The following is a 360692-nucleotide window of genomic DNA, read 5'->3' as shown; positions in this document are numbered from 1 at the left end:
AAGGGTCTCACACCCTATGAGTTCATCTGCAAAATTTGGGCAAAAGAGCCCGAACGGTTCCGACTCGATCCCACCCATCAAACGCCGGGACTAAACACCTAGGCACACCTAACCCAAAAGAAAACCCAGCGTGATCGCCAGCTGGCCGGCATAATACAGCGCCCAGACTGCGTGGCGCATCCAGACGCGGTACGGCGAGATGGCGGGCAGCAGGAACTTTTCCGAAGCAAGCAACCCGTCGGACAGCATGAGCAGGACGACGCCGCCGACGGCCCAGGCACTGTTCAGGGTGAGCGCGGCAATGCCCATGGCGAGGATTGCCGCGGCATGCACACTGATCGGCAAACGCAAAGCGGGGCCAACGCGGCGCCAGAGCGCGAAAAGCATGGCCAGCGCGAATACGGTCAGCGCCAGCACGATCACTGCTCGCCACGGTTCGGCCAAAAGCTGCCCGAGGCCGCCGCCGGAGCGCAGGAACAGCGCGACGTAAAGCACATGCGCGGCAAGAAAACTGGCCGTGCCGCCAAGAAAAGCCTTCTCGCCGTCGCGCGACAGGAAAGCGTCGCCAATGGCACTGAAGGCCAGCGCGGCGACGAGCAGCCATGGCCCGCCCTGCTGCACGACCAGCACCGCCAGCATCGCCGCCGCCAATGTCCTTGCTGCCGACCGCGAAAGGCGCGGCGGCATGCCGAGGCTGAACGCGTAGATCACCGCTGCCGCCAGCGAAAACACCAGCGTCGCATTGGCATTGGCGTCGATGCCGCCGGGAAACGGCATCATGCGTTTGCCTCGCTCGCAGCCGGCTTGCGCAGGAACAGCGATTTCGCCGCCAGTGCCGCGCCGCCGGTGATCAGCACGCAGGCGGCGAGGATGCGCCATGACGGCTCGGCGAAGCCGGCGGCGATCAGCACCAGCGTCGACAGCAGCGGCGCGGCGTAGCTCGCCGCCCCCAGCACCTGGATGTTGCCGCGCTTGACGCCGATGTCCCAGGCATAGAACGCCGCCCCCACCGGCATCAGACCGAGGCCGAGCACGGCCAGCCACTGGCCGGCGCCGTCGGGCAGTACCGTCCGCTCCAGCAAGAGATGGCAGACGAGCGAAAGTGCCGCGGTGGCGGCACAGAACCAGGTGACGATGCTGGTCGGCACCGACGGGAAGCGCCGCGACAACAGCGAATAGGACGACCACAGCACCGCACAGACGCCCGCCATCGCATAGCCGAAGGCATAACGCGCATCGAAGGCAAGTCCGCCGCCGCCCTTGGTGACGATCAGGAACGTGCCGGCAAGACCGAGCAGCGCGCCGACGACATGGTTCCAGGCCAGCCGCTCGCCCGGCATCAGCGCCGACCCCAGCACGATCAGCAGCGGCCACAGATAGGCGATCAGGCTGGCCTCGACGGCCGGCGCATTGCGCAGCGCCGTGAAGTAGAAGAAATGGTAGCCGAACAGGCCGGCAATGCCGATCACCCAGACTTGGCGCGGTATCTTGCCGGCGCTGTCGGCCGCCGGCGTGAACAGCCGGGCGACCAGTCCGACGCAGGTGCCGACCGTGAAGGTGAGTGCCGAAAGCAGGAACGGCGGCACCGCGCCCGAAGCATCCGTAAGCAGCGCCAGCAGCGCCCACATGGCGACCGCGGAGAAGCCGATCAGTGTTGCGCGCGCCATACCCGTCGCCCCCGTGCCCATCTGCGGCGGCGCACGATCACGCCTATTCGTTTGCTTCGAACCGCTCCGCGCTGATCGTCAACGGGCCGATTTGCGTGCTGACCGTGGCGCGGATCGGCGCATATACGCCGCTTTGGCCGACCGGTGCAAACGTCACCATGATGCGGCTGTGGTTCTTCAGGTATTTCAGCGCCTTGCGGTTTTTGCGGTAGCCGGCCACCGGCTCGAAGCCCATCCTGCAGGTAACCGTGTCGCCCTTGTAGCCGGCCACCGAGATCGACCCTTTCGCCTCGTAGGTCAGTTTCAGATCGGCACGCATTTCGCCGTCATAGAGCTTCACCGTGCGCCCGCAGACCTGGTCGAGGTTGTCGGCATGGATGACGGTCGCGGCCATCGGATCGAGGACCGATACGAGATCGCTGCCGACCAGCGGTATCCAATTGTTGGGATTGCGCTTTTTCGGCTCAGGCACGACCTTGGTCGAGGTCACGACGCCGTTGGCAAACTGGATGTCGATCATCGATGTCTTCTTGCCGGACGTGTAGTCGGCGCGAAACGCCTGCGGCTGCATTTGCTTGCCCGAAATCTTGCCCTTCGACGAAATCGTGCCCCGCGTATCGTCGAACAATGTGGCGAGCCCGGCGCTGGAGACGCTGCCCTCGATCGAATAGGTGTCGCCTTCGTAATGGCTGGAGAATTTCGCTTTGGCCACGGAAAGGCCGAGGAACGACACCGAATACTCGCCCGTGAAGGATTGCGGCTCAGCGGCCGAAACCGTCGTCGACAGCGCGACGGCGAACAGCGCGATCAGGGCATGGAAAACGTGTAAAGAACGAGGCATGGGCGGGTCCTTGGTTCTCGACCGGAGATGGGCAGCTCTGGTCTGGCATGTCCCTGTGTGACCGCTTATAGGCTGAATTCCGGCCTTAATGTGAAGGGGCGCTGTCGTCTTGAGCGACGAGGCTGGTCGACGGCCAAAATAAAAAACCCGCCTCGGCGGCGGGTCATCGGCGCGAATTAGCACGATGGACAAATTAGTAGCATAGCTGCCGGCACAAAGCAAGAACAAAATGTGGCGTCCTCGACGAGGCTGCCGGTCCCCCTTGCGAGGGAGACCCCCGGCCGGGGCAGAGGGGAGGGTTGCGGCCTTCATTCGAAGCTTGGGTTCCTCGCCCCACGAAAGTGGGGAGAGGTGACTCGGCGAAGCCGAGACGGAGAGGGGAACTGCGCCCTACGAAAGACCCCTCTCCGGCCGCTTCGCGGCCACCTCTCCCCCGCTTCGCGGTAGGCGAGGAAGCCAAGTCTTGACAGGTCGAGGAAAACACCCCTCGTTGCCACCACTTGGCCATCTCCCCCCGCAAGGGGATCGGCAGCTCCGCTGGTCGCGCCTTCTCCGAAAGTGCGATTCCCCTGTCGCGACCAGCCCGCGCTTGACGCATCGGCGAAATGCAACTATGGAACGCCAACTTTTTCCATAAGGCGGCCTGACCGAAACCGCGCCCCACCGGCGCGCGTCGAATGTTTGGCCAGGACCGAGAACCGAAGGTTAGAACCATGTCCCGCACCTGCGAACTCACTGCCAAGGCAGTCATGTCCGGCAACAATGTGAGCCACGCCAACAACAAGACCAAGCGTCGCTTCCTGCCCAATCTCGTCAATGTGACGCTGATCTCGGAAGTGCTGAACCAGAATGTGCGCCTGCGCATTTCGGCCAATGCGCTGCGTTCGGTCGAGCATCGCGGCGGCCTCGATGCCTTCCTGGCCAAGGCCGATGCCAAGGAATTATCGCAGCGCGCCCGTCTGTTGAAGAAGCAGATCGCCAAGAAGCTCGCCGACCAGCCGGCCGCCTGAGTTTTTCGGCGGGCAGCCGCCTTCTAGGGCGTGATCCGGACTCCGGATCGCGTTCCGCTGGTTCCATTACCCAGGATAAAAAAATGACTTTCTTCTCGCGATACCTGCCCTTCGTGGCCGCCATGGCGCTCGTCGTCGTGGCGTCGAACATCCTCGTGCAGTTCCCGATGCAGGGTGCAATCGGCGGGCTGTCGCTGGCCGACATCCTAACCTGGGGCGCCTTTACCTATCCGTTCTCGTTCCTGGTCACCGATCTCGCCAATCGCCGCTATGGGCCGGCGGTGGCGCGCAGGATCGTCTTTGTCGGCTTCATGACAGCGGTGGTCTGCTCGATCCTCATCCCGCCCTTCCTGTTTCGCCACGGCCTGATCGAATTCGAGACCGCCGCCGACCGACTGGTGCGCATTGCCGCGGCGTCGGGTGCGGCCTTCCTCACCGCGCAATTGCTCGACGTCACCGTGTTCAACCGGCTGCGCCGGCAGAGCTGGTGGCGCGCGCCGATCGTCGGCACGCTGGTCGGCTCCGTCTTCGATACGGTGGTGTTTTTCACCGTCGCCTTTGCGGCGGCTTTCGCCTTCGCCGGGCCGAACGACGCCTTTGCGCTGGAAACCGCACCACTGATGGGCGTGCTGCCGGTCGAGACGATGCGCTGGGTCTCCTGGGCGCTCGGCGATCTCAGCGTCAAGCTGATCATCGCGGTGGTGGCGCTGATCCCCTACCGACTGCTTGCCACCCGCTGGAGCCAGCCGGCAGTGGCGGCATAGTCTTTGATCCCCTGGCTTCAACTGGACTCGGCAAAAACGCCTGACGGCGGACAAGAGCTTCGCCTGAAGCGGCGCGGCGGCGAATTCTCGATCATGCTTGGCGCGAACGAGCTGATGAACAGCCGGCTCAGCGGTTCCGAAGAAGCTCTGGCCAAGCTGTCCTGTCAAAGGATTGCCGGCCGTCGGCAGCCAAGCATCCTGATCGGCGGCCTCGGCATGGGCTTTACCTTGCGCGCGGCGCTGACCGAGCTTGGCGGCGATGCGCAGGTCACTGTTGCCGAATTGGTGCCGGCAGTCGTGACCTGGGCGCGCGGCCCGATGGCCGAGGTTTTCGACGGTTGCCTTGACGACCGGCGCGTCAGCATTCGCGAGACCGATGTCGGGCAGCTCATTCGATCGCAAGCATCGGCTTGGGACGCGATCCTGCTCGATGTCGACAACGGCCCGGAAGGCTTCGTCTACAAGGCCAACGATGCGCTCTACGGCGCAGCCGGCCTGAACAGCGCGAGAGCAGCTCTCAGGCCCGGCGGTGTGCTGGCGTTCTGGTCGCAGGGCCCTGATGCAGGTTTCACCCGGCGGCTCAAGCAGGCGGGCTTCACGGTGGAGGAGGTCAAGGCGCGGGCTAACGGCAAGCGTGGCGCCCGGCACGTCATCTGGATCGCGAGCAAAGGGCAATAGGCCACCTCGCAATCGAGCGGGTCCGTGTTGGACGCCGCCCGGGTCTGCCGACGAACCTCTACTTCGTTTTCTGAAGCTCGGCGGCGAGTGCCTGCAGCAGCCCGCGCGTGCCCTCCTCGCGTCCTTGCGCCGAATCGACGCCATCGAAGAAGGCACCCTGTTCGGTATAGGTCAGGCGGGTGCCGTCGCCGGAAGGTGCAAGCTCGACCGTGGTGAGCGACGCCGACAGCGGCTGCGGCCCAACCGCCATCCGGTAGGAAAATACGATGCGTCGGTCAGGAACGATGTCCTGGAACTGCGCATCGAGCCTGATTTCCGGGCCGCCCTGATAGCTGAACCGCGAAACCTCGCCGCCGCCGACACGGAAATCGAAGGTGAATTCGGCGATCGTGAAGCCGTCGCCTTCGACGCGCCAACGCCGCACTGTCGGCTTGTCGGCAAAGGCGAAGAAGACGCGTTCGGGCGATTGAGGGTAGGTCCGCTCGATCGTGAAGGTCGAATGGATGACGGAGTGCTGGTCGTTCACGGGGGCAATCTGGCTCATTTCTTTTCGTCCTTTTCCTGGTCGTGGATCGTTGCGTTCGATTGGTCCGTCTCCGCCAGAATCTGGCCGAGACGGTCGAGGTGGCGTTCGGCCGGCGTGCGGCGTGCGGCGATCCAGTCGGCGAGCGGGGCGAGCCCGCCGGGCTCGATCCGGCAGGTGCGCACGCGTCCGACCTTCTCGCTGCGGATCAGCCCGCACGCTTCCAGCGCCTGGAGGTGCTGGAGCACGGCGGCGAAGGTCATGCCGAACGGCTCCGCCAACTGGCTGACGGTGGCCGGCCCGCGACTCAGTCTTTCCAGGATTGCCCGTCGCGTCGGCTCGGCAAGAGCCCGCAGGATGCTATCGATCTCGGAATGCTTAAGCATGGACTTGAGTATTCCGCCAATGGTGCCAATTGTCAAGTCGCTACTAAAGTGTTTTTACAGGTGGCGAAGCTGGCTGAAAAACCCGCGACGCGGGTCATTGCCAAGGGAAATTGCATGAGCTGCGAAACGGCGCTGAGACGCCAGCATCGCCGTCAGCCAGCCAACGGCCGATCACGCGTCAATCCTCGTGCAGCACAAATTCCAGATAGAGGTTGCGCTGCAGGATCGAGTGATTGTCGTCGGACATCAGCGACACGATCAGCGCGCCGTCGTCGCGGGTCCAGACGTCGAGCGCTTCCATGTTGTCGATCTGGTAGCCCATGTCGGCTTCAAGCAGCACCGGCCCGCCGGCGACGGCGCCCTTCTCGACGCTTTCGCCATAGATGCGCCGCAGCCGCATCTTGACGCCGCCGGCCATTGAAAAACTGCGCTCCAAAAGCACCAGGTCGCCATCGGGCAGGAAGGCGCCGTCGGTGATGTCGAAATCACCATTGCGCTCGACGGTGAAGACGCCCTTGTGCGGCCCTTCGATGATCGCCGCATAGATGTTGCCGGCCTTGTCGAGGCTCTTTTCCGACACCACGACCAGTCCGCCCTCGTGCTGCCCGTTGGGATTGGCGCGAGTGACGGTCTCGAAGCCGCGATTGCGACGAAGTTCCCAGGCCGGGATCAGGAAGTCCAATTGCCTGAACGGCGCCTTCATGTCGTCCGGGTCGATCTTGAACTGGGCGATACGGTGATCGCGCTCGAAACCGACCGTGGCAATGCCGTCCTTGACCGCAAGGCCTTCGGCATCGACCGCCCATTTCTGGTCGATCAGCTGGCCAGCCGCATCGACCATCTGCTGCATGCGGAAAGTCTGGATGCCGGAAGGACGTTTGTCGGCATCGTGGACGAGGGTGCCGAAGAACCAGAAGCCGGTGTCGGAGACGCCGATGAAATCACTGCCGGGCTTGAGGAACCGAAGCGCCGACAGCGCGCCGAAATCGCGTGTCGCCGAGGTCATTTCGAGCCCGCCGACGAATTCCAGCGGCCCGAACTGTTTGTCCGGCCGGCCGATATGGAATTCACTGATCGGCCGGGCCGAGATTTCGGCCGGCTCGACCGAGGCCGGGCCGGCGGCGATAGCCGGCGCCAAAGTGATGCCGAACAACGCGACGGCGGCCAAAAGCGTCTGCCAAAAGCCGCCGCGCGAAAAAATCATCCGGCGCGCCGCATGCCGCCGCGCCGCGTGTCGCGCACGGTTTCCTCGGCGAACAGCGAGGCCAACTGCTCCGTCATGGCGCCGGCCAATTCTTCGGCATCGACGATGGTGACGGCGCGGCGATAGTAGCGGGTGACGTCGTGGCCGATGCCGATGGCCAAAAGCTCGACCGGCGAGCGCGTCTCGATGAGCTCGATGATGGCACGCAAATGCCGCTCGAGATAATTGCCCGGATTGACCGACAGCGTCGAATCGTCGACCGGCGCGCCGTCCGAGATCATCATCAGGATCTTGCGCTGCTCCGGCCGCGCGATCAGGCGGTTGTGCGCCCACAGCAGCGCCTCGCCGTCGATGTTTTCCTTGAGCAGGCCCTCGCGCATCATCAGGCCGAGATTGCGGCGCGCCCGCCGCCACGGATGGTCGGCGGATTTGTAGATGATGTGGCGCAGATCGTTGAGCCGGCCGGGGTTCGGCGGCTTGCCTTCCTTCAGCCATTTCTCGCGCGCCTGCCCGCCCTTCCAGGCGCGGGTGGTGAAGCCGAGGATTTCGACCGAGACGCCGCAGCGTTCCAGCGTGCGCGCCAGGATGTCGGCGCAGGTGGCGGCGACCGTGATCGGCCGGCCGCGCATCGAGCCCGAATTGTCGAGCACCAGCGACACCACCGTGTCGCGGAATTTGGTGTCGCGCTCCTGCTTGAAGGACAGCGGCTGCATCGGGTCGATGACGACGCGCACCAGCCGCGCCGGATCGAGATAGCCCTCTTCGAGGTCGAAATCCCAGGAACGGTTCTGCTGCGCCATCAGGCGGCGCTGCAGCCGGTTGGCCAGCCGCCCGACGACGCCGGAAAGGTTGGCTAGCTGCTTGTCGAGGAAGGCGCGCAGCCGGTCCAGCTCCTCCTCCTCGCACAATTCCTCGGCGCCAACGGTCTCGTCGAAGGCCGTGGTGAAGACCTTGTAGTCAATCTCCTTCGGCAGATTGGTGAAGGGGTTGTCGTTGCGGCGCGCCTCGCCGGGCGTCTCGGCATCGGCATCGTCATCATCGGACAAATCGTCGGCGGTGGCGTCGGATGCCTCCGTCTCGGCCGATTGCTCATCATCGGACGATGCCTCGGTATCCTCGGACTGCGACTGCTCGGAGCCGGAATCGTCCTCGCCGCCCTCCTCGCTCTGCTCCTCGCCTTGCGGCTGGTTTTCGTCGTTGTCCTCCGAGTCTTCCGTCTCCTGGTCGTCGCCGAGTTCCTCGGCCATTTCCATGGAGGCGAGCATCTCGCGCACGACGCGGGCGAAAGCCTGCTGGTCTTCGAGCTTTGCCGACAGCCCGTCAAGATCGGCACTGGCCTTTTCCTCGACCCAGGGGCGCCAGAGATCGACCAGCCGCTCGCCGCTCTTCGGGACAGTGCGGCCGGTCAGCTTTTCGCGCACCATCAGCGCCAGCGCTTCCTCGATCGGCGCGTCGGCCTTGTCCTTGACGTCGACGAGGTTGGCCCTGGCGTATTTGTCCTCGAGCATCGAGCCGATATTGTCGGCAACGCCCTGCATGGCGCGACTGCCGATCGCCTCGACGCGCGCCTGCTCGACTGCGTCATAGATGGCGCGGGCCTGCTTGCCTTCCGGCGCCAGCCTGGTGTGGATGCGCGCATCGTGGCAGGCGCGCTTCAGCGCCATTGAATCGCCGAGCCCGCGGGTGATGGCGATATCGGCTTTCGATGCCTTCTTCGGCAGTTCGGGCAGCCGGGCGCGGCTGCCGGCCAGCGCCGGCCGATCCTTGGCGAAACCGACCTCGAGTTCCTTGTCGCCGGCAATTGCACGCATGCAGACGGTGACGGCGCGCTTGAAGCTGTCGGCTTCAGACCCCGTCTTCGACTTGTTGCGCGTGTTATCGCCCGGACCCGCCATCAGTTCTTCTGACCTGCCAGTTCATCAAGCGTGATGCGCTTCACCTGCTTTGCTGCGACTTCAGCATCTGGCACCGGCGTCAGTCCAACAATCCCACGTTCCTCGAGTGACACCCGGTAGAATCCATCGGCATAGAACGTGCCGAGGGATTTGCTAAATCCGTCGGGAAAGCCGAGCACCCTCTGGGATTTGCCTTCCCTTGAAACGATACCAAAGACCCCATGGATCGACATCGCCGCAAAACTGGCAGTTTCGCTGTCATGCTCACGGCAGGAAATCTTCAGCCCGATGATTTGATTCATCGACCTTTCTGCGAAACGCCATAGCGCGTCAAAATTCGCCGCCGTGACCTCGCCGACGATCTGCTGAAGTGTAGCTTCGTCGGCTATCGCCACACCTTTTGCCAACACCAAAGGCGCCGCAAGGACGAGGAACGCGCGCCGATCGAGCACGCCTTACCCCAGCACAACGTTGGCCGCGCTCTCCGGCAGATCTTCGCCGAAGGCGCGCTGGTAGAATTCGGCGACCACCGAGCGTTCCAGCTCGTCGCATTTGTTGAGGAAGGTCAGCCGGAACGCCATGCCGATATTGCCGAAGATCTCGGCATTCTCGGCCCAGGTGATGACCGTACGCGGGCTCATGACGGTCGACAGGTCGCCGTTGATGAAGGCCGAGCGCGTCATGTCGGCGACGCGGACCATCTTGTTGACGATCTCCTTGCCCTTGCCGTCGCGATAATGCTTGGCCTTGGCCAGCACGATATTCACCTCATTGTCGTGCGGCAGATAGTTCAGCGTGGTGACGATCGACCAGCGGTCCATCTGCGCCTGGTTGATCTGCTGGGTGCCGTGATAGAGGCCGGTGGTGTCGCCGAGGCCGACCGTATTGGCGGTCGAAAACAGCCGGAACGCCGGGTGCGGGCGGATGACCCGGCTCTGGTCGAGCAGCGTCAGCCGGCCCGATGATTCCAGCACGCGCTGGATGACGAACATCACGTCCGGGCGGCCGGCATCGTACTCGTCGAAGCACAGCGCGACATTGTGCTGATAGGCCCAGGGCAGGATGCCGTCGCGGAATTCGGTGATCTGCAGCCCGTCCTTGACGACGATGGCGTCCTTGCCGACGAGGTCGATACGGCTGACATGGCTGTCGAGATTGACGCGCACGCAAGGCCAGTTGAGGCGCGCGGCGACCTGCTCGATATGCGTCGACTTGCCGGTGCCGTGATAGCCCGACACCATGACCCGGCGGTTGTAGGCAAAGCCGGCGAGGATCGCCATGGTCGTGTTCTTGTCGAACAGATAGTCCGGATCGATGTCGGGCACATGCTCGCTGGTCACCGAATAGGCCGGCACCACCATCTTGGATTCAAAGCCGAATGTCTCCTTCACCGACACCGTGGTGTCGGGCAAGTTGGCGATGTCGCGATCGACCTTGTTCATCTCTATCAACGTCTCCACAAGCGAAACGCCGCGTTTCGCCGGCAATCGATTTTGTTCGGGGGCGGTCTTAAAGCCTTTTCCAACCTTATGAAAGTTGGAAAACGACACGAACCGTAAGGTCGCTCAGCACAAACCTGCCTGCTTGAGCACGCGATAGGCCTGGAGCACATCGCGGAACCGGTCTTCCGAACCTCTGTCGCCGCCATTCGCATCCGGATGGTGGCGTTTCACAAGTTCCTTATAGCGCGCCTTGATATCCTTGCCAGTCGCCTTTGTATCAAGGCCAAGCGTTTCCAGTGCCTTGGCCTCAAGCGGCTTGGCCTTGCGCTCGCGTGCTTCGCGCGGATCCTTCGGGCCTTTGAACAGGTCGAACGGATCGCGCATGCGGTTGTAGTAGCCGGCGCGGCCGGAGCGCGCCTGGGCAAAGTCCGGCGAGGAGCGTGTCGAAGCACCGTTGACACCCATTTTCCAGGTCGGCCGGTGGCCGGTCATGGCCTCCTTCTGGAAGCGGGCGATCTCGGTGTCGGGAACGCCCGAGAAATAATTGAAGCCCTTGTTGTACTCGCGCACGTGATCGAAGCAGAACTGGAAGTACTCGCCTTCCTTCATGCGCCCGACCGGAGCGCGGTGGGTGCCGGCTTCCTTGCAGCCATCCCACTGGCAGATCGGCGAGCGCGACTTCAGTTCCGCGTCCTTCTCCGGGCGGATGCGAATCTTTTCGAAATATTTTGGGTACGGCTTCATCTCACCCATTTATGGGCTGTTCGCTGATGCGAAACAAGAATTGACATTTTCGCGATGATCGCCCTAACCGCTGAATCGCGGCATAAAACCGGCGAATGGCGAATTTTGTGCGATGACATAGATGTGGTGAAGGGAAGCGGCGATGTCCATACAGGCGACGATGGAAGATAAGCTGAAAAAGGCGTTTTCGCCGGAACGGCTGGCTGTCATCAATGAAAGCCATCTCCATGCCGGTCATCATCATCTGGATTCCGGCCATCACGCCACCTTCGACGGCACCGGCGAGACGCATTTCCGCGTCCGCATCGTCGCCCCCGCCTTTGCCGGCATGAGCCGCGTCGAGCGCCATCGCGCCGTCAACGATCTGCTGGCCGAGGAATTGAAGTCCGGCGTCCACGCCCTGGCGATCGAGCCGGCAGCGCCCGGCGAAAAGACCCGCTGGTAGATCAGCCGAGCGTCGCCTGCAGGAAAGCCATCACCGCGACGGTCAATGCATCGCCCTCGGTGCCGAAGTCGCGATTGATCGACATGTGCGAATAGGCGCTGCCGTCGAACAGCGTGACCTTGGTTCCGGTAGCCTTCAGACGCTCGGCGAAAGCCTGCGCGTCCGCCGCGCGGCCTTTCGCCCGCGAATAGGCGATGAAGGTCGGCGGATGCTTGCGGCCCTCGACATAGGTGATCGGCGACAGCGCGCGCCACTGCGCCGGATCGGGAAAGGCGCGGGCATAGACCCCTGCCATGTCGCCGCTCCTGGCCAACGCCTCCAGGTCGTAGGCCCTGGTATCATCGAGGACCAGCGCCGCGACGCCGGGCAGGCCGCCGCGCAGGCCGGTCAACGCGACGAGATGGCAGCCGGCCGAATGGCCCATCGCGACAATCCGGTTCGGATCGCCGCCATGCTTGGCAATGTTGGCGCGCACGTAACGATACGCCAGTTCGACATCCGCCGCCTGGGTGGCGACATCGGCCTTGGGCAGCATCCGGTAGTCGATCGAGACGAAGCAGAAGCCGTTGTCGAGCAGGAAACCCGGCTTCGAATTGACGTTGTTGCGGTTGCCGATGCGCCAGGCGCCGCCATGAACGAAAAAGACGACCGGCAGGCCGTTTGCGCCATCGCGGGAATAGATGTCGAGCTTGGCCGGCCCATAGTCGAGGGTCTCGCGCGACGGCGAACGCAGCCGCAATGCTGCCGCAGCCTGCCCCGGCAGCAGCGCCGCCATTGACGCCAAAAGCAGGGTTCGCCGATCGATTGTCATCAACTGCTGACTGCCCACAGGTGCCACAAGATGCGCGCTGTCATTCGCCAAGCATCACCGGCTTGATCCTCAGCCGCGCGATACGGTTCTTGTCGCGTTTCATGACGACGAAGCGCTTGCCGTGAAACGTAAAGGCCTGCTTTTCGTCCGGGATCGACTGCGCCTCGTGGATGACGAGGCCGGCAATGGTGGTGGCTTCCTCGTCCGGCAGGTTCCAGTCGAGCGCCCGGTTCAGGTCGCGGATCGGCACCGTGCCGTCGACCACGACAGAGCCGTCCGCCTCCTGCTTGACGCCTTGGATGTCGATATCGTGCTCGTCGGCGATCTCGCCGACGATCTCCTCGATGATGTCCTCCAGCGTCACCAGCCCTTCGACCTCGCCATATTCGTCGACGACGATGGCGAAATGCGCCTTGCGGCGCAGAAAGGCGTTGAGCTGCTCCTGTAGCGTCGTGGTGTCGGGCACGAACCATGGTCGCGATGCGATCTTCATCACGTCGATCCTGGAAAAATCGTTGCCGACTTCGTTCAGCGCGCGCAGCAGATCCTTGGCATGCAGCACGCCGACAATGTTGTCGAGCGAGCCCTTCCAGAGCGGCATGCGGGTGTGCGGGCTCTGCAGGATCTCGCGCACCACCGCTTCCGGCGGATTGTCGGCATTGACCGAGCGCATATTGGTGCGGTGGACCATGACGTCGGAGACTTCGAGCTCCTCGAGGTCGAACAGGCCGCCGATACGGGCACGATCCTCGCGCACCACCTGGCCGTCGCGGCGGAAATCGTTGACCGCGCCGCGCAATTCCTCATGCGCCGAACGCTGCGGCTCGATGCGCTGCAGCTCGTAGCCGAAGGCGGCGAGCAGGCGCATGCGCAAGACGAAGCCCAGCAGGCCGAGGCCGGCAAGCACGGCAGCCGCGATCCAGCCGGCTTGGCTCATCCCGGGCGGCTTTCCTGCCGACCCGGATGGTTCTCCCTGAGGAACGACAACACTTCCGAGGCGGGCACATCCCTGGCGATGAAGGCTTGGCCGATGCCGCGCGTCAGGATGAAGGTCAGCGCGCCGCGCGACACCTTCTTGTCCTGGGTGATGAAGGAGAACAGCTTATTGGCATCAGGCAATTCGCCGGGAATGTCGGCCATGCGCCAAGGCAGGCCGACTGCGCGAAGATGCGCCTCGACACGCGTCGCATCGTCGGGGCTGGCCAGGTTGAGCCTTGACGAAAAGCGGTGCGCCAGCGCCATGCCGATGGCGACGCCTTCGCCATGCACGAGCCTTGTGCCGTCATAGCCGGTCGCCGCCTCCAGCGCGTGACCGAAGGTGTGGCCGAGATTGAGCAGCGCGCGGTCGCCGGTCTCGAACTCGTCACGGGCAACGACATCGGCCTTGGCGCGGCAGGCCTCAGCAATGGCCCGCGCCCGCTCCGGCCCGCCGGCAAACACTTGGCGCCAGTTTTCCTCCAGCCAGGCGAAGAACTCCGGCCGGTCGATCAGCCCGTATTTGGCCAGTTCGGCATAGCCGGCGCGAAACTCGCGGATCGGCAGCGTGTCGAGCACTTCGGTGTCGGCCAGCACCAGCTTGGGCTGGTGAAACACCCCGACCAGGTTCTTGCCGCGAGGGCTGTTGATGCCGGTCTTGCCGCCGACGGAGGAATCGACCTGCGCCAGCAGCGAGGTCGGGATCTGCACGAAATTCATGCCGCGACGCGCGACGCCGGCGGCAAAGCCGGCCAGGTCGCCGATGACGCCGCCACCGAGCGCGATGACGACGTCGCCGCGCTCCAGCTTCGCCGCCAGCACGCCGTCGACCACCTCTTCCAGATGAGCAAAGCTCTTGGTCTTTTCGCCTGGCGGCAGCGTGATCACGGCATGTTGGATGCCACCGCTGGCAAGACCGGCCGCAAGCGTTGCGAGATGCGCGGCGGCGACGTTTTCGTCGGTGACGACCGCCGCCCGCGTGCCGGGCAGACGGCGCGAAATCTCGGCGCCGGCGCGTGACAGCAGGCCGGGGCCGATCAAAATGTCGTAGGCACGGTCGCCAAGCCCGACTTCGACGGAGACCGTTGCATCAGCGCTCACGACCGCACCTCGTCAATGTCGGCAACGCCGAGATGGCCGCGCAGCGCATCCACCACTTCGGCCGCGATGATTTCCTTGCGATCGTCGCGGGTCGGCACGGTGACGTCGGCCGCCGCGTAGACCGGATAGCGTTCCGCCATCAGCCGTTCGAGCACGGCGCGCGGATCGGAGCTCTTCAGCAGCGGCCGGTTCTGCTTCTTGGAAACGCGCTCCATCAACAAATCGATCTCGGCCTTCAGCCAAACCGAAACGCCATGGCTGGCGATCGCCTCGCGCGTCTGCGCGTTCATGAAGGCGCCGCCGCCGGTCGACAGCACCTGGGGCCCGTGCTCCAGCACGCGCAGGATGACGCGCTGCTCCAGCGCCCGGAACTCCGCCTCGCCATAGCGTTCGAACAGGTCCGGGACGCTCATGCGCGAAACGCTTTCGATCTCCTGGTCGCTGTCGATGAAGGGCAGCGCCAGCATCGCCGCCACCTTGCGGCCGATCGCCGTCTTGCCGGCGCCCATCAGCCCGACAAAGACGATGGAACGGTCGCCCAGCCGGCCGAGCAGCGCGGCATGGCTCTCGCCCGGAGGATTTGCTGGTAGCGCGTTCATGACACCATGATGTTTCTAATGCATGTCGCGCAAAAGTGCGCAGCGGTTTTGCGATAACGACATTGCATAAAATCAAAACTTAAAGCGCGTCGCATGAATTCGTTTCAAACGCGACGCGCCTCTTTGCCGGCGTATCGACATCAAAAGCCTGTTTGCGTCAAGCGCGGCGCGGCCAGGGCCTGTTATGGGCTTCGTCCTTGAATTCAACGGATTGGCGCCTCATAAGGGCACAGGGTTGGAAACACAGAACAAGAAGACGAGCGAAAATTAATGCCGACACTGTTTCGCTTTGTCGTGACGCTCGTGATTCTGGCTGGCATTGTCTATGGCGCGATGTTCGCCTTGGTCATGTTCGTCGAGCCGAGAAAGGCGGAAATGAGCGTGCGCATTCCTCCGGAAAAGCTCAATCCCAAAAAATGAACAGCGCCGCCCGCATCGAAGCCTTCCTGGAGATGATGAGCGCCGAGCGCGGCGCCGCCGAGAACACGCTGTCCTCCTATCGCCGCGACCTCGAGGACGCTTCCGCCGGGATCGCCGGCGGGCTTGCCGGTGCCACCAGCGCCGATATCCGTGCCTATCTCGACGACATCGCCGCGCACGGTTTTGCTGCCACCTCGCAGGCACGCAAATTGTCGGCGATCCGTCAGTTCTTCAAGTTCCTCTACGCCGAGGGCCTGCGCGGCGACGATCCGACCGGCACGCTGGACAGTCCGAAGAAAGGCCGGCCGCTGCCAAAGACGATGAGCGAGGCCGATACCGGCCGGCTGCTCGATCGCGCCGCGCAGGAGGCGATGGATGCCTCGCTGCATGACGGCGACGGGCTGGCGGCGCTGCGCCTCCACGCACTGGTCGAGGTGCTCTACGCCACCGGCTTGCGCGTTTCCGAGCTGGTCGGCCTGCCGGTGACGGTGGCGCAGCGCGACGACCGCTTCTTCATGGTGCGCGGCAAGGGCAACAAGGAGCGCATGGTGCCGCTGTCGGCCAAGGCGCGCACGGCGATGCGGACCTGGCTTGCCGAACGGGCAACGGTGCCGGCTTTTGCCGACAGCCCGTTCCTGTTTCCGGCCGCCTCCGATAGCGGCTATCTCTCCAGGCAGGTCTTTGCCCGCGAACTGAAGGGGCTTGCCGCGCGGGCCGGCATTGCCACGGCGAAGATATCGCCGCATGTGCTGCGCCACGCTTTCGCCAGCCATCTGCTGCAGAACGGCGCCGATCTCAGGGCCGTGCAGCAGCTGCTCGGCCACGCCGATATTTCAACGACGCAGATCTACACGCATGTGTTGGAGGAGCGGCTGGTGCGTCTGGTCAACGATCATCATCCGCTTGCCGACTAGGCGTCATGTCGCTATGTGAGAACGACGTTCCACCGCGCCCAGCCTGCATTTTCAGGCTTGCGTCAGCCATTGCCTTCCGACTTGCCGGTTCGCCCAAGAATGTACAATTACCTCGATTTCGAAAAGCCTGTGCAGGATCTCGAAGGCAAGATCCTTGAGCTGAAGAAGCTTGCCGAGAACGGCGAGGCGGTCGATGTCGGCGATGAGATCGCCCGTCTCGAGAAGCGCTCGCGCGATGCGCTGCGCGACGCCTACAAGGCGCTGACCCCATGGCAGAAGGTGCAGGTGGCGCGCCATCCGGACAGGCCGCATTGCATCGATTACATCAAGGGTCTGCTTACCGATTTCACGCCGCTCGCCGGCGACCGCAATTTCGGCGAGGACCAGGCGATCGTCGGCGGCTTCGCCCGCTTCCGTGGCGAGCCGGTGGCAATTATCGGCCAGGAGAAGGGTTCCGATACGACAAGCCGGCTGAAGCATAATTTCGGCTCGGTGCGGCCGGAGGGCTACCGCAAGGCGGTGCGGCTGATGGAACTCGCCGACCGCTTCCAAATCCCGCTGCTGACGCTGGTCGACACTGCCGGCGCCTACCCCGGCGTCAACGCCGAAGAGCGCGGCCAGGCGGAAGCCATCGCCCGCTCGACCTCGGCCTGCCTCGGCCTGAAGGTGCCGTCGATCTCGGTGGTGATCGGCGAAGGCGGCTCGGGCGGCGCCATAGCAATCGCCACCGCCAACCGCGTCTACATGCTCGAACACGCCATCTATTCGGTGATCTCGCCGGAGGGCGCCGCCTCGATCCTGTGGCGCGATACCACGCGGTCCAAGGATGCTGCGACCAATATGAAGATCACGGCGCAGGACTTGCTGGAGCTGAAGATCATCGACGCCATCGTCGCTGAGCCGCTCGGCGGCGCTCACCGCGCCCCCGAAACGGTGATCGCCGCCACCGGCGATCTCATCGCCAGGACGATGAAGGAATTTTCCGGCGCCAACACCGACTTTCGCGAGCATCGCCGCGAGAAATACCTGGCGATGGGCCGCAATCTGTAACATCCGGCAGGCACGGCGGCCCAAATGTGGCGGCGTGAACCAGTTTCGCCACAAAAATGCCGCTGCATTCGGCTCAGTGAGCTTGCCGTAAGGGGACGCGCCAGCATGATTGCGGTAAGGAATTTTCGAGGTTAACGGGCTTAGGGTCCGTCAGTGGTCAGTTTAGCAGCCGCGATCTCCGCGGCGCAGAGATGAAGACGATAGCCATATCCATGTTTGCCAAGCTTGCCCGCACCGGAGTTCTGATCGCTGCGATCGGCGTCGCCGGCTGCAATGATGCTTCGATGAAGGATTTTGCGCCGCAAGCCAACAGGCCGCTGCCGGACAAGATCCTGGCCGAGATGAAGGCCAAGGGCATGGTCCGCACCTCCTCGGTGATGGCCCGCATCTTCAAGGAAGAGGGCAAGCTCGAAATCTGGAAGGCCAAGACCAACGGCCGCTACGATCTGGTCGCCAGCTACGACATCTGCAAATGGTCGGGCAAGCTCGGGCCCAAGTTCACCGAAGGTGACCGCCAGGCGCCGGAAGGCTTTTACACGGTCCGCCCGGCACAGATGAATCCGCGGTCGAATTATCACCTGTCCTTCAACATCGGCTACCCGAACGCCTATGACCGCGCCAATGGGCGCACTGGTTCCAACCTGATGGTCCATGGCGCCTGCTCATCGTCGGGCTGCTATTCGATGACCGACGCGCAGATCGAGCAGATCTACGCCTTCGGCCGCGACGCCTTCCAGGGCGGCCAGACCGAGTTCCAGATCCAGGCCTTTCCGTTCCGCATGACCGCAGCCAACATGGCGCGCTACCGCAACGACCCGAATTATGAATTCTGGAAGATGCTGAAGGTCGGCTATGACAATTTCGAGGTCACCAAGGTGCCGCCGAAAGTCGACGTCTGCGAGAAGCGCTATGTCTTCAACCAGGTTGCGGCCGACGGCTCGACCTTCAATCCGACCGGCGCTTGCCCTCCGACCACCCAGCCCGATTCGCTGAAAAGCGCCATCAACGCCTATCAAAGCACCTATGAGGCGGCCTTCAACGGCGCCGTCAAGGCCAGCGTGGCGGCACCCAAGCCGACCATCGCCGGGATCAAGGAAGCCAGCATCGTTTCCGACTGGTCGAAACGGCGTGCCCGCGGCGAACGCGTGCCGATCGAGCCGCCCTCGCTCAACCCGGACGGCACGGTGACCGAAACGGCGCGCATGGGCCGCGTCGATTCGCCGGCGGGCCGCAAGATGGCGGCGCTCGACGCAGAAAAGGCTGCCAAGCAGAAGGCCGAGGAACAGCGGCTTGCCGCCATAGAAGCGGCGAAGGCCGCGAAAGAGGCGGCCAGAGCGCAGGCCCTGGCCGAGAAGGAAGCTGCCAAGGCCCAGTCGCTGGCGGAAAAGGAAGCGACCAAAGCAGCAGCCGAAGCGCCTGTCGCGACAGCGACCGTCGCACCATCCGCGGAGGCCGTCCCGGTCGCCGAAACGCAGGCGGCGGAGGCCGAGGAAAGCAGGGCGACAAGGCTGAAGAACAAGCTGCTCGGCATGTTTGGCGGCTGAGGTTCATGGTTCAACAAGGAGATGGGACCCAAGAAGACAGGGCCTCAACCAGCCCCGCCGCCGTCTACGACCTCAAAGGCCTGAACTGCCCGTTGCCCGTGCTCAAGGCAAAAAAGCGCCTGGCCGCAATGCAGCCGGGCCGCCGCCTCTGGCTCGAAACCACCGATCCGCTCGCCGTCATCGACATTCCCGCCTTCTGCGCCGAGAGCGGACATCAGCTGATCGAAACGGCAGCGATATCAGGTGGCCATCGCTTCCTGGTCGAGCGCGGGATCGGCTGAGTCTCGACTTAGCTCGTTCTGGCGAAAGCGGCTGAGCGGGATAATCTCCCCCTTGAGGGGGAGATGGCCGGCAGGCCAGAGGGGGTCGCCGCGCGTGAAGCGCCAACCTTTTCTTTCGTCCCACAGGGCGTCGCGCCAGCCGAGGCGACCCCCTCTGTCGCCTTCGGCGACATCTCCCCCTCAAGGGGGGAGATCGGCAGCTTCACCGACGCCGCCGGCTCCGGAATGTTTGCGATCAGCGTAGAGCGGCGCCGCGTCCGGAAATTGAAGCTACCGCCCAGCGATGGCCAGCGGATTGTTCTCCAGTGCCGCCCGGTCCGGCGTGTCGATCGACGGCCGGTTGGTGAAGGCGGCGAAAAGCCGGCGGACATAGTCTTCCGGCATGTCGAGCGTGATCAGTACCAGCCTGGTGCGGCGCTGGCTGTCCGGCCAGGCCGGCAGTTGCACTGGCGGATGCAGGATCTTCTGCACGCCATGGATGACGAGCGGCCGCGACGGATCTTCTGCAAGCTCAATGACGCCCTTCATCCGCAAAAGGCGCTCGCCATGCGCCGAGCGCAGCAGATCGAGGAACATCTCGATTGCCGAAAACGGCACCGGCCCGTCATGAACCAGCGAATAGGAGCGGACGCGGGAATCGTGCCTGTGGCCGTGACCATGGTGATCGTGGTCGCCATGGTCATGCCCGTCGTGGTCATGCCCGCCGTGATCATGCTCATGACCGGCTTCCTCGCCCAGCCAGCGCCGCACGTCGGCGGATTTGGTGGCCGGATTGTAGAGCCCGCAATCGAACAGGGTCGCGGTGCTTGCCTCGCTCGCGTCGAGCACCACGGCGCCCGGGTTGAGCTGCCTGAGCCGCGCCCGCAACGTCTTGGCATCGCCCGCATCCGTGGTTAGATCGGCCTTGCTGAGCACGATGCGATCGGCGACCGCCACCTGCTTCACCGCCTCGACATGGGCATCGAGCGTCGCATTGCCATTGACGGCGTCGACCAGGGTGATGACGCCGTCGAGCCGGAACGCCTGGACCAGGGCCGGATGCGCCATGATCGATTGCAGCACGGGTGCTGGATCGGCGAGGCCGGTGGTCTCGACGACGACGCGGGCAAGCCGGTCGATGCGGCCGGTCTGCAGCCTGTCGACGAGGTCGGCCAGCGTGTCGACCAGCTCGCCGCGCACCGTGCAGCAGAGGCAGCCATCGGAGAGCTGGATGATGCCGTCGGAAGCCTGCTCGACCAGGAGATGGTCGATCGCCACCTCGCCGAACTCGTTGATGATGACTGCGGTGTCGGCGAGCGCCGGATCCCTGAGCAGCCGGTTGAGCACCGTCGTCTTGCCGGCGCCGAGAAAGCCGGTGAGCACCGAAACGGGGATCGGGAAGCCGGCCATGCGGCTAGTTCAGCGCCTTGGCCGGCTGTTGGACCTGCGCGGCGGTGGTCGACCCGGCCACGGCCGGCTCGGCGCCGGCCGGCGGCGCCCGGTCCGGTCGCCATGTCGGCAGCGGCACGTCGGCATATTCCTGCCCGGAGGCATCGAGCATCGCCTTCGGCCTCGGCCCCGTGGCGCCGCCGAGGCCGACGGCGATCAGCGTCGGTACATGGTCGAGCTTTTCCTGATACGGCGATTTCGGCACGTCCTTGCCCTTGTCACCGACCGCGGGTGCGGCTTCCGACTGCTCTTCGACCGGCTTCTTCTTGCAAATCTCGTCATGCATGTCGTTGGCCGACATGGTGTCGCCGTAGGCCGGCAGGGCCGCGACCGTCAGCCAGCTCGGCGCCGGTGTTGCAAAGCCCTGGTCGAGCAGCTTTGCCGCCGCTTCGGCGCGGGTGACGGCCGATTGCTCGCCAAGGACCACGGCGACAAGGGTGCGGCCGTTGCGGGTCGCCGAGCCGACCATGTTGAAGCCGGACGAGCAGACGAAGCCCGTTTTCATGCCGTCGGCACCCGGATAGCGGCCGATCAGGAGGTTGTAGTTGGAGATCTCCTTGTTGCCGACGGCGAGCCCTTCGATCGAGAACCACGGGGCATATTGCGGGAATTCCTTGCGGATCGCCATGACCAGCAGAGCGAGATCGCGCGCTGTCGTATACTGGTCCGGCGAATAGAGCCCGTTCGGATTGACGAAATGAGACCCGCTCATGCCGAGCCGGAGCGCCTCGGCGTTCATGCGCTCGGCGAAAGCCGCTTGCGAACCGCCGATATTCTCGCCGACCGCCATGGCGATGTCGTTGGCCGATTTGACAAGCATCATCTTCAGCGCATTGTCGAGCCGCATCACCGAGCCCGGCTTGAAGCCCATCTTGCTCGGCGGCTCGCCGGCCGAATGTTTCGTCATCTTGATCGGCGAATCGAGCTGGACCTCGCCCGCGGCAATCGCACGAAACGCCACATAGGCGGTCATCAGCTTGGTCAGCGATGCCGGATACCAGCGCCTGAACGCCTCCTGATGCTGCAGGATCTTGCCGCTGTTCAGGTCGAACAGGATGGTCGGATTGGGCAAGGCAGGCCCGGCCAGCGCCGGAAGCACAGCTGCGCCCGCCACCAACAGTTTGAGGAAATGCCTGTAGCGCATCATGGAACCCGAAATAGCCTCTTGCCGCAGTCGCCCCTGGCTCCGTAAGATTTCGTTACACGATCGCCAGGATAATAGTCCGGCTCTCTGTTCCCGGACCACAGTCGCGGTGCTATTTACTCTATGTGACGTCAACATGGCAAAGTGCTGCCGATCACAATGTGGAAGCAGCAGCACAATGCAAAGCAGCGTGCATGGTTGCAAGGCAGCAGGCACAATTGCAAAGCAGCAGGTCAAGACCGCCTGCTCCAACAGCGAGATGGAACCATCATGCCGATCCTGAACCGAGCCGCCGAAATGCAGGACGAGGTGGCCGGCTGGCGCCGCCATTTGCACCAGACGCCGGAGCTGAATTTCGACGTCTTCAAGACCGCCGCCTTCGTCACCGAGAAGCTGAAGGCGTTCGGCTGCGACGACATCGTGACGGGTTTGGGCAAGACCGGCGTCGTCGGCATCATCCGCGGCCGCCAGGGCGAAGGCTCGACCATCGGCCTGCGCGCCGACATGGACGCCCTGCCGCTCAATGAGATCACCGGCAAATCCTATGCCTCGACCGTCCCGGGCAAGATGCACGCCTGCGGCCATGACGGCCACACCGCGATGCTTTTGGGTGCCGCCAAATACCTCGCCGAAACACGCAATTTCGCTGGTTCCGTCGCGGTGATCTTCCAGCCGGCCGAAGAGGGCGGCGGCGGCGGCAACGAAATGGTCAAGGACGGCATGATGGAGCGCTTCGGCATCTCCAAGGTGTTCGGCATGCACAATATGCCGGGCCTGCCGGTCGGCCAGTTCGCCATCAGGCCGGGCGCGATCATGGCGGCGACCGCCGAATTCACCATCACCGTCAAGGGCCGGGGCGGCCACGCGGCGATGCCGCACGGCACCATCGACCCGATCGTCATCACCAGCCAGCTTGTCGGCGCGTTGCAGACGATCGCCTCGCGCAGCACCGATCCTGTCGAGGCGGTGGTCGTCTCGGTGACGAAATTCCACGCCGGCGACGCCTATAACATCATTCCCGAGGTCGCCGAGATCGCCGGCACCGTGCGCACGCTGAAGAAGGAGGTCGCCAAGAAGGCCGAAGAGCGCATCCGCGCGCTTTGCGAAGGCCTGGGCGCTGCCTTCGGCGCGACAATCGAGGTCGATTACAATGCCAACTACCCCGTCACCTTCAACCATCCGGAAGAGACGGTCTTTGCCAGCGACATCGCGGCCAACGTCGCCGGCGACAGCCACGTGCACCGCGCCATCCAGCCGGTGATGGGCGGCGAGGATTTCTCCTACATGCTGGAAGCGCGGCCGGGCGCCTTCATCTTCATCGGCAATGGCGATACCGCCGGCCTGCACAACCCGGCCTACGACTTCAACGACGAGGTCATTCCGCACGGCATGAGCTATTGGGTGAAGCTTGCGGAGACGGCACTGGCGGCGTAGCCGTTCGGCATCGGCGGGCGGCAGCCGCCGCACCTCTGGGCGGCAAAATCGGGCAGGACAATGCTCTGATAGTCAATTTCGGCCGGATGACTTCCGGGCAAGGCCGAAGGCAATGCCCAGAGCAATGCCGATTCCAATACCCGCAACAATGTTGTCCAACACGACGCCGATGGCCACGCCGATCACGACGCCGAGTGTGATGTGTTTGGCATCTATCATGCCCGGTCATGTAGCGTCGAAGGGGAGAGCCGCAACCGCTACGGCCCACTCTTCGGATCCTCGACTTCCAGCGCCTCCATGACCGGCGCCAGGTCGCTCTCTTCAGCAGGGGCGGCAGTTTGTGGCTGTTCGCCTGTCCTCGCCTTTTTCAGGGCTGCCTCGATAGCTTCCTGGATATTGCCGAGCTCGTCTTCGCGAACCTCGTGACCATAGCCGGCAGCGTCGGCATCCTGCTCGAATTGCTGAGCCAGGACGGCGACGCTCACTTCGCTCTCGGCCGGCAAATTGCCGACATTCTCCTGCAGCCAGGTTTCAAAGAACTCTTTCGTGGCGCTCATGCGGGTCTCTCCTTCGGGACACTAAAGCGCGACGGCATCCCGAAAGTTCCGCTATCTCGATCCCATCTTTGCGTCCCTTGCTGGCAACGGTGGGATGACCGAAAGCATCTGAGCCCTGCTCCCGCAATTCCGCGAGGCCAGGCGGCATTGGCGCCGCCTGGCTCGGTTGCCTACTGGCTAGCGGCAGTCGTCGGTTCGCATGAGACGTCCGGGTTCATGTCGGCGAAGGCGCCGGTGGGGTTGCCTTTCCAGGCCCAGACATGCAGCTCGTAGAACGGGCCGAGGCCATAGCGATTGGGCGCGCTGTTGAAGTTGAACAGATGCCCATCGAGCGATGCCGGGCCTTTCGAGGTGATGTATTCGACCGCGATCAGCTTCAGCGTCCCGTCGGCCATCGGCTCGTACATGACGGCTTCGGGTTTGGTGACGTCGACCGCGTCATCCTTGAGGTAGCCGGGATTGACGTAGTGGATGCCCATGGCGCCGCCGGTGATGCCGCTGGCGCAGGGGATTGGCGCATAGCCCTCGGCGGTCGCCGCCGCCACGTTCTCGAAGCGGCTGTTGACGGCCCGCACCTTGTCGGCCAGCGGATTGGTGCCCGGAGCAGCCGCCGTCTGATGGGCCTGCGCCAACGCCGTGCATGCCGACAGCAGCGCAGCAGCAGCGACAAATCTATTGCGAAAGTTGATTGTCATATTCATTCCATTCTTCTTGAAGAGCCCAACCTGGCCGGCCGCCGGAAATAGGGAGGTCCGGCAGGTGGGCGCTGTGGCTGTTGTTGCTCGGAGATCCCTGTCCCGATGCGACGAACGCCGAGGAGGATCATCCCTTCGGCAGATAGGGGATGGTTCCGGCCAGATCGGAATTGTCGATCAGCTGAAAACGGCTGTCGCTGCCGCCCTGACGGGCCGAAACGAAGGGCGCGTAAGCAGGATCGTCGGTGAAGGCGCGGGCCGCTGCCTCGGTCGGGAACGCCATCAGGGCAATCAGCGTCGTGTCGAGCGGCTTGCCTTCGAGCGTCTTCACATTGCCGCTGCGCGACAGATATCTGCCGCCGTGCTTGTGAACGAGGTCGTGGACCGACGCGGCATAGGCCGGCATCCACTGCGGGTCCCTCACCTTGATGTCTGCGATAACGTAAGCGGTCATGGGTTATGTCTCCTGGTCGTGCACAGGGGTATCCCGTGCAGCGGCCAAGGGGTCGCATGGCAAGGGTCGCGCCAGCCAGTCCGCGATCTGTACTGGTGTGGCGAATCCGAAATTCGCCTTCACTTTGGAGCGGCGCAGCGAGCGAATTTCGGATTCAAAAGCCACACCAGCAAGTGCTTGGATTCCAGTGTGGTTTTGGATTTGAAGTTCCTGAACGCTGATGCCACCCAGAAAGCAGGAACGTCAAATCCACCACACTGGCCGGTACAGTTTCTGTACTCGCCGTGCCGCGGGGAAAGCGTTATGATCCGGGCTAAGTTTGAGGGGAAGACAACATCATGACCCAGTCCGGATACAAGCAGTTCTGCCCGTTATCGATGGCCGCCGAGGTGCTGTGCACCCGCTGGACCATGGTTCTGCTTCGCGAGCTGGTGGCGGGCTCGACCCGTTTCAACGATCTGCGCCGCGGCGTCCCCAAAATGTCGCCGACCCTTCTGTCGCAACGCCTCAAGGAGCTCGAGCTGGCGGGGATCGTCGAGCGCAAGGAGGTGCGCGGCGAGAAAGGCATCTTCGAATATCGGATGACCGAGGCAGGCAGGGATCTGCGTTCCGTCGTCGAGGCGATGGGTTTTTGGGGGCAGAAATGGGTCGAGTCCCGGCTGTCCCTGAAGAACCTCGATCCGTCGCTGCTGATGTGGGACATGCGGCGCAACCTGAACGCGTCACCGCTGCCCGACGGCCGCACGGTGATACAATTTCTGTACCAGGAGCTCCCCGCCTCCAAACGGTCGTGGTGGCTGATCGTCGAAAAGCACGGCGAGGTCGATCTCTGCTGGTATGACCCGGGCTTCGATGTCGATCTCTACGTCTCGACCGACCTGCACACCATGACCGAAATCTGGATGGGACTCATTACGGTCGAGAAGGCCGGAGCGAAAGTCGTTCTGACGGGAGACCAGGACATCGCCCGCAAAATGCAGACCTGGCTGGGCCTGAGCCCGTTTGCGGTCGAACCCAAGCGAGCGGCCTAGCTGCCTCTTGGCGAAACGTCCCGAAGCGGTTATGTGTCGGGCGTGATGGTCCCGTAGCTCAGTAGGATAGAGCGGCAGATTCCTAATCTGTAGGTCACAGGTTCGATTCCTGTCGGGATCACCACGTTGTCAATAGGTTACCTGACGGGTAGCATCACTTAGGCTCAGGATAGGCTCACAGATTTTTTCGAGCGTTATCGGCTTATCAGCTTCCCAAGCAAGTCTATCCCGCAGTACTTCATCTTGACCTCCATGGGCTAAAGCCGATTCGGCTTTGCAGAACCCACGCTAACCCCTGCGCCTCCTCCGCGCAGGAAGCCGGCTAGATGATCTTCAGTGCACTTTTTGCCTTGTTCGCGCCGCGTCGCTTCCTGTACCGCTCGGCCAGTCCCGGCATGAGTTCGGGCCGCGTGGTCCCGACACCGGCTACGCCAATTCACGTCCATTGCAACGTTCGACCGATCCGATCATTTGCTGGAATTCTCTCATCGACGGATAGGACTCCTGTGCGCCTTTCTTCCCGACGGCAATGGTCGATGCCGCCACGCCCCAACAGGCGGCGTCATAGGGCGATTTGCCGTCGAGCAAGGCGACCGCCATCGCCGCGATAAAGGCATCGCCGGCACCCGTCTTGTCGACCACCTCTACCGGCGGGGCGAGGATTTGCATTACGTCCTGATCCAGGGCCAGAAAGCAGCCACCCTGTTCGAGCTTGACGCATGCTATCTCGACCCCAAGCGCATTGAGCTGGAGCGCGGCTCGGGCTGCGTCCTCATTGCTGGCAATCCGTACACCAAGCAGATCCGAAGCCTCTTGCTGGTTAGGGGTGACGGCATAGAAGCGGTCAAGCTGCGATCGATCGATTTGGTCGGCAAAGGTGGGATCGGCAAGGATTCGCAAGCCACGCTCTCGCGCCGTCGCGAACGCGGCATTCAGGACTGGCAAGGAAATTTCAAAGTCGGCAACCAGTATCGATCGATCAGGAGCATTCCTGATGGCCGCCACGACGTTCTCAACGGTCGCATCATCCCAGGACATGTTGGCGTTCGATGCGGACAGAATCGATTTCGTGCCGTCCTTCGGAACCGCCACCATGGCAACGCCGGTCGGGATTCCATGTGCGACGCCGACATGCTCCAGACCGAGCCCGGCCTCCTTTAGCGGACCCACTGCGTTCTCGGCGAAATGGTCGTCGCCGACGCGCCCGACAAGCCTCGTCGGAACGCCGAGGCGGTGGGTGAAATAGGCGACGTTGGCGGCCTTGCCGCCGGCGCGTTGGGCGAAGCCGCTGGCCCGCATGTTGCCGCCGTCGCCAAGCGAGCCCTGAACGTCGAATTGCAAGTCGGCGTTGATGCTACCCAGGGAGAGCACGATCGGACGCGACAACGAAACCTCCTCCGTGCGGAAGTGAGCGGCTGGACCCGAAACTCATGATCAGGCGGAGGGTTCCCGGGTCGGGCCGGCGGAAACGGCCAAGGAACCCGCCGCCGATCAGATCGTTTCGCCATATCTGGCCAGATCAACCGGAGCGGAGGAAAGACATGCTCGATATGCCGCATGCTCATAGTCGCATGGGACCGGACATCGGCCAGCTCTGTCATGAGTTCGGCTTCAGTGAGTTCGGGCTTTGGCGCGATGCTGCGTGATGTTGACTACGTCCTGCGGAAACTCGACTGGATGCGCGCGGAAGGCATCTGGCCCAACGGCTTGCGTTATCTCTGGACGGACGCCTTCGGGGTCGTGCTCTACGTCTCGCTTTATACGGAACTTGGCGAAGAGCGCTGGCTGGACGAGGCCGAGCGGCTGGTGGCGGATGTCGAGCGTGTGCTTGGCCGCCGGCGCGGACTGAGGATCGGCGAAGCGGCGGATCGCGACGGACAGTATTTCCACTATCTGGCGATGTGGCTGTTCGCCTTGGCGCGCCTCGGCGATCTGAAGGCGCAATACCGCAAGCGCGGCATTGCGCTGGCGCGGGACATTCATCCGGCTTTTGTGATCCCCGGCCGCGGCGTGATCTGGAAGATGCAGGAGGATTTGAGCAGCCCATATCCCGGCTACGGTCTCGGCAGCATGGACGCCTATGATGGTTATGTCTCTTACCGGATGCTCGATGAGGACGCGCTGGCGCCCGAGATCGCCCAGATGCGTGACCTGATGGAGCGCGACTGGCGCACCCTCGACATCGAGCAGGATCTCGGCCTCGGCATGATGCTGTGGCTCGCCCACTTCTTTCCCGCAGAGCCATGGGCCGAGGACCAGACGAGGCGTTCGCTGCGAACCTTGGAAACGATGTGGGTCGACCCGCCGGGCCATTTCAGCCGCGCCCCATGGCTGCGCGATACCAAGTTCGCCTTCACCAATTACGGCGTGTCGCTCGGCCTGCAAGCCGCTGGTATCTGGCCGGAGCGTGTCGATAGGCTGAACGCCTTCTTCGAGGACTGGCGCTCCGGCGACGAATACGACCGCGAGGCGATCACCTGGGTCATGGCCTGCACCTCGCACCTTCCCGGTGCTTTTCTGACCCGGGGTGGCGAGAGAACGATTGAAAGCGCCGAATCGTCGGAACGTTCCTCTGCCGGCGCGGTTGTCGATGGAAGTGCATCGAGACGCAAGGAACGCGGTTGAAATGGCCACTCTCTTGGGAAAACCGGGAAGCTGTTGGGCGGCGGCCGCCAGCTCTACGAACTATCCCTCGCTCGAGGGCTCGATCCATGCGGACGCCGTGATCGTGGGGGCAGGAATTGTCGGATTGACGACGGCGCTTCGCCTTTGCGAGGCCGGCCGGTCGGTGGTCGTCATCGAAGCCCTGCGCACAGGCGGCCAGGTGACCGGCCGCTCGACGGCCAAGATCACCACGCAGCACGCGCTGATCTATCGCCATCTCATCGACACCTTCGGCCGGGACCTGGCGCAGACCTATGCCGATGCGAATTCCGCCGGCGCCAAACAGATCCGCGATTGGGTTCGCGAGTACGCCATCGCCTGCGATCTTGAGAGCAAGGACGCCTATACCTACACCCGCGACGAAAGCCGGCGCGACAAGATTGCGGCCGAGGCAGAGGCCGCGCGCCAGGTCGGGCTGGAGGCCGAGGTCCTCGACCGCGCGCCTCTGCCTTTCGAAACGGCCGCCGCACTACGGTTTCCCGACCAGGCGCAGTTCAATCCAACGATGTATCTGGTTGGCCTGGCGGAAGCGGTGACAGCCCGTGGCGGTCGGATTTTCGAAAACAGCCGCGCCACCTCGATCGACGAGGCAGACCGCTGGCGCGTCGCCACCGATGGCGGCGCCGTTGATGCCGAGCACGTCGTCGTCGCCACCAACATGACGGTGAAGAGCCCGATCGGCATGGCGAACCGGACCCAGCCGCGCTGCCACACCGCCATGGCATTTCGGATCGATGATCCCCTCACTGTCGACGGCATGTTCATCGGCATCGACGATCCAACGCATTCCATCCGCACAGGCCGCGATGCCGAGGGTCCGCTGCTGGTCGCGCTTGGCCCCAAATTCGACACGGGCTGGGATGGCGACGTGGCGAAGCGGTTTGTCGAACTGGGAAAATGGGCAAGAAAGAACCTTCCGGTCGGCGACCTTGCGTGGCACTGGTGTAATGAGGACTACGATACGTCCGACAGGGTACCGTACGCTGGCGAACCCGATCCCTCCAAGGCCGCTGGCTTCCACATTGCCACGGGCTTCAACGCCTGGGGCATCACCAACGCAACTGCGGTGGGCAGCATGATCGCGGATTTGATCTGCGCCCGCCCAAGCCCATGGCAAAAGCTCTACGATCCGGCGCGGCCCTATCCCAAGGACTTCCACAAGAACGGCCGCAGTCAATCGATAGTCTCGAGCGTCCACGACATTGCGCCCGGCATGGGTGGCGTGATCGTCAGGGGTGACGAAAAGATCGCTGCGTGGAGAGACACCGAAGGCGCACTCCACACGGTTTCGGCGACCTGCACCCACAAGGGCTGCACCGTAACCTGGAACAACGCGGACCACACTTGGGATTGTCCCTGCCACGGCTCGATCTTCGCCGCCGACGGTTCGGTCATCCACGGCCCCGCCCGAAAACCGCTTGCCCAGATTACATTGTGAAGGCGGGCACTGTGAAGGCGGCGACCGATGCCGCCGGCGTCATCCTGGCCGTTCGTAGGTTCCGACCAGCTCCGTCTCCTCCAATGCGTGTTTCTGGGCTTGCTTCCAGACCTGATGCACGCCCGCCTGTCCCGGTACACTGAGGCTCGGCACATCGAGCGCGGCCAGCCGGAAATGGTAATGATGGACGCCATGCCCTACGGGCGGCTGCGGACCATCGTAATAGGCATTGCCGAAATCGTTGGTGCCTTGCCTGAGTGCCGACGGGCCGGGCTTGCCGTCTTCGGCCTCGGCGAGTCCGCCAGCATCCGGCGGGATGTTGAACACCGCCCAGTGCCCGAAAATCCCGCTTGGCGCGTCGGGATCCTGCACGACAAGAACAAGGCTCTTGGCACCATCCGGGACACCGGACCACTTCAGCGGCGGCGAGACGTTCTGGCCGTCACGCGTATACCTTTCGGGAATTTTTCCGCCTGCCGGGAACGCCGGGCTGATAAGGGTGAGTGGCATCTCTATTTCCCCAAGGAGAATTACGATCGAGAACCCGCTTCGAGGACGGGCGCCATTCACGCCGCTTGCTGAGCTTCCGCGACACGTCTGATTTCTCCTGGCAGGGATTCCCAGATCTTGTGCATCTGTCCCTCTCCGACATGACGGGCAAGCACCTTTGACACGACCCTGAACGCATCCTTGGAATCGACCGGACGGGTGAATTCCAGCTCCGCCTTGATCTTGGCCAGAAACTCATCGAGCGACCGCATCTTCTCGGGAGCTTTGGAAGGCTGATATCGGTCGTAGTAGGCGCCGCGCACGAGAAGCGGCAGCTGCGAGCCGAGGTGGGCTGCAACATCCGGCTGCATGCGGTCCCGCAGGGCGTGGAGCACCGCTCCGAGAACGTGCCAGGCGATCTGCCGATCCGGCCCAATCTCGTCCATGATCTCGTCGAGCCAGATGTTCGTGGTCTGCAGTGTCTTGTCGAATACGTCGAGTCCGGTGGCGCTCATCGAAATCCTCCTTCCGTTCAAATCCGATTACGGCGGATGTGACCAAACAGTCCTGCCTGCCGGTTGTTCCCCGATGCGCATTCCGCGGTGCACATTCCCTGTCGTCGGCGGCTCCGTTCTGACGGGATTCGAGCTGGCTTTTGCCGCCGGTTTTCGACCCGCCTTTCTCGGCCGGCGCTCGGAACATCCTCATGGGTGGACGAGTTTTATTTGCTGTCGCCGATCGCATGGCGGCGAGCGATGCAAACAGGAAAAACAGGAGAAGAACCATGGCAAACCGTGACTTGGCGTCCTGGACGCCATCCCGAAGTCTCTATCCATCCGGACGAGATCCGCTTACGTCATTCCACCGGCAGATCGATCGCCTGTTCGACGACTTCTTTGCGCCAATGGCCGAAGCGACTACGGCCGGCGATCTTTGGCCGAGCGTCGACGTATATGAAACAGACCAAGCCTATAAGATTACCGCCGAATTACCGGGGCTCGAGCAGAAGGACGTTGAGCTCAAGCTGCGCGACAACACCCTCTCCATAACGGGCGAGAAGCGTTCCGAGCACAAGGAAGGCGTTGGCGGCCGCACCTATAGCGAACGCAGTTATGGCCGGTTTCAGCGGACCATCCCCCTGGATGTGGAGGTCGATGCCGACAAGGTACAGGCCACTTTCAAGAACGGCGTTTTGGCCGTCGAGCTTCCGAAGAACCCCGCTGCAAAGGACAAGACGCGCCGCATAGAAGTGAAAGCGCGATAGATGCCAAACTGAAGGCTGCCTGAGCAGGCGGCGTTCAGCCCGATGGAGAAACGGCCAGCACGGCGGCAACCGCGCGGGCGAGTGTCTAGCGCCGGGGATCGTCCGTCGCCTCGGAAACGCCTTCGAGTGCGATCTTGGCGGCTTCCTCATCGGTCCGACCGAGGTCGGCCAGGGCAATGACGCCGACGAGGCGCTTGTCATGGTTGATCACCGGAAGGCGCCGCACCTGATGCTTGGCCATGATCTTCGCCGCATCGGTGATATCGGCATCGTCGAAACACCAATAGACATGCTCGGACATGACCTCGCGGACGGTCGTGTTGCCGGCTGAGCGCTCCTCGGCGACGCCGCGCATCACGATGTCGCGGTCCGTCACCATGCCGACCAGCCTGTCATTCTCGCCGACCGGAAGAGCCCCGAGATTGTCGGCCCGCATTTTCCGGGCGGCATCCCTGATTGTCGTGTTCGGGCCGACCAGTTCGGTCCGACGGCTCATGATCTCCTGAACTTGCATGGGATATTCCTCTCTCTGATTGCCGAGGCAACAAGTCGCCAAAACGCGGCCGTTGCTGCGGATCGCGAGATTGCCGGGTGGCCGGACGAGGCTTGTACGGATCACTATCTGCAGTCTTCTTCTCGATCCGCGCCAATGCGTGTGCCGGCACCTCGCGATCGAAACTATTCTTGGAACGTCCAAGCAGCGAGCGAGTTCCAAAATAGTGCCGGCGCAGCAGGCTTGCTCACGGGAGTAGCCGCAGGCTTGCTAACGGGAGTAGCCGCAGGCTAGCCGTACTGGTTGACTTGGCCAAGGCTCAAGCAGGCTGGTGAAAAACATCCACTGGGAAAAACAGATGCACGCGGATTGAAGATCATGGCTATCATCTTTTCAGATCGCCGCGAGGCCGGGCGGCGACTCGCCGGGGAGCTCGTTCGCTTTGCCGGGCGCGACGACGTCATCGTGTTGGCGCTGCCCCGAGGCGGCGTGCCGGTCGGCTACGAGGTCGCGCAGACACTCAAGGCACCGCTCGACGTCTTCATCGTGCGCAAGCTCGGCGTTCCCGGTCACGAGGAGCTGGCCATGGGGGCGATCGCGCCCTCCGGCGTACGTGTCCTGAACGACGAAATCGTCAGCGGTCTCGCGATCCCGCCACATGTCGTCGATGCGGTCGCCGCAAAGGAGGAAAAAGAGCTTCTGCGCCGCGAGCACCTCTATAGGGGCGGGCGGCCCCCACCGCAGTTGAACGGACAAACCATTATCCTCGTGGATGACGGGCTTGCGACCGGATCGACCATGCGGGCGGGGATCAAGGCGCTTCGAAAAAGCCACGCCGCCCGTATCGTCGCGGCCGTTCCCGTCGGCAGCCCCGACACTTGCGACGCGATGCGGGCAGACGCCGACGAGGTCGTTTGCGCGACGACGCCGGAGCCGCTCCTCGGTGTCGGCCGGTGGTACGTGGATTTCTCACAGACAAGCGATGAAGAGGTCCGCGTGCTCCTCGCCAAATCCGTGCCCAAGCCCGCTGCTTCCAAAGAGGTCTCGCTATCCGAAGAGGCCCCGCTATCCGAAGAGGCATCAGCCGGGCACGCGGCCGCCGGCTCGGTGCGCAGCAAAAGATCAACGTAGCGGAGGTGGGAATGGACCGGGTTTCACTCAGCGAGCAGGTCGTGCGTGTTCCCGCGGGTCGCGTAACGCTTGAGGGCAATCTGTCGTTGCCCCCGGATGGCCACGGCCTTGTGCTCTTCGCCCATGGCAGCGGAAGCAGCCGCCACAGCCCGCGCAATCGCTACGTGGCCGAACGGCTAAACGAGGCGAACCTCGCCACGTTCCTCGTCGACCTGTTGACGGCCGAAGAGGAGCGGATCGACCAAGTCACGGCCGAGTTGCGCTTCGATATCGGGCTGCTCGCGGACCGGCTGGTCGGCGTCACGGACTGGCGCGGCGCCTCGCCGGACACGTCGGTGCTGCGTCTTGGCTATTTCGGCGCGAGTACGGGCGCCGGTGCCGCCCTGGTGGCGGCGGCCGAGCGGCCCGACCAGGCCGCGGCCGTGGTTTCGCGTGGTGGCCGGCCCGATCTTGCAGCGCTCGCCCTGCCGCACGTCCGGGCGCCGACCTTGCTCGTCGTCGGAGGCGCGGACACGCAGGTGATCGCGCTCAACCGCTCGGCGCTGGCGGCGCTCCACTGCGAGAAGGAGCTCGCCATCGTCCCTGGCGCGACGCATCTGTTCGAAGAGCCTGGCGCCCTGGACGAAGTCGCGGACCTCGCGAGCCGATGGTTCTTGCGCCATCTGATTTCGGAGAGATCGGCGTCGACGTCCTGACGGCTGGGTCTTGGATCACCAGCTCTGGGATCATTTGCGTCGTCAACGCGTTAGGGCCTCCGATAGGACAGAGACAGCGCGCACTCGCAACCCGAATGGCTGCCGCAACCTGTATGGGAGAAGGGCAATGCCGGACAAGAAAACCATCGAGAAGGCCCGAAAGGACAAGCGCGAGGGCAAATCGCCGAGCACGCAGGCTGGCGAGTTCGTGCACGAGGAGATCGACAAAATCCGCCACGGTGAGCACGGCGCACGCTCAACCCAGCAGGCCATCGCCATCGGGCTTTCCGAGGCGAGACGCGCAGGCGTAGACCTGCCCCCGCCCAAAAAGGGCAAGGTGAAGGAGAGCACGCGCAAAAGCGCCGAATACGCCTATGAGGCCGGCCAGGGCGAACGCAGGCCGAAACGCCGCCCGCGGGTCTCGAAAGCCGTCTCCAAGGTGCTCGAGCACGAGCCGAAGAGCACGGCGTCGCACGAGGCGCTCTCGCAGCAGGCCAAGCGTGCGGCCTCGCGCCGGACGGCTGAGGAGCGCTCGGCCGCCGCGAAGAAGGCCGCCGAAACGAAAGGCGCTCGCGGAAGGAAGCAGGCAGCGCAGAAGGCCGCCAGAACGCGGGCACGCCACGCATAGTTCACGACGGCAGTTCGCCTCCAGGAAACCCGATATGGCCCGAACGACCGATATCGAGCTCCGTTCCGGCAACATGATGCCCTGCATGGGCCTTGGAACGTGGCAGCTCACGCAGGACATGAACGTCGCGGCCTTGGTATCGGCAATAGTCGGCAGGAGACCGGTCAAGGCAATCGAGTGTGCCTCGAGATGACCGGCAAAACCCGTCCCACCGTCCTGATCACAGGCAGCAGCGGGTTTCTGGGCCAGGCGATCGCTCGCGGCCTGATGGAGCGCTACGACATCATCGGCCTTGATGTTGCCAGGCGGCCCTTGCCCGGCGTCGAGACGATCGAGATCGACATTACCTCGGACGCGAGCGTGGCGAAGGCGCTGGCCGAGGTGCGCGAGCGGAGCGGCGGCCGCATCGCGTCGGTGATCCATCTCGCGGCTTATTACGACACGACCGGCGAGGACAATCCGAAGTATGGCGCGGTGACCGTCGAGGGGACGCGCCGGCTGCTGAACGCGCTGAGGGGGCTCGAGACGGAGCAGTTCGTGTTTTCGAGCACGTTGCTGGTGCATGCGCCGAGCCCGGCGAAGGGCGCCAAGATCGACGAGGAGTCGCCAATCGATCCGGCCTGGGCCTATCCGAGATCGAAGGCCGAGACCGAGACGCTGATCCTGAAGGAGCACGGCGACATCAACATTGCGATCCTGCGACTGGCGGGTGTCTATGACGAGGATTGCCACGCGGCCTTCATCGCTCAGCAGATCGCCCGCATTTTCGAGCGCATGCCGACCGCCTATCTCTTCACCGGCGACATCACCACCGGCCAGCCCTACCTGCACCTGGACGATCTCGTCGACGCCGTGGTGCGCACCGTCGACCGCCGCGACGAGCTTCCCGACGAGACCGTACTGCTGATCGGCGAAGAGCGGACGCCGTCTTACGACGAGATGCAGAAGCAGATCGGGCGACTCTTGCATGGCGAGACCTGGCGGACCCTGTCCCTGCCAAAAGAGGTGACGAAGCTCGGCGCCTGGATGCAGGAGAAGATCCTCGACCAGGAGACCGACATCAAGCCATGGATGATCGAGAACGCCGACGACCACTATGAGATCGACATCTCCCGCGCCGGGCGCCTGCTTGGCTGGAAGCCGCGGCACAGCCTGACCGCTACCTTGCCGCAAATGATCCGGCGGCTGAAGGCGGACCCCACCGACTGGTACAAGAAGAACAAGCTCGAACCGTCGGCGGGCGCCGCTTCCGCGCCCGAACTCGACCAGGCCGCCGAAAGGCTGCGGCGCCCGCTCGAGCGCTCGGACGACGAGGTCGAGGCGGAAACCGAACGCCACCGGGCCGCAACCCTCTGGGCGCCGCTGACCAACATTGCGATCGGGCTGTGGCTCGTGGCATCGCCCTTCACGCTCGGCCTGTTCGATCCCGCCGCGGCGCCGATTCCGCCGGCGCTCGGGCATGAGATCGCCTCGCCGGAGATGCGAGACGGCAGGCTCGGCATCAGCGAGATCGTATCCGGCCTCGCCATCCTGTCGCTGACGCTTCTCGGCATGCGCCGGCGCTGGCACGGCCTGCAATGGATCACGGCCACGATCGGCGTTTGGGTGATGTTCGCGCTGCTCCTGTTCTGGACCACCAGCGCCGGGGCCTACGCGACCGACACGCTGGCCGGCATGCTGATCGTCGCGTTCGCGGTGATGATCCCGCCGACGCCGGGCATCAGCCGGCGTGCCCCTGCCGCCGATGACGACCGGCCGCTCGGCTGGAGCTATTCGCCCTCCCTCTTCACCCAGCGCATCCCCATAATCGGCCTCGCCTTTGTCGGCCTGTTCGTCTCGCGTTATCTCGCTGCCTATCAGCTTGGCCACATCGATGGCCTTTGGGATCCGTTCTTCGATCCGGGCGAAGCGCCGGCCGGCAATGGCAGCGAGGCGGTGGTCACCTCCTGGGTCTCCAAGGGCTTTCCGATCGCCGATGCCGGGCTGGGCGCCTTCGCCTATGCGCTGGACATCCTCGCCGGCGCGATCGGCGATCGCCGTCGCTGGCGCACCATGCCGTGGATGGTGCTGCTGTTCGGCTTGCTGGTCATCCCGCTCAGTGTGGTCAGCGTCGGCTTCATCATCATCCAGCCGCCGCTCATCGGAGCGCTGTGCACGCTCTGCATCGTCCAGGCCGCCGTCACGGTCGTGCTCATCCCCTATTCGGTCGACGAGGTGCTGGCGAGCTGTCAGTATCTTTGGCGTGCGAAACAGGCGGGAGAGCCGTTCTGGCGCACATTCTGGTGCGGCGGTCCGGCACTTTCGGAGGACCAGACGCCGACGCCGGATCTCGACCGGCCGCTATCGGCTGTGGCGCGGGACTTCGTCACCGGCGGTGTGAACTTCCCGTGGACCCTTGTCGCGAGCACGCTCGCCGGCGCCCTGCTGATGATCACGCCGCTTGTCTTCGGCACAAACCCGCCGCTCTACTTCAGCGACCATGTCACCGGCTGCCTGATCATTATGGTCGCCGTTACGGCGATGGGCGAAGTGGCGCGCGCCGTTCGCTTTCTGAACATCGCGCTTGGAGCCTGGGTTGCCTTCTCTCCCTTCATCCTCGCCGGCGGCGCGGCTGCGAGCCTCGCCAATCTGGCGATCGGAGCGCTGCTGGTCGGGCTCAGCCTGCCGCGCGGCACGCGCAGCGCTGCCCATTATGGCGGCTGGGACCGGGCCATCGTCTGAGGACATTCGGCAGCGCCGGACGTGTCGAGATGAGAGATCGCCGAGGCTAGTCAAAGTAGGGTCGGCGGCTTGACCAGCAGGCCGAGCTGTGGCAATGCGCGTCGATCCCGCTCGGCACCTCGATACCGCCTCGCTTATGACCCCGAGGCTCTGCTGGCGATGGCCGACTTAATAATTTTTCGAGCAGCAATGCGGCCGGCGACGATGGCGCCCTCGACATAGCCCGGAAATGATGGCGACAGCTCCGACGAGGCGAAATGGATCGGCGACGCGCCGGCGCGGATAATGCGTTCGGCATCGGTTGCCGTCGCATCGACAATCAGATCGCTGTAACCGCCGCCGCTCCAGCGATCCCCAGTCCAGTCGCGATAACTGAGATCGATAATGCCAGCCGCCTCGATACCAAGCGCCTCTTCCAGCTTTGACGTCACCTTTGCGCGTAATGCCGCGTCGTCCAGATCCCGCCAGCGCTGCGCCAGCGGCCCGCCGATGAAGACGACAAGTGCTGCATGATCCTCGTCCCTACTGGCATCGCAGGCAAAAAGCCCGTGCGGGTCGCGCCACATCACCATGCCGCTCAAGCCCCTGTCGCGCCAGAAAGCCCTGGGGTAGCGCACCAGCATTTTGATCACCGCGCCGCTTTGCCAGAAGCCGAGGGCTCTCTTCAGCACAGCCGGCAGCGGCGGCACGAAATCCACTCTCGAGGCCATCATCGGCGGTACGGCGACCAGTACCGCTCGTGCCTCGATCGCGCCGGCAGGCGAAACGACGCGAACCCCTCCCGGCCCGTGCTCAATGGCCTCGACAGCTGTATTCAGCCGCAGTCGATCGCCGAGATCCCGCGCAAGATCATCCGCCAGCGAATGCATGGTTTCGCCCACGAAATACTGCAGCTCCGACACCTCGTTGGTGATGCGGCGATCATTGTCGATCAAGTACCACAGCGGCAGCCTTTCCATTGCCAGGCACCACAGGCCCTCGATCATCGACCGAAAGGCGGCCTTCGCATCATCGGGATCGGCCTGGCGATCGAGCCATGCCGCGACCGTCAAGCCGGCAATGGTCGGGTCGTTCGGTGCGATCGCATTCATCCGCTCGCGCATTCGCATCGCGGTGCCGTAAGTGCGCCCGGCTTGCGCCTCGCTCATTCGCGGCTGCGTGACGAATTCGCCTGCGACATGGGTCTCGACCAATGTCTTGCCGCGCGTTCGCACCAGCGCCATCAATTCCGGCATGTCTTCGCACAGGAACTGGCCGCCGCTGTCGATCCGCTCGCCGAGCCCGTTCTGCACGGCTTCGACGCGGCCGCCGACACGGTCGCGGGCTTCGAGCAGCACGACATCGATCCCGGCGTGGTTCAATTCACGCGCGGCCGACAGGCCGGTGAAGCCGGCGCCGACAATGGCCACATCGGCTCGTTCGATCTTGAACTTCATTAGCCGGCCTTGATCTTCTCGAATGTCAGGGGCCGGATCATTGTCTTCATTGCTGGTCCACCCTCTTTTTGATGGTTCACGCCGGCCTGGCACCGCGGGCTGCAGAGTTCGGATAGTGCTTGGGGAATGCCGCAGACAGGAACTCGTTCGCGGCCCGCAGCGCCACCTCGCGTGTGCTGCCTTCGGTGCCCATCATCAAACGCAGCCACAGACCATCCAGCATGGCGCTGAGCGCCAGCGCCATGACTTGCGGCTCATAGGCATAGAAGCCGCTCTGCTTGAGCGCCGCGCAAAGATCGATGAAGATGTTCTGGTAGACGGCATCGCGTGCGCTGCTCAGCGCCTGATATTTCGGTCGCGATTTGGCCTCGCCCCAGAAGGCACACCAGGCAGCCAGCTTGCGCTTGTTGCAGATCGAGCGGTCGAAATCGGCCGCCACCAATGCCTGCAGCTGGCGGGCGGGATCATCGCCGGCCTTTTGCAAGGCGCTGCGCCAATGCGCCGAATACTCGTCATGCATGTATTGCAAAGTGGCGACGAGCAGCTTCTCCTTGCTCTCGAAATGGAAATTGACGATGCCGCGCGACAGGCCGGCGCCGTCGGCGACGTCGGCCATAGTCGTTTCCGAATAGCCGCGCTTGGCCAATGAATCGATAGTCGCTTCGATCAGTTGAACCTGCCTTGTCTCTTTCGCCGCTTTGCGGCCGCGCTTATCGGAATCGCTTTTTCGCGCCGGTTCGAGGAGGGCTTTGCGCGCCTCTGTTGTCTTCATCGGGGTGATGGTCTCCAGCATCGCCGGCTAGCCGACTGGCTTCGGCCGCGAAGATCAGTGGGACGGTGTTTGGCACTGTCAAGCACCTTCTGCATGGCAGCCCATATTCGAATGTTCTCGTCGAGATTGCATCCTTGGAGAAAACGACGTCGAAGGCACCGTCGGCGAAAGGCAGCGATCCCGGCGATGCAGACCAGATCAGCGCCGCCGAGCCCGCCTGCAGCGGACCTTGGGTCGAGATCTACGCCAGGCGCGAGCTGCAATATCAAAAGCTGCTTAAGCGTGCCAAACTGGTGCCGCGGCTGGTCGTCAGGCTCGACCGCCGCACTGCCAATCCGCCTGCGGATTTCTGAATATGGCCGACGACACCGACAGTCACGAAATCGATGCCGAGGCCGCCGAGCAGTGGCAGCTGGTCAACACGCCGCTCGGCGAAAAATGGTCGGGACGCACCCGCTACGCCGCGGCCATGTTCTTCTACAAGCGCGGCGAGATGAACGCTGAAACGCTGGAGGTCTATCGGATCTGCGCGCGGCTGGATTCGACCGATCCGCTGCCGATCATCCGCGACCGCGGGGTCGGCCAGGACTGGCTGAAGCGCATGGCTTCGAATAGCCCAGGGCATGTTGAAAATCACGTCAGGCCTGCATCACTGAATATCGACATGCCCTAGCCGATGGTCTTTTCCAGCATGCCGAGCCAGTTGCGATAGGCGATCTTCTCGATCAGCGCGCGCCCGAAGCCGCGGGCTGCGAACGCGTCGAGCAGCCTTGGGAGGCCGGCGACATCGCCGATCGCGGCCGGGATCATGGCGCCGTCGAAATCAGAGCCGAGACCGACGCCGTCTTCGCCCAGCGCCTGCAGCAGCGAATCGACATGGCGCACCATGATATCGAGGCTGGTGTCGGCGTTCATCCTGCCATCCTCGCGCAGGAACCCGGTGGCGAAGTTCAGCCCGACCATGCCGCCCGTCTCGCGGATCGCGCCGAGCTGCCATTCGGTGAGGTTGCGGGAATGTCCGCAGATCGCGTGCACGTTGGAATGGGTCGCAACCAGTGGCGCATCGCTGATCTCAGCTACATCGCGAAAACCTTTTTCATTGAGATGCGAAAGATCGATCATGATCTTCAGCTGGTTGCAGGCTTTCACCAGCGCCTTGCCGGCATCGGTCAGCCCGGGCCCAGTATCGGGCGACGACGGGAAACGGAACGGCACGCCGTGGCCAAACGCATTGGGACGGCTCCAGACGATGCCGAGCGAGCGCAGGCCGGCTGCATGCAGGACGTCGAGCATGGTGAGCTCGGGGTCGATCGCCTCGACCCCTTCAATATGGAAAACCGCCGCGATCGAGCCTTGCGCCATCGCCTTCCTCACGTCGCCGGCGCTGCGGCAGACGGTGAGCGCCGAAGTCCGCTCCAGCCTGAACAGGATCGAGGCCATTGCCACGGTGGAGTTGAGCGCATCGGCGCGCGGAACCTCAGGCGGCAGCGGCTCGCTGTCGCTCGGCGCCAGCGGCACCGCGCCGCGTTTGGATTTCTCGACAGGCGGCGGGAAGATCGCGAACATGCCGCCGGCAAATCCACCTTTCTTCGCGCGCGGCAAGTCGATATGGCCACCCGGCGTTCCCTCGATGAACAGCTTTTCGACGTCCGCATCCTTGGACTGGTAGAGCCTGAGCAGCGTATCGTTGTGGCCGTCGAAGACGGGAACGAGATCGGATTCGGTCATGGAGGGCCATTCGGTTGAAGTGGTCGGGCCGCGCTCGGCGAGCCGGTTTGCTGGCAATACTTAGGCAAGACGGGCGCTGTGCGCAAATCCCGCATATTTGCGGTCGTGTTTGTACGCCTCCAATGGCCGAAGGGGCACGCGGTAAAGCCGCGCACCCTTTCTTCCGTCATTCGTCGAGGGCTGTCCTTACCGTTTCAGCACGTCCGCCCATTCCGGATGGCGGCGAAACTGGGCGTTGGCGAACGGGCAAAGCGGGATGATCTTCTTGCCCGCCGCGCGCGCGTCCTCGACGGCGCGGGTGACCAGGCGAAGCCCCGCGCCCTGGCCCCGAAATGCATCCGGCACTTCGGTATGGTCGATGATGATCTGGTGCTCGCCGATCTTGGTGAAGGTCATCTCCGCCTCGGCGCCGTCCGGCCCACACAGGAGGTAGCGGCCCTTCGAGCCGCGGTCCTCCAGCTCGATCTCCGGCAATAGGTCAGACATGGCTTACGGTCCTTTCGTCCGGCGCAACGGCGAACAACCGCCGCGCCGCCTCGATCTCATTCGGCCGCACCTCATGGCCGCCGTCATGCCACTCGACTGTGACATCGGCGCCATCGGCGCGCAAATAGGCTTCGAGCCGCGCCGTCAAATTAGGCGGGCAGATCGGGTCCCGCCTGCCGGCGGTGACCAGGATGCGGCTGCCGCCAAGGCTGCCCTCGACCTCCGGCTCGAACGGGATCAGCGGATGCATCAGCACTGCCGCGTCGAACAGCGACGGTTCGGCAAACAGCACCGAAGCCAGGATGTTGGCGCCGTTGGAGTAACCGAGGCCGAGCACCGAAGATGGTTTTGCCGCCTCGACATGCGCCTTGACGAAGCCGGCCATCTTGTCCGTCGCTCGCGTGAGGTCGCCCATGTCGTAGACGCCCTCGCCGGCGCGGCGGAAGAAACGCGCAGCGCCTTGTTCCGAGACATCGCCGCGCGGCGAAACGACCGTCGCTTGCGGCGCAAGATCGCGCCCAAGCGACAGAAGCTGGGTCTCGTCGGCTCCGGTGCCATGGAAGACGAAGAGCAGCGGTCCGCCCGGCGAACCGGGCAGCACCTTGTGAATATACGAATCCTTGCTCATGACTTGGCCCTCAGTCTTCCAGTTTCTGCAGATGCTGCTCGAGATAGGGCCGCAAATGCTGGTGTTGCGACGGCAGCTTCAGCGCCTCGCCGAGATGGGCGGTATCCTCGTCACGGTCGAAGCCGGGCTCGTTGGTGGCAACTTCGAACAGCACGCCGCCCGGCGTGCGGAAATAGATCGCCCAGAAATAGTCGCGGTCGATCACCGGCGTCACCTGGTAACCGGTGTCCATCAGTGCCTTGCGCACTTCGAGCTGCTTGGCGCGGTTCTCGACGGCGAAGGCGACATGGTGGACCGAGCCGGCCCCGAGATTGGCGACGCCGGCCCCCGGCAGCGATTCGATGTCGACGACATCCGCGCCATTGCCGTTCTTCACCGCCAGCCGCCTGACATTGCCGGATTTGTCGACCTCCTCATAGCCCATGAACTTCAGCAGCTCTTCGGTGGCGCCGCCGTCTTTCAGCCTGAGCGATACGGAATGAAAGCCGCGGATCGCGTCGTCGGTCGGAATGCCACCCTTCGCCCATGGCGCACGGCTGTCCACTCTGTCCTCGACCAGCGCAAAGGCGTCGCCGTCGGGGCCGGCAAAGGCAAGACGCTTCTCGCCGAACGTCTCCTCGCGAGAGAGCCCATTGACGCCTTGCTCGGCAAACCGCTTTTCCCAGTAGCCAAGCGTGCCCTCAGGCACCGAGTAGGCGGTGGTGCCGACTTCGCCGACGCCATGGCGGCCCTTGCCGATGTTGGGGAACGGGAAATAGGTCATCACCGAGCCGGGCGTGCCAACCTCGTCGCCGTAGTAGAGGTGATAGACGTCCGGCGCGTCGAAGTTGACTGTTTTCTTGACCCGGCGCAGGCCGAGCTTGCCGGTGAAGAATTCGTTGTTCTGGCGCGCATCGCTGGCCATCGAGGTGACGTGATGCAGGCCCTTGATCTGCTCGAGCATGTTTCTGCTCCTTCCCTTGTGCTGGTGCGGCCCTTGCCGCTGTCCACGCCAATATGAGCATCCGCCTCCTGGCCGCAAAGGCGACAAACACAGAATGGACTGTGCTGTTAAAGTGAACGATCAAGCGCGTTTTGTTCACATTCGGCAAACCGGACCGGCTTGCATGCTCGCCGAAATTGGGCTCCATGAGCGAGGCATGTAGCCAGCGTGAGGATACCGCGGTTGACTGGAAAACGCCCCAACATTCTCCTGATCACATGCGACCAGTGGCGCGGCGACTGCCTGTCGGCTGCTGGCCACAAGGTGGTAAGGACGCCGAATGCCGACGCGCTGGCTGCCGAGGGCGTTCTGTTCAAAAAGCACTATGGCGGCGCCGCACCTTGCTCGCCGGCGCGCGCCTGCCTCTACACCGGCCTCTACCAGATGAACAATCGTGTCTGCCGCAATGGCACGCCGCTCGACGCCCGCCACGGCAACATAGCGCTCTGGGCGCGCGTCCTCGGCTATGATCCTACTCTGTTCGGCTATACCGACATGTCGCGCGATCCGCGCACGCTGTCGCCTGGCGACTCGCAGCTGAAGAGCTATGAAAGCGTGCTGCCGGGCTTCACAGTGCGCCAGGTTCTGCCCGAGCACCAGAAGCCCTGGCTGTCATGGCTCAAGGCGCGCGGCGTCGATGCCAGCGCCGGCTCTCCCGACATCCACCGCTCGGCGGGCGAAATCCTGGAAAACGACGGCGGGGTTAGCAATGCCCCGCCAATCTATTCGAAGGACGAGACGCCGTCGGCTTTCCTAGCCGGCGAATTCATCCGCTGGCTCGGCGAGCAGGAGCCCGATGCCCCGTGGTTCGCGCACCTTTCCTTCATCAGTCCGCACCCGCCCTTCATCGTACCGGCGCCTTACAACGCCATATACGATCCGGCCAGCGGTCCGGCTTTCCATCGCGCCGAAAGCTGGCAAGCCGAAGCAACAAGCCACCCCTATCTCGCCTATGAATTTGAACGGCAGGAACGGTCGAAATTCCGTCCCGGCGCCACAGGCAGGGTGCGCGACTGGGGCGACGATAATTTTCGCCGCATCCGAGCGCTCTATTACGGCATGATCTCGGAGGTCGATGCGCAGCTTGGCCGTGTCTGGCAAGCGGTCAAGGCAGCCGACGCATGGGACGACACCGTCATCGTGCTGACCTCCGATCATGCCGAGCTGATGGGCGACCATTTCATGCTGGGCAAGGGCGGCTTCTTCGACGGCAGCTTCCATATTCCGCTGATCATTCGCGATCCGCGCCGCCGCAAGGCTGCCGGCACCAGCGTCGAGCGCTTCACCGAGGCGGTGGATTTGGCGCCGACCTTGCTCGAGCTCACTGGCGGCGAAGTGCCGCCGCATCTCGACGGCCGCCCGCTGGCGCCCTTCCTGGACGCAGCGGAGCCGGACAATTGGCGCGACGCGGCGCATTGGGAGTTCGATTTCCGCTCGATCGCGGATGGCGATGCCGAACGGTATTTCGGCATCGGTCCGCGCCAGTGCAATCTCGCCGTCATCCGCACGCAAAAGTTCAAATACGTGCATTTCGGCGGTGGCCTGCCGCCCTTGCTCTTCGACCTGGAGAAAGATGCCGGCGAGCTGACCAACGTCGCTGACGACCCAGCCTATCTGCCGGCCCGGCTGGAACTTGCCGAAGGGCTGCTTGCCTGGCGGGCGGAGCATCTCGACCAGTCGCTGGCGCTCGCCGAATTAACGCAGGGTGGCATTGCCGGCGATGTCGCCGGCCTGCCTTTTCCCTCGACATGAGGAAACCCGCGCCGTTGCCGGCGCGGGCTTATCTGTTCGACCAATATGCAGCTTAGCGCATAAGCATGCGCTGTTTGTCGCGGTTTTGCGCATAGGTGCCCTTGTCATAGGCGGCCTGCGCCTCGAGCTGCTCCTTGGTGAAGTTCGTGTAGAGATAGCGCTTGCCGTTCTTGTCGGTCATGAATTTGAGGTTGTCCATGCCGACCGCCACCTCCTTCTCGCCGATGCCGAGGAAGCCGCCGACGTCGATGATGACTGCATCGACCTTCTTGTCGCCGCTCAGCACGACGTCGCCGATCTCGCCGACATTGGCGTCGTTGGCGCCGTAGACGGTGGTTCCGACCAGATCCTCGGCCCGGATTTCGCCGATCGGCATTTCAGTCAGCGTCGACTTGTCGATCGACCCGGTCTTGGTCTGGTCTGCCGTCGTTGCGGGCGCTGGGGCATTTTGAGCCGTCTTACTGGCCTGGTCAGTGTTGTTGGTCGTCGCAGTGTTATCGGTCGTGGTAGTGTTGTTGGCCGTCACGGTAGGCGTGACGATGGCCGGCGCATTAGCCGCGGCATCGTTCGACGCTGTGGTCGCCGGGGCCGGATCATAGGGCTTGCGGTTGAAATCCGGCTGCGCCGTCAGCTCTTCCCTGGTTGTTTGGGCAACCAGCCAGCGATCGCCGTTCCTCTCGGCCCACTGGGCCTTGTCGAAATCATAGGCGACGTTCTTTTCGCCTAGACCGAGGAAGCCGCCCACGCCGATGACCAGCGATTGCGCCTTGCCTTCCTTGTTGAGCACGATGTCGTTCACGTCGCCGATATTCTGGGCGTCGTCGCTGGTGCCGTTATAGACGCTCTCGCCGATGATATTGGTGGCAAGATTGCCCTCGGCTCGCTTCACCGGCTCGGCTGGTGCTGCGGGCGCAGGCGCTGTGTTTTGCGCGCTGGTCGTAGTCGAAGGCGCGGCCGGCACCGCATTATCGGTCGAAGCTGCTGCCGGAGCCGGATCATAGGGCTTGCGGTCGAAATCCGGATGAGCCGTCAGCTCATCCTTCGTCGTTTGCGCTATCAGCCAACGGTCGCCATTTCTTTCGGCCCATTGCAGCTTGCTGTAGTCGAAGGCGACGTTCTTGGTCCCTATGCCAAGAAAACCGCCGACGCCGATGACGACGGATTTTGCCTGGCCGCGCTCGTCGAAGACGACATCGGTGACCTTGCCGATATTCTCTGCATTGTCGCCGGTGCCGTTATAGACCGATTCGCCGATGATGTTGGTGGCAAGGCTGCCCTCGGCACGTATTGCCGAAGCAGAGTCTTGGACGGCGGGCGCTTGCGCCGGCGCCGGGGTCGTCGCCGATTGCGCAAATGCACCCGTCGCAATCAATGTTGCGACTGCTGTCGTGGTTAAAAGGGTGCGGATCATCTTAGTGTCTCCTCGTCGGTGATTTCGTGCACGCTATTCCCGCTTGGCGTCGCTGCGGGCGCAGCGTCTTCTGCATGTTCACAACGTTGTGACCACACTGTTGTTCCGAAAAAAGCCGTGGCGCACCCGGTGCGATGTCGGCGGTTCTCGGATTCGCCGCGCTGGTCGAAAGGAACATTTTCTCGGCCGCCCCGTTCCACTCCCGGCTGGGGCCCCGTCCCGGCCGAATAGGTGCTGGAAAAATGGAGCGGGCATGCGCTTTGCAGCGGTGCTGAACAAGGACGGCGGCACCCTGCGCAGCATCGATCTTGAGGCCTTCGCCGGCCGGATGCGCGGAACGCTTGAGACTGCCGGTCACTCGATCGATATCGAAATCGTCGCCGGCAAGGATATCGTCGCCACGCTGGACGGCGTAGCTTCCAGGCGCGGCATCGACGTCGTGCTGGCGGGAGGCGGCGACGGCACCATCTCGGCCGCGGCAGCTCGTTTGATGAATGGGGAGAAGGCGCTGGCAATCCTGCCGGCTGGCACAATGAACCTTTTTGCGCGCGGCCTCGGCATTCCGCAGACCCTCGATGCGGCACTGAAATCGTTTGCCGACGGCGAGGTGATGGCGATTGACATTGCAACAGCCAACGGCCGGCCTTTCGTGCATCAATTCTCGATCGGCATGCACGCCAGGATGGTGCAACTGCGCCAGAAGATGGAATTCGGCTCGCGGCTGGGGAAGATGCGTGCCTCGGTGCGGGCTGCTTGGGCCACGATCAACAACCCACCGGCGATGAGCGTAACGCTGACGATCGGTGAGGCCGAGATCAGAACGCGGATCACCGGCATCGGCATCACCAACAATCTGTTCGGCGAGGGCCATCTACCCTATGCCGATAATCCGGCAGGCGGCGTGCTGGGCATCTATGTCACCGTGGCACGGCGGCGCGGCGAGTTGATCAGGTTCCTCTTTGACGTCGCCCGTGGCAAATGGCGCGGCAACGAGCATGTCGAAATTCATCAGGCAAACCGGGCCGTTTTGAAAATCCATTCCACGAACAGGAAAATTCAGGCCGTGATGGACGGCGAACTGGTAAAGCTCGATCGCGAAACGACCGTCGAAATCCATCCGCGCGCGTTGAATGTTCTCGTCCCGGCGCGCGCCGCTGAGGCAAAGGTTGCGTGATGTGGGGTTGCGTGATGCGAGCTGGCACGACCGATGGGGAGAGCTTAGCCGCTGGGCGTGTTGCCCTGCTCGGTCTTCGGCGTCTCGATCATCCAGCCGTAGATTTCGGCGACGCCCCAGGCGATGAAAACCAGCAACAGCGCTGCGATGAGAATACGAAGGACATGACGACCCCGCCGCCCTTGACGGGCTTTGTTTTCAGGAATGGTTTTTGGCATGGTCTGGCTCCATATTTGGCGCCGGCAGGCGTAGCTAGCGAGGCATTGGCTGGTAACGGCTCCCCGCTGCGAAAGTTCCGGCTCGGCAAGATAGCAAACGGGCCGGTTGGCCTGCCTAATCAGCGGGGCGGGCCGTCGGGGGTGTAGTGGACGACAATAGCCAGAAAACGCCAGGCCTGCCGGTCGATATTCGCAGTGTGGTGGGCGCCGCGGACCGTCTTGCCGTGCTGCACGGCCTCAACGCGCTGGATACGGCTGCCGACCCCGATTTCGATCGCATCAGCGGTCTTGCCGCTTCGGCGATGCAAACGCCTGTCGCACTGATCGCGCTGGTCGATGCCGAGCGGCAGTGGTTCAAATCCTGTATCGGCCTCGACGCGACCGAAACCGCAACCGAGACATCGTTCTGCGCTCATGCCATCGCAGCCGGCGACGAGCCGTTGGTGGTGGCCGACGCCGCGGCGGATCCGCGGTTCAAAGCCAATCCGCTAGTCACCGGCGAGCATCACATCCGCTTTTACGCAGGCGTGCCGATCATGGTCGACGGCGCACTGATCGGCACGCTCTGCGTGCTCGACCGGAAGCCGCACGCACGTCCCTCTTCTGTCCAGCTCGACCAGCTGTCGGCGCTGGCTGGCCTCGCCGCCAGCCTGTTCACGCTGAAGGATGCCACCCGGAGCGCGGCGATTGCCGAGGCCGCACTGGTTCGAGAGGAAAAGCGGCGCGCTATCGCGCTCGACGCGGCTTCGCTCGCCAGTTGGGCATGGGATATCCGTAGCGACATGATCGACTGCGATGTGCTGCTGCCCGAATTGTTCAATCTGCCCAAGTCGAACAGGCTGAGGGCGCGCGACATCTTGACCGCCATCGACCCGCGCGACGTTCACCAGACCGAAACACGCTTTCGCGACGCGCTGACCGGCAGCGATGATTATTTTGGCGAATACCGTGTCAAAGGCCTCGATCCGCCACGATGGATCGCAACGCGCGGCCGCGTCATAGAGCGCGACGGCGAGGGCAAGCCGACGCTGATCTTCGGCGTCAATTACGACATCACCGAACGCAAGCTTGGCGACGAACGTCAACGGCTGTTGTTGCGCGAGCTCAATCACCGGGTCAAGAACACCTTGGCAACCGTTCAGGCGCTGGCGACGCAGACCGTTCGCCATGCCCGTCAGCCAAGCGAATTTCTCGAGGCATTCGGCGCCCGGCTGCAGGCGCTGGGCGTCGCGCACAGCCTGCTATCGGACCGCGAATGGCGCGGCATCGGCATCCACGAGCTGGTGGAGATCGAGGTAAAGCCGTTCCAAACCGTCGGACAATCGCGTGTAGCTATCTCCGGCGCCGACGTCCTGCTCTCCCCCGACCAGGCAGTAGGGCTCGGCCTGATCCTGCACGAACTGGCCAGTAACGCGCTGCAATACGGGTCGCTGTCGGCTGCTTTCGGAAAGGTCGATCTCGATTGGAAGGTACAAGGCAAGAAGGGTGCACGGCGTCTGGTGCTGGCCTGGCGTGAAAGCGGCGGCCCGCGGGTTGCGCCGCCCGAACGCCATGGCTTCGGCTCGATCCTGATCCGCCGCAGCCTGGCCAAGGTCATTTCCAGCGAGGTGACCCATGAATTCCGGCCGGACGGCGTAGTCGCCGAAATATCGATGCCGCTCGAAGATTTGTGACGCGAAGATTTTACGACCGGGCGCCAGAATCGTTCGCCCAGAACTATCCCCCTCCGAACTATTCCCCTTTGCCGGTATCCGGATCGTCGGAGCCGGGCTTCATGTTCTCGCGGTAGATGGCGTAGGCTGCGAGTGCTATCGCCGGGACGAGAATGGCGCCCAGTCCGGCCTTCCCCGAGCCACCTTTGCCCTTGAGCAGCGCCGGCAGTACGGCGAGTGCTGCGGCGATGCCGACCGCCTTCATGTCGGCGTTGCGTCGCTTCGCCCGGCGCCTGGCGCGCGAGCCGGCCGACATCCGGTAGACGAGCAGGATGAGACCGGCGATTGCCAAAAAGGCGATCCCGAAGCTCAGCGAGGCTGCCATCGGCCCATAGCGGCCCGCCGTCCAGATATAGGCCGCCCCGACCAGGAAGCCGAGGCCGCACAGCGCCGCGAGCGCTGCAACCGTATAGACCATCGCAGCGACGCGCGCGCGTTGCACCGCCGCAATGGTTTCGCCCGAGGCGAGGCCCGAGATCAGCGATGCAAGCATTCGCATGCGTGCAGAACTAGCGGCGCGCGAGGAGCGCGAAGAGGAATCCGACGCCTGCGGCGATCGCCAGCGAAGTCACCGGCTTTTCGCGCATATGGGCTATCATCTGCGCTTCGATGTCCTTAGCGTTGCTGCGCAGGCTGTCGAAGGCTGCTTCGCCCTGGGCGCGCAGTTGCTCGACCCCTTCGGTGGCGGCGCGCCGCGCCGTTCCGTAGCCGTGTTCACCGGTCTTGGCCAACTGCTTGGTGAGTTGTTCGATATCGGCCTTCAGTTGTGCAATGTCAGCCTCAAGATCCGAATTCGTACGGGCTTCGTTCGCGGCCTTTCCTGCGGCAGTCGCCATTGCTTCGCTCTCCTTGTTTTGCTCGGTCGAAACGCTCGACAGACCCCAAGGTTCCGGCGCGAACCTCTTTGAACCTTATCTCCGGCAGCGCTCGTTGCAAATGCCTTGCAAGGGCCGAGGCCAACGTATCCGCGCCAGCACGTCTTTTTAAATGACAGCATGCCAATTAGCGATCATGACTTCCCCGGTTTCAAGATCCCCCGTTTCAAGATAGAGACGCATTTAAAGGAGATATTGCTGCGTGCGCCCATCGCTTGACGGTTTGCGGATTCTTATCCTGGAAGATGAGTTCCTGATTGCCATGGATATCGAGCAGCTTTGCCGCGACTACGGCGCGCTCGATGTGGTCGTCGCCCGGGATCTGGCTGATATCGAACAGCAAGACGTTGCCACTCAGTTCGATGCGGCCATCGTCGACCTCATGCTGAGCGGCGTTTCGACGCTCCAATTTGCTTCGCGGTTGCGTGAAGCGGGCATCCCGTTCGTCTTCGCGTCGGGCTATTCGGATATCGACGAGATCAAGAAATCCTTTCCCGGAGTCAGACTGGTCACCAAGCCCTATTCGGGAGACGATCTCGTCGAGGCAGTGGCAGTGGCCTGCGAGCGAAGGCCTCTCCCCTGAGGCGCGGGAGCGGTTCGAACACCTCCACGCTTCACGCAGCCGTCGACCCCGTCACCTGAGCCGAAATTGCGTCCGGGCCATACTCGTCTTCACCGGAGATTTTCAGGATTTCCTGCAGCCGCGTGCGGGCGCGGCTGACGCGGCTCTTGATCGTTCCGACGGCGCAGCCGCAGATCTCGGCCGCCTCCTCGTAGGAAAAGCCCGATGCACCGATGAGGATAATGGCTTCGCGCTGGTCTTCGGGCAGCAACTCGAGCGCGCCGCGAAAGTCCTCGAGATCAAGCTGGCCGTGCTGGGCCGGATGAACGGCAAGCCTGGCCGTCATGACGCCATCGCTGTCCTGCACCTCGCGGCCGCGCTTGCGCATCTGCGAATAGAATTCGTTGCGCAAGATCGTGAACAGCCATGCCTTAAGATTAGTGCCGGGCTGGAAGCTTTCATGCTTGTCCCAGGCCTTGACCAATGTTTCCTGCACCAGATCGTCGGCCTTGTCGGCGTTTTGCGTCAGCGACACGGCGAAAGCCCGCAGGCTCGGGATCGAGCCGAGCAAATCGGTCTTGAAGCCCTGGGAGACGGCCGCCATGCCTCAGTCCTTCTTCTGTACAGGTTCGGCCTTTTCCAACTGGCTGAGCAGTTGGGCGAAGCGATCCGGCACATTGTCGGAGACCAGCTCGTCGTAGTATTGTTTGAGTTTGCGGCCGATTTCCGAGTTCGGCCCAAGCGGGTCGCGGGAAGCAGCCCGGCGCCCGTTGCCAACGCCAGCCGTGGTAGCTTTCGTCATGTTCTTCATTTCGCCCTTCGTCCCAGCCTTAAGCCGCCCTTCAACACATAACGCAAGGCAAGCGGCAGCCTCGTCTGGTTGCCCAACCCGCCCTTAAACGCCAGCCCCACATATTAGTTCCGCACGATTGGAACCTTTTTCAAGGAGCCAGCGTTTTATCTATTAGGCTTGCAAACCGCATTTAGCTGTAACATGCAATCACGTCATATGAGGGAGACGTCCAATATGAGCCTATCAGCAACCATCGCTCCGCACCTGCCGTTCCTGCGCCGCTTCTCGCGCGCCGTATCCGGATCGCAAGAGAGCGGCGACGCGCTGGTCGCCGCAATGCTCGAGGCCATCATTGCCGATGTCGACATCTTTCCGGACGCATCGAACGACCGCATCGCGCTTTACAAGGTCTTTGCCAAGCTCTTCACCTCGGTGGCCATTCGCGTTCCGCAAGAGCATGCCCAGTCGGCATGGGAGCAGCGCGCCGCGGCCAATCTGAATGCAATCGCGCCGCGTCCCCGCCAAGCCTTCCTGCTGGTCGCCGTCGAAGGCTTCAGCGAAGACGAGGCGGCGGAGATTCTCGACGTCGACGAACAGCAATTCTCCGAACTTCTCGCTCAGGCGAGCAACGAGATCTCCCGTCAGGTGGCGACCGACGTGCTGATCATCGAGGATGAGCCGCTGATTGCCATGGATATCGAGGAAATGGTCGAAAGCCTCGGCCACCGCGTCGTCGGAACGGCGCGCACCCACGCCGAGGCGGTGGCGATGTTCGGCAAGGCGCGGCCAAAGATGGTGCTTGCCGATATTCAGCTTGCCGACGGCAGTTCGGGCATTGCGGCCGTGAATGAGATCCTGTCGTCCACCTCGGTGCCGGTGATCTTCATCACCGCCTTTCCCGAGCGCCTGCTCACCGGCGAGCGGCCGGAACCGGCTTTCCTCGTCACCAAGCCGTTCAATCCGGACATGGTCAAGGCTCTTATCAGTCAGGCCCTGTTCTTTGACCGGCACGCGAAGGCCGCGGCATAAAACAGCTAGCGGTCGCGCTGCGGCCGCCAGGGTGTGGGATAGCCACTCCTCTTGGATCAGAGGGGGCGTAATTCACTGGCAACCAACTGGTGCCGAACCTGAGAACCTGACAAGAAGCTTTTCGCACACCGCAACAATTCGGGCCGTAAAGATTTTCAGCATCGTCTTTTTCGGGAAATGGTGGAACAAACGGAGGCGAATCACGTTTTCACCGCAGCATTGGAAGGAGATGGATCATGCTTTACTGGGCGCTCGTATTTCTCGTCGTGGCGATCATCGCCGGTGCGCTTGGTTTCGGCGGCATCGCTGGCACCTCGGCCGGCATAGCGCAGATATTGTTCTTCGTCTTTCTCGCTTTCCTGATCATATCGCTTATTGCCGGCCTGATCAGACGAGCGTGAATGCCAAGCGGCCATTTAAGCGAACACTGGAAGCCGCACCCCTCAAACGGTTTCCAGCCACCGCCGGGCAGTGTCCTCCAACGGGACGCCGCTCGGCGGACCGCTTTTTAAGGCTTTATACGAAGCGCCTCCTTTTGGAACCCATTTCTCCGCGAGCCGTTCAGCCCGACATGGGTTGAGCAAGATGACCGATGCGTTCCAGAGTCGGAAAGATGAAAGACCGCGGCCAGAGTGATGAGATCATCGCTTTGCATCCCGCCGAAAGCGGAATGCAGCTTGGCCGAGCCCTTCTCCACGCCCTGCACAATGCCGGGATTTCCGTTCTATACCAGGATCGCGAGATGAAGACGGTGTGGGCGCGCAACATGCGCGCACCATGGACCTCCGATGCCTCCGATAATAACGGCATCTTGCCGCCTGCGCAGGCAGCGCGTATCGGCGCCGCCAAGCACGACGTCATCGTCTCCGGCAATCCCCAACACCTCGAACTCAGCGTGCCGGCCGATGATGGCGCCCGCTGGTTTCAGGTGTGGATAGACGCCGACCGCAACGAGACCGGCGCAGTGCAGGGCGTCGTGACCACCATGGTCGAAACGACCGAGCAGAAACGCCGGGAGCAGACGCTGAAGGCGCTGCTGCGCGAGGTCAGCCACCGCTCCAAGAACCTCTTGGCCATCATCCAGAGCATCGCCACCCAGACGGGCCGCTATTCGGGCAGCATTGACGATTTCCTGACGCGTTTCCGGGGCCGATTGCAGTCGCTGGCCTCCTCGCAGGATCTGGTTACGTCATCCAACTGGCGGGGAGCAGCGCTGCGTGAGCTGGTTTCCGGTCAGGTCGGCAGGTACGGCGCGGACCCCATGCACAGCCTGCGTTTCCGCGGCGCAAATCCGTATCTCAATCCCAATGCTGCCTTGCACATCGGCTTGGCCATGCATGAGCTCGCCGTCAATTCGGTCAGCTATGGCGCACTGTCGCGCACCGATGGCTTCGTCGAGGTCACGGCTGATCTGACGGCCGCTTCCGCTGGCGAGCCTGCTCTGTCACTGACATGGGCCGAAGTGATCGGAGCCAACGACAATCAGCGCAGCGAGAAGCGTTTTGGCAGCGTCGCGCTTGAACGCGTCGTGCCCACATCGTTGAATGGAACGGCGACACTCGAAATCACCGGCAACCGCCTCGAATATCGCCTTGTCGTTCCTCACGGCAATTTCGAGACGGATTGAACGAACGGCGGCCGCCCGGAAGAAGGCTTGCTGCGCATCGCCCCACCTTAACCGACTGTTCACCATAAAGTCCGATCCTGTCTGAACGTGCCGATCCGCCGGATCTCGATCGCAGTTTGGCGCAATATGAAAGGAATAGGCCTTGACGGCTGCAGACTTGAACAGAATGGAACAGGCCGCTCGCATTTCGATGGGCGGGTTTCAGGACCCCGACGCGTTCGCAGCGCCCGTGCCTCGCGCTTCGCCGCTCCGCTTTGCCGTTTACGCGCTCATAGCCGCGCTCGTCCTGGCGGCCGCGTCCCAGTTGATTTGATCGAGCTCGCCAAGATTGCCGGCAGCTTCTGCCTGCTCACGTCGGCTTGATCGCACTGTCCAGGAACTTTGAGGGATTTGGACCGTTTCCGTGGCGAGAGGTCCCTTGCCATGGAGCACATTGCCGCTTTGCTGTTGGTTGTCGGCTGTTCGAACGGCATGACCGCGTGTCGTGAATTGCCTACGCCGGTAAGCGTTTTCGAAACCGAGGCGGAGTGCATGGCCGCGCGCCCGCTTGCGGTGACCAACCTCCGCGATCAAGCCCAGCATATCGTCGCCAAATGCCTTGCCGTCGATCCGGCGCTCGAGGACGATTATGACCGGATCGTCTGGAGCGTGCGTCCGGACGGCACGCTCGATGCCTCCTTGGAGATTTCCAACTTCATGGTAGCATCGAACGCCGCGCGCCCCGAAAAAGACTATCTTAATCAACAATGAAATCGTGCGGGCAAAGGCCGTGCTTTCATGCTAAATGGCGGCTGGAGCTTACTAAAGTGAGGACAAAGTGAGGAGTGACTTCATGCGGAAGATGATTATTGCCATGGTTGCCGTGGTTGCGGTCAGCGGCTGCACCACCACGGAGGAGAACGTGGGTATCGGCACTGTGGGCGGCGCGCTCATCGGTGGCGCCGTCGGCGGCGGCAAGGGCGCTTTGATCGGTGCTGGCGCTGGTGCGATTGGCGGCCTGCTCGTTCGCCGTCTGCAGAATGGCTATTGCCAATACAGAGATCGTCACGGCCGGATCTACACAGCCCGCTGCAACTAGTTTCGAAAAACAGGCCAACGTCAAACGCGGAGGCAGATATGTCTCCGCGTTTGCGCGCGCAAAGCGCTCTCGTGATGCGGCTCATGGAATGAAGTTTCAGGCCGGCAGCGGAATCCTGATCTCCACGTTCAGACCGTCCTCACGAAAGTCGCGCCTGATCGTACCGCGTAATTCGCGCGTGACGTTGAGATCGATCAGTCTGGTTCCAAAACCGCTCTTTGCCGGTGTCTTGAGCTTTTTCTGCCCGGCCTCACGCCAGTTGAGGACCAGTGTGCGGACGCGTCCGCGGCCTTCGAGCGACCAGTCGACCTTGAGCGCCCAGCCGCCCTTGAGGGTGTTGGCCGAATTGCCGGCTTCGCCATATTTTAACGCGTTCGTCGCCAGTTCGTGAAAGACGAGGCCGAGCGCCTGCGTCGTCTTCTCGTCGAGAAGAACCTCCGGTCCCGACAACAGCTCTTCGGGAAGCTCATTGCCGAACACTTGGCCGAGCTCGATGCGCAGCAGGTCGCCAAGATCGGCTTTCTGCCAGCGTGAGCGCGTCAGCATGTCCTGGGAAGCCGCCATTGCCTGCAGCCGGGCCGAGAAAGACGTCGAGAATTCCTGGACGTCGGCGGCGTGCGATGCTGTCTGGCGCGCGATTGCCAGCACCCGCGTGATCGAGTTCTTGATGCGATGCTTCATCTCCTGCAGCATCAGGTCTTTTTCCAGTAGGCTCTTCTCGGTCGTTTCGTGAAGCAGCGAGACCGCCTCATAGGCCCGCTCCTGATAGCGGGCCACCAGCGCGATGGCGCCGGCAAGCAGCAGGCCGAACAATCCCAGCATCACCGGAATGGCGCGCGAGGAAGGTTGCGAAAAAGCACTTGTCGGCCTGAACAGGACAGTCCACGGCCGGCCGGCAACAGTGATTTTGCGGGTGACCAGCAGCCTGTCGCCGAGGGCCGAAACAGGCGGCGTTTCCGACTGGAACAGCAGATTGTCGCTGTTCACCACGCCGTCGTAGACCTCGGTATTGACCGGCAACAGTGGCGCCCGGCTGAGCGCGGCCTGGAACAGGTCCCGGGAGCGGAAGGCCGCATAGAGGAAACCGGCAGTTGAGGATCTCGACGCGTTGACGGCGTCCGGCGCGGTTTCGACATTAAGCCGGACGAAGACGAAGAACCCGGTGAAGGTCTGCGCGGCACCCGTTTCCTTGCCGAGCTGCGCAAGCCCGCTGGCATGCTGCTGGTCGTCGGCCAACGCTTTTTCGATCGCCTCGCGCCGCACCGGCTGGGTGAACATGTCGTAGCCGATGCTGGATTTGTTGGACGGATCCAGCGGCTCGAACAGCACGATGGGCGTACGCCAGGGCAAGTTCGTGTCGGGATAGATCGCATGGCTTGCGCCGTGGTCGTGCAGGATGTCGCGCTCGACCGCCGCGTCGTTTTCAGTTTTCGCCAGGCGGAGGAAGCCGATGCCGCGCAGGCCGGCGAAATTATTGTCGATGTCGAGTGCGTTGAAGAAAGCCTTGAACTCGCCTTGCGAGATACCGCCATTGCGCGCATCGAACAGCGCCTGGGTCGAGCGCAGCAGCGACAGGTCCAGGTCGATGCGGCTTTCGATCCGGTTGAGCGCGTCGTCTGCCGTCGCCTCGAATTTTATGCGGGCCGCTTCCTGGGTGGCAAAATAGGCAAAACCCGCCATCGTCAGGCTGATCAGCGCGACGGCGATGAAAGCGACGGTCGGAAAGAGCTTTTTCAATTGCTGATACGGGCCATGGAAGGTTCTTTATGGGCAAGTCCCGGCGTCAACACAATGGCGAGGCCAAAGCATGGTGACGACTGGCACATTACGCCGCATTTGATTAGCCGGCTAATTCTTGTTCAAGCGGCGATCTTCAGGGCCCCCGGGCCCGGTATGGCGCCGGGCGGGCATTTGCCGAGAATGATCATGCCGAGCACCTCGTCCTGGGTGACGTCGGTTGTGCGCGCCGTGCCGACAACCCGACCGTTCTTCATGACGCAGACGCGGTCGGCAAGCTCGAACACGTCGTGAATGTCGTGGCTGATCAGGAAGATGCCGATGCCGTCGGCCTTGAGCTGCTTGACCAGTTCGCCGACCTGCGCAGTTTCTTGCGGCCCCAGTGCCGCCGTCGGCTCGTCCATGATCAGGATGCGGGCGTTGAACAGGATGGCGCGGGCGATCGCAACCGACTGCCGCTGGCCGCCCGAAAGCCTTATTACCGGCTCCTTGAAGCGTTGGAAACGCGGATTGAGCCTGCCCATCACCTTGCGCGCCTCGGCCTCCATGGCGACGTCGTCGAGCGTACCCCAGCCGGTCATCAGCTCGCGGCCGAGAAACAGGTTGGCGGCCGCGTCGACATTGTCGGCCAGCGCCAGCGTCTGGTAGATCGTCTCGATGCCGTACTTTTTGGCGTCGCGCGGGTTGGAGATCGAAGCCTCCTCGCCGTTGACGAAAATCTGGCCCGCATCGCGCTTGTAGGCGCCAGACAAGATTTTTATCAACGTCGATTTGCCGGCACCGTTATGGCCGAGCAAAGCCATCACCTCGCCCGGGAAAAGATCGACCGAGGCATCGTCGACGGCGCGAATGCCGCCGAAGGCGATGGAAATGTTGCGCATCTCGATCAGCGGCGTGCCCGTGGGAGCGGTCTTGTCTGCCATGCTCGTTCCTCCTCCCTATAGATCTTGCTTGAGCATGATCTTGTCCGAACCGAAGGTCAGCGGCAGCAAAAACCGGTTTCCACTTTTCGCTGACGCGGATCTTCGGTTCGGGATCATGCTCAGACCCGTTTGCGATAGACGGTATCGAGCCACACCGCGACCACCAGCACGGCGCCGACAACGATGCTCTGCAGCGGCGAATCGATGCCGAGCAGCACCATGCCGGATTGCAGCGACTGCATCAGAAGCGCGCCGAGCATGGCGCCGAGCACCGTGCCGGAGCCGCCGGCGAGCGACGTGCCGCCGATCACGGCCGCCGCGATGACCAGGAGCTCGTCCAGGGTCCCCAGCGCATTGGTCGACGCGTTGAGGCGGGCCGATGCGATCGCCGCACTGATCGCGGCCAGCACGCCCATGATCATGAACACCTTCATGGTCACCCAGCGTGTGTTGATGCCGGCGAGATTGGCAGCCTCCGGATTGCCGCCGATGGCGAAGACATAGCGGCCGAAACGGGTGCGCCTGGTGATGAAGGTCATGACAATGCCCGCGGCCACGGCCATCAGCACCGGTATGGCGATGCCGTGGGCGATGAACAACCCGCCCTCGGGAATGGTGATGCCGTTCTGCTGGGCATATTGGCGTACGATGCCGACCGGCCAAGGATAGGAATTGGCGATCCAGACGGCGCCAAGGATGGCGGCGCAGGCTATCACGCCGAGCAAGGTTTCCGCCCAGACAGGGCGCAGCGGGAACTTGAACCGCTTGCGCTGCGAGCGGCCGTTGAAGAGCACGAAGGCAACGGCCGCGCAGGCGACGACACCGACGATCCAGCTCCAGGTGGCGCCGATCGAGCCGCGTGGTCCGCCGCCCATCAGCTGGAAGGTCCTGTCCAGCGGCGCAACGGTGCGCCCGCTGGTAATCAGCCATGCCATGCCGCGCCAGATCAGCAATCCGCCGAGCGTCACGATGAAGGCAGGAACCTCGAGATAGGCGATGATGAAACCCTGAAACGCTCCGATAGCCAGGCCGAGCACCAGGCCGGCGGCCAGTGCAATGACCCACAGCCAGGGGCTGCCAAGCTGAAACCCCATGACGCGGACGAGGAATTCGGCCTGCGCCACGCCCATCACCATGCCGATCACGCCTTCCACCGAACCGACGGAAAGATCGATGTTGCGCATCACGATGACCAGCACCATGCCTGTCGCCATGATCGCCACCGAGGAGGTCTGCACGGAAAGGTTCCAGAGATTGCGCGGCGTCAGGAAGAGCCCGCCTGACAATATGTGGATCCCGACCCAGATGACCAGCAGCGCGCCGACCATGCCGAGCATGCGCGTGTCGAGTTCGGTTGCCTTGAGAAATCGGGCAACGACGCCGAGCTCGGATTCACGCGCCCGGTCTGCGGTCGAGCTGTCGACCGGCGTGTTGGAAGTCGTGTCGGTCATGATGTTTCTCCCGCCGGGTTGCCGTCTGCCGCGGATGCCGGAAGCAGCCTAGAAGTTATCCGCCGGAAGCGGAAAAACAATTCTTCTTGAAAAAACGCCGCGGCGAGCAGCCGCGGCGTTCGGACTTCTCGGAAACGTCGGATCAGTTGCAGACCGGAACAGTGCCCGCCGCCACGCCGGCGCAGACTTCTTCTTTCTTGATCCAGCCGGCGTCGATGACGACGTTGAGGTTGTCCTTGGTGATGGCGACCGGGGTCAGGAACAGCGACTTGACGGTGTTGCCGCCGGGCGTGGTGAAATCCTTAACGCCCGCAACGTCGGTCATCTGCTTGCCGTCGGCCAGTTGCGAGGCGATCTCGGCGGCGTTCTTGCCGAGCTCGCGCGCGTCCTTCCACACCGACACGGTCTGTGTGCCGAGCGCGATGCGGTTCAGCGCGGCGTGGTCGCCGTCCTGGCCCGAGACCGGAACGGATCCGGCCAGCCCTTGCGCCGTCAGCGCGGCGACGACGCCGCCGGCGGTGCCGTCATTGGCGGCGACTACGGCATCGACCTTGTTGTCGTTCGCGGTCAGGAACTGTTCCATGTTCTTCTGGGCGTTGGCCGGCAGCCAGCCGTCGGTATAGGCCTCGCCGACATTCTTGATCTTGCCGCTGTCGATGGCGTCCTTCAGCACTTCCATCGAACCGGCAAACAGGAAATCGGCATTCGGATCGGCGCCCGAGCCCTTGATGAAGACGTAGTTGCCTTCCGGCTTCACCTTGAACACTTCGCGGGCCTGCATGCGGCCGACCTCCTTGTTGTCGAAGGTCAGGTAAAAGACGTCTTTGTTCTCGATCAGCCGGTCGTAGCCGACGACCGGAATACCTTCGTCCAGCGCCTTCTGCACAGCCGGCCCGATCGCCGAGGCGTCCTGCGCCAGGATGATCAGTGCGTTGGCACCCTGCGAGATCAGGCTCTCGACGTCGGTGAGCTGCTTGCCCGGGTTGGACTGTGCATCGGCGGAAATATACTTGTCGCCGGCGGCCTCGATGGCGGCCTTCATTGCGGCTTCGTCGGTCTTCCAGCGCTCCTCCTGGAAATTCGACCACGAAACGCCGATGACCTTGTCCTTAGCCTGCGCCACCGACGCGAGCGTCAGCGTCATGGCGACACCCGCCAGAATGGCGGTCGTGAATTTCTTCATCATATCCTCCCTGCGCCGCGTACGGCGTGACCAATTGGCCCAAAGACCAGCTAGAGGCGTTAATTTTTTCGAGCCTCGAAAAAATACTGACCCGATCTCCGGCTGCTGTCAACATCGATTCTGATGGATTTTGATGACTCTCCGAGTTTTTTCGAGTGTCGGAATAAACGATGACAGCGCCGCCGGCATCTGACACTATTTGCCTGTATCTGACACTATTTGTCGGACATTACCGACGGCTTCCGGTTCATGAGCGGCCGCGGCAACCGGGAGGAAAGCAAAACGATGTCGGTCGGAATCCGCCATGACGATTTGCGCCGGCGCAACCGGGCGATGGTGATCTCGGCGGTGCGCCGGGCCAGCCAGCCGTCGCGTACGGAGATCGCTGCAACCACCGGCCTCAGCCATTCGACCATATCGGCGATCTCCTCCGACCTGATACGGGAAGGCATCCTCGCCGAGAGCAAGGCAAACGAGCCCGTTTCGTTGAAACGCGGTCGTCCGCAGGTCGGCCTCGCCCTCAACCCGGAAGCGGCGGCGGTGCTGACCGTGGTGTTGTCGCTGAATTTCCTGTCGGCCGCCATCATCGACTATGCGGGACAGGTGGTCGTCGAGGAACAGCGCCGGCTGGACACGCTGACCATGCCGCGCGACGAGCTGATCCGCGAATGCATGGCCATCGTCCGGCGCCGGCTGGAAGATCCAGACCTTGACGTCCGCAGTGTCGCCCGCATCGCCCTGGCGATTCAGGGAATTACCGACTCCCCTGCACGCGCCATGCTGTGGTCGCCGATCACGCCGCAGACGGACATCGCCTTTGCCGACATGCTGGAAGACGAATTCGGCATCCCGGCCACGGTGGAGAACGATTGCAATATGATGGCGGTGGCTTTGCGCTGGCGCGATCCGGATCGCTATCGCGACGACTTCATCGCCATCCTGCTTTCGCACGGCATCGGCATGGGGCTGGTGCTGAAGGGCGAGCTGTTCACCGGCACGCATTCCTCGGGCGGCGAGTTTGGCCACATGATCCATCGTCCAGGCGGCGCGCTCTGCCGTTGCGGGCGGCGCGGCTGCATCGAGGCCTATGCAGGCAATTACGCCATCTGGCGCAACGCTACGGGGATGAGCGAAGACAGCAAACCGGTCGCCGACGTCAGCGACGCCGACATGCGCGCGTTGGCGGCCCGGGCCCGCGAGAAGGATGGGCCGGAACGCGAGGCCTACCGCAGGGCCGGCGAAGCGCTGGGTTTCGGTCTCGGCTCGTTGTTCGCGCTGATCGATCCAGCACCGGTCGCGATGGTCGGCGTCAGTGCCGCCGCCTTCGATCTGATCGAGCCGGCCTTGCGCAAGGCCATCGCCCAGACCGCCGGTGGCCAGCATTCGAGCTCGATCTCCTTCGACACCGAGCCGAACGAATTGCCGCTGATCCGCGAAGGCTGCGCGATGCGGGCGTTAAGCTTCGTCGACCAGGAGATTTTCGCGCCGGGCGCGCAAATGAGGCCCGGCATCAGAAAGAACGTAGCCTGACCAGGCAGGTCAATCTTCCCTGATCGCATAGCCGGCACCGCGGATGGTGCGGATGACATCCGGCATGCGGCCGTTATTGACGGCTTTGCGCAGCCGCCCGACATGCACGTCGACGGTGCGTTCGTCGATGTAGATCGTCTCGCCCCAGACATTATCGAGCAACTGGCTGCGCGAGAAGACGCGGCCGGGATGCCGCATCATGAATTCGAGCAGCCGGAATTCGGTCGGCCCGAGCCGGATTTCGCTCTTCTTGCGATAGACCCTGTGCGATTCGCGATCGAGCACGATGTCGCCGACCTTCAGCACGCTGGACAGCACTTCCGGCTTGGCGCGGCGCAGCAGCGCCTTGACCCTGGCCATGAATTCCGGTGTCGAAAACGGTTTGACCAGATAGTCGTCGGCGCCGGTCGAAAGACCGCGCACCCGGTCGCTCTCCTCGCCGCGCGCGGTCAGCATGATGATCGGCAGCCGCTCGGTTTCGGGGCGCACCCGCAACCGTCGGCAGAGCTCGATGCCGGAAACCGCTGGTATCATCCAGTCGAGCACCAGAAGATCGGGCACATTCTCCTGCAAACGGATCTCGGCTTCGTCGCCGCGTGTCACCACCTCGACCTGGTAGCCTTCGGATTCGAGATTGTAGCGGAGCAGCACACCCAACGGCTCCTCGTCCTCCACCACCATTATGCGTGGTGCGATCATCGGCTGGGCACCCCCATCATGTCACCGGTGCGGACATTGTCGTTTCGTCCTGCTTCGGACGATTGACAGGCAATTGCTCGCCGGTCAGCACATAATACGCATTTTCGGCGATGTTGGTGACATGGTCGCCGATCCGCTCCAGATTCTTGGCGCAGAACAGCAGATGCGTGCAAGCGGTGATGTTGCGCGGGTCTTCCATCATGTACGTCAACAGCTCGCGGAACACGGACGTGTATTTGACGTCGATGCGCTCGTCGGCGGCGCGTAGCTTGGCCAGCGCGGCCGCATCGCCGGCAGCATACTCCTCGATGACGCCCTGCACCTGGATGAGCACCAGCTGCGCCATCGCATCGATGGAATGCGATAGGTCGCGCGGCGTGACGCTGAGGCCGACCGCACTCACACGCTTGGCGATATTCTTGGCAAGGTCGCCGATGCGTTCGAGGTCGCCGGCCATGCGGATCGCCCCGACGACATGGCGCAGATCGTGGGCCATCGGCTGGCGCTTGGCGATCAGGGTGATGGCGCGGTCGTCCAGTTCGCGTTGACGCGCATCCATGATGGCGTCGTCCGAAACAACGCGCTGCGCCAGCGCATTGTCGGAATTCAACAGGGCCTTGGTCGCCCCGCCGACCATCGAACCGGCGAGGTCGGCCATGTCGCGGATCAGCTTGCTGATCTGCTCGAGATCCTCGTCGAAAGACGCGACTGTATGTTCGGCCATGATATTGTCCTCGTCTGCGTGATCGGCACCGCTCAGCCGAAGCGGCCGGTGATGTAGTCCTGCGTGCGCTTCTCGCGGGGCGACGTGAAGATCTTCTCGGTCCGGTCGAACTCGACCAGCTCACCCAGATACATGAAGGCAGTCTGGCGCGACACGCGCGCCGCCTGCTGCATGTTGTGAGTGACGATGACGATCGTGTAGTCGGCTTGCAATTCGTCGATCAGTTCCTCGATCTTGGCGGTCGACAGCGGGTCGAGGGCCGAGGCCGGTTCGTCGAGCAGAATGACTTCCGGCTTCACTGCCACGGTGCGGGCAATGCAGAGCCGCTGCTGCTGGCCGCCGGAGAGGCTCAAGCCGCTGGCGTTGAGCTTGTCCCTGACCTCGCCCCAAAGCGCGGCACGCTTCAACGCCTGTTCGACGCGGCCGTCCATCTCGGACTTGCCGAGATTCTCGTAGAGCCTGACGCCGAAGGCGATGTTCTCGTAGATCGACATGGGGAACGGCGTCGGCTTCTGGAACACCATGCCGATCTTGGTCCTGAGCAGGTTGAGATCCTGCGACCGGTCGAGAATGTTCTTGCCGTCGAGCAGGACCTGGCCCTCGGCTGTCTGTTTCGGGTAGAGCTCGTAGATGCGGTTGAAGACGCGCAGCAGCGTCGACTTCCCGCAGCCCGAAGGCCCGATGAAGGCCGTGACACTGCGCTCGGGCAGCGACAGGCTGATGTCCTTCAGCGCCTTGCTCTGGCCGTAGTAGAAGTTGAGGTTCTTGACCTCGATCTTCGTCTTCTCGGCGACCGTTTCGGTCATCGTCATGTCCGGGGACAACATCTGTGTCATCTGTCCTCTCTGCGTCCGGTAAGGCTGCGGGCGAGGATGCTCAAGCCCAGAACCGTCAGGGTGATTATGAGTGCGCCGGTCCACGCCAGCTGCTGCCATTCCTCGTAAGGGCTGAGAGCGAACTGGAAGATGGTCACCGGCAGGCTGGCCATCGGCGCGTTGATATTGCTGCTCCAGAACTGGTTGTTGAGCGCGGTGAAGAGCAGCGGCGCCGTCTCGCCGGAAATGCGTGCTATCGACAGCAATATGCCGGTGACGATGCCGGACAATGCGGCGCGGTAGGCGACCGAACGGATCACCACCCAGCGCGGCGCGCCGATCGCGGCGCCGGCTTCACGCAACGCGTTCGGCACCAGGTTGAGCATGTCTTCAGTAGTGCGCACGACCACCGGAATGACCAGGATGGCAAGCGCAACGGCGCCGGCAATCGCCGAGAAATGCCCCATTGGCCGCACCATCAATTCATAGACGAACAAGCCGATGATGATCGACGGCGCCGACAACAGGATGTCGTTGATGAAGCGGACGACGGTGGTGATGCGCGAAAAGCGTCCATACTCGGCCATGTAGGTGCCGGCCAGAACGCCGATTGGCGTGCCAACGATAACGGCGATGACCGTCATGACCAGGCTGCCGGCGATGGCGTTGAGCAGGCCGCCAGCTTCGCCCGGTGGTGGCGTCATCTCGGTGAAGACCGCGAGCGAAAGCCCGGCTGTGCCCTTATAGACCAACGCGCCGAGAATGAGCGCCAGCCAGGCAAGCCCGATGCCGGCGGCGACGACGCAAAGCGTCATCATCACCGAATTCCTGGCTTTGCGGCGGCTGTGGAGCGATGAGGATGTCGACATCGGTCAGGCTCCCGTACGGGCGTCGATCCGCATCAGCATATAGCGGGCGGCGGCAAGGATCAGGAAGGTGATGACAAACAGGATCAGGCCGAGCGAAACCAGCGAAGAGGTGTAGAGGTCGCCGTCGGCCTCGGTGAATTCGTTGGCGATGGTCGCCGAGATGGTCGTGCCCGGAGCGAACAGGGAGGCGCTGATGCGGTGGGCGTTGCCGATAACGAAGGTCACCGCCATGGTTTCGCCGAGCGCGCGGCCGAGGCCAAGCATGACGCCGCCCATGATGCCGATGCGGGTATAGGGAATGACCACGCGCCGGGTCACTTCCCATGTCGTGCAGCCGATGCCATAGGCCGATTCCTTCAACACCGCCGGCACCGTATCGAAGACGTCCTTGGTGATCGAGGTGATGAAGGGCAGCACCATGATGGCAAGGATCAGCGCGGAGGTCAGAAGGCCGATGCCGTAGGGAGGGCCGGCGAAAAGGCTGGATAGTCCCGGCACACCATGGAAGAGGTTGATGACGAAGGGCTGTATCGTCGTCTGCAGGAACGGCGCGAACACGAACAGGCCCCAGATGCCATAGATGATCGAGGGAATGCCGGCCAAGAGCTCGACCGCTATGCCGATGGGGCGCCTCAGCGGACGCGGGCAGAGTTCGGTGAGAAAGACCGCAATGCCGATGCCGATCGGCACCGCGATCAGGATGGCGATGGCCGCCGTGACGATGGTGCCGTAGATCGGCGCCAGCGCGCCAAATTTTTCCGTGACCGGATTCCAGCTTTCGGTCGTCAGGAAAGAGAAGCCGAAGGCCGACAGCGCCTGCCACGAGCCGGCAAACAGCGACATCGCGACACCGCCGAGGATGACCAGCACAAGAATTGCAGAAGCGCGGGTGAGTCCGCGGAATATGGCATCTGTGAGCGCGAAGCGCCGCACCGTAGCTTCCCTGGCCCGGGCTGCTGCAGATGATGGCATGGCATCGGAAGCGATGGTCATTGGGTCCTCGCGATTGAAGGCAACAGGGAGGGCGCCGTCGACGCCCTCCCTGGAGGAGATTACATAGCCGAGTAGAGCGGCTTGCCGTCGCTGCCGACGACTTCCTTGGCCCACATGGCCTTGACGCTCTCGACCACCTTGTCAGGCATCGGAACGTAGTCCAGCTCGCCGGCCATCTCATCGCCCTTGTCATATGCCCAGGCGAAGAATTTGAGCGCTTCGCCGGTGGTCGCGGCATCGTCCGGCTTTTTGTACAGGAGGATCCACGTCGCCGCCGTCATCGGCCAGGACTCGGCGCCCGACTGGTTGGCGAGGATCACGCCATAGCCTGGCTTCGAGCTCCAGTCGGCGTTGGCTGCGGCCGCCGAGAACGCCACTGCGGTCGGCTCAACCTTCTTGCCGTCCTTGTTGATCAGATCGGTGTAGGTGAGCTTGTTCTGCTTGGCGTAGGCGTATTCGACATAACCGATCGCGCCGCCGGTCTGGGAGACGTTGTTGGCAACGCCCTCATTGCCCTTGGCGCCGATACCGACGGGCCATTCCACTGCCTTGTCGACGCCGACCTTGTCCTTCCAGTCCGCACTGACGTCGCCAAGATAGTATGTGAAGTTGAACGTGGTGCCCGAACCGTCGGAACGGTGAACGACCGCGATCGCCTGCGAAGGCAGCTTGACGTCGGGATTGAGCTTCTTGATCGCCTCGTCGTCCCACTGCGTGATCTTGCCGAGGAAGATGTCGGCCAGCGTCGCTCCGTCGAAAACCAGCTCGCCCGGCTTGACGCCTTCCAGATTGACGACGGGAACGATGCCGCCCATCACCATCGGAAACTGGGCCAGTCCGGACGATTCAAGCTCGTCGCCGCTGAGCGGCGCATCCGAAGCGCCGAAGGTAACCGTCTTGGCTTTGATCTGCTTGATGCCGCCGCCGGAACCGATCGACTGGTAGTTAAGGCCAATGCCGGTGTCTTTCTTGTAGGTGTCGGCCCACTTCGCATAGATCGGGTAGGGGAAGGTGGCGCCGGCGCCGGAGATGTCCGCGGCGAGCGCGGCGGACAGGGTGAGGGTGGTCGTCGCCGCAGCCATTGCAATCGCAACGGCCGCCGAGCGGATGAAATGTCTCATGTGGCCTGCTCCTGTTCGGAATATGGTCTCTCGGCGCCATTCCTCCGGCGCCCGCTGAGGCCAATAGCCCCCGATTATTACAGTCGCATGACAGTTTCATGTCGCTCCGGTAACGTTGTCCAGCCGGGGTAAGAAGGAGCGGCCGCGGGCTTTGTCGGAATGGCCGCGGTTTGCCGCTGGAATCAGCAGCTTGCGTGAATTCCGGCCAACATTATCCCCTCGGAGATCGCAGCAATCGGCCTCGAAAAGAAAAACCGGGCGAGAGCGCGTTGCATGCAGCCAGAAGGTGTCATGGCCGCGCCATCGCCGAAACAGGTCCGTTGGGGTAAATCTGACCCTGTTTCTTGCCGGCGGTCGCTGCTCCCGCCCGTAACTGGAGGAGCGGAACTTCGAATATCCTATTGTCGCGACTGAGCGCGGCATTGGTATGGTGCGATCGCACCATGGCCTTACGCTGGAAGCGTTGACGAATCGCAAGGTTTAACTCGCCTCGCGCTGGATCTCGCCATCCGCGCCCGACCCGGTGCTCGATCTTTCGAGCAGAGCCTTCGACTGGAAGTGCGACGATTTCTACTTCACCGTACCTACTCCCTCTGCACTATTCCGCCGGTTGTCGGTTAGGCCGAAGCGGCGTTATAAGCTTGCAGGGGTGTTGCTGATGTCTCGACGGATTCCGCCTGTCTTCCTGTGCCTGGTGCTGCTTTTGGGAAGCGGCTGCGCGCGCAGCTATGATGGTACCGTGATCATTCCCAAGCCGCTCGACGTTCGCCGTTTCTGGGACCGGCCTTCTTCGCAGGCGCAAGCCGATCAGTCGCAGTTGGAGACCGACGTCTTTCCCGTGGCGCCGCAATCGCCGAAAAGGCCGGCGGTGCGCAGGAGCGCAGCTTCCGTTGCAGCGCCACGGAGGGGGGTCGCCAACAACCCGCCCATGCTGTCGTCGGAGCCGGCAAAGCCGCTCACCTGCAGGAATGTCAGCGAACCCGGCAAACGGGCCCGTATGGTCTGCGAATAACCAACCGGCCGTCCGTCGATGCGTGGGGCTTTACGCCTTGAAGCGGCTATCCGGCCACCCGTTCGCCGTCTCGGAACATCGCCCGCCTTGGTCAGTCCGCCGGGAAAAAGGCCGGCCCGACCACTCTCACCGGCCGCGCGCTAATCGCTCTTTCGACCGACTGATGCTGGGCAGCCCCTTGCACCTCGGCAACCGGCGTTTTTGCCTCTGCGAGAGCGGCACCGGCAGTTTCGATCCCGGATTCAGGAATTTCCGCGACGATGCCAAAATCCGGCTTTGCCGTCGGCAACGGAATGAGGGCGTTGGTCATGTTGGCCGGTGTCACGGTTCGTGCCCTGAGTTCGGCGACGCGCTGGTAATAGCGCTTGACGTCGCAGGCCTTGAAGTTCGCGTCGTCGCGGTAGCTGAAGGCTGTCGCAAGCTCCACATAGGGCCTTTGGGTCTCGAGCGCGATCATCTCTTCAGTTTCGCGGGTGGCATCGCTCAGCGTATAGAGTTCGATGCCGGCATCGTCGCAGATGTAGCGGCACTGATCGACCGTTTCCTTCAGATCGTCGTTCTTGGCGAACTGCGATTTTGGCGCGGGGAAGAAATATCCGTCCGACAAGCGAACGCAAAACAGCATCCGATTGCCACCCATTGTTGCGCCTGCGGACTGGGGTTTGGGTGCTGTGCGCGGCTGTGCCTGCCGTTGGTCTTGCGGCGCTTGCTGCTGCTTCTTGGCAGCGGGTGCGGCGCAGCCCAGCGCGACGAACCTGGCCTTCAGGCCGGACGTGTCCCTTCCCGAATTCGACAGTCTGGCGATCTGCCGTTGCACCTCCGCCTTGCTGCTGACCAGGTCGGCGCAGGGATTGAAGAAGAACCCGGCCGTTTTCGCCGTGCATCGACGCTGTCTCTCCAGCCTTTGAATCGCGGCGAGTTGACGGCGCAGTTGGGCAAGCTCGGGGCTGGTCCCGCCGCTGCGCCCCGCCGAAAGCAATTGGCTCTTGATGGCGCCGCAGCTATCCGCGTAGGAGGAGGACGTGCCGAGCGCAACGGCTATTGCCGCCACCAGCATCAGAATCGTGAGAGGCCAGAGGCGTGTCATTGGAGCGACCATTGTGCTTGTTGCGCCGAGAACAGGATTTCTTTGTCGACTATGAATAAGAACTAGCTAAATCAGTTTTATCTAATTGAAGAGGGCCACATCGCCGCCAGAGACTTTGGTTCTAGTGTATTATATCTACTCGCGTAAATTCAATATTACATTTTTATTTCAAGATTGAGACGAACCGGCAACAACGCCGCGACTGCCGCCACGGCGAAGTTTGAAGCGCCCGGCGGATTCCGCACCACGATCAATCCGGCGTTACCGGCCGCCCCCTGCTGAAACCTTAGTCCCAAGTTCGACGTTGAGCGGTCAAAGGAGGAGACCGCAAATGTCGATCCACTTCACTGTCTCGGAGCTGACCAAAAATCTGTTCCATTCACTTGGGCTGGACCGTGAGCGCGCACCGAGGCCACTTGACCACGAGCAAAGGCTTTTGCTGGAGTGCTATCTCGCCGGCCAGATTCCGGAATCGGCCTGGAGCGACTATGTCTTCGAAATGCCGGAACTAGCACGACATGTCGAGGCCAGACGAAGCCGCCACTAGAGCATGATCCCGAACCGAAGGTCCGCGTCAGCGAAAAGTGGAATCCGGTTTTCGGAAAAGATCATGCTCAAACAAACAGCTATTCTAGAGCTCCATCCCGAATCTATCGCGGCTCTGAGATCCCTCGAACGCATCTGGCCCGCTCTTCAAGGCGAAGTCTGCACTCGCGGTGCAGGCTGTTTTTGTTTGGGCGAGTTGAATTGCAGAGTGAACACCTTGCCCGGGATGCCTTGAGCCAGCGCTGGTGAAAAGCTCAACGGCAGGCAATGTTCCACGGCTGCGGTCGCCGCGTCGACAAAAGCTTGCCGCGCCTTCTCGTCGCCGGCAACGCGGATGGCGGTCGGCTTGGGCCGGCCGATCAATGTACCATTGCGCCTGAAGCTGAAGCTCAGGGTGACGGTGGAATTCCCGGCATTCGCCGGCGGTGTCCAGCACGCCTGGATGGCAGCCCCGACCTCGGGCATGGTGTTGAGCGTCGCTGCGTTCGATTGACTGGTTGCGTCCACCAGCATGGCGCCTGCAATCACAATCATTCCAGCAATGCTTTTCATGGCAGGGCCTCTGTCCTTGAACCGCCCTCGAGGACGGGACTAACTTCGATGGTAGGGCCAACATCGGCGATGACAAGATGGCGACGCGGTTCATCAGCCATGCAGGCGTCGTGAAGCGCCGTCAGGCGCAACTTCGGCAGGGGCTGGAACAAGCAAAAGGCCGGCGCGCAGCCGACCTTTGCTTCCCATCCGCGCCAGTACATCCGTGGTCGCGGGCTGGAGGTGGATTCAGTAGAAGGGGTTTAGGTTAACGAAACCTTAAGCTCCCCACATCGTGCAAACAGGGGAGATTAAAAAAAGTTCATTACCGGCTCCTGCAGACGTGCGGACGACCGCTATTGGCATGTGCCTCAGGCGTTGGCCTGCGACCTCACATAGGCGATATAGCCGCGCACGTCGCCGGCCGGCTCCGCATAGGCCTTGCCGAGCTTCTTCTCGATCGCCGCCATATAGTCTTTTGCCCATTGGGGCAGCGCGTAGTCGATGACGGCCAGGAATTCGAGCGTCGCCGCCAGGCGGATGTCGGCGATCGACGGGTTCTTGCCGCCGATGAACGGCTTGCCGTTCCTGAAGAAGCTGTGGAAGACCTCCAGCGGCTCGGCAATTGCGGCCGCCGCGGCTTTCTGGGCTTCCGATTTCCTGTCGGGGTGGGCATCGCTGTGGCCAACCTCGCCGGCATATTGCGGAAAATTCAGTGCAGGATAGGTGGCGCGCGCCACATAGGGGTAGAGCGTGCCGATCAGGTAGAACATGGCGCTGTCGATCATTGCCCGCTTGGCGGGCGCCTTAGGATATAAGTTCTCCAGCCCGTGCTTGTTGGCGAGGTACTGCATGATGGCGCAGCTTTCCCACAGGACACCTCTCGGCAGACCCTTGTCCTCGATCATCGGCGTCAGATGGGCCGGGTTCCGCCCCATATATTCGGGCGAGCGCGTTTGGCCCCATACGTCGGTCTCGGAATGGTCGAGCCCGGCGGCGCGTGCAAACACCCGAACGCTCATATTGTTGACGCTCGGCTTCAGCATGCTGAGCGTGAGCGCGGGCTTTTTCGCCGGTTTCGCCTTGGCCTTCGGCGCCAGCTTCTTGGCGGAGACCTTGGCCGCCGGCTTTGCCACTTTCGCCGCTGACTTGGCGGCGGCTTTGGCCGCAGGTTTCGCTCGGGGCGTGGCTGTCTTGGCCACGGGCTTCTTCGCGCTCTTCGTTGCTGTCTTTGCCATTATATCCTCCCTTTGTTTGGCGTGCCGTCAGTACGGATTTTTCGGTGCGCGATCCTCCGACAAGGTCGCGCGGGAGCGCTCGACGAGCGCCTGGATCGCATCGGCAAGGTGCACTTCGGCGATGTTGTAATCGCCGCGCGCGACGCGGACCTTGTGCGCCTGCATCAGAACGTCGGCATGGGTGAAGCCCGCCGGCGGCTCGAAACGGTAGGAGGCGAGTTCGATCAGCAGGCCGAGCGGATCCTCGAAGTAGATCGAGTCCATAAAGCCGCGATCCTTGACGCCGCTGTGCTTGATTTCACGCTCGTCGAGCCGGGCGACCGCCTGCAGAAAGGTGACGCGCGACACCGCGAAAGCAATGTGATGGACGCAGCCCGTATCGGTCGGCGTGCGCCGCTTGACCGGCGTCCGGCTCTCGTCGGTGAAGACCGTGATCAGCCGGCCGTCGCCCGGATCGAAATAGAGATGGCTTTCGCTGGCCTTGTCGAGGTTGGGCTGCTCGAAGGTGAAAGGCATGCCAAGCACGCCCTCCCAGAAATCGATCGAGGTCTGGCGCCCGGCGCCGACCAGCGTGATGTGATGAACGCCCTGCGACTGCAGTTTCTGCATTGGCCCTCTCCTCCCTGCGATCTCGTCATATGACACGGGCGACATCGATCCGTGCCGATCAAGTTGCGGCAGCGCTCCACACGATCGGCAATCCGCATTGCGGATACGGGTGATCGCCTATCCGGCCTCTCGAGCCGTTCCCTGCCCGGCGTTCTGTGCGCCGGTTTGAGCCTCCCGGCTCATAGTTCATGACGTGATGCTAATTCAATTGCGGGCGCTGCGCCAGAAGCGTCGCCCGGCATGGCCAAGCCGATGCCGGCGCATATGAATATTGTGAGATCTTGGTACGCCCAAGGGGAATCGAACCCCTGTTCCCGCCGTGAGAGGGCGGTGTCCTGACCGCTAGACGATGGGCGCGTTCAAGAACCGGCGATATAGGCTGACGGCCGGGAAAAAGCAACTAGCCTTCGGGCTGCCGATCGCACCGGCGAAATATCTGCTGCAAGCCTAGCGTTTTGGCTCGATCAGGTCCCAGAGATTTCCATAGAGATCGGCGAAGACCGCTACAGTGCCATAGGCTTCATGGCGTGGCGCCTCGCGGAATTCGACGTCCTTTTCGAGCATCAGCGCATGGTCGCGGGCAAAATTGTCGGTTTCGAGGAACAAAAAGACCCGGCCGCCGGTCTGGTTGCCGACGACGCCCCCTTGCGCATCGCCGGATGCTTCTGCCAGAAGCAACCGCGCACCCTGCCCGTTGCCCGGCGTGATCGTGACCCAGCGTTTGCCGCCGCCGAGGTCGACATCTTCGGCGATGACAAAACCCAGCCGGTCGACATACCACGAGATCGCCTCGTCATAGTTTGCGACGACGAGCGCGACCGTGGCAATGCTGCGGTTTTCGGCAAAACCGGTCATCTGTTCCTGATCGAAAAACGGCCGACGATGCGGCGTTCGGTAATATCATAAACGAAAATGGCACGGCTGCCGTCGGCAAGCTCGGCATCGATCGAGAGGCGATTGCCGGAAAGCGACTGACTGATCACCTTGGCGCCGACCGGCAGCACGATGTCGCCGCTGACCGGCTCGCCGGCCGGGACCTGGACGTCGCTCGTCAGCGGCGGGGCGACAGGCGGCGCGTTGCGCGCTTTGTAGACAAGCGCCGCGATCACCACCATAAGGGCGAGGAACAGCAGGCCGAGATTGATGGCGACGAAGCGGACGAGCTTCCTCCGCACCTTTTCGACCTCGGGGTCGAGCGGCTTTTCCTCGTCTTCGTCGGCAAGCGGCCGGGCCATGGCAGCAGATTCCGGAACTGTTTTCGATGAGCGCTCATAGCGAAGAGGTCAGACAATTAATAGGGGCCGGACCGATCGTGCTGGAGGCGGGCGCCGATGCCGCCGGCCAGCGGCTCGACCAATGGCTGGCGGCCAAGCTCGGCCCCGACATGTCGCGCAGCCGGGTGCAGATGCTGATAAAGCAGGGCGCGGTCAGGATCGGCGGCAGGCAGGTCGAAGAGACGAAGCGCAAGATGGCACAAGGTGACAGCGTGTCGGTCGACATGCCGGAGCCTGAACCGGCGGCGCCGCAAGGCGAAGATATTGCGCTGGACGTCCTCTACGAGGACAACGCGCTGATCGTCATCAACAAGCCGGCCGGGCTGGTCGTACATCCCGGGGCCGGCAACTGGACCGGTACGCTGGTCAACGCGCTGATCCATCATTGCGGCGACAGCCTGTCCGGCATCGGCGGCGTGAGACGGCCGGGCATCGTCCACCGCCTCGACAAGGAGACCAGCGGCGTCATGGTCGTCGCCAAGACCGACCGCGCCCACAAGGCGTTGTCGGAGGCCTTTGCCGACCACGGCCTGACCGGCAATCTCGAGCGCGCCTATCTGGCGTTGGTCTGGGGCATACCGGCAAGGCCGACCGGGACGGTCGACGCGCCGCTCGGCCGCGCCGCCGACCGGGTACGCCGTGCCGTAGTGCCGCAAGGCCGCGACGATGCGCGCCATGCCATAACGCATTTCACCGTCGTCGAGCGCTTTGGCGAGCAGCAGCAGGAATTCGCCACGGCGAGCCTGGTCGAATGCCGGCTGGAGACCGGTCGCACCCACCAGATACGCGTCCACATGGCCCATGTCGGCCATCCGGTGATCGGCGACCCCGAATACGGCCAGGCTTTCCGCACCAAGGCCAATCGGTTGCCCGAGCCGCTAAGGAGCAAGGTAAAGGCGTTTCCGCGACAAGCTTTGCACGCCCGCCTCCTTGCATTTCGCCATCCCGATACCCATCTAACGATGAGGTTCGAAGCACCGATACCGTGGGACATGGAGGAACTCGTCGACGGCTTCCGCAAGCTCTGAACCAACCACCTGAAAACCTGACCGGCGTTGTTCACTTCAGCGTGACACACTGTTTCGTGTTGAACAAATGCCTGTCTTTCTGGTTTTGTTCCTATATATGTCGGTTGGCGCGAATGTGCCTTTGGCATTCGTGCCACATGCCCGCCGCGTTTCGGGGGCATCACTCCAGTAGAGAGGGGGCGCTGTCATGGCCCAGTCATTACCCAGTATCGTTTCCGGCGAAGGCGGTCTCAGCCGCTACCTGGAAGAAATCCGCCGCTTTCCGATGCTTCAGCCGCAGGAAGAGTACATGCTCGCCAAGCGCTACGCCGAGCATGAGGACACCACGGCTGCGCACAAGCTCGTCACCAGCCACCTTCGGCTCGTCGCCAAGATCGCCATGGGCTATCGCGGCTACGGCCTGCCGATCGGCGAGGTGATCTCGGAAGGCAATGTCGGCCTGATGCAGGCCGTCAAGAAATTCGAACCGGAGCGCGGCTTCCGTCTGGCCACCTATGCCATGTGGTGGATCAAGGCCTCGATCCAGGAATACATCCTGCGCTCGTGGAGCCTGGTCAAGATGGGCACCACCGCCAACCAGAAGCGGCTGTTCTTCAACCTGCGCAAGGTGAAGGGCAAGATCCAGGCGCTCGACGAAGGCGATTTGAAGCCCGACCAGATCACCGAGATCGCCACCCGGCTGAACGTCTCGGAAGCGGAAGTCGTGTCGATGAACCGCCGCCTGTCGGGCGACGCCTCGCTCAATGCGCCCATCCGGGCCAGTGAAGGCGAGTCCGGCGAATGGCAGGACTGGCTGGTCGACGACCACGAAAGCCAGGAAGAGATGCTGATCGAGCAGGACGAGCTGGAAAACCGGCGCGGCATGCTGTCCGGCGCTCTTGCCGTGCTCAACGACCGCGAACGCCGCATCTTCGAGGCGCGCCGCCTCGCCGATGAGCCGTTGACGCTGGAAGAGCTGTCGGCCGAATTCGATATCAGCCGCGAGCGCGTGCGCCAGATCGAGGTGCGCGCCTTCGAGAAGGTGCAGGACGCGGTCAAGGCCGCGGCCAAGCGCCAGATGCAGGCGCTGCGCACCATTGAGGCGCAGCCGGCGGCGTAAGGCCTTCCGATAGAAACAAATAACGGCGGCGTCAGGTAACTGGCGCCGCCGTTTTTAATGGGTCCTCCGACTGCCGGGAGAACTGTCCCTTGGTGCCATATCTAGCTGGGGTTGCCGGTTCCGCCGCGCCTTCACGAACGCCCGATCCGTCGCCATAAACCGCTCAATCATCGGTGTGACCAGCTGGCCGGCTCTGGGGCGACAGGAAGCCGGCGAATACTCTCATACCTGTGTCTGCGTTGGCCCTCGAAGGCATGCTGGTTGAGATCGACGTGATCGCTGCGGTTCCACGGTCAAAGGCTTTGATAGACTGGGCGGCAGTGTCGGTTATTTGCCCGCTCCATGGGACGCGCTACCGCTTCACCAAAGATGCCGGCGGGTCCGCTCGCTATCGCGTTCGCAAACGATCTCATTCACAGCGGCATTATAGCAATTTTCCCCAAGCCCTGGAAACCGCAACGCTGCAAGTTGTGGCGGCAATGTTCCGGCGCCGACACGGGCTGCCGTCGCAAAATTCCACGACGCGGCGCTTGCGGCGGGCGGGCGCGACAATGGGCCGCCGGGCTGCGCTGGGCAGTTGAGCTCGTCTGTTTGGAAACGAAAGGCGGTATGACGATGACGATTTCTCCGTTTCTCACCGCTCTCGGATCCGAAGGTCCCCCAGCCGACCGAGCGAAAGACATGGACCTGTATGGATGGCTAATCGGAAGTTGGGAAATGGACTCGGTCCACTACCTCGACGACGGCACAATCCAGAAATGGAATGGAGAATGCCATTTTGGCTGGGTGCTCGAAGGCCGCGCGATTCAGGACGTTTGGTTCAGGCCCAAGCGCCCTGCGCCGTCCACGATGTATGGCACGACTTTGCGCATCTTCGATCCTGGGATCGATGGCTGGCACATCATATGGAACGACCCGCTCAACCGAGATCACTCGCGCCAGATCGGCCGGGCCGAGGGCAAGGATATTGTCCAGCTCGGCAATGACTCGCGCGGTCTGAAAACTCGATGGCGTTTCACGGAGATCACTGACAACAGCTTCCATTGGATCGGCGAGGAAAGATCTTCCGAGAGCGAGCCTTGGCAAATCACGTATGAACATCTAGCCCGCCGAACAAAACCCTGACGCTGGACTGGCTGGCGTCTGCGCCGCTCCTCATCCGGCTGCCGCCACCGTCTTCCCGTACGGGACCTATCGGATTCAAACGTCGCAAAAATCGATCAGGATCAATACTTAGGTGACCATCGCAGGGCGATGAGCGGCGGCGCCGAGTTTGCAATAGAGTTGTGGCGCCAGCGATCCATCTCATCACAGGCAATCCAACGGAAACTTCAAATACCGGCGCCCGTTGGATTCCGGTTCCGGCAAACGTCCGCCGTCCATGTTGACCTGGAGCGCGTGCAGGATCAGCCGCGGCATTGGCAATGTTCTGTCGCGGGCCTCGCGGAGCGCGACGAAGTCGGCTTCCATCTTGCAGGCGGCAAAATGGATGTTGCCAGCTTTCTGCTCCGCGACCGTGCTTTCCCACCGCGCTTCGCGGCCGCCCGGCTGGTAGTCGTGACCGACGAACAGACGTGTCTCGTCCGGCAGGGCGAGGATGTCCTGGATCGAGCGCCAAAGCCGCTGGGCGCTGCCGCCGGGAAAATCCGTCCTTGCTGTACCGCTGTCCGGCATGAACAGCGTGTCGTGGATGAAGGCGGCGTCGCCGATGACGTAAGTGATCGAGGCCAGCGTGTGGCCCGGCGAAAACAACACCCGTGCCGGAAGGCCGCCGACCGAAAATGTAGCGCCGTCGGCGAACAGCCTGTCCCATTGCGAACCGTCGGCGGGGAATTCCGGCCAGTTGTAGATCACCTTCCACAATTTCTGGACGTCGACGACCTTTTCGCCGATTGCCGTCGGCGCTCCGGTTCTCCCCCTCAGATAGTGGGCGGCGGAGAAATGGTCGGCATGCGGATGTGTGTCGAGGATCCACTCGACCTCCAGTCCGCTTTCCCTGACGAAGTCGAGCAGGGCGTCGGCGTTTTTCGTCGACGTTGCACCGGACCTTTCGTCGAAGTCGAGCACCGGATCGACGATGGCGCATCGGCGCGTCGCCATGTCGGCGACCACATACTGGACGGACCCGCTCAGCTTGTCATAGAAGCCGGTGACCTGCGACCTGGCCGATAATGCGTCCAATCCCAGCCCCCTTGATCCTCACCGTGGCAGGAATGACTTTCTCTGCCACGGCAAATGAAAGGCATGGTTGTCCGTCAACCAGGCGCCGTCAAGCATCCCATGCTCATACGGCCAAGAAAACCGAAAATTCTCCGTGCCGCCTCTGCCTGCTCAGGAAGGCTGCTTGGTTTTCCTGAGATATGGCAGGATTGTCTCGTAGGCGCCGAAGCGCTTGATGGCATCCTCATTCGAGACGGCAGCGGTGATGATGACGTCCTCGCCCTGCTTCCAGTTCGCCGGCGTCGCCACCTGGTGCTTGGCGGTCAGCTGCATGGAATCGATGGCGCGCAGAATTTCGTCGAAGTTGCGGCCCGTCGTCATCGGGTAGGTGAGAACCAGCTTGATCTTCTTGTCGGGTCCGATGACGTAGACCGAACGCACCGTGGCATTGTCGGCGGGCGTGCGGCCTTCCGAGCTCTCGCCGGCACCCGCCGGCAGCATCTCGTAAAGCTTGGCGACCTTGAGATCCTTGTCGCCGATCAGCGGGTAGTTCACCGAATGGCCGGTCGCGGTCTTGATGTCGTTCTGCCACTTTCCATGGCTTTCGACGGGATCGACCGAGATGCCGATGATCTTGACGTTGCGCTTCCTGAACTCGCCTTCGAGCCCGGCCATTGTGCCGAGTTCGGTCGTGCAAACCGGCGTAAAGTTCTTCGGATGGCTGAACAATACCGCCCAGCCGTCGCCGATCCATTCATGGAAGCTGATTGGTCCTTGCGTGGTCTCAGCGGTGAAGTCCGGTGCGATATCGTTGATACGAAGGCTCATGGCGTGTCCCTACCCTGTGAGTGCAGATCGCAGCCGGCGTTGACCGGCGCTGCTTTTGCCTTTCTATCACTCCGGCGTCATCCTTCAAACGCCTGTTGCGCCGGCATCAAGGCCGGCGGCGAAATATTTTCATTGCTTCTCGGCAAATGCAGCAGGAATTTTTGCTGCGCTGGCTCAGGCCTTGTTCACTGCCAGCGTCGTCGCCAGGTCTTCCATGCGCTGGGCCAGCGCGCCGAGCGCCCCGGTCAGCACGGAATCGTTCTTGTCGGCCTTGGTCAGTGCGTCGTCGCGCGTCTTGCGCAGCGTCAGCACTTCGCTTTCCATGCCCTTGACCCGCTTTTGCAGTTCCGAAAGCTCGTCCATGACCATGATGCCGGCCATCACGGTCAGCCGCTGGTCGCCGATCTCGCCAAAAGAATCTTTCAGATGCGAGACATAGCGGTCGAAGCGCTCGGCGAGGTCGATCAGATGCTCTTCCTGGCCCTCGTCGCAGGCCATCCGATACTGCTTGCCGTCGATGGAAACCGTGACTTGTGCCATTTGCCTACCTGTCCAGTACCGCGCGGATGGTTTCCATGGCTGTCACCAGCCTTCGCGACACTTCCTTGTTGGCATCTTCCAGCCGTTCGGCGCGGGCCTCGGAATTGTCGAGTTCCTGCGCCAGCCGCGAGCGGTCGGCGTTCATCCGCTGCACTTCGGCCTCGGCTTCCGAATAGTCTCGCTCATGCTCGAGCTTGGCCGCGACGGCGTTTTCCAGCCCTTCGATAGCCTTACCCAGCCTGGCAATGACTTCCTTGAGGGTCGTTTCCCCGGTCATGGCTTTCGTCCTGCGCCCTGCCCATCACCGAATCATTCACGTTCAGAACGCGTTATCCCTGAAACATTACGCGCCGTGTGAACCGCACGTCAATAAAGCTGTCGCGACTGTCCCCTGCTAACGCTAATGTACTGGCGCATGGCCATCACAAGACCGGCAAAAGCACACCGATTTGTTGACTAAAAGGCCGCGCCTGCTATGTGTCGCGCACCCTTTTCAAGGGCTCTCCCAAGGCCCCAAACCCCCATTTTGGAGGAAGCATGACCTCGCGCGAACAACATGACCGGATGGCCAATGCGATCCGTTTTCTCGCCATGGACGCCGTCGAGAAGGCAAATTCCGGCCACCCCGGGCTGCCCATGGGCTGCGCCGACATCGCCACTGTGCTGTTCACGCGCTTTCTGAAATACGATCCGAAGAACCCGCATTGGCCGGACCGCGACCGCTTCATCCTGTCGGCCGGCCACGGCTCGATGCTGCTTTACTCGCTACTCTATCTGACCGGCTACGAAGACATCACCATCGACCAGATCAAGCAGTTCCGCCAATTGGGATCGAGGACCGCGGGCCACCCGGAATATGGCCATGCCGCCGGCATCGAGACGACGACCGGCCCACTCGGCCAGGGTCTCGCCAATTCGGTCGGCTTCGCGCTCGGCGAGCGCATCATGAATGCCGCTTTCGGCAACGACCTCGTCGACCACTACACCTATGTGCTGGCCGGTGACGGCTGCCTGATGGAAGGCGTGTCCCAGGAAGCTATCGCGCTTGCCGGGCATCTGAAGCTGAACAAGCTGATCGTCTTCTGGGACAACAACAACATCTCGATCGACGGCCCGGTATCGCTGGCCGACAACACCGATCAGGTCGCCCGCTTCCAGGCATCCGGCTGGAATGCCAGCCATATCGACGGCCAGGACCCGGAAGCGATCGCTTACGCCATCGAAGCGGCCCGCCACTCCGACAAGCCGACGATGATCGCCTGCAAGACGACCATCGGCTTCGGCGCGCCGACCAAGGCCGGCACCAACAAGGCGCACGGCTCGCCGCTCGGCGCCGAGGAAATCGCCGGCGCCAGAAAATTCTTCGGCTGGGATTATCCTCCCTTCGAGGTTCCGGCCGATATCCTCGACGCATGGCGTACCGCCGGCCAGACCGGCGTCAAGGCACGCACCGACTGGGAAAGCCGCCTTGCCAAGGCCGATGCCAAATTGCGCGGCGAGTTCGAACGCCGCACCAGTGGCATGCTGCCGGCCAACTTCGACGCTGTCATTGGCGATTACAAGAAGAAGCTCGCCGCCGACAAGCCAAAGGTCGCCACCCGCAAATCGTCGGAAATGGCGTTGGAGGTCATCAATGGCGCCGTGCCCGAAACCATCGGAGGCTCGGCCGATTTGACCGGCTCCAACAACACCAAGACCAGCCAGACCAAGAACATCACTGCCGACGATTATGGCCAGCGCTATGTCCACTACGGCATTCGTGAGCACGGCATGGCGGCCGCGCTCAACGGGCTGACGCTGCATGGCGGCATTATCGCCTATGGCGGCACTTTCATGTGCTTTTCCGATTATGCCCGTCCGGCGATGCGGCTTGCCTCGTTGATGGGCATCCGCTCGATCTTCGTCATGACCCATGATTCGATCGGCCTTGGCGAAGACGGCCCGACCCATCAGCCGGTCGAGCATCTGGCAGCACTTCGCGCCATCCCGAACCACAATGTCTTCCGCCCGGCCGACGCGGTCGAAACCGCGGAATGCTGGCAGTTGGCCATTGAGTCGGAAAAGACGCCTTCGACATTGGCGCTGACCCGGCAGAACCTGCCGACGGTACGCAACGACTTCGTTGCGGAAAACCTCAGCAGCCGCGGCGCCTATGAACTTGCCGCCGCCAGCGGTGAAGCCGCGGTGACGATCTTCGCTTCGGGCTCCGAGGTCGAGATCGCGCTGGCCGCCCGCGAGGCGTTGGAAAAGCACGGCCATGCGACCCGCGTCGTCTCGGTGCCGTGCTTCGAATTGTTCGATAAGCAGAGCGCCGACTATCGCAGCAGAACGATCGGCAATGCGCCGCTCAAGATTGCCATCGAAGCCGGCATCCGCCAGGGCTGGGATCACTTCATCGGCACCGACGGCATCTTCATCGGCATGACCGGCTTCGGCGCCTCCGGCACCATCGAACAGCTCTATCCGCATTTCGGCATTACCGCCGAAGCAACGGTGCAGGCGGCGGAAGCCCGCCTGCACCGCAAATGAAAGTGAGCCCCGACCGGCAAAGGCTGGCATAGCGGTTTTGCCGGCCGGTGGAGCACTAATCGATTTAAATCCGAGCCTCGGCGGCTGGATTCTTTGCCCGTCCGCCGTTATGAAGCTGCGGACTTGATCTTCGGCCTCCAACTCCCAGGGAGAGAACAATGACCGTCAGAGTTGCCATCAACGGATTCGGCCGCATCGGCCGCAATATCCTGCGCGCCATCCACGAATCTGGCCGCAAGGATATCGACGTCGTCGCCGTCAACGATCTCGGCCCGGTCGAAACCAATGCGCATCTGCTGCGCTTCGACAGCGTGCATGGCCGCTTTCCGCATGAGGTGACGGTGGACGGCGACCAGATCATCGTCGGCAAGGAAAAATTCAAGGTCACCGCGATCAAGGATCCGACGCAACTGCCGTGGAAGGAACTCGGCATCGACATCGCGCTCGAATGCACCGGCATCTTCACCGCCCGCGACAAGGCCGCCGCCCATCTCACGGCCGGCGCTAAACGCGTTCTCGTCTCCGCCCCAGCGGAGGGTGCCGATCTGACCGTCGTCTATGGCATCAATCACGACAAGCTGACCAAGGACCACATCGTCATTTCGAACGCCTCCTGCACCACCAACTGTCTGGCGCCGCTGGCGGCCGTGCTGAATGAGGCCGTCGGCATCGAGAAGGGCATAATGACGACGATCCATTCCTACACTGGCGACCAGCCGACGCTGGACACCATGCACAAGGACCTCTACCGCGCCCGCGCCGCGGCGCTGTCGCAGATCCCGACCTCGACTGGCGCCGCCAAGGCCATCGGCCTGGTACTGCCCGAGCTCAAGGGCAAGCTCGACGGCATCTCCATCCGCGTGCCGACCCCGAACGTCTCGCTCGTCGATTTCAAGTTCATCGCCAAGCGGCCGACCACCGTCCAGGAAATCAACGACGCGGTAATCGCCGCTTCGAACGGCAAACTGAAGGGCATCCTCGCCGTCACCCGTCACCCCAATGTTTCGATCGACTTCAACCACGATCCGCATTCCTCGATCGTGGCGCTCGACCAGACCAAGGTCATGGACGGCAACTTCGTTTCGGTGCTGTCCTGGTACGACAATGAGTGGGGCTTCTCCAACCGCATGGGGGATACCGCCGTCGCCTTCGGCAAGACCATCGCCTGATCGCAGAATCGTCTTCTCGATTTTGAAACGCCCGGCTCCGTCCGGGCGTTTTTCGTTGTAACGCGATCGTCGGAAGCAGGCTCCCGTGCCAGGAGCGCGAGATGCGCCAACCGTCCGCAAATCAGCGGCATAGGGCAAAAAACCACGTCGCCGCCTTGCAGCGGCCATGTCTTCGCCCCACTCTCCCGTGATGCCGGAGGCATACCGATTAGAGGGGGCGATCAACGAATGGAGCATGGGATCTATCTCGTGACGCTGGTTGGCGCAGCGCTTGTCGTTGCCGCCGCGTTTTCGAGCCTGATCGCCTTCCGCTTCGGCGCCCCTCTCCTGCTGCTGTTTCTCTGCATCGGCCTCGCCACCGGAACCGACGGTCTCGGCATCCACTTCGACAATGCCCGGTTTGCTTATTTTGCCGGCTCATTGGCACTGGCGGTCATCCTCTTCGATTCCGGCTTCGGCACGCCGCTCAACGCCTTGCGACAGGCGGCCGGGCCGGCGCTGTCGCTGGCGACCTTCGGTGTCCTTTTGACCACTGGCCTGTTCGGCGCCGCCGCCTATTATTTGCTCGACCTGACATGGCTGGAATCCTTCCTGCTCGGTGCCGCCGTCGCCTCGACCGACGCCGCGGCGGTGTTCTTCCTGCTGCGCGCCGGCGAGATCAATTTGCGCGAGCGCGTACGTTCCACCCTCGAGGTGGAATCCGGCACCAATGACCCGATCGCCATCTTCCTGACCATCACGCTGGTCGAGGTCATCGCCGCCAACACCCACCCCGAGGCCAAGGTGCTGGTCACCGATCTTGCCGTCGGTTTCCTTGTCAACATGGGGCTCGGCGCTGTCATCGGCATTCTCGGCGGCATGGCCATCGTGCGCCTTGTCGATCGCCTCAATCTCGATCACGGCCTGCTGCCGATCTTCGTGCTGACGCTGTCGCTGATGGTGTTCGCTGCCGCCGGCGCCGTCGGCGGCTCCGGCTTCCTGGCAGTTTATCTCGCAGGCCTGATTGCCGGCAATTCCGATATCCGCGCCGTCACTATTCTCAAGCGCTTCCAGGACGGCATGTCGTGGCTGGCGCAGATCATCATGTTCCTGATCCTCGGCCTGTTCGCGACGCCTTCGCAATTTCCGGCGATCCTGGTGCCGGCGGTGCTGCTCGGCCTGTTCCTGATATTTGTGGCACGGCCAATCGCCGTCTGGCTCTGCCTGATGCCGTTCCGTCTGCCGCGCCCGGAAGTCGCCTTTGTCTCCTGGGTGGGCCTGCGTGGCGCCGTGTCGATCCTGCTTGCCATCACGCCGCTGCTCGGCGGCCTGGAGAACGGCCGCCTCATCTTCAACACCGCCTTCATCATCGTGCTGGTCTCGCTGGTCATCCAGGGATGGACCGTCGGACCGCTGGCGCGCCGCCTCGGCCTGATCGTGCCGGCCCGCCTGGGACCGCTCGACAAGGTCGAATTGGAACTCCCGGGCTCCGCCCATCACGAGCTTCTCGCCTACCGCGTGGCACCCGGCAGCCCGGTGGCGCGCGGCGAACGCATTCCGCGCTGGGCGCGGCCGTCGCTGGTGCTGCGCGACGGACGCTCGATGCGCTTCCAGGACATGGGCCGGCTGGCGGCCGGCGACCACGTCTACATCTTCGTGCCGGACCGCTATCCGCGCTTGCTCGACAAGCTGTTCGCCAGCCGTGCCGTGGTCGATCCCGAGGACGCGGATTTCTTCGGCGCCTTCGCCGTCGATCCGTCACGCTCCGCCGAGGAACTGGAGACCGCCTACGCGCCGGGCCTGACCGAGGCGGAACGCAAGCTCACCATTGGCGATCTGGTCACGGCGCGACTCGGCCGCCACGCCGAATATGCCGACCGCGTGCTGCTCGGCCCGATCGAGCTGATCGTCCGCGACGTCGACGACAAGGGCAGGATCACCGGCCTTGGCCTGTCCTTCGAGCCGACCGCGCCGGTGGCGCGCGTTCCGGTGTTCCTCAGCGCCGGCGAAATCCGCGACCGCATCGCCGCCTTCATCCGCAACCGGCGCAAGCCGGCCGAAGCGCAGGCGGACGAGGCGGCGGCCGAGCCGGAACCGGTTCCGCAGCCGGTGGTGGAAAAGACAACTGGCGAAGGCTGACCGCTGTCGACCCGAGCCGCGGAACCCTGCCGCCGAAGAATGGCTCGAGTGGATGCCGGAACGGTCCGAACGGGAGCTGAGGCATCCCGAGCTGGGTACGATAAGAGCGTGGAATGATTTCCGGCGCGATCCCGCTGCCGGCGTCATCACTTACTCGACTGGCGTGGCGAGCCATATGGTCCGACATCGCCGGAAATCATCCCGATCGGCCGGCTGCGCTAAGGCATTTGGCCTAACAGTCGCCAATTCTCCGTGGCTCACGGCGCGCCACAGGGAGCAGCTCTAATTGTTGCGGGCCGCCACGAATTTCGCTGCTTGCTTCAGAAGCGCGGCGTGTTCGCCATAGGGCTCGAGCAGCGCATGAGCCTGGTCGACGAGGCCCTGGAGTTGGTCCCGCGCCCAGTCCGGTCCGTGCAGCGCGACCAGCGTCGCCTTGCCGGCCGCGGCATCCTTGCCGGTTGCCTTGCCCATCTGATGCGCGTCGGCGGTCAGGTCGAGCAGATCGTCGGCAAGCTGAAAGGCAAGCCCGATCGCAGAGCCGAACTCGGCCAGCCTTTCGCGGTCGCCCGACGGCGCGCCGGCAAGGATGGCGCCCGCTTCGCAGGCAAAGCGGATCAGCGCACCGGTCTTCATCGCCTGAAGCCGGATGATGCCAGCCTCGTCCGGCCGGCTTTGTTCGGCCTCAAGATCGAGCATCTGGCCGCCGACCATGCTGCCCGCCCCTGCGGCGCGGGCCAGTGCCAGCACCAGCGCTGCCCTGCGCTCGGCCGGCAGCATTGTCGCCTCGTCGGCAAGGATGTCGAAGGCAAGCGTCAGCAAGGCGTCGCCGGCAAGAATGGCGGTCGCCTCATCGAAAGCCCTGTGCACCGTCGGCTGGCCACGGCGCAAATCATCGTCGTCCATGGCCGGCAGATCGTCATGGATCAGCGAATAGCAATGCACGCATTCGAGCGCCGCCGCGACGCGCAGCGCCGGCTCGCCGTCGGCTGAAAACAGTGCAGCACTTTCCATAACCAGGAAGGGACGCAGTCGTTTGCCGCCGTTCAGCACGCCATGTCGCATTGCCGTCATCAGGCGTTCGGGCCGCGCGATCTCGCCTGAAAGCGTGCGTCCGTCGAGCAGCTGTCTCAGCAGCACCTCGAGCGGAGCTGCCCGGGCAATAAGTGCGGCCTCGAACGCCATTTGGTCGTCTTTCGTCATGGCCGGGAGCGGTAGCCGACACTCAGACGTTGCGCAAGAAGCCAAGCGCCATTATGCCGGGGCAGGGAGTAGCGCGGATTGGGTAGTTTGGCGGAACCGATCGTCGATCACGAAACCGAAGGGTTGGACATGGCGAGACCGAGACGCGGCAGCCGCATCGGTCTTCAACGCTGGGTCCGGCGCGGCATCGCCGTCGCCACCGTGCTGGCGCTGGTGCCGGTGGTGCTGACCTTCCTGTACCTGCCGTCATTCGTGCATCCGGTGTCGACATTGATGCTGAAGGACCTGGCGACGTTTTCGGGCTACGATCGGCGCTGGGTTTCTATCGACGATGTCGCGCCGGTGCTGGCATATTCGGTCATCATGTCGGAGGACGGGCAGTTCTGTTTCCATCGCGGCGTCGATCTAGGCGAGTTGCGCGGCGTCGTCGACGATGCGCTCGCCGGCGAGATGACGCGTGGCGCCTCGACCATCACCATGCAGACGGTAAAGAACCTTTATCTATGGTCGCGGCCCCTGGGCTCGGTCCGTAAGGTCGTCGAACTGCCGCTGGCCGTCTATTTCGATGCGGTGCTGTCGAAACGGCGGATCATGGAGATCTACCTCAACATCGCCGAATGGGGGCCGGGCATCTACGGCATCGAGGCCGCCGCCCAGCACCATTTCGGCGTCTCAGCAAAACAGCTGTCGCGCCGGCAGGCAGCACTGCTTGCAGTCGCCTTGCCGAACCCGATCGCGCGCAATCCGGCGAAGCCCGGGCCGGGACTGAGGCGGCTTGCCGCGTTGATCGAACGGCGCGCGGGCCGGGCCGGCGCCTATGTCGGTTGCCTGCGATAGTGTCAAAAAAAATCACGGCGACGCTGGCCAAAACGCCGTCAGGCGTGTATAGGCACCCGACTTTCTCAGATTCCGGCCCCTGATGTGGCCCTTTCACGAGGGCAGCGGGGGCGTTTTGACCATGTAGTGGAGCATATCCATGGCCGTTCCGAAACGAAAAACCTCTCCGTCGAAGCGTGGCATGCGCCGTTCGGCCGACGCACTGAAGGCCCCGACATATGTCGAGGACAAGAACTCCGGCGAGATGCGCCGTCCGCACCATATCGACCTGAAGACCGGTATGTATCGCGGTCGCCAGGTTCTGGAGCCGAAGGAAAGCTGAGAGAGCTTTCGACGGTTTATGATTGCAAAGACCGGCCACTGGCCGGGCTTTTTGCGTTTGTGACCACTGATCATATCGGCCGGGGGCTGACATTGTTGTTTCACGCCGTCTTTGTCCGTGTTTGCGGGCCGCACGAAAATTCTTGACGGCGAACGCCGCGGGCATTCTACAAAGATCAGTCCAACCGGAGCCGCCACATGTTCGGTGCCATTCCGCTGCTGATCGTGCCTTTCATCCTCTACAATCTCGGGCTTCTGGGAATATTCGGCAGCGGCGACGATCCGTGGGCGACCGAAATGTTTTCGGTCCGGATGATGTCGGGCGGGGTGTTCTCGATGACCCTCGGCGATCTCATCGTGTTGATCGCACTGATCTTCTTGTTCGTCGAAGTGGTGAAGTCGACGCGAACAACGAACGCCTCGATCATGGACCACCTTTTGTCGACCTTCGTTTTCGTGGCGTATCTGGTCGAGTTCCTGCTGGTGAAGGGCGCCGCCCATACCGTCTTCTTCACGCTGATGGTTATAGCACTGATCGACGTGCTGGCCGGCTTTTCGGTGTCGATGCGGTCGGCCAGCCGCGACATCAACATGAATTAAAAGCCTTGGCTCAGCCTGGATCGGCGCTGAAGCCGGCCGCCTCAATGCCGGCGATGGCAGCTGCCTCGTCATTGTCCGACGTGTCGCCGGAAATCCCGACGGCGCCGATGACAGCGCCGGCTTTGTCGCGGATCAGCACGCCACCGACGACCGGCAGGACGCGCCCGCCCGACACGTCGGAAACGCCGGCGATCAGATGGGGGCGCTCCTTGGCGAAGGCTTCCACCCGGCGCGAGCCCATGCCGATAGCGAGCGCGCCATAGGCCTTGCCGGCCGACATTTGCGGACGCAGGAACGAGGCGCCGTCCTGACGCTGGAACGCGACCAGATGGGCGCCGGCATCGAGCACCGAGACGCCCAGCGGCCTGAGCTTGAGCTCAGCACCCCTGGCGAAGGCAGCATCGATGATCTCAATGGCTTTATCGAGCGTCAGTTCGGTCATGGCAGTCTCCTAAACGCATCAGTCATCGACCGGCAGAACAGATCCCAGTGAAACTGTTTCGCGTACGAAAGGAAGCTATGCGTTCTGGGGAGCGCCGGGCCTACTTCTTCTTGGCGCGAGGCTTCTTCACCGGGGCCGGAGGCGCATTGGCCAGGTCTTCCGCTTCCTTGGCGAGGCGCAGCGCCCGCAGCTTGTTGGTTTTGGCCTGGCGAGCGTCGCTCTCGGCGACATATTCCGCCATCGCCTTCTGGCGAACCGTAGCTGCCTCTTCCTGTTTCTTGAAACGCAAATCGGCCCGCGCACGGGCAGTATCCTTAGAGTTCTCGACCAAGAGCGTTATCCAATCCCGTGAATTATTTTCAGCCCCCTTGATAGCAGAGCCAGCCCTTAATTGGGAAAATAAGTTGATCACGGCGCCGGATCGCAGCCAACTCGCTGCGCCTTGCGGGCGATCACCGCATCGTATCCGGCCTGCAAGGTCGCACGGACGGTGGGTCCAGATGGCGCGGGAGACGTGCCCAGATGCTCGTGGCGCAGCTCGTTCATGAACTGCTCCCACATCGGCGGGCCGCCTTTTTCCAGAAGCTCGGCACGGATCGAGAGCTCGTCGCTAACCGGCAGCCAGACGCGGCCCCAGGCGCCGAGATGCGCCAGGATCGGCACCAGCGTGATCGCCATTTCAGTCAGGCTGTAGATCGCCTTCTGCTTGTGGGAGGGATCGTCCGCCTTGGTCAGCATACCGAGCTCCATCAGCCGCTTCAGCCGGTCGGCGAGGATGTTGGAGGCAATGCCCTCCACCGAGCCGTTGAGCAACTCGCGAAAGTGGCGTCTGCCGCCGAAGATGATGTCGCGAAGGATGATCAGGCTCCACCGGTCGCCGAACACTTCGAGCGACAGGTTGATCGGGCATCCGGACCGGCGATCGATGTTCATGCGAATCTCCAAAAACCGGTTGCATTATCGTATCGGTTTTAATATCGTGCAACTGATTGCAAAATGCAATCGGATTCGGAGCGCAAGGAGGAAAGCCGTGAGAAATGCGAAACAACCCGAAATCGTGTCCCAGACATTCGGCGATCCGGCACATCCGGCGGTACTGTTGATCATGGGCGCCATGGCTTCCATGCTTTGGTGGCCGGAAGCGTTTTGCCGGAAGCTGGCCGGCGAAGGTCGCTTCGTGATCCGCTACGACAATCGCGATACCGGCCGTTCGACCAAATACGCACCGGGCGAGCCGCCTTATACATTCGACGACATGGCAGGCGATGCCATCCGCGTCCTTGACGACCATGGAATCCGAAAGGCGCATGTGGTCGGCATGTCGATGGGCGGCATGATCGCGCAGCTCGCTGCGTTGAAATACCCGTCGCGTGTCATTTCGCTTACGGTGATCAGCAGCTCGCCCTTAGGCATCGATACGTCGCATCTGCCCGGAACCACCGAGGCCTATAGGATGCATTCGGCCGAGGGCGCGAAGGTCGACTGGTCGGACCGCCGCCAGGCGATCGATTTCATCGTCAAAGACGCGCGTGCGCTCGCCGGCACCGCGCATACCTTCGACGAGCAGCGAACGCGGGCTTTCGTCGAACAGGATTACGACCGGTCCGGTGGTTTTCTAAGCGCGACCAATCATTTCATGCTCAAGGGCGGCGGGCAGGACTGGAAGGGGCGGCTGCGCGATATGAAGACCCCGCTCCTCGTTGTCCACGGCACCGACGATCCGATCTTTCCGGTCGAGCATGGCGCTGCTCTGGCCGACGCGGTCGCCGGCGCAAGGCTGGTCCGGATCGAGGGCGGCGGCCACGAGCTGCATCCCGATGATTGGGCCGCGATCGTCGATGCCATCGTCACCCACAGCCAAGGCAGTAAATAGCGGGCCGAACCCGGACATCGGATGTCCGCGAGACGAACCACCAAAGGAACGAGCAAAAACAATGTCCCTGACGATGCATTTTCATCCGCTGGCCTCCTTCTGCTGGAAGCCACTGATCGCGCTCTATGAGAACGGCACGCCATTCACATCGGTCGTCGTCGACCTCGGCAATGAACAGTCGCGCGCCGCGTTCCTGAAATTATGGCCGGCCGGCAAGATGCCGGTGCTGCGCGATGATGCGCTGGGCCGGACCGTGCCGGAATCGACGATCGTCATCGAATATCTCAACGCGTATTATCCCGGACCGGTCGAGCTGATCCCCGCCGATGTCGATCTCGCCCGCCAGACCCGGCTTGCCGACCGCTTCTATGACTTCTACGTCCAGGAACCGATGCAGAAGATCGTCGTCGACCGCCTGCGGCCGGAAGGCAAGACCGATCCGTTCGGCGTCGAGGAGGCACGCGCCCAACTGCGCAGCTCCTACGCCATCATCGAACAGGACATGCAGTCGCGGACATGGGCGGTGGGCACGAGCTTCACCATGGCCGATTGCGCCGCCGCCCCGGCGCTGTTCTACGCCAACAAGGTCGAGCCGTTCGGCGACAGATATCCCGCGGTGAGACGCTATCACGACCGGTTGTTGCGGCGCCCGTCGGTTGCCCGTGTGATCGAGGAAGCGCAGCCTTATTTCAAGCTCTTCCCCTACAACAATGGCTAGGCCCGATGCTGCATGAGCTGCTCGACGCGCTGACGACACCTCTCAGCTTCCGGGTGTACCGAGCTGCTCCGCATCCCAGAACTGGTCGAGCCAGATGTTGAGCTTCAGAAAGCCGGCATTGCTGACCGTATAGACGCGCCTGGTGCCTTCCGGCTTGGCGTTGACCAGCCCGGCATCAAGCAGCACCTTCAGGTGCTGCGAAACGGCCGGACGGGACACCGGCAAGCCGGAGGCCAGTTCGTTGACGGTCTTCGGTCCGCGCCGGAGCTCTTCCAAGAGATAGCGCCGGTTGGGATCGGCAATCGCCATGAAGGCGTCGGAAAGCATCATGCCTTATTTGTGGGGCAAAGCGTCTCGAATCTCAACCGTCGGTTTCAGCTTTTCTGCGCGGGTCGAGCCGTAACGCTTCCGGCGTCACCGAGCGGTCGGCCGGCTGGGTCTTGAAGGCATCGCGGCCTTCGATCGGCACCGGCGCGCGACGGCTGATGCGCAGCAGCGTGTAGCCGGCCAGGCAGAGATGCGCGAGCGCAGTAGCCAGGAACAGCCCCTCGGGACGCATCCAGCCCATCAGGCCGGCGGCCAGCAGCGGACCGATCATCGTGCCAAAGCCATAAAGCAGCAGCAGGCCGCCCGACACTTTGACGAAATCTTCCGATCGGGCATGGTCGTTGGCATGCGCCACCGCGATCGAATAGAGCGTGTAGGCGAAGGCGCCGTAGGCGGCGGTGCAGACGATGACGAAGACGCCGGAGCGCGGTTCGAACAGGAAGATGGCGATGGCGAACAGCGCAGCGCCGAACGCCGCGCCCGCCAGCACGAAACGACGGTCCGTCGTGTCGGAGAGCCGCCCGGCCGGAAGCTGCATGGCGGCGCCGGCAATGACCACGAGGCTCATCATCAGCGCGATCTCGGCCGTCGAGATGCCGATGCGAGCTCCGTAGACGGCACCAAGTGTACCCCAGGCGCCGTTGGCGATGCCGATCAGCACGCAGGCGATCGCCGAGACCGGTGAATTGACATAGAGCCCTTTGACGTCGAGCGACACGTCCTGCAGCGGCTTGGGGTGCGACGCCGTCGAGACCGCCGTCGGGATCAGCGACAGGCAGAACAGAATCCCGGTGATCATGAACAGCGAGGCCGACTTCACATCGCCGCCGGCAACGATCATCTGACCGCCCATGATCGAGGCATAGGTGACCATCATATAGAGGCCGAAGACGGTACCGCGGTTTTCGTTGGTGGCCTTCTCGTTCAGCCAGCTTTCGATGACCATGAAGGCGCCGGCCATGGTGAAGCCGGTGAAGGCCCGCAGCAGGATCCAGGTATATTCGTCAATGATCAGGCCGGTGAGCAGCGCGACGATCGCTCCCGACGCGGCAAAGGCGCCGAAAGCCCTGACATGACCGGCACGGCGCACGATGCGCGGCGCAAAGAAGCAGCCGGTGACAAAGCCGCCGGCCCAGGCTGTGCCCATCAGGCCGAGTGATGCCGTCGAGAAGCCTTCCAATTGGCCGCGCAACGGCAGCAGCAGCCCGTGCAGTCCGGATGCCGCAAGGAGGAACGCGGTGCCGCGCAGCAGCGAGAGGATCGGTCTGTAGCTTGCGAACATTTTTCAATCCGGCTGGAGTTCGGGGCACAGGTCTGGAGACAGCCGCATTCGGGCTTTTCGGCGGCATGCCCCAGCTTTTGGAATTACTCTCAGAAACTATCCGCGGCGAAACAGCGCCTCTGCCGCCGACTTGGTGGAGCCCTTGGTCTTGAGCTCGGCTTCCAGCCGCGCAATCTCGTCGCGCAGGATGCCGATCCGTTCGGACAATTCATCGACGGAAAGCAGCGACAAATCCTGGCCGATCTCGTGCGGGCGCGCTTTTTTCTTGGGTTCGTCGTCGAAGATCGCCATCGTCGCTCCTCCGTGCCCATTTGCCTGATTTGCCAATGAGCATACATAGGGCAACGGCGCTGATGCAAATAGCCGGCAAGAAATCGGCGAAATACGACGGGACAATTCATGGTGAGCGGACAGAAAATTCCGGCGAAGATGACGGCGATCGCAATCTCGGAACCCGGCGGGCCGAGAGTGCTGAAACCGGAAATGCGCGACGTGCCGGTACCCGGCCCCGGCGAGATCCTGATCCGGGTGCGTGCCGCCGGTGTCAATCGGCCGGACATACAGCAGCGCAAGGGCGCCTACCCGCCGCCCCCCGGAGCATCAGATCTGCCGGGCCTCGAAGCGGCGGGCGAAGTCGCCGCCCTTGGTGACGAGATATCGCGCTGGCGCGTCGGCGACCGGGTCTGCGCGCTGACGCCGGGCGGCAGCTATGCCGAATATGTCAAAGTCCACGCCGGCAGCGTGCTGCCGCTGCCCGCCGGCTTTACCCACACCGAAGCGGCGGCAGTGCCCGAAAACTACTTCACCGTCTGGCACAATGTGTTCGAGCGCGGCGGCCTGAAGAGCGGCGAGACGCTGCTCGTCCATGGCGGCTCCTCCGGCATCGGCACCACCGCGATCCAGCTTGCTTCCGCATTCGGCGCCTATGTCGTCACCACCGCCGGCAGCCAGGAGAAGTGCGACGCATGCCTGAAGCTCGGCGCCGACCGGGCGATCAACTATCGCCAGGAGGATTTCGTCGCCGCGGTCAAGGAAGCAACCGCTGGCCGCGGCGCCAACGTCATCCTCGACATGGTCGGCGGCGACTATGTGGCGCGAAACCACGAGGCCGCGGCTTTCGAAGGCCGCATCGTCCAGATCGCCACGCAGGCCGGGGCGGTGGCCAGCGCCGATTTCTCGAAGATCATGGTCAAGCGGCTCATCCATACCGGTTCGACGCTGAGGCCACGCACCGTCGAGTTCAAGGCGGCAATCGCCGCCGCGCTGGAGGCGCAGGTGTGGCCGCTGCTCGGCACCCGCAAGGTGGCACCCGTCATGGACATGATCTTCCCGCTCAAGGAAGCCTGGCGGGCGCATGAGCGGATGGAGGACGGTGAGCATATCGGCAAGATCGTGCTCGATGTCGCCTGACGACCGGCAAACAGACTGAACGAAAGCTTAATTGTGCAATGCAACAAACGCATTGCGGCCATGCAAAAGCGTCTGTTCAATTTTTCATCGCCGATGCCTATTTGAGTGGCATCGAAACGATGGAGGACTACCATGAACCCGATCCGCGCTTTCCGTAACTGGCGCATGTACAATGAAACCGTGCGCGAACTGAACCGGCTGAACGCTCGTCAGCTCAACGACCTCGGCATCAACCGCGGCGACATCGAGAGAATCGCCCGCCAAGGGCTTTGATCTCGAGCATGATCTCGCCCGACGACCGGGCGCTGCTTTTCTGCAGCGCCGAGTCGCGGTTCGGGATCAAGCCTTAGAAGCCAGAGCCGCCGCAGACGGATTTCCGTCGCCGGTTCCGAGCCCGCCTGACCTTGGTCCGGCGGGCTTTGTCTTTTTTGAAGCTTTCGACCGCATCGCTTCAGTGCGTCCCGACCCTTGGCGGTCTGCTGGTCGCTGCGCTGAGGTCCTTGACGCGCGTCTCCCAAAAACATTGCGAAACGGCGAGGGAGCGGTTATATAGGCCACGATTTTCCCATTTTTGGTGGCTCTAAACCACCGCCCGCGCGGGAACGCGGGCGAACGAGAAGGATTTTTGTAATGGCCAATACGCTGCTGATGCCAAAGGCGACCGCCGTCTGGCTGGTTGACAACACAGCGCTCTCCTTCGAGCAGATTGCGCAGTTCTGCGGACTGCATCCGCTTGAGGTCAAGGCGATCGCCGACGGCGAGGCGGCGCAAGGCATCAAGGGCATGGACCCGATCATGACCGGCCAGCTCACTCGCGACGAGATCGCGCGCGCCGAGAAGGACCCGAACCACCGGCTGAAGCTCTCCGATCCCAAGGTGCGGGTGCCGGAATCCAAGCGCAAGGGTCCGCGCTACACGCCGCTGTCGAAGCGCCAGGACCGGCCCAACGCCATCCTCTGGCTGGTGCGCAACCATCCCGAGTTGAAGGATGCGCAGATTGCCCGCCTCGTCGGCACGACGAAGTCGACGATCGACCAGATCCGCGACAGAAAGCACTGGAACTCCGCCAATCTCCAGCCGATGGATCCGGTGACGCTCGGCCTGACGTCGCAGATCGACCTCGACATGGAAATCAACCGCGCCTCGCGCGGCCGCGAGCAGGCCCAGCCGGCCGGCGATACGCTGCTGCCGGCGGCCTTGACCGAACGGCTGGTGCCGGCGCCGGAAAAGCCGAAGGACGAGGACCGCGAACTCGACGCCAACGCCGTCTTCGCCAAGCTTTCGGCGCTGAAGTCGAAGGACAAGGACGCCGACGAAGAGGAGTAGGGTCTCGCATCCAAAACAAAAAGCCCGCTTTCAAGCGGGCTTTTTTGTGATCTCCCGTGTCAGCTTCGCGCCGCCCGGTCGGGCGCCATGCCGTAGTCCTCGCTGCGTTCCACCGCGCGGTAGAAATCGGCGAGCTGCTTGCCGCGCTCCGGCTTGAAGGTGCGACCGGCGATGACCACCGAGGCGATGCGGTCGATGCGGAAGGCGCGGAAATCGCCGCGCATCTCGCACCAGGCGACCAGCGTCCACACCTTACCCCAGAACCACAGGCCAAGCGGGCGGATGTCGCGCGCGGTGCTGCGGCCGGCCTCATCCGAATAGTCGATGGTCAGCACCTGACGTTTCTCGATGGACCGCTCGATCAGGTCGATGGCTTCGCGGGCGGCATCGCTTACCACCCACATCGGCGTGTGGATCTCGGTACGGGCGATCCTGTCCTTTTCGGCGTCGGGCAACACGGCGCCTATTTTGACCAGCGCCTCGTCGGCGGCTCGCGCCATGGCCGCGCCGCCAAAGGCGCGCACCATGCGGGCGCCGGCGACCAGGGCGACGATCTCGTCACGCGTGAACATCAGCGGCGGAAGGTCGAAACCCTCCCTCATCATATAGCCGACACCAGCCTCGCCGTCGATCGGCACGCCGGTCGACTGCAAGTCGGCGATGTCGCGATAGATGGTCCGCTCGGAAACCTCGAGCCATGTGCCCAGCTTCTGGGCGGTGACCAGACGGCCACCGCGCAGATGCTGCACGATCTGGAAGAGCCTGTCGGCGCGGCGCATCGTATGGTCCCTCGGCGTCTATTGTTCCAGCCCTTCGCGCTTGCGCTGCGCGGCGACGAAGGCCGCGCCGAAGGATAGTTTCCTCGTTGTCGGCGTGTCGGCGTCGAGCACCCGCCAGAACGGCGCAATGTCGCTCAGCGCCATGCCATGCTCAAGATCCTCGTTGGCGGCCTCGGCGACGGTGCGCAGATGATAACCGATGGTGACCGGACATGTCACCTCGGCACCGTGCTCGATGGCAAGCGCGGTGCGCAAAGCGCAATCATCCATGGCCATGCCTTCGGGGATGGAGCGGACGAATGCATCGACTTGGCGAGCTGTCGGAACCAGCATCGGTTGGCCTTCGACGACGTCAGCCATGGCGCGTGGCGACGGTTTTATGCCGTTGATGCCAGGCGTGTTCAGCCTGTCGTTCCAGCTTTTCATCGATCGCCCTCTCGGCCGTCCGTCTCTGACGGCCATCGCACTATGGCACGAGCCTCCTGACACCATCCTGTCAGGAGGCTTCAGCATGCCCACTTAAGCTCGTCGCCGGGCCGCATCCAAACGCCGTGCAGAAAAGACTGCCTCAATTGCCGCCATTGCGGCGGTCGCCATACATGTCCGGCCAGCCAATGTCCTTACGGATGTCCGCCGGCAGGGTATTCATGAAACGCTGTGTGCGGATCTCGTTGCGCATCGTCCGGATCTTGCCGACATAGTGCTGCACGCTGCGCAGAATGGTAAAACCGTTCATGGCTGGTCTCCTCTCTTTCGATGGAGACACTATCGCACACCCCTGCTGACAACAGTCTGTCAGGAGGGTGCGGCTCTCATGACCGGCGTTCCGATTTGTCCGCCGAAGTGATCAGGCAGCGCTGAAAAAAGAGGCTTGCCGCAATGGAAAGATGGCGATCCCGGAGCGCTTTGACAGCCAGCCGCGATGCTGATCAAAGGCTGCATGTCGAAACTTCTCGCGCTCGTCATCATCGCCATGATGGTCATCCAGCTCATCAAGCCGCTCGGCTGGCTGGGGCTGAAGCGGCGCAGCGATTTCTGGAAGCTGGCGCTGCTGGCGATGGCGGCGATTTCGATAACGGCGGTGCTCGGGCATTGGACGTAGTGCCGACGGCCCATTACGCGACGCCGGGTTCGTTGGCGAGCACCAAGCCGACCAGATGTTCCGCCCAGGCTCGGTAGCCGGCTTCCGAAGCATGAAATCCATCCGACGCAAAGCCGGCCTCGGCATCGGTGATCGGCAGGCGGGGTGCCGGTATCGCGCCGCGCTCGAGGCAAAGACGCTCGCCCATCCGGTTCATCTCGACGGCGCGGATTTCGAGGATCTTGCCGAGCAGCGGCGGCATTGCCGGCGCCCGGGTGAACTCCAGCACCGGCGACCACACGACGCGCGCCTCCGGCCATTTGGCGCGCAGTGCGTAAAGCAGGCCGCCAAAATCGCGCTTGAAGCGCGGTACCGAATGAAAATTCTTGGCGTCGTTGGTGCCGATGGCGAGCACGATGTGCGTCCACGGATCGGCCGACAGATTGGGCAGCACATGGTCGCGGATCTGGCCTGAGGTTGCCGAGTTGAAGCCGGCTGCCCGCCAGCGCACGGCGCGGCCGGTGCGTTGCGCAATCAGAACGGCCAGTTGCGCAGCCAATCCGTTTTCGGAATGGCCGATGCCAACCGATGCGGCGGAGGAATCACCAAGCACCAGAAGCGAAATTGCCGGCGCCTGGCCTGATATCTCGTGGATGACCGGACCTTGTGCCGGCAGCATGCGGGTGGTGCGGCGACGCACGCCAAGCCCTTGCCAGACATAGACCGGAAAGGCGAGCCAGGTGAGAAGGGTCGGAAAGCGCCGCATGGCAAGTCCCTTTAGGGCATAGCGAACAGCACTTAGCGCATGTTGCACTGAAGGTGAACGACCTTGCAGCGACAGCCTGTCGCCTCAATGGCAGCAGTCATGCGTCCCGGACCGGTCTTCATATTCGTCATGCAGCCGCACCCAGTCACCAAGACTATGATGTGGGCCGGTTTCGTTGCGACCTTTCGGTGTCAAGTCGAGATAGTGATAGGCGCCGATCAGCGGATCGCCGCCCCTGGAGCGCGAGACGAAGGTCAGGAAGATGTCGCCTTTCTCGTCGCGATAGAACACGCTGGTGCCGGGAAGATCCTTCGATTGCCGCGCACGCCGCTCGAAATTGTAGGTCGTGTCGCCGGCTGCGATCTGCTTGTCGGTGAATGAAACCTGCATGTCGAAGTTGAAATCCGAGGCGTAGGACGACACCCAGTCGAATTTCCAGCCCATGCGCTGCTTGTAGGGCAGCAATTCGGCCAATGGCGCCCGCGCCACCACGACAAGTGAGACATCGTGATGCCTGAGATGCTGGTTGGCGCCATCGATGTGGTCGGCAAGGAACGAGCAACCCTCGCAACGATAATCGGCGCCCGGCCCGAACATGAAATGGTAGACGATCAGCTGGCTGTTGCCGCCAAACAGGTCGGGCAGTTTCTTTGGCCCTTGCTCGGTCTCGAAGACGTAGTCCTTGCGGATCTTCAGCCACGGCAATTCGCGACGTTCGGCGGCGATGCGATCGCGAAAGCGCGTCAATTCTTTTTCGCGCGCTAGATGTGCCTTGTGCGCCTGAAACCAGTCTTCCTGCGACACGGTCTTGTTGTTCGGCATAGGTCTGCTCCTCTTTTCACGGAGGACGTTCGGCAGCGACGCATGCCGACACAGAGCTGCATTTAGTTGCAAGTAATTGCAGCCCTTGCTGCTTTCGAACAAAACCCGGGCACGCGGCCCGGGATCGAGGAACCAAGACGGATTCGGTCAGGCGGCTTGCTCCAGCGTCGGCTGCCATTGTCCAAGCGCTGCCAAATGGTTCATGTGGGCACGATGGGCGAAGGCGGCCTGGGCGGCGGCGACATTTGCCGCCTTGCCGCTCCAGGCCTTCTGCGGGGCGGCCTGCAAGGCGCGGCCGTAGGAGAAGGTCAGCGTCCAAGGATGCGGGCCGATGGCGTTGATGGCATTGAGGTTGGCGGTCGCCTGCTCGTCCGTTTGTCCGCCCGACAGGAAGGCGATGCCTCCAATCGCGGCCGGCACCGTCTCGCGGAACAGTTTTATCGTCTTTTCGGCGACTTCGTCGGGGCTGCTGACCTTGCCCGATTTCTTGCCTGCGAGGATCATGTTCGGTTTCAGGATGGTGCCTTCGAGGACGACGCGAGCCGCATAGAGCTCGGTGTACAGCTTTGTCAGCGTTGCCTTGCTGATCTCGTAGCAGATATCGATGTCGTGGGCGCCGTCCATCAGCACCTCCGGCTCGACGATCGGCACGATGCCAGCCTCCTGGCAGAGCGCGGCGTAACGGGCGAGCGCATGGGCGTTCGAGCCGATCGAGGTGGCGGAAGGCACCCCCTTGGCAACATCGATGTCGATCACCGCGCGCCATTTGGCGAAGCGGGCGCCGAGCTTGTAGTACTCGGCGAGGCGTTCGCGCAGGCCGTCGAGGCCCTCGGTGATGGTGTCGCCGGGGAAGGCTGCCAGAGGCTTGGCGCCGGCATCGACCTTGATGCCGGGGATGGCGCCCGAAGCCTTGATGATGTCGACCAGCGGCGTGCCGTCGGCGGCATTCTGGTGGATGGTCTCGTCATAGAGGATGACGCCGGAAATATATTTGGTCATCGCATCGCTGGCGCGGAACATCATCTCGCGATAGTCGCGGCGGCTGTCGGCGGTCGACTCGACGCCGATGACGTCGAAGCGCTTCTTGATGGTGCCGGAGCTCTCGTCGGCGGCCAGCAGGCCCTTGCCGTCGGCCACCATCGCGGCGGCAATATCCTCGAGACGTTCGCTCATCGTGCTTCTCCTGAAACGGTTTGTCCGTCTCCAGCAGACCACTAGAGCAACGCAGGTTCAAGTCGAACGATTTCGTCGGGGAAGCGCGAATCGATTGAAAGTCGAAGGAACCTTCATTCGCAGCGTTGTTGCCGAGGCAATCAGCGCTTCAAGACGTCGACGCCGGGTAAGGGCTTGCCTTCCATCCATTCCAGGAAAGCGCCGCCGGCCGTCGAGACATAGGTGAAGTCGTCGGCGACGCCGGCATGGTTGAGCGCCGCCACCGTATCACCGCCACCGGCGACCGAGACCAGTCTGCCGGCCTTGGTGCGCGCCGCCGCGTGCCTGGCCGTCGCCACCGTCGCATGGTCGAACGGCTCGATCTCGAAGGCGCCGAGCGGCCCGTTCCAGACCAGCGTCGCGGCACGGTCGATCCATTCGGCAATGGTTTTCACGGTCTTCGCGCCGACATCGAGGATCATGCCGTCGGCCGGCACGTCGGCTATGGCGACGGTCTCGCTGGCGGCGCCGGCCTTGAACTCCCGGGCGACGACGCCGTCGACGGGCAGGATGATGGCGCAGCCGGCCTCAGCCGCCTCGATCATGATCTGCTTGGCGGTGGTCGCGAGATCATGCTCGCAGAGCGATTTCCCTACGTCGGTGCCGCGTGCCGCGAGAAACGTATTGGCCATGCCGCCGCCGATGACCAACGCGTCGACCTTCTTCACGAGGTTCATCAACAGGTCGATCTTGGTCGAGACCTTGGCCCCGCCGACGATGGCGACAACCGGGCGGACGGGATTGCCGAGGCCCTTTTCCAACGCGTCGAGCTCGGCCTGCATGGTGCGCCCGGCGAAAGCCGGCAACACATGCGCCAGTCCTTCCGTCGACGAATGGGCGCGGTGCGCAGCGGAGAAGGCGTCGTTGACGAAGATGTCGCCGTTAGCGGCGAGCTTTTCGGTGAAGGCCGGGTCGTTCTTCTCCTCGGCCTTGTAGAAGCGGGTGTTCTCGAGCAGAAGCACATCGCCGCTGTCCATGGCGGCGACGGCGCTCGCGGCCTTGTCGCCGATGCAGTCGGGGGCAAAGCCGACCGGGCGGCCGAGCACGTCCGCCGTCGCCTTGGCGATCGGCTCGAGCGAGAATTCCGGCGCCGGTCCATCTTTGGGACGGCCGAAATGCGCAAGCAGGATGACCTTGGCGCCCTTGCCGGACAGCTCGGCGATGGTCGGTGCAATGCGCTCGATGCGGGTGGCGTCGGTGACCTTGCCGTCAGTGACGGGAACGTTGAGGTCGACACGCACCAGCACACGCTTGCCGCTGATATCGCCGATGTCGTCGAGTGTCTTGAAGCCGGCCATGCTGATCCCTTTCGCGAAAAATCGCGGGGACCTTACCCCGCATCGACGACGATGCAAGACCTGCCTAAGGGTTCACGGAAAATATGATTCGCGTCTCGAAGATGAAGCGCCCACCGGGAGCGAGATGGGCAGCAATGGTGCGAAGCACCGCCGCTCGAACTTCTGACGTCAGAAACACCTGGAAGGCGTGTCCGGTCGTTAAGAAGGATGATCTTGGCGGCCATGTTTCCAGCTTCCAGATCCGACGAAGCGCCGACATATGGCTTTACCGGTTGCGCACCACAATGCATGCGCCGCCGACGCTCTGCAGCTTCTCGCAGATATCGTCGGCCTTGACTTTGGTGTCGGCGCCGATCCGCACCGCGTAGATGCCGCGCCTGCCGATCGGTGTGCGCACCCGGCTGACCACCGGATTGCGACCGCTGAGCAAGGCTGGAAACCGGCGTTTCACAGTGCTCCACTGATTGAGCGCCGCGGCGCGGCGGAAATTGCCGGCCACCTGCACGCCCCATGGCTTGATGTTGATCGACGACATCGGCACGGTTCTGGACATGATCACCGGCAGCTTGCGGCAGGCGGCAGCGAAGCTCGCCTTCTTGTCGAGCGGCCGGATGACGCCGGCATACGCGGCATCAGTGAACCTGTCGGCCGGCTCGCCCATGACGTCCAGGACGTAGCTTTCGGTCTCCATCGGCAAGAAGCCGCCGGAATTCAGCCAGCGCGACACTCGGGTCTCGCCGGCATTGTAGGCGGCTGCGGCGAGGCCCAGATTGCCAAAGCCGGTCTTCAGTTCGGCGAGATATTTTGCCGAGGCCGGGATCGCCTGCTCGATATCGAACGAATTGGTGAGGCCGCGTATCTTGGCGGTGCCCGGCATGAACTGGGCAATGCCTTCGGCGCCGACCGGGCTGACCGCATTGGGATCGAAACGGCTTTCCTTCCAGATCAGCCGGGCAAAGAAATCCTTGGGCAAGCCGTTCTGGTCTGCATGGGCCTCGATCAGATTGCAAACCTGGTCGATCAGCTTCTTTTTGGCGGGCCGTGGTGGATCGGCCTGAACGGCTGTCGCCCAGACCAGCCCGCAAATGAGAACCAGCGCCGCGCCCAGCAAACGCCGCATTGAACTACTCCGCCGCGGCCTTGTCGTGTTGCCCAAACCGCCGTTCGATATAATCGGCGACCATCTTCTCGAAATCCGCGGCAATCGATGGGCCGCGCAGCGTCGCCGCCTTCTTGCCGTCGACGAACACCGGGGCGGTCGGCGTCTCGCCAGTGCCGGGCAGCGAAATGCCGATATCGGCATGTTTGGACTCGCCCGGACCGTTGACGATGCAACCCATCACCGCGACCTTGAGGTTCTCGACGCCGGGATATTGTTCGCGCCACACCGGCATGTTCTTGCGCAGGTCGGCCTGGATGTTCTGGGCAAGCTCCTGGAACACGGTCGAGGTCGTGCGGCCGCAACCCGGACAGGCGGCGACGATCGGCACGAACTGCCGGAAGCCCATGGTCTGCAACAGCTCCTGCGACACCTGCACCTCGCGCGTGCGGTCGCCGTTCGGCTCCGGCGTCAGCGAGATGCGGATGGTGTCGCCGATGCCTTGCTGGAGCAGGATGCCCATCGCAGCCGATGATGCGACAATGCCTTTCGAGCCCATGCCCGCCTCTGTCAGGCCGAGGTGCAGCGCATGGTTGGAACGCGTGGCAAGTTCGGTATAGACGGCAATCAGATCCTGCACGCCGCTGACCTTGGCCGACAGGATGATTTTTTCGCGGACAAGGCCGATCTCTTCAGCCATTTCGGCCGACAGGATCGCCGACTGCACGATTGCCTCGCGCGTCACCTCCTGCGCGGTCAGCGGAAAGCCTTGGGCCTGGTTGTCGTCCATCAGCCGGGTCAGAAGCTCCTGGTCGAGCGAGCCCCAATTGACGCCGATGCGCACCGGTTTGTCGTATTTGATCGCCATCTCGACGATCGCCGCGAACTGCCGGTCTTTCTTGTCCTTGAAACCGACATTGCCCGGGTTGATGCGGTATTTGGCCAAGGCCTCGGCGCAGGCCGGATGATCGGCCAAGAGCTTGTGGCCGATATAATGGAAATCGCCGACGAGCGGCACGTCGATGCCTAGCCGTTCCAGCCGCTCGCGGATGGCCGGCACGGCGGCAGCACTTTCGTCGCGGTCGACGGTGATGCGCACGATCTCGGAGCCGGCGCGATGCAGCGCCGCCACCTGCGCGATCGTTTGGTCGACATCGGCCGTGTCGGTGTTGGTCATCGACTGGACGACGACCGGCGCGCCGCCACCGACCATCACGCCGCCGACGTCGACACCGACCGACCTGCGGCGCGGGAAGGGTGAGGAAAAATATCCGGTCATGCCGGCTGCCTTTATCTTGAAGGTCCGGGCATGAGGTGGAGGAGCAAAGATGGCTTGTCAATGGCGAGTGGCGCGCAGGCCTAGCAAATCGGTAATGACAAGACGACGGCTTGCCGCAAATCCACAGCCGTTTCCGGCAGCATAAAGATATGCCACCGGAAAGAGATCGCGCCGGGCGGCGCGGCTAGTCTTGGAAGGGCTTCAGTGCGTCGTCGGTTTCGCCTTCAGTTTTTCAATCTCGTCCTTGAGTGCCAGCTTGCGCCGCTTGAGATTCACGATTTCGAGGTCGTCGACCGATGGATGGGTCATCGCATCGTCGATTTCGCGCTCGATATCGCCGTGTTTCCGCTGCAGCTCATCAAGATGGGATGCAAGAGACATGATTGGTTCTCCCTTTCATGGTTTCCTCGATTGCAGCCGTCAAGGCAACGTCCACCGCAGGCTCGCTTCTGTGACGGCATAATGACAGTGTGCCACCATCGCGCGCCGATGTCGAATGCTGCGTGGTAGCATTCCACGACAATATGAAATGTGATATGGGCTGCGCGCCGGTGCAAGAGACGCTGGCCCCGCCCAATCAGGCCCATAGTTTGGGCGCCGCAGACGTGCAGACGGTAAAAATGTCCGATCAGGAACAGGCAGATATCCGCCTCGAATATTCCCGACTGAAGCAGGAACACGCCGATTTCGACGCGGCCATCAATGCGATGATCGCCATGAATTGCGACCCGCTGCAGATCCAGCGCATGAAGAAAAAGAAGCTTTTCCTGAAGGACAGGCTGATGGCGCTGGAAGACAAGATCATTCCAGACATTATCGCTTGAACGAACCCGCCGCTGGCTTCTGATCAGGCGGCTTATGCCGCGATCGAAAGCCGTGCGGCACGGTCGCGCAACAGTGCTATCAGATCATCGGTCTTCTCGGTCGAGGTATCGATGGGAACCACCAGGCACATCGTCGCCTCGATCTTGCCCGGTGCTGAAAAGACCGGCGCGGCCAGGCATTTCGTGTAAGCATCGACGAGGCCGGAGGTGACGCAGTAGCCCGCCGACTTGGCGACGGCGATATCGGTTATGAAATCGTCGAGCTGCAACCGGCGGCCGTCGGGCAGCACGAGATCGTCCTCGGAGACCATGTCTTCGATCGCTGCCCTTTCGAAGCCGGCGAGGAGCAGCCTTCCGGAAGCGGTCCAGGGAAGCGGTATCTGCAACCCCGTCGCCGAGCTGATCCGGAATGGCCTCGTTCCCGGGCTTGAATGGACGATGGTGTAACGGCCGCTTTGCAGCATGCACAGTTCCGAGGTCTCGCCGGTCTCGCGCGACAAATGGTCGACTTCCTGGCGCCCTCGCCTGAGCAGGTCGTTGCCCCGTACATAATCCATTCCGTAGAGATAAAGCTTCTTTCCGAAATAGACCCGATTGCCGTCTCCGGCCATTTCCAGCAGGCCTGCGTCGACCAGCGAGCGCACGAGCGTATAGGTCGTCGAACGCGGCGCATTCACCCCTTTGGCAAGATCGCCAATGCCGATCGCGCGCTGGGTCGCGTGAAGAAACTCCAAAATCTGGAGGACCCGGTTGAGACCCTTCTCCCGAGAGCCCGAATTCTTGTCTTCGTCCAGACCGACATCCGGTCGAGCGGCCAAGGCATTGCCATCTTGCATTATCGATTCCTGATGTTAATCTGTCTTGTACAGAGTACAGGCGTCTCTTGTAAGGGACAATGACGTCAGTTGCAATCGATGCATGCACTGCTGGTCCAAAGGGGAACACAACACGAAAGGAGGTCGCCGTGAACGACACATCCAAAAGGCGTGAATTTCTGAAACTGGGAATGGCCGGGCTTGCAACGGCCGGAGTGATGAGCGCGGCAACAGCGGTCGATGTTCAGAAAGCGGCAGCCCAGGCGGCGCCCGACAGCCTGCTGCGCACCGTTCTCGAGCGCGGCAAGGTGATCGTCGGCACCGGCAGCACCAACGCGCCTTGGCACTTCGAGAACGACGCTGGCGAGCTGGTCGGCATGGACATCACCATGGGGCGCATCCTTGCCAAGGGGCTTTTCGACGACCCGACCAAGGTCGAATTCGTCATGCAGGATCCGGCTCAGCGCATTCCAAACGTGACCACCAACAAGGTCGACATCACCATACAGTTCATGACCATGACCGCCCAGCGCTCGCAGCTGATCCACTTCTCCCGGCCCTACTACGTCGAGGGCATCGCCTTGCTGACCCTTCCGAACGCCGAAAACAAGACCTTCGACAAGCTGCTTGCCGCCGGTTCGGCGACCCGGATTTCCATCCTGCAGAACGTCGATGCCGAGGCAAACGTGCGTATCGTCCTGCCCGAGGCGCAGGTAATGCAGATAGACACGCAGGCCAACGTGCTGCAGGCGCTGGAATCGAAGCGCGTCGACGCCGCCGCCGTCGATCTGTCAACGGTCCGCTGGCTCGCCTCGCGCAATCCGGACAAATACTTCGATGCCGGCAAGAGCTGGTTCTCGATGCTTTATGGTGCCGCACTCCGGCAGGGCGACCTCGACTGGCTGACCTTCGTCAACCAGACCTTCACCATCGCCATGTTCGGCCATGAAACGGCGCTTTATGACGCGGCGTTCAAGGATTATTTCGGACAGGAGCCGCCGGCCCGCCATCCCGGCTTCCCGGTCATCTGATGCAAGCAGGCGGAAGGGCAGCGCCCTTCCGCCTGCTTCTCCTCGGCAGCCCTCAGCATTGCGGGAGACGCATGGGCTATACCCTCAACTTCAACCTGATCTGGCGGCATTTCGATAAGCTCTGGGGCGGGCTCCTGCTCGGCCTCGAACTGGCCGTCATCTCGATCGCGATCGGCATCGTCATCGGGCTGCTTCTGGCGGTCTGGTACGTGTCGGCCGGGCGGGCGGTTCGGACCGTCATCGCGGCCTATGTCGAGTTCATCCGCAACGTCCCGCTGATTCTGCTCGTCTACCTGGTCTTCTACGGCCTGCCGACTGTAGTCGACATCGCGTACAGCGCGCAAACCTCATTCATTGCCACGCTGTCGCTCTATAGCGGCGCCTATCTGGTCGAGGTGTTCCGCTCGGGGCTCGAAGCTGTGCCGCGCGGCCAGCTCGACGCCGGCAAGGCGATCGGCCTGACGCCATGGCAAAGGCTGGTCCATGTGCGCTTGCCGACGATGCTGCGCATAACGCTGCCGGCGCTTTCCAACACATTCATATCGCTCTTCAAGGATACGTCCGTGGCATCGGTCATTTCGGTGCCCGAGCTCACCTACGGCGCCCAGTGGATCAACTTCAACACCTTCCGCATCGTCGAGGTCTATCTGGTGGTGACGGCGATGTACCTGTTGACCGGCTATGCGCTGCTTTTCGCGCTGCGGTTGGTCGAACGCCGATTCAGGGCGGGGCACTAGGATGATTGGCCAGATCGCCTATGCCTTGCCTTTCCTGGGTCAAGGATTTGCCCTGACGCTGTGGGTGTCGCTGCTGGTCGTGGTGTTATCGCTCATCGCCGGCGTGCTGATGGGCGTCGGCCTCGTCTATGGTCCGTCTCCGCTGCGCTGGGTGGTGCGCATCTTCAGCGACACCATACGCGGCATTCCGATCCTGGTGCTGATCTTCTTCGTCTACTACGGCCTGCCGGCAGTAGGGCTGCATCTGGAATCCTTTTGGGCGGCCGTGCTCGCGCTTACCCTGTTCAAGACGGCGCAGGTCATCGAATATCTGCGCGGCGCCGTCGGCTCGATCCCCAAGGGTCAGTCCGAAGCGGCGATGGCGATCGGGCTGACCTTTCGCCAGCGGCTGGCCTACGTCATCTTTCCGCAGGCGTTCAGGCGTTTCCTGCCGCCCTGGATCAACGGCGTCACCGACGCGGTGAAGGGCAGCGCGCTGGTCTCGCTGCTCGGCATCACCGACCTGATGCAGGCAATCAACCAGGTCATCGGCCGCACCTACGAAGCGATGCCGCTCTACATCCTCGGCGCGCTCGTCTATTTCGCCGTCAACTACGCCCTCTCCTTGGCCAGCCGCCGGCTGGAGCGGCGTTTCTCCTTCATCCGGGAATAGCAAGATGTCCAACTCCGCCCACGCAAATCCGGCGCTTCTCGACGTCTCCGACGTGTCCAAAGCCTTCGGTCCCGTCGAGGTCCTGCGCTCGGTCAGCCTCAAGGTGGCGCGCGGCGAGGTGGTGACGATCATCGGGCCGTCCGGCAGCGGCAAGACCACGCTGCTGCGCTGCGTCAACTTTCTGGAGAGCTATGATAACGGCTCGATCCGTATCGATGGCAAAGAGGTCGGCTACCGCGAGGCGGGAACACGTCAGCGCCGCAGCGAGCGCGACCTCGCGGCGATGCGAGCCGAGACCGGAATGGTGTTCCAGAGCTTCAATCTGTTTCCGCATCTGACCGCGGCCGGCAATATCATGCTTGGTTTGCGCAAGGTGCGCGGCAAGAGCAATGCCGAGGCCCGCACCATTGCCGAGCACTGGCTCGGCCGGGTCGGCCTCGCCCACAAGGCCGACAGTCTGCCAGCCGAGCTTTCCGGCGGCCAGCAGCAGCGCGTCGGCATCGCCCGCGCCGTGGCGATGGAGCCGAAGATCCTGCTTCTCGACGAGATAACTTCGGCGCTCGACCCCGAATTGGTTGGCGAGGTGCTCGAGGTCGTGCGCAGCCTCGCCGAAGACGGCATGACGATGCTGATGGTCACGCATGAAATGGCTTTTGCACGCGACGCATCGAGCCGCATCGTTTTCATGGCGGATGGCGGCGTCAGTGCCGTCGGACCACCCGCCGAGATTCTGGCTGCGGAGTTCGACAATGAACGCCTTCGCAGCTTCCTGGCGCGATTTCGCGCCTCGCATTTTTGACATCGGACCGCGAAAGCTGTCGCAAGGAGCTTTTATGACGCCTTACATCCGGCTCGCGGAATTGGGCCTGACGCTGCCCGAGCCGCCGAAGCCCATCGCCAACTTCGTCACCTACGCCGAGAGCGGACGGCTGGTCTTCCTCTCCGGCCAGGGGCCGTTGCGCGCCGATGGTGTGCTCTGCACCGGCAAAGTCGGCGAGGATATCTCCGTGGAAGAGGCCTATGATCATGCCCGTCTGACCGGCCTGAACCTGCTCGCCGTCATGCATGCCGCGGCCGGCGACCTCGGCCGCATCGTGCGCGTCGTCAAGCTGCTTGGCTTTGTCAATGCGACGCCGACATTCAGCGAGCACCCCAAGGTGGTGGATGGCTGTTCCGATCTTTTCGCCGCCGTCTTTGATAGGATTGGCGGACACGCCCGTTCGGCGATCGGTGTCGGCTCGCTGCCGGGCAACATCACAGTTGAAATCGAGGCGGTCGTCGAGATCGCCGCCTGAAATCCATGAATAGGATCTACAGAGATGACGACCTATGCCGCTGACCGTTCCAACACGACAATCCGCGAACGGCTCGGCCTTCGTCCGATCATCAATGTTTCCGGCACGATGACGGCGCTCGGCGCCTCAATCATTGTCCCCGAAGCGATTGCCGCAATGTCGGAAATGGCCTCGCAATGGGTAGAGATGGACGATCTGCAGCGCGCCGCAAGCACGGTGATTGCACGCCTCACCGGCGGCGAGGCCGGCTTCATCACCGCATGCTGCGCCAGCGGTATAACCATGGCGATTGCCGGCGCGATGACGGGTACCAACCTTCTCGCCATCGAGCGGCTGCCGGACGACACCGAGGGCCTCAAATCGGAGGTCATCGTTCAGCTTGGCCACATCGTCAATTATGGCGCGCCGATCGACCAGTCGATCCGGCTTGCCGGAGCCAAGGCAGTGCCTGCCGGCACGGTCAGCGTCACTCAGGATTATCATGTAGGCGAAGCGATCCGGGACCGAACGGCGGCAGCCCTCTACGTCGTTGCGCATCATACCGTGCAATACGGCATGCTCTCGCTCGAAGAGTTCTGCGAGATCTGCCACGCCAAGGGCGTGCCAGTGATCGTCGACGCCGCCTCGGAATACGATTTGCGCGGCTTTCTGGCGCGCGGCGCCGACATTGTCGTCTACAGCGGACACAAATTTCTCTCAGGGCCGACAAGCGGCATCATTGCGGGCCGCAAGGATCTGGTGCGGGCCGCCTATCTCCAGAACCGGGGCGTTGCGCGCGCCATGAAGGTCGGCAAGGAGAGCATTGCCGGCACCATGGCGGCCCTGGAAGCCTGGGAGCGGCGAGACCATGCCGGCATCCGCCAGCGGGAAGAAGCCGCACTGCAGCTGTGGCAAGCCGCATTGCAGGACCTTCCGGGCATCGCAGCACATATCATTCCCGATCCGACCGGAAATCCTCTCGACCGGCTGCAGATATTCGTTGCGCCCGAAAGCAGGTTCACCGCCGCCGGTCTTGCCTCTGCGCTGGCGGCGGGTTCGCCCCCCATTATCGTTCGCAACCACGAGGTCGAGCGCGGCCACTTCTTCCTCGACCCGTGCAATCTCCACCCTGGCGAGGCGGAGACCGTCGCCGAACGCCTGCGGGCGGTGTTGAGCGCAGCTGATCGTCCCGCCAATGCAATGAAGTCCGTTCGCAAGCAGTCCGCCGGCGCCTTGCGCTGGCCTGATTAGTCACAACGCTGAAGCCAGTCGATGGACGAACCGTGCTTTTCGAGCCTGGCTTCGCCAACCGCCCCACTGCGCCATCACGGCACTGTGAATGACCGCTTTGTCTTCGGGCGGGAATAAACCACCCCGCCCATTGGTCTCCCAAGCATACGCCATTCCCGGCGTTGCAGGAGACCGGTATGAACCACCACCACGACAATGAAGCTGACGGCATCAGCCGCCGTCACGCACTGGAATGCATGATCTGGGCCGGCACGGGAGTGCTTTGGACGATTTCGGCCGGCGTGCCGGTTTCGCTCAGCCTGCTCGGCGCGGCGGAAGCCGCCGAGGCAATGGCCACCGGTTTCACCTTCCTCCAGATCTCGGACAGCCACATCGGCTTCGACAAGGCCGCCAACCCGCACGCCATTGATACGCTGAAGGAGGCGATGGGCAAGATCCAGGCGCTGCCGCAAAAGCCCGCCTTCATGATCCACACAGGCGACATCACCCATCTGTCGAAGGCCGCACAGTTCGACAACGCTGCCCAGATCATCGGCGGCGCAGGCTTCGACGTGCATTATGTGCCGGGCGAGCACGACCTGATCGATGACGGCAACGGCCAGGCCTATCTCGAGCGTTACGGCAAGGGCACCAAGGGTGCCGGCTGGTATTCGTTCGACCAGAACGGCGTCCATTTCATCGGGCTGGTCAACGTCGTCAACCTGAAGGCCGGCGGGCTCGGCAATCTCGGTGCTGACCAGCTGGCATGGCTGGTCGATGATCTGAAGGCGGTCAGCGCCTCGACGCCGATCGTCGTTTTTGCCCACATCCCGCTGTGGGCTGTCTATCCCGAATGGGGCTGGGGCACCGACGACGCGGCTCAGGCTTTGGCTCTGCTCAAGCGCTTCGGCTCGGTGACCGTGCTCAACGGCCATATCCACCAGATCATGCAGAAGGTCGAAGGCAACGTCACCTTCCACACCGCGCGTTCTACCGCTTTCCCGCAACCGGCGCCAGGCACCGCCGCCTCACCCGGGCCGATGACCGTGCCCGCCGGCCAGCTGCGCGGTCTGCTCGGCACCAGTAGCGTGACGGTTAAGCAAGGCGGGCAGGACCTCGCCATCATCGACAGCACGCTGGCCTGAGAGGAAATGCGATGATCCGCTTCCCGACCCGCCTCTTCGTCGGATTTCCTGTCGCATTCAGTTTGGCTGCCATCCTGGCGATTGCTTCCGCGCCGCTGAAGGCCGCTGACGAGCCAATGGTCAAGATCGAGAACTTCGCCTTCACGCCGGCCGTGCTGACGGTGAAGCCGGGTACCGTCGTGACTTTCCAAAACGATGACGACATCCCGCATCTGGTGGTCGCCAACGATGGCTCGTTTCGCTCCAAGGCGCTTGACACCGGTGATACATATGCCCTCACCTTCACCAAAGCGGGCGACTATGCTTATTTCTGCGGGCTGCACCCGCACATGCAGGGCAGGATCACCGTCGCTCCGTGAGGATGTTCGGAAGGTCCTGCCCGGGATGCCGGGCGATGCGACGGTGTTGAACGACAAGGCCGCGGCCGAGCGCTTCCGCGAGGTGGTTCTGCCCCATCTCGCGGATGCGCTTTCGCTTGCCCGCTGGCTGACCGGCAACACCGCCGACGCCGAGGATGTTGTTCAGGACGCCTGCCTGAAGGCGCATGCCGGCATGGCCACCTATGCTGGCGGCAATGCCCGCGCATGGTTGCTGGCGATCGTGCGCAACGCTTCTTATTCCTGGCTGGCGCGCAACCGGCCGCGAAGTGTCGTCGCTGTCGGCGATCTCAATGATCTGGAAGATGTGGCCATGCGCAACAACGCCCTGACAGACCCGAACAGTCCGGAGGCAAGCCTGATCGCCAAGGCCGACACGGCGGCACTCGAGGCGGCAATCGCCGCGCTGCCGCAGCAATTTCGCGAGGCCTTGGTGCTGCGCGACATCAACGGCCTCAGCTATCGCGAGATCGCGACACTGCTTGGCGTGCCGCTGGGCACGGTGATGTCGCGGCTAGCAAGAGCGCGCGGCCTGCTGATGTCCCAACTTGGGAGGGCGCCATGAGCGCGCACAACGATGGATTGCCCGAAGACCCGGCGGGCATGAAGCTGATGATCCACGCTTTGGTCGATGGCGAACTCGACGCAGCGGCGGCATTGGCCGTCGAGCGGCGCATCGCCGCCGATCCGGCGCTCGCCGCCGAGCATGCCCGCACCTTAGCGCTGCAGACCGCTGTTGGCGGGCTGCCGAGGCCCGATGTCCGTGACGATTTCAAGGCTCGCATTGCGGCTATCGGGACAGCCGATACAACGAAAGTGGTGTCGACGCCCGCGCGCGACGGTCCGATGCTGCCGGCGCGCCGGGCAATGCGCCGTTTTGGCGCGTTCGACTGGCGAGCGCTGGCGGCATCGATCGTCGTCACCGCCGTGCTGGCCAGCGGCGCGACGCAATGGGTGATGCTCAGCCGGGCGCCCGACAGCTTTGCCGCCGCGGTCGCGAGCGGCCATCGCCGCAGCCTGCTGGCCGCCAGCCCGGTGGACGTCGTCTCCTCCGACCGGCATACCGTCAAACCCTGGCTCGATGCCAGGGTCGGCCTGTCGCCCCCGGCGCCTGATCTTGCCAATGACGGTTTCACATTGCTCGGTGGCCGGGTCGAGGTGATCGCCGACCGGCCGGTGCCAGCGCTGGTCTACCGGCACCGCGAGCACCTGATCACCCTCGTCGCCGCTCCGGAGGACACAGGTTCGACGACCGTGCCGGTCGATCTTTCGGCTGGTGGCTTCTCGCTGGTGCACTGGAGCGACAGCGCCTTTTCCTACTGGGCGATTTCCGATACGGAACGGCCCGAACTCGACGACTTCGTCAATCGCTTTCGAACGGCGGCCGCCCGGTGAAACGATCGGCCGTATGCATTTGCGTGCGACAGGAACCGGCATAGGCGGCTCGCTATCTCTGGCCATCCTTGCGGCTCCGCTCGAATTCCGCTAATGCGCGCCTTTGCCGCCGGGGAGCATAAGCTTGGACGATCACCGCGCCGACGTCGCCATCATCATGGGCAGCCAGTCCGACTGGGCGACGATGCGCCACGCCGCCGAGACGCTGGAGGCGCTTGGCATTCCGCACAAGCGGCTGATCGTCTCGGCCCACCGCACTCCCGACCGGCTCTATGACTTCGCCAAGGGCGCCAAGGCGGCCGGCTACAAGGTGATCATCGCCGGCGCCGGCGGCGCAGCTCATCTGCCCGGCATGACGGCGGCGATGACGCCGCTGCCGGTGTTCGGCGTGCCGGTGGAATCGAAGACGCTGTCCGGCCAGGATTCGCTGCTTTCCATCGTTCAGATGCCGGCCGGCATTCCGGTCGGCACTTTGGCCATCGGCAAGGCCGGCGCTGCCAACGCCGCCCTTCTGGCCGCCGCGGTGCTGGCGCTGAGCGACGAAAAGCTTGCCGCCCGGCTGGATAGCTGGCGCGCCGCGCAGACCGCCAAGGTGGCCGCAGAGCCCACGGACACGCCGTGAGCCTGCCCTCCGGATCGACCATCGGCATCATTGGCGGCGGCCAGCTCGGCCGCATGCTGGCGATGGCCGCGGCCCGCCTCGGCTACCGCATCGTCGTGCTGGAGCCGCAGCCGGATTGCCCGGCGGCACAGGTCGCCAACCGGCAGATCGTCGCCGCCTATGACGACGCGGCCGCGCTCGGCGAGCTGGCTGCGGCCAGTGCCGTCGTTACTTATGAATTCGAGAACGTTCCGGTTTCTGCCGCCGCGGCACTTGCCGCCACGGTTCCGGTCTATCCGCCGGCACGCGCGCTGGAAGTGGCGCAGGACCGGCTGGCGGAAAAGAAATTCCTCAACGGCATCGGCATACCGACCGCAGATTTCAGTCCTGTCGACAATGACGACGAACTGACGGCTGCGCTGAAAAAGTTCAACGGCAGCGGGATATTGAAGACGCGGCGCATGGGCTATGACGGCAAGGGCCAGCGTGTCTTCCGCAACATGGAAGCAGGCGGCTTTGCCGGCACCTGCGAGGCGATGGGCAACGTGCCGCTGATCCTGGAATCCTTCGTCGCCTTCGAGCGCGAGATTTCGGTGATCGCCGCGCGCGGCATCGATGGCTCGCTCGCCGCCTACGACCCTGCCTGGAATGTCCATCGAAACGGTGTTCTTCACAGTTCGACGCTGCCGGCCGGAGTAAAGTCCGAGACGGCGGCTGCGGCTCAAACCGCGGCGGCAGAGATACTTGCAGCGCTCGACTATGTCGGCGTCATCGGGGTCGAGTTCTTTGTCCTTGCCGACGGTTCGCTGCTGGCCAACGAGATCGCGCCGCGCGTCCATAATTCCGGCCACTGGACGGAGGCCGCCTGCGCCATCTCGCAATTCGAGCAGCACATCCGCGCCGTCGCCGGGCTGCCGCTGGGAAATCCCGCACGGCAGTTCGACTGCGTCATGGAAAACCTGATCGGCGATGATATCCGGCACATTCCGGCACTGCTCGCCGAGCCCGATCTTATGTTGCACCTCTATGGCAAGGCCGAGGCGCGGCCTGGCCGCAAGATGGGCCATTTTACGCGCGTGAGCCGCCGCAGCTAGAACCTACTCTTACTGGACATCGCTCTCGTCCTCGTCGGGGCTGGCGCAGCTCACATCGCCTTCCGCGCAGGTCGCATCGGCGGCGAGCTGCTTGGTGCGGTCGTCGGTTAGCCGCGTCAAGCATTCCGATACCAGCATCGGATAGATCGAGCCGCCTTCGCTGTCCGCGGCGGAATAGCTGCATTCCGCGTCGCGAAAGGCGATCCACGCGCGCTGCGCCGTCTGCAACAGCTTCATGGCCTTTGCATCGCTTGCGCCGATGAGCTCCTGGTAGGCCTTGTTGAGCTTGGCGTCGGCGGCCTTGTAGTCCGCGTCGGCACAGATGTTCATCATCTGCTGGCTGTCGTCGTTACGGTCGCATTCCTGCGCATGGGCAAGAGAGCCTGCCGCGAGCACCGCCAGACAGGCGGACAGAAGAATTCGGCGCATGATGATCTCCAATTCGCGGCAACCGCATCATTCCAGCCGGCTCAATCCCGCGCAATGCCGCAAGGCGCCAGTGGCGGATATTTGATGATACGAAACGGTCGGTATCGTTTAGGCAACGCGCTTGCGGTTGACACGGGCAAGGCTCCTCGTCTATGAGCCACGCACAGTTCAAAGGCGCGTCTGTGGGCGCGCCTTAATAATTCGGCCCGTGACCGGGCCCAGACCGACGGGCAAGACCATGAAGATCAAGAATTCGCTCAAGGCGTTGAAGGCGCGTCACCGCGACAACCAGCTGGTTCGTCGCAAGGGCCGCGTCTACATCATCAACAAGACCGCGCCGCGCTACAAGGCGCGCCAGGGTTGAGTTTTCGACCGGAGGCTGCGCGCCTCCGCTCGCACGATGGCTCTTTCACGCTAAATTCAGTTTGACGATCCGCCGTCGGGGGCTAGATTCCCGCGATGCGGATTCTTTTTGCATTTTTCACGGCTTTCTTCGTTTCCAGCGCTGTCTCGCTGCCGGCGTGGGCCGACGATCCGACAGCACCTCCGGTTGTTGTGACGAAACAAGGCCGGCTCGATCAGCTGTTTGCCGATCTCAAGCGCGAGCGCAATGAAAAGGCCGCCGAGCGCATCGCCGGGCGCATCGGGAGCGAGTGGTCCCAGTCGGGCAGCGCCTCGATCGACCTGATGATGCAATGGTCGCAAAAGGCGATTGAAAACCAGAAATTCGATGTCGCGCTCGATTTCCTCGACCAGGTGGTGACCCTGCAGCCAACCTATGCGGAAGGCTGGAACCGCCGCGCCACTGTTCATTTCATGATGAAGAACTACGGAAAATCGATGTCGGACATCGACCGCACCCTGCAGCTCGAGCCACGCCATTTCGGCGCACTTTCGGGCTTGGCGCAGATCATGGCCGAAACCGGCCACAAGCAGTCGGCGCTTGAGGCCTGGCAGCGCGTTCTCGGCATCTACCCGATGATGCGCAGCGCCCAGGACCAGGTCGCCGCACTTTCCGAAGAGCTTGCTGGTGAAGGCATCTGACGCCCCGCCCGGCAGGGCAATTCCGTCGGGCTGAAATTACCTTTATACCGGTGAACTAATTTCGCCTCGGGCCCGTATCTCTCCCCATGAACCTGATCTATGCCGCGCTCGCCTTGCTCATGGCGCTTGTGTTCACTCTTGCCGGCGTCACCCGCGCCGGGTCCTGGCTGATCGAGCGCCGCAACCCGTCGGTCGGCGGCTTCGCCGATATCGACGGTGCCCGTATCCACTATGTCCACATTCCGGCGCCGGAAAATGCCGACCTGCCGCCGGTCGTCTTCATCCACGGCGCCAGCGCCAACCTCAGGGACCAGATGCTGCCGCTGCGGCCCTTGCTCGAAGGCCGTGCGGAGATGGTTTTCTTCGACCGGCCTGGTCTTGGCCGGTCTGGGCGTGGATCCGGCAATGACACCCCGGAGGCGCAGGCAAACACCATCGCGGCGCTGATGAACAATCTTGGCATCAAGAAAGCCATCATCGTCGGCCACTCCTTCGGCGGCGCGATAACCACCGCCTTTGCGCTGCAACACGCCGACAGGACGCTCGGCCTGGTCTTCGTCTCGCCCGCCACCCATCCCTGGCCGGGCGGCGCCACCGCCTGGTACTACAATTTGACCACCATTCCGGTTGTCGGCCGGCTGTTTTCCGAGACGCTGAGCTATCCTGCGGGAATGCTTCGGATGGCCGCCGCCACCGCATGCGTCTTCTCCCCTAACCAGGTGCCGGACGGCTATGTCACTGAGGCCTCCATCCCGCTGGTGTTGCGGCCCAGCGCTTTCCGGTCGAACGCCAGGGATGTCGCCGGGCTCTATCGCTACGTCCTCGGCGCCGCTCCGCACTACCGCGACATCGAGGTGCCGACCGTGATTATCTCGGGCGATCGCGACAAGGTCGTCTATGCGACAATCCATTCGACCGGTCTCGCCCGCGACATACCCGGCGCCGAGTTGGTCTGGGTCCGCAATCTCGGCCACAAGCCGGACTGGATCGCACCCGATCTGGTTGCCGGTGCGATGGAGAAGGCGGCCGGACGGGATGTGGACCTGCACGCTCTAGCCAGAACTGTGGAAGCACGGATTGCCGGCGACGCCCATGCCGGCGAATGCGCCGATCTCAAAGCGCCGGAGGCTGAACTGGCGCCGACCTGACAGCCATATCGACGAGCTGGCCTAGCGGCCGACGTCCGACCCGACATAGGCGATGCGCAGCATATTGGTCGAGCCCGGCGTCCTCAGCGGCACGCCGGCCGTGATGATGACGCGGTCGCCCGGCTTGCCAAAACCTTCGTCGAAGGCGATGCGGCAGGCGCGGTCGACCATATCATCGAGATCGATGGCGTCGGGCGAGACGACGCAATGCGTGCCCCACAAAAGCGACAGCCGCCGCGCCGTGTTGACGATCGGCGACAGCGCCACGATCGGCACTTGCGGCCGCTCGCGCGCGGCGCGCAGACCCGTCGTGCCGGACGCGGTGTAGGTTATGATCGCCGACAGCTTCAGCGTCTCGGCGATCTCGCGGGCGGCGAGCGAGATGGCGTCGGCGCCGGTTGCTTCCGGTTCCGAGCGCTGCGCGTTGATGATGCCGGCATAGGTCGGGTCGGTTTCGACCTTGGTGGCGATCCGGTCCATCATCGCCACCGCTTCGACCGGGTAGGCGCCGGCGGCGGACTCCGCCGAAAGCATGATCGCATCGGCGCCTTCGAACACGGCGATCGACACGTCCGACACCTCGGCGCGGGTCGGCACCGGCGCGGTGATCATCGATTCCAGCATCTGCGTGGCGACCACCACCGGCTTGCCGGCACGGCGCGCGGCGCGGGTGATCTGCTTCTGGATGCCGGGCACGGCTTCGAGCGGCATCTCGACGCCGAGATCGCCGCGGGCAACCATCAGCGCATCCGAAAGCTCGATGATCTCGGCCAGCCGGGCGACGGCCTGCGGCTTTTCGATCTTGGCCATGATCAGCGCCCGGCCGCGCGCGATCTTGCGCGCCTCGGCCAGGTCCTCGGGCCGCTGCACGAAGGACAGCGCCACCCAGTCGACGCCTGTCGCGAGAACCGCATCGAGATCCCGGCGGTCCTTTTCCGTCAGCGCGCCGACCGGCAGGTCGGTGTCTGGCAGGCTGACGCCCTTCTTGTCGGAAATGGTCGTGCCGGCGACGACGGTGCAGACGATCGCCTTGCCGTTGCTGCTGACTGCCTTGAGCTCGAGCTTGCCGTCGTCGATCAGCAGGCGATGACCAGCCTCGACCGAACGCAGGATTTCGGGATGCGGCAGGTAGACCCTCGTCGAATTGCCGGGCTCGGGATTGTCGTCGAGCGTGAAGGTCTGGCCGACGGTCAGCACCTCTTTGCCGTTGGCGAACTTGCCGACGCGCAGCTTTGGCCCTTGCAAGTCGGCGAGAATGCCGATCGGCCGGCCGACCGTCTCCTCGACGGCACGAATGCGGCCGACTAGCGTCCGCATCAATTCATGATCGGTGTGGCTCATATTGATGCGGAACACGTCGGCGCCGGCTTCGAACAGCTTCTTCAGCATCTCCTCGGACGAGGAGGCCGGACCGATGGTGGCGAGGATCTTGACCTTGCGGCTGCGTCTCATTGACTGTTTGTTCCCGGGGCGGCTGGAGCGCCATCCGTTGCGGGCTCGTCAGTCAGCTGGACCATCCAGCTTGCCTGCTCGCCCGTGTCATATTCTTGGAATCCGGCGCGCTGAAAGCCCCGGGCGACGCAATCGGTAACGCCGGCGATCTTGAACTCTTTTTCGGCCACGCACATGTTGATCGGGCCATCCCAGCGTCCGCCGCGCTCGGCGTCTTCTGCATAAAGATAGTAAAACCTTGATGACAACGGCCCCTCGATCAGCGTCTTGCAGCTCGATCCTTCGATGTGCCACCAGCCTTCGGTGATCCAGCCGGCCTTGGCGCGATAGCCGATGCCGACGCCGACCAGGTTCTGCGTCGCGTTGCAAACGCGGAAATCGGCGCGTGCCGGCGAGGCCGTAATCACCGCGAAAAGGCCCATGGCCGGTATCAGGAGCGGCATGGCCAAGGCGCAGCGCACGCGCAGCCTGCCGGCGAAACCCATCCCGAAACCCCTCAAGAACCACATTTGCATCTCTCAACGCCCCTTTTCGGAAAAGTCCGGACGCATGTCAACGCGCCGATCTGTCCAATTCCAATCGATTTAGAAAGGCTCTGACGCGCTTGCGGTCGCCCCTGGTCAGTTTTTTGGCAGAAACCGTGGCCAAACAACGGCATTGCGCAAGCGTCCTCTTCGTGGAATGACGATACCACCCTCCCCGGAAGCCAGCGAACAGACCTTTCCCGCCAATGACCCGATCCACAGTTTTCGCGCCGTTCGACATCGTCGAAGGCGACCGCAAGCGCGGCATGGTGCTTCTGGCCGATCACGCCCGCCGCGACCTGCCGGAGGAGTATGGCAGCCTCGGCCTGCCGGCGGCGGAGTTCGACCGCCACATCGCCTACGACATCGGCGTCGAGACTTTAACCCGCGAACTCGCAAGTCTGCTCGGCGTTCCGGCGGTGCTTGCCAATTTTTCGCGACTGCTGATCGACCCCAATCGCGGCGAGGACGATCCGACGCTAATTCGCCAACTCTATGACGGCACCGTCATCCCGGGAAATTACCCCATCGCGCCGGAGGAGCGCGAACGGCGGCTGGACCGCTTTTACCGCCCCTATCATGATGCCGTCGGCGCCATGATCGCCTCAGTGGCGCAAGCGTCCGCGCAGGCACCCCTCATCTTTTCGGTGCATTCCTTCACGCCGACCATGCAGGGCTTCGTGCGGCCGTGGCACGTCGGCATACTATGGGACCTCGACGATCGCGTGGCGCGGCCGCTGATCGACATGCTCTCCGAGGACAAGAGCCTCCTCGTCGGCGATAACGAACCCTATGACGGCGCACTGCGCGGCGATACCATGTTCAGGCACGCCATCGTCAACGGCTTTGCCCATGCGCTGATCGAGATCCGCCAGGACCTGATCGCCGACCGGAAGGGTGCTCTCGCCTGGGCCGAACGGCTGGCGCCGATCGTTGACGCGATAGATGGACGTGCCGATATACATGCGGTGAAAATATTCGGCTCGCGCACCGAGCCGGTATGATGGAGACCCAAGGGAGGCCAACAAGACATGACCGAACTCAGCGACGAGCAAAAGCGCGATCTCGAAGCCGCTGCCTTCCGCCGGCTGGTCGCGCATCTGCGCGAGCGTTCCGACGTGCAGAACATTGACCTGATGAACCTCGCCGGCTTCTGCCGCAACTGCCTGTCCAACTGGTACCGCGATGCCGCCGAAGCCGAAGGTGTCGAACTCAGCAAGGAGCAGTCGCGCGAGATCATCTACGGCATGCCCTATTCCGAGTGGCAGGCACTGAACCAGATCGAGGCCTCTGACGCCAAGAAGGCCGAGTTCGAGGCAAGACGCCCCAGAGACCATTAGGTCGACCAATCGCGCCGGACCACCGTCACGAATGTTTTTGCCACCCAAATGGGAGGACTGGCATGCCTAAGATCGACATCGGCGCCGTGCCCGAGCGCAGAGGCTCGTCCTATCCGCCGCCATTCGATGCGCCTTGTGCCGAACGCGTGCGGCAGCGGCTGGGCAACGCCGGCGGGCTCACCGATTTCGGCATCAATCTCATGCCGCCGGGCAATTGGTCGAGCCAGCGCCACTGGCATTCGCACGAAGACAAATTCGTCTATGTGCTCGAAGGCGAACTGGCGCTTGTCGAAGATGCCGGCCAGACGGTGCTGCGCGCCGGCGATTGCGCGGCCTTTCCGAAAGGCACCGGAAACGCCATCACATGATCAACAAATCGGCTGCGATGGCGGTTTATCTCGAAGTCGGTTCGCGCTCGCCCGCCGACGTCACCACCTGCTCAGACATCGACATGATGAGCAGCAACGCCGATGGCCGGTTTGTGCACAAGGACGGCACGGCCTATCCCGAGCCGTAGGGCTTCGGAGTGGATTGCAGAGCTGGTCCGCCGATCCCTGGCAACGCAAATTCCATGACGGCGCCTAGTCGCGCGGCTTGGTCCAAACACTTTCGGCCGCGAGCGCTTGACTGCAGATTGAATCGATCTAATTTGCCGCGCAAAGCCATTTCCGGACCGGATTCTACCCGATGGACGCGCAGAAAATCATGCAGACCGCGATTCGTGGACGCTGGGCCGTGGCAGGCATCTTCCTCGCCAACGGCTTCCTGACCGGCAGCTGGGCGCCGCAGATCCCAGTGTTTCTGACCCGGCTGGACATCAGCAAGTTCACGCTCGGCCTGTTGATCCTGTTGTTCGGCGCCGGCGCCGTCACCGCCATGACCTGGTGCGGCCATCTGATCTCGAAGCATGGCTCGCGCAGCGTGCTGCGCTGGTTCGGACTTGCCGGCAGCTTCGGCCTTTTGGTTGTGGCTCTGGCCCCCAACGTGCCCCTTGCGGCCGTCGCCATGTTCATCTTCGGCGGTTCGATCGGCGGCATGGACGTCGCCATGAATGCCAACGCAGTGGCAGTCGAACGGCGGCTGTCCCGTGCCATCATGTCGTCCTCGCACGGCTTCTGGAGCCTTGGCGGTTTCGCTGGCGGCGCTTTGGGCGGTTTCGCCATCCAGAACTACGGTCACCTCGCCCATGCGACAGTGGTGACGGCTCTTGCCTTTGCCGTCATCGCCGTAGCGATCCGCTACCTGATCGACGAGGACAAGCACCCAGTCGCCGAGCACCACAAATTCGCGCTGCCGGCAAACCCGCTGGTCTATCTGGTTGGGCTGATGGCGCTGCTGACGATGATCTCCGAAGGTGCGGTACTCGACTGGGCGGCGCTGTATCTCAGGCAGGAGCTCGGCGCCGATCTTGCCATCGCAGGCCTGGCCTATGCCGCCTTTTCCGGAGTCATGGCCATCATGCGCTTTCTCGGCGATGGCGTCCGCAACCGTTTCGGTGCCGTTACGACGTTGCGCGCCTCGGCCCTTGCCGCTGGTGCCGGCATGCTGGTGGCCGGGCTGGCTCCCTCGCCTTGGCTGGCCATTGCCGCCTTTGCCTTTTGCGGCCTCGGCATTGCCAACATGGTGCCGATCATCTTTTCGGCCGGCGGCAACCAGGAGGGCATGGCGTCCGGCACCGGCATGAGCGTCGTCACCACAATGGGTTACTCAGGCATTCTGGTCGCCCCCTCGGCGATCGGCTTCATCGCCGAGCACTCGAGCTTCGGTCCGATCTTCGTCGCTCTGTCCGGGCTGCTGGTCGTCGTGCTGTTGATGGCCGGGCTCGCTCACCGCGCCGAATTCGCTGCCGAGCCCGCACCGGCCGAATAGCGCTTGAGCTCTTCGTGGAGGAAATCCGCCACGCGGCGGATGCGCACGCTGGTGCGGACGTCGCGATGCATGGCGAGCCACACCGGCAGCGTCGGCAGCGCGAGCCCCGGCAGCACTGTTTCCAGCAGTGCATCGCGATCGGCCAGCGGCTCCTGGCCAAAGCCGATGCCGTTTCCCGCCCGTAGCGCCTCCCACAGCACGATCTGATTATCGGTCCTGAAGCGGAAGGCATTGCGGGCGAGCGGGACGCCGAACTGGGCAAAGCCGCGAATGATCTCATCGCTGCGGTCGAAGCCGACCAGATCGTGGCCGGCAAGATCGCGGGCCTCGCGCGGACGGCCACGCCGGTCCAGATAGGATTTTGCCGCGCAGGCGCGGAGCGGAATGTCGGTCACCTTGCGCGCGACCAGTTCATTCTGCGCCGGCTTGACCATGCGAATGGCGATATCGGCGTCGCGACGCAGCAGATTCTCGACCTGGTTCGAGGCGACGATCTCGACCTCGATGCCCGGCTCCTCGAAACCAAGCCTCGCTGTGATTTCCGGCAGCACATAGGCCGCCACCACTTCGCTGGCGGCAATGCGCACCGTACCCTCTATCGCCTCGACCGATCCCAGCGCCAGCAGCGAAAAGGCGCTCGCCTGCTCGCTCACCGCGCGACCCCGTTCAAAGAGCGTGCTGCCTGCTTCCGTGAGCGCATAGCCACGCCGCCCGCGCCGGAACAGGGTGACGCCGAGCGCCTGTTCCAGCTCGGCGATGTGGCGGCCGAGCGTCGGCTGGCTTGCGGCAAGTTTTCGTGCGGCCGCCGACAGGCTGCCGGTCTCCGCCACCGTGACGAAACTCTTGATCAGATTCCAGTCGATATCCATTCAAAATTGAATATCAGATCGCCAGCTTAAGTCAATTTCCATTCGTTAGCGAAGAGATCACATTGGCGTCGTAACGCAACAAGGAGACGAACAATGACCAAGATCGCAATTCTCGGTGCCAACGGCCGGCTGGGCCGCACGGTGGCCAAGGTCTTCATCGATGCCGGCTACGACGTCCGCGCTGTCACCCGCAGCGGCAAAGTGCCGGCGGAGCTCGAAGGCGCCACGGCGATCGCCGGCGACGCGCTCGACCGCGATGCGCTGATCCGCGCCACCGACGGCATTGATATCATTTTCAACGGCCTGAACCCACTCTACACCGACTGGAGCAAATGCCTGCCGATGGCCGAGAATGTGATGGCTGCCTGCCGGGCGAATGGCGCACTGCATCTCTTCCCGGGCACCGTCTACAATTACGGCTCGCCGATGCCGGCGGTGATCGCCGAAGACACGCCGTTTCGCCCGACGACGGAAAAGGGCCGCATCCGCGTCGCCATGGAAGATCTGTTTCGCCGCGAGGCCGACGCGGGTCGGGTGCGCACGATCCTGCTGCGCGCCGGTGATTTCTTCGGTGGCACCGGCAGCGGATCGTGGTTCGATCTGGTTGTTGCCACCAAGATGACCAAGGGCGTCTATACCGCCCCAGGGCCGGTCGATCTCGTGCATGAATGGGCCTATCTGCCCGACTTGGCCAAGGCCTTCGTCGGGCTGGCTGACAATCTCGACAAGCTCGGCTCCTACGAGGCGCTGAACTTTCCTGGCCATGCGGTGACCGATCTGGACATCAAGGCGGCCGCGGAGAAGGCGCTCGGACGCACGCTGAAGCTGACGTCGATGCCGTGGTGGGTGCTGCGCGCCGGCAGCCCGTTCGTGGCGATGTGGCGCGAGATCGTTTCGATGTCCTATCTCCGCTTCGAGCCGCACCGGCTGGTTTCAGGCAGGCTGGAAAGCGTTATCGGTACGATCCCGCACACGCCGCTGGAAGATGCAGTGTCGGAAGCGCTCGAGGATATCGGCATCGCCACGCTTAAGACGACGCAAAAAGTTGCCTAACAACAAACCAAAAAAAGCGGATGGCCAGATGGTCATCCGCCGCTTGTCACGACCAATGATTGCGGTCAGATCCGGCCCATCAACAGCAGTACCAGGACAACGATCAGAATGACGCCGACGATGCCGGATGGTCCGTAACCCCAGGACCGCGAATGCGGCCATGCCGGAACCGCGCCGATCAGAATAAGAATAAGAATAATGATGAGAATGGTGCTGATCGTCATCAGAAAATCCTCGCTTTGAGGTTGCAATGACGGAACAATGCAGAAGGCCGCCCATTGTTCCCGGGCGGCCTTTGCTTGATTGGGGACGTCGATTTATTCGGCGGCCTTCGGGAAGGCGATCGCCGGTTCGGTGCCCAGATCGGCCTCCAGGCCCTCCGAGGTGATCTCGGGCTTGCGACGCCCGAACAGGCGGCTGAACCAGCCCCGACGCGCACCGGGTTTGATCTTGGCGCGAGTGAATACCATCAGCATCGACGGCGTCACCACCAGCGTCAGCACGGTGGCGAAGGACAGGCCGAAAACGATCGCCGAGGACAGCGATATCCACCATTGCGTCGACGGCGCGTTGATCGTCGTCTCGTGATGGAAGATTTCGAGGCCGAGGCCGAAAGCGATCGGCAGCACGCCGAGGATCGCCGACACCGCCGTCAGCACCACCGGGCGGGCACGTTCGCGGCAGGTCTGCAGAACGGCTTCGTATTTGTCCCAGCCCTCTTCGCGCAACCGGTCATAGGTGTCGATCAGCACGATGTTGTTGTTGACCACCACGCCGGCCAGCGCGATGACACCGATGCCCGACATGACGATGCCGAATGCCTCTCCCGTCAGCAGCAGCCCGAGGAAGACGCCGATCGTCGCCATGACCACGCACGACAGCACCAGCCAGACGCTGGTGAATTTGTTGAACTGCGCCAGAAGCACGAGGAAGATCAGGAAGATCGCTGCGCCGAAAGCCTTGCTGAGGAAGGCGCTGGCCTCCGCGCTGTCCTCGTTCGAGCCTGCGAGCTTCCAGCGTATGCCGCTGCCGAGATCCATCTCGGACACGGCCTTGGTGACCTCTTGCTGGACGGCAGCCACCTGGGCGCCGGCAGCGACGTTGGCCTGGACGACCACCGTTCGCGCACCGTCGATGCGGTTGAGGATACCGACCGTCGGCTCTGGCTTGCGCACGACGAAATTCGAGATCGGCACCGAGCCTTGCGCGGTCTGCACCCGCAGCTCGTCGAGCGTCGACAGCGTGCGCCGATCCTCGGGCAGGCGCAGTCTGATGTCGACGGCATCGTCGGCGCCGGCGGGCCGGTATTCGCTGAGCTTCAGCCCGTTGGTCACCAATTGCACGACCGTCCCGACCGCGGTTGGGCTGATGCCGTACTGCGCCGCCTTGGCGCGATCGACTTCAAGCGCCCAGTCGACGCCGGGCGGCGCCAGACCGTCGGAAATATCGATGACGCCGGGCACCTTGGCAATGCGCGCGGCGACCGCGCGGGCCTTGTCGTCAAGGCCCTTCGGATCTACGGCCGAAAGCCTGATCTGGATCGGCTTGCCGGTAGGCGGGCCGGCTTCCGGCACGCGAACCTCGACGTCGACACCGGGAATGCCGGCCATAACGCCGCGCAGTTCGTCCAGGATTGAGTTCGCCGATTTACGCTCGCGCCAGTCGACGAATTCGTACTGGATCACGCCAACCACGTCTTCCGGAACATCCTGGCCGCCGCCCTGCGTCTTGCCGACACGGGTATAGACGGACTTCACGCCCGGCCAACCGAGCAGCCGATTTTCCGCGGTCTTGGTGGCCGCGTCCATTTCGGCAAGCGAAAGATTGCCGCGGGCGTGGACATAGAGCAGGCCGTAGTCAGGCTCGACATTCGGGAAGAATTCGACGCCGGCGCCGAATTTCGAATAGGCGTAGCCGACGCCGAACAACAGCGCCACAGTGAGGACAAGCACGGTGATGGGATAATGCACCGCCTGCTTGACCACGGCCATGTACCAGCCGTCGCGATTGTCGTCGGGGTGATGGGCCGGCGCCTTGGCAAATATCGCGCCCAGCGTCGGCGCGAAGACCAGCGCATAGAGCATCGAGGCCGAGAGCGTCACGATCAGCGTGATCGGCATGTATTTCATGAAGTCGCCGATAATGCCCGGCCAGAACAACAGCGGCGAGAAGGCGGCAATGCGCGTCATCGTCGCCGCGATGACCGGGCCGGCCATGCGCTTGGCGGCAAGCGCGAACGCTTGCTCCTTCGGCATGCCCTCGCTCATGCGTCGCTCGGCGAATTCGGTGACGATGATGGCGTCGTCGACCAGCATGCCGACCGCCAGGATGAGGCTGAACAGCACGATCATGTTGATCGTGTAGCCCATCATTGCCAGCAACAGGATGCCGATCAGGAAGGACGAGGGGATGGCCAATCCGATCAACAGCGAGGCACGGCCAGACAGCGCGTAGAGAATGACGATGAACACCAGGATGACGGCGATCATCACGTGGTTCTGCAGGTCGCCGAGCAACTGGTTCACGAAGACGGACTTGTCTTGCGTGTAGGTGACGTGCATGCCCTCCGGCATGGTCTTGATGAAGGCGTCGGACACCTCCCTGACCTTGCCAATCGTATCGATCAGGTTGGAGCCGATGCGCTTCTTCACCTCGATGGCGATCGCCGGCTTGCCGTCGAGGCGGGTGACCGTCTCGGCGTCCTTGAATGTGGAGCGGATGGTGGCAATGTCCTTGGCCTGCACCACCGCATTGGGGCCGGCGACGACCGGAAGCGCCGCCACATCCTCTGGTGTCTCGATAAGCGAGGGGACCTTGACCGCGTATTTGCCCTCGGATCCTTCGATGTTGCCGGCGGCGACAAGACTGTTGGAAGCGCCGACCGCACCGATCAACTGGTCGAGCTGCAGCCCGTAGGACGTCAGTTTCATCGGATCGATGACCACTTCGACGAGGTCGTCGCGCGCACCCTGCAGCGAGCCCTCAAGCACGCCGGGCACTTCCTCGATGCGGTCGCGCAGCTCGCGCGCCGCTGCCGTCAGCACGCGCTCGGGCACCTCGCCCGATAGCGTCACGACCAGGACGGGAAATTCGGAGATGTTGACCTCGGAGACCACGGGCTCCTCAGCCGCTTGCGGCAGGTCGGCCTTGCCGTCCTGCACCTTGCTGCGCGTGTCCTGCAACGCGGTGGCGAGATCGGTCTGTGGCTGGAATTCGACCAGCACATAACCGCCGCCCTGGAAGGCGGCCGACCGCATCTCCTTGAGGCCCTTCAGGCTCTTCAGCTTGGCTTCCATCGGCCGCAGCAGGAGGCGTTCGGAGTCTTCCGGCGAGATGCCCTGGTAGATCAGGCTGACATACATCATCGGAATCGGAACGTCGGGTTCCGCTTCTTTCGGCGTCGACTGGTAGGCGACCGCACCCGCAAGGATGAGAAAGATCAGGACCGAAATGGTCAGCCGGGCATTGCTGATTGCAAGTTTGACGATGTCCATGATTACTGCGTCCCGGCCGTCGCTTCGCCCAACAGCTTTTGAATGGTCGCCTGGTCGGCTTCGACCGGCTTGACCACTTCGCCTTCCTTAACCAGCTCCTGGCCGGCGACGATGATGCGGGCGTCTGCCGCAATGCCGCCGAGCACCAGGCCGGTTGGCGTGTCGTCGACCAGGTCGATCGGGAAGAACACGACCTTGTTGTCCTTGTCGACGGCGCGGATGCCGAGGTCGCCCTTGTCGCCGAGCGTCACCACCGATCGCGGCAGCATCACGGCGTCGGTCGGCTGGGCGCTGAGCGCGATTTCTGCCGTCATGCCGGCCGGTACGGAACCATCGGCATTGGGGATAGCGACTTCGACGCGGAAGGTACGGGTTGCCGAAGATGCATCCCGGCTGATGTAGCGCACCGTGCCCTTGACGGTCTGGCCGCTGACCAGGCGCACATTGGCTTCGTCACCGATCTTCAGATAGCCGAGATCGCGTTCGCTGACTTCGGCGCGGGCGATCACCGGATCGAGCTTGAGAATGGTTGCCACCTCGCCGCCCTGCATCACGGAACTGCCAAGCTCCACCGGCACCCGGTCGATGACACCGTCGAACGGCGCCTTAACCTCGTTGCGGTCGAGCTCGGCTTGCACGGCGTCCAGTTGCGACTTGGCCAGCGTCAGGTTGGAGCGGGCCGTGTCGAGCTGCAGCTTGGGCAGATTGCCGGTTTTCATCAGCCGCAGGGCCGCAGCGAGCTCGGCCTCACGTTGCACGACAAGCTGCTTGGCGTTGTCGACCGCCGAGATTTTTTCCTCGGCGGCAAGCATTAGGATGAGGTCGCCGGTCTTGACGTGCTGACCCTGCTTGACCGGCAGCTTGTCGATGACGCCGGCGACGCGTGTCGCCAGGACGGCGCGCTTGTCGGCTTCGGTCAGTCCGGAAATGCGGATAGCGCGTGCATAGGTGCGCCGCGGCGGGGTTATGACCGCGACCGTGCGCAAGGGCGCCTTGGGCTGCTCTGCTTCGGCAGCCCCCGGTTTAGCAGCCCCCGGTTTTGCAGATTGGGGCTTGCCTGCGTCGGCTGCCTTGGGCTGCTCGACCTCTCCTGCCTTGGGCTTGTTATCGGCGGACGCGCTACCGACGGAAGAGAACTCGCCTGTCGCCATCCAGCCGGCGAACCCGATGAGCACAACAATGGCTGCAAGCTTGTGAAACCTGAATTTCGGCATCGTCATTTTTCCAGTGCGCGGGGTTCGGCCAGGCCGCATCTTCTAATTGGGGCGCGTCGCCGATATGGGTGCGCGCGAGGCCGTATTCAAATTGCCGTGATCGGCGAAGCGCGCTTCTACCTCAAAGTTGCATCGCAATATAGTCAGAAAAGTTGATGGATTGTTGCTTTGCCCGCAAAGATGCGGTTGCTGCATCGGCTCTCGATCGCCAAAAATAGCGGCATGGCAGCAAGTGTCAGGATGATTGAACAGATTGCGAATGCCATCTGCTTTGCGAAGCAGCTAGGCCGGACGGCGGGCGGCCTCGGGCTGCTTGCGCGCCGCCAGAAACTCCTTGACCCGCCGGCCCGGCGCCGGCCCGCGCACCGGCTTCAAGCCGTCGTCGAGCTCGCCGGACAGATCGATCGTCGGCCGCTTGCCGACGGCGTCGTAATTTTCTTCCAGCCAATCACTGGCTGCGGTGCGGCCGAGGTCGCGCAGATAGACAAGAAACGCCCATTCGGCATTGACCTTGGACGATGCCGACAGATCCTTGAACGCCTCGTCGGCATCGATGCGATGCATGCGGATGTCGCGATATTCGCCGTGCGGCAACCGGCCGGCGGCGATCAGTTCCTTGACGAAGGCGATCGAGCGGAATTCCCGCAACAGCCCGGCATTGAAGGTGATCTCGTCGATGCGGTTCTGGATTTCATTGGCGCTCTTTGGCGTCCCCTCGCGGACCACCGGATTGATCTGGACCAAAAGCACGTCCTCGGTGGCCGCCGTCTTGAAGAACGGGAACAGTGCCGGGTTGCCGCCATAGCCGCCGTCCCAATAGGGTACGCCCTTGATCTCGACGGCGCGGAACAATTGCGGCAGGCAGGCCGACGCCATCACCGTGTCGAGGTCGATCTCGCCGTCCGAGAAGACACGCAGCTGACCGGTCTCGACATTGGTCGCGGAAATGAACAGTTCCATCGACTTGCAGGCGCGCACATTGTCGAAATCGATCTCACGTTCGACCACGTCGCGCAGCGGATTGATGGCGAGCGGATTAGCGACATAGGGCGAAAATACCCGCGACATCGTATCGAACAGGAAATAGCCGGGCGTGTTCTCGATCGACCAATTGCCCCAGGCGACGTCCCAAGGCATGCGCTGCACCGGGCTGAAGCGGCCCTTTGCGGCCACCGCACGCCAGAAATCGTCGAGCTTCCGCCGTGCGCCCTCGACGCCGCCGCGGACGAAACCGTCGGCCAGCGCCACGGCATTCATGGCGCCGGCGCTGGTGCCCGAAACCGCCGTTATATCGAGGCGCCCGTCCTCCAGCAGCCGATCGAGCACGCCCCAGGAAAACGCCCCGTGCGAGCCGCCGCCTTGCAGCGCGACGTTTATCTTCTTTGGCTCCTCCGCCTTGCCGTTTTTCGTCATGGCGTGGCCCTCGACCGCTGGATGGCTCACTGAGCGGCCCAGCCGCCGTCGACAGAGATGTGTGTGCCGTTGATCTGCGCTGCCGCATCCGAGCACAGGAACACCGCGGCCGCCGCAACCTGCTCGACGGTGACGAACTCCTTGGTCGGCTGCTTTTCGAGCATGACCTCGCGGACCACAGTCTCGCGGTCCATCTTGTTGGCCTTCATTTGGTCGGGGATCTGCGCCTCGACCAGCGGCGTCAGCACATAGCCGGGACAAATGGCATTGCAGGTGATCTTGTCGCGCGCCAGCTCCAGGGCGACCGTCTTGGTCAGGCCCATAATGCCGTGCTTGGCCGAGACATAGGCCGACTTGAACGGCGAGGCGACCAGCCCGTGGGCCGAGGCGACGTTGACGATCCGGCCGCCACCGGTCTGTTTCATCAGCGGGATGGCGGCGGCGATGGTGTGGAAAGCCGACGATAGGTTGATGGCGATGATCGCATCCCACTTCTCGATCGGGAAGCTCTCCACCGGCGCGACATGCTGGATGCCGGCATTGTTGACCAGGATGTCGACCGAGCCGAATGTCTCGGCTGCCTTCACGACCAAAGCCCGGCACTCGGCCGGCTTCGACATGTCGGCCTTGACGTAGGCGGTCTTCACCTTGTGGTGCTTCGCGATCGCGTCGGCGATGGCGTGGTCATCGGCGGTGTCGGAAAAGGAATTGACGACGATGTTGCAGCCTTCGGCCGCGAGCGCGTGGGCAATGGCTAGGCCGATGCCCGAGGTGGAACCGGTGACGATGGCGGTTTTTCTGGCGATCAAGGCGGCTTATTCCTTTTGAGATGGGCTCACATGGAACCATGCTGCACTGCAGCATATAGGTTCTCTGTCACCCAAGAACAGCGGATGTGTGGAGCAATGACATGAAATTTTTTGTCATGAGCATACATCCGCGCCCTCGTCCAGAAGAGGGGCGCTGCCAGCCAAGCGGCTGCGGCGGCCGGTTCCGCGAGGGGAAATCCTCAGGCGACGAGGTCCGGCACCGGCCCGATATAGTGCGACTGCGGCCGGATCAGCCGTCCGCTCGTCTGCTGCTCTCGTGCGTGGGCGATCCAGCCGGCGACGCGCCCGGCGGCAAAGACGTTGGTGAACGCCTCTTTCGGAAAGCCCGCCGCTTCCAGCAGAAGCGCTGTGAAGAACTCGACATTAGTCTGGATCGAGCGCGACGGCTTGGCGATCCGAAGCACCTCGAGCGCCGCCTGCTCCACGCTTTCGGCAAAGGCCAGCCGGTGGCCGGCTTCGCCCTCGGCGCCAAGCTGGCGCACGACGGCTTTCAGCACGTCGGCACGCGGATCGCGCACGCGGTAGATGCGATGCCCGAAGCCCATGATGCGCTGGCCGCGCGCGATCTCGTCGCGCAGCCAGCCGCTAGCGTCGCCATGCGCCTCTATCGCATCCAGCATCTCGATCACCGGACCAGGGGCGCCGCCATGCAGCGGCCCTTTGAGCGCTCCGAGCCCGGCCAGCACCGCCGAAGTGAGTCCGGCCTGCGTCGAGGCGACAACACGCGTTGCGAAGGTCGAAGCGTTGAGACCATGGTCGCAGACCGTCACGAGATAGGTATCGAGCGCCTTCGCCAACGCCGGCGAGGCCGCAGCGCCGGTCAGCATCCGCAGCATGTCGGTGGCATGATCGGCCTTGGGATCGGGCGCAATTGGGCTTTCGCCGCGCTGAAAGCGCAGCAAGGCCGGCGTCAGCACGGCAGGTGCTGCAACCAGCCGGAGCGCGTCCGGCAATTTGTCGCCGTCCGCCAGCAGGGCAATGCCGGCGCGCATCGCGCTGTAGATGTCGAGGGACGCGAGAAACGGCGGCAAGGGCTCGATTTGCTCGAACACTTCGCTGCGCGCTCGACCGATCGCGTTCGCCAGCTCCTTGTCGCCGGGAAGATCGTCGAAAAAGCCGTCGAACAGCAGCCGAACCACGTCGGCGTATTTCCAGCGGCCTGCCAGTTCCGGCAGCGAATGGCCGCGGATGGTCAGGCGGCCGCCAAGGCCGTCGACATCGGAGAGCACGGTTTCCGCCGCCACCACATCATCGAGCCCATTCGCCATCGGTTTCTCCTTGACCATTTCCGTGTCGTAGATAAGGGTCGGCGACTAGACCATCAATCTTGATCAACTGAATCAACATGCCAAGGCTGACATGACGGAGTGGCTGACGCGGGAAGAAGCCCTGGAGCGCCTCAAGGTGCGCGCGCAGACACTCTATGCCTATGTCAGCCGCGGGCGCATCGGCATGCGGCCGGATCGGTCCGACCCACGCCGCAGCCAGTATCGCGCCGACGATATCGCGGCGCTGGCGAGCCGCCGGGCGCGCGGCCGAAATCCCCAGGCAATCGCCGAAAGCGCAATTGCCTGGGGTGAGCCGGCAATCGCCACCACGATCTCGACCGTTTTGCACGGCCGCCTCGTCTATCGCGGCCAGGATGCGGTTGCTCTCTGCGAGACTGCCACGCTGGAGCAGACGGCAAGCCTGCTTTGGGCATCTGACGCAGCAGTGTCGTTCGTGTCGGCGAGCCGCCATGGCAACGGCGCAACTGGCCGGCCGGCTGCCTTCGCGGAATTGGCCGCGTTGGCGGCGAAGGGCCGGCCTTCGCTCGGCCGCAGGGCGGCTTCGCTCAACCAAGATGCGGCCGGCGCCATCGCCGCTCTGGCTCAGGCGCTCGGCGCGGTTCGCGGAACCGGTGCCGTGCACGAAAGACTGGCGCAGGGCTGGTCCCTCGATGCTGCTGGCGCAGACCTGATTCGCCGCTCGCTGGTGCTGTTGGCCGATCACGAACTGAACGCATCGACCTTCGCCGCGCGGGTCGCCGCGTCCACCGGTGCACCTGTTTCGGCCTGCCTGCTTGCCGGCCTCGCCACGCTCTCCGGTCCGCGCCATGGCGGCGCCGCGGAGGCAGTCATGATGCTGGCGGAGGATGCGCAGAGATTGGGGCCGGATGCGGCTATCGGACGCTGGCTCGGTCACGACAGGCCGCTGCCCGGATTTGGCCATCCGCTTTATCCCGAAGGCGATCCGCGTGCGGAGCCGTTGCTGGCCGCCGTCGATGTCGACGATGGGCTGCTACGGCTTTGCGATGCGGCCTTTGCAGCAACGGGCATGCGCCCGAACGTCGATTTCGCCTTGGCCGCGCTGACGCGCAGCCTCCGCTTGCCGTCCGACTCGCCGTTCCGCTTGTTTGCACTCGGCCGCAGCATCGGCTGGGCCGCGCATGCCGTGGAGCAGGTGACAAGCAACGGCCTGATCCGGCCGCGCGCCCGCTACCAGGGACCGCTGCCGGAGCAGCTCTAGCCGCGCTGTGTGCGAAGTCTCAGCCGCACCTGAGGGAAGGTTCGACGCGGCGCCTCGCCCCGGCAATCACGACATCGTGTCGAGCTTGCGCTGCATCGCGGCGATTTGCTCCTTCAGCTCCTGAAGGTCGTCGGGTTTTTCCGGTGTTTCTTTCCTGGCCGGTTCGGCCGGCGCTGCTGCCGGCGCAGAGCCCGCAGGCGGGAACGGCGTGAACAGCCGCATGGCGTTCTGGAACATTTCCATGTTGCGCCGCGTCTGCTCCTCCAGCACCTTGATCGGCGTGGCGATCTTCATCATGTCCATCGGCGACTTGCCGAGGGCATCTTTCATCTGCTCGCGAAAGCGTTCCTGCTCCTTCGAGAAGGCCAGCATCGACTGCTCGAGAAAGCTCGGCACGATCATCTGCATCTGGTCGCCGTAATAGGCGATGAGCTGGCGCAGGAACGGGATCGGCAGCATGTTCTGCCCGTCCTTGTTCTCCAGCTCGAAGATGATCTGGGTCAAAACCGGATGCGTGATGTCGTCACCGGTCTTGGCGTCCTGGACAGTAAACTCCTCGCCTTTTTTGACCATTTCAGCGAGATCCTCAAGCGTCACATAGGTGCTGGTGCCCGTATTGTAGAGACGGCGATTGGCATATTTCTTGATAACAATAGGTTCGTCTTTTGCGGCCATCTGCATCCTCCCCGGACACCGGCCAGCTTAAGTAAGCCGCCGGTAACGATTACGCCTTTTTAAAGGATATGCGCAAAAGCGTCATGAATCCAAGCAGTTTGTGCAGTGCGGGAACATTTTATGCTGCGCAGCACGGATGAGCCGTCATCGCAGCGACGCGCGGCCCGCTTGCCGCGGAGGAACGCCCTGCCCATTTCGGATTTGACTCGGGTTGTGGAAAGGGCAAGAAAAGTCCCCGACCGCACCCGAAATCGCTCCCCGAAAGTATGGAGAAGAACATGTCCGCTTCCAACGCCATCGTTGTCGCCAGTGCGGCGCGCACGCCCGTCGGCTCCTTCAACGGCGCCTTCGCCAACACGCCGGCTCATGAACTGGGTGCCGTCGCTGTCAAGGAAGCGCTTGTTCGTGCCGGTGTCGACGGCAAGGAGGTGGACGAGGTCATTCTCGGCCAGATCCTGACCGCAGCTCAAGGGCAGAACCCGGCGCGGCAGGCGGCTATGGCCGCCGGCGTGCCGCAGGAGGCGACCTCCTGGAGCCTAAACCAGCTTTGCGGCTCCGGCCTGCGCGCCATCGCGCTCGGCATGCAGCAGATCGCACAGGGCGATGCAAAAATCATCGTTGCCGGCGGCCAAGAATCGATGTCGATGGCTCCACATGCACAGCATCTGCGCGGTGGCGTCAAGATGGGCGATTTCAAGCTGATCGATACCATGATCAAGGACGGCCTGACCGATGCCTTCTATGGCTATCATATGGGCAACACCGCGGAGAACGTCGCCCGCCAGTTCCAAATCACCCGCGACGACCAGGACCAGTTCGCACTGGCTTCCCAAAACAAGGCCGAGGCTGCGCAGAGAGCCGGAAAATTCAACGACGAGATCGTTGCCTTCACAGTCAAGGGCAGGAAGGGCGACACGGTAGTCGACCAGGATGAATACATCCGCCACGGCGCGACGATCGACGCCATGACCAAGCTCAAGCCCGCCTTCGACAAGGACGGCACGGTAACCGCAGCCAATGCTTCCGGCATCAATGACGGCGCCGCCGCCGTGGTGCTGATGACCGAAGCGGAAGCCGCAAGGCGCGGCATCACGCCGCTGGTGCGCATCGTTTCCTGGGCGACTGCCGGCGTCGACCCGCAGATTATGGGGACGGGACCGATTCCCTCCTCGCGCAAGGCGCTGGCCAAGGCCGGCTGGTCGGTCGGCGACCTCGATTTGGTCGAAGCCAACGAGGCCTTCGCCGCGCAGGCCTGCGCCGTCAACAAGGACATGGGCTGGGACCCGTCGATCGTCAACGTCAATGGCGGTGCCATCGCCATCGGCCATCCGGTCGGCGCGTCGGGCGCCCGCGTCTTCAACACGCTGGTCTACGAGATGCGCCGTCGCGGTGCGAAAAAAGGCCTTGCCACGCTGTGCATCGGCGGCGGCATGGGCGTCGCCATGTGCGTGGAAGCAATCGGGTGAATGGAAAATAGTGAATGGTGAATGGAAGACCAGAGGGCTTTCGCGACCATTCACTATTCACTATTCACCATTCACTCTGGGAGGGAGCATTATGACAAAGGTCGCAATCGTTACAGGTGGGTCGCGCGGCATCGGTGCGGCGATCTCGATCGCCTTGAAAAGCGCCGGCTATTCGGTTGCCGCAAACTATGCCGGCAATGACGACGCGGCGCAGAAATTCAACGCAATGACCGGTATCCCGGTCTACAAATGGTCGGTCGCCGACTATGAGGCGTGCGCCGCCGGCGTCAAACAGATCGAGGCCGAACTCGGTCCCGTCTCGGTGCTGGTCAACAATGCCGGCATCACCCGCGATGCGATGTTCCACAAGATGACGCGCGAGCAGTGGAAAGAGGTCCTCGACACCAATCTTTCCGGCGTCTTCAACATGACGCATCCGCTGTGGGGCGGCATGCGCGACCGCAAGTTCGGCCGCGTCATCACCATCTCCTCGATCAACGGCCAGAAAGGCCAGGTCGGCCAGGTCAATTATTCGGCCTCGAAGGCCGGCGACATCGGCTTCACCAAGGCGCTGGCCCAGGAAGGTGCGCGCGCCGGCATCACCGTCAATGTGATCTGCCCCGGCTATATCGCCACCGAAATGGTCAAGGCAATGGACGAGAAGGTGCTCAACGAGCGCGTCATCCCGCAGATCCCGGTCGGCCGCCTCGGCGAGCCGGAGGAGATCGCGCGCTGCGTCGTCTTCCTCGCTTCCGACGATGCCGGTTTCATCACCGGCTCGACCATATCCGCCAATGGCGGGCAGTATATTAGCTGATAACTTTATCTTTACGTTGAGACAGATACGCGCTGGACGAAACGGGCCGCAAAACGGCCCGTTTCCATAGCAGCCTTCCCGTTGAACGATCGCGGTGCGGCACGCTGCCCCAATCCGGCACGCAAAGGTTAATGGCCGCCGCGCAGCCTGTGCAAAAGCCGTCTCACTGCCTGTGGATTCTCGGTGGAAAAGCTGTTCACGACACAACATGTTGCGGTGAACAAATCGAGAAACTTTGCCTATCGCTGATTCGTCGCCGATTCGTTCCGGCTTTGAGCGGAATGTTAACGGCGAGTGCTGAAAACACCATTGAAATGATTAAGGCGCATTAAGAAACATCAATAATTTCACAATGTTGGACGAAGCGGATTGGCCGGCCACGATCATTCACCGGCAAAGGTTAACGGAGGTGCTCGCCTGGATGCTACCTGCATGAATCGGGCCAGTTTCTGTGATTCAGCATGTGGTGAGACTCGCCGGCAGAAAACCCAGATGTAGCCGTGAACAAAACCTGAATCAGCGCGAGTCTGTGATTCGTCGCTGATTCGTTCCAGACTCGTTCCAACTGTTAATCGGGAACAGATTTGCGGCTTCGAACGAACCAATCGGCCTGCCTCGGCACATTCCGCTTTCGCTTCGCGCCCGAAATCCCTATGTGTCGCCTGTCATACGCGGCCAATATGGGCGCGCTCCCGACAATGCGAGGCAGAGAGCCTTATTTCCAGGCCGATGAACATCCATCCGAAACACACTGAACCGCTGATCCTGTCGGGTCGAGACGTGACGGCCGTGCTCGGCCCGACCAACACCGGCAAGACCCATCTCGCCATCGAACGGATGGTGGCGCATGAAAGCGGCGTCATCGGCCTGCCGCTCAGGCTGCTCGCCCGCGAGGTCTATACGCGCGTCTGCGAGAAGGTCGGCGCTCACAAGGTGGCGCTCATCACCGGCGAGGAAAAGATCCAGCCGGCGGGCGCGAAATACTCGGTCTGCACGGTGGAAGCCATGCCGCGCGAGACCGATGCCGCCTTCGTTGCCATCGACGAGGTCCAGCTCGCCGGCGATCTCGAACGCGGCCACATCTTCACCGATCGCATCCTGCATCTGCGCGGCCGCCAGGAGACGCTGCTGCTCGGCGCCGCCACCATGCACGGCATCCTGCAGCGCCTGCTGCGGGGCGTGTCGGTAGTGACACGGCCACGCCTGTCGCATCTTGCCTATGTCGGCTCGAAGAAGCTGACCCGCCTGCCGCGGCGCACCGCGATCGTCGCCTTCTCGGCGGACGAGGTCTATGCCATAGCCGAGCTGATCCGCCGCCAGCAGGGCGGTGCCGCCGTCGTGCTCGGCGCGCTAAGCCCGCGCACTCGCAACGCCCAGGTGGCGCTGTTCCAGTCGGGCGACGTCGACTACCTCATCGCCACCGACGCCATCGGCATGGGCCTCAACCTCGACCTCGATCACGTCGCCTTCGCCCAGAACCGCAAATTCGATGGCTACCAGTACCGCAACCTGACCTCGGCCGAGCTCGGCCAGATTGCCGGCCGTGCCGGCCGGCATTTGCGCGACGGCACCTTCGGCGTCACCGGCCAGGTCGATCCGCTGGATGAGGAACTGGTCAAGAAGATCGAGGCGCATGATTTCGACCCGGTGAAAGTGCTGCAGTGGCGCACCGCGCACTTCGATTTCGCCAACCTCGATGCGCTGAAGCGCTCGATCGAGACCAATGCTCCGGTCGAAGGTCTGACGCGCGCACTGCCGGCAGTAGACGCGCAGGCGCTCGAGCATCTGTCGCGCGACGAGGACATCCGGGCACTCACCACCGATGCCAGGCGCGTGGCGCTGCTTTGGGAAGCCTGCGCGCTACCCGACTACAGGAAGATCGCGCCGGCCCAGCACGCCGACTTGATTGCTTCTATCTACATGGACCTTGCCAAGCATGGCCATGTCGACGAGAACTATATGGCCGAGCAGGTGCGCCGTGCCGACACCACCGAAGGCGACATCGACACGCTGTCGCACAGGATTGCCCAGATCCGCACATGGACCTTCGTTTCGAACCGGCCCGGCTGGCTGGCCGATCGGGCACACTGGCAGGAAAAGACGCGCGAAATCGAAGACAGATTGTCGGATGCGCTGCATGAGCGGTTGACGAAACGTTTTGTAGACCGCAGGACTTCCGTCCTCATGCGGCGCCTTAGAGAAAACACGATGCCTGAAGCCGAAATCAGCCCAACCGGAACCGTCCTCGTCGAAGGCCACCACGTCGGCGAGTTGCAGGGTTTCCGTTTCACTGCCGACCAGAGCGCCGGCGGCGAGGATGCCAAGGCGGTGCGGGCGGCGGCGCAGAAGGCGCTTGCCGCCGAGTTCGAGGCGCGGGCCGAGCGCTTCGGTGCCTCGGCCAATGGCGACATCGCCCTGGGTTCGGATGGCACGCTGCGCTGGATCGGCGCGCCGATCGGCACGCTGGTCGCCGGCGAAGACGCTTTGAAGCCGCGTCTCGTCCTGCTGGCCGACGAGCAACTCACCGGTCCGGCCCGCGACAAGGTTGCCGCGCGCGCCGAGCGCTTCGTCAATTTCCAGATCGAATCCCTGCTGAAGCCGCTGGTCGACCTCAAGAATGCGGAGCAGATCACCGGCATCGGCCGCGGCATTGCTTTCCAGCTCGTCGAGCATTTCGGCCTCATCAACCGTCGCGACATCGCCGACGAGATGAAGTCCCTCGACCAGGAAGGCCGCGCGGCGCTTCGCCGTCTCGGCGTGCGCTTCGGCGCCTACCACGTCTTCGTGCCGGCGCTGATCAAGCCGGCGCCGGCCGGGTTGATAACGCTGCTGTGGGCGCTGAGAAACGACGGCAAGGACAAGCCCGGCTTCGGCGATGTCGTTCACGCGCTGGCCTCCGGCCGCACCTCGGTGGTCATCGATCCGACCTTCGACAAGACTTTCTACAAGCTTGCCGGCTACCGCAATCTTGGCCGGCGTGCTGTACGCGTCGATATTCTTGAACGGCTGGCCGACCTGATCCGGCCGGCGACCAACTGGAAGCCGGGCCTCGGGCCCCGCCCCGACGGCGCCTATGACGGTCAGTCTTTCATGGTGACGCCGCCGATGATGTCTATCCTCGGCGCCACCGCCGACGACATGGAAGAGATCCTGAAGGGCCTAGGCTATCGCGCCGATGCCAAACCGGCGGCCGAGGTCAAGGCGCGGCTCGAAGCACAAGACAATGCCGCACGTGAAGCCGCCGCTGCAAAGCAGGCCGCGGACGAGGCTGCGCGGGCCGAGCAGGCGAGGATAGCGGAAGCAGCTGCCGCGGCAGAGCCACCGGCGGAGCCTTCCGAGCCCGTGTCGGATGCGGCCCCTGTTGCGGAGGCTGCGGCCGAAGCCGTAACCGAAACGGCGGCAGAGGCTGTCGCGGAAGACCAGCCGGCAGCTCCAGAAGAAGTCACGCAAGAGACCCAGCCCGCCGCCGAAGCGGCTGCTGAACCAGCGGCTGAGCCAAAGGCGGAACTTGGGGCGGAATCTGAGGCTACGACACCGGCAGAGCCGCCGGTTTTCGAAACCATGGAAACATCGCCGGCCGAACCTGCGGCGACGGCGGAAGCCGTCACCGGCGAGCCCGCTCCAGAGACCGAGGAGCCAAAACCTATCCTGTTGTGGCGGCAGGGTCGCTTCGACCAGCGCCCGCGTCATCGCCAGCAAGATAATCGTCCCCGGGACAATCATCGGGACAATCGCGCGCGTAACGGCCAGGCCGCACGCGAGGGCCGCAACGATGCGCCGGTTGTAGATGCAGACGGGCAACCGACAGGAACGCCGGGCGACCGGCCCGCCCGTCAAGGGCGCCACGATCAGCGTGACGGCGCCGGCAAGCCGCGCTTCGACCGCAGCAAATTCAAGCCCAAGCCGCAAGGCGAGGCGGGAGAGCAGCGCTCCGGCAAGCCGCAGGGCGAACGCCCCGACCGGCGTGAAAACCGGCCCGACTGGAAGGCTGGCCGGCAGGACGGCAAAGGCGGCGCGCCGGGCGGAAAGCCCGCCTTCCAGCCGAAGCCGCGTGAGGAACGCCCGGTCCGCTTCGACCCGGACTCCCCCTTCGCCAAGCTCGCCGCATTGCGCGACCAGTTGAAGAAGTAAGCTGCTCGTCCGATGGTCACTGATGCCCGCCAGCGCATCGACAAATGGCTGTTCTTCTCGCGCGCGGTGAAATCACGATCGCTGGCAGCCAAGCTGGTGGTCGCCGGACGCGTCCGCATCAATCGCGACAAAGCAGCGCAGGCCTCCGATACGGTCCGGCCGGGAGACGTTTTGACCATCACGCTCGAGCGGCGGATCTTCGTCTGGAAGGTCCTTGGCACCGGTGCACGGCGCGGGCCGGCCGAAGAAGCCCGCCTGCTCTACGAGGACATGTCGCCGCCTCCGGTGCCCAAGGGCGCGGCGCTTCCGGATGCCATGCCTCCGTTGCGCGAGGCCGGCAGCGGCCGCCCGACGAAGAAGGAACGCCGCCAGACCGACCATCTGCTCGGCGACGATTGAGCAAGGTCAAACTTCCGCTTTGCCGGCTCTCTGGAATTCCATTCCGGAAACCCCGGCATTGCTGGCAAGGGCTGCCCTTGCCACCAGCGGACAAAGGCATTACCTCACCAAAAAGGCCCAACAAAATGGGACGCCCCGGAGCCGACCAATGACCTATGTCGTGACCGACAATTGCATAAAATGCAAATACATGGACTGCATCGAGGTCTGTCCGGTCGACTGTTTCTACGAAGGTGAGAACATGCTCGTCATCCACCCGGACGAGTGCATCGATTGCGGCGTCTGCGAACCGGAATGCCCGGCCGACGCGATCAAGCCCGACACCGAATCGGGCCTCGACAAATGGCTGCAGATCAACACCGAATATGCCGAGAAATGGCCCAACATCACCGCCAAGAAGGAGCCGCCGGTTGACGCTAAAAACTTCGATGGCGAAGCTGGCAAATTCGAGAAATATTTCTCCCCGGAGCCCGGCGAAGGCGATTGACAAGACTGCCGATTGCGGCCGCCTGACGCCGCGTAACAGACGTGATACATTAACTGCCTTGACAGACGGCGATGGCGCATGGCCTTCGCGCGTGCAGCAAAACCTTGATTCTTCCGACTTTTTGTGTTACATCAGCTCAACATGCCGGTGACACAACGTCGATTTATGGCGCAAACGCCCCAAATCACTGAAAGGTGAATTTCTCAATCCGGACCAGAGCGATCTGGGGCAGGCGGTCGCAATGTTGCGATTTGCCGGTCCTAGCCTTTCCGGTGAGTTCATCGTTGTGTGGCTAACGACCGGTCACCCCGGTCGCACGAGTTCGGGCCGGCACGATGCCGGTACCACAACAAGGAGTTCAGGGCGTAATGGCAACGATCACCCCGCAGAAGAAGTCCACCGCAGCGCGCCACGGTTTCAAGACCGGGGAGTACATCGTCTATCCGGCGCATGGTGTCGGCCAGATCGTCTCGATCGACGAGCAGGAAGTTGCAGGCCACAAGCTGGAACTGTTCGTCATCGACTTCCAGAAGGACAAGATGCGCCTCAAGGTGCCAGTCGCCAAGGCGACCTCGATCGGCATGCGCAAGCTGTCGGAAGAGGATTATGTCGAGCGCGCGCTGAAGGTCGTGCAGGGCCGCGCCCGCGTCAAGCGCACCATGTGGTCGCGCCGCGCCCAGGAATATGATGCCAAGATCAACTCCGGCGATCTGATTTCGATCTCGGAAGTGGTGCGCGACCTCTACCGCGCCGACAACCAGCCGGAGCAGTCCTATTCCGAGCGTCAGCTCTACGAGGCGGCGCTCGACCGCATGGCCCGCGAGATCGCGGCCGTCAACCGCATGTCGGAGACCGAAGCGGTGCGCCTCATCGAGGTCAACCTCAACAAGGGCCCGAAGCGCGGCGCCAAGGCCGATAACGAGGAAGCCGAGCAGGAAGAAGCTGCCTGAGCTTTTTCGCCCTGGAAATTAAAAAACCCGGCCTCGCGCCGGGTTTTTTGTTTTTGGCTGACCGGCGATGGTCATTCTAATGCATGTCGCGCAAAAGTGTGCAGCGGTTTTGCGATAACGACATGCGTAAAAACAACAGCCTAAAGCGCGTCGCATGAGGCCGGTCAAACGCGACGCGCTTTAGCTCTCGCCACCGCCCTCCCTTTCCGCCTCCTGCTTCAGCGTCGCGATGAACCGCTTAGTCCGCTGGCGCTCCGGGTTGCTGAACAGCACCGCGGCCGGCCCTTGTTCGACGATGTTGCCGCCATCGAGGAACACCACTTCCCGCGCGATCTTGGAGGCGAGCCGCAGATCATGCGTCGCCATCACCATGGTGGTGCCCTCGCTGGCGAGCTGGCTGAGCACATCGACCACCTCCTGCGCCAGTTCCGGATCGAGTGCCGAGGTCGGCTCGTCGCAGAGCAGGACTTTCGGCGAAGGCGCCAGCGCCCGGGCAATCGCCACACGCTGCTGCTGGCCGCCCGACAGCGTCGCCGGCCAGGCATCGGCCTTGTGCGTCATGCCGACCTTTTCGAGCAGAGCCAGCGCCCGTTCGCGCGCCCTTTCCTTGGGCCATTTCAGCACCGTCACCAGCCCCTCCATGATGTTCTCGATCGCGGTGCGATGCGGAAACAGCTGGAAATTCTGGAACACCATGCCGGTCTGCAGCCGCAGCCGCTGGATATCCCTGGTCGAGACCCTGCCGCCGGGGTGGAATTCGAGTGCATCGTCGCCGATCCGCACAGTGCCTGAAGTCGGCAGCTCGAGCAGGTTGATGCAGCGCAAAAGCGTGCTTTTCCCGCCGCCCGATGGTCCGACGAGCGCCGTGACGCTGCCTTCCTCGATGGTGACGGTCACACCCTTCAGCACCAAATTGTCGCCGAAACGCTTTTCAATGTTGGTGAGGCCGATCATGCGCGCGCCTCCAGGAAGCCGCCATAGCGGTTCAGCCTTGTTTCCAGCCGCGCTTGCAAGGCCGACAGCACGGAGCTCATGACCAGATAGAGGGCCGCTGCCTCGACATAGAGGATCAGCGGCTCATAGGTGGTGGCGACGATGCGCTGCGCTGCCTGGAACATCTCCGGCACGGTGATGGCGGCGGCGAGCGAAGTGTCCTTGACCAGCGAGATGAAGGTGTTGGACAGCGGCGGCACGGCGACGCGCCCTGCCTGTGGGAGAATGGTGCGCCGCATTGCCTGGGCCCAGGTCATGCCGATCGAATAGGCTGCCTCCCACTGGCCCTTGGGCACCGAACCGATGACGGCGCGGATGATTTCCGACGAATAGGCACCGATGTTCAAGGTGAAGCCGATCAGTGCTGCCGGAAAGGCGTCGAGCAGGATGCCGACCGATGGCAGGCCATAGAAGATAAGGAACAGTTGCACGAGAAGCGGCGTGCCGCGGAAGATCCAGACGTAGAAGCGAACCACGGCGACCAGCGGTTTGGGACCGAACAGGCGGACAAGCGCCACGACCAGGCCGAGGACAAGACCGAATGCAAACGACAGCAGCGTCAACGGCACGGTGAAGATCAGTGCAGCCCACAGCAGCGTAGGCAGGGATTCCAGCATCAATTGCAGCCAGTGCGGCACGAAGGCTCCTCCTTGCCAGATTGCCGTCGCTCATATCACGCGAAAGCGGCGGGCCGTCAAAGACAGCTCGCCGCGACATGAACGACGCGGGCCGGCATTCGGCCCACACGAGAAAAGCCGTTTTACTTCGAAACGTCCTGGCCGAAATAGGTGTCGGCGATCTTCTGGTAGGTGCCGTCGGCCTTGATGTCGGCCAGCGCCTTATTGATGGCGGCCACCAGTTCCGGATCGCCCTTGCGCACGATGACGCCGGAATAGTCGGCGTTTTCTTCCTGCGCGGCAATCTTCACATTGGCGTCGGGCTTGTGCTTCTTGAAGTCGAGGAAGGACAGGCTGTCGTTGATGGTGGCGTCGGCGCGGCCGGTGAGAAGCAGCTGGATCGACTGGTCGAAGCCGTCGGTGCCGACGAGCTCGGCGCCGTTGGTTTCAGCCAGCTTGCCGAAATTCGAGGTCAGCGACTGCGCCGCCTTCTTGCCCTTGAGGTCGGCGAAACTCTTGATGTCGGTGTTGTCGCCGCGCACGATCAGCACCGCCTTGGAGGCGATGTAAGGATCGGAGAAATCATATTTGGCCTTGCGCGCCTCGGTGATGCCGACTTCGTTGATGACGGCATCGTAGCGGTTGGCGTCGAGACCGGCGATCAGTCCGTCCCATTTGCCTTCGAGGAACTGGGCCTTGACGCCGAGGCGCTCGGCGATGGCCCGCGCGATCTCGACGTCGAAGCCGACCAGCGCGCCGGAAGCATCATGATAAGTGAAGGGCGCATAGGTTCCTTCCGTGCCGACCTTGAAGACGCCGGACTGCTTGATCTGGTCGAGATTGGCGCCGGCATGACTGGCGGCGATGGCCAGAACCTGCAGCGTTCCGGCGATGATGAGCGATTTGAGCCATGTCATTTTTCTGTGATCCCGTCCTTGGCCGATGTCCGGCGTCATTGCGAGTGCCGGAAAATGACAGATGCGCGATGCCAGAATAAGAAACTAAATTTCAAAAATCTCGCGCCCTTGAAATCCCATTCTCAACCAGCATCTCCCGGCGCCATCCGGCTGAGTCAAGGCCGGTGGCGAATCGCCTGGAAACAGCGCAATCGACATGACAGTCCGGGGGAACATTCCCCCGCATGGCACGTTCTTGGCTGTTGTAGGGCGCGGCGCCGCCATTTCAACTATCGGCGCCAACTCACGATTCGATCGCACCGCAACGCCTGAAGCAGGAGCGCGGCATGATGCAAGACAGTGCAGGACGGACCATGGTTCGCGCGGCGATGAAAGCCCCTTATCTGGAACGTGACGAAGAGCATCTCCTGGCGCTGCGCTGGAAGGAAAACAATGACCAGCACGCGCTGCACTGCATCACCGTCGCGCATATGCGGCTGGTCATTTCCATGGCGTCGCGGTTCCGCCACTACGGCCTTCCGCTGGGCGACCTGATCCAGGAAGGCCATGTCGGACTGCTGGAGGCCGCGGCCCGTTTCGAGCCGGAGCGCGAGGTGCGGTTCTCGACCTATGCGACCTGGTGGATCCGCGCGTCGATGCAGGATTATATCCTGCGCAACTGGTCGATCGTGCGCGGCGGCACCAGTTCGGCGCAAAAGGCGCTGTTCTTCAACCTGAGGCGCCTGCGCGCCCGCCTGGCAAACGGCGCCGAGCAGACGTCGAATGCCACGCTCTACCGCGAAGTGTCGGCGGCTCTCGGGGTTTCCGAGGCCGATGTGGCGATGATGGATTCCCGCCTTTCGGCACCCGACAGCTCGCTCAACACGCCGCTTGCCGAGGATGCGGGCGCAACCGAGCGGATGGAGTTCCTGGTTTCGGATGATCCGCTGCCCGACGAGGTCGTCGGCGACACGATCGATGTCGAACGCCGCTCTGTCTGGCTGAAGACGGCGCTCGGCGCGCTCAATGCGCGAGAACTCAGGATTATCGAGGAGCGCCGGCTGAGCGACGAGGGCGCGACGCTCGAAGCACTCGGCGAGACGCTCGGCATCTCCAAGGAACGTGTCCGCCAGATCGAGGCGCGCGCCATGGAAAAACTCAAGGCGGCGCTGGTGAAGCAGAATCCGGAATTTCTCGCAGCCTGAAAATCGCGTCGGCTGCTATTTGTCCGTGACGATCTTGACCTTGTCGCCGGCCGAGACGGCGGCACCCGGTGACAGCGCATTGAGCACCCTGAACAAATCCAGCTTGCGGTCGACGCCGACCATCTGTGCGGCCAGGGAGCCCATTGTCTGGCCGGGCTGCACCGTGACGATGCGGATACGCAGCGGCTTCAACGCCGCCTTCTCGGCAGCACTCAGGATACGGAACGAGCCGCTGACCGAGCGCGCCACCGTGCTCAGCGAAGTGCTGGCCGAAGGTGCCGCGGTCAGCAAGCGGTAGACCTGGCCGCCGGCGCGGATCACCGCAATATCGAATTGCCAGCCATCGGCGCCGGCATGCGCGGTCGCCGCTTCGTTGCCGTTGATCGTCTCCTGGCGCACGCTGCTGTCGTCGAGGCCGGCAACCCAACCGCTGCGGATGTAGTCGGTCAGCGAGCGGCCCTTGTCGATCGAAACACCGTCGAAGCGGATCGCCATGTCGCCCGGGCCGGTCGCCGTCACCGCCGCTGCCGAATTGTCGATGATGAAGCCGTTGGGCACCGAGAACGACACGCCGAGGCCAGGATGCAGGAAGGTTTCGCCGCGCACATAGCCTTCCTCCGGTGTGTCGCCGTAAAGCAGCCCGTCTACGCCGGAAAGGAATGAATCGCGGTCGCGCGACCCGACACCGGGCGCGCCGAACTGGCGGGCGTGACGCTGCGCGAGATCGATACGCTGCGGCGTATTGGGGTGCGTCGCCAGGAAGTCGAGGCTGGCGTCGGTGGCGCCGCTGATCGAGCGGAAATCGGTATAGGCCGACATCGACTGCAGGAAGCGGCCGGCGGCGTAGGGATCGAAACCGGCTTCGCCGATCGATTTGATGCCGATGGCGTCGGCCTCCAACTCCTGATTGCGCGAGAACTGGGCCAGCCTCAACTTGCCGCGGATCAGCGCCGCCTTGGCCGTCGGGTTGTCGCCGAGCACATCCGAAACCACCTTGGTCGCCAAGCCCTCTTCGGCTTCCAGCTGCTGGCGCTGCAGGCCGTGATTGGCCGTAACGTGGCCCATCTCATGCGCAATGACGGCGGCAAGCTCGGCTGAATCGTTGGCCAACGCCAGCAGTCCGCGGGTGATGTAGAGATAGCCGCCCGGCAGCGCGAAGGCATTGACGTTGGGCGAGTTGAGGATGGTGATGCGGTAGGTCTGGGTCGGGTTGGCCGACACCACGGTCAGTCTGCCGACGATCTTGGCCACCATGCGCTCGAGCTTGGGGTCGGAATATTCTCCGCCATAGGTGGCGAGGATGCGCGGGTGCTGCGCCTTCGCCAGTTGGGCGAGCTTGCCGTTGGCGGCGACGTTGTCGACCGTGATCGGCTTGTCTGAGGGCTGAAAGCCTGATTCCTGCACGTCGGGAGGCGTGAACATCTGGCAGCTTGCCAGCGCCACGGCAAGACCGGCCAGCGCCAGAAAGCGCGCCAGCGGTTTCACCCTCCGATTGTCGATGCCGGTCGGCAGATCGGCTTCCTTTCAAGTCCTGGCACGTGACCGCGAAAATCGGGCGCGATTTCCGGAAAGCATCACGCGCAAAATCAAGTGCTACGGCGTCCTTCGTGCGTCCGACAGATACGAGGCAGCAAGGGCAAATCACGGTCTAAGCCGGACCAACTCCTGGCGGACCTAGCCACACTACCTCGACCATGGCAAGCAAGCGCCGCTTCGCCTTCCGCCGGTTTGACCATAAATTATGTCCGCTTCCGGGCAACATCTCGTGATCCAGCCGCAAACGGACCCGAGCCGATATAGCGTCGGAATGCCTCCGGTCCAGCCCCGACGAAAAAATCGGCGGCGGTGCCCGTCGCGGCAACCGTGCCACCATCCAGGAAAACCATGTTTCGGCCGATACGGCGCGCATCGTCCGGCTGGTGCGTGACGAATAGCACCGTCATGCGCTGCTCCGAATGGACGTCGGCCACCAGGTCGAGCATGTCGTCGCGCAGTGCCGGTCCGAGCGAAGCGAACGGCTCGTCGAGCAACAACACCGGCCGGTCGCGCACTAGGACCCGGGCGAGCGCGACGCGCTGCCGCTCGCCGCCCGAGAGTTCGCGCGGCAGCCGGCTTTCCTTGCCGGCAAGGCCGACGCGCTTCAGCGCTGCGGCGATTGCGGCGCGATCGGCGTCGTTCAGCCTGAGCGAAGGCGAGCGGCCGAGCCCGACATTCTGCTCGAGGGAAAGATGGGCAAACAAGTTGTTTTCCTGAAATACCATCGACACCGGCCGCTCTGAAGGCGGCGCAGTGCTGACGTCGGCGCCGCCGATCAGCACGCGGCCCGACCGCGGCACCTCGAAACCGGCCACCAGATTGAGCAGCGTCGACTTTCCCGAACCGCTCGGCCCCATGATGGCGGTGATTTCCGACGCCGGGAAATCGACGTCGAATATAAGCGGCGTTTCACCATAGCTGAACGAGACATTGTCGAGCCGCACGGCCGCGCTTTTTTCCACCGAAATGGACCGTTCCGGGCTGATCGGCATCATGATTTCTCTCTCCTTCCCAGCCAGTCCGCGGTCAGCACCAGTGCCAGGCAGACAAGGCCGAGCAGCAGCGCCAGCCCGGCCGCATCCTCGGTGCGGTAGCTGCCCATGCGCGCCAGCAGCAGATAGGGCAAGGTCTGCACGGAATCGCTGCCGAACAGCGCAATGACGCCGAGATCGCCGAGCGACAGCGCCATGGCGAAAGCGAAGCCGGTGGCGAGCGGCCGCCGCAGCGACGGCCAGTCGACCAGCCGCAACCGGTTCCAGCCCGAGATGCCAAGCTGTGCACAGAGCCGTTCGTGGCGTTCGCTCGCCGCGTCATAGGCAGGGCGGATAGCGCGGATGGCGAACGGCATCGCCATCACCGCATTGACCGCAACCACCATGACAGGGGCGATCGCAAAGACATCGCTGACGGTGCGCAGGAGCAGGAACCAGCCGGCACCGATGACAATGGGCGGCACCACCAGGACGAACCCCGCACCGGTGTCGGCCAGATGTTCGAGCAGCGTCCGCCTGCCGGTCCGCCGGGTGAGTGCCAGCGCCCGGCGCGCCATGACCAGCGACAGCGACAACGCCAAGGAGAGCAGCGCCGATAAGAGGGAGAGCATGGCACTGGTCGCCGTCGCTTGCCGCACCGCGCTCTCGCCGGCCAGGCGGCCGAGATCGGCGCCAAGCCCGGCCGCCAGCGTGGCCGCCATCGGCCCGGCGACGAACAGCAGTGCCAGCCCGATCACCAGCGCGTTCAGCACGGTCTCGGCCGCACCAGCTGAAAAATACCGGCGCGGCGCAACCGGCAGATTGGCGTCGCCGGTCATATTGGCGCCAAGCCGCGTCAATGCCAGCACCACGACAAAGGTCAGGGCAATTTGCAGCAAGGTCAGCGTCACCGCCCGCGCCGGGTCGAAGTCGAAACGCAGCGCCTGGTAGATAGCAACCTCCAGCGTCGTCGCACGCGGCCCGCCACCCAGCGTAAGCACGATGGTGAAGGAGGTGATGCAGAGCATGAAGACGAGCCCGGCGATGCCCGGCAGGGCCGCACGCAGCGTTGGCCATTCGATCAGCCGGAAGGCCGGCGCCGCGCCCATGCCAAGCTGGCTCGCCAGCCGCCATTGGTCGGCCGGCACCGTCTGCAACGCTTCCAGGAACAGCCGCGTTGCCAGCGGCAGGTTGAAGAAGACATGGGCGACGAGAATGCCCGACAGACCATAGATGCCGGGCCAGCTCTGGCCGCCAATCGCGCCGAGCATGCCGGCGAAAAACCCAGCGCGGCCATAGAGTGCCAAGACGCCGAGTGCGGCAACAATGGCCGGCAGCGCCAGCGGCACGGCGAAAAGCTGCAGGATAAAGCCTCGCCCGAAAAACTGTGGATGCCGCGACAGGGCACGCGCGACGAACAGCGCTGGTGCGACGGAGAGCAGGGTCGACAACAGAGCCTGCCAGAGCGTGAAACGGGCGACCCGGAAGAGATAGGAATCGAAAGCCGAGACAGCACCGGAAGGGTCGCGTGCGGCTTCCAGGACGAGCCCTGCGAAGGCGCCGCCGATCAGCAGCGCGATGGCGGCGAGCGCGACTGTGCCAGCGGTGACGCGGGAGTCCGATGATGACGCGCGTTGCACGCTAGACCGCCAGATTCGAGATTCTTAGCGAGGACGGCGTTCCTTCGCGCCCCCCTCTGTCCTGCCGGACATCTCCCCCACTTGGGGGGAGATCGGCAGCGTCCGCGCCTCGCTCAGTCCTGCAACGTTGGAGATTGGCGAAAGCCGAAATGACGGCCAATCTCCCCCCTCGTGGGGGAGATGCCAAGCTTTGGCAAAGAGGGCAGGACAGAGGGGGGCGCCGTAGAGCGAACATCTTCGTCGGTGAAAGCCTACTTGCTCATCACCGCCAGCCACTCGTCGACCCAAGCCTTGCGATTTGCCGCCACCTCCTCCGAGCTGAACAGCAAGGTTTTGGTCGGTTTGACGAGCTTGTCGAAAGCCGGGTTGAGCGGCTTGTCGGTCTTGCCGGCCGGGAACATCCAGTTGGTCTCGGGAATGACGTCCTGGAATTTCGGCCCGGTCATGAAGGCCATGAACTTTTCCGCCAGCGGATTCTTCGCGCCCTTGGTGGTGATCCCAGCGACCTCGATCTGCAGATATTCGCCTTCCTCGAAGGACGCCGCCTGGTAGCGCTCGGTGTTTTCGGCAACCATGTGATAGGCCGGCGAGGTGGTGTAGGACAGCACCATCGGCGCCTCGCCCTTGGTGAACAGGCCGTAGGCCTCGCTCCAGCCCGGCGTTACCGTGAGCACCTTTGCCCTGAGCTTGGCCCAGGCTTCCGGCGCCTTGTCGCCATAGACCGACTTGACCCACAACAGCAGGCCAAGGCCCGGCGTCGAGGTGCGCGGATCCTGGATGACGATCTTGTCGCCGGCATCGCCCTCGACCAATTCCCTGAGGCTCTTCGGCGGGCTCTTCAGTTTTTCGGTATCGTAGACGACGGCGAAATAGCCATAGTCGAACGGCACGAAAATACCGTCGCTCCAGCCGCCCGGCACGCTGACGTCCGACACGGCGCCATGCGGCGAAAACAGGCCGGTTGCCTTGGCATCTGCGGTCAAATTGGTATCGAGGCCAAGCACGATATCGGCTTTGGTCGCGGCGCCTTCCAGCTTCACACGGTTGAGCAGCGCGACGCCGTCGGCGACCGAGACGAATTCGACGACGCAGCCGCACTCGGCCTCGAAAGCCTTCTTCACCGCCGGTCCCGGACCCCAATCGGCGGTGAAGCTTTCATAGGTATAGACGGTCAGCTTATCCTGTGCCGATGCCTGCCCTGGCAGGGCGAGCGCGGATGCTGCAAGCAGGACAATCGAGACAAGAGAGTGGAAAAAACTGCGCATCGGCGCCTCCTTCGTTCGCGTTGAAAGGAATTGAGGCGTCGGGCTGTCCGAAACGTCTAATCCCTCCGCCGGTACAAACCGGATCAGGTTCAGCGGGTTGGCAGTCTTGCCTCTCAGCCGGTCCGCGAAGATCGCGTCCGGCACCCCGTTAGAGCGTTTCGACACATAGGCCCGGCCGAAGTGCCGCGCAAGCGGAAGTTTGCCGGGCATCCAAAGCGCGGCCTTCCGTTTCGTCTGCCGTTTCATCTTCCGTTTCCGGGGCAGGGCTGGTAAGGGCCACGAGATATGAGCACATTCACCATCCTGCTTGGCGGCGATCTCATCCGCACGCCGCTGCTCGACCGCCAGGTCGCCGGCACGCGCGTCATTGCCGCCGATGCCGGCATCGGCCATGCCCGTATGCTGGGCCTGAGGCCGGAACTCTGGGTCGGCGATTTCGATTCCGTGCCTGCCGATTTGCCGGAGGATCTGGCCGCCGTGCCACGGCAGGTGTTTCCCGCTGAAAAGGACAAGACCGACGGTGAACTCGCTATCGCCGCCGCGCTCGAACGCGGTGCGACCAGCCTTGTGCTCGCAGGCGCCTTCGGCGGCAAACGCACCGACCACATCTTCCTGCATCTGGCGCTGAGCGTCCGGCTGGCGGAAGGCGGAACGGAAGTGCTTTTGACCAGCGGCGCACAGGAAGGCATTCCTTTGCTGCCTGGAAAGACCGGCTTCGACTATGTCGACGGCACGCTGTTTTCGGTGCTCGGCTTTTCGGATCTCGCCGGCCTGACAGTCACCGGCGCCAAATGGCCGCTCGACGATGTCGAGGTTGCGTTCGGCTCGTCGCTAACCATTTCCAACGAGGTCAAGGGCCGGCTCGAAATCGCGCTGGCCAGCGGCCGCGCGCTGCTGCTCGCGCATCCCTACCCTCTTCCGGAAAGCTGAGCCCAGAAAGCTGACATGGCGCCGCCGCTTCTCAATCTCGACGGGATAAAGCTGACCTTTGGCGGCACGCCGCTGCTCGACGATGCCGCCCTGACGGCCTCAGTTGGCGACAAGATCGCCCTGGTCGGCCGCAACGGCTCTGGCAAGTCGACGCTCCTCAAGATCGCCGCCGGGCTGATCGAACCACAGGACGGCGAAGTCTTCCGCCAGCCATCGGCGACCGTGCGCTACTTGCCGCAGATGCCCGACATGGACGGCTTTGCGACTGTCCGCGCCTATGTCGAGGCGGGGCTCGGGCCGGCCGACGATCCTTACCGCGCCACCTATCTGATGGAGCATCTCGGCCTATCCGGCGAGGAACGGCCGAACGATCTCTCCGGCGGCGAGGCGAGGCGCGCCGCGCTCGCCCGCGTCATGGCGCCGGAGCCCGACATTCTCCTCCTCGATGAACCGACCAATCACCTTGACCTTTCGGTTATCGAATGGCTGGAGGAGGAGCTTGCCCGCACCTCCTCGGCACTGGTCGTCATCTCGCATGACCGGCGTTTTCTCGAACGCGTGTCGCGCGCCACAATTTGGCTCGACCGCGGCCAGACCCGCCGTCTCGACAAGGGCTTTGCCTATTTCGAGGAATGGCGCGACATCGTGCTGGAGGAGGAAGAGCGCGAGCAGCACAAGCTCGGCCGCCAGATCGTGCGCGAGGAGCACTGGCTGCGCTATGGCGTGACGGCAAGGCGCAAGCGCAACATGCGCCGGCTCGGTGAGTTGCAGACCATGCGCCAGCGCTTTCGCGGCCATCGCGGCGCCGAGGGTGCGGCGACGATGATAGCCAGCGACGCCGCCGAATCCGGCAAACTGGTGATCGAAGCCAAGAACATCGAGAAGAGCTTTGGCGATCTGACCGTGGTCAGGGGATTTTCGACCCGCATCCAGCGCGGCGATCGCGTCGGCCTGGTCGGGCCGAACGGCGCCGGCAAGACGACGCTATTGAAGATGCTGACCGGCGAATTGAAGCCGGACGCAGGCACGGTGCGGCTCGGCACCAATCTGGAGATCGCCACGCTCGACCAGAAGCGCGAAGCCGTCGACCCGCAGGAGACGCTGGCGCAGTATCTGACCGACGGGCGCGGCGAGAACCTCGTCATCAATGGCGAGCAGCGGCATGTCGTGTCCTACATGAAGGACTTCCTGTTCAAGCCGGAACAGGCGCGCACGCCGGTGCGCGAGCTTTCGGGCGGCGAGCGGGCGCGGCTGATCCTCGCCCGCGTTTTGGCGCGGCCGGCAAACCTCCTTGTGCTCGATGAGCCGACCAACGATCTCGACATGGAGACGCTGGAGCTGCTGCAGGAACTGGTCGCCGGCTTTGCCGGCACGGTGATCCTGGTCAGCCACGATCGCGATTTCCTCGACCGCACCGTGACCAGCATCATCGCGCCGGAAGGCGGCGGCCGCTGGATCGAATATGCCGGCGGCTATTCCGACATGCTGGCGCAGCGCGGCGGCACCAGGCTGGACGACCGCAAGGCGCGGCCGAAGCCAGAAAACGGCGAAGCGGCAACTAGGAGCGAAGCGGCCGCGCCGAAGGGCCCGGCGAAGAAACTGTCGTTCAAGCAGAAATTCGCCCTGGAATCGCTGCCCAAGAAGATCGAGGCGGTGTCGGCCTCGATCTCGCGGCTGGAGAACAACATCGCCGATCCGGCCTATTACGAGCGCGACCCGGCCTCGTTCCAGAAGACGATTGCCGCGCTCGACAAGGAGCGAACCACGCTGGCAGCACTCGAGGAGGAGTGGCTGGAACTCGAGATGCTGCGGGAAGAGATGGAGGCATGAGAGGTTGCATGCACGCTCATATGCGCCTACATTATGCGCATAAATGGGAGCGACTCCATGCTTCAATCGACTCCAAAAGCCCAAAGAAAGTCGGTTAATACATCGATCGACTCCAGATTGATCGAGGATGCCAAAGCGTTGGGCATCAATATATCCCGCGCTGCGGAAGAGGGCATCGCCAAGGCGATTTCGGCCGAAAAAAACCGGCGGTGGCAAGAGGAAAACAAGGAAGCGATCGACAGTTCCAATGACTATGTCAGGCGCAACGGCTTGCCTTTGGCCAAGTACCGGCTGTTTTGATGGCGCGTTATGATTTCTATCAGAGTGCCGAAGGCGACGGTTACCTTCTCGATGTCCAGTCCGACCTTCTGGGACGGCTCGACACGAAGGTAGTCGTCCCGCTGATGCCAGCCAACAAGGCCCCGGTGCCGGGCCGCCGGCTAAATCCTATCTTCACCATCAACGGTAAGGACCATGTCATGGTCACTCAATTCATGTCAGCCTTGATGACCTCTGAATTGCTCATCGCCGAAGGAAATCTTTCTCGGCATCACGACGACATCGTGACCGCACTCGACATGCTGTTCCAGGGCTTCTGAACGGTACCAGCGACCGGACCAATACCTCAGCTTCAGCCCGCCGTTTTGGCCTGCCAGGCCTTCAGCGCCTCGTCGAACACCTTCTCGCCGGGAATGCCCTTTTCCATGGTGAGCAGCGCCCGCCGCCCGGTCTTGTAGACGACCGGCACGTCGATCCAGTCCTGGCCCCTGAGCAAGGTCAAATTGGCGTCTTCATCCGCCTTGGTGTCGTTGAGCGCAACCAGGAAGAAACCGTCGGCGATCTTGGCCGGGATGCCGATCAGCGGACTGCCGGCATCTTGTTCGGAGCCCTTCATGGCGACACGCAGGATGTTGTCGACACCGCCGCCCTCGAAGCCGTTAGGCGTCAGGAAGATCATCTCGATGATATGGCTGGCCGGCAGCGTCTGGTCGGTGTTGCGACGGATCGTCATGCGCAACTGGATATCCTTGCCTGGAATAGTCGCCTCGGCGCGGATCGCCGGCTCGGGCGGCAGGTCGCCGCCGGGCGATTCCTGCACCAGCGACCAGACGATGTTGCCGGGCTCGGCCGAGCCTTGAGCGGTGCTGGTGCGTTCCTCGTAGAAGATCGCCTTCTGGCCGACCGCCAACGCGGCTTCCGGTGGAACTACCGTTGGTGCCGCTGCCGGTGCGGGCGGTGTGGCGGCCGCTGCGGGCGCGGGCGGGGCAGTCGCAGCATCGGCGGGTGCTGCCTCTCCGTTGGCGGGCGGCGTTGCGGGAGTTGGTGCAGCCGACCCATCGACTGCTGGAGCAGTGGCCGGGGCTTGCGTGTCGGCAGGTGCGGCCGGTGCCGGCGCGGCGGGTGCCGGGGTGGTCGGAGCTTGTGCGGCCGACGGCGGCGTGGTGAGTGCGGCGACGGATTCGCCTTCGCCGATGCCCGCCTGCCCGGCTGCGGGGCCGGGATCCACTTCGTGGCCCTCGGGCGTCAGGCGCTGCGTGAACTTCGCGCCTTCGCCGGCCTCCGTCGGAGGCGCGGCGGCCGGTACGGCCGCGTCGGCCACCGGCTTGGCCGGGGCTGGTTTTACCAGCGGTTCGGTGGCGACGGCTTTGGTCCCGTCGAGGCCGAACATACTGCCGAACGCCTCCTTGTTCAGCCACATGCCATAACCCCCACCGGCAATGACGAGCAAGGCGATGACGGCGGCTATCACGCCGCCATAGCTGCGCCTGCGCTCGGCAGGATGGAGCCGCTGGAACCTGTCCTCCGCGGGGCCGCCGTCGTTGGAAAAGTCATCGTCCTGAAAAACGCCATCTTTGCCATCGGCCGTCGGAAGATCCATGTCGGATGACGGCGAACCAGCGCGCTCCGGAGGAAGAGCGACGGGCTGCGGCTTTTGCCAATTCGGCGCCGCCTTGGCGGGCGTGGGCTGCCATGCCGGCCCGCTCTTTGCCGGCTCCGTCTTTGCCGGCTGCCGGACATGACTGGACTGGTTCTTGTTGCGGTCTATGGAGGAGAAGATGTCCTCCAGTTCCGCCAGCGGATCGGATGTCGGCGCAGGTTTGGCGTAGTCTCGCTCAATGCTTGAGATGGCCTCTTCGAGCGCACGCTTCTGCTTAGCGGCGTCCGACGGCGTAAGCGGTGGATCGCGGTCGGCAATCTTCTTCGCAATCGTCGAACGAGCCTTGTCGTAGACCCTGGCGCGCACCTCCGCCGACGGCTCGCCAAGATTATCGAGCGCCTTTTTCAGAACAGAAACAAAATCTACCATGCTTCAGTCGACCTGCATTTTGTTTCTGGGCCGGCCCCCGCAAATCAGCCGCAATGCCCGGAAAGGCTGAGAAACTAGTCTTGAAACGGATCGGTCACAAGTATCGTGTCGTCGCGTTCAGGGCTGGTGGAAAGGAGTGCGACCGGCGCGCCGATCAGCTCTTCGATGTAGCGGACGTATTTCACCGCCTGGGCCGGGAGGTCGTTCCAGCTACGCGCGCCGGCGGTGGTGCCTTTCCACCCCTCCAGCGTCTCGTAGACCGGTTCGACGCGCGCCTGCGCGCCCTGGCTGGCCGGCAGGTAATCGATCGCCTCGCCGTCAAGGCGGTAGCCTGTACAGACCTTGATCTCATCCAGCCCATCGAGCACATCGAGCTTGGTCAGCGCAATGCCCTTGATGCCGTTGACGGCGACGGCCTGGCGGACCAGCACGGCATCGAACCAGCCGCAGCGCCGCTTGCGGCCGGTGACGACGCCGAATTCATGGCCGCGCGTGCCCAGGAACTCGCCGATTTCGTTCTTCTGTTCGGTCGGAAACGGACCTTCGCCAACCCGCGTCGTATAGGCCTTGGTGATGCCGAGCACATAGCCGATCGCGCCCGGGCCGACACCGGACCCAGCGGCAGCCTGACCGGCGACCGTATTGGAGGAGGTGACGAACGGATAGGTGCCATGGTCGATGTCGAGCAGCGTGCCTTGCGCGCCCTCGAACAGGATGCGCTCGCCGGCCCGGCGCTTGTCGTCGAGGATTTTCCAGACGCGATCCATATAGGGCAGGATCTCGTCGGCGACCGAGATCAGCTCGCTCATGATCGCCTCATGCGTGACCTCGGCATGGCCCAGCCCGCGCCGCAGCGCATTGTGGTGCGTCAGCAGCCTGTCGACCTTCAAGGGCAGCGTTTCCAAATCCGCCAAATCCATCACCCTGACCGCGCGCCGGCCCACCTTGTCTTCGTATGCGGGACCGATGCCACGACGGGTCGTGCCAATCTTCGTTCCGGAATTGGAAGCGGCGTCCTCGCGGAATCCGTCCAGCTCCCGGTGCAAGGACAGGATAAGCGCGGTGTTTTCGGCTATTTTCAGGCGGTCCGGCGTCACCTCGACGCCCTGAGCCTTCAATTTCGCAACTTCCGCGACGAAGGCGTGCGGGTCGAAGACGACGCCATTGCCGATGATGGACAGCTTGCCTTGCCGCACGACGCCGGACGGCAGCAGCGACAGCTTGTAGACCTTGCCGTCGACGACCAGCGTATGGCCGGCATTGTGGCCGCCCTGGAAGCGCACGACAACGTCGGCACGCTCGGACAGCCAGTCGACGATCTTGCCTTTGCCTTCATCGCCCCATTGCGAGCCGACGACCACCACATTGGCCATGCTTCTTTTCCCTTGAGACGCCGCGCGACGCAGCTTGAAACGGTTCGAAACGACAGGCCTCTATCGCATCGGCCCGAAAATCGGAATCGATTTTCAAAAGCACGATGCGAAGATTAATAAGCCCTAGAGCGTACTTTGTGCGTCCAATTGGGCGCATGTCGCTCTATAGCGTCAAGACCCGGCGAGCGCGACCATTCTTTGCCGCCCAAAACGCTCCGAGGCACAACAATTTTCGCCTTTGACATCATTTACTTGCGCGAGCTGTCGCAATAGGCCCGCAACGACCCGTCATTTCTCTCTGCCTGGCCGGGACTTCACGATGCATCGAACCGCCTATCTGTTCCTGCTGTTCACCACCTTGCTGTGGGGCGGCAACTCCGTGGCGGGAAAGCTGGCGGTCGGTCATATTTCGCCGATGACGCTGGTCTTCCTGCGCTGGCTGCTGGCGGTTCTGATCTTGCTGCCGATCGGCTGGGGAACGCTGCGCCAAGACTGGCCGGTGGTGCGCAGGCAGTGGTTGCTACTTGGCGGGCTCGGCGCTTGCGGCTTCGCCTTCTTCAACACGATCTTCTACACGGCGCTTAACTACACCACGGCGATCAACGTCTCGATCGAGCAGGCGGCGATTCCGATCGTCATCATCATCGCCAATTTTGTGTTCTTTCGCCTGCGCGTCAACGGCGTGCAGGTCATCGGTGTCGTGCTGACCATCGCCGGTGTCGTGGTGACGGCGAGCCATGGCGATCCACGCCAGCTTCTCAGGCTGGATCTCAACTTCGGCGATGCCATCATGCTGGTCGCCGTGCTTTGCTACTCCTTCTATTCGGTGGGGTTGCGGCTGAAGCCGGTCATCCGCTGGCAGAGCCTGATGCTGGCGCTGTCGGTTGCCGCACTCGTCACATCGCTGCCTTTCTTTCTGTGGGAGATTGCCGCCGGCAGGGTCATCGTCCCCGATGCACGCGGCTGGGCGGTCGCAGTCTATACTGCCGTCGGCGCCTCGGTCATTTCGCAGATCTTCTATATCAGAGGCAACGAGCTGATCGGCGCCAACCGGGCCGGCCTGTTCATCAATCTGGTGCCGATCTTCGGAACGCTGCTGTCGGTGCTGATCGTCGGCGAGGCGTTCCAGCTCTATCAGGCGTTGGCCCTCGTGCTGGTGCTTGGCGGCATCGGCCTCGCCGAATACAGCGGACGGAAGACGGCGATATCCGCGGCTGAATGAAGTCGCTTGCCGCGACGTTTCACTGCGGTCCATCAACGACCGCGGAAGAGCTCCGCGTGCTGCCGCACACGGAGCGACCGAATTTTCAGGCGACGCCGACGTCGAAGCGCAGCCGCTTGGCCGAGTCGATCGATTTGTGCGAGCGCACCTGCGCCAAGACGTTTTCCGGGAACGGGGCATCGAGATAGAGCAGCGCGATGGCATCGCCCCCCGGCCGGTTGCGGCCGAGCTGGAAATTGGCGATGTTGACGCCGTTCTCGCCGCACACCGTGCCGAGCAGGCCGATAATGCCGGGCGCGTCGGCATTGGTCGTGTAGAGCATATGCTGGCCGACCTCGGCGTCGAGATTGATGCCCTTGATCTGGATGAAGCGCGGCTTGCCGTCCGAAAAACAGGTGCCGGCGATCGAGCGCGTCCTATGCTCGGTCTTGACCGTCAGCTTGATATAGCCATCGAACACGCCCGACTTGTCGCGCTTGACCTCGGCGACGATGATGCCGCGCTCCTTCACCATGATCGGCGCCGACACCATGTTGACATCGGCGACCTGCGGCCGAATCAGCCCGGCAAGGGTGGCGCTGATCAGCGCCCGCGTGTTCATCGTCGCGGTCGAGCCGTCGAACAGGATCTCGACTTCCTTGATCGGATCCTCGGTGACCTGGCCGACGAAGGCGCCAAGCACTTCGGCGAGCTTGACGAAAGGTTTCAGCCGCGGCGCTTCCTCGGCGGTGATCGACGGCATGTTGATGGCATTGGAAACGGCGCCCTTGATCAAATAGTCCGACATCTGCTCGGCGACGTGTAGCGCGACATTCTCCTGCGCCTCCATCGTCGAGGCACCCAGATGCGGCGTCGCCACCACGTTCTCCATGCCGAACAGCGCGTTCTTCTCCGCCGGTTCGACCTCGAACACGTCGATGCCGACGCCGGCCACCTTGCCGCTCTTCAAGGCCGCGATCAGGTCGGCCTCGACGATCAGCCCGCCACGGGCGCAGTTGATGATGCGCACGCCGGTCTTCATCTTGGCGATCGCCGCAGCGTCGATGATGTTGCGCGTCTTGTCGGTCAGCGGCGTGTGCAGGGTAATGAAATCGGCGCGGGCGAACAGCTCGTCCAGCTCGACCTTGTCGACACCGAGTTCCTCGGCGCGGCTGTCCGACAGGAACGGGTCGAAGGCGACGACGTGCATCTTCAGGCCGACGCCGCGCGTAGCGACGATCGAGCCGATATTGCCGCAGCCGATGATGCCCAGCGTCTTGCCGGTGATCTCGACGCCCATGAAGCGGTTCTTTTCCCATTTGCCGGCGTGGGTCGAGGCGTTGGCCTCCGGTATCTGGCGGGCCAGCGCGAAGATCATGGCGATCGCATGCTCGGCGGTGGTGATCGAATTGCCGAAGGGCGTGTTCATCACGATGATGCCCTTGCGGCTCGCCGCCGGGATGTCGACATTGTCGACGCCGATACCGGCGCGGCCCACGACCTTCAGCCTGGTCGCGGCGTTGATCAGCTTCTCAGTGACCTTCGTCGCCGAGCGGATGGCCAGCCCATCATACTGGTCGATCACCTCGAGCAGTTTTTCCTTGTCCTTGCCGAGATCCGGCAGATAGTCGACGTCGATGCCGCGATCCCTGAAGATCTGCACGGCGGTGGTGGAGAGTTTGTCCGAGACGAGAACGCGTGGCATGGGCTTGGTCCTTTGCGATTGGCGTCCCTCCCCGTTGAGGGGAGGGTCGGCGCGAAGCGCCGGGGTGGGGTCGTTGCGGCCGGGCGCGGCCGAAAATCTTTTCTTTTCTGGATGGCGTATCGTTGAGCTCGTATCGTTGAGCGGGTGGAGGCGACCCCACCCGGCCCTTCGGGCCACCCTCCCCTCAAGGGGAGGGAGTCAGGCGGCTGCCTTCAGCAACGCCTTTCGCGCGGCAAAGGCCCAGTCGAGCCACGGCAGCAGCGCTTCGAGGTCGGAGGCCTCGACTGTCGCGCCGCACCAGATGCGCAGGCCGGGCGGTGCATCGCGATAGGCGCCGATGTCATAGGCGACGCCTTCCTTGTCGAGCGCCGAGATGATGCCCTTGGCGAAGGCCGCCTGTCCGTCGGCATCGAGTGCCACGACATCCGGATCGGTGAAGGAAAGACAGACCGAGGTGTTCGACCGCGTTGCCGGCTCGACGGCAAGGTGGCCGAGCCACGAGGAACTCTTGACGAAGCCATCGAGCACTGCGGCATTGGCATCGGCACGGGCGATCAGAGCATCGAGGCCGCCGATCGACTTCGCCCAATGCAGCGCGTCGAGATAGTCCTCGACGCACAGCATCGACGGCGTGTTGATGGTTTCGCCCTTGAAGATGCCTTCGATCAGCTTGCCGCCCGAAGTGAGGCGGAAGATCTTCGGCAGCGGCCAGGCCGGCTTGTAGCTTTCCAGGCGTTCGACGGCGCGCGGGCTGAGGATCAGCACGCCATGCGCGCCCTCGCCGCCCAGCACCTTCTGCCAGGAGAAGGTGACGACGTCGAGCTTCTGGAAGTCCAGCCCTTGCGCAAAGGCGGCCGATGTGGCATCGCAGATGGTCAGGCCCTTGCGGCCGGCCGGGATGAAATCGCCGTTCGGCACGCGCACGCCCGAAGTCGTGCCGTTCCAGGTGAAGACCACGTCGCGGTCGAAGTCGATTTTCGTCAGGTCGGGCAGCGCGCCGTAGCCGGCTTCGATCCTGCGAACATCGGCGAGCCTCAGCTGCTTGACCGCATCGGTGACCCAGCCGGAACCGAAGCTCTCCCAGGCGACCATGTCGACACCGCGTTCGCCGAGCAGCGACCACAGCGCCATTTCGACCGCGCCGGTGTCCGACGCCGGCACGATGCCGATGCGGTAATCTGCCGGAACCTGGAGGAGCTCGCGCGTCAGCTCGATCGCCTGTTCGAGCTTGGCCTTGCCGATCTTGGCGCGATGCGAGCGCCCGAGCGCGGCATTTTTGAGCGCCTCGACCGACCAGCCGGGGCGTTTTGCACAGGGACCTGAGGAAAAATTGGGATTTGCCGGACGGAGTCCGGGCTTCGTATGCGTCGTCATCGTGGTCTATCCTTCCAGATAGTGGCCCCTCGTTGGGGAGGGGTGGCCCACGGACGGCGATATGCGTTCAGCCTTTCGGCGTCAAGGGGAAAGTTTTTGTCGCTGCCGGGATATTGCCGGCGCCCCGGGGCGAAAACGCAAACGGCCGGCCACGACCCGCCATTGTTAACGCCTCGGCTTCGATCGAGCCTACCAGAGATCGTAGCGCAATCCGATTTTGACTTGGTGATTAGTGATCCCTTTGCGGATCGGATAGGAAATCAGGCTCTCGACAGTCTGGTATTCGGCATCCGGTGCGGAAAAATACTGATAACCAAGATCGACCGAAACATTCTTGGACACTTGATAGGCAAGGCCGGCATTCAGCGTATAGGCGAATGAGTATTGGGTCTTGTTGTCATGCGTGACGAAATCGTCGGCGGGGTTGCCGTTGTTGGTGAAGTAGTCCGCCGAGAGACGACGCCTGCTCTGGACGAGACCGATACCGGCGCCGAGATAAGGCGTGATTCCGACATAGGTGCCAAGATCGACATAGCCGTTGAGTATGCCCGAGAACGCAAAGTTTTTCAGGTCTCCCGATGCCACGGTCGTTCCGCTGTCATAGCTGACGCCGATCTTGTTGCCGGGCAGATAGCCGAGATTGAGATCGGCGCGGAGATAGTCGTTGAAGTGGTAGCCGAAGCCTATGCTCGCAAAAACCGGATCCTCATTTTCTTCGTAGTTGGCAGCATTGAACCCTAAATCCACAGTCCTGTAACTCTTCTGCGCCAGATAAGAGACATCGCCGCGCAGATACCACCCCGAGCCAACCTCGACCGGCACATAGTCCGGCGCCTGGTCGACATAGACCGGCGGATCGTAGTCAGCGCCAAGCGCCGGCGTCAGCGGCATCAGTACGATTGCTGCAAGCGCCAGCACTACAGGCGATTTGAATGTCATGGTCCCGGCTCCCGAACTTGGCGCATTTTGCGGTCGCGCGCCGTATCAGGGAGCATTGTTAACCATAGTGGTTAAGTGCGGGTTAAGGATAACAAGGCGTTAGAGAATTGATTTCGATGCGCTTTCGCTCTTCGGGCGGGACGGTGTTCCAGCACTCCAGGCCGCCAAACGAAAACCGCCCGGCATCAGCCGGGCGGTCGACGAATTCCTGGATTTTCGAAGCGCTTACTTGGTGTAGACCGGCTCCGGTTCCGGAACATAGGGCTCCGGCGGAGCGCAGTCCGATCTGCCGAACTGATAGCGCAGGCCGCCGCGCACTTCGTGAACGTTGATGCCTTTGTCATAGCCGGGGCCGACATTGGGGAGCGAGGCATAGTCGAACATCTTGCCGCCGTTGATGTGGCTGAAGCGGTAGCCGACGTCGAGCTTGACGCGGTCGGTCAAGCAATAGGATGCGCCGACCATGGCAGCATAGGCAAAGCGCCAGCCCTTGCCGCCGGCATGATCGAATGAACCGTCGCTGTCCACATTGTGCAGCTCATCCCATTTGACCCAGGCACCGCCGATGCCGGCGCCGACATAAGGCGTGACGCCATGCCAGGTGCCGATATCGACATAGGCGTTGGCCAAGAGCAGCAGCGCCGAATAGGACGAGGTGTCGACCGAGGTGCAGGGCGTTTGATTGACGCCGCAAAACCCATTGGTCGAGCCGCGGAATTTGGATTTGCTCATCCAGTCCAAGGTGAGATCGGTGCGGAAATGCTCATCGATCTGGTAACCGACGCCGGCGCCGGCCGAGAAGGCGCCATCCAGCTTGCCGGTGGCGAACTTGCCGGGATTCTGGGGCGCTACACCGTAGGTGATATAGTCGCCACCACGAAACTTCGACCAGTGATAGTCGATGTCGCCGCGGATATACCAGCCGCCGAATTCGGCCGGCTGCTCGTAGGCAACTGGTGGCGGTGCCTCCTCGACCACGGGCGGCTCGACGAAATCGGCGGCGAATGCCGGTCCGACGCCGGCAAACAGCGCGGCCAGAAGAGCCATTCTAGCTGTGTTGAACATGCTTATCACCCCTGAGAACCCTCGAACGGCAACGCGCCCGAATATGATTGACCTCAGTTGTGGATAATGAATTGGAAAGGTTAAAAGGCGTTTAACCGTATCGATTAACCACGACTCCGTAAAATTCGATGAATCTGGCGGCCGTTGCTGTAGCAGGACTGACAGAGGATCCAACAAAAAAGCCCGCCGAAGCGGGCTTTCGAACTGACAACCTTGTTGGCGAGATCAGGCGGCGCTGCGCGTTTCCGAAATGACCTCGACGATGTCGTTGACGACGGACTCGACGAGTTGTGGGTCGTCGCCCTCCGCCATGACACGGATGAGCGGCTCCGTGCCGGATGGCCGGATGACCAGGCGCCCGGCCTTGCCGAGGCGATGGCGCGCATCTTCGATCGCTGCCTTGACTGGCGCCTCCTCCAGCGGCTTGCCGCCGGAAATATGCACGTTCTTCAACAGCTGCGGCACCGGCTCGAATTTCTTCGACAGCTCGCTGACCGGCCGGTTCTGCCGCTTGATGCAGGCGAGCACCTGGAGCGCCGAGACAAGGCCGTCGCCGGTGGTCGAGAAATCGGACAGCACGATGTGGCCCGACTGTTCGCCGCCGACATTGAGCCCATGGGCACGCATGTGCTCGACGACATAGCGGTCGCCGACCTTGGTGCGATGCAACTGCAGGTTCATGTCGCCGAGGAAGCGTTCGAGGCCGAGATTGGACATCACCGTCGAGACGACGCCGCCGCCGGCCAGCCGTCCGCTCTGATGCCAGGATTCGGCGATCAGCGCCATGATCTGGTCGCCATCGACGATCGCGCCGTTCTCGTCGACGATAACGACGCGGTCGGCATCGCCGTCGAGCGCTATGCCGATATCGGCGCGTACTTCGTGCACCTTCTTTTGCAGGCCGGCCGGATGGGTCGAGCCGCATTCCTTGTTGATGTTGAAGCCGTTGGGCTCGACATTGATGGCAACGACCTCGGCGCCAAGTTCCCACAGCGCGTCGGGGGCCACCTTGTAGGCGGCGCCATTGGCGCAATCGACGACGATGCGCAAGCCCGACAGCGACATCGAGCGCGGCAGCGTGCGCTTGGCGAATTCGATATAGCGGTCATGCACGCCGTCGACGCGTTTGGCACGGCCGAGCCCATCGGAATCGGCGAGCGCCAGTTCGATATCCTTGTCGAGCATCCCCTCGATGCGCTCCTCGATCTCGTCGGACAGCTTGTAGCCATCGGGGCCGAACAGCTTGATGCCGTTGTCGTAATAGGGGTTGTGCGAGGCAGAGATCATCACGCCGATATCGGCGCGCAGCGAGCGCACCAGCATTGCAACCGCGGGCGTCGGGATCGGGCCGAGCAGGAAGACATCCATGCCGGCGGCGCACAGCCCGGACACCATCGCGTTCTCGATCATGTAGCCGGAAAGCCTGGTATCCTTGCCGAGCACGACGCGATGGCGGTGGCTGCCGCGCTGAAACGAGAGGCCGGCGGCCATGCCGACCCTCATGGCGACCTCCGCCGTCATTGGAAACTTGTTGGCGCGCCCGCGAATGCCGTCCGTACCGAAATAATGTCCTGCCATGCTAGCCAGCTTCCTGATGGTTCTTTCCGAGCATCTCATGCCATAAAATCGGCCGAGCTCTGTCATCACATTGTATGATTATGGACGACTAATCCTTATAAAACCTTTGTCTTGTGTGTTTTGTGTCACGCCGGCCAAGGGACGTTCCCAAAGGGTGTTAAAGGTGAACCATTCTCGCCGAAGGCAAATTTCGGATCGACGGCGCCGGCCGGCATGACTGACTATCCGATGAGATAGTCTCGCGGTCCGAAGCTGGGCGTAGCCGTGGGCGAATACATCCCCAAACATCTACCTTGGAGAACAATAAGGTGGCAACGATTTCATCACCCTATCGCAAAGAAAGCATCTTCCGGCCTTCTCGCTCGCACTTAGCATCTGGCGCAACCGGCCGTTGAGCGCTATTGATTCGCCAGGGACATATAATGGGCGGCACAATGGAGAAAACGCCATGCTAATCCATCGACTTGCGACTTTGACGGGCATTGCCGTCGTCACTTTGTTCCTGGCAGCGCCGGCCAACGCGCTGACCATGGCCGAGTGCAGCACCAAGTATAACGCGGCCAAGGATGCGGGAACGCTTGACGGGCAGAACTGGAACCAGTTCCGCAAGGCCCAATGCGGCACCGATGCCACTGCTGCTGCTACGACCGACACCAAGCCGGCCAAGACCACGGCAAAGGCCGCTGACACCACCAAGGCAGCTGCCGCCGACGATGCGGCGCCGGGCCTGACGGCGAAGGAGTGCAGCACCAAGTACCAGGCGGCAAAAGCCGCCGGCACGCTGAACGGCATGAAGTGGAACGATTTCCGCAAGACCGAATGCGCTGCCGGCGCAACTGCAGCCGCACAGCCTGCCGCCACGACCAAAGCAGCGGCGGCCACCAGCGATGACGCGGCGCCTGGGCTGACGGCCAAGGAATGCAGCACCAAATACCAGGCCGCCAAGGCTGCCGGCACGCTCAACGGCATGAAATGGAACGATTTCCGCAAGAGTGAATGCGCCGCCGGCGCAACTGCAGCGGCACAGCCCGCCGCCGCACCTGCCAAGGCGACGACGGCCGCGGCGACCGATACCGGCAAAGGCCTCAGCATGGCGGATTGCAGCGCCAAATATCAGGCCGCCAAGTCCGGCAATACTCTGAACGGCATGAAGTGGAACGACTTCCGCAAGAGCCAATGCGGCACCGGTGCCGCCGACGACGAAACCCTGCCGGCTCCCGATGCCAAGTACACCGGCGATCCGCAACCGCCGACCATCACCGCCCCCCAGGGCGTGAAATTCCCGACGGCGATCTCCAAAAAATACGCAACCGAGACCCCGGCCAAGGGCCGCATGCATACTTGCCTCGACCTGTATTACGCCAACAAGGACGCCAACACGCTGGGCGGCCTCAGGTGGATCCAGAAGGGCGGCGGCTTCTACAGCCTCTGCAACTCCAAGCTGAAGAGCTGACCGGCGCCATCATCTGACGATATGAGCCCGCGAGCCGCAAGGTTCGCGGGCTTTTTGTTGTGGCCGAGCAATGTGACGGCCCTCCCGAGGTCATGCTCAACCCTTTGCCAACTTCCTTGCGGGCTGCGCGAAACGTCGAAGGTGCCGATCTCCCTACGACGGGCAGGGCAATCGCATATGGGCAAGTGCCCCTCACCCGGGTCGCCAGCGTTGATGCCAGGCTCTTCTCCCCGGCGGGGAGAAGGTGGCCGCAAAGCGGCCGGATGAGGGGACTTCATATGCAATGGCCGGCCCCTTGTGGGGGGAGATGTCCGGCAGGACAGGGGGGCGCTGTCCCGCCAGCGTCAGGCCGGCAACGCCGGAACTTTCAAAAAGCCTGAAACAAAAAACCCGCCTCGGCGGGCGGGTCGTCGGCGCCAATCAGCACCATACTCAAACTAATAGCATAGCTGCCGGAACAAAGCAAGAACAAAATGCGTTGCGGCCGGCAGAAAAACGCGAATTCCCTTCACCGGCTCACCCCATTCGTATTGCCGGAATCGATGCTCAAGGACGATTGCAAAGTCGTGTTCCTTCGCGCCCCCTCCGTCCGGCCCTCTTTTGCGACCACTTGGCATCTTCCCCACGAGAGGGAGATCGGCAGCTTTAGCGCCTCGCGAACAGGTGAGATTGACCGTCATCAAAAGAAAAACGCCGCGGTCAAAACCGCGGCGTTTCGAAGTCGATCTCTCCTGGGCCGGAGCCTAGCTTGACGGCTGGGGTTCCATGCCGCCTTCGGGCTCGGGGCCTTTCTTGCGGCGACCGGACTTCGGCACGGCCGAGCCACGGCTCGGCGGCGTGTCGTCGCCAAGGTCGCGTGCGGGCTTGTTGCCGGCGATCAGCTGCTTGATCTCCTCGCCGGACAGCGTCTCGTATTCGAGCAGGCCTTGCGCCAGCGCGATCCATTCCTTCTTTTTCTTGGTCAGGATGGATCTTGCCGTCGAATAGGCTTCGTCGATCAGCCGGCGCACTTCGGCGTCGATGATCTGCGCCGTCTCTTCCGAGATGTTCTGCGTGCGCGCCACCGAATGGCCGAGGAACACCTCCTCTTGGTTGTCGCCATAGGCGACATGGCCGAGCTTGTCGGAGAAGCCCCAGCGCGTCACCATGGCGCGCGCCAGCTTGGTCGCCTGTTCGATATCGGAGGAGGCACCCGAGGTGATGTTCTCCTTGCCGAATTTGAACTCCTCGGCGACGCGGCCGCCCATCATGATGGCGAGGCGCGAGATCATGTATTTGTAGCTCATCGAATAGCGGTCGCCTTCCGGCAGTTGCATGACCATGCCGAGTGCCCGGCCGCGCGGGATGATGGTCGCCTTGTGCAGCGGATCGGCCGACGGCACGTTGAGCGCCAGGATGGCGTGGCCGGCCTCGTGATAGGCGGTCAGCTCCTTCTCGGCCTGCGTCATCGCCGACGAGCGTCGCTCGGCGCCCATCATGATCTTGTCCTTGGCATCCTCGAATTCGGCCATGGTGACGAGGCGCTTGTTGCGCCGCGCCGCCATCAGGGCGGACTCGTTGACCAGGTTCATCAGGTCGGCGCCGGAAAACCCCGGCGTGCCGCGCGCGATCACCTTGAGATCGACATTGGGCGCCAGCGGCACGTTGCGCACATGCACCTTCAGGATCTTCTCGCGGCCGACGATGTCTGGGTTCGGCACCACCACCTGGCGATCGAAACGGCCCGGCCGGAGCAGCGCCGGATCGAGCACGTCGGGCCGGTTGGTGGCGGCGATCAGGATGATGCTTTCGTTGGATTCGAAGCCATCCATCTCGACCAGCAGCTGGTTCAGCGTCTGCTCGCGCTCGTCATTGCCGCCGCCGAGGCCAGCGCCGCGATGGCGGCCGACTGCGTCGATTTCGTCGATGAAGATGATGCAAGGCGCGTTCTTCTTGGCTTGGTCGAACATGTCGCGGACGCGGCTTGCGCCGACGCCGACGAACATCTCGACGAAATCCGAGCCGGAAATGGTGAAGAACGGCACGTTGGCTTCACCGGCGACCGAGCGGGCGAGCAGCGTCTTGCCGGTTCCGGGAGGACCGACGAGCAGCACGCCGCGCGGGATCTTGCCGCCGAGCCGCTGGAATTTCTGCGGGTCGCGCAGGAACTCGACGATCTCTTCCAGATCTTCCTTGGCTTCGTCGACGCCGGCGACGTCCTGGAAGGTGACGCGGCCATGCGCTTCGGTCAAAAGCTTAGCCTTCGACTTGCCGAAGCCCATGGCGCGGCCGGAACCGGACTGCATCTGGCGCATGAAGAATATCCAGACGCCGAGGATGAGGATCATCGGCAGCCAGGAGATCAGGGTGCCGAACAGCGAATTGGAGCCGTCGGATTCAGGACGCGCATTGATGGTGACGTTCTTGTCTTGCAGCCGCGAAACCAGCGACGGATCCCCAGGCGAATAGGTCTGGAAGCCGTTTGAACTGTCGGTGTAGGTTCCGGAGATGCGGGCGCCGGCGATGGTCACCGTCTTGATCCGCCCCGCCGCGACTTCCTGCAGGAACTGCGAATAGGGGACATCGCTCGAGGCTCCACGCGTCTGCGGCGTCTGGAAAAGATTGAAGAGAGCGATGAGCAGGACCGCTATGATCGCCCAGAGCGCGAGGTTGCGATAATTCGGATTCATCAATTGTCCCGTTGGCGCCCGCTGGGCGGACACGCGTCGTGAGAGGAAACTTGGGCCTAACATAGGGAGAGCGTCTCCCCTTGCCAAGCATAACAGCAGGTCTCGGTTAAGCTTTCGCCCGTGGTAAGCCGGCACTGTGGCCGCCGAATGGCGCGGCTGGAATCGGCGCCGCGCCAAGCAACGCGGCGACGGCATCGGCCGGCGCCAGATCGAAGCACGGCAGGAAACGGGCGAAGGGCGCGACTGCCGGATATGCGGCGACCGCCGCCGGCATCGGGCCTTCCCCCGGCAAACCAAGGCATTCGCCATCTCGCCACAGCGCCGGCTCCGCGGCCAAGGCGGCACGTACGAGGCTTGCCGACGTGCCAGGCCCGGCAATTGCCCGCTTTGCGGCAAGGGCCGCCCCGAGCGGTGCTACCAACAGCGGCGCGATCAACAATGCACCTGAATTGTCGCCCAACGTGATCCGTCTGCGGCCATCCCAAAGGGCATTGTTGGAAACCGCAACAGCGGGCGGCAGATCGCGCAATTCGCGATGCAGAAAGATACCGGTACGCCGAGCATCGACCACGCTCCGCGACAATGTGGCACAAAGCGGCCCGCTGCGGAGCCGGTCGAAAAGTGCCTCGCTGCGGGCCTGGTCGGGAAGGAAGGCGGTGCCGCCGGTCGCCGCCAGCAGGATGCGCAGCGCATAGATCGCCGCCCGGCTGTCACCGTCCGTTGCAAAATCCCGATCGAGGCGGACGAGGCCGGCGGCCGGCCTGGAGGCAAAACTGCGGATCAGCATGGCGGCGCCGTGTCCTAACTGCTCACGCTCGACCGCCGCCTTTCTGGCCAGCGCCATCGCTTCAGCCACGCGAGGCGCACCATCACCATCGCCAAGTGCTGCACGGATGCGCGGCCGCTCGAAAGCAGTGTCGGCATTGGTCGGGTCCTCGGCCCAAGCGACCTGTTTACGCCTGAGGAATTCGCGCAGCGCCGCACGCCGCACGCCGAGCAGTGGCCGCACGATCCAGTGCCGCCAGTCGTAGAGGGTTGCCGGCGCCATGCCGGCAAGGCCCCGCCGCTCGTCGCGCGGCCCGTCGTCGCTTTGCCCAGCGTCGCCTGGCCCCGCATCACTCGGCCCCCCATCGCTTGGCCGCTCGTCACGTGCTTGCCGCATCAGCACGGTCTCGGCCTGGTCGTCGGCGGTGTGGCCGGTCAGGATCAGGCCGATGCCTGCCGCTTCGGCGGCCTCGGCGAGCAGCCGGTATCGCGCCTCGCGTGCGGCGGCGGGCAGGCCGGTCGACGGTTTGTGCCCCGACCAGGCGAGGATGCGATGGGCAATGCCGCGCGCCGCGCACAGCCTGGCCACGGCTTTCGCTTCCGCTGCCGCTTGCGGCCGCAATTGGTGATCGATCGTCACCGCCAGCAATTTCGTTGCCGGCGCGGTACGGTCGAGATGGGCTTTGAGGAGGAGGAGGAGGGCGGTCGAGTCGCTGCCGCCGGACACGGCCGCAACAGCGCCGTTGGAAAAGTCGATCTGCGAAAAATCCGAAAGGTCAGGCTCGGTGTCGAGCGTCATGCATGTCGTCCAAAAGTGGGCCCGATTTTGGGGCAACGACATGCAACAGAAAAACTAGCACGCCGCTAGCGCCCTTTCCTGCTTGACCCGCTCCTTGAGCGCGCCGGAAATATCGGGGTAGCGCTTGCCGATCTCGCTGAAGGTGGCACAGGCCACGTCGCGCTGCTTCAGCCCGATCAGTGAAACGCCGAGCTTCAGCAGCATGTCGGGCGCTTTCTTGGCCTTGGGATAGTCCTTGCTGGCAGCGAGGAAAGTCTCGGCCGCATCGCGGTATTTCTGTTGGCCGAGCAGCGATTCACCGAGCCAGTAGTGCGCGTCCGCCGCTTTGGCGTCCTTGGGAAAACGGGCGATGTGGTCGCGGAAACCCTGTTCGGCGGTGCTGTAGTCGCCCGACAGGATGAACTGGTAAGAGTTGCGGTAAAGCTCCTCCGGGTCGTTGGTCGAGGGGAGTGCCGCGACCACCGTATCGTCGGATTTGCCGGCCTTGTTGCCGGCTGCGTTGGCGCCGGTGGCTGGGGCCGTATTCTGCTCCGGCGCGTTCGCCTGCGCATTGCCGTCGGCTTCGACGACATTGCCGTTTTTGTCGACGGTGATGGTGCCGAACGTCTTGGGCGGCGCGCCGGGGATCAGCTTGCCGGGATCGCCGGTGGGCGATTCGACGATGACGTCCTCGACGCTCTTGTCGCCGGCTGGCGGCGTGTCCGCAGCGGCCGGCGCCTGCGTTGCCGGCGCCTCCGCCACATTACTGTCGCTGTTGGGCGCGGCCTCGGACTTCTTCTGCTCGGCCGGCTGCTGCGCGCCTTGCGAACCGCCTTCCAACTGCTGGAAGCGGAATTCGTTGTCTTCCTGCTGTTTGCGGATCTGCTCCTGCATCTGCAGGACCTGGAAGTTGAGTTCCTCGATCTTGCCGTTCATCTGCCGGAGCTGTTCCTCCAGCGCCGGAGTGCCGGTGCCATCCTGTTGCGCGAATTGAACCTGATCCGGCTTTTTCTTTTCACCGAAAATGCCGGGCAGTTTGATCGTCGGCAGGTGGAAGGAAAATCCGCTTTCCGAGGATTGCCCGGTGCCGCTTGCCCCGATCCCGCTAGAAAGTGCGGCGGTGCTTGATACGAGCAGCAACGCAAGCGTGCCGCTCAAGACCGTTCTGAAATGCATGTGCCTCTCGCCGTGAAAACCGTTAGCCTGTTGCGCGCCCTTCCAACCGAAGTGGACCAGCCAAGTGGGACTAGCCAGTAGGATCAGCCGGGCGCTCTCGGCTCTTAACAGGACGTGAGACTTCGGCCAAATTTTGTTTGGAGCGAGCAGATATGAAAAAGGCGGCCTTTTGGCCGCCTTTCGCACCAAGTGTTGCATTTATGCCGATCAAGAACCGGCGCCGCCCAGTGTGGTTACGGCGCGGCGGTTCTGCGACCAGCAGGAGATGTCGTCGCAAACCGCGACCGGACGCTCCTTGTCGTAGGAATTGGAGCGAGCAGATATGAAAAAGGCGGCCTTTTGGCCGCCTTTCGCACCAAGTGTTGCATTTATGCCGATCAAGAACCGGCGCCGCCTAGTGTGGTTACGGCGCGGCGGTTCTGCGACCAGCAGGAGATGTCGTCGCAAACCGCGACCGGACGCTCCTTGCCGTAGGAAATGGTCTTCAGGCGCTGCGCCGAAACGCCCTTGGCGACCAGGAAGTCGCGGGTGGCGGCAGCACGGCGGGCGCCGAGCGCCAGATTGTATTCGCGCGTGCCGCGCTCGTCGGCATGGCCTTCGATGACGATGGCAAACTGTTTGTACTGGTTCAGCCACTGTGCCTGGCGCGACAGCGTCGTCTGCGCGTCGGCGCGGATCGAGGACGAGTCGGTATCGAAGAAGATGCGGTCGCCGATGTTGACGGTAAAGTCCTGGGCCGAGCCCGGCGTTGCCGCGCCGGCGCCGTTGAGGCCGAGATCGGCGGCGCTGTTCGGCGTCTTCTTCGAGGCGCAACCGGTGATCGCGAGCATCGCGACCAGCGCGATCATGACCGGGTTTGTGGTAAGTGCTGCGATACGGCCCATGCCGCCTCTCCTTCGCAATTCGAGTGATTTCATTGATCCTCCAGTAACCACGTTTGGGTTAACCAGCGCTCAAGAAACACGGTTAAAATTTGGTTTTCGGCTGCCGTCCGCAACCGTTCTGCCGAGGGCTACTCAAGGGCGACAATGAGCGCGGACCGTAGGCGGAAATGCGGCCAAAACATGAAAAAGAGGGAATTGAAGAATTGAAGAGTTGAGGAATTGAGGAAAGAGATCACCTCAGCTTCTCTCTGAGATTGACCAGCATTCCGTAGATGCGGGCATAGGATTGCAACCAATCGTCGCGTTGCGCCTGTGTGATGTACTCGAGATCGAACGCATACGAAATCCACGTCTCCACTTCACTGCATGACCCTATGGCCATCGAAATGAACCGTGCGAATTCGGGCTTGGAGTGGGTCTGTTTGGCAAAACCCTCAGCCAAATTGGCGCAGATCGCCTTGCTGGAACGACGAAGTTGATCGGCGAGCGCGTATTGCTCCATTTTCGGAAAAGCAAGCGTGGCTCTGTGTACCCCAAGGGAAACCGCATAGGCACGCTTGTAGACTTCCAAATCCCTCGCGTGCTCGATGTAGGCCGCTGCCTTCTCCATTCTTCAGTTCTTCAACTCGTCAGTTCCTCGGTTCCTCAATTCCTCAGTTCCTCTATTCCTCAGTTCCTCTATTCCTCAGTTCCCCTATTCCTCTATTCCTCTATTCCAGCAACGGCGACCAGGCCGGGTCCGAGGCGAAGTTCGCCGTTGGGATCGACTGTTCGTTGCGGCCGGTGAGATCGACCGAAACAAGTCTTGGTCCACCATTGGAATCGCGGAAGAACATCAGCACCCGGCCGTTGGGCGCCCAGGTCGGCCCTTCCTGCTGGAAGCCGGTGGATAGGATGCGCTCGCCCGAACCGTCGGTGCGCATGACGCCGATCTGGAATTCGCCGCCGGTCTGCTTGGTGAAGGCGATGAGATCGCCGCGCGGCGACCACACCGGCGTCGAATAGACGCCGTCGCCGAACGAGATGCGGGTCTGGCCCGAGCCGTCGGCGCCCATCACATAGATCTGAGCGCGGCCGCCGCGATCCGAGGTGAACACCACCTTGCTGCCGTCAGGCGAGTAGGACGGTGAGGTGTCGATGGCGGTCGAATTGGTAAGCCTGGTCGTCGAGCGGCTTCTCAGATCCATGGCGAAGATGTTGGAATTGCCGTCGTCGCGCAGAAGACTCATGATTACCTTCTGACCGTCCGGCGAAAAGCGCGGCGCAAACGTCATGCCGGGGAAATTGCCGACCAGTTCGCGCTGCCCCGTCTCGATCTGCAAAAGGTAAACCCGCGGCTGGCCGCTCTCGTAGGACATGTAGGTGATTTCCTGCCGGTTCGGCGAGAAGCGCGGCGTCAGCACGATCGATTTGCCGTTCGAGAGATAGCGGACGTTGGCGCCGTCCTGGTCCATGATGGCGAGGCGTTTCTTGCGCGCATTCTTGGCGCCGGACTCGTCGATGAAGACGACGCGCGTGTCGAAATAGCCCTTCTCGCCGGTCAGCCGTTCGTAGATGGCATCGGCGATGATGTGGGCGACGCGCCTGGTATTGGCGTCGTTGGCGAAGAACTGCTCGCCGGACATCTGCTGGCCGGCAAAGGTGTCCCATAGCCGGTACTGGGCGCGGACGCGGCCGTCTGCCTCCTTGCCAACGCTGCCGGTAACCAGCGCCTGCGCATTGATCACCTTCCAGTCTTCGAAGCGCGGCGTGGCATCCGGGTTCGAGATCTTTTCGATAAAGGCGCTTTTGTCGATCGGCGCGAACAGGCCGGAGCGTTTCAGGTCGGCGCTGACGATGCCAGAAATCTCGGCGCCAAGCGCATCGCCGCCCTGGAAATCGGTGATGGCGATCGGCAACGGCTCGACATTGCCCTTGTTGACGTTGAGCTCAACGAGCGCTCGTGCCGGCAGGGTGACCGCAACAGTCATACCCAGCGCCATCGCTGCGATCGTCAGGAGCGGCTTGAGGATGGATTTCATGTCTTCTCGCTTCTCTTCGCTGAATCTGTGGGCGCCGGCCCTAAAGGCCGAGCATCTCCCTGGGGTCGAAGGTGACCCGAACGTCGGACCAGATGTCTTGCTTGCCCGCGGGAACCTGCAGGCCGGCCACATCGCATTTCTGAACCGCGCGAACGGCACTTTCGTCAAACGGGCGGTTTCCGCTCGACTTTTCGACGCTCGGCCGGCCATCCAACTTACCGGAGGCGTCCAGATTAAACCGGACCACGACGACGAAATCCTCCGAACCCTCAAGCCCTACCGGAAGTGTCCAGCAGCCACCAAGCTGGGCCTCCAATGCCCCCTGCTCCGATTTCGAAAGCTTCTGGCCCTGGTCCTTGTCGCCGCCGAGCGACGACTGTTGGGTCGAGCGCTTGGCGCCGCCACCGGCCGGCTTCCGCTTGTCGAGCAGAGCCGAAATCTCGTCGGCGTTGAATTGCTTGTCGTCCGATTTCGGCTTGGATGAGGCTTCCTTGACCGGCTTGTCGGCATCCTTGCGCTCCGGCGCCTTGGCGCTTTCGGCCTGGACCGGCTGCGGCTTCGGCCGAGCCTCGGGCGCCGGCGCCGAGTCCGGAAGCTGCGCCTCCTCGGTTGGCGGTTCCTTGGCAATCGCCTCGGCGACGGCATCCGGCTTGACCTCGGGCTGTGGATCGATCGCGGCAGTCTTGTCCTGCGGCGGCGTGGGCGTCGGCTCCTTGGCCGGCGTCGGCTTGGGATCGGTCTGCTTGACCGGTTCGGGCTTGACCTCTTCCTTCGGCTGCGGCACCGGCGCTACCTCTGTAGCGGGAATAGGCTTCGGCTCTTCCTTTGGCTTTGGCACGTCCTCGGGCTTGGGCTTTTCGACCGGCGTCGGCGCGGGTGGCGGAGCCGCCGTCATATCGACTGGCTGGGGCTTGGGCTCAGGTGTCGGCGGCTTGTCGGTATCGACGCTGTTCTCGCCGACTTTCTGGGCGTCGGGAACGATGTCGGGACGCTGCGTCGGTAGCGGTGCCGGCTTGTCGTGCATCACAGCCTTCTTGTCGCCTTGCAGGACCTGTGCCGTCGCTTCCATCGGCACGATCTCGACCGACACCGATTCCGCATCGGACGCAGGCATCGCAGGCGGCGAGGACAACGTGAACAGCCCGAAGGCGATCGCCACCGTATGCAAGATCACCGATGTGGTGAGGCCGGTCCTCATCTTGCGTCTACTGATCCTGTTCCTGCAGTGAAACCAGGCCGATATTCTTGTAGCCGGCAGCCGAGATGCGGGCCATCACCTTCATGGCCGTGCCATAGTCGGTAGATTTGTCACCCCTGATGAAAATACGCTCGTCATAGCCCGTCTTCGAGATCGCCTGCAGCTTGGCCACCAATTCCTCGATCGGGATCTCGGTTTCCTGGAGGTAGATCTGACCGGCCGAGTTGATGGACACGGTTATAGGCTGCGTATCGGCGTTCATCGCCTTGGCTTGCGTATCCGGCAGGTCGATCGGCACGCCGACCGTCAGCAACGGTGCCGCGACCATGAAGATGATCAGCAGCACCAGCATCACGTCGACCATCGGCGTGACGTTGATCTCCGAGATCAGGGCGTGATGGCGGCCGCGCCGCCTGTGGCCGCGCCCGCCGCGTCCTCCGCCACCTGCGCTTACGGACATTCCCATGATCGTTCCTCAGGCCTTCTGCGCGACTTTTTCATCGATTTGGCGCGAGAGTATGGCGGAGAACTCATCCGCGAACCCTTCCATGCGCACCGCGATCTTGCTCGCGTCCGACGACAGCTTGTTGTAAGCAATGACGGCCGGGATGGCGGCGAGCAGGCCGATGGCCGTCGCCAGCAGCGCCTCGGCGATGCCGGGCGCGACCACCGAAAGGCTGGTGTTCTTCGAGGCGGCGATCGCCTGGAACGAGGTCATGATGCCGATGACCGTGCCGAACAGGCCAATAAAGGGCGCCGCCGAGCCGGTGGTGGCGAGGAAGCCGAGCCGCCCTTCCAGCTTTTCCATCTCGCGGGTCAACGCCAGATCCATCGCCTTGTCGATGCGGGTCTGCAGGCCGAGCGGCGATTTCGCGCCCTTCTCGAAACTCTTCTTCCATTCGCGCATGGCGGCGACAAAGATCGCGCTCATGCCGGTCGTTTTGCGGTCGGCGAGCGTGCGGTAAAGTTCTTCCAGCGACTGTCCCGACCAGAACACCTGTTCGAAGCGATTGAGCGCCAGCCGCATGCGGGCATAGGCGACGAGCTTGTCGACGATGATCGCCCAGGTCCAGATCGAGGCACCAAGCAGCCCGATCATGACCAGCTTGACCACCCAACCGGCCTGCATGAACAAGGCCCAAATCGATAAATGCGCGCCCGGTTCGGCGAGAGCGATGTTTTCCATGTTACGTCCTTAAAGATTTTCCGGGCGTGGCTGGCGGCTGGCCCATGGGCATCCCTTGTGGTCCGTTCGCGTTAGGCTTGCGGAATAACCCCAAATGCACCGTTGGCGGCCTTTTCGGGGCAAATATTGGTGAAAGGAAGGCGCTTGGATTCTCCCAATCTTAACCATTCCCTTCATGGACCGTTATGGTTAAGGATGGGTTAGGACGTATAGCGCGGCGCATTGCCGCGCCCTGATGAGTCGCCCGCCGATCCTAGCCCGGACCGGGGGAGATCCGAAATTGCCGGCCTCTGAACCCTTATTTGCGCGTTCTGAGCATGAAGGCTGCGATCCAGTCCTTGGGAAAGCGCCGCGGCCGTCCGTTCTCACCGACGATCGCCGCTTCGACCCGCGCCTCGACCAGCACTTCGCTGCCGCGCTTCAATTGCTGCGCCATGACGATCCGCGCGCCGGAAATCTCTTCGGTGCGTGTGTCAATGGTCAGGATGTCGTCCATGCGGGCCGAACCGCGGAAATCGATCTCCATGCGCCGCACCACCCAGACTATTTTCTCGCCATGCTTGCCCTGGGCAAGCTCGGTGTGGTGGACGCCGGCCAGCCGCAGATAATCGGAACGGCCGCGCTCGAAGAATTCGAGATAGCGCGCGTGATAGACGACGCCGGAGAAATCGGTGTCGGCATAATAGACGCGCGCCATCAATCGATGGCCGAATTCCGTCAGCGCGCCGGAAAGCCCGGCGGACAATGCCGTGTCACCATGATCGTCCATTGCGCTGTCCTTTTGGTCCCGACCAGCACCTGTTTTTGGCACCATCTGTTTTGCGCATAGACCGGCGATGATCAAGACCTGGAGGGCGAGGCTGTTTTTCGCTGGCGGCGTTGCCGTTTCCGGAGACTATCGGCAACGAAGCCGCAAGCTAGGGCTCCTCCTGGAACAGGCTGATCTGCTGCTGCGCTAGGTCCTTCGGCGCGTCGAGGCCGAGATGCCGCCAGGCATTGGCCGCCAGCACGCGGCCGCGCGGTGTGCGCTGGATGAAGCCCTGCTGGATCAGAAAGGGTTCGATGATGTCCTCGATGGCATCGCGTGGCTCGGAAAGCCCGGCAGCGATGGTCTCGATGCCGACCGGCCCGCCGCCGAAATTCCGGGCGATCATCGACAGATAGCGGCGGTCGAGCGCGTCGAGGCCGAGCCCGTCGACCTCCAGCCGCGTCAGCGCCTCGTCGGCGATCTTGCGGTCGACATGGCCGTCGCCGGCAACGCTGGCGAAGTCGCGCACCCGGCGCAACAGCCGGCCGGCGATGCGCGGCGTGCCGCGCGCCCGCCGGGCGATCTCCAAGGCACCGTCGTCGCCGAGCGGCATGGCAAGGATGCGGGCGCCGCGCCGCACGATCTGCTCGAGTTCCTCGACCGAGTAGAAATTGAGCCGCACCGGAATGCCGAACCGGTCGCGCAGCGGGTTGGTCAAAAGGCCGAGCCGGGTGGTGGCGGCGACAAGCGTGAAGCGGGCCAGGTCGATCTTGACCGAGCGCGCCGCCGGCCCCTCGCCGATGATCAGGTCGAGCTGGAAATCTTCCATCGCCGGATAGAGGATTTCCTCGACCGCCGGGTTGAGCCGGTGGATCTCATCGATGAACAGCACGTCACGGTCTTCGAGGTTGGTGAGCAGCGCCGCCAAGTCGCCGGCCTTGGCGATGACCGGACCGGAGGTCGAGCGGAAATTGACGCCGAGCTCGCGCGCCATGATTTGCGCCAGCGTCGTCTTGCCGAGGCCGGGCGGGCCGACGAACAACACGTGGTCGAGCGCTTCGCTGCGGCCCTTGGCGGCCTCGATGAACACTTTGAGATTCGCCCGCACCGCCGCCTGGCCGACGAAGTCACCAAGCGTCTGCGGCCGCAAGGTCTGCTCGGCGTCCTCGCCGCGTTTGTCGGGAGCAATGAGGCGTGGCGAAAGGCTCATGCCGCTTTCCTTGCACAAGGCAAGGTGCGGGACAAGCAACGTCTCACCGTGCCAGCTCCTTCAGCCCGAACCGGATCAGCTTCGACGCGTCCGCCTCCTCGCCTGCCGTCTTCAGCGCCGCCGCCACCGCATTGGCGGCGGTGTCGCGCGAATAACCGAGATTGACCAGCGCCGAGACGGCGTCGGTGATCGGCGCCGAAGCGACGCCCTCGCCGAGCTCCTGCTTCAGGCCGATGGTGCCGGACGCAGTGCCCGCATAGGCCGGCGCCTTGTTCTTCAATTCGGTAACGATGCGCTCCGCCACCTTCTTGCCGACGCCGGGCGCGCGGCTGACCATGGCGATATCGCGCAACGCAATTGCGTTGGCGAGGTCGGCCGGCGCCAGCGTCGAGAGAATTGCCAGCGCGACCTTGGCGCCGACGCCCTGCACATTGTTCATCAACAGCCGGAACCACTCGCGCTCCAGCACCGACTGGAATCCATAGAGCCGCAGCATGTCCTCGCGCACATAGGTCTCGATGAACAGCACCACTGCCTCGCCCGGCCGCGGCAATGCCGCCAGCGTGCGCGCCGAGCAATAGGCGACATAGCCGACGCCATGCACGTCGACGATGCAGAAATCCTCGTCGATCTCGTCCAGCGTGCCTTTTAGCTTGCCGATCATGCCTGATACCTCATGCCAGCGCCGCCATCCTGTAGGCGATGCTCTGCCGGTGATGCGCGTGACAGATGGCGATGGCCAGCGCGTCGGCGGCGTCGTCGGTGTCGAAAGTCGCCTTCGGCATCAGCACCTTGACCATCATGTGGATCTGTTTCTTGTCGCCATGGCCGACGCCGATCACCGCCTTCTTGACGGCGTTTGGCGCATATTCGGCAACGACAAGGCCGGCACGCGCCGGCACCAGCATGGCGATGCCGCGTGCCTGGCCGAGTTTGAGCGTCGCCACGGCATCCTTGTTGACGAAGGTCTGCTCGACCGCCGCCTCGTGCGGCATCGCGGCATGCAGGATCTCGACAAGCCCGTCATGCAATTGGCAAAGACGCACCGCCAGCGTTGCCTTGTCGTCGGACCGCACGGTGCCGGAAGCGACGAAGCGCAGCGAATTGCCGAGGCTTTCGACGATGCCCCAGCCGGTGCGCCTAAGTCCCGGATCGATGCCGATGATGCGAATCGCTTCCCCCATCCGCCAACTTTACCCCCGGCAGACAGCGATGCCAGCGAAATGTGAACAAACCAGAAACAGGCGAGAACCGAAGCGGAGCGGACTTTTAGATCCGTGAGCATCGGAAGCGCAGAAAACCGCGCCAGGTGTCCGTCAGAGTAGAATTATCAAGCAGCCTGTCAGCCGCGGGCGAAAGCCGTGTTCAGCAGCGTGATCTGGTCGGAGACCGGATTGAGGCGACGGCTCGACGGCGGCACCTCGGCGAGGCCGCCATAGATCTCCTCGTCCATGCGGCGCACCAGCGCCTGCAGGCGCAGCGACCGGTTGACGAGGTCGACGAAATCCTTCGGCAGTTCGGCCCAGCCGGGCGCCTCCTCATGCGCGGAGGCGGTGTCGAGACGCACCTTGGATTTTTCGGAGGCGACCTGATCGCGGGTCATCTCGCCGGAATTCGCCGCCCGCTGCAAAAGCAGCCACGAGGCGACCTGCATCAGCCTTGTGGTCAGCCGCATCGATTCGGCCGCATAAAGTGTCGCCGCCAGCCTCGACAGCTTCTTGGCCTCGGCCCGGCCCTTGCCGTCGAGATATTCGGCCGCCTGCTCGACCAGGCCCATGCCTTCCTGATAGAGCGGCTTGAAGGATTGGGAGAAAACCCGGCGCTCCGCCAGTTTGATGGTTTTCGCGCCGGCCTTCGAAGGCTCGTTCATTTGCTACGCCCCTGCACTTGCCTAACAGCCGGCCGATTTGGCTCTTGGCCGTCACATCCGGCAGCCTAAACGACTGAAGCTTGAAAATGCGCTTCGCCGGCAGCGAAGGCAAGCACATGTTTAACAAACGGTTAACGGCCCCATTTGACGCCAAGGGCTCCTTGCCGACGAACAAAAAAAGAGCCGCGGATAAGGCGGCTCTCAGGAGTTTAACAGGGAGGCGTCAAACAAAGTGGCTCCAACCACTCGGTAAGAATCCAGATCACTGGATGGGCATAGTAAACGCCTGTAAAGCTTAACGAAGCCTTAACGAAGGGCATATTTTTCGATCAAGCGCCCAGCATCTGTGCCGTAACAGCACAGCCGACCGGCTAAGGATCGTTTGCAACACCGGCTGGAAAGTGGAGCAACGCGCTTGCGCAATGGTTCCTCCAGATCGTGACCGACATACCGAAACAAAACCGCCCTCCGCGCGACATCGTTCCGAAACAGGCGCCGCGCTAAACGCCCGCTCCTCGCAACGAGGCGGAGCAAACCTTGCGCTCCGGCAATCATCAAATTTCTCAAGGAGCGAACCATGGACTGGTACTCGGTCGTTAAATTTCTGCACATCGTCTCGGCGATCCTCTGGGTCGGCGGCGGCTTCACGCTGATGCTGCTTGCGGTCCGCGCCGATCGCGCTGGAAACGTCGAAGGCATGCTGCAGGCGATGCGCGCCACCGGCGAGCTCGGCAACCGGTTCTTCGCGCCGATGTCGATGCTGACGTTGCTCTTCGGCCTCATCATGTGCGGCTTCTGGGTCGGCTTTTCCGATCTGTGGGTGCTGATCGGCCTTGCCGGTTATGCGACGACCTTCTGCATCGGCATGTTCGTCTTCAAGCCGACTGCCGACCGCATGGCCGGTATGATCGCCAAGGATGGCGTGACGCCGGCAGTGCTTGCCCAGGGCCAGCGCGTTCTCAATGCTGCGCGCTTCGACTATTCGGTGATGCTCGTGATCATCGCCGACATGGTGCTGAAGCCGACGCTGCACGACATCACCATTCTTGGCTGCATGGCGTTGGTGCTGGCAACGGGCGTTGCTCTCGCGTTTGGCAGGACGCGGCCGCTGCTGCCGAGTGCCGCCTGAGGCTTAAAGAATCCGGCGGCGGCCGGCTGGGGGCCGCCGTCTTATAAAAGGCCGGCGATGCCGTCCCACAGAAGCTTGACCGCGACGACCGCCACGGTCGCATAGGTGAAGGGATAGAACAGCTCCGGCCGCATCCGCCGCACCAGCCAGGCGCCGGCGATGGTCGACAGCGGCGCTAGCGGCATCAGCACCGCCGACGCGGTCAGGTTGGTGGTGTCGAACTGGCCGAGCGCAAAGTAGGGGATGAGCTTCAGCGCATTGGTCACGGCGAAAAAGATCGCCGCGGTGCCCGACAGCACCTTCGGATCGAGCCTGATCGGCAGCGCATAGACCTGAAACGGCGGGCCGCCGACATGGGCGACGAAGCTGGTGAAACCGGCGACGGCACCCCAGAAGCCGGCGGCGACGCGGTTGGGCTGCGCGGAATGTGTCGCCCCATGGCGGATCTGCACATAAATCCAGCGTAGCACGAAGATCAGGGCGACCGCGCCGACGATCAGCCGCACCATCTCTTCGGTAACAAGCGCCGCCGTCAGCCAGCCGAGGGCGATGCCGGCCACGGCACCCGGCATCATGTCGACCAGCATCTTGCGGTCGAAGATACCCCACCATGTCCATACCGAGACAATGTCCATCAGGCACAGAATTGGCAGAAGAATTGCGGCAGCCTGAACCGGCGGCATGGTCAGCGCCATCAATGGCACGCCGACAAAGCCGACGGCGCCGCCGAAGCCGCCTTTCGACAGGCCGACGAGGATAACGGCCGGAATGGCCGCGGCATAGAACCAGGGATCGACGAGCAGGCCTGACATGGGGGAAAGGAGGCTGGAGGGAAAGTTGAACTCTGGAATAGACCAGAAATGGTCAGGCCGCGACCGCAAATATGTGGGCCACGCCAGCGGAGCCCGTCACATGTTTGGCATGTCGAGCGGCGGCGGGCGCCTCCGGATCGGCTGCGCCTTGATGATAGCGGTGCTGGTTTCGGCCTTGTCAGCGATACGGTCGAGAATCCGGTCGAGCTCGCCGATCGAGCGGACGAACAGCCGGGCGACGAAGCAGTCATCGCCCGTCACCTTGTCGCATTCGCCGAATTCCGGGGTTTCCTCGATCAGCTTCTGGACGATGTGCAGCTTGCCCGGCAACGGCCGGATGCGAACGATCGCTTGCAAGGTGTAGCCGAGCGCCTGCGGATCGATGTCGATGGTGAACGCGCGGATGACGCCGCGATCCTCAAGCCGCCGAAGCCGCTCTGAAACGCTTGGCGACGACAGCCCGACCTGCAGCGCCAGTTCCTTCAGTGAGGTCCGCGAATCCTTGACCAGGATATCGAGGAGCTTTCTGTCCAGCTCGTCCAGCATTTTACAATTCCAAGGAAAAGGCGATGTTGACCTAATTTAATGAGGTTCATTCTGCATATCACCGGCCATAAATCATAGAAAGGCCCGATCCACTGCGAGATTATAAAAATTTCAACAGGCTTTCAGGAGCATCTATGGACAACACGGTACGCGGCACGATCGAAATGACGGCGGCGATGGCGATCCTCGGCACAATCGGCTGGTTCGTCGTCCTTTCCGGTCAACCCATCATGGACGTGGTGTTCTGGCGCTGCGCCTTTGGTGCGGTAACGCTGCTGATCATCTGCGCGGCGCTGGGACTGCTGCGCGGCAGGCTGTCGCTTCGCATTGTCGCGATCGCGGCTCTCGGCGGTGCTGCCATCGTTATCAACTGGCTGCTGCTGTTCAGCGCGTTTTCCCGCGCGTCGATCTCGATTGCCACGGCTGTCTACAACACGCAGCCCTTCATGCTGGTCGGCTTTGGTGCGCTCTTCTTCTCCGAACGGCTGACGATGATCAAGCTGACCTGGCTTGGCATCGCCTTCGCCGGCATGCTGCTGATCGTGCAGGCCGCACCCGATGCTGGCCCCGCTGCAGGTGATCACGGCGCGGATTACTTTACCGGCATCGCGATGGCGCTGGCTGCGGCTTTCTTCTGGGCCGTTGCGGCTATCGTCACCAAGAAACTCAAAGGCACGCCGCCGCACCTGATCGCCCTGATCCAGGTCTGCGTCGGCGTTCTCATGCTGGCGCCGTTCGCCAATCTCACCCACCTTCCCGCCGATGCGCAGAGCTGGGTCATGCTGGCGACACTCGGCATCGTCCATACCGGTCTGATGTACATCCTCATGTACGGCGCCATTCAGAAGCTGCCGACGCATTTGCAGGGATCGCTGTCTTTTATCTACCCTGTGGTCGCGATCCTGGTCGATGTCGTCGCTTTCGGCCACCGGCTGCATCCGGCCCAGATCGTCGGCGCCGCCGCCATCTTGGTCGCCGCGGCCGGCATGAACCTCGGCTGGTCGCTATGGAAATCGAAAGTGCCTGCCTAGAGCCCGCAAGCGACCAAGCGAGGAGAATTTCGGCCAACGGCAGTCACGCGCCAAGCCCGATAGAATTGTTGACGGCAATCGTGATCCCCCTGCCGTCTGTTCAATTCCTGCACTTTGCTCTATGCCGCAATGCAACCATCTTCGCCCGGCATAGGCGATAACCGGGATCGAACTCAATGAATGACGCAACGCCCCCCAACCGCTGCCGTATCGTGCTGATCGCGCCGCCGAACGTGCCGGCCGAGCACATTGCGGCGGCCTTCGACGGCGGTGACGTCGCCTCGCTCATCCTGCCGGTAAACGGCATGGACGAGGCCTCTTTCCAGGCCTTTGCCGAGCGGATCGTGCCGGTGGCGCAAGCGGCCGGCGTTGCCGTCATCATTGCCGGCGACACCCGCATCGCCGGCCGCGTTCAGGCCGACGGCATCCATGTCGAGGTCGGCAAGGACGAGCTCGCCGAAACGATCGGACACTTCCAGGCCAAGATGATGGTCGGCACCGGCGGCGCCAAGACCCGCGACGACGCCCTGGAACTCGGCGAGATGAGGCCCGATTATATTTTCTTCGGCCGCTTCGGCTACGACAACAAGCCAGAGCCGCACCCCCGCAACCTGTCGCTAGGGCAATGGTGGGCGGACGTGATCCAGATCCCTTGCATCGTCATGGCCGGATCCGACCTTGCCTCGGTGGAAGCGGTCGCCGCCACCGGCGCCGAATTCGTGGCGCTGTCCAGCGCCGTCTTTGCCGATGGTGTCGACCCGAAGACGGCGGTCGCCGCCGCCAACGCGCTGCTCGACGAAACCGCGCCGCGCTTCGAGGACTGACGTGCTCTCGCGGACGATCCTTTTCGGTGCGTTGCTTGCAATGGCCGTGACCCAGGCCCCAGCGGCGGAGACCGTTCCGCTGCCGCAGCCCAGGCCGGATTCCAGCGAACCTGCCGACAAGCCGATCGCCGCACAATTGCCGCAGCCCGCCACCATGGCCCCGTTACCGTCGGCCGACACCATAAACCCCGAGCGCTTCGGGGCAAAACCGTCGGACGCCGCCTACGGCGCGTTTCAGCGCGGCCTCTACAAGACGGCCTACAACCTTGCGCTTTCCCGGGCTCAAAACGGCGATCCGGCGGCACAGACGCTGGTGGCCGAGATATTGTCGCGTGGCCTCGGTGTGCCGATCGACGCGGCGGCGGCGGCGAAGTGGTATGCGCTTGCCGCCGAGCAGGGCATTCCGGAATCGCAATTCCAGTATGCGCTGATGCTGCTCGACGGCCGCTACGTCAAAAAGGACGAGAAGGAGGCCTATGCGCTGATGCAGGCCGCCGCCGAGGCCGGCAACCGCCTGGCGCAGTTCAATTTTGCGCAGCTGATGGTCGAACAGGAGCCCGGCGATGCCGGTATTGCCAAAGCCATATCCTATTACGAGCGCGCTGCCGCGACCGGGCTTGCCGACGCACAGTATGCGATGGCACAGGTCTACGCCAATGGCGCCGGCGGCAAGCCGCGCGACGATGTCCGCGCCCGCGGCCTGCTGGCACAGGCCGCGCGGCAGAACTACGATACGGCACAGATCGATCTCGCCACCTGGATGATCGAGGGGCGCGGCGGCGCCCGCGACCTGAAATCCGGTTTCAGCTGGATGAAGCAGGCCGCAGAAGGCGGCAATGTCGCCGCCCAGAACCGTCTCGCCAAGCTCTACATGAACGGCATCGGCACCGATCCGGATCTGATCCTCGCCGGCGCCTGGTATGTTGTCGCCCGCCGCGCCGGGCTCATCGACCAGCAGATGGACGATTTCCTGCAGGGCCTGACCGACGAGCAGACGCGGCAGGCGCTGCAACGGGCCAACCGCCTGCCCTGACCGCGATCTCGCGATTCATTGCACCCGGACTTCGTCAGCCCGGGCTCATTGCGTGTGATCGAGGACGACCTTGCCGAAGGGCGAGCCGTGTTCAAGGTACCAAAAGGCTTCGGCAGCCCGGCTCCACGGCACGACCCGGTCGATCACCGGTCTCAACCGGTTGACGACAATGGCGCGGTTCATCGCCTCGAAGGATTCGCGTGAGCCCACCGGTATGCCTCGCGCTCTGACCTGCCGGCGGAAGATATCGAGCGGGTTGATCGCGCCATCACTGCCGCCCAGATAGCCGATGACGTTGATCTGGGCGCCGCGCGCCGCTGCCCTCAGCGATTGTGCGAAACTCTGCGGTCCGCCAACCTCGATGATATGGTCGGCGCCGCGGCCATCGGTCAATCCCAGCACGGCCGATGCCCAGTCGGGATCGGTGCGATAGTTCACGCCATCCTGCGCGCCAAGTTGCTTTGCCCGTGCAAGCTTGTCGTCGCTGCTCGACGTCACGATGACGCGCGCCCCAGCAGCCGCGGCGAACTGCATCGCAAACAGCGAAACGCCGCCGGTGCCGAGGCAAAGCACGGTTTCGCCAGGCTTCACACTGCCTTCCGTAAACAGCGCATGCCATGCCGTCACGCCGGCGCATGGCAGCGTCGCCGCCTCGACGTCGCTCAGATTGGCTGGCGCCAGCACCGCCGCCTGTTCGTCGAGCCGGGCAAATTCGCTGAGCAGTCCATCGATCGGGCCGCCGCGTTGATAGGAGGGCTCGGCCATTGCGAAACTGCCACCGACCCAGCGCTGCCAGAACGTGCCACAGACCCGGTCGCCGATCTTGAACCGGCTGACCTCGGCGCCGATGGCAATGACTTCGCCGACGCCGTCCGAAAGCGGCACCAGCGGCAATGCAAACTTCGTGTGATAGCTGCCGCGGACGATCTCGGCATCGCGATAGTTCAGCGCCGTGGCCTTGACCTTGACAATCATCTCCTGGCGCCCTGGTTCAGGCATCGGCCGCTCGACCATTCTGAGGTTCTCGAGGCCGCCCGGGTTTTGCAGTTCGATCGCTTTCATCGTTGTTCCTTTCCTGCTGGCCCTGCTGGAGGAAAAATCGCTTGCCATGCGCCCGATTTCAAATTCATAATGTTCAGAATAATTATGCCTCTGTAACATGTAGGTGTCTCATGCTCGAAGAACTGAAAACGCTGGCCCTCTTTGCCGAGGAGGGTTCGATTCAGAAGGTGGCTCGACGCCTGCCGTTGACGCAGCCGGCCGTCACCCGCCAGATCCAGCGGCTGGAGGAGATGCTCGGCACGGAATTACTCGACCGCCGGCTAAAGCCGTCGCGACTGACTCCGGCCGGAGTCGAGGTGCTGGCACGCGGCAAGGACATTCTCGCCGCCGTCGACGCGCTGAGATTATTCGCCAAGGGTAACGAGCCGGAGGGTCTGCTGCGGCTCGGCCTCGCGCATGGACTTTGCGACAAAGCCGTGGCCGCCGCCATTGCTGATGCCGTCGCGCGGTTTCCGAAGGTTTCGCTGCGTCTGAAGAGCGGCTGGAGTATTGAGTTGGCCGACCAGCATAAGCGCGGACAGCTCGACCTCGCTTTCATCCTGGACGGCAGCAATTCCAAAGCTGGCGACGGCGTCGTTGGAACCGAGCCTCTCGGCATCATCGCTGCCGAAAACACCTGCCGGCAAGCCGATGTCAGGACCACGCCCTGGGTCCTCAGCCCTGAGCCTTGCGACGCGCGCCGGCGGCTGGCGGCTGCCCTTGCCGAGGGCGGCCACAGGCTGATGGTCGGCGCCGAGATTCAGGACAGCGCGCTGCAGATCGACTGGGTTCGTCGAGGCCAAGGCCTTGGCCTGCTGCCCAAGCGGCTGCTGCAGGAAAAGCTGCCGGAGGGCATTGCCCTGGTCGACGCTCCCGGCCTCGAGCTGTCGCTGCGAATTGTCGTCTTGCGTTCGCCGCACCTGCATCTTTTGTCTAAGGTGGCCGACGCCGTGACCGAGGCCGTGACCGCCATCGTCGGGACGGACTGAGGCTGCCGCGCCGCGCTGCCGGGCCAGCTTCGTTCCCGCTTCATCGGAAGGCGCTCCTTGCCTCTCCTGGCGATTTGTGGTCTTGGAGGCGCCAAATCGCCTTCGCGGCGGTCATCTCATTTCCGGATCACACCACCATGGCCAAGATCAATGGCAACGAAATCCGTCCCGGCAACGTCATCGAGCATGATGGCGGCCTTTGGGTGGCGGTCAGGACCAACACCGTCAAGCCCGGCAAGGGCGGCGCCTACAACCAGGTCGAACTGAAGAACCTCATCAACGGCACCAAGCTCAATGAACGCTTCCGCTCGGCCGAGACAGTCGAGCAGATCCGGCTCGATCTGAAGGATTTTTCCTTCCTCTACGAGCAGGGCGACGCTTTGGTGTTCATGGACACCGAAAGCTACGAGCAGCTCGAATTGCAAAAGGAGTTCGTCGGCGATCGCGCCGCCTTCCTGCAGGACGGCATGATGGTGACGGTCCAGCTCTACGACGAAAGGCCGATCGGCATTTCGCTGCCCGACCAAGTGACGCTGACCATCACCGAAGCTGACCCGGTGGTGAGGGGCCAGACGGCAGCCTCGTCCTACAAGCCGGCGATACTCGAGAACGGCATCCGCGTGCTGGTGCCGCCCTTCATCGGCTCGGGCGAGCGCATCATCGTCGATACCAACGAAATCACTTACGTGCGCCGCGCCGACTAAGGCATGATCCCAAAAGGTTGCAGACTTTTTGGATAAGATCATGCGTCAAAGCAAATAGGCGCAGCGGCAGGAAGAAGAGCAATGGCGCGTTCCGCGATCCTCAATGTCATGGTCCAGGCCGCTATGAAGGCCGGCCGCTCGCTGTCGCGCGACTTCGGCGAAGTGCAGAACCTGCAGGTTTCGATGAAGGGACCGGGCGACTATGTCAGCCAGGCCGACCGCAAGGCGGAAGACATCGTCTTTGCCGAACTGTCGAAGGCGCGGCCCGGCTACGCTTTCCTAATGGAGGAACGCGGCGTGATCGAGGGCGACGACGGCCAGCATCGCTGGATCGTCGATCCGCTCGACGGCACCACCAATTTCCTGCACGGCATTCCGTTCTTCGCGATCTCGATCGCGCTGGAGCGCCAAGGCCAGATCGTCGCCGGCGTCATCTACAATCCGGCGATGGACGAGCTCTACACCGCCGAGCGTGGCGGCGGCGCCTTCATGAACGACCGCCGGTTGCGCGTCGCCGGCCGCACCAAGCTGGTCGATGCGGTGATCGGCTGCGGCATGCCGCATCTCGGACGTGGCCAGCACGGCAATTTCCTTGTCGAGTTGCGCAATGTCATGGCCGAGGTCTCGGGCGTGCGTAGTTTCGGCTCCGCCTCGCTCGATCTCGCCTACGTCGCCGCCGGCCGCATGGACGGTTTTTGGGAAATCGGCCTGTCGGCCTGGGACATCGCCGCCGGCATGTTGCTGATCCGCGAGGCGGGCGGCTTCGTTTCCGATTTCGCCGGCGGCCAGGAGATGCTGACCGCCGGTTCGGTCGTTGCCGGCAACGAACTCATGCAGCGCGCGCTGTTGAAGACGGTGAAGAAGCCAGTCACTCCGCGCTAATACAGGCGCACCGCGCTGAAGCGCCGCAGTCGCAAAACGGCAACCAAAGCTTGAAATACTGTCCCGCGGCCGCCCAGATAAGGCGACGCAGGATCATCGATGACGAACAGCCAGCCCAAATCCCGGAGCGAACTATCCCAGATCGACATCCCCTTCATGGGGCGCTGGCATTACTCGCGCGCCGAGATCATCGCCGACGGCATCGTCCACGCCGTGGGCATCGTACTGGCGATCGCTGCCGGCTCGACGCTGCTGGCACTGGCCGCCTTTCGAACCGGCCCCGGCGAATATGTCGCTGCCGCGTTCTATGTGGTCTCGCTGCTCACCGTGCTGTCGGTTTCGCTGGCCTACAATCTCTGGCCGGTGTCGTCGCCGGCGAAATGGATATTGCGGCGTTTCGACCACGCGGCGATCTACCTGCTTATCGCTGCGACCTACACGCCTTTCCTCGCCCAGCTCGGCGGCTCGCCGCTGGCTGTTTCGATGATCGTCCTGGTCTGGATTGCCGCGGCGGTCGGCATCGCCATCAAGGTCTTTCTTCCCGGCCGTTTCGACCGGCTGGCGATCGTCTTCTATCTCGCCATCGGCTGGAGCGGCATCGTTCTGGTGGAGCCGCTCGTACGGACGCTGCCGGCGACATCGATCGCGCTTATCGTTGCCGGCGGCATCGTCTATTCCTGTGGCGTGATCTTCTTCACCTGGAAAGGCCTGCGCTTCCACAATGCGCTGTGGCACGGCTTTGTCGTTACCGGCGCCGGGCTGCATCTGGCCGCCATGGTCGACTGCCTGGTCATCAACCGATTCTGACCGCCGGGCGCGAACGGGTCGCAATATTGCCAAGCGCCATTCAATTTCGTCACAATTCCGTTTAGAGTCGCGAACACAACGTGATCGGCGGCGACGGCATCGGAAACGGGGCACGGATGACTTTTCTCAGATCCTTCGGCATGGGCAGGCGCTCCGACGTTCTGATCTACGACCCGCACAAATTGTCGAGCCCGCAGGTCTTTCTCCTGACCATGGTGATCTTTCTGTTTATCGTGGCCTTTATCGCCGCCATCCTGACCCGCCAGATTTCGACCGCCTTCGTCACCAATCCCGGCCTCAACGGCCTGATCGTCGGGGTGCTGGCGGTTGGCATCCTGCTGGCCTTCGTCCAGGTCGGCCGGCTGTTCCGCGAGGTGCGCTGGGTCAACTCGTTCCGCGCCGGTTCCGAAACCACCGAACCGGTGCTGCTGGCGCCGATGAAGGCGATGATCGGCCGCTCGTCGACGATTGCCTTCTCGACCAGTTCGATGCGCACCATGCTGGATTCGATCGCCACCCGCCTCGACGAAACCCGCGACACCTCGCGCTACCTTGTCGGGCTGCTGGTGTTCCTCGGCCTGCTAGGCACCTTCTGGGGCCTGCTCAACACGATCGGCTCGATCCGCGAAACCATCGAGTCGCTCGATCCCGGCACCGGCGATGCAGCGGCCGTGCTCGAATCCCTGAAGCAGGGGCTTTCCGCCCCGTTGGCCGGCATGGGCACCGCCTTCTCGTCGTCGCTGTTCGGTCTCTCCGGCTCGCTGGTGCTCGGCTTCCTCGACCTGCAGGCCGGCCGTGCCCAGACGCGCTTCTACACCGAGCTCGAGAATTGGCTGTCCTCGGTCACCGACCTGTCCTCCGACATCGTCGTTGCCGACGCGGCCAAGACCGAACCCTCCGATGAAATCCGGCTGTTGTCGGAAAAGCTGCGCACCCTGCAGGAGAATGGCGGCGGCTCCAATCCGCGCGTCGCCACCGCCATGGCCAATCTCGCCGACGGCATTTCCGGCCTGGTCAAGAACATGCGCTCGGAGCAGCAGATCATGCGCGACTGGGTCGAGGCCCAGTCCGACGAGCAGAAGGCGATGCGCAACACCTTGGAGAAAATCGCCGACGCCTTGAAGAAGCCTGGAGTGCACTGACGTGGCGTTGGCGCGAGGCCGGCGCTCCGACCGTCGCATCGATTACTGGCCGGGCTTCGTCGATGCGCTGTCGACGCTGCTGTTGGCGATCATGTTCCTGCTCACGGTTTTCGTGCTGGCGCAGTTCCTGCTCGGTCGCGAGATCTCCGGCAAGGACACGGTGCTCAACCGCCTCAATTCCCAGATCAATGAGTTGACCCAGCTTCTGGCGCTGGAGCGCTCGACGACGCAGGACAAGGAAGATTCGCTCGCCAATTTGCAGGCGTCGCTGTCGGCGTCAGAGGCTGAAAAGAGCCGGCTCGAGCAATTGCTGGCGCAAGGTGCGGGTGCCGGCGACGCGGCCAACCAGCGCGCGACTTCACTTTCCGGCGAACTCGACAGCCAGCGCCAGATCAGCCAGCAGGCGCTGAGCCAGGTCGAGATCCTCAACCAGCAGATCGCGGCGCTGCGCAGGCAGATCGGAGCGCTCGAAGAAGCGCTCAACGTGTCCGAAACGCGCGACCGCGAATCCAACACCAAGATCGCCGATCTCGGCCGCCGCCTGAACGTCGCGCTGGCGCAACGGGTGCAGGAGTTGAACCGCTACCGCTCCGACTTCTTTGGCCGGCTGCGCGAAATCCTCGCCGACCGCGAGAACATTCGCATCGTCGGCGACCGCTTCGTCTTTCAGTCGGAGGTGCTTTTCCCGACCGGCTCCGAAGTGATCAACGATGCCGGCAAGGTCGAGATGAAAAAGCTCGCCGACGCCATCATCGAATTGCAGAAAGAGATCCCGCCGGAGATCAACTGGGTGCTGCGCGTCGACGGCCACACCGATAACAAGCCGCTCTCCGGCACCGGCCGCTACCGCGACAATTGGGAATTGTCGACGGCGCGCTCGACATCGGTGGTCAAGTTCCTGATCGAGAACGGCGTGCCGGCCAACCGGCTGGTCGCGGCCGGCTTCGGCGAATTCCAGCCGCTCGACCCCGCCGATACCGAAGAGGCGCGCAACAAGAACCGCCGCATCGAGCTGAAGCTCACCGAACGGTGATCTGCAACCCTTTGGCTCGCAAGCAACATGCACCGGATCGAGCCGGCTCACGTCGGCGGCATTTAGGGCACCGGTGCGGCACCGGCAAGGCCTGAAAAAGATTACCTTTTTTTAATTACACTTTGCCGCCATCGCCTTTTAGCCTTGGTCGTGGGCCGAGAACCGCCGGCGGTGGAACCGTTCATCGCGACGCGACGGAACCTGACGGCCCGCGGCCGGAAGGCAGGACAGCCCAATCACCGCCTTCCTCGGTAAAAGGAGACGCAATCATGCGCTTCTTCGCTCCCACTGCTCTGAGGACTGCAACGTTCACCGCATTTCTCGTGACAGCCCCGTTTTCCGGCGCCTACGCGGCGTCGAGCGCCGTATACAGCCCGCGCGTGGCTGGCTTGATCGATCAGGTCCAGAGCCTGGATGACGGCATTGCCGCCGCCAGGCAGGTGAACAAGATCACGCCGGCCGAGGCGCACAGCTTGCAGATGCGGGCCGCTCATATCAGCCGTGTCGCGCAAAGGACGGCTGCCGCGGGACATGGCACGATGCCGGTCAGGCAGTATCAGCAACTGCTGCACCAGGTCGACGACCTGAGCCAGAAACTCCGCACGTCCACCGGCAGTAACTCCCTGATCGGCGATGGCGCCGATGGCGGATACTATCCGAACGGCTGAAAAGGAAGAGCTGGCTTTTTCACCAGTCAAGCCTTCACCAGCCGAGCCAAAGTACGATCAAGGCAACTGCCGCCGGCACTGTCTGGATGAACAGGATTTTACGGCCCACCGTCGCCGCGCCGTAAAGGCCGGCGACGGCGACGCAGAGCAGGAAGAAGACTTTGAACTGGAAACCGGCTTCGCCGAGGTAAAGCCCCCAGATCAGCCCGGCTGCGAGAAAGCCGTTGTAAAGCCCCTGATTGGCCGCAAGCACTTTCGAGACACTGGCGAATTCCGGCGTCAGCTTGAACGCCATGTGGCCGCGCGGCGTGTCCCACAGCACCATCTCCAGATAGACGATGTAGAGGTGGATCACGGCCACCAGCCCGACCAGCACATTGGCGATCATGTTTCGTCTTCCCATCGCGGTCTGCCGCCGCCAGACGACATTGATCACGCGCGCCGCCGCTTCCGCAAGATGCCTTTCGGCCGTTGCAGCCGGCAATCAATGCGTCGATCGCAGACGGCCTTCAGGGGTTGCCAACACTTTTGCATTGGTATCTTTTCCCGCCGTCAAATCAGCGGAACCCCACCATGTCCTTTCAAAAACTCGACGACCTCGGCCACAAGCTCGAAGCGCTGGAACATGCGCTCGCCATCCTCGGCGCCGACGAGGCGACCCATATGGCGGTCGGCGGCGGCGAGAAACGCGCAGAGGCGATGTCGGCGCTGGCCGGCATGCACCACGCCCGAGCGACTGCGCCCGAGATCGCCGACTGGATCGCGGCGGCCGAGCGGGAAGCGCTGAACCAAGAGCAGCAAGCCGCGGTCAGGGAATTCCGCCGGCAATACACCAACCTGACCTGCCTGCCGGTCGAGTTCGTCGAGCGCCAGACGACCGCGCGCATGCGCTCGGAGCAGCTCTGGCGCGACCTGCGCGCCAAGAACGACTGGACTGGCTTCCTGCCGGCGCTGGAAGGCGTCGTGGCGCTGGTGCGCGAGGAGGCAGCACTTCGCGCCGAGGTGCTCGGGCTCGAGCCCTACGACGCGCTGATGGAGCAGTATGACCCCGGTAACCGCGCCGCCGACATCACGCCGGTGTTTGCCGAGTTGAAGGCATTCCTGAAAGGCTTCGTGCCGGAGGCGCTGGCGGTGCAGGAGGCGCGGCTGGCGAGGCGTCCGCTGAAGCCGCTATCGGGCAGCTACCCGATCGACAAGCAACGCGAACTCGGCCTCGCCATGATGGCAGCGGTCGGCTTCGATCTCACCCATGGTTCGCTGTCGGTCTCGCACCATCCGTTCTGCGGCGGCGTGCCGAGCGACGTGCGCATCACCACCCGCTACAAGACCTCGGATTTCCTGTCGGCGCTGATGGGCGTGCTGCACGAGACCGGCCATGCGCTGTACGAGCAGAACCTGCCGAAGGCATGGGCGCACTGGCCGCTCGGCAGAGCGCGCGGCATGGCCGTCCATGAGAGCCAGAGCCTGTTCGTCGAAAAGCAGATTGGCCGCAACCCGGAGTTCTGGCGCTGGGCGCTGCCGGTGGTCGAAAGGCACCTTGGTGAGAGCTGGACGATCGACGACATCCTGCCGCATGTGCACCGGGTCGAGCGCGGCCTGATCCGCGTCGACGCCGACGAGGTGACCTATCCGCTGCATGTCATCCTGCGCTACGAGCTGGAACAGGAGCTTGTCTCGGGACGGCTGGAAGCAGCCGACCTGCCCGAAGCCTGGGATGCCAAGATGCGCGATTATCTTGGCCTGTCGACATCGGGCAATCCGGCTGATGGTCCGATGCAGGACGTCCACTGGCCGGGTGCGGCCTTCGGCTATTTCCCCTCCTATACGCTGGGCGCCATGATGGCGGCGCAGCAATGGGCGGCGCTGACGCGAGATCATCCTTCAGCCGACGAAGACCTTGCCAGGGGAGATTTCGCCGCGATCAACGACTGGCGCCGCAAAAGGATCTGGTCGCAAGGCTCGCGCTGGTCGACGCCGGAACTGCTCGAACGCGCCACCGGCGAAAAGCTCAATGCCGTGCATTTCACCGATCACCTGAAGAAGCGGTACGGGAACTGAGCCCCTTCGTCTATTAGTGGTTCTTGCTGAGGAGACTGCAGAAATCCCGAAACGGGCCTTTACTTTGGTGGGAAAGCCTCTGAAAAAGGACTTCTTGCAAGTTGGGCGCGCATAGATGTCTGCCTGTTACAGTTTTCGTAGGGTGAAGTCTTTCTGGCCCCGCCTGGTATTTTTCATCTTATTGATCGGCCTGAGTTCTCCCGCCATGTCCGACGACATGGTTCTCAAGGGTCCGGCAGAAAGCTGGGTAAAGCAGGTTGATATTCCGGCTGCCGATCCCACCCGATCGGATCAAATCAAGAATGGCGTTTCATGGCTGCTCTCGGACGATCAGATCAAGTATCGCGCCGGCGGCTATGTCGAGTACTCGCGCACCGTCTATAAAATCGTCGACCGTCCCGGCCTCGATCGGGGCGCAAGTATCGATCTGCAGTTCGATCCGTCCCGGCACAAGGTTACGCTCAACCATCTTCACATCATCCGCGATGGCGCCGTTTTGGACCGGCTGGGAGACGTCGAATTCGATATCTTCCGCAGGGAAAGAGACGCCGAGAAAGGCGTCTTCGATGGCTGGCTGACGGCCCATGTCAACATCGATGACGTGCGCGCCGGCGACATCGTCGACTACGGATCGACCTATGAGATAACGCCGCTCGTCGGTAAGGATCTTTTCTTCAAGAACTTCTCCGCCGAATGGGAAGAGCCGGTGGCGCTGATCCGCACAAGCATCATTTGGCCTTCGGGCCAGCCGCTCGAGATCAAGGCAAGGGGAACCCAACTCAAACCTGCGATCTCCTCGACAGGGCCGGACACGACCTATCTGTGGGAAATTCCAAATCCGAAACCGGTCAATGTCGAAGAAAACCTGCCCGTGACGTATCCAGGCTGGGGCTCTATCGATGTTGCGTCGACCGCGAATTGGCAAAGTGTGGTCGATGCTGTTGCGCCCTATTACAAGCCAGCGACCGTTTTTCCCTCGGCATTCGCCGCAAAGCTTGACGACATCGCTCTCCGGCATCCAGTGCCCGAAGACCGGATGGTCGAGACAATGCGATTGGTACAGGGCCAGATCCGTTATGTAAGCCTGTCGATGGGTGCCGGCTCCCACATTCCGCGTGACCCCGCGACGGTCATCCTTAGCGGGTTTGGTGACTGCAAGGACAAGGCACTGCTGCTCGTTTCTTCGCTTGTGCGGCTTGGCATTGCTGCCGAGGTTGCCTTGGCCGACCTCGACGAGGGGCGGGCCCTGGACCAGCATCTGCCGGCGGTTCGCGATTTCGACCATGCCATCGTCAAGGCAAGGATCGGAACAAAGACATATTGGCTGGACGCCACGAACTATCTTCAGGGAGGCAAGGCGCACAATCTCGCGCAGCCCGACTACGGCTTCGCGCTGCCGCTTTCCAGCACCGGCGGATTGGAGAAGATGCCGAGTCCGGAGCTTACCAGCCCATCGATCCAGATCGCGGAGGAATTCGACTTTCCGCGGAAACCGGGCGATCCCCTCGTGCTGACGGTCTTCTCGACATATGAGGACGCCGATGCCGATTGGATGCGCGGCAACTTGGCCAGCCGGTCACTGAGCGAGGTGTCGGACACCTACCTGAAATATTACAACAAGCAATATCCGGGGATCCAAACCGTCGCCAAGCCGGAAGTCGTGGATCGCCGCGACGGCAACATAGTGAGCGTGAAGGAAAGTTATCGCTTGCCGGCGGAGGCGCTGGCGGCCAACGATCTGGCAAAGAATTTTCCGATCCGCGCGGCCGATCTCGGCAACTCTCTTGCAACCCCGACAATCGTCCGCCGTACCGGGCCTATCTCCCTCGGCTCCCGGCTCTACCGGCGTCACAAGGTGACCGTGCGCAACCTCAAGGCGAGGTTCTCCGGTGAGTCGATGAGAAACATCGTGACGCCCTACATGTCGCTCAAGGTGTCCTGGTCCAACACACCTACCCAATTTCAGGTTGAATGGAACTTTCAGACGCTGGCGACTGAAGTGCCGGCCAAGGCGATCGCCGACTACCTGAAAACCGTCGATGACGTCGCAGACGAAATACGGTGGCAGTACGATTTTACCTATGAAGAGCCGCCAGCCAATGTGCAACTCAGCGATCCAGCTAAGGAGCAGCGACAGGCCATCGCCAGCATGCTTTTGTTGTCGTTGCTTGTCGGCGTTCCACTGTTCATCGCCTATCGACGCGGTAAACGCCGAGCTTTCGGTAGCTGAAGAATCTCGGCGGCCGCTGGGGACCATGACCCCGAAAAGTGGATGCCGGTTTTCGGAAAAGATCATGGTCAAACAAGAAGATGGAGCCTCATCCCGATTTCATCGGGATGGAACAGGCTAGCGATGCTACTCCGCCGCGCCCCTGAAAGCATTCGCCCCGCTTTCGAACTGCAGCTTGGCCAGCCGCGCATAGATGCCGCCCTTGGCGACCAGGCTCTGATGCGTGCCTTCCTCGACGATGCGGCCGCCATCCATGACCAGGATGCGATCGGCTTTCAGCACTGTTGCCAGCCGATGGGCGATGACGATCGTGGTGCGGCCCTGCATCAGCCGGTCCAGCGCCGTCTGCACCAGCGTCTCGCTTTCGGCATCTAGTGCCGAGGTCGCCTCGTCGAGCAGAAGGATCGGCGCATCGCGCAAAATGGCGCGGGCGATCGCCACACGCTGGCGCTGGCCGCCCGACAGCGTCACGCCGCGCTCGCCGACCTGGCTGTCATAGCCCTTTTCGAGCCTCAGGATGAACTCGTCGGCAAGCGCGTCCTTCGCCGCCGCCTCGATCTCGGCCTGGCTGGCACCCGGCCGGCCAAAGCCGATATTGTCGCGCGCGCTCGCCGCAAAGATGGTGACGTCCTGCGGCACGATGGCGATGCGCGCGCGGATCGCGGCCGGATCGCCCTCGCGCAAATCGACGCCGTCGATGACGATCCTGCCGGCCTCCGGATCGTAGAAGCGCAGAAGTAGCGAAAAGACTGTGCTCTTGCCGGCGCCCGACGGCCCGACGATCGCCACCGTCTCGCCGGGTTTGACCTGAAAGCTCAGGCCGTGGACGGCGGCGCGGTCGGGCCGGGCCGGATAGGAGAAGGAGACATCGTCGAAGCTGATTGCGCCTCTCGCTTTCGCCGGCAGCGGTTTCGGATCGGTGGGCGCCTGGATCGCGGGCTTTTCGGCCAGGATCTCGGTCAGCCGTTCGGCAGCGCCCGCTGCCTGGGCAAGTTCGCCCCAGACTTCCGAAAGGGCGCCGAGCGCCCCGGCGGCGAACACCGAATAGAGCAGGAATTGGCCGAGCGTGCCCGGCGACAACGTACCCTCGAGCACGTCGCGCGAGCCGAACCAAAGCACCGCCACCACCGAGGAAAAGATCATGAAGATGGCGAAGAAGGTGAGAAAGGAGCGAGCAAAGATCGAGGCCCGCGCCGCTTCGAACGCTGCTTCCACGGCGGATGAAAAATACCCGGTGACAAGCTTCTCGTTGGTGAAGGCCTGCAGGGTGCGCACCGCGCCTATCTGCTCGCTGGCATAGGCGGTGGCATTGGCCAGCGTGTCCTGTGCCAGTCGTGACTTCCGCCGCACCGAGCGGCCGAAGGCGACCAGCGGCAGCACGATCACCGGAATAGCTGCGATGACCAGGCCGGACAGCTTTGGGCTGGTGAAGACCATCATCGCCACGGCGCCGAGGCCGAGGATGACGTTGCGCAGCGCCACCGAGGCGGTAGCACCGACCGCCGATTTGACCTGTGTCGTGTCGGCGGCGAGCCGCGAGACGATCTCGCCCGACTGGGCCGTGTCGAAGAAGGAGGGCGACAGTGTCGTGACGTGGGCAAAGACATCGCGGCGGATATCGGCAACGACGCGCTCGCCCAGCGTGATGACGAAATAGTAGCGGCTGGCTGACGCCGCCGCCAGCACGGCGGCCATCACCACCAGCATGGCGAAATATTCGGCAATGAAGCTGGAATCCGAAGCGGAAAAGCCGTGGTCTATCATCCGCCGCACGGCCAGCGGCAGCGCCAGCGTCGTCGCCGCCGCGACGGCCAGCGAGACGATCGCGCCGATGACCATTTTGCGGTAATGGGTGATGTAGGGAAACAGGCGCTGCAGCGGTCTCAGCGAGCGCCTGCGCTCGTCTGCATCGCCGCTGATGTTCGCCATGACCGTTTCCTTTGGCCCTTTGGGGTTTGCGCGATCAATATGCGCTTGCCGCGGCCTTGTGATTCAATTCCGGCTGATGTATAGGCTCGCCGACCGTTTTAGAAGCCGTGGCTCCTCAATAGCTGCGGCTTCGAGTTTTAAAAAGGGGCGCATCGACGCAGGCTTTAGCCCGTCGGCAGCACCCGGCAAGCCAGGAACAGAACCATGAAGACCGACATCCATCCCGACTACCACACCATCAAGGTCGTCATGACCGACGGCACCGAATACATGACCCGTTCGACCTGGGGCAAGGAAGGCGATACGATGAACCTCGATATCGACCCGACCACCCATCCGGCCTGGACCGGCGGCCAGCAGACCCTGCTCGACCGCGGCGGCCGCCTGTCGAAGTTCAAGAAGCGCTTCGAAGGTTTCGGCCTTTAAGCCAAGCGATCTTTCGTACATCGAAAACCCGCCGTCGAGGCGGGTTTTTTGTTGCCGGGGTGCGGCCCTACCGGTCCACCAGTTCCCGCAGCGCCATCCGCTTGTAGGCGGCAACCAGCCTGTCGCCCTCTTGCCGCTCGACCGAGATCGCCAGCCGCATGGTGGCCTCGCCCATCTGCCAGATAAGAAACGCCGTCGTTTCCAGCGCCGCCGGATCGGCAGACGGCCGCAGCTTTTTCAGCACGGCGGTGAGGAATTCGGCGTTGGCCCGGCTGTCGGCAAGTTCGAGGTCGCGCAGCGCCTTATCGGCCTGCGTGCCCGACCAGATGTCGCGCATCACCGGCTCCGCCAGGAACAGCGCGTAATAGGTATCCACCAGTTCCGAAAACGCCCTGCATAGGCCTTCGGCGTCACTGACCTCCGCCAGTGCCGCCGCAATGCAGGCCTGGCTCTCTGCGGTATAGCGCTCGGCCAGCGCCCAGATGATCGCCCGCTTGTCCGGCAAGAACTGATAGAGCGAGCCGATCGACACGCCGGCTCTCTTCGCCACCTCGCCCATGCGCATCGCGTCGCTGCCTTGCTCGGCGATCAGTGCCGAGGCGGCGGCCAGCATCCGCTCGACCCGCTCGCGGCTGCGCTGCTGGCTTGGCGTCCGGCGCGGCGATGCGATCTGGCCATCCTGTGAACCCGATACGGTCGAGCCTTCCATCACTGTCTCCAGGCGAATTGGCCAACAATTGGCTTGACTCGTAAAATACGAGGGTTTATCACGTTTTGCAAATATGAGGATTACTCACGTTTGCGGGCAAGGAAATCGGTCGCGCCCCAAAAGACTTTTCCGCTTATGCAATCGAAACCACCTCAACCGGCATCTGGAGCAACTGACATGATCATGAAACTGCTTCCCACCCTCACCTTCGTCGCTGCCCTTGGTTCAGGCATCGTCGGCGGTGTTTTCTTCGCCTTTTCCAGCTTCGTCATGCCGGGCCTCGCCCGCATGCCGGCCGCGGGCGGCATCGCCGCCATGAATTCGATCAACGTCACTGCGGTGACGCCGATGTTCATGACCGCACTTTTCGGCACCGGGCTGGTGTGTCTTGTCCTCGCCGCAGGCGCTCTTATCGGCTTGAGCCAACCGGGTGCGTTCTGGCTTCTCGCCGGCGCCCTGATCTATCTCGTCGGCAACCCGATCGTGACGATGATCTTCAACGTGCCGCTCAACAACGCCTTGGCTGCCGTCGATCCGGCCAGCGCCAATGGCGCCGCTATGTGGACCACCTATCTCAGGGACTGGGTGATGTGGAACCATGTCCGCACCATCACCGCCATCGCCGCGCTGGGCTGTTTCATCATGGCATGGCGGTGAATGCAGGGGCAGAAATGTGAACGACCCTCAGGCAGGGTCTTTTGACGTGGGATCTTTTGACTTGTGGCTCTTGCGATCGGCATGGCCGAGATCGCGATCCGGATCGATTACGTCGCGAACCAGTTGCTTGAGCTTTGCGGCATCGGGAAAGCCGCCGTCACGCTTGCGGTCCCAGACCAGCGTGTCATTACAGGAAATGGTGAAGATGCCGCCGGTGCCGGGCACCAGCGCCACTTCGCCGAGATCCGTGCCGAAGGTCGACAGCAGCTCCTGCGCCATCCAGCCGGCCCTGAGCAGCCACTGGCACTGCGTGCAATAGGTGATGCGGACCTGGGGCAGCGCCTGTTCGGTCATGCCGCGCTGAGCTTCGCCAAGGTCTCCTCGTCGACCTCGAAATTGGCGTAGACGCTCTGCACGTCGTCGTCGTCCTCGAGCGTCGCGACCAGCTTCATCAGCGATTGTGCCCGCTCCTCGTCGACCGCGATATTGGTCTGCGGCTTCCAGATCGGCTTCACCGATTCAGCCTCGCCGAGCGCGCCTTCCAGCGCCTTCGACACTTCGCCGAGATTCTCGAAGGCGCAGTAGATCGTGTGGCCTTCCTCGTCCGACTGGACGTCGTCGGCACGGGCCTCGATCGCCGCATCCATCACCTTCTCGGCGCTGCCAGCCGCTACCGGATAGTAGATCTCGCCGACGCGGTCCCACATGAACGACACCGAGCCGGTCTCGCCCATCGCCCCGCCGGCCTTGGTGAAGGCAGCGCGCACATTCGACGCGGAGCGGTTGCGGTTGTCGGTCAGCGCCTCGACGATCAGCGCGACGCCGCCCGGCCCGTACCCTTCGTAGCGCACGGCTTCGTAAGTCTCGGCATCGCCCATCGACGCCTTGTTAATGGCGCGCTGGATATTGTCCTTCGGCATCGACACCGCCTTGGCGTTCTGCACGGCAAGGCGCAGGCGTGGGTTCATCGATGGATCGGGCGTGCCGCTCTTGGCCGCGACGGTGATTTCGCGCGCCAGCTTGGAAAACATTTTCGATCGCACCGCATCCTGGCGGCCCTTGCGATGCATGATGTTCTTGAACTGTGAATGGCCAGCCATGGCACCCCTGTCGTCTTCTCGGCTAGAGCATCTGCGGCCTAGTGAACCACCCGGCGTCTTGCAAAATGCTCGAATTCAAAATTTCAGAACGTCCTGCTGCGTCCGGACGGACGTACGACGCTCTATATCGGAATGGCCGGCTTATAGATAAATCGGCTCAATTCGTCCAGCGGCGCCGTGGCGGAGGACGCGTGAGGGTTTTGAGACCCGAAAATGGCAGGCTTCGGCGGCCGTTCATCCCTCCAGATCGGATTTCAGCCGGTCGAGGATGCTGATCGCATGCGTGGCATATTGGCTGATCCAGCGGTCGTGGATGTGCTTGATCGGCAGCGCGTTGAGATGGTTCCAGCGCTCGCGGCCCTCGCGGCGCACCACAACCAGGTCGGCCTCCTCCAGCACCTTCAGATGCAGCATGACCGTGCAGCGGTCCATGTCGGGGAAGGCATCGCACAACATGCCGGTGGTCTGCGGCGCATTCTTCAGCTGGTCCAGCAACTCACGCCGGCGCGGATGCGCCAGCGCCTTGAAAACATTGTCGTCCTGCGATCGGCTTGACATGTTATATTTATATAACTTATCATTGATCCATTCAAGGAAGGAGCTGTGGATATGTCTCTTGGATTCAGAGTTTCGGGGCGCATCGGCAAGCCGGTCGCCGAAGTCTTCGACGCAGTCGTCAACCCGAAGAAACTCAGCTTCTATTTCACTACCATCGGCGGCGCCAGCGCGCCGCTGGTAGCGGGCGCCGGTGTTGTCTGGTGGGGCAAGGTTCCCGTCGAGGTCGACGAGGTGGTCAGGGACAGCCGCATCGTGCTGCGCTGGGACGCTACCGACGCCGACGGCAAGCCGGCCTACAAGACCCGCATCGAGATGAATTTCGAACCGCTCGACGACGGTGGCACCTTCGTCACCATCGCTGAGACCGGCTGGCAGGAGGACGCCGTCGGCCTGAAGAAGTCCTACCTCAATTGCGAGGGCTGGTCGCAGATGCTGGCCTGCTTGAAGGCCTATGTCGAATACGGCATCAATTTGCGCGACGGCTATTACCGCAGCGAGATGAAGGGCGAGCCGGCCAACGAGACCAATATCTGAGAGCAATGGAGCCAAAATGACCGCGAAGATCACCGGCGGCATCAACATCGCGATGAAAGTCCCGCCGCATCAATACCAGGCAACGATCGCCTTCTATCGCGACGTCATCGGCCTGAAGCCATTCACGACCAAAGCGCCTGCCATCGGCTTCGAACTCGGTCCCAATCGGCTGTGGATCGACGAGGCGCTGATGATGAGCCAGGCCGAGATCTGGCTGGAACTGTTCACCGAGGATTTTCCGGCTGCTGCGGAGCATCTCGCCAAGGCCGGCGTCGTGCGCTGCGACGCCATCGAAGCACTGGGTGAAGGCTTCCGCGGCGGCTGGATCACCAACCCGGCCAACATCATTCACCTCGTGCGCGAACCCGATGCCTGGTGAACAGGCGGCGTCTTCATGAAAAGGAGCACGATATGGAAATCCGTGAAACACCGACCGCCGAAGCCGGCATGCTGATAAGGCGGCCGGTCGCCGAAGTGTTCGAAGCCTTCATTGACCCCGCGATCACGACGAAATTCTGGTTCACCCATGGCAGCGACAGGCTGGACAGCGGCAACAAAGTTCGCTGGGAATGGCGCATGTATGGCGTCTCGACGGCGGTGATGGTCAGCGAGATCGTACCGAACGAGAAGATCGTCATGCAATGGAGCGATCCGCCGACCACTGTGGTGTGGACTTTTACCGAGATGCCGGGCGGAACGACCTTTGTCGAGGTTCGCAATTTCGGCTTTGCCGGCAGCGGCGACGAGCAAGTCAACCAGGCGATCGGCTCGACCGATGGCTTTGCGCTGGTGCTCGCCGGCGCCAAGGCGTGGCTCGAGCACGGCCTGACGCTTGGCCTGATCAGCGACCGTCATCCGAAAGGCGTGTCGGCGGCTTAGAACGCGCGGCTCTCAGGGATGCCTGCCATCCTCAGTGCCCGCCACCGGACTTTGCCTTCTTCCGCCGCCGCGCCAACATGTTGAGTCCTTCGACCAGTGCCGAAAAACCCATCGCCGCGTAGATGTAGCCCTTGGGTACATGGTAGCCCATGCCGTCGGCGATCAGCGTCATGCCGATCATCAGCAGGAAGCCGAGCGCCAGCATGACGATGCTGGGGTTCTTGGCGATGAAATCGGCCAGCGGCCCGGCCGCCAGCATCATCACGCTCACCGCCACGATCACCGCGATGTACATGATCGCGATTTCGTCGGTCATGCCGACCGCGGTGATGATCGAGTCGATCGAGAAGACGAGGTCGAGCAGCAGGATCTGAAAGATCGCGCCGGCCAGCGAAAGCTGCAGAGTCTCGCCCATCATCGTGTCCTGGTGATCTTCGAGATCGACCGTGTGGTGGATCTCCTTGGTCGCCTTCCAGACGAGGAACAGGCCGCCGGCGATCAGGATCAGGTCGCGCCAGGAAAAGCCATGGCCGAAAGCGGTGAATATCGGCGTCGTCAGCTGGACGATGATCGAGATGGTGGCAAGCAGGATCAGCCGCATCATCAGCGCGGCGGAGATGCCGAGCCGTCGGGCGCGCGCGCGCTGCGCCTCCGGCAATTTGTTGGTGAGGATCGAGATGAAGATCAGATTGTCGATGCCGAGCACGACCTCCAGCACGATCAGCGTCAGCAGCGCGACCCATGCGGTCGGATCTGAGACAAAGGCGAAATGCGGCGCCAGGAATTCGACTAGCTGCATGGAGGTCGTCCCCTCTACGATCTAGAGCAGTTTCGCCGGCAATTGGGTATTGCAAGCGCCTGTATCAATGTCACGACCAGAAGGATGGAGCCGTTTCTTCCAGCCGCGGTCCGCGGCGAAACGGCGCGATCCGTTCGGTCAGGCCGCTACGATCGGAAATGTCGACGCCAACGCCGCACAATGTCGCCGGTCCGGTCGACGCCTCGAAGCGGCCTTTCGGCACCTTGGATAAAAACCGGTTGAGCGGCTCCTCCTTGTCCATGCCGAGCGAGGAATCATAATCGCCGCACATGCCGGCATCGGAAATATAACCCGTGCCGCCATTGAGGATCTGGTGGTCACCAGTCGGCTGATGCGTGTGGGTGCCGACGACAAGGCTGGCACGACCGTCGACGAAATGGGCGAAGCACATTTTTTCCGAGGTCGCTTCGGCATGGAAATCGATGACGATCGCATCGGCCTGCTCGCCGAGCGGACAAGCGGCAAGTTCGCGCTCGCCGGCCTGGAACGGGTCGTCGAGCTCGGGATGCATAAACACCCGGCCCATGATGTTGGCGACCAGCACGCGCGCGCCGTTCCTGGCGATGTAGACGCCTGAGCCGCGCCCTGGCGTACCCTTCGGGAAGTTGGAGGGACGCAGGAAGCGCTCTTCGCGCGGCGCGAAAATCAGCGCGTCGCGCTGGTCCCAGACATGATTGCCGGTGGTGACGACGTCGGCGCCAGCCGAGATCGTCTCGCGAAAAATCTCCTCGGTGATGCCGAAGCCGCCGGCGGCGTTCTCGCCATTGACGATGACGAAGTCGAGTTTGAAATCCGAGATCAGGCCGGGCAGTTGTTCCCACACCGCCGTCCGTCCCGTTTTGCCGACCATGTCGCCGAGGAAGAGAAGTCTCATTCCTCCATCTACAATTCTGGCGCGAAGCGGCGCAACCCGCTCTCGGTGAGTATTTCCGGAAGGATCATGTCATGCGGCTCGTCCGGCACCAGGGCCACCTCCTGGCAGTCGAAGGCGATACCGATCAGCCGCAACTGCTGCCCCTTGTCGACCAGCCGCGCGATCGCCCGGTCGTAATAGCCGGCGCCATAGCCGATGCGGTGGCCGCGCGCATCGAAGGCGGCAAGCGGCACCAGCATCACCTGGGGATCGAGCACCTCGGCTTCGTCATGCGGCCCGACGGTGCCGAAGCCCATGTCGATCATCGGCGCGCCGCGCACCAGTTCGCGAAAGACGATGGTGCTCTTGTCCAGAATGGCCGGCAGGCAGAGCCTTGCCCCCTTCTCGCGCAAGGCAAACATCAGCGGCCGGACGTCGACTTCCGAACGCATCGGCCAGAAGCCGGAGACGATCTGGCCCGGCTCGATCGTCATCCGGTCGCGCGCCGTCTCGGCCATTTCCAGCGCCGCCTCCACCCGCCAGAACGGATCGAGCGCATCGCGGCGCCCGAGTGCTTCGTTGCGGAGATTTTTTTTCAGGTCTTTTGGGGAGGTCATGGAGCCAGGATAGAAAAGTCGGATCTGGGACGAAGGTTCGGGAACGACGTTTTCTACCGCTTGGTCCGCTGAAAATGTAAGTGACGATCCACACAACCGGTGGAGAGAGCGATCCCGGGAACCTACAAAGTAGGTGGGCGCCGTATGAGAAAACCCACGGGTCTTCCCAGGGACAGCTCCCTAGGGATCATTAAGGCCCCGGGGAAAATGTTCTCCTGCCGGGAAGCGCAGACCGTCATCCACCAATATAGGCAGACGGCAGACCAAGCGCCAGAGAGATGACATGCTTGGAGACTTAATTCGACGCAATTAGTGAAGCCGGCGCAAGACCTCACCAAGCGTATGCCGGCAGCAGCGGCTTGCACAGCCAAGGCCGCGTCCTTAGGGTCGCGCGATGAACCCGGGAGCAAAAATGCGTTTCGAAGGCACGGCAGCCTATGTTGCCGACAAGGATCTGATGGTGGCGGTCAACGCGGCGATCGCGCTGGAGCGGCCATTGCTGGTCAAGGGCGAGCCCGGCACCGGCAAGACCGAACTTGCGAGGCAAGTGGCGGCGGGGCTCGGCCTGGAGCTGATCGAATGGCACGTCAAGTCGACGACAAGAGCCCAGCAGGGCCTCTATGAATATGATGCCGTCTCGCGGCTGCGCGACAGCCAGCTCGGCGACGATCGCTTCAACGACATCCGCAATTACATCAAGCGCGGCAAATTATGGGACGCCTTCGCCGCCGGCAAGAAGGTCGTGCTTCTGATCGACGAGATCGACAAGGCCGATATCGAGTTCCCCAACGATTTGTTGCAGGAACTCGACCGGATGGAGTTCTTCGTCTACGAGACCGGCGAGACAATCCGCGCCACCGTGCGGCCGATCGTCATCATTACCTCTAACAACGAGAAGGAATTGCCGGACGCTTTCCTGCGCCGCTGCTTTTTCCACTACATCCGCTTTCCCGACGTCGACACGCTGCACAGAATTGTCGACGTGCACTATCCCGGCATCAAGCAGAACCTCGTGCGAGCAGCACTGACCCAGTTCTACGAGATCCGCGACGTGCCGGGCCTGAAGAAGAAGCCGTCGACCTCCGAGGCGCTGGACTGGATCCGCCTGCTGGTCGCCGACGACATCGCGCCCGAGGACCTGCGCGCCGATCCGAAAAACGCGCTGCCCAAGCTGCACGGCGCGTTGTTGAAGAACGAACAGGACGTGCATCTGTTCGAGCGCCTGGCCTTCATGGCGAGACGGCAAGGGTAAGAAGCGATCCGCTATGGGCCGACGAAAGCCACCGGACAGCGCTTTCCCGTTGCTGGACTGTTGCCGCCCGCCGGGCATCGAGGCAGCTTCGGGCCCGAAGCTTCGGAGGAAACGAAATGACCGAGATCACCGTCCGCCCGCTGGCGCAGTCCGACCACGCCGACTGGCAACGGCTGTGGACCGCCTATCTCACCTTCTACGAAACCAAGCTGCCGGAAGAGGTCTATGCCGTCACCTGGAAACGGCTGTTCACGGAAGGTGAGTTTGAGCCGAAGGGCTTCATCGCCACGCTCGACGGCAAGGCGGTCGGCCTGACGCACTATCTCTACCATCGCTCCTGCTGGTCGCAGATAAACAACTGCTATCTGCAGGACCTGTTCGCCGACCCGGATGTGCGCGGCAAGGGCGTCGGCGCCGCGCTGATCGAGGCGGTCAAGCAGGAAGCCGGCAAGATCGGCGTCAAGAACGTCTACTGGATGACCCACGAGACCAACACCACCGCGCGCAAGCTCTACGACCGGGTCGCGCGGCGCACCGGCTTCATCGAGTACGATCTGCTGTAGACGGCGCGATGTTCATTCCCTTCTTCCTCGAACTGAAGGCAGCGCGGGTTCCGGTCTCGCTCCGCGAATATCTGTCGCTGCTGGAAGGCCTGGAAGCCGGGCTGGTCGACTATGATGTCGAGGGTTTTTACTATCTCGCCCGCACCGCCCTGGTGAAGGACGAGCGGCACATCGACCGCTTCGACCAGGTCTTTTCGCACATCTTCAAGGGCGTCGAAGCGCTGGCTGGCGAAAACGCAGTCGATGTCGAAAACATCCCGGAGGAATGGCTGCGGCGGCTCGCCGAGAAGCACCTGAGTGACGAGGAGAAAAAGCTGGTCGAGGCGCTGGGCGGCTTCGAAAAGCTGATGGAAACGCTGAAAAAGCGGCTGGAGGAGCAGAAGGGGCGGCATCAGGGCGGCTCGAAATGGATCGGCACCGGCGGTACCTCGCCCTTCGGCGGCTATGGTTACAATCCCGAAGGTGTGCGCATCGGCCAGCACGAAAGCCGCAATCGCCGGGCGGTGAAAGTCTGGGACAAGCGCGAATTCAGGAATTTCGACGATGCCGTCGAGCTCGGCACCCGCAACATCAAGATCGCGCTGAAGCGCCTGCGCCGCTGGGTGCGCGAAGGCGCCGAGGAAGAATTCGACCTGCCAGGCACCATCCACGCCACCGCCGAGCATGGTTATCTTGACGTTAAGACACGACCCGAACGGCGCAATGCCGTGAAGCTGCTGATGTTCTTCGATGTCGGCGGCTCGATGGACGACCACATCAGGAGCGTCGAGGAGCTGTTTTCGGCCGCCCGCGCCGAGTTCCGCCAGCTCGAATATTTCTATTTCCACAACTGCCTTTACGAAGGCGTGTGGAAGGACAATCGCCGCCGCCACGCAGAGGTGATTCCGACCTTCGATCTCCTGCATAAATACGGCCCCGACTACAAGGTGATCGTCGTCGGCGATGCCTCGATGAGCCCCTATGAGATCGCCCATCCCGGCGGCTCGGTCGAGCATTGGAACAAGGAGGCCGGGGCCGTCTGGCTCCGCCGGCTGCTGCAGCAATGGCCAAACGCGATATGGCTCAATCCCGAAAGCGAAAAGCACTGGGATTTTACCCATTCGATTGCGATGATCCGCGATATTTTTGACGGCCGCATGTTTCCGCTGACACTCGCCGGGCTCGAAGTCGCGACGAGGCAGCTATCGAGAAAGCACTGAATGGATTTTCGGCACGCAAGACAGGAAGGCCGATGACCTGTTTCCTTTGCCTGCAATGTGGTGTTCAGTTTGCGGCAACAGCGACGCCGCCGGACCATTGCCCGATCTGCGAGGACGAGCGGCAATATGTGCGCTGGGAGGGCCAGGCCTGGACCACGCCGGAAGAGATCGCCGCCGGTCATCGGCTCGTGATCAAAAATGATGCCGGCGTGCTCGCCTTCGGCATCGAACCGCGCTTCGCCATCGGCCAGCGGGCATTGCTGGCGCAAACGCCGCACGGCAATGTGCTGTGGGACTGCATTTCGATGGTCAGCGACGAGACGGTGGCCGAGATCAACCGACGGGGCGGCCTGGCCGCGATCGCCATTTCCCACTGCCATTATTATTCGGCAATGGCCGAGTGGAGCGAGGCGTTTGGCGGCGTGCCGATCTATCTGCACGCCGACGATCGTAAGTGGATCATGCGGCCGCATCCGGCTGTTATCAGTTGGGAAGGCGAGACGCGCGCGCTAAATCCCTCGCTGACGCTCATCCGCTGCGGCGGCCACTTTGCCGGCGGCCAGGTGCTGCACTGGAAGCGCGACGGCGGCAACGCCATCCTGGCCGGCGACATCGTGCAGGTGACGCCGACTCGCCGTCACGTGAGCTTCATGTACAGCTATCCAAACTACATCCCGCTCAACGCGGCGAAAGTGCTCGGCTTCAAGGCTGCGCTGGAGCCTTTCGAGTTCGACCATATCTACGGCGCATGGTGGAACCAGAACATCATCGGAGATGCAAAAACGGCATTTGCAGCTTCGGTTGCTCGATATCTCGCTGCGATCGCTTGAGGAATTCTTCGCGGCATCGAAAATACGGGCAAACGCCATAACGAACGCCTATTTTAAGCGAACTTGGGAAAGCAACCCAAACGGCGGCACAAGCTGAAGAGGCAAATAAGATGGATAGCCACACCTACCCCGTCATGCGCACCGATGCAGAATGGCGCGCGCGGCTGACCCCGGAGCAATATGCGGTGATGCGCAACCACGGCACCGAGCGGCCGGGAAGCTGCGCCCTGCTGCACGAGAAGCGCGCCGGCACCTTTTCCTGTGTCGGTTGTGACCAGCCCCTGTTTGAATCCAAGCTGAAGTTCGAGAGCGGCACCGGCTGGCCGAGCTTCAACGATCCTGTGCCGGGTTCGGTCGAGACCACCGTCGACCGCAGCTACGGCATGGTTCGCACCGAATGCCATTGCGCCCGTTGCGGCAGCCATCTCGGCCACGTCTTCGAGGACGGCCCGCCGCCGACCGGCCTGCGCTATTGCATCAACGGCGTGGCGCTCAAATTCGAGCCGGCCGCCTGATCGTCAAACCACGACCACCACGATCAGCCACAACGTGGCGCCAAGCGTCATCAGCGACGCCTTGGCGCCAGCTGAGCTTCCGGCAGTCCGCCAAACGGCAAAGGTTAGGAAGATGTTGTAGGGCACCGGCGCGAAATGCACCGCCAGCACAAGGGCAAGCGGCAACTTCAACCCGAGCAGAATGAGCGCCGCCACCGATGACGCGATGTTGATCGCTGTGCCGACAACGACCAGGTCGCGCCAGAACAGCCGATCGAGCGGCACGCCGCCCAGCCAGCGTGAGCGGAAGAAGGCGGCAACGCGCGATATGATCGTCATCGATCCACCGGCTCCCTCGCTCTGCTCACCAGAGCGACCCTTCCATAAGGATTGCGTTTAGAAACCCTGCTTTATTCCTGACCCAGAACTTCGGCAATTGCGCGCTCGAAACGCCAGGCTTCCGTCACCAGCCAGTCGGCCATCGCCGGCCAATTGTCCTCGGCAAAACAATTCACCCGCCATAGCGAATTGATGCCCAGCCCTTGCAAGCACTGGTCTGGCCTGAGTTTCAGCCTGTCTTCGATCGCCGGCTGGAAAGGCCGCAGCCGTGCCCAGACATCGGTAGCGCCAAGCTTCTCGTTGCGGCCGAAAAACACACCGACGACATTCTCAGCCGGCGCGACATACATGGAAATGACCAGATCGAAGTCCGGCAGCCCGCGCTGCCAGAACCAGGGCCCGCGTTTTGCCCGGCGAACCAGTTCCTCGGGATGCCGCTCTGCGAAAAGGGTCCAGAAGCCGCGCTGCCGGAATTCCGAGGCGCGGTGGGCGCCGAAGTCGAATTCACTCATGGGCCGGAATCCATGGCTGGAACCGCTTCTCCCGGAACCGTGTTCGGCGCCGAGTCTGGCCTTTACACCATTCCAAGCGCCGCCTTGTAGAGGTCGAGGATGGTTTCCTCTTCCTGCCGCTCGGCCTGGTCCTTCTTGCGCAGCCGGATGATCGACCGCATCGCCTTGGTGTCGAATCCGGTGCCCTTGGCCTCGGCGAACACTTCCTTGATATCGTCGTTTTCACACATTCCACAATATGCATGAGATGATCCCGATAGACGGAATGGAAGCTGTCGGGGGCGGCGCGCTTTCCACATTGCGCTGTAGCCGACCCCGACAGCGCCTCCAGCTAGGCGCCCGGACCTGGCCCCACTTCGGGGCCGGGCTTTGAGGGCCCCACCTCTGCAGCGGTCTCACACGCAGTGAGTTTCCCAAAAAAACTGTGTCGAGGATTGAACCGCGTCGCCGAAAGCTGAACAGAATTAGCCGCCTTGGAAATAGCATCCCAAATGTGGTGACTCCGTCCGGCAGGTGGCAGTGTTTCAGCGGTGAGACGGTGTCGGCGGCACCTACAAATGGGCTTGGGGGGAAAATATACACTGAACGGTGGAGCCCTTGCGTCGCCAGCTTTGCTGGCAGCGATGGGCTGAAGGGCACGGGCGGGGATCACGGCGATCGTCTAGATCGCGGCGAAGACCCGTGCATCACGCCGTTCGCAAGCCGTGACCCAGAGGCACCCTTCGCTCGAAGCACTGCGAACCGCTACTTCGCACGCCAAAACGCTGCTTCGACCCTCTGCCGACTTCCTGGCTGACGTTAGCGTGAGGCAAACCCTCACTGATGCTTACCGATCGGGCATCTTTTCCGCGAACCGGGCAACTCGTGCGATGCCATAAAGTAGTATCGCGCCGCCATGGCCTTTATTTATTTGAACGCACTTCATCCTACCGGTTGCGGCTTGGATTGGATGCGGTTACGCATCTACTATGAACTGGGAAGGCGCCTCCCGCGCCATTCAACAGCGGAACGCTCGGTCGGAGGAGACTTGCTCACCAACCTGTTCAGGCTTGACGGGACGCCGACCACTATCGGTCAGGGAGATCCTGCTCCGGCAATGTCGCCAGGTAATGTCGTAGCCAACGTCGTATTCGTGAACGAGTCTTGGACAGCGCCGGCCAAGAAGGTTCGCGAAGTTACGTTTAGGGGAGTTGCATTTCCAAAGTCGATCTCACGCGCTACTTTTACCGACTGCAGTTTTGAGGACTGCCTCTTTCTCGGAACTAGTTTTAGTGAGGTAGAATTTCATGGTTGCGCCTTCATCAATTGTAATCTTTGGAAGGCTCGGTTTGAGCAGGTCTATCTCGATCCCGACAGCATCGTTCTCGAGGCTAGATTCAAAGTCGAAGCGGCTAATGTGGGGGTCTCGGTTTTCCAAGCGCTGCTGGCCAATTTCGCCGAAGAGCGGCAGGACGAATTCTACATGCAGGCGGACATTCGCTTCCGGCGCTGGAAACGGTATCAGATCTGGGCTGATCTGAGACGCAAGCGCCTAACCCGATTCAAGGCGTGGACCAAGTGGTTGGCCAGCATTACCTATGAGGGGCTGGCTGGATTTGGGTACCGACCGGTCCGATTCTTCGTATGGACAGTACTCCTCTTCACCGCCGTCTCCTGTATCAACTACAAAGTTATTGGTGATACAGTGGCCGTGAACGGCGCCAGCGTTGCACAAGCGTCATTCGTTGACGCGATGTTTTACACATTCTCCGTCCTAACGGTGCTCGGTTTCTCTTCGATTGTGCCGACTGGCGAATTCTCGAAGATGATAACCGTGTTCGAGGCACTAGCAGCGATCGGATGGTTGGGTATTTTTACCTCCGTGCTCGTGAAGAGGTTTCTCCGTTGACACCGCACCGTGTTGCCGTCAGCGGCGCGTCGGCTGAGGCTATCTTCGGCTCGACCTCACGTGGCGATAATGACGTTCTGAGCGACCGCGATATCCTAATCGTCGACGACAACGTCCAAGCGCTCCGGTATTGGTCGCAGAAACTCGAAGAAGACGGCTGGTCGGTCGCGTCTTACACCTTTGCGAAACTCGAAGCACTTTCGCGCATGGGCGCGCTTTTCATCCAGCACCTCAAGCTTGAAGCCAGTATTATTGCAGACAGGGACGGCCGGTTATCGTCACTCCTGCGCTCATTCGAGCCGCGACGTGACTACAGCCGAGAACTCGCAGAAAATTGCCGACTCGCGGCGTTGGCGGGTGAGGTTCCGCCGGGATCACGCGGTGCCCTGCTTGCCGCCGATATCCTCTACGTGGCCACCCGAAATCATGGCGTACTGCTGCTGGCCGAGCGCGGGATTCATTGTTACTCGTACTCCGTTTTAATATGCGCTCTGGAGGACGAGCGTCTGATCCCCGCGGGCACGTCCCGTGACCTCGCCAGTTTGCGTTTTCTCAAGTGTCTTTATCGCGAAGGCGAGGCGGCGCATGGTGAACACATTCCAGAAGCGCTGGATCGAGCGCTAGCAGCGCTGCAGGCATATCAATTCCCTAGGCGGATGCGGCAGGTGGCACCTTCAGCGATTGTGCACGGACCAGCACCCAAGGAGCCTGCTTTCGCTTACCTTCATTTGCGCGACCTTGAGCGACGCCTGGTAGCTCTTAAGTCCGCCTATCCCGAGATCACCTTTGACAGCGATCTCGCCCGCCTCTCCTCTTGGATCGCTAACCCTCGCGCTTACTCAGCCCTGTCAGAACGAATAGCTCCCCGACTGCGGAATAAGATCGAAAATCTGCTTCGCGCCACGTCGGCCAGCCTCGATCCGAACAACCCAACCGCGAATCCGGAACCGGCCATAGTCAGCATTGGTAAAGGCTGAGGCGGCGAACCGTCGATCAGTGCCGCGCCCGCAGGCTGCCCATTCACGCTCGTTTCCTTCCCTGAGCCACGAAGCGGCGGTGATGAAGTCGAGGCGCGTATAGGAAACTGACCTTCAAGCACTGGCTGGAGTCGACCTTCTTCCGCCCCCTCTTCGGAACTCCGTTACGAAAAATAGTGCCCTCTTTGTGCAAGGATTTAAGTCGGAGTGTGATAGCTGGTCGTCGCAACTGCTGTACGCACATTTCACGGACACCCGAAGCTCATGTCTCTCTCCGGAATTTTCAGCTCACGCCACCAGCGCCGCACCTTCCTGCTGGCGTCCACACTGATTATCGTTGTTGCCTTAGCCCTTGTCTGGGCCATTTATTTTTTTTCGCCCGAGACGCGCGGTTGGAATGCGCTAATCAGCCTGCTCATCTCCGTGGTGGCCAGCGCCGTGTTCGCGTTCGTCTCTGCCATCTACATCTCCTATTTCTTCTTGGACCCTTCCGAGATTGAGGCGAAAACCCTCTTGCTGCCGCAAGATATCGGCCAGGCTTTACGCGATGTGGCGATGAATGCTCCAAACTACAAAATCTATGCTCGAACCGGCCGGCACTTCCGTGCAGAGATACTCCCGATTCTCATCGAGAAGGCCAGACGGGACCGTCACCCTATTGAGATCGAGGTCATTCTCCTGGACTTTCAGGACACGGATATCTGCAAGAAATATGCGGCTTTTCGGAAGACTGCCTCATTCGATCATCAACTCTGGGATAGGGCATATGTGCAGAAGGAGGTCATGGCCACTATACTCGCGCTCACGGCGGCGGCGAACGAGCATGCAGCCCTCATTCAGGTTGAACTATTTCTTAGCTCGCGCCTATCGACGTTCCGGATCGAAGGGTCGTCGCAAGAAATCATTGTTACCCGAGAGGATCCCAAAGACATGGCAGCTCGCTATCTCTATTCTCATCGGGACCATCCGGCTTTTGTCACCGAGTTCAACTGGGTGCGCGACGCAGCGACCCCTGTAAGAAAAGGAAAGGGGTGCTCGCTACCCGCTACGCTCACCGAGATGTTCGGCAAGCACGCCCTGATCGCCGAGCTTGAGGAACAGGCAACCAAGGCACTCGTGGCAAAATCACCGTATGCGCGCTAACCTCGGCTTCCCTCTCTCAATCGAATACATCCGCTCCGCACCCGTGGACGATCTTCTCAATGCTCTTAAGGCATGGCTGGTCAGGGAAAACCCCAACTGCTTGATGCACCCCCACGGCTTCTTCGTGGTCCCGTTAGATCGGACTGAATCAGAGGATTGGCGCTTCCATCTTTGGCCGGAAGGGCCAAGGATCGTCGCCGGCATGCCCGCCTTCATTCACACTCATGATCGTCATGTCGAAAGCCGCATTCTCCAAGGCGAGTTGACCAATGTTGACTATCAGGTGGCAGCCGTCGCGAAGGAGGGACGCCCCCTCTACAACGTCGGCTACGGCGGAGACCGCTACACGCGATCTACGTCGAATTTTCTTTACAAAACCGCCACCCGCGTCGCGGCAGAGATTCAAAACCGCAAGACCCTTGGTAAGGGAGAATGCTACCGCGTCGAGCGGCATGCCTATCATGAAGCCATAGCGTCGGAGCGGCTCACGACTGCGACACTCGTGTGGATGCACAGCCGGTTGCCCGGTCCGGTCCATGTCGTCGGGTGCGATGGATACCCCGTGAAAATCGAATTCCAACGGGTCGAGCATCGTGCACAGGAATTTGCCGGCCATATCGTGACCTGAGGTCAATGATCGTAGCAAGTACATCTTCGGTGACCGCTACGCCCTTCTGCGGCTCGCGGGCACTGAGGGATAAGGTCAGCCCGACTTCACGACAATATTGCCACCGGCGACCCATCGTGTGTCCATCGAGGGCACGACCGACTCTGGCCATGAGCCTGAAAGGCCTCAACTGGACATTCGGAATGTCTACTCGGGGTCGACCGCGGGCGCGAACGCGAGCTTTCGGGAAATGAAATGCCCAGCCGAAGGTCTATTTCTGGTCAGATCGCCTCATGCGACGCTCGCAACTGAACGAGTCCGCTCCGGCCGCTCGGCCTTGATCGCTTTAACGACCGCTCCTGGCGCATTTCGGTCCGGCAGCCTTGGGCCGACATGGGGAGCTACTTCGAACAAAGATGTAAGCTGCCCTCCCCATGCCAATCCAATGGCAGTCCTTCGGGCCTACCATTGCAGTTTGGTGTACCTTTGCTTCTATAGGCTCTAAGCGATTCCAAGAGGGGGATTTTTGCCTTTCCAGCTGCAGAAGGAACATCGTCAAAGCACGGCTCCCATAGTGCCGCATGACCAGCGCGATGCGCGACTGAAACACACGAACGGGGACAGGAATGTTGGACTTGTTTACTCCGCGATTCCGGGAAGAAAAGCTCCACAATTACTTTCGTCGCATCTCGGCCGACCCTCACTACGCAAAGGTCCAGCCTATCATTCAAAGCTGGGCGACAGGCCTGCTGGATCGAAGGGGAGAGAGCCAGAAATTCATCAACGAATTTCAAACGACATTCAATTCCTCGATGTGGGAACTCTATCTGAACAGAGCGCTGACCGATTTGGGCTGCAGTGTCGACTTTTCAAAGTCAGCGCCGGATTTCTTCGTCCGAGGACCCGGAAACTACGAGTTCAACATAGAGGCTGTCGTCTCTGACCAGCCTCCGACCGCGAAGCAGAAGAAGACCCTCAACGAGCAAGATTTCAAAACCCGTGGTGCGCTGAAACTTGCTGGGAAGATCAGGGACAAGCTGGATCTTTACCGCGGAAGCAATGGAAAGAAGCACCCGTATTCCTCGATGAGCCACGTGTGCAGTCGGCCATTTGTCATTGCAATCGCACCCTTCGATACCGACCTCTCGCTCACCCAAAACAACGAACTCATCAACATGGTCCTTTTTGGCTTGGCGCCGCCTTTGCTCGAAGGGCCAGACCTAGGAAAGCAAGACAAGATCACCTCTCTCCTGAAGCCTTCGGGTGCGCGAGTTGAGATGGGAATTTTCACGAACGATTCGTTCAAAGAGATCAGCGCCGTTTTCTTTTCTACGGTCGGGACCTTTGGAAAAGCAGTCGTTGAAAGTAAGATTGATAGGCTCGTCCGGGCGACCCGTTACAGGGTGATCGACAAGGACAGGATTGCGCCCGGTTCGGAGCTCTGGCAAGTCGGGACGCACCGGTTTCAGCTCGCCGCGCTGAACTACCTCCTCACGCAACGACGAGAGAGCGAGCATCAGGTCGGCGGTGCAGATGTGCTTATTCAGCACTCATCGTTTCATCGTGAAACCCATCTGGATGGGTTTCAGGTCTATTTCAATCCGTTTGCAGAGGTACCGTTTGAGCCAGAATTCCCATGGCCCGCAGAAATCGCTCTCAACTATTACGACGTCGAAAGCGGTGAACACATCCAAGCGCATCCTGACGGCGCGCTCGTTTCAAGGCAAGTTTATGAAATAGCCCCCGAATACATTCGGCTTCTGCTCGGCAGTTACGGCTTTCTTCTGTGATTGGGTCCCCTTTATGAAACAGGAGGCAACTACTGTGGCAGCGGGAACCGCCGCGAACATCGAACTTGCGGATCTGATCCGACGAAACGTGGAGTCTATGGCCTTCCCGCCGTCGGAAATAGAGGCGGCCACCTATGAGGAGGTGAGCGCGCTGCCGCGCGTAGTTGTTTCTCGGCCGCCCGCGGAAGAGCTTTTGGCGACTGGCTTCGTGCATTATGACTGTCACCGAAATTGCGGTGAGCAAGCTGCCAATGACCCGGATGGCAAAAGCAGACAGGTCACCGGATGGTTGCCTCATGGTGAAGACCTGATCCTCCATTCGGTCGCCATTATTGGAAATCAATGGATCTGTCTGACGCCGCAGTTAGTGCCTGCGCCGAACATGTTTGAGTTCATTCCTGACCCTCATCTTGAGTGGCGCAATGCAGATGGCGGCGCCACCCCGACAGCATTCCGTCATGGGAATGAAGTACCGAAAGCACTTCGCAGGGACCCAGGCCGTCATATCCGTATGCGGGACGAATTCCAGGCTCTCGTCGCAAGGGGACATTCGGTGATCGAAGCCAGAGATCTCATGGCAACGTCCGCTTTTTAGGAGATCGAACGTCGGTTCGGAATGACCGGAATGAGGCGCGAAGCTGCCGGTTGCGATGAACCACAGGCTTGACTGAACCAGCGGGTCAGATACTTTTTGCCTTGTGCTTTGAGAAGAAGCGGCGCCGTGCATTTTCTGAGCCGTGTGATAACCGACGACGGTCTGACCTCACGTCGAAGATAAAAAGAAACAGCACCAGCTTAGGCTGGCCGCGCTGCCGACACAGCTTCCCAAACAAGAATCTGGCTGCCGCCTGCGAGGTGTGCGGCCCTGAACGCTTATGGAGAGGAACATGCGGTTTGCATTGGTGAACAATATTCGGTGTCAGGCATCGCCTGGAACGATCGCTTTCTGCCCGGGCTGCTCGCAGCCAATGACTGCAAGGTGCGGAATGCAAAGGATCTGGCATTGGGCGCATCGCGGCAACAGGAACTGCGATCCGTGGTGGGAGCCAGAAACCCCGTGGCATCACGGCTGGAAGGACCAATTTCCAGCGGGATGGCAGGAGGTGATCCAGCGTGACGAGGCAGGTGAGAAACATATTGCAGATGTGAAGACCGAATATGGCTTGGTCATCGAGTTCCAGCACTCGCACTTGCAAATGCAGGAGAAGGCAGCACGCGAGGGCTTCCATCGAAATATGGTCTGGGTCGTGGACGGAGCGAGGCTGAAGAGAGATCGATCCCGGTTTCTTCGAGGTCGAAGGCTTTTCAAGCCCATACCGGGGACAAGCATTTTCATTATGCGTAGCCCAGAGGAAAGCTTTCCCGTAGCGTGGGTTAGATGCACTACGCCGGTGTTCTTCGATTTCGAGGGTATCGCGGCACTAAATGAGCCGTCGGGACCAAATCGCGGCATGCTCTGGTGTTTGTTGCCGGAGCGCGTCGAAGGGCAGGCCATAGTTGCGGCAGTTCCGCCAAATGCATTCTTGAATGCGGCTCGGAAGCGGGCGGAAATCTTTCCAGTTCAAACGGTAGTGGAAATGGTCGCCACCAGACTCAGGCACGAGCAGGTGCTGGAGGCCAGACGTTGGGCCTATGCTCTTCCTCCGCGCCGGGGGCGATCGTTCCGCCGGCATCGCCGATCGAAATACTAACCCGCTGCTCACCTATTGCGAGTAGAAGCTACTGCACACGAATGTTCTTAGACGAGAAGCTTGAAACGTTCGGAACTGGCGCTATTTGCTCGTTCGCATCGACGAGACGAATGGCAACATTCCACGCTTTGCGGGAGTTCAGTTGCGAACGTCGCATGACGCCGCCAGATCGTTTCCGGAAGGCCTCGAAAGGCCAAGCGTTGTGCTATTTCATTTTCTTGCCTCCGGCTTCCGCAGCGCTATCGCGGGACCGTGGTCCGCAGTAGACGGCAGAAACATCACGCCGGCTCTTTCGAGAGCCGTTCGAACCCTGTCCACTACGTCAAATGCGACCCCCTTTCCGCCAGCTTCGATCCTGACGATCGTTTGACGGCCAACCCCGGCACGCTCGGCCAGCTCTTCTTGGCTGAGCTCTAGCAGCGCTCTCGCTACCCGCATCATCCGGATGGTTTCGGAAAAGGACTCCATCGGCCAACGAAGCGAGTAGTGATCTTAGTTGTCAACAATTGGTACAATAAGTACCTGATTATAGACGAAAGGATTCGAATCAGGTACACAATGGCCAATTCGGCAACGCGATGCCTATCCAGCGGCCAGAAAGCCAGTGATTCGGACACCGCAGGTAAGAGCGAGTTAGGGGGCGTGCAGGAGGTGGACCGCAAATGCAGCGGCTCACCAGCAATGCGAGAAGAGAGACGTCATGCTGCGCTTTGGACCAAACATCGATCTTGATTTGACGGCTTTCGGGGATGAAAGAGTCCGGCTTGAGGCTCTAGTCGCCGACCTTTGGCACGTTAGTCTCAACAAGTGCCCGGCGTCGAGCGCCACACGCGATGCGCCGATCTTGGAGGAATGGCGTTTGGCACTTCGCCCGACCCTTTGCCTCACCGGATTGACCACAGGACATCCGAAGCTTCCGGGTCAGCAACGGGCGATTGTGACGTCTGGCCTGTGGATGTTCTCTGAGCAACTCGGTTTGGGAAGAACAGAATCCCGGTGGTATCAGCTGGGAAGGCCGGTCAGTGATGTCTCGAAGGATTCGTGAGATGGCGACCGCTCCGCAAGAAGGAATCCCATTCTCCCGCACGTGTTTCGACACCGACTGGGTCAGGGATGCCACAGAAATCCAGGACTCCATCGGATCGGCCAGTCTGACAAGCCAAGGCCAGGGCACGGTACAAGTCTCCGCTGTCATGCGCAGGAGTCCGGCACGGCGATGCAGCGGCATCTCAGACCGGATACGCCTCACTCGAGACTCTGCCGAGTACTGGAGCCAACTCATCGACGTGTGCCTGGAGGTGCTCCAGGGGTCGAGGAGCGACCGTCCGTCAACCCCCAGCAGTCGACCTACAGAACATGATCAGGAGCCATCATGAAACTCTGGATCTGGTCCGACCTGCATCTCGAGATGCAGAACCCCGTGTACGTGGACAGGGCTCCGGAAGCCGACGTCATAGTCTGCGCGGGAGACCTCTGCCATGCCGACACGCTCGGCGATCACGCGCAGCGGCTCATCGAGCGCTATGGGTTGCCGATGATCTTCGTGCCCGGCAATCATGAGTTCTACAGCAATCGCGGAATCTGGCCGCCCCGAACGAAGCCTTCTGACCATCTTCTGATGAAGGAGGTGGCCGAGGCGTCGCGATCGTGGCGGAATCGGCTTTACGTCCTCGACGACGACTCTGCGGAGCTGGGTGGTGTACGGTTTGTTGGCGGCACGCTGTGGACCGATTTCAGAATGGACCTGGTGAACGACGCCGGCCTTTCGCGGCGGATGCAATTGGCGCTCTCGACGCTGGCTGATTTCTCGAGGATCTGGCTTGGCGATAGTAAACTGCTGACACCGCAGGTCATGCTCGGGTTTCACTTGTTGACGCGCGGCTTCATCGAGCGAGAGCTGGCGATCCCTTTCAACGGCAAAACGGTCGTCGTCACGCACAATCTGCCCCATCCGGACTGCACACCTGCGGCTTACGTGGGCAGGGAAACCAACTTTCTGTTTGCCTGCGGCAAGGAAGCTTTCGAGGCAATCCTGAAATCGGATGCAGCCCCGGCCCTGTGGATTTGCGGTCACACGCATCATCCCAGCGACATCAGGGTTGGCCGGACGCGGATCGTCTGTAATCCGATGGGCTACCTCAGGGTCGCAAGCGAGCGCGACAACGGTTTTCAGTGGGATCTCGTGATCGACACGGAGGATCTGTCGTGAAGACCCGGAGTGCCATGCCCTGCAGGCCGGATAGTCCGCAGCCTCGGACGCTTGCGGTGATTTTGCCGGAGACGGCAGCGCTGTGCCGCCTGCTGTTTCTAATGGCCGCGATCGGAGAGAACGTGATGCCCGGTTCCAAGCCGAAGTCTGCTGCCGCTAACAGATCGAACGTCATCAAGACTGATCTCCTGGCGAGGGCGTATCTGGATATTCTCGCCCGGCAGGAGGGCGTGCACTCCAGGCCGATGCTGCGGGCTGGGTCGGGCGACCCATCCGATCCCGTCGAAATACTCCTCGACGACCTGATGGACACGCCAGAGGACGAACGCGTGTCGGTCCGCCCCGATCTCGCTGCCGTGGCGGTGCTGACGGCCCGCGCTGTCGAGGCTGAGCCCGGGCTCACACGGACATTGCGGCGCGGCGCGCCGGTCGTCACCATCACCACCCTTACGCCCGACCGCGTTGCATCGGTCCGCAAGGTGATCGAGGTTTGCGCCCTCCCGGACGAGCGTTCCATTGTGACCAGCGGCCGCCAATCGAGGCCTGGACGGGACGAAGCGCTGATCGTCGCCAGGGACGGAACCGAAAAGAGCCATAAGCCCGACTCTGGTAACGACTTGGTCGCCGACGCGCTGCATGCGCGCTCGACGATCATCGGCATCGCGCCCGATCCACGGCGGCAGCTGCCGCACGATCTGATGCGCTCGGCGGAGTTCCATCTGGTCCTGCCGGAAATCGATCAGAGCGCCCTGTTGCTCGTCATCGAGGCAGTCACCGGCAAGCGGCCGGAGCGATCGATCGATGCAGCGGCCATCCGCCTGCTCGACATCGCCGATCTGGTGCTTGCGTTGCGGCCGGACCGCAGCCCGGATGATTGCATTGCAAAGCTTGAGGGACTCATTGCACGGAAGGGTGAGTTCCATTCCGATGGACCGGCACTTGAGGAGCTCGATGGCTATGGAGAAGCAAAGGACTGGGGCCTCGAACTGGTCTCAGATTTCGCCGACTACAAGGCGGGTCGCATCAGCTGGGACGAGGTGGACAACCGCGGGCTGCTGCTTTCCGGTCCTCCCGGCGTCGGCAAGACGAGCTACGCCCGGGCGCTCGCAAAGTCGGCACGCGTGCCGCTCGTCGCGACCAGTGTCGCAGACTGGAATGCGGCAAGCTACCTGTCAGGCACGCTGCAGGCGATCAAGGACGCTTTCGCGCGGGCTCGCCGTCTGGCCCCCTGCATCCTGTTCATTGACGAACTCGACGGCATTTCTGACCGGGCGCGCCTGAGCGGGGACTATGTCGAATACTGGTCGCAGATCGTCAATCTGTTTCTGGAGCTGCTGCAGGGCATCGAGGAGCGGCCCGGCGTCGTCGTGATCGGCGCCACCAACCATCCTGACATGATCGACGCTGCCGTCAAAAGGGCAGGACGGCTCGACCGTGAGATCGGGATCGCAAGACCCGACGTGAAGGCGCTTGCCGGGATCTTTCGTCATCATCTCGGCGACCAGTTGCGGGAAGCCGACGTGATGCCCGTCGCTTTAGCCGCACGGGGCGCAACCGGCGCTGACGTCGAGGCCTATGTGCGCAGGGCCCGAGGCGCTGCGAGGCGCGGACGCCGCCCACTTCAGCTCGACGATCTGTTGGCCGAGGTCCGTTCGAAGCGGGAGCCTCCCTCCCGCGAGGAGCGGCGACGGCTTGCCTTGCACGAGGCAGGCCACGCTGTCGCCGCCACCATGCTCGGGTGCATGGAGGTCATCGGCGTCTCCATCGGAGATCGGGAGGGGCTGACCCAAATCGTCAAGATAGACGGAGGCACAAGCCCCGAGCACTGCAACGACATCATGGTCATGCTGATGGCCGGTCGCGCCGCCGAGCAGCTGGTTTTCGGCAACCTGTCGGCAGGCGCGGGCGGCGTGCCAGGTTCCGATCTTTCCCATGCGACCGAACTCGCCAAGAAGATCGAATTGAAATTCGGATTTGGGGAGTTCGGTCCAGTCTTCCTTCCCGACGGTGCGCATGACCCGCTCACCACGGTTCCGGGACTGTTCGTCGCCGTAAGGAATCGCCTGGAGCGTGCGATGGCGGACGCTATGGAGTTGCTGGAGAAGAACAGGGCAGCCCTTGATGCAGTTGCGGACGCGCTCGACCGATCAGGCTACTTGTCTGCTGGCGAGGTCTCCCAGCTCGTTAGCAATGCCGACGGTTGGCACTGAAAATCACAACATGACCGAGGCTGAGCTGCGGAGTGAAAGTGTGTCCTGAGAAGCTAGACGCGTTGGCCGCAAGGCCGTTCTGGAGCAGGACAGCGGTCGATCCCATCACGGAGGGGCTGGAGGCGGAGAACCTTGGGGGTTCCGAGCCGGGTGCCATCGTTGACGAAATGAGGACGCGCTTACCCCGCGAAGATGTTCGCGCGGCGATCGGAATGAAGAGATCCATTAGCGCCAAGATGTGAATCTAGGCGAAGATTTTCTGCGGGAATGAAATCCAAGGATTCAATCCTATGAAGGTATGGTTGCTCTCAGATTTGCATCTGGAATTTGCTGACCTGCGGAGGCCACTGACCATTCCAGACGCCGACGTCTGCGTGATCGCTGGTGATCTCTGCCGAGCCCCCGCCAACGGTGTTTTTTGGCTGGCAAAACACATCGCCCCCGCAATGCCTTGCGTCTATGTCGCCGGAAATCATGAATTTTACCGAGGTTCGATCCGAGAAGGACTTGAGGACGGTCGCAATGCCGCCGCAGGCTTCCCGACCGTTCATTTCCTGGAGAATGACTCTGTCGTTATCGATGGCGTCCGCTTCCTCGGCGCGACGCTCTGGACGGATTACCGAATCGACGGGCACCCGGACCTCGCCATGGTCTACGCGCGTGAACGAATGAACGATTACAAGCTGATCGCGAAACAGCGCAATCCTTGGCAGCGTTTCGTTCCCGAGACAGCATTCCGAATGCATCAGGAATCCCGTCTGTTCCTCGATTCCGCTCTGAAGACGGATCCAATCAAGACCGTCGTCGTCACCCATCACATGCCGCACGCAGGGTCGATTCCTTCGCGCTTCAAGGGTGATTGGTTGAATGCCGCCTTTGCGTCGGACCTGTCCAATGTGATCGAAGACGGACGTCCAGCTTTGTGGGTGCACGGACATACTCACGACAGCTGCGATTATCAGCTCGGAAGCACGCGCATTATCTGTAATCCACACGGCTACGATGGCGAAAACACTGAGTTTGACCCGGCGTTAGTCGTGAGGGTGTAGGCATGCGGCGCTGCCGGCAAGGAATGGGGCCATTGTGCGAAGCGACCGCAATTCCGCACGATGGGCACAACAACTCCGATGCTCGTAACGGACGCGAAGGACAAACTCTGCACCTTTGGCAGGCCAGCCCCACAGTGAACCAACCCATTATCAGCGGCAATCGTCGTAGCGTCGTTTCGTTATGTGTGAAAACCGCGTCTCAGATGCTCGACATTCGTGTCCTTTTAGCGCTTTTCGATTTCTTCCGTGATCACTGGCGAGCCGTAGCTTCATGACTAATCCACAATCTTCTATAAACGATCAATTTTTACTTCTGTCGTGTTCTCCTATCCTATTTGTTATTTTTCCACTGTTGACAACGCAAGGAGTCTCTGCAATTTTATTTACTTCTGCCTATAATAATAACGCGCTTCCGCAGGGGGGGGGCGATGGCGGCTAAACGGGACCTGCATAAAAATGGTTTGCGGCCGGATGGCGGTCAGCAGAACGATGGCTTTGTTGTAGCCGGAGCGACAATGCTCGCCTTCAACAAGACTTCAGTGGCGGAAGCGAATGGTGATTTGGCTGCCAAGAAGGCAACCGAATCGGATCCTCTAACTGAGTCAGCCCCGAAACCTGCTAATGAAGCCGTAAGCGAAGAGCAGGCTGGCTCAACTGCCCAAATTGAAAGGCAAGACATAGGCGAAAACGAGAAGCCGCTCGTTGTTGCGAGCCCGCGATCGAAGCTGCTCCAACCCAAGAAGCAGTTCGGGCGGATCACAGATTCATCTCACCGGGGCGAGTGTCGTTCACGGAGGCTATTAAGCCATGTCGAACTGGGGCTTTCTTGATGGTCATTCGCCGGTCGCGATCGATTCGTTTTAGGCATTGCCGGCTGTGGCGGGCACGCACTCATACCTAGGGGGGAGAAATGGGCAATTTCTACACAGACGTTATTCAAAAAGCGGCAGTGTTTGCGTCCAAGGATCGAGTTTCAGACGCAAACCTGCTCGAGCCGGTAACCCGCCATGGGGTCCAATCGATCATCGAGGATGCCGCAACCCATGGCATTAAGCTGATGGTGTTCGAAACTTTTCGAAGCCGGCAGCGTCAAGCGCTGCTATTCGAACGGGGTGCCAGTAAATTGAGAAAGGTGGGCGTTCATCACTACGGCCTTGCCTGCGATATTGTGAAAGACGTCGCCGGCGAACCTTCTTGGAAGGGAGATTTTTCGTTTCTGGGCGTTTTTGCGAAGAGGAATGCGCTCATCTGGGGTGGTGATTGGGGTGAACCTGGGAGCAGGCACAGTTTTATAGATGCTGACCACGTACAGCGCTGCACTGTCTGGCGACAAGCGGATTTGTTTAGCGGTGCATGGTATCCCAGCGGCGATTATGCCCCCTACAATGACAATCCTTAGCCCTTGGATGTGTATGCAGTAGCGGAACCAAGGGACTTTTCGGGGGAGCTCAATGAAAGTTGCCCTGGCTGTATTTGTAGTTCTAAGCCTTCTTAGGTTTGCAGTGGCGAGCGCGGAGGCCGTCACCCAACGCATCGCCCTGCCGCCCCAAACGATCACCATTGGTGGCGGCGGAGGATCTACACCTGTCCGTAACGCGTACTGCCTTGATCTTTGCCGGTCTACACCCAGCGGGGAGATGAAGTTGCTGATGGGCCCGGGTACGAATGGCGCAACCGTAAAACGGATGTCGGATGACGGATGGCGCATCGTTGCCGCTGAAAGGTGCGATCGCCCAAGATTGGATTGCGAGACTTTCGGCGCTGCTCATTTCGCCTTCGAAAGAGGGAGCGCACTCCTCACGAAACCTTGGATGACTCAAGATGTCTGAGACTCGAAGGCTATTCTATCTGGCCATTATCATGTCTGTGTTAGTCAATGTTTGGAGCGCCTCTGCGGAAGGCAAGGTTGTTCCTCCTGACAGAGTGGTCGAAATCAGTGACAAATGCCCGGATAACGAGGATTTTTGTCAGGTGACGGTCGTTTATCCTTCCGTGCGACACAAGCGGGGAGGCAAGATTTACGTAAATGGTGGGCCGTCGATCTTAGGTGTAGACCAGTCAAATATAGCATCAGCGCATTTTTCTATTCACACTTCAGCTAATTTGCAAGTGGATGTTTACAAGTGGAAACGAGGTTGCGGTAGGTATATTTCATTTTTTCAGGGTGGGCGAATCCTTTATCAAGCAGAGCTTGGTATGAACGAAATAAGTTCTGGTGTTGGGCCGCGTAACGACATGTCGTTATCTCGTTACCTCTTTACGCTCCCAGCCGGGGACGTGTCGATGCAGCTCGATGGGAACGTTCGTCGTTGCAAATTCATGGTGACCGCTGGAGTGACAGGAATTGACAAGAATCTTAAGGAGCAGCTTCGTGACTTGAAAATTAGTCGAGTGGTCATTCAGAGAGGTTTAGGGTCGGTAGTCGATTTAACTGCACTGTCTGTTACACCATCTGCGAAATGGAACCGCAGGCTATTCGACCTCAGGATAGATCGGTATTGTTCAACAAGTAGAAATAAGCGGAGTTCTCCATTCGATTTCGATACAGATTATGATAGTAATAATGGTGATATAGATAAAACGCTCACTAGGCTAAGTTGGGGAAATAATTCGTTCAACTTCGTGCGAGATGCATGCAATGCTCAAGGTTATAGCGCGATCTTAGAAAATAGATTTCAAGAACTATATGACGCGCTCGTCGAGACGAACTCATTCAAATACTTTGTTAAGGTTCGCCTTTTCGACCGTGATTATGAGTCGGCGAAGGGCAGCACACCTTCGCTCCCCAGCGAGACAATGAATGCGATTGCAGACGCTTTGGATGTTTCAGTTCTAAATCTGTATGTCGAAGCATCGCAGGGGAACTGCAGCTCCTACCAGATGGCGCTCCTACCGTTTCAAATCGTTGGACTGAATTTATGTTTGCACAGTGGTTCAAATGTCGAAGAGCTCGGTCCCGCAGTCAGGGCTGGCGCGCGCAAGATTTCCGACTTTCCAGGTTCGAAAGGGGGCTCCCTCCATAAATCAGTCGCAGGTCTCATTCCGATGGGAGCGCATGCCGATTGGCTGACTGACACAGATGATTACGTCAAGGTCAAAATCACTGGGCAAAAGTCTTGGGTAGGCGCTTCTTCTGGCTTATGGGAGACCACTTACCTGGCGGCGTTCCTGTTTGACAATAGGTCCAAACTGGGCGTCGAGGTCGACGGTACGGTAGCATCCGGGGCTGGATCTAACGTGCCACCAGAGAGCGATTTCGTGCAATCAATGGACCAGACACCTGGCTATAAGCTCAGTGAGTTCGCCCAAAGACTCAGCGTTGAATTGAGAGACTCGCTAGTTGGGTCTGTTCATTAGTTAAGGGTAGCTGCGGCGGTAGATGTCTCTTTCGACGGAATTACTTCGCTGGCGGGTGCCCCTGCGGTTGCAGATGTTAGCTCCACGTTGACATGAATAGCCGAATCCCGAAGATAATACGTTACAATTGTTGCCACGTAGGCTCCAAAACATCCATATATTACAGCCAGTGCAGTCTTGTAGTCTTCAAACGTCATCGAAGAGAAACGAAATGCCTTTACATATGATAGTGCCGTTAGGGTAACAATAAGAAGTAGTGGTGGGGTAATCGCGACAGCTGCCTGAAGTTTTGGGACCAGTCGATTATCATTCTGTATTGCAGTGGTATGTTGAAAGTAGGCTACAACGGTTGCAACGTGTGAGGAAAGCAACGGAAGCAATATCCCGACTGTCGTTGTAAATTCATCGAACTTGAAACCTCCAATAACCCAGAGAAGTATGAGGCTCAGGACAAGCACGATATAGCCGAAAAAGACGATGCTAATGAGCCAATTTCGGATTGACGAGTAGGTCATATGTTCTTCCCTCTTGTCCGGCGTGGATGGCTTGAAGAACAAGGAAGCGGGCCCGCGTGTGAGACAGTCTGGCGGTTTGACGAAAAGTGTAGCCTGATTGGTGTTACCCCGCCGTCTTTGTCTTTTCCTATCGTAGCATAGACCCTTTAGGGTGTCTTGCTGCCGATTGCCGAGGCGTAATACTCGATGATGATTTTTGAAAAAGGTCGGCCCTCCTGCGGATTCTCGGCCAAAGGCCTGCGGTCCGGAGCGCGATGGCGAATGCCTTTTATACTGGTTGCGGTTGGCGGCCGCTGGCGCAGCGCCTTCACCGCCTCAAACGGGTTCGGCTCTATCACGAGCTGATCAAGATCATCCTCGCGACCTTGGCTCATCTGCAGCAGGCGGTGGCGCGGGTGGCCATGGCGCGGTCCAATCGTCGAACTCTGGCAGGCCAGGCTCGGTCACTATCAGCGTATGCCACCCGCGACAATCTGAGCCGGGCCAAGGCCTGCGGCGTGTGCGACATGGCATTCCACAACAAGGCCTGCCTGAAGATCGAAGACATGGTCACGAGCCGCTGGGTTTGTCGCAAGCTGAGAAACTTCCGCGCCGATATCGAGTGCCGGAATCTCATGCCTGATACGCGCGTACTGCTTGACGCGATGCTCCTGGCGCGGCTTCGAAGCTTGCGTCCTGGTCCTTGGTCGTCGCTTACAATCTCGTCCCCACCTCATGCCGACCTGACGCCGAGCCCCGTCCCGAGCAGCAGAAACCGGCGAGCGCCGGCCGCTGGCAATGCACGAATCTTCGCCAGTTCAAGGTTCCCCAGGTAGCCCTTACGTGTGAAACCGAAACGAAGGATTCGGCGTTACGTTGTCTGACAGTTCGGTCATGATCTCGCCGACTTTTTTGGCAAACAAGAGAGTCACCGGAAGGCGAGTGATGCCGTCACTTGAATTCCAGTTCATCTTCGATAGCGTCAGAATTTCTTTCGACCGTGCTTCAATGTCGGTCGGACCTGCGGATCCGATTTGCAACGGCGCCGGAATATGAGCACCAGGAAATTCGTCCCACCACGGTACATACCCGCTAGTAAAGAGATAGGAGTCACCTTCGATCTGACAGAGCGTTCCCCGCCAAGGCTCTTCCGAACCCTTTCGAACAAGTCTGAACGGTGTCTGTCTGAGCCAAACAAGATCGCAGGTTGGTACGATGTCCTTGGTGCCTTCCCGGAATCCCTCCTCTTCCTCAGGCTGGTACATCGACGTCTTGTGAACGACGACTCGCTTTGGCTTCACACCCGTTCGTTTTTCGTAGCCTTGCAGGATGTCACGCATCATCGCGAATGCCTGCGACTTGTTGAGATAAGGCTGCCTGTCACGGCGTTGTTCGTGATCGATATGTGCCCCCTTCAGGCAGAACGGCTCGTGATCCGACGAGAAGGCTTGAGCGACGCTCGCGTAGACGAGGTGCCCACCTCGTTTCTTCAGATGGTGAAACGACACACCGATAAAACACACGCCTTCGGGAAGATCGGCCGGTCGCCAAGGAAGACCACCCGACTTATAGTACAGCGCCGTCGCGAAGTTCCAGCTTCGCGTGGCCTGGCTGTGCCCGGCGTCCTCTGCGCGATCGATCGTACCTCGGCGTAGCACCTGGATCGGGACAGCGTTTTCATATTTGTGGATCGTGGCCTTCAATGCCCGATAGAACGTGCGGAAAAGCAAATCCTCCGCAGTCGTTCGCAACGCTTCGGCCTCGGCGAGTTCCTCCTCCGTCGGGGCAAAAAGGTCGCCTTGGGCGCTTTCTTCCTCGCGCTTGAGGATTTCCAGCGCCCTTCTCTCTTTCGCAGAAAGTTCAGGGTTCTGAACACGAAGATCACCCAATGCGTCAGGAATGCATACGACGATGCAATCCGGACGAACGTCACCGAACATAGTGCTGATAGGGCCTTCGAAGAGTTCGATGAGTGCCTCGAATTCGCTACCGCTGATGCGCTCTCGAAAAAGACGGTCAAATTGTGATTTATCGATTGTCCGGACGAATTCCGATTCGATTTGGAATTTGGCTCCCAGTGCCTTCTCGGCTCCAGGCCAATCCCGGAATCGGCGCGCATTGCGTTCCCGCGCCGCTTTGAAGGCATCCATCCCCCCGACCCATGCGTGCGCCGCGCTTATGTCGCCTGCAAGACCCACCAAGCCAACGCGGATAGTGCGCAGCCCGCGGTGGTCTGCTGGACCATTCGCGCAAAGCGCACGACGGGGATCGAAGTCTCGCCGTCCGTTGCTGAATTGCAGCTCCGGTTCAGGCAGACATTTGATTTTTATCGCCGTTCGCATCGAGCAATCCTTCTTCAGGAACGTCCAGTGACATGAAGGCACCTTCAAGGAGCAGATCCTCGATGGGCCCCTCACCAAGATTCACCACGGGCGCACCTTGAGAGATGAAACGGGCCCAAAATGTTAGGTCGCTCTCAACACTCTGGTTGCGGTCGAACTTTATTCGTCGGGTCGCTTTCGCAGTCCTGGCGTATCCTGGCAGGGGGGTGCGTGCGTCCGGCCCCGTGAACATGTAGAACGGCTTGACGCGCACGCCCCAAACCGATCCCAGTCGGGCGATCTCGTATGCGATCCCTTCGTTCTCGAACCACACACGGGGAGGATCGGAACGCTGTTTAACGACTTCGCGTGGCACCCCACGGCGATGCGGAGTGTCGTAGATCATCATCCTCGGCCCGTTCTTTTCTCCGAAGAAGTAGGCGCGCCGGTTCGATTTGCGGCCAGGTTCGATCATGAGTCCTTGATCGCGCAGGCTATAGAGATGACTTTCAAAATGCTTACGGAGCAGCCACGACAGAACGCGCGCCGCATCAGGATCAGCTTCCAGCTCTTCCCGGGGACTCTCGCGAACGCTGCTCTCGGTCAGTACGGGCGCGAGAACTGTTTGTAGCAATGGCGCGGGTGCGAAGGACCAGAGTTCGCCGGAATGAACCAATGCCTTGCCAATTTCCTCAAGAGGCGCCTTTTTAGCGATCGCCTCCATGGTTCCGGAAACGCGCACTCTCGACACCAACGGAGGGAGTGACGAGAACGGCATCAGATTGACAATGTAGGTACCTATTGGGCGCATATCACGCGCTACCGTTGCAAACGCGCCGGACGCATTCGGCTGGAATATCTCCGCTCTGAAATCCTCGCTTCCGGGTGGGACGCTGAAAATTGCGGCGCCATCCCCTTCCTTCGCAAATTTAACGACATCAGACAGGCCAGTGCCCGCCCGCTCCATGACACTCATGCCGTAGAAGATGTCGCATAGGGCGCGATTACGCGGTGAGGTCAATTCGTGGACTGGCTCGAAGCGCCCACGCACGTCTAATTTAAGCTTGTCGGCAACGCGCTCTGACAGCCGCCCAGGATTCAAAAAGGAAATACCATTATTGCCCTGCGCATTAATGGTCGCGGGCCGGCCATCCTCATAGTCACGGTGAACCAGCAGATTGATGCAGAGCTCGATCAATGCACGTTCATGGAAGGCGCGCCGCTCTTCGTGCCTCCCTCGCACCTTCACCTTGAGGACCGGGTTGACGTCAGGTTGGTCCAACCAGTCTAGAAGATCACCTCGTTGCCTGAGGAGATTGCCAGTGAAGACCCTGCGCTTTTTTCCGTCGACCGTGGCGGTAACAACAGCATGGGGAAGAAATCGTTGCGGATCACGTCCGAAAAGAAGCACTGCTGCGATGCTGGGTCGCTCAATACCGGCTTCATCGACCAGGAGGCCAAGCTCACGTAGAAATACCTTGAGCGTGCCTGACGTAGGCTCCCGCAGGCCTAATTTGCGAGAATACTGAAGGGCCGTATGGAGGGCCAGATCCAAATCAAGATCGGCAAGGGTCGCATCCTTCATTGACCGATCGTCGAAGTCTGGCACGGCATCTGCGATAGGGACTCCCAGATTTCGTTGCTGGCGCGCTAGCTCTTTGTCGAGATCCGCGAACATCTCATCGAATCCGTCGATATCGCAGAGCCTGAAATTGCCGCCTAGCCGCCGTTGAAGCACCTCCACGTTGGGGTGGAGTTCTCCGCCGCGATGGCACCAGAAGATTCCCTTCTTGAACGCCAGATCGCCGGTCTCGCCGAGCAAGCTGGACATGATCGAGGGTTCGGCGCCTCGGTAGCCGATCACGATGAGGGGCGTGGACTGCAGGAGAGGCAACAAGACTCCAACCAGTTTGGGGTCGAGTTGCGCGACCTCCTCCGCCAGATTCCTGTCTGTGTATTGCTCCGCTTTACCGTGCAGCCACACGATTTGCGCGCGGTTAAAAATGTCGAACTCTCGAAAATCGTCGGGACCGCGGTTCACCTCCGCGACGTGACGAATATGTGGTCGCTTGTCGTTTAGAACCCGCGGAAGGCACATGTCGAAGTTCGTCGTAAGGATTGTTCCGACCAGCCCGCGCAGGACAAGTTCCGCGAGGTGTCGATATCCGCTCCCAATCTCGGCATTAGGCGCGATCAAGTCGAGCAGTAATCTCTGCCGATAGGCTTGCGGTCGAAGCAGATGCTTGACGGCCAATGGGAAATTTTCCGAGAGCCTTGCAGGGTCACGGATGAACCAGGGCTGATTGGCAAGCCACGCCATCCATTCCGAGGTCTTAACCTGCTCCGGTAGAACTTGGCCGGCAACCACGCGCTCGGCGTAGTAACGCCTCGCGATGCGTCTGACGCTTTCGTCGGCAAGCGGTACCCCGGAAGAGAACGATGCGCCGGCACCGAGCAAAACCGTCGGACGGGCCTCATTTTGAGGGCTAAGGATCGACACAAGTTCACGAACAGTATCTGAGTGGCTCATGCGTTAGCCCTGATTCGATCATATCGCTCGACCAGAACAATACACGAACAAGTATCAAGATATAGATACAATTCGCCTCCACCGACAGAAATGTAGCAGTTGGATCGCGGATCGGCCTTGGCCCATCACGGGCGGCGAAGGTGAAGACCGCCCGACCTGGCGACGATCTTGCTGCCGCGGCCGCTAGCAGGCCGCTTTCAGGCAGCATCTGGTCATTCCCGATCGCATGCCTTGATGTCCGCCTCTGGCGCAATTGGTAGATCCACCGGTGGTCAGAACCGCGCAAAGTGAGTGTGAAACCCAATTCCACTTTCAAAAACAAGCACCGTGTCATCTGTCATCGGCTTGACTCATCGCGAGCGGCGACTGATTTGGTTCACTTGATCATTCATCGTAGACTGAGCAATGAAGCGTACCTTCAGCCGAGAAGAATTGTATGACCTCGTTTGGTCAACTCCGATTGCGACACTCGCTGAGCAGTTCGATATTTCTGATCGAGGATTAGCCAAGACTTGCGCACGCTACCAAATACCCGTGCCCGGTCGTGGCTATTGGGCGAAGGTGGAGGCAGGCCAACCTGCGACGAAAACGCCGCTTTGGAAAATTGAGAATCCCACTCTGGAGACAGTGCATATAGGGGCCTTCAAACCGGCCGTGAATCCTTACGTCGCCTTTGCAATTGAGGCGGCCAACACGACTGTCAAAAAATCGAAGGCTGAACGGGAAGCGAGGCCCGTGCGGGAGAAACATTCGGATGCTCTATCTTCCAAGGAGCCGATAGTTTTCGAACCCGTAAGGCGCCCCCATGACTCCATATCAAGTCTTGCGGCGGCGGTGAAATCTGCAAAATGCGACCAATACGGCGAGGTCTCCGTTCCGGGTGTTCGAGTCCACCAAAACTCACGGATTCGGGTGATAGCGGTCCTTCATCATCTCGTCGTTGCTCTCGAGAAGAGAAATATCACCAGTGGTTGCATCGAAACCGGAATCAAAGCCGCCATCGATCCCGATAGCGTGCGGTTTGAAATCAGCGAAAGCCGCAACCGCGAGAAGCATATCCCTACACCAGCTGAACTCAAGAAACACGAGGATCACGAAAGGCGGCGTGAGATAGCCCAACGCCGGGGCCAATGGTTGTATCCCGAAAGCTTCTGGCCTGAGTACGACTATGTCTATTCAGGAAAACTGACCCTCGAAATTCAGAACTGGGCTGACGGTGCCCGAAAGCGTTGGGGTGACGGCAAGCATCAGACGTTAGAATCGATGCTTGAAGCAATGGCGGACGGTGTGCTGTTCCATCTGGCGTACGAGAAAGCCCGTCGGGAGGAACGGGAAGCGGAAGACCGCCGCCGCAAGCATATGGCGCACAGACGAGAGCTGCACAAAAAACGGCAAGAGCGGGAGGCGAATAGACTGATTTTCCTGCGACAACTGGCCGATTGTCAAAGAGAGGCCGCTGACCTTCGGGTGACGATTGCCAATGCTTCCAATTTTTTGCCGCAAGCCAGTCTCGAATACCTTCGCATGATCGGATGGGCGGAACAGCGGCTGGCACATTTGGAAGCTCAAAGCCGGTTAGACACCCTGACATCAAACTTGCGAGAACAGAACCTTTTCCCGGAACCAGATGATCTTCACGATCCCGACGGTGATCCACCACCCCCAAGGTATTGGGGTGATTGACCACTGCAGCGCTCTCGGCAATGCAGCATCGCGGCACGGGGGTGTTTCTGCACTGCCATGGCTAGCTGTGACTCAACTGAAAGTCCGAAGACCGCTTCTGGCGTGAACCAAATAATTTGGAAGGCGACATTTCGAAAGAACAGCAGCCTCAAGGTTGATAAACGAATTCCATACCGTAAAAGATACGCAAGATTCGCTCTTGGGGGGGCGGCCATGACAAAACCATTTTACGCGGAGCCGATCCTTAATTCTCCGTATTTGCCGCCCACGCGGCATCACGCGCTGGGGGACGACGGTCAGCCGCTGGAACATCCGCCGATCGAAGGGCGGAGACGGTCGAAATATGTGACGCCGGTGCCGAAGGCGCGGCGCTCGAAGTCGGGTTCGGCGCGCGGCCAGACCTCGCTCGGCTTTGATGCCGAGGAAACCAGCGAAAGCGGCTACAACCCCACTCCGATCATCAACGAGATCCGAGGCCACATCGAATCCTGGCGCGCACTGCCGAATCCCAATGATTGGGGCGTGACGCCGGTGACCCAGCGTCTGCTGCAGCATTGGCGGCATCACGAATTCTCCAACCAGCAGCCGTTCTTCTGTCAGATCGAGGCGGTCGAGACGGCGATCTGGCTGGCCGAGGTGGCGCGTGGGCGAAAGCAGTACGCGCACATCTTTCGCCACCTGCAGGAGGCCAATCGCGATGCAAACCCGGAACTCTTTCGCCTTGCCCTGAAGCTTGCGACGGGCGCCGGCAAGACGACTGTCATGGCCATGCTGATCGCCTGGCAGTCGATCAACGCAGCGCGGCAACCGAACTCGTCGCTCTTCTCGCGAGGGTTCCTACTCGTCGCGCCAGGCATCACCATCAAGGATCGGCTGCGGGTGCTGAATCCTTCAGACACGGACAATTACTACCGCACGCGCGAGCTGGTTCCGGCCGAGCTGATGACCGACCTCGGCAAGGCCAAGATCGTCATCACCAACTATCATGCCTTTCAGCGCCGCAAGGCGCACGACCTCAATCCTGTCGGCGAACGGCTCATGCAGGGGCGCATAGGCCAGCCGATCGAGAAGCAGGAAAGTGAAGGCGAAATGCTCGCCCGCGCTTGCGGCGAGCTCCTTCACCTAAAGAACATCGTCGTCATCAACGACGAGGCGCACCATTGCTACCGCGAGCGGCCGGGCACGGACGAGGAGTCGGAGGCGAAGGGCGAGGACAAGGAAGAGGCAAAGAAGAACAACGAGGCCGCGCGACTTTGGATTTCCGGACTGGAGGCGCTGAAGCGCAAGGTCGGTCTGCGCGCAGTCTATGATCTTTCCGCCACGCCCTTCTTCCTGCGCGGCTCGGGCTACGAGGAGGGCACATTGTTTCCGTGGGTGGTGTCGGACTTCAGCCTCGTCGACGCGATCGAATGCGGCATCGTCAAACTGCCGCGCGTGCCGGTCTCGGACAACGCAGTCAACGCCGAGTCGCCAGTCTATCGCAATTTGTGGGACCACATCGGCAAAGCCATGCCGAAAAAGGGAGCGGGCAAGTCCGGCGAACTCAACCCGCTTTCGATCCCCGCCCAGCTCCAGACCGCGCTGATCTCCCTCTATAGCCACTACAAGACTGAATATGACGAATGGCAGCGCGTGCCCATTCCAGTGCCGCCGGTCTTTATCGTCGTCTGTAACAACACGGCCAGTTCGAAGCTGGTCTATGAATGGGTCTCCGGATGGCAACGCGAGCGCGAGGGCCAGATGCAGACCATCCATCATGGGCATCTCGAGTTGTTCGGCAATTACGACAAGAACACCGGCGAGCCGCTGCCTCGCATGAACACGCTGCTGATCGATTCCCAACAGATCGAGTCCGGCGAGGCGCTGGACCCTGGTTTCCGCGAAATGGCTGCGGGCGAGATCGAGCAATTCCGCCGCGAGAAACAGGAGCGCGAAGGAGCGGCGGCCGAAAACATCTCCGACAGCGAGCTTCTGCGAGAGGTGATGAACACGGTCGGCCAGAAAGGTCGCCTAGGCGAGCAGATTCGCTGTGTCGTTTCCGTCTCCATGCTGACCGAAGGCTGGGACGCCAATACCGTCACGCACATTCTCGGCGTCCGCGCCTTCGGAACCCAGCTTCTCTGTGAGCAGGTGATCGGCCGCGGCCTAAGGCGCCAATCCTACGACCTCGGCGACAATACCGACCCCGGTGGAAACCGACTGTTCGATACCGAATATGCCGACATCCTGGGCATTCCCTTCGACTTCGCCACGGAACCGCAGAAGGTCACCAAGAACCCGCCCAAGCCCGTTACGCGCGTCGCCGCAGTTCGGGAGCGCGAGCGCCTCGGCATCCGCTTTCCCCGCGTCGCGGGTTACCGAACCGAGCTGCCGCCGGATCGCATCTCTGCAACGTTTACACCAGACTCCACGTTGACGTTGACGCCGGAGTTGGTCGGCCCCTGCGAGACCCGCCTTGAAGGACTCGTTGGCGAAGGCCACGACATCTCGCCGGATGCGCTTGATGACATGCGGCCGAGCGAAGTGGGGATGCATCTGACCAAGCGGCTGGTGGAACGGTACTTTCGCGACAGCGACCAGGACCCGCCCTACCATCTGTTCAATCTCGTCCAGCCGATCACCCGGCGCTGGATTCAAAACCATCTGAAGACTTCCGGCGGCACCAAGATTGGCATGCTCACCTATGCCGAGATCGCCGAAAAAGCCGCAAGCCTCATCTATGCGGGCATCGTACGCGAAGCGAGCGCCGACGGCGCGCCGATCGTCAAGGCGATGCTCGACCCATACAATCCGTATGGCTCGACCAATCACGTCGCCTTCAACACCGCCAAGACGAATCTGTGGACGACGTCACCCTTGAAGAGCCACATCAACTACGTCGTTTGCGACAGCGACTGGGAGGCGGAGTTAGCGCGCGTCGTCGAGGGTCACCCTTCAACCCTCTCCTACGTCAAGAACCAGGCGCTGGGCTTCGAAATTCCCTATCTCAACGGCTCGGTCACGCGCCGCTACCTACCGGACTTCATCATCCAGATCGATGACGGGCGCGGCTCGGACGACCCGCTCAACCTCGTCGTTGAAATCAAGGGGTTTCGCGGTCTGGATGCGCGGCTCAAGGCACAGACGATGGAAAATCTCTGGGTGCCGGGCGTGAACAATCTGAAGAATTTTGGGCGATGGGCTTTCGCAGAATTCCGCGATGCGTTCGCGATCCAGGAAGAATACGGAAAGCTGATGGATAGCCTCATCGCCTCCAGCACAAATCGGAATCAATTAAGGGAGATCGCGTAAATCATGGCGGGGGCCGCATTCCAGACCAATCCTTATAATCTCCATAACCTCCTCCAGAGCTGTCACAGTGGGGCGCTTCAGCTCCCCGATTTTCAGCGAAGCCGGGTCTGGGACGAAGACCGCATAAAGAGCTTGATCGCCTCCGTGTCGCGGGCATTTCCAGTCGGCGCCTTGATGACGCTTGAGACGGGCGGAGAGGTTGATTTCAAGCCACGTCCTGTCGAGGGAGCGCCCGATCAGGCCAAGAATGCTCAGCCCTCATCCCTGCTATTGGACGGGCAGCAACGGATGACGTCGCTTTATCAGGTCACAATTCGCAATTCGGTCGTGGAGACCGTGACGCCGAAAAAGAAAAAAGTCCGGCGTTGGTTCTACATCGACATTCTGAAGGCTCTTGATCCAGCGGTCGACCGCGAGGACGCCATTATCGGCGTGCCGGAAGACAAAATCATTCGCGAGAACTTCGGCAAGGAAGTGGTTCTTGACCTTTCGTCCCGGCAGGCCGAGTTCGACAACCTGATGTATCCAGTTGCCATGGTGTTCCACTGGAACGAGTGGCAGATGCAGTTTATCGGACACAGCAACGCCAAGGGCAACTTTCAGGAGAAATGGCCGATCATCAACCGCTTTCACGACGAGATCGTCGCCAATTTCGCCAGCTATCAGGTTCCGGTTATCGCGCTGGGGAAGAACACCTCGAAAGAAGCCGTCTGCGTGGTCTTCGAAAAGGTGAACACTGGTGGGAAGCCGCTCGACGCTTTCGAACTCGTGACGGCCATGTATGCCGCAAGCGGCCACGAGCTTCGCAAGGATTGGTTTGGCGGCGATGGCACAAAGGGGCGACATCGGCTGTTCGCCGAAACCTTGCACCCAGCGGGTCACGAAACCGGCATCATCGCCAACGTCGCCAACACGGATTTCCTGCAGGCAATCTCGCTGTTCCACACGCGCGACCGCCGACGTGCCGCTGAGGCTGCGGGGAAGCATGGCAAGGAATTGCCGCCCGTCACCGGCAATAGACAGGCGCTGCTGAGCTTGCCACTCGAGTCCTACCAAAGATACGAGAAGCAGGTGGAGCGCGGTTTTCTGCAAGCGGCAAAATTCCTGCACATGCTCCATATCTACCGGATCTTCGACCTGCCCTATCAGTCGCAGATCGTTCCGCTCGCTGCAATCCTCGCCGATATCGGGGACGCGTGGGAACACGAGGCCAATCGGGCAAAGCTGGCTCAGTGGTACTGGAGTGGCGTGTTCGGCGAGCTGTACGGCTCGGCCGTGGACACCCGCATCGCTCGGGATTTCATGGAAGTCCCGGCCTGGCTGAAAGGCGGCGATGCTCCCTCGACTATCAGCGAGACCATGTTCCGTTCGGATCGCCTGAAGACAATGCGCATGCGCCTGTCGGCGGCGTATAAGGGGGTCAACGCCTTGCTGATGAAAGAAAGGGCTCAGGATTTTCGCTCCGGCCAGGAATTCGACCACACTGTCTTCTTTGGCGAGAACGTCGATATCCACCACATCTTTCCGCAGGATTGGTGCCGCCGGCAGTTGATCAAGCCTGACGAATTCGACTCGATCATCAACAAGACGCCTCTTTCGTACAAGACCAACCGGATCATCGGTGGGGTCGCGCCGTCGCAATACCTGACGCGTCTCGAGGCCGGCAGCGAAACGAACCCTCGGATCGAGCCGACGAAACTAGACGCCTATCTTGCCTCTCATCTGATCGAGCCGTCGCTCTTACGCGCCGACGACTTCAAGGGATTCATGGCCGATCGCCAGAAGCGCCTCCTCGGCTTAATCGAGAAGGCCATGGGTAAGGAAGCCTACAAGGGCGATGTACCCGAGGAAGGTGTCGACGACGAGCGCGACGACGACGGAGTCGAAGCCGAAATGACCATCGCGGCGGAGTGAACGGGCGATGATCTACAATGACCTCAAGACAGATGTGATCAAGCGCTTCTGGCTGCATATGTTCGGCCGTCACAAGGGCGAGATGCTGCATGGCAAGGCGCAGCCTGTCGGCGCGCGCTGGCACACCATGCCGGAACTGGGTCTGGCGATTAGCATCACCACCGGCATCGACTTTGTCCGCGTCTTCGTCCGGACGATGGAAGGCGGGAAAGCGTCGAAGCTGCGCGAGCGCCTGACACACTGGCAGGACGAACTGCTTCCAGCACTTGGCGCTCCTCTGAAAAGCCCAGGCGAGAGCGACAGGTTCTTCTCGATCAGGCTTGATCTCGACATGAACGACGAAGGCAATTGGGACGCCGCGGCCGATTTCCTGTGGGACACCTCGCAGCGCTATGAAAAGGCCCTGCGCGAAACTCTGGGTGGGACCGAAGCATGACCGACCCACGCGAGCCCCATTTCGTGGCACAGGAACGCGCACGTCAATCGGCTTTCTTCGAAGCGTATCTTCCCGGCGAAGGAGGGTTCGGGGGCAGTGCCTATCGCCTTGCTCCTGAGAACCGCCTTTCGAACCTCAATCCCGGAATCCGCAACATCGCCGCCCGCTATTTCTCCGACAACGCCATCGCCTGGCATCAACATGCCGCTCATGGCCTCTCGTCACAGGTTTGCTGCCTGAATTTCCTGATGCCTCTCGCGACGCGTCCGGAGATGTTGGCGCGTCTCGTCCAGAGCGCGCTTGGTGGCGACCTGCCGGAAATGCTGGAGGTCGAGAAAGGGCCGGACGGTGAACCCTGGTTCGTCGGCTTTGAATGGATTGGCCGCAAGGATTACCTCAACGAATGGCCTCGAACCGGATCGCCAAAACGCGGCGCCAATGTCACAAGCGCCGATGCCATTTTACGCTTCCGGCAGGCAGGTCGTGCCGAGACCTTGCTGATCGAGTGGAAGTACACTGAATCCTACGGCGCTCCACCCGAACCGAAGCGCGAACCGGAACGCCTTCGCCGCTACCAGAACATTGCCTTCGCGCCGTTCGGCCCGATGCGCAGCAATGCCGACCTGAAACTTCCCGACCTGTTCTGGGAACCGTTCTACCAGCTCACTCGTCAGCAAATGCTGGCGTCGCGTATGCAGGCAACGAAGGAAGACGGCACGGAACGCGTCCGCGTACTGCATATCGCGCCGGCCGGCAATCGGCGGCTCGCTCGCGTCACCCCGCCCGCGCTGCGAGCGCTCGGCGACAATGCCTTCACGGTCTACCGCGCCTTGCTGGCCGACCCCGAAGACTTTTTTAGCCGCTCTACCGAAAAGCTATTCAGCCCGCTGATAGCCAATGTGCCCGCGGACGATTCCTGGGCGAACTATCTCAGCAAACGCTATGCCTTCCTGGCCGATACGGCCGCTCCTTCTCCAAGTGAAATGACCCCAGCATGAACGCCATTTTCGACATCAGCCCCCGCGCCGCCGCCGAATTCGACGACGATTCTTTCTGGAAGGTGCTGGAGGAACGGCACCCTGAGGAACGGGTCAGGCGGGCTGCAAAGTCGAAATTCTACTGGCAGCGCGCGCTACCTTCTTTCAGCTTCGTTATCACTATGTATGTCGCGCCAGACGATGAACGCTGCGGCGTTTTCCTCGGCCGCAACGAGAAGCTCGGCGCCACTGATGTCGTAGAGCGATTGCGGCCGCTTGCCTCTCGCCTTTGCGAGATCCTGAAGCTCGATCCGACCGTCAGTTCAGCGGAGTTTCCGTTCATGTCGGAATGGCAGGTCAACGGCTTCTCGACTGACAACTGGCCAGCCATGACCGACTGGCTCACCACGGAGGCATCGCGTTTCGAACGCGCGTTGGTCGAACTGGTCGTCTAAAAACGTTGACAAGCAAGGGGGGGAAGTATGGCAAACTACAAGGGCGGCGTGATCCGTGACGGGTCCTCTATCGGACTGGGCAATGCCCTGGGAAACCTCAAGAACGGAATTATTCGAAATGGCTCCTCGCCCGGTTTGGGATCCGCCCTTGGCAACGTCAAGGATGGGGTCATTCGAACCGGTTCCTCCGTTGGGCTGGGATCAGCGATCGGGAATGTGAAAGCCGGTGTTGTTAGGGATGGTTCCAGCGCCGGGTTGGGAAAAGTTGTCGGGAAGGTCTCCGACTTCACCATCAAGGGGATCGAGCGTGAGCGCGACGATGAGATCGTTGCCGTCTATCACTTCCTCACAAAGAAATTTCTCTGACGATCTTTGATTGGACTGCCCTATGGCCAAGACGCCGACGCAGAAGAATATCGACGCGCTGACCCACGACCAGGCTCGGCGGATCAACAATCCGACCGCCGAAATGGCCTCGCTGTTCGAGCAGCAGGAAGAGATCCTGGGCAGTGTGGACCATTCCATTTCGTTGCCGCGCGCGCGGCCTCTAGCCAACGGCGAAACCAGGCAACGCGACGGCGATCTCGACCCGCAGATCGTCTGGAACGGCGCGAAGATCAGGATCACGAAGGACCAGATGCGTAAGCTCGCCGAAACCGGCGAGATCGAGATCGGCGACGCTCAGCTTGTCTGGCGCGGCAAGGATACGCAGGATTGGTCCGACCTCGTCATCAATGCGCCGCCGATCTATCGTCAGGAAGCGATTCACCCGAGGCACCTGATTGACGATCTCAGGCGCAGATCCGACAAAGCTCGTGAAGAAAAGACCGACGAACCGAGCTTCTTTTCCGATTTCAATGGCATCACCGACCCGGAAGCCCGGGCCGAGTTCTACCAACATCCACAGCATTGGACGAACCGCTTCATCCTGGGCGACTCGCTGCAGGTGATGGCCAGCCTCGCCGAGCGCGAGGCGATGCGCGGAAAGGTGCAGTGCATCTATTTTGACCCGCCCTACGGCATCAAATTCAATTCCAACTGGCAGGTCTCGACGCTGTCGCGCGACGTCAAGGACGGCAAGGCAGCTGACGTTTCCCGCGAGCCGGAACAGGTGAAGGCCTTCCGCGACACCTGGAAGGACGGCATCCACTCCTACCTCACCTATCTGCGCGACAGGCTGATGGTAGCGCGTGAGCTGCTGTCCGAAAGCGGCTCGATCTTCGTGCAGATCGGCGACGAGAACGTGCATGTGGTGCGAGCAGTGATGGATGAGGTGTTCGGAGAGGAGAATTTTGTCAGCCAGATTGCCTTCTCGAAGACGGCATCTGCGACGTCCGTCTACCTGTCGGGCGCAATGGACTACGTGTTGTGGTTCGGGAAGCGAAAGGCACACTTAAAATACCGCCGGCCTCTGAAGATCAAACAACTAGGAGGCGACGGTGCAGAGAAGTATTCGCGTGTTCGGCTCGGCGATCTCTCGGTTAGGCCACTTTCGGCACTTGAAAAAGAGGAGGAGATTGAGCTTCCTGCGGATGCCCGCGTTTATCGTCAGGACAATCTCACATCGCAAAGCGTGGGCAGAGAGAAAGGGGAAGGCGCAGCCTCCTGGTTTCCCGTCGACATCGACGGGCGAACGATCCGACCAAATGACCGGGTGCGATGGAAAACAAACCAGAAAGGAATGGAACGCCTCCTTCGAGCATCACGCGTGGAATTGACGGGTAATTCGCTCGCGTACGTACGGTTTCTAGATGACTTCTCCGCATACGAATTGGCCAATTATTGGGATGATATCGGCGGGATTCAGAGTCGATCGGATCCTAAGATTTACGTGGTTCAAACAGCGACCACCGCAATCCAGCGGTGCATCCTGATGACCACCGATCCCGGCGACCTTGTGCTCGACCCGACTTGCGGCTCTGGCACAACAGCCACCGTCGCCGAGCAATGGGGCCGGCGCTGGATCACCATCGACACTTCGCGCGTCGCGCTGGCACTCGCCCGCACGCGGCTGATGTCCACGCGCTATCCGTACTACCTACTCGCCGACAGCGACGAAGGTCGTGTGCAGGAGCAGAAGGTTTCGGGGAAGCTCCAGCCGCAAACGCCGACCTCCAGGGATATCCGCCAAGGATTCGTCTACGAGCGTGCGCCGCACATCACGTTGAAGTCCATCGTGACCAATGCCGAGATCGACGTGATCTGGGAACGGTGGCAGGCAGTGCTGGAACCGCTGCGCCGGGAACTGAACGAGAAGCTGCAGACCCCATTCGAGGAATGGGAGATCCCGCGCGATCTCGACCGGTGGCTAGAGCCCAAGGAGGGCGCCGTAAAGGCCGGGCTGGTCAGCACCCGAGTGCGCGAACTGCACAAAGGCTGGTGGGAAGGCCGCATTGCGCGGCAAAAAGAGATCGACGCCTCGATCGCCAGGGCGGCCGATGTCGAGATGCTTTACGACCGCCCCCATGAGGACAAGTCGAAGGTGCGCGTCGCCGGACCGTTCACGGTCGAGAGCCTGTCGCCGCACCGCGTTGTCACCGCGCGCGACGACACGCTGGCCAGCGAAATCCGCGCCGGAGAAGGCGGCATGCAGCCCGATCCGAAAAATGTACCGGAGATCGACTTCGGCCGGATGGTGCTCGACCATCTGCGCAGCGCCGGGGTGCATCAACAGGAGAAGCGCGACACGATCCATTTCAATTCGGTCGAACCCTGGCCGGGCAATTTCCTTGCCGCGGAAGGCCGCTACAATGACGGGGACGGCCGGGAAAAACGCGCGGGAATCCTGATCGGTCCGGAATTCGGCACGCTGACGCGTAGCCAGATCACGGCCGCAGCCCGCGAGGCTTCCGATGCCCGCTTCGACGCGCTGATCGCCTGCGCCTTCAACTTCGAAGCCCAGGCAAGTGACTTGAACAGGCTCGGTCCGCTGGCCGTCCTGAAGGCGCGCATGAATCCCGACCTGCACATGGCCGAGGATTTGAAGAACACGGGCAAGGGCAATCTCTTCGTCGTATTCGGCGAGCCGGATGTCGACCTGATCGAGACGGCGCAGGGCGAATTGCAGGTGAAGGTCAACGGCATCGACATCTTCGATCCCTCGACGGGCGAAATCCGCTCCGACGACGTGAAGGGCATCGCCGCCTGGTTCATCGACACCGACTACAACGAAGAGAGCTTCTTCGTCCGCCACGCGTACTTCCTCGGCGCCAACGATCCCTACAAATCGCTGAAGACGGCACTGAAGGCCGAGATCGACGAGGAAGCCTGGGAGACGCTCTATTCCGACACCTCACGCCCGTTCCCGAGGCCGAGCACAGGAAGAATCGCTGTCAAAGTGATCAACCACTTCGGCGACGAAGTGCTGAAGGTTTTTGGGGTGTGAGGAGACGTTAGGCTACACAACGCGGACGGAGGGGTATTTGGCGAAGCCAATAGGACTGAATGCTGCAGATTTTGGCGCGGACGTGTCGGATTTGCAGAACTCGGCTGGGAACGCACTCTTCAAGACCGTGCAACTCGATTGGTCACTCCCAGTGGATTGGGAGAAGGGCAAGAAAACACCAACTGACCGTAGTGATGCTTGCGTTTACGTTATAATGCATGATGATGGCAGATATCGGCAAAAGAAGCGCATAGTCTATGTGGGTCTTACGAAAGATCCTTCAAAGAGATTTTTGAACCATCCAACAGCGCATGACATCGTAAATCGGCAAGGCCGCGCAAGCATTAGCTTTTCCTTCTTTGATTTCATTCAGGGACGGAACAAAATAGAGAGGGTAAACGAGGCTTCTGAGGAAGTAGAGCACATCCTAATCTGGACCCTTTGGCCATATCTTGAAAATGACCGCAAAATGTTCACCCTCCCTGGGATGGGCGTCTACGGCGGCAATGCTTGGCACATACTCAACAAGGGCTATCGGTTCCACGGGCAGATGCCTCGGGAGATTGTTTATCCGTGGATGCTTGTGAAGCCTGGCCGCAATAGATCAGCGAAGACTTGATGCCCACTATCCTTACCCCTAGCGTCTCCGCCGCCATCGCTAGGCCTGCCGATGGTAGTCAGAAGCAGGAGGAGCGGCTGCCAGCCTACATGCTGGTGAAATGGCGATTGATCCGAAAGATGAGTGAAAAAGAAATTGCTCAGAAAACCTAAGTTGAGCGGGGAGGAGAAATTTTGGGGGTGAAAAGCAAAGTCAGATCGATGCAGCGCGGCGCAGCAAAGCGGGACTGCGGCCCACGCGACACAACGTCCGATTATCAGAATATCGATCCGGTTCTGCGAGATGCTGACAGGCTCCATCTGGGCGTGAATGATAGGGAACTGGAAGCAATGTTGGATCGGCTAGGACCGAAGATCCAAGTCTATGCCAAATCCGGTTTCAAGAAGCCGTCTGATGTCGTCCGGCTGCTCAACAAGGAAAGCATCGGCACCGCACGCGGCTCGGCTTGGACCCCGCGACTCGGCTGGTTCCTGTTGAAGATGCACTATCAGCGTAAGACGGATCGATCTTCGGTTCGCCTCAACGAGCAAAAGGCCAGAGAGAAGGGAAGGGCCAGCGAGAGCCTGCAGTCAGTCCCCATCCTCACAATGGACGAAATACAGCGGCGTCTCGCCGCTTTGAAGGCCCATTGGGGCAGTCCAGTGGAATGACCCATTCATATCAGTTGCCTGACCACGGCAGGATCCAGTGTGCTCTCTGCCATCACCCTCAGAGCTATGGCTTCGACCGCACGCGGACCGAGGAGAACGGCTGGCGGATCACGAACAATCCCCTCGCCTGGGGTGGCACCGAGCCTGAAGTCGTTGTCCTGGGTTTCTCCAAAGGTCCCACGCAATCAGGAGCTCTCACAGCGCTGCCGCATGATGCTATCGCCTACAAGGGTGGTCGTTCAGCGGTCGCAAAGATACTCCATCACATAGGCCTGCTGGAACACCCGGAGGCTCATCTTGTCGACTCCTTAATTGGCGATCGAAATGGGAGGATCCATTTCGGTTCCCTGATCCGCTGCACTGTTGAGCGTTGGGATGAACAGGAACGGATTTGGAAAGGAACCGGCGGTGGTATGCTGGACCGTTTTGTCGCCACCAGCTTTGGTTCGGAGATTGCGCAGAACTGCGGCAGCACTTTTCTTGCGCACCTGCCATCCCGAACCCACCTCGTAGTTATGTTAGGACTCGGCTCCAAGCTGAACTACGTGCGTTCATGCAGAGCGCTTTTCGAACATATACGACCGGGTCCCTGGAAGCAGCTCAATGACATTGCATATACGGACAATCAGATTGTGGTCGTTCACACTGAACATTTCGCATCCCAGGGGAACCTGCTCCCGAACTGGCTGAGCGGCGAAAAACACGAGCGGGGTCAACTAGGACTCCTCGCCCAAGAAGCCGTCAAGCAGGCCAGAATTCAGCTTTCTAAGGATGTCAGAGGAATAGCCACCCCGCCCCTGGCGAGAACACTGCCGACCAATGGATCGGCTGACCGATCAAGAAGAGACTCGCACCGACTTCACGGCAACAGCTTATCCGAGCCTACACTCGACCCTGTTTCGGCGCAGTTGGGCGATGGTCATGGGATCCCTTTGACCGACGGTGCGATCCGAAACGGAAACCTTAGTCTCAATTCGATCCGCCATGTGATTCCGCCCGGAGGGGTCGGTGGAACGAATAGGAACGAACTTGGCCGGCTTTTCATCGTTCGATTCGAGCCGGGAAGTTCGGTCGAAACGGATGTTGCAGGAGACAAGATGACGCTTCGGTGTCGTGGCGCCGTCCGCGAATTTCTCAAGAGGATAGGCGCAAAGCTCGGCGACAATGTTCGCATACGCGCGGAAGGATCCCGCACGCTCGTCATCACCCATCAGAGACGTTAGTCCATGCCCACTATCCTCGCCGACAGCTTCACCGCCGCTCTCGCAAAACTCGCCAATGACGAGCAGAAGCAGGCGAAGCTGACGGCATTCGATCTGCAGGCGAATCCCGATCAGCCTGGGCTGCAGTTTCACCGTATCGACAAGTCCAAGGATCCAAATTTCTGGTCGGTCCGGGTTTCCCGCGACATCCGCATCATCGTGCACAAGGCGGGCAGAAGCCTAATGCTCGCCTATGTCGGCCATCACGACGACGCCTATTCCTGGGCGGAACGGCGGCGCATCGAGACACACCCGACGACTGGTGCGGTGCAGATCGTCGAGGTGCGGGAACTGGTCGAGGAGATCGCGCCGCCCGCGACGACTGCGTTCAAACAGGCAGACCTGCCCTTCGATGTCGTCTCCATTGAGGAGAAACCTCTTGTATCCGCCGCACCGATCTTTGCGAAACTGGCGCAGGGCGACCTGCTCTCTGTCGGCGTTCCCGCAGACTGGCTTTCCGACGTCGCCGAGGCGACCGAAGATTCCTTCTTCACGCTTGCTGCCCATCTGCCGCAAGAGGCGGCCGAGGCACTGCTCGAATACGCCGCGACTGGAATCCTGAAGGCTGCGGCGGCGCCCGTCGAAGACCCGATGGCGCATCCGGACACGATGCGCCGGTTCCGTGTTCTCGAAGGGCTCGAGGAACTGCAGGCCGCCCTCGACGCGCCGTTCGAAAAGTGGGCTGTTTTCCTGCACCCTCTCCAGCGCGGCGTCGTCGAGCGCGACTATTCCGGCCCAGCGCGCGTCGCCGGATCGGCCGGCACGGGCAAGACGGTCGTCGCGCTTCACCGGGTAATGCGGATTCTTCGCCTCGATCCAGATGCTCGCGTGCTCTTGACCACCTTCTCCGATCCGCTGGCAGCCGCACTCCAGCGTAAGCTAGCGGTGCTCTCCGGCGGTCGCGCCGAAATTGAGAACCGGGTCACTGTCGCCTCCTTCCGCAGGATCGCAGAAGAACTGTTTGCGCTCTCTACGGGGCGCAAGGCGCATATTGCAAAGCGCGATACGGTACGCGGGATGATCGAGAACGCGGCGGACGATGCGGGCGTGCGAGAATTCTCCCCGCGGTTCTTGATATCCGAATGGGAGAACGTGATCGACGCCTGGCGGATCGGCAGCGCCGATGCCTACGCCGAGGTGCCGCGCATGGGTCGCAAGAACCGCCTGGGTCAGAGGCAACGCGAGGTGCTGTGGCAGGTCTTCTTGCACGTCCACGATGCCCTCGGGCAGCAGGCGCTATTCACGCCCGCTTCGCTGTTCGCCGCCGTGACCGAGACCTATTCCGCGAGAACCGAACAACCCTTCACCCACATTGTCGTCGACGAAGCACAGGATCTCGGCGTGCCGGAACTACGCTTCCTCGCGGCTATCGCACCCGACAAGCCTGACGCGCTCTTCTTTGCCGGCGACATCGGCCAGCGGATCTTCCAGCAGCCGTTTTCCTGGAAAGGACTGGGGATCGACGTGCGCGGCCGCTCATCCACATTGAAGGTCAACTACCGCACATCGCAGCAGATCCGAGCGATGGCTGATCGGCTTATCCCGAAGACGATCCGCGATATCGATGGGCTCGAAGAAGACCGCCGAGGCACTGTGTCCGTCTTCGAAGGGCTGGAGCCGACGGTCGTCATCGCCAATGATCAAGATGCAGAACGGAAGGCGGCTGTCGCCTTCATCCGCGAGGCGTTCAACGACGGCATACCGGCAGACCAGATCGCTATTTTCGTCCGTTCGGCCGCCGAGCTTCCGCGCGCTCGTGCCATCGCCGAGGCTACAGCGTTGCCGTACCGGACGATCTCTTCCGGAAAACCTGGCGAAGACGCAGCGGCGCTGGTCGGGACCATGCACTTGGCCAAGGGGCTGGAGTTCCGGGCTGTGTTGGTCGTCGCCTGTGACGAGGGCGTTTTGCCGCTCGCGGCCCGGGTCGCGGACGTCGCCGACGAGTTCGAACTCGACGAAGTCATCGCGACGGAGCGACAACTTCTCTATGTGGCCGCGACGCGGGCGCGAGACATGCTGTTCGTGTCCGGCATCATGCCGGGCTCGGAGTTTCTGGATGATTTGCAGACGTGACAGCGACACGAGCAACGGAAATAGCCGACGCACTCGAGCGGTATGCGCTGGCGCTGCAGAATTGGGGAGCGCCTGACGACCACCCGTTCAATGGCGTGTACGCATCCAGCGTCGATGTTGTTGAAAGGGACGGTCTAGAGACACGTCAGCGGAATCTTGTAACGCGCATTGGCGCGCTTCTCGCCAACTACGAGAAGGTGGGATCGTTTCTTAAAATCGCAACCGCGCCGACCCTCGCATCGATCGCCCGCTTGGAACCAATATTGCGGCTTGCCGCAAGTGGTGCCGACCTTGATCATGACCTGCTCGTATGTATCGTCAACAGCCGAAAGCACCGGGAAATCGCCGCCGCCGCCGCCGCAGGAATAGTCTGGCGAGTTCTGTACAACCAGAGCCAGGCGATTTTTCAGCGATCGGCACACGTGGCTGGGATCGTGCACCTTCGCGTGCCTCTGGAGGCAGGGCGATCCTCATTGATTCGGCGCATTGGTCCAGCCTACCGCCACGCGAGCAAGGAACTTGCTTCTCATCTGAATGGTCGGCTGCCTGCGTCCGCTCTCGACCGAATTGGTCTCGTAGAGCGATTGGCTGCAATCCAGGCCGCGAAATCCGTCCTCTCGCAACAGGAAACGCTTCTGAAGCGGACGCTTGGCCAGCACTACCGTGGAGAAGCCACGGATTTTGAACAGGTAGCGGCAGCCTGCGATTGGGTCGCATCCCTGGATAGCACGCGCTTGCTGCCAAATCCGCTCAAGCTGATTGCCTTGAGCGCGAAACGCGAAATTGTCGCGAAGTCGATTTCTTACTTCAAAGAGCAGAGTGCCAGGATTGAACGCGAGCTGAGCATTCTTGCGAAGGCGTATAGCCTTGACCCGCTCGCGTTCTTCGGAGCGCCGGAGTTTTCAGCCGCCCGGCTCGACAATGTCGCGTTTCGATTCGAGCGAATGGCAGCCGAAATGCACCGACTGCCCGAGTGGCTCGAACTCCAGCGCCTCAAGAAAGCGATCGACGACCTCGGGGTTGATGAGCTTGTCTCCGCAGGAGAATTGAAAAGGAAGGCACCCAACCTCGCCGAGGCTATAGACGGTGCTTTCATTGAGGACGAACTCCCTACGCCCACAGATGAAGCGCTCCCGGTCCCCAAGGACACGGAGGTCGCCAGTCCTGCCAAGGTTGACGATCCCGAGGATGTGCCGCCAGAAACCTCAGAGCAGGTGGTACTGACAAGCGCTGGCGAAAGTATTCCAGCCGAGCTGACTGGCGCACGCCATGAGCATTTCGACCGGAGCGAATCCCGGGATCTTCTGGAAGACAATGGACTTTCGCCGTCAAACGTAGAAGAATCGATTGGACCTTCGGGACACTCGGCCAACTTGGATGTCATTGTTGCCGAACCGACGGACGAAAGTGAAACGTCTCCCCGCCTTACTACGAGTTGGGCGGATCAGGAAAGTGACGCTGACAACGAACAGCTAGCGGTCAGTCCTACTGCCTCCGAAGAGGCTGCCCTCGCCGATCACGCGTCGACAGGTGCCTTGCGCCCTCTCGATCCCCTGTCGCCGGTGGAGCCGGAATCCCCCACCCTTGCAACCTCAGTTTCGGAACTTGATGAAGGCGGCGTCGACATCCAGTCCGCCGCATATGACACAGGCTCCTCATTTGACGCGCCTGCAACAGAGATCTCCGACGCGGCGGATTTTGAACCCCCTGAAGAAGATGAGCTTTCCCCCTTAATCGAAAGTACCGATAGTCCGGATGAACTCGCTGGTGAAATTGATGAACCAGTAGGGACTTCGCTCGACGCGTCTGAAGCTGAGGCGTCCGCAGCCCCTCAAATCGCGTGGTCTACTTCTGAATCTTCAACACCCTTCGATCTGTCCAAGCTTTCGGATTTAGGGCTCGCACAGCATTTCGTAATGCACCGTGAGAGTTCAGAAGAGTTGCGGAAGCTGAACGAGGTACTCAAATCGCGCAACTCGGATGCGGCCAGCGATCTGCACATCGAGGTCCAGCAGGCGCTGCGCCAGTTGCGCCATCTCGACAATCGTCAGCAGCGTCCGGCAATCGTAGCCACAGGAAGCGGTCCTGTGCGTGACTGGATCCGCGAGTTCCTGTCAGCGCGGGGACTAACATATGCCGACGGAAGGCCGCTTTATCGGTACCGCATGTCGGATGAGGAATACGCCAAGGCCAAATCAACGCTCGTCAAGCTTGGCCGCGACGGAAGGCTGAACAGGCCAGACGATCGATCCGGTGCGCTTTTTGTCATCTACTGTGCAGAATGGTTTCGCCGGGAAAGCAGTTCCACCTTCCTGCGTTGGAACGACCTTGCGTCCGACATTTTCGATACACTGGCTCAAAATAAAAAGGCCGATCTGACGAGTCGCGGGCTCATCCATTGGCGGCGCGACCTACGCATGAACGGCTCAACGCATGAGTATCTGCTGACGCTCGCACTTGAGGGCGGATTTCCGGTCCGGCTTTTGGATGAGTCGTCGCGCGGATGGCTGAAGGAATACTTGCGATCGATTCTCCGAGGAGCACTGGGCCTACGGCAACCCGAGATCAGTGAAATCGAGAGCATTGCCCATGAAGAAAAGGGGCAAATGCGCAAAAGCTACCGCCACAACGAGTTTGTCGCGCTGTGCGCCGAATTGGTCGAACGGATACTGTTTTGGCGGAGAAAGGCCGAAAGCGAGGCCCAGGCCAATCTCCCCCATGCCCAGTTGCTCGACTTGAAGCATCCCGAATGGCGAGAGGACCTGCCACTATACATTCCAGCAGGCGAAACCGGGATCGCGAGCGAAATCCTTTCCGGACTAATGAATGAGCCCGCCGCTGGGCTCCCCACCTCTGGAATAGAAGCCACCCGATTCCTCGTGAAGGTTGACGGTATGTGGCAACCCGCAATCCAGATCCGGGCCGACGGAGACATGCCGGCAGCTCGAATACCACATGCGCCGACCGGACTTGGCCGATTGCGTGCGGTCGCATCGGGCGCGCTGGCCAATAAGGTCTCCGGCGAGTTCGCCTTGTTCGAACCCCCCTCTGGCACACAAAAGCGCTGGCGTGTACGGCCGCTCGTTCGGCTCGACAAAATAATTCCGGATATCCCGTTCTCGATGCCGATATTGGCAAACCTGACGACGAATGGAGTCAACTGCCCTATCGTCTGGCCACGAGGCGAGGCCGTCAACTCCGAGATATTGGTGTTGCGGAGTGTCCCAACGGAGGCCGGCAGCGCGGAGGCGCTGAGTCTTGCTGGCAGGGGATCACACCGGAGCAGTGCCCACAGACTGTATGTTTTATATCCGGAAGGATGGGCCGTTCGGCCCGCCGATCCGGACACAATTCCAGACATCGAACTCCTTCCCCATTTGCACCGGTGTCTCGCCACGATTTCAGGCGCCACTTATTTTGAAAGTGGCGAGAGCGGCGCTGCGCGATATCGCGTTGAACCCAACTCTGACGAACGTGATGCGGAACTTGATCTCGGCGGCAAGCCGTCTGGGCAATTCGAAAGCGCGGATCCGGATTGTGACCTGATAGAAGGTCCGCTTGCGCCCTCGATCGTCGAGAACGGGGGTCTGAGGCAGCCACGGAAGGGAGAGATATTCTGGCGGCGACCGGGGGACAAGTGGACGGAATATGTGCGACCTATCAAGGCAGTCGGTCGAATTGACGTCTCATGGAGGGATCCGGAAGCGAGCATTCAGCTCGAAAAGCGCCAAGTCGCTATGATAACTCCGCTTGCGGGCATATCGGGGCGCATGACTTCCGCGCAGGCGTGCGAGATATCGGTAAGGGGCCTAGACGACTGGACAATCCAGTTCCCGCAAGATCTCTTCGAGCAACCTGTAACATCTGCCAATCAGATGAAGATGCGGTTTCGGAGCCGACCAGCCTACCGGATACGAGCGGTTCTCATCCCGCCAGAGGGACACGGATTCTCAGTCTGGCTAAAGATTGCCGGTCGCGATGCCGCAATCGTCCTTTCCGATGGCACTGTTCTGGCTGCAGGTCAGTCGATCGACATCGGCATGCTCCGCGGGGCCGTGGCGGTATCGCCCTCCCGCACAGCTCTTGACGTCACGCTCAAAGGGTCTCGCTCGTCCGGCCTGACTGTGCAGGTCGATGAGGAATATCCCCTCGGCGCTTTGCGCAATGGGATCGACGAAATTCTGGCTGGAGCGACAGAGCACGATGCCATGGCGGAAATGGTCTTTCTAGGCCAGCAGATGCCTTTCCGGATCGGCCGCTACCGCTATCCGCCCCCGGCATATGTTGATGGGCAGATCCGCTTCAGCGCGTTTGGATTGAACGACACGACCCGCCCCGTCGCTCGCATGATCCTCTCCCCAAGACACGATCACGCGCTTGACCCGGCTGGCGACAACACGTGGACGCTCCCGGAGAGATGCGTTGGTCCGTGCCTTGTCTATCTGCGTGACGGAACGGAGGTCGTTTCGAAGCCGATTGTCATTGGAAAGAGCGAGGCGATGCCGTCCTCAAGCATATTGCTGACTGCAATGGCAAAATCCGCGCATGCGGAACGCCAGACCGCGATCCTATTGGCGCTGGAAGATATTGCAGGGAGCACGTCGGCAACCGGAGACATCAACTGGCTGACCGAACTGATCACACATCTGAATGGTTTGCCCGCATCCGCATTCGATGTTCTTCGGCTGTTGCCGAAATCTCCTGTCGCCCTGATCCGGCTATTGCTTGCCTGCCGCGATGACGTAGCGCGAAACTTGGTGTGGAGTCTCCAGGATCAGCTTCCATTCCTCTGGCTGCAATTTCCAAAGAATTCATGGAAGGCGGCGCTAACGACGGAGTACCGCGCATACGAAAATGCAATTTCGGCTCTAGCGGAAGATCTGCGGGGGAAACTGTGCGGAGAGCGGATGATTGGGTTGATATCCACGGTTTGCGATCTGGAACCCGCCCTCTCGTCGATATTTCAGAGCCTTGGAATCATCCAAACCCAGGCTGCCTCGCGGAGTGTCCGAGATCTAGCCCAAGACTATATTCGCGATCAACGGCTTCTGGACGCCGATGGAACTGCACGGCGCACGCAAGGCAGCGCCGTGATTGCAGAAAATCTCGTGGCTTCAAAGGTAACACTCCCGGAGGAACTGCACCCGCGCTTCGACTTGCAGTCATTCGAAGGGCTGCTTGTGCCTGCGCTTATCGCGGCATGCGCGAATGGGCGCACGGCGATCGATGCGCCCTCCCTGCTCGTCGCTCGCCGAATGATCCGCGAGAGCCCTGCATATGTTTCCGGTGCCTATCCGCATTTCCTAAAAAAGTATGAGGTGATTTGACGTGGGGCCTTTTGAAACACTGCGGCAGATCAGGCGACGAGCCAGCGAGGCGGTAATCGCGCAGTCAGGCCTCTCGCATGCAGGCCTACGCAGCAGATTGCGTGAACTGTTCGATTCCGCGGACGCTGGTGAGGGCGCGCTACTGCAACGCCCGGTGATCGAAGGCGCACACCCGTTCCTTTCCTGCGACCAAACGATGGCCGAGTTGACGGGAAGCCTACTCCACCCTCATTTCGTCCAGGCGCTCGACCGCACCGATGATGTCGAATACCGTTTTCCGCGCGAACGGAAGCCGTTTCGTCACCAACTGGAAGCCTGGAGCCAGCTTCTCAAGCCGGGAAGGCCGCAATCCGTACTCGTTTCCTCCGGCACTGGCTCGGGGAAAACTGAGTGTTTCCTCTTTCCAATCCTCAGCGATCTCGCCCGCCAGATTGAACCCAATAATGCGAGGCTCGAAGGCGTTCAGGCGATAATGCTCTATCCGCTGAACGCCCTCATCGAGAGCCAGAGAATGCGTTTGTCCGCCTGGACAAAGCCATTCCGGGGCAAAATTAGATACTGCCTGTACAATGGTGATCTCGAACAGAACACCCCAGCCTCGGAACAGAAGCTCAGACCTGAAGAGGTCCCTGATCGTGTTGACCTGCGGCGCAGCCCACCGCCTATCCTCGTCACCAACATCACCATGCTTGAGTATATGCTCGCCCGCGCCGACGATCGTCCTATTGTCGAAAAGTCGAAGGGCAAGTTGAAGTGGATCGTTCTCGACGAGGCTCATTCGCTTGTCGGTGCAGCGGCTGCGGAAATCGCGCTGCTGCTCCGGCGCGTCCTTATGGCTTTCGACGTGAAGCCTGCCGAAGTCCATTTCGTAGCAACGTCAGCCACGATCGGTGACGGCGAAAATGTTCGCAGTCAGCTGAAGCGGTTTCTCGCCGATGTCGGGGGGATTCCCGACGCTCAGGTTCATGTCATCGAGGGCGCCCGTCGCATGCCGCTGCGCCCGGGCGGTTCCGCCACTCCAATGCCAAAGGATATCGCTGCAGCCGATGCAAATGAACTCTACGGCGCGCTGGCCTCGCGCGACGATATCTGGCGCTTGGTCGAACGCTTATACAAAGGCGCCGTTTCCCTCGATGACTTCGAAGCTGCGGCCAAAGCTCAGGACCTGACTGACGAAGAACTGGCACTGGCGCTATCGCGCGCGACGCGCACGGACCCAAGAACGCATGAGGTCGAACGCCTTGCGCCTATCCGGATCCACGCCTTTGAAAGAGCCGTTCCGGGAATCTGGGGCTGCATCAATCCCCAATGTCAGCAAGCCACCCTGGAATGGCCCTATGGACGGATATTGGCCCAGCGCGCCGACCAGTGTCCGCACTGTTTCGCCCCGGTCCTTGAAATCATCAACTGTACCTCCTGCGGCGAACCCTTTCTCGAAGGATTGGAAAAGGCGGGTCGCCTGACCACGCCGGTACGGATCCCACCTCGCGACGAGTTCGAGTTCGACAGCGATGCTTACCCGGCGGCGGACGATGATGCTGGTCCCGACGATGCCCAGCCCGACGATGCCGATTCTTTAGGTCTCGATCGGTTGTTCGCGGCGAGGCCGAGCCCATCAGCGAGGCCATTCTATCTCGATCGGAAAGACTGGACCGTATGTGATCGGGCAACTGAAGCAACGTTGACTGTCGTGAGTGACGAGAAGCGTGGCGGTGCCTGTCCATGCTGCGGCAAGGGGCCGACGCGAGAGAGCCCTCGCGTGTTACGCCCGCTTCGGTTCGGCGCACCATTCATGATCGGAAACGCGGCACCCTTGCTTCTCGAGGGCGTGGAGGCGACGCCGCTTCCCCACGCTGGCGACAGGAGGCCTTCAGGCGGCAGACGCCTGCTTTCGTTCACCGACAGCCGGCAAGGCACGGCACGCATGGCGGCCAAACTGCAGATCGAGTCGGAACGAAACTTCGTTCGCTCCTTCGTCTATCATGCTGTCCAGAAATCTATGCATGCGGGAACGGGCGCGACAGTCGAGGCGGAAAGCGTTCGCTCTGAAATCGCAAGCCTTGAGAGCATATTGACTGACGAATCCCGTTCGATAATCGAGCCGATCATTAAACAGAAACGCGCCGCGCTGGAAAAACTGATTGGTGGCGGAACTGACGGTATCGAATGGGACGACCTGGTCGATAACCTCAGCCGGAGCATCGAGGTCGATGAGTGGATTAAGGATGTCTGGCAGGGCCGCGACATCGACCCCGCGCTCTTCGCCGACTCGCGGAACCTAGCAGAATTCCTTCTGCTGCGGGAGTTCGCGCGGCGACCGCGGGCGGCAAACTCTATAGAGACACTTGGACTCGCGAGGCTTCGCTTCCCCTATATCGACAGCCGCGGGGAAGGCGATTTGCCTAGACCTTTTCGCGATCGAAACAAGACTGCGGCCGATTGGCAGTCCTATCTGTCAGCCGTATTAACATTCTTCGTGCGAGCGAACAGCGCGATTGCGGTCAAGCGCCAGACGCAGTTCTGGCTCTTACCAAAGGCGCCTGTGAAGACGCTTGCGGGTCCGGGGAAGGACATATCCACCGAAAGAAATAGCCTTGGCTGGCCGCAGGCTGCCGGAAAGGGCCGCCGTCCGCGACCGGTCTCTCTCCTGGTCGAGGGATTGTCGCTGAATCTGGCCGACCCTGCGCATCGCGATGATCTCGATGAATGCCTCGACCGCGCATGGCGCGATATCCAGCCCTGCCTGGCCGATGATCCGCGGGGACTTTCGTTCCGCAAGGCCTTCGTGGCACCGGTCACGGAGGGCTTTCTTTGCCCGGTGACGCGGCGCGTGCTCGACGCCGCGCCGTTCGGCCTCACGCCATATGGACTGGATCAGCTTGATGCGGGATTGAAACGGGCGACTGCAATCCAGATGCCGCGGCATCCTTTGCCGGGAGAGGACCCGATTGGCCGCGAGGAGGCGCGTGCGAAAATCGACGAATGGCTTAAGGCCGACAAGACGATCGTCAGGCTGAGAGAGCTCGCCTATTGGAACAACTTATCAGACCGCATCGCGATCTTTGCTGACTACGCGCGCGCGGCGGAACACTCCGCGCAACAGCCGAGCAAAAGGCTCCGGCGCTACGAGGGAGAGTTCAAGGACGGCCGGATCAATGTCTTGAACTGTTCCACCACGATGGAAATGGGCGTCGACATCGGATCTGTCTCCTCAGTGATGATGACCAATGTCCCGCCGTCGATCGCTTCCTACCGCCAGCGGGTGGGACGCGCGGGGCGGCGCAATCAGGCTACATCTCTTGCATTCACATTCTGCAAGGATCGCCCGCTTGATCGGGAGGCGTTTCGGGAGCCGGAGAAATTCCTTCAACGCGCAATGGCGGCGCCCAAGGTTGCTCTGAATAGCCGGCCGATCGTTCAGCGCCACGTCAATGCCTTTCTACTGTCAGCCTTCATTCATTCGCTTCGCGGTGATGCGCTTCGGATGACCATCGGCGCATTCTTCGGTTGTCCCGCTGATCCGTCGGTGAATCGGACTTTGAAGGCGGAGCGTTCATCCGCCCTGTTTGCTGGATGGCTAGACAAGCCATCGACCCGCCAACTGACGATGGAAAGCATCAATACCATCACACGGCGGTCTGTCCTCGACGGAGATATCACCCTCGTCGACGAAGCGCTCCTCGCTCTCGACACGGTTGAGAAGCGATTCCTTGAGGAATGGGAAGGCCTTCGGCTGATGGCACGGGAGGAAGGAATCAAGGAAGCTGGCCGAACGCGCATGGGGATGGAGTTGCAGCGACACTGCGACGAATTTCTTCTCAGCGGTCTGGCCGATCGTGGATTTCTTCCCGGCCACGGATTTCCATCCGATGTGGTGACCTTCATTCCCAGTCGTCAATCGGGCAAAGAATCCGACCATCCGACCCGCGACGGACGGCGACAATTTCGAAGTATCGGCCCGCAGCGCTCTCTCGATCTGGCGATAAGGGATTATGCTCCCGGATCCGAGGTCGTCATCGACGGGCTTGTGCATAAATCGGCTGGCGTGACCCTGAACTGGAAGCGGCCTGCGAACGAAGACAACTTGGTCGAGGTTCAAAGCCTACGGCAACACTGGCGCTGCCTAGACTGCGGAACGGCGGAAACCCGCTCGGGGCGCAAATCCGATAGCTGCGCTGATTGCGGTTCGCGCTCCGTTGAGCGCAGTAAGTATATTAGGCCCGCCGGCTTCACGGTGGACAGCCGTATGGTCGCCCATGCGGAGACCGACATTGTTGATTATGTGAAGCCACAGGAACCGCTGGTGTCGGCGCGTAACGCTCCATGGCGCGGCCTGCCGGATCCAACCTCGGGCCGCTACCGCTGTAGTCGCGATGGCCTGGTCTTCTATTCGAACAAGGGACCTACCGCCCACGGTTATGCGATCTGCTTGCATTGCGGAAGAGCGGAACCTGAAACGGCTTCGGAGCCGAACACGCCACTACCAGGCCGAATGGCAGGTCATGTGCCACTACGCAGAAGAAAGGGTGACCAGTCCGATGTCTGCGCGGGGAATGACCTAGTGTGGAAAATCCAACGGCATTTTGCATTGGGTCATGAAATCACGACGGACGTCATAGAGATTCAGCTTGCTCAGAACTGCACGCGAGCCGTTGCAACAGCGCTGATCATAGCGCTCCGGGAAGCTCTGGCGCAGGAGCTTGGCGTCGACGCTGACGAGATGGGTTTCGCAGCGACGGAATCGACCAATGCCGCTGCGGGAAAATCGGTTTCCCTTCTGCTCTTCGACAGAGCGTCGGGTGGTGCCGGATTCTCTGTCGCGCTCGAACAACATCTCGCGGCCGTCTTGCGCGGCGCGGAAGACATCCTCGATTGCGCAACGCCCGGCTGCATTCATGCTTGCTCGTCCTGTGTATTGACTGGTGACGCGCCGGACGGCGCCGATGCACTGGACCGCACCGGCGCATACATCTTCCTGAAGACTTTCTTGCGGATTCCGGAGATTTTGATTTCGGACGACCGCTTCGTACCAGACGCAGTCATCAGCACCGGGATCTACGATGAAATCGACAGCACACTTCGGGCAACTGCCGGGACTCAGCTGACCCTCTTTCTTCACGGAGCTTTCGATCCTGCGGACCTTGTGAACTGGCAAGGCGCGAACCAACTCTCGAAATGGACGTCGAGCGGAAGGGAGATTTCGGTGGGCCTCTCCAGGAACGCGGTCGCCAGCATGGACGACGCGGCGCGCCTTGCCTTGCGGGACTTTGCGGTAAGGCACAGGATTAACTTGATGGAAGTCGATCCACCCCGCTTCCCGAATGGAGCTGCCCCCATCGCCGCAGTTGAGGTCAACCACGCCCCTACCCACCTGTGGGTCAGCAGAGACCGGACCGCAGCGCGCCTTGGACGCGGTTGGGGTGACCCGGTGGTTCATCCGATCGTGCGAGCCGCCTGCGTATTGACGCTGGACAAATCCGAACTCGACGATCGACTATTCCTTCCAACCCCAGGCGCGGAGTTTGTCGAGATCGATCGGGAGCTCGATGTTCCGGTCGCAGAGTTCGGGAGAACAGCAGCAGCCATGCTGATCGCCAGGCTGAAGAAATGCGGCGCCTGGCGGGACGAACCGATCGAGCGTGTCTCCTACGAAGATCCGTTTGTCGTGTCGCCTCTGGTCACGCGCCTACTGATCGACACTGTGGCCGAACTTGGCCACCGTTCGGGCGATCATATCAGCCTTTCGATCGAAACACGTGCTCCGAGATCGTCCGACACGGGCAGATTTCCATTCCAACTATCCCAGAACTGGCCTGATCCGGAAATTCATGCCGCAACAATATTAGCCTACGCGTCGCTAAGACACGTGGAGGTTGATATCGCTCACAAGGACGTTCCTCACGGGCGTTTCATGACCATCCGATACACGTCAGGGCTTGTCGGCAAAATCGTCCTCGACCAGGGGTTCGGCGCCTGGACGGTCCCACATCAAATTCGCGTACGACATGACTTTAGCGCTCCTGCCCCGGTTCAGGCGAAACACATGTTCGACGGCAATTACGTCCTCGAACGACGAGGCATCGGAAAAACCTATCTAGTGTGTAGCCGAGCGGACCCGGGTCTCAATAAATAGGGACGCGCGGCTCAATTGTCCGCTCCTCCTCCAACGGCTCTCACGCTGCCGAATCAGTGGTCGCGATCTGACGAATCACCACCTTCGATTCGTATCTGTTTTGAACGGCGAGCCCAGAAGCTGCGCGCATTCGGCTGAAATTTCGTCCTGATATACGGAAAATGCGAGATTAGAACGAATCCTTCTGTTTGCTGCCCCCACGGTTTTTGCCAAGAAAATGTATCCTTGGGGCTGCTTGAAAAGATTGCACATTTTCAGACGGCAAGGATTCGATTTTCATATTGTTGACAATGAGTTAGCTCAGGTAAGCGCCTTTCGATAGCCGATTGACAGCCGCGCAAATAGGGCGGCATCTCGTGCGTGTGCGGGTGGCCCCTTTCTCCTCCCGCACCAACACGAGGACATCACAATGGGCTCATGCGGAAGTGGGTTTCCGTGGCAGGCCGTGCAGCCGAATGCAGCTAGCCATCTCATTTCGCGCCAGAGCGGAGACCTCGTCCGATCGCGGGATGCAGTTGACTGCCACTCGCATCCAGGCCCTGTCGGCGTCGAAACACTTGTCCATATCATCGTGCGGGGGCAGGTTTGAGCATACTCCCACGATCAGCTGACCAATCGCTTTCCAGTCTGGGAATGAACAGCAACCAAGCGCTATTCGACACACCCCAGCTTCGGTACTTGGCGACAGGCTCTAAATTACGCCTCCCAAACATGCCGGACGAGGATATATCCGAACAGCCTCAGTTGCTGGATCGCAAGGGCGCGGTGATACACGGCCTCACCGCCTACCTCCTGCACCTTCGGCTCAACGGTCGGAGCATCGAGACCGTCAAAATGTACGCCCGCATACTCCTCGATTTCCTGAGGACCCTTGCAGATGCACACGGGGGGGTTGGGTTGCCATGGCAAGAAGTCGGTGACAACGTGCTTGCCGTCTGGAAGACCCATCTTCTCGGACCCCGACTGGTCAAAAACACGATTACAGGTAATCGGGGGGTGAAGGCGCAGACCTACAACTATCGACTTTCCACCATACTTGCGTCCTTTCTTCACGCCGAGAAGAACGGATGGGCTTCGGGTCTTATCGGTGACAGGTCCACCGGCGACCCTTACAGGGTCTCGATCAGCCTAGAAGCCGGCAGCGTTCGCCATGACTCCCATGTAACAACCGTGCGGAAGGCCGCAATCCAACTCCCTACGGAGCGCGACTTCGCGTTGGTCGATGCCGAGTCTGGTCGGCTGAGGAAAAGCCGCGATCTCCAGAAAAGGGATCGAGCAATCGTAACTTTAATGCGTAAGTGCACTCTCCGCCGCTCTGAGGTAACGGGCCTGCTCGTAAGTGACGTGCCCTCGCGGCGGCGCATCAAAATCTTCGAAGAGGCTGTGCGCAATGGTGCAGCCCCGCTGTTACAGATCTGGGTAAACCGTGCAAAGCGTGGCGGCCGCAGGCTTGTGCCGATGCCACTTAGCCTGGTTTCCGAGCTTCGCGAGCATATCGATCGGCCTCGAGCCGAACTGCTTCGAAGAAAGGGCATACCACCATCAGACTGGCCGGAGGAAGTCTTCCTCTCCTCGAAAACCGGTGGCGCCCTCGGCCCACAAAGCATCACAAACTGGATAAAATTGGCCGCAAAGGGGGCAGAAAAGCGCAACCCGAACCATACGGGAGCGATCCCGCTTAGAAGTATCCATCCTCATCTCGACAGACACAGTGCCATTACCGACCTCGGCATCGGCTCTCTCGAATCAGGAAAATCCGAGCAAGAGGCACTGCTCTTCCTGATGGAGGCTTCAGGTATCAGCAGATTGGATACAGCATCGATCTACCTTCACCTCGGCCAAGGACTGCTGGCCGCGCAATCTGAAGGTCATCGCAAAATGGCAACAAAGTGGAACGATTCGGCCGCTGTGCTGCTGAAGCGGGAACGGCGCGCCAGCAAGAGGCGTCGCGGGTGACCGAGGCGCTTTGAGCGAATTTTTCCCGAGCAGGCGTCAAGAAGCGAACTCACGAGGCTGATCCCATGGCCCGCCCCAGACTAGCGGTCGACATATTCCGGACTGCGGCTCCGCCGGTTCCTCTTGGCGTTCCCGCCAAGCTCCCGTTAACTGTCCGGTCGCCGGCGCACAGCTTTCCTGGAAACGACGTCCCGTTCAGTTTCGAGAACCTGCTGCCGCTTCGCGACTTTGCCCATGTAATCGCGGAACAGTTCCTAAGTTACGTGTCGGGCAAGAAACGCAACTCAGCACAAGGTGCGTACTTCCTGGTGATCATGTTCTTCAACTGGGTCGCTGAAGGCGAACACGCGGCAGAAATTTCATCGGGGCCAGACGCAGCAAGATGGGAGTTTATCGCCGAACGCTGGGCGAGTTCAGTTCGTGAAGATGCCAAACTCGCGGCGTCTACCCGAAACGTATACATTTTGGGGGCGAGACGCTTCCTGAAGCATCTCCAGAGAAAGGCAATAATCCCGAAATTCAAGCTGCCAAAGGGCGTCAAGGGTGCCGCGCTTGTAAGCGGCCACAAGGAATCCATCGCGCACATCGCACCGCGCACAAAACTGTCCGATCCCTTGCCGGAGGCAATACGCGTTGCCGGACCGGAGGTGGAGCAACTATGGCGCAAATTGGCGAAGGATTTTGACACCACGGATCCCGCCGTGGTGCTGGAACGGCTCAATACGCTGCTAGACCACTTACGCGGCATTGCCGAAGCAGCAATCCGATCAAACTTCAACGACCACCTTGAGACGATCGCCATTGCAAAGAGCGTAGACATCTCAAAGGTGAACGATTTCCTCCGGGAAAATCAGGGGCGCTACTCACGCTCCCTCGGCTCTGGACGCGGCAGCAAATCGATCTTCGAGGACGAGGCCAACCTCATAGCTTACATATTCGACGCTTATCTCGGCGTGGTACCGACGCGGTTTGAGGACCCTCAGCTTTACAGGCTCCTCTGCAACAAGCATGACGGCGTGAAGGAGATGTCGGCACGGTTTCATCTCACCACAGAAACAGCGATCCCGTACATCGTCATCATACTGCTCGAAACCGCCATGAACGTTGTGAGCGCGCTAGAACTCCACGTCAACTGCCTCACGGAAACCGACGAACCGACCAACTACCGTCTGAACTGGTACAAGGACCGCGCCGAGGGCGGCCTTCCTCGGGATGATTATTTCCGATCCGGCGATCCAACTTCTTTGCGGCGCGACAGCGAAGCTCGCATCAGTCTCCCTCAAGTGGTGCAATGCCTGCGAGTTCTCCGCGCACCCATCGTTTCGCTCGCCGACCATTGGCACCAAGATTCACTTTTTTTGATGCGCATCTTTGGAAAGAGCCGAAACGAGGACTCGATGGAACCTCGGGTCGGGACAATGAGCGAGACACTTGAGGGAAAAGCATGGAAACGCTTCCGGGACGAGGACTCGCTGCTCTCGCAATTCCCGATCACGCTCGATCAGGTTCGTACAGCTGTTGCCTTGAAGATATCGCTAGAGAGCGGCAACAACATCTTCACGGTGAATGAAAAACTGCATCAAGAAAGCCTATCGGTCACGGCTCATTATTTGGCTCACGACGCTGTCCACTCGGTCAATCAAGCGCAGGCTCGCCAGCTGCAGGACTTCATGTTCCTGTCGGCCACAGCCAATCTCGATGAAATACGTCGGTCGTTCGGCCCTGACGAGGAGAGAGCGCAAGTGATCTTGGCCCGTGCGCGTAGAAAGGGTTTTGGTCAGTGGCCAGGCAGTGCCCCCAACGCCGTGCCTACAGAGTCTGAAGATGAGCCTATCGAGGGAACATTTGTCGAATGGCTTACTCGCGGGACGATTCACATTATCGAGGACGTCAATGTCGCTGCCGAGATGTTCGCTTTTCGACGTCATATTCTTTCTGAAAGTCCGCACCTGCGAATGACGCCGGCTTGGGCCGAGATGTGGGCGCCGTTCGTCCTCTTTCTCAACGCGTCCTTGGATCGTACTCCGGCACACGTTCGCCTTGAGGGCGAGCGGATAGCTGAGGAGTTGGAGATTTTCTACGGGGACCTCGACTAATGTCTTCAAAGAACGTGGTCAGCTTGACGATTGATCATCGCGAAGCACGCGCCGAGACCTCCTTGGGCGGCGTCAGACTGCGCGGCCTTCCCAAAGCCCGAGGCCTTATCTCAAGACGTAATGACCTTGTGTGGCGGTTCAAAACGGTCCGCCTTACCGGGCTCCACTCAATTTCCTGGAATAGGAGATTCTGCGACGGAAGCCAATTGAGCGATCCACGGCACTCCGAACTGCTGGAGACCGCTAGGCGCTTCTTGGAGATCATTGACAACGATCCGCTTGATACCTTCGAAATCAACGGCCATGGTACCGTCATTCACCGCACATATGTCCTGTTTGCGATAATGGATTGGGCGATCTCACTCGGCCACTCCCGCCTTAGCGACATTCGCCCAAGTGATTGGGAGTCTTTCAAGAGCCGAATTGCCTACGGATTGAAAGCGCTTCCGGCCAAGAAGGCGCTTGCCGGGCGCTCGAAGATCACCGCCGACCGCATCTTGGAGATCTTTCGGGTGATCCAGCATCTTTACGATTTTAAGGCGTATCGCGGAGAGGACGGTTGCCGGATAATAGATGACGGGTTGGACTTTGAGCCGTTCGAGTTTCGCGGGGACGCCATAAGCCTGGCGCGAAAGCTTGGCGCCGAGACAGGTCGTACTCCAACCATTCCGCCGTATATCGCACTTTATTATCTTGACGCTGCCATCCAGTACGTCGCGAATTTTTCCGACGATATTGTCGAATTAAACGAACGCCTCCGAAAACTGGAGGCAGCTCCTCCCGGACCGCAACGACGCAGCCGCGGACAGGCAGATGCGGAACTCGCTACAATGCTGTTGAAAGGGCTCGACCTGCCGCGCGCAGTCCCCATGCTCGATGATGACGTCCGTGTGCCTGCTCTGGCTAGGATCCTGGGAATGCAGCCGAGCGTGCTATACGAGGCGGCGCGCGCAAAGGTAATCACGAGGTTTGGGACTGTAATGAGCCGCGCACCAGGGCCGGAGCGTCTGCGAGAAATCTCCCGGCTTCGTGCCGACCTCAGACGCACGGCGTCGACAAGGGCTTGGAAAGGGTCTGAACAACCGCAGCGACGCAACTTTGCTAGAAAGCTTGGATTGCCGTTCAGAGGAAAAGCTGGAAGTGCCGCCCCTTGGCCCCTCGTCAATGTCGGCACTGGTGGTCGCTCGGCGCCGGATGAACACAGCCTCGAGTCGGCCACAGCCGACTTATGGTCGTCAATCTATGTGGTGATCGGCTCGTTCATGGCCGATCGACTGTCCGAGATGTTGCACCTGGAGATTGGATGCATCTCTTACGGCTTGGACGGACCTTATCTCGAAAGCCCATTATTCAAAGACCAAAACACTGACTCCGGCATATCCGGCCGCCGGCCTTGTCCAGAGATTGTAGCCAATGCAGTAAGAGTTGCCGAAGCGCTGGGGCGCGCAGCGAGGGAACGGACCGGTTCGACGAAGCTGTTCATGTCTTCACATCGATTGGGCGACAGCGTGATCGACGAGACGACAATGCGTAAGCGCCTTGAGGACTTTGGTTCGCGGATAGGGGTTCCGCCCGACGACATGGGCCAGGTATGGCTGGTAGCTCCACACGAACTCCGCCGATTTTTCGCGCAGACTTGGGTTTGGTACTATGAGCTCGGTCCGGGACTTGATGCGCTGCGGCAGCATCTCCGCCACATCGATATATACAATACGATTCGGTACGGGGCTTCTGCTACCCAGGGTCAAGCAATGAGCGAAGAGCAGAAAGACCTTACGGTGCAGATCTTTGAGAAGTCGCTTTTCAATGGCCTTGAACTAAATGGGCCGTTCGGAGGGAAGCTCAGAAAATTGGCAGCCCGAATGCAGGTAAGAGTTGCAGACCCTGTGATGCTCTCCGAGGCAATCCGAGATCATGTTGAGCACAAGGGGTTGCTACTGCATCCTATGCCTTGGGGTTACTGCGCTTGGTGGCGCGAAGCGGCCAAGGCCGCGAAGTGTGTCCCAAAATCGGAGCAGCCTAACGTCAGGACACGTCCTGCAAACCGAAAGCTGCCGGAAGTATGCGGCAACGGATGCGCGAACTTCGCGACTCACGAGGTTTTTGCCGCATTTTGGAGAGAGAGCGAGCAACGACACATGGCGACCTTAGAGCGTGACGGCATTCCAACGGTCTTGCGAAAAGCCGCTGCTGAAGGGGTCAGAATCGCCAGACTGTTCATTGCGGGACAAAAGGAATCCCATGATTGAGATTAGGCCGATCGGACTGCGTCGGAAACAGCGCGAGCCAAAAGTAAGTGCGCACGCGCCACCAGTCGCTGTCGCCAAATCACAGGATACCCGGCGCAGGCTTCTCGATGGCCTCGCCCTCTATGAGTCCATTCTGTCGACGAAAGATCTTGAGAAGCTCGACGGATTGAAGCCTACAGTGAGTGGGTTCAAGACGCTGACCCACACCGGAAGTGATGCGCTTCGCGGCCCCAATAGCGATCTGCGACCACGACTCCAGGAAGAGCTGAAACGCCTCGCCCTTCTCCAAGAAAAAAAGGAATTGCTAAAGAAGGCAGGCACGAGCGACAACGCTGAAGGCGAACGAAAGCGGGCAAAGGCTCGGCTTGCCAAGGACCTTGTGAAGAAGGTGGAGGAGTTGCAGGCGCTTCTGGCTCTCCGAGACGCCGACAACATGAGTCTTCTCAAGCAACTCGAGGATGCTCGCGCCAATGAGGTCGCGGTTCGCAAGAAGCTGGCCGCGCAGCGCCTAGACCATTCCTAGGGCGGCCTTGTAAAGGTCGAGGATCGCCTCTTCTTCCTGGCGCTCGGCTTGGTCCTTCTTGCGGAGGCGGATGATCGTCCGGATCACCTTGGTGTCGTAGCCGCGGCCCTTGGCCTCCGCCATGACCTCCTTGATGTCGTCAGCCAGCGTGGCCTTCTCCTCTTCGAGCCTCTCTATCCGCTCGATAAGTTGCCTCAGTTCTGCAGCTGCAACTGTACTTTGTGGGGATGTCTCGTCCATGTCTTCCTCGTCGATTGAGTTGTAGCTTAGCGTCGATTTTGGCGGCTGCCATTCGGCGCTGGAGGGACTTCTGCGGGAGTCTTTCTATCAGGACGTGCCTGATAGAACCCAATTACCGCAACAGGTTGCGCTCATTGCAAAGGGCTTATCAGGATGGCGCCACGAATGTGTGAAACTCGTCAGCGATCGTCTTCTTCTCTTCCTCGAGCCGCTCGATGCGCTCGATGAAGGCGCGCAGCTGGCCGGCGGCAACAGTCTGGCTGGTCTCGGTTATGTCGTCGGCCATATTTTCTCTCCGCGTCGTTTTCTCGCCGCGACTCGGGGTGACCTGAGCGGCGAATTGCAGCGGTTCGATGCCCGACCGGGCGCGGCGGGTCAAGGTGCTATCGATGCGGCATGAAGGGCTGCTGCCAGGCGCCGACAAGGCCCTATCGATGCTGGCCTAGCTCACCCGAATGCGATCAGCAGATCCTTGGCATCGATCTGGTCGCCGGCCTTGACCAGCACCTCGGCGATGGTGCCGTCGCGCTCGGCATGCAGCGCCGTTTCCATCTTCATCGCTTCGATCGACAGCAGCACGTCACCGGCCTTCACCGCCTGGCCGGCAGCGACCGAAAGCGCCGAGACGACGCCAGGCATCGGCGCGCCGACATGCGTCTCATTGCCCGGCTCCGCCTTGCGCCGTGCCTTGGCGGCGGACGCGCCATGCGCCCGGTCCGGCACCTTCACCCGGCGCGGCTGGCCGTTGAGCTCGAAGAACACGGTGACCATGCCCTTTTCGTCGACATCGCCGATCGCCAGGCAGCGCACCACCAGCGTCTTGCCTTTTTCGATGTCGACGAAAATCTCGTCTTCCGGCTTCATGCCGTAGAAATAGGTCGGGGTCGGCAGCACGCTGACCGGCCCATAGGTCTCCTGCGCGGCGGCAAAATCGGAAAACACCTTCGGATACATCAGCCACGAGGCGAACTCGAACTCGCTGAGCTTGCGCTCGAGCTTTTCCTCGATCTCCGTGCGGCTGGCCTTGAGGTCCGCCGGCTTGAGCAGCGAACCCGGCCGCACCGTGATCGGTTTTTCGCCCTTCAGCACCTTCTTCTGCAATGCCTTTGGCCAGCCGCCCGGCGACTGGCCGAGATCGCCGCGCAACATCGACACCACCGAATCAGGGAAGGCGATGTCCCTCGCCGGGTTCTCGACATCGGCGACGGTCAGGTCCTGGCTCACCATCATCAGCGCCATGTCGCCGACGACCTTGGACGACGGCGTCACCTTGACGATGTCGCCGAACATCAGATTGACGTCGTGATAGGTCTGCGCCACTTCGTGCCAGCGCGTCTCCAGCCCGAGCGAGCGCGCCTGTTCCTTGAGATTGGTGAACTGCCCGCCCGGCATTTCGTGCAGATAGACCTCCGAAGCCGGCCCTTTCAGGTCGCTTTCGAAGGCGGCGTATTGGTTGCGCACCGCCTCCCAGTAAAACGAGATATTCCTGATCCACTGTGGATCGAGGCCCGGATCGCGCTCGGTGCCTTTCAGCGCCTCGACAATCGAGCCCAGGCAAGGCTGCGAGGTGTTGCCTGACAGGGAATCCATCGCCGCATCGATGGCGTCGACGCCGCTCTCCACTGCCGCCAGCACGGTTGCCGCCGACAGGCCGGATGTGTCGTGGGTATGGAAGTGGATCGGCAGGTCTGTCGCCTCGCGCAGCGCCTTGAACAGTGCGCGGGCAGCGCTCGGCTTCAACAGCCCGGCCATGTCCTTGACGGCGATGATGTGGGCGCCTGCCGCCTGCAATTCCCTGGCCAGGCCGACATAGTATTTCAGATCGTATTTCGCCCGCGCCGGGTCGAGTATGTCGCCGGTATAGCAGATCGCCGCTTCGATCAGTCTGCCCTCGGCGCCGACCGCATCCATGGCGACGCGCATGTTCTCGACCCAGTTCAGGCAGTCGAAGACGCGGAACAGGTCGATGCCGCCGGCCGCGGCCTGGCGGACGAAATGCTGGACGACATTGTCGGGATAGTTGGTATAGCCAACCCCATTGGCGCCGCGCAGAAGCATCTGCAGCAACAAATTGGGTGCTGCCTCGCGCACCAGCGACAGCCGCTCCCATGGGTCTTCGGTGAGGAAGCGCATGGCGACGTCGAATGTGGCGCCGCCCCAGCATTCGAGCGACAGAAGCTGCGGCAGCGCGCGCGCATAGGTGCCGGCAATCCCGGCGATGTCATAGGTGCGTACCCTTGTGGCGAGCAGCGACTGATGGCCGTCGCGCATTGTCGTGTCGGTGACCAGCACCTCTTTTTGCTCGCGCATCCACGCCGCGAATCTCTCCGGCCCGAGCACGTCGAGCTTCTGCTTGCTGCCGTCAGGCAAATTGCCGTTGAGATATGGCACTACCGGTGGCGCCCCATCGGCCTTTGGCTGCGGCCGGCCGCGCGTCTCGGGGTGGCCATTGACCGAAACGTCAGCAAGGTAGTTGAGCAGCTTGGTCGCCCGGTCCTGCCGCTTCACGCTGGCGAACAGTTCCGGCGTCGTGTCGATGAACTTGGTGGTGTAGGAATTGTCGGCGAAACTCGGGTGATTGATGATCGCCTCGAGGAAAGTGAGATTGGTCGCCACGCCGCGGATGCGGAATTCGCGCAGCGCCCGGTTCATGCGGGCGATGGTCTCGGCCGGCGTCGGCGCCCAGGCGGTCACCTTCTCCAGCAGCGGATCGTAGAAGCGGGTGATGACCGCACCCGAATAGGCGGTGCCGCCGTCAAGGCGGATGCCGAAGCCGGTGGCGCCGCGATAGGCGGTGATGCGGCCATAATCGGGAATGAAATTGTGCTCGGGGTCTTCAGTGGTGATGCGGCACTGCAGCGCGTGGCCGTTGAGCCTGATGTCCTTCTGCGCCGGCACGCCCGATTCCGCCGTGCCGATGGCAAAGCCGTCGAGGATGTGGATCTGCGCCTTGACGATGTCGATGCCGGTCACCTGTTCGGTGACGGTGTGCTCGACCTGGATACGCGGATTGACCTCGATGAAATAGAATTTTCCGGTATCGGCATCCTGCAGGAACTCGACCGTGCCGGCGCCGATATAGCTGGTTTCGCGCGCGATCCTCAGCGCGTAGCCGCAAAGCTCCTCGCGCTGCGGCATTTCGAGGTAGGGCGCCGGCGCCCGCTCGACCACTTTCTGGTTGCGGCGCTGGATCGAACAATCGCGCTCGAACAGGTGCACGGCATTGCCATGCGTGTCGCCCAGCACCTGCACCTCGACATGGCGGGCGCGCTCGATCAGCTTTTCGAGATAGACCTCGTCCTTGCCGAAAGCCGCCTTCGCCTCTCGCTTGCCTTCCATCACCTCGCGCGCGAGATCGGCCTCGGAGCGGATGGCGCGCATGCCGCGGCCGCCGCCGCCCCAGGATGCCTTCAGCATCACCGGGTAGCCGATCGTCTTGGCGAGTTCCTTCACCGCCGCCATGTCGTCCGGCAAGGGATCGGTAGCGGGAATTACCGGCACGCCGACCTCAATCGCGAGATTGCGGGCGGCGACCTTGTTGCCTAGCCTGCGCATCGTATCCGGCTTTGGCCCGATGAAGGTGATGCCGGCCTTGGCGCAGGCCTCGGCGAATTCCGGGCTCTCCGACAACAGGCCGTAGCCCGGATGGATGGCGTCGGCGCCCGAAAGCCTGGCGACGCGGATAACCTCCTCGATCGACAGATAGCTTTCGATCGGCCCCATATCCCTGGCCAGATGCGGCCCGCGCCCGACCTGATAGCTTTCGTCGGCCTTGAAGCGGTGCAGCGAATATTTGTCCTCCTCCGCCCAGATCGCCACGGTTTTGAGGCCGAGCTCATTGGCCGCGCGAAAGACGCGGATGGCGATTTCAGACCGGTTGGCGACAAGGATCTTCGTGATTGCCAAGGAAGGCTCCAGACACGGAAGGGAGAGCTGACGCCATGATTAGCGCGAAAATGCTGCAGTGCAAACAAAATCGAAAGGAGCGATTAAACCGATTTAATCGATCTCTAGGGTTGAAGCGCTACGCGTCGGACCGGACACGCGCGGCCACTCTCGATCCGGGTTCGGAAGCCCCATAAAAAATGCCCGGCGCGAAGCGCCGGGCATCTCAGCAGAAAAGTCCGGTTATTTGCCGGGTGCGTTCTCGACATAGGTGAACTTGCCATCGTCACCCTTCTTCCAGGTGTACATGACGTAGTCAGGACGGGTGATGTCGCCCTTCGCGTCATAGCCGATCTCACCGATCGCTGTCTTCCAGGGGCTGCCCGACTTGATGGTCTCGGCCACCTTCTGAGCGTCATCGGCTGACCCGGTCTTGGTGATGGCGGCCGCGATGATTTCCATCGCCGCGTAGGAGTAGAGCGTGTAGGCCTCCGGCTCGAAGCCAGCGGCCCGGAACTTCTCGACGAGTTCCTTGGCGTTGGGATTCTTGCGCGGATCGGGAGCGAACGTCATCAGCGTGCCGTCGACTGCATCGCCGGCGATCGAGGCCAGTTCGTTGGACACGATGCCGTCGCCGGACATGAAGGTCGCCTTGAGACCCTGATCGGCGAGCTGGCGTATGATCAGGCCGGCCTCGGTGTGCAGGCCGCCATAGTAGACGACGGTGACGCCGGCATCCTTCATCTTGGCGATGAGGGCCGAGAAGTCCTTGTCGCCGACATTGATGCCCTCATACATGGCTTCGGTCAGGCCATTGGCGTTGATCGCCTTCTTGGTTTCATCGGCGAGGCCCTGGCCATAAGGCGTCTTGTCGTGGATGACGGCGATCTTGGCGTCCTTGAAGTTCGCGGCGAGATAGTCGCCGGCAACCTTGCCCTGCTGATCGTCGCGTCCGCAGGTGCGGAAGGTGTTCCACATGCCGCGTTCGGTGAACTTCGGATTGGTCGCGGCCGGCGTGATCTCGAGGATGCCGTTCTCGGCATAGACCTCCGAGGCCGGAATCGAGACGCCGGAGTTGAAGTGGCCGTCGACGTACTTGACGCCGTCGGCGACGAACTTATTGGCGACCGAGATGCCTTGCTTGGGATCAGAGACGTCGTCGCCGACTTCAAGCTTGAGCTGCTGGCCAAGGACACCGCCGGCGGCATTGATATCGGCGACGGCCTGCTCCGCGCCCTTTTGCAACTGGGCGCCGAAAGCTGCGTTCGGGCCGGTGATCGGACCGGCAACGCCGATCAGGATGTCAGCCCACGCATTGCCGCTGAACGCGACAAGCGCGGTCAGGGCGACGGCGGACAAAAGTGACTTTTTCATTGAAACGCTCCCATTTACCGAGTGGGCGTGGATGTTGCTTTCATGCGATGCCCACCCTTGCTCGCAGAAAGAGTACTTTGCCGATTTTCAGGCACTTGTCACGCCGATTCATCCCCGAAACGACGTTAATGATAAACGTCAACCTTTTGGTTTCCAGCTCAAAAGAGAGACTCTTTCGTAAAGCCAATTATACTGCGTCACCATCTGGTTGGTACGCGTGTATTGGTAACCGATGAAACCCAATATCATCAGCACGATGGTGTCGATGACGTAGTAATGCAGCGAGAACATCGTTCCGCCGAACAGCGCGTGATGAATGAACCTTATGCCGATGCCGAGCCCCAGCATGAAGGCGAACAGCTGGACGAAGCTGCGCCACGTCTGGGCACATGCCTTGCCCGTCATCCACGCCGCCCAGCCGCCGAGCAGGCAGGTGACGAAGAAGAACTGCCAGATCGAGGGTTCCTCGTAGAGAATGCCCTGCATAATTGATGTCTCCTGCGACTCAGTGATGGCCGCCTTCGAGGTAGGCGGCGCGCACTTCCGGATTGGCAAGCAGCTCCTTGCCGGTGCCGCTCATCGTCACATTGCCGTTGACCATGACATAGCCGCGCGTGGCGAGCTTCAGCGCGCCAAAGGCATTCTGCTCGACCAGGAATACGGTCAGCCCCTGCGTGCGGTTCAGCTCGCGAATGGCGTCGAATATCTGCTTGACGATCAGCGGCGCCAGGCCGAGCGACGGCTCGTCGAGCAAAAGCAGCTTCGGCCTCGCCATCAGCGCGCGCCCGATCGACAGCATCTGCTGCTCGCCGCCGGACAGCGTGCCGCCACGCTGGGCAATGCGTTCCTTCAGGCGTGGAAACAGCGTGAACACCTTCTCGACGTCGTCGTCATAATGCTCGAGGTTGTCGAGGCTGGCGCCCATTTGCAGGTTTTCCATCACCGTCATGCGCGGGAAAATGCGGCGCCCTTCCGGCGACTGGGCGATGCGCATGCGCGCGATCTCATGCGTCGGCATCTGGGTGATGTCGGTGCCGGCGAAGGTGATCGTGCCCGCCCGCGCCCGTGGAGCACCAAAAATGGTCATCATCAGCGTCGACTTGCCGGCGCCGTTGGCGCCGATCAGCGCCACGATCTCGCCTTGGTTGACGGTGACGTCGACGCCGTTCAGCGCCCTGATGTTGCCGTAGTAGGTCTGGACGCCCTTGATATCGAGCAGCGTTGTGCCGGCCATCATTTACGCCCTCCACGCCGATTGGAGACGCGCGGTGTCTTCGGCTTCACCGGAGCCTTGGTCGCCGGCTTTGCTGCGGAGGATTTCGCGGCAGAAGATTTCGCCGTCGGTTTGGCTTTGGCCTGCGCTGCCGCCTTGCTTGCTGCGGCACTCGACCTCGCGTCGAACTGCCCGGCTTTCGAGGCACCTTTCGACACGGTGACGCGCTCGCCCTCGCTGTGGCCGACCGTATCGGCCACCGGTCCGGCGAGATACGAAGACGATGTGCCCGGGCCGTGGGCGGCATCCGGACCCGTATCCAATTGCTCGATGACGTCTTCGTCGCCGACTTCGGTGAGCACAGTCTCGACCTCCTCGTCTTCGACGCCGAGATAGGCAGCGATGACGCGCGCGTCGGTCCGTACCGATTGCGGGTTGCCGTCCGAGATCTTGCGCCCGTATTCGAGCACCACGACGTGATCGGAAATCTGCATCACCACCGCCATGTCGTGCTCGATCAAAAGGATCGACGTGCCGGTGTTGTCCTTGATGTCCATCAGAAGCGCATTGAGCCCAGCCGATTCCTTCGGATTGAGGCCGGCGGCCGGCTCGTCGAGGCACAGAAGCTCAGGCCCGGTGCACATGGCGCGAGCGATTTCGAGCCGCCGCTGCGCGCCATAGGGCAGATCGCCGGCGGGATCGTCGGCGCGGTCGACAAGATCGGCCTTCTCCAGCCAGTGCTCGGCCAGTTCAACCGATTCCGCCGAAGCCTGTCTGTAGCCGCTGTAGCCGAACAGGCCGAGAATGGTGTAGCCGGAGGCCTTCATCAGCTTGTTGTGCTGGGCGACGAGAAGGTTCTCCAGCAGCGTCATGCCCGAGAACAGGCGGATGTTCTGGAAGGTGCGCGCCACCTTGGCACGCGCCGGGATCTCATGGTTCGGCAGACGTTCGAGCAGGAAGCTCGAGCCGTCGCGCCGGTTGAGCGTGATCATGCCTTCGGACGGTTTGTAGAAACCGGTGATGCAATTGAACACGGTGGTCTTGCCGGCGCCGTTCGGACCGATCAGCGCGGTGATCTCGCCGCGCTTGGCCTGGAAGGACAGGTCGCCGATGGCGACGAGACCGCCGAACTTCATCGACAGATGCTCGACCTGGAGGATGGCGTCGGTCACGGAGGGGCTCGCGTTCATCAGCCGTGTCCCTCCTTGGTGAAGGATCCCGACACGGCCCTGCGAACCTTGAGGAAGGCTGTCGGTTCACGGCTGCCGACGAAGCCGCGCGGCTTCCACAGCATGACGATGACCATCGCCATGCCGAACAACAGCATGCGATAGAGTTCCGGGGTGAAGTCGGGGCCGAATATCCGCTTCAGAAAATCGAGTTCACGCAGCGCTTCGGTGCCGCCGATCATCACCAGCGCGGCGACGGCGATACCGACCAGCGAGCCCATGCCGCCGAGCACGACGATGGCGAGGATAATCGCCGATTCCAGGAAGACGAAGGATTCCGGGCTGACGAAGCCTTGCCGTGCGGCGAAGAACGAGCCGGCGAAGCCGCCGAACATCGCGCCGGTGGCAAAGGCGGTGAGCTTGGTGGTGGTGGTGTTGATGCCGAGCGAGCGGCATGCGATCTCGTCCTCGCGCAGCGCTTCCCAGGCGCGGCCGACCGGCATGCGCCTCAGCCTTATTGTGACGAAGGCAGTCAGCAGGCAGAGCCCGAGGATCAGGTAGTAGAGAAAGATCTTGTAATAGGCGCCCGATTGGGCAATGCCGAACACCTTGGCGATGTAGTTGGGGTCCGAGACATTGAACGATATCAGGCCGAAGAACGAAACCTTCGGGATGCCGGAAATGCCGGCCGAACCGTTGGTCACTTCGCGCCAGTTGATGATCACCAGCCTGATGATCTCGCCGAAGGCGAGCGTCACGATGGCCAGATAGTCGCCGCGCAGGCGCAGCACCGGAAAGCCGAGCATGACGCCCCAGAACGCAGCCATCAGGCCGGCGGCGGGCAGCAGGATCCAGAACGACAGGCCGAAATGCGTGCCGAGCAACGCGTAGGCGTAAGCACCGACGGCGTAGAAGGCGACATAGCCGAGATCGAGCAGGCCGGCGAGGCCGATGACGATGTTCAGTCCCCAGGCCAGCATCACGTAGATCAGGATCTGGATGCCGAAATTGTCGACCCATTTCAGCGAGCCCTGGAAGCCGCCCACCATCGAGCCCGTATAGAGAGCAAGCACCAGCACGACGATGATCGGATAGAGCGCCAGCGCGGTTATGCCGAGCGCCGAAAAATGGGCATGGATGAAGGCACGGAAATAGTAGATCACCCAAGCCAGCGCATAGATGATCGCCAGCGCTCGCACGAAACGCGCATAACCTGCAAGATCGGGCCCCACCAGCCCGTCAAGGGAGCTGGCCAGAAGAAGCAGAACGACCGCAATACCGATCGCCGCGAAGAAATATTGTAACCGGAAGAACCGCGTCGCCACACTGTCTGGCAGCAGGCCGGTGGCGACATCGGCGATCTTTTGGTTGGCCATGAAAGGCTGGCCATAGGCGACGTAGAGGAAACGGCCGATCATGGTGGCGATCACCACGGCGCCGAGCAGGCCCCAGCGCTGCACCAGGATCAACTCGTTGGAGATGTTCTGATCGGTCTTCAGGCCGATGAACAGCACGAACAGGCCAAGCGAGATGGCGCCGGCATAGAGCGCTTCGCGAAAAGCGCGCTGGACTGGGGTGGCGACGACGGCGCTTTCCGGAGACACGGTAACCGCCATGATCTCAGACCTTTTCGACTTCTGGCCGGCCCAGAATGCCGGAAGGCAGGAAGATCAGCACGATCGCCAGGATGGAGAATGCGGCGACATCCTTGTAGTCGATCGAGAAATAAGCCGACCACATGCTCTCGATGAAGCCGATCATCAGCCCGCCGAGCACGGCGCCGGGAAGCGAGCCGATGCCGCCGAGCACCGCGGCGGTGAACGCCTTCACACCGGGCGTAAAACCGTCTGAAAACACCACCACGCCGTAATACATCAGGAACAGCGTGCCGGCGACGGCGGCAAGCGCGGCGCCCATGATGAAGGTGATCGAGATGGTGCGGTCGACGTCGACGCCGAGCAGTGCCGCCATCTTGCGGTCCTGCTCGCAGGCGCGCTGCGCCCGGCCGAGCGAGGTCTTGTTGACCAGATACCAAAACAGCGCCAGCAGGACTATGGTGACCAGGACGATGATGATCTGCTTCAGCGACACGCTGATGCCCGCGATCGTATAAACCTTGGAGACCATCGGCGGGACGGGCTTGTTGCGCGGCCCTTGCGTGACCTGGACGAAATTGGACAGGGCGATCGACATGCCGATGGCGGTGATCAGCGGCGCCAGCCGGAACGAACCGCGCAGCGGCCGGTAAGCCACTTTCTCGATCGTCCAGTTGTAGAGGCCGGTCAAAAGCATCGCCACGATCATCATGATCAGCAGCGCAACGACGATCGGCACCGAATAGAACAACGCACCGAGGATAAGGAAAACGATGAGGGCGGTGAAAGCGCCGACCATGAAGATGTCGCCATGGGCGAAATTGATCATGCCGATGATGCCGTAGACCATCGTGTAGCCGATCGCAATCAACCCATAGATCGATCCCAGCGTCAGCCCATTGATAAGCTGCTGGACAAAATACTGCATGCTGTCGTGGCTCCCCTGGAATGTCGCCCATGCAGACGCATTCCTTTTCGTATTGCCCCTAGTCGTAAAGTTTCGAGCCCGGATTGCAACGTGATTTTTCAATCGCCATGGGTGTTTTCGTCGCACGCCATCGGATTGCCCGTTTTTTCCTATCCGGCCTCTGGACCAGAGCGGACCCTATCATTGGCCTAACGCAATGTCTTTGATGATTCAACCACACCATGCGCTTCGTTTCGAAGAAATCACCGTCAAAATAAGTTGATGAGCGGGATCGTTGCGTCACCGAAGGGAATCCCCTTGCCCTCCTCGTTGTTTCCCCAAGGTCAGGATTCTCGCTATTTGACGACGAAGCCGTGCGCGAACGGCTCGCGGTCGTCGATGAAGATCGTGTTCAATCCGGTTATCCGGGCCCAGCCGGCGATCGACGGAATGATTGCCGGCTTGCCGGCGACGGTGATCTCTTCCTCCACCTTGCCCTTGAACAGCGAACCGATGATCGATTCATGGACGAAGTCGTCGCCAACCCCAAGCTTGCCCTTGGCGTGAAGCTGCGCCATCCGCGCCGAGGTGCCGGTGCCGCAGGGCGATCGGTCGATTGCCTTGTCGCCGTAGAAGACGGCGTTGCGGGCATCGGCTTGCGGGTTGGTCGGCGCGCCGGTCCACAATATGTGCGACAGACGGTTGATGCCGGGATTCTCCGGATGGACGAAGGTGTATTTCTCGTTGAGCCGCTGCCGCACCACCGGGCTCCAGGCGATCAGCTCGCCGGCCGAATGCTCGGCCATGTCGCGATAATTCTTTTGCGGTTCGACGATGGCGTAGAAATTGCCGCCGTAGGCGACATCGACGCTGATCTCGCCGAGCCCGGGACATTCGACCGTCAGTCCCTCGGCATAGAGGAACGACGGCACATTGGTGATGCGCACCTCCTCGACATAGTCGCCGACCTGCTTGTACTCGGCGACGACCAGGCCCGCCGGCGTATCCAGCCTGAGCACGCCCGGCGTCTTCGGCTTGATCAATCCATGTTCGACGGCAAAAGTCACCGTGCCGATGGTGCCGTGGCCGCACATCGGCAGGCAGCCCGAGGTTTCGATGAACAGGATGGCGATGTCGCAATCCTCACGCGTCGGCGGATAGAGGATCGAGCCGGACATCACGTCATGGCCACGCGGCTCGAACATCAGCCCGGTGCGGATCCAATCATATTCGGCCAGGAAATGCGCTCGCCGCTCCATCATCGTCGAGCCGTTGAGCAGCGGCCCACCGCCGGCAACCAGCCGCACCGGATTGCCGCAGGTGTGGCCGTCTATGCAGAAGAAGGAATTCTTGGCCATGACGGCTCCCGACTTAAGACCTTGGAACTCAAAACCGCTGCGGCCTGAAGGAACCGAGATCGAGCGATGGACTTTGCCCGAGAACGAGCTCGCGGATCAAGCGTCCGGTCGCCGCAGCCTGGGTCAGGCCGAGGTGACCATGGCCGAAGCCATACACCACCGAGGGCGTTTGTTGCGACCGCCCGATCACAGGCAGCGAATCCGGCAGCGACGGCCGGAACCCCATCCATTCGCGGCCATTGGCAGGGTCCAATCCCGGCAGGAATTTTTGCGCCTTTTCGAGCAGCGCTTTCGAGCGCGCGTAATTGGGCGGCCTCTCAAGGCCGCCGAGCTCGACCGCGCCGCCGACGCGCAGGCCGGTCTCGAGCGGCGTGATGACGAAGCCATGCCCGGAAAAGATGAGCTGTCGCTTCACGTCGAAGGCGGTCTTCGGCAGCGTCGTGTTGTATCCACGCTCGGTCTCCAGCGGGATGCGATCGCCGAGTTTTCTTGCCAGCAGATGCGACCACGCACCGGCAGCGATGACGACATGATTTGCCCGCCGCGTCGTGCCCTCGGCCATAGTCAGCGTCGCGCCGTCCTGTCCCGCCTCGACGCGCTCGATCCGGGCTTTTTCGAACCCCGCGCCCAATCCCTCGGCATAGGCCCAAATCGCCCTGCCGAGCAGCTTGGGGTCGGCGACGGTCTTCCACCCCGGCACGAACGTCCCCTTGACGAAGCGCGGCGACAGGCCGGGCTGCAAGGCGGCGAGAGCGTTGCCTTCGACATGGCTGAAGCCGATGCCGAAGCGCTGCCTTGCCGCCCAGCCGGGCAGCGACGCCTTGAACTCGGCCTCGCTTTCGTAGAGTTCGAGCGAGCCGTCCTCGTGCAGCAGCGGCCGTGTGCCGGAACGATCCAGCAAGCCCATCCATTCCGCCTCGGCGAGCTTCATCATCCCGGCCTGCGCCGCAAGGCCGGCTTCATAGCGGTCGCTTCGCCCGGCGCGCCAGAAGCGGACCAGCCAAGGCAGCAGCTTCGGCAAATAGGCGGGCGGAATGCTGAGCGGACCGAGCGGGTCGGCGAGCCATTTCGGCAACTGCCTGATCATGCCCTTGTGGGCGAGCGGCAACACGTCGGAGAAGGCAAAGGCAGCGGCGTTGCCGGAGCTGGTCTCCTCGCAGATTCCCGTCCAATCGAAGATCGTGACGTTTCGTCCCGCTTCGGCCAGAAAGGCGGCGGCACAGATGCCAATGATGCCGCCACCGACAATGGCGATGTCGAGCGTAGCATCATCATTCATTTGCTGTGCGCCGCGCTGCACATCTGCAAATACCCTCAAAGGGAGTGGATCAGAATGTCGGCAGCTCTGGCCGCACCGCCAGCGCATCCCTGACGAACTTTTCCACCGTCTTGCGGCGCTCGCCCGATAACGGCTGGCGCGGCATGCGCACGCGGTCGTTGGTGTTGATGGCGAAGACTTCCGCGAGCTTGATGTTCTGCACCAGATAGGTCGAGACGTCGAGGTCGAGCAGCGGCCGGAACCAGCGGTAGATCGTCAGCGCCTCCTCGCGGCGGCCCTGTCTCATCAATTGGTAGATGGCGACCGTCTCGCGCGGGAACGCGGTGACCAGGCCCGCCACCCAGCCGATGGCACCGACCGACAGCGCTTCGAAGGCGAGATTGTCGACGCCGGTGAACAGGTCGTAGCGGTCGCCGAGGCGGTTGATGATCTCGGTCGAGCGACGGATGTCGTCGGAGGACTCCTTGATGGCGACGAAGCGCTTGTCCTTCGCCAGCTCCTCCATCTGGTCAACAGTGACGTCGACACGGTAGGCAAGCCGGTTGGAATAGATCATCACCGGCAGGTCGCCGGCCGCGGCGACAGCGCGGAGTGCCGCGACCGTCTCTTCGGCGTTGGTATGGTAGATCGGACTCGGCACCACCATCAGACCGTTGGCGCCTTCTTTCGCGGCGCGGCGCGCGATTGCGGCCGCCTCGCGAGTGCCGGCCTCGTTGACCGTCAAAAGCACCGGTTTCTTGCCTGCGATCTTCTGCGCGGTCTTCAGCACCTCGATCTTCTCGTCATGCGACAGCATCGGCCCTTCGCCAAGCGAGCCACAGACGATGATGCCGTCACAGCCGGCCTCCATCTGCAGCGCAAAGCAGCGCTCCATCTCGGCATGGTCGAGGCGGTCATCCTCGGTGAATTTGGTCGTAACGGCGGGGAAGACTCCGGCCCACATATCGGTCGCTCCATCTGATATATCAGTCGTATATTTCTTAAGAAGCCGGCTGTCAACGTTGAATCCGCTATGATATATCAACAATATATCAGGAGGCCGGCATTGATATATGAAAATCTAGGCTCCGAGCCGGCGACCGCGAAGGCCTACCGCATGCTCGAACATATGATCGTGACGCTCGAGCTGGTGCCCGCCAGCTTCATCACCGAGGGCGCGCTGATCGACAGGCTCGGGCTCGGCCGCACCCCGGTGCGCGAGGCGATCCAGCGGCTGGCCTGGGAAGGGCTGCTCGAGGTCCGACCGCGCGCCGGCATTGCGATTGCCCCGCTTCACCCCGGCGACTGGCTGCGCGTCCTCGACGCCCGCCGTGGCGTCGAGGTGGTGCTTGCCCGCTCGGCCGCCCGCTTCGTCACCCGCGAGGCCGCCGACCTGTTTCATGACGCAGCGTTGGCCATGCAGAAAGCGGTGATTTCGGAAAATGTGCTTTACTTCATCCAGGCCGACAAGGCTCTCGACGAGGCGCTGGCGCTGGCCGCCGACAACCCGTTCGCCGCGCGCCTGGCGGCGCCCTTGCAAACCCACAGTCGCCGCTTCTGGTTCCGCTACAAGGCCGATACCGGCTTGGCCGAATCCGCCGAGCACCATGTCGCGCTGATCCGCTCGATCCTCGCCGGCGACGAGGAGGCCGCTGCCAAGGACGCCAAGCGCCTGATGGCGCTTTTGCGCGGCCATGCCGAGGCAGCTGCCACACGCTGAGCCTGCCATTTCGTCATGCGCCCTGGCCGGGCAGGGCCATCACGTTTTCCCAATTGTCGCCGGCCGCGACGATGCAGCTTCTGCCGGCGATATCGGTGACGACGATGGTCCAGGTTCCGGTCTCGGCGACAAAGACTTCCATCACCGCCACCTGACCGATCAGCCCCAAAGCAAACTGCCTTTCCTGGAACTTCTCGCTCAAATGGGCGACGAGCTCGCCATGTTCAACGCAGTATTGATATTGTGCGCTTGCGGTGTTCGTACCCACCGCCAATGCGCCAGCAAGAACCAGGGTTTTCACCCATCCCAACAGCGATTTGCGTGCCATAGGGCACCTCCTTTGCCATCACGTTCCGGGCAAAGGAGGGGTTTGACGGCCTCATTTTGCCGGAGCGATCCAGGCCGGTTCCGACGTCATCATCATCGCGTCGTTCCTTTCTGTGTTCCGGTCTGCCATCGGTGGGAACGATTCCAGATGTTCCCATTATGTTCTCGACATATGGTATCGGCAATGGAAAAGCGCAAGCAGGCGCCCGAGCGGGCGCCTGCAGATCCGTTTTACGGTTGTCGCCGAAAGAATGGGCCACAGGCTGCGCGGCCATGCCGAGGCGCGCAGACCCGTGATAAATCGTTCAGGTGCCTGGCAGCGCCGCTTTCGTCATCGCGCTCTCCCAGCCTTCGCCCACCGAAATCACGCAGCTTTGACCCTTTGTGTCGCTGGCGAGGATGGTCCATGTGCCATTGTCGGAAACGAAGACTTCAAGCACCACATTCGGATTGACGACGCCGACTGCGCTCGGGTTTTCATGAAACTTCTCGCCGAGCGCCTTGACCATATCGGCGCGTGCCGCGCATTGCTCGGCAGCCATTGCCGGGATGGCGGAAAGCGCCGCCGTTGCCGCGCAAGCGATAGTCGCCATGCGACGTGTCATCTGACACCTCCTTTGCGCCTGACGATATCCCCGGAGCCGTCACCAGCGCCGTTGGTTTGGTCTGCCAGCGCCTCCTCGCTGCAGGATCACAACTTAAGAGAATTGCTGCCTTCTTGGTTCCATCACATTAACGTTCAAACGAAAAGGCCCGGGTCCGTGCCCAGGCCTCGTTCAGCGTTTGCGATCAGGATCAGTTCATCGTCGGGATGACGAACTCGGCACCGTCTTTGACGCCGGCCCGCGCGCCCGCAGCCGAAGGCGAGGACGCGCAGACAGGAAACCGTTCGGTCAGTTCATCGTCGGGATGACGAACTCGGCACCGTCCTTCACACCGGACGGCCAGCGCGACGTCACCGTCTTGGTCTTGGTGTAGAAGCGGAACGCGTCCGGACCGTGCTGGTTGAGGTCGCCGAATGAGGACGCCTTCCAGCCGCCAAACGTATAGTAGGCGATCGGCACCGGGATCGGCACGTTGATACCGACCATGCCGACCTGGACTCGCGAGGCGAAGTCGCGCGCCGCGTCGCCGTCGCGGGTGAAGATGGCGACGCCATTGCCCATTTCGTGCTCGTTGGCGAGCTTGATGGCGTTCTCGTAGGTCGGCGCGCGCACCACCGAGAGCACCGGCCCAAAGATCTCTTCCTTGTAAATGCGCATGTCGGCGGTCACGTTGTCGAACAGGCAGCCGCCCATATAGTAGCCGTTCTCGTAGCCCTGCATCGAGAAGCCGCGGCCGTCAACCACCAGCCTGGCACCTTCCTTGACTCCGATATCGACATAACCCTTGACCCGCTCCAGCGCCTGCGCCGTGACCAGCGGGCCAAAATCGGCGGAAGAGTCGGTCGACGGACCGACCTTCAAACTCTCGACGCGCGGCACCAGCTTTTCCATCAGTCGGTTGGCGGTGTCGTTGCCGACCGGGACGGCCACCGAGATCGCCATGCAGCGCTCGCCGGCCGAGCCGTAGCCGGCGCCGATCAGCGCGTCGACGGTCTGGTCCATGTCGGCATCGGGCATGATGATCATGTGGTTCTTGGCGCCGCCGAAGCACTGCACGCGCTTGCCGGCCGCGCAGCCGCGCGAATAGATGTACTGGGCGATCGGTGTCGAGCCGACGAAACCGATCGCCTTGATGTCGGGATCGTCGAGGATGGCGTCGACCACATCCTTGTCGCCATTGACGACATTGAGGATGCCGGCAGGCAGGCCGGCCTCGATGAACAGTTCGGCAATCCGCATCGGCACGCCCGGATCGCGCTCCGACGGCTTCAGGATGAAGGCATTGCCGCAGGCGATGGCCGGCGCGATCTTCCACAGCGGGATCATCGCCGGAAAATTGAACGGCGTGATGCCGGCGACGACGCCGAGCGGCTGGCGCATCGAATAGACGTCGATGCCGGGGCCGGCGCCATCGGTGAACTCGCCCTTCATCATATGCGGCGCACCGATGCAGACCTCGACCACTTCGAGGCCACGCTGGATGTCGCCCTTGGCGTCGGCGATGGTCTTGCCGTGTTCGCGCGCCAATATCTCGGCCAGCGCATCATACTCCTTGGCGACCAGCTCGAGGAACCTCATCAAGACGCGCACGCGCCGCTGCGGGTTGGTCGCCGCCCAGCCGAGCTGTGCCGCCTTGGCGTTTTCGACCGCCGCGCGCAATTCCGCCTGCGAAGCCAACGCCACCGTGCCACGCACTGTGCCGTCCATCGGCTGCATGATGTTTTGCTTGCGGCCGCTGGTCCCAGCGACGCGCTTGCCGCCAATGAAATGACCGTATTCGATCATGATTTCTCTCCCTGGTTCGTGATGGGGCATTGTCCGCCTTTGCGTGAGCGATGGCAACGCGAGCGAAAACGCAACCGTTGTGCGGAAAATAGATATCGGTTGATATCTGTGCATTAAATCACGCAAATGATAGGGACATGCCGGTACAGCTTGGATTGTTTAAGTTGAGCTCCTTCGCGCCCCCCTCTGTCCTGCCGGACATCTCCCATGAACTGGGATGACGTCCGCATCTTCCTTGCCGTGGCGCGTGCCGGCCAGATCCTCGGCGCCGCCAGACGGTTGGAGCTCAACCACGCGACCGTGTCGCGCCGCATCGCCGCCCTCGAAGATGCGCTCAGGACAAAACTGTTTCGCCGGCTTACCACCGGCAGCGAGCTGACGCCGGCAGGCGAGCGTTTCCTCGAAATCGCCGAACGCATGGAGGGCGACATGATCGCGGCGCGCTCGACCGTGGCAGGCGAAGGCGACGACGTCTCGGGCACCGTGCGGATCGGTGCGCCGGATGGCTTCGGTGTGGCTTTCCTGGCCAGGCGCCTCGGCGCGCTGACCGCCCTGCACCGTGAGCTCACCATCCAGCTGGTGCCGGTGCCGCGCTCCTTCTCTTTGTCCCGGCGTGAGGCCGACATTGCCATCACCGTCGAGCGGCCGACGGAAGGCCGCTTGGTGGCGGGAAAGCTGGTCGACTACACGCTCGGCCTGTTCGCGTCCCGGGTCTATGCCGACACGCATGGGCTGCCCGGAACCGCCGCCGAGCTAGGCCAGCACACGCTGATCGGCTACGTGCCGGACCTGATCGTCAGTCCCTCGCTTGACTACGCGGCCGAATTCAGCGCCGACTGGCGCACCAGCTTCGCCATTTCCTCCGCGCTCGGTCAGGCCGAAGCGGTGCGTTCCGGCGCCGGCATCGGCATCCTGCACACCTTCGTTGCCCGCTCGATGCCGGAGCTGGTGCCTCTCGATATCGTCCCAGCCATCCGCCGCGCGTACTGGTTGGTCTATCATGAATCGGTCAGGCCGCTGCGCCGCGTCCAGATCGTCGCGAGCTTCATCACCAAGGCCGTCGAACGGGACCGGGAATTGTTCGTGTGACGCCGTGTCGGCTGCTCGGCCGACCTTACTTAGCGTATCGTTCCGGCCCGAGATTGCTGATGTTGATGTCAGGCACCCGGCTGGAGATGATGTCGGCCAGAACCTTGGCCGAGCCGCAGGCCATGGTCCAGCCGAGTGTGCCGTGGCCGGTGTTGAGATAGAGGTTGGAGAAATCGGTGCGGCCGATCAGCGGCGGCCCGTCCGGCGTCATCGGCCGCAGCCCGCACCAGAAGGTCGCCGACCGCATGTCGCCGCTGCCCGGGAAAAGGTCGCCGACCGAATGTTCGAGCGTATGGCGCCGCGATTCGTGCAGCCGCATGTCGAAGCCGGAAATCTCCGCCGTACCGCCGACCCGGATACGATCGCCGAGCCGGGTGATCGCCACCTTGTAGCTCTCGTCCATCACCGTCGAGACGGGTGCGGCGGTGGCGTCCTTGACCGGCAGGGTGATCGAATAGCCCTTGACCGGGTAGACCGGGATGGGCCGCTTCAGCATGCGCATGAACCGCGCCGAATAGCTGCCCATCGCCATCACATAGGCATCCGCGACCATCCAGCCCTTGCTGGTGCTGATGTTGGTGATGCGATCGCGCTTCTTGACGACGCGCCGTATCTCTGTGTCGTATTCGAAGGTGACGCCGCGTGCCACGCAAAGCTCGGCAAGCCTGTCGGTGAACATCTTGCAGTCGCCGGTTTCATCGCCGGGCAACCGCAGGCCACCGACGAATTTTTCGCGCACGCCAGCCAGCGCGGGCTCGGCCGCAATGCAGCCGTCGGGGTCGAGTATCTCGTAGGGGACGCCATAGGTCTTCAGCACCTCGACATCGCCGCCGACGCCATCGAGCTGCTTTTGCGTTCGGAAAAGCTGCAGCGTGCCCTTGGCGCGCTCGTCATAGGCGATGCCGGTGGCCTCGCGCAGCGCCTTCAGCGCGTCGCGGCTGTACTCGGCCAGCGGCACCATGCGCGCCTTGTTCAGCGCATAGCGCTGCGTCGTGCAATTGCGCAGCATCTTGACCAGCCATATCCACATATGCGGATCGAGCGCCGGCCGTACCACCAGCGGACCGTGCTTCATCAAAAGCCATTTGATGGCCTTCAGCGGAACGCCGGGCCCGGCCCAGGGCGAGGCATAGCCGGGCGAGATCTCGCCGGCATTGGCAAAGCTGGTTTCCAGCGCCGGGCCTTTCTGGCGATCGATCACCGTCACCTGATTGCCGGCCTCGGCAAGAAAGTAGGCGGTGGTAACCCCGATCACGCCGCCGCCCAGCACGAAGATCTTCATCGCTTGCTTCTCCGCAAAGTCGTCTCGTCAGGGTTCGAGACCGGGGTTATTGCCGCCTTCTGTCTGCCGGATTTTAGTGCCCCAGCCAAGTGCCCGATGCTTGTTGGGAAACGACACGCATAAAGAGCAAGCAGCTTGCGTCTCTATCCATTCACATAGCGCCGATGGAAGCGGTGGCCGAGGCTGGTCAGGACCTCATAGCCGATGGTGCCGGCATGGCCGGCTACCTGGTCCACCGTCTGCGATGACGGCCCGATCAGTTCAACGAGGTCGCCGGCCGCCAGCCTGCCGGGCGGCAGCGCGGAAATGTCGAGGATGATCGAATCCATCGAAACCCGGCCGATGAAGGGCAGCCGCACATTTTCGAACCAGGCGGCGGAGGCGGCGCGTCGATGCCAGCCATCGCCATAGCCGAGCGAAATCGTCGCCGCGGCAAGCGGAGTTTTGGTGCGGAAAGTGTGACCGTAGCCGACACCGGCGCCGGCCTCCAGCATCCGCGTCTGGATGACCTTGGCCTGCAATCGCACCACCGGCAGCATCGGGTTTTCCTTCGCCGGCGTCGGATTGATGCCATAGAGAGCGGCACCGGGACGAGCGAGGTCATAGTGATAGCGCTGTCCGAGAAAAATGCCTGATGAGTTGGCAAGCGAAGCCGGCGCCTCCGGCAGCATCCTGCGCAGCCGTTCGAATTCCAGCCGCTGCTGCTCGTTGGCCGGTTGCTCGGGTTCGTCGGCGCAGGCGAGATGGCTCATCACGAAGGTCAGTTCGACACCGTCGAAAGCCTCCGGATCCTGCGCGACAGCTTTCACCTCGGACGGTGTCATGCCGAGCCGCGACATGCCGCTGTCGACCTGGATGGCGGCCGGCAATTTACGGCCCACACGCCCCGCCGCCTCACGCCATGCCGCGACCTGGCTGATGCTGTTGACGACGGTGCAAAGCCCCGCCGCAACCGCCTCCCTTTCGGCGCCCGGCGGAATGCCGTTCAGCACGTAGATGGCCGGGCTTGAGCCGAGCGCCTTGCGCAGCAAGATGCCTCCGGCCAAATGCGCGACAAAGAAGATGGCGCAGCCTTCAGCCATCAGTGCCGCGGCCACCGGCGCCGCGCCAATCCCGTAACCGTCGGCCTTGACCACTCCTGCACAGCTGACGCCGGCCAGCCGCGCCTTCAGCCGCCGGTAATTCTCACGGACGGCGCCGAGATCGATGGTCAGGATCGCCCCCGCAGCCGCTTCGCTGATCAGCTCACTCGGGGCGCCGGTCTGCGGAAGAGAGACGGTCTGCGGAAGAGATTTGCTGGAGATATCGTTCATGCCGACCTGTTTTAGCGGAAGGCCGGCGGCTACGCCACCAGATGCTGGAACGCTGCCACCACGCCTTCATAGACCTTGCGCTTGAACGGCACGATCAGGCCGGGCAATTCCAGCATCGGCCGCCACGCCCACCGGTCGAACTCGGCCTTGTGGCCACCCGGCGGCGGATTGATCTCGATCTCGCTTTCGTCACCGTGGAAGCGGAAGGCAAACCATTTCTGCGTCTGGCCGCGATATCGTCCCTTGAAGGCGATGCCGACCAGATGGGCCGGCAGGTCGTACTTGATCCAGTGCGGCGCCTCGGCCAGCAGCGACACCGAGCGCATGCCGGTCTCTTCGTAGAGTTCGCGCTCCGCGGCAGGCAGCGGCTCCTCGCCATCGTCGATGCCGCCCTGTGGCATCTGCCAGAGCTGCGTCGTTCCAGCGAATTCGCTGTCCGGCTCGGCAATGCGATGACCAACCCAGACCAGGCCGGCGCCATTGAGGACCATCACTCCTACACAGGGCCGGTAAGGCAGTGTTTCCGGGTCAACGAGCTTGTTCTTTGCCATGTCAGCCTCTTTCCGGGTCTATGACCACCGCCGAAATCGGCACGATCTCGATGCCGCGCTTCTTGGCCTCGGTCACCCAGGACGACACGGTATCGACCGTCAGGTCGAAGGCCGAGCCGATGCCGACGGCAAACCCTTTCGCTCGCGCCGTCGCCTCCAGCCCATCCAGTTTCTTCAATATGGCGCCGCGGTCCTGCACCGCGTCGATCGCCGTGTCGCCGCCAACGAACGGCACGCCGTCCTTCAGCGCCAATTCGGGTGCCAGGCTGCGCGCCGACGAACCGTCGTCGACATAAGCAAGACCACGCTTGCCAAGCTCGGCCATCAACGGCCCCATCGCCGTCGCGTCGGCCGAAAAGCGGGCGCCCATATAGTTCATGACGCCGGTGTAGTTGGTCGTTCGCGACAGCACCCAGCGTAAATTCTTCAAATTCTCGTCCGGCGCCGCTGCCACGGTCAGCGTGTTGCGGCCGGGATTGACGTTCGGATAATCGAACGGCTCGAGCGGCACCTGCATGATGATCTCATGGCCGCTCTGCCGCGCCGCCTGCATCCAGCGGCCGATACTGTTGCCATGCGGCGCGAAGGCCAGCGTGACCTCCGCCGGCAGCTTGGAGATGGCTGCCTGCGTGCCGGTCTGGGACACTGCAAGCCCGCCGATAACGAGCGCCACGCGTGCACCGCGTGCGCCGGACCACGGCCGCGCATAGACGTCGAACGGGCGCCGGCCGTCGTCGGCGCGGATCGGCAGCGGACCGGTCTCGCTGGCCTCGATCAGCGCCTTGTCGGGAATGTGCGCGATCCTGAGGTTCTGGCCGATTGTCGAAGGGTCGCTGATGACGATGGCCTTGGGTGGACCGTCACCCTCCTCGGTCTGTACATGGATGATCTGCGGACCGCCCGTCTTCTGTTCGCTTGTCTTCTGTTCGCTTGTCTTCTGTTCGCTTGCGTTGCTTGGCGCTTCCATTTCGGGCGTCGCCTTGGCCGGCGCCGCGGCGGTATCCGCCGCTGCCGGCATCATCGGCGTCGAAACGGCGGCTTCTTGCAGCTTCCGAAACGGCTTGTCGCGCAAGGCGATCGCGCCGGAAACGCCGACCACGGCCAGCACGACAAGCGCGGCCGCGACCGCACCGGCGCTGATCCCGCTGCCTGCGCGCGGCGGCCGGATCGCCTGTCCGAGAGGTCGTTCTATGTCCTTGCCGATATCAGCCAAGCCCCGCACCCCCGGCGCGCGTCTCCGAAAGAAACCTTTTCCGAAGGCGCAAATCCAAATATCGGCCCGCCCCCATTTCATCGAGGTGCGCAGCATCCCGGCCGCGGCCCCGAATCAAACTGCCGGAGCCTCGCGGCCCCGGCAGCATCGCATCGCTTCGCTCAGGCAGCCAGACCTGTTTGGCCCCGGCTTGCCCGCCCTTACTGGTTCAACACGGCCTTTTGCGGATTCGGCGGGAACGCCGGATCGGTCTTCTGGCCGCGCAGCAGCTGCTCGGCATAGATGAGCTGCAAATCGTCCTTCGGCTCCGGCGGCACATAGGCGGCCGAGCCCGAACCGGTCGTGCCTTCGTCGGCGCCCTTGATATGGCCCTTGAGGTCCGATTCGCCGCGCGTCAGATCCCTGCCCTGCAGTTCCGCCGGCAGTGGCTGGTCGACCTTGATGTCGGGCGTGATGCCCTTGCCCTGGATCGACTTGCCGGACGGCGTGTAATAGAGCGCCGTCGTCAACCGCAGCGCCCCGTTCTCGCCGAGCGGGATGATGGTCTGCACCGAACCTTTGCCGAAGGACTGCGTGCCGACCACCGTGGCGCGGCGCAGATCCTGCAGCGCACCGGCGACGATTTCCGATGCACTGGCCGAGCCGCCATTGACGAGCACGATCAGCGGCTTGCCGCCGATATCGTCGCCGGACCGCGCATCGAAGCGGGTGACGTCCTTCGGATCGCGGCCGCGCGTCGAGACGATCTCGCCACGGTCGAGGAAGGCATCCGACACGCTCACCGCCTGGTCGAGCAAACCGCCTGGGTTGAGACGCAGATCGAGCACGTAACCCTTGAGCTTGTCGTTCGGCACCTGCTTCTTGATGGTGTCGATGGCATTCTCGAGGTCGTCATAGGTCTTTTCGGTAAAAGAGGTGATCTTCATGTAGCCGATGTCGTTCTCGACCCGGAACTTGACCGCCTTCACCTTGATGATGTCGCGCACGACCGTCAGTTCGATCGGCTTGTCTGCGCCCTGGCGCAGGATGGTGAGCTTGATCGGCGTGTTGACCAGCCCGCGCATCTTCTCGACGGCGTCGTTGAGGGTCAGGCCGCGAACCTCCTCGCCGTCAATCTTGGCGATATAGTCGCCGGCGAGCACACCAGCCTTGGCGGCAGGCGTATCGTCGATCGGCGTGATCACCTTGACCAGGTCGTTCTCCATGGTGACCTCGATGCCGAGGCCGCCGAATTCGCCCTTGGTCTGCACGCGCATGTCCTGCGCTTCTTCGGCATTCATGTAGGAGGAGTGCGGGTCGAGCGAGGACAGCATGCCGTTAATGGCATTTTCGACCAGCGATTTGTCGTCGGGCGGCGTCACATAATTCGCCCGCACCCGTTCGAAGATGTCGCCGAAGATCGCCAATTGCTTGTAGGTCTCGGAGCCCGCAGCCTTCGCCGTCGAGCCGGGCGCGCCATAGACCAGGCTCATCGCCGATGCACCCATCAGCGCACCGGCAAACAGAAGCGACAGTTTCCGCATCATTCACGTCCTTCCAGAAAAACGGTCCGCCCACCATGGGGCCGGATCGACGGGTTTTCCATCCTTGCGGAACTCGACATAGAGCTCCGGTGTGGCATTTCCATTCTTCGATGCCGAGGTGCTCGCCACCCGGGCCTCTCCCATCGCGCCGACCGGTTCTCCTGCGAGCACCGACTGGCCAGACGCGACGCTGATTCTGCTCATCCCCGCCAGGACGACATGATAGCCGTCACCCGCATTCAGGATCAAGAGTTGACCGTAAGAGCGGAAAGGCCCCGCATAAAGCACATTTCCATCCGCCGGCGCTGTGACGATGGCTCCCGATTGTGTCGCAACCATGTCACCGAGCATCACCGCGCCGTTACCGTCGTCGGCACCGAAGCGCCGCTTGATCCTGCCGGTGACCGGCAGCGCGATCTGCCCTTGAAGCGCGGAAAACGGTGCGGCAGCGGTGAGCCTGTTGCTCTCCGGCACCGGCAGCGAGGCCAATTCCGTCGGCGCCGCCGGGCCCGATGCCAGGACCTTGTCGGCGTCCGCCGTTTTTTGCTCGGCTGCCTTGGCCGCATCCGCCGCCTTGCGGGCCCTGTCGGCCTCCAGCGATGCGATCAGCTCTTTCAGGCTGCCGGCCTTGGCCGCCAGCGTCGCGGACCGCTGCTTTTCGGCGGCCAACGCGGTTTCCGTATCGGCGGCGAGCTTCTGCTTGGCTTCGAGTAGCATGCTGAGCCGCTTTTTTTCCGCCGCCTGTTCGCCGACCGCTGACGTCAGCCGCGCCCGCTCGGCCTCGATCGAGGCCGTCACCCGCGACTGCTCTTTGAGATCGGCCAGCAATATGTCGGTCTGCTGTCGCAGTTCCGGCACCACGGCACCGAGCAGGATGGCGCTGCGCACCGACGACAATGCATCCTCGGGCTTGACCAGGATCGCAGGCGGCGGATTGAGCCCCATGCGCTGCAGCGCGCCGAGCACTTCGGCCAGAACGTTGCGTCTAGCGGCCAGTGAGGCGCGGATCCTCTGCTCCTCGGCCTTCAGCCCTTCCAGCTTGCCGCCGATATCCTCGATGTCCTGGCCGAGCTTCTGCTCGGTCATCGCCGACTGGATCAGCGCCGCCGTGATCGAGGCGTGGTCCTTCTTGACCGCCGCTATGTCGGCGGCGAGCTTGGCCAGCCGATCGGACGACAGCGTGATCTCTTTCGACACCTTTTCGTATTCGGCGCGGCTCTGGTCCGGGTCGGGCGCCAGGTCGAGCGTGTTCTCGGCCCGCGCGACCCCGAGCGAAAGCACGATCGCCGCGACGGCGATGCCGTAGCGCGCGCGCCAAGAGCCCGTTCGTGATTTCCAGTCTTCAGACATTGAAGCCCAACTCTATGCGCGGCTTCGTTAACGAACCATCAACCATGTTCGAGCCCCGGCCGCCATCCGCAAACCCCCATGAGCCCAAACTTTTGATGAGCATTGGGGCAAAAATCCGGGCGGCTGGCGTCAATTCGCTGATCGAGCCGGCTTCATGAACGATGGTAGGGATGGCCGGAAAGGATTGTGGCCGCCCTGTAAAGCTGCTCGCCCAGCATCACGCGGACCAGCTGATGCGGCCAGGTCAGCGCGCCGAGCGACACCGTCAGATCAGCCAGGTCGCGCAGCGACTGGTCATGGCCGTCGGCGCCGCCAATGGCAATCACCAGCGCCTTGCGCCCGCCATCGCGCAGGAAGCTTATGCGGCCGGCGAAATCCTCGGAGGAAAGGTTCTTGCCGCGCTCATCCAGCAGCATCAGCGCCGTGCCGGGCTGCAAGTGCGTCTGCAGCTTCTGGCCTTCCTCGCGCCGGCGCTCATTGGCCGTCTGCGCCCGGCCTTCGGCAATCTCGGCGATCCCGGCGAATTCGAGGCCTACAGCAGGGCCGCTTTTGGCGAAGCGCTCGAAATAGCGATCGGCCAACTGCTTCTCGGGGCCGGCTTTCATTCGGCCCACGGCATGAACGGTAATCTTCATCCCTGTCTCGAAGAGCCGCTGATGCATGTCGGACAACGACATGCATCAAGACAAATACGGCTCAGTGGAGGGTCTCCTCCTCGAGATCCGGCGCCTGCCACATCTTTTCGAGATTGTAGAAGTCGCGGACCTCGGGACGGAAGACATGGACGATGATGTCGCCCGAATCGATCAGGACCCAGTCGGCGCCAGCCAGCCCCTCGACGCGCGCAGTGCCGAGCCCGGCATCCTTCAGCGCCTTGAGGAGATGATCGGCGACAGCCGAGACATGACGGTGCGATCGGCCCGACGCGACGACCATGTAGTCGCCGAGGCTCGATTTTCCCTGAATGTCGATTGAGACGATATTTTCGGCCTTGGAGTCTTCCAGACTGGCAAGGACTGTCTTGATGGCGCGGGACACGGCGTCGTTTACGCTGATCCCGGCCGGCGAAGGCACGATGTCGGCCTTCTTCCGCAGTGCTGTTCTCAGTGTATTTCCTTTCGCAGCAAGAACAACCAAATCACCCCTAAAATCAGGTGACACTGCTTAGATAGGCAGAGTTGCGTTGCAGTTTCAAGACGGCGCTCGCAAACCGACACCTCGTAACGGCCGAATGTCGTGCCGCATTGCGGCTTTTCCAGGCGAGAAATCGGAACCGCCTCGCCCCGCAGCGGTTATCGGCTCATCCACGAACCGGAATCCCGACATGCCGATCGATCCCCAGAACGCCCTCCTCACCGTGCAATCCGGCCTTGCGCAACTCAGTACGCTGATCGTCTCCTACTCGCTTTCGGCGGTCGGCGCCGTCATCCTGCTGGTCATCGGCTACATCGTCGCCGGCCTCGCCGAGCGTTCGATCTATGCCGGCCTCGGCCATATCAGCGGCTTCGACGAAACGCTCCGCCATTTCTTCTCGCAGGTCGTCCGCTACGCCATCCTGGGGCTTGTCGTGATCATGGTTCTCGGCCAGTTCGGCGTGCAGACGGCTTCGATCATTGCCGCCATCGGTGCCGCCGGCCTGGCCATCGGCCTGGCGCTGCAAGGCACGCTGCAGAACATTGCCGCCGGCATCATGCTCCTGGCGCTGCGGCCGTTCCGCATCGGCGAATATGTCGAGGTCGGCGCCATATCCGGCACCGTCGAGGAGATCGGGCTATTCGCTACAACGCTGAGGACGGTCGAAGGCGTCTACGTGCTTGCGCCCAACTCGACCCTATGGAACCAGCCGGTCCGCAACTTCACCCGCAACGGTGTGCGTCGCGGCGATATCACGCTCAGCATCGGCTCGTGGAACGACATCGATTTCGCGCAAAAGACCATGCTCGGCGTCGCCGCCGCCGAAAGGCGCGTCAGGCGGCAGCCGGCGCCGATCGCCTTTGTCGCGACTGTCGGCGACAGCAACGTCGCCATCACCTTACGCTACTGGACGGCGGCTGCCGATTTCTTCGCCGCCCAGATCGACCTCACCAAAGGGGTCAAGCAGGCCTTCGATGCCGAAGGTCTTTCAATTCCGGCGCCGGCGCCGCAAGCGCCGCAGCCGGAGGCCTCAGCCACGCAGCAATAGAGCGTTGCAGCCAGCTGGCAGGATGCCCCTCAAAGCTCTCCGCGCCCGCGCTGATCTTCGGGCGCGAAGGCGAGATCGACAGGCAACGGCGCCTGCGCCGTCATCGGCGCGAAACTGCCGGTCTCGGTGGCGGGCACGGGCCGCACCATGACGACGCGCCAGAGAACGAACAGGCAATAGGCGGCGGCAATGACGATCGCCACATAAATGAAGGTCTGCGTGCCGTAGATGGCGGAAAGCCCGGTCACAATGCCGGGCACGACGAAGCCGGACAACGACCAGGCAAACAAAAGCGAGCTCGACAGCGCCACCATATCGTCCTTGCCGGCGCGGTCGCCGGCATGGGCGCTGGCCAGCGAATAGATCGATTCCGAGGCGCCGTCCCAGACCACGTAGATGACGAGCAGCGCCGCCAGCGCGCCGCCGTCGAAACCCAAGGCAAACAGGCCTGCCGCTGCGGCAAGTGCCGACGCTGCGATCAGCACAAAGCGCCGGTCGGTGCGGTCGGAAATCCAGCCGAGCGGAATCTGCAGGATCAGCGTGCCGACCGGCATCGCCGAAAGCAGCAATGCGACGTCGGCCTGGCTGTAGCCCTTGGCCGTGGCATGGATTGGCACAAAACCCGAAATCGTCATCGACAGGCCGCCGACGGCAAGCATGCCGGCAACGCCGACCGGCGAAATCCGCCAGGCCCGACCGAGCGCCACGGACGCTGCTTGCGGCGGCGGTGGCTGCGCAAGCCGCGTCAGCCCGACGGGGAGGATCGACAGCGCGGTGAAGACGATGCCGATCAGCGGCGCGTCGGCCGCGCGGATATCGACCAACGCCAGCGTCGAATAGCCGACGCCGAGGCCGGCGACATAGGCAACGTAGAAGGTAGCCATGACCCGGCCGCGGATGGCGTTGTCGATGACATCGTTCAGCCAGCTCTGCGCGACGATGAATAGTCCGCAAATGGCAAAGCCGTAGAGCGCCCGTGCAGCGATCCACGGCAATGGATGCGGCCCGGCGCCTACGGCGGCGTTGGATAGCACGATCAGCGCCGACAGCACCATGAATGCGCGGGCATGACCGACGCGCCGCACCAGCGGCCCGGTCAGGATACAGCCGGCAAGGCCGCCGGCCGAAAGACCGGTGACGATCAGCCCCGCCCATGTCGGATCGAAGCCCTCGGCGCCGAGCCGGACAGGGATATAGGCGAACATCAGCCCATTGCCGACGGCGATCAGCGCCATCGACAAGAGGATGCTGGCAATCGCGATCGACGGCGCCGGCTGCTTGCCGTGCCCCGGACCGGTCCTACCCTGGTCGCGCTCGAGAATCTTCATGACCGAGGATTGCCCATCAAGCTGGCAAAGACAGCCGCAAATGCGACATGGCCGGACTTGCCTTCTGTGCAGGCTCAGCCCTTTGCCACCTTGCGGATCGCGCTCGACGACAGCGACGAACGCGGGCCGTGGATGAAGGTCCAGGCCGGCGCCTTCATACGGGCGAGCCGCGGTGCGTCGCCCTCGTCGACGCGGGCATAGTCGAACGTCTTGGCGACCACCGATGACAGGAACGACAGCGTCGCACCTGGCCGGTCGATCACCGCGATTGGGAACGTCATCACGATCCGGCGCCAGCGCTGCCAACGGTGGAAATCGCGAAGCGAGTCGGCCCCCATGATCCAGACGAAATCAACGCCGGGGTTGCGCGCCTTGACCAGCGCCAGCGTGTCGGCGGTGAAGCGGACGTGGTGGGACGCCTCGAAGGCGGTGACCTTGATCTTCGGGTTCTTGGCGATCTTTTCGGACAGCTGCAGCCGCTCGGCCAGCGGCGCCAGTTCACCGGCATTCTTGAGCGGATTGCCGGGCGTCACCATCCACCACAGCTGGTCGAGCGCAAGGCGTCTGAGCGCGATCTCGGCGACCAGCGCGTGGCCGGCATGCGGCGGGTTGAACGAACCGCCGAACAGCCCCACGGCCAGGCCTTTTCCGGCATGTGGCATGTGCAGATAGTGGGAGGGAACGGGTTCCTTACCCTCCCCCTTGTGGGGAGGGTCGATCCGCGAAGCCGAGCGGGGTGGGGGTGTTGCAGAGTTCAGCGTCGCACCCCCACCCGGCTCGCGATGCTCGCCACCCTCCCCACAAAGGGGAGGGTAAGACCGGCGCTCAAGGCCTCACCTGTCCCGACCCGCGTACGCGATATTTGAACGACGTCAGCTGCTCGACGCCGACCGGCCCGCGTGCATGCATCTTGCCGGTGGCGATGCCGATCTCGGCGCCCATGCCGAACTCGCCACCGTCGGCAAACTGGGTCGAGGCGTTGTGCAGAAGGATCGCCGAATCGATCTCGTTGAAGAACCGTTCGACGACCTTTGCATCCTCGGCGACGATCGCCTCGGTATGATGCGAGGAAAAATTCTCGATATGCTCGATCGCGCCGCCAATCCCGTCGACCAGTTTCACAGCGATGATCGCGTCGAGATATTCGGTCACCCAATCGGCTTCGGTCGCTGGCTGGCCATCGGCATAAAGCTTCAGCACCTCGGCGTCGGCGTGGATCTCGCAACCTGCCGCCCGCAAGGCTTCGAGGATCGGCACCAGATGGCTAGCAGCGACGGCACGGTCGACCAGCAGCGTCTCGGCAGCACCGCACACCCCGGTGCGCCGCATCTTGGCATTGACGGCGATCTTGGCCGCCATGTCGAGATCGGCCGATCGGTCGATATAGACATGGCAGATGCCCTCGAGGTGCGCGAAGACCGGCACCCGTGCCTCGTTCTGCACACGCTCGACCAGGCTGCGGCCGCCGCGCGGAATGATGACCTCGAGATTGCCGGAAAGCCCTTTCAGCATTTCGCCGACGGCGGCCCGGTCGGTGGTCGGCACCAGCTGAATGGCATCTTGCGGCAGCTCGGCCGCCTTCAGCCCCTCGACCAGGCAGGCATGGATCGCGGCGGAAGAATTGAGTGAATCCGAGCCGCCGCGCAGGATTACCGGATTGCCCGCCTTGAGGCAGAGCGCGCCGGCATCGGCGGTCACGTTCGGCCGGCTCTCATAGATGACGCCGACGATGCCGAGCGGCGTACGCACCCGTTCGATATGCAACCCGTTCGGCCGGTCCCATTCGGTAATGACATCGCCGACCGGATCGCGCAACTCGGCGATTTCGCTGATACCGGCTGCCATGGCGCGGATGCGGGCGGGATCGAGCTTCAGCCGATCCATCGACGCTGCCGATAGGCCAGCCTCCTCGCCGTTCCTGATGTCGATGGCATTGGCGTCGAGAATACCCTGCTCATGCCGAAGGATCGCCTGAGCCATGCCGATCAGCGCTGCGTGCTTGCGCTCGACCGCAGCTATGGCCAGCGGTCGGGCCGCGGCACGCGCGCGGCGGCCGATATCGGCCATCAGCGCGACCGTGTCATCCCGGGATTTTTCATGCAGCTTCAGCATGGCTCATCCTTCGCTATGTACCTGGTCACCGACCATTTGGTCACCACCGGCATGGCTCACCACAAGGTCATCGCGGTGGATCATCGCCGAACGCGCTTCGTAACCGAGCACGGTTTCGATCTCTGTCGTCTTCAGGCCAGCGATCCTTACGGCATCGGCGGCATCATAGGCAACCAGCCCGCGCGCGATCTCGCGGCCCTCGGGCGACAGGATCGCCACCGTGTCGCCACGCGCAAAATTGCCGCTGACCAGTTTGACGCCGGCCGGCAGCAGCGACTTGCCGGAGAGCAGTGCGCCGATGGCACCGGCATCGACGGTCAGCCGTCCCGCCGGTTCGAGCTGCCCGGCGATCCAGGTCTTGTAACCTTTGACGGGGTTACTGCTCGGCCGGAAGAAGGTGGCGCGCTCGCCGCGCTCGATTGCCAGCAGCGGCGACAGCCGCGTGCCTGATGTGATGATCATGGCGGTACCGGCGGCGGTGGCGATCTTGCCGGCGTCGAGCTTGGTGCGCATGCCACCGCGCGAAAGCTCCGAAGCGGCAGCACCCGCCATCGCCTCGATGTCGGGTGTGATACGGTCGACGACCGGAATGAACCGGGCTTGCGGGTCGCGTGCCGGCGGCGCCGTATAGAGCCCATCGATATCGGAAAGCAGTACCAGCAGATCGGCGCCCATCATGGTGGCAACGCGCGCCGCCAGCCGGTCATTGTCGCCATAGCGGATTTCTGACGTTGCCACCGTGTCGTTCTCGTTGATGACCGGCACCGCTTTCATCTTAAGCAGCGTCGAAATCGTTGCCCGCGCATTGAGATAGCGGCGGCGCTCTTCGGTGTCGCCGAGCGTCAGCAGGATCTGGCCCGATTTCAGGCCGCCCTTGCCGAGCGCATCCGACCAGGCACCAGCCAGCGCGATCTGCCCGACAGCAGCAGCGGCCTGGCTCTCCTCGAGCTTCAGCGCCCGTTTGCCAAGGTCGAGAATGGTGCGGCCAAGTGCAATCGCACCGGACGACACGACCAAGATTTCAGCGCCGCCATTGGCCAGCACGGCGATATCGTCGGCAAGCGAGGCCAGCCAGTCGCGCTTCAAGCCCGTCGTGCGGTCGACAAGCAGCGCCGAGCCGATCTTGACGGCAATGCGCCGATAATTCTTCAGCGATTGCGCGGCCATGGCTACGTGTTCCAGCGCGTCTCGACCGGCGCAGCGATAGCTTCGCGCGCTTCGGCCACCACCGCCATCAGCGCGCGCAACACGGCTTCGACGCCTTCGCCGGTGACTGCCGAAAGCAGCATCGGCGCGCGGCCGGCGGCGCGTTTCAGCGAGGCGGCTTTCGCCTTGCGCGCGGCGGCATCGAGTATGTCGACCTGGGAAAGCGCGACGATCTCGACCTTGTCGGTCAACCCGTTGCCATAGGCGTCGAGTTCGGCGCGCACGGTCTTGTACGCCTTGCCCGGATTTTCTTCCTGCGCCGAGACGAGGTGCAAAAGGACGCGCGTGCGTTCGACATGGCCGAGGAAGCGGTCGCCGATGCCGATGCCTTCATGCGCGCCTTCGATCAGGCCGGGAATGTCCGCGATGACGAATTCGCGCCCGTCGATGCGGGCCACGCCAAGGCCGGGATGCAGTGTGGTGAAGGGATAATCGGCGATCTTCGGCTTGGCTGCGGTGACGGCCGCCAGAAAGGTCGACTTGCCGGCATTGGGCAGCCCGACCAGGCCGGCATCGGCGATCAGCTTGAGCCTGAGCCAGATGTTGAGCTCTTCGCCCGGCTGGCCGGGATTGGCGCGGCGCGGGGCCTGGTTGGTCGAGGTCTTGAAATGCTGGTTGCCGAAGCCGCCATTGCCGCCCTTGGCCAAAAGGAAGCGCTGGCCAACGACGGTCAGATCGCAGATCAGCGTCTCGTTGTCCTCGGCAAAGACCTGCGTGCCGGCCGGCACTTTCAACGTCACGTCGGCACCCTTGGCGCCGGTCATGTTGCGGCCCATGCCGTGCGTCCCGGTCTTGGCCTTGAAATGCTGTTGGTAGCGATAGTCGATCAGCGTGTTCAGTCCGTTGACCGCCTCCACCCAGACATCACCGCCGCGGCCGCCGTCGCCGCCGTCCGGACCGCCGAACTCGATGAACTTTTCGCGCCGGAACGACACCGAACCGGCGCCGCCGTCGCCGGAGCGGATGTAGACTTTGGCTTGATCGAGAAATTTCATCGGATTGCTGAGTTTCTGCTAGTGGGCTTGCGGCATTGCTCTAAACCTTCGGCACTGCTCTAAACCAAGGCAGGGCGAAGGGCGAGGGCTGTTTATGAACATGGCCGGAGTCGCAATGAAGCTGGTAACCTACAACATCCACTACGGCATCGGTCTCGACGGCCGCTATGATGCCGGCCGCATCGCCGATGCCGTGCGCGGCGCCGACGTGATCGCGCTGCAGGAGGTCACCCGCGCCAATCCCAACAATGGCGGCCGCGACATGGTGGCCGAGCTCGGCGAGGCACTGCCCGACTATTTTGCCGTCTACGGCAGCAATTTCGAGGCCGACGCCGGCTCGCGCCTGGAGAACGGCCGAGCCATCACGACCACCTTCCAGCTCGGCAACATGGTGCTGTCGAGAACGCCGATCCATCTGTCGCGCAATCTCCTTTTGCCGCGCAGCCGCAGTTTCGAAGCGATGAACTTCCAGCGCGGCGCACTGGAGGCGCTGATCGAAACGCCGCTTGGTTTCATCCGCTTCTATTCCACCCATCTCGACCACCGCAGCCCGGTTGAACGGCTGAGCCAGATCCGCTTTCTGCGCCAACGCCTGTTGAACTACCCGCTTGAGGGCGGTGGGCTCTCCGGCGTCGCCGAGATCGGCTTGCCGGACCTGCCTTATCCCAAAGCCTTCGTCGTCATGGGCGACTTCAACATGCTGGCCGGATCGCCGGAATATGTCGAACTCGCCGGCCAGCCTGACCATGAATTCGGCATGCCGGTGACCGCCGACCTCGCCGTCGATGCCGCCGCGCGCCTCGGCGCTGCCGGCGCCGATCTCATCACCTGGGTCGACCCCAAGCGGCCGGATGATGCAAGCCGCCACAAGCGCATCGACTATGTCTTTGCCAGCGCCTCGCTCGCCAAATCGCTAAACCGCCTGTGGGTCGACCGGCAAGCGGTCGGCTCCGACCACGTGCCGGTCTGGGTCGAGATGGCGTGAGCAGCGCCGATCAAAAGTGCACCCAGTTCCTGAGGCTGGTCCAGGTCTTGCGATCAAGGCGGTAGCGCTCGACCGGCACCTGGCCGGCAACGATCGAGTTCAGCATGCCCTGGCCGGCATACTGGAAGCCGCATTTGTGGATGACCCGGCGCGAGGCCGGATTGATGACCCGCGTCGAGGCGTGCAGCACCTGGATCGTGGTTCTCTGGAAGGCAAGGTCGACCAGTGCGTGCGCTGCCTCAGTCGCATAGCCGCGTTTCCAGTACGGCTCGCCGATCCAGTACCCGAGCTCCAGCCCGCGATCCGTGGTGTTGAGCCCGGCGCAGCCGACGAAGGTCTCGGTGCCAGCCAGCGTCAGCGCATAGGCGATTCCCGCTCGGCGCGATGCTGTCATGGCGAGGAAGGCGCGTGCCTCGGCCTCGCCATAGGGATGCGGCATGCGGGCCAACATTTCCGCGACATGGCGGTTGTCGGCGAGCGCCACCAATTGCTCGATGTCGCTTTCACGCGGGGCACGCATGACCAGCCGCTCGGTGACCAGGACCGGGCAATCTATCGCGTAACTTTCGTCGTCTGAGTCTTCCGCTTCGGCAACCATGTCAAAGTCCTCCAGGCACAAGAAAAAGGGGAGATGGAAACCCATCTCCCCTGATCCATTTCCTGGCTTGGCCAGACACCGGTTCCCGAGATGGGTGCCGGTGTTCTCGTGCGGAACCGGCTACTCCGCTGCCTTCGTCATCGGGTTCACCGATACGTAGGTTCGGCCATTGGCTTTTTTGTTGAAGGTGACTGCGCCAGCTTCGAGCGCAAACAGCGTGTGGTCCGTGCCAATGCCGACATTGGTGCCTGGATGCCACGTCGTGCCACGCTGACGAATGATGATGTTGCCCGGAATCACGGCTTCGCCGCCGAACTTCTTCACGCCGAGCCGCTTGGAATGGGAGTCGCGACCATTGCGCGACGATCCGCCAGCTTTCTTGTGTGCCATCTAACTACTCCGATGCGCCGCGAGGCGCCTAAACGATCTTATGAACGCGTTCGCGTTCCGTTTCAAGTCCGATCCGGCGACGATTGCGCCGGTTCGTTCTACTTCTTCGCCAATTCCTTGGCCTGCTCGCGCCAGTCCTTGATCTGGTCGGCGCTGAACGGCATGTGCTCGTCGATCTTGGCGACATCCTTGTCGGACAGCTTGGCGATCTGGGCGAAAGTGGCGATGCCCTGTTCGTTGAGCTGCCCGGCGGCGACCGGGCCGATGCCCTTGATCACGGTCAGATCGTCCGGCTCGCCCTTCGGCGCCTTGAACAACGGCGCGGCGGCGGCGCCTGCCTCGGCCTTGGCTTCCTTCTTTGGCGCAGCCTCTGCCTTCGCTTCGGCCTTCGGCGCGGCATCAGCCTTCGCCTCGGTCTTGGCTGCAACCTCGGCCTTCGCTTCGGTCTTGGCGGCGGCCTTCTTCGCCGGCTTGGCGCCACCCAGCAGGATCTCGGCGATCCTGACGGTGGTCAAAAGCTGGCGATGGCCGATCTTGCGGCGTGAATTCTGCCGGCGGCGCTTCTTGAAGGCGATGACGGTACGGTTCTTGCCCTGCTCGACGACTTCGGCGGTGACCGTCGCACCATCGACGAACGGCGCACCGAATGTGACGTTCTCGCCCTCGCCATGCGCGAGCACACTACCGATCTCGACGATGTCGCCGACATTGGCTTCGAGTTTTTCGATCTTCAGAAGATCGTTGGCGACAACGCGATACTGCTTGCCGCCCGTTTTGATGACTGCGAACATTTTTTGCCTTTCGCTGTTCGGTCGGCCTTGATGAACCGCCTCAGGCGGTTCGGCCGTCTTTTTGTCAGTCTGCGGATTCAAAAAACAAGCGGCGCGGAAGATCCCTCCACGCCGATTGCGCGCTGTCCCTAACCGAAGGTTCGGCTTGAGTCAAGGCAAGCGCCGCGGGCAAGCTGCGAATGGGTTGAGCCCAGTCCGGCAAATATCGAGCAGCGGGCCACCGGAGCCTCGAAGGAAGCGCGGACAGAAGCTGCGGCGCCGGGGCAGATTGGCCCTTGTAACCTGCCTGTCCAGCCGTTATCTAGTGCGCCGCGCCGGCAACGGCGGACCATGACCGCGGAGAGGTGGCAGAGTGGTCGAATGCACCGCACTCGAAATGCGGCATGGGTGCAAGCCCATCGGGGGTTCGAATCCCTCCCTCTCCGCCACTTCAACGGGGGGTCCACTCTGGACACGCCCAGGGTATCAAATTTTGCGCCGGAGCTAGAGAGCGCCACAAGGTTCGGAGCACGTTGCTCTTGGACCCCATGATGCGGACCTCCTTGTTCCTCGACCTCGACCCGCTGGGTGAGTAGCCGGAGGCAGGCAGGCTGCCGAGTGTATCCACCCAGCCGAGTGGTGAAATTCCAGACATATCGGTCTCCTTTCCAGTCTAAGGACGGGGTGGGTCGTTCCGTTCTGTCGACAGATCGGCGAGCCGACACCAGCGGCTGACAGTATCTCTGATCGGGTCGGTGATGGCTTAAGATGGGGGCTATGCAGCCTTCCGCCGCAATTGGCTCACGCTCAGCCACACCGCCGAAACCAGGAAGTAGAGGGCGCCTACTGCGGCATAGCCGGCCACGTTGGTGATGGATGGCGGCATCGGCATCCGCGCCTGCACGATGAAAAACGTACCTGCCAGTGCTGATTGCCCTCCGCTCAGGATCATCGTCCACTGCGCACCATAGCTCTTCCAACGGCGGACTGCGGTGCCGAGTTGAAGCAGGCCGGACAGGATCGCCCATACGCCGAACACCCCGAGCACCCAATTCATGCTCATCTTCAGCGCGAGAACGACCGCGAGCGTTGTCGCCACACTGACCACGACGTTAATGGTCTGCGTGCGATTCTGTCCCAATCCTCCGCTGCGCGATGCGTCGACAAAATTGGCGAGGGCATCCCATGCAGGATAAGCCACGAGTAAAACCGCCGCGATCCCTCCGGAATTCTGTCCCACCGTAAAGGCAGCCGCCACCCAGACAGCCGAGAACGCTGTTCGAGCGAAGTAATAGAGCTTGAGCCATTGTTCCTGGCTGGCGCGAGAAAGATCGCCACTGTGAACCGCCATTGGATCGTCCTTTCGACTAGTAGGTAGAGGCTCTCGACGAACGTCGCAGAGCGATCACGGCAATGGTTATTCGAGATCTAGGGCCGTATCTGGGGAGAAGCGCGGAGTCGCTCCAGGAGCGGGCCTGTCACGACGCCGAATATCTTCGGATCGCCATAGGCCCGTGCCGAAAGCATCGCACCGTGAACCGTTGCCATGAACGCTTCAGCCTCGGCACGAGGGGTACTCATCAGTTGAAGTTGGCCGTGCCGCGCGCCGCGCTCCAGCATGGATGTCAGCCACGCTGACAGGGAGCGGAAATGCGCCCGGACCTCAAGGCCAACTTCCTCGGGCAGAACGGGGAGCTCGCTTGCCAACAGCGCGCAGACACAAAACGGAGCGCTGGCATCCGCGATGCAGGCTTCCCAATACCCAGCGTAGAACCGAAGCTGTTCGAGCGGATCGGATACCTGAAGTTCGAGACTCGCCATCCCCGCTTCAGCTTCTTCCCGATACCGCGCAACCAGCGTTCGGACCAGATCGACCTTGCTTGGGAAATGGTGATGGATGCTCGCCTTACGAATCCCGACCACATCAGAGATGTCGGCATAACTGAAACCGTTGTAGCCGCCAGCGACAATCAGAGAACGCGCACAAGCCAGGATGTCGTCAGAGGTGGTAGATAAGTTGCTCATGCCATACCCTACCTTCTGGTAGGATGGCCGTCAAGCCCTCCTTGCAACGCGAGCGACAAACAGAGAGCAGTAGCGTGGAATTAGGTAGTCATAGCGTAGACGTAGGTCCCATCTTCGTCGTTCACGGCCCGCCATCATTCAAAAAACTCCGGGTGTTTGTCGATCGATTTCGAGGAGGCGGCGACGCCCTCCGGCCGATCGGACCACCGCCAATCGCCGCGCGGCTCTGGGCTTTTGTATCGACTGCGCTATCTCCCCATCGTTAGCCTTGTTGTCGCGCTGGTTGAAGATTGGGAGGTTTCAATGGATCGGCGACTATTTTTGACAGGAATGTTTGGCATTGCCGGGGCCGCCGCCCTTGCGAGCGCAATTCGGCCTATGAACGCAGTGGCGGGCGTTCCAGCTGCCAGAAGCGGCATTCTCGATGAACTCGAGGCGCCGGATATAGAGACCTTCGACGACGACGATACTCAAGCAGAGTTGCAACCGGTCTATCATCGCCGGTGGCACCGGCCACGCCGGCGCCGCCGGCGCGCTTGGAGAAGGGTCTGTCGCGTTTACTGGCGAAATGGCTATCGGCGCAGGCGGTGCTTCCGCAGGCGCGTTTGGGTCTGGTTTCGGTTCTAGCAATTAGCCGGCTTAAACCCTGGCCATCGCGGCCGGGGTTTTCGCCTCAGGCGACCGTTAGTGCCCTTAAAGCTTGTCTAAGGGACGCCGAGGAGGCTGACGGTGTTTGCAGGTTTCAGTGCCAGCAGCTTGCGGCTGGACGATACGACCATTTTCGCAAGGGTAGGTGGCACGGGTCCGCCGCTGCTGCTTCTTCACGGTTTTCCAGAAACGCATCTGATGTGGCGGGATATCGCCGCAGCCTTGGCGCCCCGCTTCACGGTGGTCGCCGCCGACCTTCGAGGCTATGGGCAAAGCGGATGCCCGGTTTCCTCTGCCGATCATAGCCCATACGCCAAGCGCGCCATGGCCGTCGACATGGTTCAAGCCATGAAGCAACTAGGGTTTGAGCGGTTCATGGTGGCTGGGCATGATCGTGGCGGGCGGGTCGCCTATCGTCTGGCGCTCGACCACCCCAATGCGGTGTCTAGAATCGCCGTCCTCGACGTCATCCCAACCGCCGCCGCATGGGATAGGGCCGATGCCAGACTGACGCTCGGCTTCTGGCCCTGGAGCCTTCTTGCCCAGCCGGAGCCCCTGCCGGAGCGTCTGATTGGCGCGGCTCCCGATGCCGTCGTCGACAATGCGATTGGGCAGTGGGGATCGTCGGCAAAAATATTCTCCCAAGAGGTCAGGGACGCCTATGTTGATGCGCTTCGCGATCCCGCTCATATTCACGCGATCTGCGAAGAATATCGGGCCGCTGCCACGATCGATCGTGAACATGACGCGCTAGACCAGGCAAACGGTCGTCGCATCGAGTGTCCGCTATTGGCGCTATGGAGTGGCGAAGGCGGCCTGGAGAACTGGTATACGCAAGAAGGCGGGCCGCTGGCTATCTGGAGAAAATGGGCCGACAGAGTTGAAGGACGCGCTGTCCAAGGCGGGCACTTTTTCCCGGAAGAGTACCCGGGCAAGACCGCAGCGCTTCTCTCGGAATTCTTCGAAGACAAATAGGACGGTCCGGACAGAGTATTGTAGAGATTCACATGCTTCAGTTACGCAGAACTTCGGGAGCGCTTCGCGGCCCGAGATCGAGAACCCTCCGAAATTCGCCCGTCCGGCGTCAACGTGTTTGATAAGAGAATGAAGGCGATCTCCACGGCCACGCCTCTGATATGCAGCCTCATGTTTGTCGGAAGTTGCGCATCGCCTTTGCCTGCATCCTTCGATGCCGCGAAATACGCGACGATGAGTTGCGTCGAACTCAACGTCGCGATAGGCGCGGTCGCCGACGAAATGTCGGCAACAGCCATCGCTCGCGGCAAAGTCGTCCACACCGATATTCCGGACTGGCTATGGGGAGGGCGGCGTGTCGCCTCTGCTGTCACTGCCCGCCAGAGTGCGAAGATCGAGCGCTTGCGGCAGCAGGAGGTTGCGATTGCAGCGGCGAGACGCAGCAAGTGCTAATCGCGCCGCCGGAGTGAGAGCCTGCAAGGCAGAAAGATGATCAACATCGCAGGATGTGGCATTGGAATCGACGGTTGAGAAGACGCACCTCAACGGCGTCGTAGAGCCGCTTGAGACGACGGTTCGCCGCTGCCCGTTCCACTGGCGGCGATGACCTTCTGCACAGGAATTTGCTACTTATGCAGCGGATGAACTGTTGAAAGGCAGCCGGTCTGGCGTAGATTTGGCAAGCGCGAACGACATCGAGAATGCCATGAAGAACGAAGATCTGGAATCTATCCTTGGCCATGGCAACCCCGGCTTCGATCTGGGTCCGATAGAAGACCAACTGCATGCCGTGGCCACCAAGCGGCAATTGCCGGATGTGGCAATCATTCACTGCATCGCAAGGATTGAAGAATCCGCTCCCGCGTTGCGGGCGATCCTCACGAGAGCGGCCGATGGAGAGGCTCTGTCGGAGGATGAGGAGATGCTGCTCTTCAGAGGCTTGCATGTTCTGGGCGGCGCCCGTGACAGCCAGGCATGTCAACCCTTGCTGCGCCTGCTGCGCCGCCCGGAGAAGGAAACCAACCGACTGCTCGGCGACGCCATCACCGAAACCATGGCACGCATCGTCGCGGGCGTGTTCGACGGCGATGTTGACGCCCTGTTCAGCGTCATCGCCGACCGCTCCGTCGACGAATTTACCCGCGAAGCGCTGCTGGGCGCGGCGACCTTTCTAACCTGGGAAGGCCGAATCGAGCGAGATCGGATGCAGCAGTTTCTCGAGCGGTTCTTCAAGGAGAGGCTGGCTGACGACGACGATCACGCCTGGATTGGCTGGCTGGAGGCCATCGCCCTGCTCGCGGTGCGCGATCTTGTCCCGCTCGTCTACAGCGCCTGGGACGAAGACCGTGTGCCGTACGGAGTGCTAGAACGCAGCCATTTCGAAAGGGATCTGCTGGAACGCCGAGCAACGCCCTGATGACATCGATCGGTTCAAGCACGCCAATCTCGGCTATATCGACGATGTGCTCGCGGCGCTGGATTGGACGACTCACGGCATTGGGCTTGACGAGGACGATTGGGAGCCTTGGCCAACCAGAGATTGGTCCAACATGACGCCGGCCACAAACCCCTTGCGCGATGTCGGACGCAACGATCCCTGCCCCTGTGGAAGCGGCAAGAAATTCAAGAAATGTTGCCTCGCAAACTGACAGTTGCCGCAGGACGTTGGTGAGGGTTTTTCAAGCCGATCCATCGGATTGATGCGCGGCGATCGCGCCGAGAAATATCTCGCCGAAATCTTTGAGCTTCGCGGCGCCGACACCATTCACTTCGGCGAAGGCGTCCAGATCACTCGGGCAGCGTTCGGCCATATCGATCAGCGTACGATCGGAGAAGATCACGAAGGCTGGCACCTGGCGCTCGCGGGCGAGACGCAGCCGTACCGCCTTGAGTGCGGCCAGCAGCGCCGAATCCAGAGCTTCCGTGCCTGCTGCGGCGCCCTGTACGGGACGTATCTTGCCTCGCGATGACTGGCGCGCGTCCACACGATACCGGAACGAAGCCTCTCCGCGGGCCAGATCACGGCCCTTTTCGGCGATGGCGAGGCCGCCATGGCCGCCTGAGTCCAATGTCAGAAACCCTCCCGCGACGAGCTGGCGGACCAGCGACAGCAATAGATTCTTCTTGTGCGCCACACCGGTGCCGAAGCTGGTAAGCCTGTGGTGGTTCCTGGCCAGGACCTTCTCGGTTTCATGGCCGAGCAAAACATCGACGACATGGGCAGCACCAAAGCGCTCGCCGGTCTGTGCGATGGCCGCGAGGATGATCCGTGCCTCCGCCTCGCCATCCGCATGCGGCGCCAGGTCAAGGCAGTTGTCGCAATTGCCGCAAGGCGACGCACTTTCGCCGAAATAGCCAAGCAGGATCTGGCGGCGGCACTGCGCCGTCTCGCAATAGCCGATCAGCGTGTCGAGCCGGCCGTGCGCGCGCCTTTTGTGCTCCGCCGGTGCGTCCTCGTCTTCGATGAAAAGCCGCCGCATGCGGATATCGCCGAGACCGAAGAGCATATGTGCCTCGGCCGCCCGCCCGTCGCGGCCCGCTCGCCCGATTTCCTGGTAATAGGCTTCGAGGCTGCCCGGCAGGTCCGTATGGAAGACATAGGCGACATCCGGCTTGTCGATCCCCATGCCAAAGGCGATGGTCGCCACCATCACGACGCCGGACAAGGTCATGAAAGCGTTTTGATTCGCTTCACGCGCGTCCTTGCTCATGCCGGCATGATAGGCCAGGGCACGCACGCCGTTCCGCTCGAGGAACGCCGCCATCTCTTCGGTCTTTTTGCGCGACAGGCAGTAGACGATCCCGCTGCGGCCGGCATGGCGCTGCACGAAGCTCAGCAATTGGCGCTTGCTGTCCTGTTTGGGCTCGATGCCTAGCTTGATGTTTGGCCGGTCGAAGCCCAGCACCACGGTGTCGACGCGCCCGTCGAACAGTTGCGCGGCAATGTCGGTGCGCGTCGTCTCGTCCGCCGTCGCCGTCAGCGCAATGATCGGCACATCAGGGAAGATGCCGCGCAGCCGCGACAATTCTTCATATTCGCGCCGGAACGCCGGTCCCCATTGGGAGATGCAATGCGCCTCGTCGATGGCGATCAGCCGGATATCGAGCCTGGCGAGCGCGTCGAGCATTCGCGCCGTCATGAGCCGCTCCGGTGCAAGGTAGAGCAGGCGTGTCTGGCCAGCCGCGACGCGGCGCCATGCAGAGATATTGGCATCGCGGTCGAGTGAGGAATTGATCGTATCGGCCGCCACGCCGGCAAAGCGCAATGCGGCGACCTGGTCCTGCATCAACGCCACCAAGGGCGAAACGACAATGGTGAGCCCTCCCAGCACCAGCGCCGGCACCTGGTAGCAGAGCGATTTGCCGGCGCCGGTCGGCATGACGGCCAGCACATGGCGCCCGGCCAGGAGCGCCTCCATCACGACCGCCTGGCCGGGACGAAAATCATCGAAGCCGAACACATCCTTCAGGACGCGCCGCTTGGAAACCTCTGCCGGGATGCTCGCTGCTATCTGCACTGCAGCACTTTCGGGAACATGACCTGCCGAAATTCACCGGCGAATCGCCAGGTGATTGCCTGGACAGCAGATTCGAACATTCTAGACCCCTCTAGTCCTGTCCTCGGCACCGCCTGAAGGGAACTTCTCTCTCATTGGCCGATATGAGGCCGTCGTTCCAGCCCCTATTCGCCTTGGCTGTGAATATCGCGCCGTCTCGGGGCGGTTAATCCTATCTTCACCATCATTCGGCAGGTTCAGGTTCTGCGGTGATGTTTTGAGTACCGCGGCGCCACAAGCGCCCAGGCAACACGCCCGCGTCTCTCCGGAGGCGCGGGTTTTTCGTTCCGGGAGAAGCGCAAACCGGCAGCCTGATCTTCGGGCCCGCAGCTCAGTCGAGGAAATCGGCGCGGTGCGGCGTGAAGCTGTCGACCAGCCGTCCCGCCTCCAGCGCCTTGACACCATGGATCAGATTGGAAGGAACGATGAAGCTGCTTCCGGTTTCCAGGATCTCGGTCCTCCCGTCGATGGTGACCTCGAAGCGACCTTCGGCGACGTAGCTCGCCTGGACGTGCGGGTGCGAGTGCAATGCACCGACGCCGCCTTTGTCGAAGGCAAACTCGACCATCATCAGTTCGTCGGTGTGCAAGAGCACGCGCCTGCGATTGCCATCGGGCGTCGGCGTCCACGCACTCTCGCCGGCATGCGAGAAGATTTTGGTTCCGGTCATCGCCAAACTCTCATCTTTTGTTGCTCATCGCGCCAGCCAGCCGCCGTCCACCGGCATCACCGCGCCATGCATATAGTTCGACGCCGGCGCCAGCAGGAACACGGCTGCGTCGCCGATGTCTTCCGGCGCGCCCCAGCGCCCGGCCGGGATACGCGCCAGGATCGAGGCGCTGCGGTCGGGATCGGCGCGCAGCGCCTCGGTGTTGTTGGTCTCGATATAGCCCGGCGCAATGCCGTTGACGTTGATGCCTTTTGCCGCCCATTCGCAGGCGAGCAGCCGGGTGATGCCGAGCACGCCGTGTTTGGAGGCGGTGTAGGAGGCGACGCGGATGCCGCCCTGAAAACTCAGCACCGAAGCGATGTTGACGATCTTGCCACGCCGCCCCGGGTCGGCAAGCACGCGCCTGGCAAAACTCTGGCTGAGGAAGAACACCGTCTTCAGATTGACGCCCATGACGTCGTCCCAGTCGGCTTCGGTCAGTTCGACCGCATCGGCACGTCGGATGATGCCGGCATTGTTGACCAGGCCGTCGAGCGGCCCCGTATCGTCCCAGACGCGGTCAAGCATCGCCTGGACAGCTGCATCATCGCCAAGGTCGCAGCGGACCGCTTCGAAGCGTCCGCCGGCCGCCGCTATCTTCTCTGCCGTCTCGTCCATCGCCGACCGGCCGACGCCGACGACCATGCCGCCGGCGCGCACGATCGACACGGCGATGCCCTGGCCGATTCCGGTATTGGCGCCGGTGACGAGGATGCGCTTGCCGGCAAGGCTGAAGGCCGAGAGATCGCTCACTTGAGCTCTTCCATCGTTACCAGATCGACATCGGTATAGTCGACATTGTCGCCGGCCATCGCCCAGATGAACACATAGTTGGAAGTGCCGGCACCCGAATGAAGCGACCATCCCGGCGACAGCACCGCCTCCTCGTTGCGCATGACGAGATGGCGCGTTTCGTCTGGTTCACCCATGAAATGAAACACCCGCGCCGTCTCCGGCAGGTCGAAGTAGAGATAGGCCTCCATGCGCCGGTCATGCACATGGCAAGGCATGGTGTTCCAGACGGAACCGGGGGCAAGCTGGGTCATGCCGACGACCAATTGGCAGGCCTTTACGCTGTCGGCATGGATGAACTGGAAGATCGAGCGCTCGTTGCAGGTCGCCTGGCTGCCGAGATCGAGTCGCTTGGCATCGCCGATGCGGATCAGCTGACTGGGGTAGCTCTGATGCGCCGGCGCGCTGAGCAGGTAGAACTTAGCCGGCTCAGCCGGATTGCTCGCAGCGAACGATACCTCATCGGTGCCCATGCCGAGATAGAGCATGTCGCGCGGCTGCAGCTCGTAGGATTGACCGCCAGCTTTGACGATGCCGGCACCGCCGATATTGACGATGATCATTTCTCGGCGGTCGAGAAAATCCTTCGTCCCGGTCGGCTTGATCGCCTGCAGCAAAAGCGGTGCGTCGGCGGGCATGGCGCCGCCGACGATCATGCGGTCGTAATGGGTGTAGGTCAGGCTAATGCGGCCGGGCTGGAACAGGCCCGAGATGAGAAAATTGTGACGGAGCTCGTCCGTGCCCATCGCCGCGGCAGAAACAGGGTCGATGGCGAAGCGGGAGGTGAAATCCGTGTGATCGTCAGTTTGAATCATTGCTGCCTCATTGGTCATTCGGTTGCCGCGGCCTTGACCGAGTCGGCATAAAAAACCTGGCGCGCGTGCAGGCGCTCGCGATAGCGCTGCTGGCTGGCACCGAGATGCGCGCGCATCGCCTCCCGGGCCGCCTCGGCGTCGCCTGCCGAGATGGCATTGAGGATCATCAGGTGCTCGCGCTGCAGGCCGCGCTGGTAGGCGTCGGACTGGGCGAGCTCGGTCGACCAGGGCGAAGTCACGTCGCAAGGAATGGCGCGCCGGCCGAGCACGTCGAGCATCTCGACATAGAAAGGATTGTTTGTGGCGCTGGCGATTGCGCGGTGGAAGGCAAGGTCGGCCGGTCCCGTCGGCTCGCTGTTGAGGAGCAGCCGCTCGAACTCGAAGAAGGCTTCCTGGATTGCCGCTTCCTGTGCAGCGTTGCGGCGGATGGCAGCGAGCCCGGCGGATTCGATCTCGATCGCCAACCTGACTTCCAGAACGTTGAGGGCAATCGAATCCTTGCTGCCCATCTCCGCTGCCAGAGCACCGAACATCGTCGAGATATGCTCGGTAACGAAGACGCCGGCGCCTTGGCGCGGCTCGACCAGGCCGTCTGCGGCAAGTTTGGCCAGCGCCTCGCGTATCACGGTGCGGCTGACCCCGAAGGTTTCAGTCAACTGACCCTCGGTCGGCAGCTTTTGTCCCGGCTGGATCTCGCCCGCCTGCAGCTGCTTGCGGATCGCCGCAACGACGGTTTCCGAAAGCTTCGGTCTTCGTTCGACGCGGAGGCCGACTGCGGTGTCCCAGGCCATGTCGCACCCCCTATTTGAAGACGCTCGGCAGCCATAGCGAAATGGCCGGAATGTATGTGACGAGCGCCAGCACCACGAGGCCTGCGCCATAGAACGGCCAGATCGAGCGCATCGATTCCCAGACGGATATCTTGCCTACTGCGCACGCCACGAACTGCACTGCGCCCACCGGCGGCGTGTTCAGCCCGATGCCGAAATTGAGGATCATGATGACGCCGAAATGCACCGGATCGACGCCGTAGGCCTGCGCCACGGGTAGGAAGATCGGCGTGCAAATGATTATCGTCGGCCCCATGTCCATGAAGGTGCCGAGGAACAGCATCAAGAGGTTGAGCAGGAGAAGCACGACCAGCGGATCGTCCGAGATCGCGTTCATGGAGGCGATGAGCGCTGCCGGCACTTTCAGGAAGGCCATCAACCACGAGAACGCCGCCGCCATGCCGATGATGAGCAGCACCATGGCCGTGGTGCGCACGGCGCCATGGGTGGCATGAACGAACCCTTCCCAGGTCATCTGCCGGTAAACGAAGACAGTCACGAGCAACGCATAGATGACGGCGATACAGGAACTCTCGGTGGCCGTGAAGACGCCCGATCGTACGCCGCCGAAGATGATCGCGATCAGCAGCAGGCCGGGCACCGCGACAGCAAAGAGATGCGCGACGGCGGTGAAGCCCGGAAACGGCTCGGTCGGATAGCCGCGGGAGCGCGCCACGAAATAGGCGGTGACCATCAGTGACAGGGCCAGTAGCAGGCCTGGAATGATGCCGGCCGTGAACAAATCGGCGATGGAGATCTTTCCGCCTGCCGAGATCGAGTAGATTATCATGTTGTGCGACGGCGGCAGGAGCAGCGCGATCAGCGCCGCCATCGACGTGACATTGACGGCGTAGTCCGCTCCATATCCACGCGCCTTCATCTGCGGAATCATTAAGCCGCCTACCGCCGCTGCCTCCGCCACCGCGGAGCCCGAAATGCCGCCGAACAATGTAGCGGTGGCGATGTTGACCTGCCCGAGGCCGCCGCGCAAATGGCCGACGAGCGAGCCGGCGAAGGCAACGATCTTGCTGGCGATGCCGCCGCGCACCATCAAGTCGCCGGCGTAGATGAAAAACGGAATGGCCAGCAGCGAAAAAACGCTCATGCCGGAATTCAGTCGCTGGAATACGATGAGCGGCGGCAGGCCCATATAGAGGACGGTGGCAAAGCTTGCGACGCCGAGGCAGAAAGCGATCGGCGTGCCGATAAGCATCAGCAGGGTGAAGACGCCGAAGAGAATCCAGAGTTCCATGGCGTCAGACCTTCACGTTCGCGGTGTCGAGTTCGGCTGCGACTTCGGCCGGCGGCAGTTCATCGAGGGCATCGTCGATCGGCGCACCGGAGAGGCGAAGCACGATGCGCTCCAGCGTGAAGAGCACGATGAGCGCGCCTCCCGCGACAAGCGGGACGTAATCCCAGCCCCCCGATATGCCGAGTGACGGCAAGGTAGAGCCCCAGGTCAATGCGACCAGCTGGCTGCCATACCAGATCATGCCGATGCCGAAGGCGAGCGCGACGAGGTCCGAAATCATCCTCAGCCAGCGCTTGCCGCCTTTCGGCAGCACGTAGAGCAGGACGTCGAAGCCGAGGTGATAGTTCTCGCGCACGCCGACGGCAGCGCCGAGGAAAATGAACCAGCTCATCAGCATCACCGAGCCCGGCTCGGTCCAGCTCGGCGAGCGGTTCAGAACATAGCGGCCGAACACCTGCCAGGCGACGAAGGCGGTCATCAGCACCAGCCCGATGCCGGCGATCGACAGCGCCGCCGTGCTGACGCGCGACATCACGCGCGCGACGCCGGACAGGGGCGGTCTTGGTTTTGGGCTGGAAGTCACCGGTTTTCTCCCGAAGAGGATGGCGGCGCGGAATGCCCGCGCCGCCGCTTGATCACTGCACGGCCTTGATGGCTGCGACCATGGCCTTCAGCTTGTCGTCCTTGACGTGCTTCTCGTAGACCGGCCCCATCGCGTCGATGAAGGGCTGCTTGTCCGGCGTCGTGATCTGCGACCCGGCCGCCTCGACCTTGGCACGCGATTCCTTGACCTTGGCGGTCCACAGCTCGCGCTGCTTGGCGACGCTTTCCTTGGCGGCCGCCTTGAAGATCGCCTGGTCTTCCGGCGTCAGCTTGTCCCAGCTCGACTTCGCCATGACGAAGGCTTCCGGCACCATCGTGTGCTCGTCGAGCGAATAGTACTTGGCGACTTCCGCATGCTTGGCGGTGTCGTAGCTCGGAAAATTGTTCTCCGCGCCGTCGATGACCCCGGTCTCGATCGCCGAATACACTTCGCCATACGGCATCGGTGTCGCGTTGGCGCCGAGTGCCGCCACCATGTCGACGAAGATGTCGGACTGGATGACGCGGAACTTCATGCCGGCCATATCGGCTACAGAGTTGATCGGCTTCTTCGAATTGTAGAAGGAGCGCGAGCCGCCGTCGTAAAAGGCGAGCAACACCAGCCCGACCTGGTCGAACGCCGCGGCGATCTGGTCGCCGATCGCTCCGTCCATGACCTTGTGCATATGGTCTTCCGAACGGAAGATGTAGGGCAGCGAGGGTATGGTGGTTTCGGGGATGAGCCCGTTGAACGGCGCCATCGAGACGCGGTTGAGGTCGATCACGCCGGTGCGCACCTGCTCGATCGTGTCCTTTTCCTCGCCGAGTTGCGCGGAAGGATAGAGCTCGACCACATAGCGGCCGGCCGTGCGCTCTTTCACGAGCTCGCCGAAATATTTGACCGCCTCGACCGTCGGATAGCCGTCCGGGTGCGTGTCGGACGAGCGCAAAACCGTCTGGGCGCTTGCCGATCCGGTCATCAGTGCGGCGGCAAGTAGCGTAGCTCCCGCTAGTCTAGAAAAATGCAGCATTGGTTTCCTCCCGTTTGAACGATGGCGGCAAGCGCCGTTAGAGCCGGTACGCTTTTTTCGCGAGCGTATAGGCAAGTTCCTGCGCCAGCTCGTGCGCCTCGTCCTCGCCGAGCCGATGCTCGGCGACGAGACGCGCCAGAAAAGCGCAATCGACCCGGCGCGCCACATCATGGCGGGCCGGTATGGATGGAAAGGCGCGGGTGTCGTCGTTGAAACCGACGGTGTTGTAGAAACCGGCCGTTTCGGTGGTCATCTCACGGAACCGGCGCATGCCTTCGGGGCTGTCGTGGAACCACCAGGCCGGCCCGAGCTTCAATGCCGGGTAGACGCCGGCGAGCGGCGCCAGCTCGCGCGCATAGCTGGTCTCGTCGAGCGTGAAGAGGATGATGGTGAGGTCGCGCTCCAGCCCGACGCAGTCGAGCAGCGGCTTCAGCGCCGTCACATAGTCGGTTCGGGTCGGAATATCGAAGCCTTTGTCCCTGCCGAACTTCTGAAAGATAGCCGGCGAATGATTGCGCCAGGAGCCGGGATGGATCTGCAGGACCAGCCCGTCGTCGCGGCTCATCTTGGCCATCTCGGTCAGCATCTGGGCGCGAAACAGCTTTCGCTCGCGCTCGTCGTCCGAGCCCCGCCGAATGTGGTTGAACAGCTCCTCGGCGGCGGCATCCGAGAGATTGGCGGTGTCGGCCGTTGGATGGCCGTGATCGGACGAAGTCGCGCCAAAACTCTTAAAGAGGGCCCGCCGTTGGCGATGCGCATCGAGATAGCCGGTCCAATTGCCGGTGTCGCAGCCGGTGATATCGCCAAGGCGGTCGAGATTGGCCGAAAAGCCTTCGAAATCGGGATCGACGACCGCATCCGGCCGGTAGGCTGTGACGACGCGGCCCTGCCAGCCGCTGTCGCGGATGGTCCGGTGCCATTGGAGATCATCGAGCGCGCCCTCCGTCGTCGCGATGACCTCGATGTTGAAGCGCTCGAACAGAGCCCGGGGACGGTAGTCTTCACGCTGCAGCAGCGTCGCGATGGTGTCGTAGTGGCGGTCGGCTGTCTTGGCATTCAGCGGCTCGTCGATGCCGAACAGATGGGCGAGCACATGGTCGAACCACAGCCGGGTCGGCGTGCCGCGGAACAGATAATAATGCTCGGCGAAGCGCCGCCAGATCGCCCTGCCGTCGGTCTCGACCGGCAAGCCGTCAAGCGTCGGCACGCCAATCTCCTCAAGCCGAACGCCCTGGCTGAACAGCATGCGGAAAATGTAGTGGTCCGGCACGATCAGCAATTGCGCTGGGTCGGGAAACGCCTCGTTCAGCGCGTACCAGCGCGGATCGGTGTGGCCGTGCGGGCTGACGATCGGCAGGTCCTTGACCGCGGCATAGAGATCGCGAGCCAGCGAAAGCGGGCGCGCCTCGGCGGCAAATAGCAAATCCGGATCCGTCAATGCCGCCACGTAAATTCTCCCAATCCGGACATCGGTAGGGTCGGGAAGAAATAATGTCAACATACAAAAATTGGGTTGTTGTATGATGACTTTTCGACGCCCATTGCCCATTGTGCGGGACGGCAACGGGTGTTACCTCGCCTGCCAACAGTGACCAAACAATCTCGATAAGACACGCCGCGCAATGACCAATAGACGCCTTTCCAACAGCACGCTGAAGGCACTGCCGGCTTCGGTCGCGGTTCCCCGCTACGACCGCGGCGGCATCGCGCCGGGCATCGTCCATCTCGGCGTCGGCGCATTCCATCGCGCTCATCAGGCTGCCTATGTCGACGACTGCCTGGCGGCAGGAGAGGCGGACTGGGGTATTGTCGGCGTCTCCTTGCGCAGTCCAGACACGCGCGACGCGCTGGCGCCACAAGATGGGCTCTACACGCTTGCGATCAGGGGCAGCGGCAGTGAAGAGCTGCGCGTCGTCGGCTCGATCCTGTCGCTGCTGGTGGCGCCGGAAGATCCGGCTGCGGTACTCGCCGTTCTAACCGATCCGCGCACGCGCATCATCACGCTGACGATCACCGAAAAGGCCTATTTGAGAGCAGCCGGCGGCAGTCTGGACAGCACACATCCCGACATCGTCCACGATCTGGCTAACCCGCAAATGCCCCGGACGGCGCATGGTTTCCTGGCCGAAGCGCTCTCGCGCCGCCGTGCCGCCGGCATCCAGCCTTTCACCGTGCTCTGCTGCGACAACCTTCCGGCCAACGGCGCCACGCTGCACCGCCTGCTGGTCGAATTCGCCGCACTGCGCGATCCCGGCCTCGCCGGCCACATCGCCGACGGCGTCGCCTTTCCGTCGAGCATGGTTGACCGCATCGTGCCGGCAACCACCGACGTCGACCGGGCGCGTATCGCCGTCGAGCTCGGCGTCGAGGATGCCTGGCCGGTGATGACCGAGCCGTTCTGCCAATGGGTGGTCGAGGACGATTTCCCGGCGGGCAGGCCGGCATGGGAAAAGTTCGGCGTCACCATGGTAGGCGATGTCGGGCCGTTCGAAGACATGAAGCTGCGGCTGCTCAACGGCTCGCATTCGGCAATCGCCTATCTCGGCCTGCTCAGCGGCTACGAAACGGTCGACCGCGCCTTTGCCGATCCGGCGATCCGGCAATTCGTCGACGGACTGTGGGCCGAGGCCATCCCGACGCTGCCGCAGGACGCCGGGCTCGATACGGCCAGCTACACCGCCCAGCTCGCCGAACGCTACTCGAACACGGCGCTCGCCCATCGCACCGCGCAGATCGCCAATGACGGCAGCCAGAAGCTGCCGCAGCGCATCGTCGCCTCGGCCGTCGAGCGGCTGGGCGCCGGCGACCCGCCCGCGCATCTGATGCTGGTGGTGGCCGCCTGGATCGCCGCTTGCGAGGCGCGCGGCAAAACCCTGCCGGAAGCCCATTTCACCGACCCGCTCGATACTCGACTCACTGCGCTCGGCAGCCGGGTGGAAACTGTGGCGGCGGTGTTCGATCTGGCTGGCTTCGCCAAGGACCATTCACAGCGCATGACACTGATCGACCTGACGGCAGCCCATCTCGAACGCCTGCGGCGGGGCGGGCCTGCCGCTGCTTTCGCCGCACTTGGCATAGGGAGTGAGAAGCCATGAGACAGACCTGGCGCTGGTTCGGCCCCGACGATCCGGTGACGCTTGCCCATGTCCGTCAGGCCGGTGCCGTCGGCATCGTCAGCGCGCTGCACCACCTCAATGACGGGCGCGCCTGGCCGGCGGACGAGATCGCCAGGCGTAAGGCCGAGATCGAGGCAGCAAGCCTGACCTGGGACGTGGTCGAGAGCATCGTCGTCCATGAGGACATCAAGACCCGCAGCGGCGACTGGCGCGCCCTGATCGACAATTATAAGGCCTCGATCCGCGCCGTCGCCGTCGCCGGCATCAACACCGTCTGCTATAATTTCATGGCGATCACCGACTGGACGCGCACCGACCTCGATTATCCGATGCCGCATGGCGGCACGGCGCTGCGCTTCGATGTCGTCGAACTCTGCGCCTATGACGTCTTCATCCTCGAGCGAAAAGGGGCCGAGGCCGATCACCCGCCGGCCCGTATCGAGGCCGCGCGTGCTCGGCTGCAAGGCATGAGCGAAAGCGACAAGGCAAGGCTGGAGCGCAACCTGATCGGCTGGGTGCCGGCGCGCGAATTCATCTTCGATCGGGCAAGTTTCCGCCGCGCGCTCGACCTCTACAAGGACGTCTCCACCGAAGGACTGCGTGAAAACCTGTTTGCCTTCCTGCGCGAGATCGTGCCGGTGGCCGAAGAGGCCGGCGTCAGGATGGCGATCCATCCGGACGATCCGCCCTTTTCGCTGTTCGGCCTGCCGCGCATCGTTTCCAAGGCAGCCGATGCCCGCGCGCTGCTTGACGCCGTCGCTTCACCGGCTAACGGGCTGACGCTGTGCACCGGCTCCTATGGCGCGGGCGCCCAGAACGATCTGCCGGCCATGGCCAGGGCTTTCGCCGAAAACGTCCATTTCGCTCATCTGCGCAACGTCACCAAGGAGCCCGACGGCTCCTTCCACGAAGCCGAGCACCTCGACGGCGACACCGACATGGTGGCGGTCGTGTCGGCGCTGATTGGCGAAGAACGGCGACGCAAGGCGGCAGGCAGGGCGGACTGGCAGATCCCGATGCGTCCCGACCATGGCCATGCCATCGTCGACGACATCGGCAAGAAGGTGAACCCCGGCTATTCCTGCATCGGCCGGCTGAAGGGCCTCGCCGAACTGCGCGGCGTCATGCGCGCGGTGGAGGCGCTGACCGTGTAAGGCTATTTGCTCGCCTGGCCGTTCGGCGTCTGTCGAGACGAATAATCGGTACTTTTGGAATTCCAGAATAGCCGCACAGCCTTGCCGACCAGATTTTCATAGGGAACAAACCCGACACTGAACCGGCTGTCGGAGGCATTGTCGCGATTGTCACCAAGCACGAAGTAGTGGCCTTCGGGCACCTCAAACACGCGCGTATTGTCGCCGATCGAGTTGTCGGTGAGGTTGAGAACGGAATGGGTGACACCCCCCGGCAAGGTTTCGCTTTGGAGTTTGGCTCTCGAGAATTCGTCGGACGAAAAAGTACCGATATTGTCGAGTCCCACCGCGACATCGTTGATGTGAAGCACCCCGTCGATGATCTGGATCTTTTCGTCCGGAAGGCCGACGATCCGCTGGATGTAGTCCACGCTCGGATCGGGCGGGAACTTGAATACAGCCACATCTCCCCTTTTGGGTTCCGCGCCGAATAAACGTCCATCAACGGGAAGCAGGTTGAACGGCACGCTGTAGCGGCTGTAGCCGTATGCCATTTTGGAGACGAAGAGATAGTCGCCTTCCTGCAACGTCGGCACCATGCTGCTGGAGGGAATCGAAAAAGGCTGGAACAGGAACGCGCGTATTGCGAATGCAGCCGGATACGAGGTCAGAAAGACGAGCACCAGCACCGAAAGCCCATGCGCGTACCATCTGTCCGGCTTGAACCGGTGCGCGAAGGGAACAACGATCGCTGCCCACAGGGCCATCAAACCGATCCCTGAAAAATTGGCCCACCAAGCAGGATCGACGCCAGGCAATACCGGAAAGCCGATGTAAATAAGCGCGAAAACGACGGCGCTGATCACCACCACGCTGGCGACCGCCAGTTTGCCACTGCCGATCCACAGAAAGCCGCCGAACGGACCGCCAAAGGCTGACACCAGGGCCGTCGACCACAGGGATCGCGAGGCTGTTTCTCGTCGCGCTGTTTCTTCCGTCACGGCCACCCCTCAATGCCAATGCGCAGGCAGCCGGACTGTCCATCAAATAAAAAAGCGAGGCAAGCCTCGCTTTCTCAAAAGCCGAACTGATCTTCGCTTCAAGCCGGCAGGATGGCACCTTCCAGCGTCGTGAGCTGGTTAAGGAACTGCTCGGCCTTGCTGCGGGTCTGATCGTCCCTGGCGTCGGCGGCGTCTTCCCTCGCCTCCTGGATGCGGCGGGCAAGATCGGCGCGGTCGATATCGCCGACCGCTACAGCCGATTCTGCGAGCAGCGTACAGCCGGCCGGAACGATGTCGGCAAAGCCGCCGAACACCACATAGCGCTCTTCCTTGCCGGAAGCGGTCTTCAGCGTGACGACGCCGGGCTTGATCGTGGTCATGACCGGTGCGTGATGCGCCATCACGGTCATCTCGCCTTCGACACCCGGAATGACGACGGACTCGACCTGCTCGGAAACCAGCAGGCGCTCCGGCGAGACCAGTTCAAATTTGAAAGCTTCAGGCATGATCAATTTAGCGAATGGTGAATGGTGAATGGTGAATGGTGAGAAAGAATGCCCTTCACTCAGCCCCGATTTCCTGTCCGCTACTCCCTATTCACAATTCACTATTGACCATTCACCATCAAGCCGCTTCAGCCGCCAGGCGCTGTGCCTTCTCGACCGCTTCTTCGATGCCGCCGACCATGTAGAAGGCGGCCTCCGGCAGGTGGTCGTAGTCGCCGTTGCAGAGGCCCTTGAAGCCCTTGATGGTGTCGGCGAGGTCGACCAGCTTGCCCGGCGCGCCGGTGAACACTTCGGCGACGAAGAAGGGCTGCGACAGGAAGCGCTCGATCTTGCGGGCGCGGGCCACCGTCTGCTTGTCCTCTTCCGACAGCTCGTCCATGCCCAGGATGGCGATAATGTCCTGCAGCGATTTGTAGCGCTGGAGGATCGACTGCACCTGGCGCGCGACCTGGTAGTGCTCCTCGCCGACAACCATCGGGTCGAGCATGCGCGAGGTCGAATCGAGGGGATCGACCGCCGGATAGATGCCCTTTTCCGAGATCGCGCGGTTGAGCACGGTCGTCGCGTCGAGGTGGGCGAACGAAGTCGCCGGCGCCGGGTCGGTCAGATCGTCGGCAGGCACGTAGATCGCCTGCACCGAAGTAATCGAGCCCTTGGTCGTCGTCGTGATGCGCTCCTGCAGAGCGCCCATGTCGGTGGCCAGCGTCGGCTGATAGCCGACGGCCGACGGAATACGGCCGAGCAGAGCCGACACTTCAGAGCCCGCCTGCGTGAAGCGGAAGATGTTGTCGACGAAGAACAGCACGTCCTGGCCCTGGTCGCGGAAATATTCGGCAACCGTCAGGCCGGTCAGGCCGACGCGGGCGCGCGCGCCCGGCGGCTCGTTCATCTGCCCATAGACGAGTGCGGCCTTGGAGCCTTCGCCGCCGCCCTTCTTGTTGACGCCGGACTCGATGAACTCGTGATAGAGGTCGTTGCCTTCGCGGGTGCGCTCGCCGACGCCGGCGAACACCGAGAAGCCGCCATGTGCCTTGGCGACGTTGTTGATCAGTTCCTGAATCAGCACCGTCTTGCCGACGCCGGCGCCGCCGAACAGGCCGATCTTGCCACCGCGGGCATAGGGCGCAAGCAGGTCGAGAACCTTGATGCCGGTGACCAGGATCTGTGCTTCCGTCGACTGCTCGACATAGGTTGGAGCCGGCTGGTGGATCGAGCGCATCTCGATGCCGTCGACCGGACCTGCCTCATCGACCGGTTCGCCGATGACGTTGATGATGCGGCCGAGCATGCCGGGGCCGACCGGCACGGTGATCGGCGCGCCGGTGTCATAGACGTCCTGGCCGCGAACCAGACCTTCGGTCGAGTCCATGGCGATGCAGCGCACGGTGTTCTCACCGAGATGCTGGGCCACTTCGAGCACCAGGCGATTGCCGACATTGATCGTCTCAATCGCGTTCAGAATCGCCGGCAGATGTTCGCCGAACTGCACGTCGACAACAGCGCCGATGACCTGGCGAACCTTGCCCGCCAAGCCAGTCCTCTTGATGGTAACGGCCGGCGTATTCGCCGCGGCAGCCTTGGCGGGTGCCGCCACTTTCTTGGCCGGAGCGGCCTTTGCTGCTGCCGGAGCCTTCGCTGGTGCCGCGGTCTTCGGAGCCGCCTTCTGGGGGGTCGCTGCTTTCGCCATCGTCTTTACCCTTTTCGTCTCTTTGTTTCTCACACGCTCGCGGTCGATGACCGTCTTGGGAGCGTGCCTAGAGCGCCTCGGCGCCCGAAATGATTTCGATCAATTCCTTGGTGATCTGCGCCTGCCGCTGGCGGTTGTAGGTGATCGACAATTTGTTGATCATGTCGCCGGCGTTGCGCGTCGCATTGTCCATGGCGCTCATCTTGGCGCCCATCTCGCCGGCCGCATTTTCAAGCAGCGCGCGAAAAACCTGCACGGAAATGTTGCGCGGGATGAGGTCGGCGAGGATTTCGCCCGGCTCCGGCTCATATTCGTAGACGGCGCTACCGCCATCCGTCCCTTCAGCGGCAGCCGAAGGCACGCCCGCCGGAATGATCTGCTGCGTCGTCGGGATCTGGCTGATCACCGACTTGAACTGCGAATAGAACAACGTGCAGATATCGAAACCGCCCTCGTTGAACAGGTGGATGACCTTTCTGGCGATGGCATCGGCATTGACGAAGCCCAGCGTCTTGACCTCACGCAGATCGACACGATCGAGGATCAGCGCCCCGTAGTCGCGGCGCAGGATGTCAAATCCCTTCTTGCCGACGCAGATGATCTTGACCTGCTTGCCGTCGGCCAGAAGCTTGCGGATATGCTCCCGGGCAAGACGAGCGATCTGCGAATTGAAACCGCCGCACAGGCCACGTTCGGCCGTGCAGACGACAAGCAGATGCACGTCGTCCTTGCCGGTGCCGGTCATCAGCGTCGGGGCATCGCCGCCGCCGCCGATCGCCTGGGTGATATTGGCCAGCACCGCGCCCATCCGCTCGGAATAGGGACGCGCCGCTTCCGCTGCTTCCTGCGCGCGACGCAGCTTGGCCGCGGCGACCATCTGCATCGCCTTGGTGATCTTCTGCGTCGCCTTGACCGAGGCGATACGGTTACGAAGGTCTTTTAATGAAGGCATGCTTCAAACCTGATCCCGTCCGTCCGGCCCACTCAAGCAAAGGTCTTGGCGAAGGCGTCGATCTCTGCCTTCAGCCTGGCGCGCAGATCGTCTGACAGCGCCTTCTCCTTGCGGATGCCGTCGAGCACGTCCTTGCCGGCCGAGCGCATATGCGACAACAGGCCATGCTCGAACTTGCCGACCTGATTGACCGCCAGTTTGTCGAGGTAACCGTTGACGCCGGCGAAGATCACCGCGACCTGTTCCTCGACCTTCAGTGGCGAGAATTGCGGCTGCTTCAACAGCTCGGTCAGGCGCGCGCCGCGGTTGAGCAGGCGCTGCGTGGCGGCGTCGAGATCGGAGCCGAACTGCGCGAAAGCAGCCATTTCGCGATACTGCGCCAACTCGCCCTTGATCGAGCCGGCGACCTGCTTCATCGCTTTGATCTGCGCCGAAGAGCCGACACGCGACACCGAAAGACCGACATTGACCGCCGGGCGGACGCCCTGGAAGAACAGATTGGTTTCCAGGAAGATCTGGCCGTCGGTGATCGAGATGACGTTGGTGGGGATGTAGGCCGACACGTCGTTGGCCTGCGTTTCGATGATCGGCAGCGCCGTCAGCGACCCGCCGCCATTGTCGTCGTTGAGCTTGGCGGCGCGCTCGAGCAGGCGCGAGTGCAGGTAGAAGACGTCGCCAGGATAGGCCTCGCGGCCCGGGGGACGGCGCAGCAGCAGCGACATCTGGCGATAGGCGACGGCCTGCTTCGACAGATCGTCGTAGCTGATCAGCGCGTGCATGCCGTTGTCGCGGAAATATTCGCCCATGGTGCATGCGGTGAACGGCGCCAGGAACTGCATTGGCGCCGGATCGGACGCGGTGGCGGCGACGATGATCGAATAGTCGAGCGCGCCGCGCTCTTCCAGCACCTTGACGAACTGCGCGACGGTCGAGCGCTTCTGGCCGACGGCGACGTAGACGCAGTACAGCTTTTCCTTCTCTGGGCCGTTGTCGTGCACCGATTTCTGGTTGAGCATGGTGTCGAGGATGATCGCGGTCTTGCCGGTCTGGCGGTCGCCGATGACCAGCTCGCGCTGGCCGCGACCGACCGGGATGAGCGCATCGATGGCCTTGAGGCCGGTCGACATCGGCTCGTTCACCGATTTGCGTGGGATGATGCCGGGCGCCTTGACGTCGACGCGCTTGCGTTCAGTCGCCTGGATCGGGCCCTTGCCGTCGATCGGGTTGCCGAGCGCGTCGACGACGCGACCGAGCAGGCCCATGCCGACAGGCGCGTCAACGATGGCGCCGGTGCGTTTGACGGTATCGCCTTCCTTGATGTCGCGGTCGGCGCCGAAGATGACGACGCCGACATTGTCGGCTTCGAGGTTGAGCGCCATGCCGCGGATGCCGCCGGGGAACTCGACCATCTCGCCGGCCTGGACATTGTCGAGGCCGTAGACGCGGGCGATGCCGTCACCGACGGACAGCACCTGGCCGACTTCGGAGACCTCGGCCTCCTTGCCGAAATTCTTGATCTGGTCTTTCAGAATTGCGGAAATTTCCGCGGCGCGGATGTCCATCAGCCGACCTCTTTCAGTGCAAGCTTGAGCGAATTGAGTTTGGTTTTGAGCGACGTATCTATCTGGCGCGAGCCGATTTTGACCACCAGTCCGCCGAGCAGCGACGGGTCGACGGTGACCGTGATCGCCACATCCTTGCCGGCGACGCTTTTCAGCGCCGCTTTCAGCTCGGTTTCCTGGGCAGGCGTCAGCGCATGCGCCGAGGTAACCTCGGCGGCGGTCTCGCCGCGGTGTTCGGCGGCAATCTGGCGGAACGCCTTGATCATGCCGGGCATGGCGAACAGCCGGCGGTTCTGGGCAACGACGCGCAGGAAGTTGCCGGTGAGGCCGGTGATCCCTGCTCTGTCGGCGATCGCGGCGATCGCCTTGGCCTGGTCCTCGCTGGAGAAGACCGGGCTCCTGATCAGCCGCGAAAGGTCAGCGCTGCCTTCGAGCATCGCTTCGAAACTGTTGAGGTCGGCCTCGACGCTGGCGACCGAATTGGCCTGCAGCGCGAGTTCGAACAGCGAACCCGCATAGCGTTCTGCGACACCTGAGATTGGCGATGACGATTGGGCCACGGACCGTCTTTTCTCTTGTCTGACAGGCGCAGATTGTTGGCGCGAGCGAAAACTCTGGCTAAATCTTTGACCTTACTGCATTTTTCCAAGCACGGAGGCGCGGCTTCCGCTATCCCCGGTCGAAAGTCGATTGCCGTCTAGCACAGGCATTTTCAGACCGCAATGCGTCGTCCGGCATGGTTTTCAGGCACTATTGTCGCATCCGGTGGCCGAGTTCAGCAACCAACCCCGGATTGGTCCCTGATTCAGGGCAAAAAGCCGAAGGCGAAGGCAAGCGGTAACGCCGCCAGCACCAGCTCGATGACGATGGAGGCCCAGTTGAACGGCGTGTTGGCGCCGTCCGACATCATCGACAGCAGCCGGCCGAAGGCGGTGAACAGCCAGGAGAAGCCGAGCGCCATATAGAGCAGCGGCTGCGCCAGGAGGATGCAGCACAGGCTGACGCCGAGATAGAAGCCCGACATCCTGCCGCGACCTTCGGCGATCGCCGCCGCCTTCTCGGGCTTGACCTGCAGCCGCAGGATCCGGAAGGCCAACCCTGGCGCCAGGAACAGCAGCAGGCCGAACAGCAAGGTCACCACGGCGCTCGACCATGCCAGCCACTCGCCCTGGCTCATCGGCCACGGAAACGCAAATTCCATGTTGTCCCCTCGTAAATGCATATTCAAAATTTCGGGCATTCTAACGAAGCAAGAGACATACGCCAGATGGGCATCGGCAAATTACGGAAGCCTGTCCTCTGAGCCCCTTCACAAAAAGCTCTGCGGGTCGATGTCGACCTGGACACGCACCGAGCCCCGTATCTTCGGTCCTTCGGCCAGCATGGTGTGGACGAATCCTTGCATGTCGGCGCGCCGCTCGCCCTGGATCAGCAGGCGAAAGCGATGGCGGCCGCCGATCAGCGACAGCGGCGCCTCGGCCGGGCCGAGCACGAACAGGTCGGAAGACTGCGGCACGGCACGGCGCAGGCCGCGGGCGTGCGCCTCGGCTTCGGCGCGCGTCGCCGCGCTGACGATGACGCCGGCCAGCCGGCCGAAGGGCGGCAGCCCCGCCCGCTCGCGTTCGGCGATCTCGCGTTCGTAAAAGGCCTCGGCATCGCCGGAGACGATCGCCCGCATCACCGGATGGTCGGGCTGGAAGGTCTGCAGCAGGCCAAGGCTCTTCTTGCCGGTGCGGCCGGCGCGGCCGGTCACCTGGCTGAGCAGTTGGAAGGTGCGCTCGGCGGCACGCGGGTCGCCATTGGCAAGGCCGAGATCAGCATCGACCACACCGACCAGCGTCATGTTGGGGAAATTATGGCCCTTGGCGACGAGTTGCGTGCCGATGACGATGTCGGCCTCGCCATTGGCGATGGCTTCAAGCTCGAGCCGCAGCCGCCGCACGCCGCCCATCAGGTCCGACGACAAGACGATGGTGCGGGCATCGGGGAAATGCGCGACGACCTCCTCGGCGATGCGCTCGACACCCGGCCCGCAGGCGACCAGATGGTCGAGCGTGCCGCATTCCGGGCAGGCCTCGGGACGGCGCTCATTGTGCCCGCAATGGTGGCAGACGAGCTGGCCGCGAAAGCGATGCTCGACCAGCCAGGCCGAGCAAACCGGACAGCCAAAGCGGTGGCCGCAGACCCGGCAGAGCGTCAGCGGCGCATAGCCGCGCCGGTTGAGAAACAGCAGCGACTGTTCATGTTTCTCCAATGTCTGCCGCATTTGTCCAAGCAACACCGGCGACAGGAAACCGCCGCGTGCCGGCGGCGCGCGACGCATGTCGATCGTCTTGAGATCGGGAAGTGCTGCCTCAGCGAAGCGCGCCGAAAGCACCGCCCTGCTGTAGCGGCCCTGGCTGGCATTGACCCGGCTTTCGACTGACGGTGTCGCCGAGGCGAGCACGACCGGAAAGCCGCCGATATGGCCGCGCACCACGGCCATGTCGCGCGCGTTGTAGAAGACGCGATCCTCCTGCTTGTAGGCGGGGTCGTGCTCTTCGTCGACGACGATTAGTCCAAGCTCTCTGAACGGCAGGAACAGCGCCGAGCGCGCGCCGGCGACGACCCGCACGCCGCCTTCCGCCACTTGGCGCCAGACCCGTTCGCGCATCCTTGGCGGCAGGTCCGAGTGCCATTCCGCCGGCTTGGCGCCGAACCGCTCCTGAAAGCGTTCGAGGAAGGCGTGGGTCAGCGCAATTTCCGGCAGCAGGATCAACACCTGCGTACCACGATCGAGCGCGGCCGCGACCGCCTCGAAATAGACCTCCGTCTTGCCGGATCCGGTTACACCGTCGAGCAGGGTGACACCGAATATGCCGGCCGCGACATTGGCGCGCAGCATCTCGGCGGCATCGCTCTGGTCAGGCATCAGTGTCGGCATGGCGTAGCCGGGATCGGGTGCTGCGACCACCGGCCGCGGCGGGATCATCACCGTCTCGAATACGCCCTGCGCCCTCAGCCCGTCCACCACCGACGACGATACGCCTGCCGCATGCGCCAGGCCGGACCGCGTCCAGGCGAGCCCGCCTTCGGCTGTCTCCAGCACGCGCATCCTCGGCTCCGTCATTCGATCGGGCTTGGCGAAGGTGCGCTGCAGCCCTTCGATCCACGGTTCCGGATCGAACGCCTCCGGCGCCCTGAGCAGCATGCGCGCCACCATGCCGGGCGGCGACAGCGTGTACTGCGCCACCCAATCGACAAAACGCCGTATCGCGTGGTCGATCGGCGGGCAGTCGAAAACCTGCTCGATCGGCCGCAATTTCTTCGCGTCGACCTTTTCGACGGCGCCGTCCCAGACGATGCCAGCGACTTGGCGGGGCCCAAGCGGAACGCGCACGATCGAACCCGGCACGACGCGCATGCCAGCCGGCACGGCATAGGTGTAGGGGCGCTCGGCGGGCATCGGCACCAGCACCGGTGCGGCCGCGACAAAGGGCGAATCTTCGATCATGAGGCGTGACCTTGCCCCGACTTTGGTCTAGATCAAAGTCCGACCCCAAATGTGCATGACATGCACATGAAAAATCTTCAGGAGACCGCCATGAAATTTTTTGTCGACACCGCCGATGTCAAGGAAATCCGTGAGCTGAACGATTTGGGGCTGCTCGACGGCGTAACCACCAATCCGTCGCTGATCCTGAAATCCGGCGGCAAGATCGCCGACGTCACAAGAGAGATCTGCGAGATCGTCAAGGGCCCGGTCTCGGCCGAAGTCGTCGCCACCGAATACAAGGACATGATGGCGGAGGCCAAGATCCTGGCCAGGATCGCCGACAATGTCTGCATCAAGGTGCCGCTGACGCTCGACGGCCTGAGAGCCTGCAAGGACATTCGGTCGGACGGCCGCATGGTCAACGTCACGCTGTGCTTTTCGGCCACCCAGGCGTTGCTCGCCGCCAAGGCCGGCGCCTCCTTCATCTCGCCCTTCGTCGGCCGCATCGACGACAGCGGCTGGGACGGCATGGAGCTGATTGCCGATATCCGCACCATCTACGACAATTATGATTTCCAGACCGAGATCCTGACCGCTTCGGTGCGCACGGTGAACCATGTCAAGCAGGCGGCATTGATCGGCGCCGACGTCATCACCGCGCCGCCGGCGACGCTCAAGGCGCTGGTCAAACACCCGCTGACCGACAAGGGCCTGGAGCAGTTCCTCGCCGACTGGGCAAAGACCGGCCAGACGATCGGCTGAAGCGAATATCCTACGTCGAAAAAAAGGCCGAGCAATCGGCCTTTTTTGCAGATAGCGCACTCCGCCACAGACAGGGCGCTTCAATCCCAGGCTGGAAAGACCTAGCTTGCCGCCGGCTTGCCGTGCTTTATCAGATCCTGGGCGATCGACAGCCGCAGGATATCCGCCAGCTCGCGCGCCGCGCGGTTCTCGGCGTCGATCTGGGCCCGGTACGACGCGAATTCCTGGCGGGGCCTGTCGTATGAGGACGGGATCGAGCGCTTTCCCCTGGCTATGACCGTGCCCGTCTTTGCATCGCTCAGCACATAATTCGCGGTCAGCGTCACGGTGCCGGCGGTCGGCTCGTCCTCGTCGGTCGTGACCTGCTCAATGGCCGCCGATTCGACGAGTTCGGAGACACCGAGATCGAGCGAATAGACCGGCGAAGCCGGCTCGCCGGCGCCCTGGCCGAGCGCGAAGATCAGATTGTTGCGGACCTGCTGGGCATAGCGGGTCTTGACCGGCTTGACCGAGATCGATGCCAGTTCGGCGGCAGCGCCGACTTGCGAACCGGCAACCAGCGGCGCGCTCGAATAGAGCGGACGCACCGTACAGGCGGAAACCAGCGCCACCGAGGCGAGCAGCCCGCAAAGCACGACACGGCGCAGCGTCAGCTCCGCCTTTTTCGGATCAGGCAACGACATTGACGATCCTCTGCGGCACGATGATCACCTTGCGCGGCGCCTTACCTTCGAGCGCTTTCTGCACGAAGTCGAGGGCCAGAACCGCTTTTTCGACCGCACCTTGGTCCGCGTCGCGGGCAATTGTCAAATCGCCGCGCTTCTTGCCGTTGACCTGGACCGGCAGCACGATCTCGGCGTCGACGACAAGCGCCGGATCGTAGACCGGCCAGGGCCGTTCGGCGACAAGATCAGTGCCTCCGAGCGTCTGCCAGCACTCTTCGGCCAGATGCGGCATGACCGGCGCGATCAGGTGCACCAAGATCTCGACGGCCTCACGGCAGGCAGCCTTGAGCGCCGGATCAGCTTTGCCTTCTGCCGCCTCGTTGAGCGGCACGGTCAACGCATTGGCAAGTTCGTAGATGCGGGCGATGGCACGGTTGAAGGCGAGCTTTTCGATATCCTCGCCGACTGATTTCAGGATCTTGTGCGCGGCCTTGGACATTGTCCCTGCCTCGCCGTCCTTCGCCGCTGCCGGCTGGATCCCGGCGAGCGATTCGGCAGCCGTCGACACCAGCCGCCAGATACGCTGGATAAAGCGGTGCGCGCCGGCGGCACCCTCGTCGGTCCATTCGACATCGCGCTCGGGCGGCGAGTCCGACAGCATGAACCAGCGCGCCGTGTCGGCGCCGTAGCCGTCGGTGATCTCTTCCGGGCTCACCGTATTCTTCTTCGACTTCGACATTTTTTCGAGCGGGCCGATCGTCACCCCCTCGCCGGTGGCGATTTCGAAGGCGCGGCGTTTGCCGTCGGCGTCCTCCAGCCTGACCTCGCTCGGCGCAAGCCAACGGCCGTTCGAGGCGCCGCCGACCCGGTAGGTCTCATGCACCACCATACCTTGAGTGAACAGGCCCTTGAACGGCTCGGCCAGATCGACATGGCCGGTCTCGCGCATGGCGCGGGTGAAGAAGCGCGAATAGAGCAGGTGCAGGATCGCGTGCTCAATGCCGCCAATATACTGGTCGACCGGCAGCCATTCAGTCGCGGCCTTGGGGTCGGTCGGATCGTTGGCCCAGGGTGCGGTGAAGCGCGCGAAATACCACGACGAATCGACGAAAGTATCCATCGTGTCGGTCTCGCGCCGTGCGTCCTTGCCGCAGCGCGGGCATTTGACGTGCCGCCATGTCGGATGACGGTCGAGCGGATTGCCCGGCCGGTCGAACTCGATGTCATCAGGCAGCCTGACCGGCAGGTCGGCCTTCGGCACCGGCACCACGCCGCAATCCTCGCAATGGATCATCGGGATCGGGCAGCCCCAATAGCGCTGGCGCGAAATGCCCCAGTCGCGCAGGCGGAAGTTCACCTTGCGCTCGGCCATCGGCCGGTTGCCGATGGTCTTTTGTTCCAGCAGCTTCGCCACCTCGTCGAATGCCTGATCCGGCTTCATGCCGTCGAGGAAGCGCGAATTGATCATTGCGCCGCCATCGACATAAGCCTCATCGATGACCTGGAAACTTCCTTGATTCTCGCCTTCCGGCATCACCACCGGAATGACCGGCAGGCCGTATCTGTTGGCGAAGTCGAGGTCGCGCTGGTCGTGTGCCGGGCAGCCGAAGATCGCGCCGGTGCCGTAGTCCATCAGCACGAAATTGGCGACGTAGACGGGCAGCGTCCACTTCTCGTCGAACGGATGGACGACGCGAATGCCGGTATCGAAGCCCTTCTTCTCGGCCGTCTCCAGGGCCGCCACCGAGGTGCCCATATGGCGGACCTCGTCGATGAACTTTGCCAGCGCCGGATTGTCTTCGGCGGCCTTTTTGGCCAGCGGATGGTCGGCGGCAATCGCCATGAAGGAGGCGCCGAAGATGGTGTCGGGCCTTGTCGTATAGACTTCGAGCTCATGCTCGCCGGCTGCTGGCTTGGCCAGCGGCCAGCGGATCAGCAGACCTTCCGAACGGCCGATCCAGTTCGCCTGCATCAGCTTCACTTTTTCCGGCCACTCGTCGAGCTGATCGAGCGAATCCAGCAGGTCCTGCGCATAGTCGGTGATCTTGAAGAACCACTGCGTCAGCTCTCGCTGTTCCACCAGCGCGCCCGAGCGCCAACCGCGGCCGTCGATGACCTGCTCGTTGGCAAGCACCGTCATGTCCTCCGGATCCCAGTTGACCTTGGAGGATTTGCGCGTCACCAGCCCCTTCTCGACGAAATCGAGGAACAGCATCTGCTGGCGGTGGTAGTAGTCGACGTCGCAGGTAGCGAACTCGCGTGCCCAATCGAGCGACAGGCCCATGACCTTGAGCTGCTCGCGCATGGCGGCGATGTTCTGATAGGTCCAGTCCTTGGGATGGACCTTGTTCTGCATCGCCGCGTTCTCGGCCGGCATGCCGAAGGCGTCCCAGCCCATCGGGTGGAGCACGTTGAAACCCTTGGCCCGCTTGTAGCGCGCCACCACGTCGCCCATCGTGTAGTTGCGGGTATGGCCGATATGGATGCGCCCCGACGGATAAGGGAACATCTCCAGCACGTAGTATTTCAGGCGCGGGTCGCCGTTGTCGGCCTCGAACAGCTTCTTGGCGTCCCAGGCCTTCTGCCATTTGGGCTCTGACGCGCGCGGATTATATCGTTCGGTTGCCATCGGATGTTTTTCACTTAAAAGCATGCGCGAACTGCCGGACAATGCCCCGGGCGGCTCAGGAAATGTCGTCGCGGTGTTCACCATGGATTGCCGGACCCGTCAACTGCGGCGATCCGGCGAAAACGAAACACAGGCAGGATATAGGCATGGCGAGCGCCGTCGAACAGTTCTTCACGGTCAAGGCGAGAATAGCTGCCGCCGAGCGCGAGGCCGGACGCGACGCCGGAGCGGTGAGGCTGGTCGCCGTCTCGAAAACCTTCGATGCGGCCGATATCCGCCCGGTCATCGAGGCCGGCCAGCGTGTCTTCGGCGAAAACCGCGTGCAGGAAGCACAAGGAAAATGGCCAGCGCTGAGGGAAGCCTTCCCCGAGATCGAACTGCATCTGATCGGTCCGTTGCAATCGAATAAGGCAAAGGAAGCAGTGGCACTGTTCGATGTCATCGAGACGGTCGATCGCGAGAAGATCGCCGCAGAACTGGCCAAGGAAATTGCCAGGCAGGGCCGGTCACCAAGGCTCTATGTCCAGGTCAACACCGGCTCGGAGCCGCAAAAGGCCGGCATCGAACCGCGCGAGGCCGTCGCCTTCGTCGCTCGCTGCCGCACGGTTCATGGCCTCGCCATCGAAGGCCTCATGTGCATTCCCCCGGCCGACGAGAATCCCGGTCCGCATTTCGCGCTGTTGGAAAAGCTTAGGCTTGAGACCGGCGTCGAAAAGCTCTCGATGGGCATGTCCGGCGACTACGAAACGGCGATCGCGTTCGGCGCGACCAGCGTTAGGGTTGGGTCGGCGATTTTCGGCAGCCGCTAGCAGACATTTCGTTTAGCGACTGTTTGGCGTCCAGCCTTGATGCCCGCCGTGACAGCACTCGTCCACGACTTCATCCTGGTTACGCGCAACGTCGCCGATTTCGACGATATCGGGGTGACGGTTCTCAATCCTTGGGACTTCTGACCTCCACTACTGCGGAGGTTGGCTCAGAACCGCTAGGTCGCTATACCAGCGACTGGAAACGAAACGCATCGTTCCTATATGGGTTGGGTCATTACCAATCCCTCTGGAGCCACCATGCGCTACAATCAACTTGGAAACACGGGGATGTTTATCTCCGAACTTTGCCTCGGCACGATGACCTTTGGCGCCGCGGGCGAAAATGCCCAATGGGGCCTGATCGCCAGCCTCGACCAGAAGGGTGTCGACGAGATCGTCGCCCGCTCGCTCGCCGCCGGCGTCAATTTCTTCGACACGGCGGATGTCTATTCCTTCGGCACATCGGAACGGCTTCTCGGCCAGTCGCTCAGGAATCTTGACGTCAGCCGGCAGGACGTGATCATCGCCACTAAGGTCCACGGCGCCACGGGCAATGGCCCGAACCAGCGCGGTTCTTCGCGCGGCCACATCATGGATTCGGTCGAAGGCAGCCTCGAACGTCTGCAATTGGACCACATCGATCTCTACCAACTGCACGGCACCGACACCGTCACGCCGATCGACGAGACGCTGCGGGCGCTCGACGATCTGGTCACCGCCGGCAAGGTCCGCTATGTCGGCGTCTCGAACTGGCAGGCTTGGCGCATCGCCAAGGCACTGGGCATTGCCGATCGCAAGGACTTTGCCCGTTTCGAGACCGTCCAGTCCTACTATTCGATCGCCGGCCGCGACCTGGAGCGCGAGATCGTGCCGTTGCTCAACGAAGAAAAGCTTGGTCTGATGGTCTGGTCGCCGATGGCGGGCGGCCTGCTCTCGGGCAAATACGGCCCCGGCGCCCCCGGCAATGGCGAGGGCCGCCGCGCCAGCTTCAATTTCCCGCCGGTCAATGAAGACCGCGCCTGGGCAGCGGTCGCCGTCATGCGCGAGATCGCCGCCAAGCACGGCGTCAGCGTCGCCACGGTGGCGCTCGGCTATGTCCTGGCCAAGCCGTTCGTGATGAGCGTCATCATCGGCGCCAGCCGCATGGAACAGCTCGAACAGAACCTTGCCGCCACCGAGTTGAGGCTCGATACCGACGATCTTGCCAGGCTTGACGAAGTGAGTGCCTTGCCTGCCGAGTACCCCGGCTGGATGCTCGAACGTCAGGCAGCCGGCCGGCGTCCGGCGCCGTTTACGCCGAAGAAGTAGCGCCCTCTCGCCCTGATTTTCGGGAACCAAATTCGGGAACCAAGTAGGCTCCCAATTGCTTTTCCGCTTCAGTCCAGCCGCACGGTCTCGGCCAGGAAATCCAAAAAGGCCCGCACCCGCGCCGGCAAATGCTTACCTTGGCCGACATAGACCGCATGGGTGAGTTCCTCGTCGCCGGGGTTGAACTCTTCCAGCAGCGGCAGCAGCCGCCCGGCGGCAATGTCGGCCTCCACGTGCCAGTGCGCGAGCCGGGCGATGCCCGCCCCTGAGAGCGCCATCAGCCGCATCGCTTCGCCGTCGCTGACCAGCGTGTTTCCGATGATCGGTATGGTGGTTGCCTTGCCGGCCGCGTCGACGAAAGGCCAGCCGTCGACGTGGCGCACGAAGCAGAAGCCCATCCGGTTGTGACGATCGAGATCCACCGGCGTCTTGGGTGTGCCATGCGCTTCGAGATACGATGGCGCCGCAACGACGACCACCCGGCTTTGCCCGAGCTTGCGCGCCACCAGCCGTGATTCGCCGAGCGGCCCGGCGCGGATGGCGACATCGGCGCGCTCCTCCATCAGGTCGATAACACTGTCGGTCAACACCAGATCGACCGAGATTTCGGGGTAGCGTTGTAGAAAACGCGGCAACAGCGGGATCAGCCGGTGCTGCCCGAAAGGCACGTAACTGTTGACGCGCAGCCGTCCACGCGGCGCGGCGCCCGCTGCTGCCTCGCGCTCGGCTGCCGCCATGTCCGCGAGGATGCGCACGCCGCTGTCGAAGAAGGCCGCCCCCTCCGGCGTCAGTTGCAGCTTGCGGGTCGAACGGCTGACCAGCCGCGCCCCAAGCCGTGTCTCCAGCCGCGCGATCAGCTTGCTCACCGCCGACGGCGTCATGCGCAGCGCACGTGCCGCGGCCGAAAAGCTGCCCGCCTCGACGACGCGGACGAACACTTCGATCTCGCCGGAGCGGTTGATGTCGGGCCTGGCCATTGGTGAATCTATTTCACAGACAATGTGCCCTAGGCAAGGCTGGTTCACAGTCCGGTGCAGCACGATCTTTCAGGCCGGGGCGTGGGAGGACACGGCGCCCGTCGTCAAAACTGGTCGCCATCGAAGTGGGAACCGCCATGCCTCTTGCTCTCTACGCTCTTGCCGCCGGTGCCTTCGGCATCGGCGTCACCGAATTCGTCATCATGGGCCTGCTGCTCGACGTCAGCACCGACCTCGGCGTCTCGATCTCGGCTGCCGGCCAGCTGATTTCCGGCTATGCGCTGGGCGTCGTCATCGGCGCGCCGCTGCTGACCATCGTCACCGCCCGTTGGCCGCGCAAGACCGTGCTTTTGGCGCTGATGGCGATCTTCACGCTGGGCAACCTCGCCTGTGCGCTAGCCCCCGACTACTGGACTCTGATGGGTGCCCGCGTACTCACCGCCTTCGCCCACGGCACCTTCTTCGGCGTCGGCTCGGTCGTGGCGACCGGGCTGGTGGCACCCAACAAGAAGGCTTCGGCGATCGCCCTGATGTTCACCGGCCTGACCATCGCCAACATCCTCGGCGTGCCCTTCGGCACCTGGCTCGGCCAGGCCTTCGGCTGGCGCGCGACCTTCTCGGCGGTAACCCTGGTCGGCATCGTCGCCTTCGCCATCATCCTACTGCTGGTGCCGCGCAGCCAGGCAGAGCCTGAGAAGAGCAATTTGCGCGGCGATCTCGCCGTGCTCGGCCGCGCGCCGGTGCTGCTTGGCTTTGCCACCACTGTGCTTGGCTACGCCGGCGTCTTCGCCGTCTTCACCTATATCGCCCCCTTGCTGACCGAGATCACCGGTTTTCAGGAAGCAGCCGTATCGCCGATTCTGTTGGTCTTCGGCGGCGGCCTCATCGCCGGCAATCTCGCCGGCGGCAGGTTCGCCGACCGCTGGCTGATGCCTTCCGTTCTCGGCAGCCTTGTCGTGCTGGCGCTGGTGCTCGGTACGATGACATTCGCACTGCACAGCCAAGTTATGGCCGTCATCTATGTCGGCCTGCTCGGCGCCGCCGCCTTCGCCACCGTGGCGCCGCTGCAGATGTGGGTGCTGGAAAAGGCGCAAGACGCCGGTCAGAGCCTTGCCTCGTCCGTCAACATCGCCGCCTTCAATCTCGGCAATGCCGCCGGCGCCTGGCTCGGCGGCGTGGTCATCGCCCATGGTCCCGGCCTCGGCGCCGTCACCTGGGTCGCCGCCCTGCTACCGCTTTCGGCGCTTGGCGTGGCGGCGCTGGCGCTGCGCTTCGACCGTGGCGCAGCGCTCGCCCTGCCGGTATCCGCCCGATCGTAGCGGTGCCGGGCAAACCCAGATCGTTTTTCGAAAACAACAAGGAGCAAAACCATGGATTATCGACGTCTTGGCGCCTCGGGCCTAAAGGTTCCCGCGCTTTCGTTCGGCGCCGGAACCTTCGGCGGCTCGGGACCGCTATTCGGCGCCTGGGGCAACAGCGATGCGACGGAAGCGCGACGGCTGGTCGACATCTGCCTTGAGGCTGGCGTCAACCTCTTCGACACCGCCGACGTCTATTCGAACGGCGCCTCCGAACAGGTGCTCGGCCAAGCGATCAAGGGCCGCCGCGACGCCGTGCTGATCTCGACCAAGACATCGCTGCCGATGGGCGACGGGCCGAACGACGCCGGCTCGTCGCGTTCGCGCCTGATCAGGGCAGTAGACGATGCGCTCAGCCGGCTCGGCACCGATTACATCGACCTTTTGCAACTGCACGCCTTCGACGCCGCAACACCGATCGAGGAGGTGCTGTCGACGCTGGACAGCCTCGTGCGCGCCGGCAAGCTGCGCTATATCGGCGTTTCCAACTTTTCCGGCTGGCAAGTGATGAAGTCGCTCGGCCTGGCGGATAGATACGGCTATCCCCGATACGTCGCCCATCAGGTCTATTACTCGCTGGTCGGGCGCGACTATGAATGGGAGTTGATGCCGCTCGGCCTCGACCAGGGCCTCAGTGCGCTGGTGTGGAGCCCGCTCGGCTGGGGCCGCCTGACCGGCAAGATCCGCCGCGGCGAGAAGCTGCCGGAAAAAAGCCGGTTGCACGATACGGCAAGCTTCGGACCGCCAGTCGAGAACGAGCATCTCTATCGGGTGGTCGAGGCGCTTGACATCGTGGCCAAGGAAACCGGCAAGACCGTGCCGCAGATCGCCATCAATTGGCTGCTGCAACGGCCAACCGTCGCCTCCGTTATCATCGGTGCGCGCAACGAGGAACAACTACGCCAGAATCTTGGCGCCGTCGGCTGGTCATTGACGGCCGACCAGATGAAGAAGCTCGACGCGGCAAGCGAAGTCACCGCACCCTACCCGTATTTTCCCTATCGCCGCCAGGAGGGTTTTGCTCGGCTGAGCCCGCCCGCGGTCTGACGCTCCAGGGCTGACGGCGGCTCCCAGACTGCCGCCCGCGCGGCGCTCTAATGCAGCAAGAACTCGCCATCGACCTTGCGCCACTCATTCGGCGCGATCAGCTTTTGGTGCGTGTAGCTCACCGAATGCAGCGGGCCTTCGAGCTTGGCCTTCCAGAACTCGATGAAGCGGATCAGCACCGGAAATTTCGGGGCGATGTCGTAGTCCTGCCAGATGAAGCTCTGCAGCAGATGCGGATGATCGGGAAAGTGATAAAGAATCTTGGCCGTGGTCAAGCCATAGCCCTTGAGCATCAGGTCCATTTCGGAATGGTCGCGCATTGCGGTCCCCTGGTTGATTCTCCTTCCTCCCAATTTGAAATTGTGCGCGCTATTTGCTTAAGCGTCTATTGATCTTTTGTGGTGTAGACCGGGTTTACTACGCAAAAACATGTAGTTAGCAGCGATCCCGCCGAGTGCTGACAGCAGTGACCAAAGCGCCTGCGGCATCCCGCCGCGCAAATCCAACGTCTAATGTTGCCGTCACCGCCGAACTGTTAATAATGCGCGCGAATTCGCGGCCGCATCGCCGCGATGCCGCTGGCAGTCAACCCGGCGGGTTGGGTTTCGGGAGGAAAGCTAAGAAATGTCCGATGTTCATGTCCACCGCGTCCAGCCGGCGTGGAAGAAGAACGCGCTGATCGACAACGACACCTATTTGAAATGGTACGCCGACAGCGTCAAGAACCCGGACAAGTTCTGGGGCAAGCACGGCAAGCGCATCGACTGGTTCAAGCCTTTCAGCAAGGTCAAGAACACCTCCTTCGACGGCAAGGTCTCGATCAAATGGTTCGAGGACGGCCAGACCAATGTTTCCTGGAACTGTATCGACCGGCATCTGAAAAAGCGCGGCGACCAGACCGCCATCATCTGGGAAGGCGACAATCCCTACGACGACAGGAAGATCACCTATAACGAGCTTTATGCGCACGTCTGCCGGCTCGCCAATGTGATGAAGAAGCACGGCGTCAAGAAGGGCGACCGCGTCACCATCTACATGCCGATGATCCCGGAAGCCGCCTATGCGATGCTTGCCTGCACGCGGATCGGCGCCATCCATTCGGTCGTCTTCGGCGGCTTTTCGCCGGACGCGCTGGCCGGCCGCATCGACGACTGCAAGTCGACTTTTGTCATCACCGCCGACGAAGGCCTGCGCGGCGGCAAGCCGATCCCGCTGAAGGAGAACACCGACAAGGCAATCGAGATCGCCGCAAAGGCCGGAACCCAGGTCGAAAAGGTCGTCGTCGTGCGCCGCACCGGCGGCAAGACCGGCTGGATCGCCGGGCGCGACGTCTGGTACCATGACGAGGTCGCGACGGTTAAGGCCGAATGCAAGCCGGAGAAGATGAAGGCCGAGGACCCGCTGTTCATCCTCTATACGTCGGGCTCGACCGGCAAGCCGAAAGGTGTGCTGCACACCACCGCCGGTTATCTCGTCTACGTCTCGATGACCCACCAATATGTCTTCGACTATCATGACGGCGACATCTACTGGTGCACCGCCGATGTCGGCTGGGTCACCGGCCACAGCTATATTCTCTACGGGCCGCTCGCCAACGGCGCCACCACGCTGATGTTCGAAGGCGTGCCGAATTACCCGTCGCAATCGCGCTTCTGGGACGTCATCGACAAGCACAAGGTCAACATCTTCTACACCGCCCCGACGGCGCTGCGCGCGCTGATGGGTGCCGGCGATGCGCACGTCACCAAAACGTCGCGCAACTCGCTGCGTGTGCTGGGCTCGGTCGGCGAGCCGATCAATCCCGAAGCCTGGGAGTGGTATTTCAACGTCGTCGGCAACGGCAAGGTGCCGATCGTCGACACATGGTGGCAGACCGAGACCGGTGGCATCCTGATAACGCCGCTGCCCGGCGCCACCGACCTCAAGGCGGGTTCGGCAACGCGGCCGTTCTTCGGCGTCAAGCCGCAGCTGGTCGACGGTGACGGCAGGGTGCTGGAAAGTGAAGCCAGCGGCAATCTTTGCATCGCCGATTCGTGGCCCGGGCAGATGCGCACCGTCTATGGCGATCACGAGCGCTTCGTGCAGACCTATTTCTCGACCTACAAGGGCAAGTACTTCACCGGCGATGGCTGCCGCCGCGATGCTGACGGTTACTACTGGATCACCGGCCGCGTCGACGACGTCATCAACGTCTCCGGCCATCGCATGGGCACCGCCGAGGTCGAATCGGCGCTGGTCTCACACGAGAAAATCTCCGAAGCCGCGGTGGTCGGCTATCCCCATGACATCAAGGGCCAGGGCATCTACTGCTACGTCACCCTGATGGCCGGCGAGAAGCCGAGCGAGGAGCTCCGCAATGAACTCGTCGCCCATGTCCGCAAGGAGATCGGCGCCATTGCCTCGCCCGACAAGATCCAGTTCGCACCGGGCCTGCCGAAGACGCGCTCCGGCAAGATCATGCGGCGCATCCTGCGCAAGATCGCGGAGGACGATTTTGCTGCGCTTGGCGACACCTCGACGCTGGCCGATCCAGCAGTCGTCGACGACCTGATCGCCAATCGGCAAAACAAGAAGAGCTGATGCAAGCCTCGTTGGGTGCTGTCACCGAGCTTTGGCGCTACCCCGCGAGCTCGCTCGCCGGCGAGCGCCAAGAGGTGATCTCGGTCGGTTGGCACACCGTTGAAGGCGACCGCCTGTTCGGTCTCGTCGATGCTTCGAACAACGAAATTGCACGGCCCGATCGCGAAGCGAAATGGCACAAGGTGCCGCGCATCCGTACCCGGCTGTCGCCGGCCGGCGGACTGGAGATCGCCGTCCCCGACGGCGACTGGCTGGCCGCACCCGGCGCTGACAGCGATTGCGCCGTTTCCGCCTATCTCGGCTTTGCGGCTTCTATCCGGCCGTTTCGCCGGGAGAATGCCGCGCCGGATTACGCCGGTCCCCTGCTGGCGGAGCGCTACGTCAAGGCCCCCATTCATCTGCTGACCACCGCTTCGCTGGCGCGTTTGAAGGCGCTGCATCCGGAAGGCGTCGCCGACCCGCGCCGCTTCCGGCCCAACATCGTCGTCGACATGCCTGAGGTCGAGGGGTCGTTTCCCGAGACGGAATGGATCGGGCGCAAGCTGGCGATCGGCGACCTGCTCCTGACCGTCTCCGAGCCGTGCCGCCGATGCGGCTTCACCATCATTGCCCAGGACGGCTTCGACCACGATCCGGCAATCCTGCGCAGCCTGGTCCGCCACAACGCCCACAATCTCGGCGTCTACTGCACGGTCGACCGGCCCGGCCGGATCGAGATCGGCGCGACGATGCGCTTCCTGTAGGCTATCGATACAAATCCGCACGCGTCGGCGGCAGGCCGCTGGGGCCGCGCGCCCGCCTGGTGGCGACGGTCTGGAAAATCTGCGCCGAGGCGCGTTCGAAGGTGATCGAGCAGCCGGTGAGATAAAGCAGCCAGAGCCGCGCCTTGGCTTCGCCGACTTCGGCGATCGCCTCGTCGAAGCGTGCATGGAGACGTTCGGCCCATAGCCTGCAGGTGCGCGCATAATGCTCGCGCAAGTTTTCGACATCATAGACGAGCAAGCCATGCGCCTCGAGATTGCCGAGCGTCATGCCGATCGTGTCGAGTTCGCCGCCCGGGAAGATGTATTTGATCAACGCCTTGAATTCCGGCCCCTTGCGCAGCGTCTTCTTCAGGCTGCCCTTGTCGCGCCGGGTGATGGCATGGTGCAGATAGATGCCGCCGGGTTTGAGCAGGCGATGGATCGTCGAGAAATAGGCCGCATGGTTGGCAAGCCCCAGATGCTCGAACATGCCGATCGACGAGATCTTGTCGAAGGAGCCGGAGAGCTCGCCATAGGATTTTATCTCGATGGTGATGCGGTCCTCCAGCCCTTCGGCACGGATGCGTTCGCGGGCGAGTTCGGTCTGTGCCTCCGACAACGAAACGCCGTGGCCGACGACGCCATAGTTCTTCACCGCGTGAATGAGCATCGCTCCCCAGCCGCAGCCGATGTCGAGCAGTTTTTCGCCGGGCTTCAGCCGAAGCTTGCGGCAGATATGGTCGAGCTTGTCTTTCTGCGCCTGGTCGATATCGTTGGCGAAATCCTTGAAGTAGCCGCAGCTATAGACCATGCGCTCGTCGAGGAAGAGCCGATAGAAGGCGTTGGAAATATCGTAATGGTGCTGGATCGCCTCCTTGCTCGAACCGCTGACGAAAGGATTGCGGCCGGAAAGGTCGGTGCGCGTCGTCATCTGTTTTCGCGAAAGCAGCACGGCCGGCAGGTCGCGCAGGATCGCCAGCTTCGGCAATGACTTGAGCTTCGTCCGGAGTTTGCCTTGCGTGGGCAAGGCGTAGAAATCGAACAGCGATCCGTCTTCGACGTCGACTGCCTTGGAAATCCACATCTCGATCAGCGTCGAGAAGGAGGGGCGGCGTACGATCTGCCAGACGATGTCCTGGTCGTTAATGGTGAGCACCGGGCCGGCAGCCGGGCCGATCCGCTCGCCCGTCCACAACCTCACCGCAAAGCCCGGCTTCAGCGTTTCGATAACCGTTCGAACGATCCGGGCTGCCCTATCGGCTGGATCCATCCCCGTCCTCCCTTACCCGGAACAATAGTGGCCCGGAACAATAGCAGCGCGATCTTGCCTGCCCGATCGGCCGGCCGCAAGCCGCCTGGGTGCGCAAGCACGCTTGTTCAGGATTTTCGGGTGCCGCGCCTTGCCATTTGCCGGGTGACACCCCATCATGAGGGAGTGTTCAACAAATCGAAAGGAGGTGATCCGATGTCGAGTGATTTCGTTTTCCAGAACGTGGCCTCAGCGGATTGCACTTTCGGGAAGCAGTCTTCCCGTTAAGGCGCGAGATGCGCGGCTGGCGACCAACCGTCGCCGCCCGGAGCCGCGCCATGGACGGAAACACGGAAGGCCGCCGGCTTCGCGAGAAGCGGCGGCCTTTTCTTTTTGGGCTGTTGTCCCCTATTTGGTTACGCTCAACATCTCGACGTTGCGCGCTATATCCTGGAAAGCCTGGTTGAGTTCGGTTCCATTGGCCGCTTGGTAGAAGTGCTTGATCTTGGCGGTGTCCGGGCTCGCGCAATCCTGGAGCGTCGCCTTGGCATTCGTTTCGTTTAGGTCAAACCCAATAGTGAAGATCTCGATGCCCTTGTCGCGCATGGCAGCGCAAAGTTTCTTGGCCGCCGTGCGGGTCGGCTCCTTGCCGGCGTCATTGTAGACGTCGCCGACGGTGCTCGCATCGAAGTAGGATAGGTTGAACTCGCCGTCGGTCATTAGGATCGCGATTTTGGCGACCTTTTTTGGATCCATCTTGGCCGGCCGTTGCGAAGTCCTCATTATGCTCCCCCAGTTTTCCGACAGCATGTACCAGGTCCACTGCACGCCGATATGGCCGGCGGTGCCGCCGGAGGCGACGAAATTCTTGATGACCGTCTTGAGCGCCGTCGCATCCGCCGTCAGCGGCATCAGCGTGGCGGCCGGGCAGGCGGCGGTGCCGGTTTGCCAAGCGAAGGACGACAGCAGGTAGTCGCGGTTGACCATGCTGGCGTCAGGGCCTGCGTCCGAATATTGATAGGTCCCCTTGCGTTCGGTGGCGCAATTGTCCGGACGGATGAAGCCCGTGACATACTGCACGGCGTCATTGGCCGGCGCCTGTTTGCGTTGGCTGGCGGTGGTTTCCACATAGACGCTGCTGGAGGCAAGCGTACCGGCATTCACCGAATTGGCGTAAGGCACGATGGCAACCCGCACTCGCGGCTTGGAGGGGTCCTGGCCGCCCAGGAAACTGTCGACCGCATTCGCCGCAGCCGCCCGCAGATCGATGATTTTCTGGCCGGCCATCGACCCGGTCACGTCGAGCATCATCGCGACTTCGATCTCCTTGTCCGAATAGAGCGCCGTCGTCGATGCTGGAACGCGCTGCATGCCACCCGTGCTGAAAAACGGGAAATAGTAGCTGACGTTGACATGGACGTCCGCCTGGACGGTCTTGGCGGTCCTGTCGATCGCCAGATTGTCGAGAACGATCTCGTTGTCCTGAACGATCTCGTTGTCCTGCAGGATACCCGCCGTGCTGTTGGCATCGAGAAAGGCCTGCACCGATTTGTTCGCGTCGGCCTCGCTGATGACGCCGGTCGTCAGGTCGCGGGCCGTCGAGGTGACCGCCGCATCGACCACGCCCTGCAGGCTCGATTTCACATTATAGAGTTGGGAGACGTTGATGGCAAAGCCAACGCTCAGCGCCAGCATTGAGCCGATTACGCCAAACAGCACCGCGAAATTTCCGCTGCGATCCGCGGCAAAGCCGCCGATCGTCTGAACAAGACCCCCGAAACGCCGCATCCTTCCGCCTCCATTCGCTACAGCCTGTAGCTGTCCGAAGGCGCATTGCAGGATTCCGGCCGGATCGCTCCGCCAGGCGGGCGAAAGCGAGCAGCTCCCCATCAGACCATTGTTTCCAAACGGTTTCGAGCCGCAATACGGTAAACAACCGGTAAATGAATGCACACCGGCGCGACTTTGTTCACGAAGCGCTTACCACGATCCGGCTTACAATTCGGGACGGCCGGACCGCGTCCCGATCCGGCACAGCCGAGATGTATCGAACCGGATCAGCGGTGGCGGGAGATGGAAATATCGACGATGAATGTGTCCGACACGACTAGGCCAGCATCCGTGCGCTGACCGTCCTGTCGACGCCGCGATAGGGCGGCTTGAACAGATTGCCTTCCTGCTCGTAGGTCCAGACCTTGAACAGGCTGAGCCGGTGCGGGCCGAAACTGTGCAGCAGCGGCACGTCGGTGGCGTCGCGGCCGCGCGCAATGACGACGCGGCCGATTCTCCGCAAATTGTGGCGGGGATCGAAGATGTACCACTTGCCGTCGAGGAACACTTCCATCCAGGCCGAGAAGTCCATCGGCGCCGGATCGGCGGGCACGCCGATGTCGCCGAGATAGCCGTTCACGTAGCGGGCCGGGATGTTCATGCAGCGGCAGAGCGTGATTGCCAGATGGGCAAAGTCGCGGCAGACGCCGACGCGTTCCTCATGCGCCTGCGCCGCCGTGCGGGTCGAGCGCGCATAGCCGTAGCCGAAGGAAAGGCGGTTGTGGACATAGTCGACGATCGCCTGCACCCGCGCCCAGCCCGGCGGAAGCTGGCCGAAGAGTTGCCAGGCCAGATCGCTGAGATGATCGGTCTCGCAGTAGCGGCTGCCGAGCAGATAGCCGAGCACCTCATCCGGCAATTCCTCGACCGGGACTTGCCTGGCCAGCGTGTTGACCTCGTCCGTCTCGCCACTGTCTTCGACCACCGCATCGTAGAGGATGCGAAAATTTCCGGCCGGCGCCGTGAAGCGGCGGCAGCTATTGCCGAAGACATCGTGGTAGACCCTGGTCGGCACGGACGGCGACGTCAGCACGCGCGTCTGCCGCTTGATGTTGGCCTGACGATCCTTGTGGATATCGAGCAACGAAACGACCGGCGTGGCTGCAACGCATTCAATGGCAATTTCATAGCCGAGCCGAATCAGCATCGTCCTCCCCCATCGATCGTCGTGAAAGATAGCTCCGATCAACGCGGGGACATGCGCAGCGGTTCCGTGGAGAGGCCGAAAACGACGCCGCGCGGCTTCCCATACGGACGCGGCAACGTTACGGTCGATCGACATGCTTCCTTCGAAATAATCCCTCCAAAATGACTCCGGAAAAACCGATGTTTGCAGGCAGAAAATTTGCGGCCTTCCTGTTCGATATGGATGGCACGATTCTCAATTCGATTGCCGCGGCGGAAAGGGTCTGGGCAGCTTGGGCGCATCGGCAAGGTCTTGACGTCGCCGCATTCCTGCCGACCATCCACGGCGTTCGGGCGATCGAGACCATCGGCCGGCTGGCACTTCCGGGCATCGACCCTGCCCGCGAAGCCGATGCGCTTTTGCAGGCCGAGGCGGCCGATGTCGAGGGCATTCGCCCGATTGCCGGCGCTGCGGCGTTCCTGGCGTCGCTGCCGCCCGCGAGCTGGGCGATCGCCACCTCAGCGCCCCGCGAACTTGCCTTGCTGCGCCTGCAGGCCGCCGGCATTCCGGCTCCCGCCGTAATCGTTGCCGCAGAGGACGTGTCCCGCGGCAAGCCGGCGCCCGACTGCTTCCGGCTGGCGGCCGAACGGCTCGGCGTCGATGTGCGCGACTGCCTCGTCTTCGAGGACGCACCCGCCGGCATAGCGGCAGCCGAGGCCGCGGGCGCCGCGGTCGTGGTGATCAGCGCCACGCACCGGCATCCGTTGGAGACGCCGCATGCCGCCGTCGCCGGCTATGACGCGATCGGCATTGCCGTCGATGCCAGCGGCTGGATCACCATCGAAGCGGAGCGGGCCTCGCAGCCTGCTTAGCTAGCACCCTGTTTGGGCTAAAAGTCGCTGGTCAGGCCCTTGACCTCCCAGTCGCCGTAGCGGCCGGGCTCCTTGCCGCCGCGCCCGCCGATCTCCCTCGGCAGTGTGGCTTCCTTCGCGCGATATTTCTCCCGCCGCGCCTCGGCCTCCGCCAAGGCGCGCCGGGCTGCCGGCGCCAGCGGCTTTTGCGGCTCGCCGTTAGCACGCGTTTTGCTGGTTTTGTCGATCATGCGATCTTCCGGTAGATTGAAACAGGCCCCCGATTGAAACGGGAACCGCTGTTTCCCATCATATAGCGATGGGTCCACAAGGATCGACCCCTTTGTTGGGCCAGAACGGAGCAGACGATGAACACCCTTCGCACCGCCATGCTTTTGGCCGCAATGACGGCCCTGTTCATGGGCGTCGGCTATCTCATCGGCGGATCCGGCGGCATGATGATCGCCTTGCTGATCGCCGCCGGCACCAATCTGTTCAGCTATTGGAACGCCGACAAGATGGTGCTGTCGATGCACCGCGCCGTCGAGGTCGACGAAAGCAACGCGCCTGAATATTACGCCATCGTGCAGGGTCTCGCCCAGCGTGCCGGCCTGCCGATGCCGAGAACCTATCTCATCGACAATCCGCAGCCCAATGCCTTCGCCACCGGCCGCAATCCGCAAAATGCCGCTGTCGCCGCCAGCACCGGCCTGCTGCAGCAACTGTCACATGAAGAAGTCGCGGCGGTGATGGCGCACGAGCTTGCCCATGTGCAGCATCGCGACACGCTGACCATGACAATTGTCGCCACCCTTGCCGGCGCAATCTCGATGCTCGGCAATTTCGCCTTCTTCTTCGGCGGCAACCGCGACAACAACAATCCCTTCGGCATCGTCGGCGTGCTGGTGGCGATGATCGTGGCGCCCCTGGCCGCCATGATCGTGCAGATGGCGGTGAGCCGCACCCGCGAATACGAGGCCGACCGGCGCGGTGCCGAAATCTGTGGACACCCGCTGTGGCTCGCCTCGGCACTTGACAAGATCGCGCGTGGCGCCGAACGCATCCGCAACCCGGATGCCGAGCGCAGTCCGGCAACCGCCCATCTCTTCATCATCAATCCCCTTTCCGGCGAGCGCATGGACAGTTTGTTTTCCACTCACCCGAGCACAGAAAACCGCATCGCCGCATTGCAGAGGATGGCAAGCGAGATGGCCGGCGCACCCGAAGCGGCCGCGACGCCAAGGCCGACGCCGGAAGAGACCGGGCAGCAGCCGTCGGGTCCGTGGGACAGGGCCGCGCGGCCCGAGAGGCCGGCTGAGCCGGCCAGGCCGAAACCCAATCCCTGGGGACGCAATCCAACCGGGCCCAAAGGTCCGTGGTCGTGAGCGCAGCCGCGGGCGGGAAGGGGCCTATGCAACTTGAGGAGATGCGTATCCTGTGCGCTAAGCACTGGAACCCGATTGGAATACCTATGGAGAGTACAGCGACATCCAGAGAACCTGGATTCCGTCCGCTTCCTGCAGATGAGTATGACAACTATCTGCTGCAGATTATGCGTCTCGTGGTCGACGGCGCAGATCCCAGGCAAATCTCCGACTATCTCGGCAAGGTGGAGAATGAATACCTGGGGCTGTCTTCCCCCGCGGGTAGCAAAGATGATTTTCTCAACGCCGTCTTCGCATTAGCCAAGCGATCACCCGCACGATGACGCCGCTTCCAAGACAACCTTCGGAAGCGCCCGGCCTCGCCGCGCGCAAGGCAGCCGCCCGCCTGCTTGCCGCCGTCATCGATGCGAGAACGCCGCTCGACGGGCTGACCGACCATGAGAACGGCCATCCGCAATACAAGGCGCTCGACCTGCGCGACCGTGCCCTGGTGCGCGCCATTCTGGTCACCGCCCTGCGCTACCGCATGACCATATCGAGCCTGCTGGCCCGCCGCCTGGAAAAGCCGCTGCCGCCCAACGCCACAGCACTTTCGCACATCTTGCATGTGGCGGCGGCGCAGATCCTGTTCCTCGACATTCCCGACAGCGCCGCCGTCGACCTCGCCGTGACCCACGCCAAATCCGATCCGCGCACCACGCGCTTTTCCGGCCTCGTCAATGGCGTGCTTCGCACCCTGGCGCGGGCCAAGCAGGACGAGCTGGCGGCGGCACTTGCCGCCACCGACGAGGCGCCGAGATGGTTTTCCGACCGCTTGAAAACTGTCTACGGACCCGACAAGGCCAGGCAGATTCTGCTCGCCCATCGCCATGAAGCGCCGGTCGATTTCTCGGTCAAGTCGGATCCGGCGCTGTGGGCAGAACGGCTCGGCGGCTTCGTCTTGCCGACCGGCACGGTGCGGGTCGAAAAGCTCAGCGCTTCCGTCACCGAACTGCCCGGCTTTGGGGAAGGCGCCTGGTGGGTTCAGGATGCTGCGGCCAGCCTGCCGGCTCGATTGTTCGGCGACGTCAAGGGGCTTCACATCGCTGACCTCTGTGCCGCCCCCGGCGGCAAGACCGCCCAGCTGATCCTTGCCGGCGCCCGCGTCACCGCGCTCGACATGTCCCGAAACCGGTTGGCGCGGCTGGCGCAGAACCTCGAAAGGCTAGGCCTTTCGGCAGAGATCGTGCAAGCCGATCTGCTCAAATACGAGCCGACGGACCTCTTCGACGCCGTCCTCCTCGACGCACCTTGCTCTTCGACCGGCACGGTGCGGCGGCACCCCGACGTTCCGTGGACGAAGACGGCGGCCGACGTCGAAAAACTCGCCGACCTGCAGCGGAAGCTGCTCGCCCGCGCCGTCACCCTGGTCAAGCCTGGCGGACGCATCGTCTTTTCCAACTGTTCGCTCGATCCGCTCGAAGGCGAAGAGCTTTATCGCGCCTTCCTCGACGGCAACGCGGAAATCGTCGACGACCCGCTTCGGCCGGGCGAGATCGCCGGCATCGACCCGTTCCTGACGCCGCAAGGCACGTTGCGCACCACGCCTGCCGATCTGGAGCTAGGTTCGCCGGCCCGTTCCGGGCTGGACGGCTTCTTCGCCGCCCGCATGCGCAGAGTCGGCTAAGGGGTAGATCTCGAAGCGCAGTCCGACCTTTTTGGGGCGAGGAGGCACGGAAAACAGGCTGAACGGCCACGCTGTCGCGGAATTCGCCTTCGCACAAGTTCTTGAATCATATAAACTTGTGCTTGGGCGAGGACGATCAGGAGGGGTTTTGGCAATCGTTGCCGGTAACACGACGCGACTGTGGACGCTTGTCGCGAGGGAGTTCTGGCGCAAGACGCGCCGGCGCTTGCGTGCCGGGCCACTCTATCGCTGGCGCTACTCCGGCCGCACGCCGGAGCGCGTCCTGATCGCCCCGCCGGACCTGCGCCTCGCCGATCCTCAGATCGCGCTCGAGATCTATTATGGCCGCTATCCGCTTTCGGGGCATCTGGTCGAGACCGGTGGCAAATCGCCCTTCCAGATCGACGTGCCCAATCCCGGCTGGCAAAGGACGCTGCACGGCTTTCGCTGGCTGCGCCATATGCGTGCCGCGGGCACCGAGCTCGCCGCCGCCAACGCGCGAGCATTGGTTTCCGACTGGATTGCAATCCATGGCAGCCATATTTCCGGCGTTGCCTGGGAGCCCGGCACGACGGCCAAGCGCGTCATTGCCTGGCTGCAGCATTCCTCGATCGTGTTGCAGGGCGCCGAATTTCCGTTCTACCGCGCGTTCCTGAAATCGCTCGCCGTCCAGATCCGCTATTTGCGCGCCATGGCGCGCGAGATGCCGGACGGCAAGGACAGGCTGCGCGCGCGCATTGCGCTGGCGTTTGCCGCTTTGTCGCTGCCGGCGCCCGCCTCGGCGCTACGCGGTGCCACCCGTACTCTCGCTGAGGAGCTCGATCGCCAGATTCTGCCTGACGGCGGCCATATCTCCCGCAATCCGATGGCCGTGCTTGAAATCCTCGCCGACCTTCTGCCGTTGCGCCAGACATATGCCAATCAGGCCGAGACACCGCCGGCCGCCCTGATCGGCGCCATCGACCGGATGCTGCCTGCGCTGCGCTTCTTTCGCCATCAGGATGGCAGCCTTGCTCGCTTCAACGGCATGGGCGCCACCATTCACGACCGTATCGCCACCATCCTGCATCACGACGACACCGCCGGCGCACCATTGCTGCACGCGCCGCATTCGGGTTATGAGCGCCTGTCGATGGGTGGTGTCACGGTGATCGCCGATACCGGCCCGCCGCCGCCCGTCGACGTGTCCAATGCCGCTCACGCCGGATGCCTCGCCTTCGAATTGTCGTCGGGCCGTCAGCACTATATCGTCAATGCCGGCATAGACACCTATGGCGCCGCCGAATTCCGGCCGCTTGCCCGCGCCACCGCCGCCCACTCGACCGCCACCATCAACGATACGTCGTCGGCGCGCTTCAATCACTCCTTGCGGGTCAACGACCTGCTCGGCACGCCTTTGATCGGCGGGCCGCAGCATGTGCCTTGCAAGCGTACCGACCAGAAGGGCAGCCAGGGCTTCATCGCCCGCCATGACGGCTACGTGGCGCGTTTCGGGTTCCTGCATGAGCGCGAGCTGAAATTGTCGACCGAGGGCAATGTGCTTGCAGGCAGGGACCGCTTCCTGCGGCCGGGCGGCGCTTCTATCCGCAACAATGGCCGTGATTTCGTTACGGTGCGTTTCCATGTCCATCCCGACATAAACCTGCTCCAGGATGAGCACGACCGCCTGGTGCTGACCGCCGACCATGCCGACACCTGGGTGTTTACCTCCACCGAAGTGACGCCCGAGGTCGAGGAATCGATCTATTTCGCCGGGCTCGGCGGCCCGCGCCGCAGCCGCCAGATCGTGCTTGCGTTCAAAGCCTCGGAGATTTCCGAGGTCCACTGGCAATTGACGCGGACCATTATCGGCGGCCATCCGGAAAAAGCTGAAGCCAGTGGCAACGGCAGACGCTGATCAAGCCTTGCGGCTTGATTTCCGGGCCTCATATGCTACGGCCCGCGGACGCTCTCCAACCAGAAGTCGAAAGGCCGCCAGCCCATGGCCGTCGCCGCCAAGAATATTCCAGCGCCCGATCTCGTTCCCATCCGCCGCGCGCTGCTTTCCGTCTTTGACAAGACCGGCCTGATCGATTTCGCCAGGGCGCTGGCTTCGGCCGGCGTCGAGCTGGTCTCGACCGGCGGCACGGCGAAGGCCCTTGCCGAGGCCGGCATGGTCGTGCGCGATGTATCCGAGCTCACCGGCTTTCCCGAGATCATGGACGGGCGCGTCAAGACGCTGCACCCGTCGGTGCATGGCGCATTGCTCGGTGTTCGCGACGATCCCGAGCACGCCGCGGCGATGCGCGACCACGGCATCGAGCCGATCGATCTCGTCGTCTCCAATCTTTATCCGTTCGAAGAGGTGCGCCGCTCCGGCGCCGAATACGCGGCGATCGTCGAAAATATCGACATCGGCGGCCCGGCGATGATCCGTGCCTCGGCCAAGAACCACGCTTATGTCGGCATCGTCACCGACCCTGACGACTATGTGTCGGTGCTCAACGCGCTGGAGATGAATTTCGGCTCGCTGTCGCTGGATTTCCGCAAGAAGCTGGCAGCCAAGGCCTTTGCCCGCACCGCCAGCTACGATGCGGCGATCTCGGGATGGTTCGCCGAGGCGCTGGAGATCGAGCATCCGACATGGCGCGCCTTCGGCGGCAAGCTGCAATCGGTGATGCGCTATGGCGAAAACCCGCATCAGGGCGCCAGCTTCTATGTCAATGGCGACAGGCGACCGGGCGTCGCTACGGCGCGCCAGCTTCAGGGCAAGCAGCTTTCCTACAACAACATCAACGATACCGACGCCGCCTTCGAACTGGTCGGCGAGTTCGATCCGGCCCGCTCCGCCGCGGTTGCCATCATCAAGCACGCCAATCCGTGCGGCGTCGCCGAAGGCGCTTCACTGCAAGCGGCCTATGCCAGGGCGCTGGCCTGCGACCCGGTCTCGGCCTACGGCGGCATCGTCGCCATGAACCTAATCCTCGATGCCGAGGCTGCCGAAGAGATCGTCAAAACCTTCACCGAGGTCATCATCGCGCCGGACGCCTCGGACGAAGCGATCCGCATCGTTGCCGCCAAGAAGAATTTACGCCTGCTGGTCACCGGCGGCCTGCCCGACCCGCGCGCGGCGGGTTTCGGCTTAAAATCGGTTGCTGGCGGCTTGCTCGTCCAGGGCCGCGACAATGCGGTGGTGGATGATCTCGAGCTGAAAGTGGTGACCCGGCGCGCCCCGACGCCGGCCGAATTGGCCGATCTGAAATTCGCCTTTCGCGTGGCAAAGCACGTCAAGTCGAACGCCATCGTCTATGCCAGGGATGGTGCCACCGTCGGCATCGGCGCCGGTCAGATGAGCCGGGTCGATTCCTCGCGTATCGCCGCGCGCAAGGCGCTCGACGCGGCCGAGGCTGCCGGTCTGACGGAGCCTTTGACCAAGGGCTCGGTCGTCGCCTCGGATGCCTTTTTCCCGTTCGCGGATGGGCTTTTATCGGCAATCGAAGCCGGGGCCACCGCCGTCATCCAGCCGGGCGGCTCGATGCGCGACGACGATGTCATCGCCGCCGCCGACGCTCACGGCATCGCCATGGTCTTCACCGGAGTGAGGCACTTCCGGCATTGAGCGCCCGTCCCTCTCCTTGTGGGGAAGCTACTCAGCCGGCCGATCCGCGGGGTAAGGCGTGCCGATCAGGATCGCGATGCCGACGCCGAGGAACAGCACGATCGCCGCCATGCCGAGCCGCGCCGAGCCGCTGGCCAGGGTGATCGTGGCCACCATGAATGGTGCGGCAAAACTGGTTGCCCGACCGGCCAGCGCATAGATGCCGAAATAGCGGCCCGATTCGGCTGCGGTGACGCTGCGTGCCATGTAGGAGCGCGACGATGCCTGCACCGGCCCGAAGGCAAGCCCGATCAGCAGGCCGTAGAAAATGTAGGCTTTTTCCGCCGCCGTGCCGAACAATCCGCCGCCATCCAGTCCGGGCATTATCCAGGCGCCGAACAGCGTATAGCCCGGGCCGGTTGAGACGATGCCGATCGTGGCAATGCTCAGCATGACAAGCGAAATCATCACTATGATCTTGGAACCCAGTGCTGCGTCGAGGCGTGCGGCAACCAGGCATCCGATTATGGCGACGACGTTGAGTATGATGCCGAACAGGCCGATCTCGGTAATCGACCAATGGAACATCGCCGCCGCAAACGTTCCGCCCAGCGCCAGCAGCGCGTTGACGCCGTCCTGATAGATCATGCGGGCGACGAGAAAGCGAAAAATGCCACTGCGCTTGCGCACTTCGGCCAGCGTCGACTTCAGTTCCGACAATCCCTCGCGCACCGCCGGCCCGATTGGCATGCCTTTGATCGCGTCAGGCGTGAAGAAGAACATCGGCAGGATGAACAGGAAATACCAGGCCGCCGACAACGGTCCGGTGGCGCGCGCGTCCTCGCCGAGCCTGGGGTCAAGGCCGAAGATCGGGTTGAGCCCGACGACGGTCTTGCCGGTTTCAGGCGAGCCGGCCATGACGGTAACGACGAAGATCAGCGCGATCATGCCGCCGAGATAGCCGAGGCCCCAGGCCATGTTCGAGATCCTGCCGATGTCGCTCTTCGGCACCAGGCGCGGCATCATCGAATCATTGAACACGGTCGAGAATTCCGCCGCGACCGACGCCAGCGAGAACACCGCCACGACCAGAAAAAGATTAGAGCCGGGCGCGGCGAACCACAGCAGCGTGAGACTGGTGATCTTGACCGCGGCGAAGAAGGCGATCCACGGTTTGCGTGGTCCGGTTTGATCGGCGATCGAACCGAGGATCGGTGACAAGACGGCGATGACGAGGCCGGCGGCGGCAATGCCGTAGCCCCACGCCGCTTGCCCCGTCTCCGGATTGCTGGCCATGCGCGAGACGAAATAAGGACCGAAGATGAAGGTGGTGACGACCGTGAAGAACGGCTGTGCCGCCCAGTCGAACAGCATCCATCCCCAGATGCCGCGTCCCGACGCCCGCTGCACTGTCATCTCAACCATGTCCCCTCCGCTGGAGCTTGCTAGATTCCGATCGAGTCGGAATGACGCTCCGTCTTTTTCTTTGAGCATGATCTTGTCCCAAAGCCGATCGTCACGTTCGGGATCATGCCCCCGGCGCCCCAAAGCAGGGCGCCGTTCGCTCTATAGCGCAGTTCTTTCCGGCAATCCCGCGCGATGTGGAAGGCTGCTCACAGCGCCGTCAGATCGCTCATCAGGCCGGACGCGACCGACAGCCGCGATACGGTGATGTCGCCGCCCTC

At 62.2% G+C, this 360692-nt stretch carries 349 protein-coding genes, 3 tRNA genes, 1 other RNA gene, 8 pseudogenes and 1 riboswitch (1 of these 362 only partly in view); of the genes and pseudogenes, 164 read left to right on the top strand and 197 right to left on the bottom strand.

The annotated features are described in order from the left end of the window. Positions 1 to 102, top strand: a pseudogene (locus NKI85_RS02380) (IS481 family transposase); the annotation flags it as partial. A 6-nt stretch (positions 103 to 108) separates the two neighbouring features. Here NKI85_RS02380 and NKI85_RS02375 read toward each other — a convergent pair. Genes NKI85_RS02375 through NKI85_RS02365 form a run of 3 tightly spaced genes read right to left on the bottom strand, consistent with a single transcriptional unit; the run spans position 109 to position 2508 of the window. Continuing rightward, positions 109 to 780, bottom strand: a complete 672-nt coding sequence (locus NKI85_RS02375; protein WP_352531932.1) for a lysoplasmalogenase family protein — start codon at positions 778 to 780, stop codon at positions 109 to 111. Beyond that, complete coding sequence (gene yddG, locus NKI85_RS02370) at positions 777 to 1667, bottom strand: aromatic amino acid exporter YddG (protein WP_352531930.1); 891 nt, start codon at positions 1665 to 1667, stop codon at positions 777 to 779. The genes NKI85_RS02375 and yddG overlap by 4 nt, the downstream gene beginning before the upstream one ends. 43 nt (positions 1668 to 1710) lie before the next feature. Next, complete coding sequence (locus tag NKI85_RS02365) at positions 1711 to 2508, bottom strand: DUF3108 domain-containing protein (protein ID WP_352531928.1); 798 nt, start codon at positions 2506 to 2508, stop codon at positions 1711 to 1713. A 713-nt stretch (positions 2509 to 3221) separates the two neighbouring features. Here NKI85_RS02365 and rpmB point away from each other — a divergent pair. From rpmB to NKI85_RS02350, 3 genes are all read left to right on the top strand, one after another. Next, positions 3222 to 3518, top strand: coding sequence for a 50S ribosomal protein L28 (gene rpmB / locus NKI85_RS02360; RefSeq protein WP_352531926.1), 297 nt, complete (start codon positions 3222 to 3224; stop codon positions 3516 to 3518). 83 nt (positions 3519 to 3601) lie between these two features. Continuing rightward, positions 3602 to 4282, top strand: a complete 681-nt coding sequence (locus NKI85_RS02355; RefSeq protein WP_352531924.1) for a queuosine precursor transporter — start codon at positions 3602 to 3604, stop codon at positions 4280 to 4282. A gap of 3 nt (positions 4283 to 4285) precedes the next feature. After that, on the top strand, positions 4286 to 4960 hold the full coding sequence (locus NKI85_RS02350) for a polyamine aminopropyltransferase (protein ID WP_352775562.1): 675 nt from the start codon (positions 4286 to 4288) through the stop codon (positions 4958 to 4960). Between the two features lie 58 nt (positions 4961 to 5018). On the opposite strand, the gene NKI85_RS02345 is transcribed toward NKI85_RS02350, so the two are convergent. From NKI85_RS02345 to NKI85_RS02315, 7 genes are all read right to left on the bottom strand, one after another. Beyond that, on the bottom strand, positions 5019 to 5504 hold the full coding sequence (locus NKI85_RS02345) for an SRPBCC family protein (protein WP_352531920.1): 486 nt from the start codon (positions 5502 to 5504) through the stop codon (positions 5019 to 5021). Further along, positions 5501 to 5869, bottom strand: coding sequence for an ArsR/SmtB family transcription factor (locus tag NKI85_RS02340; RefSeq protein ID WP_352531918.1), 369 nt, complete (start codon positions 5867 to 5869; stop codon positions 5501 to 5503). Before NKI85_RS02340 ends, NKI85_RS02345 begins: the two co-directional genes overlap by 4 nt. Positions 5870 to 6047: 178 nt before the next feature. After that, entirely contained in the window at positions 6048 to 7073 is a 1026-nt protein-coding gene (locus tag NKI85_RS02335; RefSeq protein ID WP_352531916.1) for an esterase-like activity of phytase family protein, read from the bottom strand. After that, positions 7070 to 8968, bottom strand: a complete 1899-nt coding sequence (cobT, locus tag NKI85_RS02330; RefSeq protein ID WP_352531914.1) for a cobaltochelatase subunit CobT — start codon at positions 8966 to 8968, stop codon at positions 7070 to 7072. Before cobT ends, NKI85_RS02335 begins: the two co-directional genes overlap by 4 nt. Continuing rightward, positions 8968 to 9420: a hypothetical protein gene (locus NKI85_RS02325; protein ID WP_352531912.1), complete on the bottom strand. Its 453-nt coding sequence runs from the start codon at positions 9418 to 9420 to the stop codon at positions 8968 to 8970. The genes cobT and NKI85_RS02325 overlap by 1 nt, the downstream gene beginning before the upstream one ends. 3 nt (positions 9421 to 9423) lie before the next feature. Next, positions 9424 to 10410 (bottom strand): cobaltochelatase subunit CobS, encoded by a 987-nt coding sequence (gene cobS, locus NKI85_RS02320; protein WP_352531910.1) that lies wholly within the window; start codon positions 10408 to 10410, stop codon positions 9424 to 9426. A gap of 123 nt (positions 10411 to 10533) precedes the next feature. Then, positions 10534 to 11163, bottom strand: coding sequence for a J domain-containing protein (locus NKI85_RS02315; RefSeq protein WP_036238769.1), 630 nt, complete (start codon positions 11161 to 11163; stop codon positions 10534 to 10536). A gap of 133 nt (positions 11164 to 11296) precedes the next feature. Between NKI85_RS02315 and NKI85_RS02310 the strand changes: the two genes are divergently transcribed. Next, positions 11297 to 11599, top strand: coding sequence for a BolA family protein (locus NKI85_RS02310; protein WP_352531908.1), 303 nt, complete (start codon positions 11297 to 11299; stop codon positions 11597 to 11599). Position 11600: 1 nt separating this feature from the next. Here NKI85_RS02310 and NKI85_RS02305 read toward each other — a convergent pair whose 3' ends face one another. Genes NKI85_RS02305 through NKI85_RS02290 form a run of 4 tightly spaced genes read right to left on the bottom strand, consistent with a single transcriptional unit; the run spans position 11601 to position 15085 of the window. Further along, complete coding sequence (locus NKI85_RS02305; protein ID WP_352531906.1) at positions 11601 to 12410, bottom strand: alpha/beta hydrolase; 810 nt, start codon at positions 12408 to 12410, stop codon at positions 11601 to 11603. 40 nt (positions 12411 to 12450) lie between these two features. Beyond that, on the bottom strand, positions 12451 to 13347 hold the full coding sequence (locus NKI85_RS02300) for an HlyC/CorC family transporter (protein ID WP_352531904.1): 897 nt from the start codon (positions 13345 to 13347) through the stop codon (positions 12451 to 12453). Next, positions 13344 to 14486, bottom strand: a complete 1143-nt coding sequence (aroB, locus tag NKI85_RS02295; RefSeq protein WP_352531902.1) for a 3-dehydroquinate synthase — start codon at positions 14484 to 14486, stop codon at positions 13344 to 13346. The genes NKI85_RS02300 and aroB overlap by 4 nt, the downstream gene beginning before the upstream one ends. Further along, on the bottom strand, positions 14483 to 15085 hold the full coding sequence (locus tag NKI85_RS02290; protein WP_352531900.1) for a shikimate kinase: 603 nt from the start codon (positions 15083 to 15085) through the stop codon (positions 14483 to 14485). Before NKI85_RS02290 ends, aroB begins: the two co-directional genes overlap by 4 nt. 270 nt (positions 15086 to 15355) lie before the next feature. Here NKI85_RS02290 and NKI85_RS02285 point away from each other — a divergent pair, with 270 nt between their 5' ends. From NKI85_RS02285 to NKI85_RS02265, 5 genes are all read left to right on the top strand, one after another. Further along, on the top strand, positions 15356 to 15505 hold the full coding sequence (locus NKI85_RS02285) for a hypothetical protein (protein ID WP_023721139.1): 150 nt from the start codon (positions 15356 to 15358) through the stop codon (positions 15503 to 15505). Then, complete coding sequence (locus NKI85_RS02280; RefSeq protein WP_352531898.1) at positions 15502 to 16419, top strand: site-specific tyrosine recombinase XerD; 918 nt, start codon at positions 15502 to 15504, stop codon at positions 16417 to 16419. Before NKI85_RS02285 ends, NKI85_RS02280 begins: the two co-directional genes overlap by 4 nt. A gap of 99 nt (positions 16420 to 16518) precedes the next feature. After that, a complete protein-coding gene (locus tag NKI85_RS02275) occupies positions 16519 to 17469 on the top strand; it encodes an acetyl-CoA carboxylase carboxyltransferase subunit alpha (protein ID WP_352451195.1) in 951 nt (316 codons plus the stop codon). Positions 17470 to 17681: 212 nt separating this feature from the next. Continuing rightward, positions 17682 to 19013: a L,D-transpeptidase family protein gene (locus NKI85_RS02270; protein WP_352775606.1), complete on the top strand. Its 1332-nt coding sequence runs from the start codon at positions 17682 to 17684 to the stop codon at positions 19011 to 19013. A gap of 5 nt (positions 19014 to 19018) precedes the next feature. Further along, positions 19019 to 19294 carry a sulfurtransferase TusA family protein gene (locus NKI85_RS02265; protein WP_352531896.1) on the top strand — a complete coding sequence of 92 codons (276 nt, stop codon included), beginning with the start codon at positions 19019 to 19021 and terminating at the stop codon, positions 19292 to 19294. 270 nt (positions 19295 to 19564) lie between these two features. Here NKI85_RS02265 and NKI85_RS02260 read toward each other — a convergent pair whose 3' ends face one another. Next, a complete protein-coding gene (locus NKI85_RS02260) occupies positions 19565 to 20683 on the bottom strand; it encodes a CobW family GTP-binding protein (protein ID WP_352775552.1) in 1119 nt (372 codons plus the stop codon). Between the two features lie 4 nt (positions 20684 to 20687). Beyond that, the gene (locus NKI85_RS02255; protein ID WP_352775603.1) at positions 20688 to 21866 is read right to left on the bottom strand and encodes a D-alanyl-D-alanine carboxypeptidase family protein; all 1179 of its coding nucleotides are present in this window, start codon (positions 21864 to 21866) and stop codon (positions 20688 to 20690) included. A 270-nt stretch (positions 21867 to 22136) separates the two neighbouring features. Between NKI85_RS02255 and NKI85_RS02250 the strand changes: the two genes are divergently transcribed. Next, the gene (locus NKI85_RS02250; RefSeq protein ID WP_352529079.1) at positions 22137 to 23300 is read left to right on the top strand and encodes a M20 aminoacylase family protein; all 1164 of its coding nucleotides are present in this window, start codon (positions 22137 to 22139) and stop codon (positions 23298 to 23300) included. A gap of 72 nt (positions 23301 to 23372) precedes the next feature. Here the strand turns inward: NKI85_RS02250 and NKI85_RS02245 are convergent, their stop codons facing one another. The 4 genes from NKI85_RS02245 to NKI85_RS02230 form a co-directional block, all read right to left on the bottom strand. Continuing rightward, positions 23373 to 23519, bottom strand: a complete 147-nt coding sequence (locus NKI85_RS02245; protein WP_352529081.1) for a glycine zipper domain-containing protein — start codon at positions 23517 to 23519, stop codon at positions 23373 to 23375. 38 nt (positions 23520 to 23557) lie between these two features. Beyond that, the gene (locus NKI85_RS02240) at positions 23558 to 23857 is read right to left on the bottom strand and encodes a hypothetical protein (protein ID WP_352529083.1); all 300 of its coding nucleotides are present in this window, start codon (positions 23855 to 23857) and stop codon (positions 23558 to 23560) included. Between the two features lie 170 nt (positions 23858 to 24027). Next, the gene (locus NKI85_RS02235) at positions 24028 to 24558 is read right to left on the bottom strand and encodes a hypothetical protein (RefSeq protein WP_352529085.1); all 531 of its coding nucleotides are present in this window, start codon (positions 24556 to 24558) and stop codon (positions 24028 to 24030) included. Between the two features lie 121 nt (positions 24559 to 24679). Then, positions 24680 to 25006 (bottom strand): DUF1330 domain-containing protein, encoded by a 327-nt coding sequence (locus NKI85_RS02230; RefSeq protein WP_352529087.1) that lies wholly within the window; start codon positions 25004 to 25006, stop codon positions 24680 to 24682. 338 nt (positions 25007 to 25344) lie between these two features. On the opposite strand from NKI85_RS02230, the gene NKI85_RS02225 reads away from it, so the two are divergent. Further along, positions 25345 to 26037: a winged helix-turn-helix transcriptional regulator gene (locus NKI85_RS02225; protein WP_254816613.1), complete on the top strand. Its 693-nt coding sequence runs from the start codon at positions 25345 to 25347 to the stop codon at positions 26035 to 26037. Between the two features lie 47 nt (positions 26038 to 26084). Then, positions 26085 to 26161, top strand: a tRNA-Arg gene (locus tag NKI85_RS02220). A 302-nt stretch (positions 26162 to 26463) separates the two neighbouring features. Here NKI85_RS02220 and NKI85_RS02215 read toward each other — a convergent pair. Beyond that, entirely contained in the window at positions 26464 to 27423 is a 960-nt protein-coding gene (locus NKI85_RS02215; protein WP_352529089.1) for a PfkB family carbohydrate kinase, read from the bottom strand. Positions 27424 to 27672: 249 nt separating this feature from the next. On the opposite strand from NKI85_RS02215, the gene NKI85_RS02210 reads away from it, so the two are divergent. Together NKI85_RS02210 and NKI85_RS02205 are read left to right on the top strand one after the other, a co-directional pair. Then, positions 27673 to 28662 carry a hypothetical protein gene (locus NKI85_RS02210; protein ID WP_352529091.1) on the top strand — a complete coding sequence of 330 codons (990 nt, stop codon included), beginning with the start codon at positions 27673 to 27675 and terminating at the stop codon, positions 28660 to 28662. Between the two features lies 1 nt (position 28663). Further along, positions 28664 to 30139 carry an FAD-dependent oxidoreductase gene (locus NKI85_RS02205; RefSeq protein WP_352529093.1) on the top strand — a complete coding sequence of 492 codons (1476 nt, stop codon included), beginning with the start codon at positions 28664 to 28666 and terminating at the stop codon, positions 30137 to 30139. A gap of 39 nt (positions 30140 to 30178) precedes the next feature. On the opposite strand, the gene NKI85_RS02200 is transcribed toward NKI85_RS02205, so the two are convergent. Together NKI85_RS02200 and NKI85_RS02195 are read right to left on the bottom strand one after the other, a co-directional pair. After that, positions 30179 to 30649: a YbhB/YbcL family Raf kinase inhibitor-like protein gene (locus tag NKI85_RS02200; protein WP_352529095.1), complete on the bottom strand. Its 471-nt coding sequence runs from the start codon at positions 30647 to 30649 to the stop codon at positions 30179 to 30181. A gap of 56 nt (positions 30650 to 30705) precedes the next feature. Next, entirely contained in the window at positions 30706 to 31143 is a 438-nt protein-coding gene (locus tag NKI85_RS02195) for a DUF2267 domain-containing protein (RefSeq protein WP_352529097.1), read from the bottom strand. Positions 31144 to 31412: 269 nt separating this feature from the next. Between NKI85_RS02195 and NKI85_RS02190 the strand changes: the two genes are divergently transcribed. Beyond that, positions 31413 to 31892: an Hsp20/alpha crystallin family protein gene (locus NKI85_RS02190; RefSeq protein ID WP_352529099.1), complete on the top strand. Its 480-nt coding sequence runs from the start codon at positions 31413 to 31415 to the stop codon at positions 31890 to 31892. Between the two features lie 85 nt (positions 31893 to 31977). Here the strand turns inward: NKI85_RS02190 and NKI85_RS02185 are convergent, their stop codons facing one another. After that, entirely contained in the window at positions 31978 to 32406 is a 429-nt protein-coding gene (locus NKI85_RS02185; RefSeq protein ID WP_023677862.1) for a CBS domain-containing protein, read from the bottom strand. 357 nt (positions 32407 to 32763) lie between these two features. Between NKI85_RS02185 and NKI85_RS02180 the strand changes: the two genes are divergently transcribed. From NKI85_RS02180 to NKI85_RS02165, 4 genes are all read left to right on the top strand, one after another. Further along, positions 32764 to 33516, top strand: coding sequence for a phosphoribosyltransferase (locus tag NKI85_RS02180; RefSeq protein ID WP_352529101.1), 753 nt, complete (start codon positions 32764 to 32766; stop codon positions 33514 to 33516). 11 nt (positions 33517 to 33527) lie between these two features. Next, complete coding sequence (locus NKI85_RS02175) at positions 33528 to 34211, top strand: dienelactone hydrolase family protein (protein ID WP_352775545.1); 684 nt, start codon at positions 33528 to 33530, stop codon at positions 34209 to 34211. Between the two features lie 127 nt (positions 34212 to 34338). Then, positions 34339 to 34839, top strand: coding sequence for a DUF6496 domain-containing protein (locus NKI85_RS02170; protein ID WP_352529105.1), 501 nt, complete (start codon positions 34339 to 34341; stop codon positions 34837 to 34839). 189 nt (positions 34840 to 35028) lie between these two features. After that, positions 35029 to 37560: an NAD-dependent epimerase/dehydratase family protein gene (locus NKI85_RS02165; RefSeq protein WP_352775542.1), complete on the top strand. Its 2532-nt coding sequence runs from the start codon at positions 35029 to 35031 to the stop codon at positions 37558 to 37560. Positions 37561 to 37694: 134 nt separating this feature from the next. Here the strand turns inward: NKI85_RS02165 and NKI85_RS02160 are convergent, their stop codons facing one another. Both NKI85_RS02160 and betI read right to left on the bottom strand, forming a co-directional pair. Then, positions 37695 to 38996: a flavin monoamine oxidase family protein gene (locus NKI85_RS02160; protein WP_352529109.1), complete on the bottom strand. Its 1302-nt coding sequence runs from the start codon at positions 38994 to 38996 to the stop codon at positions 37695 to 37697. Between the two features lie 76 nt (positions 38997 to 39072). Further along, positions 39073 to 39789, bottom strand: coding sequence for a transcriptional regulator BetI (gene betI / locus NKI85_RS02155; RefSeq protein ID WP_502896071.1), 717 nt, complete (start codon positions 39787 to 39789; stop codon positions 39073 to 39075). A gap of 113 nt (positions 39790 to 39902) precedes the next feature. Here betI and NKI85_RS02150 point away from each other — a divergent pair, with 113 nt between their 5' ends. Next, positions 39903 to 40121, top strand: coding sequence for a hypothetical protein (locus NKI85_RS02150; RefSeq protein WP_352529177.1), 219 nt, complete (start codon positions 39903 to 39905; stop codon positions 40119 to 40121). Positions 40122 to 40123: 2 nt separating this feature from the next. After that, entirely contained in the window at positions 40124 to 40441 is a 318-nt protein-coding gene (locus NKI85_RS02145; RefSeq protein ID WP_352775539.1) for a hypothetical protein, read from the top strand. On the opposite strand, the gene NKI85_RS02140 is transcribed toward NKI85_RS02145, so the two are convergent. The 4 genes from NKI85_RS02140 to NKI85_RS02125 all read right to left on the bottom strand — a co-directional run bounded on the left by NKI85_RS02140 (position 40438) and on the right by NKI85_RS02125 (position 43553). After that, on the bottom strand, positions 40438 to 41496 hold the full coding sequence (locus NKI85_RS02140; RefSeq protein WP_352529115.1) for a dipeptidase: 1059 nt from the start codon (positions 41494 to 41496) through the stop codon (positions 40438 to 40440). The genes NKI85_RS02145 and NKI85_RS02140 overlap by 4 nt on opposite strands. 186 nt (positions 41497 to 41682) lie before the next feature. Further along, a complete protein-coding gene (locus NKI85_RS02135; RefSeq protein ID WP_352529117.1) occupies positions 41683 to 41982 on the bottom strand; it encodes a GNAT family N-acetyltransferase in 300 nt (99 codons plus the stop codon). Further along, positions 41975 to 42610: an alpha/beta hydrolase gene (locus NKI85_RS02130; RefSeq protein WP_352529119.1), complete on the bottom strand. Its 636-nt coding sequence runs from the start codon at positions 42608 to 42610 to the stop codon at positions 41975 to 41977. Before NKI85_RS02130 ends, NKI85_RS02135 begins: the two co-directional genes overlap by 8 nt. 10 nt (positions 42611 to 42620) lie before the next feature. Beyond that, complete coding sequence (locus NKI85_RS02125) at positions 42621 to 43553, bottom strand: VOC family protein (RefSeq protein WP_352529121.1); 933 nt, start codon at positions 43551 to 43553, stop codon at positions 42621 to 42623. A 222-nt stretch (positions 43554 to 43775) separates the two neighbouring features. On the opposite strand from NKI85_RS02125, the gene NKI85_RS02120 reads away from it, so the two are divergent. Beyond that, a complete protein-coding gene (locus NKI85_RS02120) occupies positions 43776 to 45344 on the top strand; it encodes an alkaline phosphatase family protein (protein WP_352529123.1) in 1569 nt (522 codons plus the stop codon). Positions 45345 to 45396: 52 nt separating this feature from the next. Here the strand turns inward: NKI85_RS02120 and NKI85_RS02115 are convergent, their stop codons facing one another. Continuing rightward, the gene (locus NKI85_RS02115) at positions 45397 to 46755 is read right to left on the bottom strand and encodes a PRC-barrel domain-containing protein (RefSeq protein WP_352529125.1); all 1359 of its coding nucleotides are present in this window, start codon (positions 46753 to 46755) and stop codon (positions 45397 to 45399) included. A gap of 253 nt (positions 46756 to 47008) precedes the next feature. Here NKI85_RS02115 and NKI85_RS02110 point away from each other — a divergent pair, with 253 nt between their 5' ends. Then, positions 47009 to 47929 carry a diacylglycerol/lipid kinase family protein gene (locus tag NKI85_RS02110; protein WP_352529127.1) on the top strand — a complete coding sequence of 307 codons (921 nt, stop codon included), beginning with the start codon at positions 47009 to 47011 and terminating at the stop codon, positions 47927 to 47929. A 44-nt stretch (positions 47930 to 47973) separates the two neighbouring features. On the opposite strand, the gene NKI85_RS02105 is transcribed toward NKI85_RS02110, so the two are convergent. Next, a complete protein-coding gene (locus NKI85_RS02105; RefSeq protein ID WP_352529129.1) occupies positions 47974 to 48147 on the bottom strand; it encodes a hypothetical protein in 174 nt (57 codons plus the stop codon). Positions 48148 to 48293: 146 nt separating this feature from the next. Here NKI85_RS02105 and NKI85_RS02100 point away from each other — a divergent pair, with 146 nt between their 5' ends. Continuing rightward, entirely contained in the window at positions 48294 to 49820 is a 1527-nt protein-coding gene (locus NKI85_RS02100) for a sensor histidine kinase (RefSeq protein WP_502896072.1), read from the top strand. 58 nt (positions 49821 to 49878) lie between these two features. Here the strand turns inward: NKI85_RS02100 and NKI85_RS02095 are convergent, their stop codons facing one another. Further along, positions 49879 to 50358: a hypothetical protein gene (locus NKI85_RS02095; protein WP_352529131.1), complete on the bottom strand. Its 480-nt coding sequence runs from the start codon at positions 50356 to 50358 to the stop codon at positions 49879 to 49881. 10 nt (positions 50359 to 50368) lie between these two features. Beyond that, positions 50369 to 50695 (bottom strand): ElaB/YgaM/YqjD family protein, encoded by a 327-nt coding sequence (locus NKI85_RS02090; protein ID WP_352529133.1) that lies wholly within the window; start codon positions 50693 to 50695, stop codon positions 50369 to 50371. 301 nt (positions 50696 to 50996) lie between these two features. Here NKI85_RS02090 and NKI85_RS02085 point away from each other — a divergent pair, with 301 nt between their 5' ends. Then, positions 50997 to 51317 (top strand): response regulator, encoded by a 321-nt coding sequence (locus NKI85_RS02085; protein WP_502896073.1) that lies wholly within the window; start codon positions 50997 to 50999, stop codon positions 51315 to 51317. A gap of 31 nt (positions 51318 to 51348) precedes the next feature. Here the strand turns inward: NKI85_RS02085 and NKI85_RS02080 are convergent, their stop codons facing one another. Both NKI85_RS02080 and NKI85_RS02075 read right to left on the bottom strand, forming a co-directional pair. Then, positions 51349 to 51900 (bottom strand): sigma-70 family RNA polymerase sigma factor, encoded by a 552-nt coding sequence (locus NKI85_RS02080; protein WP_023678544.1) that lies wholly within the window; start codon positions 51898 to 51900, stop codon positions 51349 to 51351. Between the two features lie 3 nt (positions 51901 to 51903). Then, positions 51904 to 52107 carry a NepR family anti-sigma factor gene (locus NKI85_RS02075; protein ID WP_023720919.1) on the bottom strand — a complete coding sequence of 68 codons (204 nt, stop codon included), beginning with the start codon at positions 52105 to 52107 and terminating at the stop codon, positions 51904 to 51906. Between the two features lie 216 nt (positions 52108 to 52323). Between NKI85_RS02075 and NKI85_RS02070 the strand changes: the two genes are divergently transcribed. The 5 genes from NKI85_RS02070 (at position 52324) to NKI85_RS02050 (ending at position 55823) form a co-directional block, all read left to right on the top strand. Then, the gene (locus NKI85_RS02070) at positions 52324 to 53118 is read left to right on the top strand and encodes a response regulator (RefSeq protein WP_352451151.1); all 795 of its coding nucleotides are present in this window, start codon (positions 52324 to 52326) and stop codon (positions 53116 to 53118) included. Between the two features lie 236 nt (positions 53119 to 53354). Further along, the gene (locus NKI85_RS02065) at positions 53355 to 53519 is read left to right on the top strand and encodes a DUF1328 domain-containing protein (RefSeq protein ID WP_352529136.1); all 165 of its coding nucleotides are present in this window, start codon (positions 53355 to 53357) and stop codon (positions 53517 to 53519) included. Positions 53520 to 53710: 191 nt separating this feature from the next. Then, on the top strand, positions 53711 to 54745 hold the full coding sequence (locus tag NKI85_RS02060; RefSeq protein WP_352775531.1) for a sensor histidine kinase: 1035 nt from the start codon (positions 53711 to 53713) through the stop codon (positions 54743 to 54745). Positions 54746 to 55168: 423 nt separating this feature from the next. Next, entirely contained in the window at positions 55169 to 55495 is a 327-nt protein-coding gene (locus NKI85_RS02055) for a hypothetical protein (protein ID WP_352529140.1), read from the top strand. An 82-nt stretch (positions 55496 to 55577) separates the two neighbouring features. After that, entirely contained in the window at positions 55578 to 55823 is a 246-nt protein-coding gene (locus NKI85_RS02050) for a YMGG-like glycine zipper-containing protein (protein ID WP_006328050.1), read from the top strand. Positions 55824 to 55919: 96 nt separating this feature from the next. On the opposite strand, the gene NKI85_RS02045 is transcribed toward NKI85_RS02050, so the two are convergent. The 4 genes from NKI85_RS02045 to xylF form a co-directional block, all read right to left on the bottom strand. Then, a complete protein-coding gene (locus NKI85_RS02045) occupies positions 55920 to 57560 on the bottom strand; it encodes a CHASE domain-containing protein (protein ID WP_352529142.1) in 1641 nt (546 codons plus the stop codon). A 122-nt stretch (positions 57561 to 57682) separates the two neighbouring features. Next, positions 57683 to 58483, bottom strand: coding sequence for an ATP-binding cassette domain-containing protein (locus NKI85_RS02040; RefSeq protein ID WP_352529144.1), 801 nt, complete (start codon positions 58481 to 58483; stop codon positions 57683 to 57685). A gap of 119 nt (positions 58484 to 58602) precedes the next feature. Further along, positions 58603 to 59934, bottom strand: a complete 1332-nt coding sequence (locus NKI85_RS02035) for a sugar ABC transporter permease (RefSeq protein ID WP_352529146.1) — start codon at positions 59932 to 59934, stop codon at positions 58603 to 58605. 142 nt (positions 59935 to 60076) lie between these two features. Then, a complete protein-coding gene (gene xylF, locus NKI85_RS02030) occupies positions 60077 to 61117 on the bottom strand; it encodes a D-xylose ABC transporter substrate-binding protein (RefSeq protein WP_352529176.1) in 1041 nt (346 codons plus the stop codon). A 285-nt stretch (positions 61118 to 61402) separates the two neighbouring features. Between xylF and NKI85_RS02025 the strand changes: the two genes are divergently transcribed. Beyond that, positions 61403 to 62647 (top strand): ROK family protein, encoded by a 1245-nt coding sequence (locus tag NKI85_RS02025; protein WP_352529148.1) that lies wholly within the window; start codon positions 61403 to 61405, stop codon positions 62645 to 62647. A gap of 9 nt (positions 62648 to 62656) precedes the next feature. Here NKI85_RS02025 and phoB read toward each other — a convergent pair whose 3' ends face one another. Genes phoB through pstS form a run of 6 tightly spaced genes read right to left on the bottom strand, consistent with a single transcriptional unit; the run spans position 62657 to position 67868 of the window. Further along, the gene (gene phoB, locus NKI85_RS02020; RefSeq protein WP_031212149.1) at positions 62657 to 63346 is read right to left on the bottom strand and encodes a phosphate regulon transcriptional regulator PhoB; all 690 of its coding nucleotides are present in this window, start codon (positions 63344 to 63346) and stop codon (positions 62657 to 62659) included. A gap of 16 nt (positions 63347 to 63362) precedes the next feature. Further along, a complete protein-coding gene (phoU, locus tag NKI85_RS02015; protein ID WP_352529150.1) occupies positions 63363 to 64070 on the bottom strand; it encodes a phosphate signaling complex protein PhoU in 708 nt (235 codons plus the stop codon). A 32-nt stretch (positions 64071 to 64102) separates the two neighbouring features. Next, positions 64103 to 64906 carry a phosphate ABC transporter ATP-binding protein PstB gene (gene pstB / locus NKI85_RS02010; RefSeq protein ID WP_352529152.1) on the bottom strand — a complete coding sequence of 268 codons (804 nt, stop codon included), beginning with the start codon at positions 64904 to 64906 and terminating at the stop codon, positions 64103 to 64105. Continuing rightward, a complete protein-coding gene (gene pstA, locus NKI85_RS02005) occupies positions 64903 to 65754 on the bottom strand; it encodes a phosphate ABC transporter permease PstA (RefSeq protein ID WP_352529154.1) in 852 nt (283 codons plus the stop codon). The genes pstB and pstA overlap by 4 nt, the downstream gene beginning before the upstream one ends. Positions 65755 to 65757: 3 nt before the next feature. Then, positions 65758 to 66747, bottom strand: coding sequence for a phosphate ABC transporter permease subunit PstC (gene pstC, locus NKI85_RS02000; RefSeq protein ID WP_352529156.1), 990 nt, complete (start codon positions 66745 to 66747; stop codon positions 65758 to 65760). Positions 66748 to 66806: 59 nt separating this feature from the next. Continuing rightward, positions 66807 to 67868, bottom strand: a complete 1062-nt coding sequence (gene pstS, locus NKI85_RS01995; RefSeq protein WP_352529158.1) for a phosphate ABC transporter substrate-binding protein PstS — start codon at positions 67866 to 67868, stop codon at positions 66807 to 66809. 658 nt (positions 67869 to 68526) lie between these two features. On the opposite strand from pstS, the gene NKI85_RS01990 reads away from it, so the two are divergent. Continuing rightward, a complete protein-coding gene (locus NKI85_RS01990; RefSeq protein WP_352529160.1) occupies positions 68527 to 68880 on the top strand; it encodes a hypothetical protein in 354 nt (117 codons plus the stop codon). 91 nt (positions 68881 to 68971) lie between these two features. Here the strand turns inward: NKI85_RS01990 and NKI85_RS01985 are convergent, their stop codons facing one another. Then, complete coding sequence (locus NKI85_RS01985; RefSeq protein ID WP_352529162.1) at positions 68972 to 69967, bottom strand: DUF2865 domain-containing protein; 996 nt, start codon at positions 69965 to 69967, stop codon at positions 68972 to 68974. Between the two features lie 331 nt (positions 69968 to 70298). Between NKI85_RS01985 and NKI85_RS01980 the strand changes: the two genes are divergently transcribed. Continuing rightward, positions 70299 to 70514, top strand: coding sequence for a hypothetical protein (locus NKI85_RS01980; protein WP_352529164.1), 216 nt, complete (start codon positions 70299 to 70301; stop codon positions 70512 to 70514). A 146-nt stretch (positions 70515 to 70660) separates the two neighbouring features. Here NKI85_RS01980 and tolA (NKI85_RS01975) read toward each other — a convergent pair whose 3' ends face one another. The 6 genes from tolA (NKI85_RS01975) to NKI85_RS01950 form a co-directional block, all read right to left on the bottom strand. Next, on the bottom strand, positions 70661 to 71065 hold the full coding sequence (gene tolA / locus NKI85_RS01975; RefSeq protein ID WP_352529166.1) for a cell envelope integrity protein TolA: 405 nt from the start codon (positions 71063 to 71065) through the stop codon (positions 70661 to 70663). Positions 71066 to 71415: 350 nt separating this feature from the next. Continuing rightward, on the bottom strand, positions 71416 to 72282 hold the full coding sequence (locus NKI85_RS01970; protein WP_352529168.1) for a glutathione S-transferase family protein: 867 nt from the start codon (positions 72280 to 72282) through the stop codon (positions 71416 to 71418). A gap of 27 nt (positions 72283 to 72309) precedes the next feature. Next, the gene (locus tag NKI85_RS01965; RefSeq protein ID WP_352529170.1) at positions 72310 to 72891 is read right to left on the bottom strand and encodes a VOC family protein; all 582 of its coding nucleotides are present in this window, start codon (positions 72889 to 72891) and stop codon (positions 72310 to 72312) included. 282 nt (positions 72892 to 73173) lie between these two features. Further along, positions 73174 to 73248 (bottom strand) — tRNA-Glu (locus NKI85_RS01960). 90 nt (positions 73249 to 73338) lie between these two features. Continuing rightward, positions 73339 to 73746: a VOC family protein gene (locus NKI85_RS01955; protein WP_352522778.1), complete on the bottom strand. Its 408-nt coding sequence runs from the start codon at positions 73744 to 73746 to the stop codon at positions 73339 to 73341. Then, positions 73743 to 74126 carry a fimbrial protein gene (locus NKI85_RS01950; RefSeq protein ID WP_352522779.1) on the bottom strand — a complete coding sequence of 128 codons (384 nt, stop codon included), beginning with the start codon at positions 74124 to 74126 and terminating at the stop codon, positions 73743 to 73745. The genes NKI85_RS01955 and NKI85_RS01950 overlap by 4 nt, the downstream gene beginning before the upstream one ends. A gap of 26 nt (positions 74127 to 74152) precedes the next feature. Here NKI85_RS01950 and NKI85_RS01945 point away from each other — a divergent pair, with 26 nt between their 5' ends. Together NKI85_RS01945 and rpoH are read left to right on the top strand one after the other, a co-directional pair. After that, the gene (locus NKI85_RS01945; protein WP_352775520.1) at positions 74153 to 75193 is read left to right on the top strand and encodes an RluA family pseudouridine synthase; all 1041 of its coding nucleotides are present in this window, start codon (positions 74153 to 74155) and stop codon (positions 75191 to 75193) included. A 187-nt stretch (positions 75194 to 75380) separates the two neighbouring features. Continuing rightward, positions 75381 to 76292 carry an RNA polymerase sigma factor RpoH gene (gene rpoH / locus NKI85_RS01940; RefSeq protein WP_023720954.1) on the top strand — a complete coding sequence of 304 codons (912 nt, stop codon included), beginning with the start codon at positions 75381 to 75383 and terminating at the stop codon, positions 76290 to 76292. Positions 76293 to 76346: 54 nt separating this feature from the next. On the opposite strand, the gene NKI85_RS01935 is transcribed toward rpoH, so the two are convergent. After that, entirely contained in the window at positions 76347 to 76475 is a 129-nt protein-coding gene (locus tag NKI85_RS01935; protein WP_352523063.1) for a DUF2274 domain-containing protein, read from the bottom strand. A gap of 426 nt (positions 76476 to 76901) precedes the next feature. Between NKI85_RS01935 and NKI85_RS01930 the strand changes: the two genes are divergently transcribed. After that, positions 76902 to 77417, top strand: a complete 516-nt coding sequence (locus NKI85_RS01930) for a hypothetical protein (protein ID WP_352775517.1) — start codon at positions 76902 to 76904, stop codon at positions 77415 to 77417. Between the two features lie 183 nt (positions 77418 to 77600). On the opposite strand, the gene NKI85_RS01925 is transcribed toward NKI85_RS01930, so the two are convergent. The 4 genes from NKI85_RS01925 to NKI85_RS01910 form a co-directional block, all read right to left on the bottom strand. Continuing rightward, on the bottom strand, positions 77601 to 78473 hold the full coding sequence (locus tag NKI85_RS01925; protein WP_352522782.1) for an MBL fold metallo-hydrolase: 873 nt from the start codon (positions 78471 to 78473) through the stop codon (positions 77601 to 77603). 150 nt (positions 78474 to 78623) lie between these two features. Continuing rightward, positions 78624 to 79280: a peroxiredoxin gene (locus NKI85_RS01920; protein WP_352522783.1), complete on the bottom strand. Its 657-nt coding sequence runs from the start codon at positions 79278 to 79280 to the stop codon at positions 78624 to 78626. Positions 79281 to 79454: 174 nt separating this feature from the next. Then, positions 79455 to 79820: a cell division protein ZapA gene (locus NKI85_RS01915; RefSeq protein ID WP_254816554.1), complete on the bottom strand. Its 366-nt coding sequence runs from the start codon at positions 79818 to 79820 to the stop codon at positions 79455 to 79457. Positions 79821 to 79824: 4 nt separating this feature from the next. After that, the gene (locus tag NKI85_RS01910; RefSeq protein WP_006200774.1) at positions 79825 to 80097 is read right to left on the bottom strand and encodes a DUF4164 domain-containing protein; all 273 of its coding nucleotides are present in this window, start codon (positions 80095 to 80097) and stop codon (positions 79825 to 79827) included. Between the two features lie 260 nt (positions 80098 to 80357). Here NKI85_RS01910 and tkt point away from each other — a divergent pair, with 260 nt between their 5' ends. The 3 genes from tkt (at position 80358) to NKI85_RS01895 (ending at position 85636) form a co-directional block, all read left to right on the top strand. After that, positions 80358 to 82349: a transketolase gene (gene tkt, locus NKI85_RS01905; protein ID WP_352775512.1), complete on the top strand. Its 1992-nt coding sequence runs from the start codon at positions 80358 to 80360 to the stop codon at positions 82347 to 82349. A 158-nt stretch (positions 82350 to 82507) separates the two neighbouring features. After that, positions 82508 to 83518: a type I glyceraldehyde-3-phosphate dehydrogenase gene (gene gap / locus NKI85_RS01900; RefSeq protein ID WP_352775509.1), complete on the top strand. Its 1011-nt coding sequence runs from the start codon at positions 82508 to 82510 to the stop codon at positions 83516 to 83518. 228 nt (positions 83519 to 83746) lie between these two features. Next, a complete protein-coding gene (locus tag NKI85_RS01895; protein ID WP_352522786.1) occupies positions 83747 to 85636 on the top strand; it encodes a potassium/proton antiporter in 1890 nt (629 codons plus the stop codon). Positions 85637 to 85918: 282 nt separating this feature from the next. Here the strand turns inward: NKI85_RS01895 and NKI85_RS01890 are convergent, their stop codons facing one another. Then, a complete protein-coding gene (locus NKI85_RS01890) occupies positions 85919 to 86836 on the bottom strand; it encodes a polyprenyl synthetase family protein (RefSeq protein WP_352522787.1) in 918 nt (305 codons plus the stop codon). A gap of 78 nt (positions 86837 to 86914) precedes the next feature. Here NKI85_RS01890 and NKI85_RS01885 point away from each other — a divergent pair, with 78 nt between their 5' ends. From NKI85_RS01885 to NKI85_RS01875, 3 genes are all read left to right on the top strand, one after another. Further along, a complete protein-coding gene (locus NKI85_RS01885) occupies positions 86915 to 87673 on the top strand; it encodes a transglycosylase domain-containing protein (protein ID WP_352522788.1) in 759 nt (252 codons plus the stop codon). 139 nt (positions 87674 to 87812) lie between these two features. Then, positions 87813 to 87995 carry a 50S ribosomal protein L32 gene (gene rpmF, locus NKI85_RS01880; protein WP_006203806.1) on the top strand — a complete coding sequence of 61 codons (183 nt, stop codon included), beginning with the start codon at positions 87813 to 87815 and terminating at the stop codon, positions 87993 to 87995. 197 nt (positions 87996 to 88192) lie between these two features. Then, on the top strand, positions 88193 to 88594 hold the full coding sequence (locus NKI85_RS01875) for a hypothetical protein (RefSeq protein ID WP_352522789.1): 402 nt from the start codon (positions 88193 to 88195) through the stop codon (positions 88592 to 88594). Between the two features lie 10 nt (positions 88595 to 88604). On the opposite strand, the gene NKI85_RS01870 is transcribed toward NKI85_RS01875, so the two are convergent. The 3 genes from NKI85_RS01870 to NKI85_RS01860 all read right to left on the bottom strand — a co-directional run bounded on the left by NKI85_RS01870 (position 88605) and on the right by NKI85_RS01860 (position 89969). Further along, positions 88605 to 89036 carry a GlcG/HbpS family heme-binding protein gene (locus NKI85_RS01870; protein ID WP_352522790.1) on the bottom strand — a complete coding sequence of 144 codons (432 nt, stop codon included), beginning with the start codon at positions 89034 to 89036 and terminating at the stop codon, positions 88605 to 88607. 100 nt (positions 89037 to 89136) lie between these two features. Then, positions 89137 to 89367, bottom strand: coding sequence for a hypothetical protein (locus tag NKI85_RS01865; protein ID WP_023678501.1), 231 nt, complete (start codon positions 89365 to 89367; stop codon positions 89137 to 89139). A 77-nt stretch (positions 89368 to 89444) separates the two neighbouring features. After that, positions 89445 to 89969 (bottom strand): winged helix-turn-helix transcriptional regulator, encoded by a 525-nt coding sequence (locus NKI85_RS01860; protein ID WP_352522791.1) that lies wholly within the window; start codon positions 89967 to 89969, stop codon positions 89445 to 89447. Between the two features lie 97 nt (positions 89970 to 90066). Here NKI85_RS01860 and NKI85_RS01855 point away from each other — a divergent pair, with 97 nt between their 5' ends. After that, entirely contained in the window at positions 90067 to 90909 is an 843-nt protein-coding gene (locus tag NKI85_RS01855) for an alpha/beta fold hydrolase (RefSeq protein WP_352522792.1), read from the top strand. 61 nt (positions 90910 to 90970) lie between these two features. After that, on the top strand, positions 90971 to 91627 hold the full coding sequence (locus NKI85_RS01850) for a glutathione S-transferase family protein (protein ID WP_352522793.1): 657 nt from the start codon (positions 90971 to 90973) through the stop codon (positions 91625 to 91627). A 42-nt stretch (positions 91628 to 91669) separates the two neighbouring features. Here NKI85_RS01850 and NKI85_RS01845 read toward each other — a convergent pair whose 3' ends face one another. The 3 genes from NKI85_RS01845 to NKI85_RS01835 form a co-directional block, all read right to left on the bottom strand. Beyond that, positions 91670 to 91957, bottom strand: a complete 288-nt coding sequence (locus NKI85_RS01845) for an ArsR/SmtB family transcription factor (protein WP_352522794.1) — start codon at positions 91955 to 91957, stop codon at positions 91670 to 91672. 31 nt (positions 91958 to 91988) lie between these two features. After that, positions 91989 to 93236 carry an MFS transporter gene (locus tag NKI85_RS01840; RefSeq protein WP_352522795.1) on the bottom strand — a complete coding sequence of 416 codons (1248 nt, stop codon included), beginning with the start codon at positions 93234 to 93236 and terminating at the stop codon, positions 91989 to 91991. Positions 93237 to 93332: 96 nt separating this feature from the next. After that, positions 93333 to 93527, bottom strand: a complete 195-nt coding sequence (locus NKI85_RS01835; RefSeq protein WP_023678495.1) for a DUF1192 domain-containing protein — start codon at positions 93525 to 93527, stop codon at positions 93333 to 93335. 108 nt (positions 93528 to 93635) lie between these two features. Between NKI85_RS01835 and NKI85_RS01830 the strand changes: the two genes are divergently transcribed. The 3 genes from NKI85_RS01830 (at position 93636) to NKI85_RS01820 (ending at position 95972) form a co-directional block, all read left to right on the top strand. Beyond that, positions 93636 to 94646: an NAD(P)H-quinone oxidoreductase gene (locus NKI85_RS01830; protein ID WP_352522796.1), complete on the top strand. Its 1011-nt coding sequence runs from the start codon at positions 93636 to 93638 to the stop codon at positions 94644 to 94646. A 132-nt stretch (positions 94647 to 94778) separates the two neighbouring features. Then, complete coding sequence (locus NKI85_RS01825) at positions 94779 to 94919, top strand: DUF1127 domain-containing protein (RefSeq protein ID WP_023720976.1); 141 nt, start codon at positions 94779 to 94781, stop codon at positions 94917 to 94919. A gap of 357 nt (positions 94920 to 95276) precedes the next feature. Next, positions 95277 to 95972, top strand: coding sequence for a DUF1013 domain-containing protein (locus NKI85_RS01820; protein ID WP_352522797.1), 696 nt, complete (start codon positions 95277 to 95279; stop codon positions 95970 to 95972). Positions 95973 to 96031: 59 nt separating this feature from the next. Here NKI85_RS01820 and NKI85_RS01815 read toward each other — a convergent pair whose 3' ends face one another. The 3 genes from NKI85_RS01815 to NKI85_RS01805 all read right to left on the bottom strand — a co-directional run bounded on the left by NKI85_RS01815 (position 96032) and on the right by NKI85_RS01805 (position 97487). Beyond that, positions 96032 to 96751 carry a helix-turn-helix transcriptional regulator gene (locus NKI85_RS01815; protein WP_023678491.1) on the bottom strand — a complete coding sequence of 240 codons (720 nt, stop codon included), beginning with the start codon at positions 96749 to 96751 and terminating at the stop codon, positions 96032 to 96034. Between the two features lie 18 nt (positions 96752 to 96769). Continuing rightward, positions 96770 to 97177: a hypothetical protein gene (locus NKI85_RS01810; RefSeq protein WP_352522798.1), complete on the bottom strand. Its 408-nt coding sequence runs from the start codon at positions 97175 to 97177 to the stop codon at positions 96770 to 96772. A gap of 142 nt (positions 97178 to 97319) precedes the next feature. After that, positions 97320 to 97487, bottom strand: a complete 168-nt coding sequence (locus NKI85_RS01805) for a hypothetical protein (RefSeq protein WP_254816537.1) — start codon at positions 97485 to 97487, stop codon at positions 97320 to 97322. Between the two features lie 204 nt (positions 97488 to 97691). Between NKI85_RS01805 and NKI85_RS01800 the strand changes: the two genes are divergently transcribed. Further along, a complete protein-coding gene (locus NKI85_RS01800) occupies positions 97692 to 97853 on the top strand; it encodes a hypothetical protein (protein ID WP_352522799.1) in 162 nt (53 codons plus the stop codon). A 13-nt stretch (positions 97854 to 97866) separates the two neighbouring features. On the opposite strand, the gene NKI85_RS01795 is transcribed toward NKI85_RS01800, so the two are convergent. The 7 genes from NKI85_RS01795 to NKI85_RS01760 all read right to left on the bottom strand — a co-directional run bounded on the left by NKI85_RS01795 (position 97867) and on the right by NKI85_RS01760 (position 104689). Continuing rightward, positions 97867 to 98598, bottom strand: coding sequence for an SGNH/GDSL hydrolase family protein (locus tag NKI85_RS01795; protein WP_352522800.1), 732 nt, complete (start codon positions 98596 to 98598; stop codon positions 97867 to 97869). An 84-nt stretch (positions 98599 to 98682) separates the two neighbouring features. Beyond that, a complete protein-coding gene (locus tag NKI85_RS01790) occupies positions 98683 to 99420 on the bottom strand; it encodes a DUF899 domain-containing protein (RefSeq protein WP_352522801.1) in 738 nt (245 codons plus the stop codon). Positions 99421 to 99567: 147 nt separating this feature from the next. Then, a complete protein-coding gene (locus tag NKI85_RS01785) occupies positions 99568 to 100593 on the bottom strand; it encodes a class I fructose-bisphosphate aldolase (RefSeq protein WP_352775499.1) in 1026 nt (341 codons plus the stop codon). Positions 100594 to 100733: 140 nt separating this feature from the next. Beyond that, positions 100734 to 101930 carry a phosphoglycerate kinase gene (locus NKI85_RS01780; protein ID WP_352522803.1) on the bottom strand — a complete coding sequence of 399 codons (1197 nt, stop codon included), beginning with the start codon at positions 101928 to 101930 and terminating at the stop codon, positions 100734 to 100736. A gap of 265 nt (positions 101931 to 102195) precedes the next feature. Beyond that, positions 102196 to 103050: a lytic transglycosylase domain-containing protein gene (locus NKI85_RS01770; protein WP_352522804.1), complete on the bottom strand. Its 855-nt coding sequence runs from the start codon at positions 103048 to 103050 to the stop codon at positions 102196 to 102198. A 4-nt stretch (positions 103051 to 103054) separates the two neighbouring features. Further along, positions 103055 to 104308, bottom strand: coding sequence for a flavodoxin-dependent (E)-4-hydroxy-3-methylbut-2-enyl-diphosphate synthase (gene ispG, locus NKI85_RS01765; protein WP_352522805.1), 1254 nt, complete (start codon positions 104306 to 104308; stop codon positions 103055 to 103057). A gap of 201 nt (positions 104309 to 104509) precedes the next feature. Beyond that, a complete protein-coding gene (locus NKI85_RS01760) occupies positions 104510 to 104689 on the bottom strand; it encodes a YdcH family protein (RefSeq protein WP_023678481.1) in 180 nt (59 codons plus the stop codon). 239 nt (positions 104690 to 104928) lie between these two features. On the opposite strand from NKI85_RS01760, the gene NKI85_RS01755 reads away from it, so the two are divergent. Then, positions 104929 to 105132, top strand: coding sequence for a YdcH family protein (locus tag NKI85_RS01755; protein ID WP_023678480.1), 204 nt, complete (start codon positions 104929 to 104931; stop codon positions 105130 to 105132). A gap of 32 nt (positions 105133 to 105164) precedes the next feature. Here the strand turns inward: NKI85_RS01755 and NKI85_RS01750 are convergent, their stop codons facing one another. Further along, positions 105165 to 105968, bottom strand: a complete 804-nt coding sequence (locus NKI85_RS01750) for an IclR family transcriptional regulator (RefSeq protein ID WP_352775495.1) — start codon at positions 105966 to 105968, stop codon at positions 105165 to 105167. Between the two features lie 128 nt (positions 105969 to 106096). Between NKI85_RS01750 and NKI85_RS01745 the strand changes: the two genes are divergently transcribed. From NKI85_RS01745 to NKI85_RS01690, 12 genes are all read left to right on the top strand, one after another. Further along, the gene (locus tag NKI85_RS01745; protein WP_352522807.1) at positions 106097 to 106978 is read left to right on the top strand and encodes a transporter substrate-binding protein; all 882 of its coding nucleotides are present in this window, start codon (positions 106097 to 106099) and stop codon (positions 106976 to 106978) included. 71 nt (positions 106979 to 107049) lie between these two features. Then, positions 107050 to 107715 carry an amino acid ABC transporter permease gene (locus NKI85_RS01740; protein WP_352522808.1) on the top strand — a complete coding sequence of 222 codons (666 nt, stop codon included), beginning with the start codon at positions 107050 to 107052 and terminating at the stop codon, positions 107713 to 107715. Position 107716: 1 nt separating this feature from the next. Further along, positions 107717 to 108367: an amino acid ABC transporter permease gene (locus NKI85_RS01735; RefSeq protein ID WP_352522809.1), complete on the top strand. Its 651-nt coding sequence runs from the start codon at positions 107717 to 107719 to the stop codon at positions 108365 to 108367. A 4-nt stretch (positions 108368 to 108371) separates the two neighbouring features. Then, positions 108372 to 109166 carry an amino acid ABC transporter ATP-binding protein gene (locus tag NKI85_RS01730; protein WP_352522810.1) on the top strand — a complete coding sequence of 265 codons (795 nt, stop codon included), beginning with the start codon at positions 108372 to 108374 and terminating at the stop codon, positions 109164 to 109166. Positions 109167 to 109200: 34 nt separating this feature from the next. Further along, complete coding sequence (locus tag NKI85_RS01725; protein ID WP_352522811.1) at positions 109201 to 109662, top strand: RidA family protein; 462 nt, start codon at positions 109201 to 109203, stop codon at positions 109660 to 109662. 24 nt (positions 109663 to 109686) lie between these two features. Next, positions 109687 to 110892 (top strand): aminotransferase class V-fold PLP-dependent enzyme, encoded by a 1206-nt coding sequence (locus NKI85_RS01720; RefSeq protein ID WP_352522812.1) that lies wholly within the window; start codon positions 109687 to 109689, stop codon positions 110890 to 110892. Between the two features lie 176 nt (positions 110893 to 111068). After that, on the top strand, positions 111069 to 112016 hold the full coding sequence (locus tag NKI85_RS01715; RefSeq protein WP_352522813.1) for a metallophosphoesterase family protein: 948 nt from the start codon (positions 111069 to 111071) through the stop codon (positions 112014 to 112016). 11 nt (positions 112017 to 112027) lie between these two features. Next, a complete protein-coding gene (locus NKI85_RS01710; RefSeq protein WP_352522814.1) occupies positions 112028 to 112375 on the top strand; it encodes a cupredoxin domain-containing protein in 348 nt (115 codons plus the stop codon). Between the two features lie 25 nt (positions 112376 to 112400). Further along, positions 112401 to 112958 carry a sigma-70 family RNA polymerase sigma factor gene (locus NKI85_RS01705; protein ID WP_352522815.1) on the top strand — a complete coding sequence of 186 codons (558 nt, stop codon included), beginning with the start codon at positions 112401 to 112403 and terminating at the stop codon, positions 112956 to 112958. Further along, complete coding sequence (locus tag NKI85_RS01700; protein WP_352775487.1) at positions 112955 to 113788, top strand: anti-sigma factor family protein; 834 nt, start codon at positions 112955 to 112957, stop codon at positions 113786 to 113788. Before NKI85_RS01705 ends, NKI85_RS01700 begins: the two co-directional genes overlap by 4 nt. 124 nt (positions 113789 to 113912) lie before the next feature. Next, complete coding sequence (purE, locus tag NKI85_RS01695; RefSeq protein ID WP_352522817.1) at positions 113913 to 114410, top strand: 5-(carboxyamino)imidazole ribonucleotide mutase; 498 nt, start codon at positions 113913 to 113915, stop codon at positions 114408 to 114410. Further along, complete coding sequence (locus NKI85_RS01690) at positions 114407 to 115483, top strand: 5-(carboxyamino)imidazole ribonucleotide synthase (RefSeq protein WP_352522818.1); 1077 nt, start codon at positions 114407 to 114409, stop codon at positions 115481 to 115483. The genes purE and NKI85_RS01690 overlap by 4 nt, the downstream gene beginning before the upstream one ends. Positions 115484 to 115492: 9 nt before the next feature. Here NKI85_RS01690 and NKI85_RS01685 read toward each other — a convergent pair whose 3' ends face one another. Continuing rightward, complete coding sequence (locus NKI85_RS01685) at positions 115493 to 115912, bottom strand: lysozyme inhibitor LprI family protein (RefSeq protein WP_352522819.1); 420 nt, start codon at positions 115910 to 115912, stop codon at positions 115493 to 115495. A 238-nt stretch (positions 115913 to 116150) separates the two neighbouring features. Between NKI85_RS01685 and ykgO the strand changes: the two genes are divergently transcribed. From ykgO to NKI85_RS01670, 3 genes are all read left to right on the top strand, one after another. Beyond that, complete coding sequence (gene ykgO / locus NKI85_RS01680; protein ID WP_006327841.1) at positions 116151 to 116276, top strand: type B 50S ribosomal protein L36; 126 nt, start codon at positions 116151 to 116153, stop codon at positions 116274 to 116276. 95 nt (positions 116277 to 116371) lie between these two features. Beyond that, positions 116372 to 116956: a tetratricopeptide repeat protein gene (locus NKI85_RS01675; protein ID WP_352522820.1), complete on the top strand. Its 585-nt coding sequence runs from the start codon at positions 116372 to 116374 to the stop codon at positions 116954 to 116956. An 86-nt stretch (positions 116957 to 117042) separates the two neighbouring features. Next, a complete protein-coding gene (locus tag NKI85_RS01670; protein WP_352775484.1) occupies positions 117043 to 118104 on the top strand; it encodes an alpha/beta fold hydrolase in 1062 nt (353 codons plus the stop codon). A 21-nt stretch (positions 118105 to 118125) separates the two neighbouring features. On the opposite strand, the gene pyk is transcribed toward NKI85_RS01670, so the two are convergent. Both pyk and NKI85_RS01660 read right to left on the bottom strand, forming a co-directional pair. Further along, complete coding sequence (gene pyk / locus NKI85_RS01665) at positions 118126 to 119556, bottom strand: pyruvate kinase (RefSeq protein ID WP_352522822.1); 1431 nt, start codon at positions 119554 to 119556, stop codon at positions 118126 to 118128. Next, the gene (locus tag NKI85_RS01660) at positions 119553 to 119999 is read right to left on the bottom strand and encodes a DUF1036 domain-containing protein (RefSeq protein WP_352703963.1); all 447 of its coding nucleotides are present in this window, start codon (positions 119997 to 119999) and stop codon (positions 119553 to 119555) included. Before NKI85_RS01660 ends, pyk begins: the two co-directional genes overlap by 4 nt. 287 nt (positions 120000 to 120286) lie before the next feature. Between NKI85_RS01660 and NKI85_RS01655 the strand changes: the two genes are divergently transcribed. From NKI85_RS01655 to NKI85_RS01640, 4 genes and pseudogenes are all read left to right on the top strand, one after another. Further along, positions 120287 to 121084, top strand: coding sequence for an N-formylglutamate amidohydrolase (locus NKI85_RS01655; RefSeq protein WP_352522823.1), 798 nt, complete (start codon positions 120287 to 120289; stop codon positions 121082 to 121084). A 27-nt stretch (positions 121085 to 121111) separates the two neighbouring features. Next, positions 121112 to 121420, top strand: coding sequence for a DUF1244 domain-containing protein (locus NKI85_RS01650; protein ID WP_352522824.1), 309 nt, complete (start codon positions 121112 to 121114; stop codon positions 121418 to 121420). Positions 121421 to 121482: 62 nt separating this feature from the next. After that, positions 121483 to 121937: pseudogene (locus tag NKI85_RS01645) on the top strand (cupin domain-containing protein). A 170-nt stretch (positions 121938 to 122107) separates the two neighbouring features. Then, a complete protein-coding gene (locus NKI85_RS01640) occupies positions 122108 to 123289 on the top strand; it encodes an MFS transporter (protein WP_352522825.1) in 1182 nt (393 codons plus the stop codon). On the opposite strand, the gene NKI85_RS01635 is transcribed toward NKI85_RS01640, so the two are convergent. Further along, a complete protein-coding gene (locus tag NKI85_RS01635; RefSeq protein ID WP_352522826.1) occupies positions 123247 to 124158 on the bottom strand; it encodes a LysR family transcriptional regulator in 912 nt (303 codons plus the stop codon). The genes NKI85_RS01640 and NKI85_RS01635 overlap by 43 nt on opposite strands. Positions 124159 to 124251: 93 nt before the next feature. On the opposite strand from NKI85_RS01635, the gene NKI85_RS01630 reads away from it, so the two are divergent. Then, positions 124252 to 125211: an SDR family oxidoreductase gene (locus NKI85_RS01630; protein ID WP_352775480.1), complete on the top strand. Its 960-nt coding sequence runs from the start codon at positions 124252 to 124254 to the stop codon at positions 125209 to 125211. A gap of 65 nt (positions 125212 to 125276) precedes the next feature. On the opposite strand, the gene NKI85_RS01625 is transcribed toward NKI85_RS01630, so the two are convergent. From NKI85_RS01625 to NKI85_RS01600, 6 genes are all read right to left on the bottom strand, one after another. Continuing rightward, positions 125277 to 125435 carry a DUF3309 family protein gene (locus NKI85_RS01625; RefSeq protein ID WP_023678456.1) on the bottom strand — a complete coding sequence of 53 codons (159 nt, stop codon included), beginning with the start codon at positions 125433 to 125435 and terminating at the stop codon, positions 125277 to 125279. Between the two features lie 93 nt (positions 125436 to 125528). Beyond that, the gene (locus NKI85_RS01620; protein WP_352775478.1) at positions 125529 to 128705 is read right to left on the bottom strand and encodes an efflux RND transporter permease subunit; all 3177 of its coding nucleotides are present in this window, start codon (positions 128703 to 128705) and stop codon (positions 125529 to 125531) included. 2 nt (positions 128706 to 128707) lie between these two features. Beyond that, complete coding sequence (locus tag NKI85_RS01615; protein WP_352522829.1) at positions 128708 to 129919, bottom strand: efflux RND transporter periplasmic adaptor subunit; 1212 nt, start codon at positions 129917 to 129919, stop codon at positions 128708 to 128710. A gap of 282 nt (positions 129920 to 130201) precedes the next feature. Next, positions 130202 to 131332: a patatin-like phospholipase family protein gene (locus NKI85_RS01610; protein ID WP_352522830.1), complete on the bottom strand. Its 1131-nt coding sequence runs from the start codon at positions 131330 to 131332 to the stop codon at positions 130202 to 130204. Positions 131333 to 131358: 26 nt separating this feature from the next. Continuing rightward, on the bottom strand, positions 131359 to 132141 hold the full coding sequence (locus NKI85_RS01605) for a 3-hydroxybutyrate dehydrogenase (protein ID WP_352522831.1): 783 nt from the start codon (positions 132139 to 132141) through the stop codon (positions 131359 to 131361). Positions 132142 to 132341: 200 nt separating this feature from the next. Beyond that, positions 132342 to 133430, bottom strand: a complete 1089-nt coding sequence (locus tag NKI85_RS01600) for a citrate synthase/methylcitrate synthase (protein ID WP_352522832.1) — start codon at positions 133428 to 133430, stop codon at positions 132342 to 132344. Positions 133431 to 133521: 91 nt separating this feature from the next. Between NKI85_RS01600 and NKI85_RS01595 the strand changes: the two genes are divergently transcribed. Further along, on the top strand, positions 133522 to 134670 hold the full coding sequence (locus tag NKI85_RS01595) for a citrate/2-methylcitrate synthase (protein ID WP_352522833.1): 1149 nt from the start codon (positions 133522 to 133524) through the stop codon (positions 134668 to 134670). Between the two features lie 66 nt (positions 134671 to 134736). Here the strand turns inward: NKI85_RS01595 and phaR are convergent, their stop codons facing one another. Continuing rightward, on the bottom strand, positions 134737 to 135345 hold the full coding sequence (gene phaR, locus NKI85_RS01590; RefSeq protein ID WP_352522834.1) for a polyhydroxyalkanoate synthesis repressor PhaR: 609 nt from the start codon (positions 135343 to 135345) through the stop codon (positions 134737 to 134739). Positions 135346 to 135623: 278 nt separating this feature from the next. Here phaR and NKI85_RS01585 point away from each other — a divergent pair, with 278 nt between their 5' ends. From NKI85_RS01585 to NKI85_RS01560, 6 genes are all read left to right on the top strand, one after another. Then, positions 135624 to 136811: an acetyl-CoA C-acetyltransferase gene (locus tag NKI85_RS01585; protein ID WP_352522835.1), complete on the top strand. Its 1188-nt coding sequence runs from the start codon at positions 135624 to 135626 to the stop codon at positions 136809 to 136811. A 91-nt stretch (positions 136812 to 136902) separates the two neighbouring features. Further along, a complete protein-coding gene (phbB, locus tag NKI85_RS01580) occupies positions 136903 to 137628 on the top strand; it encodes an acetoacetyl-CoA reductase (protein ID WP_352522836.1) in 726 nt (241 codons plus the stop codon). Positions 137629 to 138357: 729 nt separating this feature from the next. Next, positions 138358 to 141759: a helicase-related protein gene (locus NKI85_RS01575; protein ID WP_352775472.1), complete on the top strand. Its 3402-nt coding sequence runs from the start codon at positions 138358 to 138360 to the stop codon at positions 141757 to 141759. Positions 141760 to 141771: 12 nt separating this feature from the next. Beyond that, complete coding sequence (locus tag NKI85_RS01570; protein WP_352522838.1) at positions 141772 to 142158, top strand: RNA-binding S4 domain-containing protein; 387 nt, start codon at positions 141772 to 141774, stop codon at positions 142156 to 142158. 148 nt (positions 142159 to 142306) lie between these two features. Next, a complete protein-coding gene (gene fdxA, locus NKI85_RS01565; protein WP_352522839.1) occupies positions 142307 to 142645 on the top strand; it encodes a ferredoxin FdxA in 339 nt (112 codons plus the stop codon). A 368-nt stretch (positions 142646 to 143013) separates the two neighbouring features. After that, the gene (locus tag NKI85_RS01560) at positions 143014 to 143595 is read left to right on the top strand and encodes a CarD family transcriptional regulator (RefSeq protein WP_006327799.1); all 582 of its coding nucleotides are present in this window, start codon (positions 143014 to 143016) and stop codon (positions 143593 to 143595) included. Positions 143596 to 143775: 180 nt separating this feature from the next. Here NKI85_RS01560 and NKI85_RS01555 read toward each other — a convergent pair whose 3' ends face one another. The 3 genes from NKI85_RS01555 to NKI85_RS01545 all read right to left on the bottom strand — a co-directional run bounded on the left by NKI85_RS01555 (position 143776) and on the right by NKI85_RS01545 (position 146122). Then, entirely contained in the window at positions 143776 to 144549 is a 774-nt protein-coding gene (locus tag NKI85_RS01555; RefSeq protein WP_352775469.1) for an amino acid ABC transporter ATP-binding protein, read from the bottom strand. Continuing rightward, positions 144546 to 145226, bottom strand: a complete 681-nt coding sequence (locus NKI85_RS01550; protein ID WP_023721020.1) for an ABC transporter permease subunit — start codon at positions 145224 to 145226, stop codon at positions 144546 to 144548. The genes NKI85_RS01555 and NKI85_RS01550 overlap by 4 nt, the downstream gene beginning before the upstream one ends. A gap of 122 nt (positions 145227 to 145348) precedes the next feature. Then, positions 145349 to 146122, bottom strand: a complete 774-nt coding sequence (locus NKI85_RS01545) for an amino acid ABC transporter substrate-binding protein (protein WP_352522841.1) — start codon at positions 146120 to 146122, stop codon at positions 145349 to 145351. Positions 146123 to 146448: 326 nt separating this feature from the next. On the opposite strand from NKI85_RS01545, the gene NKI85_RS01540 reads away from it, so the two are divergent. Beyond that, positions 146449 to 147306 (top strand): RNA polymerase factor sigma-32, encoded by an 858-nt coding sequence (locus NKI85_RS01540; protein WP_352775466.1) that lies wholly within the window; start codon positions 146449 to 146451, stop codon positions 147304 to 147306. Between the two features lie 15 nt (positions 147307 to 147321). On the opposite strand, the gene NKI85_RS01535 is transcribed toward NKI85_RS01540, so the two are convergent. The 4 genes from NKI85_RS01535 to thiB form a co-directional block, all read right to left on the bottom strand. Next, on the bottom strand, positions 147322 to 148791 hold the full coding sequence (locus NKI85_RS01535) for a M48 family metalloprotease (RefSeq protein WP_352522843.1): 1470 nt from the start codon (positions 148789 to 148791) through the stop codon (positions 147322 to 147324). Positions 148792 to 149045: 254 nt separating this feature from the next. Beyond that, positions 149046 to 149837 carry a thiamine ABC transporter ATP-binding protein gene (gene thiQ / locus NKI85_RS01530; RefSeq protein ID WP_352522844.1) on the bottom strand — a complete coding sequence of 264 codons (792 nt, stop codon included), beginning with the start codon at positions 149835 to 149837 and terminating at the stop codon, positions 149046 to 149048. Then, positions 149834 to 151453, bottom strand: coding sequence for a thiamine/thiamine pyrophosphate ABC transporter permease (gene thiP, locus NKI85_RS01525; RefSeq protein WP_352522845.1), 1620 nt, complete (start codon positions 151451 to 151453; stop codon positions 149834 to 149836). Before thiP ends, thiQ begins: the two co-directional genes overlap by 4 nt. Before the next feature lie 251 nt (positions 151454 to 151704). Further along, entirely contained in the window at positions 151705 to 152718 is a 1014-nt protein-coding gene (gene thiB, locus NKI85_RS01520) for a thiamine ABC transporter substrate binding subunit (protein ID WP_352522846.1), read from the bottom strand. A 43-nt stretch (positions 152719 to 152761) separates the two neighbouring features. Further along, a riboswitch (TPP riboswitch) is annotated at positions 152762 to 152876 on the bottom strand. Between the two features lie 127 nt (positions 152877 to 153003). Between thiB and NKI85_RS01515 the strand changes: the two genes are divergently transcribed. The 4 genes from NKI85_RS01515 to NKI85_RS01500 all read left to right on the top strand — a co-directional run bounded on the left by NKI85_RS01515 (position 153004) and on the right by NKI85_RS01500 (position 156077). Further along, positions 153004 to 153648, top strand: coding sequence for a thiamine diphosphokinase (locus tag NKI85_RS01515; RefSeq protein WP_352522847.1), 645 nt, complete (start codon positions 153004 to 153006; stop codon positions 153646 to 153648). A gap of 15 nt (positions 153649 to 153663) precedes the next feature. After that, complete coding sequence (locus NKI85_RS01510; protein ID WP_352775461.1) at positions 153664 to 155478, top strand: ABC-F family ATP-binding cassette domain-containing protein; 1815 nt, start codon at positions 153664 to 153666, stop codon at positions 155476 to 155478. A 138-nt stretch (positions 155479 to 155616) separates the two neighbouring features. Further along, a complete protein-coding gene (locus tag NKI85_RS01505; protein WP_502900637.1) occupies positions 155617 to 155778 on the top strand; it encodes a type II toxin-antitoxin system CcdA family antitoxin in 162 nt (53 codons plus the stop codon). Then, positions 155778 to 156077 carry a CcdB family protein gene (locus NKI85_RS01500; protein ID WP_352522850.1) on the top strand — a complete coding sequence of 100 codons (300 nt, stop codon included), beginning with the start codon at positions 155778 to 155780 and terminating at the stop codon, positions 156075 to 156077. The genes NKI85_RS01505 and NKI85_RS01500 overlap by 1 nt, the downstream gene beginning before the upstream one ends. Before the next feature lie 32 nt (positions 156078 to 156109). Here NKI85_RS01500 and NKI85_RS01495 read toward each other — a convergent pair whose 3' ends face one another. Together NKI85_RS01495 and NKI85_RS01490 are read right to left on the bottom strand one after the other, a co-directional pair. Further along, a complete protein-coding gene (locus NKI85_RS01495) occupies positions 156110 to 157786 on the bottom strand; it encodes a hypothetical protein (RefSeq protein WP_352522851.1) in 1677 nt (558 codons plus the stop codon). Positions 157787 to 157860: 74 nt separating this feature from the next. Then, complete coding sequence (locus NKI85_RS01490) at positions 157861 to 159159, bottom strand: adenylosuccinate synthase (protein ID WP_023680654.1); 1299 nt, start codon at positions 159157 to 159159, stop codon at positions 157861 to 157863. A gap of 319 nt (positions 159160 to 159478) precedes the next feature. Between NKI85_RS01490 and NKI85_RS01485 the strand changes: the two genes are divergently transcribed. Beyond that, the gene (locus NKI85_RS01485) at positions 159479 to 160381 is read left to right on the top strand and encodes a DMT family transporter (protein WP_352522852.1); all 903 of its coding nucleotides are present in this window, start codon (positions 159479 to 159481) and stop codon (positions 160379 to 160381) included. Positions 160382 to 160466: 85 nt separating this feature from the next. Here NKI85_RS01485 and serA read toward each other — a convergent pair whose 3' ends face one another. The 5 genes from serA to glmM form a co-directional block, all read right to left on the bottom strand. Then, complete coding sequence (gene serA, locus NKI85_RS01480) at positions 160467 to 162065, bottom strand: phosphoglycerate dehydrogenase (RefSeq protein ID WP_352522853.1); 1599 nt, start codon at positions 162063 to 162065, stop codon at positions 160467 to 160469. A 198-nt stretch (positions 162066 to 162263) separates the two neighbouring features. Further along, positions 162264 to 163439, bottom strand: a complete 1176-nt coding sequence (locus NKI85_RS01475; protein WP_352775458.1) for a phosphoserine transaminase — start codon at positions 163437 to 163439, stop codon at positions 162264 to 162266. A gap of 189 nt (positions 163440 to 163628) precedes the next feature. Further along, entirely contained in the window at positions 163629 to 164378 is a 750-nt protein-coding gene (locus NKI85_RS01470; RefSeq protein ID WP_352775455.1) for an outer membrane protein, read from the bottom strand. Positions 164379 to 164603: 225 nt separating this feature from the next. Continuing rightward, a complete protein-coding gene (locus NKI85_RS01465) occupies positions 164604 to 165443 on the bottom strand; it encodes an outer membrane protein (protein ID WP_352522856.1) in 840 nt (279 codons plus the stop codon). Positions 165444 to 165668: 225 nt separating this feature from the next. Further along, positions 165669 to 167021, bottom strand: a complete 1353-nt coding sequence (gene glmM, locus NKI85_RS01460; RefSeq protein WP_352494163.1) for a phosphoglucosamine mutase — start codon at positions 167019 to 167021, stop codon at positions 165669 to 165671. Positions 167022 to 167811: 790 nt separating this feature from the next. Between glmM and NKI85_RS01455 the strand changes: the two genes are divergently transcribed. Beyond that, a complete protein-coding gene (locus NKI85_RS01455; RefSeq protein ID WP_502896075.1) occupies positions 167812 to 168474 on the top strand; it encodes a hypothetical protein in 663 nt (220 codons plus the stop codon). A gap of 743 nt (positions 168475 to 169217) precedes the next feature. Here the strand turns inward: NKI85_RS01455 and ftsH are convergent. The 15 genes and pseudogenes from ftsH to rcdA form a co-directional block, all read right to left on the bottom strand. After that, positions 169218 to 171143, bottom strand: coding sequence for an ATP-dependent zinc metalloprotease FtsH (gene ftsH / locus NKI85_RS01450; RefSeq protein WP_352522858.1), 1926 nt, complete (start codon positions 171141 to 171143; stop codon positions 169218 to 169220). A 106-nt stretch (positions 171144 to 171249) separates the two neighbouring features. Beyond that, positions 171250 to 172707 (bottom strand): tRNA lysidine(34) synthetase TilS, encoded by a 1458-nt coding sequence (gene tilS / locus NKI85_RS01445; RefSeq protein ID WP_352522859.1) that lies wholly within the window; start codon positions 172705 to 172707, stop codon positions 171250 to 171252. A gap of 54 nt (positions 172708 to 172761) precedes the next feature. Continuing rightward, a complete protein-coding gene (ybgF, locus tag NKI85_RS01440) occupies positions 172762 to 173862 on the bottom strand; it encodes a tol-pal system protein YbgF (RefSeq protein ID WP_352522860.1) in 1101 nt (366 codons plus the stop codon). A 207-nt stretch (positions 173863 to 174069) separates the two neighbouring features. Then, positions 174070 to 174168 (bottom strand): annotated as a pseudogene (locus NKI85_RS01435) (peptidoglycan-associated lipoprotein Pal); the annotation flags it as partial. Between the two features lie 71 nt (positions 174169 to 174239). Continuing rightward, positions 174240 to 174746 (bottom strand): peptidoglycan-associated lipoprotein Pal, encoded by a 507-nt coding sequence (gene pal / locus NKI85_RS01430; protein WP_352523065.1) that lies wholly within the window; start codon positions 174744 to 174746, stop codon positions 174240 to 174242. Between the two features lie 232 nt (positions 174747 to 174978). After that, entirely contained in the window at positions 174979 to 175356 is a 378-nt protein-coding gene (locus NKI85_RS01425) for a four helix bundle protein (protein ID WP_352522861.1), read from the bottom strand. A gap of 100 nt (positions 175357 to 175456) precedes the next feature. Next, positions 175457 to 176728: a Tol-Pal system beta propeller repeat protein TolB gene (gene tolB / locus NKI85_RS01420; protein ID WP_352775597.1), complete on the bottom strand. Its 1272-nt coding sequence runs from the start codon at positions 176726 to 176728 to the stop codon at positions 175457 to 175459. A gap of 79 nt (positions 176729 to 176807) precedes the next feature. After that, positions 176808 to 177965 carry a cell envelope integrity protein TolA gene (gene tolA / locus NKI85_RS01415; protein ID WP_352522863.1) on the bottom strand — a complete coding sequence of 386 codons (1158 nt, stop codon included), beginning with the start codon at positions 177963 to 177965 and terminating at the stop codon, positions 176808 to 176810. Positions 177966 to 177972: 7 nt separating this feature from the next. Next, positions 177973 to 178431: a protein TolR gene (tolR, locus tag NKI85_RS01410; RefSeq protein ID WP_352522864.1), complete on the bottom strand. Its 459-nt coding sequence runs from the start codon at positions 178429 to 178431 to the stop codon at positions 177973 to 177975. A gap of 9 nt (positions 178432 to 178440) precedes the next feature. Next, on the bottom strand, positions 178441 to 179151 hold the full coding sequence (gene tolQ / locus NKI85_RS01405) for a protein TolQ (protein WP_023677997.1): 711 nt from the start codon (positions 179149 to 179151) through the stop codon (positions 178441 to 178443). 298 nt (positions 179152 to 179449) lie between these two features. Continuing rightward, positions 179450 to 179920, bottom strand: coding sequence for a tol-pal system-associated acyl-CoA thioesterase (gene ybgC / locus NKI85_RS01400; protein ID WP_352775449.1), 471 nt, complete (start codon positions 179918 to 179920; stop codon positions 179450 to 179452). Between the two features lie 148 nt (positions 179921 to 180068). After that, positions 180069 to 181109 (bottom strand): Holliday junction branch migration DNA helicase RuvB, encoded by a 1041-nt coding sequence (gene ruvB / locus NKI85_RS01395; RefSeq protein ID WP_352775446.1) that lies wholly within the window; start codon positions 181107 to 181109, stop codon positions 180069 to 180071. A gap of 43 nt (positions 181110 to 181152) precedes the next feature. Further along, a complete protein-coding gene (gene ruvA / locus NKI85_RS01390) occupies positions 181153 to 181773 on the bottom strand; it encodes a Holliday junction branch migration protein RuvA (protein WP_023678001.1) in 621 nt (206 codons plus the stop codon). Between the two features lie 10 nt (positions 181774 to 181783). Next, positions 181784 to 182293, bottom strand: coding sequence for a crossover junction endodeoxyribonuclease RuvC (ruvC, locus tag NKI85_RS01385; protein ID WP_352775443.1), 510 nt, complete (start codon positions 182291 to 182293; stop codon positions 181784 to 181786). Positions 182294 to 182451: 158 nt separating this feature from the next. Continuing rightward, entirely contained in the window at positions 182452 to 182979 is a 528-nt protein-coding gene (rcdA, locus tag NKI85_RS01380; protein ID WP_352775441.1) for a protease adaptor protein RcdA, read from the bottom strand. Between the two features lie 577 nt (positions 182980 to 183556). On the opposite strand from rcdA, the gene NKI85_RS01375 reads away from it, so the two are divergent. Then, on the top strand, positions 183557 to 184108 hold the full coding sequence (locus tag NKI85_RS01375) for a DUF2269 family protein (RefSeq protein ID WP_352522868.1): 552 nt from the start codon (positions 183557 to 183559) through the stop codon (positions 184106 to 184108). Between the two features lie 41 nt (positions 184109 to 184149). On the opposite strand, the gene NKI85_RS01370 is transcribed toward NKI85_RS01375, so the two are convergent. After that, positions 184150 to 184920 (bottom strand): sulfite exporter TauE/SafE family protein, encoded by a 771-nt coding sequence (locus tag NKI85_RS01370; RefSeq protein WP_352775438.1) that lies wholly within the window; start codon positions 184918 to 184920, stop codon positions 184150 to 184152. A 96-nt stretch (positions 184921 to 185016) separates the two neighbouring features. Beyond that, complete coding sequence (locus tag NKI85_RS01365; RefSeq protein WP_352775436.1) at positions 185017 to 185466, bottom strand: Lrp/AsnC family transcriptional regulator; 450 nt, start codon at positions 185464 to 185466, stop codon at positions 185017 to 185019. 134 nt (positions 185467 to 185600) lie between these two features. Here NKI85_RS01365 and NKI85_RS01360 point away from each other — a divergent pair, with 134 nt between their 5' ends. From NKI85_RS01360 to NKI85_RS01350, 3 genes are all read left to right on the top strand, one after another. Next, complete coding sequence (locus NKI85_RS01360) at positions 185601 to 186497, top strand: DMT family transporter (protein ID WP_352775433.1); 897 nt, start codon at positions 185601 to 185603, stop codon at positions 186495 to 186497. Positions 186498 to 186673: 176 nt separating this feature from the next. Beyond that, positions 186674 to 187321, top strand: coding sequence for a thiamine phosphate synthase (locus tag NKI85_RS01355; RefSeq protein WP_352775430.1), 648 nt, complete (start codon positions 186674 to 186676; stop codon positions 187319 to 187321). Positions 187322 to 187361: 40 nt separating this feature from the next. Further along, positions 187362 to 188354 (top strand): tetratricopeptide repeat protein, encoded by a 993-nt coding sequence (locus NKI85_RS01350; protein WP_352775427.1) that lies wholly within the window; start codon positions 187362 to 187364, stop codon positions 188352 to 188354. A gap of 45 nt (positions 188355 to 188399) precedes the next feature. On the opposite strand, the gene NKI85_RS01345 is transcribed toward NKI85_RS01350, so the two are convergent. Further along, a complete protein-coding gene (locus NKI85_RS01345) occupies positions 188400 to 189416 on the bottom strand; it encodes a zinc-dependent alcohol dehydrogenase family protein (RefSeq protein WP_352775424.1) in 1017 nt (338 codons plus the stop codon). Between the two features lie 110 nt (positions 189417 to 189526). On the opposite strand from NKI85_RS01345, the gene NKI85_RS01340 reads away from it, so the two are divergent. The 7 genes from NKI85_RS01340 to NKI85_RS01310 all read left to right on the top strand — a co-directional run bounded on the left by NKI85_RS01340 (position 189527) and on the right by NKI85_RS01310 (position 195620). Then, positions 189527 to 190384: a LysR family transcriptional regulator gene (locus tag NKI85_RS01340; RefSeq protein WP_352522875.1), complete on the top strand. Its 858-nt coding sequence runs from the start codon at positions 189527 to 189529 to the stop codon at positions 190382 to 190384. A gap of 137 nt (positions 190385 to 190521) precedes the next feature. Beyond that, positions 190522 to 191088 (top strand): elongation factor P, encoded by a 567-nt coding sequence (gene efp, locus NKI85_RS01335; RefSeq protein WP_023678016.1) that lies wholly within the window; start codon positions 190522 to 190524, stop codon positions 191086 to 191088. An 81-nt stretch (positions 191089 to 191169) separates the two neighbouring features. Further along, the gene (locus NKI85_RS01330; protein WP_352522876.1) at positions 191170 to 191970 is read left to right on the top strand and encodes an inositol monophosphatase family protein; all 801 of its coding nucleotides are present in this window, start codon (positions 191170 to 191172) and stop codon (positions 191968 to 191970) included. Positions 191971 to 192069: 99 nt separating this feature from the next. Further along, positions 192070 to 192777, top strand: a complete 708-nt coding sequence (gene trhA, locus NKI85_RS01325) for a PAQR family membrane homeostasis protein TrhA (protein WP_352522877.1) — start codon at positions 192070 to 192072, stop codon at positions 192775 to 192777. A 116-nt stretch (positions 192778 to 192893) separates the two neighbouring features. Further along, a complete protein-coding gene (locus NKI85_RS01320) occupies positions 192894 to 193919 on the top strand; it encodes a MotA/TolQ/ExbB proton channel family protein (RefSeq protein WP_352522878.1) in 1026 nt (341 codons plus the stop codon). A 1-nt stretch (position 193920) separates the two neighbouring features. After that, positions 193921 to 194952 (top strand): peptidoglycan -binding protein, encoded by a 1032-nt coding sequence (locus NKI85_RS01315; RefSeq protein ID WP_352775419.1) that lies wholly within the window; start codon positions 193921 to 193923, stop codon positions 194950 to 194952. A 269-nt stretch (positions 194953 to 195221) separates the two neighbouring features. Further along, positions 195222 to 195620, top strand: a complete 399-nt coding sequence (locus tag NKI85_RS01310) for a hypothetical protein (RefSeq protein WP_352775416.1) — start codon at positions 195222 to 195224, stop codon at positions 195618 to 195620. A gap of 34 nt (positions 195621 to 195654) precedes the next feature. Here the strand turns inward: NKI85_RS01310 and NKI85_RS01305 are convergent, their stop codons facing one another. After that, entirely contained in the window at positions 195655 to 196008 is a 354-nt protein-coding gene (locus NKI85_RS01305) for a DUF1304 domain-containing protein (RefSeq protein ID WP_352775595.1), read from the bottom strand. Between the two features lie 185 nt (positions 196009 to 196193). Here NKI85_RS01305 and NKI85_RS01300 point away from each other — a divergent pair, with 185 nt between their 5' ends. Then, positions 196194 to 197678, top strand: coding sequence for a carboxypeptidase M32 (locus tag NKI85_RS01300; RefSeq protein WP_352522881.1), 1485 nt, complete (start codon positions 196194 to 196196; stop codon positions 197676 to 197678). A 205-nt stretch (positions 197679 to 197883) separates the two neighbouring features. Further along, on the top strand, positions 197884 to 199908 hold the full coding sequence (locus NKI85_RS01295) for a DUF3857 domain-containing protein (RefSeq protein ID WP_352775413.1): 2025 nt from the start codon (positions 197884 to 197886) through the stop codon (positions 199906 to 199908). Between the two features lie 126 nt (positions 199909 to 200034). On the opposite strand, the gene NKI85_RS01290 is transcribed toward NKI85_RS01295, so the two are convergent. Next, complete coding sequence (locus NKI85_RS01290; protein ID WP_352522883.1) at positions 200035 to 201837, bottom strand: ABC transporter transmembrane domain-containing protein; 1803 nt, start codon at positions 201835 to 201837, stop codon at positions 200035 to 200037. A 204-nt stretch (positions 201838 to 202041) separates the two neighbouring features. On the opposite strand from NKI85_RS01290, the gene rpmE reads away from it, so the two are divergent. Continuing rightward, positions 202042 to 202263: a 50S ribosomal protein L31 gene (rpmE, locus tag NKI85_RS01285; protein WP_006327661.1), complete on the top strand. Its 222-nt coding sequence runs from the start codon at positions 202042 to 202044 to the stop codon at positions 202261 to 202263. A gap of 67 nt (positions 202264 to 202330) precedes the next feature. On the opposite strand, the gene NKI85_RS01280 is transcribed toward rpmE, so the two are convergent. Continuing rightward, complete coding sequence (locus NKI85_RS01280) at positions 202331 to 202972, bottom strand: TetR/AcrR family transcriptional regulator (protein ID WP_352522884.1); 642 nt, start codon at positions 202970 to 202972, stop codon at positions 202331 to 202333. 177 nt (positions 202973 to 203149) lie between these two features. Between NKI85_RS01280 and NKI85_RS01275 the strand changes: the two genes are divergently transcribed. Continuing rightward, a complete protein-coding gene (locus NKI85_RS01275; protein ID WP_352522885.1) occupies positions 203150 to 203629 on the top strand; it encodes an anthrone oxygenase family protein in 480 nt (159 codons plus the stop codon). 27 nt (positions 203630 to 203656) lie between these two features. Here the strand turns inward: NKI85_RS01275 and NKI85_RS01270 are convergent, their stop codons facing one another. From NKI85_RS01270 to NKI85_RS01260, 3 genes are all read right to left on the bottom strand, one after another. Further along, a complete protein-coding gene (locus NKI85_RS01270; RefSeq protein WP_352522886.1) occupies positions 203657 to 203983 on the bottom strand; it encodes an Rdx family protein in 327 nt (108 codons plus the stop codon). Beyond that, positions 203980 to 204729 carry a YebC/PmpR family DNA-binding transcriptional regulator gene (locus NKI85_RS01265; RefSeq protein WP_352522887.1) on the bottom strand — a complete coding sequence of 250 codons (750 nt, stop codon included), beginning with the start codon at positions 204727 to 204729 and terminating at the stop codon, positions 203980 to 203982. The genes NKI85_RS01270 and NKI85_RS01265 overlap by 4 nt, the downstream gene beginning before the upstream one ends. Positions 204730 to 204963: 234 nt before the next feature. Then, positions 204964 to 205287, bottom strand: coding sequence for an ArsR/SmtB family transcription factor (locus NKI85_RS01260; protein WP_352522888.1), 324 nt, complete (start codon positions 205285 to 205287; stop codon positions 204964 to 204966). A 51-nt stretch (positions 205288 to 205338) separates the two neighbouring features. On the opposite strand from NKI85_RS01260, the gene NKI85_RS01255 reads away from it, so the two are divergent. From NKI85_RS01255 to NKI85_RS01245, 3 genes are read left to right on the top strand one after another with little or no spacing between them, the layout of a single operon-like run. After that, positions 205339 to 205821, top strand: coding sequence for an SRPBCC domain-containing protein (locus NKI85_RS01255; RefSeq protein WP_352522889.1), 483 nt, complete (start codon positions 205339 to 205341; stop codon positions 205819 to 205821). A gap of 16 nt (positions 205822 to 205837) precedes the next feature. Continuing rightward, a complete protein-coding gene (locus NKI85_RS01250; protein ID WP_352522890.1) occupies positions 205838 to 206200 on the top strand; it encodes a VOC family protein in 363 nt (120 codons plus the stop codon). Between the two features lie 32 nt (positions 206201 to 206232). Further along, complete coding sequence (locus NKI85_RS01245) at positions 206233 to 206700, top strand: SRPBCC family protein (RefSeq protein WP_352522891.1); 468 nt, start codon at positions 206233 to 206235, stop codon at positions 206698 to 206700. Between the two features lie 31 nt (positions 206701 to 206731). Here the strand turns inward: NKI85_RS01245 and NKI85_RS01240 are convergent, their stop codons facing one another. From NKI85_RS01240 to ssrS, 4 genes are all read right to left on the bottom strand, one after another. Next, entirely contained in the window at positions 206732 to 207499 is a 768-nt protein-coding gene (locus tag NKI85_RS01240) for a TerC family protein (RefSeq protein ID WP_352522892.1), read from the bottom strand. A 70-nt stretch (positions 207500 to 207569) separates the two neighbouring features. Further along, entirely contained in the window at positions 207570 to 208394 is an 825-nt protein-coding gene (locus NKI85_RS01235) for a TIGR00282 family metallophosphoesterase (protein WP_023678036.1), read from the bottom strand. An 8-nt stretch (positions 208395 to 208402) separates the two neighbouring features. After that, on the bottom strand, positions 208403 to 208990 hold the full coding sequence (locus NKI85_RS01230; protein WP_352775408.1) for a 5-formyltetrahydrofolate cyclo-ligase: 588 nt from the start codon (positions 208988 to 208990) through the stop codon (positions 208403 to 208405). 81 nt (positions 208991 to 209071) lie between these two features. Further along, a non-coding RNA gene (gene ssrS, locus NKI85_RS01225) (6S RNA) lies at positions 209072 to 209227 on the bottom strand. A gap of 175 nt (positions 209228 to 209402) precedes the next feature. Here ssrS and NKI85_RS01220 point away from each other — a divergent pair. From NKI85_RS01220 to msrB, 5 genes are all read left to right on the top strand, one after another. Beyond that, on the top strand, positions 209403 to 210242 hold the full coding sequence (locus tag NKI85_RS01220; protein ID WP_352775406.1) for an AAA family ATPase: 840 nt from the start codon (positions 209403 to 209405) through the stop codon (positions 210240 to 210242). A 116-nt stretch (positions 210243 to 210358) separates the two neighbouring features. Continuing rightward, positions 210359 to 210805, top strand: coding sequence for a GNAT family N-acetyltransferase (locus NKI85_RS01215; protein ID WP_352775404.1), 447 nt, complete (start codon positions 210359 to 210361; stop codon positions 210803 to 210805). Positions 210806 to 210813: 8 nt separating this feature from the next. Then, positions 210814 to 212004 (top strand): vWA domain-containing protein, encoded by a 1191-nt coding sequence (locus NKI85_RS01210; protein ID WP_352775402.1) that lies wholly within the window; start codon positions 210814 to 210816, stop codon positions 212002 to 212004. 32 nt (positions 212005 to 212036) lie between these two features. Then, positions 212037 to 212834 (top strand): MBL fold metallo-hydrolase, encoded by a 798-nt coding sequence (locus tag NKI85_RS01205; protein ID WP_352775399.1) that lies wholly within the window; start codon positions 212037 to 212039, stop codon positions 212832 to 212834. 110 nt (positions 212835 to 212944) lie between these two features. After that, positions 212945 to 213349 (top strand): peptide-methionine (R)-S-oxide reductase MsrB, encoded by a 405-nt coding sequence (gene msrB / locus NKI85_RS01200; protein ID WP_352775396.1) that lies wholly within the window; start codon positions 212945 to 212947, stop codon positions 213347 to 213349. A 3-nt stretch (positions 213350 to 213352) separates the two neighbouring features. On the opposite strand, the gene NKI85_RS01195 is transcribed toward msrB, so the two are convergent. From NKI85_RS01195 to NKI85_RS01185, 3 genes and pseudogenes are all read right to left on the bottom strand, one after another. Next, complete coding sequence (locus tag NKI85_RS01195) at positions 213353 to 213667, bottom strand: hypothetical protein (protein ID WP_352522899.1); 315 nt, start codon at positions 213665 to 213667, stop codon at positions 213353 to 213355. Between the two features lie 71 nt (positions 213668 to 213738). Next, entirely contained in the window at positions 213739 to 214179 is a 441-nt protein-coding gene (locus NKI85_RS01190; protein WP_352775392.1) for a hypothetical protein, read from the bottom strand. Positions 214180 to 214241: 62 nt separating this feature from the next. After that, positions 214242 to 214400: pseudogene (locus tag NKI85_RS01185) on the bottom strand (DUF2312 domain-containing protein); the annotation flags it as partial. An 806-nt stretch (positions 214401 to 215206) separates the two neighbouring features. On the opposite strand from NKI85_RS01185, the gene NKI85_RS01180 reads away from it, so the two are divergent. The 7 genes from NKI85_RS01180 to NKI85_RS01150 all read left to right on the top strand — a co-directional run bounded on the left by NKI85_RS01180 (position 215207) and on the right by NKI85_RS01150 (position 222275). After that, positions 215207 to 216067, top strand: a complete 861-nt coding sequence (locus NKI85_RS01180) for an ion channel (RefSeq protein WP_352775389.1) — start codon at positions 215207 to 215209, stop codon at positions 216065 to 216067. After that, a complete protein-coding gene (locus tag NKI85_RS01175) occupies positions 216019 to 217044 on the top strand; it encodes a hypothetical protein (protein ID WP_352775387.1) in 1026 nt (341 codons plus the stop codon). Before NKI85_RS01180 ends, NKI85_RS01175 begins: the two co-directional genes overlap by 49 nt. Before the next feature lie 264 nt (positions 217045 to 217308). Then, a complete protein-coding gene (locus NKI85_RS01170) occupies positions 217309 to 218187 on the top strand; it encodes a hypothetical protein (protein ID WP_352775384.1) in 879 nt (292 codons plus the stop codon). Next, positions 218177 to 218815 carry a hypothetical protein gene (locus NKI85_RS01165; RefSeq protein WP_352775381.1) on the top strand — a complete coding sequence of 213 codons (639 nt, stop codon included), beginning with the start codon at positions 218177 to 218179 and terminating at the stop codon, positions 218813 to 218815. The genes NKI85_RS01170 and NKI85_RS01165 overlap by 11 nt, the downstream gene beginning before the upstream one ends. Positions 218816 to 219420: 605 nt before the next feature. Further along, positions 219421 to 220584, top strand: coding sequence for a hypothetical protein (locus NKI85_RS01160; protein WP_352775378.1), 1164 nt, complete (start codon positions 219421 to 219423; stop codon positions 220582 to 220584). 34 nt (positions 220585 to 220618) lie between these two features. After that, the gene (locus tag NKI85_RS01155) at positions 220619 to 221179 is read left to right on the top strand and encodes a hypothetical protein (RefSeq protein ID WP_352775375.1); all 561 of its coding nucleotides are present in this window, start codon (positions 220619 to 220621) and stop codon (positions 221177 to 221179) included. Between the two features lie 292 nt (positions 221180 to 221471). After that, positions 221472 to 222275, top strand: a complete 804-nt coding sequence (locus NKI85_RS01150) for a competence protein CoiA (protein ID WP_352775372.1) — start codon at positions 221472 to 221474, stop codon at positions 222273 to 222275. 210 nt (positions 222276 to 222485) lie between these two features. On the opposite strand, the gene NKI85_RS01145 is transcribed toward NKI85_RS01150, so the two are convergent. After that, a complete protein-coding gene (locus tag NKI85_RS01145) occupies positions 222486 to 222743 on the bottom strand; it encodes a helix-turn-helix transcriptional regulator (protein WP_352775370.1) in 258 nt (85 codons plus the stop codon). A gap of 232 nt (positions 222744 to 222975) precedes the next feature. Between NKI85_RS01145 and NKI85_RS01140 the strand changes: the two genes are divergently transcribed. From NKI85_RS01140 to NKI85_RS01110, 7 genes are all read left to right on the top strand, one after another. Beyond that, positions 222976 to 223320, top strand: a complete 345-nt coding sequence (locus NKI85_RS01140; protein ID WP_352775367.1) for a DUF6634 family protein — start codon at positions 222976 to 222978, stop codon at positions 223318 to 223320. Between the two features lie 327 nt (positions 223321 to 223647). Further along, positions 223648 to 224484 carry a metallophosphoesterase gene (locus NKI85_RS01135; RefSeq protein ID WP_352775365.1) on the top strand — a complete coding sequence of 279 codons (837 nt, stop codon included), beginning with the start codon at positions 223648 to 223650 and terminating at the stop codon, positions 224482 to 224484. Positions 224485 to 224609: 125 nt separating this feature from the next. Further along, entirely contained in the window at positions 224610 to 226694 is a 2085-nt protein-coding gene (locus tag NKI85_RS01130) for an AAA family ATPase (protein ID WP_352775362.1), read from the top strand. Between the two features lie 290 nt (positions 226695 to 226984). Beyond that, positions 226985 to 227743, top strand: coding sequence for a metallophosphoesterase (locus tag NKI85_RS01125; RefSeq protein ID WP_352775359.1), 759 nt, complete (start codon positions 226985 to 226987; stop codon positions 227741 to 227743). Between the two features lie 428 nt (positions 227744 to 228171). After that, the gene (locus NKI85_RS01120; RefSeq protein WP_352775356.1) at positions 228172 to 228573 is read left to right on the top strand and encodes a hypothetical protein; all 402 of its coding nucleotides are present in this window, start codon (positions 228172 to 228174) and stop codon (positions 228571 to 228573) included. A gap of 80 nt (positions 228574 to 228653) precedes the next feature. After that, complete coding sequence (locus tag NKI85_RS01115; RefSeq protein ID WP_352775353.1) at positions 228654 to 229142, top strand: M15 family metallopeptidase; 489 nt, start codon at positions 228654 to 228656, stop codon at positions 229140 to 229142. 422 nt (positions 229143 to 229564) lie between these two features. After that, positions 229565 to 231100, top strand: coding sequence for a hypothetical protein (locus NKI85_RS01110; protein WP_352775351.1), 1536 nt, complete (start codon positions 229565 to 229567; stop codon positions 231098 to 231100). Here NKI85_RS01110 and NKI85_RS01105 read toward each other — a convergent pair. Continuing rightward, the gene (locus NKI85_RS01105; protein WP_352775349.1) at positions 231097 to 231615 is read right to left on the bottom strand and encodes a hypothetical protein; all 519 of its coding nucleotides are present in this window, start codon (positions 231613 to 231615) and stop codon (positions 231097 to 231099) included. The genes NKI85_RS01110 and NKI85_RS01105 overlap by 4 nt on opposite strands. Positions 231616 to 232070: 455 nt before the next feature. Here NKI85_RS01105 and NKI85_RS01100 point away from each other — a divergent pair. Next, positions 232071 to 232318: pseudogene (locus NKI85_RS01100) on the top strand (ISNCY family transposase); the annotation flags it as partial. Between the two features lie 115 nt (positions 232319 to 232433). Here NKI85_RS01100 and NKI85_RS01095 read toward each other — a convergent pair. Beyond that, positions 232434 to 233936: an argonaute/piwi family protein gene (locus tag NKI85_RS01095; RefSeq protein ID WP_352775347.1), complete on the bottom strand. Its 1503-nt coding sequence runs from the start codon at positions 233934 to 233936 to the stop codon at positions 232434 to 232436. Continuing rightward, a complete protein-coding gene (locus NKI85_RS01090) occupies positions 233902 to 236445 on the bottom strand; it encodes an SIR2 family protein (RefSeq protein ID WP_352775345.1) in 2544 nt (847 codons plus the stop codon). Before NKI85_RS01090 ends, NKI85_RS01095 begins: the two co-directional genes overlap by 35 nt. Before the next feature lie 405 nt (positions 236446 to 236850). Here NKI85_RS01090 and NKI85_RS01085 point away from each other — a divergent pair, with 405 nt between their 5' ends. From NKI85_RS01085 to NKI85_RS01000, 18 genes are all read left to right on the top strand, one after another. Continuing rightward, positions 236851 to 238128, top strand: coding sequence for a hypothetical protein (locus NKI85_RS01085; RefSeq protein ID WP_352775342.1), 1278 nt, complete (start codon positions 236851 to 236853; stop codon positions 238126 to 238128). 213 nt (positions 238129 to 238341) lie between these two features. Further along, positions 238342 to 241419, top strand: coding sequence for a BPTD_3080 family restriction endonuclease (locus tag NKI85_RS01080; protein WP_352775340.1), 3078 nt, complete (start codon positions 238342 to 238344; stop codon positions 241417 to 241419). 3 nt (positions 241420 to 241422) lie between these two features. Next, positions 241423 to 243333: a GmrSD restriction endonuclease domain-containing protein gene (locus NKI85_RS01075; protein WP_352775337.1), complete on the top strand. Its 1911-nt coding sequence runs from the start codon at positions 241423 to 241425 to the stop codon at positions 243331 to 243333. A gap of 7 nt (positions 243334 to 243340) precedes the next feature. Beyond that, positions 243341 to 243769 carry a hypothetical protein gene (locus NKI85_RS01070; protein ID WP_352775335.1) on the top strand — a complete coding sequence of 143 codons (429 nt, stop codon included), beginning with the start codon at positions 243341 to 243343 and terminating at the stop codon, positions 243767 to 243769. Then, the gene (locus tag NKI85_RS01065; RefSeq protein ID WP_352775332.1) at positions 243766 to 244767 is read left to right on the top strand and encodes a PGN_0703 family putative restriction endonuclease; all 1002 of its coding nucleotides are present in this window, start codon (positions 243766 to 243768) and stop codon (positions 244765 to 244767) included. The genes NKI85_RS01070 and NKI85_RS01065 overlap by 4 nt, the downstream gene beginning before the upstream one ends. Further along, positions 244764 to 245201, top strand: coding sequence for a hypothetical protein (locus tag NKI85_RS01060; RefSeq protein WP_352775329.1), 438 nt, complete (start codon positions 244764 to 244766; stop codon positions 245199 to 245201). The genes NKI85_RS01065 and NKI85_RS01060 overlap by 4 nt, the downstream gene beginning before the upstream one ends. A 27-nt stretch (positions 245202 to 245228) precedes the next feature. Beyond that, entirely contained in the window at positions 245229 to 245567 is a 339-nt protein-coding gene (locus NKI85_RS01055; RefSeq protein WP_352775326.1) for a hypothetical protein, read from the top strand. A gap of 22 nt (positions 245568 to 245589) precedes the next feature. Further along, positions 245590 to 248586: a site-specific DNA-methyltransferase gene (locus NKI85_RS01050; protein ID WP_352775323.1), complete on the top strand. Its 2997-nt coding sequence runs from the start codon at positions 245590 to 245592 to the stop codon at positions 248584 to 248586. A 37-nt stretch (positions 248587 to 248623) separates the two neighbouring features. Next, a complete protein-coding gene (locus NKI85_RS01045) occupies positions 248624 to 249205 on the top strand; it encodes a GIY-YIG nuclease family protein (protein ID WP_352775320.1) in 582 nt (193 codons plus the stop codon). A gap of 179 nt (positions 249206 to 249384) precedes the next feature. Continuing rightward, positions 249385 to 249855, top strand: a complete 471-nt coding sequence (locus NKI85_RS01040) for a hypothetical protein (protein WP_352775317.1) — start codon at positions 249385 to 249387, stop codon at positions 249853 to 249855. Then, entirely contained in the window at positions 249852 to 251078 is a 1227-nt protein-coding gene (locus NKI85_RS01035) for a hypothetical protein (RefSeq protein ID WP_352775314.1), read from the top strand. Before NKI85_RS01040 ends, NKI85_RS01035 begins: the two co-directional genes overlap by 4 nt. Positions 251079 to 251081: 3 nt before the next feature. Then, positions 251082 to 253190 carry a 3'-5' exonuclease gene (locus NKI85_RS01030; protein ID WP_352775311.1) on the top strand — a complete coding sequence of 703 codons (2109 nt, stop codon included), beginning with the start codon at positions 251082 to 251084 and terminating at the stop codon, positions 253188 to 253190. After that, entirely contained in the window at positions 253187 to 258517 is a 5331-nt protein-coding gene (locus NKI85_RS01025) for an STY4851/ECs_5259 family protein (RefSeq protein WP_352775308.1), read from the top strand. The genes NKI85_RS01030 and NKI85_RS01025 overlap by 4 nt, the downstream gene beginning before the upstream one ends. 97 nt (positions 258518 to 258614) lie before the next feature. Then, positions 258615 to 264650, top strand: coding sequence for a DEAD/DEAH box helicase family protein (locus NKI85_RS01020; RefSeq protein ID WP_352775305.1), 6036 nt, complete (start codon positions 258615 to 258617; stop codon positions 264648 to 264650). 711 nt (positions 264651 to 265361) lie between these two features. Beyond that, positions 265362 to 266606, top strand: a complete 1245-nt coding sequence (locus tag NKI85_RS01015) for a tyrosine-type recombinase/integrase (RefSeq protein WP_352775303.1) — start codon at positions 265362 to 265364, stop codon at positions 266604 to 266606. Positions 266607 to 266671: 65 nt separating this feature from the next. Continuing rightward, positions 266672 to 268702, top strand: a complete 2031-nt coding sequence (locus NKI85_RS01010; RefSeq protein ID WP_352775301.1) for a hypothetical protein — start codon at positions 266672 to 266674, stop codon at positions 268700 to 268702. Between the two features lie 254 nt (positions 268703 to 268956). Continuing rightward, positions 268957 to 270951, top strand: coding sequence for a site-specific integrase (locus tag NKI85_RS01005; RefSeq protein ID WP_352775298.1), 1995 nt, complete (start codon positions 268957 to 268959; stop codon positions 270949 to 270951). Further along, positions 270944 to 271474, top strand: coding sequence for a hypothetical protein (locus tag NKI85_RS01000; RefSeq protein ID WP_352775296.1), 531 nt, complete (start codon positions 270944 to 270946; stop codon positions 271472 to 271474). The genes NKI85_RS01005 and NKI85_RS01000 overlap by 8 nt, the downstream gene beginning before the upstream one ends. Here NKI85_RS01000 and NKI85_RS00995 read toward each other — a convergent pair. From NKI85_RS00995 to NKI85_RS00935, 13 genes and pseudogenes are all read right to left on the bottom strand, one after another. Then, positions 271460 to 271714, bottom strand: a complete 255-nt coding sequence (locus NKI85_RS00995; protein ID WP_352775294.1) for a DUF2312 domain-containing protein — start codon at positions 271712 to 271714, stop codon at positions 271460 to 271462. The genes NKI85_RS01000 and NKI85_RS00995 overlap by 15 nt on opposite strands. A gap of 148 nt (positions 271715 to 271862) precedes the next feature. Next, positions 271863 to 272000 (bottom strand): GapR family DNA-binding domain-containing protein, encoded by a 138-nt coding sequence (locus tag NKI85_RS00990; RefSeq protein WP_502900636.1) that lies wholly within the window; start codon positions 271998 to 272000, stop codon positions 271863 to 271865. A 161-nt stretch (positions 272001 to 272161) separates the two neighbouring features. Further along, a complete protein-coding gene (pyc, locus tag NKI85_RS00985) occupies positions 272162 to 275620 on the bottom strand; it encodes a pyruvate carboxylase (protein WP_352775292.1) in 3459 nt (1152 codons plus the stop codon). Between the two features lie 222 nt (positions 275621 to 275842). Further along, complete coding sequence (locus tag NKI85_RS00980) at positions 275843 to 276973, bottom strand: branched-chain amino acid ABC transporter substrate-binding protein (protein ID WP_352522902.1); 1131 nt, start codon at positions 276971 to 276973, stop codon at positions 275843 to 275845. A 138-nt stretch (positions 276974 to 277111) separates the two neighbouring features. Then, on the bottom strand, positions 277112 to 277459 hold the full coding sequence (locus NKI85_RS00975; RefSeq protein WP_352775287.1) for a DUF6867 family protein: 348 nt from the start codon (positions 277457 to 277459) through the stop codon (positions 277112 to 277114). A gap of 19 nt (positions 277460 to 277478) precedes the next feature. After that, on the bottom strand, positions 277479 to 278207 hold the full coding sequence (locus tag NKI85_RS00970; RefSeq protein WP_352522904.1) for an ABC transporter ATP-binding protein: 729 nt from the start codon (positions 278205 to 278207) through the stop codon (positions 277479 to 277481). Between the two features lie 8 nt (positions 278208 to 278215). Further along, positions 278216 to 279376, bottom strand: a pseudogene (locus NKI85_RS00965) (ABC transporter ATP-binding protein); the annotation flags it as partial. Further along, positions 279376 to 280503 (bottom strand): annotated as a pseudogene (gene livM, locus NKI85_RS00960) (high-affinity branched-chain amino acid ABC transporter permease LivM); the annotation flags it as partial. The pseudogenes NKI85_RS00965 and livM, both read right to left, overlap by 1 nt. 195 nt (positions 280504 to 280698) lie before the next feature. After that, positions 280699 to 280971: pseudogene (locus NKI85_RS00955) on the bottom strand (DUF3382 domain-containing protein); the annotation flags it as partial. A 4-nt stretch (positions 280972 to 280975) separates the two neighbouring features. Then, positions 280976 to 281878, bottom strand: coding sequence for a branched-chain amino acid ABC transporter permease (locus NKI85_RS00950; RefSeq protein ID WP_352522905.1), 903 nt, complete (start codon positions 281876 to 281878; stop codon positions 280976 to 280978). 335 nt (positions 281879 to 282213) lie between these two features. Next, positions 282214 to 283215, bottom strand: a complete 1002-nt coding sequence (locus NKI85_RS00945) for a 4-hydroxyproline epimerase (protein WP_352775284.1) — start codon at positions 283213 to 283215, stop codon at positions 282214 to 282216. Between the two features lie 28 nt (positions 283216 to 283243). Beyond that, the gene (locus tag NKI85_RS00940) at positions 283244 to 284494 is read right to left on the bottom strand and encodes an NAD(P)/FAD-dependent oxidoreductase (protein ID WP_352775281.1); all 1251 of its coding nucleotides are present in this window, start codon (positions 284492 to 284494) and stop codon (positions 283244 to 283246) included. A gap of 49 nt (positions 284495 to 284543) precedes the next feature. Continuing rightward, positions 284544 to 285437, bottom strand: coding sequence for a dihydrodipicolinate synthase family protein (locus NKI85_RS00935; RefSeq protein WP_352775280.1), 894 nt, complete (start codon positions 285435 to 285437; stop codon positions 284544 to 284546). Between the two features lie 69 nt (positions 285438 to 285506). Between NKI85_RS00935 and NKI85_RS00930 the strand changes: the two genes are divergently transcribed. Further along, entirely contained in the window at positions 285507 to 286193 is a 687-nt protein-coding gene (locus tag NKI85_RS00930) for a GntR family transcriptional regulator (protein WP_352522909.1), read from the top strand. Between the two features lie 13 nt (positions 286194 to 286206). On the opposite strand, the gene NKI85_RS00925 is transcribed toward NKI85_RS00930, so the two are convergent. The 3 genes from NKI85_RS00925 to NKI85_RS00915 form a co-directional block, all read right to left on the bottom strand. Beyond that, positions 286207 to 286521: a hypothetical protein gene (locus NKI85_RS00925; RefSeq protein WP_352522910.1), complete on the bottom strand. Its 315-nt coding sequence runs from the start codon at positions 286519 to 286521 to the stop codon at positions 286207 to 286209. Positions 286522 to 286825: 304 nt separating this feature from the next. Further along, positions 286826 to 287125: a hypothetical protein gene (locus tag NKI85_RS00920; protein WP_352522911.1), complete on the bottom strand. Its 300-nt coding sequence runs from the start codon at positions 287123 to 287125 to the stop codon at positions 286826 to 286828. A gap of 288 nt (positions 287126 to 287413) precedes the next feature. Then, positions 287414 to 288910 (bottom strand): CoA-acylating methylmalonate-semialdehyde dehydrogenase, encoded by a 1497-nt coding sequence (locus tag NKI85_RS00915; RefSeq protein ID WP_352775275.1) that lies wholly within the window; start codon positions 288908 to 288910, stop codon positions 287414 to 287416. Between the two features lie 207 nt (positions 288911 to 289117). Between NKI85_RS00915 and NKI85_RS00910 the strand changes: the two genes are divergently transcribed. Next, positions 289118 to 289999 (top strand): LysR family transcriptional regulator, encoded by an 882-nt coding sequence (locus NKI85_RS00910; protein ID WP_352775272.1) that lies wholly within the window; start codon positions 289118 to 289120, stop codon positions 289997 to 289999. A gap of 25 nt (positions 290000 to 290024) precedes the next feature. Here NKI85_RS00910 and NKI85_RS00905 read toward each other — a convergent pair whose 3' ends face one another. The 8 genes from NKI85_RS00905 to rsfS form a co-directional block, all read right to left on the bottom strand. Continuing rightward, entirely contained in the window at positions 290025 to 291281 is a 1257-nt protein-coding gene (locus tag NKI85_RS00905) for a D-amino acid dehydrogenase (protein ID WP_352775269.1), read from the bottom strand. A gap of 143 nt (positions 291282 to 291424) precedes the next feature. Next, complete coding sequence (alr, locus tag NKI85_RS00900) at positions 291425 to 292594, bottom strand: alanine racemase (RefSeq protein WP_352775267.1); 1170 nt, start codon at positions 292592 to 292594, stop codon at positions 291425 to 291427. Positions 292595 to 292623: 29 nt separating this feature from the next. Then, positions 292624 to 293145, bottom strand: coding sequence for an RNA pyrophosphohydrolase (locus NKI85_RS00895; protein WP_352775265.1), 522 nt, complete (start codon positions 293143 to 293145; stop codon positions 292624 to 292626). A 1-nt stretch (position 293146) separates the two neighbouring features. Beyond that, positions 293147 to 294358 (bottom strand): divergent polysaccharide deacetylase family protein, encoded by a 1212-nt coding sequence (locus NKI85_RS00890; protein ID WP_352775262.1) that lies wholly within the window; start codon positions 294356 to 294358, stop codon positions 293147 to 293149. 200 nt (positions 294359 to 294558) lie between these two features. Beyond that, positions 294559 to 295884 carry a S41 family peptidase gene (locus NKI85_RS00885; RefSeq protein ID WP_352522918.1) on the bottom strand — a complete coding sequence of 442 codons (1326 nt, stop codon included), beginning with the start codon at positions 295882 to 295884 and terminating at the stop codon, positions 294559 to 294561. Next, entirely contained in the window at positions 295885 to 297231 is a 1347-nt protein-coding gene (locus NKI85_RS00880; protein ID WP_352775259.1) for a murein hydrolase activator EnvC family protein, read from the bottom strand. Positions 297232 to 297383: 152 nt separating this feature from the next. After that, positions 297384 to 297866 carry a 23S rRNA (pseudouridine(1915)-N(3))-methyltransferase RlmH gene (rlmH, locus tag NKI85_RS00875; protein ID WP_352522920.1) on the bottom strand — a complete coding sequence of 161 codons (483 nt, stop codon included), beginning with the start codon at positions 297864 to 297866 and terminating at the stop codon, positions 297384 to 297386. A gap of 61 nt (positions 297867 to 297927) precedes the next feature. Then, entirely contained in the window at positions 297928 to 298305 is a 378-nt protein-coding gene (gene rsfS, locus NKI85_RS00870) for a ribosome silencing factor (RefSeq protein ID WP_023678068.1), read from the bottom strand. Positions 298306 to 298555: 250 nt separating this feature from the next. On the opposite strand from rsfS, the gene NKI85_RS00865 reads away from it, so the two are divergent. After that, on the top strand, positions 298556 to 299413 hold the full coding sequence (locus NKI85_RS00865; RefSeq protein ID WP_352522922.1) for a mechanosensitive ion channel family protein: 858 nt from the start codon (positions 298556 to 298558) through the stop codon (positions 299411 to 299413). A 29-nt stretch (positions 299414 to 299442) separates the two neighbouring features. Here NKI85_RS00865 and NKI85_RS00860 read toward each other — a convergent pair whose 3' ends face one another. From NKI85_RS00860 to obgE, 5 genes are all read right to left on the bottom strand, one after another. Continuing rightward, the gene (locus NKI85_RS00860; protein WP_352775256.1) at positions 299443 to 300741 is read right to left on the bottom strand and encodes an MFS transporter; all 1299 of its coding nucleotides are present in this window, start codon (positions 300739 to 300741) and stop codon (positions 299443 to 299445) included. A gap of 74 nt (positions 300742 to 300815) precedes the next feature. Then, positions 300816 to 301403, bottom strand: coding sequence for a nicotinate-nucleotide adenylyltransferase (locus NKI85_RS00855; RefSeq protein ID WP_352775254.1), 588 nt, complete (start codon positions 301401 to 301403; stop codon positions 300816 to 300818). Between the two features lie 163 nt (positions 301404 to 301566). Then, a complete protein-coding gene (locus NKI85_RS00850; RefSeq protein ID WP_352775252.1) occupies positions 301567 to 302853 on the bottom strand; it encodes a glutamate-5-semialdehyde dehydrogenase in 1287 nt (428 codons plus the stop codon). Between the two features lie 3 nt (positions 302854 to 302856). Then, positions 302857 to 304020, bottom strand: coding sequence for a glutamate 5-kinase (gene proB, locus NKI85_RS00845; RefSeq protein WP_352775250.1), 1164 nt, complete (start codon positions 304018 to 304020; stop codon positions 302857 to 302859). 2 nt (positions 304021 to 304022) lie between these two features. Beyond that, positions 304023 to 305054: a GTPase ObgE gene (gene obgE, locus NKI85_RS00840; protein ID WP_352775247.1), complete on the bottom strand. Its 1032-nt coding sequence runs from the start codon at positions 305052 to 305054 to the stop codon at positions 304023 to 304025. Between the two features lie 115 nt (positions 305055 to 305169). Between obgE and NKI85_RS00835 the strand changes: the two genes are divergently transcribed. Next, positions 305170 to 306039, top strand: coding sequence for an endonuclease/exonuclease/phosphatase family protein (locus NKI85_RS00835; RefSeq protein ID WP_352775244.1), 870 nt, complete (start codon positions 305170 to 305172; stop codon positions 306037 to 306039). Positions 306040 to 306049: 10 nt separating this feature from the next. On the opposite strand, the gene NKI85_RS00830 is transcribed toward NKI85_RS00835, so the two are convergent. From NKI85_RS00830 to NKI85_RS00820, 3 genes are all read right to left on the bottom strand, one after another. After that, positions 306050 to 306637 (bottom strand): GNAT family N-acetyltransferase, encoded by a 588-nt coding sequence (locus NKI85_RS00830; protein ID WP_352522929.1) that lies wholly within the window; start codon positions 306635 to 306637, stop codon positions 306050 to 306052. 120 nt (positions 306638 to 306757) lie between these two features. Further along, complete coding sequence (gene rpmA / locus NKI85_RS00825; protein ID WP_023678077.1) at positions 306758 to 307027, bottom strand: 50S ribosomal protein L27; 270 nt, start codon at positions 307025 to 307027, stop codon at positions 306758 to 306760. A 98-nt stretch (positions 307028 to 307125) separates the two neighbouring features. After that, entirely contained in the window at positions 307126 to 307818 is a 693-nt protein-coding gene (locus NKI85_RS00820) for a 50S ribosomal protein L21 (RefSeq protein ID WP_352522930.1), read from the bottom strand. A 338-nt stretch (positions 307819 to 308156) separates the two neighbouring features. Here NKI85_RS00820 and NKI85_RS00815 point away from each other — a divergent pair. Further along, positions 308157 to 308246, top strand: a tRNA-Ser gene (locus NKI85_RS00815). A 326-nt stretch (positions 308247 to 308572) separates the two neighbouring features. Here NKI85_RS00815 and NKI85_RS00810 read toward each other — a convergent pair. Both NKI85_RS00810 and NKI85_RS00805 read right to left on the bottom strand, forming a co-directional pair. Further along, positions 308573 to 309148: a DUF308 domain-containing protein gene (locus NKI85_RS00810; protein WP_352775240.1), complete on the bottom strand. Its 576-nt coding sequence runs from the start codon at positions 309146 to 309148 to the stop codon at positions 308573 to 308575. Between the two features lie 77 nt (positions 309149 to 309225). Further along, on the bottom strand, positions 309226 to 309822 hold the full coding sequence (locus NKI85_RS00805; RefSeq protein ID WP_352775237.1) for a TetR/AcrR family transcriptional regulator: 597 nt from the start codon (positions 309820 to 309822) through the stop codon (positions 309226 to 309228). 729 nt (positions 309823 to 310551) lie between these two features. Here NKI85_RS00805 and NKI85_RS00800 point away from each other — a divergent pair. The 4 genes from NKI85_RS00800 to NKI85_RS00785 all read left to right on the top strand — a co-directional run bounded on the left by NKI85_RS00800 (position 310552) and on the right by NKI85_RS00785 (position 313094). Further along, positions 310552 to 311445 (top strand): alpha/beta fold hydrolase, encoded by an 894-nt coding sequence (locus NKI85_RS00800; protein WP_352775235.1) that lies wholly within the window; start codon positions 310552 to 310554, stop codon positions 311443 to 311445. A 129-nt stretch (positions 311446 to 311574) separates the two neighbouring features. Then, entirely contained in the window at positions 311575 to 311898 is a 324-nt protein-coding gene (locus tag NKI85_RS00795) for a hypothetical protein (RefSeq protein ID WP_352775233.1), read from the top strand. A gap of 253 nt (positions 311899 to 312151) precedes the next feature. Further along, on the top strand, positions 312152 to 312862 hold the full coding sequence (locus NKI85_RS00790) for a DUF1186 domain-containing protein (RefSeq protein ID WP_352775230.1): 711 nt from the start codon (positions 312152 to 312154) through the stop codon (positions 312860 to 312862). A gap of 133 nt (positions 312863 to 312995) precedes the next feature. Further along, positions 312996 to 313094, top strand: a complete 99-nt coding sequence (locus tag NKI85_RS00785) for an SEC-C metal-binding domain-containing protein (RefSeq protein WP_352522936.1) — start codon at positions 312996 to 312998, stop codon at positions 313092 to 313094. 30 nt (positions 313095 to 313124) lie between these two features. On the opposite strand, the gene recQ is transcribed toward NKI85_RS00785, so the two are convergent. From recQ to uxaC, 9 genes are all read right to left on the bottom strand, one after another. Continuing rightward, positions 313125 to 314963, bottom strand: coding sequence for a DNA helicase RecQ (gene recQ, locus NKI85_RS00780; RefSeq protein WP_352775227.1), 1839 nt, complete (start codon positions 314961 to 314963; stop codon positions 313125 to 313127). 370 nt (positions 314964 to 315333) lie between these two features. Continuing rightward, positions 315334 to 315672 carry a cupin domain-containing protein gene (locus NKI85_RS00775; protein WP_352775224.1) on the bottom strand — a complete coding sequence of 113 codons (339 nt, stop codon included), beginning with the start codon at positions 315670 to 315672 and terminating at the stop codon, positions 315334 to 315336. A 24-nt stretch (positions 315673 to 315696) separates the two neighbouring features. Then, on the bottom strand, positions 315697 to 316464 hold the full coding sequence (kduD, locus tag NKI85_RS00770) for a 2-dehydro-3-deoxy-D-gluconate 5-dehydrogenase KduD (protein ID WP_352775223.1): 768 nt from the start codon (positions 316462 to 316464) through the stop codon (positions 315697 to 315699). Continuing rightward, positions 316461 to 317318 carry a 5-dehydro-4-deoxy-D-glucuronate isomerase gene (gene kduI / locus NKI85_RS00765; protein ID WP_352775220.1) on the bottom strand — a complete coding sequence of 286 codons (858 nt, stop codon included), beginning with the start codon at positions 317316 to 317318 and terminating at the stop codon, positions 316461 to 316463. The genes kduD and kduI overlap by 4 nt, the downstream gene beginning before the upstream one ends. A gap of 14 nt (positions 317319 to 317332) precedes the next feature. Next, positions 317333 to 318109, bottom strand: coding sequence for a FadR/GntR family transcriptional regulator (locus tag NKI85_RS00760; protein ID WP_352522941.1), 777 nt, complete (start codon positions 318107 to 318109; stop codon positions 317333 to 317335). Positions 318110 to 318119: 10 nt separating this feature from the next. Further along, positions 318120 to 319400: a TRAP transporter large permease gene (locus tag NKI85_RS00755; protein ID WP_352522942.1), complete on the bottom strand. Its 1281-nt coding sequence runs from the start codon at positions 319398 to 319400 to the stop codon at positions 318120 to 318122. A gap of 4 nt (positions 319401 to 319404) precedes the next feature. Continuing rightward, entirely contained in the window at positions 319405 to 319932 is a 528-nt protein-coding gene (locus NKI85_RS00750) for a TRAP transporter small permease (protein ID WP_352479635.1), read from the bottom strand. 103 nt (positions 319933 to 320035) lie between these two features. Then, positions 320036 to 321013 (bottom strand): TRAP transporter substrate-binding protein, encoded by a 978-nt coding sequence (locus tag NKI85_RS00745; protein WP_352775217.1) that lies wholly within the window; start codon positions 321011 to 321013, stop codon positions 320036 to 320038. Positions 321014 to 321050: 37 nt separating this feature from the next. Beyond that, positions 321051 to 322460, bottom strand: coding sequence for a glucuronate isomerase (uxaC, locus tag NKI85_RS00740; protein WP_352775214.1), 1410 nt, complete (start codon positions 322458 to 322460; stop codon positions 321051 to 321053). Between the two features lie 175 nt (positions 322461 to 322635). On the opposite strand from uxaC, the gene NKI85_RS00735 reads away from it, so the two are divergent. Together NKI85_RS00735 and uxuA are read left to right on the top strand one after the other, a co-directional pair. After that, positions 322636 to 324108 carry a mannitol dehydrogenase family protein gene (locus NKI85_RS00735; protein ID WP_352775211.1) on the top strand — a complete coding sequence of 491 codons (1473 nt, stop codon included), beginning with the start codon at positions 322636 to 322638 and terminating at the stop codon, positions 324106 to 324108. Further along, the gene (gene uxuA, locus NKI85_RS00730; protein WP_352775209.1) at positions 324105 to 325283 is read left to right on the top strand and encodes a mannonate dehydratase; all 1179 of its coding nucleotides are present in this window, start codon (positions 324105 to 324107) and stop codon (positions 325281 to 325283) included. The genes NKI85_RS00735 and uxuA overlap by 4 nt, the downstream gene beginning before the upstream one ends. 2 nt (positions 325284 to 325285) lie before the next feature. Here uxuA and lepB read toward each other — a convergent pair whose 3' ends face one another. The 8 genes from lepB to NKI85_RS00690 all read right to left on the bottom strand — a co-directional run bounded on the left by lepB (position 325286) and on the right by NKI85_RS00690 (position 334463). Further along, positions 325286 to 326263 carry a signal peptidase I gene (gene lepB / locus NKI85_RS00725; RefSeq protein WP_502900635.1) on the bottom strand — a complete coding sequence of 326 codons (978 nt, stop codon included), beginning with the start codon at positions 326261 to 326263 and terminating at the stop codon, positions 325286 to 325288. Positions 326264 to 326361: 98 nt separating this feature from the next. Then, positions 326362 to 326769 carry a F0F1 ATP synthase subunit epsilon gene (locus NKI85_RS00720; protein ID WP_352522947.1) on the bottom strand — a complete coding sequence of 136 codons (408 nt, stop codon included), beginning with the start codon at positions 326767 to 326769 and terminating at the stop codon, positions 326362 to 326364. Positions 326770 to 326887: 118 nt separating this feature from the next. Next, positions 326888 to 328456 (bottom strand): F0F1 ATP synthase subunit beta, encoded by a 1569-nt coding sequence (atpD, locus tag NKI85_RS00715; protein ID WP_352522948.1) that lies wholly within the window; start codon positions 328454 to 328456, stop codon positions 326888 to 326890. 67 nt (positions 328457 to 328523) lie between these two features. Further along, on the bottom strand, positions 328524 to 329408 hold the full coding sequence (locus tag NKI85_RS00710; protein ID WP_352775205.1) for a F0F1 ATP synthase subunit gamma: 885 nt from the start codon (positions 329406 to 329408) through the stop codon (positions 328524 to 328526). Positions 329409 to 329440: 32 nt separating this feature from the next. Further along, a complete protein-coding gene (gene atpA, locus NKI85_RS00705; RefSeq protein ID WP_352522950.1) occupies positions 329441 to 330970 on the bottom strand; it encodes a F0F1 ATP synthase subunit alpha in 1530 nt (509 codons plus the stop codon). After that, on the bottom strand, positions 330970 to 331530 hold the full coding sequence (locus tag NKI85_RS00700) for a F0F1 ATP synthase subunit delta (RefSeq protein ID WP_352775203.1): 561 nt from the start codon (positions 331528 to 331530) through the stop codon (positions 330970 to 330972). Before NKI85_RS00700 ends, atpA begins: the two co-directional genes overlap by 1 nt. 245 nt (positions 331531 to 331775) lie before the next feature. Next, a complete protein-coding gene (locus tag NKI85_RS00695) occupies positions 331776 to 332171 on the bottom strand; it encodes an AGROH133_08824 family phage infection protein (protein ID WP_352775200.1) in 396 nt (131 codons plus the stop codon). Positions 332172 to 332279: 108 nt separating this feature from the next. After that, on the bottom strand, positions 332280 to 334463 hold the full coding sequence (locus NKI85_RS00690) for a primosomal protein N' (protein ID WP_352775197.1): 2184 nt from the start codon (positions 334461 to 334463) through the stop codon (positions 332280 to 332282). A gap of 90 nt (positions 334464 to 334553) precedes the next feature. Here NKI85_RS00690 and fsa point away from each other — a divergent pair, with 90 nt between their 5' ends. Then, the gene (fsa, locus tag NKI85_RS00685) at positions 334554 to 335207 is read left to right on the top strand and encodes a fructose-6-phosphate aldolase (protein ID WP_023800090.1); all 654 of its coding nucleotides are present in this window, start codon (positions 334554 to 334556) and stop codon (positions 335205 to 335207) included. 101 nt (positions 335208 to 335308) lie between these two features. Here the strand turns inward: fsa and NKI85_RS00680 are convergent, their stop codons facing one another. Beyond that, positions 335309 to 335890, bottom strand: a complete 582-nt coding sequence (locus NKI85_RS00680; protein WP_352522955.1) for an LPS assembly lipoprotein LptE — start codon at positions 335888 to 335890, stop codon at positions 335309 to 335311. After that, positions 335877 to 338501 carry a leucine--tRNA ligase gene (gene leuS / locus NKI85_RS00675; RefSeq protein ID WP_352522956.1) on the bottom strand — a complete coding sequence of 875 codons (2625 nt, stop codon included), beginning with the start codon at positions 338499 to 338501 and terminating at the stop codon, positions 335877 to 335879. The genes NKI85_RS00680 and leuS overlap by 14 nt, the downstream gene beginning before the upstream one ends. A 146-nt stretch (positions 338502 to 338647) precedes the next feature. Between leuS and NKI85_RS00670 the strand changes: the two genes are divergently transcribed. After that, on the top strand, positions 338648 to 339310 hold the full coding sequence (locus NKI85_RS00670) for a YggS family pyridoxal phosphate-dependent enzyme (RefSeq protein ID WP_352522957.1): 663 nt from the start codon (positions 338648 to 338650) through the stop codon (positions 339308 to 339310). Between the two features lie 258 nt (positions 339311 to 339568). Beyond that, positions 339569 to 340618 carry an aldo/keto reductase gene (locus NKI85_RS00660; RefSeq protein ID WP_352522958.1) on the top strand — a complete coding sequence of 350 codons (1050 nt, stop codon included), beginning with the start codon at positions 339569 to 339571 and terminating at the stop codon, positions 340616 to 340618. Between the two features lie 68 nt (positions 340619 to 340686). Here the strand turns inward: NKI85_RS00660 and NKI85_RS00655 are convergent, their stop codons facing one another. Beyond that, positions 340687 to 341595: a LysR family transcriptional regulator gene (locus tag NKI85_RS00655; protein WP_352775193.1), complete on the bottom strand. Its 909-nt coding sequence runs from the start codon at positions 341593 to 341595 to the stop codon at positions 340687 to 340689. A gap of 137 nt (positions 341596 to 341732) precedes the next feature. Here NKI85_RS00655 and NKI85_RS00650 point away from each other — a divergent pair, with 137 nt between their 5' ends. Beyond that, positions 341733 to 342914 (top strand): MFS transporter, encoded by a 1182-nt coding sequence (locus NKI85_RS00650; protein ID WP_352522960.1) that lies wholly within the window; start codon positions 341733 to 341735, stop codon positions 342912 to 342914. A gap of 51 nt (positions 342915 to 342965) precedes the next feature. After that, positions 342966 to 344000: an aldo/keto reductase gene (locus tag NKI85_RS00645; protein ID WP_352522961.1), complete on the top strand. Its 1035-nt coding sequence runs from the start codon at positions 342966 to 342968 to the stop codon at positions 343998 to 344000. A 47-nt stretch (positions 344001 to 344047) separates the two neighbouring features. On the opposite strand, the gene NKI85_RS00640 is transcribed toward NKI85_RS00645, so the two are convergent. Continuing rightward, a complete protein-coding gene (locus tag NKI85_RS00640) occupies positions 344048 to 344320 on the bottom strand; it encodes an usg protein (RefSeq protein ID WP_352522962.1) in 273 nt (90 codons plus the stop codon). Between the two features lie 304 nt (positions 344321 to 344624). On the opposite strand from NKI85_RS00640, the gene acs reads away from it, so the two are divergent. Both acs and NKI85_RS00630 read left to right on the top strand, forming a co-directional pair. Further along, positions 344625 to 346580, top strand: coding sequence for an acetate--CoA ligase (gene acs / locus NKI85_RS00635; RefSeq protein ID WP_352775189.1), 1956 nt, complete (start codon positions 344625 to 344627; stop codon positions 346578 to 346580). Beyond that, positions 346580 to 347323, top strand: a complete 744-nt coding sequence (locus tag NKI85_RS00630; protein WP_352775186.1) for an MOSC domain-containing protein — start codon at positions 346580 to 346582, stop codon at positions 347321 to 347323. The genes acs and NKI85_RS00630 overlap by 1 nt, the downstream gene beginning before the upstream one ends. Position 347324: 1 nt before the next feature. On the opposite strand, the gene NKI85_RS00625 is transcribed toward NKI85_RS00630, so the two are convergent. From NKI85_RS00625 to NKI85_RS00615, 3 genes are all read right to left on the bottom strand, one after another. Then, the gene (locus NKI85_RS00625; RefSeq protein ID WP_352775183.1) at positions 347325 to 348593 is read right to left on the bottom strand and encodes a class I SAM-dependent methyltransferase; all 1269 of its coding nucleotides are present in this window, start codon (positions 348591 to 348593) and stop codon (positions 347325 to 347327) included. Positions 348594 to 348980: 387 nt separating this feature from the next. Then, the gene (locus NKI85_RS00620; protein ID WP_352775180.1) at positions 348981 to 350360 is read right to left on the bottom strand and encodes a pilus assembly protein TadG-related protein; all 1380 of its coding nucleotides are present in this window, start codon (positions 350358 to 350360) and stop codon (positions 348981 to 348983) included. A gap of 319 nt (positions 350361 to 350679) precedes the next feature. Beyond that, positions 350680 to 351549, bottom strand: a complete 870-nt coding sequence (locus NKI85_RS00615; protein ID WP_352522967.1) for a transglutaminase-like domain-containing protein — start codon at positions 351547 to 351549, stop codon at positions 350680 to 350682. Positions 351550 to 351728: 179 nt separating this feature from the next. On the opposite strand from NKI85_RS00615, the gene NKI85_RS00610 reads away from it, so the two are divergent. Then, positions 351729 to 352400 carry an HAD-IA family hydrolase gene (locus tag NKI85_RS00610; protein ID WP_352522968.1) on the top strand — a complete coding sequence of 224 codons (672 nt, stop codon included), beginning with the start codon at positions 351729 to 351731 and terminating at the stop codon, positions 352398 to 352400. Positions 352401 to 352417: 17 nt separating this feature from the next. Here the strand turns inward: NKI85_RS00610 and NKI85_RS00605 are convergent, their stop codons facing one another. Further along, positions 352418 to 352630, bottom strand: a complete 213-nt coding sequence (locus NKI85_RS00605) for a DUF1674 domain-containing protein (protein ID WP_352522969.1) — start codon at positions 352628 to 352630, stop codon at positions 352418 to 352420. A gap of 117 nt (positions 352631 to 352747) precedes the next feature. On the opposite strand from NKI85_RS00605, the gene htpX reads away from it, so the two are divergent. From htpX to purH, 5 genes are all read left to right on the top strand, one after another. After that, entirely contained in the window at positions 352748 to 353764 is a 1017-nt protein-coding gene (gene htpX / locus NKI85_RS00600; protein ID WP_352522970.1) for a zinc metalloprotease HtpX, read from the top strand. A gap of 26 nt (positions 353765 to 353790) precedes the next feature. After that, positions 353791 to 354087: a hypothetical protein gene (locus tag NKI85_RS00595; RefSeq protein ID WP_352455023.1), complete on the top strand. Its 297-nt coding sequence runs from the start codon at positions 353791 to 353793 to the stop codon at positions 354085 to 354087. Further along, positions 354084 to 355430 (top strand): RsmB/NOP family class I SAM-dependent RNA methyltransferase, encoded by a 1347-nt coding sequence (locus NKI85_RS00590; RefSeq protein WP_352775176.1) that lies wholly within the window; start codon positions 354084 to 354086, stop codon positions 355428 to 355430. Before NKI85_RS00595 ends, NKI85_RS00590 begins: the two co-directional genes overlap by 4 nt. A gap of 148 nt (positions 355431 to 355578) precedes the next feature. Next, positions 355579 to 357327 (top strand): heparinase II/III family protein, encoded by a 1749-nt coding sequence (locus NKI85_RS00585; RefSeq protein ID WP_352775174.1) that lies wholly within the window; start codon positions 355579 to 355581, stop codon positions 357325 to 357327. Positions 357328 to 357411: 84 nt separating this feature from the next. Next, positions 357412 to 359028 (top strand): bifunctional phosphoribosylaminoimidazolecarboxamide formyltransferase/IMP cyclohydrolase, encoded by a 1617-nt coding sequence (gene purH, locus NKI85_RS00580; protein WP_352775171.1) that lies wholly within the window; start codon positions 357412 to 357414, stop codon positions 359026 to 359028. A gap of 27 nt (positions 359029 to 359055) precedes the next feature. Here the strand turns inward: purH and NKI85_RS00575 are convergent, their stop codons facing one another. Then, on the bottom strand, positions 359056 to 360432 hold the full coding sequence (locus tag NKI85_RS00575; RefSeq protein WP_352775169.1) for an MFS transporter: 1377 nt from the start codon (positions 360430 to 360432) through the stop codon (positions 359056 to 359058). 188 nt (positions 360433 to 360620) lie between these two features. Continuing rightward, positions 360621 to 360692: the 3' end of an NAD-glutamate dehydrogenase gene (locus NKI85_RS00570; protein ID WP_352775166.1), read on the bottom strand. 4713 nt of this gene lie beyond the right edge of the window; only the last 72 of its 4785 coding nucleotides appear in the window; its start codon lies beyond the right edge, outside the window; its stop codon occupies positions 360621 to 360623.

Source organism: Mesorhizobium sp. M0571 (assembly GCF_040320985.1).
Taxonomy (GTDB): Bacteria; Pseudomonadota; Alphaproteobacteria; order Rhizobiales; family Rhizobiaceae; genus Mesorhizobium.
Note: the sequence above shows the minus strand (reverse complement) of the source record. Positions and strands in the feature narration are given on the sequence as shown.

Coding starts and splice junctions, on each gene's coding strand:
- NKI85_RS02375 (WP_352531932.1), bottom strand. CDS start 780: ATGATGCCGTTTCCCGGCGGCATCGACGCCAATGCCAATGCGACGCTG.
- yddG (WP_352531930.1), bottom strand. CDS start 1,667: ATGGCGCGCGCAACACTGATCGGCTTCTCCGCGGTCGCCATGTGGGCG.
- NKI85_RS02365 (WP_352531928.1), bottom strand. CDS start 2,508: ATGCCTCGTTCTTTACACGTTTTCCATGCCCTGATCGCGCTGTTCGCC.
- rpmB (WP_352531926.1), top strand. CDS start 3,222: ATGTCCCGCACCTGCGAACTCACTGCCAAGGCAGTCATGTCCGGCAAC.
- NKI85_RS02355 (WP_352531924.1), top strand. CDS start 3,602: ATGACTTTCTTCTCGCGATACCTGCCCTTCGTGGCCGCCATGGCGCTC.
- NKI85_RS02345 (WP_352531920.1), bottom strand. CDS start 5,504: ATGAGCCAGATTGCCCCCGTGAACGACCAGCACTCCGTCATCCATTCG.
- NKI85_RS02340 (WP_352531918.1), bottom strand. CDS start 5,869: ATGCTTAAGCATTCCGAGATCGATAGCATCCTGCGGGCTCTTGCCGAG.
- NKI85_RS02335 (WP_352531916.1), bottom strand. CDS start 7,073: ATGATTTTTTCGCGCGGCGGCTTTTGGCAGACGCTTTTGGCCGCCGTC.
- cobT (WP_352531914.1), bottom strand. CDS start 8,968: ATGGCGGGTCCGGGCGATAACACGCGCAACAAGTCGAAGACGGGGTCT.
- cobS (WP_352531910.1), bottom strand. CDS start 10,410: ATGAACAAGGTCGATCGCGACATCGCCAACTTGCCCGACACCACGGTG.
- NKI85_RS02315 (WP_036238769.1), bottom strand. CDS start 11,163: ATGGGTGAGATGAAGCCGTACCCAAAATATTTCGAAAAGATTCGCATC.
- NKI85_RS02310 (WP_352531908.1), top strand. CDS start 11,297: ATGTCCATACAGGCGACGATGGAAGATAAGCTGAAAAAGGCGTTTTCG.
- NKI85_RS02305 (WP_352531906.1), bottom strand. CDS start 12,410: ATGACAATCGATCGGCGAACCCTGCTTTTGGCGTCAATGGCGGCGCTG.
- NKI85_RS02300 (WP_352531904.1), bottom strand. CDS start 13,347: ATGAGCCAAGCCGGCTGGATCGCGGCTGCCGTGCTTGCCGGCCTCGGC.
- NKI85_RS02290 (WP_352531900.1), bottom strand. CDS start 15,085: ATGAACGCGCTACCAGCAAATCCTCCGGGCGAGAGCCATGCCGCGCTG.
- NKI85_RS02285 (WP_023721139.1), top strand. CDS start 15,356: ATGCCGACACTGTTTCGCTTTGTCGTGACGCTCGTGATTCTGGCTGGC.
- NKI85_RS02280 (WP_352531898.1), top strand. CDS start 15,502: ATGAACAGCGCCGCCCGCATCGAAGCCTTCCTGGAGATGATGAGCGCC.
- NKI85_RS02275 (WP_352451195.1), top strand. CDS start 16,519: ATGTACAATTACCTCGATTTCGAAAAGCCTGTGCAGGATCTCGAAGGC.
- NKI85_RS02270 (WP_352775606.1), top strand. CDS start 17,682: ATGTTTGCCAAGCTTGCCCGCACCGGAGTTCTGATCGCTGCGATCGGC.
- NKI85_RS02265 (WP_352531896.1), top strand. CDS start 19,019: ATGGTTCAACAAGGAGATGGGACCCAAGAAGACAGGGCCTCAACCAGC.
- NKI85_RS02260 (WP_352775552.1), bottom strand. CDS start 20,683: ATGGCCGGCTTCCCGATCCCCGTTTCGGTGCTCACCGGCTTTCTCGGC.
- NKI85_RS02255 (WP_352775603.1), bottom strand. CDS start 21,866: ATGCGCTACAGGCATTTCCTCAAACTGTTGGTGGCGGGCGCAGCTGTG.
- NKI85_RS02250 (WP_352529079.1), top strand. CDS start 22,137: ATGCCGATCCTGAACCGAGCCGCCGAAATGCAGGACGAGGTGGCCGGC.
- NKI85_RS02245 (WP_352529081.1), bottom strand. CDS start 23,519: ATGATAGATGCCAAACACATCACACTCGGCGTCGTGATCGGCGTGGCC.
- NKI85_RS02240 (WP_352529083.1), bottom strand. CDS start 23,857: ATGAGCGCCACGAAAGAGTTCTTTGAAACCTGGCTGCAGGAGAATGTC.
- NKI85_RS02235 (WP_352529085.1), bottom strand. CDS start 24,558: ATGAATATGACAATCAACTTTCGCAATAGATTTGTCGCTGCTGCTGCG.
- NKI85_RS02230 (WP_352529087.1), bottom strand. CDS start 25,006: ATGACCGCTTACGTTATCGCAGACATCAAGGTGAGGGACCCGCAGTGG.
- NKI85_RS02225 (WP_254816613.1), top strand. CDS start 25,345: ATGACCCAGTCCGGATACAAGCAGTTCTGCCCGTTATCGATGGCCGCC.
- NKI85_RS02210 (WP_352529091.1), top strand. CDS start 27,673: ATGCTGCGTGATGTTGACTACGTCCTGCGGAAACTCGACTGGATGCGC.
- NKI85_RS02205 (WP_352529093.1), top strand. CDS start 28,664: ATGGCCACTCTCTTGGGAAAACCGGGAAGCTGTTGGGCGGCGGCCGCC.
- NKI85_RS02200 (WP_352529095.1), bottom strand. CDS start 30,649: ATGCCACTCACCCTTATCAGCCCGGCGTTCCCGGCAGGCGGAAAAATT.
- NKI85_RS02195 (WP_352529097.1), bottom strand. CDS start 31,143: ATGAGCGCCACCGGACTCGACGTATTCGACAAGACACTGCAGACCACG.
- NKI85_RS02190 (WP_352529099.1), top strand. CDS start 31,413: ATGGCAAACCGTGACTTGGCGTCCTGGACGCCATCCCGAAGTCTCTAT.
- NKI85_RS02185 (WP_023677862.1), bottom strand. CDS start 32,406: ATGCAAGTTCAGGAGATCATGAGCCGTCGGACCGAACTGGTCGGCCCG.
- NKI85_RS02180 (WP_352529101.1), top strand. CDS start 32,764: ATGGCTATCATCTTTTCAGATCGCCGCGAGGCCGGGCGGCGACTCGCC.
- NKI85_RS02175 (WP_352775545.1), top strand. CDS start 33,528: ATGGACCGGGTTTCACTCAGCGAGCAGGTCGTGCGTGTTCCCGCGGGT.
- NKI85_RS02170 (WP_352529105.1), top strand. CDS start 34,339: ATGCCGGACAAGAAAACCATCGAGAAGGCCCGAAAGGACAAGCGCGAG.
- NKI85_RS02165 (WP_352775542.1), top strand. CDS start 35,029: ATGACCGGCAAAACCCGTCCCACCGTCCTGATCACAGGCAGCAGCGGG.
- NKI85_RS02160 (WP_352529109.1), bottom strand. CDS start 38,996: ATGAAGTTCAAGATCGAACGAGCCGATGTGGCCATTGTCGGCGCCGGC.
- betI (WP_502896071.1), bottom strand. CDS start 39,789: ATGCTGGAGACCATCACCCCGATGAAGACAACAGAGGCGCGCAAAGCC.
- NKI85_RS02145 (WP_352775539.1), top strand. CDS start 40,124: ATGGCCGACGACACCGACAGTCACGAAATCGATGCCGAGGCCGCCGAG.
- NKI85_RS02140 (WP_352529115.1), bottom strand. CDS start 41,496: ATGACCGAATCCGATCTCGTTCCCGTCTTCGACGGCCACAACGATACG.
- NKI85_RS02135 (WP_352529117.1), bottom strand. CDS start 41,982: ATGTCTGACCTATTGCCGGAGATCGAGCTGGAGGACCGCGGCTCGAAG.
- NKI85_RS02130 (WP_352529119.1), bottom strand. CDS start 42,610: ATGAGCAAGGATTCGTATATTCACAAGGTGCTGCCCGGTTCGCCGGGC.
- NKI85_RS02125 (WP_352529121.1), bottom strand. CDS start 43,553: ATGCTCGAGCAGATCAAGGGCCTGCATCACGTCACCTCGATGGCCAGC.
- NKI85_RS02115 (WP_352529125.1), bottom strand. CDS start 46,755: ATGATCCGCACCCTTTTAACCACGACAGCAGTCGCAACATTGATTGCG.
- NKI85_RS02110 (WP_352529127.1), top strand. CDS start 47,009: ATGCGCTTTGCAGCGGTGCTGAACAAGGACGGCGGCACCCTGCGCAGC.
- NKI85_RS02105 (WP_352529129.1), bottom strand. CDS start 48,147: ATGCCAAAAACCATTCCTGAAAACAAAGCCCGTCAAGGGCGGCGGGGT.
- NKI85_RS02095 (WP_352529131.1), bottom strand. CDS start 50,358: ATGCGAATGCTTGCATCGCTGATCTCGGGCCTCGCCTCGGGCGAAACC.
- NKI85_RS02090 (WP_352529133.1), bottom strand. CDS start 50,695: ATGGCGACTGCCGCAGGAAAGGCCGCGAACGAAGCCCGTACGAATTCG.
- NKI85_RS02085 (WP_502896073.1), top strand. CDS start 50,997: ATGGATATCGAGCAGCTTTGCCGCGACTACGGCGCGCTCGATGTGGTC.
- NKI85_RS02080 (WP_023678544.1), bottom strand. CDS start 51,900: ATGGCGGCCGTCTCCCAGGGCTTCAAGACCGATTTGCTCGGCTCGATC.
- NKI85_RS02075 (WP_023720919.1), bottom strand. CDS start 52,107: ATGAAGAACATGACGAAAGCTACCACGGCTGGCGTTGGCAACGGGCGC.
- NKI85_RS02070 (WP_352451151.1), top strand. CDS start 52,324: ATGAGCCTATCAGCAACCATCGCTCCGCACCTGCCGTTCCTGCGCCGC.
- NKI85_RS02065 (WP_352529136.1), top strand. CDS start 53,355: ATGCTTTACTGGGCGCTCGTATTTCTCGTCGTGGCGATCATCGCCGGT.
- NKI85_RS02060 (WP_352775531.1), top strand. CDS start 53,711: ATGCGTTCCAGAGTCGGAAAGATGAAAGACCGCGGCCAGAGTGATGAG.
- NKI85_RS02055 (WP_352529140.1), top strand. CDS start 55,169: ATGGAGCACATTGCCGCTTTGCTGTTGGTTGTCGGCTGTTCGAACGGC.
- NKI85_RS02050 (WP_006328050.1), top strand. CDS start 55,578: ATGCGGAAGATGATTATTGCCATGGTTGCCGTGGTTGCGGTCAGCGGC.
- NKI85_RS02040 (WP_352529144.1), bottom strand. CDS start 58,483: ATGGCAGACAAGACCGCTCCCACGGGCACGCCGCTGATCGAGATGCGC.
- NKI85_RS02035 (WP_352529146.1), bottom strand. CDS start 59,934: ATGACCGACACGACTTCCAACACGCCGGTCGACAGCTCGACCGCAGAC.
- xylF (WP_352529176.1), bottom strand. CDS start 61,117: ATGAAGAAATTCACGACCGCCATTCTGGCGGGTGTCGCCATGACGCTG.
- NKI85_RS02025 (WP_352529148.1), top strand. CDS start 61,403: ATGTCGGTCGGAATCCGCCATGACGATTTGCGCCGGCGCAACCGGGCG.
- phoB (WP_031212149.1), bottom strand. CDS start 63,346: ATGATCGCACCACGCATAATGGTGGTGGAGGACGAGGAGCCGTTGGGT.
- phoU (WP_352529150.1), bottom strand. CDS start 64,070: ATGGCCGAACATACAGTCGCGTCTTTCGACGAGGATCTCGAGCAGATC.
- pstB (WP_352529152.1), bottom strand. CDS start 64,906: ATGACACAGATGTTGTCCCCGGACATGACGATGACCGAAACGGTCGCC.
- pstA (WP_352529154.1), bottom strand. CDS start 65,754: ATGTCGACATCCTCATCGCTCCACAGCCGCCGCAAAGCCAGGAATTCG.
- pstC (WP_352529156.1), bottom strand. CDS start 66,747: ATGACCATCGCTTCCGATGCCATGCCATCATCTGCAGCAGCCCGGGCC.
- pstS (WP_352529158.1), bottom strand. CDS start 67,868: ATGAGACATTTCATCCGCTCGGCGGCCGTTGCGATTGCAATGGCTGCG.
- NKI85_RS01990 (WP_352529160.1), top strand. CDS start 68,527: ATGTCTCGACGGATTCCGCCTGTCTTCCTGTGCCTGGTGCTGCTTTTG.
- NKI85_RS01985 (WP_352529162.1), bottom strand. CDS start 69,967: ATGACACGCCTCTGGCCTCTCACGATTCTGATGCTGGTGGCGGCAATA.
- NKI85_RS01980 (WP_352529164.1), top strand. CDS start 70,299: ATGTCGATCCACTTCACTGTCTCGGAGCTGACCAAAAATCTGTTCCAT.
- tolA (WP_352529166.1), bottom strand. CDS start 71,065: ATGAAAAGCATTGCTGGAATGATTGTGATTGCAGGCGCCATGCTGGTG.
- NKI85_RS01970 (WP_352529168.1), bottom strand. CDS start 72,282: ATGGCAAAGACAGCAACGAAGAGCGCGAAGAAGCCCGTGGCCAAGACA.
- NKI85_RS01965 (WP_352529170.1), bottom strand. CDS start 72,891: ATGCAGAAACTGCAGTCGCAGGGCGTTCATCACATCACGCTGGTCGGC.
- NKI85_RS01955 (WP_352522778.1), bottom strand. CDS start 73,746: ATGACCGGTTTTGCCGAAAACCGCAGCATTGCCACGGTCGCGCTCGTC.
- NKI85_RS01950 (WP_352522779.1), bottom strand. CDS start 74,126: ATGGCCCGGCCGCTTGCCGACGAAGACGAGGAAAAGCCGCTCGACCCC.
- NKI85_RS01945 (WP_352775520.1), top strand. CDS start 74,153: ATGAGCGCTCATAGCGAAGAGGTCAGACAATTAATAGGGGCCGGACCG.
- rpoH (WP_023720954.1), top strand. CDS start 75,381: ATGGCCCAGTCATTACCCAGTATCGTTTCCGGCGAAGGCGGTCTCAGC.
- NKI85_RS01930 (WP_352775517.1), top strand. CDS start 76,902: ATGACGATGACGATTTCTCCGTTTCTCACCGCTCTCGGATCCGAAGGT.
- NKI85_RS01920 (WP_352522783.1), bottom strand. CDS start 79,280: ATGAGCCTTCGTATCAACGATATCGCACCGGACTTCACCGCTGAGACC.
- NKI85_RS01915 (WP_254816554.1), bottom strand. CDS start 79,820: ATGGCACAAGTCACGGTTTCCATCGACGGCAAGCAGTATCGGATGGCC.
- NKI85_RS01910 (WP_006200774.1), bottom strand. CDS start 80,097: ATGACCGGGGAAACGACCCTCAAGGAAGTCATTGCCAGGCTGGGTAAG.
- tkt (WP_352775512.1), top strand. CDS start 80,358: ATGACCTCGCGCGAACAACATGACCGGATGGCCAATGCGATCCGTTTT.
- gap (WP_352775509.1), top strand. CDS start 82,508: ATGACCGTCAGAGTTGCCATCAACGGATTCGGCCGCATCGGCCGCAAT.
- NKI85_RS01895 (WP_352522786.1), top strand. CDS start 83,747: ATGGAGCATGGGATCTATCTCGTGACGCTGGTTGGCGCAGCGCTTGTC.
- NKI85_RS01890 (WP_352522787.1), bottom strand. CDS start 86,836: ATGACGAAAGACGACCAAATGGCGTTCGAGGCCGCACTTATTGCCCGG.
- rpmF (WP_006203806.1), top strand. CDS start 87,813: ATGGCCGTTCCGAAACGAAAAACCTCTCCGTCGAAGCGTGGCATGCGC.
- NKI85_RS01875 (WP_352522789.1), top strand. CDS start 88,193: ATGTTCGGTGCCATTCCGCTGCTGATCGTGCCTTTCATCCTCTACAAT.
- NKI85_RS01870 (WP_352522790.1), bottom strand. CDS start 89,036: ATGACCGAACTGACGCTCGATAAAGCCATTGAGATCATCGATGCTGCC.
- NKI85_RS01860 (WP_352522791.1), bottom strand. CDS start 89,969: ATGAACATCGATCGCCGGTCCGGATGCCCGATCAACCTGTCGCTCGAA.
- NKI85_RS01850 (WP_352522793.1), top strand. CDS start 90,971: ATGTCCCTGACGATGCATTTTCATCCGCTGGCCTCCTTCTGCTGGAAG.
- NKI85_RS01845 (WP_352522794.1), bottom strand. CDS start 91,957: ATGATGCTTTCCGACGCCTTCATGGCGATTGCCGATCCCAACCGGCGC.
- NKI85_RS01840 (WP_352522795.1), bottom strand. CDS start 93,236: ATGTTCGCAAGCTACAGACCGATCCTCTCGCTGCTGCGCGGCACCGCG.
- NKI85_RS01835 (WP_023678495.1), bottom strand. CDS start 93,527: ATGGCGATCTTCGACGACGAACCCAAGAAAAAAGCGCGCCCGCACGAG.
- NKI85_RS01830 (WP_352522796.1), top strand. CDS start 93,636: ATGGTGAGCGGACAGAAAATTCCGGCGAAGATGACGGCGATCGCAATC.
- NKI85_RS01825 (WP_023720976.1), top strand. CDS start 94,779: ATGAACCCGATCCGCGCTTTCCGTAACTGGCGCATGTACAATGAAACC.
- NKI85_RS01820 (WP_352522797.1), top strand. CDS start 95,277: ATGGCCAATACGCTGCTGATGCCAAAGGCGACCGCCGTCTGGCTGGTT.
- NKI85_RS01815 (WP_023678491.1), bottom strand. CDS start 96,751: ATGCGCCGCGCCGACAGGCTCTTCCAGATCGTGCAGCATCTGCGCGGT.
- NKI85_RS01810 (WP_352522798.1), bottom strand. CDS start 97,177: ATGAAAAGCTGGAACGACAGGCTGAACACGCCTGGCATCAACGGCATA.
- NKI85_RS01805 (WP_254816537.1), bottom strand. CDS start 97,487: ATGAACGGTTTTACCATTCTGCGCAGCGTGCAGCACTATGTCGGCAAG.
- NKI85_RS01800 (WP_352522799.1), top strand. CDS start 97,692: ATGTCGAAACTTCTCGCGCTCGTCATCATCGCCATGATGGTCATCCAG.
- NKI85_RS01795 (WP_352522800.1), bottom strand. CDS start 98,598: ATGCGGCGCTTTCCGACCCTTCTCACCTGGCTCGCCTTTCCGGTCTAT.
- NKI85_RS01790 (WP_352522801.1), bottom strand. CDS start 99,420: ATGCCGAACAACAAGACCGTGTCGCAGGAAGACTGGTTTCAGGCGCAC.
- NKI85_RS01785 (WP_352775499.1), bottom strand. CDS start 100,593: ATGAGCGAACGTCTCGAGGATATTGCCGCCGCGATGGTGGCCGACGGC.
- NKI85_RS01780 (WP_352522803.1), bottom strand. CDS start 101,930: ATGGCCGGCTTCAAGACACTCGACGACATCGGCGATATCAGCGGCAAG.
- NKI85_RS01770 (WP_352522804.1), bottom strand. CDS start 103,050: ATGCGGCGTTTGCTGGGCGCGGCGCTGGTTCTCATTTGCGGGCTGGTC.
- ispG (WP_352522805.1), bottom strand. CDS start 104,308: ATGACCGGATATTTTTCCTCACCCTTCCCGCGCCGCAGGTCGGTCGGT.
- NKI85_RS01760 (WP_023678481.1), bottom strand. CDS start 104,689: ATGTCTCTTGCATCCCATCTTGATGAGCTGCAGCGGAAACACGGCGAT.
- NKI85_RS01755 (WP_023678480.1), top strand. CDS start 104,929: ATGTCCGATCAGGAACAGGCAGATATCCGCCTCGAATATTCCCGACTG.
- NKI85_RS01750 (WP_352775495.1), bottom strand. CDS start 105,968: ATGCAAGATGGCAATGCCTTGGCCGCTCGACCGGATGTCGGTCTGGAC.
- NKI85_RS01740 (WP_352522808.1), top strand. CDS start 107,050: ATGGGCTATACCCTCAACTTCAACCTGATCTGGCGGCATTTCGATAAG.
- NKI85_RS01735 (WP_352522809.1), top strand. CDS start 107,717: ATGATTGGCCAGATCGCCTATGCCTTGCCTTTCCTGGGTCAAGGATTT.
- NKI85_RS01730 (WP_352522810.1), top strand. CDS start 108,372: ATGTCCAACTCCGCCCACGCAAATCCGGCGCTTCTCGACGTCTCCGAC.
- NKI85_RS01725 (WP_352522811.1), top strand. CDS start 109,201: ATGACGCCTTACATCCGGCTCGCGGAATTGGGCCTGACGCTGCCCGAG.
- NKI85_RS01720 (WP_352522812.1), top strand. CDS start 109,687: ATGACGACCTATGCCGCTGACCGTTCCAACACGACAATCCGCGAACGG.
- NKI85_RS01715 (WP_352522813.1), top strand. CDS start 111,069: ATGAACCACCACCACGACAATGAAGCTGACGGCATCAGCCGCCGTCAC.
- NKI85_RS01710 (WP_352522814.1), top strand. CDS start 112,028: ATGATCCGCTTCCCGACCCGCCTCTTCGTCGGATTTCCTGTCGCATTC.
- NKI85_RS01705 (WP_352522815.1), top strand. CDS start 112,401: ATGCCGGGCGATGCGACGGTGTTGAACGACAAGGCCGCGGCCGAGCGC.
- NKI85_RS01700 (WP_352775487.1), top strand. CDS start 112,955: ATGAGCGCGCACAACGATGGATTGCCCGAAGACCCGGCGGGCATGAAG.
- NKI85_RS01685 (WP_352522819.1), bottom strand. CDS start 115,912: ATGCGCCGAATTCTTCTGTCCGCCTGTCTGGCGGTGCTCGCGGCAGGC.
- ykgO (WP_006327841.1), top strand. CDS start 116,151: ATGAAGATCAAGAATTCGCTCAAGGCGTTGAAGGCGCGTCACCGCGAC.
- NKI85_RS01675 (WP_352522820.1), top strand. CDS start 116,372: ATGCGGATTCTTTTTGCATTTTTCACGGCTTTCTTCGTTTCCAGCGCT.
- NKI85_RS01670 (WP_352775484.1), top strand. CDS start 117,043: ATGAACCTGATCTATGCCGCGCTCGCCTTGCTCATGGCGCTTGTGTTC.
- pyk (WP_352522822.1), bottom strand. CDS start 119,556: ATGAGACGCAGCCGCAAGGTCAAGATCCTCGCCACCATCGGTCCGGCC.
- NKI85_RS01660 (WP_352703963.1), bottom strand. CDS start 119,999: ATGCCGCTCCTGATACCGGCCATGGGCCTTTTCGCGGTGATTACGGCC.
- NKI85_RS01655 (WP_352522823.1), top strand. CDS start 120,287: ATGACCCGATCCACAGTTTTCGCGCCGTTCGACATCGTCGAAGGCGAC.
- NKI85_RS01650 (WP_352522824.1), top strand. CDS start 121,112: ATGACCGAACTCAGCGACGAGCAAAAGCGCGATCTCGAAGCCGCTGCC.
- NKI85_RS01640 (WP_352522825.1), top strand. CDS start 122,108: ATGGACGCGCAGAAAATCATGCAGACCGCGATTCGTGGACGCTGGGCC.
- NKI85_RS01635 (WP_352522826.1), bottom strand. CDS start 124,158: ATGGATATCGACTGGAATCTGATCAAGAGTTTCGTCACGGTGGCGGAG.
- NKI85_RS01630 (WP_352775480.1), top strand. CDS start 124,252: ATGACCAAGATCGCAATTCTCGGTGCCAACGGCCGGCTGGGCCGCACG.
- NKI85_RS01625 (WP_023678456.1), bottom strand. CDS start 125,435: ATGACGATCAGCACCATTCTCATCATTATTCTTATTCTTATTCTGATC.
- NKI85_RS01620 (WP_352775478.1), bottom strand. CDS start 128,705: ATGGACATCGTCAAACTTGCAATCAGCAATGCCCGGCTGACCATTTCG.
- NKI85_RS01615 (WP_352522829.1), bottom strand. CDS start 129,919: ATGCCGAAATTCAGGTTTCACAAGCTTGCAGCCATTGTTGTGCTCATC.
- NKI85_RS01610 (WP_352522830.1), bottom strand. CDS start 131,332: ATGACGAAAAACGGCAAGGCGGAGGAGCCAAAGAAGATAAACGTCGCG.
- NKI85_RS01600 (WP_352522832.1), bottom strand. CDS start 133,430: ATGGCGAATGGGCTCGATGATGTGGTGGCGGCGGAAACCGTGCTCTCC.
- NKI85_RS01595 (WP_352522833.1), top strand. CDS start 133,522: ATGACGGAGTGGCTGACGCGGGAAGAAGCCCTGGAGCGCCTCAAGGTG.
- phaR (WP_352522834.1), bottom strand. CDS start 135,345: ATGGCCGCAAAAGACGAACCTATTGTTATCAAGAAATATGCCAATCGC.
- NKI85_RS01585 (WP_352522835.1), top strand. CDS start 135,624: ATGTCCGCTTCCAACGCCATCGTTGTCGCCAGTGCGGCGCGCACGCCC.
- phbB (WP_352522836.1), top strand. CDS start 136,903: ATGACAAAGGTCGCAATCGTTACAGGTGGGTCGCGCGGCATCGGTGCG.
- NKI85_RS01575 (WP_352775472.1), top strand. CDS start 138,358: ATGAACATCCATCCGAAACACACTGAACCGCTGATCCTGTCGGGTCGA.
- NKI85_RS01570 (WP_352522838.1), top strand. CDS start 141,772: ATGGTCACTGATGCCCGCCAGCGCATCGACAAATGGCTGTTCTTCTCG.
- fdxA (WP_352522839.1), top strand. CDS start 142,307: ATGACCTATGTCGTGACCGACAATTGCATAAAATGCAAATACATGGAC.
- NKI85_RS01560 (WP_006327799.1), top strand. CDS start 143,014: ATGGCAACGATCACCCCGCAGAAGAAGTCCACCGCAGCGCGCCACGGT.
- NKI85_RS01555 (WP_352775469.1), bottom strand. CDS start 144,549: ATGATCGGCCTCACCAACATTGAAAAGCGTTTCGGCGACAATTTGGTG.
- NKI85_RS01545 (WP_352522841.1), bottom strand. CDS start 146,122: ATGACATGGCTCAAATCGCTCATCATCGCCGGAACGCTGCAGGTTCTG.
- NKI85_RS01540 (WP_352775466.1), top strand. CDS start 146,449: ATGATGCAAGACAGTGCAGGACGGACCATGGTTCGCGCGGCGATGAAA.
- thiQ (WP_352522844.1), bottom strand. CDS start 149,837: ATGATGCCGATCAGCCCGGAACGGTCCATTTCGGTGGAAAAAAGCGCG.
- thiB (WP_352522846.1), bottom strand. CDS start 152,718: ATGCGCAGTTTTTTCCACTCTCTTGTCTCGATTGTCCTGCTTGCAGCA.
- NKI85_RS01515 (WP_352522847.1), top strand. CDS start 153,004: ATGAGCACATTCACCATCCTGCTTGGCGGCGATCTCATCCGCACGCCG.
- NKI85_RS01510 (WP_352775461.1), top strand. CDS start 153,664: ATGGCGCCGCCGCTTCTCAATCTCGACGGGATAAAGCTGACCTTTGGC.
- NKI85_RS01500 (WP_352522850.1), top strand. CDS start 155,778: ATGGCGCGTTATGATTTCTATCAGAGTGCCGAAGGCGACGGTTACCTT.
- NKI85_RS01495 (WP_352522851.1), bottom strand. CDS start 157,786: ATGGTAGATTTTGTTTCTGTTCTGAAAAAGGCGCTCGATAATCTTGGC.
- NKI85_RS01490 (WP_023680654.1), bottom strand. CDS start 159,159: ATGGCCAATGTGGTGGTCGTCGGCTCGCAATGGGGCGATGAAGGCAAA.
- NKI85_RS01485 (WP_352522852.1), top strand. CDS start 159,479: ATGCATCGAACCGCCTATCTGTTCCTGCTGTTCACCACCTTGCTGTGG.
- serA (WP_352522853.1), bottom strand. CDS start 162,065: ATGCCACGCGTTCTCGTCTCGGACAAACTCTCCACCACCGCCGTGCAG.
- NKI85_RS01475 (WP_352775458.1), bottom strand. CDS start 163,439: ATGACGACGCATACGAAGCCCGGACTCCGTCCGGCAAATCCCAATTTT.
- NKI85_RS01470 (WP_352775455.1), bottom strand. CDS start 164,378: ATGACATTCAAATCGCCTGTAGTGCTGGCGCTTGCAGCAATCGTACTG.
- NKI85_RS01465 (WP_352522856.1), bottom strand. CDS start 165,443: ATGTTCAACACAGCTAGAATGGCTCTTCTGGCCGCGCTGTTTGCCGGC.
- glmM (WP_352494163.1), bottom strand. CDS start 167,021: ATGGCAGGACATTATTTCGGTACGGACGGCATTCGCGGGCGCGCCAAC.
- NKI85_RS01455 (WP_502896075.1), top strand. CDS start 167,812: ATGAAGTGGAACGATTTCCGCAAGACCGAATGCGCTGCCGGCGCAACT.
- ftsH (WP_352522858.1), bottom strand. CDS start 171,143: ATGAATCCGAATTATCGCAACCTCGCGCTCTGGGCGATCATAGCGGTC.
- tilS (WP_352522859.1), bottom strand. CDS start 172,707: ATGACGCTCGACACCGAGCCTGACCTTTCGGATTTTTCGCAGATCGAC.
- ybgF (WP_352522860.1), bottom strand. CDS start 173,862: ATGCATTTCAGAACGGTCTTGAGCGGCACGCTTGCGTTGCTGCTCGTA.
- pal (WP_352523065.1), bottom strand. CDS start 174,746: ATGGGCCGTATCGCAGCACTTACCACAAACCCGGTCATGATCGCGCTG.
- NKI85_RS01425 (WP_352522861.1), bottom strand. CDS start 175,356: ATGGAGAAGGCAGCGGCCTACATCGAGCACGCGAGGGATTTGGAAGTC.
- tolB (WP_352775597.1), bottom strand. CDS start 176,728: ATGGCGCTGGGTATGACTGTTGCGGTCACCCTGCCGGCACGAGCGCTC.
- tolA (WP_352522863.1), bottom strand. CDS start 177,965: ATGAGGACCGGCCTCACCACATCGGTGATCTTGCATACGGTGGCGATC.
- tolR (WP_352522864.1), bottom strand. CDS start 178,431: ATGGGAATGTCCGTAAGCGCAGGTGGCGGAGGACGCGGCGGGCGCGGC.
- tolQ (WP_023677997.1), bottom strand. CDS start 179,151: ATGGAAAACATCGCTCTCGCCGAACCGGGCGCGCATTTATCGATTTGG.
- ybgC (WP_352775449.1), bottom strand. CDS start 179,920: ATGGACGATCATGGTGACACGGCATTGTCCGCCGGGCTTTCCGGCGCG.
- ruvB (WP_352775446.1), bottom strand. CDS start 181,109: ATGAGCCTTTCGCCACGCCTCATTGCTCCCGACAAACGCGGCGAGGAC.
- ruvA (WP_023678001.1), bottom strand. CDS start 181,773: ATGATCGGCAAGCTAAAAGGCACGCTGGACGAGATCGACGAGGATTTC.
- ruvC (WP_352775443.1), bottom strand. CDS start 182,293: ATGGGGGAAGCGATTCGCATCATCGGCATCGATCCGGGACTTAGGCGC.
- rcdA (WP_352775441.1), bottom strand. CDS start 182,979: ATGAACGAGCCTTCGAAGGCCGGCGCGAAAACCATCAAACTGGCGGAG.
- NKI85_RS01375 (WP_352522868.1), top strand. CDS start 183,557: ATGGACTGGTACTCGGTCGTTAAATTTCTGCACATCGTCTCGGCGATC.
- NKI85_RS01370 (WP_352775438.1), bottom strand. CDS start 184,920: ATGTCAGGCCTGCTCGTCGATCCCTGGTTCTATGCCGCGGCCATTCCG.
- NKI85_RS01365 (WP_352775436.1), bottom strand. CDS start 185,466: ATGCTGGACGAGCTGGACAGAAAGCTCCTCGATATCCTGGTCAAGGAT.
- NKI85_RS01360 (WP_352775433.1), top strand. CDS start 185,601: ATGGACAACACGGTACGCGGCACGATCGAAATGACGGCGGCGATGGCG.
- NKI85_RS01355 (WP_352775430.1), top strand. CDS start 186,674: ATGAATGACGCAACGCCCCCCAACCGCTGCCGTATCGTGCTGATCGCG.
- NKI85_RS01350 (WP_352775427.1), top strand. CDS start 187,362: ATGGCCGTGACCCAGGCCCCAGCGGCGGAGACCGTTCCGCTGCCGCAG.
- NKI85_RS01345 (WP_352775424.1), bottom strand. CDS start 189,416: ATGAAAGCGATCGAACTGCAAAACCCGGGCGGCCTCGAGAACCTCAGA.
- NKI85_RS01340 (WP_352522875.1), top strand. CDS start 189,527: ATGCTCGAAGAACTGAAAACGCTGGCCCTCTTTGCCGAGGAGGGTTCG.
- efp (WP_023678016.1), top strand. CDS start 190,522: ATGGCCAAGATCAATGGCAACGAAATCCGTCCCGGCAACGTCATCGAG.
- NKI85_RS01330 (WP_352522876.1), top strand. CDS start 191,170: ATGGCGCGTTCCGCGATCCTCAATGTCATGGTCCAGGCCGCTATGAAG.
- trhA (WP_352522877.1), top strand. CDS start 192,070: ATGACGAACAGCCAGCCCAAATCCCGGAGCGAACTATCCCAGATCGAC.
- NKI85_RS01320 (WP_352522878.1), top strand. CDS start 192,894: ATGACTTTTCTCAGATCCTTCGGCATGGGCAGGCGCTCCGACGTTCTG.
- NKI85_RS01310 (WP_352775416.1), top strand. CDS start 195,222: ATGCGCTTCTTCGCTCCCACTGCTCTGAGGACTGCAACGTTCACCGCA.
- NKI85_RS01305 (WP_352775595.1), bottom strand. CDS start 196,008: ATGATCGCCAATGTGCTGGTCGGGCTGGTGGCCGTGATCCACCTCTAC.
- NKI85_RS01300 (WP_352522881.1), top strand. CDS start 196,194: ATGTCCTTTCAAAAACTCGACGACCTCGGCCACAAGCTCGAAGCGCTG.
- NKI85_RS01295 (WP_352775413.1), top strand. CDS start 197,884: ATGTCCGACGACATGGTTCTCAAGGGTCCGGCAGAAAGCTGGGTAAAG.
- NKI85_RS01290 (WP_352522883.1), bottom strand. CDS start 201,837: ATGGCGAACATCAGCGGCGATGCAGACGAGCGCAGGCGCTCGCTGAGA.
- rpmE (WP_006327661.1), top strand. CDS start 202,042: ATGAAGACCGACATCCATCCCGACTACCACACCATCAAGGTCGTCATG.
- NKI85_RS01280 (WP_352522884.1), bottom strand. CDS start 202,972: ATGGAAGGCTCGACCGTATCGGGTTCACAGGATGGCCAGATCGCATCG.
- NKI85_RS01275 (WP_352522885.1), top strand. CDS start 203,150: ATGATCATGAAACTGCTTCCCACCCTCACCTTCGTCGCTGCCCTTGGT.
- NKI85_RS01270 (WP_352522886.1), bottom strand. CDS start 203,983: ATGACCGAACAGGCGCTGCCCCAGGTCCGCATCACCTATTGCACGCAG.
- NKI85_RS01265 (WP_352522887.1), bottom strand. CDS start 204,729: ATGGCTGGCCATTCACAGTTCAAGAACATCATGCATCGCAAGGGCCGC.
- NKI85_RS01260 (WP_352522888.1), bottom strand. CDS start 205,287: ATGTCAAGCCGATCGCAGGACGACAATGTTTTCAAGGCGCTGGCGCAT.
- NKI85_RS01255 (WP_352522889.1), top strand. CDS start 205,339: ATGTCTCTTGGATTCAGAGTTTCGGGGCGCATCGGCAAGCCGGTCGCC.
- NKI85_RS01250 (WP_352522890.1), top strand. CDS start 205,838: ATGACCGCGAAGATCACCGGCGGCATCAACATCGCGATGAAAGTCCCG.
- NKI85_RS01245 (WP_352522891.1), top strand. CDS start 206,233: ATGGAAATCCGTGAAACACCGACCGCCGAAGCCGGCATGCTGATAAGG.
- NKI85_RS01240 (WP_352522892.1), bottom strand. CDS start 207,499: ATGCAGCTAGTCGAATTCCTGGCGCCGCATTTCGCCTTTGTCTCAGAT.
- NKI85_RS01235 (WP_023678036.1), bottom strand. CDS start 208,394: ATGAGACTTCTCTTCCTCGGCGACATGGTCGGCAAAACGGGACGGACG.
- NKI85_RS01230 (WP_352775408.1), bottom strand. CDS start 208,990: ATGACCTCCCCAAAAGACCTGAAAAAAAATCTCCGCAACGAAGCACTC.
- NKI85_RS01220 (WP_352775406.1), top strand. CDS start 209,403: ATGCGTTTCGAAGGCACGGCAGCCTATGTTGCCGACAAGGATCTGATG.
- NKI85_RS01215 (WP_352775404.1), top strand. CDS start 210,359: ATGACCGAGATCACCGTCCGCCCGCTGGCGCAGTCCGACCACGCCGAC.
- NKI85_RS01210 (WP_352775402.1), top strand. CDS start 210,814: ATGTTCATTCCCTTCTTCCTCGAACTGAAGGCAGCGCGGGTTCCGGTC.
- NKI85_RS01205 (WP_352775399.1), top strand. CDS start 212,037: ATGACCTGTTTCCTTTGCCTGCAATGTGGTGTTCAGTTTGCGGCAACA.
- msrB (WP_352775396.1), top strand. CDS start 212,945: ATGGATAGCCACACCTACCCCGTCATGCGCACCGATGCAGAATGGCGC.
- NKI85_RS01195 (WP_352522899.1), bottom strand. CDS start 213,667: ATGACGATCATATCGCGCGTTGCCGCCTTCTTCCGCTCACGCTGGCTG.
- NKI85_RS01190 (WP_352775392.1), bottom strand. CDS start 214,179: ATGAGTGAATTCGACTTCGGCGCCCACCGCGCCTCGGAATTCCGGCAG.
- NKI85_RS01175 (WP_352775387.1), top strand. CDS start 216,019: ATGGTTGGGTATTTTTACCTCCGTGCTCGTGAAGAGGTTTCTCCGTTG.
- NKI85_RS01170 (WP_352775384.1), top strand. CDS start 217,309: ATGTCTCTCTCCGGAATTTTCAGCTCACGCCACCAGCGCCGCACCTTC.
- NKI85_RS01165 (WP_352775381.1), top strand. CDS start 218,177: ATGCGCGCTAACCTCGGCTTCCCTCTCTCAATCGAATACATCCGCTCC.
- NKI85_RS01160 (WP_352775378.1), top strand. CDS start 219,421: ATGTTGGACTTGTTTACTCCGCGATTCCGGGAAGAAAAGCTCCACAAT.
- NKI85_RS01150 (WP_352775372.1), top strand. CDS start 221,472: ATGCGGTTTGCATTGGTGAACAATATTCGGTGTCAGGCATCGCCTGGA.
- NKI85_RS01145 (WP_352775370.1), bottom strand. CDS start 222,743: ATGGAGTCCTTTTCCGAAACCATCCGGATGATGCGGGTAGCGAGAGCG.
- NKI85_RS01140 (WP_352775367.1), top strand. CDS start 222,976: ATGCTGCGCTTTGGACCAAACATCGATCTTGATTTGACGGCTTTCGGG.
- NKI85_RS01135 (WP_352775365.1), top strand. CDS start 223,648: ATGAAACTCTGGATCTGGTCCGACCTGCATCTCGAGATGCAGAACCCC.
- NKI85_RS01130 (WP_352775362.1), top strand. CDS start 224,610: ATGCCCGGTTCCAAGCCGAAGTCTGCTGCCGCTAACAGATCGAACGTC.
- NKI85_RS01125 (WP_352775359.1), top strand. CDS start 226,985: ATGAAGGTATGGTTGCTCTCAGATTTGCATCTGGAATTTGCTGACCTG.
- NKI85_RS01120 (WP_352775356.1), top strand. CDS start 228,172: ATGGCGGCTAAACGGGACCTGCATAAAAATGGTTTGCGGCCGGATGGC.
- NKI85_RS01115 (WP_352775353.1), top strand. CDS start 228,654: ATGGGCAATTTCTACACAGACGTTATTCAAAAAGCGGCAGTGTTTGCG.
- NKI85_RS01110 (WP_352775351.1), top strand. CDS start 229,565: ATGTCTGAGACTCGAAGGCTATTCTATCTGGCCATTATCATGTCTGTG.
- NKI85_RS01105 (WP_352775349.1), bottom strand. CDS start 231,615: ATGACCTACTCGTCAATCCGAAATTGGCTCATTAGCATCGTCTTTTTC.
- NKI85_RS01095 (WP_352775347.1), bottom strand. CDS start 233,936: ATGCGAACGGCGATAAAAATCAAATGTCTGCCTGAACCGGAGCTGCAA.
- NKI85_RS01090 (WP_352775345.1), bottom strand. CDS start 236,445: ATGAGCCACTCAGATACTGTTCGTGAACTTGTGTCGATCCTTAGCCCT.
- NKI85_RS01085 (WP_352775342.1), top strand. CDS start 236,851: ATGAAGCGTACCTTCAGCCGAGAAGAATTGTATGACCTCGTTTGGTCA.
- NKI85_RS01080 (WP_352775340.1), top strand. CDS start 238,342: ATGACAAAACCATTTTACGCGGAGCCGATCCTTAATTCTCCGTATTTG.
- NKI85_RS01075 (WP_352775337.1), top strand. CDS start 241,423: ATGGCGGGGGCCGCATTCCAGACCAATCCTTATAATCTCCATAACCTC.
- NKI85_RS01070 (WP_352775335.1), top strand. CDS start 243,341: ATGATCTACAATGACCTCAAGACAGATGTGATCAAGCGCTTCTGGCTG.
- NKI85_RS01065 (WP_352775332.1), top strand. CDS start 243,766: ATGACCGACCCACGCGAGCCCCATTTCGTGGCACAGGAACGCGCACGT.
- NKI85_RS01060 (WP_352775329.1), top strand. CDS start 244,764: ATGAACGCCATTTTCGACATCAGCCCCCGCGCCGCCGCCGAATTCGAC.
- NKI85_RS01055 (WP_352775326.1), top strand. CDS start 245,229: ATGGCAAACTACAAGGGCGGCGTGATCCGTGACGGGTCCTCTATCGGA.
- NKI85_RS01050 (WP_352775323.1), top strand. CDS start 245,590: ATGGCCAAGACGCCGACGCAGAAGAATATCGACGCGCTGACCCACGAC.
- NKI85_RS01035 (WP_352775314.1), top strand. CDS start 249,852: ATGACCCATTCATATCAGTTGCCTGACCACGGCAGGATCCAGTGTGCT.
- NKI85_RS01030 (WP_352775311.1), top strand. CDS start 251,082: ATGCCCACTATCCTCGCCGACAGCTTCACCGCCGCTCTCGCAAAACTC.
- NKI85_RS01015 (WP_352775303.1), top strand. CDS start 265,362: ATGCCGGACGAGGATATATCCGAACAGCCTCAGTTGCTGGATCGCAAG.
- NKI85_RS01010 (WP_352775301.1), top strand. CDS start 266,672: ATGGCCCGCCCCAGACTAGCGGTCGACATATTCCGGACTGCGGCTCCG.
- NKI85_RS01000 (WP_352775296.1), top strand. CDS start 270,944: ATGATTGAGATTAGGCCGATCGGACTGCGTCGGAAACAGCGCGAGCCA.
- NKI85_RS00995 (WP_352775294.1), bottom strand. CDS start 271,714: ATGGACGAGACATCCCCACAAAGTACAGTTGCAGCTGCAGAACTGAGG.
- NKI85_RS00990 (WP_502900636.1), bottom strand. CDS start 272,000: ATGGCCGACGACATAACCGAGACCAGCCAGACTGTTGCCGCCGGCCAG.
- NKI85_RS00980 (WP_352522902.1), bottom strand. CDS start 276,973: ATGAAAAAGTCACTTTTGTCCGCCGTCGCCCTGACCGCGCTTGTCGCG.
- NKI85_RS00975 (WP_352775287.1), bottom strand. CDS start 277,459: ATGCAGGGCATTCTCTACGAGGAACCCTCGATCTGGCAGTTCTTCTTC.
- NKI85_RS00970 (WP_352522904.1), bottom strand. CDS start 278,207: ATGGCCGGCACAACGCTGCTCGATATCAAGGGCGTCCAGACCTACTAC.
- NKI85_RS00950 (WP_352522905.1), bottom strand. CDS start 281,878: ATGCAGTATTTTGTCCAGCAGCTTATCAATGGGCTGACGCTGGGATCG.
- NKI85_RS00945 (WP_352775284.1), bottom strand. CDS start 283,215: ATGGCCAAGAATTCCTTCTTCTGCATAGACGGCCACACCTGCGGCAAT.
- NKI85_RS00940 (WP_352775281.1), bottom strand. CDS start 284,494: ATGAATGATGATGCTACGCTCGACATCGCCATTGTCGGTGGCGGCATC.
- NKI85_RS00935 (WP_352775280.1), bottom strand. CDS start 285,437: ATGTGGGCCGGAGTCTTCCCCGCCGTTACGACCAAATTCACCGAGGAT.
- NKI85_RS00930 (WP_352522909.1), top strand. CDS start 285,507: ATGATATATCAACAATATATCAGGAGGCCGGCATTGATATATGAAAAT.
- NKI85_RS00925 (WP_352522910.1), bottom strand. CDS start 286,521: ATGGCACGCAAATCGCTGTTGGGATGGGTGAAAACCCTGGTTCTTGCT.
- NKI85_RS00920 (WP_352522911.1), bottom strand. CDS start 287,125: ATGACACGTCGCATGGCGACTATCGCTTGCGCGGCAACGGCGGCGCTT.
- NKI85_RS00915 (WP_352775275.1), bottom strand. CDS start 288,910: ATGATCGAATACGGTCATTTCATTGGCGGCAAGCGCGTCGCTGGGACC.
- NKI85_RS00910 (WP_352775272.1), top strand. CDS start 289,118: ATGAACTGGGATGACGTCCGCATCTTCCTTGCCGTGGCGCGTGCCGGC.
- NKI85_RS00905 (WP_352775269.1), bottom strand. CDS start 291,281: ATGAAGATCTTCGTGCTGGGCGGCGGCGTGATCGGGGTTACCACCGCC.
- alr (WP_352775267.1), bottom strand. CDS start 292,594: ATGAACGATATCTCCAGCAAATCTCTTCCGCAGACCGTCTCTCTTCCG.
- NKI85_RS00895 (WP_352775265.1), bottom strand. CDS start 293,145: ATGGCAAAGAACAAGCTCGTTGACCCGGAAACACTGCCTTACCGGCCC.
- NKI85_RS00885 (WP_352522918.1), bottom strand. CDS start 295,884: ATGATGCGGAAACTGTCGCTTCTGTTTGCCGGTGCGCTGATGGGTGCA.
- NKI85_RS00880 (WP_352775259.1), bottom strand. CDS start 297,231: ATGTCTGAAGACTGGAAATCACGAACGGGCTCTTGGCGCGCGCGCTAC.
- rlmH (WP_352522920.1), bottom strand. CDS start 297,866: ATGAAGATTACCGTTCATGCCGTGGGCCGAATGAAAGCCGGCCCCGAG.
- NKI85_RS00865 (WP_352522922.1), top strand. CDS start 298,556: ATGCCGATCGATCCCCAGAACGCCCTCCTCACCGTGCAATCCGGCCTT.
- NKI85_RS00860 (WP_352775256.1), bottom strand. CDS start 300,741: ATGAAGATTCTCGAGCGCGACCAGGGTAGGACCGGTCCGGGGCACGGC.
- NKI85_RS00855 (WP_352775254.1), bottom strand. CDS start 301,403: ATGCCACATGCCGGAAAAGGCCTGGCCGTGGGGCTGTTCGGCGGTTCG.
- NKI85_RS00850 (WP_352775252.1), bottom strand. CDS start 302,853: ATGCTGAAGCTGCATGAAAAATCCCGGGATGACACGGTCGCGCTGATG.
- proB (WP_352775250.1), bottom strand. CDS start 304,020: ATGGCCGCGCAATCGCTGAAGAATTATCGGCGCATTGCCGTCAAGATC.
- obgE (WP_352775247.1), bottom strand. CDS start 305,054: ATGAAATTTCTCGATCAAGCCAAAGTCTACATCCGCTCCGGCGACGGC.
- NKI85_RS00835 (WP_352775244.1), top strand. CDS start 305,170: ATGAAGCTGGTAACCTACAACATCCACTACGGCATCGGTCTCGACGGC.
- NKI85_RS00830 (WP_352522929.1), bottom strand. CDS start 306,637: ATGGTTGCCGAAGCGGAAGACTCAGACGACGAAAGTTACGCGATAGAT.
- rpmA (WP_023678077.1), bottom strand. CDS start 307,027: ATGGCACACAAGAAAGCTGGCGGATCGTCGCGCAATGGTCGCGACTCC.
- NKI85_RS00820 (WP_352522930.1), bottom strand. CDS start 307,818: ATGTTCGCAGTCATCAAAACGGGCGGCAAGCAGTATCGCGTTGTCGCC.
- NKI85_RS00810 (WP_352775240.1), bottom strand. CDS start 309,148: ATGGCGGTTCACAGTGGCGATCTTTCTCGCGCCAGCCAGGAACAATGG.
- NKI85_RS00805 (WP_352775237.1), bottom strand. CDS start 309,822: ATGAGCAACTTATCTACCACCTCTGACGACATCCTGGCTTGTGCGCGT.
- NKI85_RS00795 (WP_352775233.1), top strand. CDS start 311,575: ATGAAGGCGATCTCCACGGCCACGCCTCTGATATGCAGCCTCATGTTT.
- NKI85_RS00790 (WP_352775230.1), top strand. CDS start 312,152: ATGAAGAACGAAGATCTGGAATCTATCCTTGGCCATGGCAACCCCGGC.
- NKI85_RS00785 (WP_352522936.1), top strand. CDS start 312,996: ATGACGCCGGCCACAAACCCCTTGCGCGATGTCGGACGCAACGATCCC.
- NKI85_RS00775 (WP_352775224.1), bottom strand. CDS start 315,672: ATGACCGGAACCAAAATCTTCTCGCATGCCGGCGAGAGTGCGTGGACG.
- kduI (WP_352775220.1), bottom strand. CDS start 317,318: ATGATTCAAACTGACGATCACACGGATTTCACCTCCCGCTTCGCCATC.
- NKI85_RS00760 (WP_352522941.1), bottom strand. CDS start 318,109: ATGGCCTGGGACACCGCAGTCGGCCTCCGCGTCGAACGAAGACCGAAG.
- NKI85_RS00755 (WP_352522942.1), bottom strand. CDS start 319,400: ATGGAACTCTGGATTCTCTTCGGCGTCTTCACCCTGCTGATGCTTATC.
- NKI85_RS00750 (WP_352479635.1), bottom strand. CDS start 319,932: ATGTCGCGCGTCAGCACGGCGGCGCTGTCGATCGCCGGCATCGGGCTG.
- NKI85_RS00745 (WP_352775217.1), bottom strand. CDS start 321,013: ATGCTGCATTTTTCTAGACTAGCGGGAGCTACGCTACTTGCCGCCGCA.
- NKI85_RS00735 (WP_352775211.1), top strand. CDS start 322,636: ATGACCAATAGACGCCTTTCCAACAGCACGCTGAAGGCACTGCCGGCT.
- uxuA (WP_352775209.1), top strand. CDS start 324,105: ATGAGACAGACCTGGCGCTGGTTCGGCCCCGACGATCCGGTGACGCTT.
- NKI85_RS00720 (WP_352522947.1), bottom strand. CDS start 326,769: ATGCCTGAAGCTTTCAAATTTGAACTGGTCTCGCCGGAGCGCCTGCTG.
- atpD (WP_352522948.1), bottom strand. CDS start 328,456: ATGGCGAAAGCAGCGACCCCCCAGAAGGCGGCTCCGAAGACCGCGGCA.
- NKI85_RS00710 (WP_352775205.1), bottom strand. CDS start 329,408: ATGCCTTCATTAAAAGACCTTCGTAACCGTATCGCCTCGGTCAAGGCG.
- atpA (WP_352522950.1), bottom strand. CDS start 330,970: ATGGACATCCGCGCCGCGGAAATTTCCGCAATTCTGAAAGACCAGATC.
- NKI85_RS00695 (WP_352775200.1), bottom strand. CDS start 332,171: ATGGAATTTGCGTTTCCGTGGCCGATGAGCCAGGGCGAGTGGCTGGCA.
- NKI85_RS00690 (WP_352775197.1), bottom strand. CDS start 334,463: ATGATCGAAGATTCGCCCTTTGTCGCGGCCGCACCGGTGCTGGTGCCG.
- fsa (WP_023800090.1), top strand. CDS start 334,554: ATGAAATTTTTTGTCGACACCGCCGATGTCAAGGAAATCCGTGAGCTG.
- NKI85_RS00680 (WP_352522955.1), bottom strand. CDS start 335,890: ATGTCGTTGCCTGATCCGAAAAAGGCGGAGCTGACGCTGCGCCGTGTC.
- leuS (WP_352522956.1), bottom strand. CDS start 338,501: ATGGCAACCGAACGATATAATCCGCGCGCGTCAGAGCCCAAATGGCAG.
- NKI85_RS00670 (WP_352522957.1), top strand. CDS start 338,648: ATGGCGAGCGCCGTCGAACAGTTCTTCACGGTCAAGGCGAGAATAGCT.
- NKI85_RS00660 (WP_352522958.1), top strand. CDS start 339,569: ATGCGCTACAATCAACTTGGAAACACGGGGATGTTTATCTCCGAACTT.
- NKI85_RS00655 (WP_352775193.1), bottom strand. CDS start 341,595: ATGGCCAGGCCCGACATCAACCGCTCCGGCGAGATCGAAGTGTTCGTC.
- NKI85_RS00650 (WP_352522960.1), top strand. CDS start 341,733: ATGCCTCTTGCTCTCTACGCTCTTGCCGCCGGTGCCTTCGGCATCGGC.
- NKI85_RS00645 (WP_352522961.1), top strand. CDS start 342,966: ATGGATTATCGACGTCTTGGCGCCTCGGGCCTAAAGGTTCCCGCGCTT.
- NKI85_RS00640 (WP_352522962.1), bottom strand. CDS start 344,320: ATGCGCGACCATTCCGAAATGGACCTGATGCTCAAGGGCTATGGCTTG.
- acs (WP_352775189.1), top strand. CDS start 344,625: ATGTCCGATGTTCATGTCCACCGCGTCCAGCCGGCGTGGAAGAAGAAC.
- NKI85_RS00630 (WP_352775186.1), top strand. CDS start 346,580: ATGCAAGCCTCGTTGGGTGCTGTCACCGAGCTTTGGCGCTACCCCGCG.
- NKI85_RS00625 (WP_352775183.1), bottom strand. CDS start 348,593: ATGGATCCAGCCGATAGGGCAGCCCGGATCGTTCGAACGGTTATCGAA.
- NKI85_RS00620 (WP_352775180.1), bottom strand. CDS start 350,360: ATGCGGCGTTTCGGGGGTCTTGTTCAGACGATCGGCGGCTTTGCCGCG.
- NKI85_RS00615 (WP_352522967.1), bottom strand. CDS start 351,549: ATGCTGATTCGGCTCGGCTATGAAATTGCCATTGAATGCGTTGCAGCC.
- NKI85_RS00610 (WP_352522968.1), top strand. CDS start 351,729: ATGTTTGCAGGCAGAAAATTTGCGGCCTTCCTGTTCGATATGGATGGC.
- NKI85_RS00605 (WP_352522969.1), bottom strand. CDS start 352,630: ATGATCGACAAAACCAGCAAAACGCGTGCTAACGGCGAGCCGCAAAAG.
- htpX (WP_352522970.1), top strand. CDS start 352,748: ATGAACACCCTTCGCACCGCCATGCTTTTGGCCGCAATGACGGCCCTG.
- NKI85_RS00595 (WP_352455023.1), top strand. CDS start 353,791: ATGCAACTTGAGGAGATGCGTATCCTGTGCGCTAAGCACTGGAACCCG.
- NKI85_RS00590 (WP_352775176.1), top strand. CDS start 354,084: ATGACGCCGCTTCCAAGACAACCTTCGGAAGCGCCCGGCCTCGCCGCG.
- purH (WP_352775171.1), top strand. CDS start 357,412: ATGGCCGTCGCCGCCAAGAATATTCCAGCGCCCGATCTCGTTCCCATC.
- NKI85_RS00575 (WP_352775169.1), bottom strand. CDS start 360,432: ATGGTTGAGATGACAGTGCAGCGGGCGTCGGGACGCGGCATCTGGGGA.